Below are 457232 nucleotides of genomic sequence, written 5' to 3' on the forward strand. Positions count from 1 at the left end.
GGCTGCCTCGAACACGGAGAGCGTCTGCCCGAGCTTCATCGCCCCGCCCTTGAGCTGGCCGAGGACGGCGAACAGCTGCTCGGCGGTGCGCTGCTGCAGCTCCGCGGTCACCGCGTCGGCGGGGCGGCCGGACAGCCGCTTGCCGATGCCCAGGGTGGCCCGACCCGCTGCCCCCAGCGGCAGGGAGGCCAGTCGTGCGGTCCGTGAGACCGAGCCTCGTGGGATCCCCCGGCCAGGCTCGGTCACGTACTCCTCCTCGGCGTTCGGTCGTCCGCGGTCGCGGCGGCACCGGCCCCGTCCGGGCCCGGAGGCGCACTCGCCGACCATTGTCCCCTCATCGACGCCGGTACCGCTGACGGAGCGGTCAGGACCCCTCTTCGCCGCCGGGCACGCACCCGCAGTCGGGGTGGGGAGGCCACCGACGGGCGCGGGGCAGCAGGTCCGGCGGGTTCAGCTCCACCGTCGTCCCGACGGCGAGCGGGGCCCCCGTGCCGTCGAGCAGCGCCAGGACCTGCACGGCCGCCGTCACCACGGTCGCCAGGCAGGTCACCGTGGCCCCGCCCGGTGGTGCCTCGGTCGCGGTGAGCTGGGCGGCCAGCGCCGGCCAGCGAGGGTCGACGTCCCGGCGGTGCAGGTCCGCGCAGCGCAGGCAGCTGGTCGCCCCGGGCACGACCAGCGGCCCCACCACGCCGGTCTCCCCGCGGACCGTCGCCACCAGGTGCGGCACCCCGCGCCGCTGCAGCCCGGCCGCGAGCGGGTCCGACGCCGCCCAGGGCCGGGTGAGCACCACCAGGTCGACCGGAGCATCGGCCGGGAGGGGCCGCAGGTCGGTGAGCGGGCTGACGCGGCGCACGGCGTCGGCGGCGGCCAGCGCGCGTGGGCGGCCCTCGTCGTCGGCACCCAGCCCGCCGACGACGGCGTCCCCGGCCGTGGTGAGCCCGTCGTCCCGGACGCTGACCCAGCCCACGCCGCTGGCGGCCAGCACGGCGGCGAGCGGGACGCCGACCCGCGTCGCGCCGTCGACGACGACGGTCGCTGCCCGGCGGGTCCGCCAGCGCGAGCCGGGCTCCCGGCCCGTGGCGGTGGGCAGCTCGGTTCGCGTGCGGGCGGCGGCGGCCGGCCCGACGGCGGAGGCCAGCAGGTCGGCGGGGTCGAGGTCGACCAGCAGCCCGGTGGCGCGCAGACCGTCGAGGACGGCGCTCAGCGCCGCGGCGTCGTGGCCGGCGAGGGCGGCCTCGGCGAGGACGGCGCGCTCGGTGCGGCGGCCGTCCAGGCCGCGCAGCAGGGTGGTGAGCCCGGCGGCGCCGGGGGAGACGATCAGCCCGTCGGTGGAGTCGGCGCCGCCGATCTGGACGTCCTCGGCGCCGTCCGGCCCGGCGAGGCGCAGCAGCGGGACGCTCGGGGGCAGCAGGGGGTGCGCGGTGTCGGCCACCGGCGCAGGGTGCCAGCGCACCCGCCCGGCGCGCTCGGTCCGTCCACAGGCGGCGCGGACGACGGACGGCGGCGCCCGTCGTGCAGGCGCCGCCGTCCGTGGTGACGTGCTGGAACGGCCACCCTCCAGGGGCCCGCCGGCCCGTCCCGGGTCGCGCCCCGGGCTCGCGAGGCGTGGGGAGGAGGGTGGTCCTTCGTCAGGCCTTGCCGAGGATCCGGTTCATCTTGGTGCCGCAGACGGGGCAGGTGCCCTGAGCCATGCGACGGCCGGACTCGCTGACCTTGACCTCGCCGTCGAAGTCGCGCTTCTCCTTGCACTTCACGCAGTAGCCGTTGTAGCTCTCCGCCACGGTGCCTCCTCGTCTCCGGTCCGCTCGGCGTCCCCGCGCGGGGTGCCGTCCTGCCGAACGCTACCGGGGCGCACCCCGGTTCCCGCAGGACGGCCGCCTCGGCCCGACACGCTTCCCACAGCCTGTGGACAGACTTGTGGAACACGTGGGGACCCGGTGGTGTGTCGCTGTGCGCGGCCGGGGGACAGGGCTCCGGACGCCGCCCGGAGGGAAGCGGGGAAAGAGCCGCCCCACCTGCGATGACGCTCTTGGCGTCCCTGTGGACGACGGCTCACCGCGCCCCGTCCCCGGACCGGGCGGGCCCGTGTCCACCGTCCGTGCGACATGCGCCCGCGAGGGTGTGGCCGCCGGAGCACACCCGCGCCGTGGGAACTACGGTGCCCCCGTGCCTGGAACCCCTCCCGACACCCAGCGTCGCCCCGTCCCCGACCCCGCGGCGCGGGAGGACGTGCGGGGCGCCCGCGCGGTCCCCGCCGACCGGTCGGTGCGGACGGCGCCCGCCGCGGTGCCCGAGGGGGCCGTCGAGGTCCGGCGCAGCAGCCGACGGCAGCGGACGGTGACCGCCTACCGGGAGTCCGGGCGCACGGTCGTGCTGATACCGGCGGCGTTCAGCCGAGCCGAGGAGCAGCGCTGGGTGGCGCAGATGGTTGCCAAGCTGCAGACCCGCGAGGAGCGGCGGCGGCGGTCCCTCGGTGGGGACGACGAGCTGATGGCCCGCGCGCAGGCGCTGTCGGCGGCCCACCTCGACGGGGTGCCGCAGCCAGCCAGCGTGCGGTGGGTGGACAACCAGAACCGCCGCTGGGGGTCGTGCACGCCCGCCGACCGCTCCATCCGGCTCTCCAGCCGGCTGCGCGCGATGCCCGAGTACGTCGTCGACTACGTCCTCGTGCACGAGCTGGCGCACCTGGTGGAGCCGAGCCACGACACGCGCTTCTGGTCCCTGGTCGCGCGCTACCCGCGCGCCGAGCGGGCGCGCGGCTTCCTCGAGGGCGTCGAGGTGGGCGCCGCCCACGGCGCGCCGCCCGCCGGGGACGACCTGGTCTGACGAAGGACCGTCCTCCCTACCCTTCGCAGGCTCAGGGTGGGACCCGGGACGGGGCCGGCGGTCAGGGGCCGTCCCCGGCTGGGCGATGCCGGGCTCAGTCCTTGCCGTCGCCCTCGTCGTCCTTCGGCTCGGGCATCTCGGCGTCGTCGGCGGTGAGAGCGCGCAGCTCGTCGTCGGCGCCCTGACGGGCGACGAAGTCCAGCGGCTCGTCGAGGTCCTCCGACGTCGGCAGCAGGTCCGGGTGCGACCACAACCGGTCCCGCTCGGCGTTGCCGTACCGCTGCGCCAACGCCCCCCACACGGTGGCCGCGTCGCGCAGCCGCCGCGGGCGCAGCTCCAGGCCCACGAGCGTGGCGAAGGTCTGCTCGGCCGGGCCGCCGGAGGCCCGGCGGCGGCGCATCGTCTCGGCGAGCGCGCCGTGTCCGGGCAGCCGGTCGCCGGCGGCCTGGGCCACCACGCTGTCGACCCAGCCCTCGACCAGGGCCAGCAGCGTCTCCAGCCGGCGCAGCGCGGCCTGCTGCTCGGGGGTCTCCTCGGGCTCGAGCAGCCCGCTGCCCAGCAACGCCTGGATGCCCTCGGGATTGGTGGGGTCGATCCCGCCCATCGAGCTCATCGCCTCGTTGATGCCGCGCTCGATCGCCTCGCGGTCGACGTGGATGCCGCGCGCGTAGGCGTGGACGGCGTCGTGCAGCTGCTGGCGCAGCCACGGCACGTGCACGAACAGCCGCTGCGAGGCGGCCTCGCGCAGCGCGAGGAACAGCCGCACCTCGTCGGCGGGGCGGTCGAGGCCGGCGGCGAACTCGGCGACGTTCTGCGGCAGCAGGACGCCGGCGCCGGCGGGGGCCAGCGGGATGCCGATCTCGCTGCTGGTGAGGACCTCACCGGAGAGCCGGCCGAGGGCCTGGCCGACCTGGGCACCGAACATCAGGCCGCCCATCCGGCCCATGATCCCGGCGAGCGGGCCGGCCATCGCGGCCGCCTCGGCAGGGAGGGCGCTGGTCATGGCGCCGACGACGCGCTCGGCGAGCGGGTCGATCAGGGTGCTCCAGGCGGGCAGCGTCTGCTCCACCCACTCCACCCGCGACCAGGCGAGCGGCCGGTCCACGCCGGAGGGCAGCTCGGTGACCTGGTCCAGCCACAGGTCGGCCAGGCGCAGGGCGTCGGCGACGGCGGTGCGCTCGGCGTCGGACGCCGGCTGCGACCCGGCGGCCAGCGAGCTGATCGCACCCTGCCGCGCCAGGTCCCAGTTGACCGGCCCGCCGGACCAGGTCATCAGCTTCTGCAGCTCGGCGAACAGCGGCATCTTGGCGAGCAGCTCCTCCGGCGTCCCCCCGCCGCCGGCGCCGCCGAAGAGAGCACCGAACCCGAAGGGGTCGTTGCCGGCGCCGGACCCGGACTGGTCGCGACGCTCGGGGTCGCGGTCGGGGAGGCCGAAGCCGAACGGGACATCGCTCATGCCACCACGGTAGCCGCGCAGCCCCTGCCCGGACCGCCCGTCCGCTGGCAGCGGACGGGCGGCCCGTCCCGGACACCACCGGTCTCCCTGCAGGGCCCCGCCGCGAACTCGCCAGTGGCGGGGGGGCGAGCGGCCTGCCTGCAGGGTCCCGCGCCGAGCGTGCGAGGCGTGGGGGCAGGGAGGTCCGTTATCTAAGCTCGCCGGTCGTGACCCGTCGGATGGCCGTCCTCAGCGTCGGTGTGGTGCTGCTGGTGGTGTTCGGCGTGCTCGGCGCGGCGGTGCCGGTGCCCTACGTCGCGCAGGTCCCCGGGCCCACGTTCAACACGCTGGGCGAGGTCGACGGCGAGCCGATCATCAGCGTGGCGGGACGCGAGCGGAACGAGGCCGAGGGGGAGCTCATCCTCACCACCGTCGGCGTCAGCCGGGCCGGGCTCAGCCTGGTCGAGGCGGTGCAGGGGTGGTTCGACGGCGAGGTCAGCGTCGTCCCCGAGGAGACCGTCTACCCGCCGGGACGCAGCGAGCAGGAGACCCGCGACGCCAACCGGCAGGCCTTCCTCACCTCGGAGGAGGCGGCCGAGGTCGCAGCGCTGGCCGAGCTCGGCTACCCCGTGAAGGTGGTCGTGCGGGGGCTGTCCGACGACTCACCGGCCGAGGGGGAGCTCCAGGAGGGGGATGCGATCGAGAGCGTCGGCGGCCGGCCGACGCCCGACCTCGCCACGCTGGACGCCGTCCTGCAGGCCATCCCTGGTGGCACGACGGTGCCGGTCGCGTACACGCGCCTGGGACAGCCGGGGACGGCGACGGTCACCACGCGGGCCGCGGACGACGAGGAGGGCTCGCTGCTGGGTGTCCTGGTCCGCGAGCAGCCGGCGGCACCCTTCGACGTCGACATCGACGTCGAGGACGTCGGTGGCCCCTCGGCCGGGCTGATGCTGACCCTCGGCATCCTCGACCTGGTCGGGGACACCGACCTGACCGGCGGGGCGACGGTGGCCGGCACCGGGACGATCGACGCCAACGGCCAGGTCGGCCCGATCGGCGGCATCCAGCTGAAGATGATCGCCGCCGAGGGGATCGGCGCGGAGCTGTTCCTCGTCCCGGCCGACAACTGCGCCGACGCCCTCGCCGCTCCGCAGCCCGGTCTCACCCTCGCCCGGGTGTCCGACCTCGACCAGGCCCTGACCGCGCTCGAGGACCTCCGCGCCGGACGGACCCCGCAGCCCTGCTGACGCCGCCCCGGCGACACGAACGTCCCCGGTTGGGGGAAGCTGTCGGCGGAGCGGGCGTCCGGGAACCCGGCACGGTCCCGAGCGTTGGTCTGGTCGACCGGATCGGTGCCCGGGGGCCCGAGCCGGAGCCGGCCCGACCGACCGTGGCCGGCACCGTCCGTGGCGCTCCGTCACGACCGCAACTGAAGGAGACCCTCGTGGCCATGCGGCCCCCCGTGTCCGTGCCGACCCTGTCGCGGCGCGCGAAGGTGGTCATCGGGGCCATCGCCGTCCTGCTGGTGCTCTTCACGGCCATCGGGACCCTCACCAACGTCTACGTCGACTACCTCTGGTTCGACGAGACCGGGTTCACCGAGGTCTTCTGGACCGAGCTGCAGACCCGCGCCCTGCTCTTCGCCGTGGCCGGGGTGGCCACCGGCGGCCTCACCGCGCTGGCGATCTACCTGGCCTACCGGTTCCGCCCCACGTTCCGGCCGATGTCGCTGGAGCAGCAGAACCTCGAGCGCTACCGGCAGTCGATCGAGCCGCGCCGCACCCTGGTGCTCACCTCGGTCGCCGTCGTGCTGGGCCTGTTCGCCGGGTTCACCGCGCAGGGCAGCTGGGAGACCTGGCTGCAGTTCCGCAACAGCACCGACTTCGGCCGGAGCGACCCGCAGTTCGGTCTGGACATCTCGTTCTTCGTCTTCGACTACCCCTTCTACCGGCTGCTGCTGAGCTTCGGCTTCGCGATCGTGATCCTCGCGTTGATCGGCTCGCTGCTCACGCACTACGTGTTCGGCGGCCTGCGGCTGCAGACCCCGGGGCAGAAGCTGACCGGCGCGGCCATGGTGCAGTTGTCGGTGCTGCTGGGGCTGTTCGTCGCGCTCAAGGCGGTCGCCTACTGGCTGGACCGCTACGCGCTGGTCTACTCCGACCGCGGCGGCCTGTTCACCGGCGCCAGCTACACCGACGTCAACGCGCTGCTGCCGGCCAAGACGATCCTGGTCTTCGCCGCCGCCGTCTGCGCGATCGCGTTCTTCGCCAACATCGTCGTCCGGAACTTCCGGCTGCCGGCCGCGGCGCTGGTGCTGCTGCTCATCTCCAGCCTGGTGATCGGCGTGGCCTACCCGGCGATCGTGCAGCAGTTCATCGTCCGGCCCAGCGCCGACCAGCGCGAGGCCGACTACATCGCCCGCGCGATCCAGTCGACCCGCGAGGCCTACGACCTGACCGACGTGGAGTACGTCCAGTACGCCCAGCAGGAGACCGGTGAGCAGGTCGACCCGGCCGCGGCCCTGGCCGAGCTGCGCAACGACACCGAGACGATCCCCAACGCCCGGCTGCTGGACCCCAACGTCCTGTCGGACACGTTCACGGCGCGCCAGCAGATCCGCAACGTCTACGGCTTCCCGGAGAAGCTCGACATCGACCGCTACACGCTCGACGGCGAGACGCAGGACTACGTGGTGGCGGTCCGCGAGCTCAACAGCCAGGGGCTCAGCGAGAACCAGGACACCTGGATCAACCGGCACACCGTCTACACCCACGGCAACGGGTTCGTGGCCGCGCCGGCCAACGAGGTCGTCGCCGGCCAGGAGGGCGGCGAGCCGCGCTTCACCACCCGGGACCTGCCGACCCGCGGCACCATCGAGGTCAGCGACGACGGCGCGCGGATCTACTACGGCGAGCTGATGCAGGACTACTCGGTCGTCGGCGCCCCCGAAGGTGGCGAGCCGCGCGAGTTCGACCTGCCCGAGGGCAGCGACGGCGAAGGGCAGATCAACAACACCTACGACGGGCGGGGCGGCGTCGAGATCGGCAGCTTCTTCCGGCAGCTGACCTTCGCGATCTTCTACCGGGAGCGGAACTTCCTGCTCTCCAGCGCCGTGAACGACGCCTCCAAGGTTCTCTACGTCCGCGACCCGCTGGACCGGGTGGAGAAGGCGGCGCCCTTCCTCACCGTGGACGGCGACCCGTACCCCGCGGTGATCGACGGCCGGGTGACGTGGATCCTCGACGGCTACACCACCTCGGGCTCCTACCCCTACTCCGAGCAGATGGAGCTGGGGGAGGTGGCCGCCGACGCGCTGACCGGCACCGGGACGACGGCGCTGCCGAACGAGACGGTCAACTACATCCGCAACTCGGTGAAGGCCACCGTCGACGCCTACGACGGCACGGTCACGCTCTACGAGTGGGACACCGAGGACCCGGTCCTGCAGACCTACATGAAGGCCTTCCCCGGCTTGGTGGAGCCGCGTGAGGAGATGTCGCCGGACCTGGCGAGCCACGTGCGCTACCCGGAGGACCTGTTCAAGCTGCAGCGCGACATCCTGACCCGCTACCACGTCAGCGACCCGGGCGACTTCTACAGCGGGAACGACCGCTGGGCGGTCCCGGCCGACCCGACGCAGGACACCCAGGAGCCGCAGCCGCCGTACTACATCCTGGCCCAGCGGCCGGGCGACCCGCAGGCGAGCTTCCAGCTGACCAGCGCGCTCAACGCCTTCCGCCGGGAGAACCTGTCGTCGTTCGTGTCGGCCTCCAGCGCGCCGGACACCTACGGGCAGATCCAGGTGCTGACCCTGCCGGGCAACACGCCGTTCCGGGGCCCGCAGCAGGTGCAGCAGTCGTTCATCACCAACAACCAGGTGCGGCCGGACCTCACGCTGTTCAACAGCGCGGAGTCCCGGGCGGTGTTCGGCAACCTGCTCACCCTGCCCATCGGTGACAACGGCCTCCTCTACGTCGAGCCGCTGTACGTCGAGGGCACGGGCGAGAACTCCTTCCCGCTGCTGCAGAAGGTGCTGGTCAACTACGGCGACCGGGTCGGGTACGCCAACACCCTGGCCGAGGCCCTCGACCAGGTGTTCGGGGCCGGCGCGGGCGAGGCCGCCGTCGACAACGACGAAGCGCCCCCGACCACCGACCAGCCCGATGCGCCGACGACGCCTACCCCGCCCCCACCGGCGGACGGCGGGACGGAGACCCCGAGCACGCCGGAGATGCAGCAGGCGGTCGAGGCGATCAACAACGCCCTGGCGGCGCTGCAGACCGCGCAGCGCAACGGCGACTTCGCCGGGCAGGGGCAGGCCCTCGAGGACCTGCAGGCGGCCGTCACGGCGTACCAGACCGCCCAGGCCCAGGCCGCCCAGGCGGCGACACCGGGCGGGTGAGCGTCGGCCGGCGTGGGCGCCATCCCTGTGGTGGGGCCCACGCCGGCCCTCGCTGCACGCCGGGGGAGCACGGGGGTATAGTGGTCTCACCGACGCGGGGTGGAGCAGCTCGGTAGCTCGCTGGGCTCATAACCCAGAGGTCGCAGGTTCGAATCCTGCCCCCGCTACAAGGCACAGGGGCCCCACAGTGACTGTGAGGGCCCCTGTCGTTTGTGCAAGGGTCTGCGAACCATTGCATGGAGAGGTCCGTCACCTGCGACCCGGCACCACGTGGGTCCATGCGTGGGTGCCGGAGCAGCTCCTCGACGTCGAGCCCGCCCCCCGTCCCCGACGGTCGGTCCTCGCCACGGCCTCGGTCGGGACCGGGCACGGCGCGACCACCGGGTGACGGACCCGCCCTGCCGACGCCTCCGGCACGGCAAGGTCGTCCCATGAGTGGTCCTGCTCGTGCCCGTGGTCTGGACGTCCTGCCCTTCCCGTCCAGTCGACGGGCGGTCACGGCCGCCGTCCGAGCCGGCCGCCGCATCATGCCCATGCACGGCCTGGTCGAGGTGGACGTCACCGAGGCCCGCCGCCTGCTCGCCGACCACGAGCCGCCGCTGTCGACGACGGCGTTCGTCATCGCTGCGGTGGCCCGGGCCGTGGCCGCGCATCCGGAGGTGCACGCCTACCGGGACTGGCGTGGCCGGCTGGTGCGACACCGCCACGTCGACGTGCAGACCCTCGTCGAGGTGGCGACCGCGCAGGGCCCGTTCGGGCTGGTGCACGTCGTCCGGGACGCCGACATCCGCGGCGTCGCCGACATCAGCCTTGAGCTGAGCGGGGTCAAGGCGGAGGTGACCTCGACTGCTACCGGGCGGGCGCTGCAGCGGCTGACCCCGATCGCCGGCCGCGTGCCTGGGGTGTTCCCTGTGATGTACGCGGTGATGAGCCGCTCGGTGCGTGCGCACCGGCTCGCCGGCACCGTGCAGGTGACCGCCGTCGGGATGTTCGCCGGCGGCGGCGGTTTCGCCGTCGCCCCACCCACTCTGGCCTCGACGTCGGTCGTCGTCGGCGGCCTGAGCCGGCGCCCCCGCGTCGTCGGTGACCAGATCGCCGTACGGGACGTCCTCGATCTCACCGTGACCATCGATCACAACGTCGTCGATGGTGCCCCGCCACCCGTTTCGGTGCCGATCTCCGACACCGGATGGAGTGCCCGACCGTCGACCTCGGATTCGGCTCCGGCACTTGATGGCCACCACGCCTCAGAACGGACCTCTGACCTCGGACACGCAGCGAGCGGCTTGGACTGTGCGAGTCCAGCCGGGACTCGCTCACTCCTGACACCGACTGCGGGGATCGATCCGGTCCGGTCATGCCGCAGCCGGTCCATCGCCTCCTCGAGTGCCGGAAATCCCGATGCTGGCGGCTACCGGTGACCGGCCGGCGACGGGCTGAGGAGTCCTGAACCAGCCAGCTACCGTGGGGCCGCGTGGAGCCCACTACGCCACCGCCGTCTGCCGCGCGATCATCCGCTTTCCAAGACGCGCCGGCAGAGTGGGGCGGGGGTTCCGCGGACCAACTCGGCTCCCCGCGCCGGAGCAGCATCGGCCGCTTCCGCGCGCTCGGCGTCGTGCTGATCGCGCTCGGGTTCGGTGTGGCGACCAGCGCACTGGTCGGCCCGCTGGTCCTGGGTGGAATGCAGTACCGGACGTCGGCGACGACGCTCAACCAGCTCATGGGCGGCGACGCCGCGAGCCTGTTCGTCGTCGCGCCGCTGGCGCTAGTCGCCGGTGTGCTGGCGCTACGGGGCCATCCGGTTGCCCCGCTGCTGGCCCTCGGTCCGGCGCTCTACGTAATCTACATGTTCGCCCAGCTGGTCATCGGCCAGGAGTACCTGCGTCTTCCGGGCAACGTGGAACTGTTCTTCCCGCTCCTGCTGGCGGTGTTCGTCCTCGGCGAGGCTGCCGTGGTGCTGGCCTGGGGCGCGGTCCCGGCCGACCTGCCGGTGCTCTCTCACCGCCTCGAGCGGGTTGCCGGAGCGGCCCTGATCCTGGTCGCGGTGTTCCTGGTGCTCGGCCAGCATCTGCGGCCGATGGTGACCGCCTGGCAAGACCCGTCCAGCCTGATCGAGTACGCCTCCAGCCCCACGCCGTTCTGGATGGTGAAGCTGATGGACCTGGGGATCATCGTGCCGGCAGCGCTGGCTACCGGGATCGGCGTGCTGCGCGGTCGGCCGTGGGCCCGCCGGGCGATGTACGCGATGCTGACCGGGTACACCTGCCTGGCGATCGCCGTGGCGGCGATGGGCGTGGTCATGTACGCCAACGACGACCCCGACGCCTCCCTCGGTCTCGCCGGGGGATTCGTCGTGTTCGCCGTGATCTTCGCCACCCTCACGACGCTGCTGTACCGCCCGCTCTTCGCTCACCCCAGGTTGATCCACCACGGCCCGGTCACGTTGCACGGCGCCACTGCCGACAGCGTGGCTTCACCCGCCGCTGGGAACGGCTAGACCGGGTCGGTGCATCTCACCGGAAGGTGGCCCCGGTGATCTGGGCTCGGAAGAACTCGCCTTCCGGCTGCCGGTCCGTGCCCCACCACCAGCCCGCGTGGAGCACTGAGCCGATGGTCACGCCGGTGAAGGTCTGTTCGGCCTCGATGGCGACACCGAACGGGTAGCGCCCGAACGGTGCCCCGTTGGGATTGCCCCAGCGCTGCATGAGCACGCCGAGCAGCCGGCCGTCCGGACCGGTGTGGAGTTCGGCGCTTTCGTCCTGGCCGTTGATTCGCCATGTGACGACGACGTGGTCGTCGTCGGAGCCGGGCGTCCAGGTCGCGGCGGGGAAGGTGGTCGGTACCAGGGCCGTCTCCCCGGCCAGGCGGCCGGCGGCGCTGCGGGTGATGTCAGGACCGGTGGCGGACATGACAGGGATGAGCCCGCCCAGGCGCCAGCGCATCTGGCCTGATCCGGAGCTGAGCCGGTCGAATCCGATTACCGGGATCCCGGAGAGTCGAGCGGTCGCCGCCCAGATGAAGCCCCGGGGCGGGGCGAGCACCTGGCGCGCGGTGAACGGCCGCCAGGAGCCGAGGCGGATCTGTCCGCGCATGGACAGCTCCACCGACTGCCACAGAGGGGTCCCGGGGGCGATCGCGTGGGTCAGCCAGCGGCGCGCCGGCTCCGGCAGACCGGCGACCATCGAGGGATCGAAGGCGCCCGGCTTCTCCGTGCTGCTGCAGAGCAGGTCCCACTCCTGTCGCACGCCGCGCGCAGCGCGGGGTACCGAGGAGCGGCTCACCGCCTTTCTCCTGCGTCCAGCCGCCTCAGTCTGCGGTGGGACGCAGCGACGGCGGCGGCGACGGCGATCAGCACGGCGGCGTCGATGACCAGACCGGCCAGCGCGATCGAGGCCGACGGCAGCAGCACCGCGATCGACACCAGCGCGGCGAGCAGGCCGATCGGCCGCCACGCGGGCCGCCCCCCGACGAGCAGGACCGCGGTCAGCAGGAACAGCAACGTGGCCGCCAGCCAGACGCCCCCAACGATCATCCCGGGGAGCGAACCGGCCGCCGGCGACACGTCGTCGTAGCGCAGCCCACCGGGTTGCCCCCACCGCCACAGCAGCGCGACACCCAACAGGTGGATCAGCCCGTGCCCCGCCAGCACCAGGGCTGCTACCGCCCGCAGCGACCGATGCGCACCTGGCCGCGCCGCCCGCGACTGAGAGCCCGTCATCCGAGGGACCGTAGCCGCCGCCGTCCCCGTCGCAGGCAGGGCATCTCCTGGCCCGATGCGGGGTGCTTCACATGGCCGAGCAAGCGCTGGAACAGGCACCTCGGTGGCCGGCCGTTCCTCCCGCCGGCCGCAGATGATCCGCTGAGCGGTAGGTTCGGCACTCGGGCACGGGATGAGACCTCTGGACGGGGGACCTGCGCTGCGCCGCATCACGATGCTGCTACTCCTGGTCCTCCTCGTGGGCGGCTGGGTCGGCGGCATCAGCTTCTTGACCGACCCGAGTGGAAGCGGCCTCGGCATGACGACCGACCAGCTGCTGCAGTGGCCCTTGCTCGACGACTACGCGGTGCCCGGCCTGCTGCTCGTCCTCGGCTTCGGAGTGCTGCCGCTACCCGCGGTGGTGCTGCTGGCTCGCCGCCGCGCGGTCGGCTTCCACGCAGCAGCGGGGGTTGGGCTGTTGCTGGTCGCCTGGATGCTGGCGCAGCTCGCCGCGATCGGGGTCCTGTTCCCCAGCATGCAGTTCGGCTTCCTCGCACTCGGCGCACTGCTCATCACGCTCGGACTGGCCGGTGCCCGGCGTGCTGCCGACGGCGGGAGCCGGGTCAGGACCGGCCGCCCGGAGGGAGCCTTCAGCGGAAGGCCCTGACCGCCACCGCACCGGCGACCACACCGGAGCCCGCTCGTGCATGGGCACCCGCCATGCGCCGTGAGTGGGGCCACCCCGCGGACCAGGTCTGAGTCCCCAGTCCTGCCTCGCCCCCTGGCGTCGTCCGCAGGGGTCAGCGACCGGTCGGCGGAGACGCCGCGGCCGAGCGGTCGTCGCCGGGCGATGGGCTGGCCGGCGCCGCCGAGGTGCGCAGCAGGTGGTGCAGTACGACCAGCCCGATGAGGGTGACCCCGGCGCCCATCACGGTGGGGGAGCAGCTCCGGCCCGAGCGGCGAGGTGGTCGCGATGTCGAACCAGGCGTGGAACACCGCCACGATGAGCAGGCTGCCCCGGCCCAGCCGGCTCAGCCACGCGAAGATCCACGACGCGACCCAGATGCTGGCGGCGAACCCGATGACCCCGATCGCGGGCATCGCCCGGTAGCTGGGCGTGATGCCGAACAGCGGCAGATGCCAGGCTGCCCACACGATCGCCACGAGGTTGGCCGCGAGCACCGGCGGGTAGCGCCGCTCCAGCTGCGGCTGGAGGAAGCCGCGCCAGCCGATCTCCTCACCGAAGCCGAAGAACACCAGGCTGGCCAGCCAGTACACGCCGACCGGCAGGGCGGCGAACTCCTCGGACCGGCCGACCGCCGACCAGTCCAGGTCGGCGAGGGACTGCCCGCTGGCCAGCGCGGACACGCCGGCGGCGAGGACGAGCAGGGCGGGCGGCACCCCCAGCGCGAACAGCCACGCCCGCCGGCGCCTCCGCCAGGCCCTCATCCGGCGTGCCAGGTCGAGCAGGCCCGCCCGACCGTGCAGCGCCGCGGTTACAACGCTGCCGGCGACGGCCGGCCCGAGGCTGCCGAGCAGGTGCAGCACCGGCTGCGGGGATCCGCCGATCCACCCCTGCGCCTGCGCCAGCAGCGGCAACCACACCGACCATGTCAGTGCCGCGGTCAGCAGCACATAGGCGGTCACCGGCCGCCGCGCGATCCACGCCCTCATCACCGGCCAGCATCGACCACCGACCGGCGCCACGCTGCGGGTGGGGAAGTTCGGCACATCACTACCCGTTCACCTGGGCCGCGGAGGTTGAGCAGTTGAATGGGAATGGCACGCGCGCAGCTGCGCCTGTTGCTGATCGTTGCGCCTTGTCAATCAGAAGTTGCATGCCCTCAATCGCACGGCGATTGGCAATGGCGAGCATTGGCACGCGCAACTCATGGCGGCCGCAACCATGACCCGCGGCAGCGGTCCTGGGATCGGGCCGCCGCGGGAGGGCTGCGCGGCGAGCCAGCGCCCTGAGCGCTCGTTGGTCGGAACCTCTGCGGCCGGTGGCGTCACGGACGCTGCCAACGCGGCCTCGTGCGCGTCCGAACGGAGCCCGCCTGCGTGCGTCTGGCCGGGCGCTGGACACGTCGGTGACGAAGCTGCGCGCCGCCGGTGCAATGGGCCGGCTGGAGTCGGCCTTCGAGGCCGCGCTGATCGCCGCCCCCTGCTTCCTCCTCACCGTGGCGCACACCCTGCTGGACGCGAACTTCCCTGCGTCGCTGCGCGACGACCTCGCTGCCCGCACCGGCCTGGCACTCGAGTCCGGGACACCGATCCCCATCGCCAGTCCCGGCGGCCGGGCGCGCCGCGGTCCCGCCTTCCGCGACGCGGTGCTGGTGGCCCACGAGTACCGCTGTGCCATGTGCGGCTTCGACGGGTGGCTCGCCGGGGAGGCCGTGGGCCTGGAGGCCGCGCACGTGCGCTGGTGGAACATCGGCGCCCCGGACACCGTCGAAACGAGCTGGCGCTGTGCGCGCTGCACCACCGGCTGCTCGATCGCGGCGTGCTGGGCTTGGGAGGGGACGGCACGGTCATGGTGTCCCAGCTCTTCGTCGGGCGGACGATGTCGGCGCAGACCCAGGTTCTCCAGTTGGCGGGTGCGCCGCTGCTGCCGCCGCAGACGGGGACGGCTCGAGTAGCCGGACATCACCGTGGATGGCACACGGCCCAGGTGTTCCGAGGGCCGGCGCGCGCGGTCGCCTAACCCGCAGCGCGTCGTACGAAGCGCAACGGGGCGAGCCGAGTCTGGCCTTCGGGGGCAGTGGACGACCGTGACGGTGGCCCTGTCGTGACGGGCGGCGGTCAGCCCACCTCACAGGGGTCGTGGGCGGTCCCAGCGGTCGCGGCCGCCGACGGTGGCGCGTGCAGCGGGTAGCAGGCCAGCGGGTCGGGCCGGTGCCTCGTCCCCTGTGGCGCCGGCGCGGTCGGCTCTGCGTCGGCCATGTCGGGCTCGGGCGTGGCGTGCCGACCCCCGACGGCGCCGGGAGCGACGTCCGCACACGCCGCACCCGGCTGGCCCACGCCGCCGGCGCCCGGCCGACGAGGTCGTTCAACGCCGAGGCGGCCTTCGCCCAACTCCGGTCCGAGGACAACCCGTGCCCCCTGAGCGGGCAGGACACGGCCGAGCCGGGCGCTCGACGTGGCGGCCGGAACCAGGGCGGTCAGCGCCACGGATCGCCCTTCGCCACCGCGTACTGCTGCCAGACGTACCGCCAGGGGATGACGGCCGCGATGATGACGACCACCGAGCAGTTGATGATGATCTCGCTCATCGCCTGATCCACCTTGTCGGCCAGCACCGCGGGCAGCGCCACGACGGACAGCCAGATCACCTTCCACAGGGTCTCGAACAGCAGGATCGGCAGTAGCCGGACCGGATACCGCAGTCCGAGGAACGCCAGCAGCGACATGCCGGTGAGCAGGACCGCGACGACTCCCTCGTACAGCGGCATGGACTGGTCGTAGCCGATGACGATCGGCCACTTCACCAGGGCCAGGCCGACGCCCATGACGGCGTAGCCGATCCGCATCGTGTTCAGCCGCCAGGTGGGCAGGTCGGCTGGCGCGGCGGGGCGGAGCGCGGGGTTGGGGTCGGTGCGCGCGATGGTCATGGCGGTTCCCCTCGTTCTCGAGCGGTCGCGGCGGCTGCCACGGGCGGAGTTGAAGCTAGGAGCGGACGGGGTGATCGCGGATCACCACACGATGTGAAAGGCGTGGTGATCCGGCCGCCCGCCGGCGTCTGCCACGTCGGGCATCACCGGGCCGGTGGGCGGGTCAGCAGCCGGGCGCGGAGCCGGTGCAGGCGCGGCATGAGGCCGTACATCACGATCGGGACCGCGATCGTGGCGACGATGACGGTGCGCAGTAAGACAGGGGTGCCGGCCAGCAGGCCGCGCAGCGCGAGGTTGAGCACGGTGAGGGTCGGCAGCACGGCAAGCCAGATCATCAGGGCCAGCTGGTGCTTCGACGGCGGCGGGATCGGCGTGGGCGTGCGGTGCGCGGGGTCGGTGAGCATGTCGTCCTCCTCGTTGGTGGAGCCGCGTTCTTGTCTGGCCGCGGCGCAGGCGGGTGGCCGGCCCGCTGGCGGCCGTTGTGGCTGGGGTTGCGGCTACAGCCCGTGCCGACGCTCGCCGAGTACGGCTGCGGTGAGCCGGGCTTCGGTCGCGGCGGAGAAGACGCCGCCGGCCGCGTGGTGGTCGACCGCGCGGTCGACGTCCTCGGCGACCAGGTCGGCGTTGAGGGCGATCCCGGCGGTGTTGCCGGCACCGGCGGCGGCGATGACCTGGCCGCGCGGGTCGGCCACGTTGCCGGCGGCCCAGACGCCGAAGCAGCTGGTCTGGCCGGTGGCGTCGACGGTGACGAACCCGGCCTCGTCGGTCCGGCAGCCGAGTCCGGCCAGCAGGCCGTAGGCGTGCGGGGTGTTGCCGGGGCGGAGGAACACCGCGGTCCGCGCGACCCTCCGGCCGTCGGCCAGCCGCACGCCGGTCAGCCGGTCGGCCTCCACGACCAGCCGGGTCACTTCGCCGTCCACGATCTGGATGCCGCGGGCCCGCAGTTGGACACGTTCGGGGACGGTCAGCTGGTGGGTGTGGGCGAAGAAGACCACGTCGTCGGACCACTGGCGGATCAGCTGCGCGTGCACGACCGCGCCCGGGCCGGTGCCCAGCACCCCGAGCGGCTGATCGCGGACCTCCCAGCCGTGGCAGTACGGGCAGTGCAGCAGGTCCCGGCCCCACCGGTCGCGGACGCCGGCGATGTCGGGCAGCTCGTCGCGGACCCCGGTCGTCAGCAGGATCCGCCGGGCGCGCAGCACCCGGCCGCCGGCGAGGCGGACGACGAAGCCCGGCTCGATGCCGACCACCCGGGCGGCCACGAGCTCGACCCCGTACCGTGCGATCTCGGCCCGTCCGGCGGCCAGCAGATCCGCGGGCGACATCCCGTCGCGGGACAGGAACCCGTGCATGTGCGCCGCGGGCGCGTTGCGCGGCGCCCCGGCGTCGACCACCGCGACCCGCCGCCGCGCCCGGCCGAGCACCAGCGCCGCGCTCAGCCCGGCCGCGCCGCCGCCGACAACCACCACGTCGTGAACCTTCGCCTCCATAGCGATCACCTCCGCGCCGAAGGGTTCGCCGACGGCACGGCGGCGACAACGATCGTTGCCATTTCTGGGAACCGCTGCTGGGCTGGCCGGCATGCAGCAGTCGGCGGCGATCGCGGCGGCGCTGGCCGGGGTGGGTCCGCGGCTGAAGCGGATGCGGACCCAGTGCGACATCACCCTGACCGAGCTGGCCGCGGCGACCGGGATCTCCAAGAGCACCCTGTCCCGGCTGGAGTCCGGGCAGCGCAAGCCCAGCCTGGAGCTGCTGCTGCCGATCGCGCAGGCGCACCGGATTCCGCTGGAGGAGCTGATCGGCGCCCCGGAGGTCGGCGACCCGCGGGTGCGGTTCACCCCGCGCCGGCGCAACGGCCGCATCGTCGTTCCGCTGACCCGCTACCCCGGCGGACTGCAGGCGTGGAAGACGATCATCCCGCCCGAACCGGGTGAGCCCGAGCTGCGCACCCACGAGGGGTACGAATGGCTGTACGTGCTCGCCGGACGGGTGCGGCTGATCCTGGCCGACCACGACCTCACCCTGGGGCCCGGCGAGGTCGCCGAGTTCGACACCCGGCTGCCGCACTGGTTCGGGCCGGCCGACGACCAGCCGGTGGAGATCCTCACCCTGCTGGGCCGGCAGGGCGAACGCATCCACGTCCGCGCCGCCCCCCGCCGAGCCGACCGCGCCTGATCGCGCTGGGCATCGTGCTGGGACGGAGCGGAGAGCATCGACACCGTCCGGATCCGGCTGCCACGATGCGTCCGCCGAGACGGCGGCGCGTGTCGGCGACGGGGCGGCTGACATCGGGGCGGTGGGCGACACCCCCGGGGCCTGACCCTCGAGGGAGGTGGTCGTCATGGCCCCCTTGCTCACGACGAAGCTGCACGTGCCGCGGCGGCGGCGCGGCCTGGTGGCGCGCCCTCGGCTGAACGAGCGGCTGAACCGGGGCGGCGACGCGGCGCTGACGTTGGTGTCGGCGCCGGCCGGCTTCGGCAAGACCACCCTGCTGACCGAGTGGCTGGCCACCGCCGACCGGCGATCGACGGCGTGGCTGTCCCTCGACGCCCGGGACAACGACCCGAGCACGTTCTGGACCTACCTCATCGCCGCGCTGCAGACGGCCGTGCCCGGCGTGGGGGTCGGCGCGCTCACCCTGCTGCGGGAGCCGCACGCGTCGCTCGACGAGGTGCTCGCGACCCTGGTCAACGAGCTCGACGCGGCTCCCGACGACCTGGTCGTGGTCCTGGACGACTACCACGTCATCGCCCGGCCGGACGTGCACGACCGGATGGCCTTCCTCGTGGAGCACCTGCCTCCGCAGGTGCACGTGGTGATCGCCACCCGCGCCGACCCGGCGCTGCCCGTGGCCCGGTGGCGGGCGCGCGGCGAGCTCGTCGAGGTCCGTGCCGATGACCTGCGCTTCACCGCCGAGGAGGCCGCGGCGTACCTCACCGAGGCGATGGGGCTGGCGCTCACGGCCGAGCACGTCGGGGCGCTGGAGGCGCGCTGCGAGGGCTGGATCGCCGCGCTGCAGCTGGCCGCACTGTCCATGCAGGGCCGCGACGACCCCGGCGGCTTCATCACCGGCTTCGCCGGCGACGACCGGTACATCGTCGACTACCTCGCCGAGGAGGTCCTGCAGCGCCAGCCCGACGACGTCCGGCACTTCCTCCTGCAGACCTCGATCCTCAGCCGGCTCACCGGCCCGCTGTGCGACGTCGTCGTCGGACGCGGCGGCGGCCGGTCGATGCTGGAGGCCCTGGAGCGGGCGAACCTGTTCCTGGTCCCGCTGGACGACCGCCGGCACTGGTACCGCTACCACCACCTGTTCGCCGACGTGCTCCAGGCGCGGCTGCTGGCAGAGCAGCCCGACCGGGTACCCGAGCTGCACCGGCGGGCCAGCGGCTGGCACGCCGAACACGGCGAGCCGTCCGAGGCGATCCGGCACGCACTCGCCGGTGGGGACGCCGAACGGGCCGCGGACCTGGTCGAGCTCGCGATGCCGGCGGCCCGGCAGAACCGCCACGACACCACGCTGCGCCACTGGTTCAACCAGCTGCCCGAGCACGTGCTGCGCAACCGGCCGGTGCTACGCGCCGGCTACGCCGGCGCGATCCTGGTCCACGGCGAGCTCGACGGCGTGGAGGAGCACCTGCGCGACGCCGAGCGCTGGTTGGACTCAGTGGAGCCCGCAGATGCCGCCCCGCCGGACACAACGCTGGCCGCCACGCCTGCGGTGGATCACGCGCTCGTCCGGGCCGTGCGCAGCCAGGTCGCGGTCTACCGCGCCGCGCAGGCCCGGATGACAGGCGACCTGGTTGGCACCATGACCCACGCCCAGCGGGTGCTCGACCTCGCCGCCGCCGATGACCACCTGGTCCGCGGGGCGGCCGCCGGGCTGCTGGGGCTGGCGCGCTGGAGCAGCGGCGAACTGGCGGACGCGCACCGGTGGTGGAGCGACTCACGCGCCGAGCTTGAGTGGGCCAGCCACCACTCCGACACCCTCGGCGTCTCCCTCGCGCTGGCCGACATCCGCATCGCACAGGGCCGGCTCCGCGACGCGACGGCCACCTACCAGCACGGCCTGGACACGGCGACCGGGCACGGCGCGACGGTGCTGCGCGGCGCGGCCGACATGCACGTCGGCATGAGCGAGCTGTGCCGGGAGCGCAACGAGCTCGACGCCGCGCGCGAGCACCTGGCGGCCAGCACGGCCCTCGGCGAGCACGCCGGCCTGCCGCAGAACCGGCACCGGTGGCGGATGGCGATGGCCCGGCTGCGGGAGGCCGAGGGAGACCTCGACGGCGCCGTGGACCTGCTCGACGAGGCGCAGCGGTGCTACGTCAGCGACATGTTCCCCGACGTGCGCCCGATCGCGGCGGTGCGCGCCCGGGTGTGGCTGGCCCAGGGCCGGCTCGGGCAGGCGTTCGACTGGGCCCGACAGCGCGGGCTGTCCGCAGACGACGACCCGTCGTACCTGCGCGAGTTCGAGCACGTGACGCTGGCCCGGGCGCTGCTCGCCGAGCACGGCACGTCCGGCGACCGCACGTCGCTGGACCAGGCGACCGGGCTCCTGGATCGGCTGCTGCACGCGGCGCAGGACGGCGGCCGGACCGGCAGCGTCATCGAGCTGCTCGTGCTGCAGGCGCTGGCCCACCAGGGCCGGGACGACGGTTCCGGTGCGCTCGGCGCGCTGGACCGCGCGCTGCAGCTCGCGGAGCCGGAGGGCTACGTGCGCGTCTTCCTCGACGAGGGGAGGCCGCTGGCCGGGCTGCTGAAGGCCGCCGCGCAGCAGGGGGCCGCCCCCGGCTATGTCCGCCGGCTGCTGGCGGCGGGCGCCCCGGCCGGGGACGGAGCACCCGTGCAGCGGGGGCTGGTCGAGCCGTTGAGCGCCCGCGAGCTCGAGGTGCTGCGGTTGCTGGGCACCGACTTGGACGGCCCCGGCATCGCCCGCCACCTGTTCGTCTCGCTGAACACCGTGCGCACGCACACCAAGAACCTCTACGCCAAGCTCGGGGTGAACAGCCGCCGGGCCGCGGTCCGCCGCGGCGAGGAACTCGACCTCCTGGCCCGGACCGACCACCGCCCCGGCGGCGCCGCATCCGACCGGTAGGCCCGGCCTCCAATCACCACCCGGATCACCACACATGGTGAGCCGCGCTCCCCACCCCCGTTCCTACGGTTCGTCCGCACCGAAGGAACGCCGGAACACCGGACAGCAATCCTGCCGGCCGGCCCGGACAGGGGGACTCGATGGCGGAGCACACAAACGGCCGTCCTTCCGACTCGAGCCGCTACGAGATCCGGCTGCGTGGGCGCCTCGACCCGCGGTGGGCCGCCTGGTTCGACGGGATGACCCTCACCGCCGCCGACGACGGCACCACGGCGCTGCGCGGTCCGGTGACCGACCAGGCAGCGCTGCACGGCCTGCTGCAGAAGGTGCGCGACCTCGGAGTGCCGCTGCTCTCGGTGACCCCGCTCGACCCCGAACCGCCGCGCACCTCCACTACCTGACCCGCCATCAACCCCGGAAGGACCCGACATGAGCATCACGGCGCCTCCCACCGCAACCACCCGACCGGCGACCGACCCCCTGCGGCGCACCTCCCGCGCCGCCGGGATCTTCTACCTGCTCACGTTCGTGTCCGTGCCCACGCTCATGGTGTTCCAGCCGGTGCGGGACGGCGCCGAGTTCGTCCTGGGCACCGGCAGCACCACCGGCGTGCTGTGGGGATCCTTCTCCGAGGTGGTCGTCGCCCTAGCCGGCATCGGCACGGCCGTGGTGCTGTTCCCCGTGACGAGGCGGGTGAGCGAGACGGCCGCCCTCGGGTTCGTCACCGCCCGGGTCGTAGAGGGCAGCCTCATCATCGTCGGCGTCGTCAGCATGCTGACGATCACGACCCTGCGCGATGTCGCGACGACTCCTGATGCGGACCAGGCCTCACTGGTGACGGCCGGCCACGCCCTGGTCGCCACCTACGACTGGACCTTCCTGCTCAGCCAGAGCCTGATGCCCGTCTTCAACGCGCTGTGCCTGGGCTACGTGATGTACCGCTCCGGCCTCGTGCCCCGCATCCTGCCCACCCTGGGGCTGATCGGAGCACCGCTGCTCCTCGCCTCGGACATCGCGATCTTCTTCGGCGTCATCGACCGCGTCTCGCCCTTCGCTGCGGTCGCCTGCATCCCGATCGCCGTCTGGGAGTTCTCGCTCGGCGTCTACCTGACCGTCAAGGGCTTCCGCCCGTCCGCCGTCGCCGCCCTCCCGCCCGCGCAGGCCGTCCGATGAGGGCCGCGGTCTACCGCCGCTTCGGCGGGCCGGACACCGTCCACGTCGAGGAGCTGCCGCGGCCGTCGGGCGGCCCCGACGACGTCCTCATCCGGGTGCAGGCGAGCACCGTCAGCGCAGCCGACCACCGCGCCCGCAGCCGCGAGGTCCCCCGCGGGCTCGGGTTGCTCGCCGCCGCCGGGATCGGGCTGCTGCGCCCGAAGCGCCGCGTGCTGGGCTTCGACGCCGCTGGCGTCGTCGAGGCGGTCGGTGCGAACGTCACCACGTTCGCACCGGGCGACGACGTGATCGCGATGCTAGGCGCGAACTTCGGCGGGCACGCCGAGTACGCCCTGGTCCGGCCGGGCGACCCGATCGCCCGCAAGCCCGCCACCATGACCTTCGAGGACGCGGTGACGCTGGTCTTCGGCGGGCTGACCGCCCGCGGCTTCCTGCAGCAGGCGTCGCTCCGGCCAGGTGCAGCGGTCCTCGTCAACGGGGCCTCGGGCGCGGTGGGCACCGCGGCGGTGCAGCTGGCCGCGCACACCGGCGCGCACGTGACCGGGGTCTGCAGCGGCGCCAACCGCGAGCTGGTCACGTCGCTGGGCGCCGACCGGGTGATCGACCACACCCGCGAGGACTTCACCGCCGAGCCGGCCACGTACGACGTGATCGTCGACTGCGTCGGCAACGCGCCGTTCGAGCGGGTGCGGCACCTGCTCAGGCCCGGCGGCGCGCTGCGGCTGGTGGTCACCGACCTGCGCGGGCTGCTGCTAGCCCCGGTGCGCAGCCGGCGGACCGGCCACCTGGTCACCGCCGACGTCGGCAAGCCCACCGCCGAGGACCTGGCCGTCCTGGTCGACCTCGCCGAGGCCGGCGCCTACCGCGCCGTCATCGACCGGACCTACGACCTCGCCGACATCGCCGAGGCGCACCGCTACGTCGACACCGGCCGCAAGCGGGGCAACGTCGTCCTCCGCATCCCCGGCGCCGCGGCCGAGCCCGCGCCGTCGTCCGCCACCGCGAGCACCGAGGAGGTCTCGTCATGATCGAGGCGCACGAGCTCACCAAGCGCTACGGCGACAAGACCGCCGTGGACGGGATCAGCTTCGCCATCGCCCCCAGCTCGGTCACCGGGTTCCTCGGGCCGAACGGCGCCGGCAAGTCCACCACCATGCGGATGATCATGGGCCTGGACCGGCCGACGTCGGGCACCGTCACCGTCGAAGGCAAGCCCTACGCCGCCCACCGCTCCCCGCTGTCCGAGGCCGGAGCGCTGCTGGTTGCGAAGGCGGTGCACCCCGGCCGCAGCGCACGCTCCCACCTGCGCACGATGGCCGCCACGCACGACATCCCGGCCTCACGGGTGACCGAGGTGATCGAGATGACCGGCCTGGCCACGGTCGCCGGCAAGCGGGTCGGCGGGTTCTCCCTGAGCATGGGCCAGCGCCTCGGGATCGCCTCGGCGATGCTCGGTGACCCGCGCACGCTGATCCTCGACGAGCCGGTCAACGGGCTGGACCCCGAGGGCGCGCACTGGGCATCTTCTTCGCGATCATGGGTCTCGCCTGGAACGGGGCCCTCACCGTGAGAGCGCCCGAACAGTTTCCGATGCTGGCCCGGCGTGCTCCCTGGGGGTGGTACCGGCGCGCCGGACTCGTCCTAACGGAGCCTGCCCCTCGCGCCTTCGGCGCAGCCATGACCGTGGGGGAGACAGCGGTGGCTGCCGCGGTCCTGAGTCCCGGCCCAGCTGCCCGGCTAGGACTGTTGGCCGCGACCGCCTTCTCCCTCGGTATAACCCCGTTGGGCCCACTACACGTCGGGCAACCCGATCCTGGCGATGGGGGCATGGCACCTCGCCCGCCGGCCCTGGCCCACAGCGGCCTTCAGCCGCAGGCGGGTCTGAACCTCTAGCTCCACCGCGCTGCTCGCCCTCGGACTCGCCCGTTTCAGCGCGGTGCACCCGTGATCAGCTCGGCAGGTCTGTCCGAAGCGTGTGTCAAGATCGCGGACGTATCCCGATGAGCGGGTGCGCTGGGTCGGAAACGGACCAGAACGGGGTGGGCAGATGCGTAGGCAGGACCTTCTGACCTGCAGAAGGAGGCGAAGTCCAACAGCGAGAGCGGTGGTTCGGCCGGTCCCCCGCCCCGCACACGGGCCCTGCTCCAGGTGTAGTCGCTGCCGTCTGGTGTCGGTGGCTCGCCCGCCACGGTGCCCGGGGGGGGGTTGTGCCCGGGGCGTTCGGGGCGGGTCGAGCCACCGACGTCGATGACCGTCCCGGGCCGCTGCTGTTCGGCCAGAGTCTGGGCCGTGTTGCTGGTCACTTGATGGCTATGGCGGCCAGACAAGGGACATTCGATGGCCGCAGTCGGTCGGTCCCGGCCCGATGTCAGCGGCGGCCGCCGCGGTACTTCTTCGGGACGGGGCTCCCATTCACGACGAGGCACACGAGTCCGAGGGCCATGTTCACAGCGGCCGACTCGGGCGGTCCGCGGCACCGTCGCCACCGGGCATGGGATAGCCGCCGCGGAGGAACTGGGTCAGGTACAGCGTGAATGGGTGGTCCGGGCCGAGCGCCCGGTAGCAGCGCTCCAGTGTGTCCTCGCCGAGCACACGGGCCGGCTCCGCCTCATCCAGCCGGGTCAGGGCGCCGGTCAGGGCCACCGCTGCCAGCAAGGTGATTGGGTGGTCCGGGCCGAGCGCCCGGCGGCTGCGCTGCAGGGTGTCCTCGCCAAGTGTGCGGGCCGGCTCGGCCACGCCCAGCGACGCAAGCGCGCCGGTCAGGACGGCGGCCGCACCGAGAGTGATCGGGTGGTCGGGGCCAAGCATCCGGCGGCTGCGCTGCAGGGTGTCCTCGCCCAGGGTGCGGGCCAGCTCGGCCTCGCCCAGTCGGGCCAGGGCGCCGGTCAGGGTGCCCGCCGCCAGCAGGGTGATCGGGTGCTCAGACCCGAGCGTTCGTTGGCAGCGCTGCAGGGTGTCCTGGCCCAAGGTGCGGGCTGCCTCGGTCTCGCCGACCCCGACCAGGGCGCCGGTCAGGGTGCCCGCCGCCAGCAGGGTGATCGGGTGCTCAGACCCGAGCGTTCGTTGGCAGCGCTGCAGGGTGTCCTCGCCCAGGATGCGGGCTGCCTCGGCCTCGCTCAGCTGGAGCTGCGCGAGGGCTAGAGCAGCCGCCGCCCATAGTGCATTGACGTGTTCTAGCCCGAGCACTTGTTGGCAGCGCGGCAAGGTGTCCTGACCCAGGGTGCGGGCTGCCTCGGCCTCGCCCAACCCGACCCGGGCGAGGGTGAGAGCGGTCGCCGCTGCCAGAGCGGTCAGGTGGTCGGGGCCGAGAACGTCGTGGCAACGCTGCAGGGTTTCCTCACCCAGCTCGCGGGCCTTCCCCATCTCGCCCAGCTCGATGAAGGAGACAATCAGGGCACTCGCTGTCCCGAGAGTGAATAGGTGATCCGGACCGAGTGCTCGGCGGCAGCGCCGTAGGGTGTCTTGGCCCAGCGTTCGGGCAGGCTCCGCCTTCCCTAGTTGATTGAGAGCCGTGGCCAGGATGGCCGCCGCTTCCAGGGTGGTGACGTGCTCCATGCCGTGCGCGCGCCGGCAGCGTTGCAGGGTGTCCTGGGCTAGGGCGTGGCCCGATGCCACCTGCCCCGCCGCGAGCAGCGCCAGAGCGAGCCTGTTCGCGACGGTGAGGGTGTCGGGGTGGTCGGGACCGAGGTTCACCCGCCAGCGGTCGAGCAGCGGTTCGCAGACGGCCCGGCTGGCGTGGCTGTCGCCGTGGGACTGCAGGTAGTGGATGGTGTCAAAGACCAGCCGACGGCTAGCCGGAGCGTGGTCGGTGAGCGGGGCGGTGGCCAGCACGTGCGGAGCTAGGGCCGCGTAGCCGGCCCAGCTGGCCGAATCCTCCGGGTCGCCGGGGGACGCGGCGGCCAGCAGGGCCACCACTTCCTGTTCGTCGGCCTGCTGCCTATCAGGAGGGAGTTGCTGGCGGATCACCGTCTGCACGAGCCGGTGCAGCTGAAAGCCGTCGGGGGAGCGGCGGGCCAGAGAGTAGCCGACGAGCGCGCCGACGGTGTCGGCCAGGGCGTCGGGATCGGCGGCGATGCCGCGCAGCGGCTGGTCGAGCAGCTCCGGGTGGCCAATGAGCAGGCACAGGGGGATGGGTTCGGGGGCGAGAAAGGCGGCCAGCTCCAGCAACTGGACCGCGGCCGGGTCCTGGTTACGGAGCCGCTCTAGGGACAGTGCCCAGGCGGTGTCGAGACGGCCTGAGTAGCCGATCACGTCCCCGCGGGACAGCAGGTCGGCGCGACGGGCGCGGAAGCGGCGCAGATAGTCCGCCGGCGGAAGGTCGGTCTGCTCCAGATAGCCGGCGGCCTGCGCGGCCGCCAGCGGCAGGTCCCCCAGCTCCGCGGCGAGCTTGTCGGCGAGCCCCTCGCCCATGCCCGGGATACGGGCGCGCAGCAGCGCGATCGTCTCCGCCCGGGTGAGCACGTCCACCTCCAGCCGCCCACCCAGCGCCCCCCAGCCGGGGAAGCGGGAGGTGATCATCACGTGCCCGGCCCCACCAGGCAGGTAGGCGGCGACGTCCTGGGGCCGCTCCGTGTTGTCCACGACGAGTAGCCAGCGGCCCCGGCCGCGCAGCTCGGCCAGCAGCCGGTCGACAGTCTCCGCGACTGTGGGCCCGGGTGGCAGGCCGAGCCGGGTGGCCAGGGAGGCGAGTTGACCGGGGATGAGGACCGGCTGTTCGGCGTCGATCCACCAGATCAGGTCGTAGTCGGCGGCGAACCGGTGCGCGTACTCGAGGGCCAGCTGGGTCTTGCCCACCCCGCCCAGGCCGTAGAGCGCCTGCACCACCAGCGTGCCCTCACCTGAGTGCAGTCGCCGCCGTAGCTCGGCGAGCATTCCGTCCCGGCCGGTGAACCGCGGATTGCGCGGCGGCACTCGCCACACCGCCGGCAGTACGCCAGCGAACCCCGGCTTGTCCGTCGGCGCCGGTCCGGCTCTCGGAAACGGCGGCGCCGCTGTGGGCCGCCCACCGGCCAGCCGGTCCCGCAGCCGGGCCGCCGCTGCGGCCTCGTCCAACCCCGTCAGGTCCAGGTGAATCAGCGACGCGTAGAGCGGCGGCAAATTCACCGGCTCGACGAGCACCGGCACGACCCGGCCCGCGGCCTGCTGGGCGAAGGCCGCGCGCAGCTCCGCCCCGCCAAAGGGCGAGGCGAAGTAGGCCTGGGTGCACACCGCCAGCAGCCGGTCCGCCCGCTCCAGCGCGACCTGCATGCGGGCCACGAAGTCTTCGCCCGGAGCCCAGTCCCACACGTCCAGCTCGACGGTGTACCCGGCTTCCTGGAGCTGCCAGGCCAGCCATTCGGCCCAGGCGGTGTCCCGGCCGGCGTGGCTGATGAAGAAGTCGGTCCTCCGACTGCTCACGCACCAGTGCTACACGCATCACCCGCCGTATGCGAGGCCGGCTGCGCCAGCAGGACATGCAAGTCGCCTGATGAGGTGGTGCACCGGCGCCTCAAGCTCCCCGGAGATCCGCAGGTCACGCTGCAGCGCCGGGACTCATCGTTCTGACGACCAGGCGCGCGAGTTCCCCAGGTCCCACCTCCGCCGTCCGGACGTCTGGCGGTCCCGCACCGCGTATGGCTTGTTTGGGGGTCGCTGATCTATCCGTGTCATGACACGCCGGGGCTGCGGTGGTGCGCTTTCGATGAGGTCGCCCGAAGTCCCTACAGGCCGTGGTAGCTGTTCAGGATTACCTTCTTGGTTCCGACGGTGCGGTGGGGCACCGTGAGCAGGCTGCGTCCCATAGGGGGCTGCCATGTCACTCGATGACGCCGCGCTCGCCCGCTTCGAGCGGTCCGTCTCCGGCGAGGTGCTGCGGCCGGCGGCTCCCGGATTCGCCGCCGCCCGCGCCGGGGCGATTTGGAACGGCGCCATCACGCGCCAGCCGGCGTTGATCGTGCGACCCGCCTCGACCGAGGAGGTGGCGAAGACCGTCGCGTTCGTCCGCCAGCAGGGCGCAGATCTGACCGTGCGCGGCGGCGGGCACAGCGGAGCCGGGAACGCGGTGATGGACGACGCGGTGATGATCGACCTGTCCCGGCTCGCCGGGGTCCGGGTCGACCCGGACGGCCGCCGGGCCTATGTCGGGGGTGGGGCGACGCTGGCCGCCGTGGACGCGGCGACCGCCCCGCATGGTTTGGGCGTGGTCGGCGGCACGGTGAGCCACACCGGGGTCGCTGGGCTCACGCTCAGCGGTGGTCTGGGTTGGCTGACCTCGCAGCAGGGGCTGGCCTGCGACAACCTGGTCGCCGCCACGCTGGTGACAGCCCACGGGCGCACGGTGACCGCGTCGGAACAGGCCCATCCCGAACTGTTCTGGGCGCTGCGTGGGGCCGGCACCAACTTCGGCATCGTCACCGAGCTGGTCTTCGCGCTACACGAGGTCAACCCGCTGGCCAATCTGGGCTTGTTCTTCTGGCGTCCGCCGGACGCCGTCGAGCCCCTGCGCTTCGCGCGTGAGTACCTGTTCGGCCTTCCCGCCGGGCACGCGGGGGCAGTGGTGGGGATGTCCGCACCGCCGGAGCCGTTCGTGCCCGAGGACCACCGCGGCGTACGAGGCATCGCCGTGATGGTCGCCGGGTGGGGCAGCGCCGAGGAGCATGCCGCCGCGGTGCGCCCGCTGCAGGAGCGCCACCCGCTGTTCGAGATGGTGACACCGATCCCGTACGTGGCGCTCCAGCAAATGCTCGACGAGGCGAATCCGTGGGGCATCCGGGCCTACGACAAGGGCCTGAACCTTGACCAGCTGTCCGATGACGTGCTCGCGGTCATCCTCGGCCGGCTCCCGGACATGTGCTCACCGCTGTCCTACGTGCCGATGTTCCCGTTGACCGGCAGGTACAGCGAGGTGTCCGACGACGCCACGGCCTGGGGCAGCCCCCGCCGCCCGCACTGGGCGCTGGCACTGCTCGCCCTCGCCGGCGACGAGGCGACCTACGCCCAGGATCGCGCCTGGGTCCGCGACCTCTGGCAGGCCCTGCGGCCCTACGCACGCGACGACGCGACGTACCTCAACTTCGAGGCCGACACCGATGACCGACGGGTGCGCGCCTCCTACGGAGAGGAGAAGTACCGGCGCCTCGCCGCACTGAAGGCCGAGTGGGACCCGGACAACGTGTTCCGGCACAACCCCAACATCCCGCCCGCGGCAGCCGGCATCCCCTCACCCCGCCAGACCCGGCCTGCCACCGCTGACAAGAGTGCCGGCTGAACGCCGCGGCCCCCGGCTCCGTCCTTGACCCGGCTAGCGTATGCCCTTCAGCTTCGGCGGAGACCAGCCAGCCTGAGAACGCACTTGGGATGCACTCGCCTGCCAGGTGCGGGAACGCCATTGAGGAGGCTCACCGGCCGGCAGCAGTGGTGGGCGCGAGGCCTGTGCGGCTGCTTCGACCGGAGCGGCCGCATGGCGGAGCGTTCCCGCTTGCCCTTGCGCGTCCGAGCGCCGGGGGCAGGTGGGAGCCCGAAGTGCCCTGTCACGCCGAGGACCCAGCTTCTTCGCCAGGACGGAAGCGGGGCCCTCGGGTGGTGCCCGTTGCTGGCATGACCACTGGTGACTCCTGGCACTCGCGATCCAGCTTCACGGGCGACGCCGGCGCAGCTAGCCGCCGCGGCCGGCGTGGCTGATGAAGAAGTCGGTCCTCCGACCGCCCACGCTCAGTGCTACACCCCTCACCGCTCGTACGCGAGCCCCCGGCGGCAGCCCAACACCGGCACGACCTCGTCGATCCCGCACCGCTGTCCGAAGCGCGTGTCAAGATCACCTTCGTATCCCGGCAGGCCAGCAAGCCGGGTCGGGAAACGGACCGGAACGGGGTGCGCAGATGCCCATGCAGTGGCTTGTGACCTGCGGAAACAGACGAAGTGCAACAGCGAGAGCGGTGGTTTGGCCGGTCCCCCGCTACTGCCGAGAGAGGCCCGGCGCACACAGCGCCGGGCCTCTGTCGTTCGTGCAGGAGCGGCGCGTTCGTGTGCGGAGGTCCGTCACCCCGGACCGGCACCGACGCCGGATCCCGAGCCGGGTGGGGCCGGCCACGAGGACGGCGGAGTGGTCAGGCCCTGAGCCGGGGGCGGGCTCGGCTGGCGCCGGCGGGCAGGGCGGCCATCGCCAGCGCCACGGCCAGCACGGTGGTCACCGGCACCCACAGCACGAGCCCGGCAGGCGACAGCCCCGGTCCGGCCAACGCGACCATGAGGACAGCCGGGGCTCCGGTGACCGTGAGCACGGTGCCGACGTGCCAACCGCGGCAGCGCAGCCAGGCCGCGACGGCCAACGCCCAGCCGGCGGTGACAGCTGCCGTCCAGGTGCTGCCGGTGACCATCTGCCACCCGAGCTGGAGCGCGACGAGGGCGGTCAGCAGCGGCAGCAGCGTGGCGCCGTAGCGGGCGAGGAACACCCGGACCGCCGAGGAGTCGCCGGGCGCCGGCAACGGTCGTTCGACGGCGGCTGGGGCGGTCGCGGTGGACATCGGTGCTCCCTCCGGTAGGCCGGACCGACGTCCGGGATGCGGGTGAGCGTCACGCCGGCGAGATCGCCGGGGTCGCAGGCTCGCGGCGGGCGGGCTCGGCCTGCTCCCTCGACCGGCCGTCGGCGGCCATGCGGTCGGACAGGGTGGCGGCGTCGGCGCCGACGAAGCCGAGCAGCGCCGAGCCGCGGGAGGTCTGCCAGGGCAGCCCGAGGAAGTACAGGCCGGGGACGTCGGTCACCCCGGCCTCGTGGCGGACCTGGCCGTCGGCAACGACCCCGGGCACGTGCAGCCAGGAGTACTCGGTGCGGTAGCCGGTGGCCCACACGACGGCGTCGAGTGCGGCGGTGCTGCCGTCGGCGAAGGTGGCGGTGCGGCCGGTGACGCCGGTCAGCCGGGGCCGGAACCCGACACCGCGAGCGCGGAGCCGACTGCTGCGGGTACCGATGACGAGGTCGCCGCGGGCGCGCAGCCGGCGGCCCAGCCGGGTGTGTGCCGGCACGGTGAGGAACCCGGTCTTCGTCAGCCAGGAGAACAGGTCGCGGCCGGCGATGCGCTGCGGCAGCTGCAGCGGCTCGGACCCGACCGCGACGATGACGGAGCAGCGACCGGCGAGCTCGGCGGCGATCTGCAGCCCGGAGTTGGCCGCGCCGACGACGAGCACCCGGGCGCCGGCGGGCAGCTGGGCGGGGTTGCGGTACTCGGCGCTGTGCAGCTGAGGGATCAGCGGGTCCAGGTGGTCGGCGAGGGCGGGGATGTGCGGGGTCTGGAACGGCCCGGTGGCGACCACGACCTGCCTCGCGCGCAGCGTCGCGGACGGCGTGGTGATCGTGAAGTCCCCGTCGCCGTCGCGGTGCAGTCGCCGCACCGGGGAGTCCAGCCGCACCGGCAGCCGGAAGTGGGCGGCGTATGCGGCGAGGTAGTCGGCGACGTCATCCTTGCTCGGGTGGGTGTCGGCCGGGGCGGGAAAGGGCAGGCCGGGCAGTGAGTCGTACTGGGCGGGGCTGAACAGCCGCAGGGAGTCCCAGCGGGAGCGCCAGCTGTGGCCGATCTCGGGGCCGGCGTCGAGCAGGAGGAAGTCGGCGCCACGGCGGGCGAGGTGGTGGCCGAGGGCGAGACCGGCCTGACCGGCGCCGATGACGACGACGTCGAGCAGCTCACGGCCACCGGTGGACGGGATGGCTGGCACGGGGTCCTCCTGACGGGCATGGGGGCGGGCGTGACACCGGACGCTAGGAGCGGGAGACCGGCGTCACGCCGGGAGAACCGCCGGGTTCGGGTGCCACGCCCGCGGGGAGTCCGCGTCAGAGGTCGAGCGGGAGCGCGACGAGTTCGGCGCGCGAGGTCACGCCGAGCTTGCTGAACACGTTGCGCAGGTGGAAGTCGACCGTGCGCGGGCTGACGAAGAGCCGCGCGGCGGCGTCCCGGTTGGACAGCCCCTGCCGGACGAGCGCGGCGACCTGCCGCTCCTGTGGGGTGAGCTCGGTCGCAGTGGCGACATCGCGGCGGCGGGCCGTCTCACCCGAGGCGCGCAGCTCCTGCGCGGCGCGTTCGGACCAGGGCGCAGCCCCGAGGTCGTCGAAGACCGCGAGGGCGGCCCGCAGGTGCTCGCGGGCGTCGACCCGGCGGCGGGCGCGGCGCAGGTGCTCACCGAGGGCCAGGTGGGTGCGAGCCCGGTCGGGCAGACGCAGTGACGTCTCGTGCGCCTCCAGGGCCCGCCGGAGGTGTTCCTCGATGTCGCTGCCCTCGGCGAGCAGCGCGCGGCCGTGCTCGACGGCGGCGACCGCCGCCGGGGCGCCGGTCCCGGTGGCGAACGCGTCCAGCTCGTCCAGCCAGGCTCGGGCGAGGTCGGCGCGGCCGGCCCGGACGGCGGTCTCGAGGCGGTCGATCGCCGCCATCCGGCACAGGCCGGGCTCGCGCATCTGCGCCAGGTGGTGCAGCGCGGTCGCCGGCCGCCCGGCCGCACGCAGGCCCCGCGCCCAGTGCACCAGGTCGACGACGATGACGTCGGTGATCCCCACTGCGTGTGCTTCCCGGATCGCCATCGCCTCGGCCAGGTGCCGATCGGCGGCGTCGTCCCCGCGGAGGGCGGCGACCAGGGCGAGCTCGGCGGTCGGCAGCGCGGTCAGTCCGGCGTGGCCGGTGCTGGCGGCCAGGGGTAGCGCCTCGGCGGCCGCAGCCGCGGCCTTCGCCCAGGCTCCGGTCGCGATCTGGACCTGGGCGCCGCGCGTCAGGGCGTGCTCCACCATGGTCAGCGCCCCGGCGCGGCGCGCGGCGGTCAGCTGCTCCTCGTGCAGGCGCAGCCCGCGCTCGTCGTCACCGACGAGCATCGCGGCGACGCCCAGGTTGGGCTGCAGCACGTGGTCGTCGACGGGATCGGCGTCGGTGAGGGTGAACGCGCACCGGAAGGAGTCGGCAGCGGCCACCCAGTCCCGGCGGGCCGCGGCGACGAACCCACGCAGCAGCACGGAAGCGGCCCGTACCCGGGCCGGGGCATCGGCACCGGGCGCGGTCACGAGCGCCGCCGGGTCGAGGGTGCGCGCCGATCGTGCGCCGAACGCGGCCAGGGACGCCGCCAACATCGCCAGCTGCTGCGCCATCGCCTCGTCCGCGCCGGCGGCGAGCTGCGCGGCCTGCAGGACGAGGTCGTAGCCGTCGTCGAGCGAGCGGGTGTTCCACTCGATCTGCCCCTGCAGCGTGAGCAGCTGAGCGCGTAGCAGCGGGTCCCTCACGTCGGCCGCAGCGGACGTGGCCAGTGCCGCCGCCCTCGACGGGTGCGCGCCCTGCCAGGCCGAGGACGCGGCCAGGTACAGCCGGCGGCCACGGGCCTCACCGCCGCCGGTGAGCTCGGCGGCGCGGGCCCAGGCGGCCGCGGCGGCCTCGTGTCCGCCCCGTGCTGCGGCGCGCTCGGCGACGGCGTCCAGTGCGGCCACGACCTCGTCGTCGGGCCGGTCGGTGGCGGCGGCCAGGTGCCACGCCCTGCGGTCGGCGTCCGCACGGAGGACATCGGCCAGCGCACGGTGCGCGGCCCGGCGCTGCGCACTGGTCGCCGCCCGGTAGACCGCCGAGCGCACCAGCGGGTGGTGGAGGACGACGGTGCCTCCGTCGGCTCGGAGCAGCCCGGCCCGCTCGACCTCGTCGAGAGCATCGTCGCCGGCGCCCAGCCGGTCGCCCGCGTCGCGGACGACGGTCAGCCGACCGGTGTCGTCGGCCGCGGCCACGAGCAGCAACCGCTGGGCCGGCTCGCCCAGCCGCCGGTAGCGGTCGAGGAACCCCCGCTCCACCCCGCCGGTCAGCGGCAGCGGTGTCGGCAGCGGTCTCCGACCGGCCAGCTGGTCCGCGGTGAGCACCCCGGCGAGCTCCACCAGCGCCAGCGGGTTGCCGCCCGTGGCGACCACGACCTGGTCCCGCACCGCTGGGTCGATCTCCCCGCCGGTCCGGGCCGACAGCAGCGCGTCGGCCGCGTCCCCGGCGACGCCACCCAGGACGAGGGCGGGCAGGTCGGACGCGTCGAAGCCGTAGGGCTCGCCGTCCCGGGCAGCGAACAGCAGCGCGACCCGCTCGGCCTGCAGCCGGCGGGCCACGAACAGCAGCGCCGCCGCGGATGCGTCGTCGAGCCAGTGCGCGTCGTCGACCACGGCGAGGACCGGGGACTCCTCGGCAGCGTCGGCGAGCAGGCTCAGCGTCCCGAGGAACGCCAGGAACCGGTCGCCCTCACCCTCGACCTCACCCATCGCGGCCCGCAGTGCGATCCGCTGCGGCGTCGGCAGCACCTCCAGCCGGCTGCGGAGCGGCCACAGCAGCCGTTGGAGGGCGGCGAAGGCCAGCGGGGACTCCGACTCCACGCCGGAGGTGCGCAGCACCGTCATGTCCGGGGCCGCGTCGAGGGCGTCGGTCAGCAGCGTCGACTTGCCCGAGCCGGCCACGCCGCGGACGACCAGCGCGCCGCCGTTGCCCTTGCGGGCTGCATGGAGCAGGGCGGCGATCACCGCGCGTTCGGGGTCCCGTCCGGCGAGCACGGGCTCGACCGTACCGACCGGATCGGGCAGGTCCAGGAGAGCGGACGCGGCGAGGTCACCGACGACAGCGACCTCGGCGCCGCCGGCCCTCCTGACGCCGATCCCGGTGGGGATCCCGGCGATTTCCCCGGTGAGAGGGACCCGTGTCGGGGCCGACTCTCGTCCCCGACCGCACCGCCACCCGCCCGTCGAGGAGCTCCCATGCTCTCCAGCACGCCCCGAACCTTCGTCGGCTCGACCACCTTCACGGTCACCGGCATGACCTGCGCCCACTGCCGGCGCGCGGTCACCGAGGAGATCGCAGCAGTCGGCGGCGTCGAGTCCGTCGCCGTCGACCTGGACACGGGCACCGTGACCGTCACCGCCGAGCGCCCCGTCGACCGCGCCGACATCAGCGCCGCCGTCGACGAGGCCGGCTACGCCCTCGTCCCCTGACCCCGACCGCCACGTCCCCTGGAGATCCCGTGCACAGCGGAACCCCCACCCAGAGCGCGACCTCCGCGCACCCCGACGCCCAGCCGCACACCACGCACCGGCTGAGCGCCAAGAAGTTCGTCCTGCACTTCCTCGAGATGGTCGTGGCGATGGCCGTCGGCATGGTGGCTCTGCACCCCGTGTGGACCCTCGTGCTCGACGCCACCGGCACCACCGAGCTGATGCACGACCCGTACACGGGCGCACTGATCATGGCGACGGACATGACGGTCGCCATGTCCGCGTGGATGAGGTTCCGCGGTCACCGGTGGCGGCCCATCGCCGAGATGGGTGCGGCGATGTACGTGCCCTTCCTGGTGCTGTTCGTGCCGCTGGCGTTCGGGCTCATCGACGAGGGGGCCCTGATGCTGTGGGGCCACGTCCTCATGCTCCCGGCGATGGCCGCGGCGATGCTGCTGCGCCCGCACGAGTACGCCCACTGCTGACCCCGGGCGCCGACCACGTCGGTGACGCACTCCCGCGGCGGGAGCGGGACCTCCACTCCCGCCGCGGCCACCACCCGTCCCTGGAGGAGTCCCCGATGACCGACGCCCCCACGACCGACCACCCGGCGTCCACCGCGATCACGATCCGGCGGGCCACACCGGTGGATGCCGGGACCGTCGCCGCGATGGTCCGCGAGATCGCTGCGCACGAGGACCAGGCCGCGCACGTGCACGTCACCGACGAGCGGTGGCGACAGCTGCTCGACCGACCCGACGTGTTCGTGTTCCTCGCCGAGCACGCAGGCGGGGCCGTCGGCTACGTCTCCGCCGTCCGGCAGCTGCACCTGTGGACCGGCGGCGACGTCCTCGCCCTCGACGACCTCTACGTCCGGTCCGGCTCCCGCGACGCCGGCGTCGGCGGACAGCTCATGGCCGCCCTCGCCGGGCTCGCCGCGCCCGAGCAGCTGCTCATCCGGTGGGGTGTGGAGGTCGACAACGTCGACGCCCAGCGCTTCTACCGCCGGCTCGGCGCGACCCTGCGGTCGAAGGTGCTCGCCGCGTGGACCCCGGCCGCCTGCGCCGCCCCACAGGCCTGACCGGACCCGGCGATCCCGCCGGTCCGAGCGGCTCGTCCGCCGCCGAGGCTCGACCCGACCCCAGCACCCGATCCGACAGGAGAGCTCCCATGACGACGACCGCGCCGCCGCCCACCGTGTGCACGCTGGAGATCAGCGGCATGACCTGTGGGTCGTGCGTCGGCCGGGTGGAGAAGGCCCTCAGCCGCGTCGACGGCGTGGCCGGCGCCGAGGTCAACCTGGCCACCGAGGTGGCCATCGTCCGCTTCGATCCGCAGCAGGTCGGTCTCGACGAGCTGACCGCCGCGGTCACGCGCGCGGGCTACACCGCGACCCCTCGACGCGAGGCGCAGCCGGCCGCCGAGGTCCGCGCGGGGGACGCCGAGGAGAACCGCGACATGCACCTCACCGCGCTGAGGTGGAAGTGGCAGGTCACCCTCTCCGTCGGGCTCGGGCTGATGGTCCTCATGTACATGCCGCTGTACCTGGACACGATGGACTGGCTGATGCCGGCGATCCTCGTCGTCGCCACCGTCGTGCAGTCCTGGGCCGGCAAGGACGTCTACCGCGCCGCCTGGACCGCGGCCCGGCACCGCTCGACCAACATGAACACCCTGGTGGCGCTGGGCACCGGCGTCGCCTACGGCTACAGCGCCTTCGTCACCCTCTGGCCCGCGGCGGCCGAGCGGTGGGGGCTGCCGTTGCACGTGTACTTCGAGACCTCGTTGGTCATCCTCGCCCTGGTCCTGGCCGGCCGGTGGATGGAGGCCCGCGCCAAGAAGCAGACCGCGGCGGCGATCACCGCGCTGGTGGGCCTGGCGCCGAAGACGGCCCGGGTGCTCCGCGACAGCACCGAGGTCGACGTACCGGTCGAGCAGGTCGTCGTCGGCGACCTCGTGCGGGTGCGCCCCGGCGAGAAGGTGCCGGTCGACGGCGTCGTCACCGACGGCGCCACCGCGGTCGACGAGAGCATGCTGACCGGCGAGAGCCTGCCGGTCGACAAGGCCGTCGGGGACCCGGTCATCGGCGCGACGCTCAACCGCACCGGCACGGTCGTGCTGCGGGCCACCGCGGTCGGCGAGGACACCGCGCTGGCGCAGATCGTCCGCCTGGTCGAGGACGCGCAGGGCGCGAAGGTGCCGATGCAGCGGCTGGCCGATCGGGTCTCGGCCTGGTTCGTCCCGATCGTGCTGCTGCTGGCTGCGGTCACCTTCGCCGCGTGGGCGTCGTTCGGCCCGGACACCGGCCGGCTGACGATGGCGATCACCACCACGATCGCCGTACTGATCATCGCGTGCCCGTGCGCGCTGGGCCTGGCCACACCGACCGCGGTCATGGTCGGCACCGGCCGGGCCGCCGAGCTGGGCATCCTCATCAGCAACGGCGACGCCTTGGAGACCGCCCGCCGGGTCACCGCCGTCGTCCTGGACAAGACCGGCACCATCACACGGGGCCGGCCGGCGCTCGCCTCGGTGACCACGGTCGGTCGCTGGACGGAGGACGGCGTGCTGGCGCTGGTCGCCGCCGCCGAGACCGGCAGCGAGCACCCCGTCGCCGAGGCCGTCGTGGCCGCCGCTGCCGCTCGGGGGCTGCGCCTGCCGGCGCTCCGCTCCTTCGACGCCGTCCCCGGTCACGGCATCGACGCCGTCGTCGCCGAGCGGCACGTGCTGGTCGGCAACGCAGCCCTGATGACCGTCCGCAGCGTGGACACCACCGCGCTCGCCGGCACCGCTGCCACCGCCGCGGCAGTGGGCCAGACCCCGATGTTCGTCGCCATCGACGGGCAGCCGGCCGCGGTGCTGTCGGTCGCCGACACGGTCAGGCCCGAGTCCGCCGAGGCAGTCGCCCAGCTGCAGGCGCTTGGACTGCAGGTGTGGATGCTCACCGGCGACAACGCCGCCACCGCCACCGCGATCGCCGACCAGGTCGGCATCGAGCACGTGCTCGCCGAGGTCCTGCCCGCCGACAAGGCAGCGCAGGTCCGCTGCCTGCAGGAGCAGGGGCACGTCGTCGCGATGGCCGGTGACGGCATCAACGACGCTGCCGCCCTGTCGGCTGCCGACGTCGGCATCGCCATCGGCACCGGCGCGGACGTCGCCATCGCCGCCTCCGACATCACCCTCGTCGGCGGGGACCTGCGCGGCATCGTGTCGGCGATCGCCCTGTCCCGGCGCACGGTCACGACGATGAAGCAGGGCCTGGGGTGGGCCTTCGGCTACAACCTGCTGCTCGTCCCGGTCGCCGCCGGCGCGCTGTACTGGTGGAACGGGCTGCTGCTCGACCCGGTTCTCGCCTCCGCGGCGATGGCGATGAGCTCGGTCAGCGTGCTCACCAACGCCCTGCGGCTGCGCCGGTTCCGCCGCCCGGCCACGGTGGCCGAGATCCTGCACCCGCCGCTGCGGACACGGATCGGCCAGTACGCCTACCTGACCGGGGTCGCGGTCGTCGCCCTCGCCCTGGGCGCGGGGCTGACCGCGGTCAGCCGGATGGACGTCGCCGAGCGCGGCATGAACGGCACGCTCGCCTGGATGCAGGGCACCGGCATGCCGATGCGCCCGGCGATGAGTGAGATGATGACCGCCGAGGTGCCGCCCACCGACGCCGCCGACGCAGGCCTCGACGTGCAGCTCGACGTCCCCGCGCAGACCCGGCCCGGCGCGCCCACGCGCCTCGTCGTCACGGTCGTCGACGCCGCCTCCGGCGAGCCGGTCGAGGACCTCACCCGCAGTCACGAGGCGTGGATGCACCTCATCGCCACCCGCGAGGACCTGGGTACGTTCACCCACGTCCACCCGGAGCCGACCGGCGAGCCCGGGCAGCTCGCCGTCGAGGTCACGTTCCCCACCGCGGGCCGGTACATCGTCAACACCGAGTTCCGACGGCAGGGTGAGATGAGCGACGTCCACCAGCGGCAGGTGGTCACCGTGGCCGGCACCGGACCGCAGCCGGTGACCCTGACCGCCGGCCCGCGCACCGTGGTCGTCGACGGCGTCCGGGTCGAGCTGCAGGGGGACGCCGTGGTCGGCCGCAGCGACCTGGACCTCACGTTCACGGATGCGGCGACCGGTCGGCCGGTCGACGACCTGCAGCCCTACCTGGCCGCCGCCGGGCACGTCGTGGTCATGCGGGCCGATGGGACGACGTTCGCCCACGAGCACGCCGAGGTGACCGACGACCGCGGGCGGCCGGTCTTCGCCCTGCCCGGGACGACGTTCGGCCCCGAGCTCGACGTCCACGCCGAGTTCCCGACCGCCGGGACGTACCAGGTGTGGGCCCAGTTCCGCCTCGGCGAGGGACGTGTGATCACCGTGCCGTTCACCGTCCAGGCCGGCTGAGCCCGACGATCACCAGTCCCCGCATGCGGGCACTCACATGCGGGGACTGGGTGCTCGACGACCGACCCCACCGGGCCGCGGAAGCCCCTGAGAACCGAACGAGGAACGGATGACACTGCACGTGCGCCCGGCGGTGCTCGACGACGTCCCCGCCGCCGTCGAAGTGCTCGTCGACGCCTTCACCGACTACCCCTGGACCAGGTGGACGGTCGACGCCGACGCCCACGGCGAGCGGCTGGGGGCACTGCACCGCCTCTACCTCTCCGCCGTCGCCATGCCCTTCGGCCGTGTCGACGTCGGCGAGACGGCGGAGGGACTGGTGGGCGTCGCGGTCTGGCTGCCCGGGACCGCGGTGCCCGGGGACGTCTGGGCGCGGGTCGGCCCTGCGGCCGCCGAGCTGGCGGGTGACCGAGCGGCAGCCGCGGCTGACGCCGAGGCGGTGCTGGCCGGGCGCCGCCTCGACGAGCCGCACGTGACCCTGGCCAGCCTCGGCGTCGTGCAGCGCCGCCAGGGGCGGGGCCTCGGTGCGGCGACACTGGCCCCCGGACTCGTGCGCGCAGACCGGGACGGGCTGCCGGTGCACCTGGAGACCAGTGCGGAGCCGAACGTGCGCTTCTACCGACGCCTCGGGTTCACGGTGACCGATGTCGTCGACCTGCCCGGTGATGGCCCGCGGACCTGGCTGATGCGCCGCGCGCCCCGCACGGCCACCCCGGGGACGGCGGCGACCGCGGCCGAAACGGTGGGGAGCGCGGAGGGGCCGGTCCGGTGAACGGCTCCCTGATCGCTCTCATCGTGCTCTGCACCGGCCGCCCGCCTCACCGCGACCTCGCGAGCCGGAACCCCAGATCGTCGATGCGGAAGGTCGGGTGGCTCTTGCGGCGGCACGACGCCCGGCAGGCTCGGGGGTGGTCCTGCCAACCGCCGCCCCGGAACACGCGGTAGGGCCCGTAGAGGCCGGGATCGAAGACGTCCCAGCACCACTCCCACACGTTGCCGATCGTGTCGAAGAGGCCCCACGCATTCGGCGCCTTCGTCCCGACCTCGTGTGGGGAACCCCTGGAGTTGGCGCGGTACCAGGCGATGTCGTCCAACTCCCCGTAGCGGACGTCTGCGCTGCCGGCCCGGCACGCGTACTCCCACTCCGCCTCCGACGGGAGGCGGAACCCGTCCGCGTCCCGGTCCCACACCACGTCCAGCGCGTCGGGGTCGTCGCCCATCGAGTAGCAGGGGGCGAGCCCCGTCGTCTCGGACAGGAGGTTGCAGAACCGGACGGCGTCCTCCCAGGAGACGTCGGTCACCGGTGTCCGTGGCTCCGTCTCGCCGGCCGGTGCCCCGCCTCGCGCGGCGACGTAGAGCTCGCGGGTGACCGGACAGCGGGCCAACCGGAAGGCGCCGACCTCGACTGTCCAGTTCGTTCTCGTGCCTTCGTCCCGCAGGACGATCTCCCCGGGCGGGATGTCGACCAGGTCGTCGACGACCGCTCGGAGCAGCGCTGGTCCACGGCGCCTGGCGGGACCGGGCCCTGCACGTGTCACCCGACCGCCTCCAGTTCCGTCAGCGGGGCCGACGGTATCGACCGCGCGGACGCGGGGTCCGGTGGGAGCGTCATCCCGATGCCGACCTGCTGCAGCAAGCGGGCGTCGTCGGCTTCGACGAACCTCACGGCGCCGACCCGGCCGGGCCATCGGCGGCCGGGTCGGCGTGCGGCGTCCCACCCGGGCGACCGCCCTGCCGGTTCGGCTCGGCACGCTGCTGCCCCGCGGGGCGGGCCGGGTCGGGGGCGGACGCCGCCCCGGCACGAGCGCCTGGCACCGCCGAGGGGCTCCGCACGAGCCAGGCCGAGGCCACCACCCCGACGAGTGCGATGACGGTGGTGGCGACGAACACCACGGTGTAACCGAAGTCGGACGCGGCGCGCGCGGCCAGCAGGTACTCGGACACCCGTGCGTCGAAGGTGGCGGGGTCCAGGCCCGTCTGCTCGGCGGCTTGGAGGCCGTCGCGCAGCCGGGCGCCATCCTCCCGGGTGATCGCGGGGAGACCGCGGCGGGCCACCTGGTCGTGCAGGGCGGAGATGTACGCATGGTGGAACACCGCGTACAGCAGGGCGATCCCGATCGCGCCTCCGCCCTGCTCCGCCGTGGCGGACACGCCGGAGGCCTGCCCGTGGTCCGCTTCGGGGACGGTGTCGAGGCTGACCGGGTCGTTGGCGGTGAGCACGATCGCCAGACCGATCCCGTAGACCACGAGTCCGGGCAGGAGCCACCGGTAGTCGTTGCGACCCGCGGCGAGTGCGAGCAGCACCCCGGCCACCGCCAGGCAGGAGAACCCGGCCACCAGTGGTGGCCGCCCACCGGTGCGGTCGTACCACCGGCCGACCAGCGGGGCGATGACGACCATCGGCACGGTGGTGGGGATCAGGGCGAGCCCGGCGAGGGCGGGCGGCATCCCGAGGTTCAGGATCAGCAGGAGGGGGAAGATGAGGCCGAGTCCCATCTCCGCCATCCCCGCGAGGCCCTGGCTGAGCGTGGCGCCGAGGTAGTTGGAGCTGCGGCGCAGCAGGCCGAAGCTCATCAGCGGCTCGCCGGTGCGCTCCTCCCGGACCACGAACAGGAGCCCCGCGAGGGCGCACAGCGCCAGCGGCACCAGGACGCCGGGGGAGCTCCACCCCCACACCGAGCTCTGGGCCAGCCCGAACACCAGCCCGACGAGCGCGAGGCACACCAGCGCCGCACCCGGACCGTCGACCCGTGCCCGCCGGGACCGGGGCGCGTCGGCCGGCACCGAGCGCAGGGTGCACAGCAGGGTCAGGACGAGCAGCGGGACGTTGACCAACAGCACGGCCCGCCAGCTGAGCGTGGTCAGGGCGCCGCCGATCGTCGGACCGAACGCGCCGGCCACCGCGGCCGTCCCGCCCATCGACCCCAGCGCCCGCCCCCTCCGCTCGGGCGCGAACGCTGCGCTGACGATGGCAACGGTCGCCGGCAGCATCAGCGCACCGCCGGCTCCCTGCGCCACGCGGGCGCCCAGCAGGACGAGGAACGACGGGGCCAGACCGCCCACCGCTGAGGCGCCGGCGAAGACGGTGGCGCCGACGACGAACACCCGCCGGCGGCCCAGCAGGTCACCGAGCCGGCCTCCCAGGACCAGCAGTCCGGCGAGGGGGAGCAGGCTCGCGGTCAGGACCCACTGGACCAGGCTCGAGCTGACCCCGAGGTCGCGTGCCATGTCGGGCAGGGTCAGCGGTATCGCGGTCTGGTCCACCAGGATCATCGCGTTGGCCAGCGTCATCGCCGTGAGTACGAGCCGCTGCCCGCCGACGGTGCTCATCCCGTGCTGTTCATCCGGGCACGTCGCCCTCCCTCGACCGCCGGGGAGTACGAACCCGGCCGCGGTGGGTGGCAGGTCGCCACGAGGGTGCCCCACCACCTCCCTGCGGGGAAGGCATCCCGCCTCTGCCCGGCCCGGCGCCCGAGCCCCGGCCGCCGCCTCGGTCGCCTGTGTCCACCGTCCCGGCCGTCACCGGCCGTCCCGCACCCGGGCCAGGGGCCGCGTCACGGAGGGACCTGCTCAGGCTGGGTGGCGGCGAGGATGCGCTCGCGGGCGTCGTCGTCACCCCTGGGTACGTACGGGAGCCGCATCGGGAACGGCCGGGGAGGACGCGCGACCCCGCCGACGGGTCAGCCCGTATCGGTGGTTCGCGGTGATGTAGGCCGCCACGAGGAGGTCGAAGCTGAAGCACGTGATCGTGAAGGCGTCGGGGGCGAGGGCGTGTCCCGGACCGAAGTGGTGCAGCGCGACGTCCCACACCGGGTGCAGCGCCCACCCGGCGGCCAACCACAACGGCGATCCGCGGAGGCCGCGCAGACCCAGGCTCCCGTAGAGAGCGACACCGGTGAGCTCGGCGACCACCCAGCCGCTGCCTGCGCCGGCATCCGCGGCGAAGTAGACGTAGGTCAGTGCCGCGCCGCACAACAGGAAGGCGAGCAGGGCGCGGCCGACGACCTCCCTGCCCCAGCGCGACAGCGCCCAGACGACGACGATCAGCGTGCTGGCCTGGAAGACACCGTTGACGAGCCACTGCCCGGTCATGGCGTTCGGTCTCCTTCGGTTCGAGAGCGGGGACCGGCCGGGCCGGTCGGATGCGTCGACTCTGCGAGCGCAACGGCCTGCTCCGCACCGGTGGGATCGCCAGGCCGGCGACCGAACCCGCGCATCGTGCCCCGGGACGCGGCGACGACCGGCGCATCCACCGCGGTTCGTGTCGCCCGTGGTTCCAGGGCGCGAGCGGTACCCGCGGGTCCCCGATCAGGCGGGAGAGGCTGCTCGTCTGCAGTGCGCGGAACCCCAGTCGTCGTCGGCATGGGGGTGGGTACGGCGACCAGGGCGCGCCCATCCCGCTCGACGAGCTGACGATCTGCCTCGACGCGTCGACGGTGGGCATGGGCAGGCCCATCGATCCGACGGACCGGGACACAGCTCGAGCCCACGGCGCCGCGACGGTCCGGTCACCATCCTCACCCCGGCACCTCGCCGCGGAGCTCTCCGACGTCCTCGCGGCCGACGACGTGCTCCTCCCGGTGGCGGCTACGTGCGATCGGTGGAGTTCACCGGGATGTGGCCCCGGTGATCTGGGCTCGGAAGAACTCGCCTCCGGGCTGCCGGTCCGTGCCCCACCACCAGCCCGCGTGGAGCACCGAGCCGATGGTCAGGCCGGTGAAGGTCTGTTCGGCCTCGATGGCGACACCGAACGGGTAGCGCCCGAACGGTGCCCCGTCGGGATCGCCCCAGCGCTGCATGAGCACGCCGAGCAGCCGTCCCTCCGGACCGGTGTGGAGTTCAGCGCTCCCATCCTGTCCGCCGATTTCCCAGGTGACGACCCGGTCCTGGTCGGAGCCGGGTGTCCACGTCGTGGCGGGGGAGGTCGTCGGCCCCAGAGCCGTCTCCCCGGCCAGGCGGCCGGCGGCGCTGCGGGTGACGTCGGGTCCGGTGGCGGACATGACGGGGATCAGCCCACCCAGCCGCCGGTGCACCTGGCCCGATCCGGAGCTGAGCCGGTCGAGACCGGTCACCGGGGTCCTCCGGCCACGTGTGGTCGCTCTGACCGACCCGGCCGCTGGCAGGGACATGTGGACCCCCTCTGACACGAGGACGGGGACAGCCGCTACGGTAATCCGCATGCAGTCGGTCGGGATTGTGCGGTTAGCGCTCGTCGAGCGCCGGCACGTCGACCTGCTGCGGTGCGCGAGCGCGCTCTGTCCGGCCTGACGCCGTCCGAGCCACCGTTCACCCCCTCGCCACCGGAGTTCCCTCGCATGACCCTGCTCGTTGCCCCCACGACCCTGCCCGCCACCGCCGAGCGCGGGTTCCTCGAGATCCAGCGCCTCGAGCCGTCCATCGGCGCCCGGGTCCACGGCGTCGACCTCAGCCGCGCCACCGACGACCAGGTCCGCGCCATCCGGGCCGCCCTCGCCGAGTACAAGGTGCTGTTCTTCGCCGGCCAGCACGACCTGCACCCCGACAGCCAGATCGCGCTGGGCCGCCGCCTGGGCGAGGTCACCGAGTCGCACCCGGTGGTCCCCGGTGTCGACGAGCAGCACCCGGAGATCTACGCGCTCGACAGCGCCACGGGCGGCTTCGCCGACGTCTGGCACACCGACGTCACCTTCGTCCGCCGTCCGCCACTGGGGTCGGTCCTGCGGGCCGTCGTCCTGCCGCCCACGGGCGGGGACACCCAGTGGGCGGACCTGGAGCTGGCCTACCAGTCGCTCAGCGAGCCGGTCCGGCACCTGGCCGACCAGCTGGTCGCGGTGCACGACGGCACGCGGGAGTTCGGTTACTACCTCGCCCAGCGCGAGGAACGGACCAAGTGGGAGGGCGAGGAGTTCCGCGCCCTCGTCCCGATCGAGCACCCGGTGGTGCGCGTGCACCCGGAGACCGGCCGCAAGGGGCTGTTCGTCAACCCCGGCTTCGTGTCGCACATCAAGGACGTCTCCGACGCGGAGAGCCGGTACCTGCTCGACCTGTTCTACGCGCACATCACCAAGCCGGAGCACATCGTCCGGCACCGCTGGTCGGTCGGCGACGTCGTCATGTGGGACAACCGCTCGACGGTGCACTACGCCAACCGCGACTACGGCGACCAGCGACGCGTCATGCACCGCATCACGCTCCGGGGGGACCAGCCGATCGGTCCGACTGGCGCCTGACCGCGCACTTGCACGACGCTCGTCCCCGAGAACTGACCGCACGGCGAGGCGCAGGTCCCCCCGAGGGGCCTGCGCCTCGCCGTACGACCCCGGCGCTACGACGAGAGAAGACCCTCATGCTGCGCACCACGACCCGTCCCCGCGCATCCGCGGTGGCGCTGGCCGCCCTCCTCACCGCCACCGTCGCCGGGTGCAGCGCCGAGGAGGGCGCCGAGAGCGCCACCGGCGGGGGGAGCGGCATCACCGTCCAGACCGCGCAGTTCAGCTGGACCGCCGCCGGCCTGACCAACTCGATCATCAGCGAGATCGCCGCCGACCACCCCGACCTCGGCGTCGCCTCGCTGGCCACCACGCAGCTCGACCCGGCGGCGGCCTGGACCGGCGCGCAGCGCGGGGACATCGACCTGCTCACCGAGGTCGCGCTGCCCAACCAGCAGCAGCTCGCCGACGAGGCCGCCGACCGGGTGCAGATCGTCTCCGAGACCTACGGCGACGCCGCGCAGGGCTGGTTCGTGCCCGCCTACGCCGTCGCGCCCGGCGGCCCGCTCGAGGGGCTGACCAGCGTCACCCAGCTCAACGACTACGCCGACCAGCTGGGCGGGAAGTTCTACGACGCCGACCCGGGCTACATCACCACCGAGCAGAACGCCAAGCGGCTCCAGGGCTACGGGGTCACGCTGGAGCACGTCGTCTCCAGCGAGGCGGCCGAGCTCGCCCAGCTGGAGAACAGCTACAGCCGTGAGGAGCCGATCGTGCTGTACCTGTACCACCCGCACGCGGTGTTCGCGCAGTACGAGATGGTCCAGCTCGAGGAGCCCACGCCCTACAGCGACGGCTGCCTCACCACGGGGGACGGCGCCTGCGCGATGCCGTCGTACAGCGCCAACATCGCCGCCAGCACGGAGCTGCGCGAGCAGGCCCCGGCCTTCGTCGACCTGCTGACCGACCTGCGCATCTCCGTCGAGGAGATGGAGGCGATGCAGAAGCAGGTCGACGTCGACGGCGAGGAGGTCGCGACGGTCGCGCGCCAGTGGGTCGACGGGCACGCCGACCAGATCGACCAGTGGATCGGCTGACCGTGCCGCCGGTGCTGCGCGCCACGGGACTGACCAAGGTCTTCGGCCCGCGCGAGCAGGAGGCGCTGCGGCTGGCCGCCGAGGGGGTGGGGCGCGACGAGGTCCAGCGCCGCACCGGCTCGACGCTGGCCGTGCACGACGTCGGCTTCACCGTCGAGCGGGGTGAGCTCTTCGTCGTCATGGGGCTGTCCGGGTCGGGGAAGTCGACGCTGGTCCGGTTGCTCAACCGGCTGATCGAGCCCAGCGCGGGCACGGTCGAGGTCGACGGCCAGGACCTGCGCTCTCTGGGCGACGCCGACCTGCGGACGCTGCGCAACGAGCGGGTCGGCATGGTGTTCCAGCACTTCGCGCTGCTCCCGCACCGCACCGTGCGGGAGAACGCGGCCTACGCGCTCAAGGTGCGCGGCGCCCCCGCGGCCGAGCAGCGGGAGCGGGCCGACTGGGCGCTGCGGACGGTCGGGTTGCTCGACCGGGCCCACGCCCGGCCCGACCAGCTCTCCGGCGGCATGCAGCAACGCGTGGGCCTGGCCCGCGCGCTGGCCGCGGACTCCGACGTCCTGCTCATGGACGAGCCGTTCTCCGCGCTCGACCCGCTCATCCGGCGCGACATGCAGGACCTGCTGGTCCGGCTGCAGACCGAGCTGCACAAGACGATCGTCTTCATCACCCACGACCTCAACGAGGCCATGCGGCTGGGCGACCGCATCCTGATGCTCAAGGACGGGCGCACGGTGCAGCTGGGCACCGGCCCGGAGATCATCTCCGCACCGGCCGACGCGTACGTCGCCGACTTCACCTCGGACGTCGACCGGACCCGCGTGCTCACCGCGGGCGACCTGCTGCGTGAGCCGCGGCTGACCGCCCGGCTCGGGCAGCCGGCGGGGGAGGTGCTGCGCGCCCTCGGTGCCGCCGAGGCCAACGGCGTCTACGTGCTCGGCGAGGACGGGCGGATCGCCGGGGTGGCCCGCGACGACCTGCTGGCCCGCGCGGTGCAGGAGGGCCGGACGGCCCTCGGCCCGCGGGAGCTGGTCGCCGACTTCGCCACGATCACGCCGGACCGCCCGCTCGTCGAGTTCATCCACCTGGTCGGCCGCTCCGCGGTGCCGCTGGGAGTCGTGGACGACGACGGCCGGCTGCTCGGCGTCGTCCCCCGGGCGGCCGTGCTCGACGCGCTGGCCGCCGTCCCCGCGCGACGGGAGGGCTGAGCCGTGCCGCACGTCCCCCTCGGGCAGTGGGTGTCGGACCTCATCGACTGGCTGCTGGCCACGGTGCCGTGGCTGTTCGACGGCATCTCGGCGGTCATGCAGGTGCTCGTCGACGCCCTGACCGACGCGCTGGTCTCACCGCCGCCGGTGGTGTGGATCGTCGTCTTCGCCCTGCTCGCCCTGGTGCTGCGCGGCCCGGGGCTGGCGCTGTACTCGGTCCTGGCGTTCCTCCTGGTGGTGTCGCTGGAGCTGTGGGTCGAGACGATGCAGACCCTCGCGCTGGTCCTCGTGGCGGCGGTGGTCGCCACGGCGGTCGCGGTGCCGATCGGGATCCTGGCGGCCCGGCACCGGGCGGTCAGCGTCGTCGTCCGCCCGGTGCTGGACTTCATGCAGACGACACCGGTCTTCGTCTACCTGATCCCGGCCGTCTTCTTCTTCGGGGTCGGGGTCGTGCCCGGTGTCGTGGCGACGATCCTGTTCGCCATCCCGCCCGGCGTCCGGTTGACCGAGCTCGGCATCCGCCAGGTCGACCGGGAGGTGGTGGAGGCCGCGCAGGCCTTCGGTGCCCGGCCGGGGCAGGTGCTGCGGGAGGTCCAGCTGCCGCTCGCACTGCCGTCGATCATGGCCGGCATCAACCAGGTGATCATGCTGGCGCTGTCGATGGTCGTCACGGCCGGCCTGCTCGGCGCCGCCGGGCTCGGCGCGGTGGTGGTGCGGGCGGTGACCCAGCTCGATGTCGGCTCCGGGTTCGAGGGCGGGCTCGCCGTCGTCCTGCTGGCGGTGTTCCTCGACCGGCTGACGGCGGCGTTCGGTCAGCCCACGGCCCTGTCGCGGCTGGTGCGGGGCCGGGCGCGCCGGACGCTGCCCGGTGCGAGGACGGCGCCGGACGCCGGGGAGCCGGCCCGGGCCGGTGCGCCGGAGCCCGTCTGACGGGGACACCGGGGGCCACCCACACCGCCGCGCTCGGTGGTGCCGGCGGGACGTGTATGGTGGTCTCACCGACGCGGGGTGGAGCAGCTCGGTAGCTCGCTGGGCTCATAACCCAGAGGTCACAGGTTCGAATCCTGTCCCCGCTACCACGTACGGAGGGCCCGGTCACCACGGTGACCGGGCCCTCCGTCGTCGTGCTGCCGGCTGCCGCGGAGGTGTTGTGCGTCACCGGCCGGCTCCCTAACGTCGCGGTCACCGACGCTCCGATGGAGGGCACCTGTGACCGTTGAGGCCGTTCCGCCCGGACCCGTCGACCTGGACGCGGTCGACCTCTCGGACCGGGACTGGTGGGCCGGCCCGCCGTCGGTGCGGTACGCGACCTTCGCGGCACTGCGCAGGGAGCGACCCTTCGCGTTCTTCGCCGAGCCGGAGCTGCCGGGGATCCCGGTCGGGCCCGGCTACTGGGCCGTCACCCGCTACGCCGACCTGGAGGCGATCAGCTCCCAGCCCGCGCTCTTCTGCTCGGGGCGCGGCGCGGTGTCCATCCCCGACGTCCCGGCCGACCTCAACGAGTTCTACGGCTCGCTGATCAGCATGGACGACCCCCGGCACGCCAAGATCCGGCGCATCGTGTCCAAGGCGTTCACCCCGCGCGTGCTGGAGCAGCTGGTCGACCAGGTCAGGTCGGTCGTCGACGACGTCCTGACGCGGGCCCGCCGGACCGCGGAGGCGCAGGACGGCGCGATCGACGTCGTGGCCGACCTCGCCGCACCGATCCCGCTGCGGGTCATCTGCGACATGATGGGCATCCCGGAGGAGGCCCGGGCGACCGTCCTCGCGCAGTCCAACATCATCCTCTCCGGTGGGGACCCCGAGCTCATCGAGGACGAGAACGACCCGGTCAGCGCCTTCCTGCTGGCCGGGATGGAGCTCGCCGGGCTCATGGAGCGGCTGGCCGCCGAGCGGCTGGCGCACCCGCAGTCGGACCTCACCACCGCGCTGGTCACCACGGAGGTCGACGGCGAGCGGCTGTCCCAGCAGGAGATCGCCTCGTTCTTCATCCTCCTGCTGGTCGCCGGCAACGAGACCACCCGGAATGCCATCTCCCAGGGCGTGCTGGCGCTGCACGAGCACCCCGACCAGCGGGCGCGGTGGGCGGCCGACCCTGGGCTGGACCGCACCGCCGTCGAGGAGGTGGTGCGCTGGACCAGCCCGGTCACCTGGATGCGGCGCACCGCCACGCGGGACGGCGAGGTGAACGGTCACCGGTTCCGGGCGGGCGACAAGTTCCTGCTCCTCTACGCCGCCGCGAACCGCGACCCCGCCGTGTTCCGGGACCCGGAGGTCCTCGACCTGGGCCGGGACCCCAACCCGCACGTCGGGTTCGGGTCGAGGGGGCCGCACTTCTGCCTGGGCGCGCACCTGGCCCGCCGGGAGCTGGCGGTGACCTTCCGGGCGCTGTTCGACCAGTTGCCCGACCTCGAGGTCACCGGGGAGCCGGACCGGCTGCGGTCGTCGTTCGTCAACGGCGTCAAGCGGCTGCCGGCCCGGCTGGGCGGAGGGCGCTGATGCGCATCGAGGCCGACCGCGACCTCTGCGTCGGATCGGGCACCTGCGAGCTCCTGGCGCCGGACGTCTTCGAGGTCGGGGAGGACGGCGTCGTCCGGGTGCTGCAGCCGCAGCCCGGGCAGGCCTACGAGGACGCCGTCCGGGACGCCGTCTCGCAGTGCCCGACCGGGGCGCTGGGGCTCGCCGACTGATGGGAGGACCCCTGTCCCCACCGCTCGCACGCTCGCGACGGGCCCTGCAGGGGGTCCTCCTGCCTGCACGTGGGCCGTCAGGGCTCGGGGCGCTGGCCTGGACGGGACCGAGGAGGATGTGCCGGCATGGAGCTCACCGTCACCGACGTCCCCGAGGCCGGCCGCTACGAGGCCCGTGCCGGCGACCGCGTGGTGGGCCTGGCCGCCTACCAGCGGCGGGGCGACCGGGTGGTGTTCACCCACACCGAGGTCGACCCCGATGCAGAGGGCAGCGGCGTGGGCAGCACGCTGGTCCGCGGCGCGCTGGACGACGTCCGGGCGCACGGGCGGCAGGTGGTGGCGCACTGCTCGTTCGTCCGCGCCTGGATCGACCGCCACCCCGACTACGCCGACCTGGTCGACACCTCGGCCTAGCGCCGCGTCCGGAGCGGCCCCGTCCGGGTCCCGCCCTGAGCTTGCGAAGGGTGGGGAGGACGGGGTCCTTGTTCACAGGACCTGGTGGCCGTACATCTCCCCGAGCGGGTCGGCGATCAGCTCGATGCGGGCGCCGTCGGGGTCGCGGAAGTAGACCGAGACGCCGCTGTGCACCTCGTGTGCCACGCCGGCGTCGGTGAGCCGCTGCACCAGCTCGGACCAGCGCTCGGGGGCGACGCTGATGGCCATGTGGTGCAGCCCGCCGAGCACCTCGGCGTAGGGGCCGACGTCCAGGCCGGGGAAGTCGAAGAAGGCGATGAGGTTGCCGTTGCCGATGTCGAAGAAGAAGTGCGAGGAGCCGGGGTAGTCGCGGTTCTCGATGAGCTCGGTCAGCGGGAAGCCCAGCACGTCCTGGTAGAAGCGCACGGTGCGCTCGACGTCGCTGCTGATCAGCGCGGTGTGGTGCAGACCGCGGGCGGTCGACGCCGGCCGCTCGCCCGGGGGCTTGAGGTGCGCCTCCCGTATCCGGGTGCGCTCCTGCTCGATGGCGGACAGGTCCAGGTCGCTGGCGGTGTCGCTCACGGGTCCTCCTCGGGGTCGGTCGGCGGTCGGGACGACCGCTGCGACCAGGATCTCCTTCCCCCGCCGGGCCGTGGTCACCTGTGGGTGCGAGTGTGGTGACCATGCGTGTGCTGCTCGCCGGGTGGTTCTCCTTCGACGAGGTGATCACCACCGTCGGCGACGAACTGGGCGCCGACGTGGTGGCCCGGTGGCTCACCGAGCTGGGCGTCGACCACGACGTCGCCTGGGCGCCGTACATGGAGCGCGGCGTGGACTGGCGGGACGTCGACCCGGCCGCCTACACGCACCTGGTGTTCGTCAGCGGCCCGCTGGCCGACCGGCCGCTGCTGCGCGAGCTCGCCGAGACCTTCGCCGGCGCACAGCGCTGGGCGGTCAACGTGTCGGTGGTGCAGGAGTCCGCACGGGTCCTGTTCGACCAGGTGTGGGAGCGCGATGCGCCGGGGCTGGCCCGCCCGGACCTCGCCGTCGAGGGCCCCGAGCCGCAGGTGCCGGTCGTCGCGGTCGCGTTCACGCCGGTGCAGGGCGAGTACGGGGAGCGCAGCCAGGCCGAGCGGGTCCGTGACGCCATCGAGGAGTGGCTGGCCGACCGTGCGCTGCCCTGGTTCGAGCTCGACATGGACCTCTACGAGAAGCCGCACGCCCGCCGTCCGGCCCAGGTGGAGGCGTTGGTGCGCCGGGCCGACGTCGTGGTGAGCATGCGGCTGCACGCGCTGGTGCTCGGCCTCAAGCACGGCCGGCCGGTCGTCGCCTGCGACCCGATCGCCGGCGGCGCCAAGGTCGCCAGCCAGGCCGCGGCGCTGGACTGGCCGCTCGTCGTGCCCGCCGACGAGCTCACCGCCGAGGCGCTCGACGCCGCCCTGGCGCGCTGCCTGTCCGGCGAGCTGGCCGAGCGGGTGCGGGCCGCGGGGGAGCGGGGCCGGTCGGGCAACGCCCGCGCGCGGGCCTGGTTGGAGGAGCAGCTCGCCGGTTGAGCCCCCGACTCGCCGGCGAGCTCGCCGATCTCGCACGCTTGTAGGCCCGTACCCGTGCGAGATCCCCGATCTCGCCGCCCGAGGAGGACCGTTGATCGAGTTGCGCACGCCGGGCGAGCTGGACGCGATGCGCGCCGCCGGAGCCGTCGTGGCCGACATGCTGGCCGCCGTCCGTGCCGCAGCGGCCCCGGGTGTCCGGCTCACCCAGCTGGACGAGGTGGCCCGCGCCGTCCTCGCCGACGCCGGCGCCTCCTCGCCCTTCCTCGGGTACGCGCCGCTGGCCACCACGCCGCCGTTCCCCGGCGTCGTCTGCCTGTCGGTCAACGACGTCGCGCTGCACGGCATCCCGACCCCGCAGGAGCTGGAGGACGGCGACCTGCTCAGCGTCGACGCCGGGGCCACCCTCGACGGCTGGGTGGGCGATGCCGCGATCACCTTCCCGGTGGGCACGCCGCGACCGGAGGACCTGGAGCTGGTCGCGACCACCGAACGCGCGCTGGCAGCCGGGATCGCCGCCGCCGTCGTCGGCAACCGGGTCGGCGACATCTCCGCGGCGATCGGCGCCGTGGGCCGGGCTGGCGGGTGCGGGATCAACACCGACCAGGGCGGGCACGGCGTGGGTCGCTCGATGCACGAGCCGCCGTCCGTCCCGAACGAGGGCCGCCCCGGCCGCGGGCTGCCGCTGCGTCCGGGCCTGGTGATCGCGATCGAGCCCTGGTTCCTCGCCGGCGGCAGCGACGACTACCGGGTCGCCGCCGACGGCTGGACGCTCTACAGCGCCGACGGCAGCCGCGCGGCGCACGTCGAGCACACCGTGGCGGTCACCGACGACGGCCCCCGCATCCTCACCGCTCCGCGCTGACCCGCAGGCCGCGACGAGTGGGGGCCGGAGGCCTCCGAGGAGCGACGCAGCGGCTCGGCGGCGGCCGGGGACGCTACCTGGCCGCGGTGTGGTCCGGTCGCGGGGGCCCGGAGGGTCTCCCGACCGGGACACGGGCAGCGGCTCGGCGGCGGCCGGGGACGCTACCTGGCCGCGGTGTGACCCGGAGGGTCACGGTGTCAAGGCCTGGTCCAGGTCGGCGATGAGGTCCTCGGCGTCCTCGATGCCGACCGAGAGCCGCACCAGGTCGGCCGGCACCTCCAGCGGCGACCCGGCCGCGCTGGCGTGGGTCATCCGCGCCGGGTGCTCGATCAGCGACTCCACGCCGCCCAGGGACTCCGCGAGGGTGAACACCTGCGCCCGCTCGCACACCCGCAGGGCGGCGTCCTCCCCACCGGCGAGGCGGAACGAGAGCATCCCGCCGAACCCGGACATCTGCTTCGCCGCGATGTCGTGGCCGGGGTGGTCGGGCAGGCCCGGGTACCGCACGGACGCGACCGCCGGGTGGCCGAGGAGGAACTCCGCGACCTGGGCGGCGTTGGCCTGGTGCCGGTCCATCCGGACGCCGAGGGTCTTGATGCCGCGCAGCACCAGCCAGTCGGAGAGCGGGCCGGACACCGCGCCCATCGCGTTCTGGTGGAAGGCGAGCCGCTCGGCGAGGTCGTCGTCGTCCCCGGAGGCCCCCTCCCCGATGACCAGGGCGCCGCCGACGACGTCGGAGTGCCCGCCCAGGTACTTCGTCGTCGAGTGGACGACGACGTCGGCGCCCAGCGTCAGCGGCTGCTGCAGGTAGGGCGAGGCGAAGGTGTTGTCGACGACGAGCAGCGCCCCGACGTCGTGCGCGACCTCGGCGAGCAGTGCGATGTCGGCGATGTTGAGCAGCGGGTTGGTCGGCGTCTCGCACCAGATGACCCGCGTGCTCGGCCGGATCGCTGCCCGCAGCGCGTCGACGTCGTTCAGGTCGGCCGGCGTGTGCTCGACGCCCCAACGGGAGGCGACCTTCGAGATCAGCCGGAAGGTCCCGCCGTAGGCGTCCCCGCCGAGCACGACGTGACTGCCCGGCTCGCAGACCGTCCGCAGCAGCGTGTCCTCGGCGGCCAGGCCGGAGGCGAAGGCCAGTCCGGTGCGCCCCTGCTCGAGGGCGGCCAGGGCCTCCTGCAGCGCCGTCCGGGTGGGGTTGGCGCTGCGCGCGTACTCGTAGCCGCCGCGCAGCCCGCCGACGCCGTCCTGCTTGAAGGTGGTCGCCAGGTGCAGCGGGACGACGACGTCGCCGGTGGCCGGGTCCGCGTCCTGCCCGGCGTGGATGGCGCGCGTGTTGAAACCCTGTCCCATGGCTCGACTCCGCCCTCGTTCCGCTCCTCGCTCGCTGGCGCTCGCTGCGATGCTCGCTCGCGCGTCGTCTTCGGCGCTCATGCCTCGACCGTAGGAGCCAGCCCGGCGAGGTGCCCGAGCACGTCCTGCCGGGTGACCACGCCGGCCGGTTTGCCCTCCTCGTGCACCAGCAGCGCGTCCGCCGTCCCGAGGGCCGCGACCGCGGCGCTGACCGGCTCGCCGGAGCCGATGATCGGCAGCGGCGGGGACATGTGCCGCTCCACCCGGTCGGCGAGGTTGGCCCGCCCGGCGAACAGCGCGTCGAGCAGCGTCTTCTCCTCGACCGACCCGACGACCTCGCCGGCGGTCACCGGGGGCTCGGCGCGCACCACCGGCAGCTGGCTGACGCCGTACTCCCGGAGGATGTCGATGGCGTCGCGAACCGTCTCGTTCGGGTGGGTGTGCACCAGCTCCGGCGTCGTCCCGCCCTTGCCGGCGAGCAGCTCACCGACGGTGCCCTGGGTGGCCTGCTCGAGGAAGCCGTAGTCGGCCATCCAGTCGTCGTTGTAGATCTTCCCGAGGTAGCCGCGCCCGCCGTCGGGCAGCAGCACGACCAGGACGTCGTCCTTGGTGAGGCGCTCGGCGGCGCGCAGCGCGCCGGCCACCGCCATGCCGCACGAGCCGCCGACCAGCAGCCCCTCCTCACGGGCCAGCCGCCGGGTCATCGCGAAGGAGTCGCCGTCGCTGACGGCGACGATCTCGTCGGCGATGGAGCGGTCGTAGGCGTCGGGCCAGAAGTCCTCGCCCACGCCCTCGACCAGGTACGGCCGCCCGGTGCCACCGGAGTAGACCGAGCCCTCGGGGTCGACGCCGACGACGCGCACCCCTCCGCCGGAGACCTCCTTGAGGTAGCGGCCGGTGCCGCTGATCGTGCCGCCGGTGCCGACCCCGGTGACGAAGCAGGTGACCCGCCCGTCGGTCTGCTCCCAGATCTCCGGGCCGGTGCTCTCGTAGTGCGACCGCGGGTTGGCCGGGTTGGCGTACTGGTCGGGCTTCCAGCCGCCGGGGATCTCGCGGGCCAGCCGGTCGGAGACCGAGTAGTAGGAGCGCGGGTCGGCCGGGTCGACGGCGGTGGGGCAGACGTGCACCTCGGCGCCGTAGGCCTTGAGCACGTCGATCTTCTCCTTGCCCACCTTGTCGGGGCAGACGAAGACGCAGCGGTAGCCGCGCTGCTGGGCCACCAGCGCCAGCCCGATGCCGGTGTTGCCGCTGGTCGGCTCGACGATCGTCCCGCCCGGCTGCAGCACGCCGCTGGCCTCGGCCTCGTCGACCATCCGAACGGCGATGCGGTCCTTCACCGAGCCGCCGGGGTTGAGGTACTCCACCTTGGCCAGCACCAGGGGCGCGTCCGGCCCCAGGTCGCGGGTCACGGACGTCAACCGGACCAGCGGGGTGTGCCCGACCAGTTCGATGACGTTCTCGGCGTACTGCACGCAGACCTCCTCAGCCGGCACCCCCGACGGGCGCTCGGCGCCCCATCCCACCACCGGCGACGAGTCCCGCGCCCGGGAGCCGTCGTACCCAGCATGACGACGACGGACCTGCGGGTCGACGAGGGGTACGCACCGGTCACCGGCGGGGTGCAGATGTACTGGCGGAGCCTGGGGCAGGGCGGCACCCCGCTGGTGGTCGTGCACGGCGGCTTCGGCGTGGTGGAGGCGTTCGGCGACGTCCTCGACCGGCTGGCCACCGGGCGGCGGGTGGTGGCCGTCGAGCTGCAGGGGCACGGCCACACCGCCGACGTGGACCGGCCCTTCTCCTGGGACGCCCTGGCCGACGACGTGGCCGCGCTCGTGCGGCACCTCGACCTGGGGCCTGCGGACCTCATGGGCTACTCCCTCGGCGGCGGCGTCTGCCTGCGCGCGGCGATCCGGCACCCCGAGGTGGTGCGGCGGCTCGTCGTCGTCTCCGCGCCCTGCCGCCGCGACGGCTGGTTCCCCGACGTCCTGGCCGGCATGGACCAGGTGGGCGCCGCGGGTTTCGAGATAATGCGGCAGACGCCCATGTACACGGCCTACGTCGCCGTCGCCCCGGACCCCGACCGGTTCCCGGTGCTGATGGACAAGACCGGCGCGCTGCTGCGCACCCCCTACGACTGGAGCGAGGAGGTCCGGGGGATCACCGCGCCGGTGCACCTCGTCTACGGTGACGCGGACAGCATCCCGCCCGCGCACGCCGCCGACTTCTTCGCGCTGCTCGGCGGGGGGCTGCGCGACGCCGGGTGGGACGGCTCCGGACGGCCGGCGTCCCGGCTGGCCGTCCTGCCCGGGCGCACCCACTACGACGTCTCCTCGAGCCCCGAGCTCGCGGTGGTCGTCGACGGGTTCCTCGGCTGACCGGATCGCCGGGGTTGTCGGCAGACCCGGTCAGCCGAGACGATGCGGCATGACCGAGAGCTTCCCCACCGTCCCGCTCGACGGTGCCCCCGGCATGCCGCTGATCGGGTTCGGCACCTGGCTGATGAACGGCTCCGAGTGCTACGAGGCCGTCCGCACCGCCCTGGACGCCGGCTACCGACACCTCGACACCGCGGCGATCTACCGCAACGAGTCCGAGGTCGGGCGGGCGTTGCGCGACTCCGGCGTCGACCGGGACGAGGTGTTCGTGACGACCAAACTGCCGCCGCCACGGGCCGACCAGGCCGACCAGGTGCTGGCGGGGTCCCTCGACGCGCTCGGCGTCGACGCGGTCGACCTGTGGCTCGTCCACTGGCCACCCGGCGGTGCCCGGCCGGACGTCTGGGAGCGCTTCGTCGCCGCGCGCGAGGCCGGCCGGGTGCAGGCGATCGGCGTGAGCAACTACTCGCTGGAGCAGATCGACGAGCTGACCGAGGCGACCGGCGTCACGCCGCAGGTCGACCAGGTCAGCTGGGCGCCGTCCCGGTACGACCCCGTGCTCCAGGCCGGGCTCCGGGAACGCGGCGTCGTCCTCGAGGGCTACAGCCCGTTCAAGAACACCGACCTCGGCGACCCGGTGCTGCGCGAGGTCGCCGACGCACACGGGGTCACCCCGGCGCAGGTGGTGCTGCGCTGGCACGTGGAGCACGGCGTCGCCGTCATCCCCAAGTCGGCCACGCCGGAGCGGATCCGGGCCAACCTGGCGATCGGCGGGTTCTCGCTCACCGACGACGAGGTCGCCCGGATCGACGGCCTGGCACAGGGCTGAGCTCCGGCGCGGAGGGCGCCGGTGACACGCCGTCCGCCTTGCCGCCGGGGCCGCCGCCCCCGAGGCTGGCCCGGTGAGCCACTTGCCGGACGACGTCCTCGTCCCCGGACCACCGCAGCGGCCCCGAGGCACCAGGGGCGTGCCGAGGTGACCGCGGTCGACGCCTCGGTCTTCGAGGGCTCCTTCTGGCGCGACCCCTATCCCGCCTACGAGCGGCTGCGCGCCCAGGCCCCGGTACGGGAGGTGGCGCTGCCCCGGGGCGGCACCACGTGGCTGGTCACGCGCTACGACGACGTGCGCGCGGCCTTCACCGACCCCCGCCTGGTCAAGGACCACCGCGCGATCCTGCCGCCGGAGGTCCGCGCCCAGGCCCCGCGCCTGCCGGGCCCCTTCGGCTCGATGATGATCCTGCTCGACCCGCCGGACCACACGCGACTGCGCCGGCTGGTCTCCCGGGCGTTCACCGCGCGGCGCACCGCCGAGCTGCGCCCCCGCATCGAGGCACTGGCTGCCGCGCTGCTCGACGCGGTGCCCAGGACCGAGCCGGTAGACCTGCTGGCCACCTACGCGGTGCCGCTGCCCATGGCCGTCATCTGCGAGCTGCTCGGGGTGCCCGACACCGACCGCGACGCCTTCGGCACCTGGTCGCGCGCGCTGGTCGACGACCACGACGACGTCGACCAGCAGCAGGCCACCGCGGGGCTGGCCGAGTACCTGCACGCGCTCGTCGAGACCAAGCGGCGTGCTCCGGACGGCGCCCTGGTCTCGGCCCTGGTCGAGGTCTCCGAGGCCGGTGACCAGCTCAGCACCGAGGAGGTCGTCGCGATGGGCGTGCTGCTGCTCATCGCCGGCCACGAGACCACGGCCAACCTCATCGGCAACGCGGTGCTGGGCGTGGCCACCGACGCCGCGCTGCGCGAGCACCTGCTCGCCGACCCGCAGCGGATCCCCGCGGCGGTCGAGGAGTTCCTGCGCTGGGACGGCCCCGTGCACAACGCCCCGATGCGCTTCGCCGCCGAGGACGTCGAGTACTCGGGCACCACCATCCCCGCGGGGTCGGTGGTCACGCTCTCCGTGGGTGCGGCCAACCGCGACCCGGGACGCTTCGACCGGCCCGAGCTGCTCGACCCCGACCGCGAGACCGGGGGGCACCTGTCCTTCGGTCACGGGATCCACTTCTGCCTGGGCGCGCCCCTGGCGCGTCTCGAGGGTGAGGTGGCCCTCCGGTCGCTGCTGGACCGGTTCCCCGACCTGCGCCTGGCCGTGCCACCGGAGGACCTCCACCACCGGCGCAGCGTCATCGTCCACGCCCTGGAGCAGCTGCCGGTGGTCCTGCAGCCGCCAGCCGCGGGGAGCGCCCCCGCGTAGCCGGGCGGTGGCGGGCCCGGGCGGGGCGGGACGAGGATGCCGGGGTGACCTCTCCCTCTCCTGTCGGTACCCGCACCCTCGGCCGCGACGGCCTGGTCGTCTCCTCCCTGGGCCTGGGCTGCATGGGCATGAGCCAGTCGTACGGCGCGGCCGACCGCGGCGAGTCGATCGCCACCATCCACCGTGCGCTCGACCTCGGCGTGACCTTCCTGGACACCTCCGACGTCTACGGCGACGGGCACAACGAGGAACTGGTCGGCGAGGCGATCGCCGGACGGCGCGACGAGGTGCAGCTGGCCACCAAGTTCTCGCTGTCGCGCAACGACCGCGGCGGCATGGACATCGACGGTCGCCCGGAGAACGTGCGGGCCCGTGTCGAGGCCAGCCTGCGCCGGCTCGGGGTCGACGTCATCGACCTCTACTACCAGCACCGGGTCGACCCGGAGGTGCCGATCGAGGACACCGTCGGCGCGATGGCCGAGCTCGTGCAGCAGGGCAAGGTCCGCCACCTCGGGCTGTCGGAGGCCTCGGCCACCTCGATCCGCCGCGCCGTCGCCGTCCACCCGATCACCGCGCTGCAGAGCGAGTGGTCGCTGTGGACCCGCGACCTCGAGGCAGAGGTGCTCGGCGTGGCCCGGGAGCACGGCATCGGCATCGTGCCGTTCAGCCCGCTGGGCCGCGGCTTCCTGACCGGCGCGATCCGCAGCCCGGAGGACTTCGGCGAGGACGACTGGCGCCGCGGCCACCCGCGCTTCACCGGAGAGGCCTTCGCGGCCAACCTGCGGCTGGTCGACGCCGTCCGGGCCATGGCCGAGGAGAAGGGCTGCACGCCCGGCCAGCTGGCGCTGGCGTGGGTCCTCGCGCAGGGGGACGACGTCGTGCCGATCCCGGGCACCAAGCGGCGCAACTACCTGGAGGAGAACGTCGCAGCCGCCGCCGTCGAGCTGTCCGAGGCCGACCTCGCGCGGCTGGGCGACATCGCGCCACCCGGGGTGGCGCAGGGCGGGCGCTACGCCGACTCCTCCTACGCGTACGGGGACAGCCCGGAGAAGGTGGCGTGAGCGCGACCACGACCACGACCACGGCCCCCCTGCGGGTGCCCGGCGCCGACGGTGTCGCGGTCGCGGTCCACCGGTGGGGGCCCCCGGGCGAGCTCCCGCCGGTCTACCTCCAGCACGGTTTCGTCGCCGACACCCGGCTCAACTGGGTCGGCACCGGGACGGTCGCGGTCCTCCTGTCGGCCGGGCGGGAGGTCGTCGGCGTCGACGCCCGTGGGCACGGGAGGTCGGACAAGCCGCACGATCCCGCCGCCTACGGGGAGCGCCGGATGGCCGACGACCTGCGGCGGGTGGCCGATGCACTCGGCCACGACTCCTTCGACCTGGCGGGCTACTCGATGGGTGCGACGGTCGCGATGCTGACCGCGGCCACCGACCGGAGGGTGCGCCGGCTGGTCGTCGGCGGTGCCGGTGCCTCGTTCGTCGAGCCCGGTGGTACCGAGCGCCACGCCGCCCTGATGGCCCGGTTGGCCGCCGCACTGGAGGCGGCCGACGTCGCCGACGTGCGCGACCCCGCCACCGTCGACTTCCGCCGGATGGCCGACGCCCTCGCCGCCGACCGGCACGCCCTGGCCGCGCACGCCCGCGCGGTGCACACCCGTGAGGTGGATCTGGCCGCGATCACCGCGCCCACGCTCGTCCTCGCCGGCGACGCCGACCCGCTGGCGGCCCGCCCCGAGACGCTCGCCGCGGCCATCCCCGGTGCCCGGGTGGCCGTCGTCCCCGGCGACCACTCCACCGCCCTCCGGGCGCCGGCCTTCGCCGCGGCGCTCGTCGGCTTCCTCGGGGAGGCATCGTGACCGACCCGAGCTGCGGGGTGGCCCACGGTGCGCCCGCCGACGAGGCCACCGGCCGGGTGCTGGTCGCCGTCTTCGTCTCACCGGTGGCCGAGGTGCTGACGCGCTGGGCGCCGGAGCTGGGCTTCCGCACGGTGCTGCTGGACCCCGACCCCACCCGGGGCGCCGGCGTGGTGGGGCTGGCCGACCTCACCGAGGACCTCTCCGACGCCGACGTCGTCGTCACCGACCACCACCGGCCGGAGCTCGGCGAGGTGCTGCGGGACGCGCTGGCCCGCCGGGTCCGCTGGGTCGGCGTCATGGGCAACCCGCGGCACGAGGGCCCGCACGTCGCGGCGCTGGCCGCACTCGGCGTCCCGCCGGAGGAGGTCGCCCGCGTGCACCGGTCGATCGGGCTGGACATCGGCTCGCGGACCCCGGCCGAGATCGCGCTGAGCACGCTCGCCGGGCTGCTGGCCGACCGCAACGGCCGCAGCGGCGGCGCCGCGCACCGGCCGCGGTGAACGGCGTCCTGCTCGGTGCCGACGTCGGCACCAGCGGGCTGAAGCTGGTCGCGGTCGACCCCTCCGGTGCGGTGGTGGCCGAGGCGGAGTCCGGCTACGACGTCGACCGGCCCCGGCCGGGCTGGGCGCAGACCGACCCGGCGGTGTGGCGGGCGGCCCTCGACGACGCGCTGGCGGGGGTGGCGCCGGCGCTGACCGGCCACCGGGTCGCCGGGCTCGGCCTGTCCGGGCAGATGCACGGCACCGTGCTCGTCGACGCCGCCGGCGCTCCCATGGCGCCCGCGGTGCTCTGGCCGGACGGCCGGGCCGCCGCCGAGGTGGACCGCTGGCGGTCCCTGCCGGCCGCCGTCCGCGCCGCGCTGGCCAACCCGCTGGTGCCGGGGATGACCGGCCCCGTGCTGGCCTGGCTGGCCGCGCACGAGCCCGAGCTGCTCCGGCGGGCGGCCGCGGTGCTGCTGCCGAAGGACGCGCTGCGCGCCTCGCTCGTGCCGGACGCCGACCCGCGGGTCACCGACCGCAGCGACGCCTCGGCCACGCTGCTGTGGGACGTCGTCGCCGACGGCTGGTCGCCCGAGGCCACCGCGGCCGCCGGCATCGACCCGGCGCTGCTGCCGCGGGTGCGCCCCTCAGCGGAGGTCGTGGGCGCCGCCGCGCTGCCGGTCGGCGAGGTGCCCGTGGTCGTCGGCGGCGGCGACACCCCGCTGGCCCTGCTCGCCGCGGGTACGCGCGCCGGCCGGCAGGTCAACCTGGGCACCGGCGCCCAGGTGCTGCTGCCCGGGTGGACGCCGGCGCCCGCGGACGACCCGCCGGTGCACGGCTACGCCGACGTCGAGGGCGGCTGGTACGCGATGGCCGCGCTGCAGAACGGCGGCCTGGCGTGGACCTGGGTGTGCGGCGTGCTCGGCCTGACGCCCGCCGAGCTGTTCGAGGCCGCGGCGTCGGTCCCGCTCGGCGCCGGGGGAGTGGTCTTCCGCCCGTTCCTCACCGGCGAGCGCGGCGGCGTGGCCGGCCCCGCCGACCGCGGTGGCTGGATGGGGCTGTCGGCCGGCACGACCCGTGCCGAGCTGGCCCGCGCCGCGGTCGAGGGCGTCGTGTTCGCGATCGCGGCCGCTGCCGGGCTGCTCGGCGGCGAGGGGCCGGTGGTCCTCACCGGCGGGGGCGGGCGTCCGGCCGTCGTCCAGCAGCTGCTCGCCGACGTCCTCGCCGTCCCCGTGCGGTACCTGCCGATCCGCAGCGCGTCGGCGGTGGGTGCGGCGCTGCTGGCCGGGCGGGGCACGGGGACCGAGGTCGCGACGGGGCAGGAGGTCGGCCGGGTGGTCGAGCCCCGGCCCGCACCGGAGCTGGCGGCCGCGCTCGACCGGTGGCGTGCGGAACGGGAGCCGCGGGTGGCACGTTGACCCGCGCAGGAGGGCGGAACGGCCGCCCGGACGACGCGGAGGAGGACCGGGATGGCGTCGCTGTTCAGCAAGCTGACCCAGTTCGCGAACACGCCGAAGGGCCGGCAGGTCATCGCGCAGGCCACCGAGAAGGCCCAGCAGCTGGCCAAGGACCCGAAGACCCGGGCGAAGATCGACGACGCCCGCCGTCGCTTCCAGGGCGGCCGCGGCCCCGGCACCGGGCACTGAGCAGACGGTCCCGGCCCGCCCCAGAGGCCGGCCGGGACCGTCTCAGGCCGCCGGGTCGGGCTGGCGCAGCAGGCCCAGCGCGGCGTCGTGCAGCTGGCCGTTGGTGGCCAGCGCGCTGCCGCCGGTCGGGCCGGGGACGCCGGAGAGGTCGGTGAACGTCCCGCCGGCCTCGCGCACGACGACGTCCAGGGCGGCGAGGTCCCACACCGAGACCTCGGGCTCGCAGGCGAGGTCCACCGCGCCCTCGGCCAGCAGCACGTAGCTCCAGAAGTCGCCGTAGGCGCGGGTGCGCCACACCGATCGGGTCAGGTCGAGGAAGCCGCCGAGCAGCCCGCGCTCCTCCCAGCCGGAGAGGCTGGAGTAGGACATGCTCGCGTCGGACAGCTGGCCGACACCCGACACCGTGCAGCGGGTCGCCGACTCCAGCCGCCGGCCGGTCCAGGCACCCACGCCCTTGGCCGCCCACCAGCGACGGTTGAGCGCCGGCGCGGAGACCAGGCCGACGACCGGTTCGTCACCGTCGAACAGCGCGATGAGGGTGGCCCACACGGGCACGCCCCGCACGAAGTTCTTCGTCCCGTCGATCGGGTCGAGCACCCACCGCCGCGGGCCGCGGCCGGTCGTGCCCATCTCCTCGCCGAGCACCGCGTCGCGGGTGCGCGCGCGGGCCAGCGTGATGCGCAGCTGCTCCTCCACGGCCCGGTCGGCGTCGGTGACCGGCGTGAGGTCCGGCTTGGTGTCGACCTGGAGGTCCAGCGCACGGAAGCGGTCCAGGCTGATCGAGTCCGCCTGGTCGGCCAGCACGTGCGCCAGGTGCATGTCCCCCGTGTAGTCCCGGCCCGGTGTCATGGGCACCGAACCTAGCGGGCGCTCAGTCGAAGACCGCGGCACTGACCCCGCTGGGGCCCTCGTACTCCCGGTCGTCGATCTTCTGCAGCGCCTCGAGCACGTCCTTGTCGCCGCCCTTGGCGTGCTCGAGGATCTGCTCCTTCGTGGCCGGGTAGTCCATGCCCTTGAGGGCCTTCTGGATGTCGATGGGGCTCACCATGGCCCCGGGCTACCCCCGTCCACCGCGGGCGATGCGCGGATACCGTCGGGGAGTGCGCGCCGCGACGATCGCCGGGCTGCTGGCCGACCCCGCCCGGCTCAAGGTCGTCGCCGCCCTCGCCCTGGGCGCCGGCACGCTGGAGGAGGTCGCCGAGGCCACCGGGCTGCCGCTGAAGGACGTCGCCCTGGCCGCGCGCCGGCTGGGCCGGGCGGGCCTGATCCGTCGTGACCGGCACGAGCTCGAGCTGCTGACCGAGCAGTTCGGCGCCGCGGCCCGCGCCGCCGCCGAGGCCGCCCCGCCGCCCGAGCCGCTGTCCGACGACCCCGCGGAGGACGCCGTCCTCTCCGCGTTCGTGCGCGACGGACGGCTGGTGTCCATCCCGGCGCAGCAGAGCAAGCGGCGGGTCGTGCTCGAGCACCTGGTCCGCGTCTTCGACGTCGGTGTCCGCTACCCCGAGCGCGAGGTCAACGCGTTGCTGGCGGTGTGGCATCCCGACACCGCCGCGCTGCGCCGCTACCTGGTCGACGAGGGGCTGCTCACCCGGGACGCCGGCCTCTACTGGCGCAGCGGCGGCTGGGTCGACGTCTGAAGGAGCCGAGTGGCGGGTCGTCGTCCCCGGGGGCCGAGACCACGACGAGTCGCCACTCGGTGTACGCCTCAGCCGAGCCGGACGGTGCCGTCGGGGTCGACCGACCAGCCCGGGTTGTGCCCGACCTCCCACACGACACCGTTCGGGTCGGCCACCAGCGCGTGGAAGACCCCGCCGAAGGCGCCCTCCTCCGGCGGGGTGAGCACCGTGCCACCCGCCGCGACCATCGCCTCGACCAGTGCCCGGACGGCGTCCCGGTCGGCCACGTTGTGCGCCAGCGTCACGCCGGAGACGGCGGGCCGCGCCGGGCCGCGGCCGAGGTCCTGCGCGAACTTCGCCGCCTCGAAGAAGGCCAGCACCGTGCCGGGCGCGACCTGGAAGAAGAGGATCTCGCCGGGGACGTCGAGCAGCGGGCGCCAGCCCAGCCCGTCGACGTAGAAGCGGCGGGCGGCGTCGAGGTCTGCGGTGGCCAGGGTGGTGAAGTGGACCTGCTGTTCCATGGTGACCTCCGTGGGCGGCCCCTCCCGGGTCCCGCGCCGGGCGTGCGAGACGTGGGGAGAAGGGTGGTCCTCTCAGTAGCCGGGACCGAGCTGGCCGACGGCGTCGAGCAGGCGGCGCAGGCTCTCCAGCCGCTCCCGGCGGGCGGGCGGGCCGGCATCGGCCCAGGCGTCCAGCGCGCAGTCGGGGTCCTCGGCGGTGTGCCCGCAGCCGGGCGGGCAGTCCACCGCGGCCTCCGCGACGTCGTCGAACGCGGCGACGACGTCCTCGGCCGTCACGTGCGCCAGGCCGAACGAACGGATGCCGGGGGTGTCGATGACCGTGCCACCGCCGGGCAGGTCGAGCAGCACCGCCGAGGACGACGTGTGCCGGCCCTTGCCGACCTTGCTCACGTCGCCGATGGCCCGGTCGGCGTCGGGCACCAGCCGGTTGACCAGCGTGGACTTGCCGACGCCGGACTGACCGACCAGCACGCTCATCCGCCCGTGCAGCCGCTCCAGCAGCGGGTCCAGCGGCGTCTCCCGCGACATGGGGACGGCGTCGACGTCCAGGCCGGCGTAGCGGTCGAGCAGCGGCTGCGGGCTGGCCAGGTCGGTCTTGGTCAGGCAGAGCAGCGGCTCGAGGCCGCCGGCGTAGGCGGCCACCACGCAGCGGTCGAGGAAGCCCAGCGCGGGATCGGGGTCGGCGACCGCGGTGACGATGACCAGCTGGTCGGCGTTGGCGACCACCACGCGCTCGGTGGGGTCGGTGTCGTCGGCGGTGCGACGCAGGGACGTCGTCCGGTCCTCGATGACGACGATGCGGGCGAGGCTGTCCGGCCGGCCGCTGGTGTCGCCCACCAGCCGCACCCGGTCGCCGACGACGACGCCGTGCCGGCCGAGCTCGCGGGCGCGCATCGCGGTCACCTCGAGCGGGACGCCGGCGGGGCTCTCGATCCGCACCGTCATCCGGCCGCGGTCGACGGCGACCACCAGACCCGGGACGGCGTCGGAGTGGGTCGGCCGGGTGCGGGTGCGCGGCCGGGAGCCGCGCCGGCTGGGCCGGACCCGGACGTCGTCCTCGTCGGACCGGGAGTCGTGTCTGCGGGGACTCAGGGCAGGGCTCCCGCGGGCGTCTCCAGCATCCCGTCCCAGCGCGCCACGAAGTCCGGCAGCGTCTTGCTCACCGCGCCCGGGTCGCGCACCTCGACGCCCTCGACGGCCAGCCCGAGCACGGCCGCGGCGTGCACCATCCGGTGGTCGGCGTAGCTGTCCAGGCGCGCCGCCCGGTGCGGCCCCGGCTCGATCACCAGGCCGTCGGGCAGCTGCTCGACGCGGGCGCCGACCGCGGTGAGCACCTCGTCCAGCGCCTGCAGCCGGTCGGTCTCGTGGCCGCGCAGGTGGCCCACGCCGGTCAGCCGGGAGGTCCCGTCGGCCAGGGCGCAGAGCGCGGCCAGTACCGGCGTCAGCTCGCCCACCTCGCCGAGGTCGGCGACCAGCGGGCGGATCGTCCCGGTGCCCGTGACCCGGAGGCCCTCGTCGGTGCGCTCGACGTCGGCGCCCATGGCACCGAGCAGCACGTCCAGCTGGCCGCCGGGCTGGGTGGTCTCCGCGGGCCAGTCGCGCACCGTCACCCGTCCACCGGTCACCAGCGCGGCCGCGAGGAAGGGAGCCGCGTTGGACAGGTCGGGCTCGAGCACCTCGTCGCGCGCGGCGACGGAGCCGGGGGCGACCCGCCAGCCCGGCTCGGTGCGGACGACGTCGACGCCCCGTTCGCGCAGCGACTCCACGGTCATCTCCACGTGCGGCATCGACGGCACCCCGCCGGCGAGGGCGAGGTCGACGCCCTCGTCGAAGCGGGCCGCGGCCAGCAGCAGCCCGGAGACGATCTGCGAGGACTCGCTCGCGTCCACGGTCACCGCGCCGCCGCGCACCCGCCCGGTGCCGTGCACGGTGAACGGCGCCCGGCCGCGGCCGCCGTCGTCCACCTGCACGCCGAGGTCCCGCAGCGCCGCGATCAGCCCGGCGTTGGGCCGCTCGTGCAGCCGCGGGTCGCCGTCCACCCGCACCGGGCCGTCGGCCAGGGCGGCGACCGGCGGCAGGAACCGCAGGACGGTGCCGGCCAGGCCGGCGTCGACCTCGGCCGGGCCGCGCAGCTCCCCGGGGCGGACCAGCCAGTCGTCGCCGTCGGACGTCACCCCGACGCCGAGCGACCGCAGCGCGGCGGCCATGAGATCGGTGTCGCGGGCCCGCAGCGGGCGCACCAGGCGGCTGGGCCCGTCGGCCAACGCCGCGAGCACGAGCGCGCGGGCGGTCAGCGACTTGGAACCGGGCAGGGCCACGACGGCGTCCACCGGCGCGCTGCGGTGCGGCGTCGTCCAGACCTCGCTCATGCGTCCATCCTGCCCTGTCGCGCCGACCCTCCGGCCGGCGCGACAGGGGAGGGGTGGGCTCAGCCGGCCGCGGCCGCGTCCGCCGGCTCGGCCTTCTTCGCCCCCGCGACGCGCACCAGGCGGCGGTTGGCGAACTCGAACATGCCCAGCTCGGAGAGTTCGCGGCCGTAGCCGGAGTTCTTCACACCGCCGAACGGCAGCTCCGGCGAGGTCCCGGACGGCGAGTTGATCCAGACCATGCCGGACTCGACCTGGTCGGCGACCTTCCGGGCGCGCTCGACGTCGCTGCTGAAGACGGTGGCCGACAGCCCGTAAGGGGTGTCGTTGGCCAGCTGCACCGCCTCCTCCTCGCTGGAGACCCGGTACACGACGCCCACCGGGCCGAACAGCTCCTCGCGATAGGCCCGCATCTCCGGGGTGACGTCGGCCAGCAGGGTGGCCTGGACGTACGCGCCCTCGCGGTCGGGGCGACCGCCGCCGGCGAGGACCGTCGCGCCCTTGTCGATCGCGTCCTGCACCTGGGCGGTGAGGTCCGCGGCGGCGCGCTCCGAGGACAGCGGGCCCAGCCGGGTGGAGGGCTCGTTCGGGTCGCCCGGCTGCAGGCCCGAGAAGACCTCCGCGAGGCCGCTGACGAACTCGTCGTAGACGTCGTCCATGACGATGAACCGCTTGGCGGCGATGCACGCCTGGCCGGCGTTCATCGTCCGGGACATCGCCGCAGCCTTCACCGTCTGCTGCACCTCTGGGGCGTCGAGGACGATGAACGGGTCGCTGCCGCCGAGCTCGAGCACCGACTTCTTCAGGTACTTGCCCGCCAGCGAGGCCACGGCGCTGCCGGCCCGGTCGCTGCCGGTCAGCGTCACGCCGGCCACGTGCGGGTGCGCGATCACCTTCTCGACGTCGGAGATGCGCAGGAACAGGTTGGTGTAGACGCCGTCGGGGACGCCGGCGTCGTGGAACAGCTGCTCCAGGGCCAGCGCCGTCTGCGGGTTGTTCTCCGCGTGCTTGAGCAGGAGCGCGTTGCCCAGCACCAGGTTGGGCGCCGCGACGCGGGCCACCTGGTACAGCGGGAAGTTCCACGGCTCGATGGCCAGCAGGACGCCTGTCGGCTCGTTGACGACGATCGCCTCGCCGTCCATGACGTCGATCGGCCGGGGCTCCAGGAAGCGCGGCCCGTTTTCCGCGTAGTACCCGAAGATGCCGGCGACCAGCATGGCCTCCCCGGTCGCCTCGCGGACCGGCTTGCCCATCTCGCGGGTGACGAGGGCGCCCAGCTCGTCGCGGCGCTCGCGCACCAGCTCGCCGATCCGGCCGACGATCGCGGCGCGCTCCTCGACGGGCCTGCGGCGCCACTCCTGGAAGGCGGCGTGGGCCCGCTCGACGACCCCGTCGACCTCGTTGCTGTCGAGGAAGGGGAACTCCTTCTCGGTCTGCCCGGTGGCCGGGTTGACGGTCGCGTACGGCCGGTCGCCGGTGCTGCTGGCGGTCTTGCCGGCCGGGGCGGTCTCGGTGGTGGTCACTGCCCTGTGTCCTCCGTCGCGTGTCCGGTTGTGTCCGCCCTCCGTCCTACCCCTCGCCCCCGGGGGCACGCGCAGGGGACGGCGGATGTCGGAGGGGCACTCTAGGCTCGTGATCACGGTCCGCCGGGCCGCCGCCCGTCGTCCGCAGGGAGGAGTGCCGCCGTGTGTGGCCGCTACGCCGCCAGTCGCCGTCCCGAGGACCTCGTCCTGGAGTTCGACGCGGTCCCGGCCGAGGGGCAGTCCCCGCTCCCGGCCGACTACAACGTCGCCCCGACCAAGGACGTCTACGTCGTGCGCACCAAGCGGGAGCGCGACGCGGAGGGGGCGCCCACCGGTGCCGCGCACCGGGAGCTGCGCGCCGTCCGCTGGGGCCTGGTGCCCTCGTGGGCCAAGGACGCGTCCATCGGCAACCGGATGCTCAACGCCCGCGTCGAGTCGCTCACCGAGAAGCCGGCCTTCCGCCGCGCCGCCCGCTCCCGCCGCTGCCTGGTGCCGGCCGACGGCTGGTACGAGTGGGCCAGGAAGCTCGACGGTCCCGGCAAGCAGCCGTACTACATGACCCCGCGCGACGGCTCGGTGCTCGCCTTCGCCGGCCTCTGGGAGGTCTGGGGCGAGGGCGACGACCGGCTCTACACCTGCACGGTCATCACCGAGCCCGCCGTCGGCGCGCTCACCGAGATCCACGACCGGATGCCCCTGGTGCTGCCGCGCGAGCGCTGGGCGGACTGGCTGGACCCGACCCGCGAGGACGTCGCGGAGCTGGCCGCGCCGACCCCGCCGGAGCTGGTGGAGGGCCTGGAGCTGCGGCCGGTGAGCCCCGCGGTCAACAGCGTGAAGAACAACGGCGTCGAGCTGACCGCCGGCGTCGAGTCGGTCGCCGCGCCGGCCGACCAGCCCGCGCTCTTCTGAGGTGGCCGGCACCGACGAGGCCCTGACCGAGAGCGGGGACCGGACCCGATCGGCCGCGCTGCCCGACTGGGTGGCCGCCGTCGTCACCTTCCTGGCCTCCGGCGCCGTCCTGGTGCTGGAGATCGCCGGGCTGCGGCTGATCGCCCCCTACGTCGGGATCACCCTGCAGACCAACACCGCGGTCATCGGCTTCGCGCTGGCCGCGATCGCGGTCGGGGCGTGGACGGGCGGCGCGCTGGCCGACCGCACCGACCCGCGCCGGCTGATCGCGCCGCTGCTGGTCGCCGGTGGCGCACTCGTGGTCGCCGTCCTGCCGCTGGTGCGCTTCGCCGGGACGGTGCTCACCGGTGCCGACGCCGGCAGCGTGCTGCTCCTGGCCGCCGTCGCCGTCGTCGTCCCCGCGGCGCTGCTGTCGGCGGTGCCGCCGATGGTGGTCAAGCTGCAGCTGGCCAGCCTCGCCGAGACCGGCTCGGTGGTCGGCCGGCTGTCGGGCATCGGCACCCTCGGCGGGATCGCCGCCACGTTCCTCACCGGCTTCCTGCTGGTCGCGGTGTTCCCGACCAGCGGCATCCTCGTCGGCACCGGCCTGGTCACCGTGCTGGCGGGGATCGCGGTCGGGGTGCTGCTGCGGCGGCGCACCGGCGGTGCCGTCGGGCGGGTGCCGGTGGCGCTCCTCCTGCTGACCGTGGTCGGCGCGCTGCTCGCCGCGATCGCGCCCAGCCGCTGCCAGGCCGAGACCGCCTACCACTGCGCGCGGGTGGTCGCCGACCCCGAGCGGGACAGCGGCCGGGTCCTGGTCCTCGACACGCTGCGGCACTCCTACGTCGACCTGGTCGACCCCACGTACCTGGAGTTCGAGTACGTCCGGGCGATCGCCGCCGTCACCGACGCGATGGCGCCTGCGGGCGAGCCCCTGTCGGCGCTGCACCTCGGCGGCGGCGGGGCGACCGTGCCGCGCTACCTCGCCGCCGTCCGCCCGGGTACCGAGAGCCTGGTCGTCGAGGTCGACCCCGGGGTGGTCGCGATGGACCGCGAGCAGCTCGGGCTGACCGAGACCGACGGACTGCGCGTCGAGGTCGCCGACGCCCGCGTCGGGCTCGGGCAGGAGGCACCGGGGGAGCGCGACCTCGTCGTCGGCGACGCGTTCGGCGGGCTGTCGGTGCCCTGGCAGCTGACCACCGTGGAAGCGCTGGGTCTGGTCGACCGCGCGCTCACCGACGACGGCGTCTACGTCGCCAACCTCATCGACCACCCGCCGCTGGGCTTCGTGCGCGCCGAGCTGGCCACCCTGCAGGCGGTCTTCCCGCACGTCGCGCTGCTCGCCCGGGACGCCGTCCTGGCGGGGGAGGACGGCGGGAACGTCGTGGTCCTGGCCTCGCAGCAGCCGCTGCCGCTCGACGCGGTCGGCACCGCGCTGGGCGAGCGGGACCTGGACTGGCGGGCGGCCTCCGGCGCGGGGCTGGCGGAGTTCGTCGGGGACGCCGAGGTGCTCACCGACGACCACGCGCCGGTCGACCAGCTGCTCACCCCCTACGCCGCCCCGGGCTCCTGAGTCCGGATCCCGCCCTGAGCTCGCGAAGGGGGGAGGACGGGGTCCTCCACGGTGGGGGGCGAGGGGTCCTCCTTCAGCGGCTGATGGCGGCGGTGCGCGCGCGGGTCAGCCGCACGAGGTCTGCCGGCGCCAGCTCCACCTGCAGGCCCCGCCGTCCGGCGCTGACCATCACGGTGGGGAAGTCCAGGGCGGACTCGTCGACGACCGTCGGCAAGGCCTTGCGCTGCCCGAGCGGGCTGATGCCGCCGAGGACGTAGCCGGTCGTGCGCTCGGCGTCGGCCGGGTCGGCCATCGTCGCCCTCCGCCCACCGGTCGCCACCGCGAGCGCCTTGAGGTCCAGGCTCCCGGCCACCGGGACGACGGCGACGGTCAGGGCGCCGTCCACCCGGGCGACCAGCGTCTTGAAGACCTGCCGCGGGTCCTGGCCGAGCGCGGCCACCGCGGCCTCCCCGTACCCGTGGCCCTCGGCGTGCTCCGGGTCGTAGGTGTGCAGGGTGTGGACCACCCGGGCCCGCTCGAGAGCCCGCACCGCGGGGGTCGCCGCCACGCTGCGGGAGCGTAGAGGACCCCCTCCTCCCGCCCCTCGCGAGTGCGGGGCCGTGCCGGGGAGGGGGCCGTCGCTCACACCGGGGAATGGGGGCCCACGCCCGCACGGTTGGAGAGGGCGTGAGCAGCACCCTCTCCACCAGCGCACGCCAGCGCCCTGCGCTCCGGCGGCCCCCGGGCCGACCCGGTGCCGCGCGGCTAGGATCGTCGGAGGCGGTGGCCCGCGTCCGGGTGCCGCAGAGAGGACGGTCGGTGCCTGAGGAGTCCGTGGACCGCACGCCCGAGACCACGACCACCGACGCCGTCGAGGAGAACTCGCCGGTCGAGGTGCCCGAGGCGCGCGAGGGCGGCAGCCGCACGGAGGTCGACGAGACCCGTGCCGAGCGCGACGCCCGTTTCGAGCGGGACGCGCTGCCCTACCTCGACCAGCTCTACCCGGCGGCCCTGCGGATGACCCGCAACCCGGCCGATGCCGAGGACCTGGTCCAGGAGACGTTCGTCAAGGCCTACTCGGCCTTCCACCAGTTCGCCGAGGGCACGAACCTCAAGGCCTGGCTGTACCGGATCCTGACCAACACCTACATCAACAGCTACCGCAAGAAGCAGCGGCAGCCGCAGCAGTACCCCACCGACCAGGTGCAGGACTGGCAGTTGTACGCCGCCGAGGAGCACAGCTCCAGCGGGCTGCGCTCGGCGGAGATCGAGGCGCTGGACCACCTCCCGGACTCCGACATCAAGGAGGCCCTCCAGCAGCTGCCGGAGGACTTCCGCCTGGCGGTCTACCTCGCCGACGTCGAGGGGTTCGCGTACAAGGAGATCGCCGAGATCATGGGTACGCCCATCGGCACGGTGATGTCCCGCCTGCACCGCGGTCGCCGCGGGCTGCAGAAGCTGCTGGCCGACTACGCCCGGGAGCGCGGCTTCGTCCGGGCCGGTGCCGGGGAGGAGGCGAGCCGCTCGTGACCAGCGACCAGCGTCCGGACGCCGGCGAGCCGATCTCGATCGACTCCTGTGACGACGTCCTGTCCCACGTGTTCGAGTTCCTCGACCACGAGACCGAGCCCGCCCGGCGCGAGGTCATCGCCGAGCACCTCGAGGACTGCTCGGGCTGCCTGCGGCAGTTCGGCATCGAGCAGGAGTTCAAGGCCCTGGTCCGCCGGCGCTGCGGAGGCGACACCCCGCCGCCCGGCCTGCGGGACCGGATCAAGCTGCAGCTGACGAGCGTCTCCTTCGAGGAGGACGGCACCCAGGTCAGCGTCGAGCGGATCAGCGTGGAGCGCACGCAGGAGCGCCCCACCACCGCCTGAAGACCCTCGAACGCCAGAGGCCCAGAACCCGTCGGGTTCTGGGCCTCCCGCGCTCGGCCCTCCGCAGGGCCCCGCTGGCCCCGTCCAGAGGCTCGCCGCGAGCTTGCGAGCGGTGAGCAGGACGGGGTCCTCTCTCAGGCGTTGGGGCGCTTGCCGTGGTTGGCCTTGTTCCCCTTGCGGGAGCGCCGCTTGCGTCCACGCTTGGACATCGCTGCCCTCCTTCCCTCGTCGTCGCTGCGGGCCCGGTGCCGGGCCCCTGGACACCTCTGGGTGACCCGGGGCGCGTGTGGCGCTGCCACCCCGGGTGGACCCGTCAGGCTGGACCCCCAGCCTCTCACGAGCCCGCGCGGCACCCGCCCCCTGTGGCGGTCCGGTGGGGCGCGGGGTAAGGCTGGGAGGCTGGAGCGCGTCGAGGTCGGTGGAAGGCGGTTCGGGACGTGGCACACGTCGGGATCGAGAGCGTGCTCGTGGCAGGCCGCGGGCCGGCCGCGTGCGCGGTGATGGCGGCCTGCTCACGCCTGGACGTGAAGACCGTCGCTGTCCACTCGGAGGCCGACCGCAACGCCCGGCACGTGCGGCTGGCCGACGACGCGATCCTGCTCGGTCCGGCCCCCGCCGCGGAGTCCTACCTCGCCGTGGACCGGATCGTCGAGGCCGCTCGCCGCAGCGGCGCGCGGGCGGTCCTCCCGGTGCCCCCGGCACTGGCCGGCAACGCCCGGCTGGCCGGTGCGGTGGTGGCCGCCGGCCTCACCTGGGTGGGGCCCTCCGCCGCGGTGCTGGAGCGGCTCGGTGGGGACGGCGTCGAGCCGGCCAGCGAACGCGGGTTCCTCGCCGTGGTCACCGACGGCGGCCTGCGCTGCACGACCCCGGTGTCGCGCGACCGCGCCGCCGGCATCGCGCGCGTCTCCTGGACCCCCGAGGAGCCCTTCGAGCTGCCTCCGACGGCCAAGCGGCTGCCCGAGATCGGCTGGCGCGGCCTGGTCACCGTCGGCATCGCCCCGGACGGTGAGCTGGCCGAGGTGGCGGCCGGGTTCTCCCTCGACATGACGGTGCTGGAGCGGGCGCACGGCGTGGACGCCGTCGAGCTGGCGCTCCGCAGCGCGGCGGGCGACTCGGCCGCCGACACGGGGACGGGCGCGCCGCCGCGGCGGGCGGTCACCGTCCAGCTGCGCTCGACGCTGCCGCCGGGTCGGGGTGGGCGGGTCACCGGTCGACTGCCCCGCTCGGACCGGCACACCACCGTGGAGCGCGGGGTCGAGGTCGTCGCGGTGAGCGGCTACGACCCCGGTGATCGGCTGGACCGCTGGTACGACGCGTTGCTGGCGACCATCAGCGCCGGCGCCCGGGACACCGCGACCGCCGCTCGGGCCGCCAGCGACGTCCTCGGCGCGGTGCCGGAGGTCGGCGTGCCGCACGACGGCCCCGAGGTGTGCGCGGTGCTCGAGCGGCTGGCCTCCGGGAGCCCCGCGTCCGAGGTCTGACGCGTGCCAGGATGGGCCGACGACGAGCTCAGGGAGGTGCGGTGGCGGTCGAGGAGGTCCACGCCGAGATGGTGTCGAGCGTCTGGAAGGTGCTCGTGCAGCCCGGCAGCGAGGTGGCGGCCGGCGACACCCTGGTGATCCTCGAGTCGATGAAGATGGAGATCCCCGTTCTCACCGAGCGGGCCGGCACCGTCCGCGAACTGCACGTCGTCGAGGGCGAGGTGCTCCAGGAGGGCGACCTCATCGCCACCGTCGACGGGTGAAGGACCCCCTGCCCCCCGCCACTCGCAGGCTCGCGGCGGGACCGTGCAAGGGGCCAGCGGGGCCGGGGCGGGGCCGCCTCAGAGGTCGAGGGCGTACACGAGCAGGTCGACGCCGGGCGCGGGCTGCCAGTCCCGTTCCGGCAGCCGGGTGGAGGCCAGCCGCTGGTGGAGGCGCTGCGCCGCCGTCATCCGCCGCTCCGTCGAGAGCACCACCCGCCGCTTGCCGGCCGCGCGGGCCTGCTCCAGGCAGGTCCGCACCAGCAGCTCGCCGATCCCGCGGCCCTGCACGGCCGGGTCGACGACGAGCATCCGGAACGCCGCCTCGTCGGCGGACCGGGTGACCTCGCCGAAGTCACCCGAGAGCACCAGCGCCACGCTGCCGACCACGCGGCCCTCCTCGTCCCGCACGACGAGCAGTTCGGCCCGGGTCGGCCCGCGCCGCGACGTCGCGCAGCTGCACGCCGTACTCGGGGGAGGCCAGCCCGCCGCTCACGTGGACGTCGTGGGTCAGCTGCCCGATCCGCGGGAGTCGTCGGGGCGGGCGCGGTCACGGTCCGGGCCGGTGCGTCGGGGGACCAGGACACGGCGACGAGCCTGAGCGGATCCCTCCTCGCACCCCTCGTCCAGACGGCTCCCTGCAGGGGCCCGCCGCTGGCCCCGTCCAGGGCACCGCCCCGAGCGTGCGAGGGGTGGGGAGGAGGGGGTCCTTCCTCGGTGAGGGGCAGGGGGTCCTCTCTCATACCCTCGGAGCCACCATGAACAGCCTCTCCGAACGCCTCACCCGAGGCTCGGCGTCCGCACCGGCCCAGGTCGACCACGCCCGCCGGCTGGTCGCCGACTGGCAGCTGCTCGCCGACCTGTCGTTCGCCGACCTGACGCTGTGGGTGCCGCTGCCCACCGGGGCGTGGTGGTGTGTCGCCCAGGTGCGCCCGCTCACCGCCCCCACCAGCCAGCCCGAGGACCTCGTGGGCTCGGAGGTGGAGGGTCCGGCCGCGGAGCCGTTCGTGGTGGCGCACCGCGAGGGCCGCCCGGTGACCGAGGGGGAGCCGGACTGGTCGGGCAGCACCCCGCGCCGACGGGAGGTCGTGCCGGTGCGCCACGACGGCGTGGTCGTCGCCGTCCTGGCGCGGGACACCAACCTGGCGGTGACCCGGTCGCCGTCCACCCTGGAGCTGACCTACCTCGACATCGCCGCCGACCTCTGCCTGATGGTCTCGGCGGGCACGTTCCCGCCGGAGAAGCCCCTGGACGCCGAGCTGAGCCCACGCGTGGGCGACGGGCTCGTGCGGCTCGACGCCGACGGTCGGGCCGTCTACGCCAGTCCCAACGCGTTGTCGGCCTACCGCAGGCTGGGCGTCACGGGGGACGTCGTCGGTGCCGACCTGGCCCGGCTCACCCGGGACGCCGCGGTCGACCGGGTGGCCGGCGAGGCGGTGGCAGCCGGCATCCGGGCCGCGGTGGCCGGGCGGTTCCCCGACCCGATGGACGTCGACAGTGTCGGGGCGACCCTGCTGGTGCGGGCGCTGCCGCTGCAGGCGCCCGGTGCCGAGGAGGGCGCGCTGGTGCTCGTGCGCGACGTGACCGACGTCCGCCGGCGGGACCGCGCGCTGCTGACCAAGGACGCCACCATCCGGGAGATCCACCACCGGGTGAAGAACAACCTGCAGACGGTCGCCGCGCTGCTGCGGCTGCAGGCCCGCCGGATGACCGAGCCTGCCGCCCGCGAGGCGCTGGAGGAGTCGGTGCGCCGGGTGTCGTCGATCGCGGTGGTGCACGAGACCCTGGCCGGCAGCCGGGAGGACGTGGTGGACGTCGACGACGTCCTCGACCGGGTGCTGCCGATGCTGGGCGACCTGACCTCCGTGGGCCCCGCCGCGCGGACGCGCCGGGTCGGCCAGTTCGGCGAGCTGCCGGCGGTCGCCGCGACGCCGCTGGTGCTGGTCGTCACCGAGCTGCTGCACAACGCCGCCGAGCACGCGTTCCCCGACGGCAGCCCCGGCAGCATCGAGCTGGTGGCGGAGCGGGACGGTGACGACCTCGTCGTCCGCGTGGTGGACGACGGACGGGGGCTGCCCGAGGGGTTCGACCCCTCCGCCAGCGAGGGACTGGGCCTGCAGATCGTGCGCACGCTGGTCGCCAGCGAGCTCGGTGGCAGCCTCGCCATGACGAGCCCGCCCTCCCACCCCGCCGACTGCCGCACCGGGACCGAGGTGGTGCTCACCCTCCCCAGCGCGGGCCGTCTCCGCCGTTAGGCCATCGGTCCACGGGCAGCGACTCAGCGTCGGTGGGGACGACACCTGGCCGCGGTGTCGGCGGACGGTGACGCAGACACGCCACGGGGCCGGTCCGTGGATCCCGGACCGGCCCCGTGGCCGTGCAGTGTGGCGGTACCGGGCTCGGGGCCCGGGCGCCGTGGTGCGGTGTGCTCAGACGGTGCGGACGCGGGTGCGGGCCTGACGCCGCTTGAGCGCCCGCCGCTCGTCCTCCGAGAGCCCACCCCAGACGCCGGAGTCCTGCCCCGAGCGCAGTGCCCAGTCCAGGCACGACTCGGTGACGGGACAGCGGCGGCACACACCCTTGGCCTGCTCGATCTGCACGAGAGCGGGGCCGGTCGTCCCGATGGGGAAGAACAGCTCCGGGTCCTCGTCGCGGCAGAGCGCGCGGTGGCGCCAGTCCATGGCGGTGTTCTCCTCGATGTCGTCTACGGTGTGGTGCAGTCGTCGCCGGCCTCGGACGATCCGCAGGCCGGCACCGGGGTGACCAGCGCCATGGCACAGCGACTTCGTGCAGTGTTACCGACAGGTTGCTTTCCTCCCGCGATGTTTTCACGGCGAGGACACCTGTCAAGCAGAACGAGGGCATCGGTCGACCCCTCGTGAGCAAGCTCACCACGGCCATGGTAGGGCTCGCCACTCGGCCAGCGGAAGCTCCCGCGCGGTCCGTTGACAGGCGGCCGGGTCCGTGTGAAAGCGCAGGTCAGCGACCACCAGCGGAACCGTGTGGTTCCTGAGGCTAGACGACGACGGTCAGCGCCGAGGGGACGCTGCGCACCCGCAGTCCGGTCGCCGTCCCGAGGTGGTCGCCGTCGAGCTGCCACCCCTGCGGACGGCGTGCGGTGAGGGTCAGTTCGTCCAGGTCGTGCCAGCGGTGCACCCCCTCGCCGCGGACGTCGGGCCGCGAGGCGAACACCTCGCGCACGTGGTGCAGCATCCGGACGATCCCGGTGCGGCCGAGTGCGAAGACGTCCAGGCCGCTGTCGAAGGTGGCGTCCGGGGTCGGGTTGACCGCGCGGGCGCCCAGGTAGGTCCACGGCGAGACGTTGGAGACCAGGCAGAGGAAGAGCCCGTCGAGGGGCGGACCCCCGGGCGGGTGGGCCGACATCGCCGGGTCGCGGCGCTCGCGGCCGAACACGAACGTGCTGGTCGCCTCGAGCACGTAGAGCAGCCCGGTCGAGCGGAGCCCGCGGGCGCGGTGGACCTCCACCCGGCCGATGACGTCGGCGTCGAAGCCCAGCCCGGCGGAGAAGGCGAACCAGCGCTGCTCGCTCCACCCGGGGTGGGCCGCGGCCCCGGCGTCGGCGGCGGACTGCGCCAGCGCGGGGTCGGGCAGCCGGGCCGGCGCCGTGGTGGCGCCGCGGACGCTGGCCGTGCCGAGCGAGATGCGCCGGGTGCGCCCGGCGCGCAGGGAGTCGAGGACCTCGCGGGTCGCGGTCAGCGGGTCGCGGGCCCGGCCCAGCGCGCGGGAGAACACGTTTGTCGACCCGCCGGGCACCACGGCGAGCGGCGGGACGTGCTCGCCGGGGCCGTCGTGCAGCAGGCCGTTGACCACCTCGTTGACCGTGCCGTCACCGCCGAGGGCGAGGACGACGTCGACGCCGTCCACGCACGCCTTGCGAGCCAGCTCGCTGCCGTGGCCGCGGTGGGTGGTCTCGGCCAGCTCCACCTGCAGCTCGCCGGCGAGGGTGGTGAGCACCCGGTCGCGCACGCCGCGGTTGGTCGTCGTCGCCGCCGGGTTGGCCACCACGAGCGCGCGCATGGCAGTCAGGCTAGCCAGCGACGCGGCCCACCCCGGCGCTGGCGTGGCACGGGCGCGGGAACGGGCTCGGGGGTCCCGCGGGACGCCGTCCCGGGGGTGTCCCGGCGCGTACCCTGCCGGTCGTGACCGAGCAGTCCGGAGCCAGGCCGTCGCGGGACCGCCGGCGGGTGGAACGGCTGCTCGGCGGCGCGGCCGAGCCGGCGCCGCCACGCCCGGAGCGGGAACGAGCGGCGCCCCCGACGGCGGTGCGCCGGGCGGCGCTGGTCGCCGGCGTGGAGGCCGCGGGGCTGGCCGCGGTCGCCCTGTGGCTGCTCGTCCTCACGTTCACCTCGACCGCCGACAGCGTCGGGCGGGCCCTGGCCGAGGTGGTCTACGTCGGCATCTTCGCGGTCGCGTTGGGCGCGGCCGCCGTGGGGCTGTGGCGGGTGTCGCCGTGGTCGCGCGGGCCGGTCGTCTTCCTGCAGCTGCTGCTGGGCCTGTTCGGCTACTACTCGGCGTTCGAGTGGGGTGGCGCGTGGGTCGGCGTCCCGCTGCTGGTGCTGGTGGCGACCGAGCTGTACCTGCTGGCCACCCCGGAGGCCCGGCTCGCGTTCGAGGACCGCTGACGAAGGACGCCGCGTCCCCTCGGCCCTGTCCAGAGGCTCACCGCCAGCCCCGTCCAGGGCACCGCCCCGAGCGGAGCAAAGGGGTGGGGAGGACGGGGTCCTTCCACGGTGAGGAGGACGGGGTCCTCTCTCAGACGAGGTCGACCACGTCAGCGATCGAGTCCAGCACCCGGCCCGGCCGGAACGGGAAGCGCGCGACGTCGGCGGCCTGGGTCGACCCGGTGAGCAGCAGGATGGTGTCCAGGCCGGCCTCGATGCCCGCGACGACGTCGGTGTCCATCCGGTCGCCGATCATGACCGTCGACTCCGAGTGCGCCTCGATCCGGTTCATGGCGCTGCGGAACATCATCGGGTTCGGCTTGCCCACGAAGTAGGGCTCCGAGCCGGTGGCGCGGGTGATCATGGCCGCCACCGAGCCGGTGGCCGGCAGCGGGCCCTCGGGGGAGGGGCCGGTGACGTCGGGGTTGGTCGCGATGAACCGCGCCCCGGCGCCGACCAGCCGGATGGCGCGGGTGATGGCCTCGAAGGAGTACGTGCGGGTCTCGCCGAGGACGACGTAGTCCGGGTCGGTGTCGGTGAGCGTGTAGCCGGCCTCGTACAGCGCGGTGGTCAGGCCCGCCTCGCCGATGACGTAGGCCGAGCCGCCCGGCAACTGGGTGGACAGGAAGTCCGCGGTCGCCAGCGCGGAGGTCCAGATCGACGCCTCGGGCACCTGCAGGCCCGACCGCGCCAGCCGCGCGGCGAGGTCGCGCGGTGTGAAGATCGAGTTGTTGGTGAGGACGAGGAAGCGCCGGCCCGCCGCGACCAGCCGGTCGAGGAAGTCCGCGGCGCCGGGCAGCGCCAGGCCCTCGTGCACGAGGACGCCGTCCATGTCGGTCAGCCAGCACTCCGCCGGCTTGCGGTCGGTCGTCACGCGCACGTCCTCGGGGTCGGGCCGCTCATGGCCAGGCGGTCAGCACCTCCGCACCGTAGTGCCCGGCGAGCGTGGCGACCCGTTCGGCGTCGGGTCCGGGCTCACCCACCGGGACGGTGCGGTCGGGTGCCGGACGGCCGAGTCCGACGAAGAGGGACTCCAGGCCGCTCGGCGTGCACAGGGTGAGCACCTGCACGGTGTGCGAGTGCACCGGGAGCAGGTGGGGGTCGTCCCGTGGACGGAGGACGAGCGACCCGGGCGTCGCGGAGGGCTGACGGCGAACGGTGTGCGCGGCATCGGGACCCAGGTCACGCGGGCGACCACGCCCACGGTGGCAGCCGGGCGGTGCGGCGTCGTCGTCAGGAGCGGCGGTCGGCCGCGAAGGTGGCCAGGGCGTCATCGGTCAGGCGGAAGACCGTCCACTCGTCCATCGGCACCGCACCGGCTGACTCGTAGAACTCGATCGAGGGCGTGTTCCAGTCCAGCACCGACCACTCCAGGCGGTCGTACCCGCGCTGCACGCACAGGTCGGCGAGCGTGCGCAGCAGCTCCCGGCCCAGCCCGCTGCCGCGGTGCCGGGGCTGGACGTAGAGGTCCTCGAGGTGGATGCCGTGGGTGCCGCGCCAGGTGGAGAAGGTGAGGAACCACAGCGCCGTCCCGACGACCTGTCCGCCGGCCACGGCGACGTGCCCGAAGAGCTGGGGGGCGTCGCCGAACAGCGCCGCGGACAGCTGGTCCTCGGTCATCCGCGCCTCGTGCGGTGCCTTCTCGTACTCGGCCAGCTCGCGCACCAGGCCCACCACGACGGGGACGTCGTCGGGGCCGATGGGCCGGACCGTCACGTGAGCAGCTCCTTGAGGCGGGCCGGCACCAGCCGGCCGAGCGGCGCGAACACCGGCACGAGGACCGGTGCCAGCAGGTAGCCGTAGGCCAGGACGCAGCCGGTCACGACCGGCACGAACGCGAAGCCGACGATGACCGCCAGCGCCGCGACGATCAGCCCGTACGGCCGCCCGCTCTTCGGGCTGACCAGCGAGCGGAACGAGCGGAAGCGGATCGTGCTGACCATCAGCAGCGCCGGGACGGCGACGATGAGCAGCACCCACAGCCGCTCCCTGCCCTGCATCTGGCCGCCGAACGCGAACACCGAGGCGAGCACGACACCGGCCGCGCCGGGGCTCGGCATGCCGGTGAAGTACCGCTTGTCCGCGGTCGGGTCGATGGTGGTGTTGAAGCGCGCCAGCCGGATGGCCGCGCACGCCACCCACAGGCCGCAGACGACCCAGCCCAGCGGGTCCCAGGCGTCGCGGCCCTCGGAGAACAGCGTGAAGGCGACCAGCGCCGGGGCCAGCCCGAAGGACACCAGGTCGGCCAGCGAGTCGAACTGCAGGCCGAAGGGCGTCACCGCCCCCACCAGCCGGGCCACGGCGCCGTCGGCGATGTCGAAGACCACCGACAGCCCGACCAGGACGGCGGCCAGCGTGTACTGGCCCCGGATCGAGACCAGGATCGCCACGAAGCCGCACATCATGTTGGCCAGCGTGAACAGGCTGGGCAGCGTCGCCAGCGCCCGTCGCCGGCTGCCGCGCACCGATCCGCGCACGAACTCGACGGTCGCCGTGCGCCGGGTCTGTGGGAGCCGGGCTCCGGACGAGGAGCTGGGCACCAGGGGCCTCCTCAGCGAGCGCCGGACCAGCGGGCGATGACGGTCTCGCCGCCGCGCACCCGCTGGCCCACCCGGACGAGCACCGTGCAGTCCCGGGGGACGAAGACGTCCATCCGGGAGCCGAACTTCATCAGGCCCATCCGTTCCCCGGTGGTCAGCCGCCGGCCGACGCCGGTGCGGGTGACGATGCGGCGGGCGAGCACGCCGACGATCTGCCGGAACACCACCGTTCGGTCGCCGTCGCGCAGCCACAGCTCGCTGCGCTCGTTCCGGTGCGCCGACTCCTTGCGGTAGGCGGCCAGGAAACTGCCCCTGCGGTAGGAGCTCTCCACGACCTCACCGTGGTACGGCGAGCGGTTGACGTGCACGTCGACGACGGACAGGAACACGCTGACCTGCTGCCAGTCGCCCGCGGGGGCGGGTTCCGGGGCGACGCCCTCCTGCGGCTCACCCGCGACCAGCACCACGCCGTCCGCGGGGGAGAGGACGTCGTCGGGTGCCGGCGCCTCGACGTCGCAGCGCCGGTCGGGGTCGCGGAAGAACAGCGCCATGTAGGCCGACAGGAGGACGAAAGGCCAGGCGGCGAGGCGGAGGCCGCGACGGCCGCCGGCGCGGCCTGCCGCGGCGAGCACGGCGGCCGGTGCCAGGGGTCCGGTGATGAAGGGCCACCCAGCCCGGTCGATACGCATCGAGGTCAGACGGTACCGGGCCGCGACCGTGGTCCGGCCCCTGCACGGGCCCCGCCGCGGCCCCGTCCCGAGGCTCGCCGCGAGCCGGCGGGTGGCGGGGGCAGGGGGTCCTTCGTCAGGCCGGGACCGAGCCGATGTTCACCAGCCAGCGCAGGCCGTAGCGGTCGGTCACCTGACCGAAGGTGTCGCCCCACACCTGCTTCTCCAGCGGGACGTCGACCGCGCCGCCCTCGGCCAGCCCCTGAACCAGCGGGTCCGCGTGGGCGCGTCGTCCCCGGACAGGGACAGCGACACCCGGTCGGGTCCGGCGGCATCCGGGTCGTGGCCGTCGGAGGCCATCAGCTCCAGTCCGCCCTCGGTGCGCAGGAAGGCGTGCATGACGCCGTCGTCGGGGAACTGGTCCCCGCCGCCGCCGACGTCACCGAAGGTCATCACGTCGAGCTCGCCCCCGAGGACGGAGCGGTAGAACTCCATCGCCTCGCGGGCGTTGCCGGCGAAGTGCAGGTACGGGTTGAGGCGGGCGGCCATGGGGTCTCCTGGGGTGCGGGTGTGGTGTCTCGGCACGGCAGACCGTCCCGGCCCGCAGAAGTCATCGCCCGCGGGCGGGCGGGGCCTCAGCGATCGGCCGTGGCGAGCTTCGCGCCCAGCGCGACGAAGGCTGCGGCGAACGTGCGGCGCAACCAGGTGAGCACCCGGAGGCGGGTCAGCACGTGGGTGCGGACGGCGGCGGCGCCCCATCCGTAGCCGGCGAAGACCACCAGCGTGACCAGCATGAACACGGCGGAGAGCTGGAGCATCTGCCACACCGCACCGAGGCTGTCGCCGACGAACTGGGGGAGGAACGCGACGGAGAAGATCGTCAGCTTCGGGTTGAGGACGTTCACCAGCACGGCCGAGACGACGACCTGCCGGACCGAGCGGGGAGCGGCCGGGTCGGCGTGCACGTCGAAGGCGCTGCGGTCCCGCCAGGTGCGCCAGGCGAGGAACAGCAGGTAGGCCACCCCCAGGTACTTGAGCACCTGGAGGGCCACCGCGCTGGTGTGCAGCAGCGCGGCCAGGCCGGTCACGGCCGCGGCCACGTGCGGGACGATGCCCAGCGTGCGGCCCAGGGCGGCCACCAGGCCGGCGCGTGTGCCGCGGCTGAGGCAGGCGGTCACCGTGTAGAGCACCCCCGTGCCGGGCGTCACCGCGAGCACCAGCGACGTCAGGACGTCTCGATGCCCATCGGGCCCTCCTCGGGCGGGGGGACGCCAGGGACGGCAACGGCCGGCGAGCGGAGCGCTCGCCGGCCGTTGCCGTGCTGCGGGAGACCCTAGGCGGCGGCCTTCGTCTCCCAGAAGATCTTGTCGATCTCGGCGATGTAGTCGAGCAGCTTCTGGCCCTCGGCCGGGTCCATGCTGCCCTTGGCGCCGGAGGCGCCGGCCTGCTTGGTCGCCTTGTTGAACAGCTCGTGCAGCTGCGGGTACTTCTCGAAGTGCGGGGCCTTGAAGTAGTCGGTCCACAGCACCCACAGGTGGTGCTTGACCAGGTCCGCCCGCTGCTCCTTGATCAGGATGGCGCGGGTGCGGAACACCGGGTCCTCGTTGGCCTGGTACTTCTCCTGGAGGGCCTTGACGGACTCCGCCTCGATGCGGGCCTGGGCCGGGTCGTACACGCCGCAGGGGAGGTCGCAGTGAGCGGTGGCCTCCACGGCGGAGAACATGCGGAAACGCATGGGCTGAGCCTCCGGTTCTGTGGGGTCGGTTCGTCTGCGACCCTACTCCCGGTGAGCAGCGGGGACACGTCCGGAGCAGGGCGGACGACGGACGTCGAGCCGCTGGTCACGCCCTGGGTGGTGGCGCGGGTGTCCGGTCCGTCGATGACCCCCACGGTCCGCTCCGGCGACCGACTGCTGGTACGGCGGGTCACCGGAGCGACCACGGTGGGTCACGGCGACGTCGTCCTCGCCCGCTTCCCGGCGCGGCCGGAGCTGCTGGTGGTCAAGCGGGTGCGCCGCGCGGTGCCGGGTGGGCACTGGGTCGAGGGGGACAATCCCCTCGTCACCGACGACAGCCGCGCGTTCGGCCCGGCGGTCGTCGTCGGTCGGGTGGTCGGCCGGCTGTGGCCACGGCCGGGGCGGCTGCCGGGGCGTCCGGCCTAGCGGGCCGTGCGCAGCTGCGCGTAGCGGGCGCGGCACTCCTCGATCGTCGGCAGCAGACCCTGCTCGCGGGCCTCGCCCAGCGTGGGCGCCTGCCGGTCCTTGGCCGACAGCTCGAACTCCACGTCGTCCGGCCACGGCAGGTCGAGCTCCGGGTCCAGCGGCGAGACCCCGAACTCCCGCGACGGGTCGTAGCCGCTGGAGACGAGGTAGGTGACCGAGCTGCCGTCGGCCAGCGACAGGAAGGCGTGCCCGAGGCCCTCGGCGAGGTACACCGCACGGGGCTGCTCGCTGTCGAGGACGACGGCGTCGTGCACGCCGAAGGTGGGGGAGCCCACGCGGACGTCGACGACGACGTCGAGCACTCGGCCGGTCGGGCAGTAGACGTACTTGGCCTGGCCGGGCGGGACGAGGGCGAAGTGGACGCCGCGCAGCACGCCGCGGGCGGAGACGCTGTGGTTGGCCTGGGCCAGCGGCAGGCCGTGGCCGACGGCGTCGGCGAGCACGTCGGCGCGGTACCACTCGGTGAACCGGCCGCGGGCGTCGCCGTGCGGGACGAGGTCGAGGACGTAGGCGTCGCCGACGGCGAGCTGACGGATCTGCACGCCTGGACGGTAGCCAGGTCGGGCCTCGGCACCGCGCAGCCCCGGTCCACCGCGCGCGGACCGTGTCCCCCGTGCGCCGGGACGGGACGGTGCGAGGGGGATTAGGCTCCCGGGTCCATGAGCGCGCAGCAGCACGACGGGACTGCCGACCGCTTCGCCGACGACCCGGCGTTCGCGGTGCACGAGGGCGGCAAGCTCGTCGTCCGCCCCACCCGCTCGATCGACTCCGTCGCCGACCTGGCGCTCACCTACACGCCCGGCGTCGCGCGGGTGTCCAGCGCCATCGCCGCCGAGCCCGCGCTGGCCGACCGGTTCACCTGGGCGCCGCGCGTGGTCGCGGTGGTCTCCGACGGCACCGCCGTCCTGGGTCTGGGCGACATCGGCCCGGCCGCGGCGCTGCCGGTCATGGAGGGCAAGGCCTGCCTGTTCAGCGAGTTCGCCGGCCTCTCGTCGGTGCCGGTCGTGCTGTCCACGTCCGACGTCGACGCGATCGTGGAGACCGTGGCGGCGATCGCGCCGTCCTTCGGCGGCATCAACCTCGAGGACATCAGCGCGCCGCGCTGCTTCGAGATCGAGGACCGGCTGCGCGAGCGGCTGGACATCCCGGTCATGCACGACGACCAGCACGGCACGGCGATCGTCGTCCTGGCCGCGCTGCGCAACGCCGCACGGGTCGTCGGCCGCGAACTGGGCGACCTGCGGGTCGTCGTCTCCGGCGCCGGTGCGGCCGGGGTCGCCTGCACGAAGATCCTGCTGGAGGCGGGCGTCGCCGACATCGCCGTGGCCGACTCCCGGGGCGTGCTGCACACCGGCCGGGAGGACCTCCCGCCGATCAAGCGCTGGCTCGCGGAGAACACCAACCGGGCCGGTTACGCGGGCACGATGGCCGGCGCGCTGCAGGGCGCCGACGTCTACCTGGGCCTGTCCGGCGGTTCGGTGCCCGAGTCGGTGATCGCCTCGATGGCGGAGGACTGCATCGTGTTCTCGCTGGCCAACCCGATCCCCGAGGTGGACCCGGAGATGGCGGCCCGGTACGCGGCCGTCGTCGCCACCGGCCGCAGCGGCGAGCCCAACCAGATCAACAACGTGCTCGCCTTCCCGGGGGTCTTCCGGGGCGCGATCGACGCCGGGGCGACCAGCATCACCGAGGAGATGAAGCTGGCCGCGGCCACCGCGATCGCCGATGTCGTGGGCGACGAGGTGCGGGCGGACTACGTGGTGCCCAGTCCGCTGGACCGCCGGGTGGCCGAGGCCGTGGCCACCGCGGTGGCCGCCTGCGCCCGCGAGCAGGGCGTCACCCGCTGAGGGTGGCCAGCAGCGGGTCGACCGCGGCGCGGACGTCGGTGTTGAGGTAGACGCAGTACAGCGTCACCAGCACGAACGCCGGCACCAGCACGACCTTCTCCAGCGACGCCCCGGTGCGCAGCGGGGTCAGCTTCAGCCGCGAGCGGCGCAGCAGCCACAGCACCGGCACCGGCACGCCCTGCGTCGTGAGCGCGTCCCCGGCGATGTGGGTCAGCACGCCGAGTGCGACCGCCCAGGGCAGCCAGGCCGGGCTGGGGGAGTGCTCGAGCAGCAGCCAGGCGCTCCCCCAGGACAGCACCAGGTTGCCGACGACGGTGTTCTCCGCCCGTCCCGGGATGACGAAGTGCAGCGCTCTGAGCGCCAGCCCGATGGCCAGGCTCAGGAGCAGCAGGCTGGACCAGAACGCGTTCGCGGCGGCCAGCGCCAGCGCGCCGAAGGCCAGCGGGGCCAGGAAGGCGTCGTGGGTGCCCCAGCGGTGCCCCTGCGCCAGCCGTCCGACCGCACCGGAGGGGACGTCGGTGATCGGGCCCCACATGTCCGAGACCGTCGAGCCGTTGTGGTCGAGGTCGGGCAGCATGGCCATCCCGCCGACGGCGGCGATCCAGGCGACCTGGCCGACGGTGCCCCCGACCGGGGCCCACGGCAGCGTCGCGGCACCGGCGGCGAGCCCGGAGAGCGCGTGCGAGTGACCGAGCACCGACACAGCGTGCCGTCGCGGGCCGACGTTCCTAGGCAGGCGCGCCATCACACGGCGATCCTCCGGATCGCACCGCGGGGCCCGCCAGAACGTGCGAGATCGCCGATCTCGTGGCCCCCTGCAGGGCCCCCCGCCGCGAGCTCGCGAGCGGCGGGGGCAGGGGGTCCTCCTACTCGTCGTCCTCCGTGCCGCCGCGGGCCAGCCAGGTGGCCAGCCGCTCGACGGGCACCTCGAAGTCGGGGTGCTGGTCGACGAACGCCTGCATCTGGTCGGCCAGCCAGGCGAGGGTCACCTGCTCCTCGCCCCGCCGGTCGGCCAGCTCCTCCAGACCCCGGTCCGTGAAGTACATCGGTCGGCAGGACTAGTTCGCGTAGGCCTCGGCCACGAGACGCTTCTGCTCGACCTCGTGGACCTTCGCCGAGCCGACGGCCGGGCTGGCCGCGGCCGGCCGGCTGACGCGGCGCAGGCGGCGGCCGGACGGCAGGTGCTCGGGCAGGTTCACGGCCATGAACTGCCAGGCGCCCATGTTCGCCGGCTCCTCCTGCACCCAGACGACGTCCTGCGCGTTCGGGTAGCGCTCCAGCGCCTGCCGGATCTGCTCGGCCGGCAGCGGGTAGAGCTGCTCGACGCGCAGCACCGCGGTGTCGGCGGTGCCGGTGGCCTCCCGCTGCGCCAACAGGTCGTAGGCGACCTTCCCGCTGCACAGCAGGACCCGACGCACGGCGCCGTCGTCCAGCGGCTCGCCACCGACGCCCGGGTCGGCCAGCACCGGCCGGAACGTCTCGTCGGTGAACTCCGAGACCGGGCTGACGGCGGCCTTCGCCCGCAGCAGCGACTTGGGCGTGAAGACGACCATCGGCCGGTGCACGTTCGAGAGCGCCTGACGGCGCAGCAGGTGGAAGTAGTTGCCCGGCGTCGAGCAGTTGACGACGGTCATGTTGTTCTCCGCCGACAGCTGCAGGAACCGCTCGATGCGGCCGCTGGAGTGGTCCGGGCCCTGCCCCTCGAGGCCGTGCGGCAGCAGCAGGGTGACGCCGGAGCGCTGACCCCACTTGGCCTCACCGGAGCTGATGAACTCGTCGATGACCATCTGGGCGCCGTTGACGAAGTCGCCGAACTGCGCCTCCCACAGCACCAGGGCCTTGGGGTTGGCCACCGAGTACCCGTACTCGAAGCCCAGCGCCGCGTACTCCGAGAGCAGCGAGTCGTAGACGAAGAACTTCGCCTGCTCCGGGGACAGGTTCGCCAGCGGCGTGTACTCCACGGCGGACTCCCGGTCGATGAGCACCGAGTGACGTTGGACGAAGGTGCCGCGGCGGGAGTCCTGACCGGCCAGCCGCACCGGGACGCCCTGCATGAGCAGGGACCCGAAGGCCAGCAGCTCGCCCATCGCCCAGTCGATGCCGCCCTCGCTGACCATCGCCGCGCGCCGCTCCAGCATCCGCTGGAGCTTCGGGTGGACCGTGAAGTCCTGCGGCAGCGAGACGTGCGCGTCGCCGATCGCCTTGAGCACCTCGGTGGTGATCGCCGTGGCCACCGGCTGCTCCTGCGCGGGCTGGTCCATGACCGGCTGCGGCTTCGAGGTGTCCTGCGCGTCGTGCGTCTCGGCGAAGGCCCGCTCCAGCTGGTCGCGGTAGTCCTTGAGTGCCTCCTCGGCCTCGGCCAGCGTGATGTCGCCGCGGCCGATGAGGGACTCGGTGTACAGCTTCCGGACCGAGCGCTTGCGGTCGATGATGTCGTACATCAGCGGCTGGGTCATCGACGGGTCGTCGCCCTCGTTGTGGCCGCGCCGGCGGTAGCAGATCATGTCGATGACGACGTCCTTCTTGAACGCCTGCCGGTAGTCGACAGCCAGCCGAGCGACCCGCACGCAGGCCTCGGGGTCGTCACCGTTCACGTGGAAGATCGGCGCGTTGACCATCCGCGCCACGTCGGTCGAGTAGAGGCTCGAGCGGGACTGCGCCGGGCTCGTGGTGAACCCGACCTGGTTGTTGATGACCACGTGCACGGTGCCGCCGGTGCGGTAGCCGCGCAGCTGCGAGAGGTTCAGCGTCTCCGCGACGACGCCCTGGCCGGCGAAGGCGGCGTCGCCGTGCAGCAGGACCGGCAGGACGGTGAAGCCCTGCTCGCCCTTGTCGATCATGTCCTGCTTGGCGCGGACGACGCCCTCGAGGACGGGGTTGACCGTCTCTAGGTGCGAGGGGTTGCTGGCCAGCGAGACGGCGATCTCGGCACCGTCCTTGAACGGGTTCGTGAAGGTGCCCTCGGCGCCGAGGTGGTACTTCACGTCGCCGGAGCCCTGGACGGTGCCCGGGTCGATGTTGCCCTCGAACTCGCCGAAGATCTTGCTGTAGCTCTTGCCGAGGACGTTGGCCAGCACGTTGAGCCGGCCACGGTGGGCCATGCCGATCGCGACCTCGTCGAGGCCGTGCTCGGTGCCCGCGATGAGCACCTCGTCGAGGATCGGGATGACCGACTCCCCGCCCTCGAGGCTGAACCGCTTCTGGCCGACGTACTTCGTCTGCAGGAAGGTCTCGAACGCCTCAGCGGCGTTGAGCCGGCCGAGGATGTGCTTCTGCTTCTCCCGGTCGGGCTGATCGGCCTTGACCTCGACCCGCTTCTGGAGCCACTCGCGCTCCTCGGGGTCGGTGATGTGCATGTACTCCACGCCGACAGTGCGGCAGTAGGAGTTGCGCAGCACGCCCAGGATGTCGCGCAGCGCCATCATCCGCTCGCCGGCGAAGCCGCCGACCGGGAACTGGCGGTCGAGGTCCCACAGCGTCAGGCTGTGCTCGAGGATGTCGAGGTCGGGATGGCTGCGGACCCGGTACTCCAGCGGGTCGGTGTCGGCCATGAGGTGGCCGTTGCGCCGGTAGGCCTCGATGACCTCGATGACCCGGGCTTCCTTGTCGATCTCGCCCTCGTGGCTGACCCGCACGTCTGGCATCCAGCGCACCGGGGCGTACGGGATCCGCAGCGAGCGGAAGACGTCGTCGTAGAAGCCGTCCTCGCCCAGCAGCAACTGGTGCAGGCGGCGGAGGAAGTCGCCCGACTCGGCACCCTGGATGATCCGGTGGTCGTACGTCGAGGTCAGCGTGATGATCTTGGAGATGCCGAGGTCGGTCAGCGCTTCCTGGCTCATCCCCTGGAACTCGGCCGGGTACTCCATGGCGCCGACGCCGATGATCGCGCCCTGGCCGGCGGTCAGCCGCGGCACCGAGTGGTTGGTGCCGATCGTGCCCGGGTTGGTGAGGCTGATCGTGGTGCCGGAGAAGTCCTCGAGGGTCAGCTTGCCCGCGCGGGCGCGGCGGATGACGTCCTCGTAGGCGCCCCAGAACCGGGCGAAGTCCATCTCCTCGGCGGACTTGATGGAGGCGACGACCAGGGAGCGCGAGCCGTCGGGCCGGGGCAGGTCGATGGCCAGGCCGAAGTTGACGTGCTCGGGCTGCACCAGCGTCGGCTTGCCGTCGACCTCGGCGAAGGCGGCGTTCATGTTCGGGAAGTCGTCGAGCGCCCGGACCAGCGCGTAGCCGATCAGGTGGGTGAACGAGACCTTCCCGCCGCGCGAGCGGGCCAGGTGGTTGTTGATGACGATGCGGTTGTCGGCCAGCAGCTTGGCCGGGACCGCGCGCACGCTGGTCGCCGTCGGCACGGTCAGCGAGGCGTTCATGTTCTTGACGACGCTGGCCGCCGCCCCGCGCAGCGGGACGCGCTTCGGACCCTCGCCGGCGGGCTGGTCGGCCTTGGCGGCGGGCTTCGCGGCCGGTGCCGGCTTCGCGGCGGGCGCGGCCTTGGCGGCCGGCTGCTGCTGTGCGGTCCGGTCAGCGGCCCGCTTCACCACGGTGTCCTCGGTCTGCGCCTGGACGCGGGTGGCCCGGGAGGAGCCGTCACCAGTGGTGGGCTGCTCGTCGGGGGCCGGCTGCTGCTGGGCGGCGGGAGCCGGCTGCCGGGTGGTGGGCGCGGCCGTCGGGGCGGACTCGGCCGCCGGGGCGGACTCGGCGGCCGGGGCGGACGACGCGGGCTCGGCGGCCCGTGCGGCCGGCGCCTCCCGGTCGTCGCTCGCGGACACCGGGCTGCCCGGTCGGTAGTCGGCGAAGAACTCGTGCCACGCCTGGTCCACGCTGGACGGATCGGCGAGGTACTGCTGGTACATCTCCTCGACCAGCCACTCGTTGGTGCCGAATCCCGCCACCGCTGAGGAGTTGGGGGTGGAGGACGGCCGGGATGAGCTCACGCTTGACACGGGGTCGAGTGCCTTCTTCGTCGTCGGTGCACGTCTCTGGACCGGGGTTGGAGTCTACGCCCGCACCTGCAGGCAGACCGGGTGTGGAACGGCCGCGTCCTGGTGGCAGTCCTGCAGGGGGCCTCCTTCAGTCCGTGGCGCCGCGTGCCACGAGCAGCTCGGCGAGGGCGTCGTGCGCGGTCGCCCGACCTGCGTCGTCCCGGCGGGTGCGGGCCGCGGCGACCCGGCTGATGTCGAGGGCGCTGGCACCGTCGACGGTGGTGGCGTTGACGTCGGCTCCCGCGTCGAGCAGGACGCCGACCACGTCGGGCGCGTCGCGCCCGGGAGCGCCGGTGACAGCGGCGTGCAGCGGGGAGCGGCCGGTGTCGGGCTCGCGCCGGTCGACGTCGGCCCCGGCGGCCAGCAGCAGGCGGACCAGCTCCGGCCGGGTGCTGGCCGCGGCGGCGTGCAGCGCGCCGCGGTCGGCGTCGGCGCCCCGGTCCAGCAGCGTCCGGGCGCTGCTCGCCGCGCCGCCGGCCGCGGCGAGGGTCAGCAGGTCCACCCCCGTCACCGGGTCGGTGAGCGGGGCGCCGCCGTCCAGCTCGGTGCGCAGCTGCTCGACGTCGTCGAGGTAAGCGGCGCTGGCGGCGTCCACCGGGGCGCCCAGCTCGCGCAGCAGCGGGACCAGGTCGGGCGCGGACTCCAGCGCGGTGTGCAGCGGGTCCCGGCCGTGCTCGGTCCGGGCGCGGAGGTCCGCGCCGGCCTCCACCAGCAGGCGCACGACGTCGGCGCGCCCGTCGGCGACGGCCAGGTGCAGCGGCGTCCAGCCGCTCTGGCCGTCGCGCTCCACCGTGGCGGTCAGCAGGCGGGGGGAGTCCTGGACGGCGGCGCGCACGGCCCCGGCGTCGCCGTCGGCGATCAACCGGGCCAGTCGTGGGGCGGTCATGCGCGTGGTCGTGGGTGTGGTCATGGGGGGATCCCCGTTCCGATCGGGAGCAGCGGCCCCGTCCCGGGCCCCCCCGAGCTCGCGAGGGGTGGGGAGGACGGGGTCCTTTCAGACGACGTCGCGGCGGACGGAGAGCAGGGTTCCCACGAGCGCCGCCACCAGACCGTAGCCGAGCAGCAACAGGCCGCCCTGCCACCGCTCGAGGAGGTCGGGGGCGATGGCCTGCGGGCCGCGGAAGGTGGTGGTCATGGCCTCCAGCGCGCCGCCGGGCAGCCACTTGTAGACCGCCGCCGTGGCGGAGAAGGCCGACAGCAACGGCTCGACGACGTAGAGGTAGACCAGCGCCCCGACGATCGCCCCGACCTGGTTGCGCAGCAGCGCGCCCAGGCCCACGCCGATGACCGCGTACACGACGATCGCCAGCCCGGCGCTGAGCAGCACCTCCGCGTTCTCGCCGGTCAGGGACGGCGCGGCGCCCCGTGCCCCGGCGTAGACGACGACCACCGCGACCGTCACGGCCAGCGCGACGAGGGCGAAGGGGACGGCGGCCAGCGCGTAGGCCACGAGCTTCGCGACCACGACCCGGCCGCGCTTCGGCGTGGTGAGGAAGGTCGGCGTCGCGGTGCGGTGCCGGAACTCCTGGGTCATCCCGATGATGCCGAGTATCAGCGCGAAGACCACGGCGTTGGACGCGACGGCGAGGGCCAGCGCCTCGTAGTCGGGCGAGCCGACCGGGGGCGGGCCACCCTCCTGCCCGGCGAGCCCGGTGAGCAGGGCGGCGAACCCACCGGCCATCACGGCGGCACCGGCCAGCAGCCCGATCCAGACCCGGGTGGAGAACAGCTTGGTCCACTCGGCGCGGACGAGCGCGGTCATCGGGCGGCCCCCTGCATGGTGGTGTCGGTGGCGGCGTACTGCTCCTGGCCGGCGGTGAGGCGGAAGTACAGCTCCTCCAGGCCGCTGGTCTCCGCGCGCAGCTCGTGCAGCTCGACACCGGCCCGGAAGGCGTGCGCTCCCACCGTGGCCGGCGTCGTCCCGGTCACCGTGACCCGGCCGTCCTCGGCGGGACCGACGCTCAGCCCGGCGACGCGGAGGACCTCGGCCAGCCGGCCGGCCTCGGGACTGCGCACCAGCACCGCCCCGCTGCCCTGCGTGCCGGAGCGCAGCTCGGCGATCGAGCCCTCGCGGACCAGCCGCCCGGCGCCCACGATCACCACGCGGTCGGCGGTCTGCTCCATCTCGGCCAGCAGGTGGCTGGAGACCAGCACGGTGCGCCCCTCGGTGTGCGCGAGGTGGCGCAGGAAGCCGCGCAGCCACTGGATGCCCTCGGGGTCCAGCCCGTTGGCCGGCTCGTCGAGCACCAGCACCGCCGGGTCGCCCAGCAGTGCGGTGGCCAGCGCCAGCCGCTGCCGCATCCCCAGCGAGTAGCCGCCCGCGCGGCGCCTGCCGGCGTCGGCCAGGCCGACCTGGGCGAGCACCTCGTCGGCGCGCGAGACCGGCAGCCCGGCTGCCCGGCAGTAGACCCGCAGGTGGTTGCGCCCGGACCGTGCGGGGTGGAACGCGGTCTCCAGCACCGCGCCGACCGTGCGCACGGGCGAGGGGAGGTCGGCGTAGGCGACGCCGTCGAAGGTCGCCGTCCCCGCGTCCGGCCGCTCGAGACCGAGGGCCATGCGCAGCGTGGTGGTCTTGCCCGCGCCGTTGGGGCCGAGGAAGCCCGTGATGGACCCCGGCTCGACGGTGAAGCTGAGGTCGTCGACGGCGCGGACGGCGCCGAAGCTCTTGCTGAGGCCGCGGACCTCGACCCGCACGGGGTCGCGGTGGTGGCTGCTGCCGGGGTGGATGGCGCTCTCCTCGCGTCGGCCGGGCGACAGCTCCATCCAAGCGCACGCGGTGGCCGAAACGGCACCCCGTGGTCCGCCCCGCGCGTGTCCCGGCGTGACCCCGGGCACACCCCCTGACCGGCGCATTCGGTAGGTTGGCCGGTCGGGCGGGTGAGCCGGTTCCCCGGCACGCCGGAGCGCCGCCGCCGGAGGCGCCCGGGAACGCCAGCGAGGAGGGTCCGTGAGCGCCTACCGCACGGTGGTCGTCGGGACCGACGGGTCGGAGTCCTCCCTGCGGGCGGTGCGCCGTGCCGGGGCTCTCGCCGGGGCCTGCGGCGCGCGGCTGGTGATCGTGTGCGCCTACCTGCCGTCGCGGGCGGACGGGCGCCAGGCGCGCCGCACTCAGGACGCTCCGGGTGAGGGCCCGGACCAGGTGGTCGGGTCCGCGCCGGCGGACGACACCGTGCAGCGCGCCGCGGAGGAGGCCGTCGGGGCCGGCGCGGGGGAGGTCGAGCAGATGGCCGTCGTCGGCTCGCCGGTGGAGACCCTGCTCGAGGTCGTCGGCCGCGCCCAGGCCGACCTGCTCGTCGTCGGCAACCGCGGGCTCGACAGCCTCAAGGGCCGGCTGATCGGGTCGGTGCCGGCCGACGTGACCCGCCGCTCGTCGGTGGACGTCCTGGTCGTCCACACCACGGGCTGACGGCCCTGCCGGACACCCCTCGGGACCCAGACGTGGGAGCGGACGCCGGCGACGCCCACGAGGCGCTGCTGCGCCTGCTCCTCGACGGTCCGCGCCGGTACACCCGGCTGCAGATCGCCGCGATGGCCGGCCTGCCGCCCGCGAGCACCCGGCGGCTGTGGCGGGCGCTCGGCTTCCCCGACGTCGCCGACGACGACCCGGTCTTCACCGACGCCGACGTCCGGGCACTGGAGCTGCTCAGCACGCTCATCGACTCCGGCTTCGTCGAGCCGGGGACCGAGGCCTCGATCGCCCGCGCGATGGGGCAGTCGCTGTCCCGGCTGGCCGACTGGCAGACCGACCTGCTCGCCGACGCCCTGTCCCGCAGCGGCGCCGACACCGGGCGGCGCGCCGTCCCGCCGGAGGAGGTGGTGGCCGCCGCCCGCAGCCTCCTGCCGCTGCTGCGGGAGGTGCAGGACTACGTGTGGCGGCGGCACCTGGTCGCCAACGCCGACCGGCTGCTCACCCCGACGGCCGCCGTCGACCGGCGGGAGCTCGCCGTCGGCTTCGCCGACCTGGTCGGCTACACCAGCCGCAGCCGGGGGATGGGCGGGCGGGAGCTCGGCGCGATGGTCGAGAACTTCGAGAGCACCGCCACCGAGGTCATCGCCCGCCACCACGGCCGGGTGGTCAAGACCGTGGGGGACGGCGTCCTCTACACCGCCGTCTCGGCGATCGACGCCGTGGAGATCGGGCTGGAGCTGCCCGAGGCCTGGCAGACCGAGGACCGCCCACCGCTGCGGGTCGGCGCCGCGTACGGCACCGTGCTCACGCACCTCGGCGACGTGTACTCGCCGGTGGTGAACCTGGCCAGCCGGCTCACCTCGCTCGGCCGGCCCGGCACGCTGCTGGTCGACCGGGACCTCGCCCGGCAGCTGCGCGGGCTGCCCCGCTACCGGGTGCGGCCGCTGCGCCGGGTGTCGGTGCGCGGCTACGACGACCTGCAGCCCTGGCGGGTGCAGCGCCGCCCGCCGGGGGAGGCCGACCTCGCGCTGGAGACCATGCTCGACGAGATGGCCGACGAGGTCCTGGAGGAGGACGTCGACGAGTGAAGGACCCCCTGCCCCCGGGCCCCGTCCAGAGGCTCGCCGTGAGCTTGCGAACGGTGGGGAGGACGTGGTCCTCATACCGTTCGCGTCGTCCCGGCCCGGCTTGGCACCCTGGTGTCCCGTGAGTGCCACGCTCGTCGCCCGGGGCCTGGCCGCCGGCCACGGTGCCCGCGTCCTGTTCTCCGACCTCCACCTCGTCGTCGCCCCCGGCGACGTCGTCGGGCTGGTCGGGGTCAACGGCGCGGGCAAGTCCACCCTGCTGCGCACGCTCGCCGGTGAGCTGCCACCCGAGTCGGGCAGCGTCACCATCAGCCCACCCACGGCGACCCTCGGCTACCTGCCGCAGGAGCACGAGCGCCGGCCGGGGGAGACGGTGCGCCAGGCGCTGGCCCGCCGGACCGGGGTCGCCGCCGCGCAGGCCGCTCTCGACGCCGCCACCGACGCGCTCACCGAGGGCGCGGACGGCGCCGGCGACGCCTACGCCGAGGCGCTCGAGCGCTGGCTGGCCCTCGGCGGGGCCGACCTCGACGAGCGCGCGGCGCAGGTCGTCGGCGAGGTGGCGCCCGGGGTGTCCCTCGACGCGGGGACGACCGGGCTCTCCGGGGGCCAGGCCGCGCGGGTCGGGCTGGCCGGCCTGCTGCTCTCGCGCTACGACGTGCTGCTGCTCGACGAGCCGACCAACGACCTGGACCTGGCCGGCCTGGAGCAGCTGGAGCGCTTCGTCACCGGGGCGCGCAGCGGCATCGTCGTCGTCAGCCACGACCGTGAGTTCCTCGCCCGCACGGTCACCCGCGTGGTGGAGCTGGACCTCGCCCAGCAGCTGGTGCGGGTGCACGACGGCGGCTACGAGGCCTACCTGGTCGAGCGGGAGGTGGCCCGGCGGCACGCGCGCGAGGAGTACGAGGAGTACGCCGAGACGAGGGCCGGGCTCGAGGCGCGCGCCCGCATGCAGCGCAATTGGCTGGCCAAGGGCGTGCGGGACGCGGTCAAGAAGCAGAAGGACCCGGACAAGTTCATCAAGGCCCACAACCGGGCGACGGCGGAGAAGCAGGGGGCCAAGGCCAAGCAGACCGAGCGGCTGATCGAGCGGCTGGACGTGGTCGAGGAGCCGCGCAAGGAGTGGGAGCTGCGGATGGAGATCGCCGCCGCGCCGCGTGCCGGAGCGGTCGTCGCCACGCTGTCCGGTGCGGTCGTGCGCCGCGGGGACTTCACCCTCGGTCCGGTCGACCTGCAGGTGGACTGGGGCGACCGGGTGGTCATCACCGGCCCCAACGGCAGCGGCAAGTCCACGTTGCTGGCCGCCCTGCTGGGCCGGGTGCCGCTGGACGAGGGCCGCGGCGGGCTGGGCCCGTCGGTGCGGATCGGCGAGATCGACCAGGCCCGCGGCGCGTTCCTCGGCGCCGAGCCGCTGCTGGAGGCCTTCGCCGCGGAGGTGCCCGACCGGCCCACCGCCGAGGTGCGCACCCTCCTGGCCAAGTTCGGGTTGACCGCCGAGCACGTGCTGCGTCCGGCCGACACCCTCTCGCCGGGGGAGCGGACCCGGGCCGGACTGGCGCTGCTGCAGGCCCGTGGGGTGAACGTGCTGGTCCTCGACGAGCCGACCAACCACCTCGACCTGGCGGCCATCGAGCAGCTCGAGCAGGCGCTGGCCGGCTACCGCGGCACGCTGCTGCTGGTCACCCACGACCGCCGGATGCTGGCTGCCGTCGACACCCCGCGCCGGATCGCCGTCGAGGACGGCCGGGTCACCGAGTAGTGGAAGGACCCCGTCCTCCTCACGCCTCGCACGCTCGGCGCGAGCCTCGGGACGGGGCCGGGGACGGGGTCTCCAGGACGGCGGCGACCGCGTACTCGGCCGTCGTCGCCAGCTCCTGCGGCGTCGCGCCGGCGGAGGACAGGGCGGGCAGCAGGTGCACCTCCACGACAGTGCCGGGGGAGGCGGCCAGCCAGCGCATCGCCGCCACCGTCGAGCGTCCGCCAGGGGGCGGGGACGCCGCGCCGCGCCAGCGGACGGCGACCGGGCACACCGCGGCACCGGTGTCCACCGCGGCGGCCAGCAGGGCGGGGGAGAAGCGGCCCAGACCCGGGCCACTCCGCACGCCCTCCTCGGGGCGGACGCTGACCGACGTCCCCAGGCGCAGGGAGGTGGCGATCCGCGCGGAGACCGCGGGGCCCGCCGGCACCGGCACCCCCGCGAGCCGGTCGGGGACCCCGGCGACCGCGGCGCCGGGGACGACGGTGAGCAGTGCCAGCGGGTCCAGGGCGGTGGCCGTGTTCGACACCAGCAGCAGCCCGGTGCCCGTGCGCGGCCAGGCCGTGGCCGGCACGTGGACCTCGACGCGCACGCCCAGGCCGGTCAGCACGCGGGCGGCCCCGCAGACGCTGCGGCGCCGGCTGCTGCCCACGGGCGGACGGAGGCGGCCCGCGGCGACGGTGGCGCCGACGCGCAGCCAGTTCGACGAGGTCGGTGCGGTCACGGTGCCTCCCGGGACGCGCGGCGGACCCGGGTGGCCCGCTCGCAGCGCGAGCGTCGCGGGCGCAGGTGTCGGGTCGGCAACGCCCGGGAGACCCCGACGGGACGATCGCGGGACGATCGGTCGCCGGCTCCTCAGGGGGTGTCGAGCGCCTCCGTGAGGCCGACCGCGTCCATGCCGGCCCAGGTCTCGCCGACGTGGTGGGCCAGCACCATGAGGTCGCGCAGGTTCCCGTCCCGGTCGCGGATGTGGTCCACCAGCAGTGCCTCCCCGGTGAAGCCCAGACCGGTGAACAGCGCCAGCGCCGGCCCCTGGTCGGCGACCACCTCGACGACGAGCTTGGTCAGCCCGGCCTCGAGGGCGTGCACCACGGCGTGCCGGGCCAGCTCCCGTCCCAGCCCCGAGCCGCGGCGGTCGGGCGAGACCACCAGCCGGACCTCACCGACGTGGTCGGACCAACCGGGCAGCCGGAGGACGGCCACGTAGCCGAACACCCGGCCGCCGTCGTCCACCGCCACCCAGCGGTCGACCCCCGGCGAGCCGGCCGTCCAGCCGCGCACGACCTCGGGGTCGGTGACGTCCTCGCGGATGAAGGTGCGGTCGCCCTCGGGCAGGTCGGCGAAGAAGCGCACCAGGGCCTCGCAGTGCGCCTCCGTCAGCGGGGTCACGGTGGTCACCGGGCGACCTCCTCGGAGTGCAGCGGCTCACTGCGTCGTCGGAGGAAGTCGATGATCGTCGGCACCGTCGTCCGGGCCGCCGTCCGGCCCACGACCAGGCCCATGTGCCCGGCCGGCAGCCGCAGCTCGTGCTTGTCCGGGGAGCCGACCAGGTCGATCAGCGGCGCGCACGCCTCGGGCGGGACAATGTGGTCGCGATCGGCCCGGACGGTCAGGAACGGCACCCGGATGTCGGACAGGTGCACGCGGTCACCGCCCACCGCCAGCCGGTCGGTGACCATGCCGTTGTCGCGCACCAGCATCCGCACCGTCTCCTCCGCGGCCGCCCCGGGGAAGGGCACGTGGTCGTCCGACCAGCCGGTCATGGCCTGGTAGCCGGCCACGTACTCGTCGTTCCAGAGGCGCTCCCACAGCGTCACGTAGCGGGTCACCTCCGCGGTGGGGGTCAGCGTCTTGAATCCCTGCAGGACGACGCGGGGCGGCACGTTGCCGTCGGCGTCCAGCACGTCGGACACCTCCAGGCCGCCGACCCGGAACAGGTCGGCCAGCGGGCCCATGTGCCGGAAGTCCACCGGGGTGGCCAGCACGGTGAGGCTGCGGACCGGCGCGTCCGGGTGGTGGGCGGCGTAGAGGAGGGCGAGGTCGCCGCCGAAGCAGTAGCCGAACAGGGTGACCTCGTCGGCCCCGGAGACCTCCAGCACCCGCTGGACGCCGGCGGGGATGTAGTCGTCGACGTAGTCCTCGAGGGTGTTGGCGGCGTCCCGCTCGTCCGGCTCGCCCCAGTCGAGCAGGTAGACGTCGAAGCCCGCGTGGAGCAACTGCTCGACGAAGCTGTTGCCCGGCGCCAGGTCGAGGATGTAGCTACGGCTGACCAGGCTGAACACGATGAGCAGCGGCGGCGAGTACCGGACCCCGCCGTGGGTGTCGGGGTCGTTGCGGTAGTGCCACAGCTGGGTCCGGCCGCGCTGCCAGACGACGTCCTTGGGCGTCTGCCCGACGTCGGGCCGGGCGACGCCGCTGACCAGGCGCAGACCGTTACGGGCGCGCAGGGCGTTGCGCTCGACGTCGCGCCGGACGCGGTCGAGCACCGTCTGCGGGCTGGGCACTGTCGGCATCGGACTCCTCGGGGGTGCCGCGGCGCTCGGTCTCCCGTCGCGCCGCCTCGAGCTGCAGGGTCAGCCGGCGGACCTCGCGGTCGAGGGCGCCGACCTGGGCGCGCAGCCGGCTGACGTCGGTCCCGGCCGGCAGGTCGAGCAGGTGCCAGAAGCGGGTCGTGGCCCCGCGTGCTGTGCCGCGGGCCAGGGTGACCGCACGGCGGGTCAGGGCGGCACCGACGGCGAAGGCCTCGCTGCGGACGACCTCCTCCGCCCGGGGGGTCACGCGGCGCTCGACGGCGTCGAAGGCCTGCCGCCACCGCGGCGGCTCGCTCACGTGTCCTCCTCGCCGGCGCTCGCCGGTCGCACGACCGTGGGTGAGCTCGCGAGCCCGCTCACGCCCGCACCTCCTCCGGCACCTCGACGGCCCGGCGGAGGATCTTGCCCGTGGGCCCCTTGGGCAGGGACTCGACCAGCCAGACGTGCCGCGGGTACTTGTAGGCGGCCACCCGCTCCTTGACCCAGGCGCGCAGCTCGTCGGGATCGGCCTGCTGCCCGGGCTTGAGGGCCACCGCCGCGGCGACCTCCTCGCCCAGCTCGGGGTGCGGGACGCCGACGCACGCGGCCTCGGCGACCGCGGGGTGCTCGTAGAGCGCCTCCTCGATCTCCCGCGGGTACACGTTGTAGCCCCCGCGGATGATCATCTCCTTCTTGCGGTCGACGATGGCGAAGTAGCCGTCCTCGTCCTGGCGGGCCAGGTCGCCGGTGCGGAACCAGCCGTCCGGGATGGCCTTGGCCGTCTCCTCGGGCTTGCCCCAGTAGCCCTTCATGACGTTCTCGCCGCGGATGGCGATCTCGCCGACCTCCCCGGTGGGGACGTCGCCGCCCGCGTCGTCCACCAGGCGCATCTCCACGCCGCGGATCGCGGTGCCGATCGTCCCGGGCCTGCGCTCCGCGTGCGGGTGGTTGAACGAGGCGACCGGCGAGGTCTCCGACAGGCCGTAGCCCTCCAGCACGATGCAGCCGAAGGCCTCCTCGAAGCCGCGCATGACCTCGACCGGCATGGCCGACCCGCCGGAGATGCACAGGCGCAGGCTGGAGACGTCGTAGCGGTCCCGGTCGGCCTGGTGCAGCATCGCCGCGAACATCGTCGGCACGCCCTCGAAGACGGTCACCCGGTCCCGCTCGATGATCGACAGCGCCTTCGCGCCGTCGAAGCGCGGCAGCAGCGTCAGGCAGGCCCCGGCCAGGACACCGGCGTTGAGCGCGCAGGTCAGTCCGAAGACGTGGAACAGCGGTAGACAGCCCATGATCACGTCGTCCGGCGTGCCCTCGAGCAGGGTCTCCTGCGTGGTGCGGGCGTTGGTGCTGAGGTTCGCGTGGGTCAGCTCCGCGCCCTTCGGCGGGCCGGTGGTCCCCGAGGTGTAGAGGATGACCGCCGCGTCCTGGTCCTCCCGCGGCTCGAGGTCCCGGCTGCCGGACCCGCCCAGCACCCCGCCGGCGTCGACCGGGCCGACGGTCACCGCGCCGACGCCCACGGCAGCTGCGGCCTCGGTGGTCGCGTCGGCGTTCGCGTCCAGCGCCACCACGAGCCGGGCGCCCGAGTCGCGCAGGTAGTACTCGACCTCACGCGCCTTGAGCAGCGGGTTCATCGGGACGACGGCGGCGCCGGCCATCAGCGCGCCGTAGAACACGACCGGGAAGCTGAGCACGTTGGGCAGCACCATCCCGACCCGGTCGCCGGGCTGCACGCCCCGCTCCCGCAGGCCTGCGGCCACCCCGGCAGCGGCCTCGCAGAACCCGTCGTAGGTCAGGACGGCCTCGTCCATCCGGAGCGCCGGCCGGTCGCCGTGCTCGGCCGCGGTGTCGAGCAGGTGCTGTGCCAGGTTGGCCACGGATCCTCCTCACTGGAACGCAGAACGGGTCCGGCCCCTACCCGTGAGGTCTGTGGTCTACCCCACAGTTCGGGAGGCCGCGGGTGGCGGGGCGGCCGCGGGAGCGACAGGCTCAGGGCCCACCGACGACGACGGGAGTGCACGTGACGGACAGGGCGGTCCTCGACATGTTCCGGCTGGACGGCCGGGTGGCGATCGTGACGGGGGCGTCCTCCGGCCTCGGTGCGGTGTTCGCCCGTGCCCTGGCCCAGGCCGGTGCCGACGTCGCGCTCGGCGCCCGCCGGGAGGACCGGCTGGGCGAGACCCGGGCGGCCGTGGAGGCGGCCGGACGGCGGGCGATCACGGTGCGCACCGACGTCGCCCGGCCGGAGGACTGCCAGGGGCTCGTGGACGCCACCGTGGCCGAGTTCGGGAAGGTCGACGTCCTGGTCAACAACGCCGGCGTGGGCACCGCCGTGCCGGCCACCCGGGAGACCCCGGAGCAGTTCCGCTCGGTGATCGACGTGAACCTCAACGGCTGCTACTGGATGGCGCAGGCCTGCGCGCGGGTGATGCAGCCGGGCAGCTCGATCGTCAACATCTCGAGCATCCTCGGGCTGACCACCGCCGGGCTGCCCCAGGCGGCCTACGCGGCCAGCAAGGCCGGCCTCATCGGGCTCACCCGTGACCTCGCACAGCAGTGGACGGGCCGCAAGGGCATCCGGGTGAACGCGCTGGCCCCCGGCTTCTTCGAGTCGGAGATGACCGACCAGTACCCGGAGGGCTACATCGAGGGCCAGATGACCCGCGTCCTGGCCGGCCGCAAGGGCGACCCCATGGAGCTGGCCGCCGCGCTGGTCTTCCTGGCCAGCGACGCCGGCGGCTACGTCACCGGGACGACGCTGCCGGTCGAGGGCGGCCTGCTCACCAGCTGACGCGCCGGCGCACGTCCGGGGGACCTGCTCCCCGCCTGACGCCGGCCTGGGACGCACGAGGGGCCCCGCCGCGGACGGCGGGGCGCCTCGCTGCCGCTGCGGCGAGTCCGGGCGCGGCGTCGGTCCCGTCGGCAGCCGGCACGTACCGGCGCGTGCCAGGGGTCACCTCGCGACACCGGCATGGTTCAGCCTTCAAACAGGTTTCGAACGGCAGCCATCCGGCGGCGCGGTGCACCTCCAGGCGGTCGACGCGTGTCGTCCGGTCCGACGGGGGTCTGCCCCCTCGACCCGCTGCCGACCCAGCGACACACGGAACGGATGCCATGACCGCGACGACCCCCGCCCACCCCGAAGACCGCGACCACCGCCGCACCCCTGCACCCGCTGCTCGCCGAGCGGTGGAGCCCCCGCGCCCTCGACCCCCGGCACGAACTCACGGTCGGCCAGCTCACCGCCCTGCTCGAGGCCGCCCGTTGGGCGCCGAGCGCGTCGAACACCCAGCCGTGGCGGTTCGCCGTCGCGCTGCGGGGCAGCGCCGAGCACGCCGCCGTGGTCGATGCCCTGGCCCCGGGCAACCGAGCCTGGGCCCACGCCGCCTCGGCGCTCGTCGTCGCCGCGGCCGAGACGGCCGCTCCGGACGGCACGGCCCGGCCGTGGGCGGTCTACGACACCGGGCAGGCGGTGGCGCACCTGTCGGTGCAGGCGCAGCACGAGGGCCTCGTCGTCCACCAGCTCGGTGGTTTCGACCGGGACCGGGTCGCCGCGCTCCTCGCCGCCTCCGGCGCGGTCACGCCGCTCGTGGTCCTGGCTCTCGGGCGCCGTGACGAGGCGGTGCAGCTCGCCGAGCCGTTCGCCAGCCGGGAGACGGCCGCCCGGGACCGGCTGCCGCTCGACCAGCTGCTGCTGCCGCTGCAGCCCGTCGCCGCTGACACCGCCGCCGCCTGACCGGAGCCGCTCACCGTCGGCGCGTTCCGCCGCGGAGCCAGGGGAGCGCGTCGCCGTGGTCCGTGCCGGCCACGGGGCCGCTGCCGGGTGCCGGCTGACCGCTGCGGTGGCCGAGGGTGTACCCGGACGCGAGAGGCCCCGCCGGGACCCGTTCCCGGGTCGGCGGGGCCTCTCGTGCTGCTGGGTGCCCCCGGCAGGATTCGAACCTGCGCACCCGCCTCCGGAGGGCGGTGCTCTATCCCCTGAGCTACGGGGGCTCTGCGGTGGGGCGTCGTAGAACCTACCAGCCCGCCCGCGGCGTCCGGACGGCGGTGCGTCAGGGCGCGGGGAGCGGGGAGCCGCCGCGGGCGGCGAGCATCCCCTCCATGGTCGTCACCTCCGCCGTCTGGGTCTCGGCGATGGTGCCCGCCAGGTCCGCGACGGCCGGGACGTCGGCGTGCTCGGCGGCGTACTGCGCCATGTCGAAGCCGCCCTGGTGGTGCCGGATCATCAGCCGCAGGAACTCGACGTCGAACTCCGTGCCCGACAGGGAGCGCAGCTGCGCCAGCTCCGACTCGGTGGCCATCCCCGGCATCAGCCCGCCGGGCATCTCCGACATGTCGTGCCCGGCGTGCCCGCCGTCCGAGCCCATCCAGGCCATGGGATCCCCGCCGCTCGGCGGCAGGCCCCACAGCGCCAGCCAGCCCTGCATCCGACCGGCCTGGTTCTGCTGGGTCTCGGCGATGTCGAAGGCCAGCTGGCGGACCTCCGGGTCGGTGCTGCGCTCGGGCACCAGGTTCGCCATCTCCACGCCCTGCAGGTGGTGCCGGGACATGTCGCGGGCGAAGCCAGCCGCCACCGACCCCGACCCCGGCACCGCCTCTCCGCGGCCGATGCCCAGGGCGACCGCCGCGCCCCCGCCGATCAGGACCAGCCCGACGGCGATGACCGCCAGCAGGAGGACCCGCAGCGGGCTGCGCGCGGCGGTCACGGGGAGCCGGTCTGGGCCCCGGCCGTCGGCGTGGTCGGGGAGTCGGTGGTCATGGAGGCAGCGCCGCGGCTGCTGTCAGCCACGGTCAGCGGGTCGCTGATGAACTGCGGGTTCTCGCAGCTGGCGCCCGGCTCGGGGTAGAACTCCTGGTTGTAGGTGAAGAAGTCGGCGAACTGCCGGATCCGCGGGTCGTCGGCCGAGTCGACCTTCAGCTGGTGGTTCCAGGACTGCAGGCTGATGGGGGAGTCCTGCCCGGGGTTCGGGGAGACCATCCGCCCGGACTCGCTGGCCAGGTCCCGGAGCGTCTGCAGCGCGTCGCCGGTGACGACCTCGGGGTCGTAGGTGGTCCAGACGGCGCCGTGCTCGAGGCTGTGGACGGCGTTCTCCTGCCGGATCTGCACGTCGTAGACGGTGCCGGTGCAGTCGGCCCACTCGCCGTCGTGCGGCCCGCCCACCGGCGGGGACTGGTCGTAGGTGACCGGGGTCGTGACGTGCTGCTGGCCGGCGGCGTAGTCGAAGGTCTGCAGGCCCTGGATCTCGTCGGCGGAGTCGACCCGGCCGGCCTCGGCCTCGTTGACCTGCAGGACGGCGTAGGTGAGGACGGCGGCGGCGAACACCAGCACGGCGACCGCGGCGGCGATCAGCCCCCACGGCCGCTGCGGGGCCACGACGTTGGTCACCGGCGGACGCGCGCGCCCGCCCTTCCCGCCTGCCGCGCCCGCCCGGCTGGCTCCGCCGCGCGTGCGGTCGGGCTCGGGCTTGCGGTCCTTGGCCAAGGCCTCTCCTCGGTGCTCGTGTCCTCGCCGGCCGCGTCCGTGCGCGTGCCGGTGCGCCGCGCGGCGACTCCTGCGCGGCGGGTGCGGCCGCCGAGTCTAGGTGCGCGACGTGAACGCACCCGGGGAGAACGCCGGTCGGGGTGAGGAAGGCCGCACGGGGCACGGGAACCCGGTCAGTACGCTCGTGCGGTGACACCCGAGCAGCTGCGCGACGTCGTCCGGACCGCCGTGGCCGCGGCCGTCGACCGCGGCGCGCTGGCCGTCCCGGTGCCCGAGGACGTCGTCGTCGAGCGCCCGAAGAACCCCGAGCACGGCGACTACGCGACCAACGTGGCCCTGCGGCTGGCCAAGCCGGCCGGCCGCCCGCCCCGCGAGGTCGCCGAGGTGCTCGCCGAGGAGCTGCGCGCCCGGCCCGGCATCGCCGCGGTCGACGTCGCCGGGCCCGGCTTCCTCAACATCACCCTCGCGCAGGGGGCGCTCGGCCGCATAGCGGTCGAGGCGGTCACCGCCGGCCCGGGCTACGGGCACACCGACACCCTCACCGGGCAGAAGCTGAACCTGGAGTTCGTCTCGGCCAACCCGACCGGGCCGGTGCACATCGGCGGCACCCGGTGGGCCGCCGTCGGCGATGCCCTCGGCCGGCTGCTGGAGGCCAGCGGCGCCACCGTCACGCGGGAGTACTACTTCAACGACGCCGGTGCGCAGATCGACCGGTTCGCTCGCAGCCTGATGGCCGCCGCGCACGGCCGGCCGGTGCCCGAGGACGGCTACGCCGGCGACTACATCGGCGAGATCGCCACCCAGGTCGTCGACGCCGAGCCCGGCGTGCTGGAGCTGCCCGAGGAGCACCAGCAGGAGCGCTTCCGGGAGCGCGGCGTCGAGCTGATGTTCGACGAGATCAAGCGGACGCTGGCCGCGTTCGGCGTCGAGTTCGACGTCTACTTCAGCGAGCGCACGCTGCACGAGACCGGTGCGCTGGAGAAGGCCATCGCGCGGCTGCGCGAGAACGGCCACGTCTACGAGGCCGACGGCGCCACCTGGCTGCGGACCACCGACTTCGGCGACGACAAGGACCGGCCGCTGGTCAAGAGCGACGGCGACCCGACCTACTTCGCCGCCGACTGCGCCTACTACCTGGACAAGCGCAACCGCGGCTTCGACAAGGTCGTGATCATGCTGGGCGCCGACCACGCCGGCTACGTCGGCCGGTACAAGGCACTGGTGGCCGCGGTCGGCGACGACCCCGAGGCCAACCTGGAGATCCTGCTCGGCCAGCTGGTCAACCTGGTACGCGACGGCGAGCCGGTGCGGATGAGCAAGCGGGCCGGCACCGTCGTCCTGCTCGAGGACCTCGTGGAGGCCGTCGGCAAGGACGCCGCCCGCTACGCCCTGGCGCGGGCCTCGGTGGACCAGCAGATCGACCTGGACCTGGACCTGTGGAGCCGGCAGACCAACGACAACCCGGTCTTCTACGTCCAGTACGCGCACGCCCGGATCTCCTCCGTGCTGCGCAACGCCGCCGACCTCGGGGTGGCGCTCGGCGGGCCGGGGGACGTCGACGTCGCCCAGCTGACCCACGACCGGGAGAACGACCTGCTGCGGGCGCTCGGCGAGTTCCCGCGGGTGCTGACGTCGGCCGCCGAGCTGCGCGCCCCGCACCGGGTGGCCCGCTACCTCGAGGAGCTGGCCGGCACCTACCACCGCTTCTACGACTCCTGCCGCGTGCTCCCGCGCGGCGACGAGGAGGCGACCCCGCTGACCACCGCCCGGCTGTGGCTGTGCGCGGCCACCGCCGTGGTGCTGCGCAACGGCCTCGGCGTGCTCGGCGTCGACGCCCCGGAGCGGATGTGAGAGCGCACCCGGCGGGTCCGCTGCACGGGGGCATGACCCCGCCGCCGTCGGTCGGCCTGCCGCCGGCCGACCTCGGCGCGCTCGACCCGCAGGTCTGGCCGCGCTCGGCGCAGCGGGTCGACGGCGAGCTGCACCTGGGTGGCCGGCCGGTCACCGAGCTGGCGCGGGCGCACGGCACCCCGCTGTTCGTGCTGGACGAGGCCGACTTCCGCGGCCGGGCCGCGGACTTCGCCGCCGCCTTCGACGGCGCCGACGTGCACTACGCGTCGAAGGCGTTCCTCTGCGGGCAGGTCGCCCGCTGGATCGCCGACGACGGCCTGCACCTGGACGCCTGCTCGGGCAACGAGCTGGCCCTGGCCCTCGCCGCCGGGTTCCCGGCCGAGCGGATCGCGCTGCACGGCAACAACAAGTCGCTCGTCGAGCTGCAGCTGGCCGTCGACGCCGGCATCGGCCACGTCGTCCTGGACTCCTTCGACGAGATCGACCGGCTGGTCCCGATGGCCGCTGCCCGGGTCGCCGACGGCGGCACGCCGGTGCCGGTGCTCGTCCGGACGACGGTCGGCATCGAGGCGCACACCCACGAGTTCATCGCCACCGCCCACGAGGACCAGAAGTTCGGCTTCTCGCTGGCCACCGGTGACGCGCTGACCGCCGCGGTGCGGGTCATCCGCGAGCCGGCCCTGCGGCTGACCGGCCTGCACAGCCACATCGGCTCGCAGATCTTCGACACCGCCGGGTTCGAGGCCGCCGCGCACCGGGTGGTGGGGCTGCTCGGCCAGGTCTGGCAGGCCACCGGCGAGGTGCTGGGGGAGCTCAACCTCGGCGGCGGCTTCGGCATCGCCTACCTGCCCGAGGACGACCCGGTCGGCCCCGGCGACATCGCCCGCCGGCTGCGCAGCGTCGTCGCCGCCGAGTGCGCGGCGCTGGACCTGCCGGTGCCGCGGCTGGCCGTCGAGCCCGGGCGGGCCATCGCCGGCCCCGGCACCGTGACGCTGTACGAGATCGGCACCATCAAGCCGGTGCGGCTGGGCAGCGGCGGGCAGGGCGCCCCGCAGGTGCGCAACTACGTCTCGGTCGACGGCGGGATGAGCGACAACATCCGCACCGCGCTCTACGACGCGTCCTACACCTGCGTGCTGGCCAACCGGACCTCCGACGCCCCGCCGGCGCTGTGCCGGGTCGTCGGCAAGCACTGCGAGAGCGGCGACGTCCTGGTCCGCGACCTGTGGCTGCCCGCCGACGTGCAGGCCGGCGACCTGCTCGCGGTCGCCGCGACCGGCGCCTACTGCTGGTCGATGGCGAGCAACTACAACTACCTGCTCAAGCCGCCGGTGGTGGCCGTGCGGGACGGCGTCGCCACGGAGGTGGTCCGGCGGCAGACACTGTCGGACGTGTTCGCCCTCGACGCCGTCCTCGCCGACGTGCCCGCGCCCTCGCCGGCGATCGACCAGCCCGCGCCCGAGCACCCGGCAGGAGCCCGCTCGTGAGTGATCCGCTGAAGGTCGCGCTGCTGGGCTGCGGCACCGTCGGGAGCGCCGTGCTGCGGCTGCTGGAGGAGCAGGCGGGCGACCTCGCTGCCCGCATCGGCCGGCCGGTCGAGGTCGCCGGCGTCGCGGTCCGCCGTCCCGACCGGTACCCCGACGTCCCGGCGCACCTGCTCACCACCGACGCGCACGGGCTGGTGACCCGGGACGACGTCGACCTGGTCGTCGAGGTCATCGGCGGCATCGAGCCGGTGCGCTCGCTCCTGCTGGCCGCCTTCGAGGCGGGCAAGTCGGTGGTCAGCGCCAACAAGGCGCTGCTGGCCGAGGACGGCGTCGAGCTGCACGCGGCCGCGGCCAAGGCCGGCGTCGACCTGTACTACGAGGCCGCCGTGGCCGGGGCGATCCCGCTGCTGCGCCCGCTGCGCGAGTCGCTGGCCGGTGACCAGCTGCGCCGGGTGGTCGGCATCGTCAACGGCACGACCAACTACATCCTGTCCCGGATGGCCGAGACCGGGCACGGCTTCACCGAGGCGCTGGCCGAGGCGACCGAGCTGGGGTACGCCGAGGCCGACCCGACCGCCGACGTCGACGGCTTCGACGCCGCCGCCAAGGCCGCGATCCTCGCCTCGCTCGCCTTCCACACCTCGGTCTCGGCCGCGGACGTGTACCGCGAGGGCATCTCCGCGGTCACCGCGACCGACGTCGCCCGCGCCGCGGAGATCGGCTGCACCGTCAAGCTGCTGGCCATCTGCGAGCGCGTGCTGGCCGACGGCGGGGACTCCGTGGCCGTCCGCGTGCACCCGGCGATGATCCCGACGACGCACCCGCTGGCCTCCGTCGGCGGGGCGTTCAACGCCGTCTTCGTCGAGGCCGAGGCCGCCGGGCAGCTGATGTTCTACGGCCAGGGCGCCGGCGGGGACGCGACGGCCAGTGCCGTGCTCGGCGACCTGGTCGCCGTCGCACGCAACCGGGTCGCCGGGGTCGCCGGTCCGGGCGTCACCACCTACGCAGGGCTGCCCGCGCGGCCGATCGCCGAGACCCCGACCCGGTACCACGTCAGCCTCGACGTGGCCGACAAGCCGGGCGTGCTCGCGACGGTGGCGCAGGAGTTCGCCCGCCACGGGGTGAGCATCGCCACCGTGCGCCAGGACGGGCACGGGGACGCCGCGACGCTGGTCCTGGTGACGCACAGCGCCCCGGACGCCGCCCTGTCGGCGACGGTGACCGCGCTCCGGGGGGTGCCCGCGGTGCGCGGCGTCACGAGCATCCTGCGTGTGGAAGGACTGTCATGACGACGCAGCTGCCCGTCCGGGGCACCGTCTCCCCGCTGTGGCCCGGCCTCATCGAGGCCTACCGCTCGCGGCTGCCGGTCAGCGACAGCACCCCGGTGGTCACCCTCCAGGAGGGCGCGACCCCGCTGGTGCCGGCGCAGGAGCTGTCCCGCCGCACCGGCTGCGACGTCTACCTCAAGGTCGAGGGCGCCAACCCGACCGGGTCGTTCAAGGACCGCGGGATGACCATGGCCATCACCAAGGCCAAGGAGGAGGGCGCGCAGGCGGTCATCTGCGCCTCCACCGGCAACACCAGCGCCAGCGCCGCCGCCTACGCCGCGCGCGCCGGCATGGTCTGCGCCGTCCTGGTGCCGCAGGGCAAGATCGCCCTGGGCAAGCTGGCCCAGGCGCTGGTGCACGGCGCCAAGCTGCTGCAGGTCGACGGCAACTTCGACGACTGCCTGGCGCTGGCCAGCAAGCTGGCGATCGACTACCCGGTCAGCCTGGTCAACAGCGTCAACCAGTACCGGATCGAGGGGCAGAAGACCGCCTCGTTCGAGATCGTCGACGTCCTCGGCGACGCCCCCGACGTCCACTGCCTGCCGGTCGGCAACGCCGGCAACATCACCGCGTACTGGCAGGGCTACCGCGAGTACGCCGCCGACGGCACGGCCAGCCGGACGCCGCGCATGTGGGGCTTCCAGGCCGCCGGCTCCGCCCCCATCGTCACCGGGCAGGTCGTCGAGCAGCCGCAGACGATCGCCACGGCCATCCGCATCGGCAACCCGGCGTCCTGGACCAAGGCGCTGGCCGCCCGCGACGAGTCCGGCGGGCGCATCGACGCCGTCACCGACCGGGCCATCCTCGCCGCCTACCGGCTGCTGGCCCGCACCGAGGCCGTCTTCGTCGAGCCGGCGTCGGCTGCGTCGGTCGCCGGGCTGCTCCAGGTCGCCGAGGCCGGCGAGCTCGCGCCCGGCCAGCGCGTCGTCTGCACGGTGACCGGCAACGGGCTCAAGGACCCGGAGTGGGCCATCTCCGGTGCGCCGGCCCCGGTGACCGTCCCGGTCGACGCCGCGACCGCCGCCGCCCAGCTGGGGCTGTAGTGAAAGGACCACGTCCCGCCCTCCGCTCGCAGGCTCGCGAGGGAACCCCGGACGCGGCCACGGTGCGGGTCCAGGTCCCGGCGACCAGCGCCAACCTGGGGCCGGCCTTCGACAGCGCGGGCATCGCCCTGGCCTGCCACGACGTCGTCGCGTTCGACGTCCTCGCGTCCGGCCTGGAGGTCGAGGTCTCCGGTGCGGGGGCGGGCGAGCTGCCGACGGACGAGTCGCACCTGGTGGTGCGCGCCTTCCGGGCCGCGTGCGACGAGCTCGGCTGGACGCCGTCCGGCCTGCGCGTCGTCGCCGAGAACGGCATCCCGCAGGGGCGGGGGATGGGTTCGTCGGCGGCGGCCGTCGTCGCCGGCGTCCTCGGCGCCTGGGCGCTGTGCCCCGAGGTCGACAGCGTCGACCTCGACGCGGTGCTGCGTCTCACCTCCGAGCTGGAGGGCCACCCGGACAACGTCGCCCCGTGCCTGCTCGGCGGGGCGACGCTGTCGTGGACGACCGACGGGGTCGCCCGTGCCGACACGATCCCCGTGCACGACGACGTGCGGCCGGTGGTGCTCGTCCCCGACGCGACGCTGTCCACGCACGTCGCCCGTGGCCTGCTGCCCGACGCCGTCCCGCACGCCGACGCGGCCTTCAACGCCGGGCGCGCCGCGCTGCTGGTGCACGCGCTGGTCAGCGAGCCGACGCTGCTGTTCGAGGCGACCGAGGACCGGCTGCACCAGCGGCAGCGCGCGGCGGCGATGCCCGAGTCCGCGCGGGTGCTCGAGCGGCTGCGCGCCGCCGGGCACGCCGCCGTCGTCTCCGGTGCGGGCCCGAGCCTGCTCGTGCTGACCCGTCGGCACCCCGACGACCCCGCGGACGACCCGGCCGGCGCCGTGCGCGTGCGCGACGTGGCCGATCTCACTCCTGAGGGGTGGTCGGTGCTCCCTCTGGGGGTCGATGTCCGCGGTTCGCGTGTGCACCGCCCCGGCCAGCAGGTATCGTCTCGATAACGAGGAACACACCGGTACCGCACGGTGTTGTCGCGTTCGTGAGCTGGAACTAGGCTCACGGCGTAGCCGCCCAGTCGGGCGAGCCTCGCGCGGGGCGTTGCAGACGATCTGATGTCCGTCGCCGCAGAACCGCTCCGCACCCACTGCATCCCGCATCTCTCGCTGTCCGCTCGAAGATCGGGCGGGAGGGGCCGGATCACCCCCTGCGCTGGTAGGCGCAGGTCTCCGCAGGGAAGGACCTGTACGTGAGCGAGACCACCGACCTCGTCACCGCGCCGCAGGGCGCCGGCACCGACGAGGCACCTGCCGCCTCTGGGACGACGGGCCGCACCCGTCGCCGCGGCAGCGGGCTCTCCGGCATGCTGCTGCCCGAGCTGCAGCGACTGGCCGCCGAGCTCGGCATCTCCGGCACCGGCCGGATGCGCAAGGGCGACCTGGTCGCCGCCATCTCCGCCCGCCAGGTGGGCGGCGAGGGCGCTGGTGGCGCCACCACCGACGCAGCCCCCGCCGACATCCCGACCGCTCGTGGCGCCGACACCGCGCGCGGGGTGGCTGCCACGGCCGCACCGGTCGAGGCCCCGATCAGCGGTGGCGCGAACGGTGGCCCGCTGACCGCGTCGCCCGACGCGGGCAAGGAGGCCGCGCCGCGCCGCCGTCGTGCTGCCAGCCGGCCCGCCGGCGCGCCGGCGGCCGAGAGCTCCGCTCCCGCGGCTGAGGGCTCCGCTCCCGCGGCCGAGAGCACCGCCCCGGCGGCCGAGAGCACCGCCCCGGCGGTCGAGGCCGGGCCGAGCGCGCCCGAGTCGCGCGCCGAGGCCCCCGCTCCCGCAGCCGGGACGGCGCCCGAGCAGACCGAGGGCGAGCGCACCGAGGGCGACCGCCCGCAGCGCAACCGCGACCGCGGGCGCAACCGCGGCGAGCGGGACGGCGGCACCCGTGGCGACAACCGCGAGCGCGAGGCCAACCGGGACGGCGGCGACCGCGCCGAGCGCGCCAACCGCGACACCAACCGCACCGACCGCGACACCAACCGCGGCGAGCGGGACGGCAACCGCGGTCCCGACCGGGGCGAGCGCGGCGGCCGGCCGGACAACCGCACCGACAACCGCAACGACCGCGGCAGCGACAACCGCAACGACGAGGACGACGACGACTTCGAGGGCGGCCGCGGCCGCCGGGGGCGTCGTTACCGGGACCGCAACCGCCGCGGCAACAACCGCGAGCGCTTCGAACAGAACGAGCCGACCGTCAGCGAGGACGACGTCCTGCTGCCGGTCGCCGGCATCCTCGACGTGCTGGACAACTACGCGTTCGTCCGCACCTCCGGCTACCTGACCGGCCCGAACGACGTCTACGTCTCGCTGTCGCAGGTGCGCCGCTACGGCCTGCGCCGCGGTGACGCCATCACCGGCGCCGTCCGTCAGCCCCGCGAGGGCGAGCGCAAGGACAAGTACAACGCGCTGGTCCGGCTGGACACCGTCAACGGGCTGGAGCCCGAGCAGGCCCGGCAGCGGCCGGAGTTCACCAAGCTGACCCCGCTCTACCCGCAGGAGCGCCTGCGGCTGGAGACCGAGCCGCACCAGCTGACCACCCGGGTCATCGACCTGGTCATGCCGATCGGCAAGGGGCAGCGCGCGCTCATCGTGTCGCCGCCCAAGGCCGGCAAGACGATGGTGCTGCAGTCGATCGCCAACGCGATCACGACGAACAACCCCGAGTGCCACCTCATGGTCGTCCTCGTCGACGAGCGGCCCGAGGAGGTCACCGACATGCAGCGCTCGGTGAAGGGCGAGGTCATCGCCTCGACCTTCGACCGGCCGCCGTCGGACCACACCACGGTCGCGGAGCTGTCCATCGAGCGGGCCAAGCGCCTGGTCGAGATGGGCCACGACGTCGTCGTGCTGCTGGACTCGATCACCCGCCTGGGCCGGGCCTACAACCTGGCGGCCCCCGCCAGCGGGCGCATCCTCTCCGGTGGTGTCGACTCCACGGCGCTCTACCCGCCCAAGCGCTTCCTCGGCGCCGCCCGCAACATCGAGAACGGCGGCTCGCTGACCATCATCGCCTCGGCGCTGGTCGAGACCGGCTCGACGATGGACACGGTCATCTTCGAGGAGTTCAAGGGCACCGGTAACGCGGAGATCAAGCTGGACCGCCGCCTGGCGGACAAGCGGGTCTTCCCGGCCGTCGACGTCAACGCGTCGGGCACGCGCAAGGAGGAGATCCTCATGTCGCCCGACGAGCTGGCCATCGTCATCAAGCTGCGCCGGGTGCTCGCCGCGCTCGAGCCGCAGCAGGCGCTGGAGCTGCTGCTCGACAAGCTGCGCAAGACGCGCAACAACATCGAGTTCCTCATGCAGATCCAGAAGACGACGCTCGGCCCCGGCAACGATTGAGGACCCTCCTGCCCCCCGACCCTCGCTGGCGCTCGGGCCGGGACCCTGCAGGAGGGCCGTTCCAGCAACCCACCAGGCCGTTCCAGCCCCTCACCTGTCAGGGATACTGAGCGACTGAGCCCGCTGCGCGGCCGGAATGACCGGCCGGCCGCCGGCGTTCGACCACCTGAACGGCACAGACCACCGGAAGAGGCGACATGAAGCCCGGCATCCACCCCGACTACCACACCACCACGGTGACCTGTGGTTGCGGGAACACCTTCACCACCCGCAGCACGGCCCCCGGGGGCACGCTGACCGTCGAGACCTGCTCCGCCTGCCACCCCTTCTACACGGGCAAGCAGCGGATCCTGGACACCGGCGGCCGCGTGGCCCGCTTCGAGAAGCGGTTCGGCAAGCGCAACGCCGGCCAGTAGTCCACCCGACGGCGCCCGTCCCACCTCGCGTGGGGCGGGCGCCGTCGTCGTGTCCAGCACCGTGTACCGCCTCTGAGAGGACCCCCATGAGCAGCACCGACGCCGGGTCGGGTGGGGCGAGTGATCGCCTGAGCGGGCTGCTGGCCGAGCACGCCGCGCTGGAGACCGAGCTGGCCGACCCCGCCGTCCACGCCGACGCGTCCCGCGCCCGGCGCCTGGGCCGCCGCTACGCGCAGCTGTCCCCGCTGGTGGAGACCAAGCGCGCGCTGGACGCCGTCCGCGACGACCTCGCCGCCGCGCGTGAGCTGGCCGACGAGGACGCCTCCTTCGCCGCCGAGGCCGCGGCGCTCGAGCAGCGGGTGCCCGAGCTGGAGGAGCGGCTGCGCTCCTTGCTGGTGCCCGAGGACCCCGACGACGACAAGGACGTCATCCTCGAGATCAAGGCGGGGGAGGGCGGCGCGGAGTCAGCGCTGTTCGCCGGCGACCTGCTGCGCATGTACCTGCGCTACGCCGAGCGCCGCGGCTGGGCCACCGAGGTGCTCGACGCCGTCCCGGCCGAGCTCGGGGGCTACAAGGACGTCTCGATCGCGATCAAGTCCCGCACGGACGAGGGCATCTGGTCCCGGCTGAAGTTCGAGGGCGGTGTGCACCGGGTGCAGCGGGTGCCGGTCACCGAGTCCCAGGGCCGCATCCACACCTCCGCCGTCGGCGTCCTCGTGCTGCCCGAGGCCGAGGAGGTCGACGTCACCGTCGACCCGGGCGACCTGCGCATCGACGTCTTCCGCTCGTCGGGACCCGGGGGGCAGAGCGTGAACACCACCGACTCCGCCGTCCGGATCACCCACCTGCCGACCGGCATTGTCGTCAGCTCGCAGAACGAGAAGAGCCAGCTGCAGAACCGCGAGTCGGCGCTGCGGGTGCTGCGCTCCCGGCTGCTGGCCGCCGCGCGCGAGGAGGCCGCCGCGGCCGCCAGCGACCAGCGCCGCAGCCAGGTGCGCACCGTCGACCGCAGCGAACGGGTGCGCACGTACAACTTCCCGGAGAGCCGGATCTCCGACCACCGGGTCGGCTTCAAGGCGCACAACCTCGACCAGGTGCTCGACGGCGAGCTCGACCCGGTCATCGACGCGCTCACCCGCGCGCACACCGCCGAGTTCCTGGCGGCCGGCTCCTGAACACCCGGCGGCTGCTCACCGACGCCGCGCGGCGGCTCGCCGACGCCGGCGTCGAGTCGCCACGGGTGGACGCCGAGCTGCTGCTCGCCCACGTCCTCGGTGTCTCGCGCGCCGGCCTGCTCACCCTCGGCGAGGTGCCGGACGACGCGGCCGCCCGCTTCGACGTTCTCGCCGGGCAGCGCGCCGACCGGGTACCGCTGCAGCACCTCACCGGCCGTGCGCCGTTCCGCCACCTGGAGCTCGCCGTCGGCCCGGGCGTCTTCGTGCCGCGGCCGGAGACCGAGCAGCTCGTCGAGTGGGCGCTCGCGCGGCTGGCCGGTCTGACCGAGCCGGTCGTCGTCGACCTGGGCAGCGGCTCGGGCGCCATCGCGCTGTCGATCGCGCACGAGCACCCCGGCGCGCGGGTCACCGCCGTCGAGCGGGACGCCGTCGCCATCGAGTGGACGAAGGCCAACGCCGCCACCCGCGCCGCGGCGGGGGACACCCCCGTCGAGGTGCTGTCCGGCGACATGACCGACCCGGGACTGCTGCGGGAGCTCGACGGCACGGTCGACCTCGTCGTCTCCAACCCGCCGTACGTGCCCGACGGCGCGACGGTGCCGCGCGAGGTGGCTGACCACGACCCGCCGCTCGCGCTGTGGGGCGGCCCCGACGGACTCGACGTCGTCCGCGGGCTGCTGCGGACCGCCGCCCGGCTGCTGCGGCCCGGTGGCGGGCTGGGCATCGAGCACGCCGACCAGCAGGGGGGCGCGCTGCCCGCGCTGGTGCGGGCCTCCGGCGGCTGGACCGACGTCGCGGACCACCCCGACCTGGCCGGCCGCCCCCGGTACACGACCGCGCAGCGCAGCGGGGGATGACAGACTCGCCCTCCGTGGCTCCGTCTTCGACCCCGGCGACCTACGACTGCTCCGACCCCGACGCCCGTGCCGCCGGGCTCGACGCCGCAGCGGCGGCGATCGGCAGGGGCGAGCTGGTGCTGATGCCCACCGACACCGTGTACGGCGTCGCCGCCGACGCGTTCACCCCACCGGCGGTCGCCGCGCTGCTGGCGGCGAAGAACCGCGGCCGCACGATGCCGGTGCCGGTGCTCATCGGCGAGGCGTCCACCCTCGTCGGGTTGGTCACCGTCGTCCCGCCGCTGGCGACGAAGCTGGCCGAGGCGTTCTGGCCCGGGGGGCTGACCCTGGTCCTCGAGCACGCGTCGTCCCTGGCCTGGGACCTGGGCGACGCCGAGGGCACCGTCGCCGTCCGGCTGCCGGACGACGACGTCGCCCGTGACCTGCTGCGGCGCACCGGCCCGCTCGCGGTCTCCAGCGCCAACCGCTCCGGCCGGCCGGCCGCGACCACCGCCGACGAGGCGGTCGCCCAGCTCGGTCCGCACGCGGCCGTCGTCCTGGACGGCGGGCCGCGCGCCGGGAGCGCGGCGAGCACGATCGTCGACTGCACCGTGCCGGCCCCGCGGGTCCTGCGGGTCGGGGCGATCCCGGTCGACCGGTTGCGCGAGGTCGTCCCGCAGATCGTCGACTGAAAGGACCCCCTGCCCCCCACCGCTCGCAGGCTCGCGGTGGGCCCCCGCAGGGGGACCGTTCCAGCACCTCACCAGGCTCGGGGCGCGGGCCTGCAGGGGGCCGCTGGAGACGCGCGCTCCCGGTGGGGCGGGGGCCGGAGCGATACCGTGGGACCACAGTCCGTCGTCGATCCCGGGAGATCCGCTGCGATGAGCACCCTCTCCTGGGTCACCGTCTCCAGCCCCGCCTGAGCCATGCGCGAGTACGTCGTCGTCCTGCTCACCGCGGGCCTGGTCACCTACCTGGCCACCCCGGTGGTGCGGCTGGCGGCGGTCCGGCTGCGCATGATGGCCGCGCCCCGCGAACGCGACGTGCACGTCATCCCCACGCCGCGCGGCGGCGGCGTCGCGATGTACCTCGGGGTGGCCGCCGCGGTCCTGGTGGCGACGCGGCTGCCGGCCCTGCAACGCACCTTCGACGACTCGCAGACCGCCGCGGTCCTCGTCGCGGGTGGGCTGATCTGCGCCCTCGGCGTGCTCGACGACAAGTTCGGCCTGGACGCGCTGACCAAGCTCACCGGCCAGATCGCCGCCGCCGGCGTCATGGTGCTGCTCGGCGTCCAGCTGCTCTACGTCTTCCTCCCCGTCGCCGACATCGGGACGCTGTCCCTCGGGGCCGACATCGGCGTCCCGCTGACGCTGCTGCTGACGGTCCTCACCGTGAATGCGCTCAACTTCATCGACGGCCTCGACGGCCTGGCCGCGGGGGTCTCGGCGATCGCCGCGCTGGCCTTCTTCGCCTACAGCTACAACCTGGGCGTCGAGGGCTACGACGACATCGCGAGTGCCCCCACGCTGATCACCGCGGTCCTGGCGGGTGCGTGCCTGGGCTTCTTGCCGCACAACTTCAGCCCGGCCCGCATCTTCATGGGGGACTCCGGCTCGATGCTCGTCGGCCTGATGCTCTCGGCGGCCGCCGTCTCGGCGACCGGGCAGGCCGACCCGCAGACGTTCGACTCCGCGGCGACCCTGCTGCCGCTGGCCCTGCCGCTGCTGGTGCCGATCGCGGTGCTCTCCATCCCGTTCATCGACCTGGTCATGGCCGTCGTGCGCCGCAGCCTGCGCGGCCGCTCGCCCTTCTCGCCGGACAAGATGCACCTGCACCACCGGCTGCTGGCGATCGGGCACTCCCACCGGCGCGCGGTGCTGGTCATGTACTTCTGGGCCGCGCTGCTCTCCTTCGGGGCGGTGGGCCTGTCGATCACCGGCGGCCGGGTGGAGCTGCTCGTCGGCATCGCGGTGCTGCTGGTCCTCGGCGTGGTCGTCGTCCTCAGCCCGCGCGCCCGGCGGGCCGCCCGCGAGGCCCGGGCCGCCGAGCTCGAGGCGCAGCGGCAGCGCAGCCGCGCGCACCACCCCACGGGGCGGGCGCTGCGCACAGCCACCCCCTCCGTCCAGGACCGGCCGGCCGACCCGGCCGGCAAGCCGTCGCCCCAGGGAGTCCGATGACCACCACCGGGACCGAGCAGCAGCAGGTCCCGTGGGACCTCTCCTTCCTCCGCGTGGGGACGGCGGTGACCGTGGCGCTCACCGCCGTCGCCGCACCGGTCGCCGGGCTGCTCGCGGGGTGGGACGCCGCCGTGGCCGTGCTGCTCGGCGCCGCCGTCGTCACCTTCTTCTTCGCGCTGTCCGGCCTCGTCATCGCCTGGGCCGGGCGGCACGGCGACGCCTTCACGCTGCCTGCCGCCCTCGGCTCGTTCTTCGTGAAGATCCTGGTCCTGGCCGCCGTGCTCCAGTCGCTGCCGGCCGACGGGTGGGTGCACCGCCGCACGCTGGCGTGGACGGTGGTCGCTGGGGCGCTGGTCTGGAGCGTCGTCCAGCAGCGCTGGGTCTGGACCCGCCGGCTGTACTACGTGCTCCCGCCCGCCCCGCCCCGTGTGCTCCCGCCCGCCCCGCCCCGCGCGCAGCCGCCCGCCCCGCCCTCGACCGGGGGAACCCCGCTGCCGCCGGGGAGCCCCTCGACACGCGGCTGATAGTGTCCCGGCCGATGGCCGAGGACAGCTCCTCCAGCGGGGGTTCTCGACCTCGACCTGCACCGTCCGCCCAGCGTCAGCCCAGCGGGGCCGACATCGGGTGGAGCATCACCGGGACCATGCTCTCGGGGATCGTCGTGTGGGGCGGGGTCGGGCTGCTGCTCGACCGCTGGTGGGGCACGCGCTTCGTCGCCCTCATCGGTGTGCTCCTCGGCCTGACGGTGGCCATCTACCTGGTGGTCGTCAAGTACGGCGCCCTGCCCCCGGCCGAGGGGTCCGGGCGCACCGGCTCCACCCGGGGCGGGCGCCGCAGCCCGACCAGGACGCAGAAGGGACAACGGTGACCTCCAGCGCCCACGCGCTCGCCGACGTGCTCGCCGCCGAGGGCGGCGGTGGGGAAGGCGGCTTCCAGTCTCCGACCATCGCCGAGTTCTACCCGCCGGCAGTCGCCGAGTTCTCGGTCCTGGGCATCGACTTCGAGATCACCCGGATCACGATCATCATGTGGATCGCGACCGCGGCGATCCTCACGCTGCTGGTGCTCGCTGCGCGCAAGGCGGCGGTGGTCCCCGACAAGCTCCAGTACATCGGTGAGAGCGGCTACTCGCTGGTACGCGACGGCATGGCCCGCGACGTCATCGGCCCCAAGGGCCTGCCGTTCGCGCCGTTCCTGGCCTCGCTGTTCTTCTTCATCCTCGCGAACAACTTCATGAGCATCGTCCCGTTCGCGCAGATCTCGCCGAACTCCAGGTTCGCCTTCCCGCTGGTCCTCGCGGTGATCGTCTGGGTGCTCTACAACTACATCGGCATCCGCGAGCAGGGGGCCGCGCGCTACTTCAAGGACGCCGCCATCCCGCCCGGCGTGCCGATCGCGGCGCTCGTCCTCGTCACGCCGATCGAGCTGCTGCAGGTCTTCGTGATCCGGCCGTTCACCCTCGCGGTCCGGCTCTTCGCCAACATGTTCGCCGGCCACATGCTGCTCGTCGTCTTCTCGCTCGGTGCGGTCTACCTGCTCGGCGCCGGCGGGATCATGCCCGTCTTCGGCGCGGCCTCCTTCCTCATGGCGCTGGTCATGACCTTCTTCGAGTTGCTGGTCATCGTCCTGCAGGCCTACGTCTTCGTCGTCCTCACGGCGACCTACCTCAACGGCGCCGTCGAGCCCGCTCACTGACCGCACCACCCCGTACCACCCCCAGCCAGCCGCCCGGGGACCCCCGGGCGACCGACACAGGAGGAACCACCCCGCATGGACGTCATGGCAGAGCTCGTCGGCAGCATCGGTTCGGTCGGTTACGGCCTCGCCGCCATCGGCCCGGGCATCGGCGTCGGCATCGTCTGGGCCGCCTACATCCAGGCGACCGCCCGCCAGCCCGAGTCGGCCGGCCTGACCCGGACCTACGCCTTCCTCGGTGCCGCGCTCTCCGAGGCGCTGGCCCTCATCGGCCTGGTCGTCCCCTTCATCTTCGGGCCGGGCAACGCCGGCTGACCTGAGTCCCGTCCGGACTCCTCTGACGTAGGGACGTGCAGAGCATGAGCATCCAGGCTGCGGAGTCGGCCAACCCGCTGCTCCCCCCGGTGGGGGAGATCATCATCGGGACGATCACCTTCGCGATCGCCTTCTTCGTCCTGGCCAGGTTCGTCTGGCCGCGGTTCGAGCAGGTCTTCCGGGCCCGTCGCGAGGCGATCGAGGGCGGCATCGAGCGGGCCGAGACGATGCAGGCCGAGGCCAAGGCGGCGCTGGAGCAGTACCGCGCCCAGCTGGCCGAGGCACGCACCGAGGCCGCGCAGATCCGCGACCAGGCCCGTGCCGAGGGCCAGCAGATCCTCGAGGAGCTGCGGGCCCAGGCGCAGGAGGAGTCGGCGCGGATCATCGCCCGCGGCGAGGAGCAGCTGGCGGCCTCGCGGCAGCAGGTCGTGAACCAGCTGCGCGGCGAGATCGGCGCGCTCGCGGTCGACCTGGCCGGCCGCGTGGTCGGCGAGTCCCTCGAGGACCAGGCGCGTCGCAGCGGCACCGTCGACCGGTTCCTCGACCAGCTCGACGGCATGGCCGCCGGCGCCTCGCCGGACGGCCGGGGCGGTGCCACCGGCAGTTCCGTGTACGCGCAGGGCGACCGCTGATGGATGCCTCCAGCCGCGCGGCGCTCGCGGTCGTCCGGGAACGGCTGGACGAGATCACCCGGCCGGCCTCCGGTCTGCTGGAGCGGGCGCGCGATCGCCTGACCGGCCAGGAGCGGGCCGCGACCCCCGAGGAGCTCGCGGCCCTGGCCGACGAGCTGTTCGCCGTCGCGCGCCTGCTCGACGGTCAGGTCGCGGTGCGCCGGGCGCTGTCGGACCCGTCGGGCAGCCCGACGGACCGGGCCGGCGTCGCGCGGCGGCTGCTGTCCGGCCGGGTCTCGGAGGCCACGCTGGACCTGGTCGAGACCGCGGCCCGGCAGCGCTGGTCGCGGCCGCTGGACCTGGTGGAGGCGACCGAGACCCTGGCCACGGACGCCGCGCTGGACGCCGCGGACGCCCGCGGTGAGCTCGACGGCGTCGAGGACGAGCTGTTCCGCTTCGGGCGTATCGTCGGGGGGGATGCGGAACTGTCCCGGATCCTCAGCGACCGCACCGCTCCGGCCGCCGGCAAGACCGCGCTGCTGGACCGGCTGCTCGCGGGCCGGGTCAGCCCGATCACCGCGATGCTGCTGCGCAACCACCTCACCGGGCGGACCATCGGCAACGCCGAGAACGTCGTGGAGCGCCTCTCCGAGGCGGCCTCGACCCGTCGCGGTCAGTCGGTGGCACACGTGACGACCGCCGTGGCGCTGACCGACGCGCAGGAGCGCCGGCTGGCCGAGCTCCTCGGCCGCCTCTACCACCGCCCGATCGGGCTGCAGGTGACCGTCGACCCGAGCGTGCTCGGTGGCCTGGTCATCCGCGTCGGTGACGAGGTCATCGACGGCAGCATCGCCCACCGTCTCGAGGCCGCCGGCCGACGGCTCGTCGGCTGACCCGGCTCCCACCCAGACACCACCCCGCAGGGAAGAGGACACCACGCCATGGCCGAGCTGACGATCTCCGCTGACGAGATCCGCAGTGCCATCCAGAACTACGTCACCGAGTACTCGCCCGACGTGTCGCGAGAAGAGGTCGGCATCGTCACCGAGGCCGGCGACGGCATCGCCCGCGTCGAGGGCCTGCCCTCGGTCATGACCAACGAGCTGCTCGAGTTCGAGAGCGGCGTCCGCGGCCTGGCGCTGAACCTCGACGTCCGCGAGGTCGGCGTCGTCGTCCTCGGCGACTACGCCGGCATCGAGGAGGGCCAGCAGGTCCGCCGGACCGGCGAGGTCCTCTCCGTGCCGGTCGGCGACGGCTACCTCGGCCGTGTGGTCGACCCGCTGGGCAACCCGATCGACGGCGCCGGCCCGATCGCCACCACCGCCCGCCGGGCGCTGGAGCTGCAGGCCCCGACCGTCGTCCAGCGGCAGTCGGTGCACGAGCCGATGCAGACCGGCATCAAGGCCATCGACGCCATGACGCCGATCGGCCGCGGCCAGCGCCAGCTCGTCATCGGTGACCGGCAGACCGGCAAGACCGCGATCGTCACCGACACGATCATCAACCAGAAGCAGGCCTGGGCCACGGGTGACCCGAGCCAGCAGGTGCGCTGCATCTACGTCGCCGTCGGCCAGAAGGGCTCGACGATCGCGGCCATCCGCGCCTCCCTCGAGGAGGCCGGTGCGATGGAGTACACGACGATCGTCGCCGCCCCGGCGTCGGAGGCCGCAGGCTTCAAGTACATCGCCCCCTACACCGGCTCGGCCATCGGGCAGCACTGGATGTACGAGGGCAAGCACGTCCTGATCGTGTTCGACGACCTGTCCAAGCAGGCCGAGGCCTACCGCGCGGTCTCGCTGCTGCTGCGCCGTCCGCCGGGCCGCGAGGCCTACCCCGGCGACGTCTTCTACCTCCACTCCCGGCTGCTGGAGCGCTGCGCCAAGCTCTCCGACGACCTGGGCGCCGGCTCGATGACGGGTCTGCCGCTGGTCGAGACCAAGGGCAACGACGTGTCGGCCTACATCCCGACCAACGTCATCTCGATCACCGACGGGCAGATCTTCCTCGAGACGGGTCTGTTCAACTCCGGGGTCCGCCCGGCCATCAACGTCGGCATCTCGGTGTCCCGCGTCGGTGGCTCGGCCCAGATCAAGGCGATGAAGTCCGTCGCCGGCCGGCTGCGGCTGGACCTGGCCCAGTACCGCGAGCTCGAGGCCTTCGCCTCGTTCTCCTCCGACCTCGACGCCTCCAGCCGGGCCACGCTCGAGCGCGGTCAGCGGCTGGTCGAGCTGCTCAAGCAGGGCCAGTACCAGCCCTACCCGGTGGAGCGCGAGGTCGTCTCCATCTGGCTGGGCACCACCGGCAAGCTGGACAAGGTCCCGGTGCCGGAGGTGCGTCGCTTCGAGCGCGAGTTCCTCGACTACGTCGCCCGCAACCACGGCGGCGTCTTCGACGGGATCCGGCAGAGCAAGGCGCTCGGCGACGACGCCGTCCAGGGCCTGGAGCGGGCCGTCGAGGACTTCTACGGCCAGTTCCAGACCACCGAGGGCGGCACGCTGCGGATCCACGAGGACGAGGCCGAGGCGATGGACGCGTCCGAGCGCGGCCAGGAGCGCGTCCAGGTCAAGCGGAGCGCCTGACCGTGGCCAGCAACCTCCGCGCGCTGCGGCGCCGCATCCGCTCCACGAAGTCGACGAAGAAGATCTTCTCGGCGCAGGAGCTGATCGCCGGCGCCCGCATCGTGCGCGCCCAGGCCCGGGTGGAGGCGTCCAAGCCCTACGCCCGGGAGATCACCCGGGTGCTGTCCGCCCTGGCGTCGTCCGCGTCGCTGGACCACCCGCTGCTGACGGAACGGCAGGATGCGCGCCGGGCGGCGGTGCTCGTGATCACCTCCGACCGCGGCTTCGCCGGCTCGTACAACGTCAACGTGCTCCGCCGCACCGAGGAGCTGCTCTCGCTGCTCCGCCAGGAGGGCAAGGAGCCGGTCCTGTACGTGGTGGGCCGGAAGGGGGAGACCTACTACTCCTTCCGCGACCGGGAGATGGCCGAGACCTTCACCGGGTTCTCCGAGCAGCCGGGGTACGCCGACGCCCAGCGCGTCGGTGAGGCGCTCATCGCGACCTTCACCGCCGGCATGGACGACGACGAGACCGGTGCCGGTGCCGACGGCGTCCTCGGTGTGGACGAGCTGCACATCGTGTACACCGAGTTCCGGTCGCTGCTCGCGCAGATCCCGGTCGCCAAGCGGATGGCCCCGCTGGAGGTCGAGGAGGTCGAGGAGTTCGACTACGAGCGGGAGGATCGGGAGAGCGGCGTCACCACCGGCGACTCCGGCGTCCCCACCTCCTACGAGTTCGAGCCCTCGCCCGACGCCCTCCTCGACGCCCTGCTGCCGAAGTACGTGACGACGCGGATCTTCGCGGCGATGCTGGAGTCGGCGGCGTCGGAGTCGGCGTCGCGGCGACGGGCCATGAAGTCGGCCTCGGACAACGCCGAGGAGCTGGCGAAGAACCTCTCGCGGCAGGCGAACCAAGCTCGCCAGGCCGAGATCACCCAGGAGATCAGTGAGATCGTCGGCGGTGCGGACGCGCTGGTGTCCGCGGGCGCCGACGACTGACCCCACCCCCGCCGCTCCCGCGGCAGGGACACCGAAGACGCGGATCACGCAAGGCCGAGGGCAGGAGAGCAGTACAGATGACCGTCACCGAGGACCGTCCGACCACCCAGACGACCGGCCGCGTCGTCCGGGTCACCGGGCCGGTCGTCGACGTCGAGTTCCCGCGCGACGCGATGCCCGACCTGTTCAACGCCCTGCAGGTCGAGGTCACCCTCGCCGACCTGGGCAAGACGCTGACCCTCGAGGTCGCCCAGCACCTGGGTGACAACGTGGTCCGCACCATCTCCATGCAGCCCACCGACGGTCTGGTCCGGGGCGCCGAGGTCCGGGACACCGGCTCGGCGATCTCCGTGCCCGTCGGTGACATCACCACCGGCCACGTGTGGAACGCCCTCGGCCAGTGCCTGGACACCCCCGGCTACGGCGCCGACGCCCCGCGCTGGGAGATCCACCGGCACGCGCCGCGGTTCGACCAGCTCGAGGGCCGCACCGAGATGCTGGAGACCGGCATCAAGGTCATCGACCTGCTGACCCCCTATGTGGCCGGCGGGAAGATCGGCCTGTTCGGTGGCGCCGGTGTGGGCAAGACGGTGCTCATCCAGGAGATGATCCGTCGCGTCGCCCAGGAGTTCGGTGGCGTGTCGGTGTTCGCCGGCGTCGGCGAGCGCACCCGTGAGGGCAACGACCTCATCACCGAGATGACCGAGTCCGGCGTCATCGAGTCCACCGCGCTGGTCTTCGGCCAGATGGACGAGCCGCCGGGCACCCGGCTGCGCGTCGCGCTCTCCGCGCTGACGATGGCGGAGTACTTCCGCGACGAGCAGAACCAGGACGTGCTGCTCTTCATCGACAACATCTTCCGGTTCACCCAGGCCGGGTCCGAGGTCTCCACGCTGCTGGGCCGCATGCCCTCCGCCGTGGGTTACCAGCCGACCCTGGCCGACGAGATGGGCGAGCTGCAGGAGCGGATCACCTCGACGCGGGGTCACTCCATCACCTCGCTGCAGGCGATCTACGTGCCCGCCGACGACATCACCGACCCGGCGCCGCACACCACGTTCGCCCACCTCGACGCGACGACGGTGCTCAGCCGGCCGATCTCGGAGAAGGGCATCTACCCGGCCGTGGACCCGCTGGACTCCACCAGCCGGATCCTCGACCCGCAGTACGTCGGGCAGGAGCACTACGCGATCGCCCAGACGGTGAAGCAGGTGCTGCAGCGCTACCAGGAGCTGCAGGACATCATCGCCATCCTCGGCATCGACGAGCTCTCCGAGGAGGACAAGGTCACGGTCAACCGGGCCCGGCGCGTCGAGCGCTTCCTCTCGCAGAACATGTTCGTCGCCGAGGCCTTCACCGGTCAGCCGGGCTCGTTCGTGCCGGTGTCGGAGACGCTGCAGGCGTTCAAGGCGATCACCGACGGCGACTACGACAACGTGCCGGAGCAGGCCTTCTTCATGTGCGGTGGCCTCGAGGACCTCGAGCGCAACGCCGACAAGCTGAAGCGCGCCTGACAGCGGACCACCCTTCCCCCCGCGCCTCGTCGAAGGACCCCGTCCTCCCCACCCCTCGCACGCTCGGGGCGGGACCCTCGACGGGGTCAGCGGGACCCTGGAGGGTGGCCGCCCCGACCTCCAGGACGGCCGGGTCCCCAACGGGACCCGGCCGTTCCGTGTTTCCGGGCGGTGCGGCGGGTAGCCCCGGCGCGGTGGCCCGGACGGGTGGTGTGGTGCGGGTCGCTTCAAGGGCTCCTCGCCCTGTGCCGATCTCGTGCGAGGACGCCTGGACCAGCTGGGCGGCGATCGGGAGAGAGCACGTGGACGGCATCACCGGGACGCGGGTGGACGGCGCCGACTGGAGCTGGCCGCCGTCCGCGGCGGTGCCCTACGTCGGCGGGCGGCAGTTCCACACCGAGGACTGGGCGCCGGCCTCGACCGTGCGCCGTCCTTGGGTGCGCGTGGGCCGCTGGACCCTGCTGTACCGCCGCTGCGCCTGAGGGAGGACTTCACCTCCGCACGGGGTGTGCCGGACGGGGCCTTGGCGGGGACGGCGCGGACGCGGCGGATAGAGTGTGCCCGACCCGTCGCCGTGTCCACCCCGGACGTGGTGACCCGTACCGCCGGCCGGTGGACCCCGAGGAGTGTCGTGGCGACCCTGCATGTCGAGTTGGTGGCCGTCGAGCGGATGATCTGGTCCGGCGAGGCCAACATGGTCGTGGCCCGCACGACCGAGGGTGAGCTCGGCGTCCTGCCCGGGCACGCGCCACTGCTGGGCCAGCTCGCCGAGGGCGGCGTCGTCACCGTCCGCACCGTCGAGGGCGAGGACATGGTCGTCGCGGCCCACGGCGGCTTCCTGTCGGTGACCGACCGCGGTGTCTCCATCCTCGCCGAGACCGCGGAGATCTCCTCCGAGATCGACGTCGAGCGGGCCCGCGAGGCGCTGCGCCGCGCGGAGGAGGCCGGCGACGACCCCGACGCCCTCGCCGCCGCCAGGCGCGCCCAGTCGCGACTGCGCGCCGCCGGTCAGGACGCCTGAGCCTCCCGCCGCCCGCCTGACCGTCCGGCGCCCCCGATGACGACCGAACTGCTCCTCCTGGTCGCGGTGGGGGTCCTCGTCGGACTGGTCGTCGCCTTCCTGCTGCGCCGCCGCTTTCTGCTCTCCGGGCTCGGTGCCGTCACCATGTGGCTGCGCTCGGCCGGCTCGCCGCGCTGGTCGGTGGGCGTGGCCTGGTACGGCGGCGACTCGCTGCTCTGGTACCGGGCGCTGTCGCTGTCGGTGCGCCCGGAGCAGCGGCTGTGCCGTGCCGAGTTCCGGGTGCAGGGACGGCGCCGCGCGGATGCCGGGGACGTCGCCCTCCCCGACGACGTCGTCGTCCTCTCCTGCACCACCGCGGCCGGCCCCCGCGAGCTGGCCATGGACCCCTCGACCGTGACGGGTTTCCTCTCCTGGGTGGAGTCCGCGCCGCCCGTGCGCTGAAGGAGGACTCCCATGCCCCCCACCGCTCGCGGGCTCGCGGCGGGACCCTGCAAGGGGGCCGCCGTCACTCGGACGGCGGCCGCGCGGCGCGCTGGGCGTGCGCCCCGCTGTGCGCGCCCGGCTCCCACAGCACGTCGCCGCCGGGGTTGGCCACCCGGGCGAGGATGAACACCAGGTCCGAGAGCCGGTTGAGGTAGCGCGCGGTCTCGGCGTTGGTGTGCTCGGCGTCGGCCTCCAGCAGCGCCCACACGCTGCGCTCGGCCCGCCGGGTCACGACGCGGGCCTGGTGCAGCAGCGCGGCCAGCGGCGTGCCTCCGGGCAGGATGAAGCTGGTCAGCTTCGGCAGCTCGGCGTTGTACGTGTCGCAGGCCGCCTCCAGCCGCTCGGTGTAGGCGGCGGTCACCCGCAGCGGCGGGTACTGCGGGTCCGGCGTGACCGGGGTGGACAGGTCCGCGCCGACGTCGAACAGGTCGTTCTGCACGCTGCGCAGCAGCTCGGTCAGCTCCGGGGTCGGCGACCCGAGGGCCAGCGCCACGCCGAGCACGCTGTTGGCCTCGTCGACGTCGGCGTAGGCGACCAGGCGCGGGTCGGTCTTGGCCACCCGGCTCATGTCCCCGAGGTGCGTCTGGCCGGCGTCGCCGGTCTTCGTGTAGATGCGGGTCAGCCGGACGGTCATGTCCGGAGCCTAGAAGAAGGACCCCGCTGCCCCCCGCTCGCAGGCTCGCGGCGGGGACCCTGCAGCGGGGCCATAGGGTGACTGCGTGGAGTGCTTCGAGGTCACCGGCGGCACGGCCCTGAGCGGACGGGTGCGGGTCACCGGCGCCAAGAACAGCGCCCTCAAGCTCATGGCCGCCGCGCTGCTCGCCGCCGGGCGGACCACCATCGACGAGGTCCCCGACATCCTCGACGTGGCGATCATGAGCGAGGTGCTGCGCCGGCTGGGCTGCGAGGTCACCTACGAGCGGCACGCCCACGGCGGTGGCGGCCGGCTGGTGGTCGACGTCCCCGACAAGCCCTCGACGGAGACCGACTACGACCTGGTCCGCCGGATGCGGGCGTCGATCAGCGTGCTGGGCCCGCTCGTCGCCCGGTGCGGGTCGGCCAAGGTGGCGCTGCCCGGGGGCGACGCGATCGGCTCGCGCGGGCTGGACATGCACATCTCCGGCCTGGAGCGGCTCGGCGCCACCATCCACAGCGAGCACGGTTTCCTGGTGGCTGCCGCCCCGCGCCTCACCGGCACCTCGATCTGGCTGGACTTCCCGTCGGTCGGCGCCACCGAGAACCTGGTCATGGCCGCGGTGCTCGCCGAGGGGACGACGGTCATCGACAACGCCGCCCGCGAGCCGGAGATCGTCGACCTCTGCGCGATGCTCACCGCGATGGGCGCGCAGATCGACGGCGCGGGCACCTCGACCATCACCGTCGACGGCGTGCCGGCGCTGCACCCGGTCACCTACACGACCGTGCCCGACCGGATCGTCGCCGGCACCTGGGCCATCGGGGCGGTGATGACCCGCGGGGACGTCGTCATCGAGCGGGCCGTCGCTGACCACCTCACCGTGGCGCTGGCCAAGCTCAGCGACGCCGGTGCGCAGGTCGAGCCGCTGCCCGACGGGCTGCGGGTCGCGATGGACGGCCGCCCGCGCTGCGTGGACGTCGTCACGCTGCCCTACCCGGGCTTCCCGACCGACCTCCAGCCGATGGCGGTCGCGCTGGCCGCCGTCTCCACGGGGACGGCGCTGATCACCGAGAACGTGTTCGAGGGCCGGTTCATGTTCGTCAACGAACTGGTCCGGCTGGGCGCCTCGGTGCGCACCGACGGCCACCACGCCGTCGTCCGGGGCCGGGAGCGGCTCTCCAGCGCGCCGGTGCTCGCCACCGACATCCGCGCCGGCGCCGGGCTGGTGCTGGCCGGGCTGGTCTCCGACGGCGTCACCGAGGTGCAGGACGTGCACCACGTCGACCGCGGCTACCCCGACTTCGTCGAGCAGCTGCGCGGTCTGGGCGCCCACATCGAGCGGGTGCAGCGCCCCGACTAGCCGGACCCACGGCGCGCCGGCCCGTCCCGGCCCCGTCCCGAGGCTCGCGCCGAGCCTGCGAGGCGTGAGGAGGACGGGTCCTTCTGCTGAGCCTGCGGAGGGTGGGGAGGACGGGCTCCTCTGTCAACCTGGGCGGAAGGACGAGGCCAGCACGCGGGCGCGGTCGGCGTCCTCCGGGAAGACGAGCACCTCCGCGCGGTGCGCCCCGGCGGAGCGCACCGTCGAGCGGATCCCCGCGTCGGAGAGCACCGCGCGCAGCGCCATCGCCGACTCCCGCCGGGACAGCGTGGCGATCCGGGTGAGCAGACCGTCGTCGGCAGGGGGACGACGGCGCGGTTCGCTCCGGAACGCCCACCGCAGGAACAGCGCGAGCACGGCGATGACCGCGAACGCGATCACCGGGCCCGCCAGGTAGTGCGTGCCGGCCACCGGTGCCATCGCAGTCCTCCTCTCGGCGCCTGCGAGTGTGCCACCCGGGGACACCCCGAGGGGTCGCTTCTACTGGCGGGTAACACCCCTACACTCCGCTGGCATGTCGTTCCCGCACATGCCGAAGGAGCGCGACCGCCCCTGGGTCATGCGCACCTACGCCGGCCACTCCTCGCCGGCCGAGTCCAACGCCCTGTACCGGCGCAACCTCGCCAAGGGGCAGACCGGCCTGTCGGTGGCGTTCGACCTGCCGACGCAGACCGGCTACGACCCCGACGACGAGCTCTCCGTCGGTGAGGTCGGCAAGGTCGGCGTGCCGGTGACCCACATCGGCGACATGCGGTCGCTCTTCGACGGCATCCCGCTCGACGAGATGAACACGTCGATGACGATCAACGCGACGGCGATGTGGCTGCTGGCGCTCTACCAGGCGGTCGCCGAGGAGCACGGTCACGACGTCGGCAAGCTCGCCGGGACGACGCAGAACGACATCATCAAGGAGTACCTGTCGCGGGGGACCCACGTCTTCCCGCCCGGGCCCTCGATGCGGCTGATCACCGACATGGTCGCCTACACGGTGTCGGTGATGCCGAGGTGGAACCCGATCAACATCTGCAGCTACCACCTGCAGGAGGCCGGGGCGACGCCGGTGCAGGAGATCGCCTACGCGACGAGCACCGCGATCGCCGTCCTGGACTCGGTGCGCGACTCCGGCCAGGTGCCGCAGGAGCGCTTCAGCGAGGTCGTCGCGCGCATCTCCTTCTTCGTCAACGCGGGCGTCCGCTTCGTCGAGGAGATGTGCAAGATGCGGGCGTTCACCCGGCTGTGGGACGAGCTGACCCTCCAGCGCTACGGCGTCGAGCGCCCCGAGCACCGCCGCTTCCGCTACGGCGTCCAGGTCAACTCCCTCGGCCTGACCGAGGCGCAGCCGGAGAACAACGTCCAGCGGATCGTGCTGGAGATGCTCGCGGTCACCCTGTCCAAGGACGCCCGCGCCCGCGCCGTGCAGCTGCCGGCCTGGAACGAGGCGCTGGGCCTGCCCCGGCCCTGGGACCAGCAGTGGTCGCTGCGGCTGCAGCAGGTGCTGGCCTACGAGACCGACCTGCTCGAGTACGACGACCTGTTCACCGGCTCGGTAGTCGTGGAGCAGAAGGTCGCCGAGCTGGTCGAGGGCGCCCGCGCGGAGATCGCCCGGGTGCAGGAGATGGGCGGCGCGGTGGCCGCCGTCGAGTCCGGCTACATGAAGGGCCAGCTCGTCGCCTCGCTCGCCGAGCGGCGCCGCCGGATGGAGAGCGGGGACGACGTCGTCGTCGGCGTGAACCGGTTCGAGAGCACCGAGCCCAACCCACTGCTCGCCGACCTCGACGCGGCGATCCAGGTGGTCGACCCGGCCGCGGAGGCGGCGGCCTGCGCGTCCGTGCTGACGTGGCGGGCCGAGCGCGACCCCGAGCCGGTGCAGAAGGCGCTGGAGCGGCTGCGCCGGGTCGCCGGCACCGACGAGAACCTGATGGACGCCACCCTCGAGTGCGCCCGCGCCGGCGTGACGACGGGGGAGTGGGCCGGCGTGCTGCGCGAGGTCTTCGGCGAGTACCGGGCCCCCACCGGCGTCGCCGCGGCCGCCGGAGGTGGCGAGGCCGACGCGACGCTGGCCGACGTCCGGGAGCGGGTGCGCGCCACGGGCGAGGAGCTGGGCGGGCGGCTGCGCTTCCTGGTCGGCAAGCCCGGCCTGGACGGGCACTCCAACGGCGCCGAGCAGGTCGCCGTCCGTGCGCGCGACGCCGGCTTCGAGGTGGTCTACCAGGGCATCCGGCTGACCCCGGCGCAGATCGTCAGCGCCGCGGTCGAGGAGGACGTGCACGTCGTCGGGCTGTCGGTGCTCTCCGGCTCGCACCTGCAGGTGGTGCCGGCGGTGCTGCGCGGGTTGCGCGAGGCCGGCCTGGACGACGTCCCGGTGGTCGTCGGCGGCATCGTGCCCGACAGCGACGCCCGCCGGCTGCGCGAGCAGGGCGTGGCCCGCGTCTTCACGCCCAAGGACTTCGGGCTGACCGAGATCATGGGCCAGATCGTCGACGTGGTCCGCGAGGCCAACGGCCTCGAGGAGCGGTAGGAGGACGCTCCGGGCTCCCCTCGCAGGCTCGGGGACGCCGAGGAGGGGCCGCTGCGCTCACACGCGGCTCGGGAGCCCGAGGCGGACGTCGTCCACACCGGGGGAGAACAGGACGCTCACCGGAGGACCGGGCGCCGCGGGCATCCCCGCCGCGGCCAGCGGGTCACCGGCGAGGTCGACGAGCTCGGCGGTCCGCAGCGGCCACGGTGGGTGCGCCACCGGCAGGTGGACGGTGCGGCCGGCGACCCGCGTGTGCAGGCCCCAGCGGTCGGTCACGAACCGCTCCAGCGGACCCGCGGCCAGCGGGGCCCCGACGCGCAGGACGATCCGCAGGTGCCGGCCGGCGACCACGACGTACAGGTCGTCGTCGCGTTGCACGCGGGTGTGCGACCACACGTACGGCAGGCGGGTGAGGGCCCGCGCCGCCAGCACGGGCAGCAGCCGCTCGGCGTCCATGCGCAGGAAGACGACGCTGCGCCGCCCGCGCCCGTCCACGGCGTACAGCCGCACGTTGACCTCGGCGAAGGACCCCGCCAACTGCAGCGCGGGGCCGGCCCCGGGAGCCGTGCGCGTGATCCGCAGCGACACCACGCCGGCATAGGTCACGCCCGCCAGCACGTCCGGCCGGGTGCCCGGCGGCAGCAGACGGGCGGCGACGGCCGGGTCGAGGGGCCAGTGCAGGAAGGCGACGTCCCGCCAGGTCTGGCGCAGCAGGGCCGGCCGGACGTCGTCCGGCGGCGTCAGCGGCGGCAACCCGGGGTCCACGTCAGCCCAACGGGACGGCGACGCCCTCGGTGGCGCTGCGGCGGGCGGCGTCGAGCACCCGGGCGGTGGCGACGGCGTCCCGCGGGTCGACCGGCACCGGCCCCTGCCCGCGGACGGCGGCGGCGAAGGCCGGGTAGAAGCTGTCCCACCGGCCGCGCTCGGTGGGCACCACCACGCCCTCGTCGCCGCGGCGCAGCCGGCCCCACCGCTCCTGCGGCTCGGCGCCCCAGCGCTCGCCCAGCGTCGCCGGCGTCTGCCCGGCCAGCAGCGCGGCCTCCTGCCCGTCCATCGGCCCCCCGACGGCGTAGGCGCCCTCGGTACCGCTGACCCGGAAGCGGTCGCCGGGCGCGCCCTGGCTCCAGCTGCCCCACAGGTGCGAGCGGGCGCCCCCGGCGTGGGTGAGCGCGACGAAGACGTCGTCGTCCAGGCCCGACTCACGCACCCGCCACTCGGCGTAGACGCTCGTCACCGGGCCGAGCAGCACCAGCGCCTGGTCGACCAGGTGGCTGCCGAAGTCCAGCAGCGTGCCGCCGCCCGCGGCCGGCGGGCCCGGTTCGGGCTCGAACCGCTCGAAGCGCGACTCGAAGCGGGTCACCGTGCCGAGCCGGCCGGCGTCCGCCAGCGCCCGGACGGTGCGGAAGTCGGAGTCCCACCGGCGGTTCTGGTACGGCGCCAGCGCCAGTCGGCGGGCCGCGGCCAGCTGCACCGTCCCCTCCGCGGCCGGGGCGTCCAGCGCGAAGGGCTTGTCGCAGACCACGGCGAGGTCCAGACCCAGTGCCTGCTCGGCCAGCGGGGTGTGCGTGTCCGCCGGGGTGGAGATCGCCACCGCCTCGGCGCCGGCGTCGGCCAGCTCCTCGAGCGAGCCGAAGGTGCGCAGGCCGGGGTGCTCGGCGGCGACCTGCGCCCGCCGCTCGGCCGACGTCGTCACCACGCCGAGCAGGTCGACCTCCGGCGCGGCCGCCAGCAGGGGTGCGTGGAAGTACCGGCCGCCGAAGCCGTAGCCCGTCAGTCCGAAGCGCACGGGGTCCATGCCGCGATCCTGCCCTGTCCGGGTCCGCGCGCGTGGCGCCGGAGCCGGTCGCGTGACACGGGCAACGCGGGGTGTCGTCTCGTGTGTGGATCGTGACCCCCAGCCGCTACGGTCCCGCGCGTGCAGAGCCCCCGTCTCGCCGTGGCCGACCCCGACCGCCTCGCCGCGATCGCCAGCTACCGGCTCGGCGGCCACGTCGGCGACGCCGACCTCGATGCCGTGGTGGCCTACATGGCCCGCGCTCTGCACGCGCCCATCGCGGTGATCAACCTCGTCGGTCCGGACCTGCAGTGCTTCCCCGCCGAGATCGGCGCCGGCGTGCCGTTCTCGACCGTACCCGACGAGCTGTCGTTCTGCGCCCACGTGGTGGCGATGCGGGAGCCGCTGGAGGTGACCGACGCGCTCGCGCACCCGGTGTTCGCCGAGAACCCGGGGGTGGCGGCCGGTGCGATCCGCGCCTACCTCGGCGTCCCCCTGATCGACGAGGACGGCTTCGTCCTCGGCTCGCTGGGGGTCTTCGACGACGACGTCCGCTCCTTCTCCGGGGACGACCTCGACGTCCTGCAGATCCAGGTCCGCCTCGTGCGCAGCGTGCTCTCCCTGCGGCGCCAGGTCACGGCACACCGGTGGGACGCCCGACTCCTGGTGTCCCAGGGGCGGGTGCTCGAGGCCGTCGCCATCGGCGCGCCGCTGGACGAGGTCCTCGACCTGCTCTCCACCGCGGTGCGCGACCTGGCGCCGGACGCCGACGCCGAGCAGGAGCGGGTCCTGGCCGAGATCGTCGACCGGCTGACCACCGTGGCCACCGACGCCGACGGGTGGCGCCGGGCCCTCACCCGGGTGGCCCAGCAGGACCCGCTGACCGGCCTGGCCAACCGTGCCCACCTCCTCGACGCTGGCCGGGCCGCGCTGATCGGCGGCGGTGCGGTCCTCTTCATCGACGTCGACCACTTCAAGGAGGTCAACGACCGCGGTGGGCACGCCGTGGGGGACCAGGTGCTCGTCCGCCTCGCCGAGCGCCTCCGCACGTACCTGGAGGAGGTGCCCGGCGCGGTGTTCGGGCGGCTCGGCGGCGACGAGTTCGCCGCCGTCCTGCCCGGCGTGGACCGGGGGGCGGCGACGACGCTCGGGCAGCGCCTCGTCCTCGCGCTGGTGGACGACGTCGCGGTCGGACGCCGCCACGTGCGGGTCTCGGCGAGCATCGGGCTGGCCATGGCCCCACCCGGCACACCGTTCGAGGAGGCCCTGCAGGAGGCCGACCAGGCCATGTACGGCGCCAAGGAGGGGGGCCGTGGGCGGTTGCACGGCGCGCCCCTGCCGGTCCAGAGGTCGGCTAGCGTCGGCCCATGACTGCAGAGGGCGCACCCCTGGTCGAGCGGGACGGCGACGTCGTCACCCTCACGATGTGCCGGCCGGCCAAGCGCAACGCGCTCTCCCGGGACCACCTGACCCAGCTGCTGGGTGCCGTGACGGCGGTGGGGGAGAGCGACGCGGCCGGGTTGGTGATCGCGGCGGAGGGGCCGGTGTTCAGCGCCGGCCACGACTTCGCCGACGTCGCCGGCCGGCCGGTTCCCGAGGTGCGCAGCCTGCTGCAGCTGTGCACCGAGCTCATGCAGACGCTGCACGACCTCCCGCAGGTGGTGCTCGCCAGGGTGCACGCGCTGGCCACCGCGGCCGGCTGCCAGCTGGTGGCCTCGTGCGATCTGGCCGTGGCCGCCGAGTCGGCCGGCTTCGCCGCGCCCGGCGGCAAGGGCGGCTGGTTCTGCCACACGCCGATGGTCGCCATCGCCCGGGACATCGGCCGCAAGCGGGCCATGGAGCTGGCGCTCACCGGCGACGTCATCGACGCGGCCACCGCGCTGGACTGGGGGCTGGTCAACCGGGTGGTGCCCGACGCCGAGCTCGACGCCGCCGTCGCCGACCTCATGGCCCGGGCCACCCGCGGGTCGCGGGCGAGCAAGGCGTGGGGCAAGCAGACGATGCACGCCCAGCTCGGCCGGCCCGAGCGGGACGCCTACACCACCGCGGTCGAGGTGATGGCCGCCGCCAGCCAGCTCCCCGGCGCGGTCGAGGGCATGTCGGCGTTCCTGGAGAAGCGACGCCCGGTCTGGTCCGACTGAAGGAGGACCTCCCTTCCCCCACGCCTCGCAGGCTCGGCGCGGGCCCCTGAAGGGAGGCCGTTCCAGACTCGGGGACGGCGAGGAGCGGGCTGCGCCGGTGAGAGTGCACACAGGGGGGATGGGACGACGCCGGGCACGCCTTGTCCTCTGACGTGCGCGACAGGTGGGACCTCACCCGGCGGCGTGCGCTCGACTTCGGACGGATGACGGCCGACTCCTGAGCGCTCGCACGCTCCGACGTCCCCTCCACACCGTCCCCGGAAGGCACTTCCGTGCTCGCTCGTCTCCGCCGCGTCCCGTTCGCGGCGCAGGTCCTCCTCGCCCTCGTGCTGGGCGTCGCCCTCGGGCTCGTCGCCCGGGACATGGGTCCCGTCGCCGACGGGACGCCGAACTGGCTGACCAGCACCCTCCAGACCGTCGGCAGCACCTTCGTCACGCTGCTCAAGGTCCTCGTCCCGCCGCTGATCGTCACCGCGGTGATCGTCAGCATCGCCAACCTCCGGCAGGTCTCCAACGCCGCCCGCCTGGCCGGACAGACGCTGCTGTGGTTCGCGATCACCGCACTCATCGCGGTCTCCCTCGGCATCGGCCTCGGGCTGCTCACCCAGCCGGGCCGCAACAGCTCCGTGGACGCCGCCGCCCAGGCCGCGCCCGAGACCACGGGTTCCTGGTGGGACTTCCTCACCGGGCTGGTGCCCGCCAACATCCTCGGCCTGCAGTCCTCGGCCGACGACGGCCTGTCCTTCAACGTGCTCCAGCTGATCGTGCTGGCCGTCGCGGTCGGTGTGGCCGCCCTGAAGGTGGGGGAGCCCGCCGAGCCGTTCCTGGCGCTGACCCGCTCGGCGCTGGCGGTCGTGCAGAAGCTGCTGTGGTGGGTCATCCTGCTCGCCCCGATCGGCACCGTCGGTCTGATCGGCAACGCCGTGGCCAGCTACGGCTGGGAGTCGCTGGGCTCGCTCGGCGTCTTCGCCGGGTCGGTGTACGTCGGCCTCGCGCTGGTGCTCTTCGTCGTCTACCCGGTGCTGCTGCGGTTGCACGGCCTCTCGCCGCTGCGGTACTTCGCCGGCGCGTGGCCGGCCATCCAGCTGGCCTTCGTGTCCCGCTCCTCGATCGGCACCCTGCCGGTGACCGAGCGGGTGACCGAGCAGAACCTCGGGGTGCCGCGGTCCTACGCGTCCTTCGCCGTCCCGCTGGGCGCCACCACGAAGATGGACGGCTGCGCGGCGATCTACCCGGCGCTGTCCGCGATCTTCGTGGCGCAGTTCTTCGGTGTCGACCTCGGCCTCACCGACTACCTGCTGATCGCGCTGGTCTCGGTCGTCGGCTCGGCGGCCACGGCCGGGGTGACCGGCGCGGTGGTCATGCTGACGCTGACCCTCTCCACGCTGGGCCTGCCGCTGGCCGGCGTCGGCCTGCTGCTGGCAATCGACCCGATCCTGGACATGGGCCGGACCGCGGTGAACGTCGCCGGTCAGGCGCTGGTCCCGACGATCGTCGCCAAGCGCGAGGGCATCCTCGACGTGGACCGGTACCGGTCGACCTCCACGGTCGACCCGGTGGCCCGGGTCGAGGTGGACGACGACCTGCGTCAGCCCGTGACGGCCTAGGAGAGGGCCCCGTCCTCCCCACCCTCCGCACGCTCAGGGCGGGGCCGGGACGGGGCCACGGCCCGGCCCTCCCGTCCGGAGGAGCCGGGCCTGCGTCGTCTCAGCGGGCCCTGAGGTCGGCGCAGCCGGTCTCGTGCGGCAGCAACGGGCGCAGGGTGAGCGACCACCGGCTGCCGTCCCCGGCGACCCACGGCGTGAGCGTGGTCGCCGACGCGGCCGCGGCCAGGACGGCGTCCGCCTCGGCACCCCGGGCGACGACGCAGGACAGGTCCGCCCCGCCGGTCAGCGGCCCGCCGGGGAGGCGCTCGCCGGGCAGCGCGGGGCCGGGCCAGGCCGTCTCCGGTTGCAGCAGCGCGGGGTCGGTGGGCGGCGTCCACGGTCCGGCGACGGCCGCCACCGCCGTGGCCGCGTAGGGCTCCGGGCCGGTGGCGCCGAGCGGCTCGGGCGAGGTGAGCACCTCGAGCAGACCGCGCAGCTCGCCGCGTGCCGCCTCCTGCTCCAGGGTGAGCCCGCTGTCGTCGGGCAGCTCGAACAGCGCCGGGACCTCGCGCACCGACGTCCCCGCGTCGGTGACGAGGGTGAAGCGGGTCGCCGGGGCGTCGGCGACCGGGGGCGAGCCCAGGTCGGCGGTGTCCGTCACGCCGGCCGTGACGGCGCGGTCGACGACGGTCTGCACCCCCTCCGCGTCGAGCTGCCACACCTGCAGGGAGGGCAGCGCGGGCGGCGGGTACACCTCGATCTGCGCCCCCGGCGCCACGACCCGGCCGTCGCCGTAGACGGCGACGAGCGGCACCCGGGCGGCCAGCGCCGCGGGCGTGGTGAACCCGCCGACGTGCTCCACCTCGAGCACCAGCCGACCCGGCCCGTCGGGGACGGGCGCCGGCGGGGGAGCCGCCGCGTCGCGGCCGGTGTCCCCGGCGCACCCGGCCACCAGCACGAGCGCGGCCAGGACGGCGGTCAGCGGAGCGCGTCTCACCTGGTCAGGATGCCGTGCCACCGCGGGGACCCCCGGCGTCCCCGGCCCGTCGTTGCCGGTTCGGTACCGTCGGTCCCCGTGCGCCTGGTCATCGCCCGCTGCTCGGTCGACTACGTGGGGCGGCTGACCGCCCACCTGCCCATGGCGCCGCGGCTGCTGCTCGTCAAGGCCGACGGCTCGGTCTCCGTGCACGCCGACGACCGCGCCTACAAGCCGCTGAACTGGATGACCCCGCCGTGCTCGTTCAAGGACGAGCTGGTCAGTGGTCCTGATGGGGCCTCCGGCACCTGGACGGTCACCAACAAGGCCGGCGAGCAGCTGATCATCACCATCGAGTCGGTCGAGCACGACAGCTCCCACGAGCTCGGCGTCGACCCGGGCCTGCAGAAGGACGGCGTCGAGGCCGAGCTGCAGCGGCTGCTCGCCCTGCACGTGGAGACCTTCGGGCAGGGGTGGTCGCTGGTGCGCCGTGAGTACCCGACCGCAATCGGTCCGGTGGACCTGCTCTGCCGGGACGCCGACGGTGCCACCGTGGCCGTCGAGGTCAAGCGGCGCGGCGAGATCGACGGCGTGGAGCAGCTGACCCGCTACCTCGAGCTGCTCAACCGCGACCCGCTGCTCGCGCCGGTGCGCGGGGTGTTCGCCGCGCAGGAGATCAAGCCGCAGGCGCGGGTGCTCGCCGGCGACCGCGGCATCGAGTGCCTGACCGTCGACTACGCCGTCCTCAAGGGCACCGACGACCCCACGCAGCGGCTGTTCTGAGAGAGGACCCCTCTGCAGGGGACGCCCGGCCTACCGGCCGGTAGCGGGCGCGAGCGGTCCGAGTGGGAGACTGCCCCCGATCGGGGACGGGGTGCCCGGGGCCGGGTACCGGCGCAGAGGAGAGGGCAGCGTGGCCAGAGAACTGACCGAGGTCGGCGTGGTGGGGCTGGGCACGATGGGCGCCGGCATCGCCGAGGTCCTCGCCCGGGCGGGCCTGTCGGTGACCGCCGTGGACGTCGACGAGGCAGCCGTGGCCCGCGGGCGGGAGCACCTGGAGCACTCCACCGGGCGAGCGGTCCAGCGCGGCAAGCTCGACCCCGCCGACCGTGACGCCATCCTCGGCCGGATCCGGTTCGCCACGTCGCTGGAGGACCTCGCGCAGGCCGAGCTGGTGATCGAGGCCGTGCCGGAGCGGCTGGAGCTCAAGCGCGACATCTTCGCCGCGCTCGACAAGATCTGCCCGCCGGACACCATCCTGGCCACCAACACCTCGAGCCTGTCGGTCACCGAGATCTCGGTGGCCACCGGGCGGCCGGGCAAGGTCATCGGGATGCACTTCTTCAACCCGGCACCGGTCATGAAGCTGGTCGAGGTCGTGCGCACCGTCGTCACCGAGCCGTCGGTGATCGAGGACGTCGAGGCGCTGGCCGAGCGGCTGGGCAAGGTCGACGTCACCATCGGCGACAAGGCCGGCTTCATCGCCAACGCGCTGCTGTTCGGCTACCTCAACCACGCGGTCGCCATGTACGAGCACCGCTACGCCAGCCGTGAGGACATCGACGCGGCCATGCGGCTGGGCTGCGGCCTGCCGATGGGCCCGCTGGCGCTCATGGACCTCATCGGCATCGACACCGCCTACGAGATCCTCGAGACGATGTACCGGCAGTCCCGCGACCGGCTGCACGCGCCCAGCCCGATCATCAAGCAGATGATGACCGCGGGTCTGCTGGGCCGGAAGACCGGCCGCGGCTTCTACACCTACGCCGGCCGGGACTCCGCCGAGGTCGTGCCCGACGCGCACACCCCGGTCGAGGGCGGGGCCGCCGAGGGCGCCCGCGAGGTCTCCACGGTGGGCGTCGTCGGCTCCGGGACGATGGCCACCGGCATCGTCGAGGTCGCTGCCAGGGGTGGCTACGACGTCCGCTTCGTCGCCCGCTCGCCGGAGAAGGTCGAGGCGGTGCACCGGGAGCTGGCGAGGTCGCTGGAGAAGCAGGTCCAGCGCGGCCGGCTCGACGAGGCCACGCGCGACGAGGTGCTCGCGCGGGTCAGCGGGACGACGGTCCTCGACGAGCTCGCCGACCGCGACCTGGTCATCGAGGCCGTCGTCGAGTCGCTGCCGGTCAAGGAGGCGCTGTTCGCCAACCTCGGCGAGATCGCCAAGCCCGGCGCGGTGCTGGCCACCACGACCTCGAGCCTGCCGGTCATCGAGTGCGCCAAGGCCAGCGGTCGGCCGGAGGACGTCGTCGGCATGCACTTCTTCAACCCGGCCCAGGTGATGAAGCTGGTGGAGGTCGTCTCCACCATCTCGACCGCCCCCGACGTGGCCGCGACGGCGCACGCGGTGTGCCAGCGGCTGGGCAAGCACGCCGTCTCCTGCTCCGACCGGGCCGGGTTCATCGTCAACGCGCTGCTGTTCCCCTACCTCAACGACGCGGTGAAGATGCTCGAGGCGCACTACGCGACCGCCGACGACATCGACGCCGCCATGAAGGTCGGCTGCGGCTACCCGATGGGCCCGTTCGAGCTGCTGGACGTCGTCGGCCTGGACGTGTCCCTGGCCATCGAGCGGGAGCTCTACACCGAGTTCCGCGAGCCGGGCTTCGCGCCCGCCCCGCTGCTCGAGCACCTGGTCACCGCCGGGTACCTGGGCCGCAAGACCGGCCGCGGGTTCCGGGACCATGCCGCCCGTGACATGGCGCGCCGCTGACCCGGTGTCCCGCCGCAGCGGTCGGAGGGGGTCGCGGCCTGCGGGCCGCGACCCCCTGCGCCGTCCCGAGATGGTGGAGGAGGCGGCGGACGGCGACTGGGTGGTGCGCCGGCTCACCGGGGCCGCGAGCGGCAAGAGCTACCGCTGCCCGGGCTGCGACCAGGAGATCCGCCCCGCGACGCCGCACCTGGTGACCTGGCCGGCCTACCCGCGCGACTCCGACCTCGACCCCTGGGACACCGACTCGGCCGCCGACCTGCGCCGGCACTGGCACACGACCTGCTGGTCGGCCCGGGGCCACCGCCGCTGAAGAAGGACCTCCCTGCCCCCCACCGCTCGCAGTAGAAGGACCCCGTCCTCCCCACCCCTCGCAAGCTCAGGGCGGGACCCGGGACGGGGCCGTGGCATCAGGTCAGCCGGGCGAAGACGACGACGTTGTCCGCGTAGCTGCGTGCCGACCGGTCGAAGTCGCCGCCGCAGGTGATCAGCCGCAGTTCCGCCCGCGGCGTCGGTCCGTAGACCGCCTCGGTCGGGAAGTCGTCCTTCGGGTACCGGCCGACCCCGGTCACCGTGAAGCGGGCCGTCGTCCCGTCCGCGCGGTCGACGAGCACCTCGTCGCCGGGCGCGAGGTCGCGCAGGCGGGAGAAGACCGCCGGCCCGTCGACCGAGTCCACGTGCCCGGCGACCACCGCGGGGCCGACGTCGCCCGGGACGGCGCCGCCGGCGAACCACCCGGCCCGGGCGAAGTCGTCCGGGGGCACCAGGACCCCAGAGGCGTCGGTGCCCAGCCGCAGCAGCTCGCTGTCCACCCCGATCGCCGGCACGCGCACGCGCACGGGCGCCGCCGACGTCTCGTCCGTGCCGGCCTCGGCGACCACCGGGGCGGGGACGGTCGCGGCGGGCGGCGCTCCTGCGGCTGCCGGTGCGGGCCCGCCGGGGGAGAGCAGCGCCACCGCACCGGCGAGGACCGCGGTGCCGGCGACCAGCCCCCGGGCCAGCGGCAGCACCGGCCGCCGCGTCGGCCGGTGGCGGCACACCGGCCGGGCCTCAGCGCCGCGCGGCACCACGCCGCGACCGCGAGGCCAGCAGCAGGCCGGTCAGGACGGTGAGGCCGACGGCGCCGCCCACGACGCCGGGCTCCAGTTGGGCGGATGCGGTGCCCCCGGCGCCGGTCTCCACGCCGCCGGTCGGGACGACACCGGAGCCTGCGGCGTCCAGGACCGTGCGCACGGTCAGCCCGCCCTCGGGCCGGTCCAGGACGAACAGGCTGTACACCGAGCCCGGGGCCAGCTCCAGTGGCAGCTCGGTCTGCTCGCCGTCCACGGTCACCTGCAGCGGACCGCCGTCACCAGGCACGCTGGTGTAGTCGCCGGCCTCGGCGAAGGCCAGGTCGGTGGCGAGGTCGGTGCCGCCCGCGGAGGCGTCCAGCGTCGGTGCGTTGGCCGCGGCCGAGACGACCCGTACCCGTGCCCGGCCCGACGGCGGGAGGGCGAGGTCGTCCTCGAGCACCTCCAGGCCCAGGTCGGCGAAGCGGCCCACGCCGGCGACGGTGCGCGCGCTGTCGGGGCCGACCTGCACGGTGGTGGAGAGCACCGGCGGGGTGGCCGGGTCGGCGCCGGCCTGGCGCATGCTGACGGTGTACACGCCCTCGGGCACGTCCTGGTAGCCGGAGATCGTGCCGTAGCCGACCCCGGGCACGGTGAGCAGCGCCGTCCCGTCGCCGGGGTCGGAGACCGAGTCGACGTAGACGTCGACGGCCGGGGTGTCGGGGGACAGGTGGGCCAGGCGCAGCAGGCCGGTCTCGGCGGCGCCGGCCGCGGGCGGGGCGGCGAGCACCGTCCCGGCGGTCACGGCGGCGACGGCCAGCACGCGGGTCCAGCGGTCCACGGTTCCTCCAGCGGGTGCGCGAGCGGGCCGGTGTGCCGGTCCGGCGTCCATTCGCGCACCCTTCGCGACTCCTGTCCAACCGAGAGTCACGGGGAGACCTCGGTCACCAGCCCGTCGGGGTCGGAGGCGTAACGGTGGGACAGCCGGACGCCGCCCCCGGTCACCTCGACGGAGTCGGGGGCGAACGGTGGCAGCTGCGCGTCCAGCCAGGTCGTCAGCGCCGCCGTGGCGGGTTCCCCGGACCCGACGGGGGCGCCGCCGACGGCCCTGAGCAGCACGCTGCGGGCCGGACCCTCGGCGCCGTCGTCCCGCGGGAAGGCGGCCACGTCGACGCCCTCCCGGGCGGTCAGCACGGCCAGCAGCGACAGCAGGCGCATGTCGACGTCGGCCGACCGCAGCACCGCGGCGGCCTCCTCGGAGGCGTGCGTGGTGGGGTTGGCCAGCATCGCCTCGGCCAGCGCCCGCCGCCGCTCGAGCTCCTCGGCCGTCGGGGCGCCGGGGGAGGGGTCGACGACGGTGAGCCCGTCGAAGCGGGCGACGACCCGGCTGCCGGGCCGCGGCTCCCCGCCGGTCACGGTGAGCACCACGTCGTCGGGGCCGGTCGGCTCCTCGGTGGCCACCAGGTCGTCGGGGACGCCGGCCGCCAGGAGGTCGCCGCGGACGTCGTCCTGCGGCCGCAACCGTGCGCCGTCGGGCAGCTCGCGGGCGGCCCAGCCCAGGAGCTCCCCGGCGGGCCCGTCCGGCGCCGGGGACGCCGAGGGGGTGGTCGTCGTCCCGGGGGTGGGAGGCAGGGTCGGGCCCACGCCGGGGCGGCCGCCGTCGGCGGACGGCCGGTCCGCCGGGTCGTCCCCGAGGACCAGGGCGAGGACCGCCGCACCGAGCACCGCGAGCAGCGCGACGCCGACGACGACCACGCCGGTGCTGCCCTGCACGAGGGCGCCGAGCCGCCCCCCGGACGGGGACCGGTGCCGGGGAGGATGGCCCTCGTTCAGCGCCGGCCGGGCGGAACGGTCTGGCTGCCGGTGTCGGCGTCGTCGGGTGTGACGGCCGGCTGCACGAGCGTGGGCGGGTCGACCCGCGGCGGCGCGGAGGCGGCGGCCGTGCTCCCGGTGGGCACCGGGTGCAGCTGCTGGGTCGTCTCCGAGTCGGGGTCGACCTGCTGGGTGGGAGCGTCGGCCGCCGGGGTGACGGCCGGCTGCGTCGGCGGCGCCGGCGGCCGGGTGGGCTGCCGGGCCGCGGCGGCCTCGCCGTTGCCCGTCGTCGGCGGGGCGACCGGCCGCTGCGCCGGCTGGGGTCCCGTCGTGGGCCGCACCACCGGCTGCTGGGCCGTGACCGGCCCGACCGGCTGCGGCTGGCGCTGCTCCTCGGGGGCCGACCCGGGCTGGGCCTGCGGGACGCGAGGGGTCGGCTGCGGACGGGCCGGCGCGGGCGGCCGGGGGCCGGCCTGCGGCTGGGGACGCCGGTCGCCGAGGTCGGGCAGCCGCTCGAGCAGCGAGCGCGCCTCGAGCAGCCGGCCGGTGAGCTCGTCGCGCACCGCACGGACGGCGGCCGCGGCGGCCTCGGCCTCGCTGACCAGCCGGGCGGCGTGCTCCTCGGCCGCGGCGACCCGCTGGCGGGCGGCCTCGGCGGAGGAGCGGTCGCGCTCCTCGTCCTGCCGGGCGGCCTCCTGGCGGCGCGCCCGCTGGGCGATCTCGAAGTCCTCCTCGACCTTGGCCCGCCGGGCCTGGGACTCGGCGTCGAGCCGGGCGACCTTCTCCTGGGCCTTGGCAACCAGCTCGTCGGCGCGGATCTGCGCCTTGCTGGCGATCTGCTCGGCGTTCTGCCGGGCCTCGGCGATCATCCGGTCGACCTCGGCCTGGCCGGCGGCGTGCCGCTCGTGCATCGCCCGTTCCTCGGCGGCGGTGTGCTCCCGCAGCGCCTGGGCCTCCTGCTCGGCCGAGCGCCGGATCTCCGCGGCCTCCTCCTCGGCCAGCCGCAGCATGTGCTGGATGCGCTCGCTGATGTTCTCGAAGGTGGCCGGACCGGAGGACGCGGCCTTGCGCCGCAGCTGGTCGATCTCCCCGTGCAGCGCCGAGAGCTGGCCGGCCAGGTCGGCCGAGCGGCTCATCGCTGCGTCGCGGTCGGCCAGGGCCACCTGGATGTCGGCCTCGAGGCGCTCGATCGTCTCGGCCACCTGGTGCCGGTCGTAGCCCCGGAGCACCACGTCGAACGAGTGCTGGGCCTCGCGCATCGGCAGCATGTCGCGGCGGGGATCGGTCATGCGGTCATCCTCGCAGAGTCGGCGGGTGGGCCCGGCGTGTCGCCGGGCCCACCCCTGCAGGGTGCCAGCACCGCGCGCTGCCGTGCCACGTGCCGGCGCCCCGCAACGAACCGGGCGGCCTCCCCGCAGGGTCCCGCCGCGAGCGCGCGAGCGGTGGGGGCGGGGAGGTCCTTCTTCAGACGCCCCGGAACCGGTTGATCGCGGTGAGGTGCTCCTCCCGCTTCTCGGCGTCCTTGACGCCCAGACCCTCCTCCGGGGCGAGGGTCAGCACGCCGACCTTGCCCTGGTGACAGTTGTGGTGGACGTCGCAGGCCGCCTGCCCGACCTGGTCCATCGGGTAGACCTTCGACAGCGTGGGGTGGACGAGGCCCTTGTCGATGAGCCGGTTGGCCTCCCACGCCTCCTTGTAGTTGGCGAAGTGGCTGCCGACGATCCGCTTGAGGTTCATCCACAGGTAGCGGTTGTCGTACTGGTGCAGGTACCCGCTGGTGGAGGCGCAGGTGACGATCGTGCCGCCCTTCTTGGCGACGTAGACGCTGGCGCCGAAGGTCTCGCGGCCCGGGTGCTCGAAGACGATGTCGACGTCGTCCCCGCCGGTCAGCTCGCGGATCCGCTTGCCGAACCGCTGCCACTCCCTGGGGTCCTGGGTCTGCTCGTCCTTCCAGAAGCGGTAGCCCTCGGCCGAGCGGTCGATGACCAGCTCGGCGCCCATCGAGCGGACGATGGCGGCCTTCTCCGGGCTGGAGACCACGCAGACGGGGATGGCGCCGCCGTTGAGGGCCATCTGGGTGGCGTACGAGCCCAGGCCGCCCGAGGCGCCCCAGATCAGCACGACGTCGCCCTGCTTCATGTCCGCGCCGTTGCGGCTGACCAGCTGCCGGTAGGCGGTGGAGTTGACCAGCCCCGGCGCGGCGGCCTCCTCCCAGGACAGGTGTGCGGGCTTGGGCAGCAGCTGGTTGCTCTTGACCAGGGCCAGCTCGGCCAGCCCGCCGAAGTTGGTCTCGAAGCCCCAGATCCGCTGCTGCGGGTCCAGCATCGTGTCGTCGTGACCGGCCGGGTCCTCCAGCTCCACCGACAGGCAGTGCGCGACCACCTCGTCGCCGGGCTTCCACCGGTGCACCCCCGGGCCGGTGCGCAGCACGACACCGGCGAGGTCGGAGCCGACCACGTGGTAGGGCAGGTCGTGCCGCTTGGCCAGGTCGTGCAGGCGCCCGTAGCGCTCGAGGAACCCGAAGGTCGACACCGGCTCGAAGATCGACGTCCAGACGGTGTTGTAGTTCACCGAGGACGCCATGACGGCCACGATCGCCTCGCCCGGGCCGAGCTCCGGGGTGGCCACCTGCTCCACGTGCAGCGACTTGCGCGGGTCCTTCTCCCTGGTGGGCAGGCCGGCGAACATGTCCTGCTCGTCCTTGCGGACCAGCACGGCCCGGTAGGACTCCGGCACCGGCAGCCCGGCGAGGGCGTCCAGCTGGTCGGCGAGGATGGCGTCCCTGATGTCGTTCACGCGGTCTCCCGGGTCTCCGTCGGCTCGTGAGGCGGTGCAGTGGCGCGAGATGTTACCGATGGGTAATGAGCCGCCGTGCCCACCGGTCGGGCGGTCGGGACGGGCGGTCAGTGCGCGGTCGGTGCCGGCTCGACGAGCTCGACGAGGACGCCGCCGGCGTCCTTGGGGTGCACGAAGTTCACCCGGCTGTCCGACGTCCCGCGCCGGGGGGTGTCGTAGAGCAGTCGCAGGCCGCGCTCGCGCAGCGTCGCGCTGACCGCCTCGACGTCGGCCACCCGGAAGGCCAGCTGCTGCAGGCCCGGGCCGGAGCGGCCGATGAACTTGGCGATCGTCGACTCGGGGGTCAGCGGCGCCAGCAGCTGGATGCGGGTCTCGCCGTCGCCGACGGCGAGCATCGCCTCGCGGACGCCCTGCTCCTCGTTGACCTCCTCGTGCACCGAGTGCACGCCGAAGGCCTGGGCGTAGAAGGCCAGCGCCTCGTCGAGGTCCGGGACGGCGATACCCACGTGGTCGATCGTGGTGAACAGCTCGGCCGGCAGGCCGGTGCGCGGGTCGGTGGTCACGGCGGCATCCTCCCGGACCAGACGTCTGAGACGACAGGTGGGGGCGCCACACAGACACGTGGGCTCCCCGCACACCGGTGCGGGGGTCTCCGCACGAGCCGTTGCTGCTCGCCGACCACGGGGCATGAGCGTTCCCCGGTCCCGGGAACGGAGTCCCTGGCGCCCACCCGGTCGGCACCACCCGACGCGACTGAGACCCTCGTCACGCTCGGGTCCGTGGGGAGGCCCACGTCCTATCCTCGGCTGGAGATGGACGTCGTGTCCCCATCGTGGTACGGCGGCACAGAACCGCGGTCGCCAGCGTCGGCGACCCGCCCCTGGAGGCAGATATGTCCCGTTCGGTCATCGTCAGCGGCGCCCGCACCCCCATGGGGCGGCTGCTCGGCTCGCTCAAGGACTTCTCCGCCGCCGACCTCGGCGGCGTCGCCATCAAGGCGGCGCTGGAGCGGGCCGGCATCTCCGGCGACCAGGTCGAGTACGTGATCATGGGTCAGGTGCTGCAGGCGGGCGCCGGCCAGAACCCGGCCCGTCCCGCGGCCGTGGCCGCCGGCATCCCGATGACGGTGCCGGCGATCACCGTGAACAAGGTGTGCCTCTCGGGCCTGAGCGCCATCGCGCTGGCCGACCAGCTCATCCGCGCCGGCGAGTTCGACGTCGTCGTGGCCGGTGGCCAGGAGTCGATGACCCAGGCGCCGCACCTGCTGCCCGGCTCCCGCACCGGCACCAAGTACGGCGACACGAAGCTGGTCGACGCGATGGCCCACGACGGGCTGTCGGACACCTTCGACCAGGTCGCGATGGGCGCGCTGACCGAGCAGGCCAACAGCCGCTACGACCTGACCCGCGAGGAGCAGGACGCGTTCGCCGCGGAGAGCCACCAGAAGGCCGCCCGCGCCGGGAAGAACGGCGTCTTCGACGAGGCGATCACCCCGGTGCTGATCCCGCAGCGCAAGGGCGACCCGATCGAGTTCCGCGACGACGAGGGCGTCCGCGCCGACACCACGGTCGAGACCCTGTCGCGGCTCAAGCCGGCCTTCGCCCAGGACGGCACGATCACCGCCGGCACTGCCTCGCAGATCTCCGACGGCGCCTGCGCGGTCGTCGTCATGAGCGCGGAGAAGGCCGCCGAGCTGGGCATCACCCCCATCGCCGAGATCGGCGCGCACGGGGTCGTCGCCGGCCCGGACGCCACGCTGCAGAGCCAGCCCTCGCGTGCCGTCCAGAAGGCCTGCGCCCGCGAGGGCATCGAGCCCGCGGACCTCGACCTGGTCGAGTTCAACGAGGCCTTCGCCGCCGTCGCCCTCGTCTCCACGCGGGAGCTCGGGATCGACCCCGAGAAGGTGAACCCCAACGGCGGCGCGATCGCCCTGGGCCACCCGATCGGCATGAGCGGTGCGCGCATCGTGCTGGACGTGGCGCTGGAGCTGCGCCGCCGCGGTGGCGGCGTGGGTGCTGCCGCGCTGTGCGGCGGCGGCGGTCAGGGCGACGCGCTGATCCTGCACGTGCCCGCGAAGGCGTGACCTCGGAGGGCTCCGTCGTCCCCGCGGACGCGCTCGGCACAGCCGTCCGGACGCCCGGCCCCGCCGCCCGCCGTGGGAGGCGGGGCCGGCGCGCCGTTGACGTCCCGGACCTGGTCGCCCGCGCCCGGGGCGGCGAGGCCCGCGCGGTGGCGCGGCTGATCACGCTGGTCGAGGACGCCAGCCCGGCGCTGCCCGAGGTCGCCGCGGCGCTGGCCCCGCACACCGGGCACGCCCAGGTCGTCGGCCTCACCGGCCCGCCCGGCGTCGGCAAGTCCACGACGACGACCGCGCTGGTCCGCGCCTACCGCGCCCGTGGGCTGCGGGTCGGCGTCCTCGCCGTCGACCCGTCGTCCCCCTTCTCCGGTGGCGCGCTGCTCGGCGACCGGGTGCGCATGCAGGACCACGCCGGGGACGAGGGCGTCTACATCCGCTCCATGGCCTCCCGCGGCCACCTCGGCGGCCTGGCCTGGGCCACCCCGCAGGCGCTGCGGGTGCTCGACGCCGCCGGGTGCGACGTCGTGCTGGTCGAGACCGTCGGCGTGGGCCAGTCGGAGCTGGAGGTCGCCTCGCTCGCCGACACCACGCTGGTGCTGCTCGTGCCGGGCATGGGCGACGGCATCCAGGCCGCCAAGGCCGGGATCCTCGAGGTCGCCGACGTCCTGGTGGTGAACAAGGCCGACCGGGACGGCGCCGACCAGACCGTCCGCGACCTGCGCTACACGCTCTCGCTCGGCGGACGGCACGACCTCCCCGGCGCCTGGCGCCCGCCGATCCGCCGCACGGTGGCCGCCTCGCACACCGGCATCGACGAGCTCGTCGAGACGATCGGGGAGCACCGCGCGTGGCTGGGGTCCTCGGGGGAGGGGCACCGCCGCCGGGCGGTCCGCGCGGCACGCGAGATCGAGGCGATCGCGCTGGCCGGGCTGCGCGAGCGGATCGGCGACGTCCGCGGCTCGGCGGCGCTGGGCACCCTCGCCGAGCAGGTGGTGGCCGGGGAGAGCGACCCGTTCCGCGCCGCCACCCTGCTCCTGGAGCAGCTGTGGAGCTCTGCTCGCGCGGGTCTGCCCGGCTGAGGGCACGATGGCGAGGTGAACGGGAAGCCGGACGCCGTCGTCGTCGGGAGCGGGCCGAACGGGCTGGCCGCGGCCCTCCGGATGGCCGCGGCCGGGCTGCGGGTGCAGGTCGTCGAGGCGGCCGGACGCCCGGGCGGCGGGATGCGCACCGAGGAGCTCATGCGGCCGGGCTACCGGCACGACGTCTGCTCGATCGTGCAGCCGATGGCCGCCGCGGCACCGTTCTTCCGCGAGTTCGACCTGGCCAGCCGGGGTGTCCGCCTCGTGCAGCCGGAGGTCAACTACGCGCACCCCCTCGACGGCGGGGGCGCCTCGGTGGCCCACCACTCGCTGGAGGAGACCGCGGCCGGCCTCGGGCCGGACGGTCCGGCCTACCGCCGGCTGTTCGAGCCGCTCGTGGCACACGGTCAGGACGTCGTCGACTTCTTCCTGACCAGCCGGCTGCGCCGGCTCCCGACCCGCAGCGTGCCGCAGATCGTGCACTTCGGCCTCAACGGGCTGCCCAACGTGCGCTGGCTGGCGCACCGCTACTTCGAGACCGAGGGTGCCCGCGCGCTGCTCGGCGGGGCGGCCGCGCACGGGATGCTCGACCTGACCCGACCGCTGACCTCCGCGCTGGGGATGCTGCTGACGATGCTGGGCCACCACGTCGGCTGGCCGCTGGTCGAGGGCGGGTCGCAGAACCTCGCCGACGCGATGGTGACCGCCCTGGAGCAGCAGGGCGGCGAGGTGGAGACCGACCACCTGGTCACCGACCTGCGCGAGTTCGACGGCGTCCCGGCCGTGCTGCTGGACACGACGCCGGAGGCATTCGTGACGATGGCCGGCGACCGGGTGCACGAGGGCTACCGCCGCTGGGTGGACCGGTACGAGCACGGAGCCGGCGTCTTCAAGGTCGACTGGATCCTGTCCGAGCCGGTGCCGTGGACCAACCCCGACGTGCGACGGGCAGGGACCATCCACGTCGCCGGCACGCTCGAGGAGACGATCGAGGGCGAGCGGGCCCCCAACGAGCGGAGGTCCACCGACCGCCCGTACGTGCTCGCCGTCCAGCCGACCGTGCCCGACCCGACGCGCGCTCCCGAGGGCGGGCACGTCTTCTGGGCCTACGTGCACGTGCCGCACGGCTCCGACATCGACATGACCGCGGCCATCGAGGACCAGGTCGAGCGCTTCGCACCGGGCTTCAAGGACACGATCGTCGACCGGGTCACCAAGAACGCCGTCCAGATGGAGGCCTGGAACCCCACCTACCTCGGCGGGGACATCTCCAACGGCCAGGCGTCGCTGCGGCAGATGCTGGCCCGGCCGGTGCCGCGCTGGAACACCTACAAGACCCCGGTGCAGGGCGTCTACCTCGCCTCGTCGGCGACCCCGCCGGGGCCGGCCGTGCACGGTGCCTGCGGCGACAACGCGGCGCAGGTCGCGCTGCGCGAGGTGTTCGGCCTGCGGCACGTACCGCCGCTGCGCCCCGCCCCTCGGTAGCCGCCTGACCGCTCGCTCGGTTGCGTCGAGATGCGGTTCGTGGCTGCCACTGGGGTCGCTGGAGCAGCACTCAGGCGGATGTCGGCGTGGCCAGCGCAGCGGCGATGCGCGCCAGCAGCTGTGCCGGTCGGTGCACGTCTGCCGCCGTCACGAAGACGACCCGCCAACCGGCTGCGGTCAGCCGGTCGAGGCGTGTCCGGTCCCGGACGACGTTCTGCGGCTGGCCGTGCCAGGCGCCCTCGTACTCGACGGCGAGGCGTTGCTCGGGCCAGGCGAAGTCGACCCGGGCCACGAAACGGCCGTTGATGTCGCGGACCGTGTGCTGGGCGACCGGCGGCGGGAGGGTGGAGGCGAGCAGGACCAGCCGCAGTCGCGTCTCCTGCGGTGACTCGGCGAGACCGTCCGCGCGGGCCGCGGCCTCGCGGACTCGACGGCATCCCCGGCCGGTCGCCGCCACGGCAGCGCTCCGGACGTCGGCGAGGCCGACCAGGCCGGTCTGCACCAAGGCATCGAGGGCGACCACGGCATCCACGGGCGGTAGGGTCCGGGTCAGGTCCGGTGCCGTGCGCAACGGGTTGGTCACTGGTACCCCGAGGGTGCGGGTCACGTCGTCGGCCGGCAGCGCCCGCCTGCTCACGCGGACACCGGGAACGGCGCCTCCACGACACGCCGACGGGACGGTGACCTCGACATCGTCCTCCGGTGTCTTCGTGTCGACGCCCCAGAGCGCGGCGGCACTGCGCCCGCTGGCGACTGCGCCGGGCAGCAACAGACGCGTGACTGCCAGAGCGCGGAGAGTGTGGGTGACCTGAAGTCCGGCGCAGGCGTAGACGTCGGGGTACAGCCGCTGCCAGGCCGAGCTTCTCAGCTGTGCCCGGGTGAGCAGCCCCTCGCGGACGACGGATGAGCCGCAGAAGACGCGACCGCGCAGCGGAGCGGGTGAGGAAGGGAGGCGGGGCACCGGAGGACCCTGCCGCACCAGGGCGCAGTCGCCGGCCCCTGTCCACAGGCCTCGTCGAGATGCGGCGCAGCGTGGCTTCCCGGGCGCGGGAGAGAGCCCCAGGACGCATCTCGACGACGCGCGAAGCCACCCCCGTAGCCTGTTCAGCCATGGTCCGTCCGCTGGGGTTGCCGTTCGATCCCATCGCGCGCGCCGGGGAGTCCTGGGAACAGCGCTTCGGCCCGGCCGCGGCGATGCGGGCCGCGACGTCGGTCTTCCGGGTGCAGCAGATCCTGCTCGCCCGCTTCGACGAGGCGCTGCGGCCGCACGCGCTGACCTTCGCCCGCTACGAGGTGCTGGTGCTGCTCACCTTCAGCCGCACCGGCGAGCTGCCGCTGAAGGTGATCGGCAGCCGGCTGATGGTGCACCCGACCAGCGTCACCAACGCCATCGACCGGCTGGTCGCCGCCGGCTACGTCGACCGCCGTCCCAACCCCGCCGACGGGCGCGGCGTCCTCGCGGCGATCACCGACCGCGGCCGCGCCGTCGTCGAGGAGGCGACCGCCGCGCTGACCGCGCTGGACTTCGGGCTCGGCGACGTCCCCGACGACGAGTTGGACACGCTGTTCACCATCCTCGAGCGGGTCCGGCGGGGCGCCGGCGACGTGGCGGACGACGCGACCGCGGCCGGCTGACCGGCCGCCGCGGCACCCCCGACACCGTCTCCGCAGCGGTGGGATGATCGAGGTCATGCAGCCCACCCGTCCCGGACGCCCCGACCCGCGCGCGCAGGCCCAGCAGGCCCAGCTGGCCGCCTCCCTCGCCGGCGCGGTCGACCTCGCTGCCGTCAAGGCCCGCTCCGAGGCCGCCGCTCGGGCGCAGGCGGCGCCGCCGCCCGGCGCCGCCGGCCCGGCCGGCGCCCCGGGGGCCGCGGTCGTCGACGTCACCGAGGAGACCTTCCAGGCCGAGGTGCTCGACCGCTCCTTCCAGGTGCCGGTCGTGCTCGACCTGTGGGCCGAGTGGTGCGGGCCGTGCAAGCAGCTGTCCCCGGTGCTCGAGCGGCTGGCCGCTGAGGGCGGCGGCTCCTGGGTCCTCGCCAAGGTCGACGTGGACGCCAACCCCGCGCTCGCCCAGGGCCTGCGGGTCCAGGGCATCCCCGCGGTCAAGGCGGTCTGGCAGGGCCAGCTGGTCGCCGAGTTCACCGGCGCGATCCCGGAGGAGCAGGCGCGGCAGTTCGTCACCGAGCTGGTGCGCGCCACCACCGGTGGCGCGGTCCCGGACGCCGGCGACGACGCGCCCGCCGAGGCCGAGGACCCCCGCCTGGACGCCGCCGAGGCCGCGCTCGAGCGCGGTGACCTGACCGCGGCCGAGGCCGCCTACCAGGCGATCCTCGACGCCGAGCCCGACCACCCGGTCGCCGGTCTCGCGCTGCGCCAGGTCCAGCTGTTCCGCCGCGCCGACGAGGCCGGCCCGGACGCGCTGGCCGCCGCCGACGCCGCGCCGGACGACGTCGCCGCGCAGGCCCGGGCCGCGGACTTCCTGCTCGGCACCGGGAACGTCGAGGGCGCGTTCGAGCGGCTGCTCGACGTCGTCCGCCGGACCACCGGGGACGACCGCGACCAGGCGCGCCGGCACCTGGTGGAGCTCTTCGGCGTCGTCGGCGACCAGGACCCGCGGGTCGCCGCAGCCCGCCGCCAGCTCACCCTCGCGCTGTACTGAAGAAGGACCCCCTGCCCCCCCGCCACTCGCGAGCTCGCGGCGGGACCCTGCAGGGGGCCGGCGGTCCCGGACTGGACTGCCGCGGGGGACTGCAGGGCCTCAGACGCCGACGTCGCAGGCGGCGGCGCCCTCGAAGAAGCCGTTGCGGAACAGGTCGACCAGCTGGAAGCCGGTCAGCGAGACCTCGGGCACGACCGACGGGTCGGTCCCGTAGGTCAGCAGGAACTGCACCGCCTCGTCGATGTCGCCGGGGGAGATGTCGGCGGCCCGCAGCTCGTTGTCGAAGAAAGCCGACGAGAACCAGCCGGTCAGGCAGACCGACGACCGGATGGCCTCCTCGTCGTCGGTGGACAGCCCCAGCTGGTCGCGCGCGGCGAGCGCGTAGGGCAGTGACGCGGCGGTGATGACGGCGTAGTCGGCACCGCCGAGCTCCTCGTAGGCCGGGCCGACGAGGTCCTGCACGTCGTAGCCGACGAGGTCCTCGTCGGCGCAGAACACCAGGTCCAGGTCGTCGGCGGCGCAGGTCGGCGGGCTGCCCTCGAAGGGCTCGAGCTGCGGCGCGGTGAACGTCTCCCGGAAGACCCGGTCGAACGCGAGGCCCCAGAACTCCGGCAGGGCGTCGGCCGCGATCTGCTGCGCCTGGCCGAACGGCGCGTTCCCGCCGCTCGCTGCCTCGGTGGCCGTCGAGAAGGCGCCCTGGGTGTAGGGGCGCTCGGCGGAGAAGTTCTCGCGGCAGGCGGTCGGGCCGGTCTGGAAGCCCTCCTGGAACGCCGAGATGCGGTCGAAGTAGGAGCCGTGTGCCGCCTCGGTGTTGATGCTGGTGCCCACGGGGTCGCGCAGCAGCAGGTAGCCGCGCAGCACCTCGTCGAGCTCCGGGGCGCGGATCTGCGTGTGCTCGCTCTGCCCGTCGGCGACCCACGCCGTCCAGGCGCCGGCGAAGCAGTCGGCCTGGGTCTCCACGGAGATGGAGTAGTCGGGGTAGCCGACCCGACCCTGCACCGCGTGGCCGAACTCGTGGGCCATCACCAGCGCGGGGATGAACCGGCCGTACTGCTCGGCGAGCTCCTGGAGGAAGGCGCGGTCGTAGCTGATCGAGTCGGAGTTCGGCACGTCCGGGGCCTGGCAGTAGAAGGCGTTGCCCTCGACGTCACGCGGGTCGGAGCCGCAGCCGATGCCCTGGGGGAACGCGCCCGGGTCGACGTCGTTCGGGTCGACGCTGAAGTAGCCGCCCTGGAGGGGGATGAAGTCCTGCCCGAACACGTCGGGGAACTGCTGGGCCCAGTAGGCCTCGAGGTCGGCCAGGGCGTTGCGCGTCAGGGTGTCGATCGGGCCGTCGGTGGCGCCGACCACCTGCAGCTCACCGGAGGGGATGTCGGAGGCCGGGGGCTGGGCCGCACTGGGCCGGCCGACGACGGCGACCGAGCAGCCGGACACCAGCAGCAGCGCGGCCGCGGCGAGCAGGGCCACGGCCGCGCGGCGCAGGGAGGAGGCAGGCATGTCCCTCGGATCGTCCCATCGTGGCGGCGCCGTCGCCCCCGGAGCTGCAGGTCCGTGGGCGACGACGCGGCCCCCGTGACGCACTGGAACGGCCTTCCTGCAGGGCCCCGCAGGCCCCGTCCGGAGGCTCACCCCGAGCTTGCGAGGAGTGAGAGGGACGGGGTCCTTCATCGAGTGGTGGGGGCAGGAGGGCCCTTACTCGTGCACGAACCAGACGGTGCCCAGCGGCGGGACGGCGAGGGTGGCCGAGTACGGCTGGCCGTGCCACGGCTCCTCGACGGCCTCGACGCCGCCCATGTTGCCGACCCCGGAGCCGCCGTAGCCCTCGGCGTCGGTGTTGAGCACCTCGCGCCAGGTGCCCGGCCGCGGCAGACCGACGCGGTAGCCGTGGTGCGGGCTGCCGGAGAAGTTCGCGACGCAGGCCAGCGCCGGGACCTCCCCGCTGTCGCCGTCCGCACCGTCGCCGGTGGCCGTCGCGCGCCCGTAGCGGAGGAAGGACAGCACGTTGCCCGAGGCGTCGTTGGCGTCGATCCACTGGAACCCGGACGGGTCGACGTCCAGGGACCACAGCGCGGCGGTCTCCCTGTAGCGGGCGTTGAGGTCGGTCACCAGCTGCAGGACGCCGCGGTGCGCGGGGTCGTCGAGGTGCCACCAGTCCAGGGAGCGGCTCTCGGCCCACTCGGCGTCCTGGGCGAACTCCGAGCCCATGAACAGCAGCTGCTTGCCGGGGTGGGCCCACATGTAGGCGAGGTAGGCGCGCAGGTTGGCCAGCTGCTGCCACCGGTCGCCGGGCATCTTCCGCAGCAGCGAGCCCTTGCCGTAGACGACCTCGTCGTGGCTGATCGGCAGCACGTAGTTCTCGGAGTAGGCGTAGATCATCGAGAACGTCAGCTGGCCGTGGTGGTAGCTGCGGTGCACCGGCTCCTTGGACATGTAGGCCAGCGAGTCGTGCATCCAGCCCATGTTCCACTTGAAGCCGAAGCCCAGGCCGCCGAGGTGGGTGGGCCGGGTGACGCCGGGCCAGGCCGTCGACTCCTCGGCGATGGTGACCACGCCGGGGACCTCGCGGTACACGGTGGCGTTCACCTCCTGCAGGAACGCCATCGCCTCGAGGTTCTCCCGCCCGCCGTGCACGTTGGGCACCCACTCGTCGCGCGAGTAGTCCAGGTAGAGCATCGAGGCGACCGCGTCGACCCGGATGCCGTCGACGTGGAACTCCTTGCACCAGTACAGCGCGTTGGCGACCAGGAAGTTGCGGACCTCCGAGCGGCCGAAGTCGAAGACGTAGGTGCCCCAGTCCAGCTGCTCGCCGCGGCGCGGGTCGCCGTGCTCGTACAGCGGGGTGCCGTCGAAGCGGGCCAGCGCCCACTCGTCCTTGGGGAAGTGCGCCGGCACCCAGTCGACGATGACGCCGATGCCCGCCTGGTGTGCCCGGTCGACGAGGTAGCGCAGGTCGTCGGGGCTGCCGAAGCGGGAGGTCGGCGCGTAGTACGAGGTGACCTGGTAGCCCCACGAGCCGCCGAACGGGTGCTCGGCCAGCGGCATGAACTCGATGTGGGTGAAGCCGTGCCCGACGACGTAGTCGACCAGCTCATCGGCCAGCTGGCGGTAGGACAGGCCCTGCCGCCAGGAGCCCGCGTGCACCTCGTAGACGCTCATGGGCCGCTCGTGCCAGCCGCCGCGGGCCCGCTCGGCCAGCCACGCGTCGTCGTTCCACTCGTGCGTGGACTCGGTGACGATCGAGGCGTTGAGCGGCGGCACCTCGGTCTCGAAGGCCAGCGGGTCGGACTTGTGCCGCCAGACGCCGTCGCGGCCGAGCACGTGGTAGCGGTACTTCACACCCACGGGGACGCCGGGGATGAAGACCTCCCACACACCGGAGGAGCCCAGCGAGCGCATCGGGTAGGCGCGGGCCTCCCAGTAGTCGAAGTCGCCGGTCACCCGCACGCCCTGGGCGTTGGGCGCCCAGACGGCGAAGGAGACGCCCTCGACCTGACCGCGCGGGGTGTCGTAGCGCCGCACGTGCGAGCCGAGCACCTCCCACAGCCGTTCGTGCCGGCCCTCGCGGATGAGGTGCTGGTCGAGCTCGCCGACGGTGGGCAGCCAGCGGTACGGGTCGTCGACGACGAAGGTGTTGCTGCCGTCCGCCCCGTCCCCGTAGGTCACCTCGACCCGGTAGTCGCCCGGCTGCCCGGGCAGGTGGGCCTCGAAGACGCCGCCGTCGTGGATCCGGCGGGCGTCGTGGCGGGAGCCGTCCTCGTCGACGACGGTCACCGAGACCGCGTCGGGGCGCAGGGTGCGCACCACCCAGCCCTCGCGGGCGGGGTGCGCGCCGAGCACGCTGTGCGGGGCGTAGGACCAGCCGTCGACGACGGCGCGCAGCTGCTCCTCACCGACCTCGGCGGGCGCCTCCTGGTGGGCCAGGCCCTCCTGGGCGGGCTCCTGCCCCTCGGGGACGGTCGCCGCCGCCACCTCCGGCCCCGTGCCGGCCGCTGTCCCCCCGACGGGCGCGGTCGCGGTGGGCGCGGTGTCGGTGGGCGCGGTGTCGGTGGGCGTGGTCCCGGTGGGCGTGGTCCCGGTGGGCGTGGTCCCGGTGGGCGTGGTCTCGGTGGAGGTGCCGCCGTCCTCGTCCGGCGCCTGCGGGGTGTTCGGCTCCGCGGGGTCGGGGTTCGGGGGCTCGGGCTGGCCCGCCGGGGCGCCGGTCGGGCTGCCCGGCTCGGCGATCGGCGCGGGGGCAACCACGGGCGCGGCGGTGCCGCCCTGCTCGGCGACGACGTCGGCCTGGGCGGCCTTCGTGCGCGGTGCGCGCTTGGTCGCCTTCTCCGCCGGCGCCGCAGCGCCGGCTGCTGTCTTCTTCGCGGTCGTCTTGCGGGCGGTCTTCTTCGCCGCCGTTCCCCCGGCTGCGGTCGCCTTCTTCGCGGGCGCGGCCTTCTTGGCCGCGGGGGCCTTCTTCGCCGCGGCCCGCTTGCGGGCCGGGGCGGCGTTGACGACCGGCCCCTCCACGGCCGCCTCGGCCGCGGCGGTCCTCTCCTCGACGACGGCCTGGAGCTCTTCCCGCGTCGCGGGCGGCTGACCGCCGGTCAGGGGTGAGTCGGTGGTGCGCTCGGTCTCGTCCGGGGATGTCATCGCTCGCCGTCCTCTTCGGTGCCGATGTGTCGGTGGTCGTGCCTCGCGCGTCAGCCCGCGGCGGTGAGCCGTGACAGCGACTGCAGCGGGATGATCAGCCAGTTCGGGCGGTTGCGCGCCTCGTAGACGCACTCGTAGACGGCCTTGTCCGCCTCGAACGCCCGCAGCAACGGGCTGTTGCCGCAGGCGTCCATCCCGCTCGCGGCCGCGTAGCCCGCGCAGAAGGCGCTCCGGTTGCGCTCTGCCCACTCCTGCGCGCGGTAAGCACGTTGCTGATCACCCGGCTGCTCCACGAGCATGTGCCGGGCGGCGTAGTCAAAGCTGCGCAGCATGCCGGCGACGTCGCGCATCGGGCTGTCGGGCTCGCGCCGCGAGGCCAGCGGGCGGGCCGGCTCGCCCTCGAAGTCCAGCACGATCCACCCGGTCGCGGTGCGCAGCACCTGGCCCAGGTGCAGGTCGCCGTGGACCCGCTGGCGGACGACGGGCTCGGGGCTCTCGGCCACCGCCGCGTAGACCGCCCGCAGCCCGTCGGCGTGCTCGGCCAGCTGGGGCACGACCTCGATGGCGGCGTCGAGCCGCTCGTTCATCTGCCGCGCGACCGTGCCGAACCAGGCCGGGTCGGCCTCCTCGGTCGGCAGCACCCGCGCCATGTCGGCGTGCACCGAGGCGGTCGCGGCGCCCAGCCGCTCGCTGTCGGCGGCGAAGTCCCCGCCCACCTCGTCGGCGTGCAGGTCGCCCTCGGCGTAGAGGTCGCGCACGCTGGCGGTGGCCAGCCGCCACCCGTCGCTGGCGTTGGGCACGAAGGTCTGCAGCATGAAGACCGTGGCCGGCGGGGTGTCGGCGTCCCGGTCGTGGTCGATCTCGGCGTGGCCGAGCAGGGGTGCGATGTGCGGGTTGTCGGTCCGGCGCAGGGCGCTGTGGACCTCGACGTCCGGGTTCAGGCCGGGCTCGAGCCGGCGGAACAGCTTGAGGATGGCCTCCTGCCCGTAGACCAGCGAGGTGTTGCTCTGCTCGGTGGAGATGACGTCGCCGGGGAGCCCGACCGGGATCTCGGCCCCCTCGCCCGGGACGAACCGCATCGGGCCGATGGTCGCCCCCTCGGCGAGGTGGGTGAGCCAGCTGGCGGTCGCCTCGCGGTCGCGCATCGCGTCGTAGGCGTAGTTCTCGCCGTTCTCGTGCGGGACCGTGCCGATGAGGGCCGCGGTCAGCTCCTCCACGGGGTGGTCGCGCCAGGACAGCGGCACCAGGTAGGTCTCTCTGACGCCGTCGGCGTAGGTGACCGTCACCCGGTGGATCGACAGCACGGGGTGGGACCGGTCGAGGAAGAAGCTCTCCTCCGCGACGTCGGCCCACTCCCGTCCCTTGCCGCCGAACCAGCGCTGGGACGGCATCCACTCCTGGAGCAGTCCGGTCAGGACGTTCATCGGGGTCCTCCCGTGTCAACCGTGCCACCCGGAGGCGGTTCCTCCCCGGTCCCGACGAGGCCCGCGGCCAGCAGGCTGTCGGCGACCGAGGTGTCGTCGGTCTCGGCGGGTTCCTCCACCGGCTCGGCGGGCTTGGCCAGCTCGAACCAGTAGAAGCCGTGGCCGGCCAGGGTGAGCATGTAGGGCAGGACGCCGATCTGGGGGAACTCCACCCGCCCGGTGAGTTCCACGGGCGTGTAGCCCTCGAAGCGGCGCAGGTCCAGCTCCACCGGCTGCGGGAACCGGGAGAGGTTGTTGACGCACAGCACCACGTCGTCGCCGAACTCGCGGACGAAGGAGAGCACCGTCGGGTTGCGCGAGCCGATCTCGGCGAAGGTGCCCAGACCGAAGGTCGGGTGCTGCTTGCGGACGTGGATCATCTGCCGCAGCCAGTGCAGCATCGAGTTGGTGTTGCGCAGCTGGGACTCGACGTTGGTGACCTGGTAGCCGTAGACCGGGTCCTGGTTCAGCGGCAGGTTCATCCGCTGCGGGTCGGCGGTGGAGAAGCCGCCGTTGCGGTCCGGCGTCCACTGCATCGGCGTGCGGACGCCGTCGCGGTCGCCGAGCCAGATGTTGTCGCCCATGGCGATCTCGTCGCCGTAGTAGAGGACCGGCGAGCCGGGCAGCGAGAGCAGCAGCGCGTTGAACAGCTCGAGGGTGTCCATGTCGTTGTCCAGCAGCGGCGCCAGCCGGCGGCGGATGCCGATGTTGGCCTTCATGCGGGGGTCCTTGGCGTACTCCGCCCACATGTAGTCGCGTTCCTCGTCGGTGACCATCTCGAGGGTCAGCTCGTCGTGGTTGCGCAGGAAGATGCCCCACTGGCAGTTGTCCGGGATGGCGGGCGTCTGGGCCATGATCTCCGAGATCGGGAACCGCTGCTCTCGCCGGACGGCCATGAACAGGCGCGGCATCACCGGGAAGTGGAAGGCCATCTGGCACTCGTCGCCGTCCTCACCGAAGTACTCGACGACGTCGGCCGGCCACTGGTTGGCCTCGCACAGCAGCACGCGGTCGGGGTAGTCGGCCTCGACCACCTTGCGGACGTGCTTGAGGAACTCGTGGGTCTTGGGCAGGTTCTCGCAGTTGGTCCCCTCCTCCTCGTAGAGGTAGGGGACGGCGTCGAGCCGGAAGCCGTCGATGCCCAGGTCCAGCCAGAAGCGCAGGGCGTCGATGATCGCCTCCTGCACCCGCGGGTTCTCGAAGTTGAGGTCGGGCTGGTGGGAGAAGAACCGGTGCCAGAAGTACTGCTTGCGCACCGGGTCGAAGGTCCAGTTCGAGCTCTCGGTGTCGACGAAGATGATCCGCGCGTCGGCGTAGCGGGTGTCGTCGTCGCTCCACACGTAGAAGTCGCCGTAGGGGCCCTCGGGGTCGCTGCGGCTGGCCTGGAACCAGGGGTGCTGGTCCGAGGTGTGGTTCATGACGAAGTCGATGATCACCCGGATGCCGCGGGCGTGGGCGGCAGCGAGGAACTCGGTGAAGTCCTCGATGTCGCCGAACTCGGGCAGCACCGCGGTGTAGTCGCTCACGTCGTAGCCGCCGTCGCGCAGCGGCGAGGCGAAGAACGGCGGCAGCCACAGGCAGTCGACGCCGAGCCACTGCAGGTAGTCCAGTTTGTCGATCATGCCGCGGAGGTCGCCGACGCCGTCGGCGTTGCTGTCGGCGAAGCCGCGGACGAGCACCTCGTAGAAGACGGCGCGCTTGTACCACTCGGGGTCGGTGCCGGGGGCCGGCAGCGCCGACGGCACGCCCGGGGAACGGGCCTCGGGGCGGCCGGCGGGGGAGTCGGGGACGGGAACGGTCATGACGGGGAGTCGCCCTCGGTTCTGCGGGGAGCGGGTTGGCGGCCCCCTTGCAGGTTCCCGCCGCGAGCCTGCGAGTGGCGGGGGGCAAGGGGGTCCTTCATCAGGAGACCGGCGGCGGCACCTGGACCTGCCGGGGGTACGTGATGGAGAAGACGTGCGCCGGCTCCCGGTAGGGGTCGAGCTCGACGTAGTTGAACTGGCCCCAGTCCCAGCTGTCACCGGTCAGCTCGTCGGTCACGGTGAACCGCTCGTACCAGTCCAGGCCGAGTGCCGGCAGGTCCAGGGACGTCGTCCCGATCTGGGTGTGGTGGCTGGAGAGGTTCACCACCACCAGGACGGCGTCCTGCGAACCGGGGTCGGTCTTGGAGAAGCAGATGAGGTTCGGGTTGTCCACGTGGTGGAACCGCAGCGTGCGCAGCTGCTGCAGGGCCGGGTGGGCGCGGCGGATCTCGTTGAGCCGGCGCAGGTAGGGCACGAGGCTGCGCCCGGAGGACTCGGCGGCGCCCCAGTCACGCGGCCGCAGCTGGTACTTCTCGCTGTCGAGGTACTCCTCGCTGCCGGGGCGCACCGCGACGTGCTCGAAGAGCTCGTAGCCCGAGTAGACGCCCCACGTCGGGCTCATCATCGCCGCCAGGGCGGCGCGGATCCTGAACATCGGCGGGCCGCCGAGCTGCAGTGACGCGTGCAGGATGTCCGGGGTGTTCACGAAGAAGTTCGGCCGCATGTAGTGGCAGTTGGCGGCCAGCTCGCGGCCGTACTCCTCGAGCTCGCCGCGCTCGGTGCGCCACGTGAAGTACGTGTAGGACTGCGTGTACCCGATGCGGGCCAGCTGGTGCATCATCGCCGGCCGCGTGAACGCCTCGGCGAGGAAGAGCACGTCGGGGTGGGTCTCCTTGACCGTCCAGATCAGCCAGTGCCAGAAGTTCAGCGGCTTGGTGTGCGGGTTGTCGACGCGGAAGATGCGCACCCCGGCGTCGATCCAGACCCGGATGACCCGCAGGCACTCGGCGTAGAGGCCCTCGGGGTCGTTGTCGAAGTTGATCGGGTAGATGTCCTGGTACTTCTTCGGCGGGTTCTCCGCGTAGGCGATGGTCCCGTCGGGCTTGGTGGTGAACCACTCCGGGTGTTCCTTCACCCAGGGGTGGTCGGGCGCGGCCTGCAGCGCGAAGTCCAGCGCCACCTCCATGCCCAGCTCACGGGTGCGCTCGACGAAGGCGCGGAAGTCGTCCATCGTGCCCAGCTGCGGGTGGATGGCGTCGTGCCCGCCCTCGGCGCTGCCGATGGCCCACGGCGACCCCGGGTCGTCCGGCCCGACCTCGTGCGGGTTGCCGCCGGGGTACTGCGGGGAGTTCGGGCCCTTGCGGTTGACCGTGCCGATCGGGTGGATCGGCGGCAGGTAGACGACGTCGAAGCCCATGTCGGCGATCGCGGGCAGCCGCTCGGCGGAGGTGGCGAAGGTGCCGTGGGTCGCCCGGCCGTCGACCACCGGGCCGGTGGACCGGGGGAAGAACTCGTACCAGGAGCCGAACAGCGCCTGCGGGCGGTCGACCCACACCTCGTACTCCGGGCCCGGCGTGACCAGCTCGCGCACCGGGTGGTCGTGCAGGTAGCGCTGCAGCGCCTCGGCCAGCGCCGGGGCGACCCGGGCCGGCAGCTCGCGGGAGGTGTCGCGCAGGGCCGCGGCGGCCTCGGTCACCCGGTCCCGCCAGTCGTCGTCGGCCTCGGTGGCCACCCGGTCGAGCAGCCGGGCGCCCTCCTCCAGGTCGTTGGCGAGCTCCTCGGCGCCCTGGCCGGCCGCCATCTTCACCTCGACGGCGTGGTGCCAGGTCGACAACGGGTCGCTCCAGGCCTCCACCCGGTAGGTCCACCGGCCCTCGCGGTCGGGGACGACGCTGGTCAGCCAGCGATCGGGCTGGTCGCCGAAGCGCTCCATCCGGTACAGCGGCCGCGCGGCGCCGTCCCCACCGGGCGGGGTCCAGACGACGTTCGCGGCGACGGCGTCGTGGCCCTCGCGGAAGACGGTCGCGGTGATCGGGAGGTGTTCGCCGACCACGGCGCGCGCGGAGAACGTGCCGCAGGACACGACGGGGGCGACATCGGTGATGCCGAGGCGGAGATCAGCGCGGCCAGTCATCCGGGCCACGCTATCGAGGGCGTGTCGGGTGAGCACATCGGCCGCCGAGGCGTGCCGCTCCTGCTGCGGGACGGGCGGGACGGACGGGCGACCGGGACGTCGGCTGGCCATGACTCATCCTGGCCCGTCGGGCGGTGCACCGCTCTGGCGGCCCCAGTGACCGTCGCTAGTCTCGGCCCGTGCGCGCACTCCGTCGGTTCACCGTCCGGGCATCGCTCCCCGAGGAGCTGTTGCCGCTGTCGCAGCTGGTCACCAACCTCCGGTGGTCCTGGCACGCCGAGACCCGCGACCTCTTCGAGGCGCTGGACCCCGAGCTGTGGCGGACCTGCAACGGCGACCCGGTGCAGGTGCTGGGCGAGGTCTCGGCCGAGCGGCTGGCCACCCTCGCGCGGGACCGGCGGTTCGTGCGCCGGCTGCAGGACGTCGTCGACGACCTGGAGGAGTACCTGTCGGCGCCGCACTGGTACCAGTCGCTGGGGGAGGGGGCGCCGGCGACGGTCGCCTACTTCTCCGCGGAGTTCGGCATCACCGAGGTGCTGCCGCAGTACTCCGGCGGCCTGGGCATCCTCGCCGGCGACCACCTCAAGGCCGCCTCCGACCTCGGCGTCCCGCTGATCGGCGTGGGGCTGCTGTACCGGGCCGGCTACTTCGAGCAGGGCCTGTCGGCCGACGGCTGGCAGCTGGAGCACTACCCGTCGCTGGACCCGCACGGCCTGCCGCTGAAGCTGCTGCGCCAGCCCGACGGCACCGCCGTCGTCATCAACGTCCCGCTGCCCGAGGGGCGCACGTTGTTCGCGCACGTGTGGCGGGCCCAGGTCGGCCGGGTGGCACTGCTGCTGCTCGACAGCGACATCGAGGAGAACACGCCGGCCGAGCGCGGGGTCACCGACCGCCTCTACGGCGGCGACGAGGACCACCGGCTGCGCCAGGAGATGCTGCTCGGCATCGGCGGCGTGCGGGCGCTGCGCGCCTACTGCCAGCTCACCGGGACGCCGGCGCCGGAGGTCTACCACGCCAACGAGGGGCACGCGGGCTTCCTGGGCATCGAGCGGATCCGCGAGCTCACCGAGTCGCACGGGCTGTCGTTCGCCGAGGCGCTGCAGGCGGTCCGCGCCGGCACGGTGTTCACCACCCACACCCCGGTGCCGGCCGGCATCGACCGTTTCCCGCGGGCGCTGATCGAGCGTTACTTCGCCGGCTTCGGCGTCCCGCTGGAGCAACTCATCCCACTCGGTGCCGAGGCCGACCCGGCGAAGTTCAACATGGCGCACATGGGCCTGCGGCTGGGCCAGCGCGCCAACGGCGTCAGCCGGCTGCACGGGCACGTCAGCCGGCACATGTTCAACTACCTGTGGCCGGGCTTCGACGAGGGCGACGTGCCGATCGGGTCGATCACCAACGGCGTGCACGCGCCCACCTGGACCGCGCGCGAGCTGGTCGAGATGGGCACCCAGGTCAGCAGCCAGGGCGACCCGGTCGACGTCGAGGGCCCGGTGCACTTCGACGGCGTCGACCGCATCCCCTCCGGCGAGCTGTGGAGCACCCGCCGGATGCTGCGCGGCCGCCTGGTCGAGGAGGTGCGCCGCCGGCTGCGGGACACGGCGCTCTCCCGCGGCGCCGCGGAATCCGAGGTGGGGTGGACCGACAGCGCGTTCGACCCCGACGTCCTCACGATCGGCTTCGCCCGCCGGGTGCCGTCCTACAAGCGGCTGACCCTCATGCTGCGCGACCCCGAGCGGCTGCGGGCGCTGCTGCTGGACCCCGAGCGCCCGGTGCAGCTGGTCATCGCCGGCAAGAGCCACCCGGCCGACGACGGCGGCAAGCAGCTGATCCAGCAGATGGTGAAGTTCGCCGACGACCCCGGGATCCGGCACCGCATCGCCTTCCTGCCCGGCTACGACATCGGCATGGCCCGCTACCTGTACTGGGGCTGCGACGTCTGGCTGAACAACCCGCTGCGCCCGCTTGAGGCGTGCGGCACCTCGGGCATGAAGGCCGCGCTCAACGGCGGGCTGAACCTCTCCATCCGCGACGGCTGGTGGGACGAGTGGTTCGACGGCCAGAACGGCTGGGCCATCCCCACCGCCGACGGCGTCGCCGACCCCGAGCGCCGCGACGACATCGAGGCGCGGGCCATCTACGAGCTGCTGGCCACCCAGGTGATCCCGCGCTTCTACGAGACCGACCGGGACGGCGTCCCCAGCCGGTGGGTCGAGATGGTGCGGCACACGCTGCGCGAGACCGGCCCCAAGGTGCTGGCGACCCGGATGGTGCGCGACTACGTGCAGCAGTTGTACGTGCCGGCCGCCCGTTCCGCCCGGGCGATGGCCGAGTCCGGCTACGGCGCGGCCCGCACCGAGGCCGGCTGGCGCGCCAGGCTGCTCGACCGCTGGAGCACCGTGCGGGTGGCGCACGTCGAGGCCACCGGCGCCGGCGACACCCCGGAGATCGGCTCGACGCTGGCGCTGCGGGCGGAGGTGGAGCTGCCCGGGCTCACGCCGTCCGACGTCGAGGTGCAGGCGGCCTACGGGCGGGTGGACGACGCCGACGGCCTGCACGAGGTGACCACGCTGCCCATGGCGCACGAGCACACCGACGGGTCGCGGCACTGGTTCACCGCCACGGTCCCGCTGGAGCGCACCGGTGCCTTCGGGTACACGGTGCGCGTGCTGCCGCACTCCGAGCACCTGGCCGACCCGGCCGAACTGGGGGTCGTCGCGAGCGCTTGAAGAAGGACCACCCTTCCCCCCACGCCTCCCACGCTCGACGCGGGACCCTGAAGGGTGGCCGTTCCAGCACCTCCCTGGACCGGGACGGGCCTCGGGGGGCACATCCGTCACGCCGGTCGCAGGGGTCCCGCCGGCCCGTCAGGTGATCGGCGTGGCGGGGAGGACCGGTCACCCAGGCGGGTGAGTCGGCTCTAGGCTGGACGCCATGCCCGACCGCTGTGAAGTCCTGCCAGGCGACTCCGTCGTCGCCCGACGAGGAGGCGGCCTGCTGTGGGTGGACGCCCCCGGCTCGCCGGCCCTGGTCGCCGCGCTGCACGCCTGCCTGGGGGTGTCCGGCCCCGGCGCGGAGCGCGTCCTCGGGGCGGTCGCCGGGCAGGTCTCCGCGCTCGCTGGCAGCTCGGCCTCCTTCGCGCTGGTCCTCGTCGACACCGCGGGCGGCTCGGGCACCGGGGTCGCGCTGTGGTCCGGCAAGGGCCAGCCGGCCGTGGACAGCGTCCCGGTCTCGGGCTCGTCGGTCGACGGCTGCACCCTCGCCAGCGGCTTCCAGCTCGGCCAGACCCTCTACGTCGGCCCCGGCCAGCCGGTGCCCTCCATGCCGCCGGGCGTCGCCTACGACCTGGTCGAGGGCACGGTCCCCGGCTCGGGCGCGATGCTGCAGCTCGCCGCGGTGGCGCACCCGTCGTCGGCCGCCGCCCCGCAGGCCGCGGCGTCGTCGTTCACCGCGGGCTCGGACGCCGGCTTCGGCAGCGCGGGCTCCTCGGGCTACGGCGCGACGGCCGCCCCCTCGCGGCCGCAGGAGGACGAGGGCGAGGCGACCGCCTTCTGGAAGCCCGACACCGCGCCCGCCCCGGTGCTGCGCTTCGACGACGGCCTGGTCGTGACCGTCGACGAGGACCTGGTGCTCGGCCGCCGTCCGGACAACCACGAGCTGGTCACGGCGGGTTCGGCGCGGCCGGTACCGATCGCCGACACCCAGAACGTGCTCTCCTCCGCGCACGCCGCGATCCAGCGCAACGGCCGCGAGGTGTCGCTGGTCGACCTGGGCTCACTCAACGGCACCCACGTCGCCGGCCCCGAGGCCACCGAGTGGACCCAGCTCGAGCCGGGCGTCGCCCACCCGCTCTCCGACGGCGACCGGTTGCTGCTGGGCTGGACGGTCATCACCTTCGAGCAGCAGCCCGACTGAAGAAGGACCCCGTCCTCCTCACCCCTCGCACGCTCGGGGTGAGCCTCGGGACGGGGCCGCCCTGCCCCCACGCCTCGCACGCTCGGCGCGGGTCCCTGCAGGGGGGCCGTTCCAGTACGTCACCAGGCTCGGGGTGAGCCTCGGGACAGGCCGCGGGAGCCCCGGTCCGTGCGGACCGGGGCTCTCGGCGTCCTGGGCGGGTCGGGTCTCCCGACTACCGCCGTTCCGCCTGCTCCCGCGCCGTTGCACCAGCGCGACTGCGGCAGGAACCGCGCGGGAGTCGCGCGAGCCGGCCGTCGCCGGCGCTCCCCGCGCTGTGCCGGCGCTGCAGCACCCGTGAGGCACGGGGGCCCCGGCAGCGGAGTCGACGGCGGCACCCGCCGCGGTGTCACGGCCTCCGGAGGACGCGCAGCAGCCAGACGCAGCGGGGCGGCACCTCGATCGGGCCGGGCGCGACCACGCTCGGACGCGGCGGCGCGCCGGTGGACCACTCGGTCGAGACGACGAACTGGTAGCCGTCGGCCCACGGGGCACCGGGCAGGTGCACGGTGACCGGCTGCGCGCCGGCGTGCAGCTGCACCAGGTAGGAGTCGTCCTGCACCGGCCGGCCGCGCTGGTCGCGGTGCCGGATCCCGCGGCCGTCGAGGTACATCCCGATCGTCTGCAGGTCGTTGTCGAACCAGTCGCCGGTGTCCAGCTGCGCGCCGCCGGGGGCGAACCAGGCCAGGTCGCGGGTGCCCCCGGTGTCGGCGACCTCGTGGCCCTCGAAGAAGGCCTCCTGCCGCAGCACCGGCGATTCCCGGCGCAGCCGCAGCAGGCGGGCGACGAAGGCCCTCAGGTCCTCGTCGACATCGGCCCAGTCCAGCCAGGAGATCTCGTTGTCCTGGCAGTAGGCGTTGTTGTTGCCGCCCTGGGTGCGGCCCAGCTCGTCGCCGGCGGTGAGCATCGGGACGCCGGTCGACAGCAGCAGCGTGGCCAGGTGGTTGCGCACCTGCCGGGCCCGCAGCGCGCAGACCTCCGCGTCGTCGGTCGGGCCCTCCACGCCGCAGTTCCAGTTCCGGTTGTGGCTCTCGCCGTCCCGGTTGTCCTCGCCGTTGGCCTCGTTGAGCTTGTGCTCGTAGGTGACCAGGTCGGCGAGGGTGAAGCCGTCGTGGGCGGTCACGAAGTTCACGCTGGCGAAGGGACGGCGGCCGTCGGAGCGGTAGAGGTCCGACGAGCCGGTCAGCCGGTAGGCCAGGTCGCGGACCCCGACGCGGGCGCCGGACCACACGTCGCGGACGGTGTCGCGGTACCGGCCGTTCCACTCGGTCCACAGCGGCGGGAAGTTGCCCACCTGGTATCCGCCGGGGCCGACGTCCCACGGCTCGGCGATGAGCTTCACCTGGCTGACCACCGGGTCCTGGTGGACGACGTCGAAGAACGCCGAGAGCCGGTCGACGTCGTGCAGCGAGCGGGCCAGCGCCGCGGCGAGGTCGAAGCGGAAGCCGTCGACGTGCATCTCGGTGACCCAGTAGCGCAGCGAGTCCATGAGCAGCGCCAGCACCTGGGGACGGCGGACGTCGAGGGTGTTCCCGCAGCCGGTGTAGTCCTGGTAGCGGGAGGGCTCGCCCTCGCGCAGCCGGTAGTAGCCGCCGTTGTCGATGCCCTTGAACGACAGCGTGGGGCCGGTGTGGTCGCCCTCGGCGGTGTGGTTGTAGACGACGTCGAGGATGACCTCGATGCCCGCGGCGTGCAGCGTCTTGACCATCGCCTTGAACTCGGTGACCTGCTGCCCCGCCGTCCCTGCGGAGCTGTAGGCCGCGTGCGGGGCGAAGTAGCCCAGCGTGTTGTAGCCCCAGTAGTTGGTCAGCCCGCGGCGCAGCAGGTGCGGCTCGCTGACGAAGTGGTGCGCCGGCAGCAGCTCGACGGCGGTCACGCCGAGGGACTGCAGGTGCTCGACGAACGCGGGGTGGGCCAGCCCGGCGTAGGTGCCGCGCAGCGCCGGGGGGACGTCGGGGTGGCGGACCGTCGCGCCCTTGACGTGCACCTCGTAGATGACCGTGTCCGACCAGGGGGTGGCTGGGGAGCGGTCGCCGTCCCACGGGAAGGCGTCGCGGACGACGACCCCGCGCGGCACGTACGGCGCGGAGTCCCGCGGGTCGGGGCCCTCGCCGCCCTCGTACCGGAAGCCGAACAGGGCCGGGTGCAGGGACTGGTCGCCGTCGATGGCGCGGGCGTAGGGGTCCAGCAGCAGCTTGGCCGGGTTGTACCGCTGTCCGGACCTGGGGTCCCAGCCGCCGTGCACGCGGTAGCCGTAGCGCTGGCCGGGGCTGACGCCGGGCAGCCGGCCGTGCCACACCTGGTGGGTGTTCTCCTGCAGCCGGTGCCGGTGCTCGGTGCCGTCCTCGTCGAACAGGCACAGGTCGACCGCGTGCGCGCCGGCCGACCACAGCGCGAAGTTGGTGCCGGTGCCGTCCCAGTGGGCACCCAGGGGGGCGGGTCGGCCGGGCCACACCTCGTACTCGTCCGGGCTGCTGCGCACGCCGGCGATCCTGTCAGCCCCGGCCCGGTCCGGGTCGCAGCGGCGCGGGTGCGGTCCGGGTTGGTTGGATGGGGGCCGTGTCGAGCGAGTCGGTCGTCGAGATGCAGGGTGTGGACGTCGTCCGGGGGCAGACGTACCTGCTGCGCGGCATCGACTGGACGGTCGATGCCGACCAGCGCTGGGTGGTCCTCGGCCCCAACGGTGCGGGCAAGACGACGCTGCTGCAGCTGGCCGCGGCGCAGATGCACCCCACCCGCGGGGTGGTCACGCTGCTCGGGGAGACCCTCGGGGCGGTCGACGTCTTCGAGCTGCGGCCGCGCATCGGGCTGACCAGCGCCGCGCTGGCCCAGCGGATCGAGCCCGGCGAGCGCACCGGCGACGTCGTCCTCTCCGCCGGGTACGCGGTGGTCGGCCGCTGGCGGGAGCGCTATGACGTCCACGACCTCACCCGGGCGGCGACGCTCATGCAGCAGTGGGGCGTGACCCCGATGGCGCACCGCCCGTTCGGCACGCTCAGCGAGGGGGAGCGCAAGCGGGTGCAGATCGCCCGCGCGCTCATGCCCGACCCGGAGCTGCTGCTGCTCGACGAGCCCGGCGCGGGGCTGGACCTCGGTGGCCGCGAGGACCTGGTCAGCCGGCTGACCGACCTCGCCGCCTACGCGTACGCCCCGGCACAGGTGCTGGTGACCCACCACGTGGAGGAGATCCCGCCGGGCTACACCCACGCGCTGCTGCTGCGCGGTGGGGAGGTCGTCACGGCCGGGCCGCTGGAGCAGGTGGTCACCCAGGAGGCGCTGTCGGAGACCTTCGGGCTGGCGCTGCAGGTGCAGCGCGCCGATGGGCGCTGGACCGCCCGCCGGGCGGCGTAGGTGAAGGTCCTCCTCCCCACCCCTCGCAGGCTCGGGGCGGTGCCCTGGAGGAGGCCGACACCGGCAGCCCGCCGCCGTGCCGGTGCGCCGGCGGTCGTGGCGGCGGTGGCCCTGGCGCTCGGGGTCGTCGTCCAGCTGCTGCCACTGGTGCTGTTCCCCACTGTGCTCAGCCAGGACGGCCCGGCGCACGTCGCCGGGGCCTGGGTGCTGCTGCACTCCGGGGACGACGGCGCGACCGGCGCGGTGCTGGCCGAGCACTACCGCACCGACCTGACGCCGGTGCCCAACATGCTGGCCACGCTGCTGCTGGCCGGGCTGGCGCCCCTGGCCGGGCCGGACGGCGGGGAGAAGCTGCTGGTCGCCGGGCTGGTGCTCGGGCTGGTCGGCGCGCTGGCCGGCGTGGTGCGCGCCCTCGACCGGCGGGCCTGGTGGCTGGCCGCGGCGGCGCTGCCCCTCGCCGGGAGCCACCTGGTGGCCTACGGCTTCTACAACTTCGTGCTCGGAGTGATCGGGGCGCTGCTGGTCCTCGCACTGGTGCTGCGCCGCCGGGACGGGTGGCGGTTCCCCGCGGGAGCGGGCCTGGCCGGGCTGCTCGTGCTGACCTGGAGCGCGCACCTGCTGCCGTGGGTGTTCGCGGCCGGCAGCGCGCTGACCTTGGCGGGGGTGCGCGCCACCGGGGCGGTCCGCGGTGGGCAGCCGGTCCCCGCCGCCGCTGGCCGGCACGTCGTCCCGGTGCTGCTGGCCGTCCTGCCGTCTGCCGCGCTGACCGCCGGCTACCTGGCGACGGGGGAGGGGCCGCCGGCCGAGGGCCACCCCGTGGCGACGTCGCGGCGGCTCGGGGAGCTCGTCACCGGCCTGCGGCCGTTCGTCACCGGCTGGGGCGCGGAGCGGCTGCCGGCCCTGCTCACCGTCGTCGTGCTCGCCGTCCTCGCCGCCGCGGCGCTGCGGCGGGCGCGGCCGGGCGGCCCCGGGCTGGGGCCGGAGCGGATCGCCCTCGGGCTGCTGCTCGCCGGCGTCACGGCGGTCTACTGGCTGACGCCGGACCGCCTGAGCGCCGACTTCGGCTTCCTCGCCGCCCGGCTGGCCTGGTTCCCCCCGCTGCTGCTGGTGCTGTGGGCGGCCACCCGCGCCCCGGGCCCGCGCGCCGGCGCCGCCGCGGCCGTGCTCCTGGTCGCCGCGGCCTCGTCCGCCGCGTTCACCCGGCTGCCCGCGGAGTCCGCGGCGGCCGACGAGGTGGCCGAGCTGCTGGCGCTGGCCGAGCACATCCCGCCGGGCTCGACGATCGCCGTGCTGCAGTACGACCGGTCGGTCGTCTCGCCCGGCACCGGCTTCCCGGACCCGCTGCGCCACGAGTCCAGCCGACTGGCCGTCCGTGCGGGCGGCGTCGACGTCGGCCACTACGAGGCGGTGCACGACTACTTCCAGGTGCGCTTCGACGGGCCGCCGTACCTGCGGCAGCGGCTCGACGCGGACCCGCAGCTGCGGGGGCTCGAGCGCATCCCGCCGGTGGTCGACCTGCCCGCGGTGCGCGGTGACCTCGACGCCGTCGTGGTGCTCGGCCTGGACCGGGCGGACCCCGACGTGCGGCGGGCCGCGGGCACCCGCGCCGTCACCGCAGAGCTGTCGGCCCACTACACACAGGTGGCGACCTCGCCGTCCGGCCTGGGGGTGCTGTGGCGCGCCGACCCGGCATCCGGTCAGACTGCAGGGGGCGGCAGCGCGGCCGCCCCCACGGGCTGACCCCGGGTTCCGCTCCAGGAGCACCGGGGTATCGCCGTCCTGTCGTGCCGGGGGGTCGGCACGACGGACAGGACCCGGGAGCACCGGGAGAGCTTCGGAGGACGCGTGCGCAGGCCACTGCCGGGGACCGGCTCCACCGTCGACGTCGGAGCGGGACCCGCCGGGTCCGCCGTCTCCGGGGCCCCCGGGTGGCCGCCCCGCCGTTCCCCGCGTGCTGCCTAGGCTCGGCGGCACGCAGGCCGCCCCCACCGCCCCGGCGCCGGTCCGCCCGGCCCGCCGGTCCGTCCTGTGGACCCGCCTCGGCGAGCGCTCCGGTCAGCCGTGGTCGGTCGCCGTCCTGTGGGTCCTCCTCGGAGGTCTCGTCACCGCCGGGGTGGTCGTCCGTTTAGTCGCACCGCCGGAGCTCTGGCTCGACGAGGCGCAGAGCGTCGCGATCGCCCAGCTGCCGCTGCCGGAGCTGTTCGCCGCGCTGGAGCAGGACGGTTCGCCGCCGCTGTACTACCTGCTCCTGCACGTCTGGACGGCGCTGTTCGGCACCAGCGCCACCGCGGTGCGCTCCCTGTCGGCGGTCTTCAGCCTCCTCACGCTGCCGCTGGCCTGGTACGTCGCGCGCCGGCTGGCCGGCCGCCGCGCGGCGGCCGCGCTGGTCGTGCTGCTGGCGACCTCGCCCTTCCTCGTCCGCTACGCCAGCGAGACGCGGATGTACGCGCTGCTGGTGCTCCTGACCGTGGCCGGCACCGCCGCGGGCGCCGCGCTGGTGCGCCGCCCCGGCGCGGGGCCCGTCCTCGCCTTCGGCACGGTCACCGGCGCCCTGCTGCTGACGCACGTGTGGGCCTTCCACGTCGTCGCGGTCACCGGGGTGCTCGCGCTCGCGGCGCTGCCGTTCCGCCGTGGTCCGGCGCTGCGCCTGCTCGCCGGGCTGGCCCTGGGCGGGCTGCTGTTCAGCCCCTGGCTGCTGTCGTTCCTCGTGCAGCTGGCCCACACCGGGACCCCGTGGGCGGCCTCGCCCGGCTTCGCCGTGCTGCCCCTGGCGCTGGAGGCCTGGCAGGGCGGGGGCCAGGTGCGTGCCCACGTCCTCGGGACGGCGCTGCTGCTGCTGGCCACCGTCGGTCTGCTCGCCGCGGCCGCCGCCCGGCGCCCCGGCGAGCGCACGGTGGTGCTGTCACTGAGGCCGCGCCGCTCGCGCCTGGTGCTGCTGGCGATGTCGCTGGGCACGCTGCTGGTGGCCGGCGAGGTCAGCCGGCTGACGGGCACCGCGGTGCACGACCGCTACACCAGCGTGGCGGTGTTCGCCTTCCTGGCCCTGGCCGCCCTGGGGGTGGCGGCCCTGCCCGGCGCCGCCGTCCGCGCCGCCGCGCTGGTGGCGGTCGCCGGTCTCGGACTGGCCACCGCGCTGCCCCAGGTGGCAGAGCCCCGCACGCAGGCCGGGGAGGTGGCCCGGGCGCTGGACGACGCGGCCCCCGGCGACGTCGTCGTCTTCTGTCCCGACCAGCTCGGGCCCGCGGTGGCCCGGCTGCTGCCGCCGGAGGCCGGGCTGGACCTGGTCGTCTACCCGGACCTGCGCCCGGCCGACCGGGTCGACTGGACCGACTACGAGGCCCGCATGACGAGCACGCCGTCGGCCGCCGTCGCCGCGGACGTGCTGCAGCGCGCCGGCGCCGGGTCGGCCGTCTGGGTGGTCACCGGGCCGGGGTACCGCGTGCCCTCGACCCAGCGCTGCGGGTTCCTGATCGACGCGCTCGAGGCCGCCCGCGGGCAGGCGGAGCTCGTCGTGGCGCCCGACCGCAGCATCTTCGAGGACAGCCGGCTGCAGTACCTGCCGCCGGTCGCCTGAAAGAGGACCCCTCCGCCCCCCACCACTCGTCGAAGGACCCCGTCCTCCCCGCCCTTCGCACGCTCAGGGCGGTGCCCTGGACGGGGCCGCGGCGAGCCTCTGGACGGGGCCAGCGGGGCCCGACCGCCGCGGGTCCCGTGGCGGGCTGCTGGCTAGGGTGCGGACGACGACGTCGTCCACCGCCAGGAGGTCCCGTGGCAGAGCCCGAGTTCGTGACGCTGCAGGTCGACGGCGGGGTGGGGACCATCCGCCTCGACCGGCCGAAGATGAACGCGATCGACGAGCAGCTGCACATGGAGGTGCGCGCCGCGGCCCTGGAGGCCGGGGAGCGCGAGGACGTGCGCGCGGTCGTCCTCTACGGCGGGGAGCGCGTGTTCGCCGCCGGCGCGGACATCAAGGCCATGTCCCAGCTCGACGGCCGCAGCATGGTGGCCTGGGGCCGGGAGCTCACGGACTCCTTCACCGCGGTCCAGGAGATCCCCAAGCCGGTCATCGCCGCCATCACCGGCTACGCGCTCGGCGGCGGCTACGAGCTGGCCCTGTGCGCGGACTTCCGGGTGATGGGCGCCGGCGCGAAGGTCGGCCAGCCGGAGATCCTGCTCGGCGTCATCCCCGGTGCCGGCGGCACCCAGCGGCTGGCCCGCCTGATCGGCCCGGCCAAGGCCAAGGACCTGGTCTTCACCGGCCGGCACGTCGGTGCGGAGGAGGCGCTGGAGATCGGGCTGGCCGACGCCGTCGTCCCGGACGCCGAGGTGTACGACACCTCCGTCGCCATGGCCCGCAAGTTGGCCGCCGGGCCGCCGCTGGCGCTGGCCGCCGCCAAGAAGGCGATCGACGAGGGCCTGGACCGGCCGCTGCGCGAGGGACTGACCCTGGAGAGCCGGCTGTTCGCCGAGCTGTTCGACACCGAGGACCAGAGGACCGGCATGCGCTCGTTCCTGGAGAGCGGGCCGGGCAAGGCCACCTTCTCCGGGCGCTGAACGCCCGCCGGGGGTCCGGGTGACCCAGGTCACCCGGACCCCCGGCGGGACGGCCGTTACCCGGCGGTAACCTCCACTATCGGAGCAGGCGGGCGCTGGCCCGCGCCCCTGATGCGTGGAGGTGGGTTGACGATGGACATCGTCGTTCTGGTCAAGCAGGTCCCCGACTCCGGGAGCGAGCGCAACCTGGACCCGGCGGACAACACCGTCGCCCGGGGGAGTGCGGACAACGTCCTCAACGAGATCGACGAGTACGCCATCGAGGAGGCCCTCGTCCTCAAGGAGGCCCACGGCGGCGAGGTCACCGTGCTGACCGTCGGCCCGGACTCGGCCGCCGACGCGATCCGCAAGGCGCTGTCGATGGGCGCGGACAGGGCCGTGCACGTCGTCGACGACGCCATCCACGGCGCCTGCGCCCCGCAGACGAGCGCCATCCTGGCCGCGGCGCTGCAGCAGATGTCGTTCGACATCGTGCTGTGCGGTGCCGAGTCCACCGACGGCCAGCTGTCGGTGATGCCGGCGCTGCTGGCCGAGCGACTGGGCATCCCGCAGCTGTCGGGCGCGCGCAAGCTGACCGTCGAGGGCGGCGTGGCGCGGGTCGAGCGGCAGACCGACGGCGGCTACTGGGCGCTGGAGGCGCCGCTGCCGGCGATCGTGTCCACCTGGGACACCATCAACGAGCCGCGCTACCCCTCCTTCAAGGGGATCATGGCCGCCAAGAAGAAGCCGGTGGAGAAGAAGTCGCTGGCCGACCTCGGCATCGACCCCTCCACCGTCGGCCTGGCCACCGCCACCAGCCAGGTGCTCGACTTCGCCGGCCGCCCGCCCAAGGGCGCCGGTGTGAAGGTTCCCGACGAGGGCGACGGCGCCGCGAAGCTCGTCGACTTCCTGGCCGCCCAGAAGATCGTCTGACCCGGATCGAAGCGCAGAGGGAGACACAGTCATGGCAGAGGTCCTGGTCCTCGTCGAGCTCAACCCGGCCGGTGAGGGCGTCCGCAAGACCACGCTGGAGGCGCTGACCGCCGCCCGCGCGCTCGGCGAGCCCTCCGCGGTCGTCGTCGGCGGCCCCGGCGCGGCGGCCGCCGCCAAGGCACAGCTGGCCGAGTACGGCGCGCAGAAGGTCTACGTCGCCGAGTCCGAGGAGGTCGACCAGTACCTGGTCGCCCCCAAGGCCGAGGTGCTCGCGCAGCTGGTGACCGAGAAGTCCCCGGCCGCGGTGGTGATCCCGTCCTCCCCGGAGGGCAAGGAGATCGCCGGCCGGCTGGCCATCAAGACCGGCAGCGGCTTCCTCACCGACGTCACCGAGATCGCCCCCGACGGCACGGCGACCCAGGTCGCCTTCGCCGGGGCGACGATCGTGCACTCCAAGGTCACCGTCGGCACCCCGATCTACACGGTCCGCGGCAACTCGGTCACCCCCGAGCCGGCCCCCGGCGCGGCCGAGGAGGAGCAGGTGGCCGTGCAGCTCTCCGAGGCCGCCAAGGCCACCCGCGTCGTCGACCGGGTCGTGGAGCAGAAGTCCTCCCGCCCGGAGCTGACCGAGGCCTCGATCGTCGTCTCCGGCGGTCGCGGGGTGGCCTCGGCGGAGAACTTCTCCATCATCGAGGGGCTCGCGGACTCCCTCGGTGCGGCGGTCGGCGCCTCCCGCGCCGCGGTCGACTCCGGCTACTACCCGCACACCTTCCAGGTGGGACAGACCGGCAAGACCGTCAGCCCGCAGCTCTACATCGCGGTCGGCATCTCCGGCGCCATCCAGCACCGGGCCGGCATGCAGACCTCGAAGACGATCGTGGCGGTCAACAAGGACCCCGAGGCCCCGATCTTCGAGCTGGCCGACTTCGGCGTCGTGGGCGACCTGAACACCGTCGTCCCGCAGGCCACCGAGGCCATCAACGCCCGCAAGTAAAGGACCCCCTGCCCCCCACCGCTCGCAAGCTCGCGGCGGGACCCTGCAGGGGGCCACAGCGGGGCTGCCCCCGCACGTCGCCACGTCGAGCGCCGGTCCCCGTCGGGGGCCGGCGCTCGACGTCTGTCCGGCGGGAAGCGTCCGGGTGCCGACCGGGTTGGCGGAGAGGTGGACGCGAGCACGGTGCCGGGGATCCTCGACCAGGCACACCGGCGGACGACGGCGGGCCTGCTCATGCTCGTCACCTTCATCGCGTTCGAGGCCATGGCCGTCGGGACGGCGATGCCCACCGCGGTCGCGGAGCTCGACGGGCTGGCCTGGTACGGCTGGCCGTTCAGCGCCTTTCTCGTGGCCTCGGTCGTGGGCATGGTCGTCGGCGGGGACGCCGGTGACCGCCGCGGTCCCCGCGTCGCGCTGCCCTGGGGCGTCGTGGCCTTCGCGGCGGGGCTGCTCGTCGCCGGGCTGGCCGGGAGCATGGCGGTCTTCATCGCCGGACGGGCCCTGCAGGGGCTCGGCGCCGGCGTCATGGTGGTCCTGCTGTACGTCATCGCGGGCCAGGCCTACGACTCCTCGCTGCGGCCCCGCCTGTTCGGCGCGATCTCCGCGGCGTGGGTGTTCCCGGCCCTGGTGGGGCCGGTCGTGGCCGGACTGGTCACCACGCACGCCAGCTGGCGGCTGGTCTTCCTCGGCCTGCTGCCGCTGATCGTCCTCGGCGCCCTGCTGGTGCTCTCGGCCGGGCGGTCGCTGACCGCGCCGGACTGCCCGCCGCCACCGGCGAGGGGACGGCGGTGGTGGGCGGTGCTCGCCGGTGTCGGCATCGCGGCACTGCAGTACGCCGGCCAGCGCCTGGACCTGCTGGCGGTGCCCGTCGCCGTCCTCGGGGTGGGCGCCCTGGTCGCCGGCCTGCGCCCGCTGCTGCCGCGCGGGACCGCCCGCGTCGCACGGGGACTGCCGGCGGTGGTCGCGTCCCGTGGGCTCCTGGCCGGCGCCTTCTTCGGCATGGACGCGCTGATCCCGCTGCTGCTGACCACCGTGCACGGCTACAGCCCGACCGCCGCGGGTCTCCCGCTGACCGCCGGCGCGGTCGGCTGGGCGCTGGCCTCGCAGCTGCAGGGCCGCTTCCCGCAGGTGCCGCGGGAGCGGCTGCTGCGCCTCGGATTCGTGCTGCTCGCCGCGGGCCTGGCCGCGACCGTGCTGGCCGCGGTCCCCGCGCTGGGCGGCTGGCCGGCCTACCTGACGTGGGCGCTCGCCGGCCTGGGCATGGGCCTGGGCATGCCCAGCGTCGGCGTCCTGCTGCTCGAGCAGTCACCGGAGCACCGCAGGGGCGCGGACTCGGCCGCGCTGCAGATCGCCGACGTCACCCTGTCGGCACTGTCCATCGGGCTGGCCGGCGTCCTCGTGGCGGCGGCCACCGAGGGGTTGCTCGGTCTGCCCGCGGCCGTGGCGGCGTCCATCGCCGTCTGCACCGCCCTCGCGCTGCTGGGCGCCCGGCTGGCCGGGCGGGCGGCTGCTCCGCCGCGGGAGGCGGTCCGCGACGCCGGGACTACCCTGGCGGCGTCATGAGCAGCTCCGAGGCGGTGTACCTGGACCACGCGGCGACCACGCCGATGCTGCCCGCGGTGCTGGCCGCGATGACCGAGCAGCTGGGCCGCGTGGGCAACGCCTCCTCGCTGCACGCCAGCGGCCGCGCCGCGCGCCGGGTCGCCGAGCAGTCGCGCGAGCGGCTGGCCGAGGCGCTGGGCGCGCGCCCGTCGGAGGTGCTGTTCACCGGCGGCGGCACCGAGAGCGACAACCTCGCCGTCAAGGGCCTGTTCTGGGCCCGGCGCGACGCCGACTCCCGCCGCCGGCGCATCGTGGTCAGCCCCGCGGAGCACCACGCGGTGCTCGACAGCGTCGAGTGGCTGGCCAAGCACGACGGCGCCGACGTCACCTGGCTGCCCGTCGAGCCGACCGGCCGGATCACCCCCGGGGCGCTGCACGCGGCGCTGGGCAGCGGTGAGGACGTCGCCCTGGCCAGCGTCATGTGGGCCAACAACGAGATCGGCACGGTCAGCGACCTGGCCGCGCTCGCCGAGGTCGCGCACGACGTGGGCGTCCCGCTGCACAGCGACGCCGTCCAGGCGGTCGGGCAGGTGCCGGTCGACTTCGCCGCCAGCGGCGTCGACGCGCTCACCATGACCGGCCACAAGCTCGGCGGCCCGATGGGCGCCGGCGTCCTGCTGCTGCGCCGCGAGGCCGAGTGCACCCCGCTGCTGCACGGCGGCGGGCAGGAGCGCGACGTGCGCTCCGGCACCCTCGACGTCGCCGCGATCGTCGGGCTGCAGGTGGCCACCACCCTCGCCGTCACCGAGCGGGCGGAGCGGGCCGCGCGGCTGTCCGTGCTCCGCGACCGGCTGGTGGCCGGCGTGATGGCCCAGGTGCCCGACGCCCAGCTCAACGGCGCGCCGCTGGACGACGTCGTCGCCGGCGGGCCCGGGCGGCTGCCCGGGAACGCCCACCTGTCCTTCCCCGGCGCCGAGGGCGACGCGCTGCTCATGCTGCTCGACGCCCGCGGCGTGGAGTGCTCCACGGGGTCGGCCTGCAGCGCCGGCGTCGCGCGGCCCAGCCACGTGCTGCTGGCCACCGGCGCCGACCCCGACCGCGCACGCAGCTCGCTGCGCTTCAGCCTCGGGCACACCTCGACCGACGCCGACGTCGACGCGGTGCTCGACGTGATCGGCCCGGTCGTCGAGCGTGCCCGCCGCGCGGGGATGGGCAGGCGATGAGGCGACAGGGATCGAGCATCGCAGCGAGCTCTGCGAGCGAGGAGCGGAGCGACCGCGGAGCCGAACAGGAGTCGTCGTGAGGGTCCTGGCCGCGATGAGCGGAGGCGTGGACTCCGCGGTGGCCGCGGCGCTGGCCGTCGACGCCGGGCACGACGTCACCGGGGTCCACCTCGCGCTCTCGCCGGACCGGCTGACCCTGCGCAGCGGCGCCCGCGGCTGCTGCAGCGTCGAGGACGCGCACGACGCCCGCCGGGTCGCCGACGAGCTCGGCATCCCGTTCTACGTCTGGGACCTCGCCGAGCGCTTCACCGAGGACGTCGTCGAGGACTTCGTCGCCGAGTACGCCGCCGGCCGCACGCCCAACCCGTGCCTGCGCTGCAACGAGCGGATCAAGTTCTCCGCGGTGCTGGACCGGGCCCAGGCGCTGGGCTTCGACGCGGTCGTCACCGGCCACCACGCCCGGCTGGCCGGTGGGGAGCTGCGGCGGTCGGTCGACGCGGGCAAGGACCAGTCCTACGTGCTCGCCGTCCTCACGGCCGACCAGCTGGCCGGCGCGGTCTTCCCGCTGGGCTCGATGACCAAGCAGCGGGTGCGCGAGATCGCCGCCGAGCGCGGGTTCGCGGTGGCCACCAAGGCCGACTCGCACGACATCTGCTTCATCCCCGACGGCGACACCCGCGGCTTCCTCGCCCGGCGGCTCGGCGCGCAGCCCGGCCCGGTCGTGGACGCCGCCACCGGCGCGACGGTGGGGGAGCACGCGGGGGCCTACGGCTTCACCGTCGGCCAGCGGCGCGGGCTCGGCGTCGCCGTCGGCGACTCCCGGCCCCGCTACGTGCTCGGCATCGAGCCGGTGACCCGCACGGTGACCATCGGCACCGCCGATCTCGCCGGGGTCGAGGAGGTCCGCACCGCGCCGCCGACCTGGACGGGCACCGCGCCCCCGCTGCCGTTCCCCGCGGAGGTCCAGCTGCGGGCGCACGGCACCCCGGTGCCGTGCCAGGTGACCGCGGGGGACGACGGCGGCCTGCGGTTGCTGCTCGGGTCGCAGCAGCGCGGCGTGGCGCCGGGGCAGTCGGCGGTGCTCTACGCCCCCGACGCCGAGCGCGGCGACCTGGTGCTGGGCCAGGGCACGGTCCTCGCCACCGCCTAGGCCCGTACGGCCCCGGGCGGCGACGCGCGGACTACCGTCGCCGCCGTGACCCCACCGATCGACCCCGCCCCACCGGTCGACCCGTCCGCCGAGGAGGAGCCGGGGCCCCCGCCCCCGTCGTGGGGTCCGGCCACCGGGGTCGGCTCGCTGCCCGGCAGCGACCCGGTCGAGGCGCTGCGGGTGGTCACCGGCGAGCTGCCCGAGTTCGCGCACCTGCCGGAGCTGCCCGGCCGTGGCCCCGGCGCGGACCTCGTCGGGCGCAGCGCCGCGCTGCTCGTGGACCTCGCGGTCGAACTGACGCCCGCCGGCTGGCGGCTGGTGCCGCGGCCGGGGACCGACCAGCGCCGGGCCGAGGAGCTGCTGGCCCGCGACCTCGACGCCCTGTCCGACGTCGCCGAGGACTACACCGGACCGTTCAAGGTGCAGGCCGCCGGCCCGTGGACGCTCGCCGCCGGCCTCGAGCGCACCCGCGGTGACCGCGCCGTCGTCGACCCGGGGGCGCGCCGGGACCTCGGCCAGTCGCTCACCGAGGGCCTCGCCGCGCACGTCGCCGCGGTGTCCGCGCGGGTGCCCGGTGCGCGGGTGGTCGTGCAGCTGGACGAGCCGTCGCTGCCCGCCGTCCTCGTCGGCGCGCTGCCCACCGCCAGCGGGTGGGGGAAGCTGCCCGCCGTCGAGGCGCCGGTGGTGGAGCAGGAGCTCGCCGCCGTCGTCGACGCGCTGCCCGGCCCCGTGGTGGTGCACTGCTGCGCCGACCGCGCGCCGCTGGGGCTGCTCCGCGCCGCGGGAGCGGACGCCGTCTCCTTCGACCTCGGGCTCGTGCAGGACCTCGACGCGCTGGGCACCGCCGTCGAGGCCGGCACCCACCTGTTCCCGGGCGTCGTCCCGGGTACCGACGCCCCGCTGCCCGCACCGAAGGCGACCGCGTCCCGGCTGCAGGCGTGGTGGCGCGAGCTCGGCTTCCCCGCCGACGAGCTGCACGAGGCCGTCACCCTCACCCCGTCGTGCGGCCTGGCCGCCGCGACGCCCGGCTACGCGCGCCGGGCGATGACCCACGTCCGTGAGGCCGCGCGGTACCTGCTGCCGGAGTGAGAAGGACCCCGTCCTCCCCACCCCTCGGGGAAGGACCCCGTCCGCCTCACCGCTCGTACGCTCGCGGCGAGCCTCTGGACGGGGCCTGCCCAGGACGGGGACACGGCTGGGTGATCGTCGGTTCGCCGTCGTACCGGCCGGTTACCGTTCCGCCGTGACCACCGACGCCGAGCTGGACCAGCCGCTGGCCGACGCCCCACGGGTGGCGGCCGTTGCCGAGCGGGAGGACGTCACCGAGGTCTCCGACGAGGCGCGGACCCGGCACCGCGACCTGTCCGAGGAGCTCGACCGCTACGCGTTCGCCTACTACGTGCAGGACGCGCCGCTGGTCAGCGACGGCCAGTACGACGAGCTCATGGGCGAGCTCAAGGCGATCGAGGCGGCCCACCCGGCGCTCGTCACGCCGGACTCGCCGAGCCAGAAGGTCAACGGCGGCTTCACCGCCACGTTCGCCCCGGTGCGGCACCTGGAGCGGATGCAGAGCCTGGACAACGTGTTCTCCGGCGACGAGCTGTCCGCCTGGGCCACCCGCGTCGAGCGGGAGGTCGGATCCGCGGCGGTCTACCTGTGCGAGCTGAAGGTCGACGGCGTCGCGGTCGACCTGGTCTACGAGCGCGGCCGGCTGGTGCGCGCGGCCACCCGGGGAGACGGCGTCACGGGGGAGGACGTCACCGCCAACGTGCGCACGATGGACGACGTCCCGCAGCAGCTCACCGGCGACGACATCCCACCGTTGCTCGAGGTCCGCGGCGAGATCTACTTCCCGGTGGCCGCCTTCGCCGACGTCAACGCGGGCATGGTCGAGCAGGGCAAGGCGCCGTTCGCCAACCCGCGGAACGCGGCCGCGGGCTCGCTGCGCCAGAAGGACCCGCGGATCACCGCCGCCCGGCCGCTGCGCCTGGTCGTGCACGGCCTCGGTGCCCGCGAGGGGTTCTCGCCCGAGCGGCAGTCGGAGGCCTACACGCGGCTGCGCGAGCTGGGCCTGCCGGTGAGCGACCGGTTCGAGGTGGTCGACGACCTCGAGGGCGTGTGGGCCTACATCGAGCGCTACCGCGAGCAGCGGCACTCGGTGGAGCACGAGATCGACGGCGTGGTGGTCAAGGTCGACCAGGTGGCGCTGCAGTGGCGGCTGGGCTCGACCTCGCGCGCGCCGCGCTGGGCGATCGCCTTCAAGTACCCGCCCGAGGAGGCCACCACCAAGCTGCTCGACATCCGGGTCAACGTCGGGCGCACCGGGCGGGTGACGCCGTTCGCCTACATGGAGCCGGTGAAGGTCGCCGGGTCGACGGTGCAGCTGGCCACGCTGCACAACGCCAGCGAGGTGAAGCGCAAGGGCGTGCTGATCGGCGACACCGTCGTCATCCGCAAGGCCGGTGACGTGATCCCCGAGGTGCTCGGTCCCGTCGTCGCCGCGCGCACCGGCGACGAGCGGGAGTTCGTGATGCCGACGCACTGCCCCGAGTGCGGCACGGAGCTGCGGCCGGAGAGGGAGGGCGACGCCGACATCCGCTGCCCGAACGCGCGCTCCTGCCCCGCGCAGCTGCGGGAGCGGGTCTTCCACGTGGCCGGCCGCGGCGCCTTCGACATCGAGAACCTGGGCTACGAAGCAGGGATCGCGCTGCTGCAGAGCGGGCTGCTGCAGGACGAGGGCGACGTCTTCTCCCTCGACGAGGAGAAGCTGGAGCGCACGGCGTTCTTCACCAAGAAGGACGGCACCCTCTCGGCCAACGGGCGCAAGCTGCTGGCCAACCTGCAGACCCGCAAGGACGTGCCGCTGTGGCGGGTGCTGGTCGCGCTCTCCATCCGGCACGTCGGCCCGACGGCGGCGCAGGCCCTGGCCCGCGACTTCCGCTCGCTGGACCGCATCGCCGAGGCGTCCGAGGAGGAGCTGGCCGCCGCCGACGGCGTGGGGCCCACGATCGCCCGCTCGGTCAAGGACTGGTTCACCGTCGACTGGCACCGCGAGGTGGTCGAGAAGTGGCGGGCCGCAGGGGTGCGGATGGCCGACGACGGGGAGGACGCCGGACCGGGGCCGCTCACCGGGGTCACCGTCGTCGTCACCGGCTCGCTGCGCGACCACAGCCGTGACCAGGCGATCGCCGCGATCCAGGAGCGCGGCGGCAAGGTCACCGGCTCGGTCAGCAAGAAGACCGGGTTCGTCGTCGTCGGGGCCGACCCGGGCAGCAAGTACGACAAGGCGGTGCAGGTCAAGGCGCCGATCCTGGACGACGACGGCTTCCGGGTGCTGCTCGAGGAGGGCCCGGACGCCGCCCGCGCCGTCGCGACGATCGGCGACGGAGGCGACGCCTAGCCGGCCCCCTCCAGGGCACCGGCCCGAGCTCGCGAGGGTTGGGGAGGAGGGGTTCTCTCAGGCCGGGGGCAGGTGGACGACGCTGGCCGCGATGCCGGTGAGGTGCACCAGCCGCAGCAGCTCCGAGCGGCGGAACGCCGGGCCTCCGGAGCGGCCGACGACCACCGCCGTCCGCGGGCTGCCGAACGAGGTGGCCATCATCTCGATCGCCATCTCCCGCCAGCGCTCCGGCAGCCAGTCGTCCTCGCTGGGCAGCAGCCGCGCGTTGGACAGCGGCAGCCAGGGCACGGTCATCCCGTCGAAGGACGGCGCGGCGTCGGAGGCGGCCAGCACCTCGCACGGACCGTCGCCGTCCCCGGAGAGGACGACGGCCCAGCCGCTGTGGAACACCCGCGGCAGCTCGGCGGCCAGCACCTTGGTGGCGAGGGTCGGTGGGCCGGGCGTGGCCGCCCGGGACAGCTCCTCCAGCAGTTCCAGCTCGCGGTGGGTGTCGAGCGGCCCGGCGAAGGGGCGCAGTGACTCGACCTGCACGCCCGGCACGGACTGCGCGGCGGTGATCAGGCTGTCGGGCAGCCGGTCGGGAGGCAGGTCCACGACGACGTCGTCGACCGCGACGCCGCCGCCGCGCTCCAGCACGTCGACGGAGACGATGTCGATGCCTGCCTCGCCCAGCGCCGTGGCCACGGCGCCGAGGATGCCGGGGCGGTCGGGCACGACCAGCCGCAGGAGATAGGACACGGTTCCTCCGTGCTCGAGGGGTCGGGCCGATCTCCGTCGATCGCGGGCGGCGACAGCTTCCCCCATGGACCACCCGCGGGTCGAGCGACCTCCCCGGAGCCGCCTCCGGCCGACCGGCGCGGACGGCCCGGCACGTACAGTGGCGGGGTTCCGAACGTGGTGACGAGCGCCCGTCGAGCGCCGACCGAGGAGAGTCCCGCCCCAGCATGAGCACCCCCTCCCCGCAGGAGACGACCGAGTCGCAGGCGCCCGCCGCGCTCGCGCGCGACGACACCGCCGGACTCGGGCGCGATGACGTCGCCGGACTCGGGCGTGATGACGTCGCCGGACTCGGGCGTGATGACGTCGCCGGACTCGGGCGTGATGACGTCGCGCACCTGGCCCGCCTGGCCCGGCTCGCCCTCACCGACGAGGAGCTCGACCACTTCGCCGGGCAGCTGTCCGCGGTGCTCGACGCGGTCGCCGAGGTCGGCAAGGCCGACGTCGACGACGTCCCCCCGATGACCCACGCGGTGCCGCTGACCAACGTCACCCGCGAGGACGTCGTCACCCCGTGCCTGCCGCGGGACGTCGTCCTCGCGCAGGCCCCGGCGGCCGAGGACGACCGCTTCCGCGTGCCGCAGATCCTGGGGGAGGAGGAGTGAGCACCCCGATGGACACGGACCTGACGACCCTGGACGCCGCCGTGCTCGGCCGCCGGCTGGCGGCCGGCGAGACCAGCTCGGTGGAGCTGACGCAGGCCTACCTCGACCGGATCGCCGCGCAGGACGACGTCCTCGGCGCCTACCTGCACGTCGACGCCGACGCCGCGCTGGCCCGCGCCGCCGAGGTCGACGCCGCACGCGCCGAGGGTGCGGAGCTCGGCCCGCTGGCCGGCCTGCCGGTGGCGCTCAAGGACGTCTTCGTCACCGAGGGCGTGCCCACGACCAGCGGTTCCAAGATCCTCGAGGGCTGGCACCCGCCCTACGACGCGACCGTCGCCGCCCGGCTCAAGGCGGCCGGCACGGTGCTGCTGGGCAAGACCAACATGGACGAGTTCGCGATGGGCTCCTCCACCGAGAACTCCGCCTACCGCCCGACCCGCAACCCGTGGGACCCCGACCGGATCCCCGGTGGCTCCTCGGGCGGGTCCGCGGCGGCGGTCGCCGGCGGGCTGGCGCCGTGGGCGCTGGGCACCGACACCGGCGGCTCGATCCGCCAGCCGGCCGCGATGACCGGGCTGGTCGGGCACAAGCCCACCTACGGCGCGGTCTCCCGCTACGGCCTGATCGCGTTCTCCTCCAGCCTCGACCAGGCCGGCCCGATGGCGCGCACGGTCCTCGACGCTGCCGTCCTGCACGAGGCGATCGGCGGGCACGACACCCGCGACTCGACCAGCATCGACGCTCCCGTGCCCGTCCTGGTGAAGGCCGCGCAGGAGGGCGCGCGCGGCGAGCTGGCCGGCCTGCGCGTGGGCGTCGTCCGCGAGCTCGGCGGCGACGGGCACACCGAGGGCTACGACGCCGGCGTCCTGGACCGGGTGCGGGAGACCGTCGAGCTGCTGGCGGGCATGGGCGCCGAGGTGCGCGAGGTGTCCTGCCCGGCGTTCGACCTGGCGCTGCCGGCCTACTACCTGATCGCGCCGAGCGAGGCGTCGTCCAACCTGGCCCGCTTCGACGGCATGCGCTTCGGCCTGCGGGTGGGGGACGACGGCAGCCACTCGCTCGAGGAGGTCATGTCGCTGACCCGCGAGCAGGGCTTCGGCCCCGAGGTGAAGCGGCGGATCGTGCTCGGCACCTACGCCTTGTCGGCCGGCTACTACGACGCCTACTACGGGCAGGCGCAGAAGGTCCGCACGCTGATCACCCGCGACTTCACCGCCGCGTTCGACGACGTCGACGTGCTCGTGAGCCCGACCAGCCCGACGGTCGCCTGGCCGATCGGCGCGCGCGTCGACGACCCGCTGGCGATGTACGCCGCCGACCTGTGCACCCTGCCGGCCAGCCTCGCCGGGCTCCCGGCGATCTCGGTGCCGTGCGGGCTGTCCGAGGGGCTGCCGGTCGGCTTCCAGGTCATGGCGCCGGCACTGGCCGACGACCGCTGCTACCGGGTCGGCGCCGCGGTGGAGGCGGCGCTGGACGCCACCCGCGGCTCCCGGTTCCTCGACCAGCTCACGAGCCGGACGGAGGCCGCCGCGTGAACGGTGCACTCAAGGCCGCCTGGGGCCTCACCGCGTTCGTCGTCCTGGTGGGCCTGATCGGCTGGATCGTCACCGGCGAGGCCTTCTTCGCCGTCTTCCTCGTCCTGGGTGTGCTGACCGCTGTCGGCGCCGTGCTGACCGGCCGCTCCGTCCGCAAGGAGAACGACCACTCATGACCACCACGCAGGCCCAGACCTCCCACGGCACGGAGCGCCTCGTCGACTTCGACGAGCTCCTCACCCGCTACGAGCCGGTCATCGGCCTGGAGACCCACGTCGAGCTGGGCACCGCGTCGAAGATGTTCTGCGGCTGCGCCACCACCTTCGGCGCCGAGCCCAACACCCAGACCTGCCCGGTCTGCCTGGGCCTGCCCGGCTCGCTGCCGGTGGCCAACGCCGCCGCCATCGAGGCGACCATCCGCATCGGGCTGGCGCTGGGCTGCCGGATCGCGTCGTGGTGCCGCTTCGCCCGGAAGAACTACTTCTACCCGGACATCCCCAAGGGCTTCCAGACCAGCCAGTACGACGAGCCGCTGTGCACCGCCGGGCACCTCGACGTCGAGGTGGACGGCGAGACCCACCGCGTGGAGATCGAGCGGGTGCACCTCGAGGAGGACACCGGGAAGAACCTGCACGTCGGCGGGTCCACCGGGCGCATCCACGGCGCCTCGCACTCGCTGGTCGACTTCAACCGGGCCGGCATCCCGCTCGTCGAGATCGTCACCCGGCCCATCCCGGGCGTCGGCGCCAAGGCCCCCGAGGTCGCCCGGGCCTACGTCACCGAGCTCCGCGACATCATCCAGACCCTCGGTGCCTCCGACGTGCGGATGGAGCAGGGCAGCCTGCGCTGCGACGTGAACACCTCGCTGGCGCCGATCGGCAGCCTCGAGTGGGGCACCCGCACCGAGACCAAGAACGTCAACTCCCTGCGCAGCGTCGAGCGCGCGGTGCGGTACGAGATGCGCCGGCAGGCCGCCGTCCTGGACGCCGGCGGCCGCGTGCTGCAGGAGACCCGGCACTTCCACGAGGACACCGGCAGCACCTCGCCGGGCCGGAGCAAGGAGGAGGCGACCGACTACCGGTACTTCCCCGAGCCCGACCTGGTACCGGTCGCGCCGGACGCCGAGTGGGTCGAGAAGCTGGCCGCCGAGCTGCCGGAGCTGCCGGTCGCCCGCCGCGCGCGGCTGCAGGAGGAGTGGGGTCTGTCGGCCACCGAGATGGCCTGGCTGGTCAACGCCGGGGCCCTCGGCCTGGTCGACGCGACCGTCGCCGCCGGCGCGACGCCGGCCGACGCCCGCAAGTGGTGGCTGGGCGAGCTGGCCCGCCGGGCCAACGACGCCGGGGTCGAGCTCGCCGAGCTCGCCGTCACCCCGCGTCAGGTCGCCGAGCTCACCCGCCTCGTGGGCGAGGGCACGATCAACGACCAGCTGGCCCGCCAGGCGCTCGACGGTGTGCTGGCCGGCGAGGGTGACCCGGCGCAGGTCGTCGAGGCCCGCGGCCTGGCGGTGCTGGGGGAGTCCGACGAGCTGGTCGCCGCCGTGGAGGCCGCGATCGCCGGGGCGCCCGACGTCGTCGCCAAGGTCCGGGGCGGCAAGGTGCAGGCCCTCGGTGCGCTGGTCGGCGCCGTCATGAAGGCCACCCGCGGCAAGGCCGACGCCGCGACCGTGAAGCGCATGCTCGAGGAGCGCGTGGTCGGTCAGTAGTGCTGGTCGTCCCCGGCGGGGCCCGGAGGGTCCCCGCCGGGGACGACGCAGCGGCTCGGCCCGGACGGGGGACGGCACGTGGCCGCGGTGTCGGCCGGCAGGCCGACGACGTCACAGCGGCGAGTCCTGGGCTCCGCCCGGCGGGAAGACGCGCAGCACCCGGTCGTCGTCGGGGGCCGGGGTGCCGACGCCGTCCTTGTTGGACGTCGTGATCCACAGCGCGCCCTCGCCGTCGAGGACGACGGTGCGCAGCCGGCCGTACCGGTCGGTGAGGAACTCGCCGGGCTCCTCGGTGACCGCGCCGCTGCTGTCGAGCTGCACCGTGTGGATGCGCCGGCCGTCCAGCGCCCCGAGGAAGACGGTGCGCCCCGCGACCGCGCAGCCGCCGAGCCCGCCCTCCGCGGGGGCGAACTCCACGACCGGGCCGGTGCTGTCCGGGCCCGCCGTGGGCCAGCCGGCGTCGCTGCCCTCGGGGACGGCGTCGAGCTCGTCGGGACCCCGGGCGGAGTCGTCGGTCGCGTAGAGCGCCTGCTCGCCGCCCAGGCACAGCGCGGTCACGTCGGAGTGGCCGGTGCTGTGCACGGGGCCGGCGCCCACCGGACGGCCGAACACGTCGACGTGCAGCACCTTGCCGGCCAGCGAGGCGGGGTCCTGGGCCAGGCCTGCGTTCCCGGTGTCGCCGGTGCCGACGAACAGCGTGCCGTCGGGGGCGAAGACCAGTCCGCCGCCGTTGTGCGTCTCGCCGCGCGGGATGCCGGTGAGCACGGGGTTCGGGGTGCCGCCCATGGGGAAGCGGACCACCCGGTTGTCGGTGGCCGTCGAGACGTAGGCGTAGAAGAGCCCGTCCTCGGTGAAGGTCGGGGAGATGGCCAGGCCCAGCAGTCCGCCGTCCCCGGCGGTGTCGATGCCCCCGACGGTCATCAGCTCACGGGCGGGGGATCGGTCGGGGAAGACCTGCAGCAGCCGCCCGGTCTCGCGCTCCCCGACGACCGCGCTGCCGTCGGGCAGCACCACCAGCCCGGTGGGCACGGTCAGTCCGGAGGCCACCACGTTCGGGTCGCCGGCCTCCTCCTCGGACTCGGGGTCGGCCGGGTCGCCCGGGGCGGGTGCCTGCGAGGACTCCGTGGGCGGGCCGACCTGCGGCGGCGGGCCCTCCGGCTGCGGGCGGAAGGGGCCGGCGGGCTCGTAGCCGTCGCTGCCGCACCCGGCCAGGACGACGGTCAGCAGGGCGGCGGTGGCCAGGCTCCGCCCCCGTCGCGCGCGCTGCCGGCTCACCCCTCGAACAGTACGTGCGCCGGCTGGGAGGGAGGTGGGCCGCGGTCTGGCGGAGCCCGTCCGTAGCACTCGGTGCTACGCTCCCTGGGTGACCGAGATCGCCCAGCGCGAGCTGAGGAACGACAACGCCGAGATCATCCGGCGGGTGGAGGCCGGGGAGACCTTCGTCGTGACTCGCAACGGGATACCCGTCGCGGAACTGCGCCCCCTACCGGCCGGCCGGCAGCGCGTCGTGAACCGGGACCGGCTGGCCGAGGTCGCGCGCCGGCTCGACCCCCTGGACGGGGCGCGGCTGCGCGCCGACCTCGACGACGTTGCCGATCCGTGGGCCCACCTCTGAGGTCGTCGTCAGGAGGGGTGGGAGCCCCGTGGTTGCTCGACACCTCCGTCGTCATCGACCTCACCGATCCTGCGGTGATCGCAGCTCTCCCGGAGACGACGGCGATCAGCGTCGTCACCATCGCCGAGCTCGCCGCCGGTCCACTGGTCACCGATGACGACGCCGAGCGCGCCCGGCGTCAGCGGCATCTGCAGGAGGTCGAGGCCCTCTACGACCCGATCCCGGTCGATGCAGCAGCGGCGCGTGCCTTCGGTGAGATCGTCTCGGCGGTCCGCCGATCCGGGCGACAGCCGCGGCGGCGGCAGTTCGACCTCCTCATCGCCGCAGTCGCACGCGCCCACCGCCTCGCGCTCGCGACGCGCAATCCGGTCGACTTCGCCGGCCTGGACGACCTCGTCGAGGTCCACGCGGTCTGACGTCCGGTCGGGCTGGGTGCCCGTCAGGCGGGGCCGGGCGCGGGGATGCGGCCGCCGGAGACGGCGGCCAGGCGCGGCAGGTCGCGGGCGCGCAGCACCGGCAGCCGCAGCTCGGTGCCCCGGGCGGTCACCAGCCACAGGTCCCCGCGCTCGCCGACGCGGATGCCGGCCACGTCGTCCCACGGCACCGAGCGCGAGCCGGCCACCGAGCGCACCGTGACGCCGCCGTCGCCGACGTCCACCCCGACCCGCAGCACGTACGCCGCGGCCAGGACGGGGACCAGCAGGAAGACCAGCGTCCAGGAGGCGGCCAGCGCCAGGGGCAGGACGCAGACCACCAGGAAGACCACCGGCAGCAGCGCCACCCGGCTCATCCGCAGACGCGCTGTCGCCACGTCCGCACATCCTCCCAGACCGGCTCAGGCCGACAGCCGCGCCAGCCGGTCGGCCGCGTCCCCGCCCTCGGCGGCGGTGTAGACGACCAGCTGCAGGCCCGGGGCGTCGGCGGGCGTGAGCTGGTGGTGCTCGAGCAGCAGCGTCCCGACCCGCGGGTGCTCGAAGCGCCGCTCCGAGGAGCTGAACCGGTCGACGTCGTGGCTGGCCCAGCCGGTGCGGAAGTGCGGGCTGGCCGCCTCCAGCCGGGCCACCAGGTCGACCACCTCCGGGTCGGCCAGCCGCGGGCCCACCTCGGCGCGGAACTGGGTGAGGAAGCGGCGGCTGTCGCCGGTCCAGTCGGCCAGCAGGGAACGGACGGCGGGGTCGGTGAACACCAGCCACAGCAGGTTCCGCTCGGCCGCGGGGACGGCGGCCACCCCCGGGTAGAGCCGCTCGTAGGCGCGGTTCCAGCCGACGATGGTCCAGCCGGCGGTGATCGCGTAGGCGGGGGAGGGGCCCAGCGCGTCGAGCAGCCGCTGCACGTGGGCCGGCATGCCCTCGGCCGCGCCTGCCGGGGCGGTGCCGCCGTGGCCGGTCAGCCGCAGCACGTACTCGTGCTCGGCCGGTGCCATCCGCAGTGTGCGGGCCAGCGCGTCGACCACCTGCCGGGACGGCCGGATGTCGCGGCCCTGCTCGAGCCACGTGTACCAGGTGTGGCTCACGCCGGAGAGCAGCGCGACCTCCTCCCGGCGCAGCCCCGGCGTCCGCCGCGAGCCGCCGGCGGGCAGCCCGGCGACCCGCGGGTCGACCTGGCGACGGCGGGAGCGGAGGAACTCGGCCAGCTCGCGCCGGGCGGTGGCGGACACGGCAGCTCCTCCCCGCTCGGTGGTGATGCCGATACCAGTATCGATGCTCTCTCGGCGCGAGGGGTGACCCGGCCTAGAGTCAGGGGACGTGACCACCGTGGAGGAACCCCGCACCACCGCCGACGTCAAGCCCCGCAGCCGTGAGGTGACCGACGGCATCACCCGGGCGCCGGCCCGCGCGATGCTCCGCGCCGTCGGGATGGGCGACGACGACTGGGAGAAGCCGCAGATCGGCGTCGCCTCGTCGTGGAACGAGATCACGCCGTGCAACCTCTCGCTGGACCGGCTGGCCAAGCGGGCCAAGGAGGGCGTGCACGCCGCCGGCGGCTACCCGCTGGAGTTCGGCACCATCTCCGTCTCCGACGGCATCTCGATGGGCCACGAGGGCATGCGTGCCTCCCTGGTCTCCCGCGAGGTCATCGCCGACTCGGTGGAGACGGTGGTCTTCGCCGAGCGGCTCGACGGCACCGTCCTGCTCGCCGGCTGCGACAAGTCGCTGCCGGGCATGCTGATGGCCGCCGCCCGCCTCGACCTGGCGAGCGTCTTCGTCTACTCGGGCTCCATCCTGCCCGGACGGCTCGGCGACCGGGACAACCTGACGATCATCGACGTCTTCGAGGGTGTCGGCGCCTGCGCCCGCGGGCTCATCAGCCGTGAGGAGCTGGACGCCATCGAGAAGGCGGCCTGCCCCGGCGAGGGTTCCTGCGGCGGCATGTACACCGCCAACACGATGGCCAGCGTCGCCGAGGCGCTGGGGATGGCGCTGCCCGGCAGTGCCGCGCCTCCGGCGCCGGACAGCCGCCGCGACGCCGTCGCGATCGCCTCCGGCGAGGCCGTGGTCAACCTGCTGCGCCAGGGGATCACCGCCCGGCAGATCATGACCAGGAAGGCGTTCGAGAACGCGATCACCGTGGTCATGGCGCTGGGGGGCTCGACCAACGCCGTGCTGCACCTGCTGGCCATCGCGCACGAGGCCCAGGTCGACCTCACCCTCGAGGACTTCAACCGGATCGGCGACCGCACCCCGCACCTGGCCGACGTCAAGCCCTTCGGCCGGTTCGTGATGACCGACGTCGACCGTGTCGGCGGCGTCCCGGTCGTGCTGCGCGCGCTGCTCGACGCCGGCCTGCTGCACGGCGACGTCCTCACCGTGACCGGCAAGACGATGGCCGAGAACCTCGCCGAGATCGCCCCGCCGGACCTGGACGGCACGATCGTCCACGCGATGGACGACCCGATCCACAAGACCGGCGGCCTGACGATCCTGCGCGGCTCCCTCTCGCCGGACGGCGCGGTGGTGAAGTCGGCCGGCTTCGACGCCGACGTCTTCGAGGGCACCGCGCGCGTCTTCGACGGCGAGCAGGGCGCGATGGACGCCGTCACCGAGGGCACCCTGCAGGCCGGCGACGTCGTGGTGATCCGCTACGAGGGCCCCCGGGGCGGGCCGGGCATGCGCGAGATGCTCGCCGTCACCGGCGCCATCAAGGGTGCGGGTCTGGGCAAGGACGTCCTGCTGCTCACCGACGGCCGGTTCTCCGGCGGGACGACGGGCCTGTGCGTCGGCCACGTCGCGCCCGAGGCCACCGACGGCGGCCCGATCGCCTTCGTGCAGGACGGCGACCGCATCCGGCTGGACCTCCGCGCCCGCACCCTCGACCTGCTGGTCGACGAGGACGAGCTGGCCCGCCGCCGGGAGGGGTGGACCCCGCTGCCCCCGCGCTACACCACCGGCGTCCTCGGCAAGTACGCCAAGCTGGTGAGCTCGGCGGCGCAGGGCGCGGTCTGCGGCTGACGAAGGACCCCCTCCTCCCCACCACTCGCAAGCTCGCGGCGGGGCCCTGGAGGGGGCCGCCCCTCGTCCCCGCCCGCTCTCGGCGGGCCCTGGAGGGGGCCGTTCCAGCACGTCACCGGGCGCGAGGCCGTCCCCCCAACGGGTGAGGACCGGGCCCGCCCACCTGTCGTCGCCCCGGCCACCTGCCGACTGAGCAGGTGTGGAGAAGCTGAGGTGGTGGTTCCTCGGGAGCACCGTGCCCGTGGGGACCGCCTGCACGGTGTCCGCGGCCACGCCGGGCCCGGGACACGTCGGCGACCTCGCCCTCGGCGCACTCGGCATCGCCACCGCGGCCGTGCTGTGGACCGCCGGGCGGGCGAAGCAGTCCGGGTGGCGGGGCTGGCGGCTGTTCGCCCTGGCCCCGCTGATGCCGGTGGTCGGCCTGGTCGCGGCCACGGTCGCGGCACCGGACTCCCCGCTGGAGCAGGTGGCCCTGCGCTGGCTGCCCACCGTCCCCGGCTACGTGCTCGCCGTCGTCGGCCTCCTCACCCTCGTCGCCCCCTCGCGGCTGCGCGGCGGAGCCCGCCCGGCCGTCGAGCTCAGCCTCTTCCTCATCGCCTGCGTGCTCGTCGTGCAGGTGCTGGTGCTCGGCCCCGAGGTCAGCTGGCTGGACCTCGACCCGAGCGGGCGCGCCGTCCTCGCCGCGGCTGTCGTCGTCACCTCCGCCACGGTGGCCGCCGCCGTCCTCCTCCTCGGCGTCATCGAGAGCCGCCGCCAGCCCATGGCGCTGGTGCTGCTGGCCGCGACGGCGCTGCTCGCCCCCGGCCGGGCGCTGGGCACCTCGGCGATGCTGACGGGGGAGCACGTCGTCGGCGACGTCGGCCGGTTCCTCGTCGCCGGGGGGCTGGTGCTGCTCGGCGCCGCCGTCCTGCTCGATCCGGGCCCGTGCCCGGACGCCCACCCGCGGCCGCGCACCGGCCGCTCGACGCACCTGCGCCAGCTGCTGCCGCACCTGGCCATGACGGTCGCCTGCTTCGGCGCGGCCGCGGTGTCGCTGACCGGTCACCGGATCAGCCCGGTGATCGCCATCGGGGGCTCGCTCTGCGCCGTGCTCGCCGTGCTGCACCGCTGGCTGACCGCCCGCGACGAGCAGCACCTCGGCGCCCGACTGCGGCACAGCGAGGCGTACTTCCGCTCGCTGGTCGCCGCCAGCAGCGACGCCGTCCTCATCCTCGACGGCGACCTGCGGGTCACCTGGTCCTCGGCGACCCTGGGGACGACGCTCGGCAGCCCCACCGCGGTGCCGGTGGGCGCCGACCTGCTCCAGCTGGTGCACCCCGAGGACGCGCTGCCCGTCGCGCGGGCCCTCCTGGAGTCGGCGGCCAGGGACACGACGCCCGGTGCGCTGCGGCTGCGGCTGCGGCACGCCGACGGCACCTGGCGGCACCTGGAGGCCAGCCTCACCGACCTGCGCTCGGACACCGTCGTGGGCGCCGTCGTGCTGCACTGCCGCGACACCACCGAGCGGGTCGCGCGCGAGCGGGCGCTCGAGCAGGTCGCGTTCACCGATCCCGTCACCGGGCTGCCGAACCGGGCCGGCTGCGAGCAGCGGCTCGAGCAGGCCCTGGCCGAGGCGGGGACGACCTGCCGCAGCCTGCTGCTGATCGAGCTCGACGGCCTCGACGAGGTGCGCGAGGACGCCGGCCGGGACGTCGTCACCACGGTGCTGGTCGAGGTCGGCCGGCGACTGCGGGCCACCGTGCGCGGCTGCGACGCGGTCACCCGGGTGGGCGGTGGTGCCTTCGTTGTCCTGGCCGAGGGCGCGCCGCACGCCGTCGACCTCCTCGCCGACCGCTGCCTGTCGGTGATCGAGCAGCCGCTGGACACCGCCGCCGGGCTCTTCGACCTCAGCGCCAGCATCGGCGTGGTCGACCTGGGCGCCGCCGAGTCGGTCGCCGACCTCATGACCCGGGCCGAGCTCGCCGTCCGGGCGGCGGCCGCCGCCGGCACGGGCACCGCGCTGCGGTACCGGCCGGCGCTGGGCAGCGCCGCCGAGCGGCGCGCCCGGCTGCGCGAGGACCTGCCCGGCGCCTGGGACCGCGGCGAGCTCTCGGTGCTCTTCCAGCCGGTGGTCTCGATGAGCGAGCAGCGGGTGACCGGTGTCGAGGCGCTGCTGCGCTGGCAGCACCCTCAGCTCGGCGAGGTGCCGCCGACGGAGTTCGTGCCGATCGCCGAGCGCGCCGGCGTGATCGGCGAGCTGCAGCGCTGGGCGCTGGAGAACGCCGCCGAGGCCGTCCTGACCCTCCCGCACGGCCCCGTGCCGCTGCGGCTGGGGGTGAACATCTCCGCCTCGCACGTCGCCGCGCGCACCCTGGTCCGCGACGTCGCCGCCGTGCTGCAGTCGACCGGGCTGGCGCCCGAGCGGCTGATCCTGGAGATCACCGAGGCGACGCTGATGTCGGAGGGCGAGCACGTGGCCGTCGACATCGAGGCGCTGCGCCTCATGGGGGTGCACGTGGCGCTCGACGACTTCGGCACCGGCCGCTCGTCGCTGGCCCACCTGACCCGGCTGCCGATCGACGTGCTCAAGCTCGACCACGCGTTCGTGCTGCGCGTCGACCGCGACCCGAAGGCCCGCGCGCTGTGCGAGTCGGTCGTGGCGATCGCCGGGGCGCTGGGTCTGGACGTCGTCGCCGAGGGCGTGGAGACGCCGGCCCAGCTGGGCGCGCTGCGCGCCGCGGGCTGCGGCTTCGCGCAGGGCTTCCTGCTGGCCCGGCCGATGCGCCTGCTCGACCTCGTCGGCATGCTCGACGACGGCGCCGGCCAGCTCTGGCCGGGCCTCGTGGGGTCCCGGCGATGAAGGACCCCTACAAGGACCCCTACGAGGACCCCTCGCCCCCCGCCGCTCACGAGCTCGCGGCGGGCCCCTGCGAGGGGCCGCCTCGCAGGCTCGGGGCGGTGCCCTGGACGGGGCCACCGCGGTCCGGCGTCCCCGGTGCACTGCCGGTCCTCGTCCTGCTGGCACTGCTCGCCGCGGCCACGGCCGTCCTGGAGCTGACCCGGTCCCCGCTGGCGCCCACGCTCGTCCCCGCCTGCCTGGCCCTCGGCTCCGCCGCGGCGGCGGTCGTGGCCGGGCGCGGCGCCTCCCGGCTGCCGAGCCGGTCCGCGCGGCCGTGGCGGGCACTGGCCGCGGCCCTGGGCCTGCTGGCCGTGGGCCAGGTCCTCGCCACCGTCCGCGCCGGCGCGGACCTGGAGTTCGGCGGCGCCGAGGACGTGCCGATGCTGCTGGCGGTGCCGCTCGCCGCGCTGGCCGCGTTCCGGCTGCTGCCCCAGCGGTCGCGCCGGTGGCCCGGCTGGCGCACGGTGCTCGACGGCCTCATCGCGACGCTCGCGGTCGCGGTGCTCGGTCACGTGCTGCTGGCCGTGCTGCTCACCGGCGTCGAGGGCACGGCCGACGGGCTGATCGCCGTCGGCTACCCGGGAGTCGGGGCCGTCCTCGTCGGCGTCGGGCTGGTCACCGTCACCGGGGTCCGCGGCGCGCGCCGCGGAGCCGCGGTGTGGCTGCTCGCCGCCTCCGTCGCGATGGCGACCGTCGCCATCGGGGGTGCGCTCGGCCGGACGCTGGGCAGCACCGCCGCCACCGTCGCCACCGAGCAGGCCTGGATGGCCATGCTGGCCGCGAGCGTGCTGGCGGTGCGATCGGATCCCGGCGAGCCGACGACGCCGGACCTCGACCGGCCGATCGTCGCGTTGCGCGGCCTGGTGCTGGCCTCGGGCGTGGCCTCCAGCGTGCTGCTGCTGCTCCTCGCCGGCGTGCTGGCCGGGCGGGGGATCGACCCGGTGGAGGCCGGTGGGGGAGCGGCGCTGGTCGCCCTCACCTCGCTGCGCACCGTGCTGTGGGCCGGCGACGGGTACCGTCTCACCCGGCGCCTGCTGCGCACCGAGGGGTACTTCCGCGCCCTGGTGCACAGCGGCGACGCGGTCACCGTGGTCCTCGACGGCACCGGCCGCATCGGCTGGGCCTCGGGCGCCGTGGAGGCCCAGCTCGGCTGGGCCGACCGCGACCTCACCGGGCGGCTGCTCGCCGACCTGCTCGACGAGGTGGACCGCGACCTCGTACCCCGCGTCGCGCAGGCCGTCCGCGGCGGCACCACGGTGGGCCTGCTGCCCACGACCGCGCGGCTGCGCACCCGCGACGGCGACTGGCGCGACGTCGAGCTCACCGGGGCCGCTCCCTCCGGTGCCGCCCCGGCCGGGGTGTCCGGCGCCGGCGACCGCGGCGGCCTGGTGCTGCACCTGCGCGACGTCACCGACCGCAGCGCGAGCCAGCGCGAGCTGGAGCGGATGGCCTACACCGACTTCCTCACCGGCCTGCCCAACCGCGCCCGCTTCATGGCGGCGCTCGGCGAGGTGTCCGCCGGCACCGCCCCCGGCTGCGTGCTGCTCGTCGACCTCGACGGCTTCAAGGCGGTGAACGACGTCGCCGGCCACGACGAGGGCGACCGGCTGCTCTGCGAGGTGGCCGAGACGCTGCGCGCGGCCGCGCGGGAGGACGACGTCGTCGCCCGGCTCGGCGGCGACGAGTTCGCCGTCCTCGTGCGCGCCGGCCGGGACGAGGCCACCGTGCTGGCCGAGCGGCTGGTCGTCCTGCTCGACCGCGAGCACCGCCCGCCGGCCCCCGACGGCAGTGGCCGCGGTGGGCTGGTGTTCCCGGTCTCCGGCAGCGTCGGCGTGGCCGAGCTGCACGTGGGCGGCGACCCCGCCGAGGCGGTGCGGCGGGCCGATCTGGCGCTGCGGGCGGCCAAGGCCGCCGGCAAGAACTGCGTCCGGACCACCGGCGAGGCACTGGACCGGGTCGTCGACCGGCGCGCCCGGCTGGCCCGGGACCTGCCCGACGCGATCGCCGACGGCGGCCTGTCGGTGGTGCTCCAGCCGGTCGTCGGCGTGGAGGAGGGCCGCGTGCTCGGCCTGGAGGCCCTCGTCCGCTGGCGGCACGCCGAACTGGGCGACGTCCCCGCGGAGGAGTTCGTCGGGATGGCCGAGGACGAGGGGCTCATCGTGCCGCTGGAGCGCTGGGTGCTCGGCGCCGCGACCGCGGCCCTGGCGCCGTTGCTGGCGCAGGGGCACGACCTGAAGCTCGGCGTGAACGTCTCCGTGCGGCACCTGCAGGCCGGCTGCCTGGCCGACGACGTGGCGCGGGCGGTCGCCGCCTCGGGCGTGCCGGCCTCCCGGCTGATGCTGGAGATCACCGAGTCGGTGCTCGTCGACGCCGAGGACCGCGTCGAGCGCGAGCTGGCCGCGCTGCGCGAGGCCGGCTGCGTCATCTCCCTCGACGACTTCGGCACTGGCCACTCCACCCTCGCGCGGCTCTCCCGGCTGCCCGTCGACGTCCTCAAGCTGGACCGTGGGTTCGTGGCCCACATCGAGGACGACCCGCGCAGCGCGGCCGTCGTCGCCAGCGTGGTCGAGCTGGGCCGCACCCTCGGCCTGGACGTGGTCGCCGAGGGCGTGGAGACGCCGGGACAGCTCGCGGCGCTGCGCCGGCTGGGCTGCCGGTTCCTGCAGGGCCACCTGCTCGGCCGTCCGGTGCCTGCCGCCGACCTGGCCGCGGTGCTCGTCGAGCCGGTCGGGAGCGCCCGGGACGGCGACCGCACGCCGTCTCACGTCTGACGACACACGGTCCCACTGGATGAGACGGACCGGTTGACGACGGGCCTGGTCGAGGCGCACAGTGGCGGCGTGCGCCCGGCCTGCCTGCTCCTCGTAGTCGCCTAGCGCGTCGGTCCTCTCGACCGACGCGCTGACCCCTCTGTGCCCGCAGGCACGAGGGGTCTTTCGTTTGCGGGCCCCGGCCTCCTCCGATGCCGCCGGCCCGCGCCGCAGGCACCGCCGACCACCGCACGGCACCGACCGACGGCCCCCTCCGGGGCGCCGCAGCAAGGCCCGACCAGCGAGACGCACGGCCAGGAGACGCCATGACCAGCACCACCCCGGGTGGGTCCGCCACCCGCGAGGCCGCCGAGGCACTGACGGGGGTCGAGACGACCGCCCGCTCGGTCGAGGAGGCCGCCGCCGAGCCGCTCACCGGCATCACCGGGGCGCAGAGCCTCGTGCGGTCGCTCGAGGCGGTCGGCGTCGAGGTCGTCTTCGGCATCCCGGGCGGGGCGATCCTGCCCGCCTACGACCCGCTGTTCGACTCCCGCGTGCGCCACGTGCTCGTCCGGCACGAGCAGGGCGCCGGGCACGCGGCCACCGGCTACGCCCAGGCCACCGGCCGGGTCGGCGTCTGCATGGCCACCTCCGGCCCCGGCGCGACCAACCTGGTCACCCCGCTGGCCGACGCCTACATGGACTCGGTCCCGATGGTGGCGATCACCGGTCAGGTCCCCAGTGCGGCGATCGGCACGGACGCCTTCCAGGAGGCCGACATCCGCGGCATCACGATGCCGATCACCAAGCACAACTTCCTGGTCACCGACGCCGACGAGATCCCGCAGCGGATCGCCGAGGCCTTCCACCTCGCCGCCACCGGCCGCCCCGGCCCGGTGCTGGTCGACATCTCCAAGGACGCCCTGCAGGCCACCACCGACTTCTCGTGGCCGCCGCGGCTGGACCTGCCCGGCTACAAGCCGACCACCCGCCCCCACGGCAAGCAGGTCCGCGAGGCCGCCGCGCTGATCGCCGCCGCCCGCCGGCCGGTGCTCTACGTCGGCGGCGGTGTCATCAAGGCCCAGGCGAGCGCCGAGCTGGCCGAGCTGGCCGAGCTCACCGGTGCCCCGGTGGTGACCACCCTCATGGCGCGCGGCGCGTTCCCGGACAGCCACCCGCAGAACCTCGGGATGCCCGGCATGCACGGCAACGTCACCGCGGTCACCGCGCTGCAGAAGGCCGACCTGCTCGTCGCCCTCGGCGCCCGCTTCGACGACCGGGTCACCGGCCAGCTGTCGTCGTTCGCCCCCGAGGCCAAGGTCGTGCACGCCGACATCGACCCGGCCGAGATCGGCAAGAACCGCAAGGCCGACGTGCCCATCGTCGGGGACGCTCGGGAGACCATCGCCGAGCTGGTCACCGCGCTGCGTGCCGAGCGCGACGCCGGCCGCAGGCCCGACCTGTCCCCCTGGTGGGCCCAGCTGGACCAGTGGCGCCAGAAGTACCCGCTCGGCTACGACTGGCCCGAGGACGGCGCGCTCTCGCCGCAGTACGTCATCGAGCGGCTGGGCGCGATCGCCGGGCCGGACGCGATCTACGCCTCCGGTGTCGGCCAGCACCAGATGTGGGCCGCCCAGTTCATCAGGTACGAGAAGCCCGGCACTTGGCTCAACAGCGGCGGCCTCGGGACGATGGGTTACGCCGTGCCCGCGGCGATGGGTGCCAAGTACGGCTGCCCGGACACCACCGTGTGGGCGATCGACGGCGACGGCTGCTTCCAGATGACCAACCAGGAGCTGGCCACCTGCGCCATCGAGGGGATCCCGGTCAAGGTCGCCCTGATCAACAACGGCAACCTCGGCATGGTCCGCCAGTGGCAGACCCTCTTCTACGAGGGCCGCTACTCCAACACCAAGCTGCACCCGGTCGACGCCGAGGGCCGGCCCACGCCGGTGCGCATCCCCGACTTCGTGGCACTGGCCGAGGCGCTGGGCTGCGTCGGCCTGCGCTGCGAGAGCAAGGACGACGTCGACGCCGTCATCGAGAAGGCGATGGCAATCGACGACGCCCCGGTGGTCATCGACTTCATCGTCGGTGCCGACGCCCAGGTGTGGCCGATGGTGGCCGCGGGCGCCAGCAACGACGACATCCTGGCCGCGCGGGACGTCCGCCCGGTCTTCGGCGACGGCCAGGTGTAGCAGAAGGACCCCCGTTCCCCCCACCCCTCGCTCCGCTCGCGGCGGGCCCCTGAACGGGGGCCGCCGCTGGTGACGATCCGTCGTAAGGGAGAGTCGGCATGAGCCGCCACACACTGTCGGTCCTGGTCGAGAACAAGTCCGGCGTCCTCGCCCGGGTCTCGGCGCTGTTCAGTCGGCGTGGCTTCAACATCGAGTCCCTCGCCGTCGGGCCGACCGAGAACCCGGGCCTGTCCCGGATGACGATCGTCGCCGACGCCGAGAGCCAGCCGCTGGAGCAGATCACCAAGCAGCTGAACAAGCTCGTCGAGGTCATCAAGATCGTCGAGCTGGAGGCCGAGGCCGCCGTCCAGCGCGAGCTGCTGCTGGTCAAGGTGCGCGCGCCGATGGCCGACCGCACGCAGGTGCTGCAGACCGCCGAGCTGTTCCGCGCCCGCGTGGTCGACGTCAACACCGACACCGTGACCCTGGAGGCGACCGGCACGCCGGACAAGCTCCAGGCCCTGCTCGCCGTCCTCGCCCCGCTGGGCATCAAGGAGATGGCGCAGTCGGGCACGGTCGCCCTGGGCCGGGGTCCGCGCTCGATGAGCGGCGCCGGTACCTTGCGGCCCGTCGAGCGCTCCGCTTAGAAAACCGATTGGCCCTCCTGCAGGGTCCCGCTGCGAGCGTGCGAGCAGTGGGGGGCAGGAGGGTCCTTACTCGAAGGGACGACCACCGCATGGCCGCCGAGATCTTCTACGACGACGACGCCGACCTGTCGATCATCCAGGGGCGCACCGTCGCCGTCATCGGCTACGGCAGCCAGGGCCACGCCCACGCGCTGTCGCTGCGCGACTCGGGCGTCGACGTCCGCGTCGGCCTGCCCGAGGGCAGCAAGAGCCGGTCCAAGGCCGAGGCCGAGGGCCTGCGGGTCGTGACCCCGGCCGACGCCGCTGCCGAGGCAGACCTGATCATGGTCCTCGCCCCCGACCACGTGCAGCGGAAGCTGTACGCCGAGTCGATCGAGCCCAACCTGCAGGACGGCGACGCGCTGTTCTTCGGCCACGGCTTCAACATCCGGTTCGGCTACATCAAGCCCCCGGCCGGCGTCGACGTCGCCATGGTCGCCCCCAAGGGCCCCGGCCACCTGGTGCGCCGCGAGTTCGAGAACGGCAAGGGCGTGCCGGCGCTGGTGGCCGTCGAGCAGGACGCCAGCGGCCAGGCGCTGCAGCTGGCGCTGTCCTACGCCAAGGCCATCGGCGGCACCCGCGCCGGCGTCATCAGGACGACCTTCGCCGAGGAGACCGAGACCGACCTGTTCGGTGAGCAGGCCGTGCTCTGCGGTGGCGCCAGCGCGCTGATCACCGCCGGGTTCGAGACCCTCACCGAGGCCGGCTACCAGCCCGAGATCGCCTACTTCGAGTGCCTGCACGAGCTGAAGCTGATCGTCGACCTCATGTACGAGGGCGGCATCGCCAAGCAGCGCTGGTCGGTGTCCGACACCGCCGAGTACGGCGACTACACCTCCGGACCGAAGATCATCGACCAGCACGTCAAGGACGCCATGAAGGACGTCCTGGCCCGGATCAAGGACGGCTCGTGGGCGGCGGAGTTCATCGCCGACCAGGACGCCGGGGCGCCGGACTTCAAGCGCCGCCGGGCCGAGGCCGAGGCGCACCCGATCGAGGAGACCGGGCGCAAGCTGCGCGGCCTGATGAGCTGGGTGTCGGCCTCCGACGACTACACCGGCACCGCCGCGCGGAGCTGAAGGAGGACCACCCTTCCCCCCACGCCTCGCAGGCTCGGCGCGGGTCCCTGAAGGGTGGCCGGACCCGTGCGTCACGAGGCCCCCGCTGCCGGACGGCAGCGGGGGCCTCGCCGTCCCCGGGCTCAGCGGCTGCGGGAGGCGGTGAACCACTCCCGGGACGGCGCCTGCAGCAGCAGGACGACGGGTCCCACGCCGAGCAGCACGACCGCGGCCGAGAAGGCGTCGAAGGACCCTCCGCCGGCGACCGAGATCGCGATGAGGACCACCGCGATCGCGGCTGCCGTCGCCGCGGCGACCAGCAGGACGCGGGGCGTGCGGCCGCGCAGCGCCAGCACGCTCCCGACCACGCAGGCCACGGCGAGGCCCAGGAACACCGCACCGAAGACGGCCAGCCACGGACCGATCGCGCTGTAGGTGAAGTACAGCAGGGCGGCCATCATCAGCAGGACCGCCTCGACGCAGCCGGCGACCGCCGCCATGAGGACGTGCGGCGGTCGCTGCGCGTCGGAGGCGCCGGGCCGGCCGGTCGAGGACACGGGGCGCCCCCGGCCCGGCGTCAGCGGCCGCGCCGCGCGCGGTGCGCGGCGAAGTACTGCGCGGCCGGACGCAGGCACAGCAGCACGACGATCGCCAGGGCCGCGAGGAACAGCAGCAGGGAGAAGACGACCTCGCCGCCGCCGGCGCCGCCGGTCGACACGCCGGAGAGGACACCGACCAGGAACAGCGCGGTCACCGCCACGGCGATCGCCCCGCCCACCAGCAGGAGCACGCGGCTGCGACCGGTGAGCGCGCGCACCGCCCCCCAGATCACGAGCACGGTCCAGACCAGGGCGAGGACCCCCAGGACCACGAGCACGCCGGTGATCTGACCGGTGTCGACCCCGCCGGTGTCGACGTCCTGGAAGGCCGGGTCGCTGGCGACCAGGTCGTCGAACACCGTGCCGAACACCGCGCCGCCCAGGAGCAGGCCCAGGGACATCAGCACGCCGAAGGCGCCGAAGACGAAGCCGAGGACGGCGGCGACCACGACCGGCGTGGGCCGCGTGGGCACCGCCGTCTGCCCGTACTGGCCGTACTGGCCCTGCGGCGCGTACGGGCCGTAGCCGCCCGGCTGGCCGTACTGCTGCGGGTACCCCGGCTGGCCGTACTGCTGCGGGTACCCGGGCTGGCCGTGCGGCTGGCCCTGGCCGTAGGGGGAGGGCTGGTACTGCTGGCCCCCGTACGGCTGCCCGGACTGCTGGGGTGGCTGCCCGTACTGCTGCGGAGGCGTGTACCGGGGGTCCGTGCCGGAGCCGTGCTCGTCGTCGTGGGTGCTCATGCTCTCCTCCCTCGGCGCCGGCATCCGCCGACCGTCCCGGCCAGGATGTCCGCCCGTCCCCACCCGGGCAAGCAACCCCCCTCGTCCGCGGGAGTGCGCGGATCGTCACGAGGACGAGGCTGGTCGGCCGCAGGGACGGCGTCGCTCCCTAGGCTGTCGTGCCGTGACCACGACCGCGCCGCCCGTTGTCCTGATCGCCGAAGAACTCGCTCCCAGCGTGCTGGAGGTGCTGGGGCGCGACGTCGAGATCCGCCACGTGGACGGCGCCGACCGTGCCGCGCTGCTGCCCGCGCTCGCCGACGCCGCCGCGGTGATGATCCGCAGCGCCACGCAGATCGACGCCGAGGCCCTGGCCGCCGCTCCCAACCTGAAGGTGGTCGCGCGCGCCGGCATCGGCCTGGACAACGTCGATGTGGCCGCGGCGACCGAGCGCGGCGTCATGGTCGTCAACGCCCCGACCTCGAACATCGTCAGCGCGGCCGAGCACGCGGTGGCGCTGCTGCTGGCCGCCGCCCGGCACATCCCGGCCGCCGACGCGTCGCTGCGCGAGGGCACCTGGAAGCGCTCGAAGTTCACCGGCGTCGAGGTCACCGACAAGGTCGTCGGCGTGGTCGGCCTGGGCCGGATCGGCCAGCTGGTCGCCCAGCGGCTGGCCGCGTTCGACGTCACCCTGATCGCCTACGACCCCTACATCCAGCCGGGCCGCGCCGCGCAGCTCGGCGTCCGCATGGTGTCGCTGGAGGAGCTGCTCCGCGAGGCCGACTTCATCACCATCCACCTGCCCAAGACGCCGGAGACCCTCGGCCTCATCGGTGCCACGGAGCTGGCCACCACCAAGCCCGGCGTGATCCTCGTCAACGCCGCCCGCGGCGGTCTGGTCGACGAGGAGGCCCTGGCCGACGCGCTGAAGTCGGGGCAGGTGCGGGCCGCCGGCATCGACGTGTACGCCACGGAGCCGTGCACCGACAGCCCGCTGTTCGGGCTGCCGAACACCGTCGTCACCCCGCACCTGGGCGCCTCGACGACGGAGGCGCAGGACAAGGCCGGCACCGCCGTGGCGCACTCGGTGCGGCTGGCGCTGCAGGGCGAGTTCGTGCCGGACGCGGTCAACGTCCAGGCCGGCGGGGTCGTCGCCGAGGACGTCCGCCCGGGCCTGCCGCTGGCCGAGAAGCTCGGCCGGGTGTTCACCGCCGTCGCCGGCGGGCTGGCCCAGTCGGTGACCGTCGAGGTCCGCGGCAAGATCGCCGAGTTCGACGACTCGGTGCTGCAGCTCGCCGTCCTCAAGGGCGTGTTCTCCGACGTGATCGAGGAGCAGGTCACCTACGTCAACGCCCCGCTGTTCGCCGAGCAGCGCGGTCTCGAGGTGGCGCTGACCAGCGAGCTGGAGAGCCCGGACTACCGCAACCTCATCAGCGTCCGCGGTGCGATGGCCGACGGCACCGAGGTGACCGTCTCCGGCACCCTCTTCGGCAAGAACCAGGTGCCCAAGCTGGTCGAGGTCAACGGCTTCGACATGGACCTGGACGCCTCGGGCTACCTGCTCTTCTTCATCTACACCGACCGGCCCGGCATCGTCGGCGCGGTCGGCGCGGCGCTGGGGGAGGCCGGCATCAACATCGCCGGTGCGCAGGTCAGCCGGACCACCCGCGGCGGCGAGGCGCTCATGGCGGTGACCGTCGACAGCCCGGTCCCTGCCGAGCTGCTCGGTGACATCGCCGGCCGGATCGGCGCGCGCGAGGCCCGCTCCGCGGACCTCACCCCGCGCTGACCTAGGGTCAGCACCCATGCGCCTGGCAGTGATCCCTGGAGACGGTATCGGTCCGGAGGTGGTGGCCGAGGGCCTCAAGGTCCTCCGCGCGGTCGCGCCCGACGTCGAGAGCACCCCCTACGACCTCGGCGCGTCGCGGTGGCAGCGCACCGGCGAACTGCTGCCGGACACGGTGCTCGACGAGCTCCGCCAGCACGACGGGATCCTGCTCGGTGCCGTCGGTGACCCCAGCGTCCCGCCGGGGATCCTCGAGCGCGGGCTGCTGCTGCGGCTGCGCTTCGAGCTCGACCACCACGTCAACCTGCGCCCGGCCCGGCTGTTCGACGGCGTCCGCAGCCCGCTGGCCGGTCCCGGCGCCATCGACATGCTGTGCGTGCGCGAGGGCACCGAGGGGCCCTACGTGGGCAACGGAGGCGTCCTGCGCCGTGACACCCCCCACGAGGTGGCCACCGAGGTCAGCCTGAACACCGCGTTCGGTGTCGAGCGGGTCGTCCGCTACGCCTTCGAGCGGGCCGTCGCCCGGCCGCGCAAGCACCTGACGCTGATCCACAAGACCAACGTGCTCACCCACGCCGGGTCGCTGTGGTCGCGGACGGTCGAGGAGGTCTCCGCGGAGTTCCCCGAGGTCACCGTCGCCTACCAGCACGTCGACGCGGCCTCGATGTTCTTCGTGACCGACCCGGGCCGCTTCGACGTCATCGTCACCGACAACCTGTTCGGGGACATCGTCACCGACCTGGCCGCGGCCGTCACCGGTGGCATCGGGCTGGCCGCCAGCGGCAACCTCGACGCCTCGGGCACCAACCCCAGCATGTTCGAGCCGGTGCACGGCTCGGCGCCCGACATCGCGGGCACGGGCGTCGCCGACCCCACCGCCACGGTGTTGTCCGTCGGCCTGCTGCTCGAGCACCTCGGCCGCGCCGACCACGCTCGCAAGGTCAACGCCGCCGTCGCCTTCGACCTCTCCACCCGCGATCCGCAGGCCCCGGTGCGCACGCAGGAGGTCGGCGACCGGCTCGCCGCGCTCGCCGGCGGCTGAGAGAGGCCCGATGATCAGCTGAGCTGATCATCGGAGGTCCGGGCTCACCATCAGTCGTGAGTCCGGACCGGCAACGGTGAGCCTGGACGGCGGCGTCACTCGAAGTAGCGCCGGGGCGTGTCGACGAGCATCTGCCGGATCTGCTCCTCGGTCACCCCGCGGTCGCGCAGCGCCGGCAGGACGTCCTTGCTGATGTGCGTGAAGTTCCAGTTCGGCTGGACCTGCTGGAACGCGGCCCGTGCCGCCGGGTCGGGGAAGTAGTCGATGAAGCAGCTGGCGTCGTGCGCCAGCACCATGCGGTCGGCGTAGCCCCGCTCGGCCAGCGCGACGATCGTGTCGACCCGGGCCTCCGTGGGGTTGTAGATGTCCAGCCCGAACCGGTCCATGCCCAGCAGGCAGCCGACGTCGGCCAACCCGGTCAGGTAGTCGAGGTCGTTGCTGTCGCCGGCGTGCCCGATGACGACCTTGGTGAGGTCCACGTCCTCCTCGCGGAAGACCTGCACGGCCAACCGACCCGCCTCGTTGTGCGAGGACGTGTGCACGGTGATCGGTGCCCCGGTCGCTCGGTGCGTGGTGGCGCAGGCGCGCAGGTTGCGCTCGACGCCGGGAGTGAGGCCCTTGGCCTCGACGACGCACTTGAGGAACGCGGCCTTGACCCCGGTGTCGGCGATGCCGTCGCGGACGTCCCGGGTGAAGTCGTCGACCATCGGGTCGGTCGGCAGGTCCAGGGCGAGGCCGGGGCCGCGGTGCTCGTACTGGTGCGGGATCTCGTCGTAGGTGTAGAGCCCGGTGGCCACGATGATGTGGACGTCCGTCTGCTCGGCGACCCGCTGCACCCGGGGGATGTAGCGACCCAGACCCCACACGGTCGGATCGACGATGGTGTCGATGCCCAGTGACTTGAGCTCGTTCAGCTTGTCGACGGCGTCGGCAACGCGTTCGTCCTCGTCCCACCAGGCACCGACCCCGTAGTTCTGGACGTGCTCGGTCGACAGGACGAAGACGTGCTCGTGCATGAGGGTCGCGCCGAGGTCGGCTGTGTCGACGGGGCCACGGATGGTCTCGACGGTGGGCACGGGTCTCCTCGCGGGTGGGCGGGCGGGATGAGGGGACGTGGCGGGTTCGGCGTCAGCGGACGGGCTGCCAGTCGCCCTGTTCCCGCAGCGGCGGCTTGAGCACCTTGCCTCCGGGGTTGCGGGGCAGCGGCTCGCTGCGGACGGACAGGTACTGCGGCACCTTGAAGTCGGCCAGCCGCCCGCGGGCGAAGGCGAGCAGGTCGTCCGGGTCGAGATCCCGACCCGGCAGGGGGACGACGACGGCGCCGACCTTCTCGCCCATCATCGGGTCGGCGACGCCGACGACCGCGACCTCGCCCACGGCGGGGTGCGCGGCCAGGGCGTTCTCCACCTCCACGCAGTAGACGTTCTCGCCGCCGCGGTTGATCATGTCCTTCTTGCGGTCGACGACGTACACGAGGCCCTCGTCGTCGATGCGGGCGAGGTCGCCGCTGTGCAGCCAGCCGCCGACGAAGGTCTCCGCCGTCTGCTCGGGCTTGCGCCAGTAGCCGGCGACGACGTTCGGTCCGCGGATCAGCAGCTCGCCGATGCCGGTCCCCGGATCGGCGTCGGCGAGGTCGAGGTCGACCACCGGCGCCGGGAAGCCCACCGAGTCGGCGTGCTCGGCGGCGTACTCGTCGGGCAGGTAGGTGGACACCGACGACGTCTCGGTCAGCCCGAAGCCGTTGCCGACGCGTGCGGTCGGGAAGGCCTCCTTGATGCGGTGCACGAGGTCCGGTGCGATGGGTGCCCCGCCATAGCTGAGCGCCCGCACCGACGAGGTGTCGACATCGGCGAAGTCAGGTTGCTGCAGCGCCAGCCAGTAGATCGCCGGCACCGTCGTGAGCACGTCGACGCGCTCGTCGGCGATGGCGCGCAGGAAGGCGCGGACCTCGAAGACCGGCATGACCACCGCCCGCCCGGCGGTCGCCGTGACCACCAGCAGCTGGGAGTTGCAGCCGGTGACGTGGAACAGCGGCACCGAGACGAGCGTGGTCAGCTGCTGCTGGCGGTCGAGGGACAGGCAGCGCAGGCAGGTCTCGACGTTGGACAGGAAGTTCTCGTGGGTGGTCATCGCACCCTTGGGGAAACCGGTGGTGCCGCTGGTGTAGAAGATCGCGGCCAGGTCGGTGTGCCCTTGGTCGGTCACCTCCAGCGGTCCGCCGTCAGGCAGCGCGGACCCGGGCTCCACGACGTACGCGGCACCGGAGTCCTCGATGACGTAGCGCACCTCGGGATCGGCGAAGCGGGTGTTCACCGGGACGACGACCGCGCCGGCGAGCAGCGTGCCCCAGAACGCGTACACCCAGTCGTTGCCGTTGCCCAGACGGTTGGCGACCCGGTCGCCCGGCTGCACGCCCGCGGCCCGCAGCCCGCCGGCGACGCCCGCCGCGCGGTCCCACAGCTGGCGGTAGGTCACCCGCTGGCCCCCGAGCTCGACCAGCGCCTCCGCATCGGGGTGCGCGTCGACCGCCGCGCGCAGCATCGTGGTCAGGTTCCGCGGCAGCCGGGTGTAGCGCCGGACGCCGTCGGGGCCGACCTCGGTACCGCTGCGGTCGAACGGGTAGGGCACCCGGGCCTCCCGGTGAGACGTCGTCCGCGACGTTGTGCTGCGCAGTGTGTCGGGGCTCACCCGAGGAGTCCACCCGGTGGGCACGGCACGGCGGGGCGCGTGGTCTACTGGACGCGATGCACCCCACCGGCACGATCATCATCGCCTAGCGCGCAGTCCCTCCCCGACTGCGCGCAGACCTCCCGTTCCCGGGGGGTCTTTTTGCTTTCCGGGCACGCCCGGCCGACCACCCGACCCAGGAGCTCTCGTGGCCACCGACCTCGACTTCCACGTCTTCGACACCACGCTGCGCGACGGCGCCCAGCGCGAGGGCGTGAGCTACTCCGTCGCCGACAAGCTGGCCGTCGCCCGGCTGCTCGACGAGATCGGCGTCGGCTTCATCGAGGGTGGCTGGCCGGGCGCGCTGCCCAAGGACACCGAGTTCTTCGCCCGCGCCCGCACCGAGCTCAAGCTGCGGCACGCCCAGCTGGTGGCGTTCGGCTCCACCCGCAAGGCCGGCGTCCGCGTCGAGGACGACGCCCAGGTGCGCGCGCTGCTCGACGCCGGGACGCCGGTGGTCTGCCTGGTGGCCAAGTCCGACGTCCGGCACGTGCGCGAGGCGCTGCGGACGACGCTCGAGGAGAACCTGGCCATGGTGCGCGACACCGTGGAGTTCCTCGTCGCCCAGGGCCGGCGGGTGTTCGTCGACTGCGAGCACTTCTTCGACGGGTACGCCGCCGACCCGGACTACGGCGTCGAGGTGCTGCGGACGGCGTTCGCGGCCGGCGCCGAGGTCGGGGTCATGTGCGACACCAACGGCGGGATGCTGCCGATGGGCGTGGGCCGGGTCGTCGCCGACGTCCGCGCGCGGGTCGAGGGCCGCCTGGGCATCCACTGCCAGGACGACACCGGCTGCGCCGTCGCCAACAGCCTGGCCGCCGTCGAGGCCGGCGTCACCCACGTGCAGGGGACGGCGAACGGCTACGGCGAGCGCGCCGGCAACGCCGACACCTTCGCGCTGATCGCCAACCTGGTCACCAAGATGGGGCTGCCGGTCGTCCCGGAGGGCTGCCTGACCGAGCTGCAGCGGGTCAGCCACGCCATCGCCGAGCTGGCCAACATCGCCCCCGACGAGCACCAGCCCTACGTCGGCTCCTCGGCGTTCGCGCACAAGGCCGGCCTGCACGCCAGCGCAATCAAGGTCAGCCCCGAGCTGTACAACCACCTCGACCCGGAGCTCGTCGGCAACGACATGCGCATCCTGGTCACCGAGATGGCCGGCCGGGCGTCGGTGGAGCTCAAGGGCCGCGAGCTCGGCGTCGACCTCGACGGGCACACCGACGTCATCGGCCGGGTCGTCGACCGGGTCAAGGTGCTCGAGGCCGGCGGCTGGTCGTTCGAGGCCGCCGACGCCTCCTTCGAGCTGCTGCTGCGCGCCGAGCTGCCCGAGGCACCGCCGCCGCTGTTCGAGCTGGAGAGCTACCGGACCTCCGTCGAGCACTGGGGCAACGGCCAGGTCATGAGCGAGGCCACGGTGAAGGTGCACGTCGACGGGCAGCGGGTCATCAGCACCGGCGAGGGCAACGGCCCGGTCAACGCGCTGGACAACGCGCTGCGTCAGGCGCTGGTCAGCCGGTACCCGCAGCTGGCCGACGTCTCGCTGGCCGACTACAAGGTCCGCATCCTGGGCTGGAAGGGCGGCACCAGCGCCACGACCCGGGTGCTCATCGACAGCACCGACGGGGTGGGGGAGTGGACCACCGTCGGCGTCCACGACAACATCGTCGAGGCCTCCTGGCACGCCCTGGTCGACGCCCTGACCTACGCCGTCCGGCACCGCTGACCGATCCGCCACGCGATGTGCGTCCGCGGCGCGTTCCCGGCCGGGAACGCGCCGCGGACGCACAGCACCGTCAGCAGTGCTCGTACTCGTCGAGGCGCCACCACATCGCCAGCGCCATGGCGGGCAGCATCAGCACGTGCCCGGCGGTGAAGAGGGTCCCGCCGGAGATCGCGCCGACCCAGTAGGGCACCAGCAGGACGGCGAACGGCACGTACATCGCCGCGGACATCTCCGCGATCGCGGGCCACGAGTGGCCGCGGAAGCGCATCCAGGCGGCCATCGCGACGGCCATGTTGGTGGCCATGACCACGGCGTGCACGTCGACCCGGTCGTCCACGCCGGGCCAGAGGAGGGCCTCGACCGGGCCGAGAACCGCCATCCCGACCACCATCGCGACGACCATCTCGAGGTAGTGGCGGACGAGGTGCCAGGTGCGCCGGCCGCGGCTGTGCGTGTGCTGGGGAGGGGTCTGCGTCGTCATGCCGCACAGCGTCGGGCGCCGCGCCGTCCCTGCCAGGTGCCGGTGGTCACGGTCGCCGGTCACGTCCCGGCATGACCCCTCAGAGCAGGTCGAGGGCCCGGGCGCGCAGCGCCGCCTGGGTGCGGTCCCGGGCCCCGAGCTTGCCCAGCACGTTGGTCACGTGGTTCTTGACCGTGCCCTCGGCCAGGAACAGCGCCGCCGCGATCTCCCGGTTGCTGCGGCCGTCGGCCAGCAGCCGGAGCACGTCGAGCTCGCGGTCGGACAGCGGCACGACCAGCGGTTGCGGCCGGGACCGCGGGGCGTCGTCCAGCTGCGCGAAGCGGGCCACCACCTTGGCTGCCACCGAGGGCTGCAGCACCGACTCCCCGCGCGCCGCCGACAGCACCGCCTCGACCAGGCGGTCGGAGGAGACGTCCTTGAGCAGGTAGCCCAGCGCGCCGGCCCGCAGCGCGGCGAAGACGTCCTCGTCGTCGTCGAAGGTCGTCAGCGCCAGCACCCGCACACCGGGCTGCTCGACCTTGAGCCGCCGGGTCGCGGCGATCCCGTCGAGCACCGGCATGTGCAGGTCCATGAGGACGACGTCGGGCTGCAGCGCGGCCGCCCGCTCCAGCGCCTGGTGCCCGTTCCCGGCCTCCCCGACGACCTCGACCTCGGGCCGGGCGCCCAGCAGCGTGGCCAACGCCTCGCGGAACAGCGCCTGGTCATCGACGACCAGGACGCGGACGGCGCTCATCCCGGCACCTCCACCAGCAGCTCGGTGCCCCCACCCGGGGCCGGTGCCACGACCAGCTGCCCGCCGGCGCGCGCCGCCCGCTCCCGCAGCCCGACCAGCCCGAAGCCGCGCGGGTCCGCGTCGTGCCCACCGGCCGGCAGGCCGCAGCCGTCGTCCCGCACGCTCAGCCGCACCGTCCCGTCGTCGCCGTAGGTCAGGGTCACCCGGGCCGAGGTCGCCGCCGCGTGCTTGCGGACGTTGGTCAGCCCCTCCTGCGCCGACCGGAACAGGGACTCCTCGGCCTCCCCGGGCAGCCGCCGCTCGGTGCCGACGACCTCGAGCGTCGCGGGGACGCCGGCCGCGGAGACCTCCGCGGTCAGCGCCTCGAGCGCGGCGCGCAGCGGCGGCGACGTCCGGGGCTCGCGCAGCGTGGCCACCGACCGGCGGACCTCGGCCAGCGCCTCGCTGGCCTGCTGCTGCGCCTTGGCCAGGACCTCGTCGGCGCGGCGCGGGTCCGACGACAGCACGGCCCGGGCGGCCTGCACCTGCATCTGGACGACGGTCAGGTGGTGGCCGAGACCGTCGTGGATGTCGTGCGCCAGCCGGTTGCGCTCCCGCGTGGTCGCCAGCTCCTCCGCCTGCGCGGCGTACCCGCGCAGGCGCTCGTTGGCCTCGGCCAGCTCGGCCCGGGCCTGCTGCTCCCGCTGGAGCAGTGCGGTGACGACCGCGGTGAAGACCGCAGCGCCCAGCATCCCGAGGCCGTTGCGCGCGAAGTCGGCCCAGCCCATCCCGGCGTGCACGAGGGGGACCAGTGCCGTGACCACGGCGGCGGCGGGCAGCGGCAGGAGCAGCACGCTCTGCGCGACCAGGACGAGCAGCAGCAGGGTCGCCCCCACCCCGGCGTGTGCCGCGCCGAACAGGAGCGCGCCGAGGGGGAGCTGGAGGCACACGTGCCCGGCCGTCAGCCAGTACCGGCGGGGCACCGGCTGACCTGCCAGCCAGGGGAGCGCGACGAGCGCGTGCGCCGCGAACGTCGCACCGAGGGCGACGGCGAGCAGCGGGTGCGGGTCGTCGGTCGCCTCGACCACGACCGTGAGCAGCGCGAGGCACGTCAGCGCCGCGAGAGCGCGGGTCACGCGATCACTCTCGCAGGTGCAGCAGCGACGGCGCGGAGGACGACGCGTCCCCCGGGAGCGGCGACCCCGCGGCGGCTAGCCCCTGGGCTGGACCTCGCCCATGGGACCGAAGCCGCTGACCTCCGGGGCGTCGATGTAGATGATCTGCGGCTGCTCGGCGACCAGGTCGGACATCCAGTCGAAGGCGGCCTTCGCGTGCGGGGTGGCGACGTGCGAGGCGCCGGCCTCGGAGTCCCGGAAGCCCTCGATGCAGACGAAGGTGTTCGGGTCCTCGACGCTGCGGGACCACTCGAAGAACAGGCTGCCCTCCTCGGCGTTCACGGCCCGGGCGTACTCGTCGGCGTGGGTCCGGAACTCGTCGATGCGGTCGGGCCGGACGGGCATCTTGATGACGATCAGGATCATGTCGGTCTCCTCTGTCAGGACTCGGTCACAGGGGATCGAGGCGGCGGCGCAGGAGGCAGAACTCGTTGCCCTCCGGGTCGGCCAGCACGTGCCAGCTCTCGGCGCCGGACTGCCCCACGTCCGCCCGGGTGGCTCCCAGGGCGAGCAGCCGCTCCAGCTCGGCGTCCTGGTCGCGGTCGGTGGGGCTGACGTCGACGTGCAGCCGCACCTTGCCCGGTGTCGGCTCGGCCACCGGGCCGAAGACGAGCGTCGGCGCCGGACCGCCGAAGCCGGCGACGGGACCGATCTCCACGCTGCCGTCCTCCTCCCGACCGAGGACCTCGTACCCGAGGACCTCGGCCCAGAAGGCCGCCAGCGCCTCCGGATCGCGGCTGTCCACCACGAGCTCCGAGAAACGGCAGGCCATGGGGGCACGGTAGGTCCTCCTCGGCACGGGCGCGCGCAGAGCGGCGACTAGCCTCGGAGCGTGCGCATCGTCCGCTTCGCCTCGCCCTCGGGCATGTCCTTCGGCGTCCTCGACGGCGACGGCCAGGTCGCCCAGATCGAGGGCCACCCGTTCGGCACCATCTCCTTCACCGGCCAGCGCTACGCGCAGGCCGACGTGCGGCTGCTCTCCCCGATCCTGCCGAGCAAGGTGGTGGCCGTCGGCAAGAACTACGCGGCGCACGTCGAGGAGATGGGCACCGGCGACGCCCCGGCGCAGCCGCTGCTGTTCCTGAAGCCGTCGACGACGGTCATCGGCCCGGGCGACGCCATCCGCATCCCGCCGGGCAGCACCAACGTGCACCACGAGGTCGAGCTGGCCGTCGTCATCGGCGCCCGCGGCGCCCGCCACGTCACCCCGGAGCAGGCGCTGGGCAGCGTGTTCGGCTACACGATCGCCAACGACGTCACCGAGCGGGACATGCAGGCCGGCGACGGGCAGTGGACCCGCGCCAAGGGCTTCGACTCCTTCTGCCCGCTGGGCCCGTGGATCGAGACCGACCTCGCCGGCCTCGGCAAGGACCCCGCCGACCTCGAGGTCACCTGCACGGTGGACGGCGAGCTGCGCCAGTCCGGCCGCACCAGCCAGCTGCTCTTCGGGATCCCGACGCTGGTCTCCTACATCTCGCAGGTGATGACCCTGCTGCCCGGCGACGTCGTGCTCACCGGCACCCCGTCCGGCGTCGGCCCGATCCGGCCCGGCCAGCGGGTCGAGTGCGCCATCGAGGGCCTGGGGTCCCTGGTCAACGGCGTCAGCGGCGCCGACACCACCTCCACCGCCGGCGGCCTGCGGTGACCGGCGTCCGCACCCGGTTCTGCCCGTCGCCGACGGGCACGGTGCACGTCGGCCTGCTCCGGACGGCGCTGTTCAACTGGGCGCACGCCCGGCACACCGGCGGCACCTTCGTCTTCCGCATCGAGGACACCGACGCCTCCCGCGACTCCGAGGAGTCCTACCGGCACCTGCTCGACAGCCTGCGCTGGCTGGGCCTGGAGTGGGACGAGGGCCCGGAGGTCGGCGGTCCGCACGGGCCCTACCGGCAGTCCGAACGGCACGAGGTCTACCGCGAGGTCGCCCAGAAGCTGCTGGCGGCGGGGCACGCCTACGAGTCCTTCTCCACCAACGAGGAGGTCGAGGCCCGCCGGCTGGCCGCGGGGCAGGACCCGAAGCTCGGCTACGACAACGCCGACCGGTTCCTCACCGACGAGCAGAAGGCGGCCTTCCGCGCCGAGGGCCGCGAGCCGGTGCTGCGGCTGCGGATGCCCGACGAGGACCTGGCCTGGACCGACCTGGTCCGCGGGGAGATCCGCTTCGCCGCCGGCTCCGTGCCCGACTTCGTCATCGTGCGGGCCAACGGGGTGCCGCTCTACCCGTTCGTCAACCCGGTGGACGACGCCCTCATGGGCATCACCGACGTCCTGCGCGGGGAGGACCTGCTGCCCTCCACGCCGCGGCAGCTGGCGCTCTACGGCGCGCTGACCGACATCGGCGTCGCCTCCGGCACGCCGCGCTTCGGCCACCTGCCCTACGTCACGGGGGAGGGCAACAAGAAGCTCTCCAAGCGCGACCCGCAGTCCAACGTCGACGTCTACCGCGAGCGCGGCTTCGTCCCCGAGGGCTTCGCCAACTACCTGGCCCTGCTGGGCTGGTCGATCGCCGAGGACCGCGACGTCTTCTCGATGCAGGAGATGGTCGAGGCCTTCGACGTCACCCGGGTCAGCGCCAACCCGGCCCGCTTCGACCTGAAGAAGGCCGAGGCGATCAACGCCACCCACCTGCGCGCGCTGCCGGTGGGGGACTTCACCGAGCGGGTGGTGCCCTTCCTCGCCCGCGCCGGCCTGGTCGCCGAGCCGCCGACGGCCGAGCAGCGGCGCGTCCTCGAGACGATCGCCCCGCTGGCCCAGGAGCGCATGATCGTCCTCTCCGACGCCGTGGGGCTGCTCGGCTTCCTGTTCGTGGACGACGTCGAGGTCGACCCGGCGGCCGCGGCCAAGCAGCTGGCCGGCCCGGAGGCGGCCGAGGTGCTCGACGCCGCGCAGGCCGCGCTGCGCGAGCTGCCCGAGTGGACGACGCCGGCCATCGAGTCCGCGCTCAAGGAGGCGCTCGTCGAGGGGCTGGGCCGCAAGCCGCGCCAGGCGTTCGGCCCGGTGCGCGTCGCCGTCAGCGGCCGCACGGTGTCACCGCCGCTGTACGAGTCCATCGAGCTGCTGGGGCGCGAGCGCACCCTCGCCCGCCTCGCCGCGGCGCGGGCCGCCGTCCCCGGGTGACCGGATGAGCGCAGCGGGACCGCCCGGCTGGGCCGTGCCGGACGACGAGCCCTACACCGGGCCGCCGCCGACCGGGCCCTACGGAGCGCCGCCGTACGTCCCCGGGGCGCTGTACGGCGTGCACGCGGGGACGGCGGTCGGGCCGGTCCCGTGGCCGCTCGGACCGGTGCCGCTGCAGCCGGGGCCGCACACCGTCCCGCCGTGGGGACCGCCACCCGGTCCGCCGTGGGTGCCCCCGCCGGGGATGCGGTGGCAGCTGCCGCCGGGCACCCCGCCGCACGACGAACCGGTCGAGTACCTGCAGGTCATGCGCTCGCGCGACGGGCACTGGTGGCGGCCGCTGCTGGGCCTGCTGCTGTTCACGGCGGTCTACCTCGTGGCGACCGCGGTGGTGCTGATCGCCGGCTTCGCGGCCGGGGCGCTGCCGGACCCCACGGCCATCGACCCGACCGACCTCACCGACCCCGCCCTGCTGCTGCTCACGAACGTCTCACTGATCGTCGCCATCCCCTGCGTGTGGCTGTCGTGGGTGGCCGCGCACGGGATGAGCATCGGCTGGTCGTCCTCGGTGCTGGCCCGGCTGCGGTGGCGGTTGCTGGCGCCGTACACGTTGCTGGCGCTGCCCACGCTCGCTGCGGGGCTCCTGCTGAGCGTCCTGCTGGGCTTCGTGGCCGGGGAGTGGGAGGCCACCGGCCCGGTCGACGGGTTCGGGTGGCTGCTGCTCGTCGTGCTGCTGACCACGCCGTTGCAGTCGGCCGCGGAGGAGTACGTGTTCCGCGGGTACCTCAGCCAGGCGATCGCCGGATGGGTGGGCCGGCCCCGCGCGGGCGCGGTGGTAGCCGCGGTGCTGACCGCCGCGCTGTTCTCGGCGGCCCACCTGCCGCCCGACGTCTGGACGTTCCTGGACCGGTTCGCCTTCGGGCTGGCGGCCTCGGCGGTCGTCTGGCTGACCGGCGGCCTCGAGGCGGCGATCGTGCTGCACGCCGTCAACAACGTGGTGGTCTTCCTGCTGGCCGGCTCGCTGGGGGAGGGCGTGGCCACCGACGCCGTCCCGGCCGGGACCGGCGTGCTCGTGGTGCTCATCGACCTGCTCGCCATGGCCGCCTACGTCGGCCTGGTCCTGCGTACCCGCCGGTGGCTGCGGCCGGAGGTGCGGACCGCCGCGCTCGACCTGCGACCACCGTCACCGAGGGGGGTGCCCGGACCACCCCCGGGCATCGGGTATGGTGTTGTGCAGCGCCGCGAGGTGCAGCACCACCCTTGGGGTATGGGGTAATTGGCAGCCCGACGGTTTCTGGTTCCGTTAGTCTAGGTTCGAGTCCTGGTACCCCAGCGAGGAAGCTGTCTGCCTGCAGACACAGATCCTCAGCACCACCCGCACGGCCCCGTCGTCTAGCGGCCCAGGACGCCGCCCTCTCACGGCGGTAGCGAGGGTTCGAATCCCTTCGGGGCTACAGCGAGCGAGAGCCCCCGGCCTCCCGGCCGGGGGCTCTCGTCGTCTCCGGGGCCGCCCCCCCGGTGGGCGGGCCCCCGACGGCGCGTGGCACCATGGGAGTGCACGGCCCCGTCGTCTAGCGGCCCAGGACGCCGCCCTCTCACGGCGGTAGCGAGGGTTCGAATCCCTTCGGGGCTACAGCGAGCGAGAGCCCCCGGTCACCTGACCGGGGGCTCTCGCCGCTCCGGTGCCCGCCGCCCTGCCGTGGGCGGCCGCGCGCCGCTCGCCCACCACGAGCCGCGCTCCCCTCCCGCTCCGGGAACAGAGACCGACTGGTCTCCGGCCCGTCCGCAGGACTAGCGTCTGGGAGCCGCTCACGCACCGTCACGGGCGGCGGGGAGGCTGGGGCAACGTGATCCGGACGAGTCGTCGACTGGCCGACGGCCGGGAGATCCTCTACTTCGACGACGACCGGAGCACCGAGCCGCGCGACGCGGTGGACCCCCGCGACCTGCCGCCGGTCAGCACCCGTTCCCAGCTGCGTCACGACGTGCTGCTCGACGAGTGGGTGGCCATCGCCTCGCACCGGCAGTCGCGCACGTTCCTCCCCCCGGCCGACCAGTGCCCCCTCGACCCCTCGCGGCCAGGGCACCCGACCGAGATCCCCGAGGCCGACTACGAGGTCGTCGTCTTCGAGAACCGGTTCCCGTCGCTGGCCACCTCGGTCGACCGCGACGTCCGGCCGACGGTGCCCGGTGGCGGCCCGGCCGGACTGCGCCCCGGGTTCGGCCGGTGCGAGGTCGTGGTCTTCACCAGCGACCACGACCGGATCTTCGCCGAGCTGGGGGCTGGACGCGCACGGCTGGTGGTCGACGTCTGGGCGGAGCGGACCGAGGCGCTGGGCTCGATCCCCGGGATCGAGTACGTCTTCTGCTTCGAGAACCACGGGGAGGAGATCGGGGTGACCCTCTCGCACCCGCACGGGCAGATCTACGCCTACCCGTACCTGCCGCCGCGGACGGAGAAGATCCTCGCCTCCGTCCGGCGGCACAGGGACTCGACGGGAGGTGACCTCTTCGCCGAGGTCGTCGCCTCCGAGCGGTCCGGCCCGCGGGTGGTCACCGCCAACGAGCACTGGACGGCGTTCGTGCCGGCGGCGGCCCGCTGGCCCTACGAGGTGCAGCTGTTCCCCCACCGCAGGGTGCCCGACCTACCGGCGCTCACCAGCGAGGAGCGCGACGCCTTCGTCGCCGTCTACCTCGACGTGCTCGGCCGGTTCGCCCGGCGGTTCGACACCCCGATGCCCTACATCGCCTCCTGGAACCAGGCACCCGTGCACACCGGCCGGGAGGACTGGTGGCTGCACCTGCAGGTCTTCTCGATCCGCCGGGCACCGGGCAAGCTCAAGTACCTGGCCGGCTCCGAGTCCGGCATGGGCGCCTTCGTGACCGACACCAACCCCGAGGACGTGGCCGAGCAGCTGCGGGCGGTGCGGTGACGGCGGCGGAGGTGGCCGCCAAGGCGTTCGCCGAGGCGTTCGGCGGGGCGCCCGAGGGCGTCTGGGCCGCACCGGGCCGGGTGAACGTCATCGGCGAGCACACCGACTACAACGACGGCTTCGTGCTGCCGGTGGCGCTGCCGCAGACCACCCGCGCCGCGGTCGCCCGCCGGGACGACGGGCTGGTCGCCCTCGTCTCCGCGCAACACCCCGACGACCGGGTGGAGGTGCCGGTCGCCGAGCTCGCGCCGGGGCGGCCCGGTGGCTGGGCGGGCTACCCGGCCGGCGTCGTCGACGCGCTGCGCGACCGCGTGCCCGGCGGGGTGAGCGTGCTGGTCGACGGCGACGTCCCGGCGGGCATGGGGCTGTCGTCGTCCGCCGCGCTGTCCTGCTCGGTGGCGCTGGCACTGCGTGACCTCGCCGCCCCCGACCTCGCCGTCGCCGACCTGGTCGACGTGGCACGGCGGGCGGAGAACGACTTCGTGGGCGCGCCCACCGGCATCCTCGACCAGTCCGCGTCACTGCTGTGCACCGCCGGGCACGCGTTGTTCCTCGACACCCGCGACCGCAGCACCGAGCAGGTGCCGCTGGACCTGCGGGCGGCCGGGTTGGAACTGCTCGTCGTCGACACCGGGACGACGCACGACCACGCCACCGGCGGCTACGGCGACCGGCGCCGCGAGTGCGAGCAGGCCGCCGAGCGGCTCGGCGTGCGCGCGCTGCGCGACGTCCCCGACGTCGCCGCGCTGGCACCGCTGGACGACGGCACACCCGAGGGCCAGGTGCTGCTGCGGCGGGCGCGGCACATCGTCACCGAGAACGCCCGCGTGCTCGAGGTGGTGCGGATCCTGCGCGCGACCGCCGACCCCGGCGCGATCGGGCCGGTGCTCACCGCCGGGCACGCCTCGCTGCGCGACGACTTCCAGATCTCCACCGTCGAACTCGACACCGCCGTGGACACCGCGCTGGAGGCCGGCGCGGCCGGCGCCCGCATGGTCGGCGGCGGCTTCGGTGGCAGCGCCGTGGTGCTGGTCGACGCCGACCGCACCGACGACCTCGCGCGGGCGATCACCGATCGCTTCGCGCAGCAGGGCTTCACCCCTCCGCGGGCCTTCGCGGTCGTGCCCTCCGCAGGTGCCCGGCGCCTGGCCTGACCCACACGCCCCCACAGGAGGTCCCAACCCGTGGATGCGCTCCGCCTCGACGCCTCGTTCGTCGACTACCTGCTGGTCATCGTCTACTTCGCGGTCGTGCTGATGATCGGCCTGGCCGCGCGTCGGCGGGTCTCCGACAGCCTCGACTTCTTCCTGTCGGGCCGGTCGCTGCCCGCGTGGGTGACCGGGCTGGCCTTCATCTCCGCCAACCTCGGTGCGGTCGAGATCATCGGCATGTCCGCCAACGGCGCGCAGTTCGGCATGCCGACCATGCACTACTTCTGGGTCGGCGCGGTCCCGGCCATGCTCTTCCTGGGCGTGGTGATGATGCCCTTCTACTACGGGTCGAAGGTGCGCAGCGTCCCGGAGTTCATGCGGCGCCGGTTCGGCACCGGTGCGCACCTGGTGAACGCGCTGTCGTTCGCGCTGGCCCAGATCCTGATCGCCGGCATCAACCTGTTCCTGCTGGCGACCATCGTCGAGTCGCTGCTCGGCTGGCCGCTGTGGGTCTCGCTGATCGTCGCCGCGGCCGTCGTCCTCAGCTACATCACCCTCGGCGGGCTGTCGGCGGCCATCTACAACGAGGTCCTGCAGTTCTTCGTCATCGTCGCGGCGCTGCTGCCGCTCACCCTGATCGCCCTGCACCGGGTCGGCGGGATCGGCGGTCTGGTCGACCGGGTCACCGCGGCCGGCAACGAGGAGCAGCTGCGGTCCTGGCCCGGCACGGAGCTGTCCACCTTCGAGAGCCCGGTGTGGTCGGTCATCGGGATCGTGTTCGGCCTCGGTTTCGTGCTCTCGTTCGGCTACTGGACGACGAACTTCGTCGAGGTCCAGCGCGCGATGGCGACCAAGTCGATGTCCGCGGCCCGGAGCACGCCGATCATCGGGTCGTTCCCGAAGATGTTCGTGCCGTTCATCGTGGTGATCCCGGGCATCATCGCCGGCGTCCTGGTGCCGGAGATCCAGCAGCTCAAGGCCGGGCAGAGCAGCGAGCTCCAGTACAACGACGCGATGCTCGCGCTGATCCGCGACGTGCTGCCCAACGGCCTGCTCGGCGTCGCCATCGCCGGCATGCTGGCCGCGTTCATGGCCGGCATGGCCGCCAACATCTCGGCCTTCAACACGGTCTTCAGCTACGACCTGTGGCAGACGTACGTGAAGAAGGACGAGCCGGACCACTACTACCTGCAGGTCGGCCGGTGGGCCACCGTCGGTGCGACGGTCGTCGCCATCGGGACGGCGCTGATCGCCTCCGGCTACAGCAACCTGATGGACTACCTGCAGACGCTGTTCGGCTTCTTCAACGCGCCGCTGTTCGCCACGTTCATCCTCGGCATGTTCTGGAAGCGGATGACCGCGACCGCGGGGTGGGCCGGCCTCGTGTCCGGCACGCTCGCCGCCGTCCTCGTCGCCTTCCTCAGCGAGGACGCGTTCGGCACGGCGTCGGTGGGCGTGATCCCGCTCAGTGGTCAGGGCGCGAGCTTCGTCGCCGCCAGCGCCGCGTTCGTCGTCGACATCCTCGTCAGCGTCGCGGTCTCCCTGGTGACCCGCCCGAAGCCGGTGGCCGAGCTCGCCGGGCTGGTCTACTCCGAGACGCCGCGCGAGCAGCGCACCGACCCCGACGCCCACCGGCTGCCCTGGTACCAGTCGCCGACCAAGCTGGCCGGGATCTCCCTGGTCCTGGTGATCATCCTCAACGTCATCTTCCGATGACCGCCGCACTACGGAGGAGCCGCACGTGAGCAACACCGGACAGCAGCCCCGGCCACACCGCGCGGGGGCCTTCGACGTCCGCAACGTCATCGCCGGCCTCATCGGCTTCTACGGCGTCGTGCTGGTCCTCATGGGGCTGTTCGGCAACTCGGCCGACGACCGGGCCAAGACCGACGGCTTCAACGCCAACCTGTGGGTCGGCATCGCCATGCTGGTGTTCGCCGCGGCGTTCGGACTGTGGTCGCGGCTGCGCCCCGTGGTGGTCGACCCGGGCGCCGACGTCGCGGGGGACGAGGACCGGCCCGTCGGGCACTGAAGGAGGACCCCGTCCTCCTCACCGCTCGCGAGCTCGCGGCGAGCCTCTGGACGGGGCCGGCGGGGTCCGGGAAGGGACCGCGTCCGGTCACTCGAGGACGGTCACCGGCACGCGCTGCACCAGGTTGTTCGCCATGCCCTGCCGGTTCCAGACCTGCTCGGTGGGCTGACTGCCCTCGGCGTCGGTCGCCCGGACGAGCAGCTCCCAGGCGCCCGGTTCCGCCGTCCACGGGTACTGCCAGGCCCGCCACGCGAAGGGGTGCGCCGGGTCGGGCGGGGCGAGCTCGGCGGGCGACCAGGTGACCCCGCCGTCCGTGCTGACCTCGACGCCGGTGACCGGGGCCCGCCCGGACCACGCCCGCCCGGTCAGCGTCACCGGTCCGGGGCGCAGGAAGCGCTCGCGGGTCATGAAGTCCGGCCAGCCGGGCGGGCTGAGCAGCACGCGGGGCGCGATCCGGGTGACCGGCTCGCCGATGTCGCCGGCGTCCACCTTGAGCCGGTAGGCCGTGGCGTTCTGGAAGCCGTCGAAGGGCCGGTCGAGGACCTCGACCCGGGTCAGCCACTTCACGTGCGCCATGCCGTACCAGCCGGGCACCAGCAGCCGCAGCGGAGCGCCGTGCTGGGGCGGCAGCGGCACGCCGTTCATCGCCCAGACCAGCAGCACCTCCGGGCGCATCGCCTCGGCCAGCGGCAGGCCACGCGCGTAGTCCTGCTCGACGCCGCGCTCCACGCCGTGGTCGGCGCCGGTGAAGACGACGTCGACCGCCCCGTCGGCGATCCCGGCCTCCTCGAGCAGCGGGGCCAGCGGCGTGCCGGTCCACTCGGCGGTGCCGACGGCCTCCAGCAGCCACGGCTGGCTCACCGGCCGCGGCTCGTAGCGGGCCCGGCCGTTGCCGGCGCACTCGAGCAGCACCCGGGAGGTGACGGCGGGACGGCGCTGCAGGTCCTCCAGCGTGAGTCGCAGCGGGCGGTCGACGGCGCCGCCGACCTGCAGCGACCAGGTGGCCGGGTCGACGGCGGGGATGTCGTAGTGGGTGAGCACGTAGTGCAGCCCCGGTGGCGTGACGTCGTAGCGCAGCGCCTCCAGCGGCATCCCGTGGTTGCGGGTGGCCAGGGCCAGCTCGTCGAGGCCTATGCCCTCCCCGGGCTCGGCGATCCGGGCGCGGCCGCGGTGGGTGGACTCGGTGGTGGTCATGGCCCCAGTCTCGACCGGGGGACCGGGGAGGGGAACTGCCCGGACGCTCGGGTGGTCAGGCGGCCGGCCGGGCCGCCGGCGAGGAGAGGCGAGGCGAGGCTCCACGCCCCCGTCCGAGTCGATCATGGGCTTCTGGCAGGCGACCCGCGCAGACACGCCGCGGGGCCCTGCACCAAGCCCATGATCACGACGGTGGCCCCCCGCGTCGCCGCGCTCGCGAGGAGTGGGGAGGACGGGATCCCTCCTCAGCGGGCGGCGCGCGAGATGGCGCCGGCGGCCTCGAGCACCGCGCCCACCACCTCCGGGGCGGGACGGCGGCCCAGTCGCTCGACCGGCCCGGAGATGGAGACCGCGCCCAGCACCCCGCCCGCCGCGTCGCGCACCGGTGCCGACAGCGACGCGACCCCGGGCTCGCGCTCGGCGATGCTGTGCGCCCAGCCCCGGCGGCGGACGTCGAGCAGCGTGCGGGCGGTGAAGCTGGCGCTGGGCAGCAGCGGGGTGACCTCGTCGGCGGGGGCGAAGGCGAGCAGCGCGTGCGCGGCCGAGCCCGCCGTCATCGGCAGCCGCGCCCCGACCGGCACGGTGTCGCGCAGCCCGTGCGCCCGCTCGGCGGCGGCCACGCAGACCCGGCTGGCGCCGTCCCGGACGTAGAACTGGGCGCTCTCCCCGCTGGCGTCCCGCAGTGCGACCAGGGGCCGGCCGGCCAGCTCGGCGAGGTCGGCCACCCCGCGGCCGAGCTCGGCCAGCGCCGGGCCGGGCGCCCACGCGCCGGCCGGCGTGCGCCGGACCAGGCGGTGTCCCTCGAGGGCCACGGCCAACCGGTGCGCGGTCGCCCGGGGCAGCCCGGTGCGCTCGACGAGCTCGGCGAGGGTCGCGGGCTCGGCGGTCACGGCGCGGAGGATGGCCACCGCTTTGTCCAAGACGGCGACGGGGTTAGGCTGTCCCACACAGCAATACTCGCATCCCACAGCGTGAGATGGCCAGCCCGGTCGTCCGCACCGGAGCGAGCCCCGACCCCGGAGGGACCAGCCGTGCCGAAGACCCTGGCGGAGAAGGTCTACGACGCCCACGTCGTGCGCAGCGCTGCGGGCGAGCCGGACCTGCTCTACATCGACCTGCACCTGGTGCACGAGGTGACCAGCCCGCAGGCGTTCGACGGCCTCCGCGCCGCCGGCCGCACGGTGCGCCACCCCGAGCTCACGATGGCGACCGAGGACCACAACGTCCCGACGCTGGACATCCTCAAGCCCATCGCCGACCCGGTCAGCCGCGCGCAGGTCGAGGCGCTGCGCGCGAACGCCGCCGAGTTCGGCATCCGCCTGGCCCCGATGGGCGACCGCGACCAGGGCATCGTGCACGTCATCGGCCCGCAGCTGGGGCTGACCCAGCCGGGCATGACCATCGTCTGCGGCGACAGCCACACCTCCACGCACGGCGCGTTCGGTGCGCTGGCGTTCGGCATCGGCACCAGCGAGGTCGAGCACGTGCTGGCCACGCAGACCCTGCCGCAGTACCGGCCCAAGCAGATGGCCGTGACCGTCGACGGCGTGCTGCCCGAGGGGGTGTCCTCGAAGGACGTCATCCTGGCCGTCATCGCGGAGATCGGCACCAACGGCGCCGCGGGCCACGTCATCGAGTACCGCGGCAGCGCCATCGAGGCCCTCTCGATGGAGGCCCGGATGACGATCTGCAACATGTCGATCGAGGCCGGCGCCCGCGCCGGGCTGATCGCCCCGGACCGGACCACCTTCGACTTCCTGCAGGGCCGCCCGCACGCCCCGCAGGGCGCCGACTGGGACGCCGCCGTCGAGTACTGGGAGACCCTGCGCACCGACGAGGGCGCGGTCTTCGACACCGAGGTCGTCATCGACGCCGCCGAGCTCACACCGTACGTCACCTGGGGCACCAACCCCGGCCAGGGCCTGCCGATCGCGGAGTCGGTGCCGGACCCCGCGGCCATAGCCGACGAGGGCCAGCGCCGTGCCGCCGAGCAGGCGCTGGCCTACATGGGGCTGGCCCCCGGCACGCCGCTGCGCGAGATCGAGGTCGACACCGTCTTCCTGGGATCGTGCACCAACGGCCGCATCGAGGACCTGCGCATCGCGGCCGAGCTGCTGCGCGGCAGGAGGATCGACGCCAACACCCGCATGCTGGTCGTCCCCGGGTCGGTCGGCGTCAAGCTGCAGGCGGAGGCCGAGGGCCTGGACCGGGTGTTCACCGAGGCCGGCGCCGAGTGGCGCGGCGCGGGGTGCTCGATGTGCCTGGGCATGAACCCCGACCAGCTCAAGCCGGGGGAGCGGTCGGCCTCGACCAGCAACCGCAACTTCCAGGGCCGGCAGGGCAAGGGCGGGCGCACCCACCTGGTGTCCCCGTCGGTCGCCGCGGCCACCGCGCTGACCGGGAAGCTGACCGCCCCCGCCGACCTGGCCGACGCCCCCGTCCCGGCCGCCGTCTGACCCGCACTGGAGCCCTGAGAGCCATGGACGCCTTCACCACGCACACCGGCACCGCGGCCCCGCTGCGGCGCAGCGCCGTCGACACCGACCAGATCATCCCGGCCGAGTACCTGAAGCGGATCACGCGCACCGGGTTCGAGGACGGCCTGTTCGTCGCCTGGCGCAGGAACGAGCCGGACTTCGTGCTCAACCAGCCTCAGTACGCCGACGCGACGGTCCTCGTGGCCGGCCCCGACTTCGGCACCGGCTCCTCCCGCGAGCACGCCTGCTGGGCGCTGCTCGACGGCGGGTTCCGCGTGGTCATCAGCTCCCGGTTCGCCGACATCTTCAAGAACAACTCGACCAAGTCCGGGCTGCTCACCGTCGTCCTGCCCCAGGCCGAGGTCGAGGCGCTGTGGGCGGCGGTGGAGGCCGACCCCACCACGCAGGTGACCGTCGACCTGCAGGAGCGGCGCGTCTCCTACGGCGAGCACAGCGTGCCGTTCGAGATCGACGACTACACCCGCTGGCGGCTGCTGGAGGGCCTCGACGACGTCGGGCTCACCGAGCGGCACCTGGCCGACATCGAGGCCTTCGAGGCCCGCCGTCCGGCCTGGCTGCCCAAGGCGCTACCGGCCCTGCCGGCGTAGGCGCAGCCCCACGAGGACCCACCGGGGGACGTCGTCCGACGTCCCCCGGTGGCCTTCAGCGCAGGCCGGTGGAGGCCGGGTCCTCGGCGGCGTCGGCCGAGAAGGCCCGGTAGTAGTCGGCCGACAGCGCGCCCGGTCGCCCGCCCAGCACCCACGTGCTGCCCTTCGCCGCGGGCGGCTGCAGCGCGCCGGGAACGCCGGCGAAGCGGACGCCGAGGGCCGCCAGCACCGACGGGATCGCCCCGCCCTGGCTGCAGACGACGGCCACCCCCGGCTCCTCACGCGGGCCGAGCAGCCGCTGGACCGCGGCGAGGGCCGCCTGCGGATCGGCGGCGAACTCCTCCTCGCCGAGCTCGGGCAGCGAGCCGATGTCCTGGCCCAGCCGGGCGGCCAGCGGCTCGAGGGTCTGCCGGCAGCGGACCCGCTCGGCGGTGAGCAGCTCCGCGGGGGCGAACAGCGGGAGCACCTGCGCCAGCCGCGCCGCCTGCCGGTGGCCCCTGCCGTCCAGCGGACGCAGCTCGTCGGGGCCGTCCCAGTCGGACTTGCTGCCGGCCTTGGCGTGCCGGATCAGCAGCAGGGAGGGCTGGCGGGGGACGTCGGTCCGCGCCAGGTCGGCCAGCACGGCGCGGTCGTGGGCGTGGCTGACCAGCCCGCAGGCCTCCTCGACCGGCAGCCAGCGCAGCTCGTCGACCTCGTCGTTGGGTTCGAACGCCCCGCCGACCACCCGCATCAGCCAGTAGTCGACCCGCTTGGGACCCTCCGCGACCTCGTACTCGGTGCGCACGCTGCGCCGTCCGACGACGACGTCCAACCCGGTCTCCTCGACCACCTCGCGCACCGCCGTCTCCAGCAGGTGCTCGCCCTCGTCGGGCTTGCCCTTGGGCAGCGACCAGTCGTCGTACTTCGGCCGGTGCACCAGCGCGGTCTCGATGCCGCCGTCCGCGGGGCGCCACAGGGCACCGCCGGCGGCGCGGACCACACCGCCGATCTCAGCCGGCATGGTCCACCGCCGCCGCCATCAGCGCGGCCTGGTAGTCGTGCTCGCCGGTGCGGGTCCAGGCGCCGTCGCTGCCGAGCTCCCAGCAGCGCACGCCCTCGGCCATCGCGGCGTCGAAGGTGTGCTGCAGCTGCCGCTCGGCGGTGTCGTCGCACACCCGCAGCAGCACCTCGACGCGGCGGTCGAGGTTGCGGTGCATCAGGTCGGCGCTGCCGATCCACCACTCGTCCTCGCCGCCGCCGGCGAACCACATCGCCCGCGAGTGCTCCAGGAAGCGGCCGACGATCGAGCGCACCCGGACGTTCTCCGACATGCCGGGGACCCCGGGGCGCAGTGAGCAGATGCCGCGGATGAGCAGCTCGACCGGGACGCCGGCCGCCGAGGCCTCGTAGAGCGCGTCGATCATCTCCTCGTCGACCAGCGAGTTCACCTTGATGCGGATGCCCGAGGGCCGGCCCTCGCGCGCGTGGCGGGCCTCCCGCCGGATCTTCTCCACCAGCCCGGGACGGACGCCGTGCGGGGCCACCATGAGCCGGCGGTACGTGGTCTGCCGCGAGTAGCCGGTGAGGGTGTTGAACAGGTCGGTGAGGTCGGCGCCCACCCGGGGGTCGGCGGTGAGGATGCCGAGGTCCTCGTAGAGCCGCGCGGTCTTCGGGTTGTAGTTGCCCGTGCCGATGTGGCAGTAGCGGCGGATCACGCCGCTCTCCCGGCGCACCACCAGTGCCGTCTTGCAGTGGGTCTTGAGCCCCACCAGCCCGTAGACGACGTGGCAGCCGGCCCGCTCCAGCGAGCGGGCCCAGCTGATGTTGGCCTCCTCGTCGAAGCGCGCCTTGATCTCCACCAGGACGACGACCTGCTTGCCCGCCTCCGCGGCGTCGATGAGCGCGTTGACGATCGGGGAGTCACCCGACGTGCGGTACAGCGTCTGCTTGATCGCCAGCACGTTCGGGTCGGCGGCCGCCTGTTCGATGAAGCGCTGCACGCTGGTCGCGAACGAGTGGTACGGGTGGTGGACGAGCACGTCGCCCTCCCGCAGCGTCGCGAACACGCTCTTGGGCGTCTCGCCCTCCGAGAGCCGCGGGTGGGTGGCCGGCACGAACGGCTCGTCCTTGAGCTCCGGCCGGTCGAGGCCGTAGAGCTCCCACAGCGCGCCGAGGTCGAGCAGGCCGGGCACGTGGACGACGTCGGAGCCGTCCACCTCCAGCTCGCTCGTGAGCACGTCGAGGATCCGCGGGTCCATCGGCTCGGCGACCTCCAGCCGCACCGCCGGGCCGAAGCGGCGACGGGCCAGCTCGCGCTCCAGGGCCTGCAGCAGGTCCTCGTCGCGGTCCTCCTCGACCTCCAGGTCGGCGTTGCGCGTCACCCGGAACAGGTGGTGGTCGATGACGTCGAGGCCCGGGAACAGCTGCTGCAGGTGCGCGGCGATGAGGTCCTCGAGCGGCAGGAACATGGCGTCGCGGTCGGAGCTCGCCACCCGGACGAACCGGGGCACGTTGTTGGGCACCTTGAGCCGGGCGAAGCGCGGCGCACCCGTGTCGGGGTCGCGCACCTGGACGGCGAGGTTCAGCGACAGCCCGCTGATGTAGGGGAAGGGGTGCGCCGGGTCGACCGCCAGCGGGGTCAGCACCGGGAACACCTGGTCGCGGAAGTACTCCCGCAGCCGCTTGGCCTCGTGCTCGGCCAGCTCGCCCCAGTGCACGATCCGGATCCCGGCCTCCTCCAGGCGCGGGGAGATGTCCTTGGTGAAGACGTCGGCGTGCCGGTGCACCAGGTCGCGCGTCCGCTCGGTGACCCGCGCCAGCTGCTCGCGGATGGTCAGCCCGTCGGGGGAGCGCACCGTCAGCCCGGTGCTCTGCCGGCGCTTCAGGCCGGCGATGCGGACCATGTAGAACTCGTCGAGGTTGCCGGCGAAGATCGCCAGGAACTTCGCCCGTTCCAGCAGGGGCAGCGAGTCGTCCTCCGCCAGCTCCAGCACACGGGCGTTGAAGTCCAGCCACGACAGCTCGCGGTTGATGTACCGGTCGGCGGGAGCGCCGGGTCTGGTCGGGGGCACGGACTCATCGTGCCGCAGTCCGCTGGCCGGTGGGTCACCGGCAACGGGTCAGCCGCGCGGCCGGGCGGCTCCGCCCAGCAGCGCCGCGGTGTGCGGGCCGACGCCCAGCGCCCGGGCGGCCTCGAGGTCCTCGGGTGTGTCGACGTCCCGCTGCAGCCCCGGCCAGCCACCGGTCAGCGGCACGGCGCCGCCGGACGCGTGCCGCTGCGCCGACCCGGCTCCGAAGGCGGGGGAGAGGTCGGTGCCGACGGCGGTGAGCAGCGTCGTCCCGGTGCCCTGCGCGTCGGCGACGAAGCAGCGCGCCGCCACCTCCGCCGCGGCGAGGGCGGCGGTCAGCTCCTCCGGGCGCAGCGCGGGCAGGTCCGAGGAGAGCGCGGCCACCGCGGCGGCCCCGGTGACGCGGGCGCCGTGGGCGAGCGCCGGGTTGAGGCCCCGGTCGGGCACGTCGGGCACCGTGCGGGCGCCCAGCCGGGTCACCGTCCCGGCGGCTGCGGGGTCGTCGGTGACGACGAGGACGCCGGCGACGGCGGGCGAGGCCAGGGCCGCCGCCACGGTGTCGGCCAGCAGCGCCAGGACCAGCCGGTCGTGCGCGGCCTCCGGCGGACCGTCCAGGTCCGCGGGCAGCGGGGTGAGGCGGGTCTTGGCCAGCGGCAGCCGCTTCGCCGGGACGACGACCGACCACGCGCGCACGGCCACAATGTGAGCACACCGGCGTGGGGTCGCCGACCGGCCGGACCGGACCCCGCTGCACCTCGCGGACCGGACCAGGCCACCATGGGCGCTCAGGACGTCGCCCGCCAGGCCGGAGCCGGGCGGGCAGGAGGGGAGGAGCCGGTGACGCAGGACGGATCCCCGGGGACCGGGGTGTCGCGCCGCACCGGAGCCCCGTCGTCGCGGTGGCGTACCCGCCGGCCGCTGCCGCTGGCCCTGGCGCTGTGCGTCGCGGTGGTCTACCCGGTCACGGTGCTGCTGTTCCGGATGCGCTACCGGCACGCCGAGCGCTTCCCCCGCACCGGCCCGGTCCTCGTGGTCGCCAACCACGTCTCGGTGCTCGACCCGCTGGCCTGCGCCCGGCTGGTCTGGGACTGCGGCCGCGTGCCGCACTTCCTGGCCAAGGACGCGGTCTTCACCGGGCTCGCCGGGCGGATCCTGCGCGCCGCCGGGCAGATCCCGGTGGCCCGCGGCCGGGCCGACGCGCGCACCTCGCTGGCGGCCGCCGTGGCCGACCTCGCCGCCGGCAACGTCGTGGTCATCTACCCCGAGGGGTCGGTCACCCGCGACCCCGACTGGTGGCCCATGGAGGCCCGCACCGGGGTCGCGCGACTCGCGCTGACCACCGACGCCGTCGTCCTGCCCGTGGCCCAGTGGGGGCCGCAGCGGCTGCACGACTACCACACCAAGCAGCTGCACCCGCGGCTGCGCACGCCCGCCGACTACCTGGTCGGCGAGCCGGTGGACCTCACCGACCTGCGCGCGCAGGTGCGCGCGGGCCGGCCGCTGACCGGGGAGCTGCTGCGCGAGGTGACCGACCGGATGATGGCGTGCGTGCGCGACCAGCTGGCCGAGCTCCGCGGGGAGCCGGCGCCCACCACGACCGCCCCCCACCCCCGCCGCACGCTGCCCGGCGACCTGCCCGGGAGCGCCGCGTGAGCCGCCGTGCCGGCACGCGGGCCGCCGTCCTGGGGGCCGGCTCCTGGGGGACCACCTTCGCCAAGGTGCTCGCCGACGCCGGCTGCTCGGTGGTGCTGCACGCCCGCCGCCCCGAGCTGGCGCACGCGATCGGCGAGACCCGGGAGAACCCCGACTACCTGCCCGGCATCCGGCTGCCCGACCGGCTGCGCGCCACGGCCGACGCCGCCGAGGCGCTCGTCGACGCCGACCTCGTGGTGCTGGCCGTCCCCTCCCAGTCGCTGCGGGACAACCTCACCGAGTGGGCGCCGCTGCTGCCCCCCGACGCGGTGCTGCTCTCGCTGATGAAGGGGGTCGAGCTGGGCACCACCAAGCGGATGAGCCAGGTGATCGGCGAGGTGACCGGCGCCGGGCCCGACCGGGTCGCCGCGCTCTCCGGCCCCAACCTGGCCCGCGAGATCGCCGAGGAGCAGCCGGCCGCGACCGTGGTGGCCTGCGCGGACCACGACCGCGCGGCGCAGGTGCAGGCGGCCTGCCACACCCCCTACTTCCGCCCGTACACCAACCAGGACCTGGTGGGCTGCGAGCTCGGCGGCGCGGTCAAGAACGTCATCGCGCTGGCCTGCGGCATCACCGAGGGCATGGGCTTCGGCGACAACACCCGGGCCTCGCTGATCACCCGCGGGCTGGCCGAGACCGCCCGGCTGGGCGCGGCCCTGGGCGCCGAGCCCGCCACGTTCGCCGGCCTGGCCGGCCTGGGCGACCTGGTGGCCACCTGCAGCTCCCCGCTGTCGCGCAACCGCACCTTCGGCGAGCGGCTGGGGCGCGGCATGTCGGTGGAGGAGGTGCAGCGGACCACCCGGCAGGTCGCCGAGGGGGTCAAGAGCTGCCAGCCCGTGCTGGACCTGGCGCGGGCGCACGGGGTGGACATGCCGCTGACCGAGGCCGTCGTCCGGGTGTGCCACGACGGGGTCCCGGTGACGCAGATCGTGAAGGACATCATGTCCCGGGAAGCCAAGCCCGAGTGACCGGGTCGACCAGAGCGGAGCGCGAGTGAGCGAACTTCCGGAGGAGTGGGGCGACGGCACCCGCTCGGTCCGTGCCGGTGAGGAGGCGCCCGTGCCGGGCGCGCCGCTGCGGCCCTCGCCGGTCTTCGCCGCGCCGTTCCACCTCGGGGACCGGCCCCCGCGCGCCGACGGGGCGGACGCGTACGCGCGCACCGAGCACCCCACCCTCCGGGCCTTCGAGGCGGCCGTGGGTGAGCTGGACGGTGGCCGCTGCCTCTCGTTCGCGACGGGCATGGCCGCGATCACCGCCGCGCTCATGGCCTGCGCCAGCGCGGGCGACCGGGTGGTCCTCCCCGCCGACGGCTACTACACGACCCGGCTGCTGGGACGTGAGGAGCTGGACCGGCTGGGCCTGCGTGTGGAGTACGTCCCCACGCTGGAGATCGAGGGCTCCGCCGCCCGCGGCGACCTCCGGGGTGCCCGCCTGGTGATGCTGGAGACGCCGAGCAACCCGCAGCTCGACGTCTGCGACGTCACCGCGGTGGCCGAGGCGGCCCGGGACGCCGGCGCGCTGCTCGCCGTCGACAACACCACCGCCACGCCGTTGGGCCAGCGCCCGCTGGCCCTGGGGGCCGACCTCACGATCGGGGCGGACACCAAGGCGCTGACCGGGCACAGCGACCTGCTGCTCGGGCACGTGAGCACCACCGACGACGCGGTGTACGCGCGCCTGAAGAGCTGGCGGGACCACACCGGCGCGACCCCGGGGCCCTTCGAGGCCTGGCTGGGCCACCGCTCGATGGCCACGCTCGACCTGCGGCTGACCCGGCAGGCGGAGAACGCCCGCGCCGTCGCCGAGCTGCTGGCCGCCCATCCCCAGGTGACCGGCGTCCGGTGGCCGTGGCGGCCGCAGGACCCCTCGTTCGCGCTGGCCTCGAGGCAGATGGCCCGTCCGGTGGGCGTGGTCTCGGCGGTGCTGCCGGACGAGGCCGCCGTCGCACGGCTGGTCGCGGCCAGCCGGCTGTGGGCGGCGGCCACCAGCTTCGGTGGTCTGCACAGCACGCTGGACCGGCGGGCCCAGTGGGGCGGGGACGCCGTCCCGCCGGGCTTCGTCCGGTTCTCCTGCGGCATCGAGGACACCACCGACGTGGTCACCGATCTCGCCACCGCGCTGGACGCGGCCCTCGACGTCCTGTAGCAGGTGACGTACTGGAACGGCCACCCTTCAGGGTCCCGCGCCGAGCGCGCGAGGCGCTGGGGAAGGGTGGTCCTTCTGTTCAGGCGGCCGCGGCGAGCTCGCCCCGCCGGCGGTGGGCCGCCCGCACGGTCAGCCACAGGCTCACCCCGACGTAGTACCCGAGGTAGGCCAGCGACAGCGCGACCACGACCGGGTGCGGGTCGGGCACCTGCAGCAGCAGGACGGCGTAGGCGACCAGCCAGACCGCCGTCAGCGCCAGGCTCAGCCCGCGCAGCGCCTTCGTCCGCGACGGGTAGAGGTAGCGCACCGGCACGAACACCAGCACCGAGCACACGACGAGCACCGTGGCCACGACCGCCGGGCTCAGGTCGAGGACGATGGCGTAGAAGGCGGCCACGTTCCAGTAGCTCGGGAAACCCAGGAACGCGTGGTCCTCGGTCTTCGCGTCGACCCGGCAGAACTGGTAGCAGGAGGCCAGCAGCGGCAGCGCGGCGACGACCCACCCCACGGCCCCGCCGGGCAGCGACCCGGTCGTCCACAGCAGCACCACCGGCGCGAAGGCGTAGGTGAGGTAGTCGACGATGTCGTCGAGCCGGGCGCCGTCGAACCAGGGGATCGTCTCCTTGACCCGCAGCCGGCGGGCCAGCATCCCGTCGGTGCCGTCGACGACGAGGGCCACCAGGCCCAGCCACAGGGCGGCCACCGCGTCGCCGTCGAACGCGGCCAGCACGATGAGCAGCCCGAGCACCGAGCCGATCGCGGTGTAGAGGTGGACGGCGCCCCCCGCCAGGCGCAGCCTGCGGGAGGTCGTCGCCGTTCCGGCTGCGTTCATCGAGGTCGAGGTTCCCACACCCGGGCGCGGCAGGTCCGTCCTGCCCGTCGTCCGGGCGCGGCGGAGGGCCTCCACTAGGGTCGGCCGCGATGAGCGGACAGGCGGGCAAGCGGCGGATCGCGGTCGTCTTCGGCGGCCGCAGCGCGGAACACCCCATCTCCTGCGTCTCCGCCGGGGCCGTCCTCGCGGCGCTGGACCCGGACCGGTACGACGTCGTCCCCGTGGGCATCACCCGCGACGGCGGCTGGGTGCTGACCGACCCGGGGCAGCGGCTGGCGATCGTCGACGGCGAGCTGCCGGAGGTCGCCGGCGGGACCCCGGTGACGCTGGTCGGCGACCCGAGCGGGCGCGGCCTGCAGCGCCTGGACGGCACGGGCGGGCGGATCGGCCTGGACGTCGTCTTCCCGGTGCTGCACGGCGCCTACGGCGAGGACGGCACCATCCAGGGGCTGCTGGAGATGAGCGGCGTCCCCTACGTCGGCTCGGGCGTCTTCGCCAGCGCTGCGTCGATGGACAAGGAGTTCACCAAGAAGCTCCTCACCGCCGCCGGGCTGCCCCAGGGTGACCACGTGGTGCTGCGCGACCCCTCCGGGGCGCTGTCGGCCGACCCCGCGGTGCTCGACGCCGCCACCCGGGAGCGCCTGGGCCTGCCGGTGTTCGTCAAGCCCTCGCGGGCCGGCTCCAGCATCGGGATCACGAAGGTCACCGACTGGGCGCAGTTCCCCGAGGCCGTCGCCACCGCCGCCGCGGTCGACGCCAAGGTGGTCGTCGAGGCCGCCGTCCCGGGGCGGGAGATCGAGTGCGGCGTCCTGGCCACGCCCGGCGGCGGGCTGCCGCAGGCGAGCCTCCCGGCGGAGATCCGGCTGCACCCGGGCACCGACTGGTACGACTTCGCCGCCAAGTACTTCGACGACGCCGCGGACTTCGACGTCCCCGCCGACCTCACACCGGAGCAGACCCGGGCGGTGCAGGAGGCGGCCTGCCGCGCGTACCTGGCGATGGACTGCCGCGGCCTGGCGCGGGTCGACTTCTTCCTCGGCACCGGCCCGGACGGCGCCGAGCGGCTCGTGGTCAACGAGGTGAACACCATGCCGGGGTTCACGCCGATCTCGATGTACCCGCGGATGTGGGCGGCCTCCGGCGTCGACTTCGCCACGCTGGTGGACCGGCTGGTCGAGGTCGCCCTCGCCGACGCGCCGACCGCCGCCGGCCACCCGACGCTGGACGGCACCCGGGCGTGAACCCGGTGGCGGCCGTCGGGCGCGGCGGGCTGGCGCTGCTGCTGGCCCTGCTGACCGGCTGCGCCACCTCGACGGACGGCGGCGCGGCCGCCGCACCGGCCGCGGCGACACCGGACACGCCCCGGCAGCTCGAGGCCCTCCTCGTCCCCGACGTGCCCTCCGGCCTGCTGCGCGTGCCCGACGACGCCCTCTCACCGCCGGCGGGGCAGAAGCTGGTCGAGGACGTCGCCGGCTACGCCGAGGACGCCGTCCGCGAGCGCCAGGTGCTCGACGACTACGGCTACCGCTTCGGGTGGGAGCGCTACTGGGGTGCGGGTTCCGGACCGCTGACCACCGTCGCCGCCCACCAGTTCGAGACGACCGACGGCGCCGCGGCGTTCACCGCGGACCTGGCCGCCCACGAGGCCGAGGTCTACGGCGGCCTGCTGCGCGAGGACCCGCCGGACCTGCCCGCGGGGTGCCGGCTGCTGCAGCTCGACGAGGGTGCCCCGGCGGCCGGGGTGGGCGCGCCGGCCGCCCTCGCCTGGTGCGCGCGGGGCGCGTTCAGCGTCACGGTCACCGCCGTCTCCGGGTCGGTGGAGTCGGCGACCGCGGAGGTCCGGGCCGTCGTGGCGGCCCAGCTGGAGCGTCTCCCCCCGTCCTGAGGCGCGGCTCAGCCGCCGCCGGCGTCGACCGGCTGGGCGAGGAGCGTCCCGGTGATGACCGGGCCGAGGGCGGTGACCGGTGCGGAGTCGGTGTCGGCGGAGACCGTCACCTGCACGTAGACCGCCCGGTCGACGGCGGTCCAGACGATGCTGTCCGGGTCGGTGGTGTCGACCAGCCACTCGACGCCGTTGACCTGGATGAGCGGGGACGTCGGCTCCAGCGCGGCGGGCCGCTCGACGCCGCAGACCAGCACCACCGGCGGCTCGCCCCAGGCGTAGGCGTAGGGGGAGTCGGACCGGACCGGGCGGGACTGCTCGCCGGCCAGCTCCAGCGGCAGGGCGCCCATGAGCGCCGGGCAGTTCGCGTCGGCCTCCGGGGTCACCGGCGGCACCTCCACCGGCAGCGGCGGCAGGTCGGCCCGCTCGGGCGCCGGCGTGGCCCCGACGTCGGCGACCGCGTCGTCGGCCCGGTCGCCGGCGTCGTCCCCACCGAGGACGCGGGTGAGCACCAGCAGCACGACCACCAGGGGCAGGACGACGGCCGTGACGACCAGCGCCACCCGCCGCAGCGGGTCGTCCGGCCGGGACGGCCGCGGCGGCGGACCGGGTTCCTGGGTGGGGTTCTCGGTCAGGGTGCTCAGATGTTGACGACGGGGCAGGTCAGCGTGCGGGTGATGCCGTCGACCGACTGCACGCGGGCGACGACCAGCCGACCGAGCTCGTCGACGGTCTCGGCCTCGGCCCGGACGATCACGTCGTAGGGGCCCGTGACGTCCTCGGCCTTGGTGACACCCGCGATCTCGCTGATGCTCGACGCCACCTGGGCGGCCTTGCCGACTTCGGTCTGGATGAGGATGTAGGCGTGGACCACGGGAGACCTTTCCTCGGCTGGCGCTGCGGGTGCGGCGTCCGCGCCGGTGGGCGGACAGTTGCGCAACCTACCTCAGTGAGCTGGAGGGGCCGGTGACTCGTCCTCGCCCGCTGGTCCCGCGCGACGACCCCGCCGACAGCGTGCGGGTCGTCGGCGAGTTCGGCGTGATCGCGCGCGTGCTCGCGCGGTCCGGCGTCGCGCGGGTCGCCGAGGTCGGGCCCGGCGACGACGCGGCCGTGCTGCGGGCACCCGACGGCCGTGTGGTCGCCACCACCGACGTCCTGGTCGAGGGCCGGCACTTCCGGCGTGACTGGTCGTCGGCCGAGGACGTCGGGCACAAGGCGGCGGCGGCCAACCTCGCCGACGTGGCCGCGATGGGCGGGGTGACGACCGCACTGCTGGTCGGCCTGGCCTGCCCGCCGGACACCCCGACCACGTGGCTGGAGGGGGTGGCCGCCGGCCTGGCCGAGGAGTGCGCGCCGCTGGGAGCGGCCGTCGTGGGCGGCGACACGGTGTCCGCGGCCCCGGACAGCGGGGGCGTCGTCCTGTCGGTGACCGCGCTGGGCGACCTGGGCGGGCGGGCGCCGGTGCTGCGCTCGGGTGCCCGGCCCGGCGACGTGCTGGCCCTGACCGGCCGGCTGGGCTGGTCGGCGTGCGGCCTGGCCGTGCTGCGCCGCGGGTTCACCAGCCCGGCCGCCGCGGTGGCCGCGCACCGCCGTCCGGCGCCGCCGTACGCGGCCGGCCCGGCCGCGGCCGAGGCCGGCGCGACGGCGATGTGCGACGTCAGCGACGGGCTGCTCGCCGACGCCGGCCACGTGGCGGAGGCGAGCGGCGTGCTCGTCGACGTCGACCGGGCCGCTCTGGTCCGGGCGACCCTCGAGCTGCCCGGCCCGCTGCAGCAGGTCGCGGCCGCCCTCGGCGGGGACCCGATGGCCTGGGTGCTCACCGGCGGCGAGGACCACGCGCTGCTGGCCACCTTCCCGGCCGGTGCCGACCTGCCGGAGGGCTGGGCGCAGATCGGCTCGGTGCGCGAGGGGGAACCCGGGGTGCGCGTGGACGGCGAGCCGGCCGAGGCGGTCGCCGCGGCCGTCGGGGCTGAGGGGACCGGTCATGCGCACTTCCGCTGACACCCGGCTGGCCGACGGCCGCCCGGTGGTGCTGCGGGCGGTGCCCTACGACGACCCGCTGGCCCGCGAGCTCGTCGACCGCGTGCAGCAGGAGTACGTGACCCGCTACGGCGGGCCCGACGAAGCCGTGGTCGACCCGGCCGAGTTCGAGCCCCCGGAGGGGCTGTTCCTCGTGGCCGAGGTGGACGGCGTCCCCGCGGGGTGCGGCGGCTGGCGGGTGCACGCGCCCGGCGTGGCCGAGGTCAAGCGCGTGTACGTGGCGCCGGAGTTCCGTCGGCAGGGCCTGGCGCAGCTGCTCATGGCCGCGATCGAGGACAGCGCGGCCGCGGCGGGCGCCCGGTCGGTGGTGCTGAACTCGGGGTCCCGGCAGCCCGAGGCGCTGGCGCTGTACGCCGCACTCGGCTACACCTCTGCACCCGGGTACGGCGTGTACGCCGGCCTGCCCGGAGCGGTGTTCCTGGGCAAGCGGCTGACCGGTGAGGAGGAGCGGTGAACGGAGCCGGAGTGGTGACGATCTCGGCCTCCTACGGCGCCGGCGGTGACCTGGTCGGTCCGGCGGTCGCGGCGCGGCTGGGCCTGGTCTTCCACGACCGCGCCATCCCCGCGCAGGTGGCCGGCCGGCTCGGCGTCCCGCTGGCCGAGGCGGAGGCCAACGACGAGAACGTTGCCCGCGGGCTGTGGCGGATCGTCGCCTCGCTGGGCACCATGCCCGACCCGATGGGCGGCGTCGTGCCGGTGACCGAGCAGCTCGACGAGCGGACGTTCCGCCTGCAGACCGAGCGGGTGGTGCGCGAGATCGCCGACGGACAGGGCGGGGTGGTCCTCGGCCGGGCCGCCGCGCTGGTGGTCGGAGACCGGCCCGACGCGCTGCACGTCCGCCTGGACGGACCCGAGGAGCGGCGGCTCGACGCGGTGGTGGCGCGCACCGGACGCCCGCGCGACGAGGTGCGGCGGGAGCTGCGGGCCAACGACGCGGCGCGCGAGGGGTACGTGCGACGGTCCTACCGCGTCGACGCGACCTCCCCGCGCATCTACCACCTCGTGATCGACAGCACGGCACTGCCGCAGCAGACGGTGGTCGACCTGGTGGTCGAGGCGGCCCGCGCCCGCGGCATCGGCTGAGGCCCCGCCGTGGGAGACCGGAACGCGACGGAGCCCGGAGGTCCGAGGACCTCCGGGCTCCGCATGGCGAACGGCCCCCTGCAGGGTCCCGCCGCGAGTTCGCGAGTGGCGGGGAGCAGGGTGGCCCCGTCCCGGGTCCCGCCCTGAGCGTGCGAAGGGTGGGGAGGACGGGGTCCTCTTTCAGGCGCGGACGACCTTGCCCGCGCGGATGCACGAGGTGCAGGCGTTGATGCGGCGACGGTTGCCCGGGGCGACGAGCGCCCGCACGGACTGGATGTTCGGGTTCCAACGGCGCGGCGTCCGCCGGTGCGAGTGCGACACCGACATACCGAAACCGGGCCCCTTGCCACAGACATCGCACACGGCAGCCACGGTGGATCACTCCCAGAGAATTCGTTTCACGGACGGCGGCACGCCGACGCGCCCGCACACAGACCAACGGAGAGTCTAACCGGTCCTCGGCGGAGACGTCGCGGAGGTCGGCCGGACCACGCCTCCGCCCGGTCGTGCACCCGGCGTCGTCGGTCCGCGTGGGTACCCTCCGGCCGTGCTGCCGGCGCTCGACGACGCCGCGGTCGGCCACTGGTGCCGGGCCGCGGTCGCCGCCCTGTCCGCGGCCCGCGGCCGCATCGACGACCTCAACGTCTTCCCCGTCCCGGACGGGGACACCGGCACGAACCTGCTGGCCACCGCCGAGGCCGCCGCGTCCGCGCTCGACGAGGCGGGGGAGGGAGGCACCGGGTCCGCCTGGGCACTGCTGGCCCGCGGCGCGGTGCTGGGCGCCCGCGGCAACTCCGGCACCATCCTCGCCCAGCTGTGGCGCGGGCTGGCCGACCAGCTCGCCGGGCAGCCCCCGGCCGACGGGCCGACCCTCGCCGCGGCCCTGCAGAAGGCCGCCGACACGGCCTACGGCGCGGTCGCCGACCCGGAGGAGGGGACGTTCCTCACGGTCGCGCGGGCCGGTGCCGAGGCGGCGGTCGCCGCGGTCGCCGCCGGGCGCGCCGCCCTGGGCGAGGTCGTGCGGGCCGCGGCCGACGGCGCCCGCGCTGCGCTCGAGGCGACGCCGGGGCAGCTGGCCGTGCTCCGCGACGCCGGCGTGGTCGACGCCGGGGGAGCCGGGCTGTGCCTGGTCTTCGACGCGCTGGTGACCACGGTGACCGGTGTCGAGCCCGACCGCCCGTCGCTGGCCCGCCGGCCCGAGCGCGGGCACCCCCACGACCACGACGACCTGCCGCACCAGCCGCCGGCCGGGCCGGGCAGCGAGGTGCAGTACCTGCTGGCCGACAGCGACGAGGCCGCCGTGGCGCGGCTGCACGAGCGGCTGGCCGCCCTCGGCGACAGCCTCGTCGTCGTCGGCGTCGACACCCCCGGCGGGCGCGAGTGGAACGTGCACGTGCACGTCGCCGACGTCGGCGCCGCGATCGAGGCCGGCATCGAGGCGGGCCGCCCGTACCGCATCTCGGTCACCCCGCTCGCCCCCGTGCGCCCGCCGGCGCCGGCGCCCGACGCGCGGGCGGTCGTGGCGATCGTCCCCGACGGCCGGCTCGCCGAGCTGTTCACCGACGAGGGCGCCACCGTCGTCCCCTGCGGGCCGGACGGGGTGGCCGAGGACGACGTGCTCGCCGCGGTCCTGGGGTCCGGCGCGGCCGGCGTCGTCGTGCTGCCCAACGACCCGACGGTCACGGCCGTGGCCTCCCGCGCGGCCGAGCGCGCCCGCGAGGAGGGGCGCGACGTCGCCGTCGTCCCGACCCGTTCACCGGTCCAGGGCCTGGCCGCGCTCGCCGTCGCCGACCCCGTCCGCCGCTTCGGGGACGACGTCATCACCATGGCCGAGGCGGCCGCGGCGACCCGCTGGGCCGAGGTCACCGTCGCCGAGCACGAGGCGCTGACCAGCGCGGGTCGCTGCGCGCCCGGTGACGTGCTGGGCTCGGCGGAGGGCGACGTCCTGCTGATCGGCGCGGAGCCGGCCGCGGTCGCCTGCGAGCTGCTCGACCGCATGCTGTCGGCCGGCGGGGAGCTGGTCACCCTGGTCGCCGGCGCCGACGGTGCCCTCGCCGACGCCGTGTGCGCGCACCTGGCGGGCGCCCACCCGACGGTCGAGGTGACCCGTTACGACGGCGCGCCCGAGGGGATCGGGCTGCAGGTGGGGGTGGAGTAGTGGCCGTCGGGATGACGACCCGGCTGGATCGGGTACTCGGTGCCAAGACCGCCAAGGCGATGGCGGAGTCGCTGGGTCTGCACACCGTCCGCGACCTGCTGCGGCACTACCCGCACCGCTACGCCAAGCGCGGGGAGATGGTCCGCCTGGACGACCTGCAGGTCGGCGACCGGGTGACCGTGCTGGCCCAGGTCCGGTCGGTCGACAGCCGACCGATGCGGCAGCGGCGCGGCACCCTCACCGAGGTCACCGTCGGCGACGGCGCCGGGACGATGAAGCTGGTCTTCTTCAACCACCGGCACGCCCGCCTGGTGCCCGGCGCCTGGGGGCTGTTCGCCGGCACGGTCAGCGAGTACCGCAGCAGGCTGCAGTTCGCCCACCCCGACTGCCACCTGATGACCGGGGACGACGACGACGTCGACTGGGCCCGCGCGCTCATCCCGATCTACCCGGCCAGCAAGGAGGTCTCCAGCTGGGTGATCCAGCGCTCGGTGCGGCTGCTGCTCGACGCCTCCGGCGGCTTCGGCTTCGTCGAGGACCCGCTGCCCGAGCAGCTGCGCGCCCGGCACGGGCTGGCGAGCCTCCCGGCCGCGCTGCTCGACGTCCACCGGCCCACCTCCGAGGAGGACGTCGAGCGCGCGGAGCACCGGCTCAAGTGGGACGAGGCGCTCACCCTCCAGCTGACGCTCGCCGCCCGCCGCCGCGCTGCCGCGCTGGAACCCGGCGTGGCCCGTCCCCGGCGGTCCGGCGGGCTGCTGGACGCCATCGACTCAGGCCTGCCCTTCGCGCTCACCGAGGGCCAGCGCCAGGTGGGGGAGGAGCTGGCCGCCGAGCTCGCCCGCGAGCAGCCCATGCACCGGCTGCTGCAGGGCGAGGTCGGCGCGGGCAAGACCGTCGTCGCGCTGCGGGCCATGGCCCAGGTCGTCGACGCCGGCGGGCAGGCCGCGCTGCTGGCCCCCACCGAGGTGCTCGCCGCCCAGCACGCGCGCAGCATCAGCGCGATGCTCGGGCCGCTGGGCCGCGCCGGCGAGCTGGACGGCGACCCGGCCGGCACCCGCGTCGTGCTGCTCACCGGCTCGCAGAAGACCGCCGCCCGGAGGGAGAGGCGCGCCGCGGTCGCCGACGGCAGCGCCGGCATCGTCGTCGGCACGCACGCGCTGCTGCAGGCCGGCGTGGACTTCGCCGACCTCGGCCTGGTCGTCGTCGACGAGCAGCACCGCTTCGGCGTCGAGCAGCGCGACGCGCTGCGGGCCAAGGGCAACCGGCCCCCGCACGTGCTGGTCATGACCGCCACGCCGATCCCGCGCACGGTCGCGATGACCGTCTACGGCGACCTGGAGACCTCCACGCTGCGCCAGCTGCCCGGTGGGCGCGGCGGCGTGGCCAGCTCGGTGGTCCCGGTCCGGGACAAGCCGGCCTGGCTCGACCGCGCCTGGGAGCGGCTGCGCGAGGAGGTGGCCGCCGGCCGCCAGGCCTACGTCGTCTGCCCGCGCATCGGTGAGGACGCCGCCACCGAGGAGGAGCCCGACGACGCCGACGGCGCCCCGGCCGAGGAGGGGTCGGGCCGCCGTCCACCGCTGGCCGTCCTCGACGTCGCCGAGCAGCTGCACGAGGGGCCGCTGGCCGGGCTGCGCCTGGAGGTCCTGCACGGCCGGATGACGCCGGAGGCCAAGGAGGCGACCATGCGGGCCTTCGCCGCCCGCGAGGTCGACGTCCTGGTCGCCACCACCGTCGTCGAGGTGGGCGTCGACGTGCCCAACGCCACCGTGATGGTCGTCATGGACGCCGATCGCTTCGGCGTCAGCCAGCTGCACCAGCTGCGCGGCCGGGTCGCCCGCGGCAAGCACCAGGGGCTGTGCCTGCTGGTCTCCGAGGCGCCCACCACCTCGGCCACCGGGCAGCGGCTGGCCGCGGTCGCCGGCACCTCCGACGGCTTCGAGCTCGCCCGGCTGGACCTCGAGACCCGCCGCGAGGGTGACGTGCTCGGCGCCGCCCAGTCCGGCCGCCGCTCGGGCATCAAGCTGCTGTCGCTGCTGGAGGACGAGGAGCTCATCGCCGAGGCGCGCGCCGAGGCCACCGCCCTGCTGGAGACCGACCGCGGTCTCGCCGACCACCCGGGCCTGGCGATGGAGGTGGCCGCGCTGGCCACCGACGAGCGCGCCGAGTACCTCGAGAAGGCGTGAGGGAGGCGGGCGGGTGACGCGGGTGATCGCAGGCACCGCCGGAGGACGGCGGCTGAGGGTGCCGCCGTCGGGCGTGCGGCCCACCGGCGACCGCGCCCGGGAGGGGTTGTTCAACAGCCTCTCGACGCTGACCGACCTCGAGGGCGCCGCCGTCCTGGACCTCTACGCCGGCTCCGGCGCCCTGGGGCTCGAGGCGCTCAGCCGCGGCGCGGCCCAGGTGGTGTTCGTCGAGAACGGCCCGCGGGTGCTGCCGGTGCTGCGCGCCAACATCGACGCGGTGGGCCTGCCCGGCGCACGGGTGGTGTCCGGCTCGGTGCCCACCGTGGTCGCCGGGCCGCCGCCGGCCCGCTTCGACGTCGTGCTCGCCGACCCGCCCTACGCCACGCCGCTGCCCGAGGTCGTCCGGGTGCTCGAAGCGCTGGTCGCCGGGGAGTGGCTGGCCGAGGACGCCGTGGTCGTCGTCGAGCGCTCCAGCCGCGAGGCGCCCTTCGAGTGGCCGACACCGCTGCACGGACTGCGCGAACGCCGCTACGGCGAGGCCGTGCTCCGGTACGGTCGCTGTCCGTGAGGCGAGCGGTCTGCCCCGGGTCGTTCGACCCCGTGACGAACGGCCACGTCGACGTCATCACCAGGGCGGCGGCGCTCTACGACGAACTCGTCGTCGCCGTGCTGGTCAACCCCGGCAAGGCCGGGCTGTTCAGCGTCGACGAGCGCATGGCCCTGCTGCGCGACGCGGTCGCCGACGTGCCCAACGTGACCGTCGACAGCTTCCAGGGCCTGCTCGTCGACTACTGCCGCGACAACGACATCCCGGTGATCGTCAAGGGGCTGCGCGCGGTCAGCGACTTCGAGTACGAGCTGCAGATGGCGCAGATGAACCGCGAGCTGGCCGGCGTGGAGACGCTCTTCGTGCCCACCGCCCCCCAGGTCGGGCACCTGTCCTCCAGCCTGGTGAAGCAGATCGCCACCTTCGGCGGCGACGTCTCGGGGCTGGTCCCCAAGGTCGTGCAGGAGCGGCTCACCGCGCACCGGGAGCAGGGGACGGGGACGTGACCGAGCTCGCGAGGTGGCGCGAGGACGCGGCACCGCCGGGCACGCCTCCCGACGAGCGCCAGCGAGGAGGGGACGTGACCGAGCTCGCGAGGTCGCGCGAGGACGCAGCACCGCCGGTCGCAGCGCCGACGAGCGCCAGCGAGGAGGGGACGTGACCGAGCTCGCGAGGTCGCGCGAGGACGCAGCACCGCCGGTCGCAGCGCCGACGAGCGCCAGCGAGGAGGGGTTGTGACCGAGGTCGTCTACCGGCTCTACGAGACCGTCGACGAGCTGAGCAGCGTCATCGAGAACGCCCGCAGCGTGCCGATGTCCGGCGGCTCGTGCATGGTGCCCCGCGACGTCCTGCTCGACCTGCTCGACGACCTCCGGGAGAACCTGCCCGCCGAGGTGCACAAGGCCGGCGCGATCGTCGAGCAGCGCACCGAGATCCTCCAGCAGGCGCAGGCCGAGGCCGAGCGGCTGACCGGCCGGATCCGCAGCGAGACCGAGCAGGTGGTCGGGGCGGCCCGGCGGCAGCGCGAGGAGATCCTCGGCACGGCCCGCCGGCAGCGCGACGACCTGCTCGCCCGCGCCCAGGCCGAGGCCGAGGACCTGCTCGCCCAGGCCGAGGAGGAGGCCCAGCAGATCGTCGAGGAGGCCCGCCGGCACCGCGAGGCGCTGATCGCCGACGGGCAGGCCCAGCAGGCGGAGATCCTGGCGGCCGCGCAGGCCGAGCACGAGCGGCTGATCAGCGAGACCGAGGTCTACCGGGGCGCGGTCGTCCGCGCCGACGAGCTGGGCGCGCAGACCGCGGCGGACGTCGCCCGGATGCGCACCGAGGTCGACGAGTACGTCGACAGCCGGCTGGCCGACTTCGGCGGCACGCTGGAGCGGATGCTGCGCTCGGTCGAGAAGGCACGGGCCAACCTCCGCGAGTAGGAGGACCCCGCGTCCCCCATCCCTCGTGGAAGGACCCCGTCCTCCCCACCCCTCGCGCGCTCGGGGCGGTGCCCGGGACGGGGCCGGGGCCTTGACGCGGGGCCGTCCCGGGCCGTCACCAGGCTCGGGGCGGGACGCGGGAGGGGCACCTGCACTCCGGAACGGTGTCGCTCCCCATCGGGTAGGCTGGGTCCCTGGTCCGATCGCCGGAGGTCCCCGCACCCCGGCCGGCCACCTCCCCGATGCCTACCGCGAGTACTGACATGCCTGCCGCACCGCTGCCCCGCCCAGGCGCCGCGTCCACGGACGCCCGGCGTCCCGCCGCCAATCCCTGGTTCGTGGACCTGCGGGAGCTCGGCCGTCGCGCCGGCTCGATGCAGGAGATCGAGCGCTCGCTCCCGACGCCCGCCGACTGGCGGGTCGAGCTCATCGGCGTCCCCGAGGGCGCCGAGGTCCGGCTGCGGCTGCGGCTGGAGTCGGTCATGGAGGGCGTGCTGGTCTCCGGGGAGGTCGACGTCCCCGTCACCGGCTCGTGCGCGCGCTGCCTGGAGCCGATCGAGGACACCCTCGAACTCGACGTCCAGGAGCTGTTCGCCTACGAGGGCAGCACCACCGAGGCCACCAGCGAGGAGGACGAGGTCCGCCGCGTCGAGGGCGAGCACATCGACCTCGAGCCGATGGTCCGCGACCTCGTCGTCCTGAGCCTGCCGCTGGCGCCGACCTGCACGGAGGACTGCGCCGGCCTGTGCGTCGACTGCGGGCAGCGGCTCGACGACCTGCCCGCCGACCACACGCACGAGCAGCTCGACCCGCGCTGGGCCGGGCTCGCCGGCCGTTTCGCCTCCGCACCGGGCACCCCCGCTGCGGACAACCCAGAGGAGAACTGACGTGGCCGTCCCGAAGCGGAAGATGTCCCGCGCCAACACCCGTGCCCGGCGTTCGCAGTGGAAGGCCTCCGCGCCGACCCTGACGCCGTGCCCGAACCGGGCCTGCGGTCAGCTCAAGCCGCCGCACCAGGCCTGCCCGAACTGCGGGCAGTACGCGGGCCGTCAGGTCCTCTCGGTCTGACGCCGGCAGGACCAGCCGTGGGGACGACGGTCACCAGTGCCCAGCCCGCTCCGGGCGGGGCCGCCGGCCGCTCCCCGGCGGGTGTGGCACACGCCGACCGCGCGGCCGCCTGGCTTCTCGACGCCCTCGGTGTCGAGCTGCCCGGCGGCCTGCTGGCGTTGGCGCTGACCCACCGCTCCTACGCCTACGAGCACGGCGGGCTGCCGACCAACGAGCGGCTGGAGTTCCTCGGGGACTCGGTGCTCGGGCTGGTCGTCACCGACGAGCTCTACCGGCGCCACCCCGAGCTGCCCGAGGGTCGGCTGGCCAAGCTGCGCGCCTCGGTGGTCAACATGACCTCGCTGGCCGGCGTCGCCCGCCGGCTCGGGGACGGCGGCCTGGGCCCGCACCTGCTGCTGGGCCGCGGCGAGGAGACCACCGGCGGCCGGGACAAGGACTCGATCCTCGCCGACGCGGTGGAGGCGCTCATCGGCGCTGTGCACGTCGGGCTGGGCCTGGAGGCCGCCGCGGTGATCGTGCACCGGCTGTTCGACCCGCTGCTCGACCAGGCCGCCACCCGCGGCGCCGGCCTGGACTGGAAGACCAGCCTCCAGGAGCTGGGCGCCCGGCTCGGCCTCGGTTCGCCGACCTACGTGGTCGAGGACACCGGTCCCGACCACGCCAAGACCTTCACCGCCGCCGTCGTCCTCTCCGGCACCGTCCACGGCCGCGGGTCCGGGCGCACCAAGAAGGCCGCCGAGCAGGAGGCCGCAGAGGCCGCCTGGCGCGCGCTGTCCGACGGCGCCGGCCCGGACGGCGAGGGAGCCGACGGCGCGGCACCGGACGGTGCGACCGTGCCGGCCGGGTCAGGAGCGAGCTGAGCCGCCGTGCCAGAGCTGCCCGAGGTCGAGGTGGTCCGGCGCGGTCTGGAGCGCTGGGTCGCCGGGCGCACCGTCGCCGCCGTCGAGGTGCGCCACCCGCGTGCCGTGCGCCGCCACCTCGGGGGCGTCGACCACTTCGTCGCCGCGCTGACCGGACGCACGCTGACCGCCGCCCACCGCCGCGGCAAGTACCTGTGGCTGCCACTGGCCGAGGCCGACGGCACGCCCGCCGGTCAGGCGCTCGTCGGGCACCTGGGGATGAGCGGCCAGCTGCTGGTCGAGAAGCCCTCCCAGCCCGACGAGACGCACCTGCGTGCCCGCTTCACCTTCACCGATGGGGGCCGCGAGCTGCGCTTCGTCGACCAGCGGACGTTCGGCGGGCTGGCGGTGGAGGAGTGCGCCGGGGGCGGTGGGGCGGGCGGAGCCACTGCTGAGCAGATCCCCGGCCGGCTGACGCACATCGCGATCGACCCGCTCGACGAGAGCTTCGACGCCGACACGTTCAGCGCGGCGCTGCGCCGCCGGCGCACCGAGGTCAAGCGGGCGCTGCTGGACCAGACCCTGGTCGGCGGGGTCGGCAACATCTACGCCGACGAGTCGCTGTGGCGGGCCCGGCTGCACGGCAACCGCCCGACCGACCGGCTCACCCGGGCGCAGGTCGCCGACCTGCTGGAGGGGGTGCGGGACGTGCTGACCGAGAGCCTCGCCCAGGGCGGCACCTCCTTCGACTCGCTCTACGTCGACGTCAACGGGCAGAGCGGCTACTTCTCCCGGCACCTCGCCGTCTACGGCCAGGCCGACCGGCCCTGTCCGCGCTGCGGGACGCCGATCGTGCGCGAGTCGTTCATGAACCGCTCCAGCTACAGCTGCCCTCGCTGCCAGCCGCGCCCGAGAGCCCGTCGCTCGTGAGCGGACAGGGGCGGGAGCCGTGAACGAGGAGCGGAGCGCCCCGCGGGAGCGGACCATGGGAGTCGTGACGCGGCGCGCGGTCGCCCTGGTCTCGGGCTCGGTGCAGGGCGTCGGCTACCGCTGGTTCGTCCGCGGCCGGGCCGAGGCGGCGGGGCTGGCCGGCTCGGCCACCAACCTGCCGGACGGGCGCGTCGAGGTCGTCCTCGAGGGGCCGGACGCCGCGGTGGACGCCGTCCTGGCCGACCTGCAGGGCCCGCGGGCGCCCGGCGCGGTGACGCGGGTCGACGTCCGGGACCAGCCGGTCGAGGGGAGCACCGGGTTCACGACGGCGTGACGAACGTGACACCTCTCCGACACGGGAGCGTTGGAGTGTGCCCGTTGACCTGCGTGTCCGGGCCTGTCACCCTGGGAACACACAGACCGCGCCGACCGTCGTACGGGGCGCAGGTCATCCCCTCACGCAGTCGAAAGGCCGTTGTTGCCATGGCCAAGGCCCTGTTCGGTCACGTCGTCGCCCCCGCGGAACTCCGAGTAGCCGAGGAGAACGCCGTCCTGCGGGCCAAGGTGCGTCGTCTGGAGCAGGAACTGGAAGAGCTGCGCGCCCAGCGCGACGCCGCCATCGCGCACGAGCTGCTGAGCCTGGCCGGCGACAACGCCGAGCCCGCGCTCGCCTGAAGAAGGACCCCTCTGCCCCCCGCCACTCCCAGGCTCGCGACGGGACCCTGCAGAGGGGCCGACCGCCGGGCAGGTAACCCGCTGTCGTGCACCTCTCCAGCCTGACGCTCAAGGGCTTCAAGTCCTTCGCGTCCGCGACGACCCTGCGCCTCGAGCCGGGGATCACCGCCGTCGTCGGCCCCAACGGCTCCGGGAAGTCCAACGTCGTCGACGCCATCGCCTGGGTCCTGGGCGAGCAGGGTGCCAAGAGCCTGCGCGGCGGCAAGATGGAGGACGTCATCTTCGCCGGCACCGCCGGCCGCCCGGCCCTCGGCCGGGCCGAGGTGACCCTCACCATCGACAACGCCGACGGCGCCCTGCCGATCGACTACACCGAGGTCTCGATCACCCGGCGGATGTACCGCTCCGGGGAGAGCGAGTACGAGATCAACGGGGACAAGGTCCGGCTGCTCGACGTCCAGGAGCTGCTCAGCGACTCCGGCATCGGCCGCGAGATGCACGTCATCGTCGGTCAGGGCCAGCTCGACGCCGTCCTGTCCGGTCGCCCCGAGGACCGCCGCGCCTTCATCGAGGAGGCGGCCGGCGTCCTCAAGCACCGCAAGCGCAAGGAGAAGGCGCTCCGCAAGCTCGACGCGATGCAGGCCAACCTCGACCGGCTGGCCGACCTCACCGCCGAGCTGCGCCGCCAGCTGAAGCCGCTGGGCCGGCAGGCCGAGGTCGCCCGCCGCGCGGCCGGCGTGCAGGCCGACCTCCGCGACGCGCGGCTGCGGCTGCTCGCCGACGACCTGGTGCAGCTGCGCGACGCGCTGGACAGGGACGTCGCCGACGAGACCGCCGCCCGCGCGCGGCGTACCGTCGTCGAGGCCGACCTGGCGCGGACCTCGGCGCGCGAGTCGGCGCTGGAGAGCGACCTCGCCGCGAACGCCCCGCTGCTGGCCGCCGCCCAGGACACCTGGTACCGGCTCTCCGCCCTCACCGAGCGCTTCCGCGGCATCGCGCAGCTGGCCGCCGAGCGGCACCGCCACCTCTCCGCCGCGCCGCCCGCGGCCGCCGCCGGCCGGGACCCCGACCAGCTCGAGGCGGAGGCCGACCGGGTCGCCGCCACCGAGGCCCAGCTCGCCGCCGGGCTGGAGGCCGAGCGCGGCCGGCTGGCCGCCGCCGTCGCCGCCCGCACCGAGGTCGAGGCCGCGCTCGCCGAGGCAGAGCGGGCCTGGGTCGCCGCCGCCCGCGCGCTGGCCGACCGCCGCGAGGGCCTGGCCCGGCTCTCCGGCCAGGTGGCCGCCGCCCGATCCCACGTCGCCGCCGGCGAGTCGGAGATCGAGCGCCTGGCGCTGGCCGCCGGTGAGGCCGCCGACCGCGCCGAGGTCGCCGCCGAGCGGCTGGCCGAGCGCCGCGAGGCGGTCGCCGAGCAGGAGGACGGCGACGTCGCCCTCGTCACCGCGCACCAGGACGCCGTCGCCGCGCACGCCGAGGCCGCGAAGGCCGTGACCGAGCTGGTCGCCGCCGAGCGGGCCGCCGAGCGCGACCGGGCCTCCGCGCAGGCCCGGCGCGACACCCTCGCCCAGGGGCTGTCCCCCGCCGACGGTGCGGCCGCGGTGCTCGCCGCGGGGCTGCCGGGCGTGCTGGGCCCGGTGACCGAGCGGGTCACCGTCGCACCCGGCGCCGAGGTCGCGCTGTCCGCGGCCCTGGCCGGCATGGCCGACGCGCTCGTCGTCGACTCCGTCGCCGGTGCCGCCGCCGCGCTCGCCCACCTCAAGGACGTCGACGGCGGCCGGGCCGGGCTGCTGGTCACCGGCGGCCTGCCCGCGCTGCCGCGCGAGGGCTGGCCGCAGCTGCCCGAGGGCGTGCGCTGGGCCCGCGACCTCGTCGACGCCCCCGAGGAGCTGCACCCCGCCCTGGACCGCGCGCTGGACCGCGTCGCCGTCGTGCCCTCGCTGGACGTCGCCGTCACCCTCGTCGGCCGCCACCCGCGGGTGCGGGCGGTGACCGCGGACGGTGACCTGGTCGGCTCGGACTGGTCGGTCGGCGGCCAGGCCGACGCGCCGTCGGGCCTGGAGGTCCGCGCCCGGGTGGACGACGCCGAGCGGGAGCTGGCCGCCGCGTCCGCGCGGGCCGCCGACCTGGCCGACCGGCTGGCCGCCGCGCGGGAGAGCGCCCGCGCGCGCTCCGCCGACGTCGACGAGGCCCTGGCCGCCCGCCAGGCCGCCGACCGCAGCCGCTCCGCCGTCGCCGCGCAGCTGGCCGAGCTGGGCGCGGCCGCCCGGTCGGCCACCGCCGAGGCCGAGCGCTCCGCGGCCGCCCGGGTGCGCGCCGAGCAGGCGCTCGAGCAGGCGCAGACCGCGCTCGCCGGGCTGGCGGAGCGGCTCGCCCAGGCCGAGGCCGCGCCGGTCGAGGAGGAGCCCGACCCCGCCGAGCGGGATCGGCTGCGGCTGGAGGCGGCCGCGGCCCGGCAGGCCGAGACCGAGGCGCGGCTGGCCGTGCGCACCGCCGAGGAGCGGGGCCGGGCGCTGTCCGGGCGCGCGGAGTCGCTCCGCCGGCAGGCCCGCCAGGAGCGGGTCGCCCGCGAGCGCGCCGCCGCGGCCCGCGTCGCTCGCGAGCGCGGTGCGCAGGTCGCCGCCCGCGTGCGGTCCGGCGCGGAGACGGCGCTGACCGCGCTGGCGACGTCCCTGGAGCGGGCGGCCGCGGAGCGCGACGAGCTCGCTCGCGCGCGGACCGCCCGCGAGGCCGAGCTGCTCGAGGTGCGCGCCGCCGTCCGCTCGGCCACGGCGGAGCTGGAGCGGCTGACCGACGAGGTGCACCGCGACGAGGTGGCCCGTGCCGAGCAGCGCTACCGCATCGAGGCGCTGGAGGACCGGGCCGCCGAGGAGTACGGCGTCGACCTGGCCACCCTGCTGGCCGAGTACGGTCCTGCGGCCCCGGTACCGCCCACCCCCGCGCAGCTCGCAGCTGCGCAGGACGCCGGCGAGCCCGAGCCCGACCCGGTGCCCTACGACCGGGCCGCGCAGGAACGCCGCGCCGCGAAGGCCGAGCGCGACCTGGCCACGCTCGGCAAGGTCAACCCGCTGGCGCTGGAGGAGTTCGCGGCGCTCGAGGAGCGGCACGGCTTCCTGGCCACGCAGCTCGAGGACCTCAGGGCCACCCGCCGCGACCTGCTCACCGTCGTCCGCGAGGTCGACGGGCGGATCCACGACGTCTTCGCCTCGGCCTTCGCCGACGTGCAGCGGGAGTTCGAGCAGGTCTTCGCCGTCCTCTTCCCGGGCGGGCACGGCCGGCTGCACCTCACCGACCCCGAGGACATGCTGACCACCGGCGTCGAGGTCGAGGCCCGCCCGCCGGGCAAGAAGGTCAAGCGGCTCTCGCTGCTCTCCGGCGGCGAGCGCTCGCTGACCGCCGTCGCGCTGCTCGTGGCCATCTTCCGGGCCCGGCCCTCGCCGTTCTACGTGCTCGACGAGGTCGAGGCCGCCCTCGACGACGTCAACCTCGGCCGGCTCCTGACCCTCGTCGAGCAGCTCCGCGTGACCTCGCAGCTGATCGTCATCACGCACCAGAAGCGGACGATGGAGATCGCCGACGCGCTCTACGGCGTGAGCATGCGCGGCGACGGCATCACCGGCGTCATCAGTCAGCGACTGCGCGAGGCCGAACCCGCCTGATCGAGGACCTCCCTCCCCGGCCACTCGTGGGAGGACCCCGTCCTCCCCGCCCCTCGCAGGCTCGGGGCGGTGCCCGGGGACGGGGCCGCAGCGGCGGTCGAGGCGCACCCTCAGGTGCGTGGTTCGCGACCGACCGGTTGCCTCGGCTCGTCGAGCAACGGGGTGGGGGCACGGAGCGGCACGTGGACAGCAGCGCCGGCCGTGACCGACCGACGGGCGCCGTCCACGACGACGGTGACCGGCTCCTCGCCGCGCACCAGCCTGACCGTGGTGCCCTCCCGCGTCGTCTCCACGCGCAGCAGCCTGCCGCGCCAGGTGACGGAGTAGGCGGTGCGCGAGAGCGAGGACGGCAGCAGGGGGGCGATCTCGAGGTCCTCGTGGTCCTCCCGCAGCCCACCGAGACCGGCGACGAACGCCAGCCACGCCCCGCCCACGGCAGCCAGGTGCAGGCCGTTCGAGGTGTCGCCCCGGACGTCGCGCAGGTCCACGAGGGCCGCCTCCCGCAGGTAGCGCAGGGCGAGGTCGGGGTGCTGCGCCTGGGCGCACACGACCGCCTGGACTGCGGCCGACAGCGAGGAGTCCCGGACGGTGCGCGCCTCGTAGTAGTCGAGGTCGCGCGCCACCTCCTCGGCCGTGAACTCGTCGCGGCACCACCACAACGCCTGGACGAGGTCGGCCTGCTTGAGCACCTGGCGTCGGTAGAACGTGGCGTAGTGGTGGTGCTCCTGGACCGGGTAGGAGTCGCGCTCGTCCTCGAAGGGCCACTCCCGGTAGCTCGTGAAGTCCTCGTTCATCGGGTGCACGCGCAGGCCCTCGTCCCACGGGACGTGGACGGCCTCCGCCGCGGACCGCCAGGCGGCGGTCTCGGCGTGGTCGACGCCCAGTGCCGACGCGCGCCCCGGCAGCCTCTCGCACACGTCGGCGGCCCACCGGAGGTTGCGCCGGGCCATGAGGTTGGTGAAGACGTTGTCGTCGACGACCCCGGTGTACTCGTCCGGGCCGGTCATGCCGTACAGGTGCCAACCGCCGGCCGCGTCCTCGTGGCCCACCGACATCCACGACCGCGCCGTCTCCACCAGCACCTCCGGCCCCCCGACGGCGTCGAGGTCCCGGCCCGTGACGTTCCCGTGGAGCCAGAAGGCGCGGGCGATGTCGGCGTTGACGTGCATCGCCGCCGTGCTCGCGGGCCAGTACGCCGAGACCTCGGGCCCGCTGATCGTGCGCCACGCGAACGCCGCGCCCTCCATCCCCAGCGTCGCGGCACGCTCCCGGGCGGAGTCGATCGTCCCGGAGCGCCACCGCAGCAGGCGTTCGGCCGCGTCCGGGCGCAGCAGGGTCAAGGCGGGCAGGACGAACCCCTCGACGTCCCAGAAGGTGTGGCCGCTGTACCCGATGCCGGTCAGGCCCTTGGCGCCGACGGGGGCGCCCGAGATGCAGGCGGCGGAGCAGAACAGCTGGAAGACGGTGTAGCGCAGCGCCTGCTGGAGTTCGAGGTCCCCGTCGACCTCGACGTCCGCGGTCGCCCACAGCTCGTCGAGCACGGCACGCTGACCGGCGAGCAGGCCCTCCCACCCGAGGTCGAGTGCGGAGCTCACGGCTGCCGAGGCCTGGCCGAGGACGGTGTCGGACCCGGCGTCGAGCGACCAGTTGTACCCGACGACCTTCACGACCGTGAGGCTCTCTCCGGAGAGCAGGTCGGCGGCGACCGTGGTGACGACGTGCTGCTCGTCGACGTGCGTGCTCACCCGCCCGCCGTCGACCTCGTGACCGACCGCGGTCGCGACCGTGATGCCCGACCGGCGCGTCCGTTCCACCAGAGCGCCGCCACCGTGCGCGTTGCCGATCTGGGCGCGCGGCTCGAAGGCCTCGTCCAGGCATTCCGCGACGCGCGGGTCGTCGTTGTCCACGCCCGCCGGCGTCACCTCCCCGGCGGCCAGTTCGGACCGGACGACCACGTGCGCGGGCCCGTCCAGGACGCGGACCTCGTACCGCACCGCGCAGACCGACCGCTCCACGAGGGAGACGAGCCGCCGCGAGGACACCTCCACCGAGGTGCCCGACGGCGACGTCCAGCGCACGCGGCGGTCGAGCGTCCCGGCGCGCAGGTCGAGCGTGCGCTCGTGGACCTGCGGCCGGACCTCTCGCACGTCCAGCGGGATCCCGTCGACGAGGAGGCGCAGCGGCGTGCCGTCCGCGACGGTGAGCAGCGCCTGCCCCTCCTCGGGGTGCCCGTAACCGCCCTCGGGATAGGACAGCGGGTGGGTCTCGTACACCCCGGACAGGTAGGTGCTCCGCATGGCGGAGGGCTCGACCTCGTCGAGCGTCCCCCGGATCCCGACGAAGCCGTTCGAGAGACTGAAGACCGACTCGGCGACGGCGAGCGTCTCGGGGTCCACGCGCGGCTCGCGGACCTGCCACGGGGCGGTGTCGAGGGTGGGGGCGGCCACGTACGGTCCTCGCTCGCGTCGTCCGGCAATGAGGCGGACGCCCAGGGCCGGCGTCCGCCCCCTGTCCTACCGGTCAGCACAACCCGGCGCGATCCGGGGCGGCGGACGTCCCGCCGCAGGAGCGCCGCTCGTCCAGACGACGCAGCAGGCGGCACACGTCGAGCGCGCGACCCGCTGTGCGCGACTTCAGACCCCTGACTGCACCTGCAGGTCGACGACCAGGGGCAGGTGGTCGGAGGCGCCGGCGCCGTCGAGCACGTGCGCGCGGGCCACCCCGACGCCGGGGGAGACCCACACCTGGTCGATCCGCCGGTGCGGGCGCCGGGCCGGGTGCGTCTCGCCGTGCCGGGCGTGCCAGAAGCGCCAGCCGGCCCGGTCCTCGCGGTCGGGGGCCAGCTCCCAGGCGTCGGCGAACCGCCCGGTCAGCGGAGCCAGCTCCGGGGCACCCGGGTCGGCGTTGAAGTCCCCGACGAGGACGCCGGTCTGCATCGGCCCGGTGTGCAGCTGCGCGATCGCGGCGAGCTGCTCGGCGCGCTCCTGCGGCGAGCGGGTGGACAGATGGGTGGTCGTCACCCACAGCGCGGCGCCGTCGAGTTCGACCATGGTCCGCAGCGCGCTCCGCGGCTCGCCGCTGCCGGGCAGCGGGTGGACGTCGCTGACGAGGATCGGCAGCCGCGACAGCAGCGCGTTGCCGTACTGCCGGCGCAGCCCCTCCTCCCGGCGCGGCTCGTCGATCGCCGGGCCCCAGGCCAGCTGCATGTCCAGCGCCCGGGAGAGCAGCAGCGCCTGGTCGACGTCCTCACTGCGCCCGCCGTAGTACCGGTCCACCTCCTGCAGGCAGATGAGGTCGGCGTCGGCCGCGGCGAGCACCGTTGCCAGCCGCGGCAGGTCGTGCCGGCCGTCGTCCCCGACGCCGTGGTGGGTGTTGAAGGTGATCAGCCGCACCGGGATCGGCGGCTGGTCGGGGCCCGGAGCGGGCCGCGTGCCGAGGGGGTCGCTCACCTCGTCAGCCTGTCACCTCCGCCGGGACCGGGTCCGACAGCGGCAGGTCGGCGACCAGCTCCAGCCGCTCCTGGCCCGCGTCGTCCCGGTGGGTGACGAACAGCCGGAAGGAAGCGTCCCGGTCGTGCAGGACCAGCTCGCCGAGCTGGTTGCCGAAGTACGGGCCGGCCTGCTTGGCCCAGTCCAGCTCCGACGGGCGGACCCGCGCCAGGCGGGACAGCCCCGTGGTCAGCCGGCGGGCCCAGCGGCTCCAGCCGATCCGGAAGCCCACCTTGATGGGGTGCGGCGCCTGGTTGTGCAGCGGCGACACGGTCAGCTGGTGCACCCGCGTGGCCAGACCGTCGGGGGCCACGAGCTCGGCGGCGTAGGCGTGGTGGACGTCGCCGGAGAGGACCAGCGCGGTCGCCGGCGCCCGGCCCTGCTCGCCCCGGGCCAGCCCGACCAGGGCACGGCCCAGCCGCTCGAAGGAGTCGCCGAACGCCGCCCAGTGCTCGAGGTCGGCGGCCTGCCGGAGCTGCTCGGAGACCCAGCCCAGCGGACGGCCCAGGTGCCGCCGGACGAGCGTCTCGTTCCACCGCTCCACCTCGTGGATGGCGTGCGGCAGCAGCCACGGCAGCGAGGTGCCCAGCACCAGGTGCTCGACGCCCTCGTCGACGGCGCGGCGCATCGCCGCCTCGACCCAGCTGAACTCGTCCTCGTCGAGCATCCCCCGCGCGGACTCGTCCAGCACCCGGCCGGCCCGGCTGTCGACCATGATCATCCGCGCCTCGCCCCAGTGCCGCACGTAGCTCCAGCGGGCCGAGCGCGGATCCCGGTCGGCGGTCTCGGCCATCGCCTGCAGCACCGGCTCGGCCTCGTCCCGGTGCTCCTGCACCGCCTGCCAGGTGGCGTTCCCGGCCAGCTCCTGGGGGCTGAGGTTGCCCAGGTGCTGGTAGACCCAGTAGCTGACCAGGCCGCCGCAGATCCGGCGGGTCCACCAGTCCTGCCCGGTCACCTTGCGGCGCCAGGCGGCGGAGGTGTTCCAGTCGTCGATCATCTCGTGGTCGTCGAAGATCATCGAGGACGGGACGGTGGACAGCAGCCAGCGCACCTGCGGGTCGCTCCAGGACTCCGCGTAGAGCCGGGTGTACTCCTCGAAGTCGTCGACCTGGGAGTCCTCCGGGGCCGGTCGCTGCCGGCGCAGCGACAGCCAGTGCCGGGTCGCCGGCGTCAGCTCGTCGGCGTAGACCTGGTCGCCCAGCAGCACCAGCGCGTCGGGCCACTCCTCCTCCGGCTGCTCCCTGAGCTGCGCGGCGTAGGTGTCCAGCGCGTCGGGCGGGATGCCCTCGGCGGCGTCGACGGTGCTGGGGGTGGCGTAGCGGCAGGAGCCGAACGCGATGCGGAAGGGGCCGGGCCGCCCCGGCGTCCGGATGCGGCCGGGCGGGAAGGTGGACGACGCCTCGGGCCACACGCGCGCGCCGTCGAGGTGCACCTCGTAGGGCGTGACGCTGCCCGGTTCGAGCCCCTCGACGACGACGAGGGCGTAGTGGTGGCCGCTCACGCAGAAGGTGCGGGCGCAGCGGCCGAGCACCGTCACCTCGCAGGGCCGGTCGGTCTCCACCCACACGGTCGCCGACACCGGGTCGACGTGCCGCAGGAGGGGACCGAGGAGGAGGACCGGGTTCTCCCGGCCGGGCAGCGGCATGCCGCCCAGGGTGGCCCACCGCCGCGGGTTCCGCAGCGACCCCGCACACGGGTGCTGGGAGACTGAGGGCCATGGAGTTCGTGCTGATCGCGATCGCGATCCTGCTCGTCGGGCTGGTCCTCGGGGTCAGCCTGCTCGTCGGTCGCGGCCGGCGGACCACCCGGCTGGACGACGATGCCGCTGCCGGCACCACGCTGACCCGGCCGCGCCCGCCCACGCCGACGACGGAGGCGCCGCCCCGGCCCTCGGGGGCGACGGCCAGCGGGATGGGGACGACGGCCGAGCCGGACGCCGTCTCGCCCGAGGCACCGCCCGAGGTCGAGCTGCCCCCGGCCGCCCCGGAGCCCGGCCTGGTCTTCGAGACCCCGCCGCCGTCGGCCGGCCGACTGGTACGGCTGCGCTCCCGGCTGGCCCGCTCGCAGTCGAACCTGGGCCGCGGCCTGCTCACCGTCCTCGCCCGCGAGCGGCTGACCGAGGACGACTGGGAGGAGGTCGAGGAGACCCTGCTGGCCGCCGACGTCGGCGTGGCCGCCACCCAGCAGATCGTCGACCGGCTGCGCACACAGTCGATGGTGCTGGCCACCGCCTCCGGCCAGGACCTGCGGCAGCTGCTGGTCCGGGAGCTGACGGCCGTGCTCGGCCCCGACCTCGACCGCAGCCTCGGCGTGGACCGGCACGACGGCCGGCCGGGCATCGTCCTGGTCGTCGGCGTCAACGGCGCAGGCAAGACGACCACGGTCGGCAAGATCGCCCGCGTCCTCGTCGGCGACGGCAAGAGCGTCGTCCTGGGTGCCGCCGACACCTTCCGCGCCGCCGCCGCCGACCAGCTGGAGACCTGGGGCGAGCGGGTCGGCGTCCTCACCGTGCGCGGTCGCGAGGGGGCCGACCCGGCGTCGGTGGCCTTCGACGCGGCGCGCACCGGGATCGAGGGCGAGGTCGACACCGTCGTGATCGACACCGCCGGCCGGCTGCACACCAAGGGCGGCCTGATGGACGAGCTCGGCAAGATCAAGCGGGTCGTCGAGAAGGTCGCGCCGGTGACCGAGGTGCTGCTGGTCCTCGACGCCACGACCGGCCAGAACGGCGTCGTCCAGGCCCGCGTGTTCACCGAGGCGGTGACCGTGACCGGCGTCGTCCTCACCAAGCTCGACGGCACCGCCAGGGGCGGCATCGTCGTCTCGGTGCAGCGCGAGCTCGGCATCCCGGTCAAGCTCGTCGGGCTGGGGGAGGGGGCCGACGACCTGGCGCCCTTCGAGCCGGAGGCCTTCGCGGAGGCCCTGGTCGGCGGGGCGGACTGAGGGGGGACCCCCTGCCCCGCCCCGCTCGCCGGAGGACCCCGTCCCTCTCACCCCTCGCAGGCTCGGGGTGGGCTTCCGGACGGGGCCGGCGTGGTCCTGCAGGGGGCCGCGGCCTCCGCATCCGGGGTGGTCCGCGGGAGCAGGTGCAGCACCAGCGTCTGCGGCGGGTCGGGGACGACGGTGACGCCCCGCAGGCCGCGCACCGCGTCGGCGACCTCGCGGGCGCGCTGCACGGAGGACGGCCTGGGCGGTGGCCGCCGGCGCAGGGGTCAGTCCCGTCGGGCCCTGGCCCGGTCGGGCACGGTCCGCGGGTCGAACCCGTAGGGCAGCTCCAGCCGGTGGCGGGCGAGCAGGTCGGGGTCGGCGAGCAGCTCGCGGGTCGGCCCGTCGGCGACCACGACCCCGCCGTCGAGGACGACCGAGCGCGGGCACAGCTGCAGGGCGTAGGGCAGGTCGTGGGTGACCATCAGCACCGTCACCGGCAGCGACTCGAGAACCTCGGCCAGCTCGCGCCGTCCGGCGGGGTCGAGGTTGGACGACGGCTCGTCGAGCACCAGGACCTCCGGGTGCATCGACAGCACCGTGGCGACGGCGACCCGCCGCCGCTGGCCGAAGGAGAGGTGGTGCGGCGGCCGGTCGGCGTAGCCGGACATGCCCACGGCACCCAGGGCCTCGACGACCCGGCGGGCGACCTCCGGCTCCGGCAGGCCGAGGTTGCGCGGGCCGAACGCGACGTCCTCGCCGACGGTGGGCATGAACAGCTGGTCGTCGGGGTCCTGGAAGACGATGCCGACCCGCCGCCGGACCTCCTGCAGGTTCCGCCGGTCGACCGGCAACCCGGCCACGTGCACGCTGCCGCGCCCGCCGGCGAGGATGCCGTTGAGGTGCAGCACCAGCGTGGTCTTGCCGGCGCCGTTGGGCCCGAGCAGCGCCACCCGCTCGCCGCGCTCGACGCGCAGGTCGACGCCGTAGAGCGCCTGGTGCCCGTCGGGGTAGGCGAAGGCGAGGTCCTCGACCAGCAGGGGGGGCTCCGGACGGGGGGAGCCCTGCGGGGAGGGAGCCTCCTGCGCGGCGCTCACCCGAGGAGCAGCCCGGTCGCCAGGACAGCGGCGGCACCCAGCGGGAGGGCGAGGGCGGTCAGCCACGCCCGGGCGGGCACCGCTGCGACCGGCGCACCGGGCATCCGGCCGGTGTAGCCCCGCGACAGCATCGCCAGGTGCACCCGCTCGCCGCGCTCGTAGGAACGGACGAACAGCGAGCCCGCTGCCGGGCCCAGCACGCGCAGCGCCGAGAGGTTGCGGCCCACGAAGCCGCGGGACTCCCGGGCCACCCGCATCCGGTGCAGCTCACCGCCGACCACGTCGGCGTACCGGATCATGAACATCAGGATCTGCACGAGCAGCGAGGGCAGCCGCAACCGCTCGAGCCCGGTCAGCAGCGCCCGCGGCTCGGTGGTCGCCGAGAGGACGACGGCGGCGAGCACCGACAGCGTCGCCTTGGCCAGCAGCCCGCCGGCGGCGACCAGGCCGCTCTCGGAGAGCGTGAGGCCGGCGACCTCCACGCGCGGCCCCTGTGCCACGAAGGGCAGCAGCACGGCGAACAGCACGAACGGCACCTCGATCGCCAGCCCCCTGGCGAGCCGGGTCGGTCCGACGCCGGCCACCGCGGCGGCGAGGAGGACCAGCGCCAGGTACCCGCCGTAGGCGGCCCAGGCCCAGCCGGCGTGCACGGGGGTGGCCACGACGACCAGCGCGAAGCCGAGGACGGCGACGAGCTTGAGGTGCGGCTCCAGGCGGTGCACCGGGCTGGACCCGGCGACGTAGGCCGCGCCCAGGACGCCGCCGTGCACTGCGGTCACGTCAGTCCTCCGCGGTCGCGTCGGACCGGCCGCGGCGGCGCAGCAGGAGCGAGAGGCCCCCGGCGAGCGCGAGGGTCACCAGGACGCCGATGACCCCGGCCAGCCCGCCGGAGAGGCGCTCGGAGTCGACGCCGGAGACGCCGTAGTCGGCCAGCGGCGAGGTCGCGGCCGCGCTGTCCTGGGCGCTGCCCAGGAAGCCGGACCGCTCGGCGGCCCACTCCAACCCGTCGGGGGAGGCGCTGGCGTAGTAGCTGACGACCCCGGCCACGACCAGGGCGGCGATCAGCCCGACGACCCACAGGGTGCGGCCCCGGCGGGACGTGCGCACCGGGCTGCCGTTCACCGGGCGCCCGCCGGCACCGACGCGGGCCGCTCGGCCAGCAGGGTGGCCCGGCGCAGCGCCCGGGCGCCGTACACCAGGTCGGGGCGGACGGCGAGGACCGCGCCGACGACCGCCACCGTGATCGCCGCCTCGCCGAGCCCGATGAGCACGTGCACGCCGCCCATGGCCGCGGCCACCGTGCCCACGGGCACGTCGGCGACCCCGCCGACCGCGAACAGGCCGACGAAGACCAGCGCCGCGACCGGCACCGAGAGGAACGCGCCCACGCCGGCCGCGGTCAGCACGCCGCCGCGCGTCGTGGGCAGCAACCGCGCCAGCAACCGGAAGGCACCCCAGCCGACCGCGACGGCGACCAGGCCCAGCAGGGTCACGTTGGTGCCCAGCGCGGTGAGCCCGCCGTCGGCGAACAACAACGCCTGGACGACGAGGACGACCGTCATGCAGAGCACCGCCGTCCACGGGCCGACCAGGACGGCGGCGAGCAGGCCGCCCATCAGGTGCCCGCTGGTGCCCGCGCCGACCGGGAAGTTGACCATCTGGACGGCGAAGACGAAGGCGGCGGTGAGGCCGGCCAGGGGAGCGGTGCGCTCGTCCAGCTCGCGCCGCGCGCCGCGGAGGGCCACGGCGACGCCGCCGGCGGCCACGGCCGCGGTGGCGGCGGACGTCGGGGCGTCGAGGAACCCGTCGGGTACGTGCACGCTGCCTCCTCGGGAGCTCGCCCGGCCTGGGACGGCGAGCGACTGACGCGACCTTATTGCAGGCGACTCGCAGTTGCACACGTCTTGCAACAAGGCGCGACGGACCCCATCGGGGGGAGACGCAACACGGCCGGAACACAGGAGCCGGACACGCGGCCGGGAGTTCACCGCACGGAAACAGCGGCGCGCCGGTCGCCGAAACGTGCCGACGGCACCGTGAACGCCACGTCGCCCCCTCCTGGGAGGGAGCGCCGCTCAGCCCCTCGGCCCGGGGCGTCGCCCGACGTCCCGGCCCCGCCCCGTGGCCCGCCCTCGACGCGGGCCACACCGATCCGTCAGGAGGTTGCCGTGGACACCGGCGACACCGCGTGGGTCCTGGCCAGCGCCGCCCTGGTGCTGTTCATGACACCCGGCCTGGCGCTCTTCTACGGCGGCATGGTCCGCGCGAAGAGCGTCCTCAACATGATGATGATGAGCTTCGGCGCACTCGCGCTGATCAGCGTGCTGTGGGTGCTCTACGGCTACTCGATGGCCTTCGGCGACGACATCGGCGGCGGCCTGCTGGGCGACCCGCTGGAGTTCTTCGGGCTCTCCTCGCTGCTGGGCACCAGCGGTCTGGACGGCGGCTTCCAGCCCGAGAGCCTGGTCTTCACGGTGCCCTCGATGGCCTTCGTCGCCTTCCAGGCGATGTTCGCCATCCTCACCGTCGCGCTCATCTCCGGTGCCATCGCCGACCGAGCCCGCTTCGGCCCGTGGATGGTCTTCGCCGGCGTCTGGGCGACGCTGGTCTACTTCCCGGTCGCGCACTGGGTCTTCGCCTTCGACGGCGCGGAGTCCGAGACGGGTGGCTGGATCGCCAACGACCTGCTGGCCATCGACTTCGCCGGCGGCACCGCGGTGCACATCAACGCCGGTGCGGCGGGCCTGGCGCTGGCCCTGGTGCTGGGCAAGCGGCGCGGCTTCGGGCGCGACCCGATGCGGCCGCACAACCTGCCGCTGGTGATGATCGGCGCCGGCATCCTGTGGTTCGGGTGGTTCGGCTTCAACGCCGGCTCCGCGCTGGCCGCCAACGGGCAGGCCGCCGAGGTCTTCGTGACCACGCTGGTCGCCACGGGTGCGGCGGTCCTGGGCTGGCTGCTGGTCGAGAAGCTGCGTGACGGCCACGCCACCTCCCTCGGTGCCGCCTCCGGCGTCGTCGCCGGCCTGGTCGCCATCACCCCGGCCTGCTCGTCGGTGACGCCGATCGGGGCGATCCTCATCGGCCTGGTCGCCGGTGTCGTCTGCGCACTGGCGGTGGGCCTGAAGTACCGCCTGGGCTACGACGACTCGCTCGACGTCGTCGGCGTCCACCTCGTCGGTGGCCTGTGGGGCACCCTGGCGGTGGGCCTGTTCGCCTCGGCGAGCACCACGGCCGGTGTCGACGGCCTCCTCTACGGCGGCGGTCTGGACCAGCTGTGGCGGCAGGCGCTGGGCGCCGGCGTCGTGCTGGTCTACTCGTTCGTCCTCACCCTGGTGATCGGCGTCGTCATCGCCAAGACCATGCGCTTCCGGGTGGCCGAGGAGGACGAGGTGACCGGCATCGACTCGGTCGTGCACGCTGAGACGGGCTACGACCTCGACTCCCTCGGCGGAGGGCGCAGCGCCCCTCTGACGGTCGGCGCCCAGGCGCACGCCGAGGCCCGTGGCACCACCGTTCCCACCGAGAGGAGCCGGGCGTGAAGCTCGTCACCGCCATCGTCAAGCCGTTCAAGCTCGACGACGTCAAGAACGCCCTCGAGCTGATCGGCATCGCCGGGCTCACCGTCAGCGAGGTCCAGGGCTTCGGCCGCCAGCGGGGACACACCGAGGTCTACCGCGGGGCGGAGTACCAGGTCGACTTCGTACCGAAGGTCCGCATCGAGGTCGTCGTCGACGAGATCGAGGCCGCCCGCGTCGTCGACGCGATCGTCGAGGCAGCCTCCACCGGCCAGATCGGCGACGGGAAGGTGTGGGTGACCACGATCGACGAGATCGTGCGCGTCCGCACCGGCGAGCGCGGCGCCGACGCCCTGTAGCGGAGGGACCCCGTCCTCCTCACGCCTCGCATGCTCGGCGCGAGCCACGGGACGGGACCGGTCAGCTGGTCCGTCGGCCGGGGTGGCGGGGTTGCCTGCCACCCCGGCCGACGCCGTCCCGGGGGACGTCTCAGAGGAGCGAGGGGGGAACGTGCTGGACACCGGGTCGCTGCCCGCACTGCCGCGGGCCGAGCGCTGCGGGGTGCTCGACACCTGGCTCACCGGTCTGCTGGACGAGGCGGCCGCGGGCACCCCGCCGCCCCGCGCGCGCCGAGGTGGTACGCCGCCGCGCACCGGCACCGACGGCGTCGCCCTGATCGCCGTCGGGAGCCTGGGTCGCCGCGAGCCCCCGCCGCACGGCGACCTCGACCTGGTCCTCGTCCACGAGGGGCGCCCGGAGATCGCCGCCCTCGCCGACGCGGTCTGGTACCCGATCTGGGACGCCGGACTGCGCCTGGACCACTCGGTGCGCACCGTCGCCGAGGCCGTCGGCGTGGCCTCCACCGACGTCAAGGCCGGCCTCGGGCTGCTCGACGCCCGCCTCGTCGCCGGGGACGCCGGACTCGCGGCGACCCTGCGCGCGGCCACCCTCGGCAGCTGGCGGCAGTCGGCGTCCCGGCTGCTGCCCCAGCTGCGCGACCTGCGCCGCGGCCGTGCCCGGCAGGTCGGGGAGCTGGCCTTCCTCCTCGAGCCCGACCTCAAGGAGGCCTACGGCGGGCTGCGGGAGGGACAGGTGCTGCGGGCGGTGGCCGCCGCCCAGCTGGCCGACGAACCCACCGCCGAGGTCGAGGGGGCCTACGCGTTCCTGCTCGACGTCCGCGACGAGCTGCGCCGGCGCACCGGCCGACCGGCCGACGTGCTGGTCCGGCAGGAGCAGCGCCCGGTCGCCGTGGCCCTCGGCCTGCCCGACGAGGACGCGCTGCTGCGCGAGGTGAGCCTGGCCGGGCGCCGGCTGGCCTTCGTCGCCGACGAGACCTGGCGGCGGGTGGAGGCCGCGCTGGTCCGCCGTCCCCGCGGCCGGTACCGCCGGGTCCGCCGCGAGCCGCTGGCCGAGGGCGTCGTCCGCCAGGGCGACGAGGTCGTGCTCGCCCGCGACGCCCGCCCCGCCGCCGACCCCGGCCTGGTGCTGCGCGGCGCGGCCGCCGCCGCGCGCGAGGACCTGATGCTCTCCCCGTACACGCTCAAGGTGCTCGCGGTGCACTCCCCGCCGGTCCCCGAGCCGTGGTCGGCGGAGGTGCGCTGGTCGTTCCTGCGGCTGCTGGCCAGCGGGCGGTCCGCGGTGCCGGTCCTCGAGCAGCTGGACCAGGAGGGGCTGCTGTCCCGGCTGCTGCCGGAGTGGGACCGGGTCCGCTCGCTGCCGCAGCGCCACCCCTGGCACCGCTACACCGTCGACCGGCACCTGGTCGAGGCCGCCGCGGCCGCCGCGGAGCTCACCCACGACGTCGACCGGCCCGACCTGCTGCTGGTCGGCGCGTTGCTGCACGACATCGGCAAGGGCTGGCCCGGCGACCACAGCGAGGTCGGCGAGCCGATCGCGGCCCGGATCGCCGCCCGCATGGGCTTCGTCGAGGCCGACGTCGCCACGCTGGCCGCGATGGTGCGCCACCACCTGCTGCTGCCCGACACCGCGACCCGGCGCGACATCGACGACCCCGCCACGATCGACCGGGTGGCCGCGACCATCGGGCACGACCCCGCGTTGCTGCAGCTGCTGCACGCCCTGGCGCAGGCCGACGGCGCCGCGACCAGCTCCTCGGCCTGGTCGCCCTGGAAGGCGCACCTGGTCGCCGCGCTCGTCGCCCGCGTGCAGGCGCGGCTGGGTGGCACCCCGGTGCCCGAACCCGAGCCGGTGCTGCACCCGGGGGAGCCGCAGGTGAGCACCGGCGTCCCGGCCGACGCCGACACCGGCATCTCGGTCGGGGTGGAGGACGTCGCCGACGGCCAGCAGGTGACGATCGTCGCGCCCGACCGGCACGGCCTGTTCAGCCAGCTCGCGGGGGTGCTGGCGCTCAACCAGCTCGACGTGCGCGCCGCCAAGGTCAACGTCGTCGGCGAGCGGGCCACCGCCGTCTTCGCCGTCCGGCCGAGGTTCGGGCGGGCGCCGGTGGCCTCGATCCTGGCCGATGCCGTGCGTGCGGCCCTCGAGGGCACCCTGCCGCTGGCCGAGCGGCTGCGGCAGCGGGAGGCCGACTACCGGCAGGACGCCGCTCGGGGAACGCCACCGCGGGTGTCCTGGCACAACGGCGAGGTGACCGGCGACGCGACCGGCATCGTCGAGGTGCGCGCGGGGGACCGGGCGGGGCTGCTCTACCGGCTGACCGCGGCCCTGGTGACCGAGGGCCTCGACGTCACCTCGGCGCGGATCGAGACCCTCGGCGCCGACGCCGCCGACCACTTCTACGTCGCCAACCCCTCCGGGCAGCCGATCAGCGGCGACCAGCGGGCCCGGGTGGAGGCCGCCCTGGCCGACGCCGTCCGGGGAGCGGTGCCCGACCCGGTGGCTGATCCGGCGGACACGCCGCGCTGAGGTCCGCGGTCCTGTCGTACCCCCGTGCCACCGTCGAGGGGAGAGCGGGACGGAACGGTCCCGCCGACGACGGCAGGAGGCAACCGCATGACCGGCACGTCCTTCGAGGTCGCCGCAGCCGAGAGCAGGGTCTGGCCCTGCCCCTCCTGCGACGGCGACCGGGACTTCGTCCAGCCGCCGTGCGTCGACGGGCACACCGAGGACGGCGGCGAGTGCCCCGAGTGGGCCTGCGCCGACTGCGGGACGGCGGTGTTCTCGGCCGCGCCGGGAGCCACCGTGGCCGCGCCCGCCCGCCGCGCCGCGTAGGAGGAGGACCCTCCCGCTCTCGTCGCGGCCCCGTCCCGAGGCTCGCCCCGAGCTCGCGAGGGGTGAGGAGGACGGGGTCCTTCTACTGGAGGGTGGCCGTTCCAGGACGTCACCTGGCTCGCGGCGGGGCCTTGCGGGTGGGTCGTTCCCGCGCGTCGCCAGGTGCGTACGCGGTCCGGCCGGTCGATCCCGCCGTCCCCCGGCCCGCGCTCGTTAGGCTGGTCGGGAGGTGGCGCGACGGCCCCGGGGTTCCCCGGACGCCGGAGGTCGAGCAGCCGGTCGGAGCGACCGGCCGGCCGCGCCCGCGAGAACTGCTGAGGACGTGCTGTGTTCGAGACCCTCTCCGACCGCCTGGACAAGGTCTTCAGCGGCCTGCGCGGCAAGGGCCGGCTGACCGACGCCGACATCGACGCGACCGCGCGCGAGATCCGCATCGCGCTGCTGGAGGCCGACGTCGCCCTGCCGGTGGTGCGGGCCTTCATCAACGCCGTCAAGGAGCGGGCGCGCGGGGCCGAGGTGTCCCAGGCGCTCAACCCCGCGCAACAGGTCATCAAGATCGTCAACGAGGAGCTCATCGAGATCCTCGGCGGGGAGACCCGGCGGCTGCGCTACGCCAAGCAGTCGCCCACGGTCGTCATGCTCGCCGGTCTGCAGGGCTCCGGTAAGACGACGCTGGCCGGCAAGCTCGGCCGCTGGCTCAAGGCCCAGGGCCACACGCCGCTGCTGGTGGCCGCCGACCTGCAGCGGCCCAACGCGGTCAACCAGCTCGCCATCGTCGCCGGCCAGGCGGGGGTCGACGTCTTCGCGCCCGAGCCGGGCAACGGCGTCGGCGACCCGATCCGCGTCGCCGCCGACTCCATCGAGCACGCGCGGCGCACCATGCACGACGTCGTCGTGGTCGACACCGCCGGCCGGCTGGGCATCGACGCCGAGCTGATGGCGCAGGCCGCTGGCATCCGCGACGCCGTCCGGCCCGACGAGACGCTGTTCGTCGTTGACGCGATGATCGGTCAGGACGCCGTCACCACCGCGGAGGCCTTCCGCGACGGCGTGGGCTTCACCGGCGTCGTCCTCACCAAGCTCGACGGTGACGCGCGCGGTGGTGCGGCGCTCTCGGTCCGCTACGTGACCGGCCAGCCGATCATGTTCGCCTCCACCGGCGAGAAGCTCACCGACTTCGACGTCTTCCACCCCGAGCGGATGGCCTCGCGCATCCTCGGGATGGGCGACGTGCTCACGCTCATCGAGCAGGCCGAGCAGGCGTTCGACGCCGACCAGGCCGAGAAGATGGCCGGCAAGCTCGTCAGCCGCGAGGGCTTCACCCTCGAGGACTTCCTCGAGCAGATGATGGCCATCCGCAAGATGGGCCCGATCGCCAACCTGCTCGGCATGCTGCCCGGCGCCGGGCAGATGAAGGAGCAGCTCAAGCAGGTCGACGACCGCGACCTCGACCGCACCGCGGCGATCATCCGCTCGATGACGCCGGAGGAGCGGGTCAACTCCAAGATCATCAACTCGTCGCGGCGGGTGCGCATCGCCAACGGCTCGGGCGTCACCGTCACCGAGGTCAACCAGCTGCTGGAGCGCTTCGCCCAGGCCCAGAAGATGATGGGCCAGATGGCCGGCAGCATGGGCCTGCCCGGCATGGGCCCGATGTCGAAGAAGGCCCGCGGGCGGCAGATGCAGGCCCAGTCGAAGAAGGGCAAGAAGGGCAAGGGGAAGGGCAGCGCCGCCAAGAAGGGTGGCGGTCCCGCCCGCCGGCCCGTCGGCGCGCCGGGTCTGCCGCCGGGTGCGGGCAACCCCTTCGGTGCCGGGTTCCCGGGCGGTGGGATGCCCGGCGGCATGCCCGGGCTGCCCCCGGGCCAGGGCCTCCCAGATCTCACGAAGCTGAACTTCGACCAGCCCGGGGACGAGCGGCCCTCCCGGTGAGCGGGAGGGCGGGGCAGCCGGCACTGCACCTCTCGGGGGTCGTGCTGCCCGAGGGGGAGCACCGCGACCTGTGGGTCCGCGACGGTCGCGTCACCTCCGACCCGGTTCCTGGCGCCGAGACGGTCAGCCGCGGTGGCTGGCTGGTGCCCGGCCTGGTCGACGCCCACTGCCACGTCGGCATCGGGCGCGGCGGCGTACCCGTCGAGGACCTCGCCGGCCTGCGCGAGCAGGCCCTGACCGAGCGGGGCGCAGGCGTCCTGGCGCTGCGGGACTGCGGCTCCCCGGTCGACACCCGGGCCCTGGACGACGCTCCGGACCTGCCGACGATCGTCCGCGCCGGCCGGCACGTCGCCCGCACCCGCCGCTACATCCCCGGCCTGGCCACCGAGATCGAGCCGGAGGCGCTGGTCGAGGAGGTCCGCGCGCAGGCCCGCCGCGGCGACGGCTGGGTGAAGCTGGTCGGGGACTGGATCGACCGCGGCGTGGGCGACCTCGCGCCCGAGTGGCCGGCCGACGTCCTCGCGGCCGCGATGGCCGCCGCGCACGAGGAGGGCGCCCGGGTCACCGCGCACACCTTCGGCACCGACGCGCTGCCCGGCCTCATCGGCGCGGGCATCGACTGCATCGAGCACGGCACCGGCCTGACCGAGGAGCTCATCGGGCAGATGGCCGCCCGGGGCACCGCCGTCGTCCCGACGCTGGTCAACGTCGAGAACTTCCCCGGTTTCGCCGCGGCGGGGGAGAAGAAGTTCCCGACCTACGCGAGCACGATGCGGCGGCTGTACGCCTCGTCGGGCGCCGTCGTCCGGGCTGCGTTCGAGGCCGGGGTGCCGGTGTTCGCCGGCACGGACGCCGGGGGCGGCATCGACCACGGCCGGATCGCCGACGAGGTGCGCGCCCTGCACGTGGCGGGCATCCCGTCCGAGGCGGCGCTGGCCGCGGCCTCGTGGTCGGCGCGCTCGTGGCTCGGGCTGCCGTGCATCGAGGAGGGGGCGCCGGCCGACCTGGTGGTCTACGACGCCGACCCGCGCGCCGACCTCGACACCCTGGCCCGCCCGCAGCGCATCGTCCTCCGCGGTCGCGTCGTCGCCTGAGGACCGCGCAGGCCGTCCGGAAACGGCTGGCCCCCGCCTGGGAGACTCGGCCCGTGCTCCTTCGCATGTCGACGCTGTTCCTGCGCACCCTGCGCGACGACCCGGCCGACGCCGAGGTCCCGAGCCACCGCCTGCTGGTGCGGGCCGGCTACATCCGGCGGGCCGCGCCCGGCGGCTTCACCTGGCTGCCGCTGGGCTACCGGGTGTTCCGCAACGTCGAGCGCGTCGTCCGCGAGGAGATGGACCGGATGGGCGCGCAGGAGGTGCACTTCCCGGCGCTGCTGCCGCGCGAGCCCTACGAGGCCACCAACCGCTGGACCGAGTACGGCCCCAACCTCTTCCGCCTCCAGGACCGCCGCGGTGCCGACTACCTGCTCGGCCCCACCCACGAGGAGATGTTCACCCTCCTGGTGAAGGACCTGTACGCGTCGTACAAGGACCTGCCGGTCGTGCTGTACCAGATCCAGACGAAGTACCGGGACGAGGCGCGTCCCCGGGCGGGGCTCTTCCGCGGCCGCGAGTTCACGATGAAGGACAGCTACTCCTTCGACGTCGACGACGCCGGCCTGGACAAGAGCTACGCCGCCCACCGCGACGCCTACATCCGGGTCTTCGACCGGCTGGGCCTGGACTACGTCATCGTCTCGGCCATGTCGGGGGCCATGGGCGGGTCCAAGAGCGAGGAGTTCCTGCACCCGACCCCGATCGGCGAGGACACCTTCGTCCGCTCGCCCGGCGGGTACGCCGCCAACGTCGAGGCGGTCAGCACCGTCGTCCCCGAGCCGATCCCGCTCGAGGGGCTGCCCGAGGCCCACGTCGAGGACACCCCCGACACCCCGACCATCCAGACACTGGTCGCGGTCGCGCAGCAGCTGTTCCCGGACGCCGGGTACACCGCCGCGGACACGCTCAAGAACGTCGTCGTCACGCTGGTGCACCCCGACGGCACCCGCGAGCCGCTCGTCGTCGGCATCCCCGGCGACCGCGAGGTCGACACCAAGCGGCTGGAAGCGCAGGTCTCGCCCGCCGAGGTCGAGCCGTTCACCGATTTCGAGGGCCACCCCGAGCTGGTCAAGGGCTACATCGGCCCGCAGGTGCTCGGCGCCGGGAGCGCGTCGGGCATCCGCTACGTCGTCGACCCGCGGGTGGTGACCGGCACCCGGTGGATCACCGGCGCCAACGAGCCGGGCAAGCACGTCTTCGACCTGGTGGCCGGCCGGGACTTCACCTGGGACGGCGTCATCGAGGCCGCCGAGGTGCTGCCCGGCGACCCCGCCCCGGACGGCTCCGGCCCGCTGGAGCTCGCCCGTGGCGTGGAGATGGGCCACATCTTCCAGCTGGGCCGCAAGTACGCCGAGGCGCTCGGTCTCCAGGTGCTCGACGAGAACGGCAAGCTGGTCACGGTCACCATGGGCTCCTACGGCATCGGCGTCTCCCGGGCCGTGGCCGCGATCGCCGAGTCCACCCACGACGAGCTGGGCCTGGTCTGGCCGCGCGAGGTCGCGCCGGCCGACGTGCACGTCGTCGCCACCGGCAAGGACGCCGCGGTGTTCTCGACCGCGGAGGCGCTCGCCCAGGAGCTGGTCGCCGCCGGGCTCACCGTGCTCTACGACGACCGGCCGAAGGTCTCGCCCGGGGTCAAGTTCAAGGACGCCGAGCTGCTCGGGATGCCCACCATCGTCACCGTGGGTCGCGGGCTGGCCGACGGCGTCGTGGAGCTGCGCGACCGGGCGACGGGGGAGCGCGAGGAGGTGCCCGTCGGCGAGGCCGCCGCCCGCGTCCTCGCCGCCGTCCGTCAGTCGCCGGCGGCCAGCGCCCGGTAGCGCGACGGGGTCATGCCGTAGGCCGCGCGGAAGGCACGGCCGAACACCGAGGGGTCGGCGAAGCCGCAGCGGTGGGTGACGGCGGCGAGCGGCAGGTCGCGGGCGCCGCTGCGGGCCAGCTCCTCGCGGGCCCGCTCCAGCCGCCGACGCCGCACGTAGCGGGCCGCCGTCTCCGCCTCGCCGGCGAAGAGCCGGTGCAGCTGCCGGACGGAGACGAAGTGGGCCGCCGCGATGGACCGTGGGTCCAGCGCGGGGTCGGCGAGGTGCTCCTCCACGTGCGCCCGGACGGCGGCGAGCAGGGCCCGATCGCCCGGCGGGGACCCCGCCGGAGGTGGGGGAGCGGCGCCGGCTGCGCTGGTCACCAGCTCGAGCAGCTCGCCGGCCAGCCGGTCACCGGGGTCGGTGCCCACGACGTCCCGGGTGCGCAGCAGGTCGGTCATCATCCGGCCCAGCACCCCGGTGAGACCCGACGAGCCGTCCATCCGCCGGGCAGTGAGCCCGGGGGACGTCGGGCCGGGCCGGCACCAGGTGAGGACCAGCAGCGACCACGCCGGACCCGCCCCTCGGTCTTCGCCGACCTGGGCCGCGCGCCGACCTTCTCGGACAACCGCGTGGAGGTCGAGCCGATGCGACCGGTGGACGCCGCCGCCCCGGCCGGAGTAGCCGGTCGCGCGGATCTGGCATGATGGACGGTCGAACACGGCGGTGGGCGGCCCTCTCACCGTTGCCGGCCGTGTCCAGCCGCACCGCCCCCGGCGTACCCCCACGCGTCGCTCCGGGCGGGCACACGACCTGCGTTCGAGGAGAACACCACACACGTGGCCACCAAGATCAAGCTCATGCGCCTGGGCAAGATGCGCGCGCCGTACTACCGCATCGTCGTCGCCGACTCCCGCACCAAGCGCGAGGGCCGCGTCATCGAGACGATCGGCAAGTACCACCCGAAGGAGGAGCCCTCCTTCATCGAGGTCGACTCCGAGCGGGCGCAGTACTGGCTGGGTGTCGGCGCGCAGCCGACCGAGCCGGTCGCGGCCATCTTCCGGGTCACCGGTGACTGGCAGCAGTTCAAGGGCGAGCCGGCTCCGCCGCCCATGAAGGTCGCCGCCCCGAAGCCGGACAAGAAGGCCCTGTACGAGGAGGCCGTCCGCGCCTCCGGTGAAGAGCCGGCCGCCGGCGCCACCACCCCGAGGAAGAAGGCCGCTCCCAAGGCCGACGAGGCGGTGGCGAGCGACGCCCCCGCCGAGACGCCCGCCGAGTGAGATCGTGCTCGAAGAGGCGCTCGAGCACCTGGTGAAGGGCATCGTCGACCACCCCCAGGACGTCACGGTCGACCTGCTCACCAACCGTCGCGGCAAGACCCTCGAGGTCCGGGTGCACCCCGACGACCTCGGCAAGGTCATCGGTCGCGGCGGCCGCACCGCCAAGGCGCTGCGCACGGTGATGACCGGCGTCGGCGGCCGCGGCCTGCGGGTCGACGTCGTCGACACCGACGGGCGCTGAGCCCCCTCCTCTAGGGCACCACCCGCTGGTGAACGCAGAACCGAACGACCCCACCGACACCGTGGTGGTCGGCCGCATCGGCCGGCCCCACGGTGTCCGTGGTGAGGTGACCGTCGAGGTCCGCACCGACGACCCGGACCTCCGGTTCGCACCGGGTGCGGTCCTGCGCACCGACCCCGTCGACCGCGGGCCGCTCACCGTGGCCGGCCGACGTTGGCACCGCGAGGTGCTCCTGCTCGCCATCGAGGGCGTCGAGAGCCGCGAGGCGGCCGAGGAGCTGCGCAACACCGAGCTGCACGTCGCCGTCGCCGAGCTGCCCGCGCTCGAGGACCCCGACGTCTTCTACGACCACCAGCTGGTCGGCCTGACCGCCCGCCTGCCCGACGGCACCGAGCTGGGCACGGTGGACGCGGTCCGCCACGAGGGCGCCGACCTGCTCGTCGTCCGCCGGGGCGAGGGCCGGGAGCTGCTCGTGCCGTTCGTGACGGCGATCGTCCCGACCGTCGACCTCGCCGGCGGCGCCCTCGTGGTCGACCCACCCGAGGGGCTGCTCGACCTGTGAGCGGCTCCGTCACAGGGCCGGCTCCGCCGGGCGGACGCGGACCGGGGGTACCGAGCGCCCCGTTCCGGGTGGACGTCGTCACGATCTTCCCCGAGTACATGGCGCCGCTGCGGCAGTCGCTGCTGGGCAAGGCTGCCGAGCGCGGCCTGGTCAGCGTCGGCGTGCACGACCTGCGGCAGTGGACCGACGACGTCCACCGCACCGTCGACGACGCTCCCTACGGCGGCGGGCCGGGCATGGTGATGAAGCCCGAGCCGTGGGCGCGGGCGCTGGAGGCCGTCCGCCCGCCGGGCACCCGCCTGGTCGTGCCGACCCCCGCCGGCCGCCCGTTCACCCAGGCCGTGGCCGCCGAGTGGGCGCGTGAGCCCGGGCTGGTCTTCGCCTGCGGCCGGTACGAGGGCATCGACCAGCGGGTCGCCGACTGGGCCGCCGAGACCGGGCCGGTGTCGGAGGTCTCGATCGGCGACTACGTGCTGGCCGGGGGCGAGTCGGCGGTGCTGGTCATGGTCGAGGCCGTGACCCGGCTGCTGCCCGGCGTCGTCGGCAACCGGGAGTCCGTCGAGTACGACTCGCACGCCGACGGCCTGCTCGAGGGCCCGTCCTACACCCGCCCGGCGTCCTGGCGCGGCCACGACGTCCCACCGGTGCTGCTCTCCGGCGACCACGCCGCGATCGCCCGGTGGCGGCGCGCGGAGTCGCTGCGGCGGACCGCGGCCCGGCGTCCGGACCTGCTCGCGGCGCTGCCCGAGAGCGCGCTCACCGCCGCCGACCGCGCCGTCCTCGACGAGTGAGCGAGGGCCCGGTGGGTGTGCGGGCGGTTATGCGGCCGACCGCGCGCGTCGTCGTCCTCGACCCGTCCGGGCGGGTGCTGCTGCTCGGTGCCCGGCTCACCGACCCCGCCATCCCGCCGGGGGACGTGCTGTTCTGGTACACGCCCGGCGGTGGCGTGGAGCCGGGGGAGGGCGTGCGGGAGGCCGCCGCCCGGGAGCTCGCCGAGGAGATCGGCCTGGTCGTCGACCCCGCGCGGCTCGAGGGGCCGGTGTGGTTCCGGCGGCACGTCGGCCCGTTCGCCGGCGTGCAGATCGACTCGCGGGAGACCTTCTTCGTGCTGCGCGACGTGGTGCACGAGGTGGACGCGAGAGGGCGCACGGAGCTCGAGCTGCTCGGCGCCGAGCCGCACCGCTGGTGGAGCGCCGAGGAGGTCGCCGCGAGCGCCGAGACCTTCGCGCCCCGCGGCCTCGCTGACCTGCTGCCGGAGCTGTCCGCCGGCCCGTGGACGGGGCCGCCGCGCTTCGTCGGCTGAAGATGTGGCACAGTAGAGAGCTGCTGCGGACGCATCGCTTCGTCGACGCCGAGCTCCTCCCGGAGCGCAGCGCCCCGGATCGGACAGCCCGGGCGCCTGCTGTCCGCACCGCAACGACATGACCGCTAGGACAGGACTGCCGCGATGAACACCCTGGACGTACTCGACGCCGACTCGCTGCGCGACGACATCCCCGAGTTCCGCCCGGGTGACACCGTCAAGGTGCACGTGCGCGTCATCGAGGGCAACCGTTCCCGCATCCAGGTCTTCCAGGGCGTGGTCATCCGCCGGCAGGGCGGGGGGATCCGCGAGACCTTCACCGTCCGCAAGGTCAGCTTCGGTGTCGGCGTCGAGCGCACCTTCCCGGTGCACACCCCGGTCGTCGAGAAGATCGAGGTGCTGACCCGCGGTGATGTGCGGCGCGCCAAGCTGTACTACCTGCGCGAGCTGCGCGGCAAGGCCGCCAAGATCAAGGAGAAGCGCGAGACCGTCTCGCGCTGACGCTCCGCGCTGACGCGACGCGGGCCGGCCGGTCCGGCCTGACCACGGCGGGTCCTCCGCGGCCGTACGCTGGCTCCGATGAGCAGCGACCGGCCCGGGAGGCCCGCCGACGTCGTTCCGGAGGGGGAGGACCCCCAGGCGACCGGGTCCACCGCCGACACCGGACCCGTCCGCCGTCCCGGTGGCCGCGCCGCGCGCCGGCGCGAGGAGGCCGAGAAGGGCTCGCTGATCCGGGAGCTGCCGGTGCTCCTGCTCATCGCCTTCGTGCTCGCCCTGCTGGTGAAGACCTTCCTGGTGCAGGCGTTCTTCATCCCGTCGGGCTCGATGGAGCGGACGCTGCACGGCTGCCCGGGCTGCACCGGCGACCGCGTCCTGGTCAACAAGGTGCCCTACTGGTTCGGCGAGCCCGAGCCCGGTGACATCGTCGTCTTCGAGGGGCCGGAGAGCTGGTCGCCGGAGGTGGACGTCCAGGAGCCGGGCAACTGGCTCTCCAGCGGCCTGCTGTGGCTGGGCCGGGCCATCGGGGTGGCCCCGCCGAGCGAGGACGACTTCGTCAAGCGGGTCATCGCCACCGGCGGCCAGACGGTGCAGTGCTGTGACACCGAGGGCCGGGTCACCGTGGACGGCGAACCGCTCGAGGAGCCCTACGTCTTCCAGAACACCCCGCTGGAGAGCCGGGCGTTCGGTCCGGTCACCGTTCCCGAGGGCCGGCTGTGGGTCATGGGTGACCACCGCTCCGCGTCGGCGGACTCCAAGGCGCACATCGGCGACGAGTGGTCCGGAACGGTCGCCGTGGACGACGTCGTCGGCAGGGCCGCGCTGATCGTCTGGCCGCTCGACCGTTTCAGCACGCTCGGCTCACCCGACATCCAGGGGACCGAGGCGGCCGGCGTGCCGGTCTCCGGTGCCGCGGCGGTCGCCGCCCCGTACGCCATGGGGCTCGTGGGTGCTGTGCCGCTCACCGCCTGGCGACGGCGACGACGCCTGTCCCGCAGCGACTGACGGATCCCGCGCTCCTCCCTCGACCCGCACGTCCCGGCATCCCCGGGCGTGCGGGTCGAGTCGTCCTCGCGCCTCTTACGGAATGGCGTCGCCATGTCGACACGAATGCAGTGGGTCGCCATTCCGGTGTTTCGCGTGTGACTCGATGCCACTCGGAGACCTGTCGGAGAATTCTTGCAAGAATTGTCGGAAAAGCGTTCAAGCACCCGTCTCACCCGTCCGATGGAGTTCGTGAGAAGTTCCCCGAACGTGTGAAACGGAGTCTGTTGTGTCCGCACCCATGGCGAGCGCCGCCCGCGGCGTCACTCGCGTGCTCATCCTCGCCGACGCCCCCGTCCTGCGCCGTGGGCTGGTGAGCATGGTGAATGAGACCGCCGGCATGCAGTCGGTCGGGACCCCGGGGGAGCTGCGCCGCGCCCTCACGCTGGTCGAGACCGCCCGCCCCGACGCGGTGGTCGTGGAGCTGGGCCAGGGTCGCGCCGCGACCCTCAACGCCTGCCGCGACCTGCGCCGCCGGTACCCCCGGGTGACGATCGTGGCCCTGGGCACCTCCGAGGACCCGGCCGTGGTGAACGAGGCGCTGGCCGCCGGCGTCCGCGGCTACCTGATGATCAACACCTCGCCGACCCTGCTCGGCTGGGCCATCCTGGCCGCCCGCGCCGGCCGCACCGTCGTGGACCCGCAGATCCGCCGGGTCGAGCCGTCGGCCGCTCCGGCTGGCAAGCCGTTCACCCCCGAGGTGCCGCTGACCCGCCGCGAGTCCGACGTCCTCGACGAGCTGATCCAGGGCCAGTCGAACCGCCAGATCGGCCGCAACCTGTTCATCAGCGAGGACACCGTCAAGTCCCACGTCAAGGCCATCCTGCGCAAGCTGGGTGCCCGCGACCGGGCGCACGCCGTCTCGCTGGTGCTCTCCTCCCGCAACCCCGCCGCCTGCACCTGCGGCGCCCACGCCCTGGCCCCGGCCGAGGCCTGAGAGAGAACGCCCTGCAGGGCCGCTCCGGCGGCCGACCGTCCACGGGCCGGCCCCTCTGACCCCGGGGCCGGCCCCTGGCGTTCCCGCCGGGCGACGGCCTCCCGCGGTCCCTCGCCGGCGTCGTACTGTCGGACCGCGATGGCTGTCCGTACCACCCCCGCTCCTCCCGGGCCGCGGAACCGCGCCCGCGCCGTCCCGGCCGCCGACGACCGGCCCGACGCCCTGTGGGAGATGGAGCGCTCCCTGCGCCGCCGCGGGTTCGCCGCGGTCGCCGGCGCCGACGAGGCCGGCCGCGGCGCCTGTGCCGGTCCGCTGGTCGCCGCTGCCTGCGTGCTGCCGGCCGGCCGCCGGGGGCGGGTCCCCGGCCTCGCGGACTCCAAGCTGCTGACCGCCGCGATCCGCGAGCGGGTCTACGAGGAGGTCGTCGACCGCGCCGAGGCGTGGTCGGTGGTCGTCCTGCCGGTCGCCGACCTCGACGCGCGCGGAATGCACGTGACCAACATCGAGGCGCTGCGACGCGCGGTGTGGGCCCTCGACCCCGGCGCGGACTACGTGCTCACCGACGGCTTCCCCGTCCCGGGGCTGGCCTGCCCCACCCTCGCGGTGTGGAAGGGCGACCGGGTGGCGGCGTGCGTGGCGGCGGCGTCGGTGCTGGCCAAGGTCACGCGGGACCGGATCATGCTCGACCTGCACGAGCGCTGGCCGGAGTACGACTTCGCCGTCCACAAGGGCTACAGCACTGCCGCTCACGACGCTGCCCTGCAGCGGTACGGACCCTGTCCGGAGCACCGGAAGCGCTTCGTCAACGTGGTCCGGGCCCGCGACGCACACGCCGCTCGGGGACTCCAGCTGACCGGCTCCGGCGCGATGGTCGATGATGGGGCCATGCGCCACGTGTCCGGAGAGCCGCGATGAGCACCGAGGACCTGGAGAAGTACGAGACCGAGATGGAGCTGCAGCTCTATCGCGAGTACCGGGACATCGTCCGGCAGTTCACCTACGTGGTGGAGACCGAGCGGCGCTTCTACCTCGCCAACTCCGTCGACCTGCAGGTCCGGGAGGCCGGAGGCGAGGTGTACTTCGAGCTCAAGCTCTCCGACGCCTGGGTCTGGGACATGTACCGCCCGGCCCGGTTCGTGCGCAACGTCCGGGTGCTGACGTTCAAGGACGTCAACGTCGAGGAGCTGGACAAGCCCGACCTCGAGCTGCCCGACGGTCCCCGGCTGACCTGATCCGCGTCTCACGGGGTGGAGGCTGACCCCGCCGGGTGACGTCCCGGGACCCGGCGTCCACAGGCAGCGCCGGTGTCCACAGATCGGCTGCGCGGCTGTCCCGGCCGGTGCGGGCGGACGACGGTCGGCCGGGTGCGAACGACATCGGACCTCGGCGCCCACGGCGAGCGCATCGCCGCCGCCTACCTGACCGACAGCGGCCTGCGGGTCCTCGACCGGAACTGGCGTTGCCGCGACGGTGAGCTGGACCTCGTCGCCCGTGACGGCGACGCACTGGTCTTCTGCGAGGTCAAGACCCGCCGCGCGGTCGGCTTCGGCCACCCCGTGGAGGCGGTCGGGCACGTCAAGCAGCGCCGGCTGCGCACCCTGGCCCAGCGCTGGCTGGCCGCCCACGACGAGCACGCGCCGGAGCTGCGGTTCGACGTCGTCGGCGTGCTGGTGCGTCCGGACGGGCCGGCGCTGGTCACCCACCTGCGGGCGGCGTTCTCGTGACGCTCGCGCGGACCTGGTCGGTGGGCCTGGCCGGGGTGCACGGCGCCATGGTCGACGTCGAGGTGGACCTGTCGGCCGGGGTCCCCGGCGTGGTGCTCGTCGGGCTGCCCGACGCGGTCGTGCGCCAGTCGGTCGACCGCGTGCGGGCGGCGGTGGTCAACGCCGGCGGGAAGTGGCCCCTGCGCCGGATCACCATCGGGTTGTCCCCGGCGTCGATGCCCAAGCAGGGCAGCGGCTTCGACCTGGCGCTGGCCACGGCGGTCCTGGCGGCCGACGGCGCGCTCCCGGCCGAGTCGGTGGGTCGCCTGGTGCTGCTCGGCGAGCTGGGGCTCGACGGCTCGGTGCGCGCCGTCCGCGGGGTGCTGCCGGCCGTGCTCGCCGCCGCCCGCGCCGGCCACACGACCGTTGTGGTGCCCGCCGGCAACGCGGGGGAGGCCGCGCTGGTCGAGGGGGTCGACGTGCTGGCCGCCGGCACGCTGGCCGCGGTGGTCGCCCACCTCCAGGGCCGGACGCCGCTGCCCCGGCACACCCGGGGCGTCGTGCCGCCGGCCCCGCCCGGGCCGGACCTGGGCGACGTCGTGGGCCAGCCGATCGGCCGCCGGGCGGTGGAGGTCGCGGCCGCGGGCGGGCACCACCTGTTCCTCAACGGGCCGCCGGGCGCGGGCAAGACGATGCTCGCCGAGCGGCTGCCGGGGCTGCTCCCCGCGCTGGACGAGCAGGCGGCGCTCGAGGTCACCGCCATCCACTCGGTCGCCGGGACGCTGCCGCCGGACGCCCCGCTGGTGACCCGCCCGACCTTCGAGGCGCCGCACCACTCGGCGACGATGGCCGCCCTCGTCGGCGGCGGATCGGGGCTGATCCGCCCCGGTGCGCTGTGCCGGGCCCATCGCGGGGTGCTCTTCCTCGACGAGGCGCCGGAGTTCCCGCGGGCGGTCCTCGACACGCTGCGCCAGCCGCTCGAGCGCGGTTCGGTGACCATCTCCCGCGCCAGCGGCGCGGCCACCTTCCCGTGCCGTGCGCAGCTGGTGATCGCGGCCAACCCGTGTCCGTGCGCCAGCGCCGCCGGTGACGCCGCCTGCACCTGCAGCCCGCTGGAGCGGCGGCGCTACCAGGCCCGGCTCTCAGGGCCGCTGCTCGACCGGATCGACCTGCGGGTCGACCTCCCGGCGGTCACCCGGGCCGCCTGGCTGGAGGCCGGGACGGTGCCCGAGCCGACCGCCGCCGTCGCCGGCCGCGTCGCCCAGGCCCGGGCGGCTGCGGCGGCGCGGCTGTCCGGCACGGGCCTGCAGGTCAACAGCCAGGTGCCGGGCCGGCTGCTGCGCGAGCGGTGGTCCCCGCCGCGGCCGGCGCTGCGGCTGGTCGAGCGGGCGCTGGAGCGCGGGGCGCTGTCGGTGCGCGGCTACGACCGGGTGCTGCGGGTCGCGTGGACCCTGGCCGACCTGGGCGGCCGCACCGTCCCGGGCGCGGACGACGTGGCGGAGGCGCTCGGCCTGCGGCTGCAGCGGGCGGCGACATGAGCGCCTTGCCGAGCCTCGACGAGGACATGGAGCAGGGGCGCTGCGAGGCGGCGTCCGACGGGCTGGCCGGGCCCGCGGTGCGCCGCGCGCGGGCGTGGCTGAGCCGCGCGGCCGAACCCGGCAGCGTGGCGTTCTGGCGCTTCGTCGAGGACGTCGGCCCAGTCGAGGCGGTCCGCCGGCTGCGGTCGGGCCGGGCGCCCGACGTCGTCCGGGCGCTGGTCGGCGCCCGTGCCGACCAGGACGCCTCGCTGGAGGACCTGCTACGGGCCGAGCGCTGCGACGCGCGGCTGGTCGTCCCCGAGGACGACGAGTGGCCGGCGCACCTGCTGCACTGCCTCACGCTGGCCACCAGCGAGGAGCCCGACGACCCGCGGCAGCAGTCCCCGCGGGCCACCGCCCCGGTGCCGCCGCTGGCGCTGTGGGTCCGCGGCACGGCCCGGCTCGACGAGCTGGCCGACCGGTCGGTGGCGATCGTCGGTGCCCGGGCGTCGACCGCGTACGGCGAGCACGTCGCGGGCGAGCTAGGCCACCAGCTGGGGGAGCGGGGCTGGACGGTGGTCTCCGGCGGGGCCTTCGGCATCGACGCGGCCGCCCACCGGGGCGCGCTGGCCGCGGACGCCCCGACCGTCGCCGTGCTGGCCTGCGGCGTCGACCGCGCCTACCCGGCCGCGCACGGGGCGCTGTTCCACCGCATCGCCGAGTCGGGGCTCCTGGTCAGCGAGTGGCCGCCCGGGGCCGCGCCGCTCAAGCACCGCTTCCTCGTCCGCAACCGGCTCATCGCGGCGCTGACCCAGGGCACCGTGGTCGTGGAGGCGGCGGCCCGGTCGGGTGCGCAGGCGACCGCGCGGCGGGCGCAGAAGCTGGGTCGCCAGGTGATGGTCGTGCCCGGCCCGGTCACCTCGGCCATGAGCGTGGGCTGCCACGAGCTGCTGCGCGATCCCGAGCTCGATGCGGTCCTGGTCGCCGACGCCGCGCACATGCTGGAGACCGTCGGCCGGCTGGGGGAGGACCTCGCCGACCTGCCGGAGCGCCCCACCGGTCCCCGCGACGGGCTCTCCGACCTCGCCGTCCGCGTGCTGGACGCCTGTCCGGTCCGCAACGGCGTCAGCCCCGAGCGGTTGGCCCGGGTGGCCGGCTGCGACGTCCTCGACGTGCTGCGGGTGCTGCCCGTCCTCGAGCTCGCCGACCTCGTCGAGGGAACCGACGCCGGGTGGCGGCTGGCCCGGGCAGCACGCACGGGGGAGGGACGGGGGTGACGGCAGGGGAGGAGGCGGCATGACCTCGCGCGGCATCGGCGCTTCGGCTTGACCCCCGGCCGGGCCCGACCGACCGTTTCGGGGTGACTGCTCGCACCGCCGACGCGCGGGCCGCGCTGCCGCCGGCGCTGGCGGAGGTGCTGGCCGACTACGAGGAGCACCTGCGCTGGCAGCGCGACCTGTCCGCGCACACCCTCCGCGGCTATGTCGGCGACGCGGTCTGGCTGCTCGACCACCTGGTGCGGCGCGGGGGCACGCGCATCGAGGACCTGGACCTGCCGACGCTGCGCAGCTGGCTGGCGCACAACCGCACCCGTGGTGCCGGGCGCGCCACCATCGCCCGGCGGGCGGCAGCCGCCCGCTCCTTCACCCGCTGGCTGCGCCGGAGCGGCCTCACCTCCGAGGACGTGGGCCTGCGGCTGGTCAGCCCCAAGGCCCACCGCACGCTGCCCGAGGTGCTCGCCCCCGACCAGGCGCGGGCCGTGGTCGACTCCGCCGCCGGGGCGGAGGACCCGGTCGGCCTGCGCGACGCCGTTGTCCTGGAGCTGCTCTACGCCAGCGGCATCCGGGTGAGCGAGCTGGTCGGTCTGGACGTCGACGACGTCGACCGCGATCGCCGCCTGCTGCGGGTGCTGGGCAAGGGGCGCAAGGAGCGCACCGTCCCCTACGGCGCCCCCGCCGAGCGGGCGCTGGACGCCTGGCTCACCCGCGGCCGCCCTGCTCTGGCGACCGAGCGCTCCGGGCCGGCGCTGCTGCTCGGCGTACGCGGCGGCCGGCTCGACCAGCGCGAGGCGCGTCGCACCGTGCACACGGCGGTGGCGGCCGCGCCCGGCGCGCCCGACATCGGCCCGCACGGGCTGCGGCACTCGGTGGCCACGCACGTGCTCGAGGGCGGCGCCGACCTGCGCCTCGTGCAGGAGCTGCTGGGCCACGCCAGCCTCGCGACCACCCAGCTCTACACACACGTGACCGTCGACCGGCTCCGTGCCGTCCACGCCCGAGCGCACCCGCGCGCCTGAGAGGACTGCCGCCCGTGTCTGACACAGTTGCCCTGCGCGCCATCGGATCGCGCACCACCACCGGGCCCACCCCGAGGTCCTCCGCCAGAGGCCTCCGACAGTCGGGAGCGCAGACCGTGACCGAGGCCGCCACCAACCGCCTCGACGAGACCCCGGACGACGTCGACGCCGTGCTGGCCGACCTGTGGGCCGGCTACGTCGCCGACCGGGCGCCCGAGCTGCGCGACCGGCTGATCCTGCACTACGCGCCGCTGGTGAAGTTCGTCGCCGGCCGCGTCGGCAGCGGCCTGCCCGCGCACGTCGAGCAGGCCGACCTGGTCTCCTACGGCACCTTCGGCCTCATCGACGCCATCACCCGCTACCAGCCCTCGCGTGAGGTCAAGTTCGAGAGCTACGCGATGGCCCGCATCCGCGGCGCGATCATCGACGAGCTGCGCAGCACCGACTGGATCCCGCGGTCGGTGCGCATGAAGGCCCGGCAGTTCGAGCGCACCGTGGCGGCGCTGGAGAGCCGGCTGCAGCGCAGCCCCACCGAGGAGGAGGTGGCCGCCGAGATGGGGATGGAAGTCGAGGAGGTCCGCAAGTTCCTCGGCCAGCTCTCGCTGGTCAACGTCGTCGCGCTCGACGAGCTGCTCTCCGACGACGAGGGCGGCGCACCCCGCCTGGTCGACACCCTCCAGGACACCAGCGCCCTGGACCCGCAGGCGATGGCCGAGCACAGCGAGGCCCGGCAACTCTTGGCCCGCGCCGTCGAGCAGCTGCCCGAACGGGAGAAGGTCGTCGTCAGCCTCTACTACTTCGAGGGCCTGACCCTGGCCGACATCGGCCGCGTCCTCGGCGTCACCGAGAGCCGCATCTGCCAGCTGCACACCAAGGCGGTGCTGCAGCTGCGCACCAAGCTCGCCGACATCGCCTGACCCCCCGCCCTCCAGATGGTGCAGCCAAGTTCGAGTCTCGACACGGCGATCACCGCCATCAGGGCATTGAGCCGATCGCTCGAGGCTGCACTCGACGAACAGAGGGGCGGTTTCGCCTGCTGGACGACCCTATCCATGTCGCGACGGATTCTCATCTCTGACTATAGTTTTGAGCTGTTGCTGGGCCTCGAGGGCAATCTGCGGCGCTTGCAGCTCACGCTGAAGGACTTCGATGCGCTGTAATCGGAAGAAGCAACATCGGTGCGTCACTGGGCGGCTCGGGCCGGCGGCGGGGCTGAACTTGAACGCCTCCCGGCAACGTCGAGCGAGCGCAGGGATCGTTTACGCAGCAGACTCGGCAGCTTCTTCTCCGGGGTGACCGCGACCCTGGATCAGGGTGCGGCCATCGTGGCCATCGTGACCGGTCTCAATCTGAACGTCTTGAAGGCGTCGTGGCGAGACCTTCAGGTTCTCCTGGGGGATGCGTCGAAGGAGCGGGCTCGTCTGCTCAAGGCACAGACCGAGCCCGAGGTGCTTGCGCGCATCGAGGATCTGTCGGCCGAGTTGGGAGGATCACTCGCTCGATCAGGTCCACCCGGGTGGTTGCAGTGGGCCGCGGCCATGCGGAATTCCCTCAATCACCGCGGGGACCGCGTGACGCTGACGTACTTCTGGCGACCGCCGCGAGACGCACTTCGAGTAGCCCTGCTATTACCGCGGCGCCCAGAGGTCACGGATGCGTGGGCGTGGTCTCGAGCGCAGGAGCCCGAGGAGCTATACCTGCAGGAACACGCGTCCGAGACGATGTCCGGAGTCCTCGACTCATTGACCCGGTTCACCGCCGAGTGCTGCGATCCACTTGGAGAGACCTGGGAGAACCGACGGGCGTTTGGACAACTCTGGCCGCAGCCCGCGTCTCAGTGGGTCCCACTGACGGGGCTCAGTTCCTTCGGCGGGTTCGCCGTTGGGCATCTGCCGAGAATGACCGGTGAAGTAGCCGTCAGCCCGAGTTCTGCTCGACGACTCAAGGCGGCCAAGAGCCTTGATGCAGATCGGCACATGTGGGCTGCTGAGGTGGAGTACTAGTACATCGGCAGCAGCCGGACCTCCGGCGGCTCCAGCAGGGACAGCGGGTCGAGGTAGACCTCCCCGCGCCGCAGCCCCCAGTGCAGGCAGGCCGCGACCGGGCAGCCGGCGTGACCGCCGACCAGCGTCCTGAGAACCGTGCCGCGGGCGACCGGCTGCCCGGCGCCCACGACGGCGTCGACCGGCTCGTACGTCGTCCGCAGTCCACCGGCGTGGTCGACGCTGACCACGGGTCGCCCGGCCACCATCCCGGCGAAGACGACGACGCCGTCCCCGGTGGCCAGGACGGGCGACCCCGGCGCCCCGGCCAGGTCCGCGCCGCGGTGCCCCGACCCGTACCGGTCCGGCGGCGGGTCGAACGGCCGGGTCACCGCCCCCTCCACGGGCCGCGCCCAGAGGCCGGCCGGGACGTCGTCCGGAGCCGCGACGGCCCCTCGGGCGGGCAGCAGCAGCGGGACCAGGAGCAGGACGGCGAGGACCGGTCGGTGCACCGGGGGAGCGTGCGCCCACGGGGTGCCGTACAGGGCCTGCCCACCGCGGTCTGTGGACGGCCCCGGCTACTGGGGAGGGCTGCCGACGACGGGGCGTATGCTGCGAGTAGCGACCCGTCTCTGGCGGGTCGACTTCGCGCGTCCTCTCGCCCCGCTGGCAGCAGCGGGACGGTCGCCACCCCGGTCCCCGCGGTCGCCCGCGGGGTCGTGGCGGCCCGGACGCCAGGGCGGAGCGCCACCCGGTGCCCGCGACAACCGAGGAGCGCGGCCCCGCGTGGCCGCGCGCAGAGCACAGAGAGGCTGCGGCCATGGCAGTCGTCAGCATGAAGCAGCTGCTCGACAGCGGCGTCCACTTCGGGCACCAGACCCGTCGCTGGAACCCGAAGATGAAGCGCTTCATCTTCACCGAGCGCAACGGCATCTACATCATCGACCTGCAGCAGACGCTCGGGTACATCGACAACGCCTACGAGTTCGTCAAGCAGACGGTCGCGCACGGCGGCACGATCCTGTTCGTCGGCACCAAGCGCCAGGCGCAGGAGGTCATCGCCGAGCAGGCGCAGCGCGTCGGCATGCCCTACGTCAACCAGCGCTGGCTGGGCGGCATGCTCACCAACTTCTCGACCGTCCACAAGCGGCTGCAGCGGCTCAAGGAGCTCGAGGACATGGAGCAGACCGGCATGATGGCCGGCCTGTCCAAGAAGGAGCAGCTGGGCCTGACCCGCGAGAAGGCCAAGCTGGAGCGCAGTCTCGGCGGTATCCGCGACATGCAGAAGGTGCCCAGCGCCGTCTGGATCGTGGACACCAAGAAGGAGCACATCGCCGTCGGCGAGGCCCGCAAGCTCAACATCCCGGTCGTCGCGATCCTCGACACCAACTGCGACCCGGACGAGGTCGACTACAAGATCCCGGGTAACGACGACGCCATCCGCAGCGCTGCGCTGCTGACCCGCGTGATCGCCGACGCCGTGGCCGAGGGCCTCATGGCCCGCTCGGCCTCGCAGGCCAACGCCGGCCGCGAGGACGGCGGCCAGCCGGCCATCGGCGGCGACGAGCCGCTGGCCGACTGGGAGCGCGAGCTGCTCACCGGCCAGCAGGGCGACGCCACCGGCGACGCGACCGGCGACGCGACGGCCACCCCGCTGCCGGAGACCCCCGCCGAGCCCCCGGCCGTGACCGCGAACGAGATCGCCCCGGTCGACGGCGTGCCCGCCACCGGCGGCACGGACACCGGCACCCAGGGCGCCCAGAACGGCTGATGAAGGACCCCGCTGCCCCCACCACTCGCGAGCTCGCGGCGGGACCCTGCAGCGGGGCCGCACTGACACAGAAGGAACGAGGCATGGCTGACTTCACCGCGGCCGACGTCAAGCGTCTCCGCGACGCCACCGGCGCCGGCATGATGGACTGCAAGAAGGCGCTCACCGAGGCCGAGGGCGACTACGACAAGGCCGTCGAGCTGCTGCGCATCAAGGGCGCCAAGGACGTCGGCAAGCGCCTGGAGCGCTCGACGACCAACGGCGTCGTCGTCAGCAGGGACGGCGCGCTGCTCGAGCTCGACTGCGAGACCGACTTCGTCGCCAAGAACGCGGACTTCGTCACGCTGGCCGAGCGCCTGCTCGACGTCGTCCTGGCGCAGAAGCCGGCCGACGTCGACGCGCTGCTGGCCACCGAGGTCGACGGCCAGACCGTCGCCGCCCTGGTCGAGGGCGAGTCGGCCCGCATCGGCGAGAAGCTGGTGCTCAGCCGGTTCGTGGTCCTCGACGGCCAGACCGCCACCTACCTGCACAAGCGGGCCACCGACCTGCCCCCGGCGATCGGTGTCGCGGTGCAGTACAGCGGCGGCACCGAGGAGGCCGCGCGCAGCCTGGCGATGCACATCGCCGCGGCCCGCCCGCGCTACCTCACCCGCGACGAGGTCCCGGCCGAGGCGGTCGAGACCGAGCGCCGCGTCGCCGAGCAGACGGCCAAGGAGGAGGGCAAGCCCGAGCAGGCGATCACCAAGATCGTCGAGGGTCGGGTCAACGCCTACTACAAGGACTTCGTCCTGCTCGAGCAGCCGTCGATCACCGAGCCCAAGCGCACGGTCAAGCAGATCGTCGACGAGGCCGGCCTGACCGTGGAGCGGTTCGCCCGCTTCGAGGTCGGCCAGGCGTAACAACAGCGGAGAAGGACCCCGCGACCCCCGATCGGCCCCGCTGCAGGGGCCCGCGCCGAGCTTGCGAGGCCTGGGGGGCCGCGGGGTCCTTCTGGTGTCCGGGCGCCGAGGCGGGAGACCCCCCGCCCGCGAGCTGCCGCACGCCCCGTGCGGCAGGATCAGGGGAACCACGCCGAGCGAGGGAAGAACCCGTTGACCGACACCGCCGCGCCGAGCGCGTCCGCGCCCATGTCCGCCCCCACCGCGTTCCAGCCCGCCGACGGCGCGGGCTACAAGCGGGTCCTGCTCAAGCTGTCCGGTGAGGCCTTCGGCGGCGGCAAGGTGGGCGTCGACTCCGGCATCGTGCAGAGCATCGCCACCCAGCTGGCCGACGTCGTCCACGGCGGCACGCAGGTCGCCGTTGTGGTCGGCGGCGGCAACTTCTTCCGCGGGGCCGAACTGTCCCAGGCCGGCATGGACCGCCGGCACGCCGACTACATGGGCATGCTCGGCACGGTCATGAACTGCCTGGCCCTGCAGGCCTTCTGCGAGCAGGTCGGCCTGGAGACGCGGGTGCAGACGGCGATCGAGATGGGCCAGGTGGCCGAGCCCTACATCCCGCGCAAGGCGGTGCGGCACCTGGAGAAGGGCCGGCTGGTCATCTTCGGCGCCGGCGCCGGCATGCCCTACTTCTCGACCGACACGGTGGCCGCGCAACGGGCCCTCGAGATCGGCTGCCAGGTGCTGCTCATGGCCAAGAACGGGGTGGACGGCGTCTACGACGACGACCCGCGCACCAACTCGGACGCGGTCATGTACGAGGACCTCGACTACGGCACCGTGCTGGCCAAGCAGCTCAAGGTCGCCGACGCGACGGCCATCAGCCTGTGCATGGACAACAGCATGCCGATCGTCGTGTTCAACCTGCTGCGCGACGGCAACATCGCCCGTGCCGTGGCAGGTGAGAGGATCGGGACGCTGATCAGCGACCCGGCCTGAGCGCCGCAGTCGGTCAGCCCGCAGACCCGCACCCGCGGCGGAGTGCTCCGCCGCACCAGGAGGAGAGACCCGTGATCGACGACACCCTGCTCGACGCCGAGGAGCGGATGGACAAGGCCCTGTCGGTCGCGCGCGAGGACCTCGGCTCGGTGCGCACCGGGCGCGCCGCCCCGTCGATGTTCAACAAGGTCCTGGTCGACTACTACGGCTCGCCGACGCCGGTGCCGCAGATGTCGTCGATCACGGTGCCCGAGGCCCGCATGGCGGTGATCAAGCCCTACGACACCAGCCAGCTGTCGGCCATAGAGAAGGCCATCCGCGACAGCGACCTCGGCGTCAACCCGACCAACGACGGTCAGATCATCCGCGTGGTGTTCCCCCAGCTGACCGAGGAGCGCCGCCGCGACCTGGTCAAGCAGGCCCGCTCCAAGGGCGAGGACGCCAAGGTCGCCATCCGCAACGTGCGCCGCCGGGCCAAGGAGGAGCTCGACCGCATCGCCAAGGACGGCGAGGCCGGCGAGGACGACGTGCGCCGCGCGGAGAAGGAGCTCGACGACCTGACCGCCAAGCACGTGCACGGCATCGACGAGGCGGTCAAGCACAAGGAGTCCGAGCTCCTCGAGGTGTGAGCCGTCCGGACCCCCTGCCATGACCCCCGACCCCGACACCGGGCCGATCCCGCTCGTCGGCCGGCGCCCGGCCCCGCCTCCGCCGCCGCTGCCGCCGCGGGCGGTCACCGAGCTGCGGACGGCACCGCTGCCCGTGCCGGAGCCGGCGACCGCCGGGCCGTCCGGGCGCGAGCCGGGGACCACGCAGACCGAGCCCCCCACGTCGACGACCGAGTCCGTCGGCCCCGACCTGGTCCCGACACCGGCGAGGAAGCCCGGCCGCGCCGGTCGGGACATGGTCGCGGCCATCGGCGTCGGCCTCGGGCTGGGCGCGGTCATCCTGGTCTCGCTGCTGGTCTACCGACCGGCGTTCCTGCTCGTGCTGGGTGCGGCGATCCTCACCGGCGTCGTCGAGCTGACCCGGGCGCTGCAGGCCGGGAGCGTCCGCGCTCCGCTCGTGCCCCTGCTCGTCGGCGCGGTCGCGATGATCGCGCTGGCCTGGACCCGCGGCGCCTCCGGGCTCGTGGTGGCGTTCCTGCTCACCGTCCTCGCCGTCCTGCTGTGGCGGCTGGGGGACGGTCCCGACGACTACCTGCGGGACGCCTCGGCCGGCGTCCTGGTGGCGCTGTACGTCCCGCTGCTCGCCGGGTTCGCCGTCCTGCTGCTGGTCCCGGACGACGGCGCGGCCCGCGTGCTGGCCTTCATCGCCACCGTCGTCGGCAACGACGTCGGCGGCTTCGCCGCGGGCGTGCTCTTCGGCAAGCACCCCATGGCGCCGTCGGTCAGTCCCAAGAAGTCGTGGGAGGGGATGGCCGGCTCGATCGTCGCCTGCGTGCTGGTCGCCACGCCGATCGTCACCCTCGCCCTCGGCGGGCCGTGGTGGGGCGGGGTGCTGTTCGGCGTCGCCCTGGCCGTCAGCGCGACCGCCGGCGACCTGGGGGAGTCGCTGATCAAGCGCGACCTCGGCATCAAGGACATGGGGCAGCTGCTGCCCGGCCACGGCGGCATCATGGACCGGCTGGACTCGCTGCTGCCCTCGGCCGCCGTCGCCTACCTGCTGCTGTCGGTCGTCGCGCCGGCCTGAGGAAGGACCCCCCTGCCCCCCACCGCTCGCCAGCTCGCGGCGGGACCCTGCAGGGGAGCCGCAGTCACCTCCCAGTTCGTCCCCACGACGGCGAAGCCGCGGCGGGCGTACCAGTGCCGGGGCCAGTCGGTGGCGTCGGCCTCCAGCACCACCAGGTCACAGCCGCGCTCGGCGGCGAGGTCCAGCGCGGCCGCCAGGACGGCGTCGCCGTACCCGCGTCCGCGGGTCGCGGGGTCGGTGTTCATCGACTCGAAGGCGGCGGTGGCGCCGTCGACGCGCAGCTGGCCGGCCGAGACGACCCGCCCCTCCTCCCGGACGGCGAGGTCGGTGACGGCGACGACCCGGTCGTTGCGGTGCTCCCGGCCGATCAGCTGGGCCACCACCTCGTCCAGGTCGGCCTCCGCGGTCGGCAGGTCGCGCCGCCACGAACGCTCCCAGAGGTCGTGCACCTCGCGCTGGTCGACGGCCTCCGCGCGGCGTCCCGGGAGCGGTGGCGTGGCCGGGCGGGCCATCACCACCAGTTCCTCGGCCCGCCATCCGTGACCGGCGAGCTCGCGTGCCACGTCGTCCGCACCCGACCAGGCCAGCGTGGCGGCGAGGTGCGGCCAGCCCGCGTCGGCGGCGACCGCGGCCGCACTCGCCGCGACCGTGCCGGCGTCGACCGGGTGCGACAGGACCAGCCGGTTGTCGTCCCGGGAGTACGGGAACCGCGGGTCCAGCACCGCCACCCCGCTGGGGACGTCGCGCACCTCGGCGGCCCGCCGGGTCCGCACCGACAGCGACAGCGCCCGCGCGCGGCCGAGCGCGTCGTCCGGCCGTGGGAGCACCGGTTCGACGGGCGGCCGGTACGGGACGACGGCGACGACGGCGCTGGTCGGCAGTGGGCCGTGCAGGTGCGGGAAGCGCATGCCGGGCGGGTCGCCGGGCACGCCGGGGGCCCAGCGCACGGGGTCGGTCAGCCGCGCGGGGTCGACGACGAGCAGCACGAGGTCCCGCCGTCCGGGGAACAGCCGCCCGGCCGGCAGGTGCACCTGCTCCGGTGTGGAGAGGTGCACGAAGCCCTGCCCGGCCAGGGACGGCGGGCGCAGCGCCCCGGTGTCGAGCGCCGCCCGCCAGGCCGCGGGGTCGGTGAGGTGGACGAGGACGCCGTCGGTCACGTCCGCCGATCCTGCCCCGGAGCGCACGGCGGTCCGGTGCGTGGGAGACGATCGGCCGCGTGGACGGCGAGGCGGGCCCGACGGAGTGGGGGACGACGGTGGGCGTCGGTCCCTGGCCCGGGCCGTGGCCCGGGGACCCGCGCTACGACCCCGAGCTGCTCGCGCACGGCGACCGGCGCAACGTCGCCGACCGCTACCGCTACTGGCGGGTCGAGGCGGTCGTCGCCGACCTCGACGCCCGCCGGCACCCGTTCCACGTCGCGATCGAGAACTTCGGCCACGACCTCAACATCGGGACGGTGGTGCGGACGGCGAACGCGTTCCTGGCCGTTGAGGTGCACATCGTGGGTCGCCGTCGCTGGAACCGCCGGGGGGCGATGGTCACCGACCGCTACCAGCACCTGCGCCACCACCCGGACGTCGGCGCGCTGGCCGCCCACGTCGCGCGGGAGGGGCTGACGCTGGTCGCCGTCGACAACGGACCCGGCGCCGTCCCGCTGGAGACCGCCCACCTGCCGGAGCGGTGCGTGCTGCTGTTCGGCCAGGAAGGGCCGGGGCTGACGCCGGAGGCCCGCGCGGCCGCCTCGATGACCGTCTCCATCGCCCAGTTCGGCTCCACGCGGTCGATCAACGCCGGCGTGGCGGCGGGCATCGCCATGCACGCCTGGATCCGGCAGCACGCCCGGCTGGGCCTCACGTGAGCGGGGGGTCCGGGTCGATGCCCCGGGCGCGCAGCGCCGCCTCCACGGCCTCGCAGACCGTGCGGACGACCGCCACCCGCGCCCACCGCTTGTCCTCCCCGGCGACCACGTGCCAGGGGGCTGCCTGGGTGTCGGTCCGCTCCAGCATCTCCTCGACCGCCGCCTCGTAGTCCGGGCGCTTCTCGCGGTTGCGCCAGTCCTCGTCGGTGAGCTTCCAGGCGCGGTAGGGGTCGTCGCGGCGGGACTCGAAGCGGCGCAGCTGCTCCTCGGGCGAGAGGTGCATCCAGAACTTGACGATCACCGTGCCCTCGTCAGCGAGGCTGGACTCCAGGTCGGCGATCTCGCCGTAGGCGCGGCGCCACGCGTCGTCGGCCGCGAAGCCCTCGACCCGCTCCACGAGCACCCGCCCGTACCAGGTGCGGTCGAGCACGGCCATCCCGCCCCAGCCGGGGAGGACCGGCCAGAAGCGCCACAGGAAGTGGTGCCGCTTCTCGTCGTGGGTGGGCGCGGCGAACTGGGCGACCCGCACGTGGCGAGGGTCGAGCCGCTCGACCAGACGCTTGATCGCGCCGCCCTTGCCCGAGGCGTCCCAGCCCTCGAACAGCACGAGCAACGGCGGTCCGATCTCGCCCGGGCCGATCTGTCCACCCAGGAGCAGGCGCAGGTGCACCAGCCGCTTCTGCGCGGCCTTGAGCTGCTTCGCCTCCTCGTCCTTGGACAACCGCAGGGTCAGGTCCACTTCGGCGAGCCGGCTCATGCCGGCCAGCGTGGCAGGACGTGGCGCGGCTCACCTGGCGAACCCGCGGCGTGCCAGGTGCTGTCCCGGGCTGCGGCTGCCGATGACAGGGAGACGGCACCGCACCCGGCGAGGCAGGGGAGGACATGGGCTCCAGTCATCCGGACGACGTCGACCAGCTGCCGGTCCCGGCCGATCCCGGCGCTCCCGACGAGACGCCCGACCCGGCCGACTGGGACGACGCCTGGCTGCCCGAGTGGCTGGGCGACGAGCCGGGCGGGACCCCGCCCGTCGAGGACGCCGGCCGCGGGCCGGCAGCCGGGGACCCCGAGCCCGAGCCCGACGGCCGGCAGCCGGACACCGACCCCGTGCCGGACGCCGGGCAGCCGGATCCCGACCCCACGCCGGACGCCGACCCCACGCCGGACGCCGGGCGCGAGCCGGACCAGGAGGACCAGCCGGACGTCGAGGACGCGCCGGACGCGCCGGACGCGGAGGACCAGCGCGCCCCCGAGCCGGACCTGGCACCGGCTGAGGTCCCCGCCGGCGACCTCCCGACCGCAGACCCCGACGACGGGCCGGCCGGATCCGCCACCGCGGCTGCCTGGCCGGCGGAAGTGACCGCCGGGCCGGCCCAGCCCGCCGAGCCGGCCGAGCCGGCCGAGCCGGCCGAGCTGGCCGAGCCCGCCGAGCCCGCCGAGCCGGCCGAGCCGGCCGAGGCGATCGACGCGTTCCTGCAGCCGGCGCCGGCGCCGGTCCGCGTCGTCGTCGGCGCCCGAGCCCCGTCGCGTCGACGCGCGCTCTCGGTGGCGGCCGGCCTGCTCGTTGCCGGGGCGGTCGCCGCGGCGTCGCTGCTGGCACCCGGGTCCGACACCCCGGTCCCGGCCGCGGACGTCGCCGCGCCGACCACCTCCGCACCGGCGGTGTCCGACCGCGCCACCCCTCGACCGACGCCGGCCCCCTCGCCGGGAACCCCGCCCGCGACGACGGTGGCACCGCCGCCGCCCGGGCCGCCGGCGCCTGCCGGTCCTGGCTCCCCGCGGTCCGATGCCGTGACCAGGACACCGCCGCGGGCCGCGGTCGTGACATCTCCTCGCCCCGCCGTGACCCCGGCACCGGCCGTGCCGGTCGCCGTTCCCGGGACGACGGATGCGGTCGTCCCCGTCGTCGCCCCCTCGGAGCCCGAGGGCCCCGAGTCCGCACCGGACGCCATCCCGGTCACCGGTGCGCCGATCGTGGGGACGCCGGACGGGACCGGCACCGACGAGACGGCGGGCGACGCCCCCGACGAGTCGACGGAGAAGGACGAGACCGGCGATCCGGAGCCCCCGACCGCACCCGAGTCGCCGGCCCCGGAGGACTCGGGTGGATCGGGGGAGGATCCCGCGGAGCCGGGGGAGCCGGGACCTCCTGAGGGCGACCCCACCCAGACGCCGTCCGACGTGCCCGAGCCCACGCAGCTCCCGCTGCCGACGGAGGGGACCGGCCCGCCGGGAGCGTGATCTCACCCGCGGGCCGGGCCGACGGGAGCCCCGGGGTGGGACCATGGGGATGCCATGACTGCCCTCCCTCTCGTGTTCGAGGCCCCCCGCCGGGGCAAGCCGCCACGCCACCTCGCCGACCTCACCCGCGCGGAGGCCCGCGCCGCGGTCACCGAGCTGGGCCAGCCGGCCTTCCGGGCCGACCAGCTCGCCCGGCACTTCTACCGGGGCGTGACCGACCCGGCGCAGATGACCGACCTGCCGGCCGCGGTGCGCGAGGAGCTCACCGGCGCGCTGCTGCCCGGCCTGCTCACGCCGGTGCGGACGCTGAGCGCCGACGGCGGCCGCACCCGCAAGACCCTGTGGCGGCTGCACGACGGAGCGCTGGTCGAGAGCGTGCTCATGCGCTACCCGGACCGGGCCACCGTCTGCATCTCCAGCCAGGCCGGCTGCGGCATGGCCTGCCCCTTCTGCGCCACCGGCCAGAACGGGCTGACCCGCAACCTCTCGGCCGCGGAGATCGTCGGCCAGGCGGTCGCGGCGGCCGCGGCGATGGCCAACGGTGAGGTCCCCGGCGGGCCCGGCCGGCTGTCCAACGTGGTCTTCATGGGCATGGGCGAGCCGCTGGCGAACTACGCGCGCGTCCGCAAGACCCTCGACGCCCTGGTGAGGCCCGCGCCGCACGGGTTGGGGCTGTCGCAGCGCTCGATCACCGTCTCCACCGTCGGCGTCGTCCCGGCGATCCGGCGGCTGACCGAGGAGGGGCTGCACGTCACCCTCGCGGTGAGCCTGCACGCGCCCGACGACGAGCTGCGCGACACCCTGGTGCCGATCAACACGCGTTGGAAGGTCGACGAGGTCGTCGACGCCGCCGACGCCTACGCCGCGCGCACCGGCCGCCGGTACTCGGTGGAGTACGCACTCATCCGCGACGTGAACGACCAGCCCGAGCGCGCCGACCTGCTCGGCCGGCTGCTCGCCGACCGGCGGGCGCACGTCAACCTCATCCCGCTCAACCCGACGCCGGGCAGCCGCTGGGACGCCAGCCCGCTGCCCGCGCAGCGCGAGTTCGTCGCGCGGCTGCGGGCGCACGGCGTGCCGACGACGGTCCGCGACACCCGCGGCCAGGACATCGACGGCGCGTGCGGTCAGCTCGCCGCGGCCGACCGGGTGGAGGGCGTGCCCACCGTGGCCGTCCCCGCGCCGTCCCTCGAGCCGCCGGTGGAGCTGGGCGCCGAGGCGGACGAGTGAGCTCGGAGGCGCCGGCGGCGGAGGCGCACGAGCACAGCCACGCCGACGTCTCCGGCGGGTGGCTGCGGGCCGCCGTCTTCGGCGCCATGGACGGGCTGGTCACCAACACCGCGCTGGTCGCCGGCGTCGGCGGCGGAGGCGCCTCCTCCCGCGCGATCGTGCTGTCCGGCGTGGCCAGCCTGGTCGCCGGCGCCATCTCCATGGCGCTGGGGGAGTACACCTCGGTGCGCACGCAGAACGAGCAGCTCGACCTCGAGGTGGAGAAGGAGCGCCGCGAGCTCGAGCGCAACCCGCGCGGCGAGCTCGCCGAGCTGGTGCAGATGCTGCGGGTCCGCGGCGTGGACGCCGACCTCGCCCAGCAGGTCGCCGTCCAGCTGCACCGCGACCCCGACACCGCACTGCGGCTGCACGTGGTCGCCGAGCTGGGGCTCAACCCGGCCGACAAGCCCTCGCCGTGGACGGCGGCGGTCTCCTCGTTCCTCACCTTCGCCACCGGCGCGGTGATCCCGCTGCTGCCCTACCTGCTGGGCTTCTCCGTGCTCGCCGCCGCGCTCATCTGCGGCGCCGTGGGCCTCGCCGTGGCCGGGGCGCTGTCGTCACGCTTCACGCCGCGGCCCTGGTGGTACGCCGCCGCGCGCCAGCTGCTCTTCGGCGCGGTCGCGGCCGGGGTCACCTACGCGGTCGGGCTGGCGATCGGCGTCGGCGTCAGCTGACCCGTCAGCCGCTGCACGAGAGGCCGGCGGCCTCGATCGCAGCACGCGTTCCAGCGGTGGGCAGAGCCACCGGGATGGCGCTGTCCCGGAGGTCGCTCGGCACCACCTCGGCCGTCGACAGGTCCGCGCCGGCGAGCGCGGCGAGATCGGTCAGGGAGGTCCCCGGGTCGACGGTGAGTGCCCCGGTGGTCGCCCACCCCACGGTCTGCAGCCGCCATGGCCGGACGACCGTTCCGCGGACGGAGTCCACCAGCGCCCCGAGCACCGTGCCGGCGGCCGACGCCCGTCCGTCCGGGTCGGCCGGGACCGGCGTCCAGGCCCCGTCGACGAGGTGCTGCGGGTGCCGGGAGCGGACCAGGGCCAGCGCGGTGCGCCCGTCGACGTGCTGCATGACGAGAGGCCCGCCCCCTGCAGCAGGGGACGGGCCTCTCGGGTGCTCGCGGCTACTTGGCGCGCCAGGCGTTGCGGCGGCGTCGCCAGTCGAGCAGCAGGATCAGGATCATCACGGCGGCGATGGACACCACCCAGATGTCCTCGATCCGGCCCTCGTGGTTCCCGAACAGGTAGGCCAGCATGAACAGCGTCGCGATGACCGCACCGACGCGGCCCCACCTGCCGGTCTCGCCGTGCCAGCCCCAGTCCTCGGGGCGCTCGTGCTCGACGGGCTGGGCCCCGGCCCGGACGACGCCCTCCTCGCGGTTGGGCTGGTTGACCCGCCCGGTCGCGGGGTGGTCCACGGAGATGCGCTCGCGGTGGGTCTGCTCGCTCACACCACCATCCTGCCAGCACCCCGTCGGCGGCACCCACCGAGGGAGGGCGGCGCGTCGGGGAGGATGCGCCCGTGAGCGACCTGCGCGAGGTGACGGTGCTGGGCTCCACCGGGTCGATCGGCCGGCAGGCGATCGCGGTGGCCGAGCAGAACCCCGACCGGCTGCGGATCACCGGCCTGGCCGCCGGGGGCGGGGACGTCGCCCGGCTGGCCGAGCAGGCGCTGTCCCTCGGCGTCCGCACCGTCGCCGTGGCGCGGGCGACCGCCGCCCAGGACCTGCAGCTGGCCTTCTACGCCGCGGCGTCCAAGCGCGGCTGGTCGAGGGGCGAGTTCGCACTGCCGGAGATCCTCGCCGGCCCGCGGGCGGCCGAGGAGCTCGCCGCCCGCCCGGCCGACGTCGTCCTCAACGGCATCACCGGCTCGATCGGGCTGCGGCCCACGCTGTCGGCGCTGCGGGCCGGCCGCACCGTCGCGCTGGCCAACAAGGAGTCGCTCGTGGCCGGCGGGGAGCTGGTCACCGCCGCGGCCGCACCCGGGCAGCTGGTGCCGGTCGACTCCGAGCACTCGGCGCTGGCGCAGTGCCTGCGCGGCGGCGCCCGCAGCGAGGTGGCCCGGCTGGTGCTCACCGCCAGCGGCGGGCCGTTCCGCGGCCGCAGCGCCGCCGAGCTGGCCGACGTCACCGTCGAGCAGGCGCTGGCGCACCCGACCTGGGACATGGGCCCGGTCGTGACGATCAACTCGGCGACCCTGGTCAACAAGGGCCTGGAGCTCATCGAGGCACACCTGCTCTTCGACGTCCCCTTCGCCGAGATCGACGTGGTCGTGCACCCGCAGTCGATCGTGCACTCGATGGTGACCTTCGCCGACGGCGCGACCATCGCCCAGGCCAGCCCGCCGGACATGCGGCTGCCGATCGCGCTGGCCCTGGCCTGGCCCGACCGGCTGCCTCGCGTGCAACCGGCGCTGGACTGGTCGACGGCGAGCAGCTGGGAGTTCGCCCCGCTGGACGACGAGGCGTTCCCCGCCGTGTCGCTGGCCCGCTCCGCCGGTCAGGCAGGGGGCGTGGTGCCGGCGCTCTACAACGCCGCCAACGAGGAGGCGGTCGCGGCCTTCCTGGCGGGTCGCCTGCCGTTCCGGGGCATCGTCGACCTCGTCGCGCGTACCCTCGACGACGCGCCGGACCTCGGCGCACCCACCCGCGTCGAGGACGTGCTGGCCGCGGAGAAGTGGGCCCGGGAGCACGCCCGGGGCGTCATCGCCGGAGGCTGAACTGAGCGGAGCACTCCTCACCGTCCTCGGCATCGTCCTCTTCGCGCTCGGACTGCTGTTCTCGATCGCCTTCCACGAGTACGGGCACTTCTTCTGGGCGCGGAAGTTCGGCATGCGGGTGCCGCAGTTCATGGTCGGCTTCGGCCCGACCGTCTTCTCCCGCACGCGCGGGGAGACCGAGTACGGCGTCAAGGCCGTACCGCTCGGCGGCTACATCCGCATCATCGGGATGATCCCGCCGGCCGAGGAGAACGAGAGCAAGCGGGCGACCCGCATGCGCTCGTTCATCGCCGAGGTCCGCGGCGCGGCGCTCGACGACGTCCGCCCCGGCGACGCGGGGCGGGTCTTCTGGGCCAAGCCCTGGTGGCAGCGGGTCATCGTGATGTTCGCCGGCCCCTTCCACAACCTGGTGCTGGCGGTGCTGCTGTTCAGCGTGCTGCTGACCGTGGTCGGCACCAGCGTGTTCACGACGACGGTGCGGACCGTCCCGGCCTGCGTGCTCCCGGCCGACGCCGTGACCCAGGGCGAGACCGACCCGTGCGCGGTGCCGATCGACCCGCAGGGACAGACCTGCGCCGAGGGGACGCCGGGCTGCGCGCTGCCCCAGCAGAGCCCGGCCGCGGCCGCCGGCCTGCGCCCCGGGGACACGATCGTCGCCATCGACGGTCAGCCGCTGGACCCGACGGCGTACGACAGCTGGACGCGGATGCAGGAGGCGATCCGCACCAGCCCCGGGCAGCCGCTGGACCTCACCGTCGAGCGGGACGGGGCACGACAGCAGCTCACCGTCACGCCGATCCCCAACACCGTCTACGCCGACCCGACCGACGCCACCGAGGGGACGACGACCGCCGGCTACCTCGGGATCTCGCCGAGCGGACAGCTGGCCCGGCAGGACGCCTCGGCCATCCCCGGCTACTTCGGGATGATCCTGACGAACGCCGTCGAGCGGCTGGTCGAGATCCCCGAGCGCATCCCGCAGCTGTTCCGCGCGGCGTTCCTGGGGGAGGAGCGCGACCCCAACGGGCCGATCGGCGTCGTCGGCGTGGGCCGCATCTCCGGCGAGGTCTTCTCCATCCCGCAGCTCACCACCCTGGAGAAGGTCAGCACGTTCCTGCAGCTGCTGGCCAGCATCAACCTGGTGCTGTTCCTGTTCAACCTGCTGCCGATCTACCCGCTCGACGGCGGGCACGTGGCCGGCGCGCTGTACGAGAAGGCGCGCTCGGTCGTCGCCCGGCTGCGCGGCCGGCCCGACCCCGGCCCGTTCGACATCGCCCGGCTGATGCCGGTCGCCTACGCCGTCGCAGGCTTGTTCGTCGTGCTCTCGGGCCTGCTGCTGATCGCCGACATCGTCAACCCGATCACCCTGCAGTAGCCGCGGAGGTGTTCCGCCCCACGTCACCGGCACCGATCTGTGACACAGGGCGATACTCGTGGTCATGGCCATCCCCGTCGGTCTCGGCATGCCCGCAGCACCCCCGCCCGTCCTCGCTCCCCGGCGCAAGACGCGTCAGCTCATGGTCGGCGACGTCGGCGTCGGCAGTGACCACCCGGTCAGCGTGCAGTCGATGACGACGACCAAGACCGCTGACATCAACGCCACGCTGCAGCAGATCGCCGAGCTGACCGCCTCGGGCTGCCAGATCGTGCGGGTCGCCGTCCCGGACACCGACGACGCCGAGGCGCTGCCGATCATCGCCAGGAAGTCGCAGATCCCGGTCATCGCCGACATCCACTTCCAGCCGCGCTACGTCTTCGCGGCGATCGACGCCGGCTGCGCCGCCGTCCGGGTCAACCCGGGCAACATCAAGAAGTTCGACGACAAGGTCGGCGAGATCGCCAGGGCGGCCAAGGGCGCCGGCATCCCGATCCGGATCGGCGTCAACGCCGGGTCGCTGGACAAGCGGCTGCTGGCCAAGTACGGCAAGGCCACGCCCGAGGCGCTGGTCGAGTCGGCGCTGTGGGAGTGCTCGCTGTTCGAGGAGCACGACTTCCGCGACATCAAGATCTCGGTCAAGCACAACGACCCGGTGGTCATGGTGCGCGCCTACGAGCTGCTGGCCGCACAGTGCGACTACCCGCTGCACCTCGGCGTCACCGAGGCCGGCCCGGCCTTCCAGGGGACCATCAAGTCCGCCGTCGCCTTCGGCGCGCTGCTCTCCCAGGGCATCGGCGACACCATCCGCGTCTCCCTCTCGGCCCCGCCCGCCGAGGAGGTCAAGGTCGGCAACCAGATCCTCGAGTCGCTGAACCTGCGCCAGCGCGGCCTGGAGATCGTCAGCTGCCCCTCGTGCGGCCGCGCCCAGGTCGACGTCTACACGCTGGCCGACGAGGTGACCGCGGGCCTCGACGGGCTCGAGGTGCCCCTGCGGGTGGCGGTCATGGGCTGCGTCGTCAACGGCCCGGGCGAGGCCCGCGAGGCCGACCTCGGGGTGGCGTCGGGCAACGGCAAGGGGCAGATCTTCGTGAAGGGCGAGGTCATCAAGACCGTGCCCGAGTCGCAGATCGTGGAGACCCTGATCGAGGAGGCCATGCGCCTCGCCGGTGAGGTCGTCGACGAGGGCACGCCGTCCGGCCCGCCCGTCGTCACCGTCAGCTGACCGGTCCGGTGCTGCGCTCGCCGGTGTCTTCCACCCACCCCACCACCCCGACGGCGCGGGTCCTCGACGAGACCGACGAGCCCGCCGTCCGTGCCCTGCTCGCCAGCGACCCGGTGGCGGCCTGCGTCATCGCCGGGCGGGTCGAGGCCGTCGGCACCTCCGCCGCGGCCCTCGGCGCCCCGCTGTGGGGTCTGGACAGCGGGCGCTCGCTGGACGCGATCTGCCTGGCCGGGGCGAACCTGATCCCGTTCGCCCTGCCGGGGGCCGAGCGCCCGGCGGCCGCCGCCTTCGCCGAGCGCGCCCGCCGCGCCGGACGGCGCTGCTCGACCATCGTCGGCCCGGCCGCCTCCGTGGACCCGCTGTGGGGGCTGCTGGAGCCCTCCTGGGGACCGCCCCGCGACCACCGGCCCCACCAGCCGCTGCTGGCCATCGAAGGCCCGCCGGCGATCGCCCCGGAGCCTCGGGTGCGCCCGGTGCGGCCGGTCGAGCTCGACGTCCTGCTGCCGGCCGCGGTGGCCATGTTCACCGAGGAGGTCGGGGTCAGCCCGCTGCGGGTGGACGGCGGCGTGGCCTACCGCGCCCGCGTCGCCGACCTGGTCCGCGCCGGCCAGTCGCTGGCCTGGATCGAGGGCGGCCAGGTGCTGTTCAAGGCCGAGATCGGCGCGGTCTCCCGCGGCGTCTGCCAGGTGCAGGGCGTCTGGGTCGCCCCCGCCCACCGCGGCCGCGGCATCGGCGCCGCCGGCACCGCGGCCGTCGTCGAGTACGCGCGCACCGCGATCGCGCCGGTGGTCAGCCTCTACGTCAACGACTTCAACGCCTCCGCCCGCGCGGCCTACGCCCGGGTCGGGTTCCGCGAGGTCGGGCAGTTCGCCAGCGTCCTGTTCTGACGGGAGGACCTCCCTGCCCCCCGTCATGTGAGGACCCCGTCCTCCTCACTCCTCGCACGCTCGGAGTGAGCTCGGGACGGAGCCAGCGGCGGGACCCTGCAGGGAGGCCGTTCCAGTACGTCACCGGTGGGGATCGGCCTCCCGGGGATCGACGTCCTCGTCTGGAACGCTGTCTCCCCGTGCGCACACGTCGGGGGACGGTCCTGGGGTCCACGTTCACACTGCTCGCCGTGCCGGTGCTGGCGGCCTGTTCGGGCAACGCCGAGGACGACGTCCGCTCCGCGGCCGAGGCCTTCCTCGCCGACTGGGCGGCCGGGGACACCGCGGCCGCCGCCGGTGCCACCACGGACCCCGACGTCGCGACCGCCCTGCTCGGGCAGACCGCGACCGACCTGCCCGAGGCCGTGCTGAGCCCGGAGGTCGGGCCGGTGACCGTCGAGGACGGCACCGCCACCGTCGACTGGACCGCCACCTGGGACCTCGCCGCCGCCCCGGACTGGAGCTACCCCGCCATCCTGCGGCTGCAGGAGGCCGAGGAGGGCTGGGACGTCGTCGCGGAGCCGGCCCTGGTGCACCCGGAGCTGGGCGAGGGCCAGCGCCTGCTGCTGGAGCGCGAGCTGCCCGAGCGGGCCGACATCACCGACGCGGCCGGGCAGCCGCTGTTCGCCCCGACCGAGGTCGTCAACGTCGGCGTCGACCCCGCCCAGGTCACCGACCTGCCGGCGCTCGCGGCGGGGCTGTCGTCGGCCACCGGGATCCCCGCCGAGGAGATCGTCGCCGACGTCCAGGCCGCGCCCGCGGGCCAGTTCGTGCCGGTCATCACGCTGCGCCGTCCGGACTTCGAGGCCATCCGCGCGCAGGTCTTCGACCTGCCCGGCGCGGTGTTCCCCACCGACACCCGGCTGCTGGCCCCCAGCCCCCGCTTCGCCTCGGCCCTGCTGGGCCGGGTCGGCCCGGCGACCGCCGAGGTGATCGAGGAGACCGCGGAGGACGGCACCCAGGTGTACGCCGCCGGCGACGAGCTGGGCCTGTCCGGGCTGCAGCGCGCCCTGCAGGAGCAGCTGACCGGCACCCCCGGCTTCACCGTCTCCGTCGTCAGCACCGACGAGGCCACCGGGGACCCCGGCCGTCAGATCGACGCGGTCGGGCCGGTGCCGGGCCGGCCGGTGCAGACGCCGCTGGTGCGCGAGGTGCAGACCGCCGCCGACGCCGCCGTCGCCACCCAGCAGCTGCCGACCCACCTGGTCGTCGTCCGGCCCGGGACGGGGGAGGTCCTGGCGGTGTCCTCGAACGAAGCGGCCGCGGCGGGCAACGCCCTGGCCGGCCGGTACCCGCCCGGCTCGAGCATGAAGACGATCACCGCCACCGCACTCCTGGCCACCGGCACGCTGACCCCGCAGACGCCGGTCGCCTGCCCCGGCACCTTCGTCGTCGACGGGCGCGAGTTCGAGAACGCCGACCAGTTCGACCTGGGCACGGTCCCGTTCACCGAGGCCTTCGCCGAGTCCTGCAACACGACCTTCATGCAGCAGGGGCTGCAGCTGCCCGACGACGCGCTGGCCGGCGCCGCCGCCTCCTACGGCGTGGGCACCGACTGGCAGCTGCCGGTCGACGTGTTCAGCGGCGAGGTCCCCGCGGACAGCACCGGGACGACGAAGGCGGCCAACGCCATCGGCCAGGGCCAGGTGCTGATGAGCCCCGCGCAGCTGGCCCTGGTGGCCGCGGGGATCGCGAGCGGGACCGCCGCGGCGCCGGTCGAGGTGGTCGGCGCGGAGCCAGCCGGACAGGTCCCCGCCGGCCCGGACCCCGCCGTGCTCGACGCGCTGCGGCCGATGATGCGCGAGGTGGTGCTCTCGGGGACGGCGAGCGGGCTGGCCGACCGCGGCGAGGTCTACGGCAAGACCGGCACCGCCGAGTTCGGCACCAACACCCCGCCCGACGCCCACGGCTGGTTCATGGGCTACCAGCTGGGCGGACCGCAGGGCGACCTGGCCTTCGCCGTCCTGGTGGAGACGGGGCAGTCCAGCAGCGTGGCCGTCGACGTGACCGACGCCTTCCTCGGCGGGCTGGGGTGAGGACCGACCCCCACTCCTCGGCATCGTCCTGGGGCCCGCCGCGAGCGTGCGAGCGGTGGGGAGGAGGGGGTCCTTCGACCTGCAGGGAGGCCGAGGGGCTCAGGAGAGTCCGGGGAACGCGCTGGTGACCGGCGTCCGGCCGGCGGCGGTGCGCCACCCGACAGCGCGCACCTCGGCGGTGCCCAGCTCCTCGACCGCGAGCTCGCGCACCGACGGCTCGGTCGCCTGGTCGAGCAGCCGGACCCAGGCCGCGGACACGCCCTCCTCGAGGACGACGGCCAGCGCGGCGGCGTCCACCGCCGACAGGACCGGGAAGGGCAGGGTGTAGCCGGCCTGGCCGGGCACCGGGTCGGCGCCGCGCGCGTCCAGCAGCGCCACCAGCCGGTCGCGGACGTCCCGGTGCGCGATGTCGCCGGCCACCGCGGGCTCGCGGGCGTCCGGCGGCAGCGCCGCGCCCACCGCGCCGTACCCCCACACGGCGGCGTGCTCGGCGGCCAGCACCTCGCGCAGCGCCGCGGTCTCGGTGCGCTCGTCGAGGACGCCGTCGTCAGCCACGTGCCCGTCCTCCGCTCACGCCAGTGCCGTCTCGTGCCCGCGCAGCCCCGCGGCGACCGCCCCGAGCAGGGCCGCCCGGGCGCCGGTCTGCCGGGCGCAGGCCGCGGCGTGGGAGGCGGCCGCGCCGGCCACCTGCTGACGCAGCCAGGTGCGCACGTCCCCGCCGGGCGGCGGGGGCGGCGGTGCGGAGGAGGACGCGGCCGGCGACGACGTCGAGGACGGCGCGGCGGCGCGCAGCCGGTCGAGCTGCTCGCCGGCCTGCGCGGCCAGGTCGCTCAGGGCCAGGGCGGGATCGGCGGTCGTCGCCACGGCGTAGGCCGCGACCACCGCCTCCTGGACGGCGACCTGGCCGGCCAGCCGGTCGGCCTCCTCGGTGCTCACCGCCGGGGCGCCCGAGGAGCCCGCGGTGCAGCCGGCGGCCAGCAGCGCGAGCCCGGCCGAGGCCGCGAGGAAGGCGCGACGGGGGAAGCCCGCGGGAGCGGGCGGAGCGAGGGGTGCCATCAGCCCCATCCTCTCAGCCCGGCCTCCGCCGGGCCGGAAGCACACGGCGGGCGGGTTCCTCCCCGGCCGCCCGGTCTCGGACCCGCGGGCGGAGCGGTAATCTGACCCTCCGCCCGGTTCCGGGCCGACGGCGTGTCCGCCGTCCCCCCGGCGGGCGGGAACACCGGCTCCGGACCACCGTGCGCGTGCCGCCGACCGAGCCCAGGAGAGGGAGGGAGCCGTGTCCGCCGCCCCCCGCACCGACCCCGTCGCCACTCGGCTGGCGGGACTGGTCGCGCCGGTCGTCGAGGCCGCCGGTTACGACCTCGAGGAGCTGGTCGTCACCCCCGCCGGCCGGCGCAGCATCGTCCGCGTCGTGGTCGACCGGGACGCCGGCGTGACCCTCGACGACGTCGCGGAGGTCAGCCGCGCGGTGTCCACGGCCCTCGACGAGCACGACGGCGAGTTCGGCAGCGCCCCCTACGTGCTGGAGGTCACCAGCCCCGGGGTCGACCGGCCGCTCACCGAGCCGCGGCACTGGCGGCGCAACACCGGGCGGCTGGTCACCGTGGCCGTGGGCCCCGCGGGCTCGGCCGAGCAGGTGACCGCGCGGGTGCTGGAGGTCGTCGGCGACGGGGTGACCCTCGCGGTGGAGGCGAAGGGCAAGCCCGGGGCGAAGAAGCGGCCGCCCACCCGGCGACAGGTGCCGTGGCAGGAGCTGGGCACCGGACGGGTGCAGGTGGAGTTCGGCCGGCACGAGCCGGGGGCGGACGGGGAGCCCCAGGACGCCACCGCGCAGCCGGATCCCGCGGACGACGACGGAGGAGGACAGTGAACATCGACGTGACCGCCCTCAAGGCGGTCGAGCGGGAGAAGGGCATCCCGGCCGACACGGTCATCGAGGCCATCGAGACGGCCCTGGTGACCGCGTACCGGCACGCCGACGGCGCGAGCAAGCACGTGCGGGTGCACGTCGACCGAAAGACCGGCGAGGTCGCGGTGCTCGCCCAGGAGCTCGGTCCGGACGGCGAGGTCGTCCGCGAGTGGGACGACACCCCGCAGGACTTCGGCCGGATCGCGGCCAGCACCGCCAAGCAGGTCATCGTCCAGCGGCTGCGCGACGCCGAGCACGAGCAGACCTTCGGCGAGTACGCGGGCAAGGAGGGCGACGTCGTCAGCGGCATCGTGCAGGCCGACCAGCGGCGCAACGCCAGCGGCACGGTGCTCGTCGACATCGGCAAGGTCGAGGCGGTGCTGCCCGCGGCCGAGCAGGTGCCGGGGGAGAGCTACCCCCACGGCAGCCGGTTGAAGGCCTACGTGGTCTCGGTCGCCCGCACCTACCGCGGCCCGCAGGTCACCGTCTCGCGCACCCACCCGAACCTGGTCCGCAAGCTCTTCGCCCTCGAGGTCCCCGAGATCGCCGACGGCAGCGTCGAGATCGTCGCGGTCGCGCGCGAGGCCGGCCACCGCTCGAAGATCGCCGTCCGCACCTCGGTGGCGGGGCTCAACGCCAAGGGCGCCTGCATCGGCCCGATGGGGCAGCGGGTGCGCAACGTCATGAGCGAGCTGCACGGCGAGAAGATCGACATCGTCGACTGGTCCGACGACCCGGCGACCTTCGTGGCCTCGGCGCTGAGCCCGGCGCGGGTCTCCAGCGCCCAGCTCGTCGACCGCCAGGCGAAGGCCGTGCGGGTCGTCGTCCCCGACTACCAGCTGTCGCTGGCGATCGGTAAGGAGGGCCAGAACGCCCGCCTGGCCGCGCGGCTGACCGGTTGCCGGATCGACATCCGCAGCGACGCCCAGCCCGACGACGCCACGCCCTCGCCGGGCGTCGGACGGGCGCCGCTGCGCTCGGGCGCACCGGCCGTGCGCGGCGGCCGCCCCGGGGGCCCGGGCGTGGGCGCACGCCCCGGTCGGGTACCCGGTGGCCGGAGCCCGGAACACCCGGGGCCCTCAGCGCGCTAGAGTGCAGGGTGGCCGAAACGTCGATCCCGGTGCGCACCTGTGTGGGCTGCCGGAAGCGCGCTCCGGTCACCGATCTGCTGCGCGTCGTCGCGCGGGACGGGGCGCTCGTCCCCGATCCGCGACGGAGGCTCCCCGGCCGGGGTGCCTCGTTGCACCCCACTCCGGAGTGCCTGCACGCAGCGGAGCGACGCCGGGCCCTCCCCCGGGCGCTGCGCCTCCCCGGAGGCGGCGGCTCCCCGGTGGAGGCCGGTCCGCTCCGGGAGCACGTCCTCGGCGCCTCTGTGGCGCACACGGGGATCGGGTCCCGGACGGGCGAGCACGCACGAACGACCACCGCACCAACACAGACGGACCCGCACCCGGCGGGGCCGCACGTCGAGAGCGAGACGTCGTCGGATGAGCAAGCCGTGAAGTCCCCACGATGACAAGCCAGACCATGCAGTACTGACGACGAGGTCGCGCGGGCCAGCCGCCGGCCTCACAAAGAGGAGATCCGTGCCAGGCAAAGCCCGCGTACACGAACTCGCCAAGGAGTTCGGTGTCGACAGCAAGACCGTGCTCGCCAAGCTCAAGGAGCAGGGCGAGTTCGTGAAGTCCGCCTCCTCGACCGTCGAGGCCCCCGTGGCCCGGCGGCTCCGGGAGGCATTCGTCGCCTCCGGTGCCAACGGCGGCGGCAACGGTGGTGGCCAGGCGGCCGCTCCCAAGCCGGCTCCGCGCCCGGGTCCGCGTCCCCCGCAGGCCCCGGCCGCCGCCGCTCCGGCCGCGCCGTCCGTCCCGGTCGCACCCGCCCCGGCACCCGCTCCGGCTCCGGCCCCCGCGCCGCAGTCGCCGGCGACCCGTGTCTCCGGTGCCCCGGCTCCGGGCCCGCGTCCCGGCGCGGCCCGGCCCGGTGCGCCCGTCCCCGGCCCGCGGCCGACCACTCCGGAGCCCCAGGCCCCGGCGGCCAGCGCGCCGACCCAGCAGCCGCCCGCGACCCAGCAGCCGCCCGCGGCGCCCGCTGACCCACGTCCGGCGGGTGCCCCGCGCCCCGGCCCGGCCGGTGGCTCCACCCCGGGCCCGCGCCCGGCCGCGCCGGGTGCCGGTCCGCGACCGGGCCCGCGCCCGGCTCCGCGTCCGGGCAACAACCCCTTCAGCAGCGCTCCCCGTCCGGCTCCGGCCGGCGGCGCGCCGCGTCCCGGTCCCGCCGGTGGCCCGCGTCCGGGTCCCGGTGCCGGCGGCCCGCGTCCCGGCCCGGCCGGTCCCGGCGGTACCCGTCCGGGTCCCGGTGCCGGCGGTCCGCGTCCGGCGGCCGGTGGCCCGCGCCCGGGTCCCGGTGCCGGCGGCCCGCGTCCGGCGGCCGGTCCCGGCGGTCCGCGTCCGAACCCGGGGATGATGCCGCAGCGTCCCTCGCCCGGCATGATGCCGCCGCGGCCGGCCGGTGCCGGCCGTCCCGGTGCCCCTGCCGGTCGTGGCCGTCCCGGGGGTGGCCCCGGTGGCGGTGGCGGCGGCTTCCGTCCCGGTGGCGGTGGCGGTGGCGGTGGCGGTGGCGGTGGCGGCGGCGCTCCCGCCGGCGGCGGTTTCCGCAGCGGCGGCGGCGGTGGCCGCGGCCGGGGCCGTGGTGGCTCCGGTGCCGGTACCGCAGGTGCCTTCGGCCGTCCCGGCGGGCGCGGCCCGGTCCGCGGGCGCAAGAGCAAGAAGCAGCGGCGCCAGGAGTTCGACCAGATGGCGGCGCCCAGCATGGGCGGCGTCAGCCTGCCGCGGGGCAACGGGCAGGTCGTCCGGCTGCCGCGCGGTGCGTCGCTGACCGACCTCGCCGAGAAGATCGGCGCCCAGCCGGCCGCGCTGGTCACCGCCCTGTTCCACCTGGGCGAGATGGTCACCGCGACCCAGTCGGTGAACGACGAGACGCTGCAGCTGCTCGGTGCCGAGATCGGCTGGGACATCCAGGTCGTGAGCCCCGAGGACGAGGACCGCGAGCTGCTCGAGACCTTCGACCTCACCTTCGGCGACGAGGGTGACGAGGAGGACTGGGAGGCCCGCCCGCCGGTCGTCACCGTCATGGGTCACGTCGACCACGGGAAGACCAAGCTGCTGGACGCCATCCGGAACACCAACGTGGTGGCGCGGGAGGCCGGCGGCATCACCCAGCACATCGGCGCCTACCAGATCACCACCGAGCTGGAGGGCGAGGAGCGCCCGATCACCTTCATCGACACCCCGGGTCACGAGTCGTTCACCGCGATGCGTGCCCGTGGCGCGAAGGTGACCGACATCGTCGTCCTGGTCGTGGCCGCCGACGACGGCGTCATGCCGCAGACGGTCGAGGCGCTCAACCACGCCCAGGCCGCCGAGGTGCCCATCGTGGTCGCGGTCAACAAGATCGACAAGGAGGGGGCCAACCCCGCCAAGATCCGTCAGCAGCTCACCGAGTACGGGCTGGTGGCCGAGGAGTACGGCGGCGACACGATGTTCGTCGACGTCTCCGCGACCACCCGCCAGGGCATCGAGGACCTGCTGACCGCGATCCTGCTGACCGCCGACGCCTCGCTGGACCTGCGGGCCAACACCCAGATGGACCCGCAGGGCGTGGTCATCGAGGGCAAGCTGGACAAGGGCCGTGGCCCCGTCGCCACGGTGCTGGTCCAGCGCGGCACGCTGCGCCAGGGAGACTCGATCGTGGCCGGCGACGCCTACGGGCGGGTCCGGTCGCTGCTCGACGAGCACGGCAACAAGCTCAAGGAGGCGCTGCCCGCGCGTCCGGTGCAGGTCGTCGGTCTCACCTCCGTGCCCCGCGCCGGCGACACGTTCCTCGTCGTCGAGGAGGACCGGGTGGCCCGGCAGATCGCCGACCGCCGCCAGGCCCGCATCCGCAACGCGCAGAACGCATCGATGCGCAAGCGGATCAGCCTGGAGGACCTCGACGCGGCGCTCAAGGAGAACCGCCAGCTCAACCTGATCATCAAGGGCGACAACTCGGGCACCGTGGAGGCGCTCGAGGACGCGCTGATGAAGATCGAGGTGAGCGACGACGTCTCGCTGCGGGTCATCCACCGCGGGGTCGGGTCGATCACCAAGAGCGACATCGACCTGGCGCTGGCCGACGACGTCATCGTCCTGGGCTTCAACGTCCGGGCCGAGGGGCAGGCCACCGAGCTGGCCAACCGCGAGGGCATCGACGTCCGGTACTACTCGGTCATCTACCAGGCGATCGAGGAGATCGAGGCGGCCCTCAAGGGCATGCTCAAGCCGGAGTACGAGGAGGTCGGGCTCGGCACGGCGGAGGTCCGCGAGGTCTTCCGGGTGCCGCGGATCGGCAACGTGGCGGGCTCCATCGTCCGCAGCGGGACGATCACCCGGAACTCCAGGGCCCGGTTGGTCCGCGACGGCGTGGTCGTCGCCGACAACCTCACGGTCGAGTCGCTGCGCCGGTTCAAGGACGACGTGACCGAGGTCCGCGAGGGCTACGAGTGCGGTATCGGTCTCGGGTCGTTCAACGACATCAAGGTCGAGGACGTCATCGAGACCTTCGAGATGCGCGAGAAGCCGCGCGAGTAGTCCGGGACGGCCGCGGCCGGGGGGTGTCCCTGGCCGCGGCCGCGCGACCTGAGCAGACGAAGGACCCCGAGGAGGACCCTGTCCTCCCCACCGCTCGCGAGCTCGCGGCGGTTCCCAGGACGGGGCCGCCCGAGCCCTCGCAGGCTCGGGGCGGGGTCCGGGACGGAGCCGAGTGTTCACCGGGTCGCTGACCGCGGACCTGCTGCTGGGGGACGTCCACTCGCTCAAGGGCAAGCGCGCCGTGGTCCGGCCGATCGTGGCCGAGCTGCGGCGCCGCTACGCCGTGGCCGCCGCGGAGGTCGGTGACCAGGACCTGCACCGCCGCGTGCAGGTCGGGGTGGCCACGGTGGCCGGGGACGCCGCTCAGGTGAGCGACGTCCTCGACGCCTGCGAGCGGTTGCTGGCCGAGCGGCCGGAGGTGACGCTGCTCTCGACGCACCGGCAGCTGTTCAGCGACACCGACTGTTGAAGGACCCCGTCCTCCCCACTCTTCGCACGCTCGGGGTGGGACCCGGGACGGGGCCGCCCGCGGCCGAGTCCCGGCCGCTCCGTACCACCCCGCCCCGGCGCACCGGGGCGCCCAGCACCAGGAGGTCCGATGGCCGACCCGGCCCGCGCCCGCAAGCTCGCGGTGCGCATCCGCCAGATCGTCTCCGCCGCGATCGAGACGCAGATCAAGGACCCGCGGCTCGGCATGGTGACCGTCACCGACGCCCGGGTGACCAGCGACCTGCGTGAGGCGACGGTCTTCTACACCGTCTACGGCGACGCGACGGAGGTCGAGGACTCCGCCAAGGCCCTCACGTCGGCCACCGGCGTGCTGCGCTCGACCGTCGGCAGGCAGACGGGCATCAAGTTCGTGCCCACGCTCACCTTCGTCGCCGACCACGTGCCCGACACCGCGCGCGAGCTGGACGAGGCGCTCGAGCGGGTGCGGCACGCCGACGCCGAGCTCGCCCGCATCCGCGCCGGCGCGACGTACGCCGGTGACGCCGACCCGTACCGCCGTCCCCCCGAGGACGACGACGAGGGAGACTCCGCCGAGGACCGGGCGGAAGGCGGGACTGCCGATGACACCGCCGACGAGCCCATCCACAGCAGGAGCGTGTCATGAGCGAGAACGACCCGGACCCGAACCTGCCGGACGAGGGACAGGGCCGCTCCGAGCTGGGCGGCCGTCCCGAGCCGGACGCCGGCGACCCCACCCGGGGCGGCAAGCGGGGCGAGATCGGCGAGGCGCCGAGCATCGCCTCCGACGAACCCGACGACGGGGAGGGCTACCCGGTCGGCGGCGGGCTGGTGACCGAGGAGGAGAACGCGCCCCCGGCCGCCGACCCCGGCCCGGCGTCGTGACGGTCTCCCTCCCGCGCGGCACGGACCTGACCGACCGGGCTGCTGCCGTCCTCGCCGAGGCGGCCGTGGCCCGGGCCACCGTCGTCCTCTCCGGGCACGTGCAGCCCGACGCCGACGCCCTCGGCAGCACGCTGGCCCTCGCCGAAGGCCTGCGGCGCCGCGGCGCCCGGGTGCTGGCCACGTTCCCCGCCCCGTTCACGCTGCCGGCGTCGCTGGCCTGGCTGCCCGGGGCCGTGGGGCTGGTGCCCTCCTCGGCGGTGCCGGCGTCGCCCGACCTGTTCGTCAGCCTCGACGCCGCCTCGCCGGGCCGGCTCGGTGAGCTGGCCGCCCTGCTGGACGGCGCGGCCACCTCCGTGGTCGTCGACCACCACGCGAGCAACCCCGGCTTCGGCGACGTCCGCGTCGTCGACCCGGCCGCACCGGCGACCGTCGTCCTCGTCGCCGACCTGCTCGACGGTCTCGGCGTGACCCTCGACGAGCGGCTGGCCACCTGCCTCTACGCCGGGCTCACCGCCGACACCGGCTCCTTCCGGTTCGGCAACACCCGCCCCGACACCCACCACCTCGCCGCCCGGCTGCTGGCGACCGGCATCGACCACGCCGCCATCAGCCAGCGGCTGTTCGACACCGCCCCGTTCGGCTGGCTGGGGCTGCTCTCGGTCGTCGCCGGCCGCGCGGTGCTGGAGGCCGAGGTCGGCGCGGGCCTGGTGTGGACCTGGTCGAGCACGGCCGAGGCCGCCGAGCACGGCCTGCCCGGCGAGCAGCTCGAGGCGCTGGTGGACGTCGTCCGCTGCACCCAGGAGGCCGACGTCGCCTGCGTGCTCAAGGGCCAGGACGACGGCTCGTGGTCGGTGTCGTTGCGCTCCCGCGGCGCCACGGACGTCGCCCGCGTCGCCATGGCGCTGGGCGGTGGCGGCCACCGCGCGGCGGCGGGCTTCACCTCGCACGACGACCGCGAGACGACGATGACCCGCATCCGCCAGGAGCTGGCCTCCGGTCGATGACCCGGTCGTCACCCTTCCGGCGAGTTCGCCGGTCTCGCACGGATCCGCCCCCGCAACCGGGCGGGATCGCCGATCTCGCCGCAGCAGGGTCGACGTCCCGGTCTCCCGGCGTCCTCGCCCTCGCGGTCCCGGCCCTCGTCGTGCTGGCCGCGGAGCCGCTGTACCTGCTGGTCGACACCGCCGTCGTCGGGAACCTGGGCACGGTCGCGCTGGGCGGGCTCGCCGTCGGTGGCGGGCTGCTGGCGTGGGCCGCCGCGCTGCTGAACTTCCTCGCCTACGGCACCACCGCCCGCGCCGCCCGCCGCGCCGGTGCCGGCGACCGAGTCGGGGCGGTCGCCGAGGGCGTGCAGGCCACCTGGCTGGCGCTCGCGCTCGGCCTGGCGGTGCTCGCGCTGTTCCAGCTGCTTGCCGGCCCGCTCACCCGGCTGCTCGCCGGCAGCGAGGGACCGGTGGCCGCGGCGGGGGAGAGCTGGCTGCGCGTGGCCTCCCTCGGCGCGCCGCTGCTGCTGGTCTCCCTGGCCGGCAACGGCTGGCTGCGCGGGGTGCAGGAGCTGCGCCGCCCCATGCGCCACGTCCTGGTGGGGAGCCTCGCCAGCCTGGTGCTCTGCCCCCTGCTCGTGCACCCCGCGGGACTCGGGCTGGTCGGCTCGGCGATCGCCAACGTCGCCGGGCAGGCGCTCACCGCCGCCCTCTTCGTCCGCTCGCTGCTGCGCGAGGGTGTCCCCTGGCGGCCCCGCCTCACGGCGCTGCGGGCGCAGTTGGTCATCGGCCGCGACCTGTTGCTGCGGGCCGCCGTCCTGCAGGTGTCCTTCCTCGTGGCGACCGGCGTGGTCGCCCGCGCCGGAACCGCTGAACTCGGTGCGCACCAGATCGCCATCCAGCTGTTCTTCTTCCTCGCCCTGGTGCTCGACGCCTACGCCATCGCCGCGCAGACCCTGGTCGGCCAGGCCCTCGGCGCGGCCCGTCCGGACGCCGCCCGCGAGACCGCGCGACGGGTCACCCTCTGGGGTCTGGGCACCGGCGTGGGGGTCGCGGCCGCGCTGCTGGCGCTGCGGCCGGTGGTGCTGCCGCTGTTCACCGACGACCCCGCGGTCGTGGCGCAGGCGACCGTGGCCTGGTGGTTCCTCGCCGCGATGCAGCCGCTGGCCGGTGTCGTGTTCGCCCTGGACGGCGTGCTGATGGGCGCCGGCGACGTCGGCTACCTGCGCACGGTGACCATCGGAGCGGCCCTCGTCGGCTTCGTCCCGCTGTCGCTGCTCGCCGTCCCGCTGGGCTGGGGGCTGGCCGGTGTGTGGACCGGCCTGACCCTGTTCATCGCGCTCCGGCTGGTCGGTGTGCTCGTCCGGGTGGCGGGTGATCGCTGGCTGCAGGCGCCTGGGACGGTGATGGCGTGAGCAGACGCACGGACGCCGACGTCCCCCCGGGCCTGCTGCTGGTCGACAAGCCCGGCGGCATGACCTCGCACGACGTCGTGGCCCGCGCCCGACGGGTGCTGTCGGTGCGCCGCGTCGGCCACGCCGGCACCCTCGACCCGATGGCCACCGGCCTGCTGGTCCTCGGCGTCGGGACGGCGACCCGGCTGCTCGGGTACGTCGGCGGGCACGACAAGACGTACGAGGCGACCATCCGGCTCGGCCAGACCACCGTCACCGACGACCGCGAGGGCGAGGTCCTCGCCACCACACCGACCGGGCACCTGGACGACGACGCCGTCACCGCCGCCCTGGCCGCGCAGACCGGCCCGCTGCTGCAGGTGCCCTCGTCGGTGAGCGCGGTGAAGGTCGCCGGCCGCCGCTCCTACGACCGGGTGCGCGCCGGCGAGGAGGTCGTGCTCGAACCGCGGGCGGTGACCGTCCACAGGCTCGACGTCCACCGTGTCACCCGCCCCACGCCGGACCTGGTGGACGTCGACGTGACCGTCTCCTGCACCGCAGGCACCTACGTCCGGGCCATCGCGCGCGACGCCGGCGCCGCGCTCGGCGTGGGTGGGCACCTCACCGCGCTGCGCCGCACCGCCTCCGGCCCCTTCACGGTGGCCGGGGCGGTGCCGGTCGAGGAGGCCGGGCAGGCCCTGGCCGCCGGCGGGGGAGCGGGGGTGCTCGGTCTCACCGACGCCGCCCGCGCCGTCTTCCCGGTGCGCACGCTGACCGACGAGGAGTCGCGCGCCCTCGGGTACGGGCAGCTGATCCCGGCCACCGGCACCCCCGGCCTGCACGCCGCGGTGGACGGCGCGGACCGGCTGGTCGCCCTGGTCGAGGACGCCGGTGCCACCGCCCGCGTCGCCGTGGGGTTCCCGCCCGGCTGAGAGAGAACCCCTGCAAGGGGCCGCGGTGGCCCCCCCTGCAGGGTCCCGCCGCGAGCTTGCGAGTGGCCGGGGGGGCAGGAGGGCCCTCTTTCAGCCGCGCGCGACCCGCCCGATCAGCGAGTCGTCGAGGTGCGCCAGCAGGTCGGCCGGGTCGTCGTAGACCTCGTCGGCGCCGGCGTCCTCCAGCTCGGCCCGGGAGATGCCGCCGCAGGTCAGCGCGATGCACGGCAGTCCGGCGTCCCGCGCCGCCCGCACGTCCCACACCGTGTCGCCGACCGCGACGGTGCGCTCGGCGTCCAGCCCGTTGTCGGTGACGGCGGTCTGCAGCAGGTCCGGCGCGGGCTTGGCCGACTCCACGTCGGCCGACGTCGTGGCCCCGTCGACGACGTCCTCGCCCCCGATCGCCGGCACCATCCACTCCAGGTCGGACTCCATGCCGCTGGTCGCCAGCACCACGGCCAGGTCCCGCTCGCGGCACGCGGCGAGCAGCCGGTCCACGCGGGGGAAGGGGACGACCAGCTCCCGCAGCGGCTCGTAGCGCCGTCCCTTGGCCTCAACGACCTGCTCGGTGTCGGGAGCGTCGTCCCCCAGCAGGTGGGTGACCAGCTCGGCGCTGCCGATGCCGATGGCCCGGTGGCAGTCGGCCATCGAGACCTCGGGGTGCCCGGTGTCGCGGAAGGCCTGCCACCACGCGAGGACCTGCAGGTAGTTGGTGTCCAGCAGCGTGCCGTCGACGTCGAGGAGGACGCCGGGCCGCGGCGCCGGTGCGGCAGCGGTCATCGCGCCATCGTCACCCGGGGCCGACCGGCCCGCAGGGGCGCGGGATCGACCGGCCGCCCCGCGGCGTCGCGGGATTGACCGGCCGCCCCGCCGGGAAGGGGGCGTCCATGAGCGTCGTCAAGATCAACGCGATCACCGTGCCCAAGGACAAGCAGGAGCGCTTCGAGGAGCGCTTCAAGGGCCGCGCCGGTGCCGTCGAGAGCACCCCGGGCTTCGAGTGGTTCGAGCTGCTGCGCCCCCTGGAGGGCACCGACCAGTACCTCGTCTACACACGGTGGGAGAGCGAGGAGGCCTACCGGGCGTGGGAGTCCGGTCAGGACTTCGCCCGCGCCCACGAGGGCGGTGGGTCCGAGCTCGCGCCGGCAGCCAGCAACTCCTCCCACCTGTGGTCCTACGAGGTGATCGAGAGCGCGGCACCCGACCGGCCGTGACCGCCCCACAGCGGCCCTCGCCGGTGTGGTCGGGGGCGGAGCTAGGGTGAGCGGGCGGTCCGGCAGCCGCCGGACCGCCCCTCGGATCCGCGCACGCCGCAGGTGGGAGCCATGACCGACACGCTCGCCGACAGCCGTACCACTTCCCGGGTGTTCACCGAGGGCGTGCCGGTGGTCGTGGAGGACGTGCGGCGCCGCCCCGCCGCGGAGCGCGACGCACTGCTCGCCGACCCGGGCTTCGGCCGCTACTTCACCGACTCGATGTTCGTGGCGCGCTACCGCGCCGGCGCGGGCTGGTACGACGCCCGGCTGACCTCCTACGCGCCGCTGCAGGTGGACCCGGCCACCGCCGCCCTGCACTACGCGCAGTCGATCTTCGAGGGGCTCAAGGCCTACGCCCAGCCCGACGGCAGCGTCGCCACCTTCCGGCCCGAGGCCAACGCCGCCCGCTTCGTCCGCGGCGCCAAGCGGCTGGCCATGCCGCCGGTGCCCGAGGAGGCCTTCCTCGCCGCCGTCGACGCCCTCGTCGACGCCGACCGCGACTGGGTGCCCACCGGCCCCGACCAGACCCTCTACCTGCGCCCCTACCAGCTCGCGACCGAGCCGTTCCTCGGCGTCCGCCCGGCGCACGAGTACCTGTTCCTGGTGATCGCCAGCCCGGCCGGCGCCTACTTCCCCCGCGGCGTCCACCCGGTCTCGGTGTACCTGTCGGAGGACTACATCCGGGCCGCGCCGGGCGGCACCGGCGACGTCAAGTGCGCCGGCAACTACGCGGCCAGCCTGCTGGCCCAGGAGCAGGCCATCGACGCCGGCTGCGACCAGGTCGTCTGGCTCGACGCGGTGGAGAAGCGCTACGTCGAGGAGATGGGCGGGATGAACCTGTTCTTCGTCCTCGGCAACGGGGACGACGCCGAGCTGGTCACCCCCGAGCTCACCGGCACCCTGCTGCCCGGCATCACCCGCGACTCGCTGATCACCGTCGCCCGGGAGATGGGCCACCGGGTCACCGAGCGGCGGTTCAGCGTGGAGGAGTGGCGCTCCGGCATCGCTGACGGCACGGTCACCGAGACCTTCGCCTGCGGCACCGCCGCGGTCATCACCCCGGTCGGCGAGGTCAAGGCGCGCACCGGTGACTTCACCGTCGGCAACGGGGAGCCCGGGCCACTGACCATGCGGTTGCGCGAGCACCTGCTCGACATCCAGCACGGCCGGGTGCCCGACACCCACGGCTGGCTGCACCGGGTCGCCTGAGCGGCCCGGACGCATCGACGTGCGCCGGTGGCGGGGGCTCGAGGCGACCCCCGGGGACCTGGGACGCACGGTGGTCACCGTCGGCATGTACGACGGCGTCCACCGTGGTCACCAGCAGCTGATCGGCACGGCCGTGGCGCGGGCCCGCGCGCTGGGCCGGCCCTGCCTGCTGCTCACCTTCGACCCGCACCCCTCCGAGGTGGTGCGGCCGGGGTCGCACCCGGCGATCCTGACCTCGCTGGACCGCAAGGCCGAGCTGGTCGCCGAGCTGGGCGTGGACGAGATGTGCGTCCTGCCGTTCACCCCGGAGTTCATGCGGCTCCCGCCCGGGACGTTCACCCACACCGTGCTGGTGGAGCACCTGCACGCCGCCTCGGTGGTCGTGGGGGAGAACTTCACCTACGGCCACCGGGCGGCCGGCAACGTCACGACGCTCGCGGAGGAGGGGCGGCGCTTCGGCTTCACCGTGGAGCCGGTCCCGCTGGCCGGCGAGTCCTCGGCGGACGGCGAGATCACCCTCTCCTCGACCTACGTCCGCGCCTGCGTCGCGGCCGGGGACATGGTGTCGGCGGCGCGGGCGCTGGGCCGGCCGCACCGCATCGAGGGCGTCGTCGTCCGCGGGGACCGGCGGGGCCGCGAGCTGGGCTACCCGACGGCGAACGTGGAGTCCCCGCCGTTCACCGCGATCCCCGCGGACGGCGTCTACGCCGGCGCTCTGGTGATCCTCGACCCGCGCACCGGGGCCAGCGTGAGCACCTCGCCGGCGGCGATCTCGGTGGGCACGAACCCCACGTTCCAGGGCAGCAGGCGCACGGTCGAGGCGTACCTGCTGGACTTCGACGGCGACCTGTACGGCGAGCACGTCGGGGTGGAGTTCGTGCAGCGGCTGCGCCCGATGGCCGCGTTCTCCGGCGTCGACGAGCTGGTCGCCCAGATGGACCGCGACGTCGCCCGGACCCGCGAGGTCATGGGGGTGGAGCCGCGATGACCCCGGCCGCCTGTTCGGCCCCTGTCCTCAGCCGCCACGGTCGGTCGTCCCGCCCCCACTGGTAGCCTGATCGATGGTCGGGTCGACCCGACCTGTGTGCAGCCTGCCTCCGTGACACAGACCGGGGGCCACACGTGACCTGCCTCCGGAGGCGATCCATGGCGCTCGACAGCGCGACGAAGCAGCAGATCATGACCGAGTACGCCACGGTCGAGAAGGACACCGGTTCGCCCGAGGTGCAGGTCGCGATGCTGACCCGCCGGATCAGCGACCTGACCGAGCACCTCAAGCAGCACAAGCACGACCACCACAGCCGGCGGGGGCTGCTCCTGCTGGTCGGTCGTCGTCGCCGGCTGCTGAACTACCTGGCCAAGACCGACATCAACCGGTACCGGTCGCTCATCGAGCGGCTCGGCCTGCGCCGGTGAACCAGAGGGGACCGTCCCGGCCGGGACGGTCCCCTCTCTCGTGCGGCACCCGCCGCGCGAACCCAGGCAGCGCGCCGGAGGCCCGACGCTGGTCGGTCCTCGGTAGTGGCCCCCGGGCATGCCCCTCCAGGCGAGGGGGAACGTCTCCCGTGGGCTTCGATCGAAGACCGGTCACCCGGGCGCAGTTCGGCGCAGACGCCACAAGAGGACGTCGCCGCATGCGACGTAGGAAGAGGACACCGTGTCCGCACCCACCACCCAGAACAGCACCGTAGCCGCGGAGTTCGACCCCGAGGACGGGGTCACCATCGCCACCGCGGTCATCGACAACGGCAGCTTCGGCAGCCGCACCATCACCTTCGAGACCGGTCGGCTGGCCAAGCAGGCCGCCGGCTCGGTCGTCGTCAGCATGGGTGACACGATGCTGCTGTCGGCCACCACGGCCGGCCGCCAGCCCAAGGAGCACTTCGACTTCTTCCCGCTGACGGTGGACGTCGAGGAGCGGATGTACGCCGCCGGGCGCATCCCCGGCTCGTTCTTCCGCCGGGAGGGCCGTCCGTCCGAGGACGCGATCCTCACCTGCCGGCTCATCGACCGCCCGCTGCGCCCGACCTTCGCCAAGGGCCTGCGCAACGAGGTGCAGGTGGTCATCACCGTCCTGTCGCTGGACCCCGACCACCTCTACGACGTGCTGGCCATCAACGGCGCCTCGGCGTCGACCCAGCTCTCGGGCCTGCCGTTCTCCGGCCCGGTCGGCGGCACCCGCGTCGCGCTCGTCAACGGCCAGTGGGTCGGCTTCCCGACCCACGCCGAGCTCGAGGACGCCGTCTTCGACATGGTCGTGGCCGGCCGCGTCCTCCCCGACGGCGACGTCGCGATCATGATGGTCGAGGCCGAGGCGACCGAGAAGACGATCGAGCTGGTCGCCGGCGGCGCCACCGCCCCGACCGAGGAGGTCGTCGCCCAGGGCCTCGAGGCCGCCAAGCCCTTCATCAAGGCGCTGTGCGACGCGCAGTCGGCGCTGGCCGAGAAGGCCGCCAAGCCGGTCGCGGACTTCCCGCGCTTCCTCGACTACCAGGACGACGTCTACGCCGCCGTTGAGTCCGCCGCCCTGGACCGGCTCACCGAGGCGCAGTCGATCCCGGGCAAGCAGGAGCGCAACGACGCCACCGACGCGCTCAAGGACGAGGTCGTCGCCTCGCTGGCCGAGCAGTTCGCCGGCCGCGAGAAGGAGGTCTCCGCGGCCTTCCGCGCGGTGACCAAGAAGGTCGTCCGGCAGCGGATCCTGCGGGACAAGGTCCGCATCGACGGCCGTGGCCTCACCGACATCCGCCCGCTCTCGGCCGAGGTCGAGGTCATCCCGCGGGTGCACGGGTCGGCGCTGTTCGAGCGTGGTGAGACCCAGATCCTCGGCGTCACCACGCTGAACATGCTCCGCATGGAGCAGCAGCTGGACACGCTCTCCCCGGTGACCCGCAAGCGCTACATGCACAACTACAACTTCCCGCCGTACTCCACGGGCGAGACCGGCCGCGTCGGTTCCCCCAAGCGCCGGGAGATCGGCCACGGCGCGCTCGCCGAGCGGGCGCTGGTGCCGGTGCTGCCCGACCGCGAGGAGTTCCCCTACGCGATCCGGCAGGTGTCGGAGGCGCTGGGGTCCAACGGCTCGACGTCCATGGGTTCGGTCTGCGCCTCGACCCTGGCGCTGCTCAACGCCGGTGTGCCGCTGCGCGCCCCGGTCGCCGGCATCGCCATGGGCCTGGTCTCCGACGAGGTCGACGGCAAGACCGAGTACGTCGCGCTGACCGACATCCTCGGTGCCGAGGACGCCTTCGGTGACATGGACTTCAAGGTCGCCGGCACGCGGGACTTCGTCACCGCGCTGCAGCTGGACACCAAGCTCGACGGCATCCCGTCCGACGTGCTGGCCCAGGCGCTGACCCAGGCCCGCGCCGCCCGGCTGCACATCCTCGACGTGATGAACGAGGCCATCGACGGCCCCGACGAGATGAGCCCCTTCGCCCCGCGGGTGACCACGGTGCGCATCCCGGTCGACAAGATCGGCGCGGTCATCGGCCCCAAGGGCCAGATGATCAACGCCATCCAGGACGAGACCGGCGCGGACATCACCATCGAGGACGACGGCACGATCTACGTCGGCGCCTCCGACGGCCCCTCGGCCCAGGCGGCGGTGGACCGGATCAACGCCATCGCCAACCCGCAGATGCCCAAGGTCGGCGAGCGCTTCCTCGGCACGGTCGTCAAGACCACGCCGTTCGGCGCCTTCGTCTCCCTGCTCCCGGGCAAGGACGGCCTGGTGCACATCAGCAAGCTGGGCGGCGGCAAGCGCATCGGCAAGGTCGAGGACGTGGTCAACGTCGGCGACAAGCTGCAGGTGGAGATCACCGACATCGACGCCCGCGGCAAGATCAGCCTCGTGCCCGTCGCGGCCGATGGGGACGGCGCTGCCGAGGCCGCCCCGGCCGGCGACGCCGCGCCCGCGGAGGCATGACCGAGCTCGCGAGGTCATGCGAGGGCAGGGCACCACTGGGCACGTGTCTGCCGAGCGCCGGCGAGGGGCACACGTGACCACGGACCGGACGCGGGCCCTGACCGCGGCCGGGACGGGCGCCACCGCGTCCGTCCCGGCCCCGGCCGGTCCCGGGGAGACCGTCGTCCTGGACGTCGACGAGTTCGGCGGCCGGGTCGAGCGCACCGAACTGCCCGGTGGCCTGCGCGTGCTGACCGAGACGATGCCCGGGGTGCTGTCGGCGACCATCGGCATCTGGGTCGGCGTCGGCTCGCGGGACGAGACCGACGCCGTCGCCGGCTCCTCGCACTTCCTCGAGCACCTGCTGTTCAAGGGGACCGGCAGCCGCAGCGCGCTGGAGATCGCGACGGCCATGGACGCCGTGGGCGGTGAGATGAACGCCTTCACCGCCAAGGAGCACACCTGCTACTACGCCAACGTGCTCGCCAGCGACCTGCCGCTGGCCGTCACCCTGCTCGGCGACCTTGTCACCGACGCGCTCAACACGGCCGCGGACCTGGAGAGCGAGCGGACGGTGGTGCTCGAGGAGATCGCCATGCGCGACGACGAGCCCTCCGACCTGGTGCACGACCTGTTCGCCGAGACGCTGTTCGGCGGCACCGCCCTGGGTCGGTCGGTGCTGGGCACGGTCGAGTCCATCGAGGCCCTGACCCGGGACGACGTCGACGGCTGGTACCGGCGGCGCTACACCGTCCCCTCGATCGTGGTCACCGCGGCCGGCCGGGTGGAGCACCAGCAGGTGCTGGACCTGGTCACCGCGGCCTTCGGCGACCGGCTGTCGGGTCCGGCGCGTCCGGCACCGCTGCGGCGCGGTGAGGAGGGGGCGACCAGCCCCGCCCGGCCGACCGGGCTGGTGCGGCGCCGCACGGAGCAGACCCACCTGCTGCTCGGCTCGGTGGGGCTCGGCCGGCTCGACGAGCGGCGGTACGCGGCGGCGGTCCTGGAGACCGCGGTCGGTGGGGGCATGAGCTCGCGGCTGTTCCAGGAGATCCGGGAGAAGCGCGGGCTCGTGTACAGCGTCGGCTCGTCGCTGTCGCACTACGCCGGCACCGGGTCGTTCTCCGTCTACGCGGGCTGCTCGCCCAAGCGGGTGCCCGAGGTGCTGCGGCTGGTCCGCGAGGAGCTCGCGCGCGTGGCCGCCGACGGCTTGACCGCCGAGGAGGTCGCGCGGGGACGCGGCCAGCTCAAGGGCGGCCTGGTCCTCGGCCTGGAGGACACCGGCTCGCGCATGAGCCGGCTCGGCAAGAGCGAGCTCTCCTACGGGGAGTACCTGCCCGTGCGCGAGGTGCTCGACCGGCTGGACGGCGTCGACGAGGGCCAGGTCCGCGCGGTCGCCGCCGAGCTGCTCACGCGGGAGACCTGCCTGGCCGTGGTGGGTCCCTACCGCGAGTCGGACCTCGACCGGCTCTGATGGCCCGTTCGCACCCCGCCCTCGCCGTCCACGGCGCGCTCTCCCGCGGCGTGTTCGCCGTCGTCGTCCTGGTGTCGCTGGCGGTGCTCTTCGCTCCTGCGGACGACGTCCCCGCTGCGCCGCCGGGGGTGGACAAGTTGGTGCACCTGCTGCTGTTCGCCGCGCTGGCGGGTAGCGGCAGGTGGGCCGGTGCCCGTACCGGCGTCCTCGGCGTGCTCCTCGTCGTCTACGCCGCGCTCAGCGAGGTGGTCCAGGGGCTGTCGGCGCTGGAGCGGTCGGCGTCGGTGGCCGACTGGGCCGCCGACGTCGTCGGCGTCCTCGCCGGTCTGCTGGCGTGGGCCTGGGCCGGACGGCGCGCCCGGGCCTGACCCAGAAGCGGCCTTGCATCGCGCGCCGGTGGCGTGAAGCCTGACCCGGTGACCACGAGCTCCGCCGCCTCCGACCAGCACGGATCCACCGCTCCCACCGGCGAGACCTCGCTCATCCCCGTCGGCGTCCTGGGCGCCCGCGGGCGGATGGGCACCGAGGTCGTCAAGGCGGTCGATGCCGCAGCGGACCTCGAGCTCGTCGCCATGGTCGACGCGGGGGACTGGTTGTTCGACCTGGCGAACGCCGGCGCTCAGGTGGTCGTCGACTTCACCCGGCCGGACGTCGTCATGGACAACATCCGGTTCTGCATCGACAACAACATCCACTGCGTCGTCGGTACGACCGGCTTCGACGACGAGAAGCTCGCCACCGTCGCCGCGTGGCTCGAACCCAAGCCCGACGTCGGTGTCGTCATCGCCCCCAACTTCGGCATCGGTGCCGTCCTGCTCATGCGCTTCGCCCAGGAGGCGGCGCGCTTCTTCCCGTCCACGGAGATCGTGGAGCTGCACCACCCGAACAAGGTCGACGCGCCTTCGGGCACGGCGGTCCGGACCGCCCGCCTGGTGGCCGCCGCTCGTCGTGCGGCCGGCCTCCCCGCCTCGCCGGACGCCACCACCGACTCGCTCCCGGGCGCCCGCGGTGCCGACGTCGAGGGCGTCCCGGTGCACGCCGTCCGGTTGACCGGTCTGGTCGCGCACCAGGAGGTACTCATGGGCGCGGCGGGGGAGACCCTGACCCTCCGGCACGACTCCTACGACCGGGCGTCCTTCATGCCCGGCGTGCTCCTCGCCGTCCGGGAGATCGGCCGGCACCCCGGCCTGACGGTCGGCATCGAAGGGTTCCTGGGCCTCTGAGGGAGGCCCCCGGCTGCAGGGTCCCGCCCGTCCTCCCACCGCCGGCCGGCTCAGGACCGGGCCCGGGCCCGCGTGTGACGGCCGACGCCCTCCACCGACTTGCGCACCGGCCCCGAGAGTCGTGTATGGTTCTCTACGCGCCGGACGGGCCCGGGAGGGTCGCGGAGAGCACCCCCGGGTGCAGGACTCCGAAGACGGCGTACAGTAGGACAAGCCGCCAGAGACGAAGCCCGAGAGGGTCGAATCTCTGCGCGTCCGCTCCTTGAGAACTCAACAGCGTGCCGAAAGTCAGTGCCATGTATGTGACCCCTTTGTGGGTTTCTTTGGGTTGATTGACATCAAGAGCGTCCAGTTCTTGGTTCTCGGCCTGGTATCAAGTTCATCTACGGAGAGTTTGATCCTGGCTCAGGACGAACGCTGGCGGCGTGCTTAACACATGCAAGTCGAACGGGGCTCATCGCTTCGGTGGTGGGTTCAGTGGCGAACGGGTGAGTAACACGTGGGCAACCTGCCCCCGGCTCTGGGATAACTCCAAGAAATTGGGGCTAATACCGGATGTGACCGCTGGCCGCATGGTCTGGTGGTGGAAAGGGTTTCCGGCTGGGGATGGGCCCGCGGCCTATCAGCTTGTTGGTGGGGTAGTGGCCTACCAAGGCGACGACGGGTAGCCGGCCTGAGAGGGTGACCGGCCACACTGGGACTGAGACACGGCCCAGACTCCTACGGGAGGCAGCAGTGGGGAATATTGCGCAATGGGCGGAAGCCTGACGCAGCGACGCCGCGTGGGGGATGACGGCCTTCGGGTTGTAAACCTCTTTCAGCAGGGACGAAGCCGTGAGGTGACGGTACCTGCAGAAGAAGCACCGGCCAACTACGTGCCAGCAGCCGCGGTAATACGTAGGGTGCAAGCGTTGTCCGGAATTATTGGGCGTAAAGAGCTCGTAGGCGGTTGGTCGCGTCGGCTGTGAAAACCCGGAGCTCAACTCCGGGCCTGCAGTCGATACGGGCCGACTTGAGTGTTGCAGGGGAGACTGGAATTCCTGGTGTAGCGGTGAAATGCGCAGATATCAGGAGGAACACCGGTGGCGAAGGCGGGTCTCTGGGCAACAACTGACGCTGAGGAGCGAAAGCGTGGGGAGCGAACAGGATTAGATACCCTGGTAGTCCACGCCGTAAACGTTGGGCGCTAGGTGTGGGGGCCATTCCACGGTCTCCGTGCCGCAGCTAACGCATTAAGCGCCCCGCCTGGGGAGTACGGCCGCAAGGCTAAAACTCAAAGGAATTGACGGGGGCCCGCACAAGCGGCGGAGCATGTTGCTTAATTCGATGCAACGCGAAGAACCTTACCTAGGCTTGACATGCACGGAAATCCCGCAGAGATGTGGGGTCCGTAAGGGCCGTGCACAGGTGGTGCATGGTTGTCGTCAGCTCGTGTCGTGAGATGTTGGGTTAAGTCCCGCAACGAGCGCAACCCTCGTTCCATGTTGCCAGCGGATAATGCCGGGGACTCATGGGAGACTGCCGGGGTCAACTCGGAGGAAGGTGGGGATGACGTCAAATCATCATGCCCCTTATGTCTAGGGCTGCAAACATGCTACAATGGCCGGTACAAAGGGCTGCGATACCGCGAGGTGGAGCGAATCCCAAAAAGCCGGTCTCAGTTCGGATTGGGGTCTGCAACTCGACCCCATGAAGTTGGAGTCGCTAGTAATCGCAGATCAGCAACGCTGCGGTGAATACGTTCCCGGGCCTTGTACACACCGCCCGTCACGTCACGAAAGTCGGTAACGCCCGAAGCCGGTGGCCCAACCCCTGGTGGGAGGGAGCCGTCGAAGGCGGGATCGGCGATTGGGACGAAGTCGTAACAAGGTAGCCGTACCGGAAGGTGCGGCTGGATCACCTCCTTTCTAAGGAGCACTGGCCGCCACATGCGTGTGGTGGTCCAGAGCCGCGCCCAGCACGTGATGGCGCCCCGGTTGTGGGGTGCCGCGGGTTGTTGGGGTGGTGCTCGAGGGTGGAACGCTGACCAGTTCGGCCGCCGGCCGCTGCCGGCTCTCAGTACGGCGCCGCGTCCCCTCGGGGGCGGGGTGCGGGGAACGGAGTCGGTGGTGGGTGGTGGTGGTAGGCACGCTGTTGGGTCCTGAGGGAGCGGACCCTGCGGGGTGGACGGAGGACCGTCTGCCCGGCGGGGGTCGGTTTCTTCGGTCGGGGCCGTCCGGGTCCTCGTACCACCCGCCGTGTCCTTTCCCGTCGGGGGAGGGGTGGGGTGGGGTTCGGCGGGGCGGGTCCGGATGGTGGCCGGTTGGTCGTTGAGAACTGCACAGTGGACGCGAGCATCTTCTTTGATTGCAGGCCCGCGCAGCGCTGCCCTCGTCGGAGGGCGGTGGTGGGTGGGGTTTGTTGTAGTTGTGTGGCCAAGTTGTTAAGGGCACACGGTGGATGCCTGGGCACCAGGAGCCGATGAAGGACGTAGGAGGCTGCGATAAGCCTCGGGGAGCTGCCAACCGAGCGTTGATCCGAGGATGTCCGAATGGGGGAACCCCGCACCAGTCATGTGGTGTGACCCGCGCCTGAACACATAGGGCGTGTGGAGGGAACGTGGGGAAGTGAAACATCTCAGTACCCACAGGAAGAGAAAACAACCGTGATTCCGTGAGTAGTGGCGAGCGAAAGCGGAGGAGGCTAAACCGTTTCCATGTGATACCCGGCAGGGGTTGTGGGGACGGGGTCGTGGGACCGTTCTGCACGTGCTGCCGCGCGTGCGGGGAGTGAGAAAGTGTGGTCGTTAGTGGAAGGCCTCTGGAAGGGGTCGCCGCAGAGGGTGAGAGCCCCGTACACGAAAACGCCGCACCTCCCGAACGTGTTTCCCAAGTAGCACCGAGCCCGTGGAATTCGGTGTGAATCCGGCGGGACCACCCGCTAAGCCTGAATACTCCCTGGTGACCGATAGCGGACGAGTACCGTGAGGGAAAGGTGAAAAGTACCCCGGGAGGGGAGTGAAATAGTACCTGAAACCGTGTGCCTACAAGCCGTGAGAGCCGTGCTGCCGCACCTCGTGTGCGGGCGGTGATTGCGTGCCTTTTGAAGAATGAGCCTGCGAGTTAGTGGTACGTGGCGAGGTTAACCCGTGGGGGGTAGCCGTAGCGAAAGCGAGTCCGAACAGGGCGATTCTAGTCGCGTGCTCTAGACCCGAAGCCGAGTGATCTACCCATGGCCAGGTTGAAGCGCGGGTAAGACCGCGTGGAGGACCGAACCCACCAGGGTTGAAAACCTGGGGGATGAGCTGTGGGTAGGGGTGAAAGGCCAATCAAACTCGGTGATAGCTGGTTCTCCCCGAAATGCATTTAGGTGCAGCGTCGCGTGTTTCTTGCCGGAGGTAGAGCACTGGATGGCCGATGGGCCCCACAAGGTTACTGACGTCAACCAAACTCCGAATGCCGGTAAGTGAGAGCGCGGCAGTGAGACTGCGGGCGATAAGGTTCGTAGTCGAGAGGGAAACAGCCCAGATCATCGGCTAAGGCCCCTAAGCGTGTGCTAAGTGGAAAAGGATGTGGGATCGCAGAGACAACCAGGAGGTTGGCTTAGAAGCAGCCATCCTTGAAAGAGTGCGTAATAGCTCACTGGTCAAGTGGTTCCGCGCCGACAATGTAGCGGGGCTCAAGCACACCGCCGAAGCCGTGGCACTCACACGACAGCCCGCCGTCAGATTTCGGTCTGCCGGCCAGGTGTGTGGGTGGGTAGGGGAGCGTCGTGTGGCGGGTGAAGCGGCGGAGGAATCCAGCCGTGGACGCCACGCGAGTGAGAATGCAGGCATGAGTAGCGAGAGGGGAGTGAGAACCTCCCCCGCCGGAAGACCAAGGGTTCCTGGGCCAGGCTAATCCGCCCAGGGTGAGTCGGGACCTAAGGCGAGGCCGACAGGCGTAGTCGATGGACAACGGGTTGATATTCCCGTACCCGCGAAGGAACGCCCATGCTGAACCCAGTGATGCTGACCGCCCGACGCCGGCCGATCCACTTGTGGAGAGGTCGGTCGAGCGCGGGACCCGAGCTGGTAGTAGGCAAGCGATGGGGTGACGCAGGAAGGTAGTCCTACCGGTGAGTGGTAGTACCGGTGCAAGGGTGTGGCCCGTGCCATAGGCAAATCCGTGGCGCACGAGGGTGAGGCCTGACGCATAGCCGATTGCGGTGAATGGGATGATCCTATGCTGCCGAGAAAAGCCTCTAGCGAGTTCCGAGCGGCCCGTACCCCAAACCAACTCAGGTGGTCAGGTAGAGAATACCGAGGCGATCGAGCGAACTGTGGTTAAGGAACTCGGCAAAATGCCCCCGTAACTTCGGGAGAAGGGGGGCCCTCGTCCGTGAACCGCCGTGCGCGGGGCAGCGGGTGGGGGCCGCAGAGACCAGTGAGAAGCGACTGTTTACTAAAAACACAGGTCCGTGCGAAGTCGTAAGACGAGGTATACGGACTGACGCCTGCCCGGTGCTGGAACGTTAAGGGGACGGGTTAGCCGCAAGGCGAAGCTCAGAACTCAAGCGCCAGTAAACGGCGGTGGTAACTATAACCATCCTAAGGTAGCGAAATTCCTTGTCGGGTAAGTTCCGACCTGCACGAATGGCGTAACGACTTCTCAGCTGTCTCAACCACAGGCTCGGCGAAATTGCACTACGAGTAAAGATGCTCGTTACGCGCGGCAGGACGGAAAGACCCCGGGACCTTCACTACAGCTTGATATTGGTGTTCGGTTCGGCTTGTGTAGGATAGGTGGGAGACTGGGAAGCGGACACGCCAGTGTTCGTGGAGTCGCCGTTGAAATACCACTCTGGTCGAATTGGATGTCTAACCTCGGTCCGTGATCCGGATCAGGAACAGTGTCAGGTGGGTAGTTTAACTGGGGCGGTTGCCTCCCAAAATGTAACGGAGGCGCCCAAAGGTTCCCTCAGCCTGGTTGGCAATCAGGTGTCGAGTGCAAGTGCACAAGGGAGCTTGACTGTGAGACCGACGGGTCGAGCAGGAGCGAAAGCTGGGACTAGTGACCCGGCACCGGCAGGTGGAAGCGGTGTCGCTCAACGGATAAAAGGTACCCCGGGGATAACAGGCTGATCTTCCCCAAGAGTCCATATCGACGGGATGGTTTGGCACCTCGATGTCGGCTCGTCGCATCCTGGGGCTGGAGTAGGTCCCAAGGGTTGGGCTGTTCGCCCATTAAAGCGGTACGCGAGCTGGGTTTAGAACGTCGTGAGACAGTTCGGTCCCTATCCGCCGTGCGCGTAAGAGACTTGCGAAGAGCTGTCCCTAGTACGAGAGGACCGGGACGGACGAACCTCTGGTGTGCCAGTTGTACCGCCAGGTGCACTGCTGGTTGGCTACGTTCGGCAGGGATAACCGCTGAAAGCATCTAAGCGGGAAGCTCGCTTCAAGATGAGGTCTCTCACCCAGTCAATGGGGTAAGGCCCCCGCCCAGACCAGCGGGTTGATAGGCCGGAGGTGGAAGCACCGCGAGGTGTGTGAGCTGACCGGTACTAACAGGCCGAGGGCTTGACCACACGACCTACACCCGATCCCACGCACATCCCGTGCGGGCACCGGATCGAAGACTGCTGCACCACCCACGCGTCCACTGTGCGGTTCTGAACGCACCAACCGGGGAATTGCCCCGGGTTGGTCAGGTTCACCGTGTTACGGCGGCCATGGCGAGAGGGAAACGCCCGGTACCATTCCGAACCCGGAAGCTAAGCCTCTCAGCGCCGATGGTACTGCCCCGGAGACGGGGTGGGAGAGTAGGACGCCGCCGGACAACCATCCCATGAAGGGCCCTCACCACACGGTGAGGGCCCTTCATGCACCACCGGCGGAAAAACTGCCGCGGCAGGACGAACAGTCACCGGCGAGCGCGCGGCTCCCTCGTCGTCGCCCCGACGTTGTCGGCCAGCCACGCGTTGAGCCCGGTCAGGTCCCGCCAGGAGGTCCGGACCTCCTCGAGCGCCCGGCGCTCTTGCAGCCAGTCCGCGGGCTCCCAGTGTCTGCTCGCGTACAGCGACTTGTGCCGGAGCAGGGCGGCGCGTTCGCCGTCCCGGTCGAAGCCGGAGGGCACCCGCACGAGCCGCTCGCCGTCGATGGACCACCCGGCCGCGGCCAGCCGGTCCACCTCGGCCTGGAGTCGCGGACCCTGCACCTCGTCGGCGACCGCCCGGCGGTACCGGGCCACCTGGTCGGACTCCAGCCGCCAGCAACCTCCGGCGACCATCAGCCCGTCGGCCGACACCTGCACGTACCAGGCACCCGCGCCACGGCCGGCGGGGTTGACGACCGCACCCTGGTGGGTCTTGTACGGCGTCTTGTCGTTGCTGAAGCGCACGTCCCGGTAGGGCCGGAAGAGCTTGGGGCTGCCGAACTCGCCCGCCAGCTCGTCGAGCAGCGCCTGCATCGGCGCCCGCACGCACTCGTCGTACACCGGACGGTGGCGGATCCAGTAGGTCTTGCTGTTGTCGGCCTCCAGGCCCTCGTAGAAGACCAGCCCCTCGTCGGGGAAGCCCTGGAACGTCATCGGTCCTCGTCCGCCTCCTCGAGCAACGTGTGCCAGCGAACCTCGCGCAGCGGCGTCCCACCGGTGTCCAGCGTGCGCGCCCAGCCGTCGCGCGCCCAGCCCGCCGACTCGAAGAAGCCCGCGGACACCGCGTCCTGTTCCGGCAGCCAGACCTGCAGCCGCACCGTCCCGTCGGCTCGGGCGAGGTCGGTGACGGCGGCCAGCAGCCGGCTGCCGTGCCCCCGCCGTCCCCACCGTGGCTCCACCAGCAGGGTGGCGACCTCGCCGCTGGGTCCCGCCGGGTGGGGGCGCTCGTCCCCGGCGAGCTCCGCCGGGCCGTACGCGGTGAAGCCGACCACCCGGTCCTGCTCGACGGCTACCAGGACGCCGTGGCCCGGGGTGGGCGGCGCGGCGATCGCGGTCCGCCACGTGTCCGCGGCCCCTGCCTCGTCCCAGCCGTCGAGCACCTCGGCCGGGAGGACGGCCCGGTAGGCGGTCCGCCAGGTCACCGCCTGCACGCGGGCGATGTCCGGGGCGTCGGCGGGCCGGGCCGGGCGGACCGACACCTCCGCGGTCCCCGACCGGCGGGGGAACGGCGAGGTCGGTTGCACGCCAGGCAGCGTAGGCCGCGGCGGGGTGGACCTCCGGGTGTCAGGGGCCCCGGGCAGGATCGGCGGCCGTGGGGACACCCGTCGTCGAGCGGCTGCCGGCCGCGCTGGCCCGTCGCATCGCCCTCGCCGCGCAGGGCTTCGCCGACCCTCGACCGCCAGGCGCCGTCGACGGCCGGCAGCTGCGCCGGATGACGGCCCGGCTGGCGGTGCTGCAGATCGACTCGGTGAACGTGCTGTCCCGCGCGCACTACCTGCCCGCGTTCAGCCGGTTGGGCCCCTACCCGCGCCAGGCGCTCGACGACCTGGCCGGCCGCCGGCGGGAGCTCTTCGAGTACTGGGCGCACGAGGCCTCGCTGTTGCCGGTCCGGCTGCACCCGCACCTGCGGTGGCGCATGGCGGCGGCGGAGGAGCACGCCTGGGGCTCGATGGTCCGGATCCAGCGGGAGCGGCCGGGTTACGTCAGCGAGGTGCTCGAGCGGGTACGGGGGGCCGGCCCGCTCAAGGCCAGCGACCTGGCCGAGCCGCGACCGGACCGGCCCGGCAGCATGTGGAACTGGCACGCCGGCAAGGTCGCCCTCGAATGGCTCTTCTACACCGGCGTGATCACCACCCGGGGCCGGACGGCGGGCTTCGAGCGGGTCTACGACCTCACCGAGCGGGTGCTGCCGGCCGCCGTCCTGCAGACCCCCACCCCGGAACCGGCCGACGCCGTCCGCGAGCTGGTGCGCACCGCCTCGCGCGCCCTGGGGGTCGCCACCGAGCGGGACCTGCGCGACTACTTCCGGCTCCGTCCGCCGGCAGCGCGAGCGGCGATCGCCGAACTGGTCGACGCCGGTGAGCTCCTGCCCGTCGAGGTGACCGGCTGGGGCGCCCCCGCGTGGCTGCACCCGCAGGCGCGTCGCCCCCGCTGGATACGGGCGCGGGCGCTGGTGAGCCCCTTCGACTCCCTGGTCTGGGAGCGGCCACGGGTGGCACGCGTCTTCGACTTCCGCTACCGACTGGAGATCTACACGCCGGCCGCCCAGCGCGTGCACGGCTACTACGTGCTGCCGTTCCTCCTCGGCGACCGGCTGGTCGCCCGCGTCGACCTCAAGGCCGACCGGCAGGCCGGCGTGCTGCGGGTGCAGGCGGCGTTCGCCGAGGACGGCGTGGACCGGACCGACGTGGCCGTACCCCTCGCCGAGGAACTGGCGCTCATGGCCGGCTGGATGCAGCTGGACGCCGTGGTCGTGGGGGAGCGCGGGGACCTGGCCGCCGAGCTCGCGGCCGCCGTGGGCCCGTTCGTCCCCTAGTCGGGCAGGCCGGCCAACCGGGAGACGAGGGCCAGACCCGCGGGCCCACCGGGCCATGCCCGCCGCACCGCCGGCGCCCCCGACACCCGCACCACCGAGCGCAGCGCCAGGGCCACGACGACCACGTCGTCGGCGTAACCGAGGACCGGGACGACGTCGGGTACCAGGTCCACCGGCGAGAGCAGATAGGCCAGCAGCAACCACAGCCGCACCCGGACGCCTCGCGGCAGGGACCGGTCCGCGGCGAGCCGACGCACCAGCCGCACCAGGTCCGGCAGCAGCCGCAGCGCCTCGCGGACGGTGAGGTCCGGTGGGCGTGCCCGCCACAGCAGCAGGAGCACCACGCCCCAGAGCAGGAGCAGTCCCGCTCCCACCGACAGCACCAGCTCCAGCCACCTCACGTGCTCCAGTGTGGTCGGTGGCTCCGCCTACCCTGGACCGGGCAGTCGACGACGAGGGGAACGGGTCTGGTGGGCACGAACGCTCCGGAGATGGACGCAGTGCGGGTCGACACCCAGTACGAGGACCTGCTGCGCCGGGTGCTCGAGCAGGGCACGCCGAAGTCCGACCGGACGGGCACCGGCACGGTGAGCCTGTTCGGCGAGCGGCTGCGCTACGACCTCTCCGAGCGGTTCCCGCTGGTCACCACCAAGTCGGTGCACTTCCGGTCGGTCGTCTACGAGCTGCTGTGGTTCCTCCGCGGTGACAGCAACGTGCGCTGGCTGCAGGAGAACCGGGTCAGCATCTGGGACGAGTGGGCCTCGCCGGAGGGGGAGCTCGGCCCGGTCTACGGCGTGCAGTGGCGGTCCTGGCCGACGCCAGGCGGCGAGCACGTCGACCAGATCGCCGGGGTCCTCGAGACGCTGCGCACCGACCCGGACTCGCGGCGCATGGTCGTCTCGGCCTGGAACGTGGCCGCGCTGCCGGAGATGGCGCTCGCGCCGTGCCACGCGCTGTTCCAGTTCCACGTCGCCGACGGGCGGCTGTCCTGCCAGCTCTACCAGCGCAGCGCCGACATGTTCCTCGGCGTGCCGTTCAACATCGCCAGCTACGCGCTGCTCACACGGATGGTCGCCGACCAGGTGGGCCTGGCCCCCGGCGACTTCATCTGGGTCGGCGGCGACTGCCACGTCTACAGCAACCACGTCGACCAGGTGCGCGAGCAGCTCTCCCGCGAGGTGCTGCCCTTCCCGACGCTCGACCTGGCCCCGGCGCCGTCGCTGTTCGACTACACCTACGAGCACTTCACCCTGCGCGACTACCGGCACCACCCGGCGATCCGCGCCGCGGTGGCGGTCTGAGGCGCGGGTGGGCGGGAGCGGGGTGCTCGGTCTGGTCTGGGCGCAGGCCCGCGGCGGGGTGATCGGCGCCGACGGCCGGCTGCCGTGGCACCTGCCCGAGGACCTGCGCCTGTTCCGCGAGCTCACCACCGGCTCCACCGTGGTCATGGGCCGGCGCACCTGGGAGTCCCTGCCCGAACGGTTCCGGCCACTGCCCGGACGGCGCAACGTCGTCCTCACCACCGACCCCTCGTGGGTCGCCGACGGCGCGGAGCGGGCCGGCGACGTGGCGCAGGTGCTGGCGCACGACGACGCCGGCGACCTCTGGGTGATCGGCGGCGGCCGGGTCTACGCCGCGTTCCTCCCGTACGCCGACCGGGTGGTCGTCACCGACGTCGACACCGAGGTCGAGGGCGACACCTGGGCGCCGGCGCTGGGCCCGGGGTGGACGCGGGTGTCGCGCACCCCGGGCACCGGATGGGCGACGTCCACCACCGGTCTGCGGTACGCGGTGTCGGAGTACGCGCGCGCATCGACCGACGCCGACGTGTCGCCCGGGTCGGGTCGGTAGATTCTCGGTATGACCAGCGACCCCGCCCGGCCCTTCGGGCGCGTGCTCACGGCGATGGTGACCCCCTTCGCCGAGGACGGCTCGATCGACCTGGCGGGGGCGCAGGAACTGGCCGCCCACCTGGTCGACCGGCAGGCGCACGACGGCCTGGTCGTGCTCGGCACCACCGGTGAGGCGCCCACGCTGAGCGACGGTGAGCAGCACGCCGTCCTCGAGGCGGTGCTCGACGCCGTGGGTGACCGCGCCACCGTGGTGGCCGGCGTCGGCACCAACGACACCGCGCACACCATCGACAACGCGCGCCGGGCCGAGCGGCTGGGTGCCCACGGCCTGCTCGTCGTGACGCCGTACTACAACAAGCCCCCGCAGGCCGGGCTGCTGCACCACTTCACCGCCGTCGCCGACGCCACGGACCTGCCGGTGATGCTGTACGACATCCCGCCGCGCTCGGTCGTCCCCATCGAGGTGGACACCCTCGCCCGGCTGGCCGAGCACCCGCGCATCGTCGCGGTGAAGGACGCCAAGGGCGACCTCGGCGCGGTGATGCACACCCTCGCCCGCACCGACCTCGCGTACTACAGCGGTGAGGACCTGCTCAACCTGCCGCTGCTGGCGGTCGGCGCCGTGGGCGTCGTGAGCGTCGTCGGCCACCTCGTCGGACCACGGCTGGCCGAGCTGATCGGCGCCGTGGAGTCCGGCGACCTGGTCAAGGCACGATCGGTCAACGAGAGCCTGCTGCCGGTCTACACCGGCGTCTTCCGCACCCAGGGCGTCATCCTCGCCAAGGCGGCGCTGCGCGAGCTCGGCCTCCCGGCCGGCCCGGTGCGCCCGCCCCTGGTCGACGCCACCCCCGACCAAGTCGCGCAGCTGCGCGCCGACCTCGCCGACGGAGGCATCCACCTGTGAGCGCGACCCCGTGACCACCTCGACCACCCAGCCCCACCTCGACCTGCAGGCACCCCCGGCGCTGCCGGCTGGTGGCCTGCGCGTCATGGCCCTCGGCGGGCTCGGCGAGATCGGCCGCAACATGGCCGTCCTCGAGTTCGACGGCAAGCTGCTGGTCATCGACTGCGGCGTGCTCTTCCCCGAGGCCGAGCAGCCCGGCGTCGACCTGATCCTGCCGGACTTCGGGGTCATCGAGCACCGGCTCGACGACGTCGTCGCCGTCGTCCTCACCCACGGGCACGAGGACCACATCGGCGCGATCCCCTACCTGCTGCGCATGCGCGGGGACATCCCGCTGGTCGGCTCGCGGTTCACCCTCGCGCTGGTCAAGGCCAAGCTGCGCGAGCACCGCCTGGACCCGGTGCTGGTCGAGGTGGCCGCCAACGACGACCACGTCGCGGGCCCGTTCCACTGCGAGTTCATCTCGGTCAACCACTCGATCCCCGACGCGCTGGCCGTCGCCGTCCACACGCCGGCGGGGGTGCTGGTGCACACCGGCGACTTCAAGATGGACCAGCTGCCGCTGGACGGCGTCCTCACCGACCTGGGCGCCTTCGCCCGGCTGGGCCTCGAGGGCATCGACCTGCTGCTCGCCGACTCCACCAACGCCGAGATCCCCGGCTTCGTCACCCCCGAGCGCTCGATCGGCCCGGTCCTGGAGGACGTGTTCCGGCGGGCCACCCAGCGGCTGATCGTCTCCAGCTTCGCCAGCCACGTGCACCGCATCCAGCAGGTGCTCGACGCCGCCGAGATGCACGGCCGCAAGGTCGCCCTCGTCGGCCGCTCGATGGTCCGCAACATGGGGGTGGCCCGCGACCTCGGGCTGCTGCGCGTCGCGCCCGGCCTCATGGTGAGCCTCGACGAGGCCACCAGCATGCCGGCGGAGCAGGTCGTGCTGGTCAGCACCGGGTCGCAGGGCGAGCCGCTGTCGGCGCTGGGGCGGATGGCCCGCGGCGAGCACCACCAGGTGACCATCGAGGCCGGCGACACGATCGTGCTGGCGTCCTCGCTGGTGCCGGGCAACGAGACCGCGGTCTACAAGGTCATCAACGGGCTGGCCCGGCTCGGCGCGACCGTGGTGCACAAGGAGACCGCGCGGGTGCACGTCTCCGGGCACGCCCCGGCCGGCGAGCTGCGCACGCTGCTCAACGTGGCCAAGCCGCGGCACCTCATGCCGGTGCACGGCGAGTGGCGGCACCTGCGGGCGCACGCGGCACTGGCCGAGGAGACCGGCATGCCCGCCGACCGGGTGCTGCTCGCCGAGAACGGCGTCGTCGTCGACCTCGTCGACGGCAAGGCGACGATCGTCGGGTCGGTGCCGGTCGGTGACGTCTACGTCGACGGCCTCAACGTCGGCGACGTGGGGGAGGAGTCGCTGCAGGAGCGGCGCATCCTCGGCGACGAGGGGTTCGTCGCGCTCACCGTCGTCATCGAGCCCTCCACGCGCACCATCGTGCGGCCGGTGCACCTCTCCGCCCGCGGCTTCGCCGACGACCCCACCGTGTTCGACCCGGCGCTGCAGCTGGTCGAGGAGAACCTGCGCCGCACGCTGGTCGACGGCGAGACCGACCCGCACCGGCTCTCGCAGGTGATCCGCCGGACGATGGGCAAGTGGGTGTCCGACACCTACCGCCGCCGCCCGATGATCATCCCGACGGTCCTCGAGGTCTGACGGCCCCGCTGCAGGGGCCCGCGCCGAGCAGGCGAGGCGCGGGGGGCGGCGGGGCCCTCCAGCCGACGAGTGGGGCCCGCAGGGTCCCGCGAGGAGGGCCGGGTTCGGCTCGGCCCAGCCGGGGACGCACGTGGCCGCGGTGTCGTCCGGTAGGACGACGGTGTCATCGCACCTGGCCGCGGTGCCACCCGGTGGGACGACGACGTCATCTCACCTCGATCGGACTGATCCCCTCCTCGGGAGGGAGCCCGAAGCCCCACACCTGCGCGTAGAAGGACAGCTCGCCGTCCAGCGCCGCGCGAATGTTCTCCGCCCGCCGGAAGCCGTGCTGCTCCCCCGGGAAGAGCAGGTAGGCGTGCGGTACGCCCTTCTCCCGCAGCGCCGCGACGATCGCCTCGGCCTGCTCGGGCGGCACCACCCGGTCCTCGGCGCCCTGGAACACCGCCAGCGGGGTGTCGAACGCGTCCACGTGCGAGATGGGCGAACGCTCGGCGTAGACGTCGGCGCCCTCGGGCCAGGGGGCGACGAGTGAGTCCAGGTAGCGGGACTCGAACTTGTGCGTGTCGGCGGCCAGCGCGGCCAGATCGGCCACGCCGTAGTGGCTGGCCCCCGCGGAGAAGACCCCGGGGCGCAGACACAGCGCCGCCAGCGTCGTGTACCCGCCCGCCGATCCGCCGCGGATCGCCATCCGGGCGCGGTCGACCCGGCCGGCATCGGCGAGGTGCTCGGCGCAGGCGACGACGTCGTCGAGGTCGACCACGCCCCAGGCGCCGCGCAGCGCCTCCCGGTAGCGCCTGCCGTAGCCGGTGGACCCGCGGTAGTCGACGTCGGCGACGCAGAACCCGCGGGAGGTCCAGTACTGCACCTCCGGGTTCAGGACCGAGGTGGTCGCGGCCGTCGGTCCGCCGTGCACGACGACCAGCAGCGGCGGGAGCGTGCCCTCCGGGGCAGCCGCCTCCGGGTTGGTCGGCGGGTAGACCAGCGCGTGGGCCTGCCCGATGCCGGTGCCGCGCTCCGGGGTCGGGAAGGTGATGTGCTCCGGCCGGGAGAACCAGGCGGGGTCCACGCCCAGGTCGCGCGCCGGCCGCAGCACCGCCGCGGCGCCGTCGTCCGCCGCGACCCGGAGGACGACCGGCTCGCTCGTCGGGCTGCCGGCGACGCACACCACCGACCGGCCCGCCGCCGTCACAGAACGGAAGGCGGTGTACGGCAGGTCCAGCTCGCGCAGCGCGCCGTCGGTCTCCCGCACGGCCAGCCGGTCGGCGCCGGCGCGGGGGTGGGCGAGCGCGACGCGCCCGTCGCCGAGCAGCGCGAAGCGGCGGGCCCCGAAGCGCCACTGCGGACCGGCGATGTCGGCGCCCACGTCGAGGACCGCCTCGACCTCGCCGCCCGGACGCCACCGGTACAGCGCCCAGACGTCGGTGCGGTCGGCGCAGAACCACAGCGCGCCGTCGGCGTCCCACGTCGGCTGCACCACGGACTCCGCCCGGCCGTCCGGGGAGCGACCGCCGGCGACCACCGTCCGGCCGCCGTCCGGACCCCGGACGACGAGCGCGGCGGCGTCCCACGGCATGTCGGGGTGGTCCCACTGCAGCCAGGCGAGGTACCGGCCGTCGGGGGAGGGGCGCGGGTCGGAGACGAAGTCCGGCCCGGCGACCAGGACCTCGACCGCCCCGTCGGGGCCGATGCGCACGACCTCGCTCACCACGTCAGCAGCCGCGCCGCTCGCCGCGTGGGTCTCCCGGACGGCGAGCAGCCCGCCGTCCCGCGTCGGCGTGAGGTCGGCGTACCGGACACCGGCCGGCAGCTCCGGCTTCGGAGTCACCGCGACCGGCCCGTCGTCGCCTGGGTCCAGCCGGTACAGCCGCTGGTCCGGGAAGTGCACGAACCACAGGACGCCGCCGGACACGGCCCACGCGCCGCCGCCGTACTCGTGCACCCGCGTCCGCGCGTTCCACGGCGGGGGCAGGACGTCGGCGGTCGTGCCGTCGCCCGTCCGCCGTACCAGCGCGGACCGCCCCCCCTCGCCGGGGCGTGCCTCCGACCACCAGACGGTGGGGTGGTCCGGCGAGCCGTCGACGGCCACCTCCTCGAGCCGGGCGGCCGCCTGGACGACCAGTTCGGAGGTGATCGGGGTCGGCCAGCTCCCGTGGGGCAGGGTGTTCCGTGCGGGCATGACCCGACCGTAGGTCGCGGACACGAGGCCGCGCCTGCCGTCGCCGCGGACCACGGGCGATTACCGTCGACACATGCCTGCTCGCACGACGACGACCCGACCCTCGGGCCGGTCGTCCGCGCGCGGCCGCTCGGGCTCCGGGTCGACCGCGGCCCGGAAGCGCCCGCCCGCTAAGCGCCCCGCGGCCGGCGGCCGCAAGCCCGCCGCCCGCAAGCCCACGCCGAAGGCCGGCCCCGGCCTCTGGGGTGTCGTCAGCGGCGGCTGGTCGCTGCTGGCCCGTGGCGCCGGCGGGCTGGCCCGCTCGGTCGCCCGGCCGGAGGAGGCCGAGCCGCTCGCCCCCGAGCACCGCCGCGACGGCGTGGGCCTGGCCGTGCTCGGCCTGGCCGTCGTCCTCGGCGCGGCCGCCTGGAGCAACGGCATCGGCCCGGTCGGCGCCGCCTTCGCCGGCGCGGTGCGCTGGGTCGTCGGCTCCCTGGTCATGGTGCTGCCGGTCGTGCTCTTCCTGGCCGCGCTGCGGTTGCTGCGCCGGGGGCCGCGCCCCGAGGCGCGCGGCCGGCTGGCCATCGGCTGGCTGTGCCTGGTGGCGTCGGTGCTCGGCATCGCCCAGATCGTCGGCGAGGGCGCCGTCCCGTCGCAGGACCGGCCCGGCTCCGGTGGCCTGGTCGGCTGGGCCGCGGCCACGCCGCTGGTCGCCGGCGTGGGCACCGTCGTCGCCGTCGTCCTGCTGGTGCTGCTGGCCTTCTTCGGCCTGCTCGTGCTGACCGCGACGCCGGTGCACCAGATCCCCGAGCGACTGCGCGAGCTCACCGACCGCCTGCTGGGCCAGGCCGACGACGAGGACGCCTACGACGACGAGGACTGGGAGGACGACGAGGAGCCGGTCGAGCCGCCGGCGCCGCGCTCGCGCCGCCGGTCGCTGTCGGACGACCTGACGGACACCGGCCCGGTGGAGACCCTGCCGGCCATCGACCACGCCGCCCTCGACGAGGCGCCCGAGGCCGTGCGCCACGAGCCGCCGCCCCCGCCGGTCCCGACCCGCCGTCCCGCGGTCGTCGACCGGACCGCGCCGGCGGAGGACCTCCCGCCGATCGAGGAACCCGAGCAGCTGCGGATCGAGCCGGTGGAGGGGCAATACACGCTGCCCTCGGTCGGCGTGCTGCGCGCCGGCGACCCGCCGAAGAAGGGCTCGAAGGCCAACGACGCGGCGATCGAGGCCATCACCGGCGTGCTCGAGCAGTTCAACATCGACGCCGCCGTCACGAGCTTCACCCGCGGCCCGACGGTGACCCGATACGAGATCGAGCTCGGCCCGGCGGTCAAGGTCGAGAAGATCACCGCGCTGACCAAGAACATGGCCTACGCGGTGGCCAACGACAACATCCGGATCCTCGCGCCGATCCCGGGCAAGTCCGCCGTCGGCGTCGAGGTGCCCAACGTCGACCGCGAGATGGTCAGCCTCGGCGACGTGCTGCGCTCGCAGGTGGCCAAGCAGGACCCGCACCCGATGCTGGTCGGGCTGGGCAAGGACATCGAGGGCGGGTTCGTCTGCGCGAACCTGGCCAAGATGCCGCACCTGCTGGTCGCCGGTGCCACCGGTGCCGGTAAGTCCAGCTGCGTCAACTCGCTGCTGACCTCGCTGCTGCTGCGGGCCACGCCCGACCAGCTGCGGATGATCCTGGTCGACCCGAAGATGGTCGAGCTCACCCCCTACGACGGCATCCCGCACCTGATCACGCCGATCATCACCGACCCGAAGAAGGCCGCCACCGCGCTGGCCTGGCTGGTCGAGGAGATGGAGCAGCGCTACCAGGACATGCGGGCCACCGGCGTCCGGCACATCGACGACTTCAACCGCAAGGTCGAGCGCGGCGAGATCGTGGCGCCCCCGGGCAGCGAGCGGGTGTACCGGCCCTACCCGTACATCCTCGCGATCGTCGACGAGCTCGCCGACCTCATGATGGTCGCCCCGCGCGACGTCGAGGAGTCGATCGTCCGGATCACCCAGAAGGCGCGTGCCGCCGGCATCCACCTGGTGCTGGCCACCCAGCGCCCGTCGGTCGACGTCGTCACCGGCCTCATCAAGGCCAACGTGCCCTCGCGGCTGGCGTTCTCCACCTCCAGCCTCACCGACAGCCGGGTCATCCTCGACCAGCCCGGCGCGGAGAAGCTGATCGGCATGGGCGACGCCCTGTTCCTGCCGATCGGCGCCGGCAAGCCGATGCGCGTGCAGGGCGCGTACGTCTCCGACGCCGAGATCGAGGCGGTCGTCGAGTTCACCAAGCGCCAGGCCGAGCCGGAGTACCGCGAGGAGGTCTTCAGCGCCGCCGAGGGCGAGAAGAAGGAGATCGACGAGGACATCGGCGGTGACCTGGAGCTGCTCGTCCAGGCCGTGGAGCTCGTGGTCACCAGCCAGTTCGGCTCGACGTCGATGCTCCAGCGCAAGCTGCGGGTCGGTTTCGCCAAGGCCGGCCGGCTCATGGACCTCATGGAGAGCCGCGGCATCGTCGGCCCGTCGGAGGGGTCCAAGGCCCGCGACGTGCTGGTCAAGCCCGACGAGCTCGAGTCGGTGATGTTCACGCTCCGCGGCACCGAGTAGAAGCCCCCGTCCCCCTCGCCCCTCGCGAGCTCGGGGTGAGCCTCCGGACGGGGCCGGTGAGCGGCGGGGGGCAGGGGGGTCCGTCACCTACGATGGACCGGTGACACCTCCGACCGACCCTGCGCGCACCGTGGCGGTGGTGACCCTCGGGTGCGCCCGCAACGAGGTCGACTCGGAGGAGCTGGCCGGCCGGCTGGCCACGGGCGGCTACCGCCTCGTCGAGGACGCCGAGGGCGCCGACGCCGTCCTGGTGAACACCTGCGGCTTCATCGAGTCGGCCAAGAAGGACAGCGTCGACGCGATCCTGGCCGCCACCGACTCCGGCGCCCGGGTGGTCGCGGTCGGCTGCATGGCCGAGCGGTACGGCTCCGAGCTCGCCGGCGCGCTGCCCGAGGCGACGGTGCTCGGCTTCGACGACTACGCCGCGATCGGCGACCGGCTCGACGACGTGCTCACCGGCCGCCCGCTGGTCCCGCACGACCCCCGCGACCGGCGCCTCCTGCTGCCGATCAGCCCGGTCGATCGCACGGCGGCGGTCGCCGCGGTCGACGCCCCGGTCATCCCCGGCCACGGCTGGGTGCAGCGGCGGCGGCTGGCCTCCGGCCCGTCGGCCGCGCTGAAGCTCGCCTCCGGCTGCGACCGGCGGTGCGCCTTCTGCGCCATCCCGGCCTTCCGCGGCTCGTTCGTCTCCCGGCCGCCGGCCGAGGTGCTCGGCGAGGCGCAGTGGCTGGCCGCCCAGGGCGTCACCGAGCTGGTGCTGGTCAGCGAGAACTCCACGTCCTACGGCAAGGACCTCGGTGACCTGCGGCTGCTGGAGCGGCTGCTGCCGCAGCTGGCCGCCGTCGAGGGGATCGCCCGGGTGCGGGTGGCCTACCTGCAGCCGGCCGAGCTGCGACCCGGCCTGCTCGAGGTCATCGCGGGCGGGGGCGGGCCCGGCGCCGTCATAGCCCCCTACTTCGACCTGTCCTTCCAGCACTCCTCGCCGACCCTGCTGCGCCGGATGCGCCGGTTCGGCGGCACCGAGGACTTCCTCGCGCTGATCGAGCGGGCCCGCGCACTGGCCCCGACCGCCGGGTTCCGCACCAACGTCATCCTCGGCTTCCCCGGGGAGACCGAGGACGACGTCACCGAGCTCGAGCGCTTCCTCGTCGAGGCCCGCCTCGACGCCGTCGGGGTGTTCGGGTACTCCGACGAGGAGGGCACCGAGGCGATGGGCCTGCCCGGCAAGCTCGACCAGGCCGAGATCGACGCCCGCGTCCGGCGGATCACCGATCTGGTGGAGGAGCTCACCGCGCAGCGCGCCGAGGACCGGCTGGGGGAGCGGGTCGAGGTACTGCTCTTCGAGGACCTCGCCGCCGAGGGGGGGCCCGGGGTCTGGTCCGGACACGCCGCCCACCAGGACCCCGAGGCCGACGGGACGACGACGGTCACCGGGGTGCCCACCGGTGCGGTCGCGGGGCAGGTGGTGGCCGCGGAGGTCGTGGGCACGGAAGGCGTGGACCTGGTGGCCACGGCCCTGGTGCCCGCGGTGCGCGCATGAACGATGCGGTGGACCCGGCAGCCACGCCGCCCCAGTCGGCGCGGGTGGTCAACCTGCCCAACGCGCTGACCGTGCTGCGGCTGGCCGTGGTACCGGTGTTCGCCGCCCTGCTGTTCACCGACGGTGGGATGGACGACGAGCGACGCTACTGGGCCACCCTCGTCTTCGCGCTGGCGATCATCACCGACCGCTACGACGGAATGATCGCCCGGCGCACCGGTCAGGTGACCGAGTTCGGCAAGCTCGCCGACCCGATCGCCGACAAGGCGCTGACCGGCACCGCCCTCATCGGCCTCTCGGTGCTGGCGCTGCTGCCGTGGTGGGTGACGTCGACGATCCTCGTCCGCGAGGTCGGCGTGACCCTGCTGCGCTTCTGGGTGATCCGCCACGGCGTGATCGCCGCCAGCCGCGGTGGCAAGGCCAAGACCGTCCTCCAGGCGCTGGCCATCGGCCTCTACACCCTCCCGTTCGACGGGCTGTTCGGAACGCTGCGGTGGTGGGTGATGGCCGCCGCCGTGGTGCTCACCGTGGCGACCGGCCTGGACTACGTCCACCGCGCCCTGGCGCTGCGCCGCACCAGCGCCCGTGCCATGCGCGCCGCGGCCGCCCGCCGCTCCACCGGCCCGGCCGGCCCGCGGACCGACGCCGCCGCTTGAGCAAGGACCCCCTGCCCCCCGCCACTCGCACGCTCGTGGCGGGACCCTGCAGGGGGCCGCCCGTCCTCCCCACCCTTCGCAGGCTCAGGGCGGGACCCGGGACGGGGCCGGTCAGGGTCGGGTCCGCAGTCCTCCCCACCCTCCCCGGGCGGGGCGGGGCCACGGAACAGGGCCTTTCCTCGCGGCGTTACGCCCAGAGCGGACGCGCCTGGCTCGGACGGTGGGCGTCGGTGGCGCCGCGTACCGTGAGCGCACGGCTCCCTCACCGGGTGCCGCCGCTTCCGCACAGGTAGGACAGGAGACGGCGATGACGCTGCTGCGCACCCAGCTCGGGACGACCCTGCGCGGCCACCGACTGCGGCAGCGTCGGACGCTGCGTGACGTCTCCGGTGCCGCCCGGGTGAGCCTGGGCTACCTCTCCGAGGTCGAGCGGGGGCAGAAGGAGGCCTCCTCCGAGCTGCTCGCCTCGATCTGCGACGCCCTCGACGTCGAGCTCGCCGACCTGCTGGCCGAGGTCAGCCTGGGGCTGCGCGGCGACGACGTCCGCGTCCGCCCGCTGGTCCCCGCGGCCGAGGCCGCCGGCGTCCCCGCCGAGGAGGAGACCGCGGCGGCCGTGTCCGACGAGCAGCCGGTCCCCGAGCCCGCGCTGGCGCTGGTCGGTGCGTCCGCCCGCGCCTCCGGTCGCCCGGCCGGCGCAGTGTCGCTGGCCGCCTGAGAGGAGGCCCCCCCCGCGCCTCGCACGCTCGGTGCGGGGTCCTGGAGCGGGTCCTCCTCTTGACACCGGCCGGGCCCTCGGTGCCAGACAGGGGGACATGGCGTCGGTCGGACCGCTCCCGCACGACCCCGCCCCGCCGGGCTGGGCGCCCCACGCCCCCGCGCACGTCCCCGGGGCGCGCACCCGCAGTGGCAACGCCATGGGTCGCACCCGCACCGGACTGCTCGACGGCGCCGCGCGGGCCTTCGCCGAGCGCGGCCTGCGCGGCAGCACGATGCAGTCGGTGGCGGCCGCCGCCGGGGTGGCGAAGGCGACCCTCTACAACCACTTCCGGACCAAGGACGAGGTCGCCCGCGCGCTGCTGGCCGCCGAGCTGGACCGGCTGACCGCGCTGGCCGCTGGCCTCCCGCCGGCCACGGCCCTGACGGCGCTGGCCGACGAGGTCGCCGGTCACCCCGTGCTGCGCCGGCTGGCGGACGACGAGCCGGCTGTGCTGACCGCTCTGCTGAACACGACGCCGGAGCACTGGGCCGAGCTGGTGCACCGGCTGGCCACGGTGCTGGGGGCGGATCGCGCCCTCGCCGAGCTCACCGCGCGCTGGCTGCTCGGCCTCGTTCTCCAGCCGGGGGAACCGGCGGTTCGCCGGGCGACGACCGAGCGGCTCGCCGGCCTGCTGCCGTCCTGACCGGGTCCTCCGGTCGGCTCCCGTGCCTCGCGCGCGGCGGACCGGTGCAGCGTGGGATGGTGACGGTCCGGCACCGCCCCGCCGTCGGCGTCGGCTGTCCTCGCAGACCTCCGGAGGTCGCCGTGCGGTACCTCTTCCGGCCACCGGCCACCGACGGGGCGGGCCTGCTGAGCCTGCCCTTCCACCTGCCGCTCGAGGAGTGGGACCCCGAACTGCTGCTCGAGGTCCCGCAGCGGGGCATCTCGCGGCACGTCGTCCGCTTCACCGCGCAGGGCGGTCACGTCTACGCCCTCAAGGAGATCCCCGAGCCGCTGGCCCGCCACGAGTACGCACTGCTCGGTCAGTTCGAGGAGGAAGGCCTGCCCTCGGTGTCGGTGCTCGGCATCTGCGTCGACCGGCCGGAGGGGCAGGACGCCGTCCTGGTGACCCGCTACCTCGAGTACTCGATGTCCTACCGGTACCTGTTCTCCCGGACGTCCGCCGAGCACTCCGCCGAACAGCTGCTGGACACGATGGTGGTGCTGCTGGTCCGGCTGCACCTGGCCGGCGTCTTCTGGGGCGACTGCTCGCTGTCCAACACCCTGTTCCGGCTCGATGCCGGCGCCTTCACCGCCTACCTGGTGGACGCGGAGACCTCCGAGCGGCACCCGCGGCTGAGCCCCGGGCAGCGGCGCTACGACGTCGACCTCGCCCGGGAGCGGGTGGGCGCCGAGCTGCTCGACCTGCAGTTCGGTGACCTGCTGCCCTCGCACGTGGACCCGATCGAGGTCGCCGACAGCCTGCCGGTGCGCTACGAGGCTCTGTGGGAGGAGGTCAACCGGGAGGAGGTCTTCGCCCTGGCCGAGCAGCGCCAGCGGGTCGCCGAGCGCCTGCAGCGGCTCAACGACCTCGGCTTCGACGTCGGCGAGATCGAGCTGGTCACCGACCCGGACGGCGGTGCGCGGCTGCGCGTGGAGACCCGGGTGTCCGAGCCCGGCCAGAACCGCCGCGAGCTGTTCCGGCTGACCGGGCTGGAGGTGCAGGAGCGCCAGGCCCGCCGGCTGCTCAACGACCTGCGCGCCTACCGCGCCACCCTGGAGCAGAAGCTGGGCACCCCCGTACCCGAGACCGTCGCCGGCTACCGCTGGCTGGCCGAGGCCTACCAGCCGGTCGTGGACGCCATCCCGCCCGACCTCGCCGGCCGGCTGGCGCCTGCCGAGGTCTTCCACGAGATCCTCGAGCACCGCTGGTTCCTGTCGGAGAAGGCCGGCCACGACGTCGGGACGACGCGGGCGGCACGGTCGTACTTCGACACCGTGCTGCCCCGCACGCCCAAGGAGCTGACCACGCCCTCGGCCATCGTCGGGGGCCGCGACTGACCCGGTCCGCGGGTCGTCCACGGGTGGTCACGAGCTGGTTTCGTTCGAGTTGACACCTCCTGTGGCCTGGGCCACGGTACGAAAACCGCGGTGATCTCAAGCTCACTGCTCCCACGGAGGCGGATGACGGTGGCGAGGAACGGCAAGGGCAGATCGTCCGGCGGAGCCGCGACGCGGGGGCGCAGACGTCAGCTGGGCGGAGCGGCGGCGGCCGCGGTCCTGGCCTCGACGCTCGCCGCCTGTGGCGGTGGCGATGGTGGGGGCTCCGTCCCCGTCCTCAACTGGTACATCAACCCGGACTCCGGCGGCCAGGCGGAGATCGCGCAACGGTGCAGCGACGCCTCCAACGGCGCGTACACGATCGAGACCTCGCAGCTGCCCCGGGAGTCCTCCGCCCAGCGTGAGCAGCTCGTCCGGCGGCTGGCGGCCAACGACACCTCGATCGACCTGATGAGCCTGGACCCCCCGTACATCCCCGAGTTCGCGCAGGCCGGCTTCCTCGCCCCCGTCCCCGGGGACCTCGCCGAGCGGGTCACGGAGGGCGTCGTGCAGAGCTCCATCGACTCCGCGACGTGGGACGGTGAACTGGTCGCCATCCCGTTCTGGGCGAACACCCAGCTGCTCTGGTATCGCAAGTCGGTGGCAGAGGCCGCCGGCCTCGACATGACCCAGCCGGTGACCTGGGACCAGCTCGTCACGGCCGCCCAGGAGCAGGGGAAGATCCTCAGCGCCCAGGGCCGGCGTGCCGAGTCCCTGACGGTGTGGCTCAACGCGCTCATCGAGTCCGCCGGGGGCTCCATCATCGAGGAGAACTCCTCGAACCCGGAGGACATCCAGCTGGGGCTGACCACCCCGGAGGCCGCCCGGGCCACCGAGGTGATGAACACCGTGGCGAACTCCGGCGTCGTCGGTCCGGCCTTCTCGACGTCCAGTGAGGACACCAGCGCCACCGAGTTCGAGAGCGCGGACGCCGGCTTCATGGTCAACTGGCCGTTCGTCTACTCGCGGGCGCTCTCCGCCGTCGAGGCGGGCACCCTGGATGCGTCCGTGCCGGAGGACTACGGCTGGGCGCTGTACCCGGCTGTCGACGCCGGCCAACCGAGCGCCCCTCCGTTCGGCGGGATCGACGTGGGCGTCAGTGCCGTGAGCCGGAACGTCGAGCTCGCCTACCAGGCGACCGAGTGCATCACCAGCGACGAGAACCAGGCGTACTACATGACCACCAACGGCAACCCGGCGTCCTCGGCCGCGGTCTACGACGACCCCGCGGTGCTCGAGGTGTTCCCGATGGCCCCGACGATCCTGGACTCCCTGGAGGCGGCGGCCAACCGTCCGCAGACGCCGTACTACAGCGAGGTCTCCGGAGCCATCCAGCGGGAGTTCCACCCGCCGTCGTCGGTGACGCCCCAGACCGGTGAGCGGGCCCAGGCCCTGATCGAGGCCGTCCTGTCAGGAGACCAGCTGCTATGAGCACCACCACGCTGCCCCCCACCGAGAAGACCCAACCGGTCGCGGCTCCGCGCGGGGCCATCAGCGACCGTTCGCGCGCCGAACGCCGGCTCGGCTGGCTGCTGGCCGGCCCGGCGTTCGTGGTCATGCTGCTGGTCACCGCCTACCCGATCCTGCAGGCGATCTGGTACTCGCTGTTCAACTACCGTCTGACCGACCCGGCGAACCGGTCGTTCCGAGGGCTGGGCAACTATGCGGTGATCCTGACCGACGGCCTGTGGTGGCAAGCGCTGCTCGTCACCCTGTTCATCACGGTCGTGACCGTCGTCGTCGAGCTGGTCCTGGGCTTCGCGCTGGCGCTGGTGATGGCCAAGGCGCTCAGCTCCATCCGCCCGGTCGTCCGGGCGGCGATCCTCATCCCGTACGCGGTCATCACGGTCGTCTCGGCCTTCGCGTGGGCGTTCGCGTTCCGGATCGACACCGGCTTCGTGAATAGCTGGTTCGCCTGGTTGCCCGGACTCGGGGCGGACACCGACTGGTTCGGTGGCCAGTGGTCCTCGCTCCTCGTGATCTGTGTGGCCGAGATCTGGAAGACCACCCCGTTCATCTCCCTGCTGCTCCTCGCCGGCCTGGCCCAGGTGCCCGAGGTGCTCCAGGAAGCGGCGAAGGTCGACGGCGCCAGCTGGTGGCAGCGGATGTCGCGGGTGACCATCCCGAACATGAAGGCGGCGATCATGGTCGCGCTGCTGTTCCGGACCCTGGACGCCTTCCGCATCTTCGACTCGATCTTCATCATGACCGCCGGCGCCAACGGCACCGAGTCGGTCTCGTTCCTGGCCTACCGGCAGACGATCGCGCGGGTGGAGATCGGTCTCGGTTCTGCGGTGTCGGTGCTCCTCTTCATCTGCGTGGTGGTCATCGCATTCGGCTTCATCAAGGGGTTCAAGATCGACCTGGCGCAGGCGAGAGGGGAAGGCTGATGTCCCGGCGGGAGAAGATCTGGTGGATCATCGGCGGCGTTCTGATCGTCCTCTACTGCCTGTTCCCGATCGCGTGGATCATCTCGTTGTCGCTCAAGGCGCCGGCTGACATCGCCAACGGCCAGTTCCTGCCGACCGACGCCTCGTGGGAGAACTACTCGACCATCCTCACCGGGACGGCGAGTGACCTGTTCCTCCCGGCCCTGCGCAACTCGTTCGGCATCTGCCTCATCGCGACGTTCATCTCCTGCGTCCTGTCGATGTTCGCCGCGTACGCGATCGCCCGGCTGGACTTCCCGGGGAAGAAGCTCATCCTCTCCACGGCCCTCGGGGTGGCGATCTTCCCGGTCATCTCGATCGTGACGCCGCTGTTCAACCTCTGGCGGCAGATCGGGCTCTACGACACCTGGCCCGGACTGATCATCCCGTACCTGTCGCTGACCCTGCCGATCTCCATCTGGACGATGTCGGCGTTCTTCCGGGAGATCCCCTGGGAGATGGAGCAGGCGGCGCAGGTCGACGGCGCCACCACCTGGCAGGCGTTCCGCAAGGTGATCGTCCCGCTCGCCGCGCCCGGCGTGTTCACCACGGCGATCATCGCGTTCTTCATCGCCTGGAACGACTTCGCGTACGGCATCTCGCTGACGTCGACCAGCGCCTCCCGGCCGGTTCCCGCCGCGCTGGGTCTGTTCTCCGGTGCCTCACAGTTCGAGGACCCGACCGGTGCCATCGCCGCCGCTGCGGTGATCGTGACGATCCCGGTCGTCGTCCTGGTCCTGCTGTTCCAACGGCGCATCGTCGCCGGCCTGACCAACGGCGCGGTCAAGGGCTGACCCCCGACCCATCCACCCAGCGAGGGGACGAGTTCTCATGGCATCGATCGAGATGCGCAACATCGTCAAGAAGTACGGCGACGGATTCCCGGCCGTGAACGACGTCAGCCTGGACATCGCCGACGGGGAGTTCATGATCCTCGTCGGCCCGTCCGGCTGCGGGAAGTCGACGCTCCTGAGGATGATCGTCGGGCTGGAGGACATCACCAGCGGTGACATGATCATCGGCGGCAAGCGGGTCAACGACCTCGCACCGCGGGACCGCAACCTGTCCATGGTGTTCCAGAACTACGCGCTGTACCCGCACATGACGGTGTACGAGAACATCGCCTTCCCGCTCCGGCTGTCCAAGACGCCCGACGACGAGGTGCGCCGGAGGGTCACCGAGGCCGCCGACGTCCTGGAGCTCAAGGAGCACCTCGAGCGCAAGCCGGCCAACCTCTCCGGTGGGCAGCGGCAGCGGGTGGCGATGGGCCGGGCCATCGTGCGGCAGGCGGAGGCCTTCCTGTTCGACGAGCCGCTGTCCAACCTCGACGCCAAGCTGCGCGGTCAGATGCGGACGGAGATCTCCCGGCTGCAGCGCCGGCTGGGCATCACCACGGTCTACGTCACCCACGACCAGACCGAGGCCATGACGCTCGGCGACCGGGTCTGCGTGCTGCGCAAGGGCAAGATCCAGCAGGTCGCCTCGCCGCGGGAGCTCTACGAGCAGCCGGTCAACCTGTTCGTCGCCGGCTTCATCGGCTCCCCGCCGATGAACTTCCTGCCCGCCACCCTGGAGGGCGACCGGCTGCGCACGCCGTTCGGGGAGATCACGCTCGACGAGCGCCGGGCCGCCGCCGTCCGCGGCCGCGACCTGCTGCTGGTCGGCATCCGGCCGGAGTACTTCGAGGACGCGTCGCTGGTGGACGAGGCGAAGCGGCCGCTGGGCTCGCTGTTCCGGGCGCGGGTCGACGTCACCGAGTGGCTGGGCGACTCGCAGTACGCCTACATCCCCTACGAGGCGCCGGAGTCGATCCGCGAGCAGCTGCGCGACCTCTCGCGAGAGCTCGACGCCGAGGAGCTGCGCACGCAGGCGATCGTGTCGATCGACGCCACCAGCCGGATCCGCGAGGGCCGCGAGGCGGAGTTCTGGCTCGACGCCCGCAAGGTGCACGTCTTCGACCCGCAGACCGGTGAGAACCTCACCCGCGATGCCGAGGCCGGGGCGCGGCTGACCCAGATGGCGACCGAGGACCGCGTCGAGCAGGTCCAGGAGGCACAGGCCCAGGGGACGACGGTCGGCGGCGGGGCCAGCCGAGCCGGAGCTGCCTAGCCCATCGGCACTGGCGCCGGCAGCCGAACTGGTTGCCGGCGCCGCTGCCTGTCCAGGGCCTCCCACGACACCAGGAGCGAGATGCACCCTCCCGCCCCGGAGAGCCGTCGTCCGTGGTGGCGGACGGCGGTCGTCTACGAGGTGTACCTGCGCAGCTTCGCCGACTCCGACGGGGACGGCGTCGGTGACGTCAACGGCCTGCGCAGCCGGCTGCCGTACCTGGCGGACCTCGGCGCGGACGCCCTGTGGGTCACGCCCTGGTACCCGTCGCCGATGGCCGACGGCGGCTACGACGTCAGCGACCACCGTGACATCGACCCGCGCCTGGGCACCCTGGCCGACGTGGACGCCCTGCTGGCCGAGGCCCACGCCGCCGGACTGCGCGTGATCGTCGACCTGGTCGCCAACCACACCTCAGCCGAGCACCCGTGGTTCCGGGCGGCGCTCGCCGGTGGCCCGACCGCGCCCGAGCGGGCCCGCTACTTCTTCCGGGACGGCCGCAACGGCGGCACAGCGCCGCCCAACGACTGGATCAGCGCCTTCGGCGGTCCGGCCTGGACCCGGGTGCGCGACCCGGACGGGTCGATGGGGCAGTGGTACCTGCACCTGTTCGCCCCGGAGCAACCGGACCTCGACTGGGACCACCCGGTCGTGCAGGAGGAGTTCGACGGGACCGTGCGGTTCTGGCTCGACCGCGGCGTCGACGGCATCCGGGTGGACGCCGCACCGGCCCTGGCGAAGGTGCCCGGGCTGCCCGACGCCGGCCACGCACCCGGGGCGCTGTTCGAGTCGGCTCGGTGGGTGGACAACCCGCACTGGGACCGCGACGAGGTGCACGAGGTCTTCCGACGCTGGCGCCGCATCAGCGACCGGTACGACGGTGACCGGGTGTTCGTCTCCGAGGCGGTGGTCGCCGGCCCCGAGCGGCTCGCACGCTACGTCCGGCCCGACGAGCTGCACACGAGCTTCAACTTCGACTACCTGCGTGCGGCCTGGGACGCGGATGGTCTGCGGGCGGCCATCGACGGGACGCTGTCCGCGCTGGCGCCGGTGGGGGCGCCGCCCACCTGGGTGCTGTCCAGCCACGACGAGACCCGGCACGTCACCCGGTTCGGCCGGGCGGCCAGCGGCGCGGGGACCATGGGCTTCGACGCGTCGTCCCCCACGGACCTCGCCCTCGGCCTCCGGCGGGCGCGCGCCGCCGCCCTGCTCACCCTCGCCCTGCCCGGCGGCGCGTACCTGTACCAGGGGGAGGAGCTGGGCCTGCCCGAGGTGGAGGACCTGCCCGAGGAGGTCCTCCAGGACCCGACCTGGGAGCGCTCCGGGCACACCGCCCGCGGCCGCGACGGTTGCCGCGTGCCGCTGCCGTGGTCCGGCGAGCGGCCGCCGTTCGGGTTCACCGCCGACGGGGTCCGCCCGTGGCTGCCGCAGCCGGAGTCGTGGCGGGAGCTGACGGTGGCGGCGCAGCGGGACGACCCGGCGTCCACCCTGTCGCTGTACCGCAGCGCCCTGCGGCTGCGCCGCAGCCTGCCCGGCCTCGTCGACGACGCACCGCTGACCTGGTGCGAACTCGGGGACGGCGTGCTCGCGTTCGACCGTGGCATCCACTTCCGCTGCGTCGTGAACCTGTCGGACCGGCCGGTGCCGCTGCTCGGTCAGGGCGAACCGGTGCTGACCAGCTCGCCTGTCGCCGTCGACCTGCCGGCGGACACGGCTGCCTGGTTGCAGAGGGACTAGCGGGCCGCGTCCAGCTCCTCGCGCGTCGGCGGGTCGGCGCCCTCGCGCGTGCAGTTGATGGCGGCGACGAGCAGGGCGTCGTCGACGATGGGCAGCAGGTCCTCGTCGGGCAGCTGCTCGAGCGCCGCCCGGGTGGTCACCCCGGCGCCCAGCAGGCCGGTGAACAGGCCCGCGGCCAGGGAGTCGCCGGCGCCCACGGTGTCGGTCACGGTCACCTGCGGGGGCTCGCGGTGCAGCAGTTCACGACCGGGCCGGGCGATGCGCAGCGGGGCCCCCCCGTCGGTCAGCAGCACCAGGGCCACGCCGCGGTCGGCCCAGCGCAGCGCGGTCGCGTCGAGGTCGTCGACGGCGTCCGGCTCGAGCCACTCGAGGTCCTCGGCGCTGACCTTGACGATGTCCGCGCGGGACAGCAGCCGCTCGAGGCGGGCGCGCACCGACTCCGGCGAGTTGCCCAGCGCCGCCCCGACCGGCCCGTCGGCCAGCATCGGGCGGATGTTCGGGTCGACGCTGACCAGCGCCCGGCCGTCGGCGGCCACCTGCTCCACCAGCCGGGCGATCGCCTCGCAGCCCGGCGGGGTCCAGCTGGAGATGGAGCCGACGTGCAGGATCGCCGTCCCGGCGGGCAGGACGGCGGCGAGCTCCTCGTCGCTCCACTGCCAGTCGGCGGCGCCCTGCACGTGGAAGCCGTAGTCCGCATGGCCTTCGGGGCTCAGTCCCACCACGGCGAGGCTGACCGGTTCGGTGGCCGGGACGAACCCGCCGAGGTCGACGCCGGACAGCTCGACGTGCCGCCGCAGGCCCGTGGCCAGCGGCCCGCTGCCCAGCCGGGCGAGCAGCCGCACCGGGACGCCGAGCCGACCGGCGGCGACCGCGACGTTGAGGGCGTTGCCACCGGGACGGGCGACGTAGTGCGGGGTCGTGCCGTGCGGCCCCGCGCCGGCCGCGGCGTCGGGCAGCATGTCGACGACGAGCTCTCCGAGGACACTCAGCACCGCGCGGTCGCTGCTCACACCCGCGACCCTAGCGAGCCGAACGCCTCCGCACCTGGCGCCGCTGGCTCACGCCCGGGCGCACCTGGGACGATGACGGGGACGACGATCGCAGCGGCGCGCCGGACGGGTAGGCCTGGTGCACGACCGCACGAGCAGGAGGACCGATGCCCAACCCGTTCGTGAAGCTGTGGCGGTACCTCACCGCCTCCGCCAACGCCAAGATCGACGAGAAGGCCGACCCGAAGATCCAGATCGCCCAGGCGATCGAGGCCGAGCAGCAGCGGCACCAGGCGCTGGCCAACCAGGCCGCGGCCGTGCTGGGCAACCAGCGTCAGCTCGAGATGCGGCTCAACCGGCAGCTCGGCGAGGTGGAGAAGCTGCAGGCCTCTGCGCGCCAGGCGCTGGTGCTTGCCGACCAGACCCGCGCCGGCGGTGACGCGGCGAAGGCCGCGGAGTACGAGCAGGCCGCGCAGGCCTTCGCCACCCAGCTCGTCGCCGCCGAGCAGTCGATGGAGGACCTCAAGCGCAGCCACGACGAGGCGCTGCAGGCCGCCGAGCAGGCGCGCGGTGCGGTGGAGCAGAGCCGGATGCGGCTGCAGACGACGCTGGCCGAGCGCACCAAGCTCATGAGCCAGCTCGAGCAGGCCAAGATGCAGGAGCACGTGGCCGCGTCGATGCGCCAGGTCAACGAGCTCTCCGCGCCGGGCAACACGCCGAGCCTGTCGGAGGTGCGGGACAAGATCGAGGCCCGCTACGCCAACGCCCTGGGTCAGGCCGAGCTGGCGCAGACGTCGGTCGAGGGCCGGATGCTCGAGGTGCAGAAGGCGACCCTCGACGTCGCCGGTGCCTCCCGGCTGGACCAGATCCGCGCCTCGATGGGGCAGCCGGCGATCACCGGCCAGAACGCGGCCCCGGCGCTGGAGGAGGGCACGCCGTCGGTGCCGACGGCCACCGCGCAGCCAGCGGCCCAGCCCGCCGAGCGCCCCGACCAGCAGTAGTAGGAGGACCCCCCTGCCCGCCGCTCGCAGGCTCGCGGCGGGGCCCTGCAGGGAGCCCGCGGCCGGTCACCGGGGTGACCGGCCGCGGCGTCTCAGGAGGCGTTGGGGAGCGGCGGTGGGTGGTCGGGCTCGCCGGTGCGGGCCGCCGGGTCGACGGGGGCGTCGGTGGCCTGGCAGGTCGGGCACCAGTAGGTGATCCGCTCCTGCAGGTCCGGCCCCTGGTCGCCGCGCAGGATCGGGGTGCCGCAGCGGTAGCAGGGGCGGTCCTTGCGGCCGTAGACCCAGTGGTCGCGGCCGCGGCGCAGGTCGCCGGTGGTGCTCTGCTCCGGGCGGTCGCGGTTGGCCAGCATCAACGAACGGGTCCGCTCCACCAGCCCGGGCAGGTCCTCGACGTCGGTCACCCGCATCCACGGGTGCACGCCGCAGACGAACAGGCCCTCGACCTTGTAGAGGTTGCCGGGACCGCACAGGTTGCGCTGGTCGAGGATGGCGACGCCGATCTGCTCGTCCGGCTGCGCCCGCAGTCGGCGCAGTGCCTCGTCGAGGTCCCAGTCGGGACCGAGCACGTCGGGACCGAGGTGGCCGACCAGCTGGTCCTCGTGCTCGGTGCGCACCATGGCGACGTCGTGCAGCCGGTAGCCCACGCACTCCCACTCGTCGGTGGCGAGGACGGCGCGGATCGAGAAGGCCGGACCGCCGCGCCACCGCGTGCCGTGCCGGTAGATGTGCCAGCTGCCGTCCATCCGGTAGTGGGTGCGCAGCGTCCAGCCGTCGGTGAAGCGCGTGAGCATGTGCTTGCCGCGCGGGACGACCTCGGAGACGGTGCGGCCGGCGAGGTCGGTGGCGGCCAGCTGCGGCACGCGCAGCTCGCCGCGGCGCAGGGTAGCGCCGGCGAGTGCGGTGTGCATCCGCTTCGCCGCCAGCCAGACGGTGTCTCCCTCGGGCACGTGCTCCAGTGTCCCGCCTCACCGGGGCCATCGCCGCACCCACCTGCCCGGACGCGGCGCAGGTCACCTCCGCGGCGGGAAGGCGCCGGTCCGCCGCGGTGCTGAGCCTCCCGTGCAGCGACGCGACCGATCGACGAACGCCCCGCTCACCGCACCCGAGGCGGTGGTCGCCGCCGCCGAGCCGGTCACGGTGACCGTCGCTCGCGACGTGCGTGCCGACCAGCGCGAGGCCTTCGAGGAATGGGCGGCCGAGGTGCTCGACCTGGCCGCGCGGTTCCCGGGCAACCTGGGCACCAGCCTGCTGCGTCCCGGTCCGGGCTCGACCCGCTACCACCTGGTCTACCGATTCGCCGACGGCGATTCGCTGGCGCGGTGGGAGCGCTCGAGCGAGCGGCAGGCCGCGTTGCAGCGCGCCGAGCACCTCACCGATCGGGTCGACTACGCCCACGTGGCCGGGCTGGACAGCTTCTTCACGGCCCTGACCCCCTCCCGGCCGGGGCCCCGTTGGCGGCTGACGGTCCTCACCGTGGTCGCGGTCTTCGCCATCACGCTCGCCTTCCAGCTGCTGGTCGCCCCGCACGTGTCGGGGTGGCCGCTGCCGGCGCGACTGCTGCTGTCGGCCGTCGTCGTAGTGGTGCTGCTCGGCTACGTCGTCATGCCGACGCTGTCGCGGCTGTTCCGTCGCTGGCTGCACCCTGCTCGCGACTGACCCGCCGGCTGCGCGGCGCGGCCGGCGTCGGGTCGCTCCGCCCGAGCCGTCGCCATCCATCTCCCCTGTAGGACCTCGGCCGGTTGCCGATGCCAGAGATGGCCGACCCGTCTCGGCCCCTTCCGCTTGCCGAGTTCCGAGGAGTCGACATGACCTACCCGCCTCACGCCGGTGCTGGACAGCCACACGTCTCGCCGGAGGGCCAGCCGACTCTCGGGCACCCGGCCTGGCCCCAGCCCGGACACCAGGTCGCGCCGGTGCCGCAGCCCCACCCGCCTGTGCCGCCGCAGGGCTACGCCGCGATTCCGCACGCGGCACTGCCCATGCCCTACAAGGACGGCACTGCAGCGTGGTTGCTGTGGTTCTTCCTCGGCAGCTTCGGCGCCCACCACTTCTACCTGGGCCGCACCAAGTGGGGCGTTGCCTACGCCGTGGGCTTCGTCCTGAGCTGGCTGTTCACCATCGTGCTGATCGGGTTCCTGGGACTGATCGCGCTCTTCGTGCTCTGGATCGTCGACGCGACGCAGATGTCCTCGCGTCTCCAGCGGTACAACGCACACGCCTACGCGGTGAACCGGTCGCTCGGCGTCGCCTACCAACTGTGGGCCGGCCTCGCCAGTCGACCGCATGACGGAGGCGACCTGCGGTGCCCCGGAGGAGGCCGCGCGGCCGGCTCAGGCGCGGACGCGCAGGCCGCGGGGGGTGGCGGCGAAGCCGGCTGCCTGCAGCGCGGCCGACAGCGGGGTCGACTCGTGCACCGAGGCGCCGTCGGCCTTCTGCACCACCATCCGGCCGAGCGCGCCCACCGCGACCGCCCCGGACAGCGCCGTCGCGGCCTCCTTGAGCGCGGTCTCGTCCTCGGTCCAGGACAGCAGCGTCTTGCCGCCCCGCTCCACGTAGAGCACGAGCTCCCCGTCGACGAGCACGACCAGCGCGCCGGCCTTGCGCCCGGCCCGGTGCCCGGCACCGCGCCGTCCGCCGCCGGTGCCCTCGCCGACGTCGACGGCTCCGCCCGGGTCGCCGCCGTCCTCTCCCGTCGCGCCCGGGCGTTCGGGCCAGGGGAGGGCCGCGCCGTAGACGTTGGCCGGGTCGGTCGCGGCCAGGACCACCGCGCCGCCGGGCACCCGGTCCGGCGACGCGAAGCTGCGCAGCCGGTCGACCGAGCCCGGCGTGCCGAACTGCGCGGCGCCGAGGGTCTCCACGAAGTACCCGCGTCGAGCACGGCCGTTCTCCTCGAAGGCCCGCAGCACCGGGTACACCGCGGAGAAGCCGCCGACGACCTGCTCGGCCACCACCGCGCCGCGGGTCAGCACGCCGTGCCGCTCGAGCAACGCCTCGGCGCGGGCCGTCGTCCGCTTGGTGGCGTTGGACTCCCGGTCGGGCAGCCGCGACCAGCGGCCGGCCATCGTGGGCGGCCCGCTGCGGGTCGGCATGGCCGGCCGGCCCAGCCGGGTGCGGCCGTAGCGGCTGCGGTCCAGCCGTGCCCGGGGCGGGGCGGGCTGGCGCTTGTGCGTCCCCCCACCGGACAGCCGGGTGCGCAGCGGCGCGAGGGTGTCGTTGGTGAGCGCGCCGGCCCAGACGAGGTCCCACACCAGGTCGGCGAAGGCGGCGTCGTCGGTGGAGCCGGCGAGGTCCGACAGCCCGCGGAAGAACAGCGCCTGACCACCGGCCAGGTGCTCGAGCACCACGGGGCCGGCCTCGGGCGACTCCAGCGGCTCGGGCAGGAGCAGCGGCGCGAGGTCGGCCGGCACGAGGCTGACCCAACCATCGCCGCCGGGCAGCCCGCCGGCGCCTGCCCACAGCACCTCCCCGGCGCTGGTCAGCTCGTCGAGCATCGCGGGGGAGTAGTCGCGGACCCGCGCCGGCAGCACCAGCGACTCCAGCGCGCTCGCCGGGACCAGCGCCCCCGCGAGCTGCTCGACGACCGCCAGCACGCCGTCCGGCCCGCGCATCCGGCTACCCACCGACTGCCAGGACGGCGTGAACCGCGCCAGCGTGTCGACCGGCACCGGCTCGACCTCCTGGCGCAGCCGGGCCAGGCTGCGCCGGCGCACCGACCGCAGCACGTCGGCGTCGCACCACTCCTGACCGGTGCCGCCCGGGCGGAACTCTCCGGTGACCAGCCGGCCGGTGCCGACCAGCCGCTGCACCGTGGCGGTCACCACCACGACGCCCAGCCCCAGCCGCTGGGCGACCTCGCCGGGCTGGAAGGGACCGTGGGTGCGGGCGTAGCGACCCACCAGGTCACCCAGTGGGTCGGGCACCGGCTCGGTGAACACCTCGGGCACCCCGACCGGCAGCGCGGTGCCGAGGGCGTCGCGCAGCCGGCCGGCGTCCTCGATCGCGACGTACCGCTCCTCGCCGGCGATGCGCACCACCAGCGCGCGGCGGGCAGCCACCAGCTCGTCGAGCCACTCCCGGCCCACGCCGCGGGCGGCGGCCTCGGTGGTGGTGAGGTCACCGACGATGCGCAGCAGGTCCGCGGCCCCGTCGGGGTCGCGGGGGTGGCGGTCGGCCGGCAGGCGCTGCAGCTCGGCCTCGACCTCGGTGAGCGCCTCGGCATCGAGCAGTTCGCGCAGCTCCGAGCGGCCGAGCAGCTCGGCGAGCAGCCCGGTGTCGAGGGCCAGGGCCTGCGCCCGGCGTTCGGCCAGGGGGGCGTCGCCCTCGTAGAGGAACTGACCGACGTAGCCGAACAGCAGCGACTGTGCGAAGGGGGAGGCCGCCTGGGTCTGCACGTCGACCACCCGCACCCGCCGGGAACGGACGTCGCGCATCAGCTCGACCAAGCCGGGCACGTCGTAGACGTCCTGCAGCACCTCGCGGGCGGCCTCCAGCGTGATCGGGAAGCTGGAGAACTCGCTGGCCACCGACAGCAGCTGGGCGGCCCGCTGCCGCTGCTGCCACAGCGGGGTGCGCCGGCGCGGGTCGCGGCGGGGGAGCAGCAGCGCCCGCGCCGCGCACTCGCGGAACCGGCTGGCGAACAGCGCCGAGCTGCCGACCTCGGCGGTCACCTCTCGCTCGACGTCGTCCGGGTCCAGGACGGCGAGGTCGGCCTCCGGCGGCTCCCCGGTGGTGTCAGGCAGGCGCAGCACGATGCCGTCGTCGGAGTGCATCGAAGCGACGTCGACGCCGTAGCGCTCGCGCAGCCGGGCGGCCAGTACCAACGCCCACGGCGCGTTGACCTGCGCGCCGAAGGGCGAGTGCACGACCAGCCGCCAGTCGCCGAGCTCGTCGCGGAACCGCTCGACCAGCAGCGTGCGGTCGTCGGGGAGGTGACCGGTGGCCGCCTTCTGCTCGGCGAGGTAGGCCAGCAGGTTGGCCGCGCCCCACTCGTCGAGGCCGGCGGCGCGGGCGCGGTCGAGCCCGGCCTCGGGCGCGGCGGTGCCGACCTCGCGGAGGAAGGCGCCCAGGGCGCGGCCGAGCTCCAGTGGGCGACCGGGGGCGTCGCCGTGCCAGAACGGCATCTTCCCGGGCTGGCCGGGGGCCGGGCTGACCAGCACGCGGTCGTGGGTGATCTCCTCGATCCGCCAGGAGGAGGAGCCGAGCAGGAAGACGTCGCCCACCCGCGACTCGTAGACCATCTCCTCGTCGAGCTCGCCCACGCGCCGCCCACCGCGGCTGTCCTCGCCGCCGACCAGGAAGACGCCGAACAGGCCCCGGTCGGGGATGGTGCCGCCGCTGGTGACGGCCAGCCGTTGTGCGCCGCCCCGGGCGGTGAGGGTGTCGGTCACCCGGTCCCAGGTCAACCGCGGCCGCAGCTCGGCGAAGGCGTCGGAGGGGTAGCGACCGGCCAACATGTCGAGCACCGCGTGCAGCGCGGAGTCCGGCAGCGAGGCGAACGGCGCCGACCGCCGGACCAGCGCGCCGACCTCGTCGACGGTGCGCGGCCGCTCGGACACGATCGCGACCACCTGCTGGGCCAGCACGTCGAGCGGGTTGCGCAGGTAGCGGATCGACTCGATCGCCCCGGACCTCATCCGCTCGGCCACCAGCGCGCACTGCACCAGGTCGCCGCGGTACTTCGGGAACAGGACGCCCCGGCTGATCGCGCCCACCTGGTGCCCGGCGCGGCCGACCCGCTGCAGGCCGGAAGCGACCGTGGGCGGCGCCTCGACCTGCACCACCAGGTCGACCGACCCCATGTCGATGCCCAGCTCCAGGCTCGAGGTGGCCACCACGGCCGGCAGCCGGCCCGACTTCAGCGCCTCCTCGACGATCGCGCGCTGCTCGCGGGAAACCGAGCCGTGGTGCGCGGCCGCGACCGGCTGCACGCCCTCGGGCACCCCGCCTCCGGACCCGGCCTGCGCCATGAGCGCCGCGGCGTTCGTGCCGGGCGGGACGGGCTCCCCGGTCGCCCGTTCGTACGCCAGCTCGTTGAGCCGGCTGGTCAGCCGCTCGGCCAGCCGGCGGGAGTTGGCGAAGACGATCGTGCTGCGGTGGGCCTCGACGAGGTCGAGCACCCGCTCCTCGACCGCCGGCCAGATCGACGCCCGCGGCTGGTTACCCGCCGCCGAGCCGTCGAGCTCACCGGTGGGCTGGCCCAGGGAGCTCATGTCCTCGACCGGGACGACGACCGAGAGGTCCCACTCCTTGGCCGACCCGGGCGCGACCACCTGCACCGGGCGGCCGCCGGCGAGGAAGGTGGCCACCTCCTCGACGGGCCGCACCGTCGCCGACAGGCCGATCCGCTGCGCCGGGCGCTCCAGCAGCTCGTCGAGCCGGTCGAGGGAGACGGCCAGGTGCGCGCCGCGCTTGGTGTCGGCGACCGCGTGCACCTCGTCGACGATCACCGTCTCGACGCCCCGCAGCGCCTCTCGGGCGGCGCTGGTGAGCAGGAGGAACAGCGACTCCGGCGTGGTGATGAGGATGTCGGTGGGCCGTCGGGCGAAGGCCCGCCGCTCCTCGGCCGGGGTGTCACCGGAACGGGTGCCCACCTGGATCTCCGGACGCGGCAGGCCCAGCCTGGCCGCGGCCTGCCCGATGCCGGCGAGCGGGGCGCGCAGGTTGCGCTCGACGTCGACGGCCAGGGCCTTCAGGGGTGAGACGTAGAGGACCCGGCAGCGGGCCTGCTCGTCGGCCGGCGGCGGGGTGCCGGCCAGCCGGTCGAGCGACCAGAGGAAGGCGGCCAGTGTCTTGCCCGAGCCGGTGGGGGCCACGACGAGGGCGTGACCGCCGCTGCTGATGGCCTGCCAGGCGCCCTCCTGCGCGGCGGTGGGCTCGGCGAAGGCACCGGTGAACCACGCCCGGGTGGGCTCGGAGAACCGGTCGAGGGCGGGCACGGCTCCCAGTGTCCACAGGGGTACGACACTCCGCTGGCCTGCGAGGAGCCGCTCGGGTGCGACGTGGCGTGCGGCACACTGACCGCCATGCGCCGATCCCTGTACGCGGCCGAGCACGAGGACTTCCGGGAGACGGTCCGGGCGTGGGCCGAGAAGAACGTCGTCCCCTTCCACGACCAGTGGGAGCGCGACGGCATCGTGCCGCGCGAGGTCTGGACCTCGGCCGGCGCGCAGGGCTTCCTCGGCACCGACATGGACGAGCGCTTCAGCGGCGGGGGCGTGCGCGACTTCCGCTACCAGGCGGTCCTCGACGAGGAGCTCACGCGGATCGGCGCCACCGGCCTGGGCTTCGGCCTGCACAACGACGTCGCGGGGCCCTACCTGCGCGACCTGGGCACCGAGGAGCAGAAGCAGCGCTGGCTGCCCGGCTTCTGCCGCGGTGAGCTGATCACCGCCATCGCGATGACCGAGCCGGCGGCCGGCAGCGACCTGCAGGCCATCCGGACGACGGCCCGGCGGGACGGCGACGGGTGGGTGCTGACCGGCTCGAAGACCTTCATCACCAACGGCATCAACGCCGACCTGGTCATCGTCGTGGCCCGCACCGACCCCGACGCCCCGGGCTCCCGCGGCCTGAGCCTCCTGGTGGTCGAGCGGGACATGCCCGGGTTCACCCGCGGCCGGAACCTGGCCAAGATCGGGCTCAAGGCGCAGGACACCGCCGAGCTGTTCTTCGACGAGGTGCGCGTGCCCGCCGAGAACCTGCTCGGCACCGAGAACCGCGGCTTCGCGCACCTGATGGAGAACCTGCCGCAGGAGCGGCTGTCGATCGCCGTCGGCGCGGTGGCCGCGGCCGAGACGGTGCTGGCGCAGACCGTCGAGTACGTCGCCGCGCGGACCGCCTTCGGCCGGCCGGTCGGCAGCTTCCAGAACAGCCGCTTCGTCCTGGCCGAGCTCCAGACCGAGGTCACCATCGCTCGCACGTTCGTCGACGAGTGCGTGCGCCAGCTCGACACCGGCGAGCTCACGCAGGTCGACGCGGCGATGGCGAAGTACTGGACGACGGAGCTGCAGAACAAGGTGGCCGACCGCTGCCTGCAGCTGCACGGCGGCTACGGCTACATGGACGAGTACCCGGTGTCCAAGGCCTGGCGCGACGCCCGCATCCAGCCCATCTACGGCGGCACCAACGAGATCATGCGCGAGATCGTCGGCCGCTCTCTGGGCCTCTAGGCCGGGCCTGCCGTGTCCGCGCAGACCCGGGGCGTCGACCCGGTCGCCGTCCAGCGCCGGACCCTCGGCGTGCTCAGCGGGGGAGTCGCCCTGGGCGGGCTCGGCATCACGGTGGGCATCACCGTCGGGGGCCTCCTCGCCCGTGACGTGGCCGGCACCGAGACCGCGGCCGGCCTGGGCCAGACGGCCGGCGTGCTCGGGGCCGCGGTCCTCGCCGTGCCACTGGCGCGGATCAGCGACCGCGCCGGCCGGCGGGCGGGCCTGGCCGCGGGGTACGCGGTCGCCGTCCTCGGCTCCCTCGTGACGGTCGTCGCCGCGGTCGTGTCCTCCCTCCCGCTGCTGCTCGTGGGCCTGTTCGCCTTCGGCGCCGCCACCACCTGCGGGCTGCAGGCGCGCTACGCCGCGGCCGACCTCGCCGTCCCGGAGCACCGGGGGCGGGCGTTGTCCCTGGTGGTGTGGGCGACCACGGTCGGCTCGGTGGTCGGCCCCAACCTGGCCGGCCCCGGTGAGGCGCTCGGCGACGTCCTCGGGCTGCCGCCCCTGACCGGGGCCTTCGCCGTCTCGGTCGCCGTCTTCGCCGTGGTGGCGCTGGGGCTGCTCGTCCTGTTGCGGCCCGACCCGCTGCTGCTGGCACGGCAGCTGCGGGGCGCGGGGGCGGACACCGGCCGGCCACGACGGGCGACCGCGGACGCGGTCCGGGCCGTCTGGGCCGACCCCCGCGGCCGGCTCGGGCTGACCGCGGTCGTGGTCTCCCACTCGGTGATGGTCGGCGTGATGGTGATGACGCCGGTGCACATGGGCCACGCCGGGGGGACGACGCTGCGCGTCATCGGCCTGGTGATCAGCGTGCACGTCGCCGGCATGTACCTGTTCTCCCCGCTGGTGGGGGTGCTCGCCGACCGGGCGGGCCGCCGGACGACGGTCGCCGTGGGCGCGGGCCTGCTGCTGACGGCGGCCGCACTGGCCGGGACGGCGCCGTCCGGAGCGGCGCTGCAGCTGGGCGCGGGGCTGCTGCTGCTCGGGCTGGGCTGGTCCTGCGGGCTCATCGCCGGCTCCACCCTGGTCACCGAGGCGGTCGACGAGGGACGGCGGCCCGCCGCGCAGGGCGGCACCGACCTGCTGATGGGCCTGGGCGCCGCGCTGGCCGGGGTCGCCGGGGGCCCGCTGCTCGCCCTGGGTGGCTACGGGCTGGTCGCGACGGTCTCGGCGGTGCTCGTCGTCCCCCTGGTGGTGGTGTGGGCGCGCACCCGGGAGCGCGGAGCAACGGTGGCGGCTCAGCGGCCCCGGTAGTTGCGCCAGAGCAGGACCAGGGAGACCAGGAGGGCCAGCGCGATCCCGATCTCGAGGACGAGGTCGAGGCTGGCCGAGCCGGTGCCGATCACCGCTCCAGCGTAGGAGTCCGGAGGGTCCGGCCGGACACCCCTCGTGCGCGCTAGCGTCGGGGGCGTGCGACTGCAGGACTTCTGGACCCGTCTCCGCGAGCAGTTCGGCTCCATGCGGGCCGAGAGCGTGGCCCGCGACCACGTCTTCTCCGCGCTGGGCGGCCGCAGCGCCGTCGAGGCGATCGATGCCGGCCTGCCGGTGCGACGGGTGTGGCTTGCGATCTGCGAGGAGTTCGACGTGCCGCACAAGGAGCGCTGAGTCGCGCGGACGGCGTGTCACCCTGGCAGTCGAACACGTGTTCGGGCTAGATTGGGGTGCCGCAGTCCACAGGCCGGGCGTTCCTCCACAGGTCGACCGGATCCCCCGGAAGCGTCAGACCTCCGCTCTAGCGTCGGCACCGACCCACCTCACGCGACTTCTCGAAGGTGAACACCATGGCAACGCTCGACCGCGACAAGGCCCTCGACATGGCCCTCGCCCAGATCGACAAGCAGTTCGGCAAGGGCTCGGTCATGCGGCTGGGCGACAACGCCGCACAGGCGATCAAGGTCATCCCGACCGGTTCGATCGCCCTCGACATCGCACTCGGCATCGGTGGCCTGCCCCGCGGCCGCGTCATCGAGGTGTACGGCCCCGAGGCCTCCGGTAAGACGACCGTCGCGCTGCACGCGGTGGCCAACGCCCAGGCCGCCGGTGGCATCGCGGCGTTCATCGACGCCGAGCACGCGCTCGACCCGGAGTACGCCCGGGCGATCGGCGTCGACACCGACGCGCTGCTGGTCAGCCAGCCCGACACCGGTGAGCAGGCGCTGGAGATCGCCGACATGCTCATCCGCTCCGGCGCGCTCGACATCATCGTCATCGACTCGGTCGCCGCGCTCGTGCCCCGCGCCGAGATCGAGGGCGAGATGGGTGACAGCCACGTCGGTCTGCAGGCCCGGCTGATGAGCCAGGCGCTCCGCAAGATCACCGGTGCGCTCAACAACTCCGGCACCACCGCGATCTTCATCAACCAGCTGCGCGAGAAGGTCGGCGTCGTCTACGGCTCGCCGGAGGTCACCACCGGTGGCCGCGCGCTGAAGTTCTACTCGTCGGTCCGGCTCGACGTCCGCCGCATCGAGACCCTCAAGCAGGGCACCGACGCGGTCGGCAGCCGGGTCCGCGTGAAGGTCGTCAAGAACAAGGTCGCCGCGCCGTTCAAGCAGGCCGAGCTCGACCTGCTGTGGGGTACCGGGTTCAGCCGCGAGGGCGGCCTGATCGACGCTGGTGTCGAGCAGGGCTTCATCCGCAAGTCCGGCGCCTGGTACACGTACGAGGGCGACCAGCTCGGCCAGGGCAAGGAGAACGTCCGCACGTTCCTGCGCGACAACCCCGACCTCGCCGACGAGATCGAGAAGAAGGTCAAGGAGAAGCTGGGCATCGGCCCGAAGCTGGATGAGCCCGTCACGGCCGACCAGCCCGACTTCTGACGGTGGGCGGCTGGCCCGAGGCCCGGGAGCGCTCGGCTCCCGGACGTCGACGCGGGCGGCGTTCCGGCTCGTCCCCTGACCCGGACGGCTCGGACGCCGCCCCGCCGGCCGGCGGCCCGCACCCCGAGGACGACCCGGGCGACCCCGAGCAGGTCGCCCGGTCGATCTGCCTGCGGGCGCTGACCGGTGCACCCAAGACCCGTCAGCAGCTGGCCGACCTGCTGGCCAAGCGCGGCATCCCCGATGACGTCGCCGAGGCGGTCCTCGACCGGTTCGGCGAGGTCGGGCTCATCGACGACGCCGCCTTCGCCCGGGCCTGGGTGACCTCCCGACAGGCCGGACGCGGGCTGGCACGGCGCGCGCTCAAGGCGGAGCTGCGCGCCAAGGGCGTCGACGGCGAGGTCGCCGAGGAGGCGGTCGCGCTCGTCGACGACCAGGACGAGTGGGACGCGGCCCGGCGGCTGGTGCAGCGCCGGCTGCCGGGCCTGCGGCGGGTCGACCGGGTGACCGCCGAGCGACGGCTCGTGGGGATGCTCGCCCGCAAGGGCTACGGCTCCGGACTGGCCGGGTGGGTGGTCCGCGAGGCCCTCGACGAGGACCGGTCCGGGGAGACCGCCGACGAGCCCGGGGTGCACGAGGAACGAGGTCTGGACGCCTGGCTGCCCTGACGGAGCAGCGTCAGGGCAGCCAGGCCCGCACCCTGGGCTGACCCGACCGGGCGGATCCGGCTCCGGGCCTGGCCCACTCTCCGTCCTGACGCGTGGCGCAGGCCCGAGCCGACGGCGACCGGACCGTGAGCCCCCGGACGGTCCCGCCTCGGGCCCCGCTGGCGCTGCAGGGTCCCGCTGGCCCCGTCCCGGTCCGCCCTGAGCCTGCGAAGGCTGGGCAGGACGGGTGGCCCCCCTGCAGGGTCCCGCCGCGAGCCTGCGAGTGGCGGGGGCAGGGGGGTTCTCTGTCAGGTCGGGTCGGGGTCCCGGCTGCCCTGCCGGCCGCCCTCGCTCAGGCCGACCTCGGAGACGCCGGCGTAGGGCTCGTGCCGACCACCGACGTGCTTCTCCTGCTCCAGGCGGTCCAGCAGGTGCGGGTAGTGCGCCTCGAACGCCGGCCGCTCGGAGCGGATCTTCGGGATCTCCACGAAGTTGTGCCGCGGCGGCGGGGACGACGTCGCCCACTCCAACGAGTTGCCGTGGCCCCACGGGTCGTCCCGCAGCGCCAGGGCCCCGTGGCGCCAGGACCGGATCACGTTGAAGAGGAACGGGATGATGGAGGCACCCAGGATGAACGAGAAGATCGTCGAGACGGTGTTCAGCGTGGTGAACCCGTCGCTCGGCAGGTAGTTGACGTAGCGCCGGGGGAAGCCCTCACCGCCGAGCCAGTGCTGCACCAGGAACGTGCCGTGGAAGCCGATGAACGTCATCCAGAACTGGAGCTTCCCGAGGCGCTCGTCGAGCATCCGGCCGCACATCTTGGGGAACCAGAAGGCGATGCCGGCGTTGGCCGCGAACACGACGGTCCCGAAGACCACGTAGTGGAAGTGGGCGACGACGAAGTAGCTGTCGTTGACGTGCCAGTCCAGCGGCGGGGAGGCCAGCAGCACGCCGGTCAGCCCACCGAGCAGGAAGGTCACCATGAAGCCGATGGACCACAGCATCGGCGTCTCGAAGGTCAGCTGACCCCGCCACATGGTGCCGATCCAGTTGAAGAACTTGATCCCGGTCGGCACGGCGATCAGGTAGGTCAGGAACGCGAAGAACGGCAGCAGCACCGCGCCGGTGGCGTACATGTGGTGCGCCCACACCGTCACTGACAGCGCGCCGATGGCGATGGTCGCGAAGACCATGCCCTTGTAGCCGAACAGCGGCTTGCGGCTGAACACCGGGATGATCTCGGTGACGATGCCGAAGAACGGCAGCGCGATGATGTAGACCTCGGGGTGCCCGAAGAACCAGAACAGGTGCTGCCACAGCATCGGCCCCCCGTTCTCCTCCGAGTACACGAGGGCACCCAGCTGCCGGTCCGCCAGGAGAGCGAACAGGGCGGCGGTGAGGATCGGGAAGGCGAAGAGCACCAGCAGGCTGGTGACCAGGGTGTTCCAGCAGAAGATCGGCATCCGGAACAGCGTCATGCCCGGCGCCCGCAGGCAGACGAGCGTGGTGGCGAAGTTGACCGCACCGAGGATGGTGCCCAGGCCGGACACCGCCAGGCCGGCGATCCACAGGTCCGGCCCGGCACCCGGGCTGTTGGTCACGTCCGACAGCGGGGTGTAGGCGTACCAGCCGAAGTCGGCCGCGCCACCCGGGGTGAAGAACCCCGAGACCGCGATCGTGCTGCCGAACAGGAACAGCCAGTAGGAGAAGGAGTTCAGCCGCGGGAAGGCGACGTCGGGGGCGCCGATCTGCAGCGGCATGATCAAGTTGCCGAACGCGAAGAACAGCGGCGTCGCGAAGAACAGCAACATGATCGTGCCGTGCATGGTGACCAGCTGGTTGTACTGCTCCGGCGACAGGAACTGCAGAGCCGGCCGGGCCAGCTCCCCGCGCATGAGCATCGCCATCAGCCCGCCGATGACGAACCACACGAACGACGTGACCAGGTACATCAGGCCGATGGTCTTGTGGTCGGTGGTCCGCAGCAGGTTCGTCAGCCGCGAGCCCTTGTCCGGCACATGAGCCGTGCTCGAGCGCGTGACGATGGGGTGCGGGGCCAGAGCGGTCATGCGGCGACTCCCAGGGGCGACCGCGCTCCGCCGACTCGGAGCTGGCCCCCATGGTGTCCCAACAACGCAGGTCAGGGAAGCCGGGGCGGCCCGAGGATGCGCGCCCGCGGAAGGAGCGCCTCAGCCGGCGGAGGGCCTGGCGGCCGACCAGGCGGTCACGTCGACGGCGACGCCGTCCGGCGCCTCGTCATCGGCCACCAACCAGCTGCCCTCCCGGCCCAGCTCGGAGGACAGCCACGCCCGGATCTGCAGGTCGAAGACCTGCTCGGGCGCGGAGGTCGTGGAGCTCACCGGACCGAGGAAGGTCAGGTCGGTCTCCCCACCCTCGGCGAAGCGCAGCACCACCCGACAGCGCGAGCGCCGGTGCCGGGCCGGGGGCACGACCTCCCGGACGACGGCGGTCTCGGCACCGGCCGCGGCAGCCAGGGACGACCCGCAGGCACGCAGCCGGGTCACGAACTCCTGGGCGGCGTCCACGGACCCCGCCGGACGGCGCACCGGCGCCGGGAGCGGGGGCACGACGGGGCGGAGAGCGGTGTCCACGTCGCAGTTCTCGGCAGTCCCGCCGCCGGTCGGCACCGCCGGGCGGACCGGATCGGTCCCATCCGGCGGCCGGTGTCACCGCACCGCGGGGAGGACGCCGCCGCCACCGCCCATCTGCACGTCGGCGGGCAACTCGGTCGGCGTCGTGGCTGCCGCCTTGTCGCTGCGCCGCGTGCGCCGTTCCACGAACCGCGCCAGCCACGACAGCACCAGGTTGATGGCGATGTAGATCACTGCCGCCGCGACGTACAGCTGGAACGTGTACGTGTTGCCGAACTGGAGCGTGAAGAACTCGACCAGGCTCCGCGCTCCCCGCAGCAGCTCCGGGAAGCTGATGATGAAGCCCAGCGAGGTGTCCTTGAGCAACACCACGAGCTGGGCGATGAGCACCGGGAGCATGCGCCGGACGGCCTGCGGGAGCAGCACCAGCGTCATGACCTGCGTCTTGCGCATGCCCAGCCCGTACGCGGCCTCGCGCTGACCGCGGTCCACCGACAGGATGCCGGCTCGGAAGATCTCGGCGAGCACCGCGGAGTTGTAGAGCACCAGGCCGCCGACGAGGGCCCAGAACGCGCTGAGCCGGATCCCGAACTTCGGGAGCAGGAAGTAGAGCGCGAAGATCAGCACCAGCAGGGGCACCGCGCGGAAGAACTCGATCAGCGTCGTGACGAGCACGCGGACCCAGCGGTGCTCGGAGAGCCGGCCGACCGCCAGCAGCAGCCCCAGCACGGTGGCGAGCACCATGCCGACGATCGCGACCTGGAGCGTGCGCAGCAGGGCCTGGCCGAGCGCCTGCGGCACCTGGCTGGCCGGGTCGAACAGGACGGCCCAGCGCTGTGGCTCCAGCTGTCCGTTGCCGGCCAGCCGGACGAGCACGAGGGCGACGATCGCCACGACGACGAGGACGCCGACCGCCGTGGCGATGCGGATGCGCTGCCGGGCCTTCGGGCCGGGCAGGTCGAAGAGGACGGGTGTCGTCATCGCAGGATCGCCACCCGACGCTCGATCCGGTTGACCGCCAGGGCCGACGGCAGGGTGATGACCATGTAGCCCACGACCACGCCGACGAGCACGAGGGTCAGGTCACCGGCGTCGGCGTTGACCAACCGGGGCAGCAGCGAGCTCAGATCGCTGACCGAGAACCCCGCGGCGATCGAGGTGTTCTTCACCATCGCGATCAGCACGTTGCCCAGGGGCGGGACGACGGTCCGGAACGCCTGGGGGAGGACGACCTCGCGCAGGGACTGCCCGAAGGTCAGCCCCAGCGCGCGCGCGGCCTCGGCCTGTCCGGCCGACACCGCGTTGATCCCCGAGCGCACCGCCTCGCAGACGAACGCGGCGGTGTAGAGACCCACCGACAGGACCGCGCCGGGAAAGAAGCCGATGACGAAGTCGATCTGCGGCAGCCCGAAGATGAGGAAGAAGAAGACCACCGTGAGCGGTGTGTTGCGGAAGGTCTCGACGTAGAAGGTGGCCAGCCCGCGCAGCGGGGGGACCGGGCTGACCCGCATCGCGGCGAGGAGGGTGCCGAGCACCAGCGCCAGCAGACCAGCCAGCAGGGACAGTCCGAGGGTGGTCAGGAACGCGTCGAGGAACAGGTCGGCGTTCTCGCGCACGAAGTCCACGGCGCCTCCTCTCCGGGTCGGGACGGCGAGGCGCCGCCGGGCGGGAGGCCCCGCCCGGCGGCGTCAGGGGATCCGGTCGGTCAGTAGCGGTCGATCGTCGGGGGCTCGGGAGCCGGCTCGCCGGTGATGGCGCCCGCGGTGCGGTCCCACGCCGCGGCCCAGCTGCCGTCCTCGAAGGACTGCTCGAGGGTGTCGTTGATGAAGCCGCGGAACTCGTCGTCGCCCTTCGCCAGGCCGATGCCGTACGGCTCCTGGGTGAAGGGGTTGCCCACCAGCTCGAAGGCACCCTGGCCGCCCTGGACCAGGCCGGTGAGGATGACGTTGTCGGTGGTCACCGCGTCGACCTGGCCGTTGCGCAGCGCGTCGGCGCACTTGGAGTACACGTCGAACAGCGTCAGCTGGGCCTCGGGGTAGTTGTCCCGGATGTTCTGGGCCGGGGTCGAGCCCTCGACCGAGCAGACCCGCTTGCCCGCGAGGTCGTCCGGGCCCTCGATCGCCAGCGGGTTGCCGGTGGCGACCATGATGTCCTGGCCGGCCACGTAGTACGGCCCGGCGAAGTCGATGAGCTGCTTGCGCGCGTCGTTGATCGTGTAGGTCGCCACGACGATGTCGACGTCGCCGTTCTGGATGAACGACTCCCGGTTCGCCGACACCGTCTCCTTCCACTCGATGGCCTCGGGGGCGATGCCCAGCTCACCGGCGATGATCTTGGCGACCTCGACGTCGAAGCCCTCGGGCACGCCCTGCGGGTTGGCCAGGCCGAAGCCGGGCTGGTCGAACTTGGTGCCGACGGTGATCGTCCCGGCCTCGGCGAGCTCGGCCATCGTGCTCCCCGCCGGGAACTCGACGTCCTGGGCGACCTCGGGGGCGTTCTCGGTTGCCTCCTCGGCCTGCTGGCCGGCCTCGCTGGAGCAGCCGGCGAGCACGAGGCCGAGGGCCCCCAGGGTGGCGGCGTAGCGGGTGATGCGCATGTGCGTTCCTCTCTACCGGGCTCAGTGGGTGAGGATCTTCGCGAGGAAGTCCTTGGCCCGGTCCGACTGCGGGTTGGTGAAGAAGGTCTCGGGGTCGGCGGACTCGACGATCCGGCCGGCGTCCATGAACACGACCCGGTTGGCCGCCCGGCGGGCGAAGCCCATCTCGTGGGTGACGACGACCATCGTCATGCCGTCGCGGGCCAGCGAGATCATCACGTCGAGGACCTCGTTGATCATCTCGGGGTCCAGGGCGGAGGTCGGCTCGTCGAAGAGCATCACCTTGGGGTCCATCGCCAGGGCGCGCGCGATGGCGACCCGCTGCTGCTGACCGCCCGAGAGCTGGGCCGGGTACTTGTTCGCCTGCGCGCTCACCCCGACCCGGTCCAGCAGCTCGCGGGCGCGCCGCTCGGCGTCGCCCCTGCTCTGCTTGCGCACCTTGATCGGGCCGAGGGTGACGTTCTCGAGGATCGTCTTGTGGGCGAAGAGGTTGAAGCTCTGGAACACCATGCCGACGTCGGCCCGCAGCCGGGCGAGCTCCCTGCCCTCGTCGGGCAGGCGCTGGCCGTCGATGGTGATCTCGCCGGAGTCGATGGGCTCGAGCCGGTTGATCGTCCGGCACAGCGTCGACTTGCCCGACCCGGACGGGCCGATGACGACGACCACCTCGCCGCGGTCGATCGACAGGTCGATGTCCTGCAGGACGTGCAGCTCACCGAACCACTTGTCGACCCCGGACAGGCGGACGAGAGGCTCTCCGGCGGTACGGCTGGTCACCCGGGGAACCCTAGAGGCGGCGGACGACGCCATCCGCCTCCGGCCATCACGAAGGCGTAACGAAGCCCGGTCGGGTGAGGCGGGGGACACCCGATCGGGTCGCCGTACCCTCGTTCCGTCATGACGACCGACCTGCAGGCTGCCGGACGGACCTACCGGGTCCGCACCTACGGCTGCCAGATGAACGTGCACGACTCCGAGCGGCTCTCCGGGCTGCTGGAGGCCGCCGGCTACACCGCCGCGCCCGAGGGGGCCGACGCGGACGTCGTCGTCCTCAACACCTGCGCGGTGCGGGAGAACGCCGACAACCGGCTCTACGGCAACCTCGGCCACCTCCGCCCGGTCAAGGACGCCCACCCCGGCATGCAGATCGCCGTCGGCGGCTGCCTGGCGCAGAAGGACCGCGGCGAGATCGTCCGGCGGGCCCCGTGGGTGGACGTCGTCTTCGGCACCCACAACGTCGGGTCGCTCCCGGCGCTGCTGGAGCGGGCACGGCACAACGCAGAGGCGCAGGTCGAGATCGCCGAGGCGCTCGAGGTCTTCCCGTCGACGCTGCCGGCGAAGCGGGACTCCGCCTACTCCGGCTGGGTGTCGATCAGCGTCGGCTGCAACAACACCTGCACGTTCTGCATCGTCCCGGCGCTCCGCGGCAGGGAGAAGGACCGCCGTCCCGGCGAGATCCTGGCCGAGGTGCAGGCGCTGGTCGACCAGGGCGTGCTCGAGGTGACGCTGCTGGGTCAGAACGTCAACGCCTACGGCGTCGAGTTCGGCCAGCAGGGCGCCTTCGCCGACCTGCTGCGCGCGGCGGGGCGGATCGAGGGCCTGGAGCGGATCCGCTTCACCAGCCCCCACCCCCGCGAGTTCACCGACGACGTCATCGCCGCGATGGCCGAGACGCCCGCGGTCTGCCACCAGCTGCACATGCCGCTGCAGTCGGGGTCCGACGACGTCCTGCGCCGGATGCGCCGCGCCTACCGGCAGGAGCGCTACCTGGGCATCCTCGACCGGGTGCGGGCGGCGATGCCCGACGCGGCGATCACCACGGACATCATCGTGGGCTTCCCCGGCGAGACCGAGGCCGACTTCGTGCAGACCCTCGAGGTGGTCCGCCAGGCGCGCTTCGCCAGCGCCTTCACATTCCAGTACTCCAAGCGCCCGGGGACGCCCGCCGCCGAGATGGCCGAGCAGCTGCCCAAGGAGGTCGTGCAGGAGCGCTACCTGCGGCTGACCGCGCTGCAGGAGGAGATCAGCTGGGCGGAGAACCGCGCCCAGCTCGGGCGGACCGTCGAGCTGCTCGTCGCCGCGGGGGAGGGCAGCAAGGACGCCCGCACCGGGCGGATGAGCGGCCGTGCCCGCGACGGCCGGCTGGTGCACTTCACGGCGACGGACGGCGGTGCTGGCGGGGACGTGCGCCCCGGTGACGTCGTCGAGACCGTCGTGACCCAGGCGGCGCCGCACCACCTGGTCGCCGACGGTCCGCTGCTGTCGCACCGGCGCACTCGCGCCGGCGACGCGCACGCGGCCGGCACCCGCCCGACCACCCCCGGCGTGCTGCTCGGGATGCCCCAGGTCGGCGTCCCGGCTCCGCTGGCCCCGGCCGGGGGCTGCTGAGAGACGACCGGCTGCTCCTCACCGTTCGCAGGGTCGCGGCGAGCTTCTGGACGGGGCCGACCCCGGGAAGGGGCGAGGTGCACGAGGGGCGCTGTCCGGCCGGACAGCGCCCCTCGTACACCTGCTCAGCGGCGGGAGGCCGACTTCTCCGCCTCGGCCAGCCACTCCCGGCGGGTGACGAGGTTGGCCCTCGCCTCCTCGATGCGCCGCGCGTCGCCGGCGGCCTCGGCCTTGGCCAGCTGCTCCTCGGCCTTGGTGACGGCCTGCCGCATCGAGGTGACCATCGGGTTCTCCGGCGCCACCCGCGGTCGGGAGGAGTCGACGGCGCCCCGGATGCGCTGCTCGACGGCCTGCATGCGGTCCTCCAGCTGGCGCATCGCGCCGCGCGGCACGTGGCCGATGGCGTCGTAGCGCTCCTGCAGCTTGCGCAGCACGTTCTGCGCGTGGCGCAGGTCGGTGGACGGGTCGAGCTTCTCGGCCTCGGCGAGGATCTCCTCCTTGGCCTGCTGGTTGGCCACCTGCTCGGCGTTGCGGGCCTTGTCCGACTCGGCGCGGGCGGTGAAGAAGACGTCCTGCGCGGCGCGGAACTGCTTCCACAGGTCGTCGTCGCCGTCGCGGCCGGTGCGCGGGACGGCCTTCCAGCGGTCCATCAGATTGCGCATCGCGGCACTCGTGGGGCCCCACTCGGTGGACGTCGAGAGCCGCTGCGCCTCGGCGATCAGCTCCTGCTTGGCCGCCCGGGCCTCGCCGCGCTGGGCGTCGAGGGCGGCGAAGTGCGCGCCCCGGCGGCGACCGAAGGCGTCACGGGCGGCGGCGAACCGGCTCCACAGCGCCTCGTCGGTCTTGCGGTCGATGCCGCGGATGGTCTTCCACTCCTCGACGATGGCCTTGAGCCGGTCGCCGGCGGCCTTCCACGAGGTGGACTCCGCGGCGATCTGCTCGGCCTCGGCGGCCAGCGCCTCCTTGCGGGCGACCTGCGCGGCCCGGGCGGCGGCCTTCTCGGCCCGGGACTCGGCGGCCGCGGAGTCGGCGGTCCCGACCATGGCGCGGGCGCGGGCGGCCAGCCCGTCCAGGTTGCCGACGGCGGCGGCGGTGGGGATCGACTCGGCCAGCGCTTGCGCCTTGGCCTTGATCTCGCCGGGGTTGCCGGTGTGCGCCCGCAGCCGCGCCTCGAGCAGCGACACCTCCGTCGCGAGGTCGTCGTAGCGGCGGGCGTAGTGGGCCAGCCCCGCCGCCGGGTCGCCGGCCTGCCACGAGCCGACGGCGCGCTCGCCCTCGGCGGTGCGGACGTAGACCGTCCCGTCCTCGTCCACGCGGCCCCACTGAGCGGGGTCGGACGCGGCGGCGGCGTCCGCGGGCGGATGGGGGACGGGCTGTGCTGCGTGGGCCTCCGGGGCGGCGGTCTCCGGCGCGTGGGCCTCCGGTGCGGCGGACTCCGGTGCGGGGGACTCCGGTGCGTCGGTCTCCGGTACTGCACCCTCCGGTGCGGCCTGCTCGGCGGCCCCCGCGGTCGGGTCGGCGAGAGCGGCGTCGCCAGGGGTGGGCGCCGCCGCCGTCCCCGCCTCGGGGGCGACCGCCTCGGATCCGGCCGTCCCGGGCTGGGGCAGCTGCTGCGAGGGGTTTCCGGCGTTCTCCGTGCTCGACACGTGTCGGAGTGTCCCACGCCGAATCCGGGACACTGCTGCGGTGAGCTCAGTCCCGGCCGCCGTCGCCTTCTGCCCGTGCCCGCCGCTGCTGGTGCCGGCCGTGGCCGGGCGGGCCGCGGCGGACACCGCCGTCCTGCGGGCGGCCTGCGCGGCCGCGGTGGACGCGGCGCTGGCCACTCGCCCGCAGGTCGTCGTGGTCGTCGGCGGCAACGACGGCTGCGGGCACTTCGGCGACGGCGACGGCGGGGACCTGCGCGGCTACGGCGTCGACCTCGACGTCCCCTTCGCCGGCCGGGTGCGCCCCGGCGGTCGCCGCACCCCGCTGGCGCACACGATCGGCGCCTGGCTGCTGCACGAGGCCGGGTACGCCGGCCCCCGCCTCGGCGTCGGTCCCGGCGACCTCGCCGGAACCCTCGGGGACCTGCCCCGGCCGGTCGCCGTCCTGGCGGTGGGGGACGGCTCGGCGCGGCGCTCGCTCAGGGCGCCCGGCCACCTCGACCCGGCGGCGCAGCCGTTCGACGACGCAGTGGCCGCCGCGCTGGCCGCCGGGGACCCGGGCGCCCTGGCGGGACTCGACCCCGCGGAGGGCGCTCGGCTGCTCGCCGCCGGCGTGCCCGCCTGGCGGGCGGTCGGCGCCGCGCTGGCCGGCCGCGCGGTGCGCGGCCGGCTGCACGCGCACGAGGCGCCCTTCGGCGTCGGCTACCTGGTGGCCGACTGGAGCGTGCGGTGACCGCTCTCCCGCCGGTGGTCGCGCTGGTGGGTCCCACCGCCACCGGCAAGACCGCCCTCGGGGTCGCGCTGGCGCACCGGCTGGGCGGCGAGGTGGTCAACGCCGACTCGATGCAGCTCTACCGCGGCATGGACATCGGCACCGCCAAGCCCGACGCCGCCGAGCGCGACGGCGTGCCGCACCACCTGCTCGACCTCTGGCACGTGCGGCAGGCGGCGTCGGTGGCCGAGTACCGGCGGCTGGCCCGCGCCGAGGTGGACCGGCTGCGCGCGGCCGGGGTGGTGCCGCTGCTGGTCGGCGGCTCCGGGCTCTACGTGCGCGCCGTCCTCGACGAGCTGGACTTCCCCGGTACCGACCCCGCCGTCCGCACCCGGCTCGAGGCCGAGCTCGCCGAGGTCGGCCCGGCCGCGCTGCACGCCCGGCTGGCCGGGCTGGACCCGGCCGCCGCCGCGGCGGTGCTGCCGAGCAACGGACGGCGGATCGTGCGGGCGCTCGAGGTCGTGGAGATCACCGGCGGGCCGTTCCGCGCGACGCTGCCCGAGCCGCGGCCGCACTACCCGGCGGTCGTCGTCGGGCTGGACCGTGAGCCGCCCGAGCTCGACGAGCGGATCGCGCTGCGGGTCGACCGGATGTGGGCGGCCGGCTTCGTCGCGGAGGTGGAGGCGTTGGCCGCCGACGGGCTGCGCGAGGGGCCGACTGCGTCCCGGGCGCTGGGCTACGCCCAGGTGCTGGCCCAGCTCGACGGCGCCCTCACCCCCGAGGAGGCACGCGAGCGCACGGTGTCGACCACCCGCCGCTTCGTGCGCCGCCAGCGCTCGTGGTTCCGTCGGGACCCCGCGACCACCTGGCTCGACGCCGCCCGGCCCGACCTGGTGGAGGCCGCCCTCGGGGTGATCACCGCTCGTACCCTGGACCGGTGAGCGAGCCCGCGAGCTCACGCAGGGGTACAGCTGGGCCACGGACGTGGCCGACGAGCGCCAGCGAGGAGGGCCCGTGAGTGCGCACCGGGTGCTGATCGGCCACGGCACGGAGAACGACTTCGTCGTCCTGCCCGACCCCGACGGCACCGGCTGGCCGGAGGACCGGCTGGACGCGGCGATGGTCCGGCGGTTGTGCGAGCGCCGCGCCGGTCTCGGCGGGGACGGCGTGCTGCGCGTCGTCCGCAGCGTGCACGTGCCCGACGCCCCGGCCGTGCTCGGCGAGGCGCTGGGGCAGTGCGAGTGGTTCATGGACCACCGCAACGCCGACGGCTCCACCGCCGAGATGTGCGGCAACGGCGTCCGGCTGTTCCTGCACGTGCTCGTCACCGAGGGCCTGGTCGGGCGGGGCGCCTGCGCCGACGGCATCTGGGTCGGCACCCGCGGCGGCCCGCGCCGGGTGGGGGCCGCGGCCGACGGCGGCTACTGGGTGGACATGGGGCCGGCCCGGCCGTTCGGCGCCGGCACCGCCGAGCTCGGGAGCACGACGTTCCCCGGCCGCGCGGTCTCGATGGGCAACCCGCACCTGGCCTGCCTCACCGACGTCGACGTCGACACCCTCGACCTCACGACGGCGCCGACGGTCGACGCCCAGCTGTTCCCCGACGGCGTGAACGTCGAGTTCGTCAACGTCGTCGAGGCCGGCCGGCACGTGCGGCTGCGGGTGTCCGAGCGCGGGGTGGGGGAGACCCGCTCGTGCGGTACGGGCGCCTGCGCCGCGGCCTGGACGGCCCTGGAGGCCGCCGGCGCGGCGACCGGCACGGTGACCGTCGACGTCCCCGGCGGCCGGCTCGGCGTGACCGTCGACGAGCGGACGACGGTGCTGTCCGGTCCCGCGGTCGTGGTGGCGGCCGGCGAGCTCACGCCGGAGTGGCTCCGGGCCAGGTGACTCCCGGGAACGGCCACCGGTGACGTGCTGGAACGGCCCTCCTGCAGGGTCCCGCCGCGAGCCTGCGAGTGGTGGGGTGCAGGAGGGCCCTCTTTCTACCGGGTGTTCTCGGTCTCCTCCGGGGACTCCGGCACCATCGACTGGCCGGCGATGCCGGGGCTGCCCTCCGGCTCACCGCGGCCGCTGTCCTGGTCCGGTCCGCCGGTCGTGCTGCCCAGGCCGCCGGACAGCGGGTTGCGCGGCGGGTTGAGGCCCTTGGGGTCCCGGCCCGGGTCGTCGAGCTCCTCGTCCGCGCCGGCCGCGCTGCTTCCCGTCTCGCTCATCTCTGGCCTCCTCGGAGTGTCGGTCGTCGTCCGGCCCTACCCGGTCGCGACCCGGCCACGCGTGCCGGGATGGTCCGCCGCGCCCGCGGTGTTGGAAGAGTCGATGACAACTCAGATGCCCCAGGTGCTGGGGTCTGCGACGCTGGAGACGATGACGACAGCACAGAACCGCGCCGTGCTCGCCGAGGCCGAGGAGCGGGCCCTGCGGGCCGCGCCGGCACGCACCGAGGAGCCGCCCCGTCCCGACGGGGGACGAGACGAGCCGGAGGACACGACCGGCTCCTACGCGCTCGAGGCGCGCGGTGCGCTGCGCCGCGTCGCCGGCCTGTCCACCGAGCTCGCCGACGTCACCGAGGTCGAGTACCGCCAGCTGCGCCTCGAGCGCGTCGTGCTGGTCGGGGTCTGGACCGAGGGCACCCAGGCCGACGCCGACCGCTCGCTGGCCGAGCTGGCCGCGCTGGCCGAGACCGCGGGCTCGCAGGTCCTGGAGGCGGTGAGCCAGCGGCGCGACAAGCCCGACGCCGGCACCTACGTCGGGTCCGGCAAGGCCGCCGAGATCCGCGACATCGTCGCGGCCGCCGGCGCCGACACCGTGATCTGCGACGGCGAGCTGACCCCGGGCCAGCTCAACGCGCTGGAGAGGATCCTCAAGGTCAAGGTCGTCGACCGGACCGCGCTGATCCTCGACATCTTCGCCCAGCACGCCTCCAGCCGGGAGGGCAAGGCGCAGGTCGAGCTGGCGCAGATGCAGTACATGCTGCCGCGGCTGCGCGGCTGGGGTGAGTCGCTGTCCCGGCAGGCCGGTGGTCGTGTCGCCGGCGGTGGCGGCATCGGCACCCGCGGCCCCGGTGAGACCAAGATCGAGACCGACCGGCGGCGGATCCGCGCGCGGGTGAGCAAGCTGCGCCGGGAGATCGCCGGCATGGCGACCGCACGGGCGACCCAGCGCTCGTCGCGCGGGCGCAACGCCGTCCCGAGCGTGGCGATCGCCGGGTACACCAACGCCGGCAAGTCCAGCCTGCTCAACCGGCTGACCGGCGCCGGCGTGCTGGTCGAGAACGCGCTGTTCGCGACCCTGGACCCGACGGTGCGCCGCGCGCAGTCCCCGGACGGCCGCGAGTACACGCTCACCGACACCGTCGGCTTCGTGCGGCACCTGCCGCACCAGCTGGTCGACGCGTTCCGGTCGACGCTGGAGGAGGTGGCCGCCGCCGACCTGCTGCTGCACGTCGTCGACGGCTCCGATCCCGACCCGCTGGGGCAGATCGAGGCGGTGCGCGTGGTCCTGGGCGAGATCGAGGCCGCGTCGGTCCCGGAGCTCATCGTCGTCAACAAGGTGGACGCGATGAGCGAGGAGGACGTCCTCACCCTGCGCCGGGCCCTGCCGGGTGCGGTGTGGGTGTCGGCCCGCACGGGCGCCGGCCTCGAGCGGCTGCGCGAGGTCGTGGCCGCCCGGCTGCCGCACCCCGACGTCGAGGTCGACGTGCTGGTGCCCTACGACCGCGGCGACCTGGTGGCCCGGGTGCACCGGGACGGCGAGGTGCTGAAGGAGACCCACGAGGCCGGGGGCACGCGGCTCAGCGCCCGGGTCGACGGCGGCCTGGCCGCCGCCCTCGAGGGGTTCGCGGCGCCGGTCGCCTGACCCGCCCCCCGGCGAGCGAGGTCACGGTCAGGTCACGGCCCGGTACCGTGACCGGCGTGACCAGCGGCGCGGTGCGGCGGCGTCCGGGGACCTCCCCGCCGGACGCCTCGGACGCTGAGGTCCCGGCCGGCCGCCCGTCGCGGTGGCTCCTGGGAGCCGCCCTGGTGGTCGCCGTCGTGGTCACCGTCGACCTGCTCGGCCGCGGCGTGCTCGAGCGGATGGACCTGCGGGTCTCGGAGGTGGTCAGCGCTTGGGACCTGAAGGACTCGGCCGCCTACTGGCCGGTGTGGGCGGTGACGCAGCTCGGCGGGCGCGGCTTCATCCTGATCGTCCTGGCCGGGTTGGTCGGCTACCTCGGGTGGCGGTTCCGCACCGTCCTCCCGCTGGTGCGGGTGCTGCTGGCGCTGGTGCTGCTCACCGTCGTCGTCTACTCGTTCAAGTACGGAACGGGCCGGACGGCCCCGGCCTACCCCGGGTCGTTCTTCCACCGGGACGGCGCCTCCTACCCCTCCGGGCACGTCGCCAACGCCGTGCTCATGTGGGGGGTCGCCCGCTGGCAGGTGGTGCAGTACCGACTCGCGGCGTGGGTGCAGCGGACCGCCCGGGTGCTCAGCATCGCCGGCCCGGTGGCCACCGGTGTGGCCATGGTGTCCCTCGACTTCCACTGGGTCACCGACGCCGTGGTCGGAGCGGCCGTCGGCATCCTGCTGTTGGGCGTGGTTCACCTGCTCGACGCGGTCCTGGTGTCACGCTGGGTCGGTGCCCGAGCTGGCCGGTCGTCCGCGTAGCGGAGCCAGGGGGCGGCGTCTGGCGGCCGGGACCGGCCTCGCGCTGATGCTCGGCCTCGGGCCCGCCCTGCCCGCGTCCGCCGCACCGGTCGACCAGCCCGCACCCGCGACGCGCTGCCAGCTCACCGACCCCCGGCTGCCGGAGGTCTCCGGGCTGGTCGAGGTGGGCGACCGGATGCTGGTGCACAACGACGGCGGCGACTCCCTCGACGTCTACGTGCTGGACGGGACCTGCGCGGTGGTCACCGTGCGCTCCGCGGCGGTGGACCCCTTCGACCCCGAGGACATGGCGCCGGCGGTCGACGGGACCGTCTGGCTCGCCGACACCGGCGACAACACCGGCACCCGGACGACGGTCGCGCTGCTGGCCCTGCACGCCGACGGCAGCAGCTCGGTCTACCGGCTGGCGTACCCCGACGGCCCGCGGGACGTCGAGGCGCTGCTGCTCGCCCCCGACGGGACGCCGTACCTGGTGACCAAGGAGGTGCTGGGCGCCAGCGAGGTGTACCGGCCGGTCTCGGCGCTCGTGGAGGACGGCACGGTCGGCCTCACCGAGGTCGGCCGGGTGGAGTTCGTGCTCACCGGGACGCCGGGCGGCCCGGTCGGCCGCGCCGGTCAGCTGATGGTCACCGGCGGTGCGGTCTCGCCCGACGAGCGCTGGATCGCGCTGCGCACCTACACCGACGCCTACGTCTGGCCGCTGACCGGCTCGGACGTGGCCGGTGCGTTGGCGGGGGAGCCCCGCCGGGTCGCCCTGCCCGAGGCGCCCCAGGGCGAGGCGATCAGCTTCACCGGGGACTCCGCGGCGCTCGTCGTCGCCGGGGAGGGGCTGGTCAGCGACGTCACCGTGGTGCCGTTGCCGGCCGAGGCGGCACCCTCGTCGTCAGCGGCGGCCGCGGACGGCATGGTCTCCGGCCTGCTGTCCGGCGACGACGGACCGCCCCCGGTCGCGGCGGCGGTCGCTGCCGCCGTCGTGGCCGGCGTGCTCGTCTGGCTCGGGGGCAAGCTGGTGCGCCGGCGCGACTGAGGTCTCGGCCCTCGTTCCACATTACGGTGCTCCGGCCGGGGCCTGCGTACGGCGCGGCCGACAGGCCGGCGGTGCACCCGGCCGCCGGCGCGGCCGTGACCGCGCCGGCGGGACCGGCTCAGACCCGGCGGAGCACCGTGACGACGCGGCCGAGCACGGTGGCGTCGTCCCCCGGGATGGGCTCGTACGCGGGGTTGTGCGGCAGCAGCCACACGTGCCCGTCGCGCCGCTTGTAGGTCTTCACCGTCGCCTCGCCGTCGATCATGGCGGCGACGATCTCGCCGTTCTCCGCGGTCGGCTGCTGGCGCACGACGACCCAGTCGCCGTCGCAGATGGCCGCCTCGACCATCGAGTCACCGGTGACCTTGAGCATGAACAGCGTGCCCTCGCCGACCAGCTCGCGGGGGAGCGGGAAGACGTCCTCGACCGCCTGCTCGGCCAGCACGGGGCCACCGGCGGCGATCCGGCCGACGAGCGGGACGTAGGTGGGGGCAGGGGTCTCCTCGGCGCCGGCGGGGGCCACCACCGCGGGCGCGGGCGCGCCGGGGGTGTCGCCGGGGAGGCGGACGTCGAGCGCGCGCGGGCGGTTGGGGTCGCGGCGCAGCCAGCCCTTCTTCTGCAGCACGCTGAGCTGGTGGGCCACCGAGGAGGCCGAGGACAGCCCCACCGCCTCGCCGATCTCGCGCACCGAGGGCGGGTAGCCGCGCCGCTCGATCGAGTCGCGGATCACCTCGAGGACCCGCCGCTGCCGCTGGGTGAGCCCGTCGCCGCTCTCGCCCCGGTCGGGGAAGGTGCGCACCGACGCCGTCCCGGCGCCCTCCGGTGCGGCGGTCCGGCTCCCGGACGCGCGCCGCGACGAGCCGCCTCCGCCCCGGACACCGCCGCCCGACGTCCCGCTCGTGCCCGCCACGTCTCCTCCTCGCCGGCCGTGTCGCCACGGCCCTGTCGTCCTGCGCCCGCCCGGGAGCCGGACCGGGCCGGCTCCACTGCGTGGGGCCGCCGCCGGCCCCGACCCGCCGGCGCCCTCGCGGCGACGGCGGACGGGTGCTGCTCCGGACGGTAGCGCCTCGGAGCCGGGACTTCAAACGTGTGTTCGAAGCCGACGTGCGGTGTCGGGTCGACCTCGTCGGCGGGATGCGGTAGACATCGCACAGGCGTTCGATCGAACGTGCGTTCGAGCGAGCGGGGCGTCGGAGGAGGAGTGGTCATGACGAGCGTGCGGCAGGCTGTGCTGGAGTTCGACGCGACGGTCCAGGTCCCGTGGCGTCCGTTGCTCGGGTCGGTGGACGACGGGCGTGCGGCCGAGTCCGGGCGCCCCGCCCGGACGGCGGCTGCGTCCGGGCACGCCCCGCGGACGCCTGCTGCGTCGGGTCCGACCGGGACCGGTCCCCGTGTCGCCGGCCACCTGCGGCCGGTGCCCGACCGCCCGGTGGGCCCGGAGCCGCGCACCGCGGACCCGGCTCCCTCGGCCCGGGGCGCCGGCCGGGCCCCCGGTCGCCGGGAGCCGGCGTCCTCGGCTGGCCGGCCGACCGCGTCGCGCGCGGTGCCGTCCCGAGCGGTGCGCGGGGGGTGCGCCACCCCGGAGGGGGCTGCCGTCCCACGGCTGCGCCTGACCTGCAGAGGGCGCCGGCTGGTGCTCGCCCTGGCCTTCGTCGGCGCCGTCGCGCTCGGCTCGCTCGTCGGGGGTGCGGGCGACGGTGGACTGCAGCTGGCCGGCGAGCGGAGCGTGGTGGTGGAGCCCGGCGACACGGTGTGGTCGATCGCCGGGGAGGCGGCCGGTGCCGACCAGGACGTGCGCACGGTGGTCGACGCCATCGAGGAGCTCAACGGCCTCGAGGGTTCGGCCCTCGTCCCCGGCCAGGTCCTCGAGCTGCCCTGAGTCGCGCGGTCGCCCGCGGCAGGGGGGCGGTCGAGGAGCGACAAGAGGTGGCGGCCAGGTTCGTCAACCCGTCGTGCCGAGTCGCTGGCACTCTGTGGCTGACAGCCCGTTTACGGTCAGCTCCGTGTCAGCGATCTCAGACAACCGGGCCGCCGTCTTCACGCAGCAGTCGCAGCGCTGCGAGGTGTTCGTCGAGGGCGCTTGGTGGCCGGGTTCGCTGCTGGGGTGGCGGCACGACGGTCAGGGCGCGTGCCAGGTGTGGGTGCGGGTGACCGTGGCCGGCGCCGACCGGGAGACCTGGATCGACCTGCCCGAGGTGCGCCTGCCGGAGAGCCGGCCGGTGCTGGTGCCGGACAGCGGGCTCGACCCCTTCTCGGGTCTCGGCGAGGAGCTGCTGCCCGGCGCCGCGGCCGCCCCGCTGCTGTCGCTGAGCGAGGCCGCCGCCCGTGAGCAGCGGGTGGCGGGCGTCCTCCCCGTGTCGGCTCCGGCCACCGGTCGCCGTCGCCGCCGCCACGGCGGCGACGTGACCGCCGAGCAGCCCGCCGTCCCCGCGGGCGCGGCCGCCGGCCGGCACCGGGTCGGACGTCACCGGGCGGCGGACGCTGCGGAGCAGCCGGAGGAGGCGTCGGGCCCGGAGCTGGGTGACGCCACGGTGCTCATGCCCCGCGCGATCGAGGCCGACTGCCTGACCCGCCCCCTGCGGCTCGGCGACCGCGCCCCCCGTCCCCGCCTCGGGCGGCCCGGCGAGGCCCTCCACGCCTGAGACGGGACTCCCCTCACACCCCGCACGAGGCGTCCGGATCGGCGTCCCCGCGCCCGGCGCGCGACGCCCCTGCGCCGACCGGCCCGGTCGTCCTGTCGCGCCCGACCGGCGCGTCCCGCGTCCGCTGCGGCAGGTTCCCCGGCGTGTTCCCGGGGCGCGTGTGACGAGTGTGCGCGGGTGGTCACGAAGTCATCTCGGCGGACGACGCGCCTGGCGTTCGGCTTGCAGATCTAGTGGAGCCGGACCTAGGGTTCCCCTACATCTAGTAGTTGCACCGATGTAAGTCCGTCCACAGGCCGTCCTCAGGCACTCCCCACGACGTCCACCGGATGTCCCCAGGGAGGTCCACAGCCGGTCTCCCGGGCCCGTCGCTCCGGCCGCTCCCGCGGTCGCCGCGACGCCCGGGCGGACCCGCGCCGGAGCGCGTCGCGAGGGGAGGGGATCGGCCGTGCGCTGTCCCTTCTGCCACAACCCCGACAGCCGCGTCATCGACTCGCGCGAGGCCGACGAGGGGGCGACCACCCGTCGCCGCCGCTCGTGTCCCGCGTGCGGTCGGCGGTTCACCACGGTGGAGGAGGCCGTCCTCGCCGTCGTCAAGCGCAGCGGCGTGAGCGAGCCGTTCAACCGCAGCAAGGTGGTGGCCGGCGTCCGCCGGGCCTGCCAGGGACGGCCGGTCGACGAGGACCAGCTGCAGCAGCTCGCCCAGCAGGTCGAGGACGCCATCCGGGCCACCGGTGCGGCGGAGGTCCCCAGCCACGAGGTGGGGCTGGCCATCCTCCGACCGCTGCGAGAGCTGGACGAGGTCGCGTATCTGCGCTTCGCAAGCGTCTACCGCGCCTTCACCTCGCTCGAGGACTTCGAGAAGGAGATCACCGAGCTGCGGGCCCGGCACATCGCCGCCGGCACCCCGCCGCTGCCTGGCATGCAGGACCCGCCGGCGCGCCGGCGGGGTGGGGGGCGCGGTCAGGCCGCCCCTGACGGCGGACCCGGTCGATGACGACCACCGCCGTCTGAGCAGAACTGTCAGCAGCACCCGCTAGTAAGAGGGCGGCTCTCTTCCCCAGCCGCCGAAACGCCCACAACACAGGGAGAGCTCCGTGACCGAGACCGAGGATCGCTTGTCGGGCCGTACGCGTCGCGCCGCCAAGGCGCCGACCAGGGGGAAGGGCCTGAAGGTCAAGCGTGTCTTCACCACCGCCGGGGTGCACCCGTACGACGAGGTGACCTGGGAGCGTCGTGACGTCGTCATGACCAACTGGCGGGACGGCTCGATCAACTTCGAGCAGCGCGGCGTGGAGTTCCCCGCCGAGTGGAGCATCAACGCCACCAACATCGTCACCACGAAGTACTTCCGCGGCGCCGTCGGCACCCCGCAGCGCGAGACCAGCCTGCGCCAGCTCATCGACCGCGTGGTGCTGACCTACGGCCAGGCCGGCCGTGAGCACGGCTACTTCGCCAGCGAGGGCGACGCCGAGATCTTCGAGCACGAGCTGACCTGGATGCTGCTGCACCAGTACTTCAGCTTCAACAGCCCCGTGTGGTTCAACGTCGGCACGAGCGCGCCCCAGCAGGTCAGCGCCTGCTTCATCCTCGCCGTCGACGACACGATGGACTCGATCCTCAACTGGTACCGGGAGGAGGGGCTGATCTTCAAGGGCGGCTCGGGCGCCGGCCTGAACCTCTCCCGCATCCGCTCCTCCAAGGAGCTGCTCTCCTCGGGCGGCACCGCCTCGGGTCCGGTCAGCTTCATGCGTGGCGCCGATGCCTCCGCCGGCACCATCAAGTCCGGTGGGGCCACCCGCCGCGCGGCCAAGATGGTCGTCCTCGACATCGACCACCCCGACATCGAGGAGTTCATCGAGACCAAGGCGCGCGAGGAGGACAAGATCCGCGCGCTGCGCGACGCCGGGTACGACATGGACCTCGGCGGCAGGGACATCACCAGCGTCCAGTACCAGAACGCCAACAACTCCGTCCGGGTCTCCGACGAGTTCATGCGCGCGGTCGAGGACGGCACGGACTTCGGGCTGCGCGCCCGCCTCGACGGCTCGCTGATCGAGACCGTCGACGCCAAGGAGCTGTTCCGCAAGGTCACCCAGGCCGCCTGGGAGTGCGCCGACCCGGGCATCCAGTACGACGACACGATCAACGACTGGCACACCAACCCCGAGACCGGGCGGATCAACGCGTCCAACCCCTGCTCGGAGTACATGAGCCTGGACAACAGCTCGTGCAACCTGGCGTCGCTGAACCTCATGAAGTTCCTCAAGGACGACGGCACGTTCGACACCCGGAACTTCGTGAAGGCCGTCGAGCTGGTCATCACCGCGATGGACATCTCGATCTGCTTCGCCGACTTCCCGACCGAGCCGATCGGTGAGACCACCCGCGCCTACCGGCAGCTGGGCATCGGCTACGCCAACCTCGGCGCGCTGCTCATGGCCACCGGCCACGCGTACGACTCGCGCGGTGGCCAGACCCTGGCCGCGGCGATCACCTCGCTGATGACCGGCACCGCCTACCGGCGCTCGGCGGAGCTGGCCGGCATCGTCGGCGCCTACGAGGGCTTCGCCCGCAACGCCGACGCCCACGCCCGGGTCATGCGCAAGCACGCCGCGGCCAACGACGCCATCCGCCCGGTCGGCGCCGACGACGCCGACGTGCTCAAGGCCGCGACCGGCGAGTGGCAGGCGTGCCTGGAGATCGGCACCGACTTCGGCTGGCGCAACGCGCAGGCCTCGGTGCTGGCCCCCACCGGCACGATCGGCTTCATGATGGACTGCGACACGACCGGCATCGAGCCGGACTTCTCGCTGGTCAAGTACAAGAAGCTGGTCGGCGGCGGCTCCATGCAGATCGTCAACCAGACGGTCCCGCGGGCGCTGCGCAGCCTGGGCTACCAGGATGAGCAGATCGAGGCGATCGTCGAGTACATCGCCGAGCACGGGCACGTCGTCGACGCCCCGAGCCTGCGCCCGGAGCACTACGAGGTCTTCGACTGCGCGATGGGCGAGCGGGCCATCTCCCCGATGGGCCACGTCCGGATGATGGCCGCCGTGCAGCCGTTCATCTCCGGCGCCATCAGCAAGACGGTCAACATGCCGGAGACGGCGACCGTCGAGGACGTCGAGAACATCTACTTCCAGGGCTGGAAGCTCGGCCTCAAGGCACTGGCGATCTACCGCGACAACTGCAAGGTCGGCCAGCCGCTGTCCGATGCCCACTCCTCCAAGAAGGGGGCCAAGAAGGCCGACACCAAGGTCGAGGCCGCGCCGGTTGCCGCGACGTCGCAGCCGGTGCGCCGCCGGCTGCCGAAGAAGCGGCAGAGCATGACGACGTCGTTCAGCGTCGCCGGCGCCGAGGGCTACATGACCGCCGGGATGTACGAGGACGGCAGCCTCGGCGAGGTGTTCCTCAAGCTCGGCAAGCAGGGGTCGACCCTCGCCGGCGTCATGGACGCCTTCTCGATTTCGCTGTCGATCGCGCTGCAGCACGGTGTGCCGCTGGAGACCTACATCCAGAAGTTCACCAACATGCGGTTCGAGCCGGCCGGCATGACCGACGACCCGGACATCCGGATCGCCCAGTCGGTGATGGACTACATCTTCCGTCGCCTGGCGCTGGACCACCTGCCGGTGGAGAAGCGGGCCAACCTCGGCATCTTCAGCGCCGAGGAGCGCGCCGCCCAGGTCTCCGGCTACGGCGTCTCCGCGTCGACCCCCGCGGTGGCCGAGGAGGAGGAGGTCGACCTCGAGGCGCTGCGCGGCTCGGCGCCGACCGAGGGGCCGGCCAAGCCCGAGGTGAAGTCCGAGCCGGTCAAGGAGGCCCACTCCTCGGCCGAGCTGCTCGAGCTGGTCACCGGCACCGCCACCGACGCGCCGCTGTGCATGACCTGCGGCACGAAGATGCGCCCCGCCGGCAGCTGCTACGTCTGCGAGGGCTGTGGCTCCACCAGCGGCTGCAGCTGATGTGAACGGTCAGGGGAGGTCCCGCTGAGTCGGGCAGCGATGTCCTGAGTTCGGACAGCGATGTCCCGGGCTCGGCCAGCGGGACGTTTCCTCGGCTCGTCGGGGTCCGTCCACCGGCCCGGTTCCTCATTGAGGGCCGGGCCGGTGGCGTCTCCAGGTGCGCCCTACCGGGGAAGTGCACTCGACGTGAGCGAGCCAGGCGGCCGCCGAGGCGCAGCCGCTGTGCCCCGGGCGTGCCCGCTTCGCCCCCACGGGGAGATCGTGCAGGCCCGGGAGGACTGGGTGGCCGGACGGCGGGTTCGGCCGGGTCGCGCGTTGCAGCGCCGACCCGCTGCCGGCGCCGGCGCTGCCGACGGTGCGGCTCAAGGCCCGGGATCGTCACGGGCGCACCGTCGGCTGACGTGTGCAGGTGGAGGCGGGACCAGGGCCGGCCCGCCCCCCGGCATGTGCTCGGAGGAGGGACACCGAGGTCGGGTAGTGCATCCCCGCTCTGCGGGCAGGAGTGGGAGGCGGCGTCACCTCGGCTGGGCGCTGGTGAGGTCACCCCGGGGACCTGGCAACGCAGCCGGGTGAACCTCAGCGATCCGCGCTCCAGGGCGAGGACGATCAGCAGCGTCCACTCGTGGGCGAGGACGTCGAGCGCCGGACGCGTGGGCGATCCCACCGCGCTGAGGGAGCAAGCAATGAGTGAATCGCAGCGGACCTACCAGGTCGGCTACTTCGTGGGGAGCCTGTCCTCCACCTCGATCAACCGGATCCTGTCCCGGGCGTTGATCCGGCTGGCTCCGCCTGATCTCCAGTTCACCGAGATCCCGATCGGCAACCTGCCGCTGTACAGCCCCGACCACGACACGGACTACCCGCCCGAGGCCAGGGCGCTCAAGGAGGCGATCGCCCGGTCCGACGCCGTGCTCTTCGTGACCCCGGAGTACAACCGTTCCATCCCCGGCGCCCTGAAGAACGCCATCGACTGGGCCTCCCGGCCGTGGGGGCAGAACTCCTTCCACCACATCCCGGCCGGCGTGATCGGGGCGTCGATCGGCGCGATCGGGACGGCGCTCGCCCAGCAGTCCCTGCGGGGAGTCCTCAGCTTCTGCAACGCCCGCCAGCTGACCGCACCCGAGGCCTACATCACGTACTCCCCGGAGCGATTCCGTGATGACGGGGAGGTCATCGACGAGTCGACGGCGAACTTCCTGAAGGACTACATGGCCGAGTTCCGGGACCACGTCATGCGGGTCCTGACCGTCCTGCCGCGGCCCTGACCGGAGCGACCGGGTCCTCCCCCTCGGCAGGGAAGTCGTGTCCGTCCCGCCGTCAGCAACCTCGCGGGCGCACCGGATGCCCGCTGATGACGGAGATCCGGTTGAAGGCGATCATCGTGATGGTGATCCAGCTGATCGCCGAGAACTGGTCGTCGGTCAGCTGCTCGCGCGCGCGGGCGCGCTCGCGCTCCCGTGTGGTGATCCGGCAGCATCGTGATGCCCTCGGCGAGGGCCAGGGCCGCTTGCTCCGTCGGTGAGAACAGGTCGACGTCGCGCCACGCCGGGCGGACGGCGAGGCGTTGCGGCGTCTCGCCGTTGTCCACGGCGCGGCGCACGTGCAGGTCGAGGCAGAAGCCGCAGCCGTTCAGCGGGGAGATGCGGATGTCGACCAGCTCGACGAGCAGCTGGTCCCAGCCCGCCGCCTCCGCCGTGCCGGTGACCGCGGGCGCCACGGCCGACATCGACCGGTGGACATCCGGGCTCTGCTCGTCGATGAACAGCCGGTCGTACTCGGCCGTGAAGGTCATGTGAGCTCCACAGGGTGGTTCCGGCCGGCTCTGCCGACCGGGGACGGCGGGCCGAGTCGTCAGCGGTCGATGCGGCGGATGACGTGGACGGCGTCGGAGGGCAGCGCCCACCCGGGGCGGCCCGGGGCTTCGGTGAGGCTGTCGACCGCTCGCGCGGGGAACCCGTCGAGGACGCTGCGCGGCGGGTGGGTGTCGCGCTGCTTGACGCAGGCGCCGGCGCGGACCACGGACTCCTCGCCCACCCGGCTCCAGTCGCAGACGATCGCGGCGGGCTCGACGACGCTGCCGCGGCCGATGCGGCAACCGTGGATCATGGCGCCGGGCCCGATGACGACGTCGTCCTCGATGACGAGCTCGTTGTCGGGGAGCAGGTGGAGGACGGCGTTCTCCAGGATCTGGACGCGCGAGCCGATGCGGACCGGGCCGTGCGAGTCGCCGATGATCTTCACGCCGGCGCCGATGAGGGTGTCGTCACCGACCACGACGTCGCCGGTGATCTCTGCGCTGTCGAACAGCGCCGTGCCCGCTCCGAGGACGGGTTCCCTGTCGCGGTAGGCGTAGAGGGTGCCCATGTGTGCTCCTGCCTGCAGGGCGGCGGTCCGCCGGTGGCCGGGGTGGTCGGTGAGATCGGTCTGGTGCTCACGGAGCACCGCCAGGCGTTCGCGGTCGGCGTCGGTGGCGCTGCGGATGGCGTGTGGCGGGCGACCGACCAGCACCGTGGACGGCGGGATGACTGCCCCGGCCGGGACGAGCGTGCCCTCGCCGAGGATGCACCCGTCGCCGATCCGGGCGCCGGGCATGAGGATCGCGCCGTTGCCGATCTCGCAGAGGTCTCCGACCGCCGCGCCGATGACCTGCGCCCGGTGGCCGAAGACGGTGCGCTGCCCGATCCGCACGGGGTGCTCGCGGGTCCCCACGACGACACCGTTCTCCAGGACCGCGGAGTGGTTGCCGATGGAGACCGACTCGTCGTGCGAGCGCACCACGGTGCCCTGGGAGACGATCGCGCCGGCGCCGACGTGCACGATGCCCAGCAGGGTCGCCGACCTCGCGATCTCCGGCTGGGGCTGGGCGGGGAGCAGCCGGTTGAGGCTCATCAGAGCACCTGGTGGCCGTACATCTCGCCGAGCGGGTCGGCGATGAGCTCGATGCGGGCGCCGTCGGGGTCGCGGAAGTAGACCGAGACGCCGCTGTGCACCTCGTGTGCCACGCCGGCGTCGGTGAGCCGCTGCACCAGCTCGGACCAGCGCTCGGGGGCGACGCTGATGGCCATGTGGTGCAGCCCGCCGAGCACCTCGGCGTAGGGGCCGACGTCCAGGCCGGGGAAGTCGAAGAAGGCGATGAGGTTGCCGTTGCCGATGTCGAAGAAGAAGTGCGAGGAGCCGGGGTAGTCGCGGTTCTCGATGAGCTCGGTCAGCGGGAAGCCCAGCACGTCCTGGTAGAAGCGCACGGTGCGCTCGACGTCGCTGCTGATCAGCGCGGTGTGGTGCAGGCCGCGGGCGGTGGAGGCGGGGCGCTCGCCTGCGGGCGCGAGGTGGGCGTCGCGGATGCGGGCGCGTTCGGCATCGAGGGCGGCGGGGTCGGGGGTGGTGGTGGTCATCGCGGGTGGTCCTCTCGGAGCGGGTTCGGGCCCGTCAGGGGCGGTCGGGCTGGTCGGATGCGGGAGCGAGTGCGAACCCGGCTCGGCGGTCGGCGGGGACGAGGTCGAGGTAGGCCGGGTGGCGCTGGATGTAGCCGCGGATGAACGGGCAGTACGGCAGCACCGGGGACCCCGCTTCGCGGCTGGCGTCCAGTGCGCCCCGGGCGAGCAGGGAGCCGAGCCCTCGGCCCTCGAAAGCCGGGTCTATGACGGTGTGGGTGAAGGCCATCGAGGACTTCGTCCGCCGGTACTCGGCGAACCCGGCGACCTCGCCGTCCACGAGCACCTCGAAGCGGCTGGCCTCGGGGTTGTCGACGACCGTCGGGTCCTTCTCGGTCACGGCGTCTTCCTTCCTCTGGTGAGGGGGATGGTCCAGGCGGCGACGGTCGCGTGCATCTCCCACACGAGGACCTCGGCGGTGCCCAGCTCCCCGGTGACGGGCTCTCGGAGGAGCAGGTCGCCATGCTCGAGTCCTCCGGCACCCGGGTCCTGTCCCCGGCTTGGATCCGGCGGAGGGGACGACGCCCGTCGACGGTCGGGGGAAGGGCGCAGCGGCGGATGACCCGTGCGCCAGGATCCGCCGCGGAGCGGCAGGACCGGTGTCAAGGACCGGTCCTGCCCAGGAACTCGCGGATGGCAGCGTTGAACCGCTCGGGCGCCTCGACCGCACTGACATGACCGACGTCTTCCAGGACGACCAGCTGAGAGCCGGGGATGGCCGCGTGCAGGGCCTCGGACACGGGGAGCGGTGCGCGCACGTCCTGATCGCCGCACAGGACCAACGTCGGCACGGCTACCAGGCCGAGCACCGGGCGCAGGTCCGCCTCGGCGGAGGCCAGGGCCATCGTGCGGAACCCGAGGGGGTGGAACTCCCGCACCGTCGCCGCGAACGCGGCCACTCGCTCTGGGGCGGCGGAGCTCGAGAACATGCTGGGGAGCATCGACTCGACGAAGTCGTCCGGCGGCAGATCCGCCACATCGAGGCTGAACCGCAAGCGATCGGCGACCGCCTCGGGGGACAGCGATCCGGCCCAACCGGCGTAGGCGTCCGCCAGGATGAGCGTCCGGGGTACGGCTGGGTGCCGCCGGTAGAGCTCGAGCGCCACCGCTCCTCCGAACGAGAGCCCGGCAACGTGGGGGCGCCCAAGCCCCAGTGCGGCCACGAACCCGGCGAGGCAATCGGCGAACTCCGGCATGCGGAACCACCCCGGTGGATCGGTGGACCGTCCGGTGCCCGGCCCGTCCCACCCCACCACGGTGAAGTCGTCGGACAGCGCCTCGAGCTGGCGGCCCCAGGTGCCGCGCGCGTCGCCCACGAACCCGTGCACCAGGACCAGCGGCGGCCCGTGCCCCGCGCGTTCGTAGCTGATGCGGAGCCCGGCCACCTCGACCTCAGCCACGGCGGACCTCCATCCCGGAGCTTGCCATGTCGAGGGAGTCATCCTCCCCCGGGCGTGGCCCGGCGAGCGGCCGGGTGGGGCTCGTCCCGACTGCGGCCGAGGCGTGGACCGACGGGGGTCTGCTCGGGCGTACGAGGAAGGGAGTGTCCCGCTGACTCGGACAGCGATGTCCCGAGTTCGGACCGCGGGTGCTGCCCTACCCTCAGCTGCAGGACGGAGGCGCCGCGCTGCGCCGGCACCCGGGAGGCGCCGTGACCGACAGCCCGCGCGCACGCACCCGGCCCGACACCGGATCCGCCGCGGCGATCCGCGCCGAGCTGGCCGAGCTGGCCGATCCGGAGCGGGCCGCGGAGATGGCCCGCTACTTCCAGGCGCGGCCGGGCGGCTACGGGGAGGGCGACCGGTTCCTGGGGATCGCGGTGCCGCCGCAGCGGAGGATCGCCCGGCGGCACGCGGCGGCGGCGACGCCGGCCGACGTCGAGGAGCTGCTGCGGAGCCCGTGGCACGAGGAGCGGCTCACCGCGCTGTTCGTCCTCGTCCACCGCTTCGAGCGCGCGGACGACGGCGAGCGCGACCGGATCGTGGAGCTCTACCTCGCCCGGCGGAACCGGGTGGACAACTGGGACCTGGTGGACGCCTCGGCGCCGTACCTGCTCGGCCCCTGGCTGCTCGTCCGCGACCGGGCCGACGACGGGGCCCTGCTCGACGAGCTGGGCGCGTCGGCGTCGGTGTGGGACCGCCGCATCGCGGTGATGGCCACGTTCGCCGGCGTCCGGGCGGGCCGTCCCGAGGCGACCCTGCGGCTGGCCGACCAGCTCCTCACCGACCCCGCAGACCTGGTGCAGAAGGCCGTGGGGTGGATGCTGCGCGAGGTCGCGAACCGGGACCGCGTCCGGGCGGAGACCTTCCTCGCCCCACGCTACCGACGGATGCCGCGCACGATGCTCCGGTACGCGATCGAACGGCTGCCCGCGGACCGGCGCCGTGACTACCTCGCCGGGCGGGTCTGATCGCCCGACACGGGGTTCCGCGAGCCGGTCCGCGTTCCGTCGGTCGACGGTGACCGGCGGCAGCGGGAACGGGCGGCATCACCGCTCCTCGACCGCGGCCGCCAGCTTCTCCAGGCACTGCTCCTGACCCTGCCGCGACATCTCCAGCACCGGGCCGGGCTGGTAGCCGGACTCCTCGACCACCAGCAGCGTCCCGGTGTCGCCGCGGGGAGCCAGGGTCACCACGTGCGGCACGACCTCGGGTACGGCGGGCGGTAGGCCGACGTCGGACAGCGACACCGCGCTGCCGTCCTCGTCGCAGAACCGGGAGTCGAACTCGATCCGCGCGTACGGCCGGATCAGCCGGTACGTCCAGAGGTTGTGCACGTCCGTGCCGTCGGGCGCGCGCATCGTCACCACGCTGGCCTCCCCCTCGGCGAACCGCAGATCGGCGCGCGGGCAGGTGAACCCGGTCGGGCCCCACCAGGCGCGCACGAGCTCCGGTTCACGCCACGCCCGCCACACGGCCTCCGGCGGCGCCGCGACGACCCTGCTGACCTGGAAGGCCCCGCCGGGGGCAGCTGGGTGGGTCGCCGTCATCTCGCACCTCCTCGTCGTCCTCCCCGTTCTGACCCGGCCGGTGTCCGGGACTCATCGCGCCACACGTCCGGGAGCGCCGAGCATCGCGGCCACGATCGCGCGATGCGCGGCTGCCGGGCCCTCGACGGGCGTCGGCGACCCCCGTGCGAGCATCCAGGACGTGCTGGGGCGGGGGCGGGGGGAGCTGCCCCGTGAGGTCGGCATCCTCGCCGTCGTCGCCTTCGTCGTCGCGCTCGGCTTCGGCATCGTCGCACCGGCCATCCCGCTGTTCGCCCGGGCCTTCGGCGTCGGGACGACGGCCGTCGGGCTCGCCGTCAGCGCCTTCGCGTTCTTCCGCTTCGTGTCCGCCTTCGGCGGCGGCTCCCTGGTCGAGCGGTTCGGCGAGCGCACGGTCCTCTCGGCCGGCCTCGTCATCGTCGCGGTCACCACCGGGCTGGCCGGCCTGGCGACGTCCTTCCCGCTGTTCCTCGTCCTCCGTGCGGCCGGCGGCGTGGGCAGCGCCATGTTCACCGTCGCCGCCCTGTCGCTGCTGCTGCGGGTCGCCCCGCCCTCGCACCGCGGACGCGCCGCGGCCACGTGGCAGGGCGGGTTCATCCTCGGCGGGATCGCCGGTCCGGCGGCCGGCGGGCTGCTCGCCGAGCTCTCCCCGCGCCTGCCCTTCTTCCTCTACGCCGGCTTCCTGCTCCTCGCCGGCTCGGTCGCGATGGTGCTGCTGCGCCCGTCGGTGACCCCGCAGCGCTCGGCGGCACCTGCGGTGACCGGACCCGATCTCGCCGCCGACCCGGTCGGCCTCCGGACGGCCCTGCGCTCGCGCGTCTACCTCACCGCGCTGGTGGCCAACCTCGGCGTGGGCTGGGTGCTCTTCGGCGTCCGCAACTCGCTGGTGCCGCTGTACGTCACCGAGGAGCTGGGCCGCACCGTCGCATGGGCCGGCGCCGGACTGCTCGCGGGGTCGGTGGCGCAGGCCCTCGGCCTGCTGCGGTCGGGTCGCCTGGCCGACACGTGGGGACGGCGTCCCGCGCTCGTCCTCGGCGCCGCGCTGGCCACGGTCTCGACGGCGGCCCTGGTCCTGCCGCCGGTCCTGTGGGTGTTCCTGCTGTCCATGGCCCTCTTCGGGCTGGCCGCCTCGTTCCTCGCCAGCGTGCCGGCGGCACTGGTCGCCGACGTCAGCCCGGCCCGCGGCGGTCGGGTGGTGGCGGTGTTCCAGATGTCGGCCGACCTCGGCGCCATCGCGGGTCCGCTGGTGGCCGGCTGGCTCACCGACGTCGCCTCCTACCAGGTGGCCTTCGCCGTGACCACGGCCGTGCTGGCCGCCGGGCTCGGCGCCGCGCTCACCCTCCCGCGGACAGCGGGCGCAGCCGTCCGGGGGTAGGCCGCCGGACGGGTCCGCCGCGCGGTGCCCGGAGCATCGCGTGAGCCCCGCCACGGCGATGAGCGAGGTCACAGGACGATCACGCCGGATCGCCTCCCGTCACGGGTCCGGGCCGCCGATGACCCCTCTGGCCAATCCTGCTGCGCGCTCACCGATGAGCGCCCGGGGCCGGCGTGTGGCTGGACAGCCCGCCGGTGGCCGCGCCCATCGCCGTCCACCGAACGGATCCCCGCTCCACCATGATCGCCGCCCTCGGCTCCACCGCGGCCGCCCTCAGCATCACCGTCGTCTGGCCCCAGGTTTGGCTCTCCTGCCGGCAGGGCCGCACGCTCGGTCTCTCCCCGACCGGCAGCTGGCTCGCCGTCGGTCTCAACCTCTGCTGGCTGACCTTCGGTCTCCTCGTCGGTGACGGACCGCAGATCGCCACCCACGCCGTCGTCGGCGCCGGCAACACCGCCGTCCTCGTCGCCCTGCTCCGCGCCCAGCCGCAGCTGCGCACGGGACAGCAGCTCCGGCGCACCGCTGCGGGAGCCGCCGGCCTGGCCGCGCTCGCCGCGGGCAGCGTCGTCGCCGTCGTCCTCGGTGCCGCGACGGCCGCGGTCGCGGCCGGGCTCAGCGCGGTCGTCACCCTGGTCGGGATCGTCGCCGCGCTGCCCCAGCTGGCGAGCATCCTGTCCGACCGGACCCAGGACCTGTCCGGGATGTCCCCGGCGCGCTGGTACCTCGGCGCCGGCTCGTGCGCCTCGTGGACGGCCTACGGCTGGCTGCTCGGTCAGCCGACGGTGTGGCTGTCGGCCGGCTTCGGGCTGGTCTGCGCGGTCGCGACCTGTGCCGTCCTGTGGACCCGTGGGACGGCTCCCCGCGCCGTCCCGCGGCCGGCGTCCCGAGCGGTGCTGGCCGCGGCCTGACCTCCCGGCTGCGCCCGGCGCGGTCCCGTCGTCCGTGGTAGGCACCGGGCACGGCCGACGACGGGAGGACGACGTGCAGGCAGTGCTCATGGAGCGGACCGGTGGCCCCGAGGTGCTGACCGTCCGCGAGGTGCCCGAGCCCGAGCCCGGTGAGGGCCAGGTGCTGGTCGACGTGGCCGCCGTGGGCGTCAACTTCCGCGACGTGTACGAGCGCGAGGGGCGTCCGCCCTACGGCGGCGACCTGCCCAGGGTCGTCGGCGCGGAGGGGGCGGGCACCGTCGTCGGCACCGGGGAGCGGGTCGCCTGGCTCGACGTCGCCGGCAGCTACGCCGCCCGGGTCGCCGCACCGCGGGAGAAGCTGGTCCCGGTGCCCGACGACGTCCCCCTCGACGTGGCCGCCGCCGTGATGCTGCAGGGCTGCACCGCCCAGTACCTGGCCGCCGACTCGTACCCCGTCGCCGAGGGTGACTGGGTGGTCGTGCACAGCGCCGCCGGGGGAGTCGGGCTGCTGCTCACCCAGCTGGCGCGCGAGCGCGGTGGCCACGTGCTGGCCACCGTCTCCACCGAGGCGAAGGCCGAGCTCGCGCGGGCAGCCGGCGCCGACGAGGTGGTGGTCGGCTACGACGGCTTCCCCGAGCGGGTCCGCGAGCTCTCCGGCGGCGAGGGTGCGGCGGCCGTGTACGACGGTGTCGGGCGGACGACGTTCCCCGCGGGGCTGACCGCGCTGCGACCGACCGGGCGGATGATCGTGTACGGCGCCGCCAGCGGGCAGCCCGAGCCGCTGCCGGTGCAGCAGCTGGCGTCGCACGGCTCGCTGTACGTCCAGCGGCCGACGCTGGGCACCTACACCCGCACCCCGGAGATGCTGCGCGAGCGGGCCGGTGCGGTGCTGGGGATGGTCGCCGCCGGCCGGCTCGACGTCCGCATCGGGAGCCGGTACCCGCTGGCCGAGGCCCGGCGGGCGCACGAGGACCTCGAGGGACGCCGGACCACCGGCAAGCTGCTGCTGACGGTGTGACCCCCCGGGTCCGGCCGACGGCGACGGTCGGGAGCCGGTGTGCCGCCGGGCCCGGGGAGCGGCCCGGCGGCACGGCCGGGTCAGGAGCGCTGGCGGTCCGAGGAGCGGTACTTGCCGAGCAGCGACTCGGAGTGCTCGCCGGCCTCGTCGTCGAACACCATCGGCCCGATGCGACTGCCGACGGCCACGGCCGCGTCCCGGCCGGTGAAGTCGTACCGGTAGGTCCACGTCCCGTACTCGTCGACCGACGTGCCGCTCCGCCGCTCGCTGAAGGTGTCGCCGATCGCGGTCCACGTGATGTCCACCGCCGGGCTACCCGTCGTGTCCCCGTGCCCGCTGCCGACCGCGAGCGTGCCGGTCAGCCGCGCCGTCGTGAGCTTCTTGTCGACCGTGAACGTCACCTGACCGCCCTCGACGAAGCGGGTGGCGAGCAGCTCGCAGGGACCGTCCTCGGGCGCCGGCTCGCCGTGCCCGCCGGCGGGCAGGTAGGGCGTCGTCCCGTCGTCGCACTGGACGTCGAAGACGGTGCCGAACACCCGGGCCCGGCCGTTGCCGAGGTCCTCGACGTAGAGGTCGCCGAAGTGGGCGTTGCCCGGCGCGTTGGCGGCCTCCGGCAGCTCGCCGATCTCCAGCCAGGTGGTGGTCACCTGGATGCCCGAGGACTTGGAGAAGAACAGGTCGCCGGCCAGCGCCGGCGAGGGGACGGCGACGGCCAGCGCGGCCGCCGCGGCGGTGACCGTCGTCAGGCGGCGCAGGGGGGAGGCGGACATGGGACCTTCTTCCGTTGAGGCACGGCGGGACCGTGCGGGGACGGTGGAACACCCGGAGGGCGCCCCCGGGTGGGGACGACGGGACTCAGCGGCGGGTACGGACGCGCTGCAGGACCAGGGCGCCGACCTGCTCGCCCTGGGCGAGGCCCGCCTCGATCGCGTGCGGGAAGTGGATGCCGCCGTAGAGCCGGGACTGCGCCGCCTCGCGGGCGGCGTCGTGGAACGAGGCGAAAGTGCGTGGCGCGTGGCCGCGGACGTCGTGCGAGCGGTCGGTGAAGGAGAAGGTGCCCAGCCGGTCGGTGAGCACCGCGGCGGCCGCCGGTGACGCGACGCTGTGCCCCGAGGTGTGCTCCGGGAACTGCGGGCTGTTGACCAGGCTCGACCAGCCCGCGTCGATGTACCGGTTCACGTAGGTGACCGGGCGGAGCAGGTCGTACCGGTACTTCCAGGTCCAGCAGTTGAGGAACGCCTCGTGCAGGGCGATCCCGGTGACGGCGAGGGTGTCGAGCGCGACGCCGAGCCGTGCCCCCCGCAGGGCGAGCGCCTGGCAGGCGATGAGCATCCAGTGGCCGGACGGCAGGCCGGTCGGCGTGCCGGGCGGTGGGGTGAACGACCCGGGGTTGTCGGTCCAGAAGCGGGCGATCGCCCGGTGCTCGGCGGTGTTCGCGACCGACTGGCGGTGGACGACCATCGCCTGCTCGTGGAAGTCCGACCCCGGCTCGGTCGAGAAGGGCAGCGGCGGTTCCGGCTCGACCTCGTCGGCGCTCGTGAGCACCATCGGCCGGACCTCGGCCCAGTGGGGCTCGATGGCCGGTCGGAAGTTGGGCGGCGTCGACACCCAGTGCCAGGGTTCGGAGGCGGGCGCGGTGTGCGGGCGGCCCACGGTCCCGGCGTGTCCGTCGCTGGCGATCCAGCCGGCCAGGTGCCCCGCCACGGACCTGCCGTGCGCCACGGAGGCGTCCAGGGCCCGCTGGGTGACCCCCGCGGCGCGGCGCCGGCCCAGCACCGCGGCCTCGGCCGTGTCCAGCAGTGTCCGCGTGCCGACGCCGGCGAAGGGCAGCACCTGCCGCAGCACCTGCCGCAGCACGGCAGCCGCCGACGCCACCGCCGCGGCCGGCCAGTCGATGAGCGCGGCGAGGGGCTGCGGTGCAGGTGCCGTCAGGTCGCGCAGCTGACCGCCCAGGGACCGGTGCCCCGGCATCCCCCGGACGGCGGCCTCGTACATGGCGATCGCCGTGTGGGCGTAGGTGCGGGCGGCAGCCGGGGGGCTGAGGTTCTCCTTCAGCACGAGGTCGTAGGTGGTCTGCAGCCAGGACAGCGCCTCGTCGGCGGCGTGCCCCGCGGCGGTCACGCCGCCCGGCCCCGTACCACCTGCCGTCGCCGCCGATGCCGTCCGCGGCAGCACGGCGGCCGCTCCCGTGCCCAGTGCGGCGACGAGCACCTCGCGTCGGGTGATGAGGCTGCGCATGCCGATCCTCCGGCCGGCGGCGACCAGCGCTCCCGGTCGATCCGGACGGGCGCCTCCGTGGCCGGAGAGCGTGGCGGACGCCACCACTTCCCGGTCGGCCGCCGAGCCCATGCGTGACCGATACGTTATGCACTCAACACGGACGGTGAGGGGAGTTCGGCGCCTCGGCTGCCCCGGGAGAGCGCGAGTCGGCTCGCTGCCCCCGTCCGTCGACGGGGTGGGCAGCACGTGTCCTTCACGGGGGCTCGACCCACCCAGGACGGGCAGGCCCGCTCGCCCCCGGCCGGGGCGCGCGCCCACGCCTCCGTGCCGAGCCCGCCCGGAGGTGCGGCGGGGCGCGACGGGACCGAGGTGGTGCACTGTCGGGGTGGGCACCGGTGACCTCGACGTCCTGCTGGCCCGGCTCGCACCCGGGGTGGCCGACCTGGTGCACGCGGCGGACACGCTGGTCCGCGAGGTGGACCCGGACGTCGTCCGGGTCGTCTGGCCGCACCAGGGGACGGTCGGCTACGGCGTCGGCCCGGCCAAGAACAGCGAGCACTACGCCTACCTGGCGACCCTCGCCCGGCACCTGAACCTGGGCTTCAACCACGGGGCCGACCTGGAGCACGGCGGCCTGCTGGACGGCACCGGGAGGCCTTCCGCAAGCTGACCGTGCGCCGGGCCGAGGGACCTCCGCGACCCGCGCCTGGTGCCGCTGCTGCGCACCGCCCGCGAGGAGCGCCGGTCCGCTCTCGGCCGCACCTGACCCCGCGTGGGAAAGCTCACCCCGAGCGGCCTGGAGGACGGTGCTCGGCCGCGGGCCGGGCGGTGGGCGGAGGCGGTACGGCACCCGCTCCCACCTGCACCGGACCGCGGCTACCACGGCTCGCCGCCGGGGGCCAGCAGGCCGGGTCCTGCGACGGACCGGTCCGCTCCACCCTACCTTCCATAACGCTGCGCAGTTGCCTAACCTCGGGCGGTCACTGTCGTTCCGGATCCGAGGACGCCGCTCCCCATGCACCACCGCCCCTCCGGGCTCCTGTTCCGCCGCAGCGTCCGCTGGGTCCTCGCCCTCGTCGTCCTCGGGGTCGTCGCCGTGCTCGCCGTCCCCGGGCGGGCGGCCGCGGACACCGACATCGGGTCGCCGGTGCGGCAGGAGGACGGGACCACCGGTCCGCTCGACCCGGCCGACCGCGACGTGCTGCACAAGGTCAAGCAGGCCGGGCTGTGGGAGATGCCCGTCGGCAGCTCGATGAGCGAGCGGGCCGAGGACCCGCGGGTGCGCGAGGCCGGCCGGCTGATCGCCGCCGAGCACGCCGAGCTCGACGCGCTCGTGGAGACCGCCGCGGCGGAGGTCGGGGTCGCGCTGCCGGTCGAGCCGACCGCGCAGCAGCAGGACTGGATCGCCGAGATCGCGGCGCAGCCCCGGACCACCTTCGACCAGCGGGCGGTCTTCCTGGTGCGGCAGGCGCACGGCGCGGTGCTGCCCGTCCTCGCGCAGGTCCGCGCGGCGACCGAGAACACGGTGGTGCGGGAGTTCACCGCCGAGGCGATGAGCTTCGTCCAGCGGCACATCGAGTACCTCGAGTCGACCGGTCTCGTGGACTACGCCGCGCTGCCCGACCCGGCCGCTCTGGGCTCCGACGACTGGCGCTCGCACACGATGACGTTCGTCGTCCAGGCCGCGCTCGCCGCCCTCCTCACCGCCCTGTTCCTCGTCGCCGGCCGTGCCGTGGCCGACCGGGCGAGGCGCCGGGCCCCGACCCCGCGGGCGCCGGTCCGCGGGCACCACGCAAGGAGCTGACCCATGGACAGGACCACCAGGCGCCGCACGCTGACCCTCGTCGCCGGGATCGGGCTGGCCGGCCTCCTCGCCGGCACCGGCGCGGCCTCCGCGCAGGGCGGGCCGACCGCGACCGCGCCGGCCGCGACGGCGTCCGACGCAGGCAGCGCGGCCGCGACGGGGACCGGGGCCGCGACCGCCGGCCAGGCCGGTCAGGCCGGTCAGGCCGGTCAGGCCGGTCAGGCCGGTCAGGCCGGTGAGGCGACCGCGGACGTGTGCGCGCAGTCCGACCTGCCCGCGCACACCGGGTTCCAGGTCGGCCCGGCCTGCGTCTCGACGCCGTTCGGCGAGCTGGGCGCGCCCGAGGACAACCCGCAGCTGCTCATCACCGAGGCGCCGGAGGAGGTGGCGGTCGGGCAGGCCTTCACCCTCGAGGTGTCGACCCGCAACCTCGTCCGCGACCGCTTCCTCGCGGCCGCGGAGGGCGGCTACTACGTCGAGCCCTCGACGCTGACCGAGGGCGGCCTGGTCCGCGGGCACGTCCACACGGCCTGCCGCGTGCTCGGCGACACCGACACCGCGCCGCGGCCGGAGCGCCAGGCGGTCTTCGTCGCGACCGAGGACGGCGGGGGCGGCGCCCGCCCGGACACCGTCACGGTCCGCATCCCGGGCCTGCCCACGGCCGGTGAGGCGCAGTGCGCGACCTGGGCCGGCGACGGCTCGCACCGGATGCCGATGATGGTCTTCGCCAACCAGGTGCCCGCCTTCGACGCCGTCCGCATCAGCGTGCGCGGGGCCGGTGCGGCTGCCGCCGAGCCGGCCGAGGCGTCCGAGCAGGCCCCGGCCGCCGAGGCCGGGACGCCGGTCACCGGGACCGAGGAGCCGGCCACCGGCAGCGACGAGGGCACCGGCGCCGATCAGGACACGGCTACCGACCAGGCCACGGGCACCGAGGAGACGACCGAGGCCACCGGGACGGCTGCGCCGCAGCCCACGGACGTCGAGGACGCCACCGCCGACGCGACCGGCACGCGGTCCCGGGACGACACGGCCACCGGCTCCGACGACTGACCGGCCGCGGACCTCCGCTCCGGCGCGTGACCGCCACCGGCCGCGCGGCCCGGTCGGCAGAACGCAACGGTCCCGGAACGCCCGGGCAACAGTCGTCCTCCAGCGTCTGCGGGGACCGGGATCACCGACGCAGACCGGGGGACGGCCCATGGCCCATTGCGAGCTCGACACCGCGGCGACGGCACGCGTCGCCGCACCGACGGACACGGCGACACGGGAGACGCTCGAGGACTACACGCTGCGCTTCGCCCCGCGCAGCTACCGGAGGTGGTCGACCGGGGTGGTGGCGACCTCCGCCCTCGGCGGCATCGCCTACCTCGCCGACTTCGCGATCGGCGCGAACATCGGCATCAGCTACGGGACGACGAACGCGCTCTGGGGCATCGCGGTCTTCGCCGTCGTCATCATCCTCACCGGGATCCCGGTGGCCTACTACGCCGCCCGCTACAACCTCGACCTCGACCTCATCACCCGGGGCAGCGGCTTCGGCTACTACGGCTCGGTCGTCACCAACGTCGTCTTCGCGACGTTCACCTTCATCTTCTTCGCCCTCGAGGGCGCGATCATGGCGCAGGGCCTGGAACTCGGGCTCGGCATCCCGCTGTGGCTGGGGTATGCGCTCTCGACGGTGATCATCTTCCCGCTCGTCATCTACGGGATGAAGGCCCTGTCCACCCTGCAGGTCTGGACCACCCCGCTGTGGCTGGTCCTCATGGTGATCCCGTTCGGGTACCTGCTGGTCGCCCACCCCGAGTCGATCGACGCCTTCCTCGCCTACCGCGGGGAGGACGGCCAGTCGCCGAACGTGGGCTCGGCGTTGCTGGCCGCCGGCGTCTGCCTGTCGCTCATCGCGCAGATCGCCGAGCAGATCGACTACCTGCGGTTCATGCCGCCGAAGACGCCGCAGAACGCCCGCCGCTGGTGGACGGCGGTGCTGCTGGCCGGCCCGGGCTGGGTGCTGTTCGGCGCGGCCAAGCAGGTGATCGGGCTGTTCCTCGCCGTCTGGGTCATCGCCACCGTCGCCGACGGCGCGGCGGTGGCCAACCAGCCGGTGCACCAGTTCCTGGAGATCTACCGGGACCTGATGCCCGGGTGGCTGGCGATCACCCTCGCCGTCGTCCTCGTGGTGATCAGCCAGGTGAAGATCAACGTGACCAACGCCTACTCCGGCTCGCTGGCCTGGACCAACAGCTTCACGCGGGTCACCGGGCGCTATCCGGGACGGCTGGTGTTCCTCGCCGTCAACCTGGCGATCGCGCTGGTGCTGATGGAGGCGGACATGTTCGACTTCCTCAACACGATCCTCGGCTTCTACGCCAACTGCGGCATCGCCTGGGTGGTCGTCGTCGCCACCGACATCGCGGTCAACAAGTACCTGCTCGGCATCTCGCCCAAGGCGCCGGAGTTCCGCCGCGGCATGCTCTACGCGGTCAACCCGGTCGGCTTCGTCTCGATGCTGGTCGCGGCCGGCGTCTCGATCGTGTGCTTCTTCGGCGGCCTCGGCGAGACGCTGCGGCCGTACTCCCCGCTGGTCGCCATCGGCCTGGCGTTCCTGCTGCCGCCGGTGCTGGCGGTCGCCACCCGCGGGCGGTACTACCTGCGGCGCACGGACGACGGCATCGACCTCCCCATGTACGACGAGCACGGCAACCCGTCGGAGGAGTCGCTGACCTGCCACGTCTGCCGCCAGGACTACGAGCGACCGGACATGACCGCCTGCGCCACCCACGGCGCGCACGTCTGCTCGCTCTGCCTGTCCACCGACCGGGTCGGCGACCACGTGCTGCCGGCCCAGGTGCCCCACGCCCCGGATGAGAGCGCCCGTACCCGGTCGCTCGATCCGACGACGTAGGGCCTCACCGATCATCGGTGGTCATGCACGCCGGTGCATGAATAGGCTCCCGTGGTGCCTGCGCCCACCGCCTCCGTCGTCGCTGCCTCCACCGTGACGCCGCGACGCCGCAGCGGCCGCGCGGGAGGGCGCCGTCCTCCGGTGGCGTGATGGACGTGCGGGTGTGCTTCCTGGGCGACTCGTTCACCGCCGGGGTCGGCGACCCGACCGGCGCGGGCTGGGTCGGCCCGGTCACGGCGGTCGCCCGACGGGCCGGCTGGGAGCTGACCGCCTACGGCCTCGGCGTCCGACGCGACACCACGGTCGACGTCGCCCGGCGCTTCCTCGCCGAGGCGCCGTGGCGGCTGCGGGACGGGGACCGGTACGGCGTGGTCGTCGCCGTCGGCCTCAACGACGTCATCCTGGCGGACGGACGCCGGCGGGTGCCGCGGGAGCGGTCGCTGGCCGCGCTGGCCGAGGTCCTCGACGGCGCGGCCGCGCGGGGGTGGGCGGCGCTGGTCGTCGGCCCACCGCCGGTGTCGGAGGCAGACGAGAACGCGAGAGCCGCCGACCTCTCCGCCGGCATGGCGGCGCAGTGCGCCGCGCGGGCGGTGCCGTTCGTCGACACGACCGGCCTGGCGGACGACGCGGTGTGGGTCGCCGAGGTCGCGGCCGGCGACGCGTACCACCCGTCCACCCGCGGCTACGCCCACCTGGTCGTGCTCGTCGAGCCGGTGCTCCTGCGCTGGCTGGCCGCGCACGTCGCACCGTCGTCCCCGGAGGTGCCGTGACCGAGGAGTTCCCGCCGGGCCTGACCGCCCGCCACCCCGTGCCCGACGACCACGGCCGGGTCGTCGCGGCGCTCGACTCGTGGTGGGGCGGTCTCGGCGGCCCGGACGGCGCCCGGCAGCGGGCGCTGCTGCTGTCGCGGCTGTTCTTCGAGCACTTCTCCGACAGCAGCTGGGTGGTCGAGGACGCCGCCGGGGACCTGCGCGCCTTCCTCGTCGGGTTCCTGTCCTCGGCGCAGCCGGACGTCGGCTACGTGCACTTCGTCGGGGTCGACCCGGCGCTGCACCGCCAGGGTGTCGCCGGTGCGCTGTACCGCCGCTTCGCCGGGCACGTCGCGGGGCGGGGCGCCCGCCGGTTGTCCTGCCTCACCAGCCCTGGCAACACCACCTCGGTGCGGTTCCACCGCGGCCTCGGCTTCGAGGTCGTGCCCGGCGACGACGTCGTGGACGGCGTCCCGGTGCACCGCGACCACGACGGCCCCGGCCTGCACCGCGTGCTGTTCACGCTGACCCTGGAGGACGGTCAGCTGCCCGGGTGGCGCTCCCGCAGCTGGTCCACGTAGCGGGCGGTGACCGGGACGGCGATCCCGTGCCGGGTCGCGGCCCGCACCACCGCCCCGCCGATCGCGTCGAGCTCGAGTGGGCGGCCGGCCGCGGCGTCGCGCTGCATCGACGAGCGCATGCCCGCGGGGACGCCGTCGAAGAAGCCGACGACCTGCTCCTCGTCTGCGGGCGCACCCTCGGCGCGGGCGACGGCGGCGACCTCGCCGACGATGGCCACCAGGTCCTCCCGCCGGGACTCGCGGACCTCGCCGGCGGTCGCCTGTGCGGCGGTGGTGAGCAGCGCGAGCGGAGCGAGGAAGTTCAGCTTGCTCCACAGCGCGGTCGGCTCGTCGTCCCCGACCCTCGTCGTCACGCCGACCTGCTGCAGTGCGTCGGCCAGCCGCCGCACCCGCTGTTCGAGCCCGGGGACGGTGACGAGGTCGACCGTGGCGAACGGGCTGCCGTGCCGGATCACCCCCGGTGCCGTGCGGGTGCTCTCGACGCGGATCGTCGCCGGGACGACACCGGCCTGCGGGTAGCGCCGGCGCAGGTGGTCGACGTGCTCGACGCCGTTGAGCAGCGGCACGACCAGCGCGTCGCCGAGGACGTCGGCCGGCACCCGCTCGAGGGCGTCGTCCAGCTGCGTGGCCTTGACGGTCACGAGGAGGACGTCGACCGGCGCGGTCAACCGCTCGGCGGCGTCCACCGGGGTGGTGGAGTCGCCGAAGTGCGCGCTCTCCACCCGGATGCCGGCCGTCCGCAGCTGCTCCGTCGTTGCCGCGCCCGCCAGGCAGGTCACCACCGCCCCGCCGCGGGCGAGCAGTGCCGCCAGCAGGCCGCCGACCCCGCCGGGGCCGAGCACGGCGACGCGCAGTCCGGTCAGGGCGTTCTCTCCATCGGTCACGGCGGACATGCAAGCAGAGACCGGCCGGGCGGGTGCGCAAGCGAATCACGGGCCCGTGGTCGAGTGGGGCTGCACCCCTCGAGCATCGCCGAGCGGCTCTCGCCTCTGACCTGCACTTTTCTCTTGCCCCTTGATAAGTCGAACGTATGATCGATTGCATGGACGACGGTGCGCAGACCAGCACCATGGGTGCTGCTGCGCCCACCGTCGGCTGGGCGTCGGGTCCGCTGGGTGCGGTGCAGGCCGCGGCGCGGGAGATCGCCCGGCAGACGGCGGTCAAGGCATGCGCGGTGGCGGCGTTCGCCGCCTCGCGGCCGGCGTCGGCGGACCGGCAGCAGGGTGAGCGGGGCGCGATGTCGGCCGAGCGGTGGGCGGCGCGTCCGGAGCTGCTGCGGTCGGTGTCGGAGTGCGCGACACCGGAGCTGGCGATGGCGCTGAACCTGACCCAGCAGGCCGCGGAGAAGGAGCTGGAGCGGTCGCTGACGCTGGTGCACCGGCTGCCGGGGACGCTGGCGGCGCTGGAGTCGGGGTTGTTGCACGCGGGGCATCTGTGGCACCTGATCGACAAGGTCGCCCCGATCGCCGACGAGGCGCTGCGGGCGGAGGTGGAGGCCGATCTGCTGGGCTGGGTGGCGAAGCGGCACCGGGTGACCTCGCCGGCGCAGCTGGGCGACAAGGCCCGGAAGGTGGTGGCCCAGCGGGATGCCGCCGCGGGCGGCCGCCGGCTAGCCACGGCCTTGAAGGAGCGCGGGGTCTCGATCCGCCCGGACCGGGTGGAGGGCATGGCGCTGGTGAGCCTGTACTGCACCCTGCCCGAGGCGCGGGCGTTCTACGGCGCGCTGGTGCAGTGCGCCGAGGCGGTGGGGGACGAGCCGGGCGGTCCGGTGCGCACCCGCGGGCAGAAGATGGTCGACGCGCTGCTGGAGCTGGTGCTGCGCCCGGGGGAGTCCGAGCTGCCGCCGGTGCGGGTGCTGCTGACGCTGGTGGCCTCGGTGGCCACCATGCTGGGTGGGGACGCCCCGGCGGAGCTGGACGGGGAGCTGCTGCCGGCGGAGATGGCCCGCCGGCTGGCCCGCGCCTTCGCCGGCCAGCCGCCGATGCCGGACGCGGCCTCGGGCGAGCCGGAGCCGGTCCGGCCGACCGCCGAGGTCACGCTCCGGCCCGACGTGGCGTGGCAGGAGGCCGAGCAGGCCGAGCTGGCCGCCTGGTGGAACGAGGTGGAGCGCCGTCTGCTGGTCGGCGAGCTGGCCGACGAACCCGACCGGGGTCCGGACCCGCGGCCCGGTGACGCCCGCGGAGCAGACGACGACGGTGTCGACGGGTGGCCCGATCCGGGGATCCCGTGCCCGTGGGCCGCCGAGGACACCGGTGCCGAAGCGCCCGGCAGCAGCCGACCGCCAATCACCGAGCACCGCCGAACACTGACCCGGCACCGTCACCGGACACCGCTCCAGAGCCGGACGCGCCTGCGCCGCGGTCGGGCGGTGGCTGGTGGGCGGCCGCGGACCGGGCGGTGCAGGAGGCCGGTGCGGCGGTGCACGCCGCCCGGATGGCGCTGGGTCACGCCTCCCGCAGCGTGCGCACCGCGACCAAGGTCGACGCCGCGACCGAGGCCGGCTGGCGGGCGAGTGCCAGTGGGCGGGCCGATGCCGCCACCGACGCGCTCGGTGCGCTGGCCGCGGCGGCGGACGCCCAGCGGGAGCAGCTGGCCGACCTGCTGGACACCACGGCCGGGGGTGGGCTGGCCGACCGGCCGCGCCTGGCGCTCACCGACGCGGTGTCCGGGGCGCTGCTGACGCCGACCGACCTGCCCGGGCTGCGCCGCACCGGCAGCTGCGGGCGGCCGGCCTGCCGGCGCCGGCCGCAGACCTGCAGCCACGACCTGACCGGCCGCCCCGGGCTGGGCAGGCCCGGGCCCACCGACGGCTACGCACCCGGTGCGGCGCTGGACCGGTTCCTCCGCGCCCGCGACCGGCGCTGCCGGTTTCCCGGCTGCCGCCGCCGCGTGCCCCGGGCCGGCGAGCTGGACACCGGCCCCACGCCCGGGGTGGGGAGACCGCCGCGGCCAACCTGGCCGGCTACTGCACCGGCGACCACCGCGGCAAGCACCAGGCCCCCGGCTGGACCCACGACCTGGCCCCCGACGGCACCCTCACCGTCACCACCCCCACCGGCCTGACCGCCGTCACCGAACCACCGCCCTACTGAGCGATGCCCGGCGCCGTCGCCTCAGCCGGCAAGCGCATCCCGCAGCAGCCGCTGCTCATCGAGCACGTACGTCGCCGTCCCGCGGACGTGGCCGCACACGGTCGCCAGCACCACCGCGGGGAGGAAGTTCGCGCTGCTGTTGACGAGGGGGAAGACGTCCCCGGCCGCGGCGCCGATCTCCCCGGCCTGTCCGAGCGCGTAGGCCGCGGGGCGCTCGTAGCCGTCGATCGCGGCCTCCATCCGCTCACGCGCGGCCGCGATCTCCTCGGGCGTCGTCCATCGTTCGTCCGTCACGGCGTGCAGTCTCCTGACCCGTCGTCCCGCTGGTACGGCGGGCCATGCCCTCACGACGGACCGGGATCGGCGCCCACCGGGGGCTGCTCATGCAGGCTGCAGGGACACGGCCATGAGGACGTCGTCCACGTACCGGCCATCCAGGAAGAACTCGCCGCGCCGCACGCCCTCGACCACGAAGCCGCAGTCGGCGTACAGGGTGCGGGCGCCGGGGTTCGTGGCCAGCACGTTCAGGGTGAGCCGCCGCGCGCCGCGCCGCCGGGCCTCCTCGACCGCAGCGACCAACAGGGCCCGGCCCACGCCGCGGCGCTGCACGGCCGGGTCGACCGCCAGCCCGTTCACCTGGAGCACGTGCCGATGGGACGGCAGGGCAGTGGGCCGGCGCAGTCTCACGTAGCCGACCACCGCGCCGTCGAGCTCGGCCACGAGGACGTCCTCGGGCGGGTCCTTCTCGAAGAAGTCGACGTCCTCCGGCCACAGCGGCGCGGGGGCCACGGCCGGAGACCACGTCACCCGGTCGAGGGCCGCGAGCCGGCGCTCGTCGTCCCTCCTGGCGGTCCGGACGGTGACCACCTCGCGCCTCCGGACTCCGCCCACCCGGCGACGCTAACCGGCGGGGATCAGTCCGGCCCGGCCGAGAGGTCCCAGATGCGGGACGACCAGGACCGGAGGGCCCGATGACCGGGGTGGTTGCCGGGATGACGGTGTCGCTGGACGGCTTCGTGCAGGACGCCGAGGGCAGTGCGGCCGCGCTGTACACCGACCTCGCCGAACTGCAGGACCCCCCGGTACATGCAGGCGATGCAGGACGAGACCGGCGCCGGGCTGCGGCTGTTCGACGGCACGACACCGGTCGCCCTGGATGAGCCCGGTGTCGACGACATCGGCGCACGGACCAGCCTGCGGTTCCGGGGGCTGCGGTGGGGCTGAGCCGGCGCGTCAGAGCCGAGCCCAGAAGTGCTCGAGGACGGCGGCTGCACGCTGCGGGTCCTCCACCATCCACCAGTGCCCGAGGCCGTCGAGCACCTCGACCCGGGCACCGGCGCGGGCCGCGGCGCGGTGCCGCTGGGCGTCGGTGCCGACGAAGGAGTCCTCCGACGGGAGCAGCGCCAGCCCGGGACGGGCGGCGGCGGCCTCCAGCGACCGGCCCGCATCGGCCATGGCCGGCTGGGCCGCCGAACGGTAGAGCGCCAGGATCGCGCGGCCCATGTCGTCGTCCTGCCCTGCGGCCACCTGCTCCGCGACGTCCCGGGGGAGACCGAACGAGACCAGCCGCGCGGTCTTGTCAGCGAGGCTGCCGCCCAGCATCTGCGCGATCGAGTTCTCGCCGACACCCGGCTGCTGCAACGCCTGCGCCAGGTCGTGCCACACGTAGTCCTCGTCGAAGATGCCGATCGCGTCGCTGACCCAGCTGCGCAGCAGATCCGGCCGCGCCATGGCGACGTTCACCACGTGGGCGCCACCCCAGTCGTGGCCGACGAGGTCGACCGGCTCGCCGATCCGCTCGAGCTCCCCGACCAGCCAGTCGCGGTACTCGGGCATCGTCGCCCCGAAGTCGGCAGGCAGGGGAGCGCCGAAGCCGGGTGGGGCCGGCCGGACGACGTCCCGCTGCAGGGAGCCGACGAGCGGGTCCCACAGCGCCGGGGTCTCGGGGTTGCCGTGCACGAAGACGGCGGGCGGGGTCGTCACGGGATCTCCTCCGCGGGGTCGGTGCCGGGGTGCGACGGCCGCAGCCTGCCCCATCCCCAGAGGACGGCGGGACGCCGGACGTCCCGGCCGCACCGGACGACGTCGTCGACGGCCGCGGTCAAGACCATTTCACTCAAGGCACAAGAATTGCGCGAATGGCGAGATGCGCCATTTCGGCCGCGCATTTCGTCGTGCGCGTTGCTTGACTCCGGACCACCAGTCCACGGAAGGGGTCGGCCATGCACGTTCTCACGCCCACCAGCGCCGGCGCACCGTTCCTGCGAGCAGGGAACGGGCACGCGTCACTGCACGACGCCGTCTTCGACCGCCTGCTGCGGGAACGCATCGTGTTCCTCGGCAGCCAGGTGGACGACGACATCGCCAACCAGATCTGCGCGCAGATGCTGCTGCTCTCGGCCGACGACCCGCACCGCGACGTCCACCTGTACATCAACTCGCCGGGTGGCTCGGTCAGCGCCGGGATGGCCGTCTACGACACCATGCGTTTCATCGACTGCGACGTCGCGACCTACTCGTTCGGGATGGCCGCCTCGATGGGGCAGTTCCTGCTCACCGCGGGCACGCCCGGCAAGCGGTTCTCGCTGCCGCACACGCGGATCATGATGCACCAGGTCTCGGCGGGGGTCGGCGGGACACAGTCGGACATCACCATCCAGGCCGACATGCTCCGACGCCTCAAGCGGGACATCGACCAGCTGCAGGCCGAGCACTCCGGGCAGAGCGTCGAGCAGGTCGAGCGCGACTCCGACCGCGACCGCTGGTTCACCCCCGAACAAGCCCGCGAGTACGGCCTCGTCGACCACGTCGTCGCCTCGGCCGGGGCGCTGCCCGTCCCCGGCCCGGTCGGCGCCCCGTGACCCGGCCGGACGACGCGGTCGCGCGGTACCTGCGGGCGCTCGATCGGCTCGACGCCGTCGTCGACGCCGTCCCGGCGGAGCGCTGGGTCGCACCCACGCCCTGCTCCGGCTGGTCGGCCCGCCGGCTGGTGGGCCACCTCGTCGACGGGCAGGGCCAGGTGCTCGCGATGCTCGCCGGAGAGGGACCCGTGGCGCCGGTCACCGACCCGGAGGCACTCGGCACGCTCGCCGGGCCGGACCCCGCCGGCTCGTGGCGACGCGCCCACCAGGCGGCCGTCGCGGCGCTGGACGGTGCCGCACCCGGCGCCGTGGTGGCCACCCCGCTGGGCCCGCGGACCGTCGAGCAGCTCCTCGGTATCGCGCTCGTCGAGCCCGTCGTCCACACCTGGGACCTGGCGACCGCGACCGGACGTCCGGCCGACCTCGATCCCGACGCCGTCCGGGCCCTCCTGCCCGGCGTCCTCGCACTCGGCGGGCAGCTGCAGGCCACCGGCATGTACGGGCCGCCGGTCCCCGTGCCGGACGACGCACCGGCGCAGGACCGGTTGCTGGCCGCGCTCGGCCGCCGGCCGTGCCGTCCACCCGCCTGAGCGAGGCGGTGGGTCGGCGTCGGGATCCCTCGAGCGTGGTGTCGATCCGGGGGGGCCGCCGTTCGACCGAGGGGTGAGAGGGTCCGACGGGGACCCGGGATCGGTAGGAGACCACCGTGAAGTACATGCTGATCATGCGCGCGACCGACGAGACCTACGCCGCCTTCCAGGACGTCGACTTCACCGAGGTCATCGAGTCCATGGGCCGCTTCAACGACGAGATGATCCGGGCCGGTGTCCTGGTCGCGGCCGAGGGGCTCGACGACGCGGCGAAGGGCGTCGTCGTCGACTACTCCGTGGAGCCGCCCGTGGTGACCGACGGCCCGTACGGGGAGACCAAGGAGCTGTTCGGCGGCTTCTGGATCCTCGACGTGGCCTCGCTGGAGGAGGCCGTCGAGTGGGCCAAGCGGGCACCGATGGCCGGTCCGGGCAGCAAGACCGAGATCCGCCGCGTCTCCAGCATCGACGAGTTCCCGCAGGACAACGAGTGGATCCAGAAGGAGCGGGCGTGGCGGGCGGCGACCGGACAGCTGTGAGCCGTCCGGGGGGTGGCCCCGCGGCCACCCCCCGGGCCGCGGGCGGCCGGGAGGCGGTCGAGGCGGTGTGGCGGATCGAGTCCGCACGCATCACCGGGACCCTGGCCCGGTACACCGGGGACTTCGCACTGGCCGAGGACCTCGCCCAGGAGGCACTGGCCGAGGCGCTGGTCGCCTGGCCCAGGGACGGCGTGCCGCGCGAGCCCGCCGGGTGGTTGCTGACCGTGGGACGACGCCGCGCCATCGACGCCTTCCGCCGCCGATCGGCCCTCGACGAGCGGTACGCCGCCCTGTCCCGGGACCTCCCCGAGGGTGGCGCCGTCACCGGGGCGGCCGCGCCCGACGTGGCGGGACCGGACCGGGACCTGCTCTGGGACCCCGACCGCATCCACGACGACGTGCTCGCCCTGGTGTTCACCGCCTGCCACCCGGTGCTCTCGCGCGAGGCCCGGGTCGCGCTCACCCTGCGCGTGGTGAGCGGTCTGACCACCGACGAGATCGCCCGGGCCTTCCTCGTGCCGACCGCCACCGTGCAGGCGCGGATCACCCGCGCCAAGAAGACGCTCGCGGCCGCACAGGTGCCGTTCGAGGTGCCACCGCCCGAGGAGCGCCGCGTGCGGCTCGGCTCGGTGCTCAGCGTGCTGTACCTCGTCTTCACCGAGGGCTCGACGGCCACCTCCGGGAGCGAGTGGATCCGGCCGGACCTGGCCCGCGAGGCGGTCCGGTTGACCCGCGTGCTGGCGCAGCTGGTGCCCGACGAGCCGGAGGTGCACGGCCTGCTCGCCCTCCTCGAGCTCACCGCCGCGCGGTTCCCGGCGCGCGTGGGCGACGACGGCGAGCCGGTCCTGCTGGAGGCGCAGGACCGCCGGCGGTGGGACCGCGCGGCCATCCGGCGCGGGCGGGCGGCGCTGGCGCACGCCGGCCGGGTCGGCCGCGGCCTCGGCCCCTACGGCGTGCAGGCCGCGATCGCCGAGTGCCACGCGGTCGCGCCGTCGGTCGAGGAGACGGACTGGGAGCGGATCGTGCTCCTCTACGACGTGCTCGGCCGGCTCGCGCCGTCCCCGGTCGTCGAGCTCAACCGGGCGGTCGCCGTCTCGGTCGCCCGCGGCCCGGCGGCCGCGCTCCCGCTGGTCGACGAGCTGGCGCGAGGGGACAGCCTGGTGGGCTCGCACCTGCTGCCGAGCGTCCGGGGCGAGCTGCTCGCGCGGCTCGGCCGGTTCGACGAGGCGCGGCACGAGATCGAGCGTGCGGTGCAGCTCTGCGGCAACGAGCGGGAGCGGGAGCTGCTCCGCCGCAAGGCTGCGGCCTGGGCCTGACCGGCTACGCGCCACGGGACTCGGCGAGACGCCGCATCCAGTAGCGGAACCAGTCCTGGCCGTAGGGGACGTAGACCCGGGTCGGGACGTCGCGCCGCCGCAGGTCGCCGAGGACGTCGGGCCGCACGCCCAGGAGCTGCTCGACGGTCACCGGTCCCGCCAGCAGCAGCAGTGCCTCGCGCAACCGACCGTCGTGGGTGGCCATCGACCACTCGGCCCGCCCTCGGGGGAGCGGAGCAGGTAGGCCTGCACGGTGGCGCCGAGCCGGTCGGCCAGGCCGCGGCCGGCGACGTCGAGCACGCAGGACAGGACGGCGTCGGTGCGGCGGGCGTCCTCGGCGCCGACCTGGAGCCGCCGGCCCGGCGGGAGGACGGCGGTGATCGCCGCGAGCCGGTCGGCGGTGCCGGCCGGGTCCACGTCCAGGGCCAGGTGGCTGAGGTCGACCGAGAGCCAGGCGTCAGCCGGAGGTGCGGGCAGCGCGGCGGCCAGCGACCGGTACTGCTCGACGACCGCCACGGCGGTGTCGACGTCGGTCACCAGCTCGCCGAAGAGGTCGACGCTGACGCCGTGCCCGTCGGCCAGCAGCCGGTCGGCGACGGCGAGGGCCTCGGTTGGAGGCTCTGCTGACGCGGCACCACAGGACCGCCCCGAGGCCTGCGTCATCGAGCAGCGCCCAACGGCCGATCCCTGCGGGGATCGCCGAGCTCGTCGTCCGACCGGGTGAACCCCACCGACGAGCCCGGCGGCCGGCCGCACGCCCTGCATACCTTCTGCGCGTAGCTGACCGCCTCGGAGGTGACCATGCGCCGTCCTGTGCTGATCGCCGTTGCCTGCCTGGCCTTGGCCGGGTGCGGTGGTGGCTCGCCGTCATCGGCTGACTGCCAGGACCAGGCGTTCTACGACGAGAACACCGAAGCCTGCCTGGACGTGGTGCGCGACTCCGTCGGTGAGGCGATCGCCGAGGAGGAGGCCAACTCGGCAGCGGAGGAGGTCGACCGTGCAGGCGAGGGAGTGCCGGTTGTGGAGGGCCCTGTCACCGAACCGGGCACCTTCCCCGGTGACCTCACCGCCGAGGTCGTCGACGTCACCACCGCTGCCGAAGCCGACCCCTACGACTCTGTCAACGACACTCGTGTGCTGGTGACCGTCCGCTTCACCAACACCGGCACCGAGGCGTTCGCCTGGAGCAGCGACCCGAACGTCATCGACGCCGGCCCGGACGGGGACCTCCTCTACGGGGAGAACCGCTTCCCGGCCCACGCCTACTACAACGACCGGAACAACCTGCCTACGCAGCTGGTGCCGGGCTCGTCGGCGGAGTGGACCGGGCTGTTCTACATGCCCGGCGCCGAGCTGGGCACGCTCGCTGTCTCGGTGTCGCCCGAGCGCGGCACCTTCCAGCCATGGACGTTCACCGGGGTCGAGACCCTGGCAGCCGGCTAGAACCGCACGAGCCACAGCCGGGTCACAGCACAGCCCCGCGGCACACCCGCCAGTTGGCTCCTGATCGGCGGGTGGCAACGATCGGCCCGACAACCCGTTGGCACACCGAGCGGTGGGCCGGCAACTTGTCGCGCATCGCCCGCGCCGAGAAGGGCCCTCGCAGGCGCCGCGTCACACGACCGTGGTCGCCACCGCACGGATCGCGAGCCGACGCCGACCCGGGCTGTGGTCACGCCCTGTGGAACGTGACGATCCCACCTTGGCTGGTTGTAAACTCGCTTACCTACTGAGTGAGTGAGGTGGGAAGTGAGCCCACATGTCGAACGTGGACGTGCGTACCTGGCCCGGATCGCGCGCCGGTACAGCACGGCCACGGTGCTGTACCACCACGCCGTCGCCGAGCGGCTCGGCCTCGGGCCCTCCGACCACAAGTGCCTCGACCTGTTGCTGCAGCACGGCGAGCTCACCGGCAGCCGGCTCGCCGCGATGACCGGTCTCACCACCGGTGCGGTCACCGGTGTCGTCAACCGGTTGGAGGCGGCCGGCTTCCTGCGCCGCCGTCCGGACCCGGACGACGGTCGACGGCAGCTGCTCCAGCCCGTACCGGAGCGCGTGGAGGAGGTCGCCGCCGTCTTCGAGGAGCACGGGCCGGACCTCGACCGCCTCACCGCCGGGATGACCCGCGACCAGGTCGACGCGGTGCTCACCTTCCTGTCCCGCGCCACCGACGAGCTCGAGGAGTGCGCGATCCGCCTCCGGGCCCGGGCGCTCCTCGTCGGTGCTCCCACCCGTCCGGAACGAGCGGAGGACACCCGATGACCGTCGTCGACAGCAGCGCGGACGCGGCGCTGCACGAGCTGTTCGACCGCATGTGTGCCGCCTGGACAGCAGGCGACGCGGCCGCCTACGGGGACTGCTTCACCGAGGACAGCGACTACGTGTCCTACGACGGCACGCACGCGCGCGGTCGTCAGGCGATGGTCGACAACCACCACCGGCTGTTCACGGGCGTGCTGAGCGGCTCGGCACTCGTCGGCCGCGTGGAGTCGGTCCGCCACCTGCGACCCGGCGTCGCCGTCCTGCACGCGACCGGCTCCGTGCTGATGCCGTGGCGCTCGAGCCTGCCGGGGCGGCGGCTCTCACGGCAGACGCTGGTCGCCGTGGAGGAGGGCGGCGCGTGGCGGCTCGCTGCGCTGCACAACGGCCGGGTCCGGCCGGTCACCATCCCGGGGCCGGCGTCCGTGCCGTCCAGGATGTCCCGGGCGCTGACCGCGGCGGCCCGCGCCCTGGGCGTCGGGCACCCTCCGGGGCGGGGAGGGCGAGCGCTGCGGGTCTGAGCTCCCCGTGGGTTCTCAGATCCGGGTGTCCCGCTTGCCCCAGCCGACCGCGGCGGTGAGCACGAACAGGACCAGGCCGACCACTGCGAGCCAGAACAGGCCCTCGATCACCGCGCCGATGACGGAGACCACCACCCACACCACCAGCAGGAACCCGACGAGTCGCAGCACGGCGCACCTCCGGTGGAGCGGGGACCCGGTCGCCCGAGCGTAGGTCCGGAGGCCCCCGGTTCGGGTGTCCGCGCGCCGGGCAGGATCGCGGCCATGGCCTACACCGCAGCTGACGACCGCTACGACTCGATGACCTACCGGCGCACCGGCCGCAGCGGCCTGGACCTCCCGGCGGTCAGCCTCGGTCTGTGGCACAACTTCGGGGACGACGTCCCCTTCGACCGGCAGCGCGCGATCCTGCGCCGCGCCTTCGACCTCGGCGTCACCCACATCGACCTGGCCAACAACTACGGCCCCCCGTACGGCAGCGCGGAAGTCAACTTCGGCCGGCACCTGGCCGACGACTTCCGCCCCTACCGCGACGAGCTGGTCGTCTCGACCAAGGCCGGCTACGACATGTGGCCCGGCCCGTACGGCCAGGGCGGCGGCGGGCGCAAGTACGTCCTCTCCAGCCTCGACCAGTCGCTGCGCCGGATGGGCCTGGAGTACGTCGACGTCTTCTACTCCCACCGGCCCGATCCGACCACGCCGCTCGAGGAGACGATGGGCGCACTGCACAGCGCCGTCCAGGCCGGCAAGGCGCTCTACGTCGGCATCTCGTCGTACTCCCCGGAGGACACCGCCAAGGCGGCGGAGATCCTCGCCGACCTGGGGACGCCGCTGCTGATCCACCAGCCCTCGTACTCGATGCTCAACCGCTGGATCGAGACCGAGGGACTGCTCGACACCCTCGAGGACGTCGGCGCCGGCTGCATCGCCTTCTCCCCGCTCGCGCAGGGGATGCTCACCAGAAAGTACCTCGACGGCGTCCCGGAGGGCTCGCGCGCCAGCCAGGGCAAGTCGCTGTCGACCGACCTGCTCACCGAGGAGGCGCTCGGGCACGTCCGTGCGCTCAACGGCATCGCCGAGCAGCGCGGGCAGAGCCTGGCCCAGATGGCGCTGGCCTGGGCGCTGCGCGACCCGCGGGTGACCAGCGTGCTCGTCGGCGCCAGCAGCGTCGGCCAGCTGGAGCAGAACATCGGCGCGCTCGAGCGGCTGGACTTCACCGACGACGAGCTCGCCGCGATCGACCAGCACGCTGTCGACTCCGGCATCGACCTCTGGGAGGCCCCCCGCACGGCGTGATGGTCAACCACGGCGTTCGACGAGCGCGGCGAGCCGGTCCAGGGCCATCCGCCAGCCGAGCTCGTTGTCCGCGGGGGCCACGGCGTCGGGCACCCCGTCGTGGACGGCGGTCAGCTCGGTACCGCCGTCCGGGGTGTCGGTCAGCGTGATGGTGCTGGTCATCTCGGCCTGCAGCGCGGGGTCGGCGGCCTCGAAGACGTCGACCTCGACGACCAGCTCGTCGGGGACCAGGCGGACGAAGCGGCCGCGGTAGGTGTCGGTGTGCGCGGTGGTCTTGCCCCGCGGCCCGGGCTCGTCGTAGGTGAGCGAGACGCGCAGCGTGCCGCCCTGGCGGGCGTCGAACTCGTGCACCTGGCACGTCATGCCGTCGGGCACCTTCCACCGTGCGACGGCGCCGGGGTCGAGCAGCGCCCGGTAGACCGCAGGCCGCGGCGCGTCGACGTGCCGGCTCACCCGGGTGGTGATCACGGCGGCCATCGTGCCCGAGTGCCACCGAGGGCGTGGCAGGGTCGGCCGCGTGGATCTCGACGCGGTGGCCGACGAGCTGTACGCGGTGCCGCCCGACGAGTTCGTCGGGGTGCGCAAGCAGCGCCAGGAGGACGCCCGCGCGGCAGGGAACCGGACCCTCGCGCGGGAGATCGGTGCGCTGCCCAAGCCGACCGCGGCCGCCTGGGTGTGCAACCTGCTGGTGCGCGAGCAGCGTGCGGAGATCGAGGGGCTGGTCGAGCTCGGCGACCTGCTGCGGCAGGCCCAGGAGGACCTGGCCGGCGACCAGCTGCGGGTGCTGGACCGCCAGCGCTCCCGGCTGCTGACCGCGCTCACCCGTCAGGCGGCCGCACTCGCCCGGGAGAACGGCATGCGCGTCGGCAGCACCGTGGAGACCCAGGTCGCGGACACGCTGCGCGCGGCGATGGCCGACCCGGAGGCCGGCGAGGCGCTGCTGTCGGGCCGGCTCACCGGTGCCATGTCCCACAGCGGCCTGGGGACGACGGGCAGCCGGCCGGTGCTGCGGCTGGTGCCGACGCGGCCCGAGCGAGAGGGGACCGGCGGCCGGTCGCGCCCCGGCACCGCCGCCCGCCGGCGCCGCGACGAGGACGCCCGGCGGGCCGCGGAGGAGGCCCGCCGGCGCGAGGAGGAGGCGCGGCGGGAAGCCGAGGAGCGCCGGCGGCGCGAGCTCGAGGAGGCGCGCCGCGCGGCCGAGGAGGCCACCGCGCTGGCCGCGGAGGCCGTCGCCGCGGCCGAGGAGGAACGGCACCGGGTCGACGACCTCGACGCCCGCCGGGCCGACCTGCAGGCGCGGGTGGAGGAGCTGACCGACGAGCTGGCGCGCACCGAGGAGGAGGCCGCGCAGACCGCCGAGGAGCTCAAGCGGGCCGAGCGGCACCGGCGCACCGCCGAGCGGCGCGCCACCGAGGCGACCGCCGCCCGCGACCGCGCGGTGACCGCGCTGCGGGCGCTCGAGGAGGGCTGAGCCCCGGGTTTCCCGCCGGTGGTCATCGGCGAGTGGCTGCTCGACACGCCGGGCGCGCTGGCCACCCGCTGGTGGTCACGCTGGTCGGGGGGCCGAGGAACGGCGTCCCGCGGGGTGCAGCAGCCCGATGGTCGCGGCGAGTGGTGCGCACGCGACGAAGACCGTGGCGAGGCCGGCCTCCCCGGCGACGACGCCGGCCAGGGGCGGGCCGAGGACCAGTCCGAGGGACATGGCCAGCATGGCGGTGACGATCCCGGTGGCGGGGGCTCGCGGTACGAGGGCGTTGCTCCAGATCAGGAGCAGCCCGATGACCGCGATGAAGCCCGCGCCGTAGAGGACCGCCGAGAGCAGGACGAGGCCGGGCGCCGCGGCCAGGAGCAGGCACGACGCGGCGAGCGTCGACGCCGTGGCCGCCAGCAGGCGGGGGAGCGAGGTCCTGGCCAGCAGCGCCCCGACGAGCCCCCCCGCGACGCCGCTGATCCCGACCAGGGTCTGGAAGACCCCGCCGCTGACCTCGCCCAGCGGCGCCTCGGCGGTGGCGACCTCGACACCGAAGGTCGCGTAGCTGCCGGCGACGAGACCGGCGAGGAACGCAGCGAGCAGCAGCCGCCCACCCTGCTCCCGCGCCACCGCCACCAGGCCTTCGGCCCCGGTGCCGCCGTTGGTGTGGTGGATCCCGCGGGGCAGGGTGCGCACCGCCCAGATCGTGGCCAGGAGGGCCACGGCGGCGAAGGCCGACCACGCCACCCGCCAGGACCCCGTGGCCAGCAGGCTCACCGGCCCGGCCACGGCGACGCCGTAGGCGGTGCCCGAGTTGATGACCCCGTGACCGCGTGCCCGCCGGTCCACGGGCAGGTGCTCCTCGACCGCGGCCACGTAGGGAGGCCACACCAGAGCCGGGCTCGCGCCGGCGACGACGACACCGACTCCCAGGGTCAGCGGCCCGGTGGCCGCGGCGCACACCGCCATCCCCGCGACGGCGGCCGCCCCACCCGCCATCACGGTCGTGCGTGGCCCCCACCGGGACAGCAGAGCGGGGCAGGCCAGGGAGGCGACCAGGTAGCTGCCGTACCCGGCCCCGCCGATGACGCCCAGCTGGCCCAACGACAGCTCCAGGGAGGTCCGCATCTGCGGCAGCAGGAGCCCGTAGCCGTAGCGCGCGAGACCGAAGGCGACCGCCACCACCGCCAGTCCGGACCCGATCAGCGCCCACGGTGGGACACGCTCGGCGTCCGGCGCGCTGACGGCCGGGCCGCCGTTCACGCCGGCACGCCGTCGTCGGGCGGCCAGCAGTCCAGCGGGCAGCCCGGCGCCTGTCGGCAGGCGGTCACGTCACACAGCCGGCAGGTGCGCAGGACCTCCGTCCGGCTGCTCGGCAGAGCGGTCACGAGGTCCGGGAGCAGGTGCTCGAGCGCCGAGCGCTGGTCCTCGCCGAGGGCCTCCACCGTCTGGCGCACGGCTTCCTCCCGGGCGTGCAGCACCCGCCGAGCCGTCTCCGTGCCCGTCCCGGTCAGGCGCAGCAGGACGGTGCGCCGGTCGGTGGGGCTCGGCACGCGGGTGACCAGACCCTGGGCCGCGAGGCGGTCGACCAGGCGCACGCCGCCCGAGCCGCCCACCCCCACGACTGCGGCCAGGTCGGACACGGAGGTCTCCGGATGGCGGCTCAGGTGCACGAGCACCGCGGCCGCCGCGCCACCCGCACCGCATGCCGCCTCGGTGGCGGCTGCCACCCGATCGGCGACCGCCAGCGCGAAGGCACCCACCAGGTTCGTCAGCCGCTCCATGCAGCCATCTTATGACTGACTCAGTCATATATCTACCCGCGATGACGGCTGCTGGTCGACGAGGACCCGTGCCGGGCGTCCTCCGGGGCGTCCGGCACGGCCGGTCACCCCGGGCGACCCCGCGGCTGTGGCTCCGGCGGCTCAGCCCATCGTCTTCTGGCCGTCCAGGGACTCGCGCAGGATGTCGGCGTGGCCGGCGTGCTGGGCGGTCTCGGCGATGATGTGCACGAACACGCGGCGGGCCGAGCGGGTCGCGCCCGGCTCGAACCACGGCGCCTCCGGCAGCGGGTGCGAGGCATCCAGGTCGGGCAGCGTGCGCACCAGCTCGTCGGTGCGCCGGGCGATCTCCTCGTAGTGGGCCAGCGTGCCCTCGAGCGTCTCGTCGGGCCCCAGCCGGAACTCCTCGGCCCACTTCGCCATCTGCTCCGGGTCGGTGGCCGAGGCCATGGCCGCGGGGCCGTTGACGATGAAGTCCACCCAGCCGGCCTCCTGGGAGGCGACGTGCTTGACCAGGCCGCCGAGGGTGAGCTCGCTGGCCGTCGGACGCAGCCGGGCCTGCTCGTCGGTGAGGCCCCGGACGGTGAACCGGAGGAAGTGCCGGTGCGCGGCCAGCGCCTCCAGCAGGTCCGCCCGCTCGCCGGTGAGGGTCGTCGTCGTGTCCATCGGATCCGCCTCTCGGTGTCCTCTCGCTGACGAGGACCAGGCTAGGGAGGACAGCGGCCGGATCCTGACCGCAATGCACGGCAGGATCTCCACATGACCGATCCGTCCGCACGGACCCTGCGGCTGCTCTCCCTGCTGCAGCAGCGCCGCTACTGGGCCGGCCCCGACCTCGCCGACCGGCTCGGCGTCTCGGTCCGCACGCTGCGCCGGGACGTCGACCGGCTGCGCGAGCTCGGTTACCCGGTGGAGGCCCAGCGCGGCGTCGACGGCGGCTACCAGCTCGCCCCGGGCGCCGCCCTGCCACCGCTGGTGCTCGACGACGAGGAGGCGGTGGCGCTGGCCGTCGGCCTGCAGACCGCCGCCCAGAGCGCCGTCGCGGGGACGGCGGAGTCGTCGGTGCGGGCGCTGGCCAAGGTCGTGCAGGTGATGCCCACCCGGCTGCGGCGCCGGGTGGAGGCGCTGCGCGCGGTGACCGATCCCGCGCCCTGGGCCGGCCCGCAGCAGCTCGTCGACCCGGAGGCGCTCACCGTCGTCGCCCAGGCCTGCCGCGACTGCGAGCGGCTGGACTTCGCCTACACCGCCGCCGACGCCACCCCGTCGGACCGTCGCGTCGAGCCGCACCGGCTGGTCACCCTCGGCCGGCGCTGGTACCTGGTCGGCTACGACCTCGATCGCGGCGACTGGCGCATCTTCCGCCTGGACCGGCTGGCCCGGCCGCGGCCGACCGGGGCCCGGTTCGCGCCGCGGCGGCTGCCGGCCGAGGACGCCGTCGCCTTCGTCCGGGCCGGCACGGTCGCGGTGACCTCCGCGACGCCGGTCGAGTTCCTCGTCGACGCGCCCGCCGACCGGGTGCGGGCGCGGATCGGGCGGTGGGCGCGCGTGGAGGACGACGGCCCGGGCCGCAGCCGGGTGCACATGGCGGCCGACGGGCTGGACTGGCCGGCGTTCGCCATCGGCACCCTGGGTGCCGAGGTCACCGTCGTCGCACCGCCGGAGCTGCTGGACCTGCTGCACGAGTGGGGACGTCGGCTCGGCAGGGCCGGTTCCGTCGTACCCCTGGACGAGCATGGGCACCGTCCCACCGAGGGGAGGTCGCCATGACCCGCACCGATGCCAGCGTCGAGACGCTCGACCTGGAGATCGCCATCGCCCACATCGCGCTCGGTGTCGCCCGCAGCGCCGCGGCCCGCAGCCCGTCGGCCGAGAACGCGCGGCGCGTCGCCGAGGCCGAGGCCGACGTCGACGCCCTGCTCGACGAGCGCCTCGCCGCCGCCTGAACGACGGCCTCGCTGCCGCCGTCCGAAGCCCTTCGGGCGGCCCCCTGCAGGGCCGGCCCCGTCCAGGGCACCGCCCCGAGCCTGGCGACGTGCTGGAACGGCTCCCCTGCAGGGTCCCGCCGCGAGCCTGCGAGTGGCGGGGGGCAGGGGAGTCCTTCATCTAGCGTCGGGCCATGACCGGACCCGCACCCCGCATCGCCATCGTCACCGGCTCCGAGTCGGGCATCGGCCGGGCCACCGCCGTGGCCCTCGCCGAGGCCGGCTGCGACCTCGGGATCACCTGGTACCGCGAGCGCGAGGCCGCCGAGGCCACGGCCGAGGAGGTGCGGGCGCTGGGCCGCCGCGCCGAGGTCCGGCACGTCGACCTCACCCGGCTGCCGCAGGCCGCCGACGTCGTCGACGAGCTGGCCGAGGCCCTCGGCGGGGTCGACGTCCTGGTCAACGACGCCGGCACCGGGCACATGTCGACGGTCCTCGACACCGACTTCGCCACCTGGCGGGAGGTGCTGGCCACCGACCTGGACGCCGCGTTCCTCTGCCTGCAGCGGGCCGCGCGCCGGATGGTCGCCGCCGGCCGCGGCGGGCGGATCGTCAACGTCACCAGCGTCCACGAGCACCAGCCGCGGGTCGGCGCGGCCGCCTACTGCGCGGCCAAGGGCGGGCTCGGCCTGCTCACCCGGGTCGCCGCGATCGAGCTGGCCGAGCACGGCATCACGGTCAACGCGGTCGCGCCCGGTGAGATCGCCACCCCGATGACCGGCCAGGAGGACGAGGACCCGACCGCCCCCGGGCACGAGCGGCCCGGCGTCCCGCTCGGCCGTCCCGGCGACGCCCGCGAAGTGGCCGCCGTCATCGCCTTCCTGGCCTCGCCGGAGGCCTCCTACGTGACCGGGACCTCCTACGCCGTGGACGGCGGCATGCTGCAGATGGGGCCGATGGCCGGCTCGCACCTGACCTCCGACGACTGGCGCCGCCCCTGAGCGGCGCCGCTCAGCCGGTGAGCAGCTCCAGCAGCTGGCCCCGGTCCGGGCCGGGGGGAACCGGTGGCGGCTCGCCGGCGTGGGCAGCCAGCCGCTCGGCCATCCCGGGGCGTGCGAGCACCTCGTCGGGCGTCGCCAAGCAGGTGACCGTCTCCAGCAGCGCGCGGTAGGCGTCGGCGTCGTACGCGGCGGCGGTCAGCAGGCCGGTGCGGGCCGGGTCCGGCGGCGGGGGCTCGCGGCCGGCGCGGAGGGCGTCCATCTCCGCGATCCGCGCCCGATCGGCGGCCAGCTGGGTGCGGTAGAAGGGCGCCACCTCGCGCTCGGTGAGCTCGTCGAAGGCCCGCGCCAGCTCGACCGGGTCGTCGAGCGACGCCCGCACCACGGCGCGCAGCAGTTGGGCGTGCACCGCACCGACCGAGATGCCGCGCCCGGCCGAGGGGTTGGTGCACGCCCAGGCGTCGCCCACGGCGAGGAAGCCGGTCACCACCGGGACGCCGTCCACCACCAGGCGGCGGTAGCGGTCGAGCACGCCGGCCATCGCCAGCACGCCGGTGATCGGCTCCCCGTCCAGCCAGTGCGCCTGCCGCGGACACGCGGCGACCACCCGGTCGAACACCGCCGGCTCGCGCAGCGCCTTGAGCGGCGCGTCACGGGTGGGCCCGAACACCGTGACCGACCAGGTGTCGTTGTCCCCACCCAGCGTGATGAGCGAGATGCTGCCGACCGGGGCCAGCTGGGGACCCAGCCGCCGCGGCTGCTCGGGGCCGGTGAAGTAGCGGGTGTAGTAGACGAAGCCGCTGGTCTGGCTCTCCGGCCGGGCGGGGCGGGCGTCCAGCTCGGCCAGCCAGTCCGCGCACGGCGAGCGTCGCCCGGTCGCGTCGACCACCAGGTCGGCCGCGAGCTGGTCGCCGGTGTCGGTGCGCACCCCGGTGACGTGCGGGACGCCGGGCAGCGCCGAGGGGCCGGTCACCAGACCCGCGACCCGGGCGCCGCGGCGGACCCGCAGCCGCGGGTGTCCCTCCGCAGCAGCCGCGACCACCGCCTCGGTGACCGGTCGCCGGCCGGTGACGAAGCGGAAGCGGCCGGGGTGCGCGGTCCGCGATCGACGGCGGCAGCGACTCCATGTAGTCGACCCGGACGCACCCGCCGTCGGCGAGCCGCTCGGTCAACCCGGGCAGCTCCCGGTCGACCACCTGCCGGAAGCGGGAAGAGGGTGTGCGGCTGACGGAACTGGGCGACCCCCACCCGCCGCCAGCCGTCCCACGCCTCCACCGGCCTCGGCGGGGGGCGGCGGGGTCCGGCTCGAGGACCGTCACCTCGTGCCCGTCCTCGGCCAGCATGAGGGCCGCACACAGACCGATGACCCCGCCGCCGCACACCACGATCGCCGCCATGCCGCCTCCCGGGTCCCCCGGGGACGCTGCCACCGGGTCCGGGGAGCGGACAGGCCGGAAGCCTCCGCGCGGACGGCGGTGTCGCGACCCGCCGCGGTGCGACGCCGGTCGTGTCGACCATGGGCTCGGTGCGACCCCGGACGGCGTGTCCTCGCATGTCGCCGACGACGACCCCGTGACCAACCGCTGCTGGTGGTCGTCGCTCCGCGTCCGGAGGACGGCGCGGCGTCAGGCGCCGCGGTTGCGGCGCTTCTCGCGGTACAGGTCGGCGTCGGCGCGGACCAGCAGTTCGGCGAGGGTGTCACCGGGCCCGGCGGTCGCCGTCCCGGCCGACCAGGCCGCGGGGTGGGCGGCGCGCAGCCGGGCCAGGAGGTCCGCGGCGCGAGCGGCGTCGGTGCCGGGCAGGCTGAGCACGAACTCGTCGCCGCCGTAGCGGCCCAGCAGGTCCGACAGCCGCAGCCGCGCGCTCCACGCGGTGGCCAGTTCCTGCAGCAGGGCATCACCGGCGCGGTGACCCGCCTGGTCGTTGACCGCCTTGAAGTCGTCGAGGTCGATGAGCACCACCGTGAACGGCTCGTCGCCGCGCAGCGCGTGCGCCAGGCCGCGGTCGGCCGCCGCCTGCCAGGCGCGCCGGTTGGCCAGCCCGGTCAGCGGGTCGGTGGCCGCGGCCCGGTGCAGGTCGCCGGAGATGCGCGACTGCACCTCGGTGAGGACGACGACGGTGACCACCGCGGTCAACCACAGGGGCAGGTACCCGGTGGGCGCCGCGGCGACGGCGCCGGCCGTGGTGAGCACCAGCAGCACCCCGACGTGGGCGCGCGCCGCCCAGCGGGGGAAGAAGTGCCCGCTGAAGACGCCGACCGACACCATGGCCGGCCCCAGCCCGACGATCCCCACCGCGGTCGCCGCGCGCCAGGTGAGCAGGCCCAGCGCCGCGGAGGCCACCAGGACCGCTGCGTGCAGCAGCCACGGCTCCGGCCGGTCGCGGCGCAGCCAGAGCACGACCGACCCGGCGGCGGCCAGCCCGGCCAGGCCCCACAGCAGCGCGACCGGCGACCGGTCGGACACCGGCACCAGCGCCCCCACTGCGCACAGCACCGCGCCCACCGCGTAGAGCAGTGCGAGCAGCGCGATGCCGCCTGGTCGCAGCGTGTGCATGGATCCCCCGTCCGTCCGGGCCAGGATCAGCTGCCCGGACGAACCACCGCAGCGCTGCGTGACCGACCCGACCCGATGGGGGGAGGCACCACCGCCCGTGCGGGCGACACCGGGTCTCACACCGTCGTCCCTCCGGTACGCAGGGTCACCCCCCGGTGAGCTCGGTGGGCACGGTGATGACGTCGACCATCGCGCCGCGGCGGTGCACGGTCACCGGCAGCGGCCGGCCGATCGCCTCGTCGAACAGCAGCCGCTGCAGGCTCTGCGCCTCGGCGACCGGCCGCCGTCCGGCCTCGAGCACCAGGTCGCCGGCCTTGAGCCCGGCCCGGTCGGCCGGCGACCCGGGCACGACGTCGACGATCCGCAGCCCGCGCCGCCGCCCGGTGCGCTCGGCCAGCGCCGCCGGCAGCGGAGCGGGCGTGCTCACCAGGCCGAGGTAGGCGCGGCGCACCCGGCCGTCGCGCACCAGCGCGTCGACGATCCGCCGGGTGGTGTCGTTGACCGGCACCGCCAGGCCCAGCCCCCAGCCGGCGACCGCGGTGTTGACCCCGACCACCCGGCCGGCGGAGTCGGCCAGCGCCCCGCCGGAGTTGCCCGGGTTGAGCGCGGCGTCGGTCTGGATGACGTCCTCGACCACCCGGGCGGTGCGCCCGTCCCGGGTGGGCAGCGACCGGCCCAGACCGCTGACCACGCCCGCGGTCACCGAGCCGGCCAACCCGAGCGGGTTGCCGACCGCGACCACCAGCTGGCCGACCCGCAGGGTCGCGGCGTCCCCGAGTTGCGCCGGTGGGGGAGTGGCGCCCCGCGCCCGGACGACGGCGAGGTCCGACAGCGGGTCGGCGCCCACGACCTCGACCGCGGTCTCGCTGCCGTCGGCGAAGACCGCCCGCCCTGCGCGGGACCGCCCGACGACGTGGGCGTTGGTCAGCATCAGCCCGTCCCCCGGGACGACGACCGCCGAGCCGGCCCCGCCGCCACCCCCGGGCGCGGTCACCTGCAGCGCGGCGACGTGCGGGGTGAGCTCGGCGGCGACGGCGGTGACGACCCGCGAGTAGGCGTCCAGCGCCCCGTCGTCCACAGCCTCGCCGTCCACATGGCCGGAGGTGTCCGGCTCCGGCAGCACGCCCATGGCGCACCTCCTCGATTACGCGATTACAACGCCAGTGAACCCCCGTGCGGACGCCTGTGGGAGCGGTCATGCCGTGGGCGAACGGCGGCCCGATACTGGCGCGGTGACGATCCCGGCGACCGCCCGCCGAGCTGCGGCGGAGCAGGCGTGGCAGCGGCTGCGGCCCGAGGTGGCGGCCGAGGCCGTCGCGGCCCTGGGCCCGGCCGAGGGCGACGCGTTCCTCGCCCGCGCCGACCTCGCGCTCCACGACGTCCACGAGCCGCTGGCCGCGCTCTACGGGGACGCGGCCGACGAGCTCCTCGCCCGTGCGCTGCGCGCCGCCCTGGCAGCCGCGGTCGAGCGACCCGAGCAGCTGCGCCGCATCGACCGGCGCCGCGAGGTCGACCCGGCGTGGTTCCAGCGCTCCCGCGTGCAGGGCTACGTCTGCTACGTCGACCGGTTCTGCGGCACCCTCGACCGGCTGCCGGAGCACCTCGACCACCTCGCCGAGCTCGGCACCACCTACCTGCACCTCATGCCGCTGCTGCAGCCGCGGCCGGGGGAGAACGACGGCGGCTACGCGGTGATGGACTACCGCGCGGTCGACCCCCGGCTGGGCACGATGGCCGACCTCGAGGACGTCGCCACGGCCCTGCACGACCGCGGCATGGCGCTGTGCATCGACCTGGTGCTCAACCACACCGCCCGCGAGCACGCCTGGGCGCAGGGCTGGCTGGCCGGCGACCCCGCGTACGCCGGCTTCTACACAGCCTTCCCCGACCGGACGCTGCCCGACGCCTACGACGCGACGATCCCCGAGGTCTTCCCCGACCGGGCGCCGGGCTCGTTCAGCTGGGTGCCGGAGGCCTGCGGCGGTGCGGGCGGCTGGGTCTGGACGACGTTCTGGCCGTACCAGTGGGACCTTGACTACGCCAACCCCGAGGTCACCCTGGCGATGCTCGGGGAGATCACCTGGCTGGCCAACCGCGGCGTCGACGTCTTCCGGATGGACGCCGTGCCGTTCATGTGGAAGCGGCTGGGCACCAGCTGCCAGAACCAGCCCGAGGGGCACAGCCTGCTGCAGCTGCTGCACGCGCTGACCCGGCTGGCCGCCCCCGGCGTCGTCTTCAAGGCGGAGGCGATCGTCTCGCCCGACGACCTCGTCGGCTACCTCGGCGGGCACGACCGCTACCGGCCCGAGTGCGAGCTCGCCTACCACAACCAGCTCATGGTGCTGCTCTGGAGCAGCCTGGCCACCGGCGACATCCGGCTCGCGCGGCAGTCGCTGCGCCGGATGCGGCCGGTGCCGCCCAGCGCCACCTGGTGCACCTACGTGCGCGGCCACGACGACATCGGCTGGGCGCTCGCCGACGAGGACGCCGCGGCGGTCGGCGTGGACGGCTTCGCGCACCGCCGCTTCCTCAACGACTTCTACGCCGGCCGCTTCCCCGGCTCCTTCGCCCGGGGCGCGCTGTTCCAGGAGAACGAGGTCACCGGCGACGCCCGGGTCTCCGGCTCCGCCGCGTCCCTGTGCGGCATCGAGGCCGCGCTCGAGGACGGCGACGAGGCCGCGCTGGACGCCGGGGTCCGCCGCCTGGTGCTGCTGTACTCGGTCGTCTACGCCCACGGCGGCATCCCGCTGCTGTACATGGGCGACGAGCTGGCGCTGCGCAACGACCCCGGCTACCTCGCCGACCCCGCGCTCGCCCCGGACAACCGCTGGATGCACCGCCCGCCGATGGACTGGGACGCCGCCGCCCGGCGCCGCGACCCGGAGACCCTCGAGGGCCGGGTGTGGCGGGAGATCCGCCGGCTGGGCGAGGTGCGCCGCGCGCAGCTGGCGCTGCGCGGCGGGGTCGAGTCGGCGGTGGTGGACGCCGGCAGCGACGCGGTCCTGGTCTGGCGGCGCAAGCACCCGCGCAGCGGCGCCTTCGTCGGCCTGGCCAACTTCTCGCCGTCGCCCCAGGCCGTGGACGCCGACACCGTCACCGGCTTCGGCAGCTTCGAGCAGGTGCACGGCAGCGACGGCGTCCTCCCGGTGCGCGACGGGCAGGTCGTCGTCCCCGGCCTCGGCTTCGCCTGGTACGCCGAGCCGTGACCGGGCCGACTGGGTCTCCGGCCCACCCACCGCCCCCGACCACCGCGGGGGTCACCGTCGGTGTCGAGGAGGAGTTCCACCTCGTCGACCCCGACACCCTCGCGCTCACCCCGAGCACGACGGTCGTGCGGGCCGCCCTCGCCGGCGACGCGGGGGAGCACGTCCACCCCGAGATCGTCACCACGCAGCTGGAGACCTCAACCGGGATCTGCACCACGCTCGCCGAGCTGCGCGCCCAGCTGGCCGCCACCCGCGCCGAGGCCGCGGCGGCCGCCGCCCGGGACGGGCTGGTGCCGTTCCCCGCCTCCACCCACCCCTTCGGCACCTGGCGCGAGCAGCGGATCACCGGCGCACCCCGGTACGAAGCGATGGTCGAGCGCTGGGGCGGGCTGGCCGACCGGCAGGACATCTGCGGGTGCCACGTCCACGTCGGCGTCCCCGACCTCGGGACGGCGGTGGCGGTGATGGACCGCGCCCGCCCCCACCTGCCGGTGCTGCTCGCGATGACCGGCAGCTCGCCGTTCCACGACGGCGCGGACACCGGCTACGAGTCCTGGCGCACGCTGTGGTGGTCGCACTGGCCCAACGCCGGGCCGCCGGAGCCGATGGGCACCGAGCAGCGGTTCCGCGAGGTCCTCGACGGGCTGGTGCGCTCCGGGGTCGTCGAGGACGGCCGGCACCTGTACTGGGACGTGCGGCCGTCCGCGCGCTGGCCGACGCTGGAGTTCCGGCTGGCCGACGTCTGCACCGACCTCGACGCCGCCGTCCTGCACGCCGCGCTGGTCCGCTCGCTGGTGCGGGTGCTCGCCGGTCGCGCGGAACGTGCCGAGCCGGTCCCCGAGGTGGGCCCCGAGCTGTTGCGCGCCGCCCGCTGGCGGGCCGCCCGCGACGGGTTGCGCGGTGAGTTGTTCGACCCGGTGCGTGGCGAGCCGGTCGCCGCGCGGGACGCCGTCGACGCACTGGTCGCCGAGCTCGCCGACGACCTGCGCGCGCACGGCGAGGAGGACGCCGTCGCCGCGCTGCTGGACCGGCTGTGGGCGCACGGCACGTCGGCCACCCGGCAGCGGGACACCTGGGCCGCGACCGGCGACCGCCGCGCGGTCGCCGCCGCGGTCGTGCGGGACGGCGCCGGCGGCACCGGGTGAGACGAGGTCTCCCGGGGTAGGGGGCGGCCATGACCGAACCGCGTCCCCTCGCCCTCGTCACCGGCGCCTCGAGCGGCATCGGGCTGGAGCTGGCCCGCCAGTTCGCCGAGCACGGCTTCGACCTCGTGGTCACCGCCGAGGACGCCGAGCTCACGACCGCCGCCGAGCAGCTGCGCACCACCGGCACCGCGGTGCAGACGGTGCAGGCCGACCTGCGGACCGCCGAGGGCGTGCAAGCCGTGTACGACGCGGTGACCGCCACGGGGCGCCCGCTGGCCGCGGCGGCGCTCAACGCCGGTGTGGGCAGGGGTGAGCCGTTCGTGGACAACCCGCTCGAGGACGAGCTGGCGATCGTCGACCTCAACGTCCGCTCGACCGTCGTCCTGGCCAAGTCGGTGCTCCGGGACATGGCCGCGCGCGGCGAGGGCCGGGTGCTGTTCACCTCGTCGGTCGCCTCGACCATGCCCGGGCCGTACCAGGCGGTCTACAACGCCTCCAAGTCCTTCGTGCAGTCGTTCGCCGAGGCGCTGGCCACCGAGCTGCGCGACACCGGGGTGACGGTCACCTCGCTGATGCCCGGCCCCACCGACACCGAGTTCTTCGAGCGCGGCGACCTCATGGACACCCGGATCGGCCAGGGCCCCAAGGACGATCCGGCCCAGGTCGCCAAGCAGGGGTTCGAGGCGATGATGGCGGGCGAGACCAAGGTGCTCGGCGGCTCGCTGCTCAGCAAGGCCCAGGCCGTGGTCAACTCGGTGCTGCCGGACCGGCTCAAGTCCGCCGGCCACGCGAAGATGGCCGAGCCCGGGGGCGCGGAGTAGGCCATGACCGGCGTCCGGGACCTGGCGCTGCCGCTGCGCGACCCCGCCGACCTCGACCCGGTGCTCGAGCGGGTCGGCGACGCGCGCGTCGTGGCGATCGGCGAGGCCAGCCACGGCACCTCCGAGTACTACGCCTGGCGGGCCGCGCTGACCCGCCGGCTGATCACCGAACGCGGCTTCGGGTTCGTCGCGGTGGAGGGCGACTGGCCCGACTGCTACCGGGTCAACCGCTCGGTCAAGCTGCGGCCGGGTGCCGACGCCGACCCGTGCGACGCCCTCGACGCCTTTTCCCGCTGGCCGACGTGGATGTGGGCCAACGACGACGTCGTCGACTTCTGCCGCTGGCTGCGCGACGTCAACGCCGGGCGCCCGGCGGACGAGCGGGTCGGCTTCTACGGCCTGGACGTCTACAGCCTCTGGGACTCGATGCACGAGCTCGTGGACTGGCTGCGGGAGCACGAGCCCCAGCAGGTGGAGACCGCGCTGCGGGCGCTGCGCTGCTTCGAGCCCTTCGGTGAGGACGGCGCCGAGTACGCCTTCGCCTCCCGCTTCGCCCCGACCAGCTGCGAGCAGGCCGTCGTCGACCTGCTGCGGCACCTGTGCGAGGAGCGCGGGCGGGCCGAGGCCGACGACGACCCCGAGGCGCGCTTCTCCGCCGAGCAGAACGCCGCCGTCGTCGTCGACGCCGAGCGCTACTACCGCGCGATGGTGCAGGGCTCGGCCGAGTCGTGGAACGTGCGCGACGTCCACATGGTCGACGTCCTCGACCGGCTGCTCGCCCATACGGGGGACAGGGCCGTCGTCTGGGAGCACAACACGCACATCGGCGATGCCCGCGCCACCGACATGGCCGACGCCGGGATGACCAACGTCGGGCAGCTGCTGCGGGAGCGCCACGGCGTCGACGACGTCGTCCTCGTGGGCTTCGGCGGGTACCGCGGCGGCGTCATCGCCGGCAGCGCGTGGGGCGCGCAGATGCAGCGGACGCCAGTGCCCGAGGCCCGGCCCGGCAGCCTGGAGGCGCTGCTGCACGAGGAGGTCGGCCGCGACGCGCTGCTCGTCTGGTCGCGTGACGGCTCCCGGCCGGCCGAGCTGGACCGGCGGCTGGACCACCGGGCGATCGGCGTGGTCTACCGGCCCGAGCGGGAACGGTGGGGCAACTACGTGCCGACCGTGCTGGGGGAGCGCTACGACGCCTTCCTGTACCTGGAGGACACCTCGCCGCTGCAGCCGCTGCACCTCGAGCGGGCCGACGAGCACGTGCCGCCGCTGGCGCACGCGGTCTGATGGCGCTCCGGCACGCCGCAGAGGGGCGGCTCGGCGCCCGGCCGGTGACCGCGCCCGCCGCGGTGCCGTACCCGCCGGGGGTCCGCACGCTGGAGCTCGGACCGCACGCGCAGGCGCAGCTCGTCGTCCCCGACGGGCCACCCCGGCCGCGGCCGCTGCTGGTGTTCTTCCACGGCGCGGGCGGGACGGCGGCGCAGTCCGTGGGTCTGGCCGGGGACCCGGCCACGGCCCGCGACGCGCTGGTGCTCGCGCCGTCGTCGGTCGCCGCCACCTGGGACCTCATCGCCGGCGGCCTCGGCCGGGACGTCGCGGTGCTCGACGCCGCCCTCGAGCAGGTCTTCGCCCGCCAAGCGGTCACCGGGGTGGCGTTCGGGGGCTTCTCCGACGGCGCCTCGTACGCGCTCAGCCTCGGGCTGGCCAACGGGGACCTCGCCGAGGCGGTGCTCGCCTTCTCGCCGGGGTTCGCCGTCCCGCCGCGGCGGGTCGGCCGGCCGCGGATCTGGATCTCGCACGGCACCGACGACCGGGTGCTGCCCGTCGCGCGGTGCGGACGGCGGCTGGCCCGCGAGCTCGGCACCGGCGGGTACGACGTCACCTACGAGGAGTTCGACGGCGGCCACGTCGTCCGGCCCGGGGACGTGACCGCCGCCCTCACCCTCTGGCTCGGCGAGCCCGGCCGTTAGGCGGACCGGCGCTCGGTCAGGTCCGTCTCCGGGGCGGTCGCGTCCTTGGGGCCGCCGGTCTTGGAGACCGCGAAGCCGGACCCCAGCGCTTCCAGCGCCAGCCGCCCGTACACCTGCTGCTGGGTGGCCACCCGCTCGGCGCGGCCGCGGCCCAGGAAGCTGACCATCCAGTGCAGCACCGCGGTCAGCCGGCTCTTGAAGCCCACGATGTACATCAGGTGCACGACCAGCCACAGCACCCAGGCGAAGAAGCCCTCGAACTTGAGGTTCTTGATGTCGGCGACGGCGGAGAAGCGGGAGATCGTCGCCATGTTGCCCTTGTCGCGGTAGTGGAACGGGCCCTGCGGGTGCTTGCCGGCGATCCGTCGCTGGATCGCCTCGGCGGCGTACCGCCCACCCTGGATCGCGACCTGGGCCACGCCGGGCAGCTTGTCCAGCGCCATCATGTCGCCGACGACGTGCACCTCGGGGTGCCCGGGCAGGGTGAGGTCGGGCAGCACGTTGATGCGGCCGGCGCGGTCGATCTCGGCCCCGGACTGCTCGGCGAGCAGCCGCCCCAGCGGGCTGGCCTGGACGCCGGCTGCCCAGACCTTCGTGGCCGCCTGGATGCGGCGGACCTGCCCGTCGCGGTCCTTGACCTCCAGGCCGTTGGCGTCCAGGTCGGTGACCATCGCGCCGAGCTGGACCTCGACGCCGATCTCGTTGAGGTGCCGGCGGGCGCGGTCGCCGAGCTTCTCGCCGAACGGCGGCAGCACCTGCGGGGCGGCGTCCAGCAGGATCACCCGGGCCTGCGTCGGGTCGATGTGGCGGAAGTCGCGGCGCAGGGTGCGGTGGGCCAGCTCGGCGATCTGGCCGGCCATCTCCACGCCCGTCGGGCCGGCGCCCACCACGACGAAGGTGAGCAGCCGGTCGCGCTCTGCCGGGTCCGTGGCGAGCTCGGCGAGCTCGAAGGCGCCGAAGATGCGGCCGCGCAGCTCCAGGGCGTCGTCGATGCTCTTCATGCCGGGGGCGAACTCGGCGAAGCGGTCGTTGCCGAAGTAGGACTGCCCGGCGCCGGCGGCGACGATCAGCTCGTCGTAGGGGTGCACCGTGGTGCGGCCCAGGATGGTCGAGGTGACCGTGCGGGCGGCCAGGTCGATGTCGGTGACCTCGCCGAGGACGACGCGGGCGTTCCGCTGGTGCCGCAGGATCTCGCGGGTGGCCGGTGCGATCTCGCCCTCGGAGAGGATGCCGGTGGCCACCTGGTACAGCAGCGGCTGGAACAGGTGGTGGCTCGTCTTGCCGATGACGGTGACGTCGACGGGGGCCCGCCTGAGCGCCTTGGCGGCGAACAGCCCACCGAAGCCGGAGCCGACGATGACGACCCTGGGCCGACCGGACGAGGAGGCGCCGACGGGGTCGGCCACAGGTGATGTCGTCATGATGAATCAGTCTCCCACCTCGGTGTCCCCGGGGCGCGGACGCCTCGGAGCGATCCAGCTCACAGTCCGCCGTCCTACCCGCTGGTGAACAGCTCACGCGGCTGCGGTAGACCGGTTCGGTGCCGAAACCCGGACCCCGGCCGGTCCTCGTCCCCGGACTCGGGCTCGACGAGCGCTCCTCGGCCCGGCTCCGAGAGCTGGTGCCCGCCGACGTCGTCCTGCTGCCGGGGATGGGGTTGCCGGGGCCGGTGCCGTCGCTCGAGGAGCTCGCCGCCGGGCTGCGTGCCCGACTCGGCGAGGGGCCGGTGCTGCTGGTCGGCCACTCGCAGAGCTGTCAGGTGGCCGCCGCCGCGGCCGGGGACCCCCGGGTCGCCGGGCTCGTGCTGCTCGGGCCCACCACCGACCCACGGCTGCGGTCGGCCGCGGGGCTGGTCCGGCGGTGGGCGGCGACGGCGGTCGGCGAGCGGTGGCCGCGCGCGCTGCTGGCGCTGCCGCAGTGGCGGCACACCGGGCCGCGGGCCATGCGGCAGCTGTGGGCCGTGGCCTCACCCGACCGGATCGACGCCCGGCTGAGGGTGGTCCGGGTGCCGGTGACCGTCGTCCGCGGCACCCGCGACCGGCTCTGCCCGCACGACTGGGTCGCGGCCGTGACGGCGGCTGCGCCGGACGGCCGGCTCGTCGAGATCCCCGGGGCGGCCCACCTGACCCCCATGACCCACCCGGAGCAGGTGGCGGCGCTGCTCCGCGAGGCGGCCGGCCGGACCGGGGCAGGAGGGCTCCGACCTGGTGCCTGATGGGCTGGGACACCCGGGCGGGTGGCCGCTGCGTGACACGATGTGCTCGTGGCCCACTCCTCCGCCTCGGCCGGCGCGCTGCTGCGGCACGTCCGCACCGGCCGCGCGTGCAGCCGGGCCGAGCTGGTCGCGCTGACCGGCGCCTCGCGGAACACCGTCAGCGCCCGCGTCGACCAGTTGATCGCGGCCAACCTGCTCGCCGAGGGCGGGCGCGGCTGGAGCACCGGCGGCCGGCCGCCGACCCTGCTGCGGTTCAACAGCCGCGCCGGGTGCGTGCTCGCGGTGGACCTGGGGGTGACCAGCGTCGACGTCGCCGTCACGGACCTCTCGGCCGAGATCCTGGCCACCATCGGCCACCCGATCGACATCGCCGACGGCCCCGGCCCGGTATTGGCCGAGGTCGACCGGCTGGCCCAGCTGGTCCTCGCCGAGGCCGGTCTGGAGCCGGACGACGTCTGCGCCGTGGGCGTCGGCGTCCCCGGGCCGGTGGAGCACTCCAGCGGGCGCCCCTCCCACCCGCCGATCATGCCGGGCTGGCACGACTATCCGATCCCCAGCGCGTTCGGCCGCTACGAGTGCCCGGTCTACGTCGACAACGACGTCAACGTCATGGCGCTCGGGGAGATGGGCGCCGCCGGGTCGGTGCAGGACGTGCTAGTGGTCAAGGTCGGCACCGGCATCGGCTGCGGCGTCATCGTCGACGGCCGGGTCTACCGCGGGGCGCAGGGCAGCGCCGGGGACATCGGGCACATCTACGTCAGCACGCCCGACGGGCGGGTCGTGACCTGTCGGTGCGGCCAGGAGAACTGCCTGGAGGCGCTCGCCGGCGGTGGCGCGCTGCTGCGCGACGCCGTGGCGGCGGGGCTGCCGGTCGGCACCACGCGCGAGGTCGTGGAACGCGCGGCGCAAGGCGACGGCGCGGCGATCGAGCTGGTCCGCGAGGCCGGCCGCACGATCGGCACGGTGCTCGCGGCGCTGGTCAACTTCTTCAACCCCCACCGCATCGTCATCACCGGCGGCGTGGCACAGGCCGGCGTCCCGCTGCTGGCCGGGATCCGCGAGTCGGTCTACCGGCGCTCGATGCCGCTGGCCGCACGCGCGCTGGAGATCACCGTCAGCGCGGCTCCGGAGCTCTCCGGCCGGGTCGGCGCCGCCCTCATGGCCATCGAGGGGTTCCTCGACGAGGAGTCCGTCGAGCAGGCCCTCGCGAGGTGACACCGCGGTCCTGAGGACCGCAGTGATCGCACATCTCGTTTCGGCAACCCCCGCTGCGTGGCCTTGACCACATGCCACGACGGCCTTATGTTCTCGCTTCAGCCGACTAATGGTCAGGGTTGAGCAGAAGTCTGGGTGGTGCCGATGTCCTCGTCTCCGTCGCCGTCGAGTGGACCTCCGCTGCTGGAGGTGCACGGCGTCGTCAAGTCCTTCCCCGGTGTCCGGGCGCTCGACGGCGTCGACCTCGACGTCCGCGCGGGGGAGGTGCACTGCCTGCTCGGCCAGAACGGCGCCGGCAAGTCGACCCTCATCAAGGTGCTGGCCGGGGCGCACCAGCCCGACGCCGGCCGGATCAGCTGGCGCGGCGAGCCGGTGCGGCTCACCGACCCGCAGGCGGCCATGTCGCTCGGGATCGCGACGATCTACCAGGAGCTCGACCTGGTCGCCGGCCTCACCGTCGCCGACAACGTCTTCCTCGGCCGGGAGCACGCGCGGCTGGGCGTGACCCGGCCGTCCTCGGCCAACCGCGCCGCCGCACGGCTGCTGGAGCGCCTCGGCCACGCCGACATCCGGCCCACCGCCGAGGTCGGCTCCCTGTCGGCGGCCGCCCAGCAGATGGTCAGCATCGCCCGGGCCCTCTCCCAGGACGCGAAGCTGATCATCATGGACGAGCCGTCGGCCGTCCTGGACAGCGAGGAGGTCGAACGGCTGTTCACGGTGATCCGCGACCTCACCGCGCACGACGTCGCCGTCGTCTACATCTCCCACCGGCTCGAGGAGATCCGCGAGGTCGGCGACCGGATCACCGTCCTCAAGGACGGCCGCACCGTCGCCACCGGCCTGCCCGCCCGCGAGACCGCCACCCGCGAGGTCATCACCCTGATGACCGGCCGGGACATCGAGTACGTCTTCCCCGAGCGGCGCGAGCACCCCGACCCCGACGCCGCCCCGCTGCTCGAGGTCGAGGGGCTGGGGCTGCGCGGCTCCTTCGCCGACGTCTCCTTCACCGTCCGCCCCGGCGAGGTCGTGGGCCTCGCCGGCCTGGTCGGCTCCGGCCGCTCGGAGATCCTCGAGACCGTCTACGGCGCCCGCCGCCCGACGTCCGGCACGGTCCGGGTCGGCGGACGGCGGCTGCGCCCGGGGGACGTCGCCGCCGCGGTCGCCGCCGGTGTCGGCCTGGCCCCCGAGGAGCGCAAGAGCCAGGGCCTGCTGCTGGGGGAGTCGGTCGCCCGCAACATCAGCCTCTCGAGCCTGGCCCGGTTCACCCGCGCCGGCTTCCTCTCCCGGTCCGCCGAGGGCGAGGCCGCCCGGCAGCAGGTCAGCGCACTCGAGGTCCGGCCGGCCGACGTCGACCGGGAGGTGCGGACGCTGTCGGGCGGCAACCAGCAGAAGGTCGTGCTGGCCCGGTGGCTGCTGCGCGACTGCCAGGTGCTGCTGCTCGACGAGCCGACCCGCGGCGTGGACGTCGGCGCCCGGTCGGAGATGTACGCGCTGATCCGCGGGCTGGCCGACCGCGGCGTGGCCGTCGTCGTGGTCTCCAGCGAGATCCCCGAGGTGCTCGGCCTGGCCGACCGGGTCCTGGTCATCGGTGACGGCCGCGTGCTGGCGGAGGAACCGGCCGGCGCGCTCGACGAGCACCGCGTGCTCGACCTGGTCATGGAGGACGCGGCCGCCCACGGCGCCGCACACGCACAGCGCGAAGGGGACGTGGCATGAGCAGCACGACCGTGGCGACGGGGACGGACGCTCCCCGGCAACCCTCCGGCACGGCGGGGCGCCGCAGCGGGCCGGGGTTCCTCGCCGGTCCCGTGGGCCGCAACCTCGGCCTCGTCGTCGCCCTGGCGGTGCTCTGCATCGTCGGCACCGCCACCGCCCCCGACCGGTTCCTCGCCGTCGACAACGTGCTGACCATCCTGCGGCTGGCCGCGGTGATCGGCGTGGTCAGCGTCGGCATGACGTTCGTGATCATCGGCGGCGGCATCGACCTCTCGGTCGGCGCGATCGTGGCGCTGTCCTCGGTGTGGGCGACGACGCTGGCCACCCAGGCGATGGCGGCGGACTTCCACTGGATCGTCATGGTGGTCACCGCGCTCCTGGTGGGCGCCGGCTGCGGGCTGGTCAACGGGATCGTCATCGCCTACGGCAAACTCGTGGCCTTCATCGCGACGCTGGCCATGCTCGCGGCCGCTCGCGGCCTGGCCGAGATCATCGCCAACCGGCGCACCCAGATCGTGCAGGACCGGGACTTCCTCGCCTTCTTCTCCGGCGACGTCCTCGGCGTCCCGACCCTGGTCATCATCTTCGCGCTGGTCGCCGTCGCCGGGTGGGTGCTGCTCAACCGGACGACGTTCGGCCGGCGCACCTTCGCCGTCGGCGGCAACGCCGAGGCCGCGCGGCTGGCCGGCATCCGGGTGCAGCGGCACACCATGTGGCTCTACGTGCTCTCCGGCGTCACCTGCGGCATCGCCGCGGTCATGCTCATGGCGCGGACGACCACCGGCAGCTCCACCCACGGCACGCTCTACGAGCTGGACGCGATCGCCGCGGTGGTCATCGGCGGCACCCTGCTCATCGGCGGTCGCGGCACCATCGTCGGCACCGTCCTCGGCGTCCTGATCTTCACCACGCTCGGGAACGTCTTCACGCTGAACAACCTGTCCAGCTCCGCCCAGGCGGTCGCGCGCGGCGTGATCATCGTCGTCGCCGTCCTGCTGCAGATGCGGCTGGCGACCGGCTCGTTCAGCCTCGGCCGGCTCGGCCGCGGCTCGGGCGCCGGCAGCCCGCCCGCCCCGGCCGGCGCGGCCGGCACGGTCTCCGGCGGCGCGACGCCCGGCGGTCCCGGCGGCCCCGCGCCCGGCGCGACGACCGACCGCCCCTGACGCGGTCCGGGGGGACGGCACCCGTCCCCCCGGACCGGCACCACCCGCACGACCCACCACCTGGCCTACGACAGCCAGGGAGGCGATCACCGAGGAGAGAACATGTCTGCAGCGAGGCAGCGCCCGTTCCGTCGTGTCACGTCGACCGCGCTCGCCGTTCTCGGCGCCGGCGTCCTGGTCGCCGGCTGCACGAGCAACACCCCCGAGGCCTCCGGCGGCGGGGGCGGCGGTGGCAACGAGGCCGCCACCGCCAACGACGAGCCCGGCGAGACGGTGCGCATCGGCTTCTCCGCGCCGGCCGCCGACCACGGCTGGATGGCCGGCATCAGCCAGGCCGCGCAGGCCGAGGCCGACCGCTACGAGGACGTCGAGCTCTCCGTCGCCGAGGGCACCAACGACGTCAGCACCCAGATCAGCCAGGTCGAGACCTTCATCAACGAGGGCGTCGACGCGATCGTGCTGCTGCCCTTCGACGGCGCCGCGCTGACCCCCGTCGCCCTGCGGGCCATGGAGGCCGGCATCCCGGTCATCAACGTCGACCGCGAGTTCAACAGCCCGTTCGCCGCCCAGGCCACCGTCCTCGGCGACAACTACGGCATGGGCGTCTCGGCCGGCCAGTACATCTGCACGCAGCTGGGCGACCAGCCCGACGCGGTCGTCGCGGAGATCGCCGGCATCGACTCGCTGCCGCTGACGCAGGACCGCAGCCAGGGCTTCGCCGACGCGCTGGCCGAGTGCGGCCTCAACGTGGACAACCGGGTGGCGGCGGACTTCACCGTCGAGGGCGGGGAGCGGACCGCGGCCAACCTGCTGCAGGCCGCGCCGCAGATCGACGCCATCTGGAACCACGACGACGACCAGGGCGTCGGCGTCCTGGCCGCCATCAACAACGCCGGCCGCGACGAGTTCATCATGGTCGGTGGCGCCGGGTCGGCCAACGCGATGCGTGAGATCCAGGGCGGCCAGTCGGTCCTCGACGCGACGGTCATCTACCCGCACACCCAGGCCGCGGACGGGATCGCGCTCGCCCGGCTGATCGTGCAGGGCAAGAGCCTGTCCGACCTCGCCTCGCAGGGGGTGCCGCAGCGGATCGTGCTCGACGCCCCCGTCGTCACCGCGGACAACGTCGACCAGTACATCGACGCCGCGTTCGAGTCCTGACCCGCTGACACGCCGGTCGCCGGGGGACGGCGCGCCGTCCCCCGGCGGCTCCGGTGAGGAGACCGCATGCCCCCGACCCTCGGCGTCGGCCTGATCGGCTACGCCTTCATGGGCGCCGCGCACTCGCAGGCCTGGCGCACCGCCCCCCACTTCTTCGACCTGCCCGTGCGTCCCGAGCTCACCGTGCTGGCCGGCCGGGACGCCGTCCGCGTCGCCGACGCCGCTGAGCGCCTCGGGTGGTCGTCGGTCGAGACCGACTGGCGCCGCGTGCTCGAGCGTGACGACGTCGACCTCGTCGACGTCTGCACGCCGGGCGACACCCACGCCGAGATCGCGATCGCCGCGCTCGAGGCGGGCAAGCACGTGCTCTGCGAGAAGCCGCTGGCCAACTCGGTCGCCGAGGCCGAGGCGATGACCGAGGCCGCCGCCCGCGCCGCGACCCGCGGCGTCCGGTCGATGGTCGGCTTCACCTACCGCCGCGTCCCGGCCATCGGCCTGGCCCGGCAGCTGATCGCCGAGGGCCGCCTCGGCGAGATCCGGCACGTGCGCGCCCAGTACCTGCAGGACTGGATCGCCGACCCGGCCGCCCCCATGTCGTGGCGGCTGGAGAAGGAGAAGGCCGGCTCGGGTGCGCTCGGCGACATCGGCGCGCACATCGTCGACCTCACCCAGTACGTCACCGGGCAGCGGCTCACCGGGGTCAGCGCGCTGCTGGAGACCTTCGTCAAGGAACGTCCGTTGCCGGCGTCGGCCGGGTCGCTGTCCGGCGTCGCCGGGGAGGGCATGGGCACGGTCACCGTCGACGACGCCGCGGTCTTCCTCGGCCGGTTCGACGGCGGGGCGCTGGCCAGCTTCGAGGCGACCCGGTTCGCCCTCGGCCGCAAGAACGCCATCCGGATCGAGGTCAACGGCTCACGCGGCAGCCTGGCCTTCGACTTCGAGGACATGAACGTCCTGCACTTCTACGACGGCGACGAGCCGGCCACGACCGCGGGCTTCCGCCGCATCGTCGTCACCGAGCCCGAGCACCCCTACGTCGGCGCCTGGTGGCCGGCCGGGCACGGCCTGGGCTACGAGCACGGCTTCACCCACCAGGTCGTCGACCTGGTCACCGCCATCGCCAAGGGCGAGGACCCGACGCCGTCCTTCGCCGACGGGCTGCAGGTGCAGCGGGTGCTCGACGCCGTCGAGCGCAGCGCCGCCGCCCGCTCCGTCTGGACCGAGATCTGAACCAGGAGGACCCCGACATGCCCCGTCCCGTCACCCTGTTCACCGGCCAGTGGGCCGACCTGCCCTTCGAGGAGGTGGCGCGGCTCGCCTCCGAGTGGGGCTACGACGGCCTGGAGATCGCCTGCTGGGGCGACCACCTCGACGTCGAGCGCGCCGCGAACGACGACGCGTACGTGCAGGAGCGCCTCGCCCTGCTCGACAAGTACGGCCTGAAGGTCTGGGCCATCTCCAACCACCTCAACGGCCAGGCCGTCTGCGACGACCCGATCGACGAGCGGCACCGCGGCATGGTGCACCCGCGCGTCTGGGGGGACGGCGACCCCGAGGGCGTCCGGCAGCGGGCGGCGGAGGAGATGAAGACGACCGCCCGGGCGGCCGCGAAGCTCGGGGTGGACACCGTCGTCGGCTTCACCGGGTCGAAGATCTGGAAGACCGTCGCGATGTTCCCGCCGGTGCCCGAGTCGATGATCGAGGACGGCTACGCCGACTTCGCCGCGCGCTGGAACCGGATCCTCGACGTCTTCGACGAGGTCGGCGTCCGCTTCGCGCACGAGGTCCACCCGTCGGAGATCGCCTACGACTACTGGACGACGGTGCGCACCATGGAGGCCATCGGCCACCGCGAGGCGTTCGGGCTGAACTGGGACCCGAGCCACTTCGTCTGGCAGGACCTCGACCCGGTGTCGTTCATCTGGGACTTCAAGGACCGGATCTACCACGTCGACTGCAAGGACGCGAAGAAGCAGGTGGGCAACGGCCGCAACGGCCGGATGGGCTCGCACCTGCCCTGGGCCGACCCGCGGCGCGGCTGGGACTTCGTGTCCACCGGTCACGGCGACGTCCCGTGGGAGGCGTGCTTCCGGATGCTCAACACCATCGGCTACGACGGGCCGATCTCGGTCGAGTGGGAGGACGCCGGCATGGACCGGCTGGTGGGCGCCCCCGAGGCGCTGGCGTTCGTGCGCCGGCTGGCCTTCGACCCGCCGGCGGCCGCCTTCGACGCGGCGTTCGCCAGCGGCAACTGATGGGCCGGGAGGTGGACGGCGGTCCGGGGGGCCCGCCGTCCACCTCCCGGAGTTCGGTGGCCCCTGGGGGTGGGAGGCCTCCCGTCCTCCCCGCCCCTCGGAGGCTCGGGGCGGCGCCCTGGACGGGCCGGGGGCGGGGGGTCCTCGCTCAGGCGCCGACCGTGATCGGCGTCTCCATGCCCGCGGCGCGGTGGCTGCCGACCGAGCAGTAGAGGACGTAGTCGCCCTCCTCCAGGTTGACCGTAAGGGTGGCCGACTGACCCGGCTGCAGGACCTCGGTGGCCGCGACGTCCTCGCCGTCGCGCTCCACGACGAAGTCGTGCGGCATGCGGCCCTCGTTGACGACCTCGAAGGTGTACGAGCCGGCGGAGTAGGAGTCTTCCGAGAGCTCGATGAACATCTCGCCCTCGGTGACCGAGACCGTCTCGGCCTCGGCCTGCGCAGGGGAGCTCGCGGCCGACGAGGAGGGCGCCGCGGACGACGTGCTCGCCTCCGCGCTGCTGGAGGGCGCGGCGGCCGAGGTACCGGCGGCGGGGGTGTCCACGGCCTCGGCGTCCGCGGAGCACCCGGCGACCAGGCCGATCCCGGCGGCCAGGACCATCGCGGCGGCTGCCGTGCGGTGGGAGCGGGCGAGAGCGGGCGGATGGGGCACGCGGACCTCCTCGGGACGACGGCGACGCCGCCCCGACGGCGGATCCCCGTTGCCCCGCGATGCTGCAGGGGTCAAGCACTCCGGGGAACCCCTCGACCCGGGGGTCACGACGACGCGGGCACTCCCGTCACGCTCCGGCACCAGGCGACCACGGTGGTGCGACGTCCCGGGGCGACCGGACGGCGCGGCTCCTCCCGGCCCCGGATCGGTGCGCAGCGGCCGGATGAGCCCCTGCGCGGGCACCGGATCGTCGGCCGGGGTGTCCCTGCGGGCTGACGCACGGGGCCGGGGGAGACCCCGGCCCCGTGTCCGTCAGGCGGCGCGCTCGGCGGCCCTGGCGACCTTCTTGTTGGCCTTGGTCAGGGTCTTCGCGGCCTTGCGCACCCGGCGCGGCTCCCGGTCGATCGTCCCGCGGGTGAGCAGGCCGATGCCGATGCCGAGCAGCCACACGTCCTTGGCCACCGTCAGCCCCTCCTGGGTCGGCGCCAGGCTGCCCGGCTTCCGCATCCCGGGGGTGTTCAGGTAGAGCCCCAGCAGCCCGCCGGAGAAGGCGGTCAGCGCCGCGCCGGCCACGGCGGTGGGCACGAACGGCGTCAGCAGTGCTGTCCCGACGGCGATCTCGCTGTAGGCCAGCACCTTGACGAACGTCGCCGGGTCGACGCTCTTGAGGAACGGGTAGGTGCCGGTGGCGAAGCCGTGCAGGCCGGCCGCGGTGCCCTCGTCGGCGCCGCGCTTGCCCAGGCCGCTGTTGAGGATGAACGCGCCGGCCGAGATGCGGGGCGCGATCTCGGAGAGGGTGATGGGCAGTGCCATGGTGCTCCTCGCTGGTCGCGGACGGTCAGGACCTGGCCTGGCCCTGGTCGAACGGTCCAGTGCCCATCAGCCGGGGCGTCAACCGTCGTTGCCGCCCCGGCCCGGTCAGCGCCCGCCGCGGCGGGCGCGTCCGCTGAACGACGCCGCCGAGTGCGTCCCGGCGCGCGCCGCGAGCTCGGCCCGGGTGCGCGCCGGACCCGAGGTCCGGCCCTGGCCGCGGGCGGACGCCGTCCCGCCGCCGGAGGCGGTGCCGGCCTGGCCGGTGGAGCGGCCGGAGCCGCCCCCGGACCGGCGGCGCCGGCCGCCGCCCTGGCCCTGCGGCTGGGGCTCCGGCGCGGGCGCCGGCTCGACGTGCGGGGCGGCCGGTCCGGTCAGCGCGCTGATCTGCGCCGCGCCGGGGCGGACGGCGCTCACCGTCGGGGTGATGCCGGCCTGCCGGGCGAGGGTGCGCACCTCACCGGCCTGGTCGGGGGTGGAGACGGTGACCACGGTGCCACCGGCGCCGGCCCGGGCGGTGCGGCCCGAACGGTGCAGGTAGGCCTTGTGCTCGGCCGGCGGGTCGACGTGGACGACGAGCTCGACGTCGTCGACGTGGATGCCGCGCGCGGCGATGTCGGTGGCGACCAGCACCCGGGTGCTGCCGTTGCTGAACGCCTCGAGGTTGCGCTCGCGGGCGTTCTGGCTGAGGTTGCCGTGCAGGTCGACGGCCGGGACGCCGGCCGCGGTGAGCTGCTTGGCGAGCTTCTTGGCCTGGTGCTTGGTGCGGGTGAACAGCATGCTGCGGCCCAGACCGGAGGCCAGCTCCCGGACGACGGCCGGCTTGTCCGCGGCCTCCACCCGGAACACGTGGTGGGTCATGGTGGACACCGGCGCGACCGCGGGGTCGACCGAGTGCGTCGTGGGAGCGGACAGGTAGCGCTTGACCAGCACGTCGACGCCGTTGTCCAGGGTGGCGGAGAACAGCAGCCGCTGGCCGGTCGCAGGGGTGCGGTCCATCAGCCGCTTGACGCCGGGCAGGAACCCGAGGTCGGCCATGTGGTCGGCCTCGTCCAGGACGGTGATCTCGACGGCGGAGAGGTCGCAGTGGCCCTGGCCGATGAGGTCCTCCAGCCGGCCGGGGCAGGCGATGAGGACGTCGATGCCGCCGGCCAGCGCCTGCACCTGCGGGTTCTGCCCGACGCCGCCGAAGACGGTGGTCGCCCTCATGCCCAGCGCGCGGGCCAGCGGGTCGACGACGGCGAGCACCTGGTTGGCCAGCTCGCGGGTCGGCACCAGCACCAGCGCGCGCGGCCGCCTCGGCTGCCGGCGGCTGTCGGAGGCGGCCAGCCGGGCGACCAGCGGCAGGCTGAAGGCCAGCGTCTTGCCCGAGCCGGTGCGGCCGCGGCCGAGCACGTCACGCCCGGCGAGGGTGTCGGGCAGCGTGGCCACCTGGATGGGGAACGGCGCGGTGATGCCGCTGGCGGCGAGCACCTCGACCAGCGGGGCGGGGACGCCGAGGTCGGCGAAGGTGGCGTCGGTGGGGAGCGTCGCCGGGGTGGTGGGGTGGGCGGACGACATGGCGTCGTCCCCCACCGGTACGACGGGCGAGCCGGCCGGGACGACGGCAGCCTCCGCCGTCGGCTGCTGCGCCTGGGCGGTGTCGGGGCGGGCGCCCCGGCCGCGGCCGCCGCGACGGCGCCGGCGGGCGCCCTCGGGGGCGGCGGTGGAGGGGTCGTGCGGGGTCATGGGTGTTCCTCGGTGCTCGGTTCGCCGTCGGGCGACCCGGCACGAGCGCACCAGCGCCCCCGCGCAGGGCAGGGACGGGTACCGCATCGTCGGCGGGACGTCGGACAGCCGGGCGCGCCGGGGTGGCGCTGCCACAGCCCGACGTCGAGTCCCGCGCCCCGGATGGGCAGCAGGGCGGCGCCGGTACTGCTACTCAACCAGACGCGGCGCTGACCTGTGCCGTCAGACGGGGGAGTGTCCGGTCACACCGCCGCCGCGGTAGCTGCGCCGGTAGGTGCCCGGCGGGACCCCGATGGTGGCCCGCAGGTGCTGGCGCAGCGACGCCGGGGTGCCGAAGCCGGCGTCGGCGGCGACCCGGTCGATCGGCGCGTCGGTGGACTCCAGCAGCTGCCGGGCGAGGGCCAGTCGCTGCCCCGCCAGCCAGCGCAGCGGCGAGAGGCCGGTCTCGTCGCGGAACCGGCGGGTGAAGGTGCGCACGCTCATCCGCGCGTGTGCGGCGAGGTCGGCGAGCGTCAGGGGTTCGCCGAGCCGCTCCACGGCCCAGGCGCGGGTGGCCGCCGTCCCGTGGTCGCCCACCTCGGGCAGCGGCCGCTCGACGAACTGGGCCTGGCCGCCCTCCCGCCACGGGGCGACGACGTTGCGCCGGGCCACCCGGTTGGCCACCTCGCCGCCGTGGTCGCGGCGGACCAGGTGCAGCAGCAGGTCGATGCCGGCGGCGTTGCCCGCGGAGGTCAGCACGTCGCCGTCGTCGACGAAGAGCACGCCGGGGTCGAGCCGGACGGCGGGGAACAGGCGGCCGAAGGCCCCGGCGTGCATCCAGTGCGTGGTGGCCGGGCGCCCGTCGAGCAGGCCCGCGGCGGCGAGCACGAACGCCCCGGTGCAGATCGACACCAGCCGCGCGTGCCCGGCGGCGGCCCGCAGCGTCCCGCCGAGACCGTCGGGGAGCGTGCCGTCGGTCATCGCCGGCCCGCCGTACACCCCCGGGACGACGACCGTCCCGGCGGAGGCCAGCAGCGAGGCGTCGTGCTCGGGGGTGATCGAGTAGCCGGCCGAGGTGCGCACCGGGCCGCCGTCGAGCGTCGCGACCCGCACGCGGTAGAGCCGGTGGCCGTCGGCGTCGACGGCGGACTCCAGCAGCCGGTGCGGCAGGCCGAGCTCGAAGGCGATGGAGCCGGGCAGCGCCAGGACGGCGACGTCGTGGGGACGGGCCGGAGTCGGGGTCGGGCCAGAGCTCGGGCCTGGGGTCATGGCCGGATCCTTCCACGTACTGGCCTCCCGGCCACTGTCCGGTCGTCCGCCGCGTCCGCCATGCTCTCCGTCGTGACGAGCACCGCCGCGCCGCGCACGTACCGCGTCCACCCCGCCTGGTGGGTCGCCGCGGTGACCTTCCTGGCCCTGGTCGGCGCCGCGGCGTTCCGGGCGGTGCCCGGAGTGCTCATCGAGCCGCTGCGCGCGGAGTTCGGCTGGTCGGTCACGACGATCTCGGCCGCAGTCGCGGTCAACATGGCGCTCTACGGGCTGACCGCGCCGTTCGCCGCCGCGCTGATGGAGCGCTTCGGCATCCGCCGGGTCGTCGTCGCGGCGCTGCTGCTGACCGCCACCGGCAGCGGGCTGACCGTCTTCATGACCACGAGCTGGCAGCTGGTGCTGCTGTGGGGCTTCCTCGTGGGTCTGGGCACCGGGTCGATGGCGCTGTCGCTGGTGGCGACGGTGACCGGCCGCTGGTTCGTGGCCCGCCGCGGCCTGGTGTCGGGGATCCTCACCGCGGGCGGGGCGACCGGGCAGCTGGTGTTCCTGCCCCTCGTCGCGGCGGCCGACGCGGCCTGGGGCTGGCGTTCGGCGTCGCTGGGCACCACCGCGGCCGCGCTGGCAGTCGTCCCCCTGGTGCTGTGGCTGCTGCGCGACCGGCCGCGCGACGTGGGCGTCGTCCCCTACGGCGGGACGGCGGCCGACGACGCCGACCCGGTGCGCACCGGCGCCGCGCGGACGGCGCTGCGCGGGCTCCTCTCCGGCGCGCGGACGGTCCCGTTCTGGCTGCTGGCCGGCGGGTTCTTCATCTGCGGGCTGTCGACCAACGGGCTGGTGCAGCCGCACTTCATCCCGGCCGCGCACGACCACGGCATGCCGATCACCACGGCGGCCGGGCTGCTCGCCGTCGTCGGGGTCTTCGACATCGCCGGGACGGTGCTGTCGGGCTGGCTGACCGACCGCACCGACCCGCGGCTGCTCCTGCTGGCCTACTACGGCCTGCGCGGGCTGTCGCTGTTCCTGCTGCCGGCCCTCTTCGGGCCCGACCTGCACGTCAGCATGGTCGCGTTCATCGTCTTCTACGGCCTGGACTGGGTGGCCACCGTGCCGCCGACCCTGGCGCTGTGCCGCGAGTTCTTCGGCCCCCGGGCGCCGGTGGTGTTCGGCTGGGTGTTCGCCTCGCACCAGGTCGGGTCGGCGTTCGCGGCCTTCGGCGGCGGCGTGATCCGCGACGTGACCGGCTCCTACGACCTGGCCTGGTTCCTCGCCGGCGCGCTGTGCATCGCCGCGGCGGCCATGTCGTTCCTCATCCCGCGCACCCCGCAGCCCGCCGTCGACACGGCGCTGCCGACCGACCGCGAGGAGGCCGCCGCCGCCCAGGCCCACGGCTGAGCCGCCGGCGTCTCAGGACGTGCGCGGGAGCGAGCCCGTCCCGTCGGCGGTGACCGCGTGGCGGCGCTCGGGACGGCGCCGCTCGGCGGCCAGGCCCTCGGAGAAGCCGTGGGCGTACCAGAGGGGCGCGTTCACCCGGAGGCCGCTCGGGGGAGCACCCGGCCGGTCGGCCCACAGGAGACGGGCGAACTCCTCCGGCTCGCGGCCCCGGCAGTACGTCGACCGCGGGACGACCGAGCCCGCCGGTTCGACCTGCGCGGCGAGACCGCCGTCCGCGCGGCCGAGCGAGTGGGCTGCCTCGAGCAGCTGGAGGTAGGGCCACGACAGGGGCGCTCGTCCGGTGCTCACACCCGTCCGAGCGTCGAGGCCCCCCGACGGATACACCGGGCCAGGAGTCCTCCCTCAGGCGGTACCGGTGAGGGCGGGGTCAACGGTGCGGCCGGTGATCAGGTCGGCCGCCCGCTCGGCGATCATGATCGTCGGGGCGTTGGTGTTGCCGCGCACCAGCGTCGGCATCACCGAGGCGTCGACCACCCGCAGCCCGTCGACGCCGTGCACCCGCAGCGTGGAGTCGACCACCGCGTCGTCGTCGGTGCCCATCCGGCACGAGGACACCGGGTGGTACAGCGACTCGAGCGTGTCGCGCACCGCCTGACGCAGCCCCTCCCGGGAGTGCACCGTGCCGCCGGGGGACCACTCCTCGGCCAGGACGGCGGCCAACGGGCCGGTCGACGCGATCTCGCGCGCCTTCTCGATCCCGCACACCAGCGCGTCGAGGTCGCGCTCGTCGGTGAGGTGACCGGCGTCGATGGCCGGCGCCCAGGTCGGGTCGGCCGAGCGCAGCCGCACCGAGCCGCGGGAGTGCACCCGCACCAGGACGGCGGCGGCGGTGAACGCGTCGACGTCGGGGTCGACCTCCGCCTGCCGCCAGAACTTGACCGGCAGGAAGTGGTACTGCAGGTCGGGCTCGGCCAGGTCCGGGCGCGAGCGGGTGAACAGCCCGGCCTCGGCCAGGTTCGAGGTCAGCGGACCGCGGCGGGCGCCGAACCAGCGCGCGTAGCCCGACGGCGACTCCGCCCGGGACAGCGACCTCCCCGACCGGGTGTGCCAGACGACCGGCACCAGCGGGTGGTCCTGCAGGCCGCCGCCGACCCCGGGCAGGTCGTGCACGACGTCGACCCCGACCTCGCGCAGGTGCGCTCCCGGCCCGATGCCGGAGAGCATCAGCAGCTGCGGCGAGTTGACCGCCCCGCCGGCCAGCACCACCTCGGCCGCGGCGTGCGCGGTGCGGGTCCGCCCGCCGGACCGGTACTCGACGCCGGTGGCCCGCCCGCCGGAGACGAGCACCCGGGTGGTCAGCGCGCCGGTCCGCACGGTCAGGTTGGGCCGGCCGGCGGCCGGGTGCAGGTAGGCGTCGGCGGCCGACCAACGGCGGCCGCGGCGCTGGGTGAGCTGGTAGAGCCCGACGCCCTCCTGGGCTTCGCCGTTGAAGTCGTCGTTGCGCCGGTACCCGGCGGCGAGCGCGGACGCCACGGCCGCCCGCGACCAGGCGTGCG

At 74.2% G+C, this 457232-nt stretch carries 428 protein-coding genes, 6 tRNA genes, 3 rRNA genes and 4 pseudogenes (2 of these 441 cut by a window edge); 282 read left to right on the top strand and 159 right to left on the bottom strand.

Annotated features, from left to right (window positions below; translation table 11 throughout):
* The 3 genes from ACWIX7_RS17610 to ACWIX7_RS17620 form a co-directional block, all read right to left on the bottom strand.
* A protein-coding gene (locus ACWIX7_RS17610) for an ABC1 kinase family protein (protein WP_448617721.1) crosses the window boundary here: on the bottom strand, positions 1-246 show its beginning. It extends 1077 nt beyond the left edge of the window; only the first 246 of its 1323 coding nucleotides appear in the window; it begins with the start codon at positions 244-246; the stop codon falls past the left edge of the window.
* A gap of 118 nt (positions 247-364) precedes the next feature.
* Positions 365-1432, bottom strand: coding sequence for a ThiF family adenylyltransferase (locus tag ACWIX7_RS17615; RefSeq protein ID WP_448617722.1), 1068 nt, complete (start codon positions 1430-1432; stop codon positions 365-367).
* Between the two features lie 196 nt (positions 1433-1628).
* The gene (locus ACWIX7_RS17620; RefSeq protein WP_012950213.1) at positions 1629-1781 is read right to left on the bottom strand and encodes a DUF5679 domain-containing protein; all 153 of its coding nucleotides are present in this window, start codon (positions 1779-1781) and stop codon (positions 1629-1631) included.
* Between the two features lie 385 nt (positions 1782-2166).
* Between ACWIX7_RS17620 and ACWIX7_RS17625 the strand changes: the two genes are divergently transcribed.
* The gene (locus ACWIX7_RS17625) at positions 2167-2826 is read left to right on the top strand and encodes a M48 metallopeptidase family protein (protein ID WP_448617723.1); all 660 of its coding nucleotides are present in this window, start codon (positions 2167-2169) and stop codon (positions 2824-2826) included.
* A 94-nt stretch (positions 2827-2920) separates the two neighbouring features.
* Here ACWIX7_RS17625 and ACWIX7_RS17630 read toward each other — a convergent pair whose 3' ends face one another.
* A complete protein-coding gene (locus tag ACWIX7_RS17630; RefSeq protein ID WP_448617724.1) occupies positions 2921-4282 on the bottom strand; it encodes a zinc-dependent metalloprotease in 1362 nt (453 codons plus the stop codon).
* Between the two features lie 206 nt (positions 4283-4488).
* Between ACWIX7_RS17630 and ACWIX7_RS17635 the strand changes: the two genes are divergently transcribed.
* The 5 genes from ACWIX7_RS17635 to ACWIX7_RS17655 all read left to right on the top strand — a co-directional run bounded on the left by ACWIX7_RS17635 (position 4489) and on the right by ACWIX7_RS17655 (position 11163).
* Complete coding sequence (locus ACWIX7_RS17635; protein WP_448617725.1) at positions 4489-5511, top strand: YlbL family protein; 1023 nt, start codon at positions 4489-4491, stop codon at positions 5509-5511.
* 203 nt (positions 5512-5714) lie between these two features.
* The gene (locus ACWIX7_RS17640) at positions 5715-8666 is read left to right on the top strand and encodes a UPF0182 family membrane protein (RefSeq protein ID WP_448617726.1); all 2952 of its coding nucleotides are present in this window, start codon (positions 5715-5717) and stop codon (positions 8664-8666) included.
* Positions 8667-8759: 93 nt separating this feature from the next.
* Positions 8760-8833: transfer RNA gene (locus ACWIX7_RS17645), tRNA-Met, on the top strand.
* 264 nt (positions 8834-9097) lie between these two features.
* Positions 9098-10087 (top strand): 2-oxo acid dehydrogenase subunit E2, encoded by a 990-nt coding sequence (locus ACWIX7_RS17650; protein ID WP_448617727.1) that lies wholly within the window; start codon positions 9098-9100, stop codon positions 10085-10087.
* A 194-nt stretch (positions 10088-10281) separates the two neighbouring features.
* A complete protein-coding gene (locus ACWIX7_RS17655; RefSeq protein ID WP_448617728.1) occupies positions 10282-11163 on the top strand; it encodes a hypothetical protein in 882 nt (293 codons plus the stop codon).
* 16 nt (positions 11164-11179) lie between these two features.
* Here the strand turns inward: ACWIX7_RS17655 and ACWIX7_RS17660 are convergent, their stop codons facing one another.
* From ACWIX7_RS17660 to ACWIX7_RS17670, 3 genes are all read right to left on the bottom strand, one after another.
* Positions 11180-11947: a DUF6544 family protein gene (locus ACWIX7_RS17660; RefSeq protein WP_448617729.1), complete on the bottom strand. Its 768-nt coding sequence runs from the start codon at positions 11945-11947 to the stop codon at positions 11180-11182.
* Positions 11944-12384, bottom strand: coding sequence for a hypothetical protein (locus ACWIX7_RS17665; RefSeq protein WP_448617730.1), 441 nt, complete (start codon positions 12382-12384; stop codon positions 11944-11946). Before ACWIX7_RS17665 ends, ACWIX7_RS17660 begins: the two co-directional genes overlap by 4 nt.
* A 339-nt stretch (positions 12385-12723) precedes the next feature.
* Positions 12724-14010, bottom strand: a complete 1287-nt coding sequence (locus ACWIX7_RS17670; RefSeq protein WP_448617731.1) for a CPBP family intramembrane glutamic endopeptidase — start codon at positions 14008-14010, stop codon at positions 12724-12726.
* A 416-nt stretch (positions 14011-14426) separates the two neighbouring features.
* On the opposite strand from ACWIX7_RS17670, the pseudogene ACWIX7_RS17675 reads away from it, so the two are divergent.
* Positions 14427-15067 (top strand): annotated as a pseudogene (locus ACWIX7_RS17675) (phosphorothioated DNA-binding restriction endonuclease); the annotation flags it as partial.
* A gap of 457 nt (positions 15068-15524) precedes the next feature.
* On the opposite strand, the gene ACWIX7_RS17680 reads toward ACWIX7_RS17675, so the two are convergent.
* The 3 genes from ACWIX7_RS17680 to ACWIX7_RS17690 all read right to left on the bottom strand — a co-directional run bounded on the left by ACWIX7_RS17680 (position 15525) and on the right by ACWIX7_RS17690 (position 17464).
* A complete protein-coding gene (locus ACWIX7_RS17680) occupies positions 15525-15974 on the bottom strand; it encodes a hypothetical protein (protein ID WP_448617732.1) in 450 nt (149 codons plus the stop codon).
* 143 nt (positions 15975-16117) lie between these two features.
* Entirely contained in the window at positions 16118-16378 is a 261-nt protein-coding gene (locus ACWIX7_RS17685; protein ID WP_448617733.1) for a hypothetical protein, read from the bottom strand.
* A 93-nt stretch (positions 16379-16471) separates the two neighbouring features.
* On the bottom strand, positions 16472-17464 hold the full coding sequence (locus ACWIX7_RS17690) for an NAD(P)/FAD-dependent oxidoreductase (protein ID WP_448617734.1): 993 nt from the start codon (positions 17462-17464) through the stop codon (positions 16472-16474).
* A gap of 91 nt (positions 17465-17555) precedes the next feature.
* Between ACWIX7_RS17690 and ACWIX7_RS17695 the strand changes: the two genes are divergently transcribed.
* The 6 genes from ACWIX7_RS17695 (at position 17556) to ACWIX7_RS17720 (ending at position 23815) form a co-directional block, all read left to right on the top strand.
* The gene (locus tag ACWIX7_RS17695; protein WP_448617735.1) at positions 17556-18149 is read left to right on the top strand and encodes a helix-turn-helix domain-containing protein; all 594 of its coding nucleotides are present in this window, start codon (positions 17556-17558) and stop codon (positions 18147-18149) included.
* Between the two features lie 166 nt (positions 18150-18315).
* The gene (locus ACWIX7_RS17700; protein WP_448617736.1) at positions 18316-21072 is read left to right on the top strand and encodes a LuxR C-terminal-related transcriptional regulator; all 2757 of its coding nucleotides are present in this window, start codon (positions 18316-18318) and stop codon (positions 21070-21072) included.
* Between the two features lie 140 nt (positions 21073-21212).
* A complete protein-coding gene (locus ACWIX7_RS17705) occupies positions 21213-21473 on the top strand; it encodes a hypothetical protein (protein WP_448617737.1) in 261 nt (86 codons plus the stop codon).
* 28 nt (positions 21474-21501) lie between these two features.
* Positions 21502-22245, top strand: coding sequence for a DUF4386 domain-containing protein (locus tag ACWIX7_RS17710; RefSeq protein ID WP_448617738.1), 744 nt, complete (start codon positions 21502-21504; stop codon positions 22243-22245).
* The gene (locus ACWIX7_RS17715) at positions 22242-23273 is read left to right on the top strand and encodes an NAD(P)-dependent alcohol dehydrogenase (protein ID WP_448617739.1); all 1032 of its coding nucleotides are present in this window, start codon (positions 22242-22244) and stop codon (positions 23271-23273) included. The genes ACWIX7_RS17710 and ACWIX7_RS17715 overlap by 4 nt, the downstream gene beginning before the upstream one ends.
* Positions 23270-23815: an ATP-binding cassette domain-containing protein gene (locus tag ACWIX7_RS17720; RefSeq protein WP_448617740.1), complete on the top strand. Its 546-nt coding sequence runs from the start codon at positions 23270-23272 to the stop codon at positions 23813-23815. Before ACWIX7_RS17715 ends, ACWIX7_RS17720 begins: the two co-directional genes overlap by 4 nt.
* 875 nt (positions 23816-24690) lie before the next feature.
* Here ACWIX7_RS17720 and fxsT read toward each other — a convergent pair.
* Entirely contained in the window at positions 24691-27642 is a 2952-nt protein-coding gene (fxsT, locus tag ACWIX7_RS17725) for an FxSxx-COOH system tetratricopeptide repeat protein (RefSeq protein ID WP_448617741.1), read from the bottom strand.
* Positions 27643-28036: 394 nt separating this feature from the next.
* Between fxsT and ACWIX7_RS17730 the strand changes: the two genes are divergently transcribed.
* Positions 28037-29491: an FAD-binding oxidoreductase gene (locus ACWIX7_RS17730; RefSeq protein ID WP_448617742.1), complete on the top strand. Its 1455-nt coding sequence runs from the start codon at positions 28037-28039 to the stop codon at positions 29489-29491.
* 838 nt (positions 29492-30329) lie between these two features.
* Here the strand turns inward: ACWIX7_RS17730 and ACWIX7_RS17735 are convergent.
* The 3 genes from ACWIX7_RS17735 to ACWIX7_RS17745 form a co-directional block, all read right to left on the bottom strand.
* The gene (locus ACWIX7_RS17735) at positions 30330-30746 is read right to left on the bottom strand and encodes a hypothetical protein (RefSeq protein WP_448617743.1); all 417 of its coding nucleotides are present in this window, start codon (positions 30744-30746) and stop codon (positions 30330-30332) included.
* 49 nt (positions 30747-30795) lie between these two features.
* Positions 30796-31932 carry a flavin-containing monooxygenase gene (locus ACWIX7_RS17740; protein WP_448617744.1) on the bottom strand — a complete coding sequence of 379 codons (1137 nt, stop codon included), beginning with the start codon at positions 31930-31932 and terminating at the stop codon, positions 30796-30798.
* Positions 31933-32047: 115 nt separating this feature from the next.
* Positions 32048-34762, bottom strand: coding sequence for an ATP-binding protein (locus ACWIX7_RS17745; protein ID WP_448617745.1), 2715 nt, complete (start codon positions 34760-34762; stop codon positions 32048-32050).
* A gap of 201 nt (positions 34763-34963) precedes the next feature.
* Here ACWIX7_RS17745 and ACWIX7_RS17750 point away from each other — a divergent pair, with 201 nt between their 5' ends.
* The 5 genes from ACWIX7_RS17750 (at position 34964) to ACWIX7_RS17770 (ending at position 40364) form a co-directional block, all read left to right on the top strand.
* On the top strand, positions 34964-35197 hold the full coding sequence (locus tag ACWIX7_RS17750; protein ID WP_448617746.1) for a heavy-metal-associated domain-containing protein: 234 nt from the start codon (positions 34964-34966) through the stop codon (positions 35195-35197).
* A 29-nt stretch (positions 35198-35226) separates the two neighbouring features.
* A complete protein-coding gene (locus ACWIX7_RS17755) occupies positions 35227-35682 on the top strand; it encodes a hypothetical protein (protein WP_448617747.1) in 456 nt (151 codons plus the stop codon).
* Positions 35683-35777: 95 nt separating this feature from the next.
* Positions 35778-36278, top strand: a complete 501-nt coding sequence (locus ACWIX7_RS17760; protein WP_448617748.1) for an N-acetyltransferase family protein — start codon at positions 35778-35780, stop codon at positions 36276-36278.
* An 89-nt stretch (positions 36279-36367) separates the two neighbouring features.
* Entirely contained in the window at positions 36368-39592 is a 3225-nt protein-coding gene (locus ACWIX7_RS17765; RefSeq protein ID WP_448617749.1) for a heavy metal translocating P-type ATPase, read from the top strand.
* A gap of 109 nt (positions 39593-39701) precedes the next feature.
* Complete coding sequence (locus ACWIX7_RS17770) at positions 39702-40364, top strand: GNAT family N-acetyltransferase (RefSeq protein ID WP_448617750.1); 663 nt, start codon at positions 39702-39704, stop codon at positions 40362-40364.
* A gap of 46 nt (positions 40365-40410) precedes the next feature.
* Here the strand turns inward: ACWIX7_RS17770 and ACWIX7_RS17775 are convergent, their stop codons facing one another.
* The 4 genes from ACWIX7_RS17775 to ACWIX7_RS17790 all read right to left on the bottom strand — a co-directional run bounded on the left by ACWIX7_RS17775 (position 40411) and on the right by ACWIX7_RS17790 (position 44772).
* Positions 40411-41130: a formylglycine-generating enzyme family protein gene (locus ACWIX7_RS17775; protein WP_448617751.1), complete on the bottom strand. Its 720-nt coding sequence runs from the start codon at positions 41128-41130 to the stop codon at positions 40411-40413.
* Between the two features lie 124 nt (positions 41131-41254).
* A complete protein-coding gene (locus tag ACWIX7_RS17780) occupies positions 41255-42922 on the bottom strand; it encodes an MFS transporter (RefSeq protein ID WP_448617752.1) in 1668 nt (555 codons plus the stop codon).
* 282 nt (positions 42923-43204) lie between these two features.
* The gene (locus ACWIX7_RS17785) at positions 43205-43684 is read right to left on the bottom strand and encodes a DUF6010 family protein (protein WP_448617753.1); all 480 of its coding nucleotides are present in this window, start codon (positions 43682-43684) and stop codon (positions 43205-43207) included.
* 515 nt (positions 43685-44199) lie between these two features.
* Positions 44200-44772: a DUF6920 family protein gene (locus ACWIX7_RS17790; protein WP_448617754.1), complete on the bottom strand. Its 573-nt coding sequence runs from the start codon at positions 44770-44772 to the stop codon at positions 44200-44202.
* 135 nt (positions 44773-44907) lie between these two features.
* Here ACWIX7_RS17790 and ACWIX7_RS17795 point away from each other — a divergent pair, with 135 nt between their 5' ends.
* The 8 genes from ACWIX7_RS17795 to ACWIX7_RS17830 all read left to right on the top strand — a co-directional run bounded on the left by ACWIX7_RS17795 (position 44908) and on the right by ACWIX7_RS17830 (position 51186).
* Positions 44908-45801: a TauD/TfdA dioxygenase family protein gene (locus tag ACWIX7_RS17795; protein ID WP_448617755.1), complete on the top strand. Its 894-nt coding sequence runs from the start codon at positions 44908-44910 to the stop codon at positions 45799-45801.
* Between the two features lie 116 nt (positions 45802-45917).
* Positions 45918-46877 carry a glycine betaine ABC transporter substrate-binding protein gene (locus ACWIX7_RS17800; protein ID WP_448617756.1) on the top strand — a complete coding sequence of 320 codons (960 nt, stop codon included), beginning with the start codon at positions 45918-45920 and terminating at the stop codon, positions 46875-46877.
* A gap of 11 nt (positions 46878-46888) precedes the next feature.
* The gene (locus ACWIX7_RS17805) at positions 46889-48082 is read left to right on the top strand and encodes a quaternary amine ABC transporter ATP-binding protein (RefSeq protein ID WP_448617757.1); all 1194 of its coding nucleotides are present in this window, start codon (positions 46889-46891) and stop codon (positions 48080-48082) included.
* Positions 48083-48085: 3 nt separating this feature from the next.
* The gene (locus ACWIX7_RS17810; protein ID WP_448617758.1) at positions 48086-49012 is read left to right on the top strand and encodes an ABC transporter permease; all 927 of its coding nucleotides are present in this window, start codon (positions 48086-48088) and stop codon (positions 49010-49012) included.
* 72 nt (positions 49013-49084) lie between these two features.
* Positions 49085-49161, top strand: a tRNA-Met gene (locus tag ACWIX7_RS17815).
* Positions 49162-49291: 130 nt separating this feature from the next.
* On the top strand, positions 49292-50581 hold the full coding sequence (locus tag ACWIX7_RS17820) for a cytochrome P450 (RefSeq protein ID WP_448617759.1): 1290 nt from the start codon (positions 49292-49294) through the stop codon (positions 50579-50581).
* Positions 50581-50772: a ferredoxin gene (locus ACWIX7_RS17825; protein WP_448617760.1), complete on the top strand. Its 192-nt coding sequence runs from the start codon at positions 50581-50583 to the stop codon at positions 50770-50772. Before ACWIX7_RS17820 ends, ACWIX7_RS17825 begins: the two co-directional genes overlap by 1 nt.
* A 126-nt stretch (positions 50773-50898) precedes the next feature.
* Positions 50899-51186 carry a GNAT family N-acetyltransferase gene (locus tag ACWIX7_RS17830; RefSeq protein ID WP_448617761.1) on the top strand — a complete coding sequence of 96 codons (288 nt, stop codon included), beginning with the start codon at positions 50899-50901 and terminating at the stop codon, positions 51184-51186.
* Positions 51187-51258: 72 nt separating this feature from the next.
* Here the strand turns inward: ACWIX7_RS17830 and ACWIX7_RS17835 are convergent, their stop codons facing one another.
* On the bottom strand, positions 51259-51768 hold the full coding sequence (locus ACWIX7_RS17835; RefSeq protein WP_448617762.1) for a VOC family protein: 510 nt from the start codon (positions 51766-51768) through the stop codon (positions 51259-51261).
* Positions 51769-51869: 101 nt separating this feature from the next.
* On the opposite strand from ACWIX7_RS17835, the gene ACWIX7_RS17840 reads away from it, so the two are divergent.
* Positions 51870-52739, top strand: a complete 870-nt coding sequence (locus ACWIX7_RS17840) for a polysaccharide pyruvyl transferase family protein (RefSeq protein ID WP_448622165.1) — start codon at positions 51870-51872, stop codon at positions 52737-52739.
* A gap of 91 nt (positions 52740-52830) precedes the next feature.
* On the top strand, positions 52831-53601 hold the full coding sequence (gene map / locus ACWIX7_RS17845) for a type I methionyl aminopeptidase (RefSeq protein ID WP_448617763.1): 771 nt from the start codon (positions 52831-52833) through the stop codon (positions 53599-53601).
* Positions 53602-53790: 189 nt separating this feature from the next.
* Here map and ACWIX7_RS17850 read toward each other — a convergent pair whose 3' ends face one another.
* On the bottom strand, positions 53791-54951 hold the full coding sequence (locus ACWIX7_RS17850) for a cystathionine gamma-synthase (RefSeq protein WP_448617764.1): 1161 nt from the start codon (positions 54949-54951) through the stop codon (positions 53791-53793).
* A gap of 77 nt (positions 54952-55028) precedes the next feature.
* Positions 55029-56423 carry a cystathionine beta-synthase gene (locus ACWIX7_RS17855; RefSeq protein WP_448617765.1) on the bottom strand — a complete coding sequence of 465 codons (1395 nt, stop codon included), beginning with the start codon at positions 56421-56423 and terminating at the stop codon, positions 55029-55031.
* Positions 56424-56516: 93 nt separating this feature from the next.
* Here ACWIX7_RS17855 and ACWIX7_RS17860 point away from each other — a divergent pair, with 93 nt between their 5' ends.
* The 8 genes from ACWIX7_RS17860 (at position 56517) to ACWIX7_RS17895 (ending at position 63506) form a co-directional block, all read left to right on the top strand.
* A complete protein-coding gene (locus ACWIX7_RS17860) occupies positions 56517-57326 on the top strand; it encodes an alpha/beta fold hydrolase (RefSeq protein ID WP_448617766.1) in 810 nt (269 codons plus the stop codon).
* Positions 57327-57375: 49 nt separating this feature from the next.
* Entirely contained in the window at positions 57376-58155 is a 780-nt protein-coding gene (locus tag ACWIX7_RS17865) for an aldo/keto reductase (protein WP_448617767.1), read from the top strand.
* A 147-nt stretch (positions 58156-58302) separates the two neighbouring features.
* Positions 58303-59523, top strand: a complete 1221-nt coding sequence (locus ACWIX7_RS17870) for a cytochrome P450 family protein (RefSeq protein ID WP_448617768.1) — start codon at positions 58303-58305, stop codon at positions 59521-59523.
* Positions 59524-59567: 44 nt separating this feature from the next.
* A complete protein-coding gene (locus ACWIX7_RS17875; RefSeq protein WP_448617769.1) occupies positions 59568-60584 on the top strand; it encodes an aldo/keto reductase in 1017 nt (338 codons plus the stop codon).
* Entirely contained in the window at positions 60581-61381 is an 801-nt protein-coding gene (locus ACWIX7_RS17880; RefSeq protein ID WP_448617770.1) for an alpha/beta fold hydrolase, read from the top strand. Before ACWIX7_RS17875 ends, ACWIX7_RS17880 begins: the two co-directional genes overlap by 4 nt.
* Positions 61378-61881 carry an XdhC family protein gene (locus tag ACWIX7_RS17885; RefSeq protein ID WP_448617771.1) on the top strand — a complete coding sequence of 168 codons (504 nt, stop codon included), beginning with the start codon at positions 61378-61380 and terminating at the stop codon, positions 61879-61881. The genes ACWIX7_RS17880 and ACWIX7_RS17885 overlap by 4 nt, the downstream gene beginning before the upstream one ends.
* The gene (locus tag ACWIX7_RS17890) at positions 61878-63278 is read left to right on the top strand and encodes an FGGY family carbohydrate kinase (protein ID WP_448617772.1); all 1401 of its coding nucleotides are present in this window, start codon (positions 61878-61880) and stop codon (positions 63276-63278) included. The genes ACWIX7_RS17885 and ACWIX7_RS17890 overlap by 4 nt, the downstream gene beginning before the upstream one ends.
* Before the next feature lie 51 nt (positions 63279-63329).
* Entirely contained in the window at positions 63330-63506 is a 177-nt protein-coding gene (locus tag ACWIX7_RS17895) for a hypothetical protein (RefSeq protein ID WP_448617773.1), read from the top strand.
* A 42-nt stretch (positions 63507-63548) separates the two neighbouring features.
* Here ACWIX7_RS17895 and hisN read toward each other — a convergent pair whose 3' ends face one another.
* Entirely contained in the window at positions 63549-64355 is an 807-nt protein-coding gene (gene hisN / locus ACWIX7_RS17900) for a histidinol-phosphatase (RefSeq protein ID WP_448617774.1), read from the bottom strand.
* A gap of 22 nt (positions 64356-64377) precedes the next feature.
* Positions 64378-64554 carry a DUF2795 domain-containing protein gene (locus ACWIX7_RS17905; protein WP_091212799.1) on the bottom strand — a complete coding sequence of 59 codons (177 nt, stop codon included), beginning with the start codon at positions 64552-64554 and terminating at the stop codon, positions 64378-64380.
* A 52-nt stretch (positions 64555-64606) separates the two neighbouring features.
* Between ACWIX7_RS17905 and ACWIX7_RS17910 the strand changes: the two genes are divergently transcribed.
* Positions 64607-65143 carry a DUF2087 domain-containing protein gene (locus ACWIX7_RS17910; RefSeq protein WP_448617775.1) on the top strand — a complete coding sequence of 179 codons (537 nt, stop codon included), beginning with the start codon at positions 64607-64609 and terminating at the stop codon, positions 65141-65143.
* Between the two features lie 68 nt (positions 65144-65211).
* Here the strand turns inward: ACWIX7_RS17910 and ACWIX7_RS17915 are convergent, their stop codons facing one another.
* The 4 genes from ACWIX7_RS17915 to ACWIX7_RS17930 all read right to left on the bottom strand — a co-directional run bounded on the left by ACWIX7_RS17915 (position 65212) and on the right by ACWIX7_RS17930 (position 69532).
* Positions 65212-65643, bottom strand: coding sequence for a VOC family protein (locus tag ACWIX7_RS17915; protein WP_448617776.1), 432 nt, complete (start codon positions 65641-65643; stop codon positions 65212-65214).
* A gap of 72 nt (positions 65644-65715) precedes the next feature.
* Positions 65716-66612 carry a ribosome small subunit-dependent GTPase A gene (gene rsgA / locus ACWIX7_RS17920; protein WP_448617777.1) on the bottom strand — a complete coding sequence of 299 codons (897 nt, stop codon included), beginning with the start codon at positions 66610-66612 and terminating at the stop codon, positions 65716-65718.
* Positions 66613-66731: 119 nt separating this feature from the next.
* Positions 66732-68012 (bottom strand): 3-phosphoshikimate 1-carboxyvinyltransferase, encoded by a 1281-nt coding sequence (gene aroA / locus ACWIX7_RS17925; RefSeq protein WP_448617778.1) that lies wholly within the window; start codon positions 68010-68012, stop codon positions 66732-66734.
* 59 nt (positions 68013-68071) lie between these two features.
* Positions 68072-69532: an NAD-dependent succinate-semialdehyde dehydrogenase gene (locus ACWIX7_RS17930; protein ID WP_448617779.1), complete on the bottom strand. Its 1461-nt coding sequence runs from the start codon at positions 69530-69532 to the stop codon at positions 68072-68074.
* Between the two features lie 162 nt (positions 69533-69694).
* Between ACWIX7_RS17930 and ACWIX7_RS17935 the strand changes: the two genes are divergently transcribed.
* Positions 69695-70441 (top strand): SOS response-associated peptidase, encoded by a 747-nt coding sequence (locus ACWIX7_RS17935; protein WP_448617780.1) that lies wholly within the window; start codon positions 69695-69697, stop codon positions 70439-70441.
* Position 70442: 1 nt separating this feature from the next.
* Complete coding sequence (locus ACWIX7_RS17940; protein ID WP_448617781.1) at positions 70443-71993, top strand: fused MFS/spermidine synthase; 1551 nt, start codon at positions 70443-70445, stop codon at positions 71991-71993.
* A gap of 73 nt (positions 71994-72066) precedes the next feature.
* Here the strand turns inward: ACWIX7_RS17940 and ybaK are convergent, their stop codons facing one another.
* Positions 72067-72540, bottom strand: a complete 474-nt coding sequence (gene ybaK, locus ACWIX7_RS17945) for a Cys-tRNA(Pro) deacylase (protein ID WP_448617782.1) — start codon at positions 72538-72540, stop codon at positions 72067-72069.
* A 251-nt stretch (positions 72541-72791) separates the two neighbouring features.
* Between ybaK and ACWIX7_RS17950 the strand changes: the two genes are divergently transcribed.
* Positions 72792-73502 (top strand): sigma-70 family RNA polymerase sigma factor, encoded by a 711-nt coding sequence (locus ACWIX7_RS17950; protein ID WP_448617783.1) that lies wholly within the window; start codon positions 72792-72794, stop codon positions 73500-73502.
* Positions 73499-73846 carry a mycothiol system anti-sigma-R factor gene (gene rsrA / locus ACWIX7_RS17955; RefSeq protein WP_448617784.1) on the top strand — a complete coding sequence of 116 codons (348 nt, stop codon included), beginning with the start codon at positions 73499-73501 and terminating at the stop codon, positions 73844-73846. The genes ACWIX7_RS17950 and rsrA overlap by 4 nt, the downstream gene beginning before the upstream one ends.
* Positions 73847-73980: 134 nt before the next feature.
* On the opposite strand, the gene ACWIX7_RS17960 is transcribed toward rsrA, so the two are convergent.
* Positions 73981-74055 carry a 50S ribosomal protein bL37 gene (locus ACWIX7_RS17960; RefSeq protein ID WP_014377707.1) on the bottom strand — a complete coding sequence of 25 codons (75 nt, stop codon included), beginning with the start codon at positions 74053-74055 and terminating at the stop codon, positions 73981-73983.
* A gap of 228 nt (positions 74056-74283) precedes the next feature.
* Here ACWIX7_RS17960 and ACWIX7_RS17965 point away from each other — a divergent pair, with 228 nt between their 5' ends.
* Both ACWIX7_RS17965 and ACWIX7_RS17970 read left to right on the top strand, forming a co-directional pair.
* Positions 74284-75327, top strand: a complete 1044-nt coding sequence (locus ACWIX7_RS17965; protein WP_448617785.1) for a biotin carboxylase N-terminal domain-containing protein — start codon at positions 74284-74286, stop codon at positions 75325-75327.
* 41 nt (positions 75328-75368) lie between these two features.
* Positions 75369-75590 (top strand): biotin/lipoyl-binding carrier protein, encoded by a 222-nt coding sequence (locus ACWIX7_RS17970; protein WP_091212776.1) that lies wholly within the window; start codon positions 75369-75371, stop codon positions 75588-75590.
* A gap of 78 nt (positions 75591-75668) precedes the next feature.
* On the opposite strand, the gene ACWIX7_RS17975 is transcribed toward ACWIX7_RS17970, so the two are convergent.
* Positions 75669-75977, bottom strand: a complete 309-nt coding sequence (locus ACWIX7_RS17975; RefSeq protein WP_448617786.1) for a GNAT family N-acetyltransferase — start codon at positions 75975-75977, stop codon at positions 75669-75671.
* Between the two features lie 368 nt (positions 75978-76345).
* Between ACWIX7_RS17975 and ACWIX7_RS17980 the strand changes: the two genes are divergently transcribed.
* Positions 76346-77842, top strand: coding sequence for a sensor histidine kinase (locus ACWIX7_RS17980; protein ID WP_448617787.1), 1497 nt, complete (start codon positions 76346-76348; stop codon positions 77840-77842).
* A 174-nt stretch (positions 77843-78016) separates the two neighbouring features.
* Here ACWIX7_RS17980 and ACWIX7_RS17985 read toward each other — a convergent pair whose 3' ends face one another.
* Positions 78017-78268, bottom strand: a complete 252-nt coding sequence (locus ACWIX7_RS17985) for a WhiB family transcriptional regulator (protein WP_448617788.1) — start codon at positions 78266-78268, stop codon at positions 78017-78019.
* 334 nt (positions 78269-78602) lie between these two features.
* Complete coding sequence (locus ACWIX7_RS17990) at positions 78603-79625, bottom strand: diacylglycerol/lipid kinase family protein (RefSeq protein ID WP_448617789.1); 1023 nt, start codon at positions 79623-79625, stop codon at positions 78603-78605.
* A gap of 122 nt (positions 79626-79747) precedes the next feature.
* On the opposite strand from ACWIX7_RS17990, the gene ACWIX7_RS17995 reads away from it, so the two are divergent.
* A complete protein-coding gene (locus ACWIX7_RS17995) occupies positions 79748-80230 on the top strand; it encodes a hypothetical protein (protein WP_448617790.1) in 483 nt (160 codons plus the stop codon).
* Between the two features lie 130 nt (positions 80231-80360).
* Here the strand turns inward: ACWIX7_RS17995 and ACWIX7_RS18000 are convergent, their stop codons facing one another.
* From ACWIX7_RS18000 to sodN, 8 genes are all read right to left on the bottom strand, one after another.
* Complete coding sequence (locus ACWIX7_RS18000) at positions 80361-81143, bottom strand: HAD-IIA family hydrolase (protein ID WP_448617791.1); 783 nt, start codon at positions 81141-81143, stop codon at positions 80361-80363.
* 25 nt (positions 81144-81168) lie between these two features.
* A complete protein-coding gene (locus tag ACWIX7_RS18005) occupies positions 81169-81354 on the bottom strand; it encodes a hypothetical protein (RefSeq protein ID WP_448617792.1) in 186 nt (61 codons plus the stop codon).
* A gap of 148 nt (positions 81355-81502) precedes the next feature.
* Complete coding sequence (locus ACWIX7_RS18010; RefSeq protein WP_448617793.1) at positions 81503-81985, bottom strand: N-acetyltransferase family protein; 483 nt, start codon at positions 81983-81985, stop codon at positions 81503-81505.
* Positions 81982-82809 (bottom strand): CDP-diacylglycerol--serine O-phosphatidyltransferase, encoded by an 828-nt coding sequence (gene pssA / locus ACWIX7_RS18015; RefSeq protein WP_448617794.1) that lies wholly within the window; start codon positions 82807-82809, stop codon positions 81982-81984. The genes ACWIX7_RS18010 and pssA overlap by 4 nt, the downstream gene beginning before the upstream one ends.
* An 11-nt stretch (positions 82810-82820) precedes the next feature.
* Positions 82821-83498: a phosphatidylserine decarboxylase gene (locus ACWIX7_RS18020; RefSeq protein WP_448617795.1), complete on the bottom strand. Its 678-nt coding sequence runs from the start codon at positions 83496-83498 to the stop codon at positions 82821-82823.
* Positions 83499-83666: 168 nt separating this feature from the next.
* Positions 83667-84026, bottom strand: coding sequence for a VOC family protein (locus ACWIX7_RS18025; RefSeq protein WP_448617796.1), 360 nt, complete (start codon positions 84024-84026; stop codon positions 83667-83669).
* A gap of 86 nt (positions 84027-84112) precedes the next feature.
* Positions 84113-84685: a LysE family translocator gene (locus tag ACWIX7_RS18030; protein ID WP_448617797.1), complete on the bottom strand. Its 573-nt coding sequence runs from the start codon at positions 84683-84685 to the stop codon at positions 84113-84115.
* Between the two features lie 125 nt (positions 84686-84810).
* Positions 84811-85212 (bottom strand): superoxide dismutase, Ni, encoded by a 402-nt coding sequence (gene sodN / locus ACWIX7_RS18035; protein ID WP_091212760.1) that lies wholly within the window; start codon positions 85210-85212, stop codon positions 84811-84813.
* A 51-nt stretch (positions 85213-85263) separates the two neighbouring features.
* Here sodN and ACWIX7_RS18040 point away from each other — a divergent pair, with 51 nt between their 5' ends.
* The gene (locus tag ACWIX7_RS18040) at positions 85264-85638 is read left to right on the top strand and encodes a S26 family signal peptidase (protein ID WP_448617798.1); all 375 of its coding nucleotides are present in this window, start codon (positions 85264-85266) and stop codon (positions 85636-85638) included.
* On the opposite strand, the gene ACWIX7_RS18045 is transcribed toward ACWIX7_RS18040, so the two are convergent.
* On the bottom strand, positions 85635-86240 hold the full coding sequence (locus tag ACWIX7_RS18045) for a dTDP-4-dehydrorhamnose 3,5-epimerase family protein (RefSeq protein WP_448617799.1): 606 nt from the start codon (positions 86238-86240) through the stop codon (positions 85635-85637). The genes ACWIX7_RS18040 and ACWIX7_RS18045 overlap by 4 nt on opposite strands.
* Before the next feature lie 117 nt (positions 86241-86357).
* Here ACWIX7_RS18045 and ACWIX7_RS18050 point away from each other — a divergent pair, with 117 nt between their 5' ends.
* The gene (locus ACWIX7_RS18050; RefSeq protein WP_448617800.1) at positions 86358-87545 is read left to right on the top strand and encodes an NAD(P)-dependent malic enzyme; all 1188 of its coding nucleotides are present in this window, start codon (positions 86358-86360) and stop codon (positions 87543-87545) included.
* On the opposite strand, the gene ACWIX7_RS18055 is transcribed toward ACWIX7_RS18050, so the two are convergent.
* From ACWIX7_RS18055 to ACWIX7_RS18080, 6 genes are all read right to left on the bottom strand, one after another.
* The gene (locus ACWIX7_RS18055) at positions 87535-88242 is read right to left on the bottom strand and encodes a metal-dependent hydrolase (protein WP_448617801.1); all 708 of its coding nucleotides are present in this window, start codon (positions 88240-88242) and stop codon (positions 87535-87537) included. The two genes, ACWIX7_RS18050 and ACWIX7_RS18055, sit on opposite strands and share 11 nt — an antisense overlap.
* Before the next feature lie 169 nt (positions 88243-88411).
* Complete coding sequence (locus tag ACWIX7_RS18060) at positions 88412-88591, bottom strand: DUF6104 family protein (RefSeq protein ID WP_448617802.1); 180 nt, start codon at positions 88589-88591, stop codon at positions 88412-88414.
* Between the two features lie 12 nt (positions 88592-88603).
* Complete coding sequence (locus tag ACWIX7_RS18065) at positions 88604-92476, bottom strand: multifunctional oxoglutarate decarboxylase/oxoglutarate dehydrogenase thiamine pyrophosphate-binding subunit/dihydrolipoyllysine-residue succinyltransferase subunit (protein WP_448617803.1); 3873 nt, start codon at positions 92474-92476, stop codon at positions 88604-88606.
* A 136-nt stretch (positions 92477-92612) separates the two neighbouring features.
* Positions 92613-93434, bottom strand: a complete 822-nt coding sequence (locus tag ACWIX7_RS18070; RefSeq protein WP_448617804.1) for an ankyrin repeat domain-containing protein — start codon at positions 93432-93434, stop codon at positions 92613-92615.
* An 84-nt stretch (positions 93435-93518) separates the two neighbouring features.
* A complete protein-coding gene (locus ACWIX7_RS18075; RefSeq protein WP_448617805.1) occupies positions 93519-94286 on the bottom strand; it encodes an ABC transporter permease in 768 nt (255 codons plus the stop codon).
* Complete coding sequence (locus ACWIX7_RS18080; RefSeq protein ID WP_448617806.1) at positions 94283-95287, bottom strand: ABC transporter ATP-binding protein; 1005 nt, start codon at positions 95285-95287, stop codon at positions 94283-94285. Before ACWIX7_RS18080 ends, ACWIX7_RS18075 begins: the two co-directional genes overlap by 4 nt.
* Before the next feature lie 184 nt (positions 95288-95471).
* Here ACWIX7_RS18080 and ACWIX7_RS18085 point away from each other — a divergent pair, with 184 nt between their 5' ends.
* From ACWIX7_RS18085 to ACWIX7_RS18095, 3 genes are all read left to right on the top strand, one after another.
* A complete protein-coding gene (locus tag ACWIX7_RS18085) occupies positions 95472-95930 on the top strand; it encodes a universal stress protein (protein WP_448617807.1) in 459 nt (152 codons plus the stop codon).
* A 32-nt stretch (positions 95931-95962) separates the two neighbouring features.
* A complete protein-coding gene (locus tag ACWIX7_RS18090) occupies positions 95963-97021 on the top strand; it encodes an adenylate/guanylate cyclase domain-containing protein (RefSeq protein WP_448617808.1) in 1059 nt (352 codons plus the stop codon).
* Between the two features lie 118 nt (positions 97022-97139).
* On the top strand, positions 97140-98774 hold the full coding sequence (locus tag ACWIX7_RS18095; RefSeq protein WP_448617809.1) for an ABC-F family ATP-binding cassette domain-containing protein: 1635 nt from the start codon (positions 97140-97142) through the stop codon (positions 98772-98774).
* A gap of 19 nt (positions 98775-98793) precedes the next feature.
* On the opposite strand, the gene ACWIX7_RS18100 is transcribed toward ACWIX7_RS18095, so the two are convergent.
* The 5 genes from ACWIX7_RS18100 to ACWIX7_RS18120 all read right to left on the bottom strand — a co-directional run bounded on the left by ACWIX7_RS18100 (position 98794) and on the right by ACWIX7_RS18120 (position 103158).
* Positions 98794-99495: a hypothetical protein gene (locus tag ACWIX7_RS18100; RefSeq protein ID WP_448617810.1), complete on the bottom strand. Its 702-nt coding sequence runs from the start codon at positions 99493-99495 to the stop codon at positions 98794-98796.
* A gap of 131 nt (positions 99496-99626) precedes the next feature.
* Positions 99627-100169, bottom strand: a complete 543-nt coding sequence (locus ACWIX7_RS18105) for an N-acetyltransferase family protein (RefSeq protein WP_448617811.1) — start codon at positions 100167-100169, stop codon at positions 99627-99629.
* Complete coding sequence (locus tag ACWIX7_RS18110) at positions 100166-101284, bottom strand: alpha/beta fold hydrolase (protein WP_448617812.1); 1119 nt, start codon at positions 101282-101284, stop codon at positions 100166-100168. The genes ACWIX7_RS18105 and ACWIX7_RS18110 overlap by 4 nt, the downstream gene beginning before the upstream one ends.
* On the bottom strand, positions 101205-101600 hold the full coding sequence (locus ACWIX7_RS18115) for a hypothetical protein (protein WP_448617813.1): 396 nt from the start codon (positions 101598-101600) through the stop codon (positions 101205-101207). The genes ACWIX7_RS18110 and ACWIX7_RS18115 overlap by 80 nt, the downstream gene beginning before the upstream one ends.
* Before the next feature lie 58 nt (positions 101601-101658).
* Entirely contained in the window at positions 101659-103158 is a 1500-nt protein-coding gene (locus ACWIX7_RS18120) for a long-chain-fatty-acid--CoA ligase (RefSeq protein ID WP_448617814.1), read from the bottom strand.
* A 143-nt stretch (positions 103159-103301) separates the two neighbouring features.
* On the opposite strand from ACWIX7_RS18120, the gene ACWIX7_RS18125 reads away from it, so the two are divergent.
* A complete protein-coding gene (locus tag ACWIX7_RS18125; protein ID WP_448617815.1) occupies positions 103302-104072 on the top strand; it encodes an SDR family NAD(P)-dependent oxidoreductase in 771 nt (256 codons plus the stop codon).
* A 384-nt stretch (positions 104073-104456) separates the two neighbouring features.
* Entirely contained in the window at positions 104457-105017 is a 561-nt protein-coding gene (locus ACWIX7_RS18130) for a nitroreductase family protein (protein WP_448622166.1), read from the top strand.
* 185 nt (positions 105018-105202) lie between these two features.
* On the opposite strand, the gene ACWIX7_RS18135 is transcribed toward ACWIX7_RS18130, so the two are convergent.
* The 3 genes from ACWIX7_RS18135 to ACWIX7_RS18145 all read right to left on the bottom strand — a co-directional run bounded on the left by ACWIX7_RS18135 (position 105203) and on the right by ACWIX7_RS18145 (position 106763).
* Positions 105203-105274, bottom strand: a tRNA-Arg gene (locus ACWIX7_RS18135).
* A gap of 59 nt (positions 105275-105333) precedes the next feature.
* Positions 105334-105987, bottom strand: a complete 654-nt coding sequence (locus ACWIX7_RS18140) for a DUF305 domain-containing protein (protein WP_448617816.1) — start codon at positions 105985-105987, stop codon at positions 105334-105336.
* Positions 105984-106763, bottom strand: coding sequence for a DUF3105 domain-containing protein (locus ACWIX7_RS18145; RefSeq protein WP_448617817.1), 780 nt, complete (start codon positions 106761-106763; stop codon positions 105984-105986). The genes ACWIX7_RS18140 and ACWIX7_RS18145 overlap by 4 nt, the downstream gene beginning before the upstream one ends.
* Positions 106764-106952: 189 nt before the next feature.
* Here ACWIX7_RS18145 and argS point away from each other — a divergent pair, with 189 nt between their 5' ends.
* The 23 genes from argS (at position 106953) to ACWIX7_RS18260 (ending at position 129620) form a co-directional block, all read left to right on the top strand.
* Entirely contained in the window at positions 106953-108614 is a 1662-nt protein-coding gene (gene argS, locus ACWIX7_RS18150) for an arginine--tRNA ligase (protein ID WP_448617818.1), read from the top strand.
* 32 nt (positions 108615-108646) lie between these two features.
* Complete coding sequence (gene lysA, locus ACWIX7_RS18155; protein WP_448617819.1) at positions 108647-110101, top strand: diaminopimelate decarboxylase; 1455 nt, start codon at positions 108647-108649, stop codon at positions 110099-110101.
* Positions 110098-111390, top strand: a complete 1293-nt coding sequence (locus ACWIX7_RS18160; RefSeq protein WP_448617820.1) for a homoserine dehydrogenase — start codon at positions 110098-110100, stop codon at positions 111388-111390. Before lysA ends, ACWIX7_RS18160 begins: the two co-directional genes overlap by 4 nt.
* Positions 111387-112472, top strand: a complete 1086-nt coding sequence (gene thrC / locus ACWIX7_RS18165) for a threonine synthase (protein WP_448617821.1) — start codon at positions 111387-111389, stop codon at positions 112470-112472. Before ACWIX7_RS18160 ends, thrC begins: the two co-directional genes overlap by 4 nt.
* A 62-nt stretch (positions 112473-112534) precedes the next feature.
* Positions 112535-113470 carry a homoserine kinase gene (thrB, locus tag ACWIX7_RS18170; RefSeq protein ID WP_448617822.1) on the top strand — a complete coding sequence of 312 codons (936 nt, stop codon included), beginning with the start codon at positions 112535-112537 and terminating at the stop codon, positions 113468-113470.
* Positions 113471-113715: 245 nt separating this feature from the next.
* The gene (gene rho, locus ACWIX7_RS18175; RefSeq protein WP_448617823.1) at positions 113716-115863 is read left to right on the top strand and encodes a transcription termination factor Rho; all 2148 of its coding nucleotides are present in this window, start codon (positions 113716-113718) and stop codon (positions 115861-115863) included.
* A gap of 197 nt (positions 115864-116060) precedes the next feature.
* Complete coding sequence (gene rpmE, locus ACWIX7_RS18180; protein WP_448617824.1) at positions 116061-116279, top strand: 50S ribosomal protein L31; 219 nt, start codon at positions 116061-116063, stop codon at positions 116277-116279.
* A gap of 86 nt (positions 116280-116365) precedes the next feature.
* Complete coding sequence (prfA, locus tag ACWIX7_RS18185) at positions 116366-117454, top strand: peptide chain release factor 1 (protein WP_448617825.1); 1089 nt, start codon at positions 116366-116368, stop codon at positions 117452-117454.
* 11 nt (positions 117455-117465) lie between these two features.
* Complete coding sequence (gene prmC / locus ACWIX7_RS18190) at positions 117466-118311, top strand: peptide chain release factor N(5)-glutamine methyltransferase (RefSeq protein ID WP_448622167.1); 846 nt, start codon at positions 117466-117468, stop codon at positions 118309-118311.
* 14 nt (positions 118312-118325) lie between these two features.
* On the top strand, positions 118326-118982 hold the full coding sequence (locus tag ACWIX7_RS18195; RefSeq protein ID WP_448617826.1) for an L-threonylcarbamoyladenylate synthase: 657 nt from the start codon (positions 118326-118328) through the stop codon (positions 118980-118982).
* Between the two features lie 234 nt (positions 118983-119216).
* A complete protein-coding gene (locus ACWIX7_RS18200) occupies positions 119217-120467 on the top strand; it encodes a glycosyltransferase family 4 protein (RefSeq protein ID WP_448617827.1) in 1251 nt (416 codons plus the stop codon).
* On the top strand, positions 120464-120991 hold the full coding sequence (locus ACWIX7_RS18205) for a hypothetical protein (RefSeq protein WP_448617828.1): 528 nt from the start codon (positions 120464-120466) through the stop codon (positions 120989-120991). Before ACWIX7_RS18200 ends, ACWIX7_RS18205 begins: the two co-directional genes overlap by 4 nt.
* Before the next feature lie 119 nt (positions 120992-121110).
* Positions 121111-121335 carry a hypothetical protein gene (locus tag ACWIX7_RS18210; protein WP_448609867.1) on the top strand — a complete coding sequence of 75 codons (225 nt, stop codon included), beginning with the start codon at positions 121111-121113 and terminating at the stop codon, positions 121333-121335.
* Positions 121332-122162: a F0F1 ATP synthase subunit A gene (atpB, locus tag ACWIX7_RS18215; RefSeq protein WP_448617829.1), complete on the top strand. Its 831-nt coding sequence runs from the start codon at positions 121332-121334 to the stop codon at positions 122160-122162. The genes ACWIX7_RS18210 and atpB overlap by 4 nt, the downstream gene beginning before the upstream one ends.
* 75 nt (positions 122163-122237) lie before the next feature.
* Positions 122238-122477 (top strand): ATP synthase F0 subunit C, encoded by a 240-nt coding sequence (gene atpE, locus ACWIX7_RS18220; protein ID WP_100498270.1) that lies wholly within the window; start codon positions 122238-122240, stop codon positions 122475-122477.
* A gap of 44 nt (positions 122478-122521) precedes the next feature.
* Positions 122522-123109 (top strand): F0F1 ATP synthase subunit B, encoded by a 588-nt coding sequence (locus ACWIX7_RS18225; RefSeq protein WP_448617830.1) that lies wholly within the window; start codon positions 122522-122524, stop codon positions 123107-123109.
* Positions 123109-123981 carry a F0F1 ATP synthase subunit delta gene (locus ACWIX7_RS18230; protein ID WP_448617831.1) on the top strand — a complete coding sequence of 291 codons (873 nt, stop codon included), beginning with the start codon at positions 123109-123111 and terminating at the stop codon, positions 123979-123981. The genes ACWIX7_RS18225 and ACWIX7_RS18230 overlap by 1 nt, the downstream gene beginning before the upstream one ends.
* Before the next feature lie 48 nt (positions 123982-124029).
* Positions 124030-125667, top strand: coding sequence for a F0F1 ATP synthase subunit alpha (atpA, locus tag ACWIX7_RS18235; RefSeq protein WP_448617832.1), 1638 nt, complete (start codon positions 124030-124032; stop codon positions 125665-125667).
* Between the two features lie 2 nt (positions 125668-125669).
* Entirely contained in the window at positions 125670-126644 is a 975-nt protein-coding gene (locus tag ACWIX7_RS18240; RefSeq protein WP_448617833.1) for a F0F1 ATP synthase subunit gamma, read from the top strand.
* A gap of 77 nt (positions 126645-126721) precedes the next feature.
* The gene (gene atpD, locus ACWIX7_RS18245; protein WP_448617834.1) at positions 126722-128158 is read left to right on the top strand and encodes a F0F1 ATP synthase subunit beta; all 1437 of its coding nucleotides are present in this window, start codon (positions 126722-126724) and stop codon (positions 128156-128158) included.
* A gap of 302 nt (positions 128159-128460) precedes the next feature.
* Complete coding sequence (locus tag ACWIX7_RS18250; RefSeq protein ID WP_091212685.1) at positions 128461-128640, top strand: hypothetical protein; 180 nt, start codon at positions 128461-128463, stop codon at positions 128638-128640.
* 149 nt (positions 128641-128789) lie between these two features.
* Positions 128790-129179 carry a F0F1 ATP synthase subunit epsilon gene (locus tag ACWIX7_RS18255; protein ID WP_091212683.1) on the top strand — a complete coding sequence of 130 codons (390 nt, stop codon included), beginning with the start codon at positions 128790-128792 and terminating at the stop codon, positions 129177-129179.
* Between the two features lie 36 nt (positions 129180-129215).
* The gene (locus ACWIX7_RS18260; protein WP_448617835.1) at positions 129216-129620 is read left to right on the top strand and encodes a DUF2550 domain-containing protein; all 405 of its coding nucleotides are present in this window, start codon (positions 129216-129218) and stop codon (positions 129618-129620) included.
* 64 nt (positions 129621-129684) lie between these two features.
* Here ACWIX7_RS18260 and ACWIX7_RS18265 read toward each other — a convergent pair whose 3' ends face one another.
* The gene (locus ACWIX7_RS18265) at positions 129685-130296 is read right to left on the bottom strand and encodes a cob(I)yrinic acid a,c-diamide adenosyltransferase (protein WP_448617836.1); all 612 of its coding nucleotides are present in this window, start codon (positions 130294-130296) and stop codon (positions 129685-129687) included.
* An 85-nt stretch (positions 130297-130381) separates the two neighbouring features.
* Between ACWIX7_RS18265 and murA the strand changes: the two genes are divergently transcribed.
* Positions 130382-131659 (top strand): UDP-N-acetylglucosamine 1-carboxyvinyltransferase, encoded by a 1278-nt coding sequence (gene murA, locus ACWIX7_RS18270; RefSeq protein WP_448617837.1) that lies wholly within the window; start codon positions 130382-130384, stop codon positions 131657-131659.
* A 123-nt stretch (positions 131660-131782) separates the two neighbouring features.
* Here the strand turns inward: murA and ACWIX7_RS18275 are convergent, their stop codons facing one another.
* The gene (locus ACWIX7_RS18275) at positions 131783-132097 is read right to left on the bottom strand and encodes a hypothetical protein (RefSeq protein WP_448617838.1); all 315 of its coding nucleotides are present in this window, start codon (positions 132095-132097) and stop codon (positions 131783-131785) included.
* A gap of 94 nt (positions 132098-132191) precedes the next feature.
* Here ACWIX7_RS18275 and ACWIX7_RS18280 point away from each other — a divergent pair, with 94 nt between their 5' ends.
* A complete protein-coding gene (locus tag ACWIX7_RS18280; RefSeq protein ID WP_448617839.1) occupies positions 132192-134195 on the top strand; it encodes a protein meaA in 2004 nt (667 codons plus the stop codon).
* 57 nt (positions 134196-134252) lie between these two features.
* On the opposite strand, the gene ACWIX7_RS18285 is transcribed toward ACWIX7_RS18280, so the two are convergent.
* Positions 134253-134960, bottom strand: a complete 708-nt coding sequence (locus tag ACWIX7_RS18285) for a YqjF family protein (RefSeq protein WP_448617840.1) — start codon at positions 134958-134960, stop codon at positions 134253-134255.
* A 1-nt stretch (position 134961) separates the two neighbouring features.
* Complete coding sequence (locus ACWIX7_RS18290; RefSeq protein WP_448617841.1) at positions 134962-135990, bottom strand: Gfo/Idh/MocA family protein; 1029 nt, start codon at positions 135988-135990, stop codon at positions 134962-134964.
* A gap of 120 nt (positions 135991-136110) precedes the next feature.
* Here ACWIX7_RS18290 and ACWIX7_RS18295 point away from each other — a divergent pair, with 120 nt between their 5' ends.
* The 3 genes from ACWIX7_RS18295 (at position 136111) to ACWIX7_RS18305 (ending at position 139717) form a co-directional block, all read left to right on the top strand.
* Positions 136111-137340, top strand: a complete 1230-nt coding sequence (locus ACWIX7_RS18295; protein WP_448617842.1) for a diguanylate cyclase domain-containing protein — start codon at positions 136111-136113, stop codon at positions 137338-137340.
* Positions 137337-138110 (top strand): enoyl-CoA hydratase-related protein, encoded by a 774-nt coding sequence (locus ACWIX7_RS18300; RefSeq protein WP_448617843.1) that lies wholly within the window; start codon positions 137337-137339, stop codon positions 138108-138110. The genes ACWIX7_RS18295 and ACWIX7_RS18300 overlap by 4 nt, the downstream gene beginning before the upstream one ends.
* A gap of 272 nt (positions 138111-138382) precedes the next feature.
* A complete protein-coding gene (locus tag ACWIX7_RS18305; RefSeq protein WP_448617844.1) occupies positions 138383-139717 on the top strand; it encodes a dicarboxylate/amino acid:cation symporter in 1335 nt (444 codons plus the stop codon).
* A 100-nt stretch (positions 139718-139817) separates the two neighbouring features.
* On the opposite strand, the gene ACWIX7_RS18310 is transcribed toward ACWIX7_RS18305, so the two are convergent.
* Positions 139818-140693 (bottom strand): hypothetical protein, encoded by an 876-nt coding sequence (locus ACWIX7_RS18310; protein WP_448617845.1) that lies wholly within the window; start codon positions 140691-140693, stop codon positions 139818-139820.
* Positions 140694-140771: 78 nt separating this feature from the next.
* Here ACWIX7_RS18310 and nucS point away from each other — a divergent pair, with 78 nt between their 5' ends.
* The 3 genes from nucS to ACWIX7_RS18325 all read left to right on the top strand — a co-directional run bounded on the left by nucS (position 140772) and on the right by ACWIX7_RS18325 (position 143692).
* Positions 140772-141455: an endonuclease NucS gene (nucS, locus tag ACWIX7_RS18315; protein ID WP_091212650.1), complete on the top strand. Its 684-nt coding sequence runs from the start codon at positions 140772-140774 to the stop codon at positions 141453-141455.
* Between the two features lie 130 nt (positions 141456-141585).
* Positions 141586-143382 (top strand): 3-hydroxyacyl-CoA dehydrogenase family protein, encoded by a 1797-nt coding sequence (locus ACWIX7_RS18320; protein ID WP_448617846.1) that lies wholly within the window; start codon positions 141586-141588, stop codon positions 143380-143382.
* 70 nt (positions 143383-143452) lie between these two features.
* Positions 143453-143692: a hypothetical protein gene (locus ACWIX7_RS18325; protein WP_448617847.1), complete on the top strand. Its 240-nt coding sequence runs from the start codon at positions 143453-143455 to the stop codon at positions 143690-143692.
* A gap of 97 nt (positions 143693-143789) precedes the next feature.
* Here ACWIX7_RS18325 and ACWIX7_RS18330 read toward each other — a convergent pair whose 3' ends face one another.
* The 6 genes from ACWIX7_RS18330 to mce form a co-directional block, all read right to left on the bottom strand.
* Positions 143790-144446 carry a class F sortase gene (locus ACWIX7_RS18330; protein ID WP_448617848.1) on the bottom strand — a complete coding sequence of 219 codons (657 nt, stop codon included), beginning with the start codon at positions 144444-144446 and terminating at the stop codon, positions 143790-143792.
* Positions 144430-145269 (bottom strand): DUF4397 domain-containing protein, encoded by an 840-nt coding sequence (locus ACWIX7_RS18335; protein WP_448617849.1) that lies wholly within the window; start codon positions 145267-145269, stop codon positions 144430-144432. Before ACWIX7_RS18335 ends, ACWIX7_RS18330 begins: the two co-directional genes overlap by 17 nt.
* Positions 145270-145355: 86 nt before the next feature.
* The gene (locus ACWIX7_RS18340) at positions 145356-146201 is read right to left on the bottom strand and encodes a hypothetical protein (protein ID WP_448617850.1); all 846 of its coding nucleotides are present in this window, start codon (positions 146199-146201) and stop codon (positions 145356-145358) included.
* A gap of 56 nt (positions 146202-146257) precedes the next feature.
* Positions 146258-147529 (bottom strand): hypothetical protein, encoded by a 1272-nt coding sequence (locus tag ACWIX7_RS18345; RefSeq protein ID WP_448617851.1) that lies wholly within the window; start codon positions 147527-147529, stop codon positions 146258-146260.
* 175 nt (positions 147530-147704) lie between these two features.
* On the bottom strand, positions 147705-149036 hold the full coding sequence (ccrA, locus tag ACWIX7_RS18350) for a crotonyl-CoA carboxylase/reductase (protein WP_448617852.1): 1332 nt from the start codon (positions 149034-149036) through the stop codon (positions 147705-147707).
* Positions 149037-149143: 107 nt separating this feature from the next.
* Positions 149144-149599, bottom strand: a complete 456-nt coding sequence (gene mce, locus ACWIX7_RS18355) for a methylmalonyl-CoA epimerase (protein WP_091212636.1) — start codon at positions 149597-149599, stop codon at positions 149144-149146.
* 329 nt (positions 149600-149928) lie between these two features.
* On the opposite strand from mce, the gene ACWIX7_RS18360 reads away from it, so the two are divergent.
* Genes ACWIX7_RS18360 through ACWIX7_RS18370 form a run of 3 tightly spaced genes read left to right on the top strand, consistent with a single transcriptional unit; the run spans position 149929 to position 153677 of the window.
* Positions 149929-151119 carry an acetyl-CoA C-acetyltransferase gene (locus ACWIX7_RS18360; protein WP_448617853.1) on the top strand — a complete coding sequence of 397 codons (1191 nt, stop codon included), beginning with the start codon at positions 149929-149931 and terminating at the stop codon, positions 151117-151119.
* Positions 151116-152192, top strand: coding sequence for a methylmalonyl Co-A mutase-associated GTPase MeaB (gene meaB / locus ACWIX7_RS18365; RefSeq protein WP_448617854.1), 1077 nt, complete (start codon positions 151116-151118; stop codon positions 152190-152192). The genes ACWIX7_RS18360 and meaB overlap by 4 nt, the downstream gene beginning before the upstream one ends.
* 15 nt (positions 152193-152207) lie before the next feature.
* The gene (locus tag ACWIX7_RS18370; protein WP_448617855.1) at positions 152208-153677 is read left to right on the top strand and encodes a phytoene desaturase family protein; all 1470 of its coding nucleotides are present in this window, start codon (positions 152208-152210) and stop codon (positions 153675-153677) included.
* A 70-nt stretch (positions 153678-153747) separates the two neighbouring features.
* Here ACWIX7_RS18370 and ACWIX7_RS18375 read toward each other — a convergent pair whose 3' ends face one another.
* Entirely contained in the window at positions 153748-154314 is a 567-nt protein-coding gene (locus ACWIX7_RS18375; RefSeq protein WP_448617856.1) for an endonuclease domain-containing protein, read from the bottom strand.
* A gap of 473 nt (positions 154315-154787) precedes the next feature.
* On the opposite strand from ACWIX7_RS18375, the gene ACWIX7_RS18380 reads away from it, so the two are divergent.
* The gene (locus ACWIX7_RS18380; RefSeq protein WP_448617857.1) at positions 154788-155312 is read left to right on the top strand and encodes a MarR family winged helix-turn-helix transcriptional regulator; all 525 of its coding nucleotides are present in this window, start codon (positions 154788-154790) and stop codon (positions 155310-155312) included.
* A 55-nt stretch (positions 155313-155367) separates the two neighbouring features.
* Positions 155368-156336: a tetratricopeptide repeat protein gene (locus ACWIX7_RS18385; protein WP_448617858.1), complete on the top strand. Its 969-nt coding sequence runs from the start codon at positions 155368-155370 to the stop codon at positions 156334-156336.
* A gap of 99 nt (positions 156337-156435) precedes the next feature.
* Here the strand turns inward: ACWIX7_RS18385 and ACWIX7_RS18390 are convergent, their stop codons facing one another.
* From ACWIX7_RS18390 to ACWIX7_RS18410, 5 genes are all read right to left on the bottom strand, one after another.
* Positions 156436-157833, bottom strand: coding sequence for a neutral zinc metallopeptidase (locus ACWIX7_RS18390; RefSeq protein WP_448617859.1), 1398 nt, complete (start codon positions 157831-157833; stop codon positions 156436-156438).
* Positions 157834-158028: 195 nt separating this feature from the next.
* Entirely contained in the window at positions 158029-160959 is a 2931-nt protein-coding gene (gene glgB, locus ACWIX7_RS18395) for a 1,4-alpha-glucan branching protein GlgB (RefSeq protein ID WP_448617860.1), read from the bottom strand.
* Between the two features lie 50 nt (positions 160960-161009).
* On the bottom strand, positions 161010-162383 hold the full coding sequence (locus tag ACWIX7_RS18400) for a maltokinase N-terminal cap-like domain-containing protein (protein WP_448617861.1): 1374 nt from the start codon (positions 162381-162383) through the stop codon (positions 161010-161012).
* On the bottom strand, positions 162380-164224 hold the full coding sequence (treS, locus tag ACWIX7_RS18405; protein ID WP_448617862.1) for a maltose alpha-D-glucosyltransferase: 1845 nt from the start codon (positions 164222-164224) through the stop codon (positions 162380-162382). Before treS ends, ACWIX7_RS18400 begins: the two co-directional genes overlap by 4 nt.
* A gap of 100 nt (positions 164225-164324) precedes the next feature.
* Complete coding sequence (locus ACWIX7_RS18410) at positions 164325-166358, bottom strand: alpha-1,4-glucan--maltose-1-phosphate maltosyltransferase (protein WP_448617863.1); 2034 nt, start codon at positions 166356-166358, stop codon at positions 164325-164327.
* Positions 166359-166537: 179 nt separating this feature from the next.
* Here ACWIX7_RS18410 and glgP point away from each other — a divergent pair, with 179 nt between their 5' ends.
* Together glgP and ACWIX7_RS18420 are read left to right on the top strand one after the other, a co-directional pair.
* Positions 166538-169087, top strand: a complete 2550-nt coding sequence (gene glgP / locus ACWIX7_RS18415) for an alpha-glucan family phosphorylase (protein ID WP_448617864.1) — start codon at positions 166538-166540, stop codon at positions 169085-169087.
* 205 nt (positions 169088-169292) lie between these two features.
* Entirely contained in the window at positions 169293-170273 is a 981-nt protein-coding gene (locus ACWIX7_RS18420) for an FHA domain-containing protein (RefSeq protein ID WP_448617865.1), read from the top strand.
* Positions 170274-170661: 388 nt separating this feature from the next.
* On the opposite strand, the gene glgX is transcribed toward ACWIX7_RS18420, so the two are convergent.
* Entirely contained in the window at positions 170662-172794 is a 2133-nt protein-coding gene (gene glgX, locus ACWIX7_RS18425) for a glycogen debranching protein GlgX (RefSeq protein ID WP_448617866.1), read from the bottom strand.
* Between the two features lie 68 nt (positions 172795-172862).
* Here glgX and ACWIX7_RS18430 point away from each other — a divergent pair, with 68 nt between their 5' ends.
* The 11 genes from ACWIX7_RS18430 (at position 172863) to ligA (ending at position 187438) form a co-directional block, all read left to right on the top strand.
* Positions 172863-173663, top strand: coding sequence for an ABC transporter ATP-binding protein (locus tag ACWIX7_RS18430; protein ID WP_448617867.1), 801 nt, complete (start codon positions 172863-172865; stop codon positions 173661-173663).
* Between the two features lie 39 nt (positions 173664-173702).
* Positions 173703-175403, top strand: coding sequence for a hypothetical protein (locus tag ACWIX7_RS18435; RefSeq protein ID WP_448617868.1), 1701 nt, complete (start codon positions 173703-173705; stop codon positions 175401-175403).
* A 211-nt stretch (positions 175404-175614) separates the two neighbouring features.
* A complete protein-coding gene (locus tag ACWIX7_RS18440; protein ID WP_448617869.1) occupies positions 175615-177237 on the top strand; it encodes a glycosyltransferase family 39 protein in 1623 nt (540 codons plus the stop codon).
* Between the two features lie 194 nt (positions 177238-177431).
* Positions 177432-178217, top strand: a complete 786-nt coding sequence (locus ACWIX7_RS18445) for an enoyl-CoA hydratase/isomerase family protein (RefSeq protein ID WP_448617870.1) — start codon at positions 177432-177434, stop codon at positions 178215-178217.
* Between the two features lie 132 nt (positions 178218-178349).
* A complete protein-coding gene (locus tag ACWIX7_RS18450; protein ID WP_448617871.1) occupies positions 178350-179129 on the top strand; it encodes an electron transfer flavoprotein subunit beta/FixA family protein in 780 nt (259 codons plus the stop codon).
* 31 nt (positions 179130-179160) lie between these two features.
* Positions 179161-180123, top strand: a complete 963-nt coding sequence (locus ACWIX7_RS18455) for an electron transfer flavoprotein subunit alpha/FixB family protein (RefSeq protein WP_448617872.1) — start codon at positions 179161-179163, stop codon at positions 180121-180123.
* Between the two features lie 168 nt (positions 180124-180291).
* Complete coding sequence (locus ACWIX7_RS18460; RefSeq protein WP_448617873.1) at positions 180292-181686, top strand: MFS transporter; 1395 nt, start codon at positions 180292-180294, stop codon at positions 181684-181686.
* Positions 181683-182888 carry a cysteine desulfurase family protein gene (locus ACWIX7_RS18465; RefSeq protein ID WP_448617874.1) on the top strand — a complete coding sequence of 402 codons (1206 nt, stop codon included), beginning with the start codon at positions 181683-181685 and terminating at the stop codon, positions 182886-182888. The genes ACWIX7_RS18460 and ACWIX7_RS18465 overlap by 4 nt, the downstream gene beginning before the upstream one ends.
* Before the next feature lie 76 nt (positions 182889-182964).
* Positions 182965-184038, top strand: a complete 1074-nt coding sequence (gene mnmA, locus ACWIX7_RS18470) for a tRNA 2-thiouridine(34) synthase MnmA (RefSeq protein ID WP_448617875.1) — start codon at positions 182965-182967, stop codon at positions 184036-184038.
* A 45-nt stretch (positions 184039-184083) separates the two neighbouring features.
* Positions 184084-185127: a methionine synthase gene (locus tag ACWIX7_RS18475; protein WP_448617876.1), complete on the top strand. Its 1044-nt coding sequence runs from the start codon at positions 184084-184086 to the stop codon at positions 185125-185127.
* A 154-nt stretch (positions 185128-185281) separates the two neighbouring features.
* Positions 185282-187438 carry an NAD-dependent DNA ligase LigA gene (gene ligA, locus ACWIX7_RS18480; protein ID WP_448617877.1) on the top strand — a complete coding sequence of 719 codons (2157 nt, stop codon included), beginning with the start codon at positions 185282-185284 and terminating at the stop codon, positions 187436-187438.
* A gap of 57 nt (positions 187439-187495) precedes the next feature.
* Here the strand turns inward: ligA and ACWIX7_RS18485 are convergent, their stop codons facing one another.
* Positions 187496-188176, bottom strand: a complete 681-nt coding sequence (locus ACWIX7_RS18485) for an ACT domain-containing protein (protein WP_448617878.1) — start codon at positions 188174-188176, stop codon at positions 187496-187498.
* Between the two features lie 206 nt (positions 188177-188382).
* Between ACWIX7_RS18485 and gatC the strand changes: the two genes are divergently transcribed.
* Genes gatC through gatB form a run of 4 tightly spaced genes read left to right on the top strand, consistent with a single transcriptional unit; the run spans position 188383 to position 192057 of the window.
* Positions 188383-188820 carry an Asp-tRNA(Asn)/Glu-tRNA(Gln) amidotransferase subunit GatC gene (gene gatC, locus ACWIX7_RS18490; protein WP_448617879.1) on the top strand — a complete coding sequence of 146 codons (438 nt, stop codon included), beginning with the start codon at positions 188383-188385 and terminating at the stop codon, positions 188818-188820.
* An 8-nt stretch (positions 188821-188828) separates the two neighbouring features.
* Positions 188829-190355: an Asp-tRNA(Asn)/Glu-tRNA(Gln) amidotransferase subunit GatA gene (gene gatA, locus ACWIX7_RS18495; protein WP_448617880.1), complete on the top strand. Its 1527-nt coding sequence runs from the start codon at positions 188829-188831 to the stop codon at positions 190353-190355.
* Positions 190352-190531: an LPXTG cell wall anchor domain-containing protein gene (locus ACWIX7_RS18500; RefSeq protein WP_448617881.1), complete on the top strand. Its 180-nt coding sequence runs from the start codon at positions 190352-190354 to the stop codon at positions 190529-190531. The genes gatA and ACWIX7_RS18500 overlap by 4 nt, the downstream gene beginning before the upstream one ends.
* Positions 190528-192057, top strand: a complete 1530-nt coding sequence (gene gatB, locus ACWIX7_RS18505; RefSeq protein ID WP_448617882.1) for an Asp-tRNA(Asn)/Glu-tRNA(Gln) amidotransferase subunit GatB — start codon at positions 190528-190530, stop codon at positions 192055-192057. The genes ACWIX7_RS18500 and gatB overlap by 4 nt, the downstream gene beginning before the upstream one ends.
* Positions 192058-192168: 111 nt before the next feature.
* Here gatB and ACWIX7_RS18510 read toward each other — a convergent pair whose 3' ends face one another.
* The gene (locus tag ACWIX7_RS18510; protein WP_448617883.1) at positions 192169-193332 is read right to left on the bottom strand and encodes a PQQ-dependent sugar dehydrogenase; all 1164 of its coding nucleotides are present in this window, start codon (positions 193330-193332) and stop codon (positions 192169-192171) included.
* Between the two features lie 88 nt (positions 193333-193420).
* Here ACWIX7_RS18510 and ACWIX7_RS18515 point away from each other — a divergent pair, with 88 nt between their 5' ends.
* Positions 193421-193672, top strand: coding sequence for a type II toxin-antitoxin system Phd/YefM family antitoxin (locus tag ACWIX7_RS18515; protein WP_448617884.1), 252 nt, complete (start codon positions 193421-193423; stop codon positions 193670-193672).
* A gap of 32 nt (positions 193673-193704) precedes the next feature.
* Positions 193705-194088 (top strand): PIN domain-containing protein, encoded by a 384-nt coding sequence (locus ACWIX7_RS18520; RefSeq protein ID WP_448617885.1) that lies wholly within the window; start codon positions 193705-193707, stop codon positions 194086-194088.
* 23 nt (positions 194089-194111) lie between these two features.
* On the opposite strand, the gene ACWIX7_RS18525 is transcribed toward ACWIX7_RS18520, so the two are convergent.
* Complete coding sequence (locus ACWIX7_RS18525) at positions 194112-194483, bottom strand: PH domain-containing protein (protein ID WP_448617886.1); 372 nt, start codon at positions 194481-194483, stop codon at positions 194112-194114.
* Between the two features lie 24 nt (positions 194484-194507).
* Positions 194508-195329: a helix-turn-helix transcriptional regulator gene (locus ACWIX7_RS18530; RefSeq protein ID WP_448617887.1), complete on the bottom strand. Its 822-nt coding sequence runs from the start codon at positions 195327-195329 to the stop codon at positions 194508-194510.
* An 88-nt stretch (positions 195330-195417) separates the two neighbouring features.
* Here ACWIX7_RS18530 and ilvD point away from each other — a divergent pair, with 88 nt between their 5' ends.
* The 6 genes from ilvD (at position 195418) to ilvC (ending at position 206691) form a co-directional block, all read left to right on the top strand.
* Positions 195418-197121, top strand: a complete 1704-nt coding sequence (gene ilvD / locus ACWIX7_RS18535; RefSeq protein WP_448617888.1) for a dihydroxy-acid dehydratase — start codon at positions 195418-195420, stop codon at positions 197119-197121.
* A gap of 199 nt (positions 197122-197320) precedes the next feature.
* A complete protein-coding gene (locus tag ACWIX7_RS18540; RefSeq protein ID WP_448617889.1) occupies positions 197321-199960 on the top strand; it encodes a putative bifunctional diguanylate cyclase/phosphodiesterase in 2640 nt (879 codons plus the stop codon).
* Between the two features lie 98 nt (positions 199961-200058).
* Entirely contained in the window at positions 200059-202770 is a 2712-nt protein-coding gene (locus tag ACWIX7_RS18545; protein WP_448617890.1) for a putative bifunctional diguanylate cyclase/phosphodiesterase, read from the top strand.
* A gap of 305 nt (positions 202771-203075) precedes the next feature.
* Positions 203076-204947 (top strand): acetolactate synthase large subunit, encoded by a 1872-nt coding sequence (locus tag ACWIX7_RS18550; protein ID WP_448617891.1) that lies wholly within the window; start codon positions 203076-203078, stop codon positions 204945-204947.
* Positions 204948-205045: 98 nt separating this feature from the next.
* Positions 205046-205573 carry an acetolactate synthase small subunit gene (ilvN, locus tag ACWIX7_RS18555; protein ID WP_448617892.1) on the top strand — a complete coding sequence of 176 codons (528 nt, stop codon included), beginning with the start codon at positions 205046-205048 and terminating at the stop codon, positions 205571-205573.
* A gap of 89 nt (positions 205574-205662) precedes the next feature.
* Positions 205663-206691 (top strand): ketol-acid reductoisomerase, encoded by a 1029-nt coding sequence (gene ilvC, locus ACWIX7_RS18560; protein ID WP_448617893.1) that lies wholly within the window; start codon positions 205663-205665, stop codon positions 206689-206691.
* A 122-nt stretch (positions 206692-206813) separates the two neighbouring features.
* Here ilvC and ACWIX7_RS18565 read toward each other — a convergent pair whose 3' ends face one another.
* Positions 206814-207227: a hypothetical protein gene (locus ACWIX7_RS18565; RefSeq protein WP_448617894.1), complete on the bottom strand. Its 414-nt coding sequence runs from the start codon at positions 207225-207227 to the stop codon at positions 206814-206816.
* A gap of 20 nt (positions 207228-207247) precedes the next feature.
* A complete protein-coding gene (locus ACWIX7_RS18570) occupies positions 207248-208009 on the bottom strand; it encodes a hypothetical protein (RefSeq protein ID WP_448617895.1) in 762 nt (253 codons plus the stop codon).
* Positions 208010-208172: 163 nt separating this feature from the next.
* Here ACWIX7_RS18570 and serA point away from each other — a divergent pair, with 163 nt between their 5' ends.
* Together serA and ACWIX7_RS18580 are read left to right on the top strand one after the other, a co-directional pair.
* Positions 208173-209777, top strand: a complete 1605-nt coding sequence (gene serA, locus ACWIX7_RS18575) for a phosphoglycerate dehydrogenase (RefSeq protein WP_448617896.1) — start codon at positions 208173-208175, stop codon at positions 209775-209777.
* A gap of 16 nt (positions 209778-209793) precedes the next feature.
* Positions 209794-210816: a 3-isopropylmalate dehydrogenase gene (locus ACWIX7_RS18580; protein ID WP_448617897.1), complete on the top strand. Its 1023-nt coding sequence runs from the start codon at positions 209794-209796 to the stop codon at positions 210814-210816.
* Between the two features lie 95 nt (positions 210817-210911).
* Here the strand turns inward: ACWIX7_RS18580 and ACWIX7_RS18585 are convergent, their stop codons facing one another.
* Positions 210912-211892, bottom strand: coding sequence for a phosphotriesterase family protein (locus ACWIX7_RS18585; protein WP_448617898.1), 981 nt, complete (start codon positions 211890-211892; stop codon positions 210912-210914).
* A gap of 52 nt (positions 211893-211944) precedes the next feature.
* A complete protein-coding gene (locus tag ACWIX7_RS18590) occupies positions 211945-213444 on the bottom strand; it encodes a class I adenylate-forming enzyme family protein (protein WP_448617899.1) in 1500 nt (499 codons plus the stop codon).
* A gap of 247 nt (positions 213445-213691) precedes the next feature.
* Here ACWIX7_RS18590 and cimA point away from each other — a divergent pair, with 247 nt between their 5' ends.
* Positions 213692-215266: a citramalate synthase gene (gene cimA, locus ACWIX7_RS18595; protein WP_448617900.1), complete on the top strand. Its 1575-nt coding sequence runs from the start codon at positions 213692-213694 to the stop codon at positions 215264-215266.
* A gap of 70 nt (positions 215267-215336) precedes the next feature.
* On the opposite strand, the gene ACWIX7_RS18600 is transcribed toward cimA, so the two are convergent.
* The 5 genes from ACWIX7_RS18600 to ACWIX7_RS18620 form a co-directional block, all read right to left on the bottom strand.
* Positions 215337-215747 (bottom strand): hypothetical protein, encoded by a 411-nt coding sequence (locus tag ACWIX7_RS18600; RefSeq protein WP_448617901.1) that lies wholly within the window; start codon positions 215745-215747, stop codon positions 215337-215339.
* A gap of 79 nt (positions 215748-215826) precedes the next feature.
* Positions 215827-216480: a response regulator gene (locus tag ACWIX7_RS18605; RefSeq protein WP_448617902.1), complete on the bottom strand. Its 654-nt coding sequence runs from the start codon at positions 216478-216480 to the stop codon at positions 215827-215829.
* Complete coding sequence (locus ACWIX7_RS18610; RefSeq protein ID WP_448617903.1) at positions 216477-217595, bottom strand: sensor histidine kinase; 1119 nt, start codon at positions 217593-217595, stop codon at positions 216477-216479. Before ACWIX7_RS18610 ends, ACWIX7_RS18605 begins: the two co-directional genes overlap by 4 nt.
* A 75-nt stretch (positions 217596-217670) precedes the next feature.
* Entirely contained in the window at positions 217671-218000 is a 330-nt protein-coding gene (locus tag ACWIX7_RS18615) for a putative quinol monooxygenase (RefSeq protein ID WP_091212526.1), read from the bottom strand.
* Positions 218001-218025: 25 nt separating this feature from the next.
* Complete coding sequence (locus tag ACWIX7_RS18620) at positions 218026-218406, bottom strand: VOC family protein (RefSeq protein WP_448617904.1); 381 nt, start codon at positions 218404-218406, stop codon at positions 218026-218028.
* Positions 218407-218466: 60 nt separating this feature from the next.
* Between ACWIX7_RS18620 and ACWIX7_RS18625 the strand changes: the two genes are divergently transcribed.
* The 10 genes from ACWIX7_RS18625 to ACWIX7_RS18670 all read left to right on the top strand — a co-directional run bounded on the left by ACWIX7_RS18625 (position 218467) and on the right by ACWIX7_RS18670 (position 226867).
* Entirely contained in the window at positions 218467-219279 is an 813-nt protein-coding gene (locus ACWIX7_RS18625; RefSeq protein ID WP_448617905.1) for a fumarylacetoacetate hydrolase family protein, read from the top strand.
* The gene (gene gltX / locus ACWIX7_RS18630; RefSeq protein ID WP_448617906.1) at positions 219276-220751 is read left to right on the top strand and encodes a glutamate--tRNA ligase; all 1476 of its coding nucleotides are present in this window, start codon (positions 219276-219278) and stop codon (positions 220749-220751) included. Before ACWIX7_RS18625 ends, gltX begins: the two co-directional genes overlap by 4 nt.
* Before the next feature lie 4 nt (positions 220752-220755).
* A complete protein-coding gene (locus tag ACWIX7_RS18635) occupies positions 220756-222027 on the top strand; it encodes a CPBP family intramembrane glutamic endopeptidase (RefSeq protein ID WP_448617907.1) in 1272 nt (423 codons plus the stop codon).
* A tRNA-Gln gene (locus ACWIX7_RS18640) sits at positions 222013-222084 on the top strand. Before ACWIX7_RS18635 ends, ACWIX7_RS18640 begins: the two co-directional genes overlap by 15 nt.
* Before the next feature lie 48 nt (positions 222085-222132).
* Positions 222133-222205 (top strand) — tRNA-Glu (locus tag ACWIX7_RS18645).
* A 106-nt stretch (positions 222206-222311) separates the two neighbouring features.
* Positions 222312-222384, top strand: a tRNA-Glu gene (locus ACWIX7_RS18650).
* Between the two features lie 214 nt (positions 222385-222598).
* The gene (gene galT, locus ACWIX7_RS18655; RefSeq protein ID WP_448617908.1) at positions 222599-223684 is read left to right on the top strand and encodes a galactose-1-phosphate uridylyltransferase; all 1086 of its coding nucleotides are present in this window, start codon (positions 222599-222601) and stop codon (positions 223682-223684) included.
* Positions 223681-224838, top strand: a complete 1158-nt coding sequence (gene galK / locus ACWIX7_RS18660; protein WP_448617909.1) for a galactokinase — start codon at positions 223681-223683, stop codon at positions 224836-224838. Before galT ends, galK begins: the two co-directional genes overlap by 4 nt.
* Positions 224839-224868: 30 nt before the next feature.
* On the top strand, positions 224869-226551 hold the full coding sequence (locus ACWIX7_RS18665) for a sodium:solute symporter family protein (protein ID WP_448617910.1): 1683 nt from the start codon (positions 224869-224871) through the stop codon (positions 226549-226551).
* Positions 226552-226576: 25 nt separating this feature from the next.
* On the top strand, positions 226577-226867 hold the full coding sequence (locus ACWIX7_RS18670) for a hypothetical protein (RefSeq protein ID WP_448617911.1): 291 nt from the start codon (positions 226577-226579) through the stop codon (positions 226865-226867).
* Positions 226868-226954: 87 nt separating this feature from the next.
* Here ACWIX7_RS18670 and ACWIX7_RS18675 read toward each other — a convergent pair whose 3' ends face one another.
* Both ACWIX7_RS18675 and ACWIX7_RS18680 read right to left on the bottom strand, forming a co-directional pair.
* Positions 226955-228061, bottom strand: a complete 1107-nt coding sequence (locus tag ACWIX7_RS18675) for a sulfite oxidase (protein ID WP_448617912.1) — start codon at positions 228059-228061, stop codon at positions 226955-226957.
* 245 nt (positions 228062-228306) lie between these two features.
* Positions 228307-229029 (bottom strand): IclR family transcriptional regulator, encoded by a 723-nt coding sequence (locus ACWIX7_RS18680; protein ID WP_448617913.1) that lies wholly within the window; start codon positions 229027-229029, stop codon positions 228307-228309.
* Positions 229030-229092: 63 nt separating this feature from the next.
* Here ACWIX7_RS18680 and leuC point away from each other — a divergent pair, with 63 nt between their 5' ends.
* Positions 229093-230517 (top strand): 3-isopropylmalate dehydratase large subunit, encoded by a 1425-nt coding sequence (gene leuC, locus ACWIX7_RS18685; protein ID WP_448617914.1) that lies wholly within the window; start codon positions 229093-229095, stop codon positions 230515-230517.
* A gap of 23 nt (positions 230518-230540) precedes the next feature.
* Positions 230541-231146, top strand: coding sequence for a 3-isopropylmalate dehydratase small subunit (gene leuD / locus ACWIX7_RS18690; RefSeq protein ID WP_448617915.1), 606 nt, complete (start codon positions 230541-230543; stop codon positions 231144-231146).
* A 55-nt stretch (positions 231147-231201) separates the two neighbouring features.
* On the opposite strand, the gene ACWIX7_RS18695 is transcribed toward leuD, so the two are convergent.
* The 3 genes from ACWIX7_RS18695 to cofC are packed head-to-tail and all read right to left on the bottom strand — an operon-like array spanning position 231202 to position 234886.
* Positions 231202-232146 (bottom strand): NUDIX hydrolase, encoded by a 945-nt coding sequence (locus ACWIX7_RS18695; RefSeq protein ID WP_448617916.1) that lies wholly within the window; start codon positions 232144-232146, stop codon positions 231202-231204.
* Positions 232136-234196, bottom strand: coding sequence for an RNA degradosome polyphosphate kinase (locus ACWIX7_RS18700; protein ID WP_448617917.1), 2061 nt, complete (start codon positions 234194-234196; stop codon positions 232136-232138). The genes ACWIX7_RS18695 and ACWIX7_RS18700 overlap by 11 nt, the downstream gene beginning before the upstream one ends.
* 48 nt (positions 234197-234244) lie before the next feature.
* On the bottom strand, positions 234245-234886 hold the full coding sequence (cofC, locus tag ACWIX7_RS18705; protein WP_448617918.1) for a 2-phospho-L-lactate guanylyltransferase: 642 nt from the start codon (positions 234884-234886) through the stop codon (positions 234245-234247).
* A gap of 144 nt (positions 234887-235030) precedes the next feature.
* Between cofC and ACWIX7_RS18710 the strand changes: the two genes are divergently transcribed.
* Genes ACWIX7_RS18710 through ACWIX7_RS18720 form a run of 3 tightly spaced genes read left to right on the top strand, consistent with a single transcriptional unit; the run spans position 235031 to position 238030 of the window.
* Complete coding sequence (locus ACWIX7_RS18710; RefSeq protein WP_448617919.1) at positions 235031-235846, top strand: lysophospholipid acyltransferase family protein; 816 nt, start codon at positions 235031-235033, stop codon at positions 235844-235846.
* Positions 235843-236853: an NAD(P)H-dependent glycerol-3-phosphate dehydrogenase gene (locus ACWIX7_RS18715; protein ID WP_448617920.1), complete on the top strand. Its 1011-nt coding sequence runs from the start codon at positions 235843-235845 to the stop codon at positions 236851-236853. Before ACWIX7_RS18710 ends, ACWIX7_RS18715 begins: the two co-directional genes overlap by 4 nt.
* A 25-nt stretch (positions 236854-236878) precedes the next feature.
* The gene (locus ACWIX7_RS18720) at positions 236879-238030 is read left to right on the top strand and encodes a cystathionine gamma-lyase (RefSeq protein ID WP_448617921.1); all 1152 of its coding nucleotides are present in this window, start codon (positions 236879-236881) and stop codon (positions 238028-238030) included.
* 79 nt (positions 238031-238109) lie between these two features.
* Here the strand turns inward: ACWIX7_RS18720 and ACWIX7_RS18725 are convergent, their stop codons facing one another.
* On the bottom strand, positions 238110-238862 hold the full coding sequence (locus ACWIX7_RS18725; protein ID WP_448617922.1) for a CDP-alcohol phosphatidyltransferase family protein: 753 nt from the start codon (positions 238860-238862) through the stop codon (positions 238110-238112).
* An 89-nt stretch (positions 238863-238951) separates the two neighbouring features.
* On the opposite strand from ACWIX7_RS18725, the gene ACWIX7_RS18730 reads away from it, so the two are divergent.
* A complete protein-coding gene (locus ACWIX7_RS18730) occupies positions 238952-240103 on the top strand; it encodes a D-alanine--D-alanine ligase family protein (RefSeq protein WP_448617923.1) in 1152 nt (383 codons plus the stop codon).
* Positions 240100-240747, top strand: a complete 648-nt coding sequence (locus tag ACWIX7_RS18735) for a hypothetical protein (RefSeq protein WP_448617924.1) — start codon at positions 240100-240102, stop codon at positions 240745-240747. Before ACWIX7_RS18730 ends, ACWIX7_RS18735 begins: the two co-directional genes overlap by 4 nt.
* 8 nt (positions 240748-240755) lie before the next feature.
* Here ACWIX7_RS18735 and ACWIX7_RS18740 read toward each other — a convergent pair whose 3' ends face one another.
* Together ACWIX7_RS18740 and ACWIX7_RS18745 are read right to left on the bottom strand one after the other, a co-directional pair.
* On the bottom strand, positions 240756-241307 hold the full coding sequence (locus tag ACWIX7_RS18740; RefSeq protein ID WP_448617925.1) for a DUF3515 domain-containing protein: 552 nt from the start codon (positions 241305-241307) through the stop codon (positions 240756-240758).
* 77 nt (positions 241308-241384) lie between these two features.
* Complete coding sequence (locus ACWIX7_RS18745) at positions 241385-241618, bottom strand: Lrp/AsnC ligand binding domain-containing protein (RefSeq protein ID WP_448617926.1); 234 nt, start codon at positions 241616-241618, stop codon at positions 241385-241387.
* 92 nt (positions 241619-241710) lie between these two features.
* Between ACWIX7_RS18745 and ACWIX7_RS18750 the strand changes: the two genes are divergently transcribed.
* The 3 genes from ACWIX7_RS18750 to ACWIX7_RS18760 are packed head-to-tail and all read left to right on the top strand — an operon-like array spanning position 241711 to position 243867.
* Positions 241711-242745, top strand: coding sequence for a thiamine-phosphate kinase (locus ACWIX7_RS18750; protein ID WP_448617927.1), 1035 nt, complete (start codon positions 241711-241713; stop codon positions 242743-242745).
* Complete coding sequence (locus tag ACWIX7_RS18755; RefSeq protein ID WP_448617928.1) at positions 242729-243238, top strand: GNAT family N-acetyltransferase; 510 nt, start codon at positions 242729-242731, stop codon at positions 243236-243238. Before ACWIX7_RS18750 ends, ACWIX7_RS18755 begins: the two co-directional genes overlap by 17 nt.
* Positions 243235-243867, top strand: coding sequence for a cytidylate kinase-like family protein (locus tag ACWIX7_RS18760; RefSeq protein WP_448617929.1), 633 nt, complete (start codon positions 243235-243237; stop codon positions 243865-243867). Before ACWIX7_RS18755 ends, ACWIX7_RS18760 begins: the two co-directional genes overlap by 4 nt.
* A 180-nt stretch (positions 243868-244047) precedes the next feature.
* On the opposite strand, the gene rpmB is transcribed toward ACWIX7_RS18760, so the two are convergent.
* On the bottom strand, positions 244048-244239 hold the full coding sequence (gene rpmB / locus ACWIX7_RS18765; RefSeq protein ID WP_012950027.1) for a 50S ribosomal protein L28: 192 nt from the start codon (positions 244237-244239) through the stop codon (positions 244048-244050).
* Between the two features lie 175 nt (positions 244240-244414).
* Between rpmB and ACWIX7_RS18770 the strand changes: the two genes are divergently transcribed.
* The 12 genes from ACWIX7_RS18770 to smc all read left to right on the top strand — a co-directional run bounded on the left by ACWIX7_RS18770 (position 244415) and on the right by smc (position 257344).
* On the top strand, positions 244415-246025 hold the full coding sequence (locus ACWIX7_RS18770; protein WP_448617930.1) for a DAK2 domain-containing protein: 1611 nt from the start codon (positions 244415-244417) through the stop codon (positions 246023-246025).
* A gap of 11 nt (positions 246026-246036) precedes the next feature.
* Positions 246037-248208, top strand: coding sequence for an ATP-dependent DNA helicase RecG (gene recG / locus ACWIX7_RS18775; RefSeq protein WP_448617931.1), 2172 nt, complete (start codon positions 246037-246039; stop codon positions 248206-248208).
* A 22-nt stretch (positions 248209-248230) separates the two neighbouring features.
* The gene (gene rsmD / locus ACWIX7_RS18780; RefSeq protein ID WP_448617932.1) at positions 248231-248776 is read left to right on the top strand and encodes a 16S rRNA (guanine(966)-N(2))-methyltransferase RsmD; all 546 of its coding nucleotides are present in this window, start codon (positions 248231-248233) and stop codon (positions 248774-248776) included.
* Positions 248773-249261 (top strand): pantetheine-phosphate adenylyltransferase, encoded by a 489-nt coding sequence (gene coaD / locus ACWIX7_RS18785; protein WP_448617933.1) that lies wholly within the window; start codon positions 248773-248775, stop codon positions 249259-249261. Before rsmD ends, coaD begins: the two co-directional genes overlap by 4 nt.
* Positions 249262-249489: 228 nt before the next feature.
* On the top strand, positions 249490-250179 hold the full coding sequence (locus ACWIX7_RS18790) for a hypothetical protein (RefSeq protein WP_448617934.1): 690 nt from the start codon (positions 249490-249492) through the stop codon (positions 250177-250179).
* Positions 250180-250442: 263 nt separating this feature from the next.
* Positions 250443-251066, top strand: a complete 624-nt coding sequence (locus ACWIX7_RS18795) for a YceD family protein (protein WP_448617935.1) — start codon at positions 250443-250445, stop codon at positions 251064-251066.
* 1 nt (position 251067) lies between these two features.
* Positions 251068-251247, top strand: a complete 180-nt coding sequence (gene rpmF, locus ACWIX7_RS18800) for a 50S ribosomal protein L32 (RefSeq protein ID WP_091212451.1) — start codon at positions 251068-251070, stop codon at positions 251245-251247.
* 17 nt (positions 251248-251264) lie between these two features.
* Positions 251265-252107: a ribonuclease III gene (gene rnc, locus ACWIX7_RS18805; protein ID WP_448617936.1), complete on the top strand. Its 843-nt coding sequence runs from the start codon at positions 251265-251267 to the stop codon at positions 252105-252107.
* Between the two features lie 6 nt (positions 252108-252113).
* Complete coding sequence (gene mutM, locus ACWIX7_RS18810) at positions 252114-253016, top strand: bifunctional DNA-formamidopyrimidine glycosylase/DNA-(apurinic or apyrimidinic site) lyase (RefSeq protein ID WP_448617937.1); 903 nt, start codon at positions 252114-252116, stop codon at positions 253014-253016.
* Positions 253017-253071: 55 nt separating this feature from the next.
* Complete coding sequence (locus ACWIX7_RS18815) at positions 253072-253350, top strand: acylphosphatase (protein ID WP_448617938.1); 279 nt, start codon at positions 253072-253074, stop codon at positions 253348-253350.
* A 149-nt stretch (positions 253351-253499) separates the two neighbouring features.
* The gene (locus tag ACWIX7_RS18820) at positions 253500-253691 is read left to right on the top strand and encodes a hypothetical protein (protein WP_448617939.1); all 192 of its coding nucleotides are present in this window, start codon (positions 253500-253502) and stop codon (positions 253689-253691) included.
* An 86-nt stretch (positions 253692-253777) separates the two neighbouring features.
* Positions 253778-257344 (top strand): chromosome segregation protein SMC, encoded by a 3567-nt coding sequence (gene smc, locus ACWIX7_RS18825; protein ID WP_448617940.1) that lies wholly within the window; start codon positions 253778-253780, stop codon positions 257342-257344.
* Positions 257345-257454: 110 nt separating this feature from the next.
* On the opposite strand, the gene ACWIX7_RS18830 is transcribed toward smc, so the two are convergent.
* The 3 genes from ACWIX7_RS18830 to ACWIX7_RS18840 form a co-directional block, all read right to left on the bottom strand.
* The gene (locus ACWIX7_RS18830; protein ID WP_448617941.1) at positions 257455-259791 is read right to left on the bottom strand and encodes a glycoside hydrolase family 65 protein; all 2337 of its coding nucleotides are present in this window, start codon (positions 259789-259791) and stop codon (positions 257455-257457) included.
* Between the two features lie 186 nt (positions 259792-259977).
* Positions 259978-260793 (bottom strand): endonuclease/exonuclease/phosphatase family protein, encoded by an 816-nt coding sequence (locus tag ACWIX7_RS18835; protein ID WP_448617942.1) that lies wholly within the window; start codon positions 260791-260793, stop codon positions 259978-259980.
* A 4-nt stretch (positions 260794-260797) separates the two neighbouring features.
* Positions 260798-262477, bottom strand: coding sequence for an alkaline phosphatase D family protein (locus tag ACWIX7_RS18840; RefSeq protein WP_448617943.1), 1680 nt, complete (start codon positions 262475-262477; stop codon positions 260798-260800).
* Between the two features lie 71 nt (positions 262478-262548).
* Here ACWIX7_RS18840 and ftsY point away from each other — a divergent pair, with 71 nt between their 5' ends.
* Positions 262549-263775 carry a signal recognition particle-docking protein FtsY gene (gene ftsY, locus ACWIX7_RS18845; protein ID WP_448617944.1) on the top strand — a complete coding sequence of 409 codons (1227 nt, stop codon included), beginning with the start codon at positions 262549-262551 and terminating at the stop codon, positions 263773-263775.
* Between the two features lie 47 nt (positions 263776-263822).
* On the opposite strand, the gene ACWIX7_RS18850 is transcribed toward ftsY, so the two are convergent.
* The 5 genes from ACWIX7_RS18850 to ACWIX7_RS18870 are packed head-to-tail and all read right to left on the bottom strand — an operon-like array spanning position 263823 to position 266674.
* Positions 263823-264008: a hypothetical protein gene (locus ACWIX7_RS18850; RefSeq protein WP_448617945.1), complete on the bottom strand. Its 186-nt coding sequence runs from the start codon at positions 264006-264008 to the stop codon at positions 263823-263825.
* A gap of 36 nt (positions 264009-264044) precedes the next feature.
* Complete coding sequence (locus ACWIX7_RS18855; RefSeq protein WP_448617946.1) at positions 264045-264854, bottom strand: energy-coupling factor ABC transporter ATP-binding protein; 810 nt, start codon at positions 264852-264854, stop codon at positions 264045-264047.
* Complete coding sequence (gene cbiQ / locus ACWIX7_RS18860; RefSeq protein ID WP_448617947.1) at positions 264851-265633, bottom strand: cobalt ECF transporter T component CbiQ; 783 nt, start codon at positions 265631-265633, stop codon at positions 264851-264853. Before cbiQ ends, ACWIX7_RS18855 begins: the two co-directional genes overlap by 4 nt.
* Before the next feature lies 1 nt (position 265634).
* Entirely contained in the window at positions 265635-265976 is a 342-nt protein-coding gene (locus tag ACWIX7_RS18865) for a PDGLE domain-containing protein (protein ID WP_448617948.1), read from the bottom strand.
* Positions 265973-266674, bottom strand: coding sequence for an energy-coupling factor ABC transporter permease (locus tag ACWIX7_RS18870; protein ID WP_448617949.1), 702 nt, complete (start codon positions 266672-266674; stop codon positions 265973-265975). Before ACWIX7_RS18870 ends, ACWIX7_RS18865 begins: the two co-directional genes overlap by 4 nt.
* A gap of 348 nt (positions 266675-267022) precedes the next feature.
* Here ACWIX7_RS18870 and ACWIX7_RS18875 point away from each other — a divergent pair, with 348 nt between their 5' ends.
* The 7 genes from ACWIX7_RS18875 to ACWIX7_RS18905 all read left to right on the top strand — a co-directional run bounded on the left by ACWIX7_RS18875 (position 267023) and on the right by ACWIX7_RS18905 (position 276407).
* Positions 267023-268393, top strand: a complete 1371-nt coding sequence (locus ACWIX7_RS18875; RefSeq protein WP_448617950.1) for an ammonium transporter — start codon at positions 267023-267025, stop codon at positions 268391-268393.
* On the top strand, positions 268390-268728 hold the full coding sequence (locus ACWIX7_RS18880) for a P-II family nitrogen regulator (RefSeq protein WP_091382564.1): 339 nt from the start codon (positions 268390-268392) through the stop codon (positions 268726-268728). The genes ACWIX7_RS18875 and ACWIX7_RS18880 overlap by 4 nt, the downstream gene beginning before the upstream one ends.
* Positions 268729-268879: 151 nt before the next feature.
* The gene (locus ACWIX7_RS18885; RefSeq protein ID WP_448617951.1) at positions 268880-271255 is read left to right on the top strand and encodes a [protein-PII] uridylyltransferase; all 2376 of its coding nucleotides are present in this window, start codon (positions 268880-268882) and stop codon (positions 271253-271255) included.
* Between the two features lie 87 nt (positions 271256-271342).
* On the top strand, positions 271343-271561 hold the full coding sequence (locus tag ACWIX7_RS18890) for a hypothetical protein (RefSeq protein WP_448617952.1): 219 nt from the start codon (positions 271343-271345) through the stop codon (positions 271559-271561).
* 327 nt (positions 271562-271888) lie between these two features.
* Positions 271889-273490: a signal recognition particle protein gene (gene ffh, locus ACWIX7_RS18895; protein ID WP_448617953.1), complete on the top strand. Its 1602-nt coding sequence runs from the start codon at positions 271889-271891 to the stop codon at positions 273488-273490.
* Positions 273487-274584, top strand: a complete 1098-nt coding sequence (locus ACWIX7_RS18900) for an amidohydrolase family protein (protein ID WP_448617954.1) — start codon at positions 273487-273489, stop codon at positions 274582-274584. Before ffh ends, ACWIX7_RS18900 begins: the two co-directional genes overlap by 4 nt.
* A 65-nt stretch (positions 274585-274649) precedes the next feature.
* Entirely contained in the window at positions 274650-276407 is a 1758-nt protein-coding gene (locus tag ACWIX7_RS18905) for a proline--tRNA ligase (protein WP_448617955.1), read from the top strand.
* On the opposite strand, the gene ACWIX7_RS18910 is transcribed toward ACWIX7_RS18905, so the two are convergent.
* Positions 276380-276889 carry a helix-turn-helix domain-containing protein gene (locus tag ACWIX7_RS18910; protein ID WP_448617956.1) on the bottom strand — a complete coding sequence of 170 codons (510 nt, stop codon included), beginning with the start codon at positions 276887-276889 and terminating at the stop codon, positions 276380-276382. The two genes, ACWIX7_RS18905 and ACWIX7_RS18910, sit on opposite strands and share 28 nt — an antisense overlap.
* A gap of 336 nt (positions 276890-277225) precedes the next feature.
* On the opposite strand from ACWIX7_RS18910, the gene rpsP reads away from it, so the two are divergent.
* The 16 genes from rpsP to ACWIX7_RS18990 all read left to right on the top strand — a co-directional run bounded on the left by rpsP (position 277226) and on the right by ACWIX7_RS18990 (position 289770).
* On the top strand, positions 277226-277666 hold the full coding sequence (gene rpsP, locus ACWIX7_RS18915) for a 30S ribosomal protein S16 (protein ID WP_448617957.1): 441 nt from the start codon (positions 277226-277228) through the stop codon (positions 277664-277666).
* 4 nt (positions 277667-277670) lie between these two features.
* The gene (locus ACWIX7_RS18920; protein WP_448617958.1) at positions 277671-277907 is read left to right on the top strand and encodes an RNA-binding protein; all 237 of its coding nucleotides are present in this window, start codon (positions 277671-277673) and stop codon (positions 277905-277907) included.
* Positions 277908-277935: 28 nt separating this feature from the next.
* Positions 277936-278469, top strand: coding sequence for a ribosome maturation factor RimM (gene rimM / locus ACWIX7_RS18925; RefSeq protein WP_448617959.1), 534 nt, complete (start codon positions 277936-277938; stop codon positions 278467-278469).
* 68 nt (positions 278470-278537) lie between these two features.
* Positions 278538-279260 (top strand): tRNA (guanosine(37)-N1)-methyltransferase TrmD, encoded by a 723-nt coding sequence (gene trmD / locus ACWIX7_RS18930; RefSeq protein ID WP_448617960.1) that lies wholly within the window; start codon positions 278538-278540, stop codon positions 279258-279260.
* A 29-nt stretch (positions 279261-279289) separates the two neighbouring features.
* A complete protein-coding gene (locus tag ACWIX7_RS18935; protein ID WP_448617961.1) occupies positions 279290-279772 on the top strand; it encodes an NUDIX domain-containing protein in 483 nt (160 codons plus the stop codon).
* A gap of 144 nt (positions 279773-279916) precedes the next feature.
* Positions 279917-280273: a 50S ribosomal protein L19 gene (gene rplS, locus ACWIX7_RS18940; protein ID WP_012949994.1), complete on the top strand. Its 357-nt coding sequence runs from the start codon at positions 279917-279919 to the stop codon at positions 280271-280273.
* 78 nt (positions 280274-280351) lie between these two features.
* Entirely contained in the window at positions 280352-281275 is a 924-nt protein-coding gene (lepB, locus tag ACWIX7_RS18945) for a signal peptidase I (RefSeq protein ID WP_448617962.1), read from the top strand.
* A 268-nt stretch (positions 281276-281543) separates the two neighbouring features.
* A complete protein-coding gene (locus ACWIX7_RS18950; RefSeq protein WP_448617963.1) occupies positions 281544-282251 on the top strand; it encodes a LuxR C-terminal-related transcriptional regulator in 708 nt (235 codons plus the stop codon).
* A gap of 138 nt (positions 282252-282389) precedes the next feature.
* Positions 282390-283166 (top strand): ribonuclease HII, encoded by a 777-nt coding sequence (locus ACWIX7_RS18955; protein ID WP_448617964.1) that lies wholly within the window; start codon positions 282390-282392, stop codon positions 283164-283166.
* The gene (locus ACWIX7_RS18960) at positions 283163-283483 is read left to right on the top strand and encodes a DUF2469 domain-containing protein (protein WP_012949990.1); all 321 of its coding nucleotides are present in this window, start codon (positions 283163-283165) and stop codon (positions 283481-283483) included. Before ACWIX7_RS18955 ends, ACWIX7_RS18960 begins: the two co-directional genes overlap by 4 nt.
* A 132-nt stretch (positions 283484-283615) precedes the next feature.
* Positions 283616-283975 (top strand): YraN family protein, encoded by a 360-nt coding sequence (locus tag ACWIX7_RS18965; protein ID WP_448617965.1) that lies wholly within the window; start codon positions 283616-283618, stop codon positions 283973-283975.
* Positions 283972-285492: a YifB family Mg chelatase-like AAA ATPase gene (locus ACWIX7_RS18970; RefSeq protein ID WP_448617966.1), complete on the top strand. Its 1521-nt coding sequence runs from the start codon at positions 283972-283974 to the stop codon at positions 285490-285492. The genes ACWIX7_RS18965 and ACWIX7_RS18970 overlap by 4 nt, the downstream gene beginning before the upstream one ends.
* Positions 285489-286748, top strand: coding sequence for a DNA-processing protein DprA (dprA, locus tag ACWIX7_RS18975; RefSeq protein WP_448617967.1), 1260 nt, complete (start codon positions 285489-285491; stop codon positions 286746-286748). Before ACWIX7_RS18970 ends, dprA begins: the two co-directional genes overlap by 4 nt.
* A gap of 83 nt (positions 286749-286831) precedes the next feature.
* Entirely contained in the window at positions 286832-287767 is a 936-nt protein-coding gene (locus tag ACWIX7_RS18980) for a tyrosine-type recombinase/integrase (RefSeq protein WP_448617968.1), read from the top strand.
* 116 nt (positions 287768-287883) lie between these two features.
* Complete coding sequence (gene whiG, locus ACWIX7_RS18985) at positions 287884-288684, top strand: RNA polymerase sigma factor WhiG (protein WP_448617969.1); 801 nt, start codon at positions 287884-287886, stop codon at positions 288682-288684.
* A gap of 375 nt (positions 288685-289059) precedes the next feature.
* Positions 289060-289770 (top strand): hypothetical protein, encoded by a 711-nt coding sequence (locus ACWIX7_RS18990; RefSeq protein WP_448617970.1) that lies wholly within the window; start codon positions 289060-289062, stop codon positions 289768-289770.
* Here ACWIX7_RS18990 and ACWIX7_RS18995 read toward each other — a convergent pair.
* On the bottom strand, positions 289767-290261 hold the full coding sequence (locus ACWIX7_RS18995) for a M23 family metallopeptidase (RefSeq protein ID WP_448617971.1): 495 nt from the start codon (positions 290259-290261) through the stop codon (positions 289767-289769). The two genes, ACWIX7_RS18990 and ACWIX7_RS18995, sit on opposite strands and share 4 nt — an antisense overlap.
* Positions 290262-290569: 308 nt before the next feature.
* On the opposite strand from ACWIX7_RS18995, the gene rpsB reads away from it, so the two are divergent.
* The 5 genes from rpsB to ACWIX7_RS19020 all read left to right on the top strand — a co-directional run bounded on the left by rpsB (position 290570) and on the right by ACWIX7_RS19020 (position 295089).
* Positions 290570-291520, top strand: a complete 951-nt coding sequence (rpsB, locus tag ACWIX7_RS19000) for a 30S ribosomal protein S2 (RefSeq protein ID WP_448617972.1) — start codon at positions 290570-290572, stop codon at positions 291518-291520.
* An 83-nt stretch (positions 291521-291603) separates the two neighbouring features.
* Positions 291604-292419: a translation elongation factor Ts gene (gene tsf / locus ACWIX7_RS19005; RefSeq protein ID WP_448617973.1), complete on the top strand. Its 816-nt coding sequence runs from the start codon at positions 291604-291606 to the stop codon at positions 292417-292419.
* A gap of 228 nt (positions 292420-292647) precedes the next feature.
* Positions 292648-293397, top strand: a complete 750-nt coding sequence (gene pyrH, locus ACWIX7_RS19010; protein WP_448617974.1) for a UMP kinase — start codon at positions 292648-292650, stop codon at positions 293395-293397.
* Positions 293398-293468: 71 nt separating this feature from the next.
* Complete coding sequence (frr, locus tag ACWIX7_RS19015) at positions 293469-294026, top strand: ribosome recycling factor (RefSeq protein WP_448617975.1); 558 nt, start codon at positions 293469-293471, stop codon at positions 294024-294026.
* A gap of 19 nt (positions 294027-294045) precedes the next feature.
* Positions 294046-295089 (top strand): phosphatidate cytidylyltransferase, encoded by a 1044-nt coding sequence (locus ACWIX7_RS19020; RefSeq protein WP_448617976.1) that lies wholly within the window; start codon positions 294046-294048, stop codon positions 295087-295089.
* Here the strand turns inward: ACWIX7_RS19020 and ACWIX7_RS19025 are convergent.
* Positions 295056-296246, bottom strand: a complete 1191-nt coding sequence (locus tag ACWIX7_RS19025; protein WP_448617977.1) for a GNAT family N-acetyltransferase — start codon at positions 296244-296246, stop codon at positions 295056-295058. The two genes, ACWIX7_RS19020 and ACWIX7_RS19025, sit on opposite strands and share 34 nt — an antisense overlap.
* 59 nt (positions 296247-296305) lie before the next feature.
* On the opposite strand from ACWIX7_RS19025, the gene ACWIX7_RS19030 reads away from it, so the two are divergent.
* Positions 296306-296947 carry a TrmH family RNA methyltransferase gene (locus ACWIX7_RS19030; protein ID WP_448617978.1) on the top strand — a complete coding sequence of 214 codons (642 nt, stop codon included), beginning with the start codon at positions 296306-296308 and terminating at the stop codon, positions 296945-296947.
* Here the strand turns inward: ACWIX7_RS19030 and ACWIX7_RS19035 are convergent.
* Positions 296940-297704, bottom strand: a complete 765-nt coding sequence (locus ACWIX7_RS19035) for a polyphosphate kinase 2 family protein (RefSeq protein WP_448617979.1) — start codon at positions 297702-297704, stop codon at positions 296940-296942. The genes ACWIX7_RS19030 and ACWIX7_RS19035 overlap by 8 nt on opposite strands.
* A 125-nt stretch (positions 297705-297829) precedes the next feature.
* Between ACWIX7_RS19035 and ACWIX7_RS19040 the strand changes: the two genes are divergently transcribed.
* The 3 genes from ACWIX7_RS19040 (at position 297830) to ACWIX7_RS19050 (ending at position 301128) form a co-directional block, all read left to right on the top strand.
* Positions 297830-299185, top strand: a complete 1356-nt coding sequence (locus ACWIX7_RS19040; protein WP_448617980.1) for a hypothetical protein — start codon at positions 297830-297832, stop codon at positions 299183-299185.
* 72 nt (positions 299186-299257) lie between these two features.
* Positions 299258-300415 carry a 23S rRNA (adenine(2503)-C(2))-methyltransferase RlmN gene (rlmN, locus tag ACWIX7_RS19045; RefSeq protein WP_448617981.1) on the top strand — a complete coding sequence of 386 codons (1158 nt, stop codon included), beginning with the start codon at positions 299258-299260 and terminating at the stop codon, positions 300413-300415.
* Entirely contained in the window at positions 300412-301128 is a 717-nt protein-coding gene (locus ACWIX7_RS19050; RefSeq protein WP_448617982.1) for a VIT1/CCC1 transporter family protein, read from the top strand. The genes rlmN and ACWIX7_RS19050 overlap by 4 nt, the downstream gene beginning before the upstream one ends.
* 4 nt (positions 301129-301132) lie before the next feature.
* Here ACWIX7_RS19050 and ACWIX7_RS19055 read toward each other — a convergent pair whose 3' ends face one another.
* Positions 301133-301519: a hypothetical protein gene (locus ACWIX7_RS19055; protein ID WP_448617983.1), complete on the bottom strand. Its 387-nt coding sequence runs from the start codon at positions 301517-301519 to the stop codon at positions 301133-301135.
* A 52-nt stretch (positions 301520-301571) separates the two neighbouring features.
* Complete coding sequence (locus tag ACWIX7_RS19060) at positions 301572-301898, bottom strand: DUF2631 domain-containing protein (protein WP_448617984.1); 327 nt, start codon at positions 301896-301898, stop codon at positions 301572-301574.
* A 71-nt stretch (positions 301899-301969) separates the two neighbouring features.
* Between ACWIX7_RS19060 and dxr the strand changes: the two genes are divergently transcribed.
* The 5 genes from dxr (at position 301970) to ACWIX7_RS19085 (ending at position 308728) form a co-directional block, all read left to right on the top strand.
* A complete protein-coding gene (dxr, locus tag ACWIX7_RS19065; protein WP_448617985.1) occupies positions 301970-303166 on the top strand; it encodes a 1-deoxy-D-xylulose-5-phosphate reductoisomerase in 1197 nt (398 codons plus the stop codon).
* 52 nt (positions 303167-303218) lie between these two features.
* On the top strand, positions 303219-304541 hold the full coding sequence (locus ACWIX7_RS19070; protein ID WP_448622168.1) for a M50 family metallopeptidase: 1323 nt from the start codon (positions 303219-303221) through the stop codon (positions 304539-304541).
* Positions 304542-304605: 64 nt separating this feature from the next.
* Positions 304606-305766 (top strand): flavodoxin-dependent (E)-4-hydroxy-3-methylbut-2-enyl-diphosphate synthase, encoded by a 1161-nt coding sequence (gene ispG / locus ACWIX7_RS19075; protein WP_448617986.1) that lies wholly within the window; start codon positions 304606-304608, stop codon positions 305764-305766.
* Positions 305767-305789: 23 nt separating this feature from the next.
* The gene (locus ACWIX7_RS19080) at positions 305790-306653 is read left to right on the top strand and encodes a GNAT family N-acetyltransferase (RefSeq protein WP_448617987.1); all 864 of its coding nucleotides are present in this window, start codon (positions 305790-305792) and stop codon (positions 306651-306653) included.
* Positions 306654-306883: 230 nt separating this feature from the next.
* On the top strand, positions 306884-308728 hold the full coding sequence (locus ACWIX7_RS19085; protein WP_448617988.1) for a penicillin-binding transpeptidase domain-containing protein: 1845 nt from the start codon (positions 306884-306886) through the stop codon (positions 308726-308728).
* Positions 308729-308827: 99 nt separating this feature from the next.
* Here the strand turns inward: ACWIX7_RS19085 and ACWIX7_RS19090 are convergent, their stop codons facing one another.
* Together ACWIX7_RS19090 and ACWIX7_RS19095 are read right to left on the bottom strand one after the other, a co-directional pair.
* Entirely contained in the window at positions 308828-309283 is a 456-nt protein-coding gene (locus ACWIX7_RS19090) for a ferritin-like domain-containing protein (protein ID WP_448617989.1), read from the bottom strand.
* A 15-nt stretch (positions 309284-309298) separates the two neighbouring features.
* Positions 309299-309784 carry a hypothetical protein gene (locus ACWIX7_RS19095; protein WP_448617990.1) on the bottom strand — a complete coding sequence of 162 codons (486 nt, stop codon included), beginning with the start codon at positions 309782-309784 and terminating at the stop codon, positions 309299-309301.
* Between the two features lie 220 nt (positions 309785-310004).
* Here ACWIX7_RS19095 and rimP point away from each other — a divergent pair, with 220 nt between their 5' ends.
* From rimP to truB, 11 genes and pseudogenes are all read left to right on the top strand, one after another.
* Positions 310005-310598 carry a ribosome maturation factor RimP gene (gene rimP, locus ACWIX7_RS19100; RefSeq protein ID WP_448617991.1) on the top strand — a complete coding sequence of 198 codons (594 nt, stop codon included), beginning with the start codon at positions 310005-310007 and terminating at the stop codon, positions 310596-310598.
* Complete coding sequence (gene nusA, locus ACWIX7_RS19105) at positions 310595-311728, top strand: transcription termination factor NusA (protein WP_448617992.1); 1134 nt, start codon at positions 310595-310597, stop codon at positions 311726-311728. The genes rimP and nusA overlap by 4 nt, the downstream gene beginning before the upstream one ends.
* Before the next feature lie 41 nt (positions 311729-311769).
* Positions 311770-312153 (top strand): YlxR family protein, encoded by a 384-nt coding sequence (locus tag ACWIX7_RS19110; protein ID WP_448622169.1) that lies wholly within the window; start codon positions 311770-311772, stop codon positions 312151-312153.
* Positions 312154-312223: 70 nt separating this feature from the next.
* Positions 312224-312364, top strand: a pseudogene (locus tag ACWIX7_RS19115) (translation initiation factor IF-2 N-terminal domain-containing protein); the annotation flags it as partial.
* A 735-nt stretch (positions 312365-313099) separates the two neighbouring features.
* Complete coding sequence (infB, locus tag ACWIX7_RS19120) at positions 313100-315262, top strand: translation initiation factor IF-2 (protein ID WP_448622170.1); 2163 nt, start codon at positions 313100-313102, stop codon at positions 315260-315262.
* 172 nt (positions 315263-315434) lie between these two features.
* Complete coding sequence (locus ACWIX7_RS19125; protein WP_448617993.1) at positions 315435-315731, top strand: DUF503 domain-containing protein; 297 nt, start codon at positions 315435-315437, stop codon at positions 315729-315731.
* A 129-nt stretch (positions 315732-315860) separates the two neighbouring features.
* Complete coding sequence (gene rbfA / locus ACWIX7_RS19130; RefSeq protein WP_448617994.1) at positions 315861-316376, top strand: 30S ribosome-binding factor RbfA; 516 nt, start codon at positions 315861-315863, stop codon at positions 316374-316376.
* The gene (locus tag ACWIX7_RS19135) at positions 316373-316615 is read left to right on the top strand and encodes a hypothetical protein (protein WP_448617995.1); all 243 of its coding nucleotides are present in this window, start codon (positions 316373-316375) and stop codon (positions 316613-316615) included. Before rbfA ends, ACWIX7_RS19135 begins: the two co-directional genes overlap by 4 nt.
* The gene (locus ACWIX7_RS19140; protein WP_448617996.1) at positions 316612-317619 is read left to right on the top strand and encodes a DHH family phosphoesterase; all 1008 of its coding nucleotides are present in this window, start codon (positions 316612-316614) and stop codon (positions 317617-317619) included. Before ACWIX7_RS19135 ends, ACWIX7_RS19140 begins: the two co-directional genes overlap by 4 nt.
* A 140-nt stretch (positions 317620-317759) precedes the next feature.
* On the top strand, positions 317760-319013 hold the full coding sequence (locus ACWIX7_RS19145) for an MATE family efflux transporter (protein WP_448617997.1): 1254 nt from the start codon (positions 317760-317762) through the stop codon (positions 319011-319013).
* The gene (gene truB / locus ACWIX7_RS19150; RefSeq protein ID WP_448617998.1) at positions 319010-319924 is read left to right on the top strand and encodes a tRNA pseudouridine(55) synthase TruB; all 915 of its coding nucleotides are present in this window, start codon (positions 319010-319012) and stop codon (positions 319922-319924) included. The genes ACWIX7_RS19145 and truB overlap by 4 nt, the downstream gene beginning before the upstream one ends.
* A 90-nt stretch (positions 319925-320014) precedes the next feature.
* Here truB and ACWIX7_RS19155 read toward each other — a convergent pair whose 3' ends face one another.
* Entirely contained in the window at positions 320015-320704 is a 690-nt protein-coding gene (locus ACWIX7_RS19155; RefSeq protein ID WP_448617999.1) for an HAD family hydrolase, read from the bottom strand.
* Between the two features lie 107 nt (positions 320705-320811).
* On the opposite strand from ACWIX7_RS19155, the gene ACWIX7_RS19160 reads away from it, so the two are divergent.
* The 11 genes from ACWIX7_RS19160 to rrf all read left to right on the top strand — a co-directional run bounded on the left by ACWIX7_RS19160 (position 320812) and on the right by rrf (position 334782).
* Positions 320812-321135 carry an antibiotic biosynthesis monooxygenase family protein gene (locus ACWIX7_RS19160; protein WP_091445711.1) on the top strand — a complete coding sequence of 108 codons (324 nt, stop codon included), beginning with the start codon at positions 320812-320814 and terminating at the stop codon, positions 321133-321135.
* A gap of 111 nt (positions 321136-321246) precedes the next feature.
* Positions 321247-322386 (top strand): branched-chain amino acid aminotransferase, encoded by a 1140-nt coding sequence (locus ACWIX7_RS19165; RefSeq protein WP_448618000.1) that lies wholly within the window; start codon positions 321247-321249, stop codon positions 322384-322386.
* Positions 322387-322405: 19 nt separating this feature from the next.
* Positions 322406-323374, top strand: coding sequence for a bifunctional riboflavin kinase/FAD synthetase (locus ACWIX7_RS19170; RefSeq protein WP_448618001.1), 969 nt, complete (start codon positions 322406-322408; stop codon positions 323372-323374).
* Between the two features lie 158 nt (positions 323375-323532).
* Entirely contained in the window at positions 323533-323802 is a 270-nt protein-coding gene (gene rpsO / locus ACWIX7_RS19175) for a 30S ribosomal protein S15 (RefSeq protein WP_072920360.1), read from the top strand.
* 241 nt (positions 323803-324043) lie between these two features.
* Positions 324044-326314 carry a polyribonucleotide nucleotidyltransferase gene (locus tag ACWIX7_RS19180; RefSeq protein ID WP_448618002.1) on the top strand — a complete coding sequence of 757 codons (2271 nt, stop codon included), beginning with the start codon at positions 324044-324046 and terminating at the stop codon, positions 326312-326314.
* Between the two features lie 73 nt (positions 326315-326387).
* Positions 326388-327764, top strand: a complete 1377-nt coding sequence (locus ACWIX7_RS19185; protein WP_448618003.1) for a M16 family metallopeptidase — start codon at positions 326388-326390, stop codon at positions 327762-327764.
* Positions 327764-328132 (top strand): VanZ family protein, encoded by a 369-nt coding sequence (locus tag ACWIX7_RS19190; protein ID WP_448618004.1) that lies wholly within the window; start codon positions 327764-327766, stop codon positions 328130-328132. The genes ACWIX7_RS19185 and ACWIX7_RS19190 overlap by 1 nt, the downstream gene beginning before the upstream one ends.
* 48 nt (positions 328133-328180) lie before the next feature.
* On the top strand, positions 328181-328987 hold the full coding sequence (gene dapB / locus ACWIX7_RS19195; RefSeq protein WP_448618005.1) for a 4-hydroxy-tetrahydrodipicolinate reductase: 807 nt from the start codon (positions 328181-328183) through the stop codon (positions 328985-328987).
* Positions 328988-329369: 382 nt separating this feature from the next.
* Positions 329370-330894 (top strand): 16S ribosomal RNA (locus ACWIX7_RS19200).
* A 505-nt stretch (positions 330895-331399) separates the two neighbouring features.
* Positions 331400-334531, top strand: a 23S ribosomal RNA gene (locus ACWIX7_RS19205).
* 134 nt (positions 334532-334665) lie between these two features.
* Positions 334666-334782, top strand: a 5S ribosomal RNA gene (gene rrf / locus ACWIX7_RS19210).
* Together the 16S, 23S and 5S rRNA genes form the textbook arrangement of a ribosomal RNA operon.
* An 84-nt stretch (positions 334783-334866) precedes the next feature.
* On the opposite strand, the gene ACWIX7_RS19215 is transcribed toward rrf, so the two are convergent.
* Both ACWIX7_RS19215 and ACWIX7_RS19220 read right to left on the bottom strand, forming a co-directional pair.
* Positions 334867-335532 carry a DUF2461 domain-containing protein gene (locus tag ACWIX7_RS19215; RefSeq protein WP_448618006.1) on the bottom strand — a complete coding sequence of 222 codons (666 nt, stop codon included), beginning with the start codon at positions 335530-335532 and terminating at the stop codon, positions 334867-334869.
* A complete protein-coding gene (locus ACWIX7_RS19220; protein ID WP_448618007.1) occupies positions 335529-336122 on the bottom strand; it encodes an N-acetyltransferase family protein in 594 nt (197 codons plus the stop codon). Before ACWIX7_RS19220 ends, ACWIX7_RS19215 begins: the two co-directional genes overlap by 4 nt.
* 68 nt (positions 336123-336190) lie before the next feature.
* Here ACWIX7_RS19220 and ACWIX7_RS19225 point away from each other — a divergent pair, with 68 nt between their 5' ends.
* Positions 336191-337414, top strand: a complete 1224-nt coding sequence (locus tag ACWIX7_RS19225; protein ID WP_448618008.1) for a winged helix-turn-helix domain-containing protein — start codon at positions 336191-336193, stop codon at positions 337412-337414.
* On the opposite strand, the gene ACWIX7_RS19230 is transcribed toward ACWIX7_RS19225, so the two are convergent.
* Entirely contained in the window at positions 337411-337815 is a 405-nt protein-coding gene (locus ACWIX7_RS19230) for a DUF1232 domain-containing protein (RefSeq protein WP_448618009.1), read from the bottom strand. The genes ACWIX7_RS19225 and ACWIX7_RS19230 overlap by 4 nt on opposite strands.
* A gap of 90 nt (positions 337816-337905) precedes the next feature.
* On the opposite strand from ACWIX7_RS19230, the gene ACWIX7_RS19235 reads away from it, so the two are divergent.
* Genes ACWIX7_RS19235 through ACWIX7_RS19250 form a run of 4 tightly spaced genes read left to right on the top strand, consistent with a single transcriptional unit; the run spans position 337906 to position 341882 of the window.
* Positions 337906-338715, top strand: a complete 810-nt coding sequence (locus ACWIX7_RS19235) for a thymidylate synthase (RefSeq protein WP_448618010.1) — start codon at positions 337906-337908, stop codon at positions 338713-338715.
* A gap of 22 nt (positions 338716-338737) precedes the next feature.
* Complete coding sequence (locus ACWIX7_RS19240; protein WP_448618011.1) at positions 338738-339265, top strand: dihydrofolate reductase; 528 nt, start codon at positions 338738-338740, stop codon at positions 339263-339265.
* 9 nt (positions 339266-339274) lie between these two features.
* Entirely contained in the window at positions 339275-340171 is an 897-nt protein-coding gene (gene dapA, locus ACWIX7_RS19245; RefSeq protein WP_448618012.1) for a 4-hydroxy-tetrahydrodipicolinate synthase, read from the top strand.
* A gap of 10 nt (positions 340172-340181) precedes the next feature.
* Positions 340182-341882 (top strand): ribonuclease J, encoded by a 1701-nt coding sequence (locus tag ACWIX7_RS19250; RefSeq protein WP_448618013.1) that lies wholly within the window; start codon positions 340182-340184, stop codon positions 341880-341882.
* A gap of 205 nt (positions 341883-342087) precedes the next feature.
* Here ACWIX7_RS19250 and ACWIX7_RS19255 read toward each other — a convergent pair whose 3' ends face one another.
* Complete coding sequence (locus ACWIX7_RS19255) at positions 342088-344058, bottom strand: prolyl oligopeptidase family serine peptidase (protein WP_448618014.1); 1971 nt, start codon at positions 344056-344058, stop codon at positions 342088-342090.
* Positions 344059-344131: 73 nt separating this feature from the next.
* On the opposite strand from ACWIX7_RS19255, the gene ACWIX7_RS19260 reads away from it, so the two are divergent.
* From ACWIX7_RS19260 to ACWIX7_RS19310, 11 genes are all read left to right on the top strand, one after another.
* Complete coding sequence (locus tag ACWIX7_RS19260) at positions 344132-346654, top strand: DNA translocase FtsK (RefSeq protein ID WP_448618015.1); 2523 nt, start codon at positions 344132-344134, stop codon at positions 346652-346654.
* Between the two features lie 100 nt (positions 346655-346754).
* Positions 346755-348194, top strand: coding sequence for a MiaB/RimO family radical SAM methylthiotransferase (locus ACWIX7_RS19265; protein WP_448618016.1), 1440 nt, complete (start codon positions 346755-346757; stop codon positions 348192-348194).
* A complete protein-coding gene (pgsA, locus tag ACWIX7_RS19270) occupies positions 348191-348850 on the top strand; it encodes a CDP-diacylglycerol--glycerol-3-phosphate 3-phosphatidyltransferase (protein WP_448618017.1) in 660 nt (219 codons plus the stop codon). Before ACWIX7_RS19265 ends, pgsA begins: the two co-directional genes overlap by 4 nt.
* A gap of 307 nt (positions 348851-349157) precedes the next feature.
* Positions 349158-349565: a helix-turn-helix domain-containing protein gene (locus ACWIX7_RS19275; protein WP_448618018.1), complete on the top strand. Its 408-nt coding sequence runs from the start codon at positions 349158-349160 to the stop codon at positions 349563-349565.
* Between the two features lie 97 nt (positions 349566-349662).
* A complete protein-coding gene (locus ACWIX7_RS19280) occupies positions 349663-350250 on the top strand; it encodes a TetR/AcrR family transcriptional regulator (protein ID WP_448618019.1) in 588 nt (195 codons plus the stop codon).
* A 122-nt stretch (positions 350251-350372) separates the two neighbouring features.
* Positions 350373-351608, top strand: coding sequence for a DUF4032 domain-containing protein (locus ACWIX7_RS19285; protein ID WP_448618020.1), 1236 nt, complete (start codon positions 350373-350375; stop codon positions 351606-351608).
* A 123-nt stretch (positions 351609-351731) separates the two neighbouring features.
* The gene (locus ACWIX7_RS19290; RefSeq protein ID WP_448618021.1) at positions 351732-353078 is read left to right on the top strand and encodes an extracellular solute-binding protein; all 1347 of its coding nucleotides are present in this window, start codon (positions 351732-351734) and stop codon (positions 353076-353078) included.
* On the top strand, positions 353075-354037 hold the full coding sequence (locus ACWIX7_RS19295; RefSeq protein WP_448618022.1) for a carbohydrate ABC transporter permease: 963 nt from the start codon (positions 353075-353077) through the stop codon (positions 354035-354037). The genes ACWIX7_RS19290 and ACWIX7_RS19295 overlap by 4 nt, the downstream gene beginning before the upstream one ends.
* Positions 354037-354870, top strand: coding sequence for a carbohydrate ABC transporter permease (locus ACWIX7_RS19300; RefSeq protein ID WP_448618023.1), 834 nt, complete (start codon positions 354037-354039; stop codon positions 354868-354870). The genes ACWIX7_RS19295 and ACWIX7_RS19300 overlap by 1 nt, the downstream gene beginning before the upstream one ends.
* 37 nt (positions 354871-354907) lie before the next feature.
* Positions 354908-356185, top strand: coding sequence for an ABC transporter ATP-binding protein (locus tag ACWIX7_RS19305; RefSeq protein WP_448618024.1), 1278 nt, complete (start codon positions 354908-354910; stop codon positions 356183-356185).
* An 81-nt stretch (positions 356186-356266) separates the two neighbouring features.
* The gene (locus ACWIX7_RS19310) at positions 356267-357922 is read left to right on the top strand and encodes a glycoside hydrolase family 13 protein (protein ID WP_448618025.1); all 1656 of its coding nucleotides are present in this window, start codon (positions 356267-356269) and stop codon (positions 357920-357922) included.
* Here ACWIX7_RS19310 and ACWIX7_RS19315 read toward each other — a convergent pair.
* Complete coding sequence (locus ACWIX7_RS19315; protein ID WP_448618026.1) at positions 357919-358932, bottom strand: PfkB family carbohydrate kinase; 1014 nt, start codon at positions 358930-358932, stop codon at positions 357919-357921. The two genes, ACWIX7_RS19310 and ACWIX7_RS19315, sit on opposite strands and share 4 nt — an antisense overlap.
* A gap of 146 nt (positions 358933-359078) precedes the next feature.
* Here ACWIX7_RS19315 and ACWIX7_RS19320 point away from each other — a divergent pair, with 146 nt between their 5' ends.
* On the top strand, positions 359079-359912 hold the full coding sequence (locus ACWIX7_RS19320; protein WP_448618027.1) for a PspA/IM30 family protein: 834 nt from the start codon (positions 359079-359081) through the stop codon (positions 359910-359912).
* 92 nt (positions 359913-360004) lie between these two features.
* Here the strand turns inward: ACWIX7_RS19320 and ACWIX7_RS19325 are convergent, their stop codons facing one another.
* Positions 360005-360859 (bottom strand): DNA-formamidopyrimidine glycosylase family protein, encoded by an 855-nt coding sequence (locus tag ACWIX7_RS19325; protein ID WP_448618028.1) that lies wholly within the window; start codon positions 360857-360859, stop codon positions 360005-360007.
* A 112-nt stretch (positions 360860-360971) separates the two neighbouring features.
* Here ACWIX7_RS19325 and ACWIX7_RS19330 point away from each other — a divergent pair, with 112 nt between their 5' ends.
* Positions 360972-361568 (top strand): antibiotic biosynthesis monooxygenase, encoded by a 597-nt coding sequence (locus ACWIX7_RS19330; RefSeq protein ID WP_448618029.1) that lies wholly within the window; start codon positions 360972-360974, stop codon positions 361566-361568.
* 323 nt (positions 361569-361891) lie between these two features.
* Positions 361892-362035 (top strand): annotated as a pseudogene (locus ACWIX7_RS19335) (NINE protein); the annotation flags it as partial.
* A 207-nt stretch (positions 362036-362242) separates the two neighbouring features.
* Here ACWIX7_RS19335 and ACWIX7_RS19340 read toward each other — a convergent pair.
* Positions 362243-366847, bottom strand: a complete 4605-nt coding sequence (locus ACWIX7_RS19340) for an ATP-dependent helicase (RefSeq protein WP_448618030.1) — start codon at positions 366845-366847, stop codon at positions 362243-362245.
* A gap of 87 nt (positions 366848-366934) precedes the next feature.
* Here ACWIX7_RS19340 and ACWIX7_RS19345 point away from each other — a divergent pair, with 87 nt between their 5' ends.
* From ACWIX7_RS19345 to ACWIX7_RS19365, 5 genes are all read left to right on the top strand, one after another.
* Positions 366935-368080: an acyl-CoA dehydrogenase family protein gene (locus ACWIX7_RS19345; RefSeq protein ID WP_448618031.1), complete on the top strand. Its 1146-nt coding sequence runs from the start codon at positions 366935-366937 to the stop codon at positions 368078-368080.
* 12 nt (positions 368081-368092) lie between these two features.
* The gene (locus ACWIX7_RS19350) at positions 368093-369370 is read left to right on the top strand and encodes an MFS transporter (RefSeq protein ID WP_448618032.1); all 1278 of its coding nucleotides are present in this window, start codon (positions 368093-368095) and stop codon (positions 369368-369370) included.
* Between the two features lie 156 nt (positions 369371-369526).
* Positions 369527-369721 carry a DUF3046 domain-containing protein gene (locus ACWIX7_RS19355; protein ID WP_448618033.1) on the top strand — a complete coding sequence of 65 codons (195 nt, stop codon included), beginning with the start codon at positions 369527-369529 and terminating at the stop codon, positions 369719-369721.
* Between the two features lie 176 nt (positions 369722-369897).
* Positions 369898-370932 carry a recombinase RecA gene (recA, locus tag ACWIX7_RS19360; protein WP_448618034.1) on the top strand — a complete coding sequence of 345 codons (1035 nt, stop codon included), beginning with the start codon at positions 369898-369900 and terminating at the stop codon, positions 370930-370932.
* 2 nt (positions 370933-370934) lie between these two features.
* Positions 370935-371600: a regulatory protein RecX gene (locus ACWIX7_RS19365; RefSeq protein ID WP_448618035.1), complete on the top strand. Its 666-nt coding sequence runs from the start codon at positions 370935-370937 to the stop codon at positions 371598-371600.
* A gap of 287 nt (positions 371601-371887) precedes the next feature.
* Here the strand turns inward: ACWIX7_RS19365 and ctaD are convergent, their stop codons facing one another.
* From ctaD to ACWIX7_RS19395, 6 genes are all read right to left on the bottom strand, one after another.
* Entirely contained in the window at positions 371888-373648 is a 1761-nt protein-coding gene (gene ctaD, locus ACWIX7_RS19370) for an aa3-type cytochrome oxidase subunit I (protein WP_448618036.1), read from the bottom strand.
* Between the two features lie 120 nt (positions 373649-373768).
* Positions 373769-374191 carry a hypothetical protein gene (locus tag ACWIX7_RS19375; protein WP_448618037.1) on the bottom strand — a complete coding sequence of 141 codons (423 nt, stop codon included), beginning with the start codon at positions 374189-374191 and terminating at the stop codon, positions 373769-373771.
* A gap of 75 nt (positions 374192-374266) precedes the next feature.
* Complete coding sequence (locus ACWIX7_RS19380) at positions 374267-375172, bottom strand: amino acid ABC transporter permease (protein WP_448618038.1); 906 nt, start codon at positions 375170-375172, stop codon at positions 374267-374269.
* On the bottom strand, positions 375169-375816 hold the full coding sequence (locus ACWIX7_RS19385; protein ID WP_448618039.1) for an amino acid ABC transporter permease: 648 nt from the start codon (positions 375814-375816) through the stop codon (positions 375169-375171). The genes ACWIX7_RS19380 and ACWIX7_RS19385 overlap by 4 nt, the downstream gene beginning before the upstream one ends.
* Positions 375817-375896: 80 nt before the next feature.
* The gene (locus tag ACWIX7_RS19390; protein ID WP_448618040.1) at positions 375897-376787 is read right to left on the bottom strand and encodes a glutamate ABC transporter substrate-binding protein; all 891 of its coding nucleotides are present in this window, start codon (positions 376785-376787) and stop codon (positions 375897-375899) included.
* A 21-nt stretch (positions 376788-376808) separates the two neighbouring features.
* Positions 376809-377564, bottom strand: a complete 756-nt coding sequence (locus tag ACWIX7_RS19395; RefSeq protein ID WP_448618041.1) for an amino acid ABC transporter ATP-binding protein — start codon at positions 377562-377564, stop codon at positions 376809-376811.
* Positions 377565-377684: 120 nt separating this feature from the next.
* On the opposite strand from ACWIX7_RS19395, the gene miaB reads away from it, so the two are divergent.
* Complete coding sequence (gene miaB, locus ACWIX7_RS19400; protein ID WP_448618042.1) at positions 377685-379175, top strand: tRNA (N6-isopentenyl adenosine(37)-C2)-methylthiotransferase MiaB; 1491 nt, start codon at positions 377685-377687, stop codon at positions 379173-379175.
* Between the two features lie 125 nt (positions 379176-379300).
* Here the strand turns inward: miaB and ACWIX7_RS19405 are convergent, their stop codons facing one another.
* Complete coding sequence (locus ACWIX7_RS19405) at positions 379301-380821, bottom strand: DUF349 domain-containing protein (RefSeq protein WP_448618043.1); 1521 nt, start codon at positions 380819-380821, stop codon at positions 379301-379303.
* A 40-nt stretch (positions 380822-380861) separates the two neighbouring features.
* On the opposite strand from ACWIX7_RS19405, the gene ACWIX7_RS19410 reads away from it, so the two are divergent.
* The 3 genes from ACWIX7_RS19410 to dapF all read left to right on the top strand — a co-directional run bounded on the left by ACWIX7_RS19410 (position 380862) and on the right by dapF (position 383417).
* Positions 380862-381551, top strand: a complete 690-nt coding sequence (locus ACWIX7_RS19410; RefSeq protein ID WP_448618044.1) for a hypothetical protein — start codon at positions 380862-380864, stop codon at positions 381549-381551.
* A complete protein-coding gene (miaA, locus tag ACWIX7_RS19415) occupies positions 381548-382471 on the top strand; it encodes a tRNA (adenosine(37)-N6)-dimethylallyltransferase MiaA (protein ID WP_448618045.1) in 924 nt (307 codons plus the stop codon). The genes ACWIX7_RS19410 and miaA overlap by 4 nt, the downstream gene beginning before the upstream one ends.
* Before the next feature lie 73 nt (positions 382472-382544).
* On the top strand, positions 382545-383417 hold the full coding sequence (gene dapF / locus ACWIX7_RS19420) for a diaminopimelate epimerase (RefSeq protein ID WP_448618046.1): 873 nt from the start codon (positions 382545-382547) through the stop codon (positions 383415-383417).
* Between the two features lie 95 nt (positions 383418-383512).
* On the opposite strand, the gene ACWIX7_RS19425 is transcribed toward dapF, so the two are convergent.
* Positions 383513-383740 carry a hypothetical protein gene (locus ACWIX7_RS19425; RefSeq protein ID WP_448618047.1) on the bottom strand — a complete coding sequence of 76 codons (228 nt, stop codon included), beginning with the start codon at positions 383738-383740 and terminating at the stop codon, positions 383513-383515.
* A 151-nt stretch (positions 383741-383891) separates the two neighbouring features.
* Here ACWIX7_RS19425 and hflX point away from each other — a divergent pair, with 151 nt between their 5' ends.
* The 3 genes from hflX to ACWIX7_RS19440 are packed head-to-tail and all read left to right on the top strand — an operon-like array spanning position 383892 to position 387197.
* Positions 383892-385382, top strand: coding sequence for a GTPase HflX (gene hflX, locus ACWIX7_RS19430; protein ID WP_448618048.1), 1491 nt, complete (start codon positions 383892-383894; stop codon positions 385380-385382).
* A gap of 56 nt (positions 385383-385438) precedes the next feature.
* Positions 385439-386170, top strand: coding sequence for a phosphatase PAP2 family protein (locus ACWIX7_RS19435; protein ID WP_448618049.1), 732 nt, complete (start codon positions 385439-385441; stop codon positions 386168-386170).
* A gap of 46 nt (positions 386171-386216) precedes the next feature.
* Positions 386217-387197, top strand: coding sequence for a hypothetical protein (locus ACWIX7_RS19440; RefSeq protein WP_448618050.1), 981 nt, complete (start codon positions 386217-386219; stop codon positions 387195-387197).
* 118 nt (positions 387198-387315) lie between these two features.
* Here the strand turns inward: ACWIX7_RS19440 and lexA are convergent, their stop codons facing one another.
* Complete coding sequence (lexA, locus tag ACWIX7_RS19445; RefSeq protein ID WP_448618051.1) at positions 387316-388107, bottom strand: transcriptional repressor LexA; 792 nt, start codon at positions 388105-388107, stop codon at positions 387316-387318.
* Between the two features lie 297 nt (positions 388108-388404).
* Here lexA and ACWIX7_RS19450 point away from each other — a divergent pair, with 297 nt between their 5' ends.
* The 5 genes from ACWIX7_RS19450 to ACWIX7_RS19470 all read left to right on the top strand — a co-directional run bounded on the left by ACWIX7_RS19450 (position 388405) and on the right by ACWIX7_RS19470 (position 395072).
* Positions 388405-389076, top strand: coding sequence for a LysM peptidoglycan-binding domain-containing protein (locus tag ACWIX7_RS19450; protein WP_448618052.1), 672 nt, complete (start codon positions 388405-388407; stop codon positions 389074-389076).
* Between the two features lie 124 nt (positions 389077-389200).
* On the top strand, positions 389201-389839 hold the full coding sequence (locus ACWIX7_RS19455; protein WP_448618053.1) for a hypothetical protein: 639 nt from the start codon (positions 389201-389203) through the stop codon (positions 389837-389839).
* Positions 389840-390287: 448 nt separating this feature from the next.
* Positions 390288-390836 carry a transcriptional regulator NrdR gene (gene nrdR / locus ACWIX7_RS19460; protein ID WP_448618054.1) on the top strand — a complete coding sequence of 183 codons (549 nt, stop codon included), beginning with the start codon at positions 390288-390290 and terminating at the stop codon, positions 390834-390836.
* A gap of 100 nt (positions 390837-390936) precedes the next feature.
* Positions 390937-393807, top strand: coding sequence for a vitamin B12-dependent ribonucleotide reductase (locus tag ACWIX7_RS19465; RefSeq protein WP_448618055.1), 2871 nt, complete (start codon positions 390937-390939; stop codon positions 393805-393807).
* A gap of 683 nt (positions 393808-394490) precedes the next feature.
* Entirely contained in the window at positions 394491-395072 is a 582-nt protein-coding gene (locus ACWIX7_RS19470; RefSeq protein WP_448618056.1) for an NADPH-dependent FMN reductase, read from the top strand.
* On the opposite strand, the gene ACWIX7_RS19475 is transcribed toward ACWIX7_RS19470, so the two are convergent.
* Genes ACWIX7_RS19475 through ACWIX7_RS19495 form a run of 5 tightly spaced genes read right to left on the bottom strand, consistent with a single transcriptional unit; the run spans position 395012 to position 398680 of the window.
* Entirely contained in the window at positions 395012-395599 is a 588-nt protein-coding gene (locus tag ACWIX7_RS19475) for a carboxymuconolactone decarboxylase family protein (protein WP_448618057.1), read from the bottom strand. The two genes, ACWIX7_RS19470 and ACWIX7_RS19475, sit on opposite strands and share 61 nt — an antisense overlap.
* 59 nt (positions 395600-395658) lie before the next feature.
* Positions 395659-396696, bottom strand: a complete 1038-nt coding sequence (locus tag ACWIX7_RS19480; RefSeq protein WP_448618058.1) for a DapH/DapD/GlmU-related protein — start codon at positions 396694-396696, stop codon at positions 395659-395661.
* Positions 396696-397199, bottom strand: coding sequence for a VOC family protein (locus ACWIX7_RS19485; protein ID WP_448618059.1), 504 nt, complete (start codon positions 397197-397199; stop codon positions 396696-396698). The genes ACWIX7_RS19480 and ACWIX7_RS19485 overlap by 1 nt, the downstream gene beginning before the upstream one ends.
* Positions 397200-397233: 34 nt before the next feature.
* Entirely contained in the window at positions 397234-397914 is a 681-nt protein-coding gene (locus tag ACWIX7_RS19490) for a GNAT family N-acetyltransferase (RefSeq protein WP_448618060.1), read from the bottom strand.
* A complete protein-coding gene (locus ACWIX7_RS19495; protein WP_448618061.1) occupies positions 397841-398680 on the bottom strand; it encodes an alpha/beta fold hydrolase in 840 nt (279 codons plus the stop codon). Before ACWIX7_RS19495 ends, ACWIX7_RS19490 begins: the two co-directional genes overlap by 74 nt.
* A 209-nt stretch (positions 398681-398889) precedes the next feature.
* Here ACWIX7_RS19495 and ACWIX7_RS19500 point away from each other — a divergent pair, with 209 nt between their 5' ends.
* On the top strand, positions 398890-399648 hold the full coding sequence (locus ACWIX7_RS19500) for a DNA alkylation repair protein (protein ID WP_448618062.1): 759 nt from the start codon (positions 398890-398892) through the stop codon (positions 399646-399648).
* Between the two features lie 78 nt (positions 399649-399726).
* On the opposite strand, the gene ACWIX7_RS19505 is transcribed toward ACWIX7_RS19500, so the two are convergent.
* Complete coding sequence (locus ACWIX7_RS19505) at positions 399727-400227, bottom strand: SRPBCC family protein (RefSeq protein ID WP_448618063.1); 501 nt, start codon at positions 400225-400227, stop codon at positions 399727-399729.
* Between the two features lie 160 nt (positions 400228-400387).
* On the opposite strand from ACWIX7_RS19505, the gene ACWIX7_RS19510 reads away from it, so the two are divergent.
* The 3 genes from ACWIX7_RS19510 (at position 400388) to ACWIX7_RS19520 (ending at position 403525) form a co-directional block, all read left to right on the top strand.
* Positions 400388-401599 (top strand): MFS transporter, encoded by a 1212-nt coding sequence (locus ACWIX7_RS19510; protein WP_448618064.1) that lies wholly within the window; start codon positions 400388-400390, stop codon positions 401597-401599.
* 173 nt (positions 401600-401772) lie between these two features.
* Positions 401773-402507 (top strand): SemiSWEET transporter, encoded by a 735-nt coding sequence (locus ACWIX7_RS19515; protein WP_448618065.1) that lies wholly within the window; start codon positions 401773-401775, stop codon positions 402505-402507.
* A 73-nt stretch (positions 402508-402580) separates the two neighbouring features.
* Positions 402581-403525, top strand: coding sequence for a quinone oxidoreductase family protein (locus ACWIX7_RS19520; protein ID WP_448618066.1), 945 nt, complete (start codon positions 402581-402583; stop codon positions 403523-403525).
* 80 nt (positions 403526-403605) lie between these two features.
* Here ACWIX7_RS19520 and ACWIX7_RS19525 read toward each other — a convergent pair whose 3' ends face one another.
* Together ACWIX7_RS19525 and ACWIX7_RS19530 are read right to left on the bottom strand one after the other, a co-directional pair.
* Entirely contained in the window at positions 403606-404295 is a 690-nt protein-coding gene (locus ACWIX7_RS19525; protein WP_448618067.1) for a hypothetical protein, read from the bottom strand.
* Positions 404296-404380: 85 nt separating this feature from the next.
* The gene (locus ACWIX7_RS19530) at positions 404381-405763 is read right to left on the bottom strand and encodes a phosphatase PAP2 family protein (protein ID WP_448618068.1); all 1383 of its coding nucleotides are present in this window, start codon (positions 405761-405763) and stop codon (positions 404381-404383) included.
* Positions 405764-406130: 367 nt separating this feature from the next.
* On the opposite strand from ACWIX7_RS19530, the gene ACWIX7_RS19535 reads away from it, so the two are divergent.
* The 6 genes from ACWIX7_RS19535 to ACWIX7_RS19560 all read left to right on the top strand — a co-directional run bounded on the left by ACWIX7_RS19535 (position 406131) and on the right by ACWIX7_RS19560 (position 411781).
* Positions 406131-406415: a hypothetical protein gene (locus ACWIX7_RS19535; protein ID WP_448618069.1), complete on the top strand. Its 285-nt coding sequence runs from the start codon at positions 406131-406133 to the stop codon at positions 406413-406415.
* 345 nt (positions 406416-406760) lie between these two features.
* Positions 406761-407549, top strand: a complete 789-nt coding sequence (locus ACWIX7_RS19540) for a DUF4142 domain-containing protein (RefSeq protein WP_448618070.1) — start codon at positions 406761-406763, stop codon at positions 407547-407549.
* A 3-nt stretch (positions 407550-407552) separates the two neighbouring features.
* On the top strand, positions 407553-408599 hold the full coding sequence (locus ACWIX7_RS19545) for a hypothetical protein (protein WP_448618071.1): 1047 nt from the start codon (positions 407553-407555) through the stop codon (positions 408597-408599).
* 148 nt (positions 408600-408747) lie between these two features.
* Positions 408748-410451: a hypothetical protein gene (locus tag ACWIX7_RS19550; protein WP_448618072.1), complete on the top strand. Its 1704-nt coding sequence runs from the start codon at positions 408748-408750 to the stop codon at positions 410449-410451.
* Positions 410452-410600: 149 nt separating this feature from the next.
* Positions 410601-411221 carry a GDSL-type esterase/lipase family protein gene (locus ACWIX7_RS19555; protein ID WP_448618073.1) on the top strand — a complete coding sequence of 207 codons (621 nt, stop codon included), beginning with the start codon at positions 410601-410603 and terminating at the stop codon, positions 411219-411221.
* Positions 411218-411781, top strand: a complete 564-nt coding sequence (locus ACWIX7_RS19560) for an N-acetyltransferase family protein (protein ID WP_448618074.1) — start codon at positions 411218-411220, stop codon at positions 411779-411781. Before ACWIX7_RS19555 ends, ACWIX7_RS19560 begins: the two co-directional genes overlap by 4 nt.
* Here the strand turns inward: ACWIX7_RS19560 and ACWIX7_RS19565 are convergent.
* Positions 411742-412674 carry a ketopantoate reductase family protein gene (locus ACWIX7_RS19565; protein ID WP_448618075.1) on the bottom strand — a complete coding sequence of 311 codons (933 nt, stop codon included), beginning with the start codon at positions 412672-412674 and terminating at the stop codon, positions 411742-411744. The genes ACWIX7_RS19560 and ACWIX7_RS19565 overlap by 40 nt on opposite strands.
* A 149-nt stretch (positions 412675-412823) precedes the next feature.
* On the opposite strand from ACWIX7_RS19565, the gene ACWIX7_RS19570 reads away from it, so the two are divergent.
* Positions 412824-414461: a DUF222 domain-containing protein gene (locus tag ACWIX7_RS19570; RefSeq protein WP_448618076.1), complete on the top strand. Its 1638-nt coding sequence runs from the start codon at positions 412824-412826 to the stop codon at positions 414459-414461.
* Between the two features lie 433 nt (positions 414462-414894).
* Here ACWIX7_RS19570 and ACWIX7_RS19575 read toward each other — a convergent pair whose 3' ends face one another.
* Entirely contained in the window at positions 414895-415167 is a 273-nt protein-coding gene (locus ACWIX7_RS19575) for a hypothetical protein (RefSeq protein WP_448618077.1), read from the bottom strand.
* Positions 415168-415254: 87 nt separating this feature from the next.
* Positions 415255-415764 carry an N-acetyltransferase family protein gene (locus ACWIX7_RS19580; protein WP_448618078.1) on the bottom strand — a complete coding sequence of 170 codons (510 nt, stop codon included), beginning with the start codon at positions 415762-415764 and terminating at the stop codon, positions 415255-415257.
* 195 nt (positions 415765-415959) lie between these two features.
* Between ACWIX7_RS19580 and ACWIX7_RS19585 the strand changes: the two genes are divergently transcribed.
* The gene (locus tag ACWIX7_RS19585; RefSeq protein WP_448618079.1) at positions 415960-416097 is read left to right on the top strand and encodes a hypothetical protein; all 138 of its coding nucleotides are present in this window, start codon (positions 415960-415962) and stop codon (positions 416095-416097) included.
* Between the two features lie 9 nt (positions 416098-416106).
* Here ACWIX7_RS19585 and ACWIX7_RS19590 read toward each other — a convergent pair whose 3' ends face one another.
* Positions 416107-416856 carry an alpha/beta fold hydrolase gene (locus tag ACWIX7_RS19590; protein WP_448618080.1) on the bottom strand — a complete coding sequence of 250 codons (750 nt, stop codon included), beginning with the start codon at positions 416854-416856 and terminating at the stop codon, positions 416107-416109.
* Positions 416853-416984 (bottom strand): hypothetical protein, encoded by a 132-nt coding sequence (locus tag ACWIX7_RS19595; protein WP_448618081.1) that lies wholly within the window; start codon positions 416982-416984, stop codon positions 416853-416855. The genes ACWIX7_RS19590 and ACWIX7_RS19595 overlap by 4 nt, the downstream gene beginning before the upstream one ends.
* 111 nt (positions 416985-417095) lie before the next feature.
* Between ACWIX7_RS19595 and ACWIX7_RS19600 the strand changes: the two genes are divergently transcribed.
* The 4 genes from ACWIX7_RS19600 to ACWIX7_RS19615 all read left to right on the top strand — a co-directional run bounded on the left by ACWIX7_RS19600 (position 417096) and on the right by ACWIX7_RS19615 (position 420176).
* Complete coding sequence (locus ACWIX7_RS19600) at positions 417096-417734, top strand: ClpP family protease (protein ID WP_448618082.1); 639 nt, start codon at positions 417096-417098, stop codon at positions 417732-417734.
* Positions 417731-418324: a TIGR03086 family metal-binding protein gene (locus tag ACWIX7_RS19605; protein WP_448618083.1), complete on the top strand. Its 594-nt coding sequence runs from the start codon at positions 417731-417733 to the stop codon at positions 418322-418324. Before ACWIX7_RS19600 ends, ACWIX7_RS19605 begins: the two co-directional genes overlap by 4 nt.
* 125 nt (positions 418325-418449) lie before the next feature.
* Complete coding sequence (locus ACWIX7_RS19610; protein ID WP_448622171.1) at positions 418450-418860, top strand: YciI family protein; 411 nt, start codon at positions 418450-418452, stop codon at positions 418858-418860.
* Entirely contained in the window at positions 418857-420176 is a 1320-nt protein-coding gene (locus ACWIX7_RS19615) for an RNA polymerase sigma factor (protein ID WP_448618084.1), read from the top strand. The genes ACWIX7_RS19610 and ACWIX7_RS19615 overlap by 4 nt, the downstream gene beginning before the upstream one ends.
* Positions 420177-420180: 4 nt before the next feature.
* Here ACWIX7_RS19615 and ACWIX7_RS19620 read toward each other — a convergent pair whose 3' ends face one another.
* Positions 420181-420327, bottom strand: coding sequence for a hypothetical protein (locus ACWIX7_RS19620; protein WP_448618085.1), 147 nt, complete (start codon positions 420325-420327; stop codon positions 420181-420183).
* Complete coding sequence (locus tag ACWIX7_RS19625; RefSeq protein WP_448618086.1) at positions 420324-420839, bottom strand: hypothetical protein; 516 nt, start codon at positions 420837-420839, stop codon at positions 420324-420326. Before ACWIX7_RS19625 ends, ACWIX7_RS19620 begins: the two co-directional genes overlap by 4 nt.
* Before the next feature lie 138 nt (positions 420840-420977).
* On the opposite strand from ACWIX7_RS19625, the gene ACWIX7_RS19630 reads away from it, so the two are divergent.
* The 3 genes from ACWIX7_RS19630 to ACWIX7_RS19640 all read left to right on the top strand — a co-directional run bounded on the left by ACWIX7_RS19630 (position 420978) and on the right by ACWIX7_RS19640 (position 422956).
* The gene (locus tag ACWIX7_RS19630; protein ID WP_448618087.1) at positions 420978-421619 is read left to right on the top strand and encodes a hypothetical protein; all 642 of its coding nucleotides are present in this window, start codon (positions 420978-420980) and stop codon (positions 421617-421619) included.
* A gap of 306 nt (positions 421620-421925) precedes the next feature.
* Entirely contained in the window at positions 421926-422438 is a 513-nt protein-coding gene (locus ACWIX7_RS19635) for a MarR family winged helix-turn-helix transcriptional regulator (protein WP_448618088.1), read from the top strand.
* A complete protein-coding gene (locus ACWIX7_RS19640; RefSeq protein ID WP_448618089.1) occupies positions 422435-422956 on the top strand; it encodes an SgcJ/EcaC family oxidoreductase in 522 nt (173 codons plus the stop codon). Before ACWIX7_RS19635 ends, ACWIX7_RS19640 begins: the two co-directional genes overlap by 4 nt.
* A gap of 15 nt (positions 422957-422971) precedes the next feature.
* Here the strand turns inward: ACWIX7_RS19640 and ACWIX7_RS19645 are convergent, their stop codons facing one another.
* Positions 422972-423127 (bottom strand): hypothetical protein, encoded by a 156-nt coding sequence (locus ACWIX7_RS19645; RefSeq protein WP_448618090.1) that lies wholly within the window; start codon positions 423125-423127, stop codon positions 422972-422974.
* Between the two features lie 93 nt (positions 423128-423220).
* Between ACWIX7_RS19645 and mgrA the strand changes: the two genes are divergently transcribed.
* On the top strand, positions 423221-424252 hold the full coding sequence (mgrA, locus tag ACWIX7_RS19650; RefSeq protein ID WP_448618091.1) for an L-glyceraldehyde 3-phosphate reductase: 1032 nt from the start codon (positions 423221-423223) through the stop codon (positions 424250-424252).
* A gap of 3 nt (positions 424253-424255) precedes the next feature.
* Here mgrA and ACWIX7_RS19655 read toward each other — a convergent pair whose 3' ends face one another.
* Positions 424256-424729, bottom strand: coding sequence for an SRPBCC family protein (locus tag ACWIX7_RS19655; protein WP_448618092.1), 474 nt, complete (start codon positions 424727-424729; stop codon positions 424256-424258).
* A gap of 40 nt (positions 424730-424769) precedes the next feature.
* On the opposite strand from ACWIX7_RS19655, the gene ACWIX7_RS19660 reads away from it, so the two are divergent.
* The gene (locus tag ACWIX7_RS19660) at positions 424770-425723 is read left to right on the top strand and encodes a hypothetical protein (protein WP_448618093.1); all 954 of its coding nucleotides are present in this window, start codon (positions 424770-424772) and stop codon (positions 425721-425723) included.
* Positions 425724-425798: 75 nt separating this feature from the next.
* On the opposite strand, the gene ACWIX7_RS19665 is transcribed toward ACWIX7_RS19660, so the two are convergent.
* The 3 genes from ACWIX7_RS19665 to ACWIX7_RS19675 all read right to left on the bottom strand — a co-directional run bounded on the left by ACWIX7_RS19665 (position 425799) and on the right by ACWIX7_RS19675 (position 428170).
* The gene (locus tag ACWIX7_RS19665; protein WP_448618094.1) at positions 425799-426986 is read right to left on the bottom strand and encodes an MFS transporter; all 1188 of its coding nucleotides are present in this window, start codon (positions 426984-426986) and stop codon (positions 425799-425801) included.
* A complete protein-coding gene (locus tag ACWIX7_RS19670; protein WP_448618095.1) occupies positions 426983-427507 on the bottom strand; it encodes a MarR family winged helix-turn-helix transcriptional regulator in 525 nt (174 codons plus the stop codon). The genes ACWIX7_RS19665 and ACWIX7_RS19670 overlap by 4 nt, the downstream gene beginning before the upstream one ends.
* Before the next feature lie 141 nt (positions 427508-427648).
* Positions 427649-428170, bottom strand: a complete 522-nt coding sequence (locus ACWIX7_RS19675) for a DinB family protein (RefSeq protein WP_448618096.1) — start codon at positions 428168-428170, stop codon at positions 427649-427651.
* Positions 428171-428263: 93 nt separating this feature from the next.
* On the opposite strand from ACWIX7_RS19675, the gene ACWIX7_RS19680 reads away from it, so the two are divergent.
* The 3 genes from ACWIX7_RS19680 (at position 428264) to ACWIX7_RS19690 (ending at position 430427) form a co-directional block, all read left to right on the top strand.
* Complete coding sequence (locus ACWIX7_RS19680) at positions 428264-429271, top strand: helix-turn-helix transcriptional regulator (RefSeq protein WP_448618097.1); 1008 nt, start codon at positions 428264-428266, stop codon at positions 429269-429271.
* The gene (locus ACWIX7_RS19685) at positions 429268-429447 is read left to right on the top strand and encodes a hypothetical protein (RefSeq protein WP_448618098.1); all 180 of its coding nucleotides are present in this window, start codon (positions 429268-429270) and stop codon (positions 429445-429447) included. The genes ACWIX7_RS19680 and ACWIX7_RS19685 overlap by 4 nt, the downstream gene beginning before the upstream one ends.
* A gap of 173 nt (positions 429448-429620) precedes the next feature.
* Positions 429621-430427 (top strand): SDR family oxidoreductase, encoded by an 807-nt coding sequence (locus tag ACWIX7_RS19690; protein ID WP_448618099.1) that lies wholly within the window; start codon positions 429621-429623, stop codon positions 430425-430427.
* Positions 430428-430437: 10 nt separating this feature from the next.
* Here the strand turns inward: ACWIX7_RS19690 and ACWIX7_RS19695 are convergent, their stop codons facing one another.
* From ACWIX7_RS19695 to ACWIX7_RS19710, 4 genes and pseudogenes are all read right to left on the bottom strand, one after another.
* A complete protein-coding gene (locus ACWIX7_RS19695) occupies positions 430438-431466 on the bottom strand; it encodes an NAD(P)/FAD-dependent oxidoreductase (protein WP_448618100.1) in 1029 nt (342 codons plus the stop codon).
* A 289-nt stretch (positions 431467-431755) separates the two neighbouring features.
* Positions 431756-431821 (bottom strand): annotated as a pseudogene (locus ACWIX7_RS19700) (hypothetical protein); the annotation flags it as partial.
* A 228-nt stretch (positions 431822-432049) separates the two neighbouring features.
* Positions 432050-432979: a diguanylate cyclase gene (locus tag ACWIX7_RS19705; RefSeq protein WP_448618101.1), complete on the bottom strand. Its 930-nt coding sequence runs from the start codon at positions 432977-432979 to the stop codon at positions 432050-432052.
* A 145-nt stretch (positions 432980-433124) separates the two neighbouring features.
* Positions 433125-434108, bottom strand: a complete 984-nt coding sequence (locus ACWIX7_RS19710; RefSeq protein ID WP_448618102.1) for a S1C family serine protease — start codon at positions 434106-434108, stop codon at positions 433125-433127.
* A gap of 103 nt (positions 434109-434211) precedes the next feature.
* On the opposite strand from ACWIX7_RS19710, the gene ACWIX7_RS19715 reads away from it, so the two are divergent.
* The 5 genes from ACWIX7_RS19715 to ACWIX7_RS19735 are packed head-to-tail and all read left to right on the top strand — an operon-like array spanning position 434212 to position 440121.
* On the top strand, positions 434212-436185 hold the full coding sequence (locus ACWIX7_RS19715) for an alpha-amylase family protein (RefSeq protein ID WP_448618103.1): 1974 nt from the start codon (positions 434212-434214) through the stop codon (positions 436183-436185).
* Positions 436182-437330, top strand: a complete 1149-nt coding sequence (locus ACWIX7_RS19720; RefSeq protein WP_448618104.1) for a carboxylate-amine ligase — start codon at positions 436182-436184, stop codon at positions 437328-437330. The genes ACWIX7_RS19715 and ACWIX7_RS19720 overlap by 4 nt, the downstream gene beginning before the upstream one ends.
* Before the next feature lie 29 nt (positions 437331-437359).
* On the top strand, positions 437360-438151 hold the full coding sequence (locus ACWIX7_RS19725) for an SDR family NAD(P)-dependent oxidoreductase (protein ID WP_448618105.1): 792 nt from the start codon (positions 437360-437362) through the stop codon (positions 438149-438151).
* Between the two features lie 3 nt (positions 438152-438154).
* Complete coding sequence (locus tag ACWIX7_RS19730; protein ID WP_448618106.1) at positions 438155-439438, top strand: erythromycin esterase family protein; 1284 nt, start codon at positions 438155-438157, stop codon at positions 439436-439438.
* Complete coding sequence (locus tag ACWIX7_RS19735; RefSeq protein WP_448618107.1) at positions 439438-440121, top strand: alpha/beta hydrolase; 684 nt, start codon at positions 439438-439440, stop codon at positions 440119-440121. The genes ACWIX7_RS19730 and ACWIX7_RS19735 overlap by 1 nt, the downstream gene beginning before the upstream one ends.
* Here the strand turns inward: ACWIX7_RS19735 and ACWIX7_RS19740 are convergent.
* The gene (locus ACWIX7_RS19740; protein WP_448618108.1) at positions 440118-441542 is read right to left on the bottom strand and encodes an NAD(P)/FAD-dependent oxidoreductase; all 1425 of its coding nucleotides are present in this window, start codon (positions 441540-441542) and stop codon (positions 440118-440120) included. The two genes, ACWIX7_RS19735 and ACWIX7_RS19740, sit on opposite strands and share 4 nt — an antisense overlap.
* A 119-nt stretch (positions 441543-441661) precedes the next feature.
* Here ACWIX7_RS19740 and ACWIX7_RS19745 point away from each other — a divergent pair, with 119 nt between their 5' ends.
* The 7 genes from ACWIX7_RS19745 (at position 441662) to ACWIX7_RS19775 (ending at position 449846) form a co-directional block, all read left to right on the top strand.
* Positions 441662-442336, top strand: a complete 675-nt coding sequence (locus tag ACWIX7_RS19745; RefSeq protein ID WP_448618109.1) for an alpha/beta fold hydrolase — start codon at positions 441662-441664, stop codon at positions 442334-442336.
* Positions 442337-442384: 48 nt separating this feature from the next.
* Entirely contained in the window at positions 442385-443551 is a 1167-nt protein-coding gene (locus ACWIX7_RS19750; RefSeq protein WP_448618110.1) for an ROK family protein, read from the top strand.
* A gap of 144 nt (positions 443552-443695) precedes the next feature.
* Complete coding sequence (locus ACWIX7_RS19755; protein WP_448618111.1) at positions 443696-445267, top strand: sugar ABC transporter ATP-binding protein; 1572 nt, start codon at positions 443696-443698, stop codon at positions 445265-445267.
* The gene (locus ACWIX7_RS19760; RefSeq protein WP_448618112.1) at positions 445264-446430 is read left to right on the top strand and encodes an ABC transporter permease; all 1167 of its coding nucleotides are present in this window, start codon (positions 445264-445266) and stop codon (positions 446428-446430) included. Before ACWIX7_RS19755 ends, ACWIX7_RS19760 begins: the two co-directional genes overlap by 4 nt.
* A 102-nt stretch (positions 446431-446532) precedes the next feature.
* Positions 446533-447591 carry a substrate-binding domain-containing protein gene (locus tag ACWIX7_RS19765; RefSeq protein ID WP_448618113.1) on the top strand — a complete coding sequence of 353 codons (1059 nt, stop codon included), beginning with the start codon at positions 446533-446535 and terminating at the stop codon, positions 447589-447591.
* Positions 447592-447657: 66 nt separating this feature from the next.
* Complete coding sequence (locus tag ACWIX7_RS19770; RefSeq protein WP_448618114.1) at positions 447658-448821, top strand: Gfo/Idh/MocA family protein; 1164 nt, start codon at positions 447658-447660, stop codon at positions 448819-448821.
* A gap of 17 nt (positions 448822-448838) precedes the next feature.
* Entirely contained in the window at positions 448839-449846 is a 1008-nt protein-coding gene (locus tag ACWIX7_RS19775) for a sugar phosphate isomerase/epimerase family protein (protein WP_448618115.1), read from the top strand.
* A 148-nt stretch (positions 449847-449994) separates the two neighbouring features.
* On the opposite strand, the gene ACWIX7_RS19780 is transcribed toward ACWIX7_RS19775, so the two are convergent.
* From ACWIX7_RS19780 to ACWIX7_RS19795, 4 genes are all read right to left on the bottom strand, one after another.
* Entirely contained in the window at positions 449995-450498 is a 504-nt protein-coding gene (locus ACWIX7_RS19780) for a plastocyanin/azurin family copper-binding protein (RefSeq protein WP_448618116.1), read from the bottom strand.
* 312 nt (positions 450499-450810) lie between these two features.
* Positions 450811-451311: a hypothetical protein gene (locus tag ACWIX7_RS19785; RefSeq protein WP_448618117.1), complete on the bottom strand. Its 501-nt coding sequence runs from the start codon at positions 451309-451311 to the stop codon at positions 450811-450813.
* 105 nt (positions 451312-451416) lie between these two features.
* Positions 451417-453036 (bottom strand): DEAD/DEAH box helicase, encoded by a 1620-nt coding sequence (locus tag ACWIX7_RS19790; RefSeq protein ID WP_448618118.1) that lies wholly within the window; start codon positions 453034-453036, stop codon positions 451417-451419.
* 222 nt (positions 453037-453258) lie between these two features.
* Positions 453259-454284 (bottom strand): GlxA family transcriptional regulator, encoded by a 1026-nt coding sequence (locus ACWIX7_RS19795; RefSeq protein WP_448618119.1) that lies wholly within the window; start codon positions 454282-454284, stop codon positions 453259-453261.
* A gap of 72 nt (positions 454285-454356) precedes the next feature.
* Between ACWIX7_RS19795 and ACWIX7_RS19800 the strand changes: the two genes are divergently transcribed.
* Entirely contained in the window at positions 454357-455676 is a 1320-nt protein-coding gene (locus ACWIX7_RS19800; RefSeq protein ID WP_448618120.1) for an MFS transporter, read from the top strand.
* Between the two features lie 12 nt (positions 455677-455688).
* Here the strand turns inward: ACWIX7_RS19800 and ACWIX7_RS19805 are convergent, their stop codons facing one another.
* Positions 455689-456024 (bottom strand): hypothetical protein, encoded by a 336-nt coding sequence (locus tag ACWIX7_RS19805; protein ID WP_448618121.1) that lies wholly within the window; start codon positions 456022-456024, stop codon positions 455689-455691.
* A 54-nt stretch (positions 456025-456078) separates the two neighbouring features.
* Positions 456079-457232, bottom strand: partial view of a GMC family oxidoreductase gene (locus ACWIX7_RS19810; RefSeq protein WP_448618122.1) — the 3' portion only. It continues 469 nt past the right edge of the window; 1154 of the gene's 1623 nt are visible here — the last part of the coding sequence; the start codon falls outside the window, past its right edge; it ends in the stop codon at positions 456079-456081.

This window comes from Geodermatophilus sp. URMC 65 (assembly GCF_053502545.1).

Coding starts and splice junctions, on each gene's coding strand:
- ACWIX7_RS17630 (WP_448617724.1), bottom strand. CDS start 4,282: ATGAGCGATGTCCCGTTCGGCTTCGGCCTCCCCGACCGCGACCCCGAG.
- ACWIX7_RS17640 (WP_448617726.1), top strand. CDS start 5,715: ATGCGGCCCCCCGTGTCCGTGCCGACCCTGTCGCGGCGCGCGAAGGTG.
- ACWIX7_RS17650 (WP_448617727.1), top strand. CDS start 9,098: ATGAGTGGTCCTGCTCGTGCCCGTGGTCTGGACGTCCTGCCCTTCCCG.
- ACWIX7_RS17665 (WP_448617730.1), bottom strand. CDS start 12,384: ATGACGGGCTCTCAGTCGCGGGCGGCGCGGCCAGGTGCGCATCGGTCG.
- ACWIX7_RS17680 (WP_448617732.1), bottom strand. CDS start 15,974: ATGACCATCGCGCGCACCGACCCCAACCCCGCGCTCCGCCCCGCCGCG.
- ACWIX7_RS17685 (WP_448617733.1), bottom strand. CDS start 16,378: ATGCTCACCGACCCCGCGCACCGCACGCCCACGCCGATCCCGCCGCCG.
- ACWIX7_RS17690 (WP_448617734.1), bottom strand. CDS start 17,464: ATGGAGGCGAAGGTTCACGACGTGGTGGTTGTCGGCGGCGGCGCGGCC.
- ACWIX7_RS17695 (WP_448617735.1), top strand. CDS start 17,556: ATGCAGCAGTCGGCGGCGATCGCGGCGGCGCTGGCCGGGGTGGGTCCG.
- ACWIX7_RS17700 (WP_448617736.1), top strand. CDS start 18,316: ATGGCCCCCTTGCTCACGACGAAGCTGCACGTGCCGCGGCGGCGGCGC.
- ACWIX7_RS17705 (WP_448617737.1), top strand. CDS start 21,213: ATGGCGGAGCACACAAACGGCCGTCCTTCCGACTCGAGCCGCTACGAG.
- ACWIX7_RS17710 (WP_448617738.1), top strand. CDS start 21,502: ATGAGCATCACGGCGCCTCCCACCGCAACCACCCGACCGGCGACCGAC.
- ACWIX7_RS17715 (WP_448617739.1), top strand. CDS start 22,242: ATGAGGGCCGCGGTCTACCGCCGCTTCGGCGGGCCGGACACCGTCCAC.
- ACWIX7_RS17720 (WP_448617740.1), top strand. CDS start 23,270: ATGATCGAGGCGCACGAGCTCACCAAGCGCTACGGCGACAAGACCGCC.
- ACWIX7_RS17730 (WP_448617742.1), top strand. CDS start 28,037: ATGTCACTCGATGACGCCGCGCTCGCCCGCTTCGAGCGGTCCGTCTCC.
- ACWIX7_RS17735 (WP_448617743.1), bottom strand. CDS start 30,746: ATGTCCACCGCGACCGCCCCAGCCGCCGTCGAACGACCGTTGCCGGCG.
- ACWIX7_RS17750 (WP_448617746.1), top strand. CDS start 34,964: ATGCTCTCCAGCACGCCCCGAACCTTCGTCGGCTCGACCACCTTCACG.
- ACWIX7_RS17760 (WP_448617748.1), top strand. CDS start 35,778: ATGACCGACGCCCCCACGACCGACCACCCGGCGTCCACCGCGATCACG.
- ACWIX7_RS17765 (WP_448617749.1), top strand. CDS start 36,368: ATGACGACGACCGCGCCGCCGCCCACCGTGTGCACGCTGGAGATCAGC.
- ACWIX7_RS17770 (WP_448617750.1), top strand. CDS start 39,702: ATGACACTGCACGTGCGCCCGGCGGTGCTCGACGACGTCCCCGCCGCC.
- ACWIX7_RS17780 (WP_448617752.1), bottom strand. CDS start 42,922: ATGAGCACCGTCGGCGGGCAGCGGCTCGTACTCACGGCGATGACGCTG.
- ACWIX7_RS17785 (WP_448617753.1), bottom strand. CDS start 43,684: ATGACCGGGCAGTGGCTCGTCAACGGTGTCTTCCAGGCCAGCACGCTG.
- ACWIX7_RS17790 (WP_448617754.1), bottom strand. CDS start 44,772: ATGCGGATTACCGTAGCGGCTGTCCCCGTCCTCGTGTCAGAGGGGGTC.
- ACWIX7_RS17795 (WP_448617755.1), top strand. CDS start 44,908: ATGACCCTGCTCGTTGCCCCCACGACCCTGCCCGCCACCGCCGAGCGC.
- ACWIX7_RS17800 (WP_448617756.1), top strand. CDS start 45,918: ATGCTGCGCACCACGACCCGTCCCCGCGCATCCGCGGTGGCGCTGGCC.
- ACWIX7_RS17825 (WP_448617760.1), top strand. CDS start 50,581: ATGCGCATCGAGGCCGACCGCGACCTCTGCGTCGGATCGGGCACCTGC.
- ACWIX7_RS17830 (WP_448617761.1), top strand. CDS start 50,899: ATGGAGCTCACCGTCACCGACGTCCCCGAGGCCGGCCGCTACGAGGCC.
- ACWIX7_RS17840 (WP_448622165.1), top strand. CDS start 51,870: ATGCGTGTGCTGCTCGCCGGGTGGTTCTCCTTCGACGAGGTGATCACC.
- ACWIX7_RS17850 (WP_448617764.1), bottom strand. CDS start 54,951: ATGGGACAGGGTTTCAACACGCGCGCCATCCACGCCGGGCAGGACGCG.
- ACWIX7_RS17860 (WP_448617766.1), top strand. CDS start 56,517: ATGACGACGACGGACCTGCGGGTCGACGAGGGGTACGCACCGGTCACC.
- ACWIX7_RS17865 (WP_448617767.1), top strand. CDS start 57,376: ATGACCGAGAGCTTCCCCACCGTCCCGCTCGACGGTGCCCCCGGCATG.
- ACWIX7_RS17895 (WP_448617773.1), top strand. CDS start 63,330: ATGGCGTCGCTGTTCAGCAAGCTGACCCAGTTCGCGAACACGCCGAAG.
- hisN (WP_448617774.1), bottom strand. CDS start 64,355: ATGACACCGGGCCGGGACTACACGGGGGACATGCACCTGGCGCACGTG.
- ACWIX7_RS17905 (WP_091212799.1), bottom strand. CDS start 64,554: ATGGTGAGCCCCATCGACATCCAGAAGGCCCTCAAGGGCATGGACTAC.
- ACWIX7_RS17915 (WP_448617776.1), bottom strand. CDS start 65,643: ATGGAACAGCAGGTCCACTTCACCACCCTGGCCACCGCAGACCTCGAC.
- aroA (WP_448617778.1), bottom strand. CDS start 68,012: ATGAGCGAGGTCTGGACGACGCCGCACCGCAGCGCGCCGGTGGACGCC.
- ACWIX7_RS17980 (WP_448617787.1), top strand. CDS start 76,346: ATGAACAGCCTCTCCGAACGCCTCACCCGAGGCTCGGCGTCCGCACCG.
- ACWIX7_RS17985 (WP_448617788.1), bottom strand. CDS start 78,268: ATGGACTGGCGCCACCGCGCGCTCTGCCGCGACGAGGACCCGGAGCTG.
- ACWIX7_RS17990 (WP_448617789.1), bottom strand. CDS start 79,625: ATGCGCGCGCTCGTGGTGGCCAACCCGGCGGCGACGACGACCAACCGC.
- ACWIX7_RS18020 (WP_448617795.1), bottom strand. CDS start 83,498: ATGCGTATCGACCGGGCTGGGTGGCCCTTCATCACCGGACCCCTGGCA.
- ACWIX7_RS18025 (WP_448617796.1), bottom strand. CDS start 84,026: ATGGCCGCCCGCCTCAACCCGTACCTGCACTTCGCCGGCAACGCCCGC.
- sodN (WP_091212760.1), bottom strand. CDS start 85,212: ATGCGTTTCCGCATGTTCTCCGCCGTGGAGGCCACCGCTCACTGCGAC.
- ACWIX7_RS18050 (WP_448617800.1), top strand. CDS start 86,358: ATGAGCGCGCAGCAGCACGACGGGACTGCCGACCGCTTCGCCGACGAC.
- ACWIX7_RS18060 (WP_448617802.1), bottom strand. CDS start 88,591: ATGTACTTCACGGACCGGGGTCTGGAGGAGCTGGCCGACCGGCGGGGC.
- ACWIX7_RS18070 (WP_448617804.1), bottom strand. CDS start 93,434: ATGACCACACCCACGACCACGCGCATGACCGCCCCACGACTGGCCCGG.
- ACWIX7_RS18075 (WP_448617805.1), bottom strand. CDS start 94,286: ATGACCGCGCTCGTCCGCGCCGAGTGGACCAAGCTGTTCTCCACCCGG.
- ACWIX7_RS18080 (WP_448617806.1), bottom strand. CDS start 95,287: ATGGAGCTGTCGCCCGGCCGACGCGAGGAGAGCGCCATCCACCCCGGC.
- ACWIX7_RS18110 (WP_448617812.1), bottom strand. CDS start 101,284: ATGCCGACAGTGCCCAGCCCGCAGACGGTGCTCGACCGCGTCCGGCGC.
- lysA (WP_448617819.1), top strand. CDS start 108,647: ATGACCCCGCCGCCGTCGGTCGGCCTGCCGCCGGCCGACCTCGGCGCG.
- thrC (WP_448617821.1), top strand. CDS start 111,387: ATGACGACGCAGCTGCCCGTCCGGGGCACCGTCTCCCCGCTGTGGCCC.
- rpmE (WP_448617824.1), top strand. CDS start 116,061: ATGAAGCCCGGCATCCACCCCGACTACCACACCACCACGGTGACCTGT.
- prfA (WP_448617825.1), top strand. CDS start 116,366: ATGAGCAGCACCGACGCCGGGTCGGGTGGGGCGAGTGATCGCCTGAGC.
- ACWIX7_RS18200 (WP_448617827.1), top strand. CDS start 119,217: ATGCGCGAGTACGTCGTCGTCCTGCTCACCGCGGGCCTGGTCACCTAC.
- ACWIX7_RS18205 (WP_448617828.1), top strand. CDS start 120,464: ATGACCACCACCGGGACCGAGCAGCAGCAGGTCCCGTGGGACCTCTCC.
- ACWIX7_RS18210 (WP_448609867.1), top strand. CDS start 121,111: ATGCTCTCGGGGATCGTCGTGTGGGGCGGGGTCGGGCTGCTGCTCGAC.
- atpE (WP_100498270.1), top strand. CDS start 122,238: ATGGACGTCATGGCAGAGCTCGTCGGCAGCATCGGTTCGGTCGGTTAC.
- ACWIX7_RS18225 (WP_448617830.1), top strand. CDS start 122,522: ATGAGCATCCAGGCTGCGGAGTCGGCCAACCCGCTGCTCCCCCCGGTG.
- ACWIX7_RS18230 (WP_448617831.1), top strand. CDS start 123,109: ATGGATGCCTCCAGCCGCGCGGCGCTCGCGGTCGTCCGGGAACGGCTG.
- atpA (WP_448617832.1), top strand. CDS start 124,030: ATGGCCGAGCTGACGATCTCCGCTGACGAGATCCGCAGTGCCATCCAG.
- atpD (WP_448617834.1), top strand. CDS start 126,722: ATGACCGTCACCGAGGACCGTCCGACCACCCAGACGACCGGCCGCGTC.
- ACWIX7_RS18260 (WP_448617835.1), top strand. CDS start 129,216: ATGACGACCGAACTGCTCCTCCTGGTCGCGGTGGGGGTCCTCGTCGGA.
- ACWIX7_RS18265 (WP_448617836.1), bottom strand. CDS start 130,296: ATGACCGTCCGGCTGACCCGCATCTACACGAAGACCGGCGACGCCGGC.
- ACWIX7_RS18275 (WP_448617838.1), bottom strand. CDS start 132,097: ATGGCACCGGTGGCCGGCACGCACTACCTGGCGGGCCCGGTGATCGCG.
- ACWIX7_RS18280 (WP_448617839.1), top strand. CDS start 132,192: ATGTCGTTCCCGCACATGCCGAAGGAGCGCGACCGCCCCTGGGTCATG.
- ACWIX7_RS18290 (WP_448617841.1), bottom strand. CDS start 135,990: ATGGACCCCGTGCGCTTCGGACTGACGGGCTACGGCTTCGGCGGCCGG.
- ACWIX7_RS18300 (WP_448617843.1), top strand. CDS start 137,337: ATGACTGCAGAGGGCGCACCCCTGGTCGAGCGGGACGGCGACGTCGTC.
- ACWIX7_RS18325 (WP_448617847.1), top strand. CDS start 143,453: ATGGTGGAGGAGGCGGCGGACGGCGACTGGGTGGTGCGCCGGCTCACC.
- ACWIX7_RS18345 (WP_448617851.1), bottom strand. CDS start 147,529: ATGACCGATCCCCGCCGCGACATGCTGCCGATGCGCGAGGCCCAGCAC.
- ACWIX7_RS18360 (WP_448617853.1), top strand. CDS start 149,929: ATGTCCCGTTCGGTCATCGTCAGCGGCGCCCGCACCCCCATGGGGCGG.
- ACWIX7_RS18380 (WP_448617857.1), top strand. CDS start 154,788: ATGGTCCGTCCGCTGGGGTTGCCGTTCGATCCCATCGCGCGCGCCGGG.
- ACWIX7_RS18385 (WP_448617858.1), top strand. CDS start 155,368: ATGCAGCCCACCCGTCCCGGACGCCCCGACCCGCGCGCGCAGGCCCAG.
- ACWIX7_RS18390 (WP_448617859.1), bottom strand. CDS start 157,833: ATGCCTGCCTCCTCCCTGCGCCGCGCGGCCGTGGCCCTGCTCGCCGCG.
- glgB (WP_448617860.1), bottom strand. CDS start 160,959: ATGACATCCCCGGACGAGACCGAGCGCACCACCGACTCACCCCTGACC.
- ACWIX7_RS18400 (WP_448617861.1), bottom strand. CDS start 162,383: ATGAACGTCCTGACCGGACTGCTCCAGGAGTGGATGCCGTCCCAGCGC.
- treS (WP_448617862.1), bottom strand. CDS start 164,224: ATGACCGTTCCCGTCCCCGACTCCCCCGCCGGCCGCCCCGAGGCCCGT.
- ACWIX7_RS18410 (WP_448617863.1), bottom strand. CDS start 166,358: ATGACTGGCCGCGCTGATCTCCGCCTCGGCATCACCGATGTCGCCCCC.
- ACWIX7_RS18420 (WP_448617865.1), top strand. CDS start 169,293: ATGCCCGACCGCTGTGAAGTCCTGCCAGGCGACTCCGTCGTCGCCCGA.
- ACWIX7_RS18430 (WP_448617867.1), top strand. CDS start 172,863: ATGGGGGCCGTGTCGAGCGAGTCGGTCGTCGAGATGCAGGGTGTGGAC.
- ACWIX7_RS18450 (WP_448617871.1), top strand. CDS start 178,350: ATGGACATCGTCGTTCTGGTCAAGCAGGTCCCCGACTCCGGGAGCGAG.
- ACWIX7_RS18455 (WP_448617872.1), top strand. CDS start 179,161: ATGGCAGAGGTCCTGGTCCTCGTCGAGCTCAACCCGGCCGGTGAGGGC.
- ACWIX7_RS18465 (WP_448617874.1), top strand. CDS start 181,683: ATGAGCAGCTCCGAGGCGGTGTACCTGGACCACGCGGCGACCACGCCG.
- gatC (WP_448617879.1), top strand. CDS start 188,383: ATGAGCACCCCCTCCCCGCAGGAGACGACCGAGTCGCAGGCGCCCGCC.
- gatA (WP_448617880.1), top strand. CDS start 188,829: ATGGACACGGACCTGACGACCCTGGACGCCGCCGTGCTCGGCCGCCGG.
- gatB (WP_448617882.1), top strand. CDS start 190,528: ATGACCACCACGCAGGCCCAGACCTCCCACGGCACGGAGCGCCTCGTC.
- ACWIX7_RS18550 (WP_448617891.1), top strand. CDS start 203,076: ATGACCAGCACCACCCCGGGTGGGTCCGCCACCCGCGAGGCCGCCGAG.
- ilvN (WP_448617892.1), top strand. CDS start 205,046: ATGAGCCGCCACACACTGTCGGTCCTGGTCGAGAACAAGTCCGGCGTC.
- ilvC (WP_448617893.1), top strand. CDS start 205,663: ATGGCCGCCGAGATCTTCTACGACGACGACGCCGACCTGTCGATCATC.
- ACWIX7_RS18570 (WP_448617895.1), bottom strand. CDS start 208,009: ATGAGCACCCACGACGACGAGCACGGCTCCGGCACGGACCCCCGGTAC.
- ACWIX7_RS18580 (WP_448617897.1), top strand. CDS start 209,794: ATGCGCCTGGCAGTGATCCCTGGAGACGGTATCGGTCCGGAGGTGGTG.
- ACWIX7_RS18600 (WP_448617901.1), bottom strand. CDS start 215,747: ATGACGACGCAGACCCCTCCCCAGCACACGCACAGCCGCGGCCGGCGC.
- ACWIX7_RS18605 (WP_448617902.1), bottom strand. CDS start 216,480: ATGAGCGCCGTCCGCGTCCTGGTCGTCGATGACCAGGCGCTGTTCCGC.
- ACWIX7_RS18615 (WP_091212526.1), bottom strand. CDS start 218,000: ATGATCCTGATCGTCATCAAGATGCCCGTCCGGCCCGACCGCATCGAC.
- ACWIX7_RS18620 (WP_448617904.1), bottom strand. CDS start 218,406: ATGGCCTGCCGTTTCTCGGAGCTCGTGGTGGACAGCCGCGATCCGGAG.
- ACWIX7_RS18635 (WP_448617907.1), top strand. CDS start 220,756: ATGAGCGCAGCGGGACCGCCCGGCTGGGCCGTGCCGGACGACGAGCCC.
- ACWIX7_RS18675 (WP_448617912.1), bottom strand. CDS start 228,061: ATGACCACCACCGAGTCCACCCACCGCGGCCGCGCCCGGATCGCCGAG.
- leuD (WP_448617915.1), top strand. CDS start 230,541: ATGGACGCCTTCACCACGCACACCGGCACCGCGGCCCCGCTGCGGCGC.
- ACWIX7_RS18695 (WP_448617916.1), bottom strand. CDS start 232,146: ATGCCGGCTGAGATCGGCGGTGTGGTCCGCGCCGCCGGCGGTGCCCTG.
- ACWIX7_RS18725 (WP_448617922.1), bottom strand. CDS start 238,862: ATGAACGCAGCCGGAACGGCGACGACCTCCCGCAGGCTGCGCCTGGCG.
- ACWIX7_RS18730 (WP_448617923.1), top strand. CDS start 238,952: ATGAGCGGACAGGCGGGCAAGCGGCGGATCGCGGTCGTCTTCGGCGGC.
- ACWIX7_RS18755 (WP_448617928.1), top strand. CDS start 242,729: ATGCGCACTTCCGCTGACACCCGGCTGGCCGACGGCCGCCCGGTGGTG.
- recG (WP_448617931.1), top strand. CDS start 246,037: ATGACGACCCGGCTGGATCGGGTACTCGGTGCCAAGACCGCCAAGGCG.
- ACWIX7_RS18795 (WP_448617935.1), top strand. CDS start 250,443: ATGCCTGCCGCACCGCTGCCCCGCCCAGGCGCCGCGTCCACGGACGCC.
- ACWIX7_RS18815 (WP_448617938.1), top strand. CDS start 253,072: ATGGGAGTCGTGACGCGGCGCGCGGTCGCCCTGGTCTCGGGCTCGGTG.
- ACWIX7_RS18820 (WP_448617939.1), top strand. CDS start 253,500: ATGGCCAAGGCCCTGTTCGGTCACGTCGTCGCCCCCGCGGAACTCCGA.
- ACWIX7_RS18840 (WP_448617943.1), bottom strand. CDS start 262,477: ATGCCGCTGCCCGGCCGGGAGAACCCGGTCCTCCTCCTCGGTCCCCTC.
- ftsY (WP_448617944.1), top strand. CDS start 262,549: ATGGAGTTCGTGCTGATCGCGATCGCGATCCTGCTCGTCGGGCTGGTC.
- ACWIX7_RS18890 (WP_448617952.1), top strand. CDS start 271,343: ATGACCGGCACGTCCTTCGAGGTCGCCGCAGCCGAGAGCAGGGTCTGG.
- ACWIX7_RS18905 (WP_448617955.1), top strand. CDS start 274,650: ATGTCGACGCTGTTCCTGCGCACCCTGCGCGACGACCCGGCCGACGCC.
- ACWIX7_RS18910 (WP_448617956.1), bottom strand. CDS start 276,889: ATGGACGGCTCGTCGGGTCTCACCGGGGTGCTGGGCCGGATGATGACC.
- ACWIX7_RS18935 (WP_448617961.1), top strand. CDS start 279,290: ATGCGGCCGACCGCGCGCGTCGTCGTCCTCGACCCGTCCGGGCGGGTG.
- rplS (WP_012949994.1), top strand. CDS start 279,917: ATGAACACCCTGGACGTACTCGACGCCGACTCGCTGCGCGACGACATC.
- lepB (WP_448617962.1), top strand. CDS start 280,352: ATGAGCAGCGACCGGCCCGGGAGGCCCGCCGACGTCGTTCCGGAGGGG.
- ACWIX7_RS18955 (WP_448617964.1), top strand. CDS start 282,390: ATGGCTGTCCGTACCACCCCCGCTCCTCCCGGGCCGCGGAACCGCGCC.
- ACWIX7_RS18960 (WP_012949990.1), top strand. CDS start 283,163: ATGAGCACCGAGGACCTGGAGAAGTACGAGACCGAGATGGAGCTGCAG.
- dprA (WP_448617967.1), top strand. CDS start 285,489: ATGAGCGCCTTGCCGAGCCTCGACGAGGACATGGAGCAGGGGCGCTGC.
- rpsB (WP_448617972.1), top strand. CDS start 290,570: ATGGCAGTCGTCAGCATGAAGCAGCTGCTCGACAGCGGCGTCCACTTC.
- tsf (WP_448617973.1), top strand. CDS start 291,604: ATGGCTGACTTCACCGCGGCCGACGTCAAGCGTCTCCGCGACGCCACC.
- pyrH (WP_448617974.1), top strand. CDS start 292,648: ATGTCCGCCCCCACCGCGTTCCAGCCCGCCGACGGCGCGGGCTACAAG.
- ACWIX7_RS19020 (WP_448617976.1), top strand. CDS start 294,046: ATGACCCCCGACCCCGACACCGGGCCGATCCCGCTCGTCGGCCGGCGC.
- ACWIX7_RS19035 (WP_448617979.1), bottom strand. CDS start 297,704: ATGAGCCGGCTCGCCGAAGTGGACCTGACCCTGCGGTTGTCCAAGGAC.
- ACWIX7_RS19040 (WP_448617980.1), top strand. CDS start 297,830: ATGGGCTCCAGTCATCCGGACGACGTCGACCAGCTGCCGGTCCCGGCC.
- ACWIX7_RS19055 (WP_448617983.1), bottom strand. CDS start 301,519: ATGCAGCACGTCGACGGGCGCACCGCGCTGGCCCTGGTCCGCTCCCGG.
- ispG (WP_448617986.1), top strand. CDS start 304,606: ATGGCCATCCCCGTCGGTCTCGGCATGCCCGCAGCACCCCCGCCCGTC.
- ACWIX7_RS19095 (WP_448617990.1), bottom strand. CDS start 309,784: ATGGCACCCCTCGCTCCGCCCGCTCCCGCGGGCTTCCCCCGTCGCGCC.
- infB (WP_448622170.1), top strand. CDS start 313,100: ATGCCGCAGCGTCCCTCGCCCGGCATGATGCCGCCGCGGCCGGCCGGT.
- rbfA (WP_448617994.1), top strand. CDS start 315,861: ATGGCCGACCCGGCCCGCGCCCGCAAGCTCGCGGTGCGCATCCGCCAG.
- ACWIX7_RS19135 (WP_448617995.1), top strand. CDS start 316,373: ATGAGCGAGAACGACCCGGACCCGAACCTGCCGGACGAGGGACAGGGC.
- ACWIX7_RS19155 (WP_448617999.1), bottom strand. CDS start 320,704: ATGACCGCTGCCGCACCGGCGCCGCGGCCCGGCGTCCTCCTCGACGTC.
- ACWIX7_RS19160 (WP_091445711.1), top strand. CDS start 320,812: ATGAGCGTCGTCAAGATCAACGCGATCACCGTGCCCAAGGACAAGCAG.
- ACWIX7_RS19165 (WP_448618000.1), top strand. CDS start 321,247: ATGACCGACACGCTCGCCGACAGCCGTACCACTTCCCGGGTGTTCACC.
- rpsO (WP_072920360.1), top strand. CDS start 323,533: ATGGCGCTCGACAGCGCGACGAAGCAGCAGATCATGACCGAGTACGCC.
- ACWIX7_RS19190 (WP_448618004.1), top strand. CDS start 327,764: ATGGCCCGTTCGCACCCCGCCCTCGCCGTCCACGGCGCGCTCTCCCGC.
- ACWIX7_RS19215 (WP_448618006.1), bottom strand. CDS start 335,532: ATGACGTTCCAGGGCTTCCCCGACGAGGGGCTGGTCTTCTACGAGGGC.
- ACWIX7_RS19235 (WP_448618010.1), top strand. CDS start 337,906: ATGGACGCAGTGCGGGTCGACACCCAGTACGAGGACCTGCTGCGCCGG.
- dapA (WP_448618012.1), top strand. CDS start 339,275: ATGACCAGCGACCCCGCCCGGCCCTTCGGGCGCGTGCTCACGGCGATG.
- ACWIX7_RS19255 (WP_448618014.1), bottom strand. CDS start 344,058: ATGCCCGCACGGAACACCCTGCCCCACGGGAGCTGGCCGACCCCGATC.
- ACWIX7_RS19260 (WP_448618015.1), top strand. CDS start 344,132: ATGCCTGCTCGCACGACGACGACCCGACCCTCGGGCCGGTCGTCCGCG.
- pgsA (WP_448618017.1), top strand. CDS start 348,191: ATGAACGATGCGGTGGACCCGGCAGCCACGCCGCCCCAGTCGGCGCGG.
- ACWIX7_RS19275 (WP_448618018.1), top strand. CDS start 349,158: ATGACGCTGCTGCGCACCCAGCTCGGGACGACCCTGCGCGGCCACCGA.
- ACWIX7_RS19280 (WP_448618019.1), top strand. CDS start 349,663: ATGGCGTCGGTCGGACCGCTCCCGCACGACCCCGCCCCGCCGGGCTGG.
- ACWIX7_RS19290 (WP_448618021.1), top strand. CDS start 351,732: ATGACGGTGGCGAGGAACGGCAAGGGCAGATCGTCCGGCGGAGCCGCG.
- ACWIX7_RS19295 (WP_448618022.1), top strand. CDS start 353,075: ATGAGCACCACCACGCTGCCCCCCACCGAGAAGACCCAACCGGTCGCG.
- ACWIX7_RS19300 (WP_448618023.1), top strand. CDS start 354,037: ATGTCCCGGCGGGAGAAGATCTGGTGGATCATCGGCGGCGTTCTGATC.
- ACWIX7_RS19305 (WP_448618024.1), top strand. CDS start 354,908: ATGGCATCGATCGAGATGCGCAACATCGTCAAGAAGTACGGCGACGGA.
- ACWIX7_RS19310 (WP_448618025.1), top strand. CDS start 356,267: ATGCACCCTCCCGCCCCGGAGAGCCGTCGTCCGTGGTGGCGGACGGCG.
- ACWIX7_RS19320 (WP_448618027.1), top strand. CDS start 359,079: ATGCCCAACCCGTTCGTGAAGCTGTGGCGGTACCTCACCGCCTCCGCC.
- ACWIX7_RS19345 (WP_448618031.1), top strand. CDS start 366,935: ATGCGCCGATCCCTGTACGCGGCCGAGCACGAGGACTTCCGGGAGACG.
- recA (WP_448618034.1), top strand. CDS start 369,898: ATGGCAACGCTCGACCGCGACAAGGCCCTCGACATGGCCCTCGCCCAG.
- ctaD (WP_448618036.1), bottom strand. CDS start 373,648: ATGACCGCTCTGGCCCCGCACCCCATCGTCACGCGCTCGAGCACGGCT.
- ACWIX7_RS19380 (WP_448618038.1), bottom strand. CDS start 375,172: ATGACGACACCCGTCCTCTTCGACCTGCCCGGCCCGAAGGCCCGGCAG.
- ACWIX7_RS19390 (WP_448618040.1), bottom strand. CDS start 376,787: ATGCGCATCACCCGCTACGCCGCCACCCTGGGGGCCCTCGGCCTCGTG.
- miaB (WP_448618042.1), top strand. CDS start 377,685: ATGACGACCGACCTGCAGGCTGCCGGACGGACCTACCGGGTCCGCACC.
- ACWIX7_RS19425 (WP_448618047.1), bottom strand. CDS start 383,740: ATGAGCGAGACGGGAAGCAGCGCGGCCGGCGCGGACGAGGAGCTCGAC.
- hflX (WP_448618048.1), top strand. CDS start 383,892: ATGACGACAGCACAGAACCGCGCCGTGCTCGCCGAGGCCGAGGAGCGG.
- ACWIX7_RS19440 (WP_448618050.1), top strand. CDS start 386,217: ATGCTCGGCCTCGGGCCCGCCCTGCCCGCGTCCGCCGCACCGGTCGAC.
- ACWIX7_RS19450 (WP_448618052.1), top strand. CDS start 388,405: ATGACGAGCGTGCGGCAGGCTGTGCTGGAGTTCGACGCGACGGTCCAG.
- ACWIX7_RS19470 (WP_448618056.1), top strand. CDS start 394,491: ATGAGTGAATCGCAGCGGACCTACCAGGTCGGCTACTTCGTGGGGAGC.
- ACWIX7_RS19475 (WP_448618057.1), bottom strand. CDS start 395,599: ATGACCTTCACGGCCGAGTACGACCGGCTGTTCATCGACGAGCAGAGC.
- ACWIX7_RS19480 (WP_448618058.1), bottom strand. CDS start 396,696: ATGAGCCTCAACCGGCTGCTCCCCGCCCAGCCCCAGCCGGAGATCGCG.
- ACWIX7_RS19485 (WP_448618059.1), bottom strand. CDS start 397,199: ATGACCACCACCACCCCCGACCCCGCCGCCCTCGATGCCGAACGCGCC.
- ACWIX7_RS19490 (WP_448618060.1), bottom strand. CDS start 397,914: ATGTCAGTGCGGTCGAGGCGCCCGAGCGGTTCAACGCTGCCATCCGCG.
- ACWIX7_RS19495 (WP_448618061.1), bottom strand. CDS start 398,680: ATGACTCCCTCGACATGGCAAGCTCCGGGATGGAGGTCCGCCGTGGCT.
- ACWIX7_RS19505 (WP_448618063.1), bottom strand. CDS start 400,227: ATGACGGCGACCCACCCAGCTGCCCCCGGCGGGGCCTTCCAGGTCAGC.
- ACWIX7_RS19525 (WP_448618067.1), bottom strand. CDS start 404,295: ATGTCCGCCTCCCCCCTGCGCCGCCTGACGACGGTCACCGCCGCGGCG.
- ACWIX7_RS19530 (WP_448618068.1), bottom strand. CDS start 405,763: ATGCGCAGCCTCATCACCCGACGCGAGGTGCTCGTCGCCGCACTGGGC.
- ACWIX7_RS19540 (WP_448618070.1), top strand. CDS start 406,761: ATGCACCACCGCCCCTCCGGGCTCCTGTTCCGCCGCAGCGTCCGCTGG.
- ACWIX7_RS19545 (WP_448618071.1), top strand. CDS start 407,553: ATGGACAGGACCACCAGGCGCCGCACGCTGACCCTCGTCGCCGGGATC.
- ACWIX7_RS19550 (WP_448618072.1), top strand. CDS start 408,748: ATGGCCCATTGCGAGCTCGACACCGCGGCGACGGCACGCGTCGCCGCA.
- ACWIX7_RS19555 (WP_448618073.1), top strand. CDS start 410,601: ATGGACGTGCGGGTGTGCTTCCTGGGCGACTCGTTCACCGCCGGGGTC.
- ACWIX7_RS19565 (WP_448618075.1), bottom strand. CDS start 412,674: ATGTCCGCCGTGACCGATGGAGAGAACGCCCTGACCGGACTGCGCGTC.
- ACWIX7_RS19570 (WP_448618076.1), top strand. CDS start 412,824: ATGGACGACGGTGCGCAGACCAGCACCATGGGTGCTGCTGCGCCCACC.
- ACWIX7_RS19585 (WP_448618079.1), top strand. CDS start 415,960: ATGCAGGCGATGCAGGACGAGACCGGCGCCGGGCTGCGGCTGTTCGAC.
- ACWIX7_RS19595 (WP_448618081.1), bottom strand. CDS start 416,984: ATGGTCTTGACCGCGGCCGTCGACGACGTCGTCCGGTGCGGCCGGGAC.
- ACWIX7_RS19600 (WP_448618082.1), top strand. CDS start 417,096: ATGCACGTTCTCACGCCCACCAGCGCCGGCGCACCGTTCCTGCGAGCA.
- ACWIX7_RS19610 (WP_448622171.1), top strand. CDS start 418,450: ATGCTGATCATGCGCGCGACCGACGAGACCTACGCCGCCTTCCAGGAC.
- ACWIX7_RS19625 (WP_448618086.1), bottom strand. CDS start 420,839: ATGACGCAGGCCTCGGGGCGGTCCTGTGGTGCCGCGTCAGCAGAGCCT.
- ACWIX7_RS19630 (WP_448618087.1), top strand. CDS start 420,978: ATGCGCCGTCCTGTGCTGATCGCCGTTGCCTGCCTGGCCTTGGCCGGG.
- ACWIX7_RS19640 (WP_448618089.1), top strand. CDS start 422,435: ATGACCGTCGTCGACAGCAGCGCGGACGCGGCGCTGCACGAGCTGTTC.
- mgrA (WP_448618091.1), top strand. CDS start 423,221: ATGGCCTACACCGCAGCTGACGACCGCTACGACTCGATGACCTACCGG.
- ACWIX7_RS19655 (WP_448618092.1), bottom strand. CDS start 424,729: ATGGCCGCCGTGATCACCACCCGGGTGAGCCGGCACGTCGACGCGCCG.
- ACWIX7_RS19670 (WP_448618095.1), bottom strand. CDS start 427,507: ATGGAGCGGCTGACGAACCTGGTGGGTGCCTTCGCGCTGGCGGTCGCC.
- ACWIX7_RS19675 (WP_448618096.1), bottom strand. CDS start 428,170: ATGGACACGACGACGACCCTCACCGGCGAGCGGGCGGACCTGCTGGAG.
- ACWIX7_RS19680 (WP_448618097.1), top strand. CDS start 428,264: ATGACCGATCCGTCCGCACGGACCCTGCGGCTGCTCTCCCTGCTGCAG.
- ACWIX7_RS19685 (WP_448618098.1), top strand. CDS start 429,268: ATGACCCGCACCGATGCCAGCGTCGAGACGCTCGACCTGGAGATCGCC.
- ACWIX7_RS19690 (WP_448618099.1), top strand. CDS start 429,621: ATGACCGGACCCGCACCCCGCATCGCCATCGTCACCGGCTCCGAGTCG.
- ACWIX7_RS19705 (WP_448618101.1), bottom strand. CDS start 432,979: ATGCACACGCTGCGACCAGGCGGCATCGCGCTGCTCGCACTGCTCTAC.
- ACWIX7_RS19710 (WP_448618102.1), bottom strand. CDS start 434,108: ATGGGCGTGCTGCCGGAGCCGGACACCTCCGGCCATGTGGACGGCGAG.
- ACWIX7_RS19725 (WP_448618105.1), top strand. CDS start 437,360: ATGACCGAACCGCGTCCCCTCGCCCTCGTCACCGGCGCCTCGAGCGGC.
- ACWIX7_RS19730 (WP_448618106.1), top strand. CDS start 438,155: ATGACCGGCGTCCGGGACCTGGCGCTGCCGCTGCGCGACCCCGCCGAC.
- ACWIX7_RS19735 (WP_448618107.1), top strand. CDS start 439,438: ATGGCGCTCCGGCACGCCGCAGAGGGGCGGCTCGGCGCCCGGCCGGTG.
- ACWIX7_RS19740 (WP_448618108.1), bottom strand. CDS start 441,542: ATGACGACATCACCTGTGGCCGACCCCGTCGGCGCCTCCTCGTCCGGT.
- ACWIX7_RS19755 (WP_448618111.1), top strand. CDS start 443,696: ATGTCCTCGTCTCCGTCGCCGTCGAGTGGACCTCCGCTGCTGGAGGTG.
- ACWIX7_RS19760 (WP_448618112.1), top strand. CDS start 445,264: ATGAGCAGCACGACCGTGGCGACGGGGACGGACGCTCCCCGGCAACCC.
- ACWIX7_RS19765 (WP_448618113.1), top strand. CDS start 446,533: ATGTCTGCAGCGAGGCAGCGCCCGTTCCGTCGTGTCACGTCGACCGCG.
- ACWIX7_RS19770 (WP_448618114.1), top strand. CDS start 447,658: ATGCCCCCGACCCTCGGCGTCGGCCTGATCGGCTACGCCTTCATGGGC.
- ACWIX7_RS19775 (WP_448618115.1), top strand. CDS start 448,839: ATGCCCCGTCCCGTCACCCTGTTCACCGGCCAGTGGGCCGACCTGCCC.
- ACWIX7_RS19785 (WP_448618117.1), bottom strand. CDS start 451,311: ATGGCACTGCCCATCACCCTCTCCGAGATCGCGCCCCGCATCTCGGCC.
- ACWIX7_RS19790 (WP_448618118.1), bottom strand. CDS start 453,036: ATGACCCCGCACGACCCCTCCACCGCCGCCCCCGAGGGCGCCCGCCGG.
- ACWIX7_RS19795 (WP_448618119.1), bottom strand. CDS start 454,284: ATGACCCCAGGCCCGAGCTCTGGCCCGACCCCGACTCCGGCCCGTCCC.